Origin of the sequence: Chryseobacterium sp. 6424, assembly GCF_003692615.1 — a bacterium.
Classification (GTDB): Bacteria; Bacteroidota; Bacteroidia; order Flavobacteriales; family Weeksellaceae; genus Kaistella.
Map to the genome: position 1 here is coordinate 230,686 of NZ_CP023540.1, position 461,373 is coordinate 692,058.

411 protein-coding genes, 9 tRNA genes, 6 rRNA genes, 8 pseudogenes and 1 riboswitch (2 of these 435 cut by a window edge) are annotated in these 461,373 nt (G+C 42.7%); of the genes and pseudogenes, 279 read left to right on the forward strand and 155 right to left on the reverse strand.

Features of this window, described 5'->3' with window-relative positions; genetic code table 11:
• The 22 genes from CO230_RS01100 to CO230_RS01205 all read right to left on the reverse strand — a co-directional run.
• Nucleotides 1–229 carry the 5' portion of a heavy metal translocating P-type ATPase gene (locus CO230_RS01100; RefSeq protein WP_122026926.1) on the reverse strand. The gene continues 1,892 nt to the left of window position 1, outside the view, so 229 of the gene's 2,121 nt are visible here — the first part of the coding sequence; it begins with the start codon at nt 227–229; its stop codon lies beyond the left edge, outside the window.
• A gap of 48 nt (nt 230–277) precedes the next feature.
• Nucleotides 278–1,480, reverse strand: a complete 1,203-nt coding sequence (locus tag CO230_RS01105) for an efflux RND transporter periplasmic adaptor subunit (RefSeq protein WP_122026927.1) — start codon at nt 1,478–1,480, stop codon at nt 278–280.
• Nucleotides 1,481–1,501: 21 nt separating this feature from the next.
• The gene (locus CO230_RS01110) at nt 1,502–5,830 is read right to left on the reverse strand and encodes a CusA/CzcA family heavy metal efflux RND transporter (protein ID WP_122026928.1); all 4,329 of its coding nucleotides are present in this window, start codon (nt 5,828–5,830) and stop codon (nt 1,502–1,504) included.
• Nucleotides 5,831–5,941: 111 nt separating this feature from the next.
• A complete protein-coding gene (locus CO230_RS01115; RefSeq protein ID WP_143756238.1) occupies nt 5,942–6,262 on the reverse strand; it encodes a DUF6660 family protein in 321 nt (106 codons plus the stop codon).
• Between the two features lie 201 nt (nt 6,263–6,463).
• Nucleotides 6,464–9,379 carry a multicopper oxidase domain-containing protein gene (locus CO230_RS01120; protein WP_410492858.1) on the reverse strand — a complete coding sequence of 972 codons (2,916 nt, stop codon included), beginning with the start codon at nt 9,377–9,379 and terminating at the stop codon, nt 6,464–6,466.
• Nucleotides 9,380–9,382: 3 nt separating this feature from the next.
• Nucleotides 9,383–11,521, reverse strand: a complete 2,139-nt coding sequence (locus CO230_RS01125; RefSeq protein ID WP_122026929.1) for a heavy metal translocating P-type ATPase — start codon at nt 11,519–11,521, stop codon at nt 9,383–9,385.
• A gap of 37 nt (nt 11,522–11,558) precedes the next feature.
• Nucleotides 11,559–12,122 (reverse strand): DUF305 domain-containing protein, encoded by a 564-nt coding sequence (locus tag CO230_RS01130; RefSeq protein WP_228438156.1) that lies wholly within the window; start codon nt 12,120–12,122, stop codon nt 11,559–11,561.
• A gap of 38 nt (nt 12,123–12,160) precedes the next feature.
• Complete coding sequence (locus CO230_RS12295) at nt 12,161–12,370, reverse strand: GDCCVxC domain-containing (seleno)protein (RefSeq protein ID WP_122026930.1); 210 nt, start codon at nt 12,368–12,370, stop codon at nt 12,161–12,163.
• Nucleotides 12,371–12,415: 45 nt separating this feature from the next.
• Nucleotides 12,416–13,015, reverse strand: a complete 600-nt coding sequence (merTP, locus tag CO230_RS01140) for a mercuric transport protein MerTP (protein ID WP_122026931.1) — start codon at nt 13,013–13,015, stop codon at nt 12,416–12,418.
• A gap of 51 nt (nt 13,016–13,066) precedes the next feature.
• The gene (locus tag CO230_RS01145) at nt 13,067–13,525 is read right to left on the reverse strand and encodes a heme-binding domain-containing protein (RefSeq protein ID WP_122026932.1); all 459 of its coding nucleotides are present in this window, start codon (nt 13,523–13,525) and stop codon (nt 13,067–13,069) included.
• Between the two features lies 1 nt (nt 13,526).
• Nucleotides 13,527–14,732: an efflux RND transporter periplasmic adaptor subunit gene (locus tag CO230_RS01150; protein WP_122026933.1), complete on the reverse strand. Its 1,206-nt coding sequence runs from the start codon at nt 14,730–14,732 to the stop codon at nt 13,527–13,529.
• An 11-nt stretch (nt 14,733–14,743) separates the two neighbouring features.
• Entirely contained in the window at nt 14,744–15,994 is a 1,251-nt protein-coding gene (locus CO230_RS01155) for an efflux RND transporter periplasmic adaptor subunit (protein WP_228438157.1), read from the reverse strand.
• Entirely contained in the window at nt 15,991–17,238 is a 1,248-nt protein-coding gene (locus CO230_RS01160; RefSeq protein ID WP_122026934.1) for a TolC family protein, read from the reverse strand. The genes CO230_RS01155 and CO230_RS01160 overlap by 4 nt, the downstream gene beginning before the upstream one ends.
• Nucleotides 17,239–17,256: 18 nt before the next feature.
• The gene (locus CO230_RS12505; RefSeq protein ID WP_122026935.1) at nt 17,257–19,215 is read right to left on the reverse strand and encodes an efflux RND transporter permease subunit; all 1,959 of its coding nucleotides are present in this window, start codon (nt 19,213–19,215) and stop codon (nt 17,257–17,259) included.
• Between the two features lie 2 nt (nt 19,216–19,217).
• Nucleotides 19,218–20,501: an efflux RND transporter permease subunit gene (locus CO230_RS12510; RefSeq protein WP_095072156.1), complete on the reverse strand. Its 1,284-nt coding sequence runs from the start codon at nt 20,499–20,501 to the stop codon at nt 19,218–19,220.
• A gap of 14 nt (nt 20,502–20,515) precedes the next feature.
• Nucleotides 20,516–21,139 (reverse strand): DUF3347 domain-containing protein, encoded by a 624-nt coding sequence (locus tag CO230_RS01175; RefSeq protein WP_122026936.1) that lies wholly within the window; start codon nt 21,137–21,139, stop codon nt 20,516–20,518.
• 23 nt (nt 21,140–21,162) lie between these two features.
• A complete protein-coding gene (locus tag CO230_RS01180) occupies nt 21,163–21,549 on the reverse strand; it encodes a hypothetical protein (RefSeq protein WP_122026937.1) in 387 nt (128 codons plus the stop codon).
• A 225-nt stretch (nt 21,550–21,774) separates the two neighbouring features.
• Nucleotides 21,775–22,191 carry a hypothetical protein gene (locus CO230_RS01185; protein WP_122026938.1) on the reverse strand — a complete coding sequence of 139 codons (417 nt, stop codon included), beginning with the start codon at nt 22,189–22,191 and terminating at the stop codon, nt 21,775–21,777.
• Nucleotides 22,192–22,758: 567 nt separating this feature from the next.
• A complete protein-coding gene (locus tag CO230_RS01190; protein WP_122026939.1) occupies nt 22,759–23,817 on the reverse strand; it encodes an IPT/TIG domain-containing protein in 1,059 nt (352 codons plus the stop codon).
• Between the two features lie 15 nt (nt 23,818–23,832).
• A complete protein-coding gene (locus tag CO230_RS01195; protein ID WP_122026940.1) occupies nt 23,833–25,437 on the reverse strand; it encodes a RagB/SusD family nutrient uptake outer membrane protein in 1,605 nt (534 codons plus the stop codon).
• Nucleotides 25,438–25,447: 10 nt separating this feature from the next.
• Nucleotides 25,448–28,384, reverse strand: a complete 2,937-nt coding sequence (locus CO230_RS01200; RefSeq protein WP_228438158.1) for a SusC/RagA family TonB-linked outer membrane protein — start codon at nt 28,382–28,384, stop codon at nt 25,448–25,450.
• Between the two features lie 241 nt (nt 28,385–28,625).
• The gene (locus CO230_RS01205) at nt 28,626–29,504 is read right to left on the reverse strand and encodes an AraC family transcriptional regulator (RefSeq protein ID WP_122026942.1); all 879 of its coding nucleotides are present in this window, start codon (nt 29,502–29,504) and stop codon (nt 28,626–28,628) included.
• A 239-nt stretch (nt 29,505–29,743) separates the two neighbouring features.
• On the opposite strand from CO230_RS01205, the gene CO230_RS01210 reads away from it, so the two are divergent.
• The 15 genes and pseudogenes from CO230_RS01210 to bglX all read left to right on the forward strand — a co-directional run bounded on the left by CO230_RS01210 (nt 29,744) and on the right by bglX (nt 46,810).
• On the forward strand, nt 29,744–30,934 hold the full coding sequence (locus tag CO230_RS01210; protein ID WP_228438159.1) for a glycoside hydrolase 5 family protein: 1,191 nt from the start codon (nt 29,744–29,746) through the stop codon (nt 30,932–30,934).
• 13 nt (nt 30,935–30,947) lie between these two features.
• Entirely contained in the window at nt 30,948–32,078 is a 1,131-nt protein-coding gene (locus CO230_RS01215) for a glycoside hydrolase family 26 protein (protein WP_228438160.1), read from the forward strand.
• 12 nt (nt 32,079–32,090) lie between these two features.
• Nucleotides 32,091–33,026 (forward strand): MFS transporter, encoded by a 936-nt coding sequence (locus tag CO230_RS01220; protein ID WP_262601861.1) that lies wholly within the window; start codon nt 32,091–32,093, stop codon nt 33,024–33,026.
• The gene (locus CO230_RS12515) at nt 32,933–33,481 is read left to right on the forward strand and encodes an MFS transporter (RefSeq protein ID WP_262601862.1); all 549 of its coding nucleotides are present in this window, start codon (nt 32,933–32,935) and stop codon (nt 33,479–33,481) included. The genes CO230_RS01220 and CO230_RS12515 overlap by 94 nt, the downstream gene beginning before the upstream one ends.
• 6 nt (nt 33,482–33,487) lie before the next feature.
• Nucleotides 33,488–34,666, forward strand: coding sequence for a glycosidase (locus tag CO230_RS01225; protein WP_122026945.1), 1,179 nt, complete (start codon nt 33,488–33,490; stop codon nt 34,664–34,666).
• 68 nt (nt 34,667–34,734) lie between these two features.
• Nucleotides 34,735–35,916 (forward strand): AGE family epimerase/isomerase, encoded by a 1,182-nt coding sequence (locus CO230_RS01230; protein WP_122026946.1) that lies wholly within the window; start codon nt 34,735–34,737, stop codon nt 35,914–35,916.
• Between the two features lie 146 nt (nt 35,917–36,062).
• A pseudogene (locus tag CO230_RS01240) lies at nt 36,063–37,141 on the forward strand (glycoside hydrolase family 26 protein).
• A 13-nt stretch (nt 37,142–37,154) separates the two neighbouring features.
• Nucleotides 37,155–37,559 carry a hypothetical protein gene (locus CO230_RS01245; protein ID WP_122026948.1) on the forward strand — a complete coding sequence of 135 codons (405 nt, stop codon included), beginning with the start codon at nt 37,155–37,157 and terminating at the stop codon, nt 37,557–37,559.
• A 19-nt stretch (nt 37,560–37,578) separates the two neighbouring features.
• On the forward strand, nt 37,579–38,175 hold the full coding sequence (locus CO230_RS01250; protein ID WP_122026949.1) for a hypothetical protein: 597 nt from the start codon (nt 37,579–37,581) through the stop codon (nt 38,173–38,175).
• Nucleotides 38,176–38,213: 38 nt separating this feature from the next.
• Nucleotides 38,214–38,555 carry a phosphomannose isomerase type II C-terminal cupin domain gene (locus CO230_RS01255; protein WP_122026950.1) on the forward strand — a complete coding sequence of 114 codons (342 nt, stop codon included), beginning with the start codon at nt 38,214–38,216 and terminating at the stop codon, nt 38,553–38,555.
• Between the two features lie 13 nt (nt 38,556–38,568).
• Entirely contained in the window at nt 38,569–39,810 is a 1,242-nt protein-coding gene (locus CO230_RS01260) for a glycoside hydrolase family 27 protein (RefSeq protein ID WP_122026951.1), read from the forward strand.
• 9 nt (nt 39,811–39,819) lie between these two features.
• On the forward strand, nt 39,820–40,947 hold the full coding sequence (locus CO230_RS01265; protein WP_122026952.1) for a glycoside hydrolase family 26 protein: 1,128 nt from the start codon (nt 39,820–39,822) through the stop codon (nt 40,945–40,947).
• A gap of 127 nt (nt 40,948–41,074) precedes the next feature.
• Nucleotides 41,075–43,051: a cellulase family glycosylhydrolase gene (locus tag CO230_RS12135; protein ID WP_162989951.1), complete on the forward strand. Its 1,977-nt coding sequence runs from the start codon at nt 41,075–41,077 to the stop codon at nt 43,049–43,051.
• Nucleotides 43,052–43,131: 80 nt separating this feature from the next.
• Nucleotides 43,132–44,520 (forward strand): sialate O-acetylesterase, encoded by a 1,389-nt coding sequence (locus CO230_RS01275; RefSeq protein ID WP_122028842.1) that lies wholly within the window; start codon nt 43,132–43,134, stop codon nt 44,518–44,520.
• Between the two features lie 46 nt (nt 44,521–44,566).
• Nucleotides 44,567–46,810 carry a beta-glucosidase BglX gene (gene bglX / locus CO230_RS01280; RefSeq protein WP_228438161.1) on the forward strand — a complete coding sequence of 748 codons (2,244 nt, stop codon included), beginning with the start codon at nt 44,567–44,569 and terminating at the stop codon, nt 46,808–46,810.
• 122 nt (nt 46,811–46,932) lie between these two features.
• Here the strand turns inward: bglX and CO230_RS12525 are convergent, their stop codons facing one another.
• Both CO230_RS12525 and CO230_RS01285 read right to left on the reverse strand, forming a co-directional pair.
• Entirely contained in the window at nt 46,933–47,064 is a 132-nt protein-coding gene (locus CO230_RS12525; RefSeq protein ID WP_262493335.1) for a hypothetical protein, read from the reverse strand.
• Between the two features lie 90 nt (nt 47,065–47,154).
• Nucleotides 47,155–47,844, reverse strand: a pseudogene (locus CO230_RS01285) (site-specific integrase); the annotation flags it as partial.
• Here CO230_RS01285 and CO230_RS01290 point away from each other — a divergent pair.
• Nucleotides 47,728–52,185 carry an Eco57I restriction-modification methylase domain-containing protein gene (locus CO230_RS01290; RefSeq protein WP_122026954.1) on the forward strand — a complete coding sequence of 1,486 codons (4,458 nt, stop codon included), beginning with the start codon at nt 47,728–47,730 and terminating at the stop codon, nt 52,183–52,185. The pseudogene CO230_RS01285 and the gene CO230_RS01290 overlap by 117 nt on opposite strands.
• A 107-nt stretch (nt 52,186–52,292) precedes the next feature.
• On the opposite strand, the gene CO230_RS01295 is transcribed toward CO230_RS01290, so the two are convergent.
• Nucleotides 52,293–52,363, reverse strand: a tRNA-Gln gene (locus tag CO230_RS01295).
• Nucleotides 52,364–52,538: 175 nt separating this feature from the next.
• On the opposite strand from CO230_RS01295, the gene recA reads away from it, so the two are divergent.
• The 3 genes from recA (at nt 52,539) to CO230_RS01310 (ending at nt 56,622) form a co-directional block, all read left to right on the forward strand.
• Nucleotides 52,539–53,540 carry a recombinase RecA gene (gene recA, locus CO230_RS01300; protein WP_122026955.1) on the forward strand — a complete coding sequence of 334 codons (1,002 nt, stop codon included), beginning with the start codon at nt 52,539–52,541 and terminating at the stop codon, nt 53,538–53,540.
• A 130-nt stretch (nt 53,541–53,670) separates the two neighbouring features.
• Nucleotides 53,671–55,563: a molecular chaperone HtpG gene (htpG, locus tag CO230_RS01305; RefSeq protein WP_122026956.1), complete on the forward strand. Its 1,893-nt coding sequence runs from the start codon at nt 53,671–53,673 to the stop codon at nt 55,561–55,563.
• Between the two features lie 84 nt (nt 55,564–55,647).
• A complete protein-coding gene (locus CO230_RS01310; protein ID WP_122026957.1) occupies nt 55,648–56,622 on the forward strand; it encodes a deoxyhypusine synthase family protein in 975 nt (324 codons plus the stop codon).
• 78 nt (nt 56,623–56,700) lie between these two features.
• On the opposite strand, the gene CO230_RS01315 is transcribed toward CO230_RS01310, so the two are convergent.
• The 7 genes from CO230_RS01315 to CO230_RS01340 all read right to left on the reverse strand — a co-directional run bounded on the left by CO230_RS01315 (nt 56,701) and on the right by CO230_RS01340 (nt 65,300).
• Nucleotides 56,701–57,084: a GreA/GreB family elongation factor gene (locus CO230_RS01315; RefSeq protein WP_122026958.1), complete on the reverse strand. Its 384-nt coding sequence runs from the start codon at nt 57,082–57,084 to the stop codon at nt 56,701–56,703.
• Nucleotides 57,085–57,402: 318 nt separating this feature from the next.
• The gene (gene arfB / locus CO230_RS01320) at nt 57,403–57,795 is read right to left on the reverse strand and encodes an alternative ribosome rescue aminoacyl-tRNA hydrolase ArfB (protein ID WP_122026959.1); all 393 of its coding nucleotides are present in this window, start codon (nt 57,793–57,795) and stop codon (nt 57,403–57,405) included.
• Complete coding sequence (locus CO230_RS01325; protein ID WP_122026960.1) at nt 57,792–58,841, reverse strand: AMP-binding protein; 1,050 nt, start codon at nt 58,839–58,841, stop codon at nt 57,792–57,794. The genes arfB and CO230_RS01325 overlap by 4 nt, the downstream gene beginning before the upstream one ends.
• 1 nt (nt 58,842) lies before the next feature.
• Nucleotides 58,843–60,621, reverse strand: coding sequence for an arginine--tRNA ligase (gene argS, locus CO230_RS01330; RefSeq protein WP_122026961.1), 1,779 nt, complete (start codon nt 60,619–60,621; stop codon nt 58,843–58,845).
• A gap of 84 nt (nt 60,622–60,705) precedes the next feature.
• Complete coding sequence (locus tag CO230_RS01335) at nt 60,706–61,794, reverse strand: SusD/RagB family nutrient-binding outer membrane lipoprotein (RefSeq protein WP_317124754.1); 1,089 nt, start codon at nt 61,792–61,794, stop codon at nt 60,706–60,708.
• 23 nt (nt 61,795–61,817) lie between these two features.
• The gene (locus CO230_RS12575) at nt 61,818–62,372 is read right to left on the reverse strand and encodes a SusD/RagB family nutrient-binding outer membrane lipoprotein (RefSeq protein ID WP_317124755.1); all 555 of its coding nucleotides are present in this window, start codon (nt 62,370–62,372) and stop codon (nt 61,818–61,820) included.
• A 12-nt stretch (nt 62,373–62,384) separates the two neighbouring features.
• Entirely contained in the window at nt 62,385–65,300 is a 2,916-nt protein-coding gene (locus tag CO230_RS01340; protein WP_122026962.1) for a SusC/RagA family TonB-linked outer membrane protein, read from the reverse strand.
• A 444-nt stretch (nt 65,301–65,744) separates the two neighbouring features.
• On the opposite strand from CO230_RS01340, the gene CO230_RS01345 reads away from it, so the two are divergent.
• Nucleotides 65,745–66,338: a ribonuclease HII gene (locus CO230_RS01345; protein ID WP_122026963.1), complete on the forward strand. Its 594-nt coding sequence runs from the start codon at nt 65,745–65,747 to the stop codon at nt 66,336–66,338.
• 242 nt (nt 66,339–66,580) lie between these two features.
• Here CO230_RS01345 and yidC read toward each other — a convergent pair whose 3' ends face one another.
• Together yidC and CO230_RS01355 are read right to left on the reverse strand one after the other, a co-directional pair.
• Nucleotides 66,581–68,395 (reverse strand): membrane protein insertase YidC, encoded by a 1,815-nt coding sequence (gene yidC, locus CO230_RS01350; RefSeq protein WP_122028843.1) that lies wholly within the window; start codon nt 68,393–68,395, stop codon nt 66,581–66,583.
• A gap of 164 nt (nt 68,396–68,559) precedes the next feature.
• Nucleotides 68,560–70,167 carry a CTP synthase gene (locus CO230_RS01355; protein ID WP_122026964.1) on the reverse strand — a complete coding sequence of 536 codons (1,608 nt, stop codon included), beginning with the start codon at nt 70,165–70,167 and terminating at the stop codon, nt 68,560–68,562.
• A 154-nt stretch (nt 70,168–70,321) separates the two neighbouring features.
• Between CO230_RS01355 and CO230_RS01360 the strand changes: the two genes are divergently transcribed.
• The 5 genes from CO230_RS01360 to CO230_RS01380 all read left to right on the forward strand — a co-directional run bounded on the left by CO230_RS01360 (nt 70,322) and on the right by CO230_RS01380 (nt 74,498).
• A complete protein-coding gene (locus CO230_RS01360) occupies nt 70,322–71,149 on the forward strand; it encodes a phosphatase PAP2 family protein (RefSeq protein WP_122026965.1) in 828 nt (275 codons plus the stop codon).
• Between the two features lie 128 nt (nt 71,150–71,277).
• Nucleotides 71,278–71,793, forward strand: a complete 516-nt coding sequence (locus tag CO230_RS01365) for a YceI family protein (protein ID WP_162989952.1) — start codon at nt 71,278–71,280, stop codon at nt 71,791–71,793.
• An 89-nt stretch (nt 71,794–71,882) separates the two neighbouring features.
• Nucleotides 71,883–73,229, forward strand: a complete 1,347-nt coding sequence (radA, locus tag CO230_RS01370; RefSeq protein WP_122026967.1) for a DNA repair protein RadA — start codon at nt 71,883–71,885, stop codon at nt 73,227–73,229.
• A gap of 51 nt (nt 73,230–73,280) precedes the next feature.
• On the forward strand, nt 73,281–73,862 hold the full coding sequence (locus CO230_RS01375; RefSeq protein ID WP_122026968.1) for a transposase: 582 nt from the start codon (nt 73,281–73,283) through the stop codon (nt 73,860–73,862).
• 57 nt (nt 73,863–73,919) lie between these two features.
• Nucleotides 73,920–74,498 (forward strand): ACP phosphodiesterase, encoded by a 579-nt coding sequence (locus CO230_RS01380; RefSeq protein ID WP_122026969.1) that lies wholly within the window; start codon nt 73,920–73,922, stop codon nt 74,496–74,498.
• On the opposite strand, the gene CO230_RS01385 is transcribed toward CO230_RS01380, so the two are convergent.
• Complete coding sequence (locus CO230_RS01385) at nt 74,495–75,010, reverse strand: DUF6702 family protein (protein WP_122026970.1); 516 nt, start codon at nt 75,008–75,010, stop codon at nt 74,495–74,497. The two genes, CO230_RS01380 and CO230_RS01385, sit on opposite strands and share 4 nt — an antisense overlap.
• A 148-nt stretch (nt 75,011–75,158) precedes the next feature.
• Here CO230_RS01385 and CO230_RS01390 point away from each other — a divergent pair, with 148 nt between their 5' ends.
• A complete protein-coding gene (locus tag CO230_RS01390; protein WP_122026971.1) occupies nt 75,159–75,737 on the forward strand; it encodes a HupE/UreJ family protein in 579 nt (192 codons plus the stop codon).
• Between the two features lie 83 nt (nt 75,738–75,820).
• Nucleotides 75,821–78,196, forward strand: coding sequence for a M1 family metallopeptidase (locus tag CO230_RS01395; protein WP_122028844.1), 2,376 nt, complete (start codon nt 75,821–75,823; stop codon nt 78,194–78,196).
• A gap of 103 nt (nt 78,197–78,299) precedes the next feature.
• Here the strand turns inward: CO230_RS01395 and groL are convergent, their stop codons facing one another.
• Nucleotides 78,300–79,925 (reverse strand): chaperonin GroEL, encoded by a 1,626-nt coding sequence (gene groL / locus CO230_RS01400; protein WP_122026972.1) that lies wholly within the window; start codon nt 79,923–79,925, stop codon nt 78,300–78,302.
• A gap of 233 nt (nt 79,926–80,158) precedes the next feature.
• The gene (gene groES / locus CO230_RS01405; protein WP_122026973.1) at nt 80,159–80,437 is read right to left on the reverse strand and encodes a co-chaperone GroES; all 279 of its coding nucleotides are present in this window, start codon (nt 80,435–80,437) and stop codon (nt 80,159–80,161) included.
• 300 nt (nt 80,438–80,737) lie between these two features.
• On the opposite strand from groES, the gene CO230_RS01410 reads away from it, so the two are divergent.
• From CO230_RS01410 to CO230_RS01555, 32 genes and pseudogenes are all read left to right on the forward strand, one after another.
• Nucleotides 80,738–83,959: a S8/S53 family peptidase gene (locus tag CO230_RS01410; protein ID WP_162989953.1), complete on the forward strand. Its 3,222-nt coding sequence runs from the start codon at nt 80,738–80,740 to the stop codon at nt 83,957–83,959.
• A gap of 137 nt (nt 83,960–84,096) precedes the next feature.
• Nucleotides 84,097–84,573 (forward strand): regulatory protein RecX, encoded by a 477-nt coding sequence (locus CO230_RS01415; RefSeq protein WP_185140493.1) that lies wholly within the window; start codon nt 84,097–84,099, stop codon nt 84,571–84,573.
• Between the two features lie 472 nt (nt 84,574–85,045).
• Nucleotides 85,046–88,453: a putative Ig domain-containing protein gene (locus CO230_RS01420; RefSeq protein WP_162989954.1), complete on the forward strand. Its 3,408-nt coding sequence runs from the start codon at nt 85,046–85,048 to the stop codon at nt 88,451–88,453.
• Nucleotides 88,454–88,458: 5 nt separating this feature from the next.
• Nucleotides 88,459–88,719, forward strand: coding sequence for a hypothetical protein (locus CO230_RS01425; protein ID WP_122026976.1), 261 nt, complete (start codon nt 88,459–88,461; stop codon nt 88,717–88,719).
• Between the two features lie 508 nt (nt 88,720–89,227).
• Entirely contained in the window at nt 89,228–89,551 is a 324-nt protein-coding gene (locus tag CO230_RS12140) for a hypothetical protein (RefSeq protein ID WP_162989955.1), read from the forward strand.
• Nucleotides 89,552–92,002: 2,451 nt separating this feature from the next.
• The gene (locus tag CO230_RS01430) at nt 92,003–92,971 is read left to right on the forward strand and encodes an SDR family oxidoreductase (protein ID WP_122026977.1); all 969 of its coding nucleotides are present in this window, start codon (nt 92,003–92,005) and stop codon (nt 92,969–92,971) included.
• 55 nt (nt 92,972–93,026) lie between these two features.
• Nucleotides 93,027–93,221 (forward strand): annotated as a pseudogene (locus CO230_RS01435) (NAD(P)-binding domain-containing protein); the annotation flags it as partial.
• Between the two features lie 423 nt (nt 93,222–93,644).
• Nucleotides 93,645–94,787 (forward strand): nucleotide sugar dehydrogenase, encoded by a 1,143-nt coding sequence (locus tag CO230_RS01440; RefSeq protein ID WP_410492871.1) that lies wholly within the window; start codon nt 93,645–93,647, stop codon nt 94,785–94,787.
• Nucleotides 94,788–95,079: 292 nt separating this feature from the next.
• Nucleotides 95,080–95,856, forward strand: a complete 777-nt coding sequence (locus CO230_RS01445) for a polysaccharide biosynthesis/export family protein (protein ID WP_122026978.1) — start codon at nt 95,080–95,082, stop codon at nt 95,854–95,856.
• A gap of 6 nt (nt 95,857–95,862) precedes the next feature.
• A complete protein-coding gene (locus CO230_RS01450; protein ID WP_122026979.1) occupies nt 95,863–98,205 on the forward strand; it encodes a GumC family protein in 2,343 nt (780 codons plus the stop codon).
• Entirely contained in the window at nt 98,205–99,179 is a 975-nt protein-coding gene (locus CO230_RS01455) for an SDR family oxidoreductase (protein WP_122026980.1), read from the forward strand. Before CO230_RS01450 ends, CO230_RS01455 begins: the two co-directional genes overlap by 1 nt.
• Nucleotides 99,180–99,262: 83 nt before the next feature.
• On the forward strand, nt 99,263–100,549 hold the full coding sequence (locus tag CO230_RS01460; RefSeq protein ID WP_122026981.1) for a nucleotide sugar dehydrogenase: 1,287 nt from the start codon (nt 99,263–99,265) through the stop codon (nt 100,547–100,549).
• On the forward strand, nt 100,536–100,955 hold the full coding sequence (locus CO230_RS01465) for a sugar 3,4-ketoisomerase (protein ID WP_228438162.1): 420 nt from the start codon (nt 100,536–100,538) through the stop codon (nt 100,953–100,955). The genes CO230_RS01460 and CO230_RS01465 overlap by 14 nt, the downstream gene beginning before the upstream one ends.
• Complete coding sequence (locus tag CO230_RS01470; RefSeq protein ID WP_122026982.1) at nt 100,942–101,355, forward strand: sugar 3,4-ketoisomerase; 414 nt, start codon at nt 100,942–100,944, stop codon at nt 101,353–101,355. Before CO230_RS01465 ends, CO230_RS01470 begins: the two co-directional genes overlap by 14 nt.
• Nucleotides 101,348–101,809: an acyltransferase gene (locus tag CO230_RS01475; RefSeq protein ID WP_122026983.1), complete on the forward strand. Its 462-nt coding sequence runs from the start codon at nt 101,348–101,350 to the stop codon at nt 101,807–101,809. Before CO230_RS01470 ends, CO230_RS01475 begins: the two co-directional genes overlap by 8 nt.
• 14 nt (nt 101,810–101,823) lie before the next feature.
• Nucleotides 101,824–103,689, forward strand: a complete 1,866-nt coding sequence (locus CO230_RS01480; RefSeq protein ID WP_122026984.1) for an acyltransferase family protein — start codon at nt 101,824–101,826, stop codon at nt 103,687–103,689.
• Nucleotides 103,676–104,782: a DegT/DnrJ/EryC1/StrS family aminotransferase gene (locus tag CO230_RS01485; protein WP_122026985.1), complete on the forward strand. Its 1,107-nt coding sequence runs from the start codon at nt 103,676–103,678 to the stop codon at nt 104,780–104,782. Before CO230_RS01480 ends, CO230_RS01485 begins: the two co-directional genes overlap by 14 nt.
• Before the next feature lie 32 nt (nt 104,783–104,814).
• The gene (locus CO230_RS01490; RefSeq protein WP_162989956.1) at nt 104,815–106,260 is read left to right on the forward strand and encodes an O-antigen translocase; all 1,446 of its coding nucleotides are present in this window, start codon (nt 104,815–104,817) and stop codon (nt 106,258–106,260) included.
• Entirely contained in the window at nt 106,260–107,150 is an 891-nt protein-coding gene (locus tag CO230_RS01495) for a glycosyltransferase (protein WP_122026987.1), read from the forward strand. Before CO230_RS01490 ends, CO230_RS01495 begins: the two co-directional genes overlap by 1 nt.
• 6 nt (nt 107,151–107,156) lie before the next feature.
• Complete coding sequence (locus tag CO230_RS01500; protein ID WP_122026988.1) at nt 107,157–108,062, forward strand: glycosyltransferase family 2 protein; 906 nt, start codon at nt 107,157–107,159, stop codon at nt 108,060–108,062.
• Entirely contained in the window at nt 108,062–109,180 is a 1,119-nt protein-coding gene (locus tag CO230_RS01505) for a glycosyltransferase family 4 protein (protein WP_122026989.1), read from the forward strand. Before CO230_RS01500 ends, CO230_RS01505 begins: the two co-directional genes overlap by 1 nt.
• Nucleotides 109,181–109,424: 244 nt before the next feature.
• Nucleotides 109,425–110,549, forward strand: coding sequence for an N-acetyl sugar amidotransferase (locus CO230_RS01510; RefSeq protein ID WP_122026990.1), 1,125 nt, complete (start codon nt 109,425–109,427; stop codon nt 110,547–110,549).
• Between the two features lie 3 nt (nt 110,550–110,552).
• Nucleotides 110,553–112,409: an asparagine synthase (glutamine-hydrolyzing) gene (gene asnB, locus CO230_RS01515; RefSeq protein ID WP_122026991.1), complete on the forward strand. Its 1,857-nt coding sequence runs from the start codon at nt 110,553–110,555 to the stop codon at nt 112,407–112,409.
• 1 nt (nt 112,410) lies between these two features.
• On the forward strand, nt 112,411–113,598 hold the full coding sequence (locus tag CO230_RS01520) for a hypothetical protein (protein WP_122026992.1): 1,188 nt from the start codon (nt 112,411–112,413) through the stop codon (nt 113,596–113,598).
• The gene (locus tag CO230_RS12305; RefSeq protein WP_228438163.1) at nt 113,599–113,904 is read left to right on the forward strand and encodes a hypothetical protein; all 306 of its coding nucleotides are present in this window, start codon (nt 113,599–113,601) and stop codon (nt 113,902–113,904) included.
• Nucleotides 113,905–114,002: 98 nt separating this feature from the next.
• Nucleotides 114,003–114,665: a glycosyltransferase family 4 protein gene (locus CO230_RS12310; RefSeq protein WP_228438164.1), complete on the forward strand. Its 663-nt coding sequence runs from the start codon at nt 114,003–114,005 to the stop codon at nt 114,663–114,665.
• Entirely contained in the window at nt 114,649–115,884 is a 1,236-nt protein-coding gene (locus CO230_RS01530; protein ID WP_122026993.1) for a hypothetical protein, read from the forward strand. Before CO230_RS12310 ends, CO230_RS01530 begins: the two co-directional genes overlap by 17 nt.
• A gap of 3 nt (nt 115,885–115,887) precedes the next feature.
• Complete coding sequence (gene asnB / locus CO230_RS01535; RefSeq protein WP_122026994.1) at nt 115,888–117,768, forward strand: asparagine synthase (glutamine-hydrolyzing); 1,881 nt, start codon at nt 115,888–115,890, stop codon at nt 117,766–117,768.
• Between the two features lie 18 nt (nt 117,769–117,786).
• Entirely contained in the window at nt 117,787–118,866 is a 1,080-nt protein-coding gene (locus CO230_RS01540) for a hypothetical protein (protein WP_122026995.1), read from the forward strand.
• Nucleotides 118,867–118,974: 108 nt separating this feature from the next.
• Nucleotides 118,975–120,174, forward strand: a complete 1,200-nt coding sequence (locus CO230_RS01545) for a glycosyltransferase family 4 protein (RefSeq protein WP_228438165.1) — start codon at nt 118,975–118,977, stop codon at nt 120,172–120,174.
• 12 nt (nt 120,175–120,186) lie between these two features.
• Nucleotides 120,187–120,795 (forward strand): sugar transferase, encoded by a 609-nt coding sequence (locus tag CO230_RS01550; RefSeq protein ID WP_122028849.1) that lies wholly within the window; start codon nt 120,187–120,189, stop codon nt 120,793–120,795.
• Nucleotides 120,792–121,397, forward strand: coding sequence for an acetyltransferase (locus CO230_RS01555; RefSeq protein WP_122026996.1), 606 nt, complete (start codon nt 120,792–120,794; stop codon nt 121,395–121,397). Before CO230_RS01550 ends, CO230_RS01555 begins: the two co-directional genes overlap by 4 nt.
• Nucleotides 121,398–121,962: 565 nt before the next feature.
• Here the strand turns inward: CO230_RS01555 and CO230_RS01565 are convergent.
• Together CO230_RS01565 and CO230_RS01580 are read right to left on the reverse strand one after the other, a co-directional pair.
• Entirely contained in the window at nt 121,963–122,163 is a 201-nt protein-coding gene (locus CO230_RS01565) for a hypothetical protein (RefSeq protein ID WP_122026998.1), read from the reverse strand.
• A gap of 1,742 nt (nt 122,164–123,905) precedes the next feature.
• Nucleotides 123,906–124,661 carry a hypothetical protein gene (locus CO230_RS01580; protein WP_122027001.1) on the reverse strand — a complete coding sequence of 252 codons (756 nt, stop codon included), beginning with the start codon at nt 124,659–124,661 and terminating at the stop codon, nt 123,906–123,908.
• Between the two features lie 328 nt (nt 124,662–124,989).
• Here CO230_RS01580 and CO230_RS01585 point away from each other — a divergent pair, with 328 nt between their 5' ends.
• The gene (locus CO230_RS01585; RefSeq protein WP_122027002.1) at nt 124,990–125,988 is read left to right on the forward strand and encodes a hypothetical protein; all 999 of its coding nucleotides are present in this window, start codon (nt 124,990–124,992) and stop codon (nt 125,986–125,988) included.
• A 1,147-nt stretch (nt 125,989–127,135) separates the two neighbouring features.
• Nucleotides 127,136–127,456: a GIY-YIG nuclease family protein gene (locus CO230_RS01595; RefSeq protein ID WP_122027004.1), complete on the forward strand. Its 321-nt coding sequence runs from the start codon at nt 127,136–127,138 to the stop codon at nt 127,454–127,456.
• A gap of 128 nt (nt 127,457–127,584) precedes the next feature.
• On the opposite strand, the gene CO230_RS01600 is transcribed toward CO230_RS01595, so the two are convergent.
• Nucleotides 127,585–127,839: a hypothetical protein gene (locus CO230_RS01600; protein ID WP_162989957.1), complete on the reverse strand. Its 255-nt coding sequence runs from the start codon at nt 127,837–127,839 to the stop codon at nt 127,585–127,587.
• Nucleotides 127,840–129,652: 1,813 nt separating this feature from the next.
• Here CO230_RS01600 and CO230_RS01615 point away from each other — a divergent pair.
• Nucleotides 129,653–129,850 (forward strand): hypothetical protein, encoded by a 198-nt coding sequence (locus tag CO230_RS01615; protein ID WP_122027008.1) that lies wholly within the window; start codon nt 129,653–129,655, stop codon nt 129,848–129,850.
• Between the two features lie 219 nt (nt 129,851–130,069).
• Here the strand turns inward: CO230_RS01615 and CO230_RS01620 are convergent, their stop codons facing one another.
• Together CO230_RS01620 and tilS are read right to left on the reverse strand one after the other, a co-directional pair.
• Nucleotides 130,070–132,136: a protein-disulfide reductase DsbD family protein gene (locus CO230_RS01620; protein ID WP_122027009.1), complete on the reverse strand. Its 2,067-nt coding sequence runs from the start codon at nt 132,134–132,136 to the stop codon at nt 130,070–130,072.
• A 27-nt stretch (nt 132,137–132,163) separates the two neighbouring features.
• Complete coding sequence (tilS, locus tag CO230_RS01625) at nt 132,164–133,453, reverse strand: tRNA lysidine(34) synthetase TilS (protein WP_122027010.1); 1,290 nt, start codon at nt 133,451–133,453, stop codon at nt 132,164–132,166.
• A 79-nt stretch (nt 133,454–133,532) separates the two neighbouring features.
• On the opposite strand from tilS, the gene CO230_RS01630 reads away from it, so the two are divergent.
• From CO230_RS01630 to CO230_RS01645, 4 genes are all read left to right on the forward strand, one after another.
• Nucleotides 133,533–134,366 (forward strand): OmpA family protein, encoded by an 834-nt coding sequence (locus tag CO230_RS01630; protein ID WP_122027011.1) that lies wholly within the window; start codon nt 133,533–133,535, stop codon nt 134,364–134,366.
• Between the two features lie 89 nt (nt 134,367–134,455).
• A complete protein-coding gene (locus CO230_RS01635; RefSeq protein WP_122027012.1) occupies nt 134,456–135,103 on the forward strand; it encodes an O-methyltransferase in 648 nt (215 codons plus the stop codon).
• A 15-nt stretch (nt 135,104–135,118) separates the two neighbouring features.
• Complete coding sequence (locus CO230_RS01640; RefSeq protein ID WP_122027013.1) at nt 135,119–135,811, forward strand: C40 family peptidase; 693 nt, start codon at nt 135,119–135,121, stop codon at nt 135,809–135,811.
• A 12-nt stretch (nt 135,812–135,823) separates the two neighbouring features.
• Nucleotides 135,824–137,059, forward strand: coding sequence for a 3-deoxy-D-manno-octulosonic acid transferase (locus CO230_RS01645; protein ID WP_122027014.1), 1,236 nt, complete (start codon nt 135,824–135,826; stop codon nt 137,057–137,059).
• A 2-nt stretch (nt 137,060–137,061) separates the two neighbouring features.
• Here the strand turns inward: CO230_RS01645 and CO230_RS01650 are convergent, their stop codons facing one another.
• Entirely contained in the window at nt 137,062–137,814 is a 753-nt protein-coding gene (locus tag CO230_RS01650; protein WP_122027015.1) for a glycosyltransferase family 2 protein, read from the reverse strand.
• A 110-nt stretch (nt 137,815–137,924) separates the two neighbouring features.
• Here CO230_RS01650 and leuS point away from each other — a divergent pair, with 110 nt between their 5' ends.
• From leuS to rrf (CO230_RS01715), 12 genes are all read left to right on the forward strand, one after another.
• The gene (leuS, locus tag CO230_RS01655) at nt 137,925–140,738 is read left to right on the forward strand and encodes a leucine--tRNA ligase (RefSeq protein WP_122028850.1); all 2,814 of its coding nucleotides are present in this window, start codon (nt 137,925–137,927) and stop codon (nt 140,736–140,738) included.
• 256 nt (nt 140,739–140,994) lie between these two features.
• Entirely contained in the window at nt 140,995–141,864 is an 870-nt protein-coding gene (locus CO230_RS01660; protein ID WP_122027016.1) for a MotA/TolQ/ExbB proton channel family protein, read from the forward strand.
• Between the two features lie 88 nt (nt 141,865–141,952).
• Nucleotides 141,953–142,555, forward strand: coding sequence for an ExbD/TolR family protein (locus CO230_RS01665; protein ID WP_122027017.1), 603 nt, complete (start codon nt 141,953–141,955; stop codon nt 142,553–142,555).
• Nucleotides 142,556–142,562: 7 nt separating this feature from the next.
• A complete protein-coding gene (locus CO230_RS01670) occupies nt 142,563–143,138 on the forward strand; it encodes an ExbD/TolR family protein (protein ID WP_122027018.1) in 576 nt (191 codons plus the stop codon).
• 17 nt (nt 143,139–143,155) lie between these two features.
• A complete protein-coding gene (locus CO230_RS01675) occupies nt 143,156–143,995 on the forward strand; it encodes an energy transducer TonB (protein ID WP_122027019.1) in 840 nt (279 codons plus the stop codon).
• A gap of 261 nt (nt 143,996–144,256) precedes the next feature.
• Complete coding sequence (locus CO230_RS01685) at nt 144,257–145,129, forward strand: PstS family phosphate ABC transporter substrate-binding protein (RefSeq protein WP_122027020.1); 873 nt, start codon at nt 144,257–144,259, stop codon at nt 145,127–145,129.
• An 88-nt stretch (nt 145,130–145,217) separates the two neighbouring features.
• Entirely contained in the window at nt 145,218–146,870 is a 1,653-nt protein-coding gene (locus tag CO230_RS01690; RefSeq protein WP_122027021.1) for a tetratricopeptide repeat protein, read from the forward strand.
• A 569-nt stretch (nt 146,871–147,439) separates the two neighbouring features.
• Nucleotides 147,440–148,956: ribosomal RNA gene (locus CO230_RS01695) — 16S ribosomal RNA — on the forward strand.
• Nucleotides 148,957–149,172: 216 nt separating this feature from the next.
• Nucleotides 149,173–149,246 (forward strand) — tRNA-Ile (locus CO230_RS01700).
• 91 nt (nt 149,247–149,337) lie between these two features.
• A tRNA-Ala gene (locus CO230_RS01705) sits at nt 149,338–149,411 on the forward strand.
• Between the two features lie 200 nt (nt 149,412–149,611).
• Nucleotides 149,612–152,377: ribosomal RNA gene (locus tag CO230_RS01710) — 23S ribosomal RNA — on the forward strand.
• Between the two features lie 149 nt (nt 152,378–152,526).
• Nucleotides 152,527–152,634 (forward strand): 5S ribosomal RNA (gene rrf / locus CO230_RS01715).
• Together the 16S, 23S and 5S rRNA genes with 2 tRNA genes alongside form the textbook arrangement of a ribosomal RNA operon.
• Before the next feature lie 480 nt (nt 152,635–153,114).
• On the opposite strand, the gene CO230_RS01720 is transcribed toward rrf (CO230_RS01715), so the two are convergent.
• The 3 genes from CO230_RS01720 to CO230_RS01730 are packed head-to-tail and all read right to left on the reverse strand — an operon-like array spanning nt 153,115 to nt 161,424.
• The gene (locus CO230_RS01720) at nt 153,115–154,068 is read right to left on the reverse strand and encodes a YihY/virulence factor BrkB family protein (protein WP_122027022.1); all 954 of its coding nucleotides are present in this window, start codon (nt 154,066–154,068) and stop codon (nt 153,115–153,117) included.
• Nucleotides 154,069–154,085: 17 nt separating this feature from the next.
• Entirely contained in the window at nt 154,086–156,431 is a 2,346-nt protein-coding gene (locus tag CO230_RS01725) for a BamA/TamA family outer membrane protein (protein WP_122028852.1), read from the reverse strand.
• Nucleotides 156,424–161,424 (reverse strand): translocation/assembly module TamB, encoded by a 5,001-nt coding sequence (locus CO230_RS01730; RefSeq protein WP_122027023.1) that lies wholly within the window; start codon nt 161,422–161,424, stop codon nt 156,424–156,426. The genes CO230_RS01725 and CO230_RS01730 overlap by 8 nt, the downstream gene beginning before the upstream one ends.
• Nucleotides 161,425–161,597: 173 nt before the next feature.
• Between CO230_RS01730 and CO230_RS01735 the strand changes: the two genes are divergently transcribed.
• Both CO230_RS01735 and CO230_RS01740 read left to right on the forward strand, forming a co-directional pair.
• Nucleotides 161,598–162,014 carry a type II 3-dehydroquinate dehydratase gene (locus tag CO230_RS01735; RefSeq protein ID WP_122027024.1) on the forward strand — a complete coding sequence of 139 codons (417 nt, stop codon included), beginning with the start codon at nt 161,598–161,600 and terminating at the stop codon, nt 162,012–162,014.
• A gap of 61 nt (nt 162,015–162,075) precedes the next feature.
• Complete coding sequence (locus CO230_RS01740; protein ID WP_122027025.1) at nt 162,076–163,227, forward strand: hypothetical protein; 1,152 nt, start codon at nt 162,076–162,078, stop codon at nt 163,225–163,227.
• An 8-nt stretch (nt 163,228–163,235) separates the two neighbouring features.
• Here CO230_RS01740 and recJ read toward each other — a convergent pair whose 3' ends face one another.
• The gene (gene recJ / locus CO230_RS01745; RefSeq protein WP_122027026.1) at nt 163,236–164,948 is read right to left on the reverse strand and encodes a single-stranded-DNA-specific exonuclease RecJ; all 1,713 of its coding nucleotides are present in this window, start codon (nt 164,946–164,948) and stop codon (nt 163,236–163,238) included.
• A 147-nt stretch (nt 164,949–165,095) separates the two neighbouring features.
• The gene (locus CO230_RS01750) at nt 165,096–166,718 is read right to left on the reverse strand and encodes an ABC-F family ATP-binding cassette domain-containing protein (protein WP_122027027.1); all 1,623 of its coding nucleotides are present in this window, start codon (nt 166,716–166,718) and stop codon (nt 165,096–165,098) included.
• Between the two features lie 162 nt (nt 166,719–166,880).
• Here CO230_RS01750 and smpB point away from each other — a divergent pair, with 162 nt between their 5' ends.
• The 3 genes from smpB (at nt 166,881) to CO230_RS01765 (ending at nt 169,639) form a co-directional block, all read left to right on the forward strand.
• Nucleotides 166,881–167,339, forward strand: coding sequence for an SsrA-binding protein SmpB (smpB, locus tag CO230_RS01755; RefSeq protein WP_122028853.1), 459 nt, complete (start codon nt 166,881–166,883; stop codon nt 167,337–167,339).
• Nucleotides 167,340–167,416: 77 nt separating this feature from the next.
• On the forward strand, nt 167,417–168,802 hold the full coding sequence (locus CO230_RS01760) for an OmpA family protein (protein WP_122027028.1): 1,386 nt from the start codon (nt 167,417–167,419) through the stop codon (nt 168,800–168,802).
• Nucleotides 168,803–168,898: 96 nt separating this feature from the next.
• Nucleotides 168,899–169,639 carry a YebC/PmpR family DNA-binding transcriptional regulator gene (locus CO230_RS01765; protein WP_122027029.1) on the forward strand — a complete coding sequence of 247 codons (741 nt, stop codon included), beginning with the start codon at nt 168,899–168,901 and terminating at the stop codon, nt 169,637–169,639.
• Between the two features lie 21 nt (nt 169,640–169,660).
• On the opposite strand, the gene CO230_RS01770 is transcribed toward CO230_RS01765, so the two are convergent.
• Nucleotides 169,661–169,951, reverse strand: coding sequence for a GNAT family N-acetyltransferase (locus tag CO230_RS01770; protein WP_122027030.1), 291 nt, complete (start codon nt 169,949–169,951; stop codon nt 169,661–169,663).
• A gap of 94 nt (nt 169,952–170,045) precedes the next feature.
• Between CO230_RS01770 and CO230_RS01775 the strand changes: the two genes are divergently transcribed.
• Nucleotides 170,046–170,465: an OsmC family protein gene (locus CO230_RS01775; protein WP_122027031.1), complete on the forward strand. Its 420-nt coding sequence runs from the start codon at nt 170,046–170,048 to the stop codon at nt 170,463–170,465.
• A gap of 36 nt (nt 170,466–170,501) precedes the next feature.
• On the opposite strand, the gene CO230_RS01780 is transcribed toward CO230_RS01775, so the two are convergent.
• On the reverse strand, nt 170,502–173,117 hold the full coding sequence (locus CO230_RS01780) for an MGH1-like glycoside hydrolase domain-containing protein (RefSeq protein WP_122027032.1): 2,616 nt from the start codon (nt 173,115–173,117) through the stop codon (nt 170,502–170,504).
• A 112-nt stretch (nt 173,118–173,229) separates the two neighbouring features.
• Nucleotides 173,230–173,334, forward strand: a riboswitch (SAM riboswitch).
• 166 nt (nt 173,335–173,500) lie between these two features.
• Between CO230_RS01780 and CO230_RS01785 the strand changes: the two genes are divergently transcribed.
• The 3 genes from CO230_RS01785 (at nt 173,501) to metF (ending at nt 178,214) form a co-directional block, all read left to right on the forward strand.
• Complete coding sequence (locus CO230_RS01785; RefSeq protein WP_122027033.1) at nt 173,501–174,532, forward strand: homocysteine S-methyltransferase family protein; 1,032 nt, start codon at nt 173,501–173,503, stop codon at nt 174,530–174,532.
• Nucleotides 174,529–177,195, forward strand: coding sequence for a methionine synthase (metH, locus tag CO230_RS01790; protein WP_122027034.1), 2,667 nt, complete (start codon nt 174,529–174,531; stop codon nt 177,193–177,195). The genes CO230_RS01785 and metH overlap by 4 nt, the downstream gene beginning before the upstream one ends.
• Nucleotides 177,196–177,257: 62 nt before the next feature.
• Nucleotides 177,258–178,214 carry a methylenetetrahydrofolate reductase [NAD(P)H] gene (metF, locus tag CO230_RS01795; protein ID WP_122027035.1) on the forward strand — a complete coding sequence of 319 codons (957 nt, stop codon included), beginning with the start codon at nt 177,258–177,260 and terminating at the stop codon, nt 178,212–178,214.
• Between the two features lie 4 nt (nt 178,215–178,218).
• On the opposite strand, the gene CO230_RS01800 is transcribed toward metF, so the two are convergent.
• The 4 genes from CO230_RS01800 to CO230_RS01815 are packed head-to-tail and all read right to left on the reverse strand — an operon-like array spanning nt 178,219 to nt 182,015.
• On the reverse strand, nt 178,219–179,007 hold the full coding sequence (locus tag CO230_RS01800) for an SDR family oxidoreductase (RefSeq protein ID WP_122027036.1): 789 nt from the start codon (nt 179,005–179,007) through the stop codon (nt 178,219–178,221).
• Between the two features lie 4 nt (nt 179,008–179,011).
• Nucleotides 179,012–180,241: a 3-phosphoshikimate 1-carboxyvinyltransferase gene (locus CO230_RS01805; protein WP_185140494.1), complete on the reverse strand. Its 1,230-nt coding sequence runs from the start codon at nt 180,239–180,241 to the stop codon at nt 179,012–179,014.
• Nucleotides 180,242–180,249: 8 nt separating this feature from the next.
• The gene (locus tag CO230_RS01810) at nt 180,250–180,576 is read right to left on the reverse strand and encodes a nucleotide pyrophosphohydrolase (RefSeq protein ID WP_122027038.1); all 327 of its coding nucleotides are present in this window, start codon (nt 180,574–180,576) and stop codon (nt 180,250–180,252) included.
• A 2-nt stretch (nt 180,577–180,578) separates the two neighbouring features.
• Nucleotides 180,579–182,015, reverse strand: a complete 1,437-nt coding sequence (locus CO230_RS01815; RefSeq protein ID WP_317124756.1) for a hypothetical protein — start codon at nt 182,013–182,015, stop codon at nt 180,579–180,581.
• Nucleotides 182,016–182,166: 151 nt separating this feature from the next.
• Here CO230_RS01815 and CO230_RS01820 point away from each other — a divergent pair, with 151 nt between their 5' ends.
• The 6 genes from CO230_RS01820 to CO230_RS01845 all read left to right on the forward strand — a co-directional run bounded on the left by CO230_RS01820 (nt 182,167) and on the right by CO230_RS01845 (nt 187,249).
• Nucleotides 182,167–182,418, forward strand: coding sequence for a type B 50S ribosomal protein L31 (locus CO230_RS01820; RefSeq protein ID WP_122027039.1), 252 nt, complete (start codon nt 182,167–182,169; stop codon nt 182,416–182,418).
• A 142-nt stretch (nt 182,419–182,560) separates the two neighbouring features.
• The gene (locus tag CO230_RS01825; RefSeq protein WP_122027040.1) at nt 182,561–183,721 is read left to right on the forward strand and encodes a GlmU family protein; all 1,161 of its coding nucleotides are present in this window, start codon (nt 182,561–182,563) and stop codon (nt 183,719–183,721) included.
• A 104-nt stretch (nt 183,722–183,825) separates the two neighbouring features.
• Nucleotides 183,826–185,181, forward strand: coding sequence for a rhodanese-related sulfurtransferase (locus tag CO230_RS01830; protein WP_122027041.1), 1,356 nt, complete (start codon nt 183,826–183,828; stop codon nt 185,179–185,181).
• 1 nt (nt 185,182) lies between these two features.
• Nucleotides 185,183–186,430 (forward strand): peptidase U32 family protein, encoded by a 1,248-nt coding sequence (locus CO230_RS01835; RefSeq protein WP_122027042.1) that lies wholly within the window; start codon nt 185,183–185,185, stop codon nt 186,428–186,430.
• Entirely contained in the window at nt 186,430–186,660 is a 231-nt protein-coding gene (locus CO230_RS01840; RefSeq protein WP_122027043.1) for a ferredoxin, read from the forward strand. The genes CO230_RS01835 and CO230_RS01840 overlap by 1 nt, the downstream gene beginning before the upstream one ends.
• A gap of 1 nt (nt 186,661) precedes the next feature.
• Entirely contained in the window at nt 186,662–187,249 is a 588-nt protein-coding gene (locus CO230_RS01845) for a 5-formyltetrahydrofolate cyclo-ligase (RefSeq protein ID WP_122027044.1), read from the forward strand.
• Here CO230_RS01845 and CO230_RS01850 read toward each other — a convergent pair.
• Entirely contained in the window at nt 187,186–187,773 is a 588-nt protein-coding gene (locus CO230_RS01850; RefSeq protein WP_228438166.1) for a hypothetical protein, read from the reverse strand. The two genes, CO230_RS01845 and CO230_RS01850, sit on opposite strands and share 64 nt — an antisense overlap.
• Nucleotides 187,757–188,914 carry a hypothetical protein gene (locus tag CO230_RS01855; RefSeq protein ID WP_122027045.1) on the reverse strand — a complete coding sequence of 386 codons (1,158 nt, stop codon included), beginning with the start codon at nt 188,912–188,914 and terminating at the stop codon, nt 187,757–187,759. The genes CO230_RS01850 and CO230_RS01855 overlap by 17 nt, the downstream gene beginning before the upstream one ends.
• Before the next feature lie 181 nt (nt 188,915–189,095).
• Between CO230_RS01855 and CO230_RS01860 the strand changes: the two genes are divergently transcribed.
• Nucleotides 189,096–189,422: a hypothetical protein gene (locus tag CO230_RS01860; protein ID WP_122027046.1), complete on the forward strand. Its 327-nt coding sequence runs from the start codon at nt 189,096–189,098 to the stop codon at nt 189,420–189,422.
• A gap of 63 nt (nt 189,423–189,485) precedes the next feature.
• Here the strand turns inward: CO230_RS01860 and CO230_RS01865 are convergent, their stop codons facing one another.
• The 4 genes from CO230_RS01865 to CO230_RS01880 form a co-directional block, all read right to left on the reverse strand.
• A complete protein-coding gene (locus tag CO230_RS01865; protein WP_122027047.1) occupies nt 189,486–190,259 on the reverse strand; it encodes a TrmH family RNA methyltransferase in 774 nt (257 codons plus the stop codon).
• A 6-nt stretch (nt 190,260–190,265) separates the two neighbouring features.
• Complete coding sequence (gene rmuC / locus CO230_RS01870) at nt 190,266–191,750, reverse strand: DNA recombination protein RmuC (RefSeq protein WP_122027048.1); 1,485 nt, start codon at nt 191,748–191,750, stop codon at nt 190,266–190,268.
• Nucleotides 191,751–191,812: 62 nt separating this feature from the next.
• A complete protein-coding gene (gene pncB, locus CO230_RS01875) occupies nt 191,813–192,991 on the reverse strand; it encodes a nicotinate phosphoribosyltransferase (RefSeq protein ID WP_122027049.1) in 1,179 nt (392 codons plus the stop codon).
• A gap of 89 nt (nt 192,992–193,080) precedes the next feature.
• Nucleotides 193,081–193,557: a Dps family protein gene (locus CO230_RS01880; RefSeq protein ID WP_122027050.1), complete on the reverse strand. Its 477-nt coding sequence runs from the start codon at nt 193,555–193,557 to the stop codon at nt 193,081–193,083.
• A gap of 332 nt (nt 193,558–193,889) precedes the next feature.
• On the opposite strand from CO230_RS01880, the gene rpsL reads away from it, so the two are divergent.
• The 32 genes from rpsL to rplQ all read left to right on the forward strand — a co-directional run bounded on the left by rpsL (nt 193,890) and on the right by rplQ (nt 211,792).
• Nucleotides 193,890–194,303, forward strand: coding sequence for a 30S ribosomal protein S12 (gene rpsL, locus CO230_RS01885; RefSeq protein ID WP_031503575.1), 414 nt, complete (start codon nt 193,890–193,892; stop codon nt 194,301–194,303).
• A gap of 26 nt (nt 194,304–194,329) precedes the next feature.
• Nucleotides 194,330–194,806: a 30S ribosomal protein S7 gene (gene rpsG, locus CO230_RS01890; protein ID WP_122027051.1), complete on the forward strand. Its 477-nt coding sequence runs from the start codon at nt 194,330–194,332 to the stop codon at nt 194,804–194,806.
• A gap of 6 nt (nt 194,807–194,812) precedes the next feature.
• Nucleotides 194,813–196,930 (forward strand): elongation factor G, encoded by a 2,118-nt coding sequence (fusA, locus tag CO230_RS01895; protein ID WP_122027052.1) that lies wholly within the window; start codon nt 194,813–194,815, stop codon nt 196,928–196,930.
• Between the two features lie 20 nt (nt 196,931–196,950).
• A complete protein-coding gene (gene rpsJ / locus CO230_RS01900) occupies nt 196,951–197,256 on the forward strand; it encodes a 30S ribosomal protein S10 (protein WP_031503579.1) in 306 nt (101 codons plus the stop codon).
• Nucleotides 197,257–197,659: 403 nt separating this feature from the next.
• Complete coding sequence (gene rplC / locus CO230_RS01905; RefSeq protein ID WP_122027053.1) at nt 197,660–198,286, forward strand: 50S ribosomal protein L3; 627 nt, start codon at nt 197,660–197,662, stop codon at nt 198,284–198,286.
• Nucleotides 198,277–198,906 (forward strand): 50S ribosomal protein L4, encoded by a 630-nt coding sequence (gene rplD / locus CO230_RS01910; RefSeq protein ID WP_122027054.1) that lies wholly within the window; start codon nt 198,277–198,279, stop codon nt 198,904–198,906. Before rplC ends, rplD begins: the two co-directional genes overlap by 10 nt.
• A gap of 3 nt (nt 198,907–198,909) precedes the next feature.
• Nucleotides 198,910–199,197 (forward strand): 50S ribosomal protein L23, encoded by a 288-nt coding sequence (gene rplW, locus CO230_RS01915; RefSeq protein ID WP_122027055.1) that lies wholly within the window; start codon nt 198,910–198,912, stop codon nt 199,195–199,197.
• 93 nt (nt 199,198–199,290) lie between these two features.
• Nucleotides 199,291–200,112: a 50S ribosomal protein L2 gene (gene rplB, locus CO230_RS01920; protein WP_122027056.1), complete on the forward strand. Its 822-nt coding sequence runs from the start codon at nt 199,291–199,293 to the stop codon at nt 200,110–200,112.
• A 2-nt stretch (nt 200,113–200,114) separates the two neighbouring features.
• On the forward strand, nt 200,115–200,393 hold the full coding sequence (rpsS, locus tag CO230_RS01925) for a 30S ribosomal protein S19 (protein WP_088358800.1): 279 nt from the start codon (nt 200,115–200,117) through the stop codon (nt 200,391–200,393).
• Nucleotides 200,394–200,395: 2 nt separating this feature from the next.
• Entirely contained in the window at nt 200,396–200,797 is a 402-nt protein-coding gene (gene rplV, locus CO230_RS01930) for a 50S ribosomal protein L22 (protein ID WP_122027057.1), read from the forward strand.
• Nucleotides 200,798–200,804: 7 nt separating this feature from the next.
• Nucleotides 200,805–201,560 (forward strand): 30S ribosomal protein S3, encoded by a 756-nt coding sequence (rpsC, locus tag CO230_RS01935; RefSeq protein ID WP_122027058.1) that lies wholly within the window; start codon nt 200,805–200,807, stop codon nt 201,558–201,560.
• Nucleotides 201,561–201,662: 102 nt separating this feature from the next.
• Nucleotides 201,663–202,088: a 50S ribosomal protein L16 gene (gene rplP, locus CO230_RS01940; protein WP_015806740.1), complete on the forward strand. Its 426-nt coding sequence runs from the start codon at nt 201,663–201,665 to the stop codon at nt 202,086–202,088.
• Nucleotides 202,089–202,100: 12 nt separating this feature from the next.
• Nucleotides 202,101–202,289 carry a 50S ribosomal protein L29 gene (rpmC, locus tag CO230_RS01945; RefSeq protein WP_122027059.1) on the forward strand — a complete coding sequence of 63 codons (189 nt, stop codon included), beginning with the start codon at nt 202,101–202,103 and terminating at the stop codon, nt 202,287–202,289.
• A 12-nt stretch (nt 202,290–202,301) separates the two neighbouring features.
• Nucleotides 202,302–202,559, forward strand: a complete 258-nt coding sequence (gene rpsQ / locus CO230_RS01950; protein WP_088263399.1) for a 30S ribosomal protein S17 — start codon at nt 202,302–202,304, stop codon at nt 202,557–202,559.
• On the forward strand, nt 202,559–202,927 hold the full coding sequence (gene rplN, locus CO230_RS01955) for a 50S ribosomal protein L14 (RefSeq protein WP_122027060.1): 369 nt from the start codon (nt 202,559–202,561) through the stop codon (nt 202,925–202,927). Before rpsQ ends, rplN begins: the two co-directional genes overlap by 1 nt.
• A gap of 18 nt (nt 202,928–202,945) precedes the next feature.
• On the forward strand, nt 202,946–203,272 hold the full coding sequence (gene rplX / locus CO230_RS01960; protein ID WP_122027061.1) for a 50S ribosomal protein L24: 327 nt from the start codon (nt 202,946–202,948) through the stop codon (nt 203,270–203,272).
• Between the two features lie 10 nt (nt 203,273–203,282).
• Complete coding sequence (rplE, locus tag CO230_RS01965) at nt 203,283–203,834, forward strand: 50S ribosomal protein L5 (RefSeq protein WP_122027062.1); 552 nt, start codon at nt 203,283–203,285, stop codon at nt 203,832–203,834.
• A gap of 3 nt (nt 203,835–203,837) precedes the next feature.
• Entirely contained in the window at nt 203,838–204,107 is a 270-nt protein-coding gene (gene rpsN / locus CO230_RS01970) for a 30S ribosomal protein S14 (protein ID WP_122027063.1), read from the forward strand.
• Nucleotides 204,108–204,254: 147 nt separating this feature from the next.
• Nucleotides 204,255–204,653 carry a 30S ribosomal protein S8 gene (gene rpsH / locus CO230_RS01975; RefSeq protein ID WP_122027064.1) on the forward strand — a complete coding sequence of 133 codons (399 nt, stop codon included), beginning with the start codon at nt 204,255–204,257 and terminating at the stop codon, nt 204,651–204,653.
• 17 nt (nt 204,654–204,670) lie between these two features.
• Complete coding sequence (gene rplF / locus CO230_RS01980) at nt 204,671–205,216, forward strand: 50S ribosomal protein L6 (protein ID WP_122027065.1); 546 nt, start codon at nt 204,671–204,673, stop codon at nt 205,214–205,216.
• A gap of 17 nt (nt 205,217–205,233) precedes the next feature.
• Nucleotides 205,234–205,581, forward strand: coding sequence for a 50S ribosomal protein L18 (rplR, locus tag CO230_RS01985; protein WP_122027066.1), 348 nt, complete (start codon nt 205,234–205,236; stop codon nt 205,579–205,581).
• A 19-nt stretch (nt 205,582–205,600) separates the two neighbouring features.
• Complete coding sequence (gene rpsE / locus CO230_RS01990; RefSeq protein WP_122027067.1) at nt 205,601–206,122, forward strand: 30S ribosomal protein S5; 522 nt, start codon at nt 205,601–205,603, stop codon at nt 206,120–206,122.
• A 10-nt stretch (nt 206,123–206,132) separates the two neighbouring features.
• Complete coding sequence (gene rpmD, locus CO230_RS01995) at nt 206,133–206,309, forward strand: 50S ribosomal protein L30 (protein ID WP_122027068.1); 177 nt, start codon at nt 206,133–206,135, stop codon at nt 206,307–206,309.
• 111 nt (nt 206,310–206,420) lie between these two features.
• Entirely contained in the window at nt 206,421–206,867 is a 447-nt protein-coding gene (rplO, locus tag CO230_RS02000) for a 50S ribosomal protein L15 (protein WP_122027069.1), read from the forward strand.
• Nucleotides 206,868–206,876: 9 nt separating this feature from the next.
• On the forward strand, nt 206,877–208,256 hold the full coding sequence (secY, locus tag CO230_RS02005) for a preprotein translocase subunit SecY (RefSeq protein WP_122027070.1): 1,380 nt from the start codon (nt 206,877–206,879) through the stop codon (nt 208,254–208,256).
• Nucleotides 208,257–208,262: 6 nt separating this feature from the next.
• Nucleotides 208,263–208,478, forward strand: a complete 216-nt coding sequence (gene infA, locus CO230_RS02010; protein ID WP_015806726.1) for a translation initiation factor IF-1 — start codon at nt 208,263–208,265, stop codon at nt 208,476–208,478.
• A gap of 138 nt (nt 208,479–208,616) precedes the next feature.
• Nucleotides 208,617–208,733, forward strand: a complete 117-nt coding sequence (gene rpmJ / locus CO230_RS02015) for a 50S ribosomal protein L36 (RefSeq protein ID WP_007839480.1) — start codon at nt 208,617–208,619, stop codon at nt 208,731–208,733.
• A 9-nt stretch (nt 208,734–208,742) separates the two neighbouring features.
• Entirely contained in the window at nt 208,743–209,120 is a 378-nt protein-coding gene (gene rpsM, locus CO230_RS02020) for a 30S ribosomal protein S13 (protein ID WP_055041710.1), read from the forward strand.
• Nucleotides 209,121–209,139: 19 nt separating this feature from the next.
• Nucleotides 209,140–209,529, forward strand: coding sequence for a 30S ribosomal protein S11 (rpsK, locus tag CO230_RS02025; protein ID WP_122027071.1), 390 nt, complete (start codon nt 209,140–209,142; stop codon nt 209,527–209,529).
• Nucleotides 209,530–209,622: 93 nt separating this feature from the next.
• The gene (rpsD, locus tag CO230_RS02030) at nt 209,623–210,231 is read left to right on the forward strand and encodes a 30S ribosomal protein S4 (protein ID WP_122027072.1); all 609 of its coding nucleotides are present in this window, start codon (nt 209,623–209,625) and stop codon (nt 210,229–210,231) included.
• 34 nt (nt 210,232–210,265) lie between these two features.
• Nucleotides 210,266–211,261 carry a DNA-directed RNA polymerase subunit alpha gene (locus tag CO230_RS02035; protein ID WP_122027073.1) on the forward strand — a complete coding sequence of 332 codons (996 nt, stop codon included), beginning with the start codon at nt 210,266–210,268 and terminating at the stop codon, nt 211,259–211,261.
• Nucleotides 211,262–211,267: 6 nt separating this feature from the next.
• Complete coding sequence (rplQ, locus tag CO230_RS02040; protein ID WP_122027074.1) at nt 211,268–211,792, forward strand: 50S ribosomal protein L17; 525 nt, start codon at nt 211,268–211,270, stop codon at nt 211,790–211,792.
• A gap of 105 nt (nt 211,793–211,897) precedes the next feature.
• Here the strand turns inward: rplQ and CO230_RS02045 are convergent, their stop codons facing one another.
• The gene (locus tag CO230_RS02045; protein WP_122027075.1) at nt 211,898–212,245 is read right to left on the reverse strand and encodes a hypothetical protein; all 348 of its coding nucleotides are present in this window, start codon (nt 212,243–212,245) and stop codon (nt 211,898–211,900) included.
• A gap of 174 nt (nt 212,246–212,419) precedes the next feature.
• Between CO230_RS02045 and eno the strand changes: the two genes are divergently transcribed.
• The 9 genes from eno (at nt 212,420) to CO230_RS02080 (ending at nt 221,623) form a co-directional block, all read left to right on the forward strand.
• Entirely contained in the window at nt 212,420–213,715 is a 1,296-nt protein-coding gene (gene eno, locus CO230_RS02050; RefSeq protein ID WP_122027076.1) for a phosphopyruvate hydratase, read from the forward strand.
• A 79-nt stretch (nt 213,716–213,794) separates the two neighbouring features.
• Complete coding sequence (locus CO230_RS02055) at nt 213,795–215,081, forward strand: citrate synthase (RefSeq protein WP_122028856.1); 1,287 nt, start codon at nt 213,795–213,797, stop codon at nt 215,079–215,081.
• A gap of 364 nt (nt 215,082–215,445) precedes the next feature.
• Nucleotides 215,446–215,667: a hypothetical protein gene (locus tag CO230_RS12145; RefSeq protein ID WP_162989958.1), complete on the forward strand. Its 222-nt coding sequence runs from the start codon at nt 215,446–215,448 to the stop codon at nt 215,665–215,667.
• A complete protein-coding gene (locus CO230_RS12150) occupies nt 215,664–215,849 on the forward strand; it encodes a hypothetical protein (RefSeq protein WP_162989959.1) in 186 nt (61 codons plus the stop codon). Before CO230_RS12145 ends, CO230_RS12150 begins: the two co-directional genes overlap by 4 nt.
• Nucleotides 215,850–216,010: 161 nt before the next feature.
• A complete protein-coding gene (gene paaZ, locus CO230_RS02060; protein ID WP_122027077.1) occupies nt 216,011–218,500 on the forward strand; it encodes a phenylacetic acid degradation bifunctional protein PaaZ in 2,490 nt (829 codons plus the stop codon).
• Between the two features lie 331 nt (nt 218,501–218,831).
• Nucleotides 218,832–219,296 carry an IS200/IS605 family transposase gene (gene tnpA, locus CO230_RS02065; RefSeq protein WP_122027078.1) on the forward strand — a complete coding sequence of 155 codons (465 nt, stop codon included), beginning with the start codon at nt 218,832–218,834 and terminating at the stop codon, nt 219,294–219,296.
• Nucleotides 219,297–219,433: 137 nt separating this feature from the next.
• Nucleotides 219,434–220,126, forward strand: a complete 693-nt coding sequence (locus CO230_RS02070) for an SMUG2 DNA glycosylase family protein (RefSeq protein ID WP_122027079.1) — start codon at nt 219,434–219,436, stop codon at nt 220,124–220,126.
• Complete coding sequence (locus CO230_RS02075) at nt 220,123–220,887, forward strand: enoyl-CoA hydratase/isomerase family protein (RefSeq protein WP_122027080.1); 765 nt, start codon at nt 220,123–220,125, stop codon at nt 220,885–220,887. Before CO230_RS02070 ends, CO230_RS02075 begins: the two co-directional genes overlap by 4 nt.
• 7 nt (nt 220,888–220,894) lie before the next feature.
• Nucleotides 220,895–221,623 carry an SDR family NAD(P)-dependent oxidoreductase gene (locus CO230_RS02080; RefSeq protein WP_122027081.1) on the forward strand — a complete coding sequence of 243 codons (729 nt, stop codon included), beginning with the start codon at nt 220,895–220,897 and terminating at the stop codon, nt 221,621–221,623.
• A gap of 151 nt (nt 221,624–221,774) precedes the next feature.
• Here CO230_RS02080 and aspS read toward each other — a convergent pair whose 3' ends face one another.
• Nucleotides 221,775–223,529, reverse strand: a complete 1,755-nt coding sequence (gene aspS / locus CO230_RS02085) for an aspartate--tRNA ligase (protein WP_122027082.1) — start codon at nt 223,527–223,529, stop codon at nt 221,775–221,777.
• A 171-nt stretch (nt 223,530–223,700) separates the two neighbouring features.
• Between aspS and CO230_RS12315 the strand changes: the two are divergent.
• Nucleotides 223,701–223,781, forward strand: a pseudogene (locus CO230_RS12315) (30S ribosomal protein THX); the annotation flags it as partial.
• A 198-nt stretch (nt 223,782–223,979) separates the two neighbouring features.
• Here the strand turns inward: CO230_RS12315 and CO230_RS02095 are convergent.
• Together CO230_RS02095 and CO230_RS02100 are read right to left on the reverse strand one after the other, a co-directional pair.
• The gene (locus CO230_RS02095; RefSeq protein WP_122027084.1) at nt 223,980–224,624 is read right to left on the reverse strand and encodes a DUF937 domain-containing protein; all 645 of its coding nucleotides are present in this window, start codon (nt 224,622–224,624) and stop codon (nt 223,980–223,982) included.
• 58 nt (nt 224,625–224,682) lie between these two features.
• Nucleotides 224,683–225,189 carry a DUF2480 family protein gene (locus tag CO230_RS02100; protein ID WP_122027085.1) on the reverse strand — a complete coding sequence of 169 codons (507 nt, stop codon included), beginning with the start codon at nt 225,187–225,189 and terminating at the stop codon, nt 224,683–224,685.
• A gap of 45 nt (nt 225,190–225,234) precedes the next feature.
• Here CO230_RS02100 and lpxB point away from each other — a divergent pair, with 45 nt between their 5' ends.
• The 13 genes from lpxB (at nt 225,235) to trmB (ending at nt 241,618) form a co-directional block, all read left to right on the forward strand.
• The gene (gene lpxB, locus CO230_RS02105; protein WP_122027086.1) at nt 225,235–226,341 is read left to right on the forward strand and encodes a lipid-A-disaccharide synthase; all 1,107 of its coding nucleotides are present in this window, start codon (nt 225,235–225,237) and stop codon (nt 226,339–226,341) included.
• A gap of 51 nt (nt 226,342–226,392) precedes the next feature.
• On the forward strand, nt 226,393–228,171 hold the full coding sequence (locus CO230_RS02110; protein ID WP_122027087.1) for a ComEC/Rec2 family competence protein: 1,779 nt from the start codon (nt 226,393–226,395) through the stop codon (nt 228,169–228,171).
• Between the two features lie 120 nt (nt 228,172–228,291).
• Nucleotides 228,292–228,954, forward strand: coding sequence for a succinate dehydrogenase cytochrome b subunit (locus CO230_RS02115; RefSeq protein WP_122027088.1), 663 nt, complete (start codon nt 228,292–228,294; stop codon nt 228,952–228,954).
• 59 nt (nt 228,955–229,013) lie between these two features.
• Nucleotides 229,014–231,026, forward strand: a complete 2,013-nt coding sequence (locus tag CO230_RS02120; protein WP_122027089.1) for a fumarate reductase/succinate dehydrogenase flavoprotein subunit — start codon at nt 229,014–229,016, stop codon at nt 231,024–231,026.
• A gap of 6 nt (nt 231,027–231,032) precedes the next feature.
• Nucleotides 231,033–231,611 (forward strand): hypothetical protein, encoded by a 579-nt coding sequence (locus CO230_RS02125; RefSeq protein ID WP_122027090.1) that lies wholly within the window; start codon nt 231,033–231,035, stop codon nt 231,609–231,611.
• A 21-nt stretch (nt 231,612–231,632) separates the two neighbouring features.
• The gene (locus tag CO230_RS02130) at nt 231,633–232,400 is read left to right on the forward strand and encodes a succinate dehydrogenase/fumarate reductase iron-sulfur subunit (RefSeq protein WP_122027091.1); all 768 of its coding nucleotides are present in this window, start codon (nt 231,633–231,635) and stop codon (nt 232,398–232,400) included.
• A gap of 139 nt (nt 232,401–232,539) precedes the next feature.
• On the forward strand, nt 232,540–234,045 hold the full coding sequence (locus CO230_RS02135; RefSeq protein WP_122027092.1) for a thioredoxin-like domain-containing protein: 1,506 nt from the start codon (nt 232,540–232,542) through the stop codon (nt 234,043–234,045).
• 127 nt (nt 234,046–234,172) lie between these two features.
• Complete coding sequence (rlmD, locus tag CO230_RS02140; protein WP_122027093.1) at nt 234,173–235,582, forward strand: 23S rRNA (uracil(1939)-C(5))-methyltransferase RlmD; 1,410 nt, start codon at nt 234,173–234,175, stop codon at nt 235,580–235,582.
• A gap of 11 nt (nt 235,583–235,593) precedes the next feature.
• On the forward strand, nt 235,594–236,073 hold the full coding sequence (locus CO230_RS02145; RefSeq protein WP_122027094.1) for a DUF6452 family protein: 480 nt from the start codon (nt 235,594–235,596) through the stop codon (nt 236,071–236,073).
• Nucleotides 236,039–236,698, forward strand: coding sequence for a DUF6048 family protein (locus CO230_RS02150; protein ID WP_122027095.1), 660 nt, complete (start codon nt 236,039–236,041; stop codon nt 236,696–236,698). Before CO230_RS02145 ends, CO230_RS02150 begins: the two co-directional genes overlap by 35 nt.
• Before the next feature lie 223 nt (nt 236,699–236,921).
• A complete protein-coding gene (locus CO230_RS02155; RefSeq protein ID WP_122027096.1) occupies nt 236,922–239,855 on the forward strand; it encodes a reprolysin-like metallopeptidase in 2,934 nt (977 codons plus the stop codon).
• 203 nt (nt 239,856–240,058) lie between these two features.
• A complete protein-coding gene (locus CO230_RS02160; protein ID WP_122027097.1) occupies nt 240,059–240,850 on the forward strand; it encodes a hypothetical protein in 792 nt (263 codons plus the stop codon).
• 90 nt (nt 240,851–240,940) lie between these two features.
• Complete coding sequence (gene trmB / locus CO230_RS02165; protein ID WP_122027098.1) at nt 240,941–241,618, forward strand: tRNA (guanosine(46)-N7)-methyltransferase TrmB; 678 nt, start codon at nt 240,941–240,943, stop codon at nt 241,616–241,618.
• A gap of 61 nt (nt 241,619–241,679) precedes the next feature.
• Here trmB and rpsB read toward each other — a convergent pair whose 3' ends face one another.
• The 4 genes from rpsB to CO230_RS02185 all read right to left on the reverse strand — a co-directional run bounded on the left by rpsB (nt 241,680) and on the right by CO230_RS02185 (nt 243,987).
• A complete protein-coding gene (rpsB, locus tag CO230_RS02170; RefSeq protein WP_122027099.1) occupies nt 241,680–242,447 on the reverse strand; it encodes a 30S ribosomal protein S2 in 768 nt (255 codons plus the stop codon).
• A 186-nt stretch (nt 242,448–242,633) separates the two neighbouring features.
• A complete protein-coding gene (gene rpsI, locus CO230_RS02175; RefSeq protein WP_122027100.1) occupies nt 242,634–243,020 on the reverse strand; it encodes a 30S ribosomal protein S9 in 387 nt (128 codons plus the stop codon).
• Between the two features lie 5 nt (nt 243,021–243,025).
• Entirely contained in the window at nt 243,026–243,481 is a 456-nt protein-coding gene (rplM, locus tag CO230_RS02180) for a 50S ribosomal protein L13 (RefSeq protein WP_122028857.1), read from the reverse strand.
• A gap of 170 nt (nt 243,482–243,651) precedes the next feature.
• Nucleotides 243,652–243,987 (reverse strand): hypothetical protein, encoded by a 336-nt coding sequence (locus tag CO230_RS02185; protein ID WP_122027101.1) that lies wholly within the window; start codon nt 243,985–243,987, stop codon nt 243,652–243,654.
• A 76-nt stretch (nt 243,988–244,063) separates the two neighbouring features.
• Between CO230_RS02185 and CO230_RS02190 the strand changes: the two genes are divergently transcribed.
• Nucleotides 244,064–244,441: a hypothetical protein gene (locus tag CO230_RS02190; RefSeq protein WP_122027102.1), complete on the forward strand. Its 378-nt coding sequence runs from the start codon at nt 244,064–244,066 to the stop codon at nt 244,439–244,441.
• Nucleotides 244,442–244,559: 118 nt separating this feature from the next.
• Here the strand turns inward: CO230_RS02190 and CO230_RS02195 are convergent, their stop codons facing one another.
• Complete coding sequence (locus CO230_RS02195; protein ID WP_122027103.1) at nt 244,560–245,543, reverse strand: lipoate--protein ligase; 984 nt, start codon at nt 245,541–245,543, stop codon at nt 244,560–244,562.
• 525 nt (nt 245,544–246,068) lie between these two features.
• On the opposite strand from CO230_RS02195, the gene CO230_RS02200 reads away from it, so the two are divergent.
• From CO230_RS02200 to CO230_RS02320, 25 genes are all read left to right on the forward strand, one after another.
• Nucleotides 246,069–248,012, forward strand: coding sequence for a polysaccharide biosynthesis protein (locus tag CO230_RS02200; RefSeq protein WP_122027104.1), 1,944 nt, complete (start codon nt 246,069–246,071; stop codon nt 248,010–248,012).
• Nucleotides 248,013–248,057: 45 nt separating this feature from the next.
• Nucleotides 248,058–248,867 (forward strand): polysaccharide biosynthesis/export family protein, encoded by an 810-nt coding sequence (locus CO230_RS02205; protein ID WP_122027105.1) that lies wholly within the window; start codon nt 248,058–248,060, stop codon nt 248,865–248,867.
• 18 nt (nt 248,868–248,885) lie between these two features.
• Nucleotides 248,886–251,267: a GumC family protein gene (locus CO230_RS02210; protein ID WP_122027106.1), complete on the forward strand. Its 2,382-nt coding sequence runs from the start codon at nt 248,886–248,888 to the stop codon at nt 251,265–251,267.
• Nucleotides 251,264–252,736, forward strand: coding sequence for a flippase (locus CO230_RS02215; protein WP_122027107.1), 1,473 nt, complete (start codon nt 251,264–251,266; stop codon nt 252,734–252,736). Before CO230_RS02210 ends, CO230_RS02215 begins: the two co-directional genes overlap by 4 nt.
• A complete protein-coding gene (locus CO230_RS02220) occupies nt 252,726–253,607 on the forward strand; it encodes a glycosyltransferase family 2 protein (RefSeq protein ID WP_122027108.1) in 882 nt (293 codons plus the stop codon). Before CO230_RS02215 ends, CO230_RS02220 begins: the two co-directional genes overlap by 11 nt.
• The gene (locus CO230_RS02225; protein ID WP_122027109.1) at nt 253,597–254,673 is read left to right on the forward strand and encodes an EpsG family protein; all 1,077 of its coding nucleotides are present in this window, start codon (nt 253,597–253,599) and stop codon (nt 254,671–254,673) included. Before CO230_RS02220 ends, CO230_RS02225 begins: the two co-directional genes overlap by 11 nt.
• 2 nt (nt 254,674–254,675) lie before the next feature.
• Entirely contained in the window at nt 254,676–255,698 is a 1,023-nt protein-coding gene (locus CO230_RS02230; RefSeq protein WP_122027110.1) for a glycosyltransferase, read from the forward strand.
• Nucleotides 255,695–256,822, forward strand: a complete 1,128-nt coding sequence (locus CO230_RS02235; protein WP_122027111.1) for a glycosyltransferase family 4 protein — start codon at nt 255,695–255,697, stop codon at nt 256,820–256,822. Before CO230_RS02230 ends, CO230_RS02235 begins: the two co-directional genes overlap by 4 nt.
• A complete protein-coding gene (locus CO230_RS02240; RefSeq protein ID WP_122027112.1) occupies nt 256,806–257,840 on the forward strand; it encodes a polysaccharide biosynthesis protein in 1,035 nt (344 codons plus the stop codon). The genes CO230_RS02235 and CO230_RS02240 overlap by 17 nt, the downstream gene beginning before the upstream one ends.
• An 86-nt stretch (nt 257,841–257,926) precedes the next feature.
• Nucleotides 257,927–258,223, forward strand: a complete 297-nt coding sequence (locus tag CO230_RS02245; RefSeq protein WP_228438167.1) for a four helix bundle protein — start codon at nt 257,927–257,929, stop codon at nt 258,221–258,223.
• Nucleotides 258,223–258,666, forward strand: coding sequence for a WxcM-like domain-containing protein (locus CO230_RS02250; RefSeq protein WP_122027113.1), 444 nt, complete (start codon nt 258,223–258,225; stop codon nt 258,664–258,666). The genes CO230_RS02245 and CO230_RS02250 overlap by 1 nt, the downstream gene beginning before the upstream one ends.
• A gap of 54 nt (nt 258,667–258,720) precedes the next feature.
• Nucleotides 258,721–259,839, forward strand: a complete 1,119-nt coding sequence (locus CO230_RS02255; RefSeq protein ID WP_122027114.1) for an NAD-dependent epimerase/dehydratase family protein — start codon at nt 258,721–258,723, stop codon at nt 259,837–259,839.
• Nucleotides 259,840–260,004: 165 nt separating this feature from the next.
• Nucleotides 260,005–260,367: a four helix bundle protein gene (locus tag CO230_RS02260; RefSeq protein WP_122027115.1), complete on the forward strand. Its 363-nt coding sequence runs from the start codon at nt 260,005–260,007 to the stop codon at nt 260,365–260,367.
• Between the two features lie 75 nt (nt 260,368–260,442).
• On the forward strand, nt 260,443–261,600 hold the full coding sequence (wecB, locus tag CO230_RS02265; RefSeq protein ID WP_122028858.1) for a non-hydrolyzing UDP-N-acetylglucosamine 2-epimerase: 1,158 nt from the start codon (nt 260,443–260,445) through the stop codon (nt 261,598–261,600).
• A gap of 3 nt (nt 261,601–261,603) precedes the next feature.
• The gene (locus CO230_RS02270; protein ID WP_122027116.1) at nt 261,604–262,803 is read left to right on the forward strand and encodes a glycosyltransferase family 4 protein; all 1,200 of its coding nucleotides are present in this window, start codon (nt 261,604–261,606) and stop codon (nt 262,801–262,803) included.
• A complete protein-coding gene (locus tag CO230_RS02275) occupies nt 262,804–263,697 on the forward strand; it encodes an NAD-dependent epimerase/dehydratase family protein (RefSeq protein WP_122027117.1) in 894 nt (297 codons plus the stop codon).
• 4 nt (nt 263,698–263,701) lie between these two features.
• On the forward strand, nt 263,702–264,706 hold the full coding sequence (locus tag CO230_RS02280) for an MraY family glycosyltransferase (protein ID WP_122027118.1): 1,005 nt from the start codon (nt 263,702–263,704) through the stop codon (nt 264,704–264,706).
• A 328-nt stretch (nt 264,707–265,034) separates the two neighbouring features.
• A complete protein-coding gene (locus CO230_RS02285; protein ID WP_122027119.1) occupies nt 265,035–266,177 on the forward strand; it encodes an aminotransferase class I/II-fold pyridoxal phosphate-dependent enzyme in 1,143 nt (380 codons plus the stop codon).
• A gap of 30 nt (nt 266,178–266,207) precedes the next feature.
• Nucleotides 266,208–267,221, forward strand: coding sequence for a Gfo/Idh/MocA family protein (locus CO230_RS02290; RefSeq protein ID WP_122027120.1), 1,014 nt, complete (start codon nt 266,208–266,210; stop codon nt 267,219–267,221).
• A 1-nt stretch (nt 267,222) separates the two neighbouring features.
• The gene (rfbC, locus tag CO230_RS02295) at nt 267,223–267,768 is read left to right on the forward strand and encodes a dTDP-4-dehydrorhamnose 3,5-epimerase (protein ID WP_122027121.1); all 546 of its coding nucleotides are present in this window, start codon (nt 267,223–267,225) and stop codon (nt 267,766–267,768) included.
• 26 nt (nt 267,769–267,794) lie between these two features.
• On the forward strand, nt 267,795–268,880 hold the full coding sequence (gene rfbB, locus CO230_RS02300; RefSeq protein ID WP_122027122.1) for a dTDP-glucose 4,6-dehydratase: 1,086 nt from the start codon (nt 267,795–267,797) through the stop codon (nt 268,878–268,880).
• Between the two features lie 66 nt (nt 268,881–268,946).
• The gene (locus CO230_RS02305) at nt 268,947–269,333 is read left to right on the forward strand and encodes a four helix bundle protein (RefSeq protein WP_185140495.1); all 387 of its coding nucleotides are present in this window, start codon (nt 268,947–268,949) and stop codon (nt 269,331–269,333) included.
• 95 nt (nt 269,334–269,428) lie between these two features.
• Nucleotides 269,429–270,286, forward strand: a complete 858-nt coding sequence (gene rfbA, locus CO230_RS02310; RefSeq protein ID WP_122027124.1) for a glucose-1-phosphate thymidylyltransferase RfbA — start codon at nt 269,429–269,431, stop codon at nt 270,284–270,286.
• A 114-nt stretch (nt 270,287–270,400) separates the two neighbouring features.
• The gene (rimO, locus tag CO230_RS02315; protein ID WP_122028859.1) at nt 270,401–271,702 is read left to right on the forward strand and encodes a 30S ribosomal protein S12 methylthiotransferase RimO; all 1,302 of its coding nucleotides are present in this window, start codon (nt 270,401–270,403) and stop codon (nt 271,700–271,702) included.
• A 319-nt stretch (nt 271,703–272,021) separates the two neighbouring features.
• A complete protein-coding gene (locus CO230_RS02320; RefSeq protein ID WP_122027125.1) occupies nt 272,022–272,390 on the forward strand; it encodes a septal ring lytic transglycosylase RlpA family protein in 369 nt (122 codons plus the stop codon).
• Nucleotides 272,391–272,552: 162 nt separating this feature from the next.
• Here CO230_RS02320 and CO230_RS02325 read toward each other — a convergent pair whose 3' ends face one another.
• The 8 genes from CO230_RS02325 to CO230_RS02360 form a co-directional block, all read right to left on the reverse strand.
• The gene (locus tag CO230_RS02325) at nt 272,553–273,197 is read right to left on the reverse strand and encodes a ferritin-like domain-containing protein (protein ID WP_122028860.1); all 645 of its coding nucleotides are present in this window, start codon (nt 273,195–273,197) and stop codon (nt 272,553–272,555) included.
• Nucleotides 273,198–273,271: 74 nt separating this feature from the next.
• A complete protein-coding gene (locus tag CO230_RS02330; protein ID WP_122027126.1) occupies nt 273,272–273,931 on the reverse strand; it encodes a DUF6766 family protein in 660 nt (219 codons plus the stop codon).
• A gap of 31 nt (nt 273,932–273,962) precedes the next feature.
• Nucleotides 273,963–274,439: an adenylyltransferase/cytidyltransferase family protein gene (locus CO230_RS02335; protein ID WP_122027127.1), complete on the reverse strand. Its 477-nt coding sequence runs from the start codon at nt 274,437–274,439 to the stop codon at nt 273,963–273,965.
• 17 nt (nt 274,440–274,456) lie between these two features.
• On the reverse strand, nt 274,457–275,581 hold the full coding sequence (locus CO230_RS02340; protein ID WP_122027128.1) for a beta-galactosidase: 1,125 nt from the start codon (nt 275,579–275,581) through the stop codon (nt 274,457–274,459).
• Nucleotides 275,559–276,701 (reverse strand): UDP-galactopyranose mutase, encoded by a 1,143-nt coding sequence (gene glf, locus CO230_RS02345; RefSeq protein ID WP_122027129.1) that lies wholly within the window; start codon nt 276,699–276,701, stop codon nt 275,559–275,561. Before glf ends, CO230_RS02340 begins: the two co-directional genes overlap by 23 nt.
• The gene (locus CO230_RS02350; protein WP_122027130.1) at nt 276,698–277,789 is read right to left on the reverse strand and encodes a glycosyltransferase; all 1,092 of its coding nucleotides are present in this window, start codon (nt 277,787–277,789) and stop codon (nt 276,698–276,700) included. The genes glf and CO230_RS02350 overlap by 4 nt, the downstream gene beginning before the upstream one ends.
• Before the next feature lie 305 nt (nt 277,790–278,094).
• On the reverse strand, nt 278,095–278,859 hold the full coding sequence (gene xth / locus CO230_RS02355; RefSeq protein WP_122027131.1) for an exodeoxyribonuclease III: 765 nt from the start codon (nt 278,857–278,859) through the stop codon (nt 278,095–278,097).
• Nucleotides 278,860–278,972: 113 nt separating this feature from the next.
• The gene (locus tag CO230_RS02360) at nt 278,973–280,514 is read right to left on the reverse strand and encodes a bifunctional response regulator/alkaline phosphatase family protein (protein WP_122027132.1); all 1,542 of its coding nucleotides are present in this window, start codon (nt 280,512–280,514) and stop codon (nt 278,973–278,975) included.
• A 188-nt stretch (nt 280,515–280,702) separates the two neighbouring features.
• Here CO230_RS02360 and CO230_RS02370 point away from each other — a divergent pair, with 188 nt between their 5' ends.
• The 8 genes and pseudogenes from CO230_RS02370 to CO230_RS02405 form a co-directional block, all read left to right on the forward strand.
• Nucleotides 280,703–281,926: an HD domain-containing protein gene (locus CO230_RS02370; protein ID WP_122027134.1), complete on the forward strand. Its 1,224-nt coding sequence runs from the start codon at nt 280,703–280,705 to the stop codon at nt 281,924–281,926.
• A gap of 46 nt (nt 281,927–281,972) precedes the next feature.
• Nucleotides 281,973–283,004 (forward strand): UDP-3-O-(3-hydroxymyristoyl)glucosamine N-acyltransferase, encoded by a 1,032-nt coding sequence (gene lpxD / locus CO230_RS02375; RefSeq protein WP_122027135.1) that lies wholly within the window; start codon nt 281,973–281,975, stop codon nt 283,002–283,004.
• Entirely contained in the window at nt 282,997–284,394 is a 1,398-nt protein-coding gene (locus CO230_RS02380; protein WP_122028861.1) for a bifunctional UDP-3-O-[3-hydroxymyristoyl] N-acetylglucosamine deacetylase/3-hydroxyacyl-ACP dehydratase, read from the forward strand. Before lpxD ends, CO230_RS02380 begins: the two co-directional genes overlap by 8 nt.
• Entirely contained in the window at nt 284,395–285,183 is a 789-nt protein-coding gene (gene lpxA / locus CO230_RS02385) for an acyl-ACP--UDP-N-acetylglucosamine O-acyltransferase (protein WP_122027136.1), read from the forward strand.
• A gap of 38 nt (nt 285,184–285,221) precedes the next feature.
• The gene (efp, locus tag CO230_RS02390; RefSeq protein ID WP_122027137.1) at nt 285,222–285,785 is read left to right on the forward strand and encodes an elongation factor P; all 564 of its coding nucleotides are present in this window, start codon (nt 285,222–285,224) and stop codon (nt 285,783–285,785) included.
• Between the two features lie 23 nt (nt 285,786–285,808).
• A complete protein-coding gene (locus CO230_RS02395; RefSeq protein WP_122027138.1) occupies nt 285,809–286,711 on the forward strand; it encodes an LpxD N-terminal domain-containing protein in 903 nt (300 codons plus the stop codon).
• Between the two features lie 73 nt (nt 286,712–286,784).
• Nucleotides 286,785–287,657, forward strand: a complete 873-nt coding sequence (gene sucD, locus CO230_RS02400; RefSeq protein ID WP_122027139.1) for a succinate--CoA ligase subunit alpha — start codon at nt 286,785–286,787, stop codon at nt 287,655–287,657.
• 96 nt (nt 287,658–287,753) lie between these two features.
• A pseudogene (locus tag CO230_RS02405) lies at nt 287,754–288,407 on the forward strand (porin family protein); the annotation flags it as partial.
• Nucleotides 288,408–288,518: 111 nt separating this feature from the next.
• Here CO230_RS02405 and CO230_RS02410 read toward each other — a convergent pair.
• The 8 genes and pseudogenes from CO230_RS02410 to CO230_RS02445 form a co-directional block, all read right to left on the reverse strand.
• Entirely contained in the window at nt 288,519–289,193 is a 675-nt protein-coding gene (locus tag CO230_RS02410; protein WP_228438168.1) for a hypothetical protein, read from the reverse strand.
• A gap of 83 nt (nt 289,194–289,276) precedes the next feature.
• The gene (locus CO230_RS02415) at nt 289,277–290,593 is read right to left on the reverse strand and encodes an ABC transporter permease (protein WP_122027141.1); all 1,317 of its coding nucleotides are present in this window, start codon (nt 290,591–290,593) and stop codon (nt 289,277–289,279) included.
• Nucleotides 290,594–290,621: 28 nt separating this feature from the next.
• Nucleotides 290,622–291,569 carry an ABC transporter ATP-binding protein gene (locus tag CO230_RS02420; protein WP_122027142.1) on the reverse strand — a complete coding sequence of 316 codons (948 nt, stop codon included), beginning with the start codon at nt 291,567–291,569 and terminating at the stop codon, nt 290,622–290,624.
• Between the two features lie 211 nt (nt 291,570–291,780).
• Nucleotides 291,781–292,778, reverse strand: a pseudogene (gene dusB / locus CO230_RS02425) (tRNA dihydrouridine synthase DusB).
• Between the two features lie 221 nt (nt 292,779–292,999).
• A complete protein-coding gene (locus tag CO230_RS02430) occupies nt 293,000–293,203 on the reverse strand; it encodes a hypothetical protein (RefSeq protein ID WP_122027143.1) in 204 nt (67 codons plus the stop codon).
• Nucleotide 293,204: 1 nt separating this feature from the next.
• Complete coding sequence (locus CO230_RS02435) at nt 293,205–293,834, reverse strand: DUF3575 domain-containing protein (RefSeq protein WP_122027144.1); 630 nt, start codon at nt 293,832–293,834, stop codon at nt 293,205–293,207.
• A 5-nt stretch (nt 293,835–293,839) separates the two neighbouring features.
• Nucleotides 293,840–295,012 (reverse strand): thioredoxin family protein, encoded by a 1,173-nt coding sequence (locus tag CO230_RS02440; RefSeq protein ID WP_122027145.1) that lies wholly within the window; start codon nt 295,010–295,012, stop codon nt 293,840–293,842.
• A 162-nt stretch (nt 295,013–295,174) separates the two neighbouring features.
• Nucleotides 295,175–296,848 carry a glutamine--tRNA ligase/YqeY domain fusion protein gene (locus tag CO230_RS02445; RefSeq protein ID WP_122027146.1) on the reverse strand — a complete coding sequence of 558 codons (1,674 nt, stop codon included), beginning with the start codon at nt 296,846–296,848 and terminating at the stop codon, nt 295,175–295,177.
• A gap of 246 nt (nt 296,849–297,094) precedes the next feature.
• Here CO230_RS02445 and CO230_RS02450 point away from each other — a divergent pair, with 246 nt between their 5' ends.
• Nucleotides 297,095–297,805 carry a DUF3575 domain-containing protein gene (locus tag CO230_RS02450; protein WP_122027147.1) on the forward strand — a complete coding sequence of 237 codons (711 nt, stop codon included), beginning with the start codon at nt 297,095–297,097 and terminating at the stop codon, nt 297,803–297,805.
• A 27-nt stretch (nt 297,806–297,832) separates the two neighbouring features.
• On the opposite strand, the gene CO230_RS02455 is transcribed toward CO230_RS02450, so the two are convergent.
• On the reverse strand, nt 297,833–298,837 hold the full coding sequence (locus CO230_RS02455; RefSeq protein WP_122027148.1) for an o-succinylbenzoate synthase: 1,005 nt from the start codon (nt 298,835–298,837) through the stop codon (nt 297,833–297,835).
• Nucleotides 298,838–299,848 carry a class 1 fructose-bisphosphatase gene (fbp, locus tag CO230_RS02460; protein WP_122027149.1) on the reverse strand — a complete coding sequence of 337 codons (1,011 nt, stop codon included), beginning with the start codon at nt 299,846–299,848 and terminating at the stop codon, nt 298,838–298,840. It lies immediately after the preceding gene.
• A 231-nt stretch (nt 299,849–300,079) separates the two neighbouring features.
• Between fbp and CO230_RS02465 the strand changes: the two genes are divergently transcribed.
• The 3 genes from CO230_RS02465 to CO230_RS02475 all read left to right on the forward strand — a co-directional run bounded on the left by CO230_RS02465 (nt 300,080) and on the right by CO230_RS02475 (nt 303,328).
• A complete protein-coding gene (locus tag CO230_RS02465; protein WP_122027150.1) occupies nt 300,080–301,318 on the forward strand; it encodes an aspartate kinase in 1,239 nt (412 codons plus the stop codon).
• A gap of 5 nt (nt 301,319–301,323) precedes the next feature.
• Nucleotides 301,324–303,162, forward strand: a complete 1,839-nt coding sequence (locus CO230_RS02470; protein ID WP_122027151.1) for a lysophospholipid acyltransferase family protein — start codon at nt 301,324–301,326, stop codon at nt 303,160–303,162.
• A 93-nt stretch (nt 303,163–303,255) separates the two neighbouring features.
• Nucleotides 303,256–303,328 (forward strand) — tRNA-Phe (locus CO230_RS02475).
• A gap of 87 nt (nt 303,329–303,415) precedes the next feature.
• On the opposite strand, the gene CO230_RS02480 is transcribed toward CO230_RS02475, so the two are convergent.
• The 4 genes from CO230_RS02480 to CO230_RS02495 form a co-directional block, all read right to left on the reverse strand.
• Nucleotides 303,416–305,539, reverse strand: coding sequence for a Tex family protein (locus CO230_RS02480; RefSeq protein WP_122027152.1), 2,124 nt, complete (start codon nt 305,537–305,539; stop codon nt 303,416–303,418).
• A gap of 100 nt (nt 305,540–305,639) precedes the next feature.
• A complete protein-coding gene (locus CO230_RS02485) occupies nt 305,640–306,923 on the reverse strand; it encodes an amidohydrolase family protein (RefSeq protein WP_122027153.1) in 1,284 nt (427 codons plus the stop codon).
• Between the two features lie 10 nt (nt 306,924–306,933).
• Nucleotides 306,934–309,909, reverse strand: coding sequence for an amidohydrolase family protein (locus CO230_RS02490; RefSeq protein ID WP_122027154.1), 2,976 nt, complete (start codon nt 309,907–309,909; stop codon nt 306,934–306,936).
• A 121-nt stretch (nt 309,910–310,030) separates the two neighbouring features.
• Nucleotides 310,031–312,181 carry an endonuclease MutS2 gene (locus CO230_RS02495; protein WP_122027155.1) on the reverse strand — a complete coding sequence of 717 codons (2,151 nt, stop codon included), beginning with the start codon at nt 312,179–312,181 and terminating at the stop codon, nt 310,031–310,033.
• A gap of 79 nt (nt 312,182–312,260) precedes the next feature.
• Between CO230_RS02495 and CO230_RS02500 the strand changes: the two genes are divergently transcribed.
• Nucleotides 312,261–312,902: a uracil-DNA glycosylase gene (locus CO230_RS02500; RefSeq protein WP_122027156.1), complete on the forward strand. Its 642-nt coding sequence runs from the start codon at nt 312,261–312,263 to the stop codon at nt 312,900–312,902.
• On the opposite strand, the gene CO230_RS02505 is transcribed toward CO230_RS02500, so the two are convergent.
• Both CO230_RS02505 and CO230_RS02510 read right to left on the reverse strand, forming a co-directional pair.
• Nucleotides 312,889–313,383, reverse strand: coding sequence for a hypothetical protein (locus tag CO230_RS02505; RefSeq protein ID WP_162989960.1), 495 nt, complete (start codon nt 313,381–313,383; stop codon nt 312,889–312,891). The genes CO230_RS02500 and CO230_RS02505 overlap by 14 nt on opposite strands.
• Nucleotides 313,384–313,456: 73 nt before the next feature.
• Nucleotides 313,457–313,942 carry a DUF456 domain-containing protein gene (locus CO230_RS02510; protein ID WP_122027158.1) on the reverse strand — a complete coding sequence of 162 codons (486 nt, stop codon included), beginning with the start codon at nt 313,940–313,942 and terminating at the stop codon, nt 313,457–313,459.
• Nucleotides 313,943–314,009: 67 nt separating this feature from the next.
• Between CO230_RS02510 and CO230_RS02515 the strand changes: the two genes are divergently transcribed.
• The 6 genes from CO230_RS02515 (at nt 314,010) to CO230_RS02540 (ending at nt 320,761) form a co-directional block, all read left to right on the forward strand.
• Nucleotides 314,010–315,266 carry a mechanosensitive ion channel family protein gene (locus CO230_RS02515; RefSeq protein ID WP_122027159.1) on the forward strand — a complete coding sequence of 419 codons (1,257 nt, stop codon included), beginning with the start codon at nt 314,010–314,012 and terminating at the stop codon, nt 315,264–315,266.
• Nucleotides 315,267–315,274: 8 nt separating this feature from the next.
• Entirely contained in the window at nt 315,275–315,994 is a 720-nt protein-coding gene (locus CO230_RS02520; protein WP_122027160.1) for a pyridoxine 5'-phosphate synthase, read from the forward strand.
• A 96-nt stretch (nt 315,995–316,090) separates the two neighbouring features.
• Nucleotides 316,091–316,879, forward strand: coding sequence for an alpha/beta fold hydrolase (locus tag CO230_RS02525; protein WP_122027161.1), 789 nt, complete (start codon nt 316,091–316,093; stop codon nt 316,877–316,879).
• An 11-nt stretch (nt 316,880–316,890) separates the two neighbouring features.
• Entirely contained in the window at nt 316,891–317,898 is a 1,008-nt protein-coding gene (locus CO230_RS02530; protein ID WP_122027162.1) for an SDR family NAD(P)-dependent oxidoreductase, read from the forward strand.
• A 6-nt stretch (nt 317,899–317,904) separates the two neighbouring features.
• Nucleotides 317,905–319,668 carry an AMP-dependent synthetase/ligase gene (locus tag CO230_RS02535; RefSeq protein WP_122027163.1) on the forward strand — a complete coding sequence of 588 codons (1,764 nt, stop codon included), beginning with the start codon at nt 317,905–317,907 and terminating at the stop codon, nt 319,666–319,668.
• Between the two features lie 40 nt (nt 319,669–319,708).
• Nucleotides 319,709–320,761 (forward strand): diphosphomevalonate/mevalonate 3,5-bisphosphate decarboxylase family protein, encoded by a 1,053-nt coding sequence (locus tag CO230_RS02540; protein WP_122027164.1) that lies wholly within the window; start codon nt 319,709–319,711, stop codon nt 320,759–320,761.
• 60 nt (nt 320,762–320,821) lie between these two features.
• Here CO230_RS02540 and CO230_RS02545 read toward each other — a convergent pair whose 3' ends face one another.
• The 9 genes from CO230_RS02545 to CO230_RS02585 form a co-directional block, all read right to left on the reverse strand.
• The gene (locus CO230_RS02545; protein WP_122027165.1) at nt 320,822–321,016 is read right to left on the reverse strand and encodes a hypothetical protein; all 195 of its coding nucleotides are present in this window, start codon (nt 321,014–321,016) and stop codon (nt 320,822–320,824) included.
• 9 nt (nt 321,017–321,025) lie between these two features.
• Nucleotides 321,026–321,622 carry a MarC family protein gene (locus CO230_RS02550; RefSeq protein WP_122027166.1) on the reverse strand — a complete coding sequence of 199 codons (597 nt, stop codon included), beginning with the start codon at nt 321,620–321,622 and terminating at the stop codon, nt 321,026–321,028.
• Between the two features lie 35 nt (nt 321,623–321,657).
• Complete coding sequence (locus CO230_RS02555) at nt 321,658–323,397, reverse strand: BatD family protein (protein ID WP_122027167.1); 1,740 nt, start codon at nt 323,395–323,397, stop codon at nt 321,658–321,660.
• A complete protein-coding gene (locus CO230_RS02560) occupies nt 323,397–324,050 on the reverse strand; it encodes a tetratricopeptide repeat protein (protein WP_228438169.1) in 654 nt (217 codons plus the stop codon). Before CO230_RS02560 ends, CO230_RS02555 begins: the two co-directional genes overlap by 1 nt.
• A gap of 158 nt (nt 324,051–324,208) precedes the next feature.
• Entirely contained in the window at nt 324,209–325,216 is a 1,008-nt protein-coding gene (locus CO230_RS02565; protein ID WP_122027169.1) for a vWA domain-containing protein, read from the reverse strand.
• A gap of 25 nt (nt 325,217–325,241) precedes the next feature.
• Complete coding sequence (locus CO230_RS02570) at nt 325,242–326,249, reverse strand: VWA domain-containing protein (protein ID WP_122027170.1); 1,008 nt, start codon at nt 326,247–326,249, stop codon at nt 325,242–325,244.
• Nucleotides 326,246–327,112, reverse strand: a complete 867-nt coding sequence (locus tag CO230_RS02575; RefSeq protein WP_122028862.1) for a hypothetical protein — start codon at nt 327,110–327,112, stop codon at nt 326,246–326,248. Before CO230_RS02575 ends, CO230_RS02570 begins: the two co-directional genes overlap by 4 nt.
• Nucleotides 327,113–327,168: 56 nt before the next feature.
• A complete protein-coding gene (locus tag CO230_RS02580) occupies nt 327,169–328,032 on the reverse strand; it encodes a DUF58 domain-containing protein (protein ID WP_122027171.1) in 864 nt (287 codons plus the stop codon).
• 6 nt (nt 328,033–328,038) lie between these two features.
• Nucleotides 328,039–329,043, reverse strand: a complete 1,005-nt coding sequence (locus CO230_RS02585) for an AAA family ATPase (RefSeq protein WP_122027172.1) — start codon at nt 329,041–329,043, stop codon at nt 328,039–328,041.
• Nucleotides 329,044–329,250: 207 nt separating this feature from the next.
• Between CO230_RS02585 and CO230_RS02590 the strand changes: the two genes are divergently transcribed.
• The 4 genes from CO230_RS02590 (at nt 329,251) to CO230_RS02605 (ending at nt 331,600) form a co-directional block, all read left to right on the forward strand.
• Entirely contained in the window at nt 329,251–329,721 is a 471-nt protein-coding gene (locus CO230_RS02590) for a DinB family protein (RefSeq protein ID WP_122027173.1), read from the forward strand.
• A 31-nt stretch (nt 329,722–329,752) separates the two neighbouring features.
• Nucleotides 329,753–330,544: a 23S rRNA (guanosine(2251)-2'-O)-methyltransferase RlmB gene (gene rlmB, locus CO230_RS02595; protein ID WP_122028863.1), complete on the forward strand. Its 792-nt coding sequence runs from the start codon at nt 329,753–329,755 to the stop codon at nt 330,542–330,544.
• An 85-nt stretch (nt 330,545–330,629) separates the two neighbouring features.
• On the forward strand, nt 330,630–331,079 hold the full coding sequence (locus CO230_RS02600; protein WP_122027174.1) for a hypothetical protein: 450 nt from the start codon (nt 330,630–330,632) through the stop codon (nt 331,077–331,079).
• 2 nt (nt 331,080–331,081) lie between these two features.
• Entirely contained in the window at nt 331,082–331,600 is a 519-nt protein-coding gene (locus tag CO230_RS02605; RefSeq protein WP_122027175.1) for a nitroreductase, read from the forward strand.
• An 80-nt stretch (nt 331,601–331,680) separates the two neighbouring features.
• On the opposite strand, the gene hemB is transcribed toward CO230_RS02605, so the two are convergent.
• The gene (hemB, locus tag CO230_RS02610; RefSeq protein WP_122027176.1) at nt 331,681–332,673 is read right to left on the reverse strand and encodes a porphobilinogen synthase; all 993 of its coding nucleotides are present in this window, start codon (nt 332,671–332,673) and stop codon (nt 331,681–331,683) included.
• A gap of 124 nt (nt 332,674–332,797) precedes the next feature.
• Here hemB and CO230_RS02615 point away from each other — a divergent pair, with 124 nt between their 5' ends.
• From CO230_RS02615 to CO230_RS02660, 10 genes are all read left to right on the forward strand, one after another.
• Nucleotides 332,798–333,151 carry a T9SS type A sorting domain-containing protein gene (locus CO230_RS02615; RefSeq protein ID WP_122027177.1) on the forward strand — a complete coding sequence of 118 codons (354 nt, stop codon included), beginning with the start codon at nt 332,798–332,800 and terminating at the stop codon, nt 333,149–333,151.
• Between the two features lie 86 nt (nt 333,152–333,237).
• Nucleotides 333,238–334,500 carry an NAD(P)/FAD-dependent oxidoreductase gene (locus CO230_RS02620; protein WP_122027178.1) on the forward strand — a complete coding sequence of 421 codons (1,263 nt, stop codon included), beginning with the start codon at nt 333,238–333,240 and terminating at the stop codon, nt 334,498–334,500.
• Nucleotides 334,497–335,171: a tRNA (guanosine(37)-N1)-methyltransferase TrmD gene (trmD, locus tag CO230_RS02625; protein ID WP_122027179.1), complete on the forward strand. Its 675-nt coding sequence runs from the start codon at nt 334,497–334,499 to the stop codon at nt 335,169–335,171. Before CO230_RS02620 ends, trmD begins: the two co-directional genes overlap by 4 nt.
• Before the next feature lie 54 nt (nt 335,172–335,225).
• The gene (locus tag CO230_RS02630; protein WP_228438170.1) at nt 335,226–336,170 is read left to right on the forward strand and encodes an endonuclease; all 945 of its coding nucleotides are present in this window, start codon (nt 335,226–335,228) and stop codon (nt 336,168–336,170) included.
• 17 nt (nt 336,171–336,187) lie between these two features.
• Nucleotides 336,188–336,658 carry an Lrp/AsnC ligand binding domain-containing protein gene (locus CO230_RS02635; RefSeq protein WP_122027181.1) on the forward strand — a complete coding sequence of 157 codons (471 nt, stop codon included), beginning with the start codon at nt 336,188–336,190 and terminating at the stop codon, nt 336,656–336,658.
• A 4-nt stretch (nt 336,659–336,662) separates the two neighbouring features.
• Complete coding sequence (gene deoC / locus CO230_RS02640; protein ID WP_122027182.1) at nt 336,663–337,406, forward strand: deoxyribose-phosphate aldolase; 744 nt, start codon at nt 336,663–336,665, stop codon at nt 337,404–337,406.
• A gap of 81 nt (nt 337,407–337,487) precedes the next feature.
• Nucleotides 337,488–338,351: a glycoside hydrolase family 25 protein gene (locus CO230_RS02645; RefSeq protein WP_162989961.1), complete on the forward strand. Its 864-nt coding sequence runs from the start codon at nt 337,488–337,490 to the stop codon at nt 338,349–338,351.
• Between the two features lie 71 nt (nt 338,352–338,422).
• Nucleotides 338,423–340,303, forward strand: a complete 1,881-nt coding sequence (locus CO230_RS02650) for an ABC-F family ATP-binding cassette domain-containing protein (RefSeq protein ID WP_122027183.1) — start codon at nt 338,423–338,425, stop codon at nt 340,301–340,303.
• 19 nt (nt 340,304–340,322) lie between these two features.
• Nucleotides 340,323–341,492, forward strand: a complete 1,170-nt coding sequence (locus tag CO230_RS02655; RefSeq protein WP_122027184.1) for an APC family permease — start codon at nt 340,323–340,325, stop codon at nt 341,490–341,492.
• Complete coding sequence (locus CO230_RS02660) at nt 341,486–341,698, forward strand: hypothetical protein (RefSeq protein ID WP_122027185.1); 213 nt, start codon at nt 341,486–341,488, stop codon at nt 341,696–341,698. Before CO230_RS02655 ends, CO230_RS02660 begins: the two co-directional genes overlap by 7 nt.
• A gap of 5 nt (nt 341,699–341,703) precedes the next feature.
• On the opposite strand, the gene CO230_RS02665 is transcribed toward CO230_RS02660, so the two are convergent.
• The 3 genes from CO230_RS02665 to CO230_RS02675 all read right to left on the reverse strand — a co-directional run bounded on the left by CO230_RS02665 (nt 341,704) and on the right by CO230_RS02675 (nt 345,858).
• Nucleotides 341,704–342,891 carry a PepSY-associated TM helix domain-containing protein gene (locus CO230_RS02665; protein WP_122027186.1) on the reverse strand — a complete coding sequence of 396 codons (1,188 nt, stop codon included), beginning with the start codon at nt 342,889–342,891 and terminating at the stop codon, nt 341,704–341,706.
• 90 nt (nt 342,892–342,981) lie between these two features.
• Entirely contained in the window at nt 342,982–343,599 is a 618-nt protein-coding gene (locus tag CO230_RS02670) for a hypothetical protein (RefSeq protein WP_122027187.1), read from the reverse strand.
• Nucleotides 343,600–343,650: 51 nt separating this feature from the next.
• A complete protein-coding gene (locus tag CO230_RS02675; RefSeq protein WP_122027188.1) occupies nt 343,651–345,858 on the reverse strand; it encodes a TonB-dependent siderophore receptor in 2,208 nt (735 codons plus the stop codon).
• Between the two features lie 217 nt (nt 345,859–346,075).
• Between CO230_RS02675 and CO230_RS02680 the strand changes: the two genes are divergently transcribed.
• From CO230_RS02680 to rpoN, 4 genes are all read left to right on the forward strand, one after another.
• The gene (locus CO230_RS02680; protein ID WP_122027189.1) at nt 346,076–346,762 is read left to right on the forward strand and encodes a 30S ribosomal protein S16; all 687 of its coding nucleotides are present in this window, start codon (nt 346,076–346,078) and stop codon (nt 346,760–346,762) included.
• Nucleotides 346,763–346,861: 99 nt separating this feature from the next.
• Nucleotides 346,862–347,404 carry a ribosome maturation factor RimM gene (gene rimM, locus CO230_RS02685; RefSeq protein ID WP_122027190.1) on the forward strand — a complete coding sequence of 181 codons (543 nt, stop codon included), beginning with the start codon at nt 346,862–346,864 and terminating at the stop codon, nt 347,402–347,404.
• A 258-nt stretch (nt 347,405–347,662) separates the two neighbouring features.
• Nucleotides 347,663–349,108 carry an asparagine--tRNA ligase gene (gene asnS, locus CO230_RS02690; protein WP_122027191.1) on the forward strand — a complete coding sequence of 482 codons (1,446 nt, stop codon included), beginning with the start codon at nt 347,663–347,665 and terminating at the stop codon, nt 349,106–349,108.
• 89 nt (nt 349,109–349,197) lie between these two features.
• Entirely contained in the window at nt 349,198–350,676 is a 1,479-nt protein-coding gene (gene rpoN / locus CO230_RS02695) for an RNA polymerase factor sigma-54 (protein WP_122027192.1), read from the forward strand.
• Nucleotides 350,677–350,716: 40 nt separating this feature from the next.
• On the opposite strand, the gene CO230_RS02700 is transcribed toward rpoN, so the two are convergent.
• Together CO230_RS02700 and CO230_RS02705 are read right to left on the reverse strand one after the other, a co-directional pair.
• On the reverse strand, nt 350,717–351,391 hold the full coding sequence (locus tag CO230_RS02700) for a beta-carotene 15,15'-monooxygenase (RefSeq protein WP_122027193.1): 675 nt from the start codon (nt 351,389–351,391) through the stop codon (nt 350,717–350,719).
• Nucleotides 351,384–351,878 carry an RNA polymerase sigma factor gene (locus CO230_RS02705; RefSeq protein ID WP_122028865.1) on the reverse strand — a complete coding sequence of 165 codons (495 nt, stop codon included), beginning with the start codon at nt 351,876–351,878 and terminating at the stop codon, nt 351,384–351,386. The genes CO230_RS02700 and CO230_RS02705 overlap by 8 nt, the downstream gene beginning before the upstream one ends.
• Before the next feature lie 149 nt (nt 351,879–352,027).
• Here CO230_RS02705 and lptB point away from each other — a divergent pair.
• The 5 genes and pseudogenes from lptB to CO230_RS02730 all read left to right on the forward strand — a co-directional run.
• Nucleotides 352,028–352,753 (forward strand): annotated as a pseudogene (gene lptB, locus CO230_RS02710) (LPS export ABC transporter ATP-binding protein); the annotation flags it as partial.
• 371 nt (nt 352,754–353,124) lie between these two features.
• The gene (locus CO230_RS02715) at nt 353,125–354,930 is read left to right on the forward strand and encodes an ABC transporter ATP-binding protein (RefSeq protein ID WP_185140496.1); all 1,806 of its coding nucleotides are present in this window, start codon (nt 353,125–353,127) and stop codon (nt 354,928–354,930) included.
• 19 nt (nt 354,931–354,949) lie between these two features.
• Nucleotides 354,950–355,525, forward strand: a complete 576-nt coding sequence (locus tag CO230_RS02720; RefSeq protein WP_122027195.1) for a hypothetical protein — start codon at nt 354,950–354,952, stop codon at nt 355,523–355,525.
• 2 nt (nt 355,526–355,527) lie between these two features.
• Nucleotides 355,528–356,196, forward strand: a complete 669-nt coding sequence (locus tag CO230_RS02725; protein WP_122027196.1) for an HD domain-containing protein — start codon at nt 355,528–355,530, stop codon at nt 356,194–356,196.
• A gap of 11 nt (nt 356,197–356,207) precedes the next feature.
• A complete protein-coding gene (locus CO230_RS02730) occupies nt 356,208–356,801 on the forward strand; it encodes a hypothetical protein (RefSeq protein ID WP_122027197.1) in 594 nt (197 codons plus the stop codon).
• A 54-nt stretch (nt 356,802–356,855) separates the two neighbouring features.
• Here CO230_RS02730 and CO230_RS02735 read toward each other — a convergent pair whose 3' ends face one another.
• From CO230_RS02735 to CO230_RS02750, 4 genes are all read right to left on the reverse strand, one after another.
• Entirely contained in the window at nt 356,856–358,052 is a 1,197-nt protein-coding gene (locus CO230_RS02735) for an efflux RND transporter periplasmic adaptor subunit (protein WP_185140497.1), read from the reverse strand.
• A 28-nt stretch (nt 358,053–358,080) separates the two neighbouring features.
• Nucleotides 358,081–359,349 (reverse strand): ABC transporter permease, encoded by a 1,269-nt coding sequence (locus CO230_RS02740; RefSeq protein WP_122027199.1) that lies wholly within the window; start codon nt 359,347–359,349, stop codon nt 358,081–358,083.
• 168 nt (nt 359,350–359,517) lie between these two features.
• Nucleotides 359,518–360,747 (reverse strand): ABC transporter permease, encoded by a 1,230-nt coding sequence (locus CO230_RS02745; RefSeq protein ID WP_122027200.1) that lies wholly within the window; start codon nt 360,745–360,747, stop codon nt 359,518–359,520.
• 1 nt (nt 360,748) lies between these two features.
• Entirely contained in the window at nt 360,749–361,441 is a 693-nt protein-coding gene (locus tag CO230_RS02750; RefSeq protein WP_122027201.1) for an ABC transporter ATP-binding protein, read from the reverse strand.
• 350 nt (nt 361,442–361,791) lie between these two features.
• Between CO230_RS02750 and CO230_RS02755 the strand changes: the two genes are divergently transcribed.
• The 4 genes from CO230_RS02755 (at nt 361,792) to CO230_RS02770 (ending at nt 366,957) form a co-directional block, all read left to right on the forward strand.
• Nucleotides 361,792–362,766, forward strand: a complete 975-nt coding sequence (locus tag CO230_RS02755; protein WP_122027202.1) for a ribonucleotide-diphosphate reductase subunit beta — start codon at nt 361,792–361,794, stop codon at nt 362,764–362,766.
• Nucleotides 362,767–362,936: 170 nt separating this feature from the next.
• Nucleotides 362,937–363,275 (forward strand): hypothetical protein, encoded by a 339-nt coding sequence (locus tag CO230_RS02760; RefSeq protein ID WP_122027203.1) that lies wholly within the window; start codon nt 362,937–362,939, stop codon nt 363,273–363,275.
• 612 nt (nt 363,276–363,887) lie between these two features.
• A complete protein-coding gene (locus tag CO230_RS02765; protein WP_122027204.1) occupies nt 363,888–365,543 on the forward strand; it encodes a ribonucleoside-diphosphate reductase subunit alpha in 1,656 nt (551 codons plus the stop codon).
• A gap of 211 nt (nt 365,544–365,754) precedes the next feature.
• On the forward strand, nt 365,755–366,957 hold the full coding sequence (locus CO230_RS02770; RefSeq protein WP_122027205.1) for an IS256 family transposase: 1,203 nt from the start codon (nt 365,755–365,757) through the stop codon (nt 366,955–366,957).
• Nucleotides 366,958–367,779: 822 nt separating this feature from the next.
• On the opposite strand, the gene CO230_RS02775 is transcribed toward CO230_RS02770, so the two are convergent.
• Nucleotides 367,780–369,189: an alkaline phosphatase gene (locus CO230_RS02775; protein WP_122027206.1), complete on the reverse strand. Its 1,410-nt coding sequence runs from the start codon at nt 369,187–369,189 to the stop codon at nt 367,780–367,782.
• Nucleotides 369,190–369,307: 118 nt separating this feature from the next.
• Between CO230_RS02775 and pafA the strand changes: the two genes are divergently transcribed.
• Entirely contained in the window at nt 369,308–370,954 is a 1,647-nt protein-coding gene (gene pafA / locus CO230_RS02780) for an alkaline phosphatase PafA (RefSeq protein ID WP_122027207.1), read from the forward strand.
• A 290-nt stretch (nt 370,955–371,244) separates the two neighbouring features.
• Here pafA and CO230_RS02785 read toward each other — a convergent pair whose 3' ends face one another.
• Nucleotides 371,245–371,772, reverse strand: coding sequence for a DUF4136 domain-containing protein (locus CO230_RS02785; RefSeq protein WP_122027208.1), 528 nt, complete (start codon nt 371,770–371,772; stop codon nt 371,245–371,247).
• Nucleotides 371,773–371,805: 33 nt separating this feature from the next.
• On the reverse strand, nt 371,806–371,988 hold the full coding sequence (locus tag CO230_RS02790; RefSeq protein ID WP_122027209.1) for a DUF5522 domain-containing protein: 183 nt from the start codon (nt 371,986–371,988) through the stop codon (nt 371,806–371,808).
• A gap of 39 nt (nt 371,989–372,027) precedes the next feature.
• Between CO230_RS02790 and CO230_RS02795 the strand changes: the two genes are divergently transcribed.
• The 5 genes from CO230_RS02795 (at nt 372,028) to hemL (ending at nt 376,159) form a co-directional block, all read left to right on the forward strand.
• Nucleotides 372,028–372,360, forward strand: a complete 333-nt coding sequence (locus tag CO230_RS02795) for a hypothetical protein (RefSeq protein ID WP_122027210.1) — start codon at nt 372,028–372,030, stop codon at nt 372,358–372,360.
• Nucleotides 372,361–372,443: 83 nt separating this feature from the next.
• Nucleotides 372,444–372,770 (forward strand): YegP family protein, encoded by a 327-nt coding sequence (locus CO230_RS02800; protein WP_122027211.1) that lies wholly within the window; start codon nt 372,444–372,446, stop codon nt 372,768–372,770.
• A 110-nt stretch (nt 372,771–372,880) separates the two neighbouring features.
• Nucleotides 372,881–373,795, forward strand: coding sequence for a 1-aminocyclopropane-1-carboxylate deaminase/D-cysteine desulfhydrase (locus CO230_RS02805; RefSeq protein WP_122028867.1), 915 nt, complete (start codon nt 372,881–372,883; stop codon nt 373,793–373,795).
• A 12-nt stretch (nt 373,796–373,807) separates the two neighbouring features.
• Complete coding sequence (locus CO230_RS02810; protein WP_122027212.1) at nt 373,808–374,857, forward strand: glucosaminidase domain-containing protein; 1,050 nt, start codon at nt 373,808–373,810, stop codon at nt 374,855–374,857.
• An 18-nt stretch (nt 374,858–374,875) separates the two neighbouring features.
• Complete coding sequence (hemL, locus tag CO230_RS02815) at nt 374,876–376,159, forward strand: glutamate-1-semialdehyde 2,1-aminomutase (protein WP_122027213.1); 1,284 nt, start codon at nt 374,876–374,878, stop codon at nt 376,157–376,159.
• 148 nt (nt 376,160–376,307) lie between these two features.
• On the opposite strand, the gene CO230_RS12615 is transcribed toward hemL, so the two are convergent.
• Complete coding sequence (locus tag CO230_RS12615; protein ID WP_410492862.1) at nt 376,308–376,511, reverse strand: helix-turn-helix domain-containing protein; 204 nt, start codon at nt 376,509–376,511, stop codon at nt 376,308–376,310.
• 245 nt (nt 376,512–376,756) lie between these two features.
• Here CO230_RS12615 and CO230_RS12155 point away from each other — a divergent pair, with 245 nt between their 5' ends.
• The 8 genes from CO230_RS12155 (at nt 376,757) to CO230_RS02855 (ending at nt 381,994) form a co-directional block, all read left to right on the forward strand.
• Complete coding sequence (locus tag CO230_RS12155; protein ID WP_162989962.1) at nt 376,757–376,933, forward strand: hypothetical protein; 177 nt, start codon at nt 376,757–376,759, stop codon at nt 376,931–376,933.
• Nucleotides 376,934–376,939: 6 nt separating this feature from the next.
• A complete protein-coding gene (locus tag CO230_RS02825) occupies nt 376,940–377,143 on the forward strand; it encodes a hypothetical protein (protein WP_162989963.1) in 204 nt (67 codons plus the stop codon).
• A 314-nt stretch (nt 377,144–377,457) separates the two neighbouring features.
• Nucleotides 377,458–377,730 (forward strand): transposase, encoded by a 273-nt coding sequence (locus CO230_RS02830; protein WP_122027215.1) that lies wholly within the window; start codon nt 377,458–377,460, stop codon nt 377,728–377,730.
• The gene (locus CO230_RS02835; protein WP_122027216.1) at nt 377,727–378,587 is read left to right on the forward strand and encodes an IS3 family transposase; all 861 of its coding nucleotides are present in this window, start codon (nt 377,727–377,729) and stop codon (nt 378,585–378,587) included. Before CO230_RS02830 ends, CO230_RS02835 begins: the two co-directional genes overlap by 4 nt.
• Before the next feature lie 279 nt (nt 378,588–378,866).
• Entirely contained in the window at nt 378,867–379,370 is a 504-nt protein-coding gene (locus tag CO230_RS02840; protein ID WP_122027217.1) for a hypothetical protein, read from the forward strand.
• On the forward strand, nt 379,370–379,891 hold the full coding sequence (locus CO230_RS02845; RefSeq protein WP_122027218.1) for a TlpA family protein disulfide reductase: 522 nt from the start codon (nt 379,370–379,372) through the stop codon (nt 379,889–379,891). The genes CO230_RS02840 and CO230_RS02845 overlap by 1 nt, the downstream gene beginning before the upstream one ends.
• Nucleotides 379,881–381,044 (forward strand): ABC transporter transmembrane domain-containing protein, encoded by a 1,164-nt coding sequence (locus CO230_RS02850; protein WP_122027219.1) that lies wholly within the window; start codon nt 379,881–379,883, stop codon nt 381,042–381,044. The genes CO230_RS02845 and CO230_RS02850 overlap by 11 nt, the downstream gene beginning before the upstream one ends.
• Nucleotides 381,045–381,055: 11 nt before the next feature.
• The gene (locus tag CO230_RS02855) at nt 381,056–381,994 is read left to right on the forward strand and encodes an ABC transporter ATP-binding protein (RefSeq protein WP_122027220.1); all 939 of its coding nucleotides are present in this window, start codon (nt 381,056–381,058) and stop codon (nt 381,992–381,994) included.
• Nucleotides 381,995–382,162: 168 nt separating this feature from the next.
• Here the strand turns inward: CO230_RS02855 and CO230_RS02860 are convergent, their stop codons facing one another.
• The 5 genes from CO230_RS02860 to CO230_RS02880 all read right to left on the reverse strand — a co-directional run bounded on the left by CO230_RS02860 (nt 382,163) and on the right by CO230_RS02880 (nt 387,278).
• Nucleotides 382,163–383,023 (reverse strand): IS3 family transposase, encoded by an 861-nt coding sequence (locus CO230_RS02860; RefSeq protein ID WP_122027221.1) that lies wholly within the window; start codon nt 383,021–383,023, stop codon nt 382,163–382,165.
• Nucleotides 383,020–383,292, reverse strand: a complete 273-nt coding sequence (locus tag CO230_RS02865; RefSeq protein ID WP_122027215.1) for a transposase — start codon at nt 383,290–383,292, stop codon at nt 383,020–383,022. Before CO230_RS02865 ends, CO230_RS02860 begins: the two co-directional genes overlap by 4 nt.
• A gap of 104 nt (nt 383,293–383,396) precedes the next feature.
• Entirely contained in the window at nt 383,397–384,446 is a 1,050-nt protein-coding gene (namA, locus tag CO230_RS02870) for an NADPH dehydrogenase NamA (RefSeq protein ID WP_122027222.1), read from the reverse strand.
• Between the two features lie 109 nt (nt 384,447–384,555).
• On the reverse strand, nt 384,556–386,691 hold the full coding sequence (locus CO230_RS02875) for a catalase (RefSeq protein WP_122027223.1): 2,136 nt from the start codon (nt 386,689–386,691) through the stop codon (nt 384,556–384,558).
• A gap of 23 nt (nt 386,692–386,714) precedes the next feature.
• Nucleotides 386,715–387,278, reverse strand: coding sequence for a ferritin-like domain-containing protein (locus CO230_RS02880; protein WP_122027224.1), 564 nt, complete (start codon nt 387,276–387,278; stop codon nt 386,715–386,717).
• A 243-nt stretch (nt 387,279–387,521) separates the two neighbouring features.
• Here CO230_RS02880 and cdd point away from each other — a divergent pair, with 243 nt between their 5' ends.
• Entirely contained in the window at nt 387,522–388,001 is a 480-nt protein-coding gene (gene cdd, locus CO230_RS02885; protein ID WP_122027225.1) for a cytidine deaminase, read from the forward strand.
• A gap of 4 nt (nt 388,002–388,005) precedes the next feature.
• The gene (locus CO230_RS02890) at nt 388,006–388,890 is read left to right on the forward strand and encodes an exopolyphosphatase (RefSeq protein ID WP_122027226.1); all 885 of its coding nucleotides are present in this window, start codon (nt 388,006–388,008) and stop codon (nt 388,888–388,890) included.
• Here the strand turns inward: CO230_RS02890 and CO230_RS02895 are convergent, their stop codons facing one another.
• Nucleotides 388,891–389,385, reverse strand: a complete 495-nt coding sequence (locus CO230_RS02895; RefSeq protein ID WP_122027227.1) for a metallophosphoesterase family protein — start codon at nt 389,383–389,385, stop codon at nt 388,891–388,893. It abuts the gene before it with no gap.
• Nucleotides 389,386–389,444: 59 nt separating this feature from the next.
• Between CO230_RS02895 and truA the strand changes: the two genes are divergently transcribed.
• Both truA and CO230_RS02905 read left to right on the forward strand, forming a co-directional pair.
• Nucleotides 389,445–390,176, forward strand: a complete 732-nt coding sequence (truA, locus tag CO230_RS02900; protein WP_122027228.1) for a tRNA pseudouridine(38-40) synthase TruA — start codon at nt 389,445–389,447, stop codon at nt 390,174–390,176.
• A gap of 71 nt (nt 390,177–390,247) precedes the next feature.
• A complete protein-coding gene (locus CO230_RS02905; protein ID WP_122027229.1) occupies nt 390,248–391,996 on the forward strand; it encodes an ABC transporter ATP-binding protein in 1,749 nt (582 codons plus the stop codon).
• Between the two features lie 55 nt (nt 391,997–392,051).
• Here CO230_RS02905 and CO230_RS02910 read toward each other — a convergent pair whose 3' ends face one another.
• Nucleotides 392,052–393,338 (reverse strand): aldehyde dehydrogenase family protein, encoded by a 1,287-nt coding sequence (locus CO230_RS02910; RefSeq protein WP_122027230.1) that lies wholly within the window; start codon nt 393,336–393,338, stop codon nt 392,052–392,054.
• A 162-nt stretch (nt 393,339–393,500) separates the two neighbouring features.
• On the opposite strand from CO230_RS02910, the gene gcvH reads away from it, so the two are divergent.
• The 7 genes from gcvH to rrf (CO230_RS02945) all read left to right on the forward strand — a co-directional run bounded on the left by gcvH (nt 393,501) and on the right by rrf (CO230_RS02945) (nt 399,977).
• Nucleotides 393,501–393,878: a glycine cleavage system protein GcvH gene (gene gcvH / locus CO230_RS02915; RefSeq protein ID WP_122027231.1), complete on the forward strand. Its 378-nt coding sequence runs from the start codon at nt 393,501–393,503 to the stop codon at nt 393,876–393,878.
• Nucleotides 393,871–394,230, forward strand: a complete 360-nt coding sequence (locus CO230_RS02920) for a VanZ family protein (protein WP_122027232.1) — start codon at nt 393,871–393,873, stop codon at nt 394,228–394,230. The genes gcvH and CO230_RS02920 overlap by 8 nt, the downstream gene beginning before the upstream one ends.
• A 552-nt stretch (nt 394,231–394,782) precedes the next feature.
• Nucleotides 394,783–396,299: ribosomal RNA gene (locus CO230_RS02925) — 16S ribosomal RNA — on the forward strand.
• A gap of 216 nt (nt 396,300–396,515) precedes the next feature.
• A tRNA-Ile gene (locus CO230_RS02930) sits at nt 396,516–396,589 on the forward strand.
• A gap of 91 nt (nt 396,590–396,680) precedes the next feature.
• Nucleotides 396,681–396,754, forward strand: a tRNA-Ala gene (locus CO230_RS02935).
• Between the two features lie 200 nt (nt 396,755–396,954).
• Nucleotides 396,955–399,720: ribosomal RNA gene (locus tag CO230_RS02940) — 23S ribosomal RNA — on the forward strand.
• A gap of 149 nt (nt 399,721–399,869) precedes the next feature.
• Nucleotides 399,870–399,977: ribosomal RNA gene (gene rrf / locus CO230_RS02945) — 5S ribosomal RNA — on the forward strand.
• Between the two features lie 228 nt (nt 399,978–400,205).
• Here rrf (CO230_RS02945) and CO230_RS02950 read toward each other — a convergent pair.
• Genes CO230_RS02950 through CO230_RS02960 form a run of 3 tightly spaced genes read right to left on the reverse strand, consistent with a single transcriptional unit; the run spans nt 400,206 to nt 402,760 of the window.
• Nucleotides 400,206–400,667, reverse strand: a complete 462-nt coding sequence (locus CO230_RS02950) for a DUF2059 domain-containing protein (RefSeq protein ID WP_122027233.1) — start codon at nt 400,665–400,667, stop codon at nt 400,206–400,208.
• Nucleotides 400,668–400,671: 4 nt separating this feature from the next.
• Nucleotides 400,672–402,159, reverse strand: coding sequence for a histidine ammonia-lyase (hutH, locus tag CO230_RS02955; protein WP_122027234.1), 1,488 nt, complete (start codon nt 402,157–402,159; stop codon nt 400,672–400,674).
• A gap of 55 nt (nt 402,160–402,214) precedes the next feature.
• Nucleotides 402,215–402,760: a hypothetical protein gene (locus tag CO230_RS02960; RefSeq protein ID WP_122027235.1), complete on the reverse strand. Its 546-nt coding sequence runs from the start codon at nt 402,758–402,760 to the stop codon at nt 402,215–402,217.
• Between the two features lie 186 nt (nt 402,761–402,946).
• Here CO230_RS02960 and uvrC point away from each other — a divergent pair, with 186 nt between their 5' ends.
• Nucleotides 402,947–404,740, forward strand: coding sequence for an excinuclease ABC subunit UvrC (gene uvrC, locus CO230_RS02965; protein ID WP_122027236.1), 1,794 nt, complete (start codon nt 402,947–402,949; stop codon nt 404,738–404,740).
• Here uvrC and CO230_RS02970 read toward each other — a convergent pair whose 3' ends face one another.
• Genes CO230_RS02970 through CO230_RS02980 form a run of 3 tightly spaced genes read right to left on the reverse strand, consistent with a single transcriptional unit; the run spans nt 404,741 to nt 407,471 of the window.
• Nucleotides 404,741–405,478, reverse strand: coding sequence for a hypothetical protein (locus CO230_RS02970; protein ID WP_122027237.1), 738 nt, complete (start codon nt 405,476–405,478; stop codon nt 404,741–404,743).
• 17 nt (nt 405,479–405,495) lie between these two features.
• Nucleotides 405,496–406,578 (reverse strand): PorV/PorQ family protein, encoded by a 1,083-nt coding sequence (locus CO230_RS02975; RefSeq protein WP_122027238.1) that lies wholly within the window; start codon nt 406,576–406,578, stop codon nt 405,496–405,498.
• A complete protein-coding gene (locus CO230_RS02980) occupies nt 406,578–407,471 on the reverse strand; it encodes a DMT family transporter (RefSeq protein WP_122027239.1) in 894 nt (297 codons plus the stop codon). The genes CO230_RS02975 and CO230_RS02980 overlap by 1 nt, the downstream gene beginning before the upstream one ends.
• Nucleotides 407,472–407,825: 354 nt before the next feature.
• Between CO230_RS02980 and CO230_RS02985 the strand changes: the two genes are divergently transcribed.
• Complete coding sequence (locus CO230_RS02985; protein ID WP_122027240.1) at nt 407,826–409,454, forward strand: acyl-CoA carboxylase subunit beta; 1,629 nt, start codon at nt 407,826–407,828, stop codon at nt 409,452–409,454.
• A gap of 5 nt (nt 409,455–409,459) precedes the next feature.
• A complete protein-coding gene (locus CO230_RS02990) occupies nt 409,460–410,050 on the forward strand; it encodes a hypothetical protein (RefSeq protein WP_162989964.1) in 591 nt (196 codons plus the stop codon).
• 16 nt (nt 410,051–410,066) lie between these two features.
• On the opposite strand, the gene ygiD is transcribed toward CO230_RS02990, so the two are convergent.
• Nucleotides 410,067–410,894, reverse strand: a complete 828-nt coding sequence (ygiD, locus tag CO230_RS02995) for a 4,5-DOPA dioxygenase extradiol (RefSeq protein ID WP_122027242.1) — start codon at nt 410,892–410,894, stop codon at nt 410,067–410,069.
• Between the two features lie 76 nt (nt 410,895–410,970).
• Complete coding sequence (locus CO230_RS03000; protein WP_122027243.1) at nt 410,971–411,483, reverse strand: YceI family protein; 513 nt, start codon at nt 411,481–411,483, stop codon at nt 410,971–410,973.
• Nucleotides 411,484–411,749: 266 nt separating this feature from the next.
• Here CO230_RS03000 and CO230_RS03005 point away from each other — a divergent pair, with 266 nt between their 5' ends.
• Nucleotides 411,750–413,840 (forward strand): M13 family metallopeptidase, encoded by a 2,091-nt coding sequence (locus CO230_RS03005; RefSeq protein ID WP_122027244.1) that lies wholly within the window; start codon nt 411,750–411,752, stop codon nt 413,838–413,840.
• 446 nt (nt 413,841–414,286) lie between these two features.
• On the opposite strand, the gene CO230_RS03010 is transcribed toward CO230_RS03005, so the two are convergent.
• Nucleotides 414,287–414,778: a DUF3575 domain-containing protein gene (locus CO230_RS03010; RefSeq protein ID WP_122027245.1), complete on the reverse strand. Its 492-nt coding sequence runs from the start codon at nt 414,776–414,778 to the stop codon at nt 414,287–414,289.
• 34 nt (nt 414,779–414,812) lie between these two features.
• On the opposite strand from CO230_RS03010, the gene CO230_RS03015 reads away from it, so the two are divergent.
• On the forward strand, nt 414,813–415,673 hold the full coding sequence (locus tag CO230_RS03015; RefSeq protein WP_122027246.1) for an alpha/beta hydrolase family protein: 861 nt from the start codon (nt 414,813–414,815) through the stop codon (nt 415,671–415,673).
• Between the two features lie 54 nt (nt 415,674–415,727).
• Nucleotides 415,728–416,555: a TerC family protein gene (locus CO230_RS03020; protein ID WP_122027247.1), complete on the forward strand. Its 828-nt coding sequence runs from the start codon at nt 415,728–415,730 to the stop codon at nt 416,553–416,555.
• Nucleotides 416,556–416,585: 30 nt separating this feature from the next.
• Here CO230_RS03020 and CO230_RS03025 read toward each other — a convergent pair whose 3' ends face one another.
• The 5 genes from CO230_RS03025 to CO230_RS03045 all read right to left on the reverse strand — a co-directional run bounded on the left by CO230_RS03025 (nt 416,586) and on the right by CO230_RS03045 (nt 421,818).
• Nucleotides 416,586–417,410, reverse strand: a complete 825-nt coding sequence (locus tag CO230_RS03025) for a flavin reductase family protein (RefSeq protein ID WP_122027248.1) — start codon at nt 417,408–417,410, stop codon at nt 416,586–416,588.
• 14 nt (nt 417,411–417,424) lie between these two features.
• Entirely contained in the window at nt 417,425–418,681 is a 1,257-nt protein-coding gene (gene fahA, locus CO230_RS03030) for a fumarylacetoacetase (RefSeq protein ID WP_122027249.1), read from the reverse strand.
• A gap of 78 nt (nt 418,682–418,759) precedes the next feature.
• Nucleotides 418,760–419,218, reverse strand: a complete 459-nt coding sequence (locus tag CO230_RS03035) for a hypothetical protein (protein ID WP_122027250.1) — start codon at nt 419,216–419,218, stop codon at nt 418,760–418,762.
• Between the two features lie 48 nt (nt 419,219–419,266).
• Nucleotides 419,267–420,397 carry a 4-hydroxyphenylpyruvate dioxygenase gene (gene hppD / locus CO230_RS03040; protein WP_122027251.1) on the reverse strand — a complete coding sequence of 377 codons (1,131 nt, stop codon included), beginning with the start codon at nt 420,395–420,397 and terminating at the stop codon, nt 419,267–419,269.
• A gap of 143 nt (nt 420,398–420,540) precedes the next feature.
• Nucleotides 420,541–421,818, reverse strand: a complete 1,278-nt coding sequence (locus CO230_RS03045; RefSeq protein WP_122027252.1) for an acetyl-CoA hydrolase/transferase family protein — start codon at nt 421,816–421,818, stop codon at nt 420,541–420,543.
• 159 nt (nt 421,819–421,977) lie between these two features.
• Here CO230_RS03045 and CO230_RS03050 point away from each other — a divergent pair, with 159 nt between their 5' ends.
• Entirely contained in the window at nt 421,978–422,268 is a 291-nt protein-coding gene (locus CO230_RS03050; RefSeq protein ID WP_317124758.1) for a hypothetical protein, read from the forward strand.
• A 79-nt stretch (nt 422,269–422,347) separates the two neighbouring features.
• Here the strand turns inward: CO230_RS03050 and CO230_RS03055 are convergent, their stop codons facing one another.
• Nucleotides 422,348–423,535: a homogentisate 1,2-dioxygenase gene (locus CO230_RS03055; RefSeq protein WP_122027253.1), complete on the reverse strand. Its 1,188-nt coding sequence runs from the start codon at nt 423,533–423,535 to the stop codon at nt 422,348–422,350.
• 232 nt (nt 423,536–423,767) lie between these two features.
• Here CO230_RS03055 and CO230_RS03060 point away from each other — a divergent pair, with 232 nt between their 5' ends.
• On the forward strand, nt 423,768–426,113 hold the full coding sequence (locus tag CO230_RS03060) for a polyribonucleotide nucleotidyltransferase (RefSeq protein ID WP_122027254.1): 2,346 nt from the start codon (nt 423,768–423,770) through the stop codon (nt 426,111–426,113).
• Nucleotides 426,114–426,535: 422 nt separating this feature from the next.
• On the opposite strand, the gene CO230_RS03065 is transcribed toward CO230_RS03060, so the two are convergent.
• From CO230_RS03065 to CO230_RS03080, 5 genes are all read right to left on the reverse strand, one after another.
• Nucleotides 426,536–427,057, reverse strand: coding sequence for a transposase (locus tag CO230_RS03065; protein ID WP_228438171.1), 522 nt, complete (start codon nt 427,055–427,057; stop codon nt 426,536–426,538).
• A 32-nt stretch (nt 427,058–427,089) separates the two neighbouring features.
• On the reverse strand, nt 427,090–427,797 hold the full coding sequence (locus CO230_RS03070; protein ID WP_122027255.1) for a hypothetical protein: 708 nt from the start codon (nt 427,795–427,797) through the stop codon (nt 427,090–427,092).
• A 12-nt stretch (nt 427,798–427,809) separates the two neighbouring features.
• Nucleotides 427,810–428,004 carry a hypothetical protein gene (locus CO230_RS12160; protein ID WP_162989965.1) on the reverse strand — a complete coding sequence of 65 codons (195 nt, stop codon included), beginning with the start codon at nt 428,002–428,004 and terminating at the stop codon, nt 427,810–427,812.
• Nucleotides 428,005–428,087: 83 nt separating this feature from the next.
• Entirely contained in the window at nt 428,088–428,408 is a 321-nt protein-coding gene (locus CO230_RS03075) for an HNH endonuclease (protein WP_122027256.1), read from the reverse strand.
• A gap of 17 nt (nt 428,409–428,425) precedes the next feature.
• Nucleotides 428,426–429,310 (reverse strand): restriction endonuclease, encoded by an 885-nt coding sequence (locus CO230_RS03080; RefSeq protein ID WP_122027257.1) that lies wholly within the window; start codon nt 429,308–429,310, stop codon nt 428,426–428,428.
• A gap of 164 nt (nt 429,311–429,474) precedes the next feature.
• Here CO230_RS03080 and CO230_RS03085 point away from each other — a divergent pair, with 164 nt between their 5' ends.
• Complete coding sequence (locus CO230_RS03085; RefSeq protein ID WP_122027258.1) at nt 429,475–429,810, forward strand: HopJ type III effector protein; 336 nt, start codon at nt 429,475–429,477, stop codon at nt 429,808–429,810.
• Between the two features lie 54 nt (nt 429,811–429,864).
• Nucleotides 429,865–429,999: a hypothetical protein gene (locus CO230_RS12530; RefSeq protein WP_262601872.1), complete on the forward strand. Its 135-nt coding sequence runs from the start codon at nt 429,865–429,867 to the stop codon at nt 429,997–429,999.
• A 40-nt stretch (nt 430,000–430,039) separates the two neighbouring features.
• Here CO230_RS12530 and CO230_RS03090 read toward each other — a convergent pair whose 3' ends face one another.
• The 6 genes from CO230_RS03090 to mutY all read right to left on the reverse strand — a co-directional run bounded on the left by CO230_RS03090 (nt 430,040) and on the right by mutY (nt 437,329).
• Nucleotides 430,040–430,975 carry an NAD(P)H-dependent flavin oxidoreductase gene (locus tag CO230_RS03090; protein WP_122027259.1) on the reverse strand — a complete coding sequence of 312 codons (936 nt, stop codon included), beginning with the start codon at nt 430,973–430,975 and terminating at the stop codon, nt 430,040–430,042.
• A gap of 280 nt (nt 430,976–431,255) precedes the next feature.
• Complete coding sequence (locus CO230_RS03095) at nt 431,256–432,620, reverse strand: peptidylprolyl isomerase (protein WP_122027260.1); 1,365 nt, start codon at nt 432,618–432,620, stop codon at nt 431,256–431,258.
• A gap of 66 nt (nt 432,621–432,686) precedes the next feature.
• A complete protein-coding gene (locus tag CO230_RS03100; RefSeq protein ID WP_122027261.1) occupies nt 432,687–434,513 on the reverse strand; it encodes a hypothetical protein in 1,827 nt (608 codons plus the stop codon).
• A gap of 45 nt (nt 434,514–434,558) precedes the next feature.
• Nucleotides 434,559–435,479 carry a PfkB family carbohydrate kinase gene (locus CO230_RS03105; protein ID WP_122027262.1) on the reverse strand — a complete coding sequence of 307 codons (921 nt, stop codon included), beginning with the start codon at nt 435,477–435,479 and terminating at the stop codon, nt 434,559–434,561.
• A 37-nt stretch (nt 435,480–435,516) separates the two neighbouring features.
• Complete coding sequence (gene gldD, locus CO230_RS03110) at nt 435,517–436,074, reverse strand: gliding motility lipoprotein GldD (RefSeq protein ID WP_122027263.1); 558 nt, start codon at nt 436,072–436,074, stop codon at nt 435,517–435,519.
• Nucleotides 436,075–436,288: 214 nt separating this feature from the next.
• Entirely contained in the window at nt 436,289–437,329 is a 1,041-nt protein-coding gene (mutY, locus tag CO230_RS03115) for an A/G-specific adenine glycosylase (protein WP_122027264.1), read from the reverse strand.
• A gap of 47 nt (nt 437,330–437,376) precedes the next feature.
• Between mutY and CO230_RS03120 the strand changes: the two genes are divergently transcribed.
• The 6 genes from CO230_RS03120 to CO230_RS03145 all read left to right on the forward strand — a co-directional run bounded on the left by CO230_RS03120 (nt 437,377) and on the right by CO230_RS03145 (nt 442,244).
• Nucleotides 437,377–437,667: an HU family DNA-binding protein gene (locus CO230_RS03120; RefSeq protein WP_122027265.1), complete on the forward strand. Its 291-nt coding sequence runs from the start codon at nt 437,377–437,379 to the stop codon at nt 437,665–437,667.
• Between the two features lie 405 nt (nt 437,668–438,072).
• Nucleotides 438,073–439,632 carry a ribonuclease E/G gene (locus tag CO230_RS03125; RefSeq protein ID WP_122027266.1) on the forward strand — a complete coding sequence of 520 codons (1,560 nt, stop codon included), beginning with the start codon at nt 438,073–438,075 and terminating at the stop codon, nt 439,630–439,632.
• 148 nt (nt 439,633–439,780) lie between these two features.
• The gene (locus CO230_RS03130) at nt 439,781–440,410 is read left to right on the forward strand and encodes an NUDIX hydrolase (RefSeq protein WP_122027267.1); all 630 of its coding nucleotides are present in this window, start codon (nt 439,781–439,783) and stop codon (nt 440,408–440,410) included.
• A gap of 25 nt (nt 440,411–440,435) precedes the next feature.
• Nucleotides 440,436–441,236, forward strand: a complete 801-nt coding sequence (locus CO230_RS03135; protein ID WP_122027268.1) for a lysophospholipid acyltransferase family protein — start codon at nt 440,436–440,438, stop codon at nt 441,234–441,236.
• A 19-nt stretch (nt 441,237–441,255) separates the two neighbouring features.
• Nucleotides 441,256–441,699 carry a hypothetical protein gene (locus CO230_RS03140; RefSeq protein WP_122027269.1) on the forward strand — a complete coding sequence of 148 codons (444 nt, stop codon included), beginning with the start codon at nt 441,256–441,258 and terminating at the stop codon, nt 441,697–441,699.
• Complete coding sequence (locus tag CO230_RS03145) at nt 441,699–442,244, forward strand: hypothetical protein (RefSeq protein ID WP_122027270.1); 546 nt, start codon at nt 441,699–441,701, stop codon at nt 442,242–442,244. Before CO230_RS03140 ends, CO230_RS03145 begins: the two co-directional genes overlap by 1 nt.
• A 58-nt stretch (nt 442,245–442,302) precedes the next feature.
• Here the strand turns inward: CO230_RS03145 and rpsO are convergent, their stop codons facing one another.
• Entirely contained in the window at nt 442,303–442,572 is a 270-nt protein-coding gene (gene rpsO / locus CO230_RS03150) for a 30S ribosomal protein S15 (protein WP_122027271.1), read from the reverse strand.
• Nucleotides 442,573–442,745: 173 nt separating this feature from the next.
• On the opposite strand from rpsO, the gene CO230_RS03155 reads away from it, so the two are divergent.
• The 3 genes from CO230_RS03155 to CO230_RS03165 all read left to right on the forward strand — a co-directional run bounded on the left by CO230_RS03155 (nt 442,746) and on the right by CO230_RS03165 (nt 445,437).
• Entirely contained in the window at nt 442,746–443,294 is a 549-nt protein-coding gene (locus tag CO230_RS03155; RefSeq protein WP_122027272.1) for a pyruvate decarboxylase, read from the forward strand.
• A gap of 96 nt (nt 443,295–443,390) precedes the next feature.
• Nucleotides 443,391–444,710, forward strand: coding sequence for a magnesium transporter (gene mgtE / locus CO230_RS03160; RefSeq protein WP_122027273.1), 1,320 nt, complete (start codon nt 443,391–443,393; stop codon nt 444,708–444,710).
• A 1-nt stretch (nt 444,711) separates the two neighbouring features.
• On the forward strand, nt 444,712–445,437 hold the full coding sequence (locus CO230_RS03165; protein WP_122027274.1) for a helical backbone metal receptor: 726 nt from the start codon (nt 444,712–444,714) through the stop codon (nt 445,435–445,437).
• A gap of 28 nt (nt 445,438–445,465) precedes the next feature.
• On the opposite strand, the gene dapA is transcribed toward CO230_RS03165, so the two are convergent.
• Complete coding sequence (gene dapA / locus CO230_RS03170) at nt 445,466–446,338, reverse strand: 4-hydroxy-tetrahydrodipicolinate synthase (RefSeq protein ID WP_122027275.1); 873 nt, start codon at nt 446,336–446,338, stop codon at nt 445,466–445,468.
• 108 nt (nt 446,339–446,446) lie between these two features.
• Here dapA and CO230_RS03175 point away from each other — a divergent pair, with 108 nt between their 5' ends.
• From CO230_RS03175 to CO230_RS03195, 4 genes are all read left to right on the forward strand, one after another.
• Entirely contained in the window at nt 446,447–447,202 is a 756-nt protein-coding gene (locus tag CO230_RS03175) for a 5'-nucleotidase C-terminal domain-containing protein (protein ID WP_122027276.1), read from the forward strand.
• A gap of 5 nt (nt 447,203–447,207) precedes the next feature.
• Nucleotides 447,208–448,158: a bifunctional metallophosphatase/5'-nucleotidase gene (locus tag CO230_RS03180; protein ID WP_122027277.1), complete on the forward strand. Its 951-nt coding sequence runs from the start codon at nt 447,208–447,210 to the stop codon at nt 448,156–448,158.
• A 6-nt stretch (nt 448,159–448,164) separates the two neighbouring features.
• Nucleotides 448,165–450,432 (forward strand): T9SS type A sorting domain-containing protein, encoded by a 2,268-nt coding sequence (locus tag CO230_RS03185; RefSeq protein WP_122027278.1) that lies wholly within the window; start codon nt 448,165–448,167, stop codon nt 450,430–450,432.
• Between the two features lie 160 nt (nt 450,433–450,592).
• Entirely contained in the window at nt 450,593–451,120 is a 528-nt protein-coding gene (locus tag CO230_RS03195) for a DNA repair protein RecO (protein WP_162989966.1), read from the forward strand.
• A gap of 49 nt (nt 451,121–451,169) precedes the next feature.
• On the opposite strand, the gene CO230_RS03200 is transcribed toward CO230_RS03195, so the two are convergent.
• On the reverse strand, nt 451,170–451,721 hold the full coding sequence (locus CO230_RS03200) for a hypothetical protein (protein WP_228438172.1): 552 nt from the start codon (nt 451,719–451,721) through the stop codon (nt 451,170–451,172).
• Nucleotides 451,722–451,744: 23 nt separating this feature from the next.
• Nucleotides 451,745–451,900, reverse strand: coding sequence for a hypothetical protein (locus CO230_RS12320; RefSeq protein WP_228438173.1), 156 nt, complete (start codon nt 451,898–451,900; stop codon nt 451,745–451,747).
• A 59-nt stretch (nt 451,901–451,959) separates the two neighbouring features.
• Here CO230_RS12320 and CO230_RS03205 point away from each other — a divergent pair, with 59 nt between their 5' ends.
• The gene (locus CO230_RS03205) at nt 451,960–452,406 is read left to right on the forward strand and encodes an RNA-binding S4 domain-containing protein (RefSeq protein ID WP_122027281.1); all 447 of its coding nucleotides are present in this window, start codon (nt 451,960–451,962) and stop codon (nt 452,404–452,406) included.
• Here CO230_RS03205 and CO230_RS03210 read toward each other — a convergent pair.
• Complete coding sequence (locus tag CO230_RS03210) at nt 452,366–452,899, reverse strand: shikimate kinase (RefSeq protein WP_122027282.1); 534 nt, start codon at nt 452,897–452,899, stop codon at nt 452,366–452,368. The genes CO230_RS03205 and CO230_RS03210 overlap by 41 nt on opposite strands.
• A 114-nt stretch (nt 452,900–453,013) precedes the next feature.
• Between CO230_RS03210 and CO230_RS03215 the strand changes: the two genes are divergently transcribed.
• The 3 genes from CO230_RS03215 (at nt 453,014) to CO230_RS03225 (ending at nt 453,382) form a co-directional block, all read left to right on the forward strand.
• Nucleotides 453,014–453,086: transfer RNA gene (locus CO230_RS03215), tRNA-Lys, on the forward strand.
• Between the two features lie 37 nt (nt 453,087–453,123).
• Nucleotides 453,124–453,206: transfer RNA gene (locus CO230_RS03220), tRNA-Leu, on the forward strand.
• Nucleotides 453,207–453,309: 103 nt separating this feature from the next.
• Nucleotides 453,310–453,382: transfer RNA gene (locus CO230_RS03225), tRNA-Lys, on the forward strand.
• Between the two features lie 97 nt (nt 453,383–453,479).
• On the opposite strand, the gene panC is transcribed toward CO230_RS03225, so the two are convergent.
• Nucleotides 453,480–454,328: a pantoate--beta-alanine ligase gene (panC, locus tag CO230_RS03230; RefSeq protein ID WP_122027283.1), complete on the reverse strand. Its 849-nt coding sequence runs from the start codon at nt 454,326–454,328 to the stop codon at nt 453,480–453,482.
• Nucleotides 454,329–454,516: 188 nt separating this feature from the next.
• Between panC and CO230_RS03235 the strand changes: the two are divergent.
• The 6 genes and pseudogenes from CO230_RS03235 to gldM form a co-directional block, all read left to right on the forward strand.
• Nucleotides 454,517–455,286, forward strand: a pseudogene (locus CO230_RS03235) (glycogen/starch synthase).
• Between the two features lie 26 nt (nt 455,287–455,312).
• A complete protein-coding gene (locus tag CO230_RS03240; RefSeq protein WP_228438174.1) occupies nt 455,313–456,839 on the forward strand; it encodes a DUF4270 family protein in 1,527 nt (508 codons plus the stop codon).
• A gap of 29 nt (nt 456,840–456,868) precedes the next feature.
• Complete coding sequence (glmS, locus tag CO230_RS03245) at nt 456,869–458,722, forward strand: glutamine--fructose-6-phosphate transaminase (isomerizing) (protein WP_122027285.1); 1,854 nt, start codon at nt 456,869–456,871, stop codon at nt 458,720–458,722.
• Between the two features lie 110 nt (nt 458,723–458,832).
• On the forward strand, nt 458,833–460,248 hold the full coding sequence (gene gldK, locus CO230_RS03250; protein ID WP_122027286.1) for a gliding motility lipoprotein GldK: 1,416 nt from the start codon (nt 458,833–458,835) through the stop codon (nt 460,246–460,248).
• Nucleotides 460,249–460,287: 39 nt separating this feature from the next.
• Nucleotides 460,288–460,968, forward strand: a complete 681-nt coding sequence (gene gldL, locus CO230_RS03255; RefSeq protein ID WP_122027287.1) for a gliding motility protein GldL — start codon at nt 460,288–460,290, stop codon at nt 460,966–460,968.
• A 43-nt stretch (nt 460,969–461,011) separates the two neighbouring features.
• On the forward strand, nt 461,012–461,373 hold the 5' end (the start) of the coding sequence (gene gldM / locus CO230_RS03260; protein WP_122027288.1) for a gliding motility protein GldM. 1,210 nt of this gene lie beyond the right edge of the window; the window shows 362 of its 1,572 coding nt (coding positions 1–362); its start codon is at nt 461,012–461,014; its stop codon lies beyond the right edge, outside the window.

A 461,373-nucleotide genomic window follows, 5' to 3' on the forward strand; every position in this document is an offset into this window, starting at 1 on the left:
CATCGGCATGTTCAGCAGCATGGTTTGAGCCGTCATCAGTGGGATGCTTTTCAGTATCGGGAGTCATTTTCTTTATTGGGGCATAGACTTTATCGGTCGTTGCGCAACAACCGTCTTCGACTAATTTTTCAGCCCCCGCATTTTTATATATTTTCCCTTCCTGAGGCGTGCAGCACAGCTGATTGCCATTTTCGTCGTAGGTATGAATATGTGATTTATTATTTGCCATAAGTTTTATTTTAAATGATGAGTTTGAGTAATTTTGATTATGGATTTTTTAATGGCCGTGCCCTTCTTCTCCTTTGTTATTTAATTTAGCTAAAATGAAGAAGGCATTTTTAGTTACTATTTTAGCATTTGGGTCTATGGGTTTCAAGGGGGTAATTTGTGTATAGCCCAAATCAGTAACTCCCTTAGCCACAGGAATTTTTTCAAAACTTATTTCCTTTTCTTCCACCGTTTTTTTGTTATCTCCCTCTTTGTCATCCTTGTTTTGCATAATAAAGATAAAATCCTGGCCCTTATCATTAACGATGGCGTCCGTAGGAACCGAGGCTGCAGTTTGGTTATCCAGACTGATAACGGCGGTTACATTCATGCCATCAATGAGACCCACGCGGTCCCCTATGACCTGTGCGTGAACAGGAACAGTTTTGCTTTCTCCTTCAAAGGCAGTACCGATTGAAGTTATTTTTGCATCATACTCTTTACCGGGACTGTTGGTTAGTGTAAAATGAATGGTTTGTCCCGGCTGTACTTTACCCAAGTCTTTTTCATATACATAGATATCTAAATGCAGGGCTGAGTTGCTTACAATTTCGGCAATTGGCGAAGCCATGTCTACATTACTCCCGATTTGCGCAATCACTTTACTTACCGTTCCGCTGATGGGCGCGCGCACCGCAAGGGACGAACTGTAACCCTGAGCTGCACCGATGCTGCCTAGCTGTTTCTGCAGTCCGGAGCGCTGGCTTCGTAATGTTGCAAGATCTGTCTGTGCCTGCTGAAATTTCTTTAACGGTGCGGCATTTCCTTTATAAAGCTGCTGGGCACGCGTTACCTCCAGCTCTGCCATCCTGATTTGGCCATTCACCTGCTGCAGCTGCTGCTGCATCACGATTAAATCGGGATTTGATATCGTTGCTATAACTTTTCCCCGCGACACATAACTTCCAGGCTGGACATACAATGAGCGCACTATACCGCTGTATGAGGGCGTGACAAATGCCTTATTCTGATTCGGCACGGTTAGCATACCGCTCACCTTGATGGTATTGGAAAGCTCCTTACTTTCGATACTGCCCATCTGGATGCCTACAGTTTTTATCTGTTCTTCGGTGAAATGTGCCACATTAGGATCTTCGTGCTCATCGGGCTTCTCTACTGCAGTTGCTTCTTTGGTTTCAGTGACTTCTGATTCTTTTTTGCATCCTGTCAACAAGACAGAGACCGCAAAAATTAGGGTGATATATTTTTTCATGTTATATTCTCTTTTGGATCCTTAATTTTTAATATAGTAGTTATATTGTATTACTGCCATGTTGTATTCGTTCAGTGCAATCAAATAGTTTTTTCTAATGTCTATAGCTTGGGTGAAAAACTGGTGCATTTCAGAAAACCCTATTTCCCCAGCTTTGTAACTCAGCATTGCCGCATCAAAAATTTGGTCTGCCTGTTGTAAACCTATGCCTTCATAATATTTAAGCATTTCAGCAGCTTTCAGAATTTCAGTATAGCTGGAGCGGGTTTGTGCCGCGAACTGATTTTCCTGATAGCGCAGCTGAGATTGTTGAATTTCGACCTCGGCTTCTGCAGACTGCAATTTGGCTTTGTAAGCAGTCTTTCCAAAAATGGGAAATTCTACAGCTACTGAAAAGCCTGTTATGGGATCCTTCATTCCGTATAATCTCTGGGAAAATATTCTTCCCGAAAAGTCAGGTTTGTTCTGCATTTTCTGAACCTCTATATTCGCCCTTGCTATTTCTATATTCTGCTGCTGCAGAGCCAATGAGGGATGAAAACTGTCTGATGGTAAATCTTCCAAATCCAATTTCTGCAAGTTTGTGTCTTCCGGCAAGTATAGCACCTGACTATTAAGAAACAGACTGAGTTGTTGCTGCTGTGCCGAAATATTCTGTTCGTTTTGCTGTCTCTGAGCCTGGAGCTCTTTCATCCGTGCCTCCGCAGCAATGTTTTCGAGACCAGCAGCTTCGCCGGTTTTGAAACGAAGATTTGCTGCTTTGTACATGGACGTATAATACTCATCAAGTTTTTGGTAGAGTTTACCCACATCCTGAAGGTACCATAGCTGGTAAAAAGCGGTATTTACTTCCCTTTTTATCACTGCGTCCAACATGTTTTTGTTCAGTTGGTGAAATTTCAGCTGCTCCTCGAAATATTTTCTTTTCGCCTTATATAACCCGGGCCACTGGATGGACTGCTGTATGCCAATTTTAAAATCGCCGTCCGGATCACTTGGTCTCATATCGTCGTTTTCCACGAAGATGCCGGTCTTAGGGATTTCACGTGCGGTTTTAGTTTCCAGTAAAGCTTTAGTTACCTGGGCAGTGTTTACAGAGTACTGTAGATTATTATCTAACGCTATATTTACCGCGTCATTTGGTGAAATTCTTTCCTGCGCACTGAGTGCACCTACGGAAGAGCACAGTAAAATTATTAGCGCTAAAAACGATTTGTTTTTACTATTTCTCAATTTGTTTTTGATTTGATTCTTAGAATTAAATATGATATACAGTAGAGGAAGGACAAATAAGGTAAGGAAGGTTGCTGTTACGAGACCTCCAATTACCACGGTTGCCAGCGGTCTCTGTACTTCTGCGCCGCTACCATTTGAAAAAGCCATAGGAAAGAATCCGAATGATGCGACTGCCGCCGTCATCAACACAGGACGAAGCCTGGTGGTTGTACCCTGAATGACTCTCCTGATAATATTGTTAACGCCGGATTTCTGTAGATCCTTGAAGGTACTGACTAAAACAATTCCATTAAGTACTGCTACCCCGAATAGCGCAATGAAGCCGACTCCCGCTGAAATACTGAAAGGCATATCCCTAATCAGCAGTGCAAAGACCCCACCGATAGCACTCATTGGTATTGCGGTAAAAATAAGTATGCTGTCTTTGAAGTTACGGAAGGTGAAGTACAGTAAAAGAAAAATAAGAGCTAAGGCTACAGGAACCGCTATTTGCAATCGTGAAGAGGCCTGCTTCAAATTTTCGAATGTTCCACCATATGTATAGTAATAGCCGGCGGGTAAGATGTTTGCATCATTAAGTTTGCTCTGAATTTCAGTTACTACACTTTCTACATCTCTATCTTTTACATTAAAGCCTACAACAATCCGGCGCTTGCCATCTTCGCGACTGATTTGTGCCGGTCCGTCTTTATATTCAACCTTTGCTACCTGAGAAAGCGGAATTTGCACGCCGTTTTCAGTTGGAATAAACAGGTTACTCACGTCGTCGATAGAACTTCGGCTAACACTGTCGAGCCGTGCGACCAAATTAAACTTTCTTTCGTCCTCGAATACCACCCCAGCGGTTTCGCCCGCAAAGGCTGTGCTCACTGTATGGTTTATATCCTTAATATTCAATCCATAAGAGGCCAGCCTCGCCCTGTCGTAAGTAATGGTTATCTGGGGCAAACCCACCGTCTGCTCAATTTGTGGTTCGGTGGCACCTTCTACTGTCTGTACTATTTTGGCAACTTCTGGTGCCAGTTTCGCAAGGGTGTCTATGTTTTCACCAAATATTTTAACCGCTACGTCCTGGCGCACTCCCGTCATTAACTCGTTGAAGCGCATCTGTATTGGTTGGGATACTTCGAAGAATACTCCCGGAATCATTTCAAGCTTCTCCATCATCTCAGCGCTCAAATCCTCATAAGATTTGTCGCTGTCTTTCCAATCTTTTTTAGGTTTTAGCGTGACAATAAGATCGGTTGCTTCGGGCGGCATAGGGTCTGTTGGAACCTCCGCGCTTCCGGTTTTACCGACCACGGTGTTGACTTCGGGAAATGATTTCAAAATACGGCTTGCCTGCATAGAAGTTTCTATACTTTGTGAAAGGGAGGTGCCCTGTGGCAGAATACAATGTACGGCAAAATCACCTTCCTGAAGTTGGGGTATAAATTCGCCGCCCATGCGAGAGAACAGCAGAAGCGACACCGTAAGCAGCGCTATGGCCGCGGCAACTACTGCATATTTAAATGCAATAGCCTTCTGCAACAACGGATCGTAAAAATTATGGATCTTAGCCATCATTTTATCGGCAAAGGTCTTTTTGGCACTGATATTTTTAGATAAAAACAATGCGGACATCATGGGTATATAAGTAAGAGAGAGGATCAGTGCTCCGACAATGGCAAATGATACGGTCTCTGCCATAGGACGGAACATTTTACCTTCAATTCCCTGAAGTGACAGAATGGGTAGGTAGACAATAAGTATAATGATCTGGCCAAATGCTGCAGAACTCATCATCTTTTTTGCACTGGCTTCCACAGCCCGGTCCATTGTGTGCTGCGACAGTTTTTGGGATTTGTGGTGGACCGCGAGAAAGTGAAGGGTCGCCTCCACAATGATTACTGCGCCATCTACAATAAGCCCGAAATCAATAGCTCCCAAACTCATCAAGTTTGCACTGACTCCAAAAACATTCATCATACCTAAGGCAAAAAGGAGAGAAAGTGGAATGGCAGAAGCCACAATAAGCCCTGCACGAAAATTACCCAGAAACAGAACGAGCACAAGGATGACAATAAGAGCGCCTTCCACCAAATTGGTTTCTACGGTGCGTATAGCACGGTCCACTAAACTCGTTCGATCCAGAAAAGGCTCCACGATAATATCAGGCGGCAGCGATTTTTGTATGGTGCTCATTTTTTCTTTGACCCGGCTCACCACATCCGCTGAATTTTCGCCTTTCAGCATCATAACAATACCCCCTACCGCTTCTTTATCGCCATTATAAGTTAAGGCTCCATATCTTACAGCACTGCCGATTCGGGTTTCTGCAACATCTTTTATAAGTACCGGAATGCCATTAACAGTTTTAATAACGGTATTGGAAATATCATCTAAAGAGGAAATAAGTCCGATTCCACGGATGAAATAAGCGTTGGGTTTTTTATCGATGTAAGCACCACCTGTATTTTCGTTATTTTTCTCAAGGGTGGTGAAAATATCTGCAATGGTCACATTCATTGCTTTAAGTCTGTACGGATTGATTGCCACCTCGTACTGCTTAAGCTTACCGCCGAAACTGTTAATTTCAGCTACACCAGGTGTACCGTAGAGTTGGCGGGCCACAACCCAATCCTGCATTGTTCGAAGATCGGTAGCGGAGTATTTGTCTTCTGACCCTTTTTTAGGGTGAATAACATATTGATAAATTTCTCCTAAGCCTGTGGATACCGGAGACATTTCTGGCGTACCGATACCTTGTGGAATGTTTTCCTCGGCCTCTTTCAGTTTTTCAGTAATCAGTTGACGGGCAAAGTAAATATCCACGCTTTCATCAAAGACTACAGTAACCACGGACAATCCAAATCGTGAAATAGACCTCATTTCGGTAATTCCCGGTATGTTGGCGAGGCTCTGTTCAATTGGATAGGTGACCAACTGTTCTGTTTCCTGTGCGGCTAATGTGGGTGTACTGGTAATGATCTGAACCTGATTATTTGTAATATCCGGTACGGCATCCAGCGGGAGTTTAGTAGCACTATACACGCCCCAGATGATTAGTGCGAAAGTCATGAGCCCAATTATGAGCTTATTCTTTACACTAAACTGTATAATTTTATATAGCATTTGTAAAAATTAAGGTTAATTGAAGGATAAAGCATGTTCCGTATTGTTCACGGAAATGCACGACTATTTAATAGTCGTATAATCCTACGAAATAAATCCGAAGGAAAAGTATTAACCTATTTTGGGGGGTTGCCAGACACCGGCATTGAAAAGGAGACTGTAACCGTATCCTGATTCAGTAATATCTGCTTTTACTAAAAGAAAAATTTTTTCAGGAAGTAAGTTTTTAATTTGCGAAACAGCCATTGACATACCGCAACAGTTGCACACGCAGAAGGGCGTACAAAGGTCCGTATGTTCATCCTGACTTTGCTCCAAATGAACATCCTCTGCCACACACACCTTGTCGCCGAAACCACTCGCTGCATCGCTGCAAGGTACTACGGTAAGTGCCATAAAGAATAAGGATAAAAGAAAGGCAAAAATTTTCACGGGGCTAATTTAATAAAAATATATTTACTTCAATTTATGTCTTAGCTCATATTACTGCAATGATTCCTCAGGTTGTAGGCTGGTATTGTTTGCCTCATGAGAATCTGTGTTTCCGGCGGTCGTTATACGCATAAAAAAAGAGTGCAACCGGTCTTTATTTTACCTATTGCACTCCACCAAAAGTTACTAGTCAATAACTGTTTAATAGTTCAGTGTAATCCCTGCACCCCAGCTCATATCGCTGTCGTAGTGGGTTGAGATTCCGATATTTTTTGTGACGATATATTTAAGACCTGCCATATATTCTTTGTCGGTATTGACCATGAATGCCCCGCGCAAACGCGCAGTCAACGGAATGTCTTCACGTTTCAGCTGGAACCTTACAATACCGTCTGTAAATATTTCTGCCTGCAAATCTACCAGCATTGGAAGCTTGTACATGATACCAGCACTGAAAGTTTTTCTTTCATCTTTAGTAGATGCCTGTCCAAAAAGGTTTTTTTCGATATTATTCCTGTCAATCTTTCTATAATGGTAGTTAAATCCGATAAATGGTTTCAGCCACTGCATACGGTCCACATACCTGCCGAGTTGGGTTTCCACCTCGTAGCCGTGATGGGGATTGTAACCTAAACGCCATTCTGTTCCCAATTCCCAGCGGGCATTTGAGATCCTCGCCATCCCGTCGTTACCATTAGTAGCAAAATCGTTTTCGGCCATAAGGTGCCACATGTTACTTTCGCGCTGGAGCTTTTTGTAAGCTGAAGCTTTATCGGGCAGCAAAGGATTCTGATAATCACCAACAGCAAAAACACGGTTCATCCCCGCCATCATGTGATAGAGGATGTGACAGTGGAAAAACCAGTCCCCGTCAGTTTTTGCTTCAAATTCGATGACATTAGTTTCCATCGGCATAATATCCAACACATTTTTGAGGGGTGCCTGAACACCATTTTTGTTGAGTACCCGAAAATCAAAACCGTGCAGGTGCATCGGGTGACGCATCATTGAATTATTGAATAGGGTAATGCGGAGAATTTCGCCTTTTTTTACCAATATTTTGTCAGATTCTGCCAGGACTTTATCGTCCATGCTCCATATGTAGCGGTTCATGTTTCCCGTAAGGGTAAACTTGAGCTCGCGCACGGGACTGTCTTTCGGGAGTGAAGTGTCATAAGGCGATTTCATCATCCCATAATTCAATGTGGTAATCCCGGAAGCAGGCATCTGATGCTGTGAGTGATCCATTTGCGCATCGTTGTTGTCCATCTTGTCCATCGGCATTGCTTCATTATTTTCAGCACTAATTTCAGGATACATCACCTGATTCATATCCATCGTCTGATAACTCATCTTCATGCCCATATCTTTCATGTCACCGTTCATCTTCATCATGTCGTTCATCATCTTCATCCCTTCAAAGTATTTGAGTTTGGGTAATGGATCATGGGATTTCGTAGCTCCTTCTCCAATAAACACTGACGCAGATTTTGTGCGGTCTTCGGGTGTAACAAGGAGTTCGTAGGAGGTGTTTTTTTCAGGAATTTCCACTACGATATCCACTGTTTCGGAAACCGCCAGAATAAGACGGTCCACTTCTACCGGTTCAATGTCCAATCCATCACTGGCCACTACTTTAATTTTTCCTCCTGCATAATTGAGCCAAAAATAGGAGGAAGCACCGCCGTTGGCAATTTGAAGCCGCACTTTGTCACCGGCTTTGTATCCTGCGAGCTGGCTTTCTGTTTTACCGTTAATCAGAAAGGCGTCATAATAAATGTCACTCACGTCCATGGCCAGCATCCGCTTCCATTCGTTGGTGAGTTTTGTCTTAAAATGTCCCTCTTTTATGGCTTCTGCATAACTTTGGGTACTGCCTTTTTTTATTGCGAACCAGTCATTGGCATTGTGGAGCATCCGCTGAACATTATTGGGGTTCAGGTTTGTCCACTCGCTCAGGATAAGGTGCTCCGTGGGCAAATCATCAATCCCCGGTCGGAAAGTAGGATCTTCGGGACGTTTTTTCAGAATCATCATCCCATACATTCCAATCTGCTCCTGCAGGCCAGTATGTGAGTGATACCAGTGGGTTCCGTTTTGGATGATCGGAAACGAATACGTGTAGGTTGAAAGTGGTGGAATGGGTTTCTGGGTAAGCCAGGGAACCCCATCTTCTTTATTTGGAAGATGAAGACCGTGCCAGTGCAGAGAAGTTTCTTCGTCCATTAAATTATGGACAATCACTTCCGCCGTATCGCCCTCATAAAACTCCAGCTTTGGCATCGGAATCTGCCCGTTTACGGCAATGGCGCGTTTCTGTTTGCCCGCGAAATTTACCAGGGTGTCTTTCACATAAAGATGGTAGGTCACTTTGCGTCCGCCTTTTAGGTGCTTTTCGGGCATGGGCATGACCATTTTGTGTTCACCATGTATCTGCATGTTTCCGTGTGCAGAATGATCTTCCTTCTTTCCTTTTTGAGGCACCAGATTCATACCGCACTTGGGACACTTTCCGGGTTTGTCCGATATCACCTCGGGATGCATCGGGCAGGTGTACATCTTTTGCGCTTCTTCATGCTGATGCGCATCTGAAGTTTGATGTTCCGGGGTTTTGCCGGTAGACTGATGCCGGCCGCTTTCCTTCTGAAGGACCAGATTCATACCGCACTTGGGACACTTTCCGGGTTTGTCCGAAACCACCTCGGGGTGCATCGGACAAGTGTACATCTTTTGCGCTGCTTCATGCTGATGCGGAGCAGGTGTTGAATGTTCCGGCGTTTTGATGCTCGCTGGGTCTTTCGGTACTGCTTTAGCCTTTGGCATCACCGGTTTTTTAACTTCCGTTACCGTCTTTGTTTTTGCAGCGGTAATTTCAGGTTTCTTACCCGTAGTTTTTTTAACTACGGTGGCCTTTTTAGGAGCGGGCGCGGATTTGGCCGCCGTTTTTTTCTCAGTAACGGTTTTCTTTACCAAGGTCATACCGCAAATGGGGCAGTTACCGGGTGCTGATTTCACGACCTGCGGATGCATCGGGCAGGTGTACACGGTTTTGGTGCTCTGTGCATCGGCATTAACGAAGAATGCAAATGCAAGTATTATTGTGAGAAAATATTTCATTCGTTATTTTTTATTAAGTCTTAAAAGACTTGCATTGATTGCTACTACAATAGTGCTAACGCTCATTAAGACTGCACCCATTGCGGGGCTAAGGACAAATTTTGGATAGAGAATACCTGCTGCTAATGGAATAGCCACCACATTATAGCCTACTGCCCAAATAAGATTTTGTACCATTTTGCTGTAAGTGCGTTTGCCAAAATCTATCATTTTTACCACATCTCTTGGGTCGCTGTTTACCAAAATAATATCGGCTGTTTCAGCAGCTACATCAGTACCCGAACCCACTGCAATGCCTACATCGGCTTGTGCTAATGCGGGGGCATCGTTTACGCCATCGCCTGTCATTGCCACTATTTCGCCTTTGGCTTGAAATTCTTTCACTTTTTCCTGCTTATTGTGTGGCAACACATTTGCTAAATAGCCGTCCATACCCAATTGGTTGCTTACAGCGGCTGCAATTTTATCATTATCGCCTGTGAGCAAAAAAGACTTAATGCCCATTTCTTTTAATTGATTGATTGCTTCCTGCGCACCTTCCCGAATAGTATCTGCCAATGTGATAATGCCTGCAAGCTGGTTGTCAATCAATACAAAATTTACCGTTTCTGCATCTTGATTTATTTCAGTAGGAATTGCTGGTATTGGCAAATTATTTTGAGTGAAATAATTTGGACCTGCGGCAATAATATTTTTTCCGTTGACTGTACCTGAAACGCCAATGCCCTGCATATATTTGAAGTTTTCCGACTTCCACAAAGGCAGGTTTTTTTCTTTCAGCGTTTTTAAAACGCCTTTGGCAATATGGTGTTCAGAATTTTGCTGTACAGCGGCTGCATATTGAATGATTTCATCTGTAGAAAAACTACTGGTTGGAATTATTTTTTGTACCGCGTGTGAACCTTCGGTAAGCGTACCTGTTTTATCAAAAATTATGGTGGATAATTTTCTGGTAGTTTCAAAAGCCGTCCTGTTGCGGATAAGCAAGCCATTGGTGGCAGAAAGCGTGGTAGAAATGGCTACTACCAACGGAATAGCCACACCCAGTGCGTGGGGACAAGCCGTAACCATAACCGTAACCATTCTCTCTAAAGCAAAAGATAAATTGCCGCCTGTAAAGTACCAATAAGCAAATGTGCCAATGCCTACTGCAATGGCAATAAATGTAAGCCACTTAGCAACTTTGTCTGCAAGGTTTTGAGTATTGGATTTAGCGGCTTGGGCATCGGAAACTAAATTGATAACTTTATTGAGATAACTGTCTTTGCCTACGCCTGTGGCTTTAATCCGTAATGCGCCATCGCCATTGATAGAACCTGCGATTACTTTGGTATCAACTTCTTTTTTTACAGGAACACTCTCGCCTGTAAGCATACTTTCATTTACGGACGAACTGCCTTCTATAACCAAACCATCGGCAGGAATTTTTTCGCCCGGCTTAATGATTACGGTATCGTTGTTCTGCAAATCAGCGATTGGAATTTTCGTAGCCTGACCGTGACGTTCAACCGTTACATCATTTGGCAATAAAGCCACCAATGATTGCAAGGCTTTGGAAGCTGCCATTTGCGACCGCATTTCTAACCAATGCCCTAACAGCATAATTACTATCAGCGTGGCTAATTCCCAAAAGAAATCCATACCGGGCAAGCCAAATACAACTGCCACACTATATACATAAGCTACGGTAATTGCCAATGCCACTAAGGTCATCATACCTATTGCGCTGGCTTTAATTTCGCCCACCATTCCTTTCAGGAACGGCATACCACCATAGATATAAATGAAAGTGCCTAATGCCAACAATACATATTTATCTCCGGGAAAAGTAAGGCTAAAGCCTGCCCATTGCTGTATCATATGCGACAGTGCCAAAATGGGAATGGTAACAACTAGGCTTACCCAAAACCGCTTTAGAAAGTCGTGGGTGTGGTGCCCTTCGTGCTTGTTGTAGCTATCTGCATTATGTGTATTGTGTTCTGCGGCGTGGCCGCCGTGTGCATCGGCGTGGTTCATTTTATGAGAATGCCCTGCGGATTGACTGCCGCCGCCCATTGGCACTAAGTCCATACCACAAAGGGGGCATTTTCCGGGTTCATCTTTCAGCACCTGCGGGTGCATAGGACAAGTGTATTTTTTCATAATTCAATTTTTTTGCGTTAAATTCTGCTATTTGAGATTACTTCCGGGTTTGAAGTTCCTTAATTTTCGCCCTCATGACGGCAATTTCTTCCTCCTGTGCTTTGATAATTTCCTCGCCCAACTTTCTCACTTCCGGATCGACCAGATTACTTTCTTCGACCATAAGAATAGCCCCTGCATGGTGTGGAATCATGGACTTTAGAAACTGGACATCTCCCACGGCTGTCTGCTGCCGAATGCCAGACCAAAACAGCACCATCGCCAACACACCGACACCCATCAGTACCTTGTTGAGTTTTTTATTGGGATACATCTTTGCCATTAACAGCAGTTCGATGATTAACATAGGAGAAGCCATTAGTCCGGCCATATAAAACTGATTGATATTGGGAATCACATTGGATAACCGATCAACCATCGCATACATTAATATAAACATGGATACGAAGGAAATGAGAAGCATCCAAAACAACTTTTTGTATGCCCCGCTGTGATCCATTTGTTCACTTTCTTTTTTTGAATCCATATTCTGTGTAGAATGAGTTTTCCCCGAGGCACTATGGTCCGGAGAAACTTTGTGGCTGTGCGTTGATTTGTCCATTAAAATGGTTTTTGTTATTTAGTTAAACGTAAGGACTTTTAGCAACATTTCTTGTCCTGCTGAATTGGGGGACAAGGCACTGTTCCGTAACTGCAATACACACAGCAATCGCCCTGTTTTGGTGTTAAAACGGTCTTACATTTTTCGCATTCGTAGAAATACTGGCAAGAATCTGTAGGCATTGTTTCCTCTTTCCTATGTCCGCAATTGGGGCAAGTGATGATCGACTGTAATTTGACTGTATTCATCTGTTTAATAATTTATTATGGTTTTTCACGACCAATGGTTTTCAATTAATATTCTTTTTTGTCGGTTACTAAATATCCCGTAGCATTTATGGCGTTTTCGATTTCATCAATGTTTGTTTTTGAATCATCAAATTTCACAACTGCATTTTTGTTTTCGTACGAAGCGTCTGAACTTATAATTCCCGTCAGTTTATTTACTTCGCTATTGACATGTTCACCACAGCTTGCGCAGGTCATTCCACTAATTGTAAATTCTATTTCCCGGATATTAGATTGATCTACTATTATAATTTGCTTTTCTGTTGTTGGATAAAAAATTCCTGAATAGTATGGGAAGGCAAGCATCACGACAGCGAAAAGGGTTATAATCCCCAAAAACATTTTGGACTGCGTGAACGGTATTTTCTCATCTTTCTCACAGCTACAGTCTAATTGTTTTTTAGGTTTTAATTTAAGATACCAGGCAAAACCAAGAACAAAAATTGTTAACCCGATTAAATAAGGCCGTAAAGGTTCGAGCCAGGAAAAAGTTGTAGCTAGGCCGCTTGTTCCTGCAATGAAGGCTAATAATGGTGTAATGCAACATAATGAGGCGGTGAAGGCAGCCAGCAGACCTGCGCTGATTAATTTTTTGTTTGTTTTCATATTGTTCTTTTAAGATTTTATTTTCATTTTTGACGATTTTCATTTCATGTTTTAAAGTTCAAGTTCTGACTGAAAAAACTGCAAAAGGACTTTTTTCTTATTTGGTGTTAAACCTGTATCAGGATGAAGTAAAAGATAGGATTTTAAAGGCATTTCCTCTTTCTCAATCTGACTGATGATGCTTTTTATTTTCGCTTTCTTCCGTCTTTTTGAATAGTTATTGAACTCATCAAAATTGAGTTCGTCTCTCCCTTTTTTAATATGCTGCGCCATAAACCAAGCGCCGGGCTGCAATTCTGAATACCACGGATATCGGCTGTTGTTGGAATGACAGTCATAGCAGGAAACTTTCAGAATAGCAGCCACGTTGGCGGGCACCTTTTCGGTTTTTTCAAAACTTTGACCTGCCGGAACGGTGGAGACATTACGCTCCACCGGTATGACCTGAATGACTAAAACAATAGCCACCACTAGCACCGCCAGCCAGCCTATCATATTCAATTTTCTCATATTACATGGTGCTCATATCGTGACCTGCCATCGGATCGACTCCTTTCTTGAATATGTATTCACTGTTCAGTAGGTATGCTCCGGACACCACTACTTCGTCTCCCGCCTTAATTCCTGATGTGATTTCTATTCTGTCTTCATATTCGAGACCCGTTTCCACCATTCTGTTGACGAAGGTGTTCTTCGCGGTTTTCACCCAGACGGTGGAGGATTTCCCATCCCTGATTACCGCATCCACAGGCATTGAAAGACCATCACGTGATTTGTTTTCTACCAGAACATATACCGGCATGCCGGGTTTCAGCAGATTTCCTTGGTTGGGGACGGAAACGCGGACCAGATTTATCCTGCTTGAAGCGCTGATTTCCGGATTTGTAAAATCAATCTTCCCATCAATCTTCAAATTATCCAGATCGGGAATATATACGGTGACCTTGCTGTCTTTCTGAAGGAGAGCCATTTGGGACGAATACACCTGTGCCTCCGCCCAAAGTGATGAAAGATCTGCCAGATTCACGATGGTGCCACCTTCGGCAAGATAATCGCCTTCGGCAATGCTCAGATCGGTGATGTAACCGGCTGCATTGCTGAACACGGTAGTGGTTGGCGTGGCTTTTCCTGATCTTTCCAGCTGTTTGATCTGGCTTTCGGACATTCCCCATAAATAAAGCTTATTTCGGGAACTCTGGAGCAGCTGGTCAAAATCAATGGACGTATTACCGACGAAAAGTTTGCGTCTTTCTAATGCCAGCAAATATTCCTGCTTTGCATTATTGAGTTCTTCACTGTAAATATCGACCAACGGCGCCCCCTTCGGAACAAAATCGCCAATGTTTTTATAATACAACCGTTCAACTCTGCCCATTACTCTGGAACTTACTGCCTGCATTTGGTACTGATTAAAATTGAGTGTTCCAGTCAGGGTAAGTTTGTCGGCCATAGACCCATCAGATAGCGCGACTGTTTTGATATTCCCAAGTTTAACCTGCTCGTCATTCAAAACAATTTCGTTAGGATCCGCATTCTTTTTCTTCTCCACAGGCACCAAATCCATGTGACAAATGGGGCATTTTCCGGGTTTATCGGAGACTACCTGCGGGTGCATGGAACAGGTGTAGTAGATATCGTGGCCGGCATGCGGATCTTCCTCCTTTTTACAGGAGTAAAGAAAAACCAGCAAGGCCAGCATTAAAATATTAAATTTCATCTTATCAATTTTTATCTGTTAATTTTTATGAAACTTTCGCTGTCCATCAGGTACTGTGCATTTTCGGCAACTCCATCTTCAGGAAGCAAACCACTGACGATCTGAATTTTATCGCCTACCACCGCGCCGGTAACAACTTTATGGGCAATAAAACCGCCTTCTACTTTTTTGAACGCGATTTTATCAATCCCTAAAGAAACCACCGCTGATTTCGGCAGCCAGTCTGCCATTCTGTTGTGGCTCATAATCTCCGCTTTAACCTGACTTCCGACAGGAATTTTTGCGGTGGAATTATCAAAATAGACGCGCGCCGTTACGGTTTTGCTGCCCTGCCTGAAAAACGGTTCAATAAAACCGATGGTTCCTTTGAAGCGATTTTCAGGATTGGCTTCCGGGATGATCATGACTGACTGTCCTTTGCTGACCAGTGCAATGTCTTCAGAAAAAATATTGATCTGGGCCCAGGTTCTGTTGGGATTGTAGACACTGAAAATATTCTGTCCTTTCTGGAGGTACATTCCCTCTTTTAGGGGTAGTTCAGCGGTGACTGCCGTATTTGAAGCCATTGCGGGTGCAGATTGTGGTGATGACCCCATGCTTCCGGCCGATCCTGCCTGCTGAATGTGTCCGCTGTAATTGCTGAAAACCGGAATTGTGAGATCAGGTTTCCCTCGCTGGATGACTTTCTGAATCTGTGAAGCCGGCATTCCCAAAAGAAGGAGTTTCTGGCGTGAAGCATCGATCATCGTTTTGTTTGAGCGGTCATTTTTAATAACGAAGAGCAGGTTTTGCTGTGCGGTTAAAAGTTCCGGGCTGTATATATCTAAAATACGCTGCCCTTTGGACACTTTCTGGTATTTATACCGCACATAGAGTTTCTCGATACGGCCCGCAACGCGTGAGGAAATACTGCCAATCTGTCGAGTATCGTATTCTACCGTCCCTAAAGCATCAACCGTGGTGGGTATGTTTTCTCTTTTTACTTTTATTACGGGCTGTTCCGACACTACAAATTCATTGGTTGGTTTCAGCAGATCGTCGAGTTTAATCCCCTCTTCCTTTTTTTCAGGGGCATCTTTCAGGACCAGATCCATACCGCATTTGGGACACTGACCGGGTTTGTCTGAGATTATTTCCGGATGCATCGGACAGGTATAAGTATGCATTGCAGCTTCTGCCGAGTGCTTATCTTCCCAGAACTTCAGTTTGTCACACGCCGTTAAACCAAACAAAAGCATAGTGAATATTATTAGCTTTCTCATCTTCTTTCAATTAAGCGGTCAATTTCAGTTTGTGTCTGCAGTGCTTTGGTCAGGATCTCGAAATATTCCAACTGGGTCATATTCAGCTGTTCCCAGGCATCATACAACATGAAGAGTTCTTCCGTATTCTGCTCGTAGCCCAACTGCATGGATTTGTAGTTGTTTTTTAAGGCCGGAATAATGGTGTCTTCATAGAGTTTCAGCTGATTTTTATTCAGGTCCAGTTCGTTGCGCATTCCGTAGGCCATTCCGCTGTATTCGTTCACCATCATTTCTTTCTGCGCCTGCAAGGCCTCTTCTTTCAGTTTGAGGCTTTCAATATTGGCTTTATTCATGCCTGAAGCCCAGGAAACAAACGGCAGTTTTGCCATCAGCATGAGTGAAAACTGCATGGGCTGGCCGCCAAAACCAAACATGTTTTCGAACTTTACGCCAAATTCCGGTTTCAGATTCTGCTTTTCCAGATCCTGTTTCATTTTGGCAATATTGATTTCCCGGTCGATGCCGCGAAGGTCACTTCTGTTTTGATAAAATAGCTCCTGATCAAAGGTTTCCAAGGAATAATCATTCAGTTGGTAATCAGGCTTGATCTCCAAAGGTGAAAGCGCGTCTCTTCCCATGAGGGAATTGAGGCGGATGCGGTTGACCCGGAGGTCATTTTCGTACATCAGCTGCATGTTTTTGGAACTACCGAGCGCGGCTTTAGCTTTGTAATACGCAGAAATTTTGGCCAGACCGTTTTTATATCTGATCTCTGCATTTCTGATCATAAAGTCCAGCATCTTTTCGTTTTCCTTTACGAGCTTCAACTTTTTATCAAGGACGATTGAACTGTAATACAGTTTTTTGGCATCCTGAAAGTTTTCATTGAGGGCGGCATAGAGTTTTTCCTTCTCTACGGAAGACATTGCCTTCATCAGATTTTCGTTGGCATCGAGTTTCTTTTTGTTGGGAAACATCTGCTCCACCGAAACTGCTGCGGAACCCATACCGAGCATGTCGCCGTCGCGCTGCCAGAGTTTTGCATTATAAGGAGTCATAAACAAACCGGCTCCCACGGTTGGGGGCATCCAGCTTCTCGCACCTTTGGCAGCAGCGTCCATTGACCGGATTTCTGCACTGTACATTTTTACTACGGGATGGTTGGCTGCAATACTGTCCATTACTGCCGGCAGCGACATTTGCTGTGCATCCATATTGGTGTAAAGCAAGGCCAGTGCTCCTGTTATTATGAATTTTTTCATTTTGTAATCATTTAAGGATTAATGGGAAGCGTCCAGGACGTCAATTTTACCCAACTTGTTCAATTCCCACTCCTTTTGCATATAAAAGATAAGGGGTGTTACCAAAAGGATGTGAATGGCCGAAGTAAATACGCCACCCACCATCGGCAATACGATTGGTTTCATCATATCACTTCCAACGCCGTGACTCCACAGGATGGGAACGAGTCCGAAAAGGGTAACACACACGGTCATAATTTTAGGTCTTAATCTTTTCGCTGCTCCATTGATGACGTACTCCCGAAGTTCTTCATTGGTAATGGTCTCCCGTGAGTTGCCATTCTTCGTGGTAAGCTGAATCATGGCATCGTTCAGGTAAATGACCATCACGATTCCGGTTTCTACCGCAAGTCCGAACAGGGCAATAAAGCCGACTGCTACTGCTACAGAGAGATTAACACCCCAAAGCGAAATCATGAATACGCCGCCGATTAAGGCGAAAGGAATACTGATGAGATTAAAGAAAGCTTCGCGGTAAGAATTGAATGCAAAGTACATGGAAAGAAAGATCACGATTAATACGAGGGGCATAATCATTTTTAAAGTCTGCTCTCCGCGAATCAGGTTTTCGTACTGACCGCTCCATTCCACGAAATAACCTTTTGGCATTTTGTTCACCATGTTATTGAGTTTTGCCTGGGCTTCTTTTACGGTACTGCCTAAATCCCGGTCGCGTACGTTGAATAGAACAGTTCCACGCAACATTGCATTTTCAGAATTGATCATTGGTGGTCCTTCTGTAAGACGAATGTCAGCCACTGCACTTAGCGGAATGGAACCAAATTCCATCGTCTGCATGGGCAATCTTCTCAGAGATTCCAAATTATTTCTGAAATCCTGGCCGTATCTGGCATTTACCGAAAAGCGCTGTCGGCCTTCCACGGTGGTGGTGAGTTTCATTCCGCCGAGCGCACTTTCCACGACGGCATTTACATCATCCACACTTAGGCCGTATCTTCTTATTTCTTCGCGTTTCACTTCAATATCCACATATTTTCCGCCGGTAATGGGTTCTACGTACATGTCTTTTATTCCCTCAATACCGGTGAGTTCCTTTTTTATTTTTTCGGAAAGGACCGCGATACTGTCCAGGTTCTGTCCGTACACTTTTACGCCCACATCCGTTCTAATCCCTGTTGAAAGCATATTGATCCGGTTGGAAATCGGCATGGTCCAGCCATTGGTTACGCCGGGAATCTGCAGTTTAGCATTCAATTCATTAATAAGATCGTCTTTTGTAAGGCCGTCGCGCCATTCGCTCTGCGGTTTCAACAGAATAATGGTTTCTATCATGGAGATGGGTGAATTATCCGTCGCCGTGTTGGCTCTTCCAGCTTTTCCAAGGACATGATCCACTTCCGGAACTCCTTTAATGATTTTATCCTGCACCTGCAGTAATCTTTTGGCCTCAGAGTTCGAAATATCGGGAAGGGTTACCGGCATAAAGAGCAGGGATCCTTCATCCAAAGGCGGCATAAATTCACGCCCGAGGTTCATAATCATTGGAATACTGATGAGCAGGGCCAAAATATTAATGCCAAGCGTCGTTTTTTTCCATTTCATGCACCATCTGATAAGCGGTTCGTACACCCTTTCCAAGCCCCTGTTTATTGGGTTTTTATTATCGTCCTTAAATTTTCCTTTCATAAAAAAGGAGATCAGCACCGGTGCAAGGGTAAGCACCAGGATTGCATCAACAATCAGGATGAATGTTTTAGTGTACGCCAGCGGATGAAAAAGTTTACCTTCCTGACCGGTCAACATAAATACCGGGAGAAAAGAAACCACGATGATTACCGTAGAAAAAAATACGCCTCTGGATACCTGTAAGGATGATTTTTCGATAATCTTCAACCGAATGTCTTCGGGAATTTTAACGTAACTGTCTTTCTCCTTATCCTTTTTTCTGAATATATTTTTAAACCAGTTGGTCTTCATTGTTACGGGTTTTTATTTTGTTGATGGTTCTGCCAATCCGAAAGATTTTTATACGCATTTTCAGACATAATAATTCCGTTATCTACAATCACCCCGATTGCAAGTGCAATTCCGGTAAGTGACATGATGTTGGAGGATAGTCCAAACGCATTGAGCAGAATAAAGCTGATGGCAATGGTGACCGGAATCTGAATGATGATGCTCAATGCACTTCGCCAGTGGAATAGGAACAGAATAACAATGATTGCCACCACGATAATTTCTTCAATCAGCTTGGTTTTAATATTGTCTATTGCCCCTTCAATCAGGGTACTGCGGTCGTACGATGTCTTGAAGGTGACGCCTTCAGGGAGTCCTTTTTCAACGTCCTTCATTTTCTCTTTCACATCGTTGATGACCTTATCCGCATTTTCGCCATACCGTGCCACTACGATACCGCCCACGACTTCGCCTTCACCGTCTGCATCAAAAATACCCAGACGCAAATCACCACCCATCTGTACAGAACCAATGTCTTTCACCCGCACAGGAATTCCGTTGTAATTTCCCAAAGCAATTTCCTCGATATCTGCTACGTTCTTGATATAACCCAGGCCGCGAATGATATAGGCCATATCGGCCATCTCAAATTTACGTCCGCCCACATCATTATTGTTGGCTTTCACTTTGTTCATCACATCCATCAGGGAGACGTTATAGTATTGCAGTTTTACTGGATCTACGATGAGCTGGTACTGTTTTTCAAAACCGCCAAAGGAGGCAACTTCGGCCACACCTGGAACGGTCTGCAGGGCAAATTTCACGTACCAGTCCTGAAGAGCGCGCTGGTCTCCTAGATCCATTTTGGGTGCATCCAAATGGTACCAGAAAACGTGACCAACACCGGTGCCATCCGGTCCGAGCGTAGGGGTAACATCCTGCGGGAGTAGGCGTTGGGCATAGTTGAGGCGTTCCATTACCCGGGTTCTGGCCCAATAAATGTCCACATTATCTTCGAAAATCACATACACGAAGCTCATCCCAAACATGGAAGAGGCGCGGATGTTCTTAATTTTCGGAATTCCCTGAAGGTTGCTGACCAGCGGGAAAGTCACCTGATCTTCAATAATCTGGGGACTTCTGCCCATCCACTCCGTAAAAACGATGACCTGGTTCTCGCTCAGATCCGGAATGGCATCGATGGGATTGTCCCTTACCGCAAAAATACCCCAGATAAAAAGGCCGATTGCAATCAGCAAAACGAAATACCTGTTGCGGAGGGACAGTTTGATTAAATTTTGAATCATGGTTCTGTACAGTTTTACTTAATTTCTTCCTGAACCTCGCCACATGAAGCCATTTTTTTGCCGTAATAAGGGTTCTTGATCTCGCGTGAATCGCTGAGCCAGAAGGCTCCTTTTTTGTCATTATACATCGGGCAGAATACTTTATACACCGGTTTTGGAGTTCCGAAATCTTTCAAAAGGTCGTAAAAATCTGCACTCATTATGTCCAGGTGTTCGCGCTGATGATCAATGTTTCCGGCATTATCTGCAATGTGCTCGGCGTGTTCCCGGATGCTGGCTTCCAGTTCTGCAAATTCTTTCTTCTGTTCATCGGAAAACCCATTTTTGTCTATTTTAGGAAAAGAGGCCAGGATCCCTTTCGCTGCACTAACCGCTTCTTTATCATCATCACCGGACAAAGCGAATGTAAGGTGGGTGTAATGGGAATAAAGCTCCGTAAGATCAGCGGAAGACTTTTTGGCTTCAGTAACGGTTATCTCTTTATCCGTTGCCATATTGCCCATCGCTGCACTATCGGACATTGTGCTCATATCGTGCTTCATGGAAGTTTCAGTGGTGCTTTTCTGTTCTTTGTTTTCTTTGCAGGAAGTAAGTGCAAATGTTCCGACTGCCAAAAGGCTGAATAGTACTGTTTTCATTATTTTATAAGTTTAAAGTTTATTTATTTTTTATTGAAAAAGGCTTCGTAGTTTGCTTTGTTTTCGAAGTACACGACATTGTCGTTTTTATCGGATATCGCTATAATTGCGGTTGCTTTATCGATAAGTTGGTGAGAAATCGGATCGTATGCCATCCGCGCATTTTCTTCCTGCGGGATTCTCAGTTTGCAGTTTTCGCAGCAGCCGTAATACGTTTTACCGTCGTGCTGTACTTCGAGTTGTTTTTTACCCATATAGGCGTTGTTTACCATACATACCTGATCGTGCGGAACAATATCGCCCGTGGTGAACTTTGCGACCGCGATTTGTGTATTTTCGGCTTTTGAATTGTTGCAGGAAACGAGAAATACCGATGCAAAAGCCAGTATTCCCAAAAGAATATTCTTCATTAAATTTTAGATTACAGGTTAATTTAAGCTTCCGTGTTTAGAAACTGCTTACGAACATCCAGATCTTCAAAAGTGTCCTTAATCAAAAGGAATCTATTTTGAAAGATTTACTCTTAAAAGAGTAGTAGAAGTTCAAATTCATTTACAGCGCCGCGAAAATAACAGAGATAAAGTGTTAAAAAACACTTCACGACCGGGTATAATTCGGGCTGTAAAAGAAAGTGATTAACCTATTTTGGGCGGTTCCCAAATGGTATGGAATCCACCAGAGTAATGGGGATTCTGATAATAGAAACTGGAGTTGTTGCTGTAGTAAGCGGAGGCTTCATTTTTGGCATCCTCTAGGAAATTACTGTAGGCTAAAAGGGTGTATTGAGCAGAGCTGCAAAGGTTACCGCTGCAATTTCCTGAGCATCCATCGGTTTGACAATTGTGTGATTTCGGGTGGCAGCATTCTTCTTTGCAATCGTCGCTGTCGCACGACGGCTGTATCTGTGCGAATGACTGTTTTATGAAAGTTTGCGAACTGGTCGCGGTTTTAATAACCTGCTTCTCCTTTTTACTGCAAGCCTGAGAAATCCCTGGCGCCAGAAATAACGCGAGTGTAAGGGAAAGGAACAGTATTTTAAAATTTCCGACCATTGTAAGTAAACAGCACAAAGATAGGGAATTATTTTAGAAGCAATATCTGCGAAACCGAAACACAAAAAGCTGGTTTTATTACTAAAGTTTAATTGAAAACTGGCGTTGATTTTTGCGCTTAAGCCCGCCTCACGCAAAACCCTTATTCAACTAAACCTCCGACTGCTTTACCATTCACAAATATGAGTTAATGTTGTAAAATTAATTAAATAAAGTATGAAAACGACGCAAAAAAAAGAGACCTTTCTACAAGTCTCTTCAATTCTTTTTTTTAAAAACTTTTTGCGGTAAAACCATAATGCTCCAAAACCTTCCATTCGAAAGCATTTTATCTCAACGCTTTATGTCCGATCTTCAAGGCTTACGAAACTTTGGTTATTAGGCGATCGTTTATGTTTTAATTTTTCAATTAATATTTGTCTATCATCATGTTCTCTTCAGATCTCGGTCACCAATTTCCTTGATTTTGTTCAGAGAGATTCTTCACGATCTGAACCTTGTTTTAAAATGATTTGGTAAATAAAAAGAGGCTGATTATTAGTCATGCCTCTTTAGTTGATTACCAGATTAATAGTAATATCCAATATCATCCAAATAGATATCGTTTGGTTCTCCCTGAGCGTGATTAAGTGTTAAATTCATCGTTTCAGGAGCAGAAGTAAGTCCAAATTCGGACCACGGAATTTCAATGTACTGATATTCGGTTGCTGAACTAATCGTTGGAGTGGCAGCCCAGCTATAGTTTAATATGAGTTTGATCCCGTTACTGATTGGAGCTGCGGATTTTATGTAAAATCTAATCCCTTTAGACGTAGAAGGTATATCAGGGCTGTTATCAATCTGGAAAGCAGACCATGCCTTCGCGTTCCAATGAATTGCTTTTTCTCCCTGTTTGATGTTTGCCGGGTTTTCGCTGTATGCAATATTATAAGTGTCTCCAGCCCATGTTGAGTTCGAAATACTGCCATAAAACATATCGTCGTAAATTGAAGTTCCAACCTGAGATGTATAGGCAGAAGTTCCGGATAGTGTTGTTACAGAAACTTTTTTACCCTGTGATCCGTTGGGTAAAGTAGCAATAATCTGCGTTAGGGTATGCGATACGATGGTTGCACTGGCGTCCCCAACTTTCACCGTTGGATTGACAAAATAATTACCTTTAATCGTGATGCTGCTGCCATCAGCTGCATTAACAGATTGAAAACCGGTCACGATTGGTGCGGGAGGAGCGATGATAAAATCATATTCTGCCGTTCCGGTTGCGGTCACAAGTTTTAATTTATTGCTTCCGTTTACGTATGGAGTGTTTTCGTTGATGGTAACGAAGATCGTATTGTCGGTTACAAAATTGGGATTAAAGTATGATTCGTAATCATTAAAATAAATATGCTGGAGTCCTGTAAACCCACTTCCTCTGATAACATAGGTATTGTTTGCATATCCAATATTGGTGTTCACAAGAGGATTAAGAGGTTGCCCGTTTTCATCAACAGATGCGGATACCATATCGATTTTTAATGTTTTAGAAGCACCTGCAGTTTCCTCATTATCCCTGCAGGAATACACTGTGGTAAACACCGCTATTAAAAGAACGGTTTTTATGAGATTTAAAATTGCTGTTTTCATTTTTTGATGGTAAGTTTAATTAAACTGATAAGGAACCGGTGCTTCCAAAAGTTTTGGATTTTTCGCAACATCATTGGCTGGATACGGAAGGGTGAAATCGTTTTCCGAAGGAGTGTAATATTCCGCTCCCCACATGTTTCCACGGTTTTGCGCGCTGATGATGGAAATTGCCTGCGTACGCGGAAGTCTTCCTAGGTCGAACCAATAATCTCCTTCGAAGGCCAGTTCTTTTCTGCGCTCCGCAAAAAGTTCATTGAAAGTCACGGTGGTTAAAGGCGAAAGCCCTGCTCTGTTTCTTACTGCATTGAGGGATGTAAGCGCTGCAGGATCGCTTGTGGAAGCTCCTCCTGCCATAACAGCTTCAGCATGGATCAGTAACAGCTCCGCGTACCTCATGATGTAAGTATTGTTATTCATCATTCCCCAGCCGTCAACAGGTCCTGTTTCGTTTCCGTTAACAATGCCGATGCAGTATTTTTTAATCGCTGCGCCTGAACCTTGGCCGCCAATTTGATCTGCAGACGGAACTGTAAGGCCCATCTGAAAAGTGCTGCCATTTTTAACTTTCATGTCGGGGTAAGTATTTCCAGGGAACATGATCGTTGCATTTCTTCGCACGTCATTTGTCCCGTAAAGTTGTAGGATGTCTTGCGACGGTCCGAAAACGCCACCGTAGGATGCGTTGGAGGTTGAAATGGTTCCGTTGCTGATCCCAAACTGAGTGTTGGTGTTATTGGCAGAACCGTATTGAGCATCGCTTTTCCATTGCAGTGCAAAAATAGATTCCTCGTTGTTGTTGTTTGGATATTTAAACAAATCCCCAAATATTTTTCCGGAAACCGAATAAACGGAAGTCCCACCTAAAAGCTTAAACTCTCCACTGTTAATAACTTCTTCCGCAAGCTGTCTGGCTTTCACGTAATCTTTATTATACAGATAAACTTTGGCGAGCATTGCTTTTGCAGAACCTTTGGATACCTTTGCATTTGCAGCATACGCAGAAGTTCTTATTTTGCTGTCCAGTAATTCGACTGCCTTGATGTAATCTCTCCTGATTAACTCGTATACATCCGTTACCGGATTGGTGTTGATTTGTGAGTCGGCTACGTGTTTCAAATTGTCTTCGATGATAGGTACATTGCCCCAGATTCTGACAAGGTAAAAATAGGCGGTCGCTCTCATAAAATGAGCTTCTCCTAAAGCATTGTTTATAACGGTTTGGCTCACGGACGGATCTACACGGGTCTGCAAATTGTTAATGAGATAATTAGCCTGTGCGACATTTGCCCAAAGAGATTGCCAACCTGCATACATTTCGGGATCTGCAGGAGTGATGGAGAATGTACGCATGGCATTCACGTCCGAAGAATTCGTGTACATATTTCCTGATCCTACCTCAGTAAGTGCGTAAAAAAACTTATTATTGAACTGAAACCATGTCTTGTAATAAAGGGCATCTGTAGATGATCTTACCTGGTCGTTGGTTTTATAGTAGCTTTCAGCGCTGATGGAATCCTCGGAAGGGCGGTTCGTAAATTCGTCCCTACATGAATTAAATGTTCCCGCCAATAAAATGCCTAATGAATATTTGATGATATTATTTCTGAATATTGTTTTCATTTCAAATAAGTTAAAAGTCTAAATTAATTCCGAAGATAAAAGTTCTTGGAGTCGGATATCTTCCGTTGTCAACGCCTGTCAAAAGTACATTTTGGTTAAATGCGCCAATCTCAGGATCATATCCTGTGTAATCGGTAACGGTCAAAAGATTTTGTGCGGTGACATACATCCTTAGCTTTGAGATTTGAAGCTGCGAAGAAAAGTCGGGTGAAACAGTATATCCTAGCGTTACATTCTGCAGCCTTACGTAATCGCCTTTTTCTACGTAACGGTCGGAAATCATAATGTTGGGATGAGAAGTACTGTTAATTAACCTCGGCTGTGTAGCGTTGGGGTTTGATGGACTCCAGAAATCCATAGCCTCTGTCAGCTGATTTTGGTACATCATTGCATTTTGGGTACCGTTTCTGCGAGTTAGGTTAAGAATGTCGTTTCCGAGAGAGCCCTGAATAAAGAACGACAGGTCAAAACTTTTGTATTTAAAATTATTGGTAAAGCCAAAAGTAAGTTCAGGGTGAGGATTTCCTATTATCGTTTTATCAAGGTCATTAATGTTTCCATCACCATTGATATCTTCATACCTCAAGTCGCCCAATTCAGACGTTTTGCCGTAAATTGTTGGAGCGCCGCTTAAATCTGAGTCTGTTCTGTAAAGTCCTTGACTTCTAAAGCCCCAGAAAGTGCCAATTGGATTTCCGATTAAAGTGTTGGTTGCAACCATGGGCTGATAACCGTTGATGTTCACTTTCTCGTCAATATTCGACATACCGTTAACTAAGCTGAGCAGCTTGTTTTTGTAATGTGAAAGAACCAGACTTGTTGACCAGGTAAGCCCGTCACCCCGGGTATCATAATTAAGTGAAAAGTCAATTCCTTTGTTGGACATGGCTCCAATATTGGAGTACGGAGATTCTATACCTCCATAGTATGAGTTGCCACCAGTTAAATAATCCGGTAAAGGTAATCTGAAAAGGAAATCCGAAGATTCTTTGTTATACCAGTCGATAGACATATTCAGCCTTTTAATAAGGGTAAGGTCTACACCGATATTCGTTTGCTTCATGGTTTCCCATGTTAAGTCTGGATTATTTAAAAACGCCGGTGTATTGTAAATGGTTAGCAGCGAGGCATAGAGATTGTTTGGAATTTGTTGGTTCCCGGTTTCTCCGTATCCTGCACGGAATTTAAGGTTGCTGATAACGTCCGCAGGCAACCAGCTCATGAATGGCTCATTCGTAACCTTCCACGATGCGGAAATTGCAGGGAAATAACCCACCTGATTTTTACCATTTTTCGCCACCGGATCAAATTTTGACGATTGATCTCTTCTTACAGAAGCAGTAAGTCCGTACCTGCTATTGAAATCATAGATAAGCCGTGCAAAATAGGAGCTTAAGCTCTGGCTGCCCCTGTAGCTGGTAACATTGGTGTCTTCAGCAAGGCTCAAACTATAAATATCGTTGGAAACAAATCCGTGTCCTTCGCCCGTAGTTCCTTTCCAGTGGGTGTCTAATGCTTCCTGCCCTAATAAAGCAGTGAATTTGTGGTTGCCCAATGCAAAATTATAGGTAAGCAGGTTTTTGAGGTTGGTGGAATACCAATCATTGTTTCTTAACCATAGGTCGGCGGTATCATTAGATTGTGAACCTCTGTTGTATTGTGGCCAGAATTCTGTATTTTCTGCAAATTCTGTATTTGCAGAAATCTCAATTCTATATTTAAGGCCTTTAAATACATCTGCTTCTGCATAAAGGTTTCCTAAAACATTTTTACGGATTAATTTGTTCACTTTGTCCAGAGCTTCTGCAACCGGGTTAAAATAGTTTACATTTTGTCCTGCTGGCGGAGATGAGTAAGAGCCATCTGCATTATAAACGGGAAGGTCTGGAGCCTGTAGAAGGGTATTGCTGATAAGGCCGTTATAGCTTTGATTGATGGTGTAATTTTCGTTGGAAATACCACCGGTAAGATTTGTTCCTACCCTTAACCAAGGTTTGATTTTGGTATTTAGATTCGCGCGGAAGGTATATCTTTTAAGACCTGTATTGATGATTGTTCCTTCCTGGTCAAGAAAACTTACGGAAGTATAATAATTGGTGTCGTCTTTACCCCCTGAAAACGCAACCTGGTGGCTTTGCGATAATGCTGTTCTGTAAATGGTCTTCTGCCAGTCGGTACCGTTTCCTAATAATTCCGGATGCGCAAATTCGGGACGTATCTGCATATTGAATACGGCTGCCATTGCGTTCTGTAACCTAGCGTAATCCGGAAGTTTAAGCACGTCCAAATATTTATAAATAGTAGCAACAGACGTAAAACCCTCGTAGCTGATTTTGCCCACCCCCTTTTTACCGGACTTTGTAGTGATCAAAATAACTCCATTTGCGCCTCTGGAGCCATAGATCGCTGTGGCGGAGGCGTCTTTCAAAACGTCAATAGATTCAATATCATTCGGGTTTAAGAAGGATATTGGAGATACTGCAACGCTTCCCGAACCTCCTGTTGATGAAAAATCATTACCTGCGACCGGTCTTCCCGAAGTGGATTTCCCCGTTGCATCTCCAGACAGGGGAACACCGTCAATGATATACAGCGGTTCGTTGGTTCCGTTAATGGATGTAGCCCCACGAACTTTGATAGATACGGCAGAGCCTGGCTGCCCGCTCGAGTTTGTAACGGTAACTCCCGATAACTTCCCTTGGATCATCTGGTCAACAGAAACCTGTTTAACATTTTGCAGGTCTTGCGACTTGATGGAAGAGACCGCAGAATTTACATCACCCTTTTTTTGGGTTCCATAACCAATAAGAACAACTTCTTCGATTTTGTTTTCTCTCAAAGTGTCGCGTGGTGTCTGCTGCGCATTCATAATTCCATACGGTAAAACAGTGAGCGCAAAAAATAGCGCTGCTTTGTTACATGCTGGAATCGGCCAATTGGTGTTCATTTTTTTCATAAACAATTCTTAAATATTAAATTGATTTTAAGATTGTGTTAATATTTTACTAACATTGGTAACAAATCTATATGGATTGAAAGACTTTTTTTAATACTATTTTGTCATTATACCGTACTATTTTTACCCTTTTATGGATATTGTTCGTGAAATAGCTATTTTAAATAAGTGTTAATCAATCGTTTATAATTTATAAAATTAAAGTGACAGCTGATAAGTATCATGATGTTTTTTATTCGATTTTTTTAATCCCTGTGAACTGGTTTCTAAACTCAGAAGGGGTGCATTTTTTTAAGGTCTTAAATATTTTATTGAAGTTGGCGATATTGTTAAAACCACATTTGTACGCGATTCCAGAGATGCTCATATCCTTTTCGATGAGCCATCTGGCGGCATAGCTCACACGTATTTCATTAAGGTAATTGATGAAGGTCTTTCCGGTCCGTTTCTTAATAAATCTGTTGAAAGTCACGATGCTCATGTTGACGTGGCTGGCAATTTCGTCCAGTGTGACTTTCCTTTCAAAATTACTGTGGAGGTAGTCGTAGATAAGGTTCATATCGTCTTCATCCACAAAAGTTTCATTGTCGATACTGTAGGATGAGAGATGGGTTTGGTTCGTGGAGGTGGCCAATTCGTTGAGGATATTCATCATCAGGCTGAAGGATTCAAATCCACTTACTTTAGTCAAACTCATCAGCGGTTCTTTTACTTTCTCGGCCACTTCTTCGGAGAACAGGATGCCACGGATGGATTCTCTGTACATATCGTTTATAGGTTTCAAAAGGCGTTTTTTCAGAAACGACTGATCAAAAAAATCCGCGCTGAACTGTACTGTAATTTCATGTATTCTTTTGGATTTGCAGCGGTAGTCTGACCAAAAATGAGGTAAATTGGGGCCGATAAGTACCAATTCAATGTTTCCTACTTCTCCCACATGATCTCCGACAATCCTCCTCACTCCTTTTCCCTTCTGGATGAAATTCAGTTCTACTTCCGGGTGGTAATGGAGTGGAAAATCAAAATTTTTTTTTACACGGTCAAATACCAGAAAACTTTCCTCAGGAGAAAGTGGGGTGATTTCCCTCATGATTTCAGAATTTTTGCTCATTTTGGATTAATTTTAATTGGTTGAAAATCAGCGTAACATAATTCTATTGAATATTTTCCATGAAATAATGACAAAATAGTATTATTATGTTGTGAAATTATGAAATTATATTTGACTGTAAATAACTGTTAACAGAATATTAAGTGAATAAATTTTCTAAGCACTACATTCTTTTCTTTTTAATGCTGGTGTTTTCGGCAAAGGCTCAAAAATTCGTCTCCGTAAAAAATCATCAGTTTGTGCAAAATGGAAACCCATATTACTTTGTTGGTACCAATTTTTGGTATGCTTCTTATCTCGGTTTGGAAAAAAATCCCGATAGAGGAATTGAAAGACTGAGGAAAGAACTGGATTTTTTAAAATCTCAAAACGTTACAAATATCAGAGTCCTGGTTGGTGTTGAAGGTAGCGGAAAAATCAACGGAAACAACAGGGTAGAGCCACCTTACCAATACGAAAAAGGAAAATTTAAAGATGAAAATTTAAAGGGTCTTGATATTTTGATGGACGAAGCCGGAAAAAGAAACTTCAAAGTGGTGCTGTTCCTTTCCAATAACTGGGAATGGAGCGGAGGCTGGCTTCAGTACCTGAACTGGAACGGAAAAATTGATACAGAAACTTTGCAAAAGCCTTTTAACTGGGACGATTGGAGGGATTATACTTCCAGATTTTACAGTTGTGAGGAATGCCAGAACCAATATTTTGATCAGGTTAAAAGAATTATCACGAGAAAAAATTCCGTCAACGGAAAAAAATACACGAAAGACAAAACCCTGATGGCTTGGGAAATTGCCAATGAACCCCGACCAATGCGACCTGCTGCAAATGAAAACTACAAAAAGTTTCTTGCAAAAAGTTCGGCGCTCATTAAATCTTTAGACAGAAATCATTTGGTAACTACCGGAAGCGAAGGCGAAATGGGAACCGAAAGTATGGAATTGTTCAAACAAACACATCAGGACAAAAATATTGATTATTTGACGATTCACATTTGGCCGAAAAACTGGGGCTGGTTTGAGAAAGATAAAATGGAGGAAGGCTTTGAAAATGCCAAACATAAAACCGTTGACTACATTGAAAAACACATTAAAATTGCCGATGAACTGGGCAAACCTTTGGTTTTGGAGGAATTTGGTTTTCCCCGCGATCATCATTCTTTCGACATCAATTCTTCCACAAAACTAAGGGATGAGTATTACGAATCTGCACTGAGACTTTGGCAAAATTCAAAAAGACAAAACGAAAGTTTTGCGGGAGTTGTTTTCTGGGCTTTCGGAGGATTTGCAAAACCTCAGCCTAACCAGGTTTTCTGGAAAAAAGGCGACGATTACATGGGTGATCCGCCTATGGAAGAGCAGGGTTTAAATTCAGTGTTTGTGAGTGATAAATCGACTTGGGAAACCATCAGAAAATATTCAAAAACCAAATAATTAAAATATTGAAGTGAAAAATTACAACAAAATATTAACACTTTTCATTTTATGGTCGTCAGTATTTGCTTTCGCCCAAAATACTCTGGCGGATAAAAAGGCAACCCCCGAAACTCAAAATCTCTACAAAAATCTGTGGAAATTACTGGATAAAGGCATTATGTTCGGACATCAGGATGCGTTGGGTTACGGGGTAAACTGGAGAATGCAGAAAGGCAGAAGCGACGTGAAAGAAGTTGCGGGAGATTTTCCTGCAGTTTTCGGTTGGGATATTGGAGGCGTTGAAAAAGATGCGCCGGGAAGCATCGATATTTTTACCTTCACAGATCAGAAGAAGTTTATGGAGGATGTTTACAATATGGGTGGTATCAACACAGTTTCCTGGCACGCAGACAATCCGAAAACAGGTAAAAATGCCTGGGATAAGACGGATGTTTCCGGCACGGTAGCGTCCATTCTTCCCGGAAATGTGAATCATGCAAAATTTAAATCCTGGCTGGATAAAGTTGCTGAAAATTTATCGGCTTTAAAGGGAAAAGACGGTAGAAATGTCCCCGTATTGTTCCGCCCTTATCATGAGTTGACCGGGAACTGGTTCTGGTGGGGAAAAGGAAACTGCACTCCAAAAGAATTTCAGGAACTGTGGCAGTTCACCTTTAATTATTTAACCAAAGAAAAAAATGTCCACAACTTAATATGGGTTTATAACACTTCGGATTTCAAATCGAAAGAAGAATTTTTGGAATCGTATCCTGGCGACGCATTTGTGGATATGGTCAGTTTCGATATGTATGTCATGGACAATCCCGTTTTCAATAAATCTTTTGTTGAAAATTCGCAGAGTCAGTTCAAAATGATGAACGAAATCGCTAAGGAGCACCGGAAAATTCCAACCCTGGCGGAAACAGGTTACGAACAGATTCCTTACAACAAATTCTGGACAAAAACCTTAATGGAAGCCGTTGGAAACTACAAAATTTCCTACATTCTGGCTTGGAGAAACCACGGTTTAACGCACGAAAAGAAAATGCATTACTACGTTCCGTATAAAGGTCATCCCAACGAACAGGATTTCAGAGATTTCTACAATCTTCCGAAAACACTTTTCTTAAAAGACATTCAGACACCAAATATTTATAAATAATTTTTTTTTAAAATGAGTAATTCTAAAGTGAGCATCAGCGAAAAAATAGGCTACGGTTTAGGCGACGCGGCCTCGTCGATGTTCTGGAAGATTTTCAGTATGTATCTGATGATTTTCTACACCGATGTTTTCGGGCTGGCTCCAGCTGTTGTGGGGACACTGTTTTTGATAACGAGAATTTGGGATTCGTTTTTTGATCCTCTGGTTGGGATCTTGGGCGACAGAACCACTACCAAATGGGGAAAATTTCGTCCTTATCTGCTTTGGGTGGCAATTCCGTTTGCAGTAATTGGTGTGTTAACTTTTTACGTGCCCGCTTTCGATGCCAAAGGAAAAATTGTATATGCCTACATCACGTATTCTTTAATGATGATGGTGTATTCCCTGATTAACGTTCCCTATGCTTCACTTTTAGGCGTTATGTCCTCCGACAGGAAAGACCGCAACAGTTTGTCATCTTACAGAATGGTCTTCGCCTTTGGTGGAAGTTTGCTGGCGCTTTGGCTTTTGGAACCACTCATTAAATATTTTGGTGGCGACATGAATGCTCCGCAAGGATGGTTTTGGGCGATTGTGGTTTTTGGAATCATTACCACTTTATTTTTTTGGGGCTGTTTCTTTTTAACCAAAGAAAGAATTCAACCGGTGAACGAGCAAAATAATCTGAAAGAAGATTTAAAAGATTTATGGAAAAATAAACCTTGGTGGATTCTGCTTGGAGCCGGAGTAGGAGCTTTAGTTTTCAATTCCGTGAGAGACGGAGCTGCAGTTTATTATTTTAATATTATTTTGAAAATCAAAGCACTTTCAGCCTTTTCGGTATGGAAAATACCCCGACTTCACTGTATCTTGTTTTGGGTCAGGCTGCAAATATCATTGGAGTTATCGCTGCAACCCCCATTGCGAACAAGATCGGCAAGAAAACAACTTTTCTTTTTGCGATGTTAACAGCGGCTGTTTTAAGTGTTTTCTTCTTCTATCTCGACCGGCAGAATCTTTGGCTTACAATGGCGCTACAGGCGCTGATAAGCATGTGTGCAGGATGCATTTTCCCGTTAATCTGGTCGATGTATGCAGACAGTGCCGACTATTCAGAATATACACAGGGTAGAAGAGCAACAGGTTTGGTGTTCTCCGCTTCATCAATGTCGCAGAAATTAGGCTGGACGATTGGAGGTTCTTTAACAGGCTGGCTTTTGGCAGCCTACGGATTTCAGGCGAATGTGGCTCAAACAGCAGGAGCGTTGCACGGTATAAAATTGATGTTAAGTATTTTCCCGGGAATCGCCGCCGTGATTTCTGTCCTCTTTATCTTCTTTTATCCTTTAAATGACGAAAAACTTACAGAAATAGAACAGGAACTCAATGCAAGACGCGCAAACAATTCAACCCTTGAAAATTGATAAAAAATGAATATTTACGAAAACAGAATCCATAAAGTAACCACAGAATTTGAAAATTTAATTAAAAAAGAAAATTCGCCGGTAGACGAAGCAGGAAACGGAATTTTTGAAAGATATAAAAATCCTGTCATCACGGCGGCTCACGCACCTTTGGAATGGCGCTACGATTTTAATGCCGAAAGAAATCCGTTTTTTATGGAACGTTTCGGAATCAATGCGGCCTTCAACGCAGGAGCAATGAAGTGGAACGGGAAGTATCTGATGTCGGTTCGCGTGGAAGGTTACGACAGAAAATCGTTCTTTGCTATCGCAGAATCTCCCACTGGAATCGATAACTTCAGATTTTGGGAAAAACCAGTGGTGATTCCCCAGATTGAAGGGAATCCTGATACCAATGTTTATGATATGCGTTTGGTTCAACACGAGGACGGCTATGTTTATGGGATTTTCTGCACTGAAAGAAAAGATCCAAATGCGCCAGAAGGGGACACTTCAATGGCGATTGCAAACGCCGGAATTGTAAGAACCAAAGATTTAATCAACTGGGAAAGACTTCCGGATTTAATATCAAATACCGGTCAGCAAAGAAATGTGGTGCTACATCCCGAATTTGTAGACGGAAAATATGCACTTTATACACGCCCACAAGATGGTTTCATCGATGTTGGAAGCGGTGGAGGAATTGGTCTGGGTTTCGTGAAAAATATGGAAAATCCCGTGGTTGAAAATGAAAATATCATCTACGGAAAATCGTATCACACCGTTTACGAACTGAAAAACGGACTTGGACCGGCGCCGATTAAAACTGAGAAAGGTTGGCTTCATTTGGCTCACGGTGTTCGTAATACAGCAGCAGGTTTGCGCTATATTCTGTATTTGTTTATGACAGATTTGAACGATTTGGGCAATGTTACACACAAACCGGCAGGATATTTTATGGCACCTGAAGATGATGAAAGGATCGGCGATGTTTCCAACGTCTTATTTTCCAACGGCTGGATTTGCGATGACGACGGAAAAGTTTTCATATATTATGCTTCATCTGATACAAGAATGCACGTGGCGGTTTCTTCGGTTGAGCAACTCGTGGATTACTGCATCAATACACCGGAAGACAAACTGACTTCCTACCATTCCGTTCAGACAATTATCGGAATTGTGGACGGAAATTTAGTTTCAAAATAACTCATATAGTTTCTCACGGCGTAGTTCATTTAAGGATTAAGGACTGCGCCATTTTTTAAAATTATTAAATGTCTTATCAGAATATTTCATCTGAAATTGAAGCAGAACTCCATAATATTTTGAATTATTGGAGCAAAAATACGTTGGATGAAAAAAACGGCGGCTTTATTGGCGAAATTGATTTCAACGGGAACAAAAATTTCGGTGCAGAAAAGGGTTCTGTGCTGTATGGAAGAATTTTATGGACGTTTTCCGCTGCCTATTCTTTCACGAATAGCCCTAAGCATTTTCAGATTTCTGAGCGTGCTTTTAATGAAATCAAAGAAAAATTTTACAATTCACACACCAAAGGAATTTACTGGAGCATCAACGCAGACGGATCACCGAAAGATACCAAAAACCAAATTTACGCCTTGTCTTTCGTAATTTATGGTTTATCTGAATTTTACAAAATTTCAAAAAATCAGCAAGCGCTGGATTTGGCGACGGAGATTTTCCACAGCATTCAGGATCACGCGTACGATCCCGTGAGCGGAGGATATTTTGAAGCTTTTACTTCCGACTGGAAACCGATCGAAGATATGCGTTTGAGCGAAAAAGACGCCAACCAAAAAAAGACAATGAACACCCATCTTCATATCGTAGAAGCCTATGCAAATCTGTATTTGGTCTGGCAAAACGAGGACCTTCGCCAAAGCATCATCGAAATTTTAAAGATTATTGACCAGTACTTTATCGACAAAGATACTTGGCATCTGAAACTGTTTTTTGATGAAAACTGGAACGAAAGAAAAGACGTGGTTTCTTACGGACACGATATTGAAGCAGCGTGGCTGTTGCTCTGGTGTGCAGAAATTTCCAACGATGAAGTATTGGTTAAAAAATACCGGGATTATGCTGTGAAAATCACAAATGCAACTTTGGAAGGTCTGGATGCAGACGGCGGACTTTGGTATGAATATGATCCGCAGAAAAATTTTCTCATCGCCGAAAAACACTGGTGGCCACAAGCCGAACTTTGGATTGGTTGTGTAAATGCCTACCAAATCACCGGAGACGAAAAATATCTGGAAATTTTCAGAAAAAACTGGGAATTCACAAAAAGTCATATCATCGACGGGAAAAATGGTGAATGGTTTTGGGGCATCAATGCAGATTATTCCAAAATCCGAAAAGACAAAGCCGGTTTTTGGAAATGTCCGTACCACAATTCCCGTGCTTGTCTGGAAATTATCAGTCGATTAAGTTAAGTTTAAACATGCGCAGAATTTACCAAATATTGTTTTTGATTTTTGCATTTTCGATGTTTTCTTGCTCCCGAAACGAAACAGAGAACAATGAAAATTCAAATACTCCTGTTGTTGCTGGAATTACGCCACAAAATGTAAAAACTTTTATGGTAGACAAAAATGCAACTACGGAAACTGCGGCATTGTTTTACAATCTTTATAAAAATGCCGGGAGCAAAATTTTGGTTGGACATCAGGACGCGTTTTACAGTTATTATCAGAATGATGCTTCAATGTCTGATGTAAAGAAAACTACGGGTTCTGATCCTGCAATGATTGGCCTGGATTTTATGTTCATTACCGATAAAAATTATCAGGCAAATTCATCAAATTGGTATTATCAGCAGGAACAGAAAATTATTGCTGCCGCAAAAGAAGCCTACAATAAAGGAATGGCGGTTACGTTTTGCTGGCATCTGCGTGAACCATTCAGGAAAAGGATTTCTACACTAACAATATGACGGATGAGCAGAAACAGAATGCCTTTAAATCTATACTTCCCAGCGGTGCAAAACACAACTGGTATAAACTGAAACTGGATAAAGTCGCTTCTGTTTTCAATAATTTAATTGGAAACGATGGCAAAAAAATCCCTGTGATTTTCAGACCTTTTCACGAATTTGACGGAAACTGGTTTTGGTGGGGAGCAAATTATTGCACTGCTGATGAATACAACCAGGCTTATCAGTTTACCGTAAGTTATCTTCGTGACACGAAAGGCGTTCACAATGTGTTGTATGCTTTTTCTCCTGATGCATCATACAATAATTCAGTGAGTTATCTTCAGCGTTATCCTGGAGATTCTTATGTGGATATTTTGGGAATGGACAATTATTATGACTTTTTTAACCAAAATTTTGCTGGCGTGACTTCAGCAAATCAAAAATTGCAGATGATTTCAGATTTGGCGGTTCAAAAAAATAAAATTGCGGCTTTAACGGAAACCGTATATTCAAGTTCCAACACTACGCCAAGAACAGCGGCGAATTTCACAGACTTGGTTTTTCCTGCGATTACAAACAATAATATCAAAATTTCATATATTAACTTTTGGAGCAATTATCAGGACAATTATTTTGTTCCTACACCTGCAACACCTTACGCAACGGATTTCAAAAATTTTACCTTGAAACCGAAAATGACTTTACAGAACAACATCGGAACCTCATTGTATAAACTTCAGTAAGATTTTATTTAAGATGAAAAAAATATTTTTAACGTTATCTTTTTTATCAAGTCTTGGGATTTTCGCTCAGAAAAACCTCATTCAAAATGGTGGTTTTGAATACGATGCAACTTCCTGGAACAATGAAAATCTGTTGACCATTTCGCCCTATTCAAAACATTCAGGGCAAAAAGGCGGTTCCATTACGCAATACACTTCGCCAACATGGAAAGGTATTGATCAGTCTTTCAGCATTCCCAAAAATACATCCGCACTTGAAGTTTCGGCTTGGGTAAAAGCAGACGGAATTGAAAAAGGCAAGAGCGACTGGAACAAAGCCGTTATTATCGCAGAAATTGCCGGAAAAGGGAAGAACGTCGTGGCTTTGGACGGTACTACAGCGTGGCAGGAAGTAAAAAAAAATCATTCCCATCAATAAAGACCGAAACGCACGACTGATGATTGCACTTTCCGAATGCACCGGAAGTTTTTACTTTGATGATGTGAAAGTTACTCCTTTAAATCAGGAAGACTACAATAAACTCGTGGAAGCTGAAAACAAAAAATACGAGGTGAAGGTCGTTACCGATGATACACCTTTGGAAATTCTGACATTGGCAGGCGGTGATTTCGAAAATGGTCTTGAACCTTGGCGTGGAAACGCCATAACGACATCGGAAGAAAAGAAGAACGGGAATTTCAGTCTGAAATTAAACTCCGAAAATTCGGTTTGGTACGGCGTTGATCAAATTGCTGACATTCCTGCGGATGCAAAAACAATGGACGTTTCCGCATTCGTGAAAACCAAAGATTTAAAAGCCGGCAAAAACGACTGGAACAAAGGCGTAATGATTGTAGAATTTACCACAGACGGAACCAACAAAACGTCACAGGATCAGCCGATTTTCTTTGTAGACGATGCAAAAGATTGGCAACAGTTTACAAAAACCTTGGAAATCCCTGCAAATTCCAGAAAATACAGAATTATGCTAGCGCTTTCAGAAGCAACCGGAACATTGTACGTGGACGATGTTCAGGTGAAATTTAATAAATAACAGAAAATTTTCAAAAATTAAAATTAAAATTTAAAAAAATGGAACACGACGTAAGGCCTTGGGGAGAATATTGGGTATTGGAGGATGCTGATACACACAAAGTTAAAAGAATTCAGGTCAATCCCGGTGGCAGACTTTCTTTGCAGTATCACCACAAAAGAGGAGAAGTTTGGACGATTGTTTCCGGAGTTGGAACCATTACGGTTAACGATTCTATCAAAGATTACAAAGCTGGCGAAGTTGCCGAAATTCCGCAGGGAGCACACCACAGAATTGAGAACAAAACCCACGAGCCGGTTGTGTTTATCGAGGTTCAGTATGGAACATACTTCGGTGAAGAAGATATTGTAAGAATTGAAGACGATTACAACAGAGCTTAATTAAATAAAAATTATGAAAAAACTTGCGATCTGTGCGTTTCTTGTTTTTTGTTCTTTATTATCTGCACAGGAAAAAAATAAGTACGCTCAAGATTATACCAAATATCCTAATTTGGCTTTAACGCCACCAATGGGCTGGAATTCGTGGAATAAATTCGCCTGCAACGTAGATGAAAATTTAATCAAAGAAATTGCCGACGCTATGGTTTCTACAGGAATGCGTGATGCAGGTTACACTTACATTAATATCGACGATTGTTGGCACGGTGATCGCGATGCAAGTGGTTTTATTCATCCGGATCCAAAACGTTTTCCTTCGGGGATGAAGGCTTTGGCGGATTATATTCATTCCAAAGGTTTAAAAATTGGTATTTATTCGGATGCGGGAGCACTCACTTGCGGTGGAAGACCCGGAAGTCGCGGATTTGAAAATCAGGATGCCAAAACTTACGCCGATTGGGGAATTGATTATTTGAAATATGACTGGTGCAGTTCAGAAAGTTTAAGCGCAGAAGGTGCTTACAAAACGATGGCGGCAGCTTTGCAAAGGGCAGGGCGTCCAATTGTTCTGAGCATTTGTGAATGGGGAGATAACAAACCTTGGGATTGGGGAAAAAATATCGGTCATCTTTGGCGTACAACCGGCGATATTTATAACTGTTTTGATTGTATTGAGGACCATGGAACCTGGAAGTCATTTGGTGTTTTACAAATTTTAGATAAACAGGAAGGATTAAGAAAATTTGCTGGTCCCGGTCATTGGAATGATCCTGATATGATGGAAATTGGAAATGGCAAACTTACTGCTGGCGAAGAGCGTGCCCATTTTTCGATGTGGGCAATGCTTGCGGCACCTTTAATTGCAGGTAATGATATCAGAAATATGTACGCTGAAACTTTACAAGTTTTAACCAATAAAAAAGTAATCGCCGTTAATCAGGACAAACTTGGTGTTCAAGGACTGAAATATAAGGATGACGGAGATTTTGAAATCTGGTTCAAGCCATTGGAAAAGGGAGATTGGGCAGTAGCTTTTCTAAACCGAAATGCAACACCCAAAACTTATAATTTCGATTGGAAAAATAATCAATTTACCGATGACGAAGTTTCAAAACTCATTTTTAATTCATCAAATCAAAACTACATTATCGAAAATCTTTGGACAGATAAAAAAATGGGAAATACCAATAAATCTTTTAAGTTTACTGTTCCCGGAAAAGATATTTTAATGTTGAGATTATCAGCAGCTAATTAAACTGAAATTATGTTTTTAAGAAAAATACTAACTTTTGCTTTTATTGCAGTTATAGGATTTTCTGACGCGCAATACCAACTATCGGATCCCGATGCAACTCCCGAAACTGTGAAGCTTTACGAAAATCTCGTAAAAGCACAAAAAAAAGGCTATTTCGTGGGACATCAGGATGATTTGGCTTATGGTGTTTACTGGAAATATCAGGAAGGAAGAAGTGATGTGAAAGAGGTGGTGAAAGATTTTCCTGCAGTTTACGGTTGGGAACTCGGCGACTTGGAGCTCGGCCACGACAAAAATCTTGATGGCGTTCCATTCGACAAAATGAAGCAGTTCATCAAAGAAGGACACCAAAGAGGTGGAATCATCACCCTGAGTTGGCATCCGAACAATCCCATCACTGGGAAAAATGCATGGGATCCATCAAATAAATCCATTTCGGAAATTCTTCCGAACGGCTCAAAACACGAACTTTTCAAAACTTATCTGGATAAAGTTGCCGGGTTCATCAGCGATCTAAAGGACAAAAACGGAAAACCAATCCCGGTTTTGTGGCGACCTTGGCACGAACATACCGGAACATGGTTTTGGTGGGGTGTCAACTCAGCTACGGATGAGGAATACAGGGAGTTTTTCAGATATACTTTGGATTATTGGCGAAAAACCAAAAATCTGCACAATTTAATTTCTGTTTACAATACCGGGACTGAATTCAATTCGCCTGAAGAATATCTCAAACGTTATCCCGGAGATGAATATGTGGATATGTTTACTTTTGATGCGTACCAAAGAAGTTCAGTAGAAGAAGGGTATAAATTTGCAGAACAGATTGACACACTCTTGAAAAATATGAATCTGGCCGGAGTTCAACATAGCAAAATCACAGCAATTGGGGAGATTGGCTACAACCAAATTCCCGACCATCAGTGGTTTACCAAAATTCTTAAACCTGTTTTCGATAAACATCAGTTTTCCTATGTTTTATTTTGGCGAAACGCTGGATTTAAGCCTGGTAACAACGAGGTGGAATACTATCTGCCTTTCAAAGGTCATCCGTCAGAAAAAGATTTTCAGAAATTTTATAAAGACAGAAAAACTTTGTTTGAAAAACAGGCACGCAGAATGAAACTGTATCGATAAAATTAAAACAGCCAAAAAAGATTACTCTGAAATTTGAAAATCTTTGATTTTCAAAAGTTGATACACCATTGAAACTATAATATTTAATCCTAAAAACTTATGTGCCTGTTGTGGCTACGAAAAAAGTATGAAAAATTTTTCAAAATTAATTTTCCTTTTATTCATAACGGTTTTCACGCTTGGATTGGCTAAAAATCCCGTACAGAAAATCGGGAAACTTCAGGTTATAGGAACCCAACTTTCCGACCAAAATGGAAATCCTGTACGATTGATTGGGACCAGTTTTGGTTGGAGCAACTGGCATCCCAGATTTTACAATAGGGAAACTGTACAATGGCTTAAAAATGACTGGAACGTCAATGTAGTCCGTGCTTCGATGGGGATAGAACCGGCTGGTGCTTATCTTCAAAAACCTGCACAAAACCGAAAAATTATTGAAAAAGTTGTTGATGGTGCCATAAAGGAAGGAATTTACGTCATTATTGATTGGCACGCGCATCAAATCCATACCACAGAAGCGAAGAAATTTTTTTCTGAAGTTTCAAAAAAATATGGCAAATATCCGAATGTAATCTATGAAATTTTCAACGAACCCGAAAATCAGTCTTGGGAGGAAGTGAAAGGCTATGCGGAAGAAATTATTGCTGAAATCCGCAAAAATGATCCGGATAATTTGATTTTGGTAGGCTGTCCCGAATGGGATCAGCGGATTGATTTGGTTCAGCAAAATCCTTTGAAAAATGTAAAAAATGTGATGTACACCGTGCATTTTTATGCCGGAACTCATGGACAATGGCTTCGGGACAGAACCGATTCTGCAATACATTCCGGTATTCCTGTTTTTATATCGGAATCTGCTGGGATGGAAGCCAGTGGTGATGGAAAGATCGACGATATAGAATGGCAACGCTGGATTAACTGGATGAACGACAGGAAATTATCATGGATTACCTGGTCGGTTTCGGATAAAAAAGAATCGTGTTCAATGCTTTTGCCCACTGCAAACTCAAAAGGAAATTGGAGCATTTCTGACTTAAATGAATCGGGCGTAAAAACTCGTGAAATTCTTCGGAAATATGATTACCGTGGAAATTATTTTCAAAATTTTGTCTGGAAAGGTCGCGTTGACAAACAATCAGAAAATTCAGGGAAATTAATTGGTCCGGGCTCCTCGTTAGAATTTCAGTTTCAGGGAAATTCGGTGGAGGTTAATCTCAAAAATGTGCCGTATCAGGGCTATTACAACTATATATCTGTTGAATTGGACGGAAAATATATTGGACGTTTCAAAGTGGATAACAGTGATTTTAAAAAATTTACTTTCCATGTTGCAGATAAGTCTAAAAAAATTCATTTAATTAAAATCTTTAAAGCAACCGAAGCTGCTATGGGGGAAGTTTTCTTTGACGGAACAGGTTTGAAAACGGTGGCTTTGCAGTCAAAATCCAGGAAGAAAATTGAATTTATCGGCGATTCGATTACCTGCGGTTTTGGGAACGATGAAAGCGACAAAAAATGTGGCGAAGGACAATGGTTTGATCAGCACAATGCTTATTATGCTTACGGTCCGGTTTTATCAAGAATGCTGGATGCGGATTTTCTGCTGAGTTCAGTTTCCGGTTACGGAATGTATCGCAACTGGAATACAGAAAAACGGGAAGAAAATATTATGCCCGATGTTTACGACCACCTTTATTTGCGGACTTCGGAGCCGGCAAAATTTGGTAACGATTTTCAGCCCGATGTAGTGAGCATCTGTCTCGGAACAAACGATTTGTCTGATGGAGACGGCAACAAAGAAAGACTGCCTTTCAACAAATATAAGTTTGTTGGAAATTATATCGAATTCATCCAAAATATTTACCGGAAATATCCAAATACAAGGGTAGTTTTGCTGAACAGTCCAATGGTTCACGGCGAAAGAAATAAAATTTTGCTCGATTGTCTTTCTGAAGTGAAAGATTTCTTTAAAAACGATACCAAACACGCGCCAATTGAGATTTTAAAATTTCAGGAGATGCAGTCTGAAGGATGCGGACATCCAAGTATAAAACAGGATCAGGAAATGGCAGATCAGCTTTATCCGTTTTCAAAACATTATTAAGCAGATAATAGCCATTGTCATCGGGCGAAATGGAGCAAAGCAAAAGCAAGTGGCAATCTCAAAACAATAACATTTTCAAAATGAATTTCAAAATAAAATTTGCGGTATTATGTTCTTCTCTGGCAACGGTTTTTGTTTTTGCAAACATCAATCTACCTGCGGTTTTTACAGACAACATGGTTCTTCAGCGCAATTCGCAAGTTGTGATTTGGGGAAATGCGAATCCGAAAGAGGAAATCACTTTGAAAGCCGATTTTTTGGAAAAAGAATATAAAGTGACGACAGGAAATGACTCGACTTTCAAATTTGTAATTCCTACCGGAAAAGAAGGCGGACCATACAGAATTTCGCTTAAAGGATACAACGAAGTCGTGCTGAACAACGTGATGCTAGGCGAAGTTTGGCTGCTTTCCGGACAGAGCAATATGGAAATGAGCGCGAGCTGGGGAATTAAAGACGGCGAGTTGGAAGCTTCAAAAGCCAACTATCCGAACATCCGCTTTTTCTCTGTTCCAAAACTGTCCTCCGAATTTCCGCAGCATAATTTCTTTGGTAATTGGCAGCTTTGCACGCCCGAAACAATGAAATATTTCAGTGCCGTTGGTTATTTTTTCGCCCAAAAACTGCAGGAAGATTTGAAAGGCGTTCCAATTGGTCTGATTTGTTCAGCTTGGGGCGGTTCCCCGGCGGAATTATGGACACCGGAAGCGGTTTTTGGTGCAAATCCATCGCTTGCAGAAAATTTCAAAAAATTGGGAAGTTCTGACTATTATCCGTCGCAAATGTCGGGTGCCTACAACGCGATGATTTATCCGGTCAACAATTTTAAATTTAAAGGCGCATTGTGGTATCAGGGCGAAACCAACACCGGAAATTCCGAAGGTTACAAAGATTTATTGTCTTCAATGATTTCGTCTTGGAGAAAAGCGAAAGGTTATGATTTTCCATTTTATATCGTTCAGATTGCGGGTTTTACGGGTTGGAGCGATACAACGGTTCGAATTAAAAACGCGCAGAGAATTGTCGCTCAAACCGTTCCAAATTCCGGAATGGTTGTCACAACCGATTTGGATAAAACCGACGACATTCATCCCAAAAATAAAAAGCCGGTAGGTGTAAGAATGGCGAATTTGGTTTTGAAAAATGTATATAATTTTAAAAACGGGTTGGTAGATAGTCCAGCATTTAAAAATGTAGAATACAAAGGCAGCAAAGCAGTTTTAACTTTCGAATTTGCGGATGGACTTCATTTTAAAAATCCAAATTCCCAACTGTTTGAAATGGCAGGAAACGACGGGAAATTTTATCCTGCAAAACCCACTTTAAAAGGACATCAAATCACCTTAGTATCCACCTCCGTGAAAAATCCCGTCAATGTGCGTTACGCGTGGAGCAACGTTGCAATGCCCGATCTGTTCAATAAATCAGGACTTCCGCTTTCAAGTTTTACCACAGAAAGTTTGAAATAAATATCTTTTACTAATGAAAAAATTTACAAAATCTGCAATTTTTACAATGAGTGTTCTTACCGCATCCCTTATTAGTTCACAACAAAAACTCAATCCCCAGATTGAGAAGAAAATCGATGTCTTAATGTCTAAAATGACTTTGGAAGAAAAGGTGGGGCAGATGAATCAATATAATGGTTTTTGGGACGTTACAGGACCTGCTCCTGTTGGCGGAACTGCGGAACAGAAATATGAGAATATAAAAAAAGGATTGGTTGGTTCGATGTTGACGGTTCGCGGTGTGAAAGAAGTGCGTGCCGTGCAGAAAATGGCGGTGGAACAGACCAGATTAGGAATTCCTTTAATTATTGGTTTTGATGTAATTCACGGTTATAAAACCATAAGTCCGATTCCTTTAGCAGAAGCGGCTAGTTGGGATTTAGAAGCTATTGAGAAATCTGCAGAAGTGGCAGCCTCAGAAGCCGCCGCATCCGGAATCAACAGGACTTTCGGACCAATGATGGACATTTCACGGGATGCAAGATGGGGAAGAGTGATGGAAGGAGCCGGAGAAGATCCGTTTCTGGGTTCAAAAGTTGCTGTGGCCAGAGTGAAAGGTTTTCAGGGCGACAATACTTTTAAATCCCCTCTGAAAATTGCTGCGACAGCAAAGCATTTCACCGGTTATGGTTTTGTGGAAGGCGGTTTGGAGTACCATTCTGCGGAAATTGGTAAAAATACACTTTACAATCAGGTCTTGCCCCCGTTTAAAGCGTCTGTTGATGCTGGAATCAGAAGCGTGATGACCTCCTTTAACACATTGAACGGAATTCCTGCAACCGCAGATAAAGAATTGCTCAGAGGAGTTTTGAAAGATCAATGGAAATTTTCAGGATTTGTGATTTCAGACTGGGCATCGATTCGTGAAATGATAACGTGGGGTTTTTCTGAAAATGAAGCCGCTGCAGCAAAATCAGCCGTGGAAGCCGGAACCGATATGGATATGGAAAGCGGTATCTATGTGCCTCAACTCATTAATTTGGTTAAACAAGGAAAAGTGAAAGAATCATTTATTGATGATGCTTGCCGAAGAATTTTAAGGGTGAAATATGAACTCGGTCTTTTTGACAATCCATACAAATTTTTGGATGAAAAACGGGAAAAAGAAACCGTGGGAAGCAAAGCCAACAATGATGCGGTTTTGGATATGGCGAAAAAATCAATCGTGCTTTTAAAAAATGATAAAAATATTTTGCCTTTAAAAAAATCAGGACAGAAAATTTTATTACTTGGCTCACTTGCAGAAAGTAAAAACTCGCCTTTGGGAAGTTGGAGAATTGCAGCAGAAAACAATTCGGCAGTTTCCGTTTTGGAAGGAATGACTGCTTACAAAGGCAATAATTTAAAATACGTAAAAGGGCTTCAGCTAACTACAAAAGAACCTGATTTCCTGACCGATGTTGATTATAATATGACTGACAGAAGCGGTTTTGAGGAAGCAAAAAAAGCGGCAAAAGAAGCCGACGTTGTAGTAATGGTTTTGGGAGAACACGCCTTCAGCTCTGGAGAAGCAAGAAGCAGAACAGATTTGAATCTGCCGGGACTTCAACAGGAATTTTTGGAAGAAATCTACAAAGTCAACCCAAATATCGTTTTGGTGCTGAATAACGGACGGCCTTTAACAATTAATTGGGCAGACAAAAATATCCCCGCAATTGTAGAAGCGTGGCATCTTGGAACGCAGGCCGGAAACGCTGTAGCACAGGTACTTTACGGTGATTACAATCCAAGTGGGAAATTACCCATGACTTTCCCTAGAAATGTTGGACAGGTCCCGATTTATTATAATCATTACAACACCGGACGACCTTTCGATAAAGATAAAAATGTTTTTTGGACGCATTATTCTGATTCTGAAAAAACACCGCTTTATCCTTTCGGTTATGGGTTGAGCTATACGACTTTTGAGTATTCAGATTTGAAAATCAATAAAAGTGAATTTAAAAACGGAGAAAATGTAGAAGTTTCAGTGACCTTGAAAAACACAGGAAAATACGAAGGAAAAGAAGTTGCGCAACTCTACATTCACGACGAATTTGCCTCCGTTGCAAGACCTGTGAAGGAATTAAAAGGTTTTCAGTTAGTAAATCTTAAACCCGCAGAATCCAAGGTTTTGAAATTTATTTTAACAGATAAAGAACTTGGATTTTACAATAACAACGGAGTTTTTGTAGTAGAGCCGGGAAGTTTTAAAGTATTGGTGGGAGGAAATTCTCAAGAGGTGATGGAGCTTAAATTTGAGGTTAACTAAGAGTTGCCCCTGCACCCCAACTCATATCGCTGTTGTAGTGAGTGGAGATTCCAAAATTCTTTGTGACGATATATTTAAGACATGCTAAATATTCTTTGTTAGTATTAATCATCAATGTCCCCTTAACCGAGTGGCATTGGTATATCCTCGCGTTTCAGTTGGAATCTTACAGATTCCGTCTGTAAGTATTTCTGCCTGCAATCTACCAACATCGGGAATCTGTAGAGGATTCCGGCACTGAAAGTTTTTCTCATCTTTATTGAATGCCTGCCCAAGTAGTTATTTTCGATATTATTCCTATCAATTTTTCTATAATGGTAATTGAATATGATGAAGGCTACACTTTACAGCATATTAAACTTTGCCATCGCATTTATTTTAGTTTGATCTGCAATATCAATATAGGGTTTCATCGCTGAATAATCGCTGTGACCAGTCCACTTCATCACGACCTGCGGAGGAATTCCTAAAGCCAAAGCGTTGCAGATAAAAGTTCGTCTCCCGGCGTGAGAACTCATAAGTGCGTATTTTGGGGAAACTTCATCGAATTTTTCATTACCTTTATAATAGGTTTCGCGAATAGGTTCATCAATTTCCGCCATTTCCATTAGTTCCCGTAATTATTCATTCATTTTTTGATTGCTAATCACTGGCAAAGCTTTAGATTTTTCATACACTTCATCTTTATATTTTTCAAGTATGGCTTTGCTGTGATCATTGAGTTCAATAATTAAACTATCAGAAGTTTTTACCGTTATTATTTCGATGGAATTATCTTTAATGTCGCTTCGTTTTAAATTTTCCACATCCGAATATCTCAATCCGGTAAAACATTGGAACATAAAAACATCTCTCACCCTTTCTAAATATTTTTTCTCTTTTGGAATGTCAAAATTCTTCAATTGACTTAGCTCGGGTTGAGTAAGAAAAATTATCTTTTTCTGAATAGTTTTGAGTTTCGGTTTAAAAAGCTCAAATGCTTTGTTTTCATTAAAACCTTTTTTAGTCGCCCATCTCAAAAACCACCGGAGGAACGAAAAATTTGTTTTGTTTCTGAAACTGGCAAAGTATTAATTAATGAAAATGTGATCGTTACAAATGATCTTAAAGATATTTGTAACCAGTTTAAGAGCGGGGGAACTGCCAAAGAAGGGCGCGGAATTCTTGATGAATATTACACAGACCACAAAATTGTGGATGCAGTTCGCAATTTAATATCAGATCAGTTCAAAAATAAAAAGGAAATATTTGTTTTAGAACCGAGTGTCGGGACCGGTAATTTTATCAATGCATGTGATGGATTAGCCATAAAATATCACGTAAAAGGATTTGAAATAAATCCAAACACTGCGAAAATAGCAAAGATTTTTCATCCGGAAGCAGAAATCAATCTCCGATCTTTTGAAACAGAATTTATTGACGATAATGGAAACAAAAGAAGTCCAAATGATTATATCGAGAAGTACGATTTAGTCATTGGAAATCCGCCTTATGGAGAGCACAGAGGGTTTTATAAAGGATTAGGGGAGGAAAGTAAAATCTCAAAATATGAGGATTATTTTATCAAACGTGGTCTCGATGCTTTGAAACATGAGGGTATTTTGGCAATGGTTGTTCCGTCCGGCTGGTTAAACCGTCAGAAAAAACTGAATAACGCTGAATTGTTAAGCGCTTATCGATTGCCAAGTGGTGCCTTTGCGGGTACACAAATTGGAACGGATATTATAATTCTTAAAAAGAATAGTCAATCTCCCGCTCAAAATATTTCTGATTACTTCGATAAAAACTCACAAAATATCTTAGGGGAAATTAGAGAAAAAACCAATCGCTTCGGCCGTTCGGAGTTTTACGTTCATGGCAATCTGGACGATGCAATTGGATTACTAACTAACCTTCGAAGTAAAAAAGAAACTGTCCGCATCGGCAATCTCTTCGAGGATCTAGTAATCAATGAACGTGATGTTAAGAAGATCGTTCCGCTAAAGAATATAATTCCTGGAATTCAAGATATTCGGAACAAATCTAAACTTGAGGATGAAACACTTAAAAAATCTTTTTTAGAAAAATTGGAGAAAGTCCTACTAACACTAAATACCGTCAAGTTTAAATCCCCTTCAATTGTTACACAAATTGAAAAATTCACAAAGCTAAAAGATCGAATATTTGAAAAAAACGAGAACTTTTCAAAGGAAAAATTGAAAGATCTGTCAGAGATAATTGATAAGGTGCTACAGTCGCAAAACAGTAGAAATTCTGAATATGAAATTCAATCCCAACCAATAATTAAGAAGGGCATTTTGAAATACCAATTTGTAAAGGAAGATATTATTGTTGACGCTTCCTTGCAAAATAGCTCAGATCTTACGGAGGAACAAATTGCCGCATTTAAAGCCACTTCATATGACGGTACGATTAAAAATCATTCTCGACATTTTGATTACGTGAACTACCAAGACGGGAAATATGTTCACGATTTTTATTATGCAGAAGGGAATATTTATGAGAAGTTGGATCAACTCGAAAAGGATTTTAAAGAAGACTGGGGAATTTTGGGTCTAGAAAAGAAATATTATGAAAAGCAGAAGGCACTTTTATTTAATGTGCTTCCGAAACTGAAAAGTTTAGATGAAATTTCCATCAACCCCAACCACGAATTCGTCCATCAATTTAATTTAGGATCTGTTGAAAAAGAACAGTATAATTACGAAAAAAGAGAGACTGAAACAGTTATTGTCGAATATAATCTTGCAGAAAAATTTAAAGATTTTGTGAGTGATTTACCCAGTGAGGCTTACGCCGGGTCATCTTCTTGGGAGGTTCGAAGTTTTGTGGATAATGAGACGGTTACTGGAAGCGATAAAGAAAGAAATGCACTCATTAGAGAGCGTAGAAAAGTTGCGGCTAATGATTTGTTTTCAAAATTTATAAGAGATGAATTGTCTGATGATTTAAGAGATCGATTTGTAAAGGAGTTCAACAAAAATTATAATCATATTCACGTCCCGGATTATTCAAGATTTCCGCTATTTTCGAAAATCTATCAAAACTTTAAGGGAACAGAACTGCATTTAACAGAAGTTCAAAAATCTGGTATCGGACGGCAAACCACGAAAGGTGTAGGACTTCTGGCGCATGAAGTGGGTTTTGGAAAAACATTATCGGGGATTCTTTCCTTACACGAAGCAATGCACAGAGGAAATTCAAAAAAGCCCTTGATCGTGGTTCCAAATGACAGTATCTTAAAACAGTGGGTGGAAACAATTTTTGAAACGATCCCAAATGCAAAAGTCAATGTCTTAGGTAATCTGGGCAAAGATTATGACCTTTCTAAATTTGATAATAAAGACGGTGAAATCTCGATTGTTACTTATGAAGGATTTAATAATATTGGTTTTTCACAGGAGATTACAGAGAAGCTTTCTTCAAAATTCAATTACATTTCCGCTAATGAACTCAAAAGCGTAACCAATACAGAAAGGGATTTACAAATTGAACTTCAGAAAGAAAAAGAAATTGAAGGCAAGATGAAACGCGGTAAAATCTACGATTGGGAAGATTTTGGATTTGATCACTTAACTTATGACGAAGTTCACAATGCCAATCATATTGTGGGAAAAGTAAAAATCGAAGATCGTAGGTTTTCATCAGATTTCAGGAATCAAAATCAACAGACTTCTAAATTAGGTATCAACACTTGGATGGCCGCGCAATATATTCAGGATAAACAAAACGGAAGGAATGTAACGCTACTTTCCGCAACGCCTTTTACCAATAAACCTTTAGAATATTATTCCATATTATCATTAATTGCCAACAAACGTTTGGAAGACTCCGGATATTTTAATGTGAATACATTTTTCGAAACTTTTATGGAAGCGGATAACGATATGGAAATTGATGCGAAAGGTGATGTTAAATTTAAACCAAACGTGCGAAGATTTAAAAACAATCAGTTATTCCAGCAATTGCTTTCCGAATTTATTGACATTAAAGGAGAAGAAGATAATTTGGAGTTAATTCGTCCGAATAAAATCAACAAAGAATACAAAATTGAGCAAAATGATTTGACGAAAGACCAATATGAACTATTAAATCAAAATTTCGATGATGCTGAAAAGGGAGCAATTTTAACTCATATTCTTAACGCAAGATTAATCGCATTTTCTCCCTATTTATCAATCTATTATGAAGGCGGGGAACCACCCTTAAAAGAGTTTATAGAAAACTCTCCAAAATTAAAAGAAACCATGAACCTAATCCGGCAGAATAAAAATGACCTTCCGGATTCTGGACAGATTATTTATTCTGAATTGGCAGTGGCGCAATTTCCAAAATTGAAAGAATACCTCATTAGAGAAATGGACTATGAACCACAAGAAATTGGAATAATAACTGGAGCTACAAGCAAGAAGCAACGAATTTCCATTCAAGATGATTTTAATTCTGGAAAAATTAAAGTTATTATCGGCAGTGAAGCCATTCAAGAAGGAATGAACCTCCAGGAAAATACAACCGACGTTTATTTACTTACTTTACCATACAACTTCACCTCGCTTCGACAGATTGAAGGTCGCGCCTGGAGACAAGGAAACAAAAATGATAACGTGCGTATCAACTTTATGTTAACCAACGACAGCATCGATGTTTTCATGTTGCAAAAATTGCAGGCGAAACAGGCGAGATATTTAGAAGCGATGAAAAAAGGAGCAGATGTTTTAGACATTTCGGATATCAGTACACAGGAACTTAAAACTTCGATCATCACCAATCCCGAAACAAGAGCGAAAATTGAAATTGAAATGCTGAAAAAAAAATTAGAAAGTGAGAAGAATAAATTTCTTGCAGATAGTGCTTTTGTATTGAGAAAATATGAAGATTTTACAAAGGTACAGTCCGAAGTTCATAAGGCGGAAAAGGCCTATGACCGTATTTTAGGATATTCAAAAAGCAGCGAAGACGTAAACTCAAATTATTGGCAAACCCAATTAGCATCATACCAAAAAAGTATAGATTTAGCCAAAGCGGAAGTCCATAATACGATTTTAAAATTATCTGAGAAAGGCGTGAACGTAACGGAGATAGAAAAGCAATCTCAAGCAACGGCAGAGAATATATCCAAAATAGATGAGAAATTGGACGCATTGCAACTTACGGAGATTGCTTTAATAGAGCAATATGAAGAAGAAAAAAAAGTGCGGTTGAAATTGAATGAGGATGTCGATTATGTGAAAGAGAGAAAGATTGAAAATGAAGTCCTTTTTCCGACAAGTGTTTCTGTTGACAATAAAAATTTTAGAAAGCAAATAGACAATGATCGAGCAAAAAACAATTACTTAAATACCGAACATGATTTTAGAACTGCAGCTCGAAGGTAATTGTCATAGTTTAGGTCTAAAAACTTTTAAAAGAAAAAAAATCAGGGACGTTAGTCCCTGATTTAGTCCCTAATAATCGTAAAACACTGATTAACAGTACTTGTTTGTAGACCCACAGGGATTCGAACCCCAGATGACTGAACCAAAATCAGTAGTGTTACCGCTACACCATGGGTCTGTTTGTTTTGAGTGGTGCAAATTTAATATAATTTTTTATCTCTCCAAGAATTTTTTTGAAAAAAAATACATTTTGGTCAAATTTTGGTGTTTTCGACCTCAAAATAATTTTTTAAATCCATAAAATCGTTCTTAAAGAAAGATATTAATTCGTATTTTTGAAAAAATATAGACAGATGAGCAACATAGAAGATAAGAAAAAAGCACTCTCGCTGGTGCTTGATAAGCTAGATAAAACATACGGTAAAGGTACCGTAATGACTTTGGGTGATGCCTCGGTAGATGATTCCATTGAAGTTATTCCTTCAGGTTCCCTGGGCCTTGACCTTGCGTTAGGTGTAGGCGGTTACCCAAAAGGCCGTGTAATAGAAATATACGGTCCTGAATCTTCAGGTAAAACCACCTTGACCTTACACGCCATTGCAGAAGCACAAAAAGCAGGCGGCATCGCGGCTTTCATTGATGCTGAACACGCTTTCGACCGTCATTACGCGGCTAAATTGGGGATTGATTTAGATGATCTAATCATTTCTCAGCCCGATAATGGGGAGCAGGCTCTGGAAATTGCCGATAACCTTATCCGATCCGGCGCCATCGACATCGTAGTCATCGACTCTGTGGCGGCTTTAACGCCAAAAGCAGAGATTGAAGGGGAAATGGGCGATTCCAAAATGGGACTTCATGCAAGGCTGATGTCACAGGCCTTAAGAAAACTTACAGGTACCATTTCGAAGACGAAATGTACGGTGATTTTCATTAATCAGCTTCGTGAGAAAATCGGTGTAATGTTCGGGAATCCGGAGACAACTACCGGTGGTAACGCACTGAAATTCTATGCTTCAGTGAGGATTGATATCCGTAAAGCCAGTGCGCCGATTAAAACCGGCGATGAGGCTGTGGGAAGCCGCGTAAAAGTAAAGATCGTTAAAAATAAAGTAGCGCCACCATTTAAAATGGCCGAATTCGATATTATGTATGGCGAAGGTGTATCTAAAGTTGGCGAAATCCTGGATATGGCTGTAGAAACAGGCGTGGTGAAAAAGAGCGGCTCTTGGTTTAGCTATGAAGATACCAAACTTGGTCAAGGCAGAGACGCGGTTAGGGATATGTTGAAAGACAATCCGGAACTTGCCGAAGAACTGGAGGCTAAGATTAAAGAAACAGTGCAGACTAAATAGATTAAAATTAGATAAATAGTTGAGGACAGCAGCAATGCTGTCTTTTTTGTGGCTTAAAATGTCAAAATGTCATGATACGTCACTTGGTACCCAATTTGAAAAATGAGAGGTAAATAAAATCTTAAAAATTATGACTAAAGGAAATATCAATGTTTCAGTGGAGAACATTTTCCCGCTGATTAAAAAGTTTCTTTACAGTGACCATGAAATATTCCTGCGGGAACTGATCTCTAACGCGACCGATGCCACACTTAAGTTAAAGCATCTAAGTAACATTGGCGAGGCTGGCGTAGTGTATGGAAGTCCACAGATTGAAGTGAAAATCGATAAAGAGAACAAAAAACTCCACATCATCGATCAGGGTATCGGGATGACCGCGCAGGAGGTAGAAAAATACATCAACCAGGTAGCCTTCTCTGGCGCTGAAGAATTCCTTGAGAAATACAAAGATACCGCAAAAGATGCCGGCATCATCGGGCATTTCGGACTTGGCTTCTATTCCGCATTCATGGTGGCGGAAAAAGTAGAAATCCTTACGAAATCCTATAAAGAGGAGCCCGCAGTCCGTTGGATCTGTGATGGCAGCCCCGAATTTACCTTAGAAGAAGCGCCGGAAAAAACGGAACGCGGAACCGAGATCATTCTGCACATCGCGGAAGACTCCACCGAGTTTTTAGAAGAAGCCCGGATTCGTGAACTTCTTTTGAAGTACAACAAATTCATGCCTGTCCCGATTAAATTTGGTACCAAAACTGAAACTTTACCTTTGCCCGAAGACGCGGCTGAAGATGCTAAACCGGAAACAAAAACGGTTGATAATATCATCAATAACCCTACACCGGCATGGACGAAAGCGCCATCAGAACTTAAAGATGAAGATTATCTGAGCTTTTATCGCGAGCTTTATCCGATGCAGTTCGAGGATCCGCTGTTCCATATTCATCTGAATGTAGATTATCCGTTCAACCTTACCGGGATTCTCTTCTTCCCGAAATTGGGTAACAATCTAAACATCGAGAAAGATAAGATTCAGCTGTATCAAAACCAGGTTTTTGTCACCGATGAAGTAAAAGGTATCGTACCGGATTTCCTGATGTTGTTGAGAGGTGTTATTGATTCCCCGGATATTCCGCTGAATGTTTCCCGTTCTTACCTCCAGGCTGATGGCGCAGTGAAGAAAATATCATCGTACATCACCAAGAAAGTAGGTGATAAGATGGCCTCGCTGATTAACGAAAACCGCGAGGATTTCGAAAAGAAATGGAACGATATCAAAATCGTGATCGAATACGGAATGATCTCTGAAGAAAAATTCTATGAAAAATCCGACAAGTTTGCGCTGTATCCCAATGTTGAAGGCAAATATTTCCTTTGGAATGAACTTGAAGAAAAAATAAAAGCCAACCAAACCGATAAAAACGGCAATGTGGTGATTTTGTACGCGAATAACGAGCACGACCAGCACAGTTACATCCAAGCCGCCAAAGATAAAGGTTATGAAGTATTGCTGCTGGACTCCCCGATTGTTCCGCATCTGATCCAGAAACTGGAGACTTCTAAAGAGAAAATTCAGTTTGCCCGTGTAGATGCCGATCACATCAATAACCTGATAAAGAAAGATGAGCCCGTTATCTCAAAACTAAATGACGAACAGAAAGAAACACTGAAGAAAACAGTGGAAGAAGGTATCAACGATACAAAATTCACCGTTCAGGTAGAAGATCTGGACAGTTCTGATGCGCCTTTCATCATCACCCAACCCGAATTTATGCGTCGAATGAAAGATATGCAGGCGACCGGTGGTGGCGGCATGTTTGCGATGGGCGGTTTTCCCGAAATGTATAACCTAGTAGTGAATACCAACAGTAATCTGGCGGAAAAGTTATTAAGCACACCAGACCAGGAACAGAAGTCAACCCAGATCAAACACGCGCTGGATCTGGCCAAGCTTTCACAAAACCTGCTGAAAGGCAAAGAGCTGACAGATTTTATTAAAAGAAGCTATCAGGATCTTGCAAAATAATAGTGAGCGTTGTTAGGGCTTTAAGCCCTAACAACGCTTTTAAGCCTACATTTAAAATTGCTATCTTTGTATAAATTAAAAATTATGAGCAAACCGATTTCAGAATTTATTGAAAAATATTACCTTCATTTCAATGCTGCCGCATTGGTAGATGCATCAAAAGCGTATGTGGCTCATCTGAAAGAGGGTGGCAAAATGATGATTACGCTGGCGGGTGCCATGTCTACGGCAGAATTAGGGAAAATTCTGGCTGAGATGATCCGTCAGGACAAAGTGCAGTTCATTTCATGTACTGGGGCAAACCTTGAAGAAGATTTAATGAATTTGGTAGCGCATTCGCATTATGAAAGAGTACCAAATTACCGCGATTTGACTCCCGAAGAAGAGTGGGGATTACTTGAAAAAGGACTTAACAGGGTGACAGATACCTGTATCCCGGAAGAAGAAGCTTTCCGAAGACTACAGAAACATATATATGAAATCTGGAAAGACGCTGATAACAAAGGTGAACGCTATTTCCCACACGAATATATGTACAAAATGCTGCTTTCCGGCGTGCTGGAGCAGTACTATGAAATCCCTAAAGAAAACTCGTGGATGTTGGCCGCGGCTGAGAAAAATTTACCGATCGTCGTTCCGGGCTGGGAAGATTCCACTATGGGGAATATCTTTGCAAGTTACTGTATCAAAGGTGACTTGAAGCCTTCTACCATGAAATCGGGTATTGAATATATGACCTATCTGGCTGATTGGTATCCTAAAAATTCAGGTGGTAAAGGTGTTGGTTTCTTCCAGATTGGTGGCGGTATCGCGGGTGACTTTCCGATTTGTGTGGTGCCGATGCTGTACCAGGATCTCGAGATGCATGACATCCCATTCTGGTCATATTTCTGTCAGATCTCAGATTCTACGACTTCTTACGGATCATACTCCGGAGCGGTACCGAACGAAAAAATCACTTGGGGCAAACTCGACATCAAGACGCCTAAATTTATCGTAGAAAGTGATGCTACCATCTGTGCACCGCTAATGTTCTCTTATATCTTAGAGAATTCCTAAAAATACAGAGATTTAGAAAAGAAAAAGTACAACCAGCCGGTTGTACTTTTTTTGTATTAATTAATGATGCCGTAGTTATTAATTCTGTGACCACGGCTCCACCTGAAGGATCTCTATTTTACGCTCGCCTTCAGCAAAAGGCCATTCAATCACATCCCCGACTTTGTAACCTAACGTCGCAAGCGCCATATCAGAAAGGATGGAATATTTGTTTTTCTTCGGTTTGGCTTCGGCAATTCCCACGAAAATATATTCTTCCTCCTTGTTTTCGGTATGGTCTTTAATTTTTACTTTACAGTCCACGGTCACCACATCTTCAGGCAGTTCGCGGCGGCGTACCTGTATCGCGTTCCGGAGTTCAGTGGTCAGCCTTTCCTCTTCAGCTGGGGAAACTTTTTTCCTTCTTAAATGATCTTTTATTGCGTCGTAAATTCCTGTTGTTAAAATGATTTGATTAGACATTTTTCCTGAATGTTTTAAAGAAATGAGGTGTTTAGAATACAGTCCAATATGGCTGGCGTCAAATGATGCAGCTGAAAAAAACACGAAAATTGATAGAAGTAGGTAAGAGGTTCCCGCCTTGGACCTGGCGGGCTTATTAAATAAAGTCTTTGGAACTTTTCAGGAAAGAATCGGTATGCAGATAACGCAAGGCTTGTAAAAGTCTTGATATAAGGTTCTCGTCTAAAAAAATAGATCGGCTCATCGTTATCGTACAGGTTTTATACAAATTTAAAGAATATAAATCTGAAAAACAAGTTTTTACAAAAGATTAATAAATCAGAATCTAAACTTCCGATTATCTTTTTTCTCTGAACGCTGCTTTTTAGCTTGCAGACGTTTTTCGATTTGCCCTTTGCTCGGCTTTGTAGGTTTGCGCTTTTTTGGCTGTAATAATGATTTGTTGACGAGCTCTAGAATTTTTTCAGTTGCCGCTTTCTTATTCTGGATTTGAGTCCGGGCTTCGGAAACAGTCAGTTGAAGTACACCTTCCTGGTTTACTCTGTTCGATAGTTTGGCGGTGATGAGGTTTTTTTCATCCTCCTGAAACAAGGCGCTTTGGGCAATTTTCCACATCACGGTGACAGAAGTTTCCACCTTGTTGACATTTTGCCCGCCTGCGCCGCTGCTGCGCGATGTTTTGTATGAAAGCTCCTTGCTGAAATCTCTCATGGCCTATCCTGTACGAGTTGGGTAAGATCCCGGCGGTTGATTTTCCCGTTCGCCAACCGTGGAAATGTTTTGAAGAAATAAATTTCCTTCGGAACATGATTTCTGGAATGTTTTTCTGCGATTTTCGTCTTCAAATCATCTATTTCCTCCTTTAATGCTAGGTTTTCTTCCGCTTCGATAGTCATTACAAGTTTTTCACCGAGCATCTCATCGGGTTGTGCCGTGAAAACCACCTCATATGCCAGATGCTGTTTCGCAAAGTCTTCCAAAACCTCCGGATGTATCTTCAATCCACCAGAATTGATGACATTATCTTGCCTACCTATGAAAACAAACGTACCGTCATCATTCAGTTCAACGATATCATTAGTTTGTAAAATATCAGCGTTCATTTGCGGGGCGTCGATCTTCAGGCAGTTGCGGACGTCGGTACTTAAGCCAATGTCTTCGAATGCTTTAAAATGATTTTCCCTCACCGGAAATATTTCTTTCAGCGCAATGTGCGATAGCGTTTCGGACATGCCGTATGTTTCATAAATCTTCACTTTTGTACTGGGAGAAAGTGTATCATGAATTTTTCGCTGAAGCTGTTGTGACACCTGTGCGCCGCCGATAATCAACTTTTGAAGCAAGTGCAAGCGATCCAACGAGTTCTCAACCTGTAATGGGGACATGGCACAGAAATCTACCGCTTGCGTAAGCTCCTTGAGCGGGCGCGATGAAGGCGTGAAAACCGAAAGTTTTAGTTTTCGTTCTATCGCCCTTACAATCATCATTTTACCGGAAATATAAGCCACGGGCAAGCACAGTAAAGCTGTATCACCTTCATTTAATTTTAGGAAATCACAAGTCATCCGCGCCGAATGGCGCATCTTTCCTTTTTCAACATCAAATATTTTTGGGATACCTGTAGAACCTGAGGTCTGCACCGGCACTATAACCGATGCGTTATGCCAATCCTTCAAAAAAGAAATCACCTCCTCCTCAAACGGTGTTTGTGGAGAAAGTGTATTTATATTAAATGGTATGCTGAAATCAAGCCACATATTACATACGGTCTACGGTACCTATGCCCAGCAGCTTAAGCCCTTTTTTGATGGTTTTAGCGGTAAGGTGCGAAAGCTCCAGCCGGAACTGGCGGGCATTGGCATCCTCATGCGACAGCACCGGATTGTTTTGGTAGAAGGAATTGTAAGATTTGACGAGGTCGTACACATAATTGGCCACCAAAGCAGGTGAAAAAGTATCCGCGGCGCGGCTCACGACTTCTTTAAAGTTGACCAGATTCATGATAAGGTCTTTTTCCGAAGCGTTAAGTGTATAGGCGTCCACCTTTTGCTGGCTGTATTCTGCCTTGTGAAGCAGCGACTGAATCCTGGCGTAAGTGTATTGAATGAAAGGTCCGGTGTTGCCGTTAAACTCAATACTGTCCTTTGGGTTGAATAGCATTTTCTTACGCGGATCCACCTTCAGCATGAAATATTTCAGTGCGCCAATGCCTACAGTTTCGTAAGACGTTTCTTTCTCTTCAATGGTGAGGTTCTCGAGTTTGCCGAGTTCTTCCGCTTTTTCTTTGGCGGTGTTGTACATTTCCTGCATCAGGTCGTCAGCATCAACCACGGTGCCTTCCCGGGACTTCATTTTACCTTCGGGCAACTCTACCATGCCATAGGACAGGTGATAAAGGTTTTCGGCCCAGTCGTAGCCGAGTTTTTTCAGGATTTTAAAGAGAACGTCGAAATGGTAATCCTGTTCGTTGCCTACGGTATAGATCATTTTCTGGATGTCGTTATCACGGAAGCGTTGTACAGCAGTTCCCAAATCCTGTGTCATGTACACTGAAGTTCCGTCTGAACGTAAAAGAAGTTTATGATCGAGCCCTTCATCGGAGAGGTCGCACCATACGGAGCCGTCTTCTTTACGATAAAGTACGCCACGCAGCAAACCATCTTGTATGATGTCTTTACCCAAGATATAAGTCTGACTTTCATATTGTACCTGATCGAAATCTACGCCAAGGCGGTCATAGGTTTTCTGGAAACCATCATACACCCATGAGTTCATTTCCTGCCATAGATTGCGTACTTTTTCATCATTTTTTTCCCAGTTCAGCAGCATCTGCTGTGCTTCCTTCATAATAGAGGCCTCTTTTTTAGCCTCTTCTTCAGTTTTTCCCTGTACTACAAGAGCGGCAACTTCTTCTTTGTAGCATTTATCAAAGGCTACGTAATAGTTGCCAACCAGTTTATCACCCTTAAGGTTGGCCGAAGTCGGGTTGGCGCCGTTACCAAATTTTTCCCACGCCAGCATGGATTTGCAGATGTGTATGCCACGGTCGTTGATGATTTGGGTTTTGATCACGTTATAGCCATCTGCCTTCAGGATTTCTGCTACGGAATAACCGAGGAGGTTGTTGCGGATATGGCCCAGGTGAAGAGGTTTGTTGGTGTTTGGTGAAGAATATTCGATCATCACCGTCTGGTGCTTCTCGTCAGTTTCATCAAAGTTTTCTTTGGCAGAATAAAAGTTGTTCAGAAAGAAATCGTTTCTGATGGTGAGATTTAGGAAGCCGTTCACCACATTGAAGCTCTGTACGAAATCGGTTTGGGTAGAAAGTGCGTCGCCGAGTTCCGTGGCTACATAATCCGGACTTTTCTTTACGATTTTTACGAGTGGAAAAGTGACTACGCTAAAATCTCCTTCGAAGCCGCTCCTGTTTTGCTGCACCTCGAGTTTGAGATTATGTTTATGGTTTAGATCATCGATCTGAAAGACATTCTGGATAACTTCGTCGATCTTGTTTTCAATAATATTTTTGATATTCATAGTTTATCATTTTTCCAAAACAAATATACGGAAATAAAAAAACCACCTGTGAGGGTGGTTTGAAATTAAATAGTGTTTGAGTGGTTAGTTTTTATCCCAGATAAGTTTCTTGTCCATTTTATCGCCACCAAGAGCTTGAACGGCCGCCTGATAGTTGCTTGGATTAAGAGTCTGAGGCTGGGTTGGATAATACAGTCTTGCGGGTATATCGGTCAGTCCTGGTACTAATGAATTAAAAGTATAGGAAGTGTACGTAACGCCACCAGTTGTATATGGAACGTTCAGTGCGTGAGATTCACCGACTTTGAGAAGCGTGCTAGGATATCCTGTTCTTCTGTATTCGTTCCATGCTTCTTGTGGTTGCATGTATAGTGCGATATACTTTTGATTCAAAACATTCGCCTGATTAGCAGCGGGAAGCGCGTTAACAAAGGCTGTTACTTTGGCGGCATCCTCGCCTTGTAGTGGATTAGTTTTAATAGGGTCATCGTTGTACCATTTTTCGATCGAAGCACGAACGCCTTTTCTGTACCATGTATCATCCCATCCATTTACTTCTGATAAAAGGAAACATACTTCAGAGTATTCCATCAACATTTCAGTATAGTCCGCACGAAGGACTTTATAGCTGAAGAAAGACGAAGTTGCTCTTTGCGAAGCAGTCCAGCCATTGGCAGGCATACCATATGGCATGCCGCCATAATAACTAAGTGTATCGCTTTCTACATATTTTTTATCTCTTACAGCAGAAATTGGCAACGTTTTGTATTTTGGCTCTGTTTTATCATCAAGCCACTTGTCATTAAATTGCTTGTAAGGAGCTGCGTATTTCTGTAAGCGTGGATCAACGCCGAAGTTTCCTCTTTCTCCTTTCAAAAGTTCGATAAAGGTATTTGCAACGCTGAAGTCAGTTCTGTTATCCACAAAGTGCGCTGACCACATTGGCGAAGGGTTTGTCGCATTGTTTTCATAGGTGAGGCCTACGTTATCAGAATTTGACTGCATTACGCCTCCAGCTATTGCTTCTGTAATATGCGTTTCTGCACCCGGAATGGTTCCTTTAACACGGTTAGCTATTCTGAGTCGCAAAGAGTTAGCAAACTTTTTCAATTTGTCTGGAGAACCGAAAAGCAAATCGCCTTGTGTGAAAACTGGTTTGTCCGACTCAATCATCGCGGCAGCTTCCTTCAGTTCCTTTAAAAGATCAGCATATATTTTTGCTGTGGTGCAAACTTGGGTGTGACATTAGTAATGTCCAGCGCCTGAAAATCAGCATCTTTATTGCCATAGGAATAGTATGGTACATCTCCGAACCTATCAACAAGGTTAGAGAATACATACGCTAACATCACACGAGATGCCGCAATTTGATTCTTGTTAGATCCATAGGCAGACATCTGCACTTTATATTTAGGGTCCTCATTCAAGTCTATAATGTTTTTATAATCTTGAGCCGTTAAATAAAATGTGTTCCAAAATGCATCACCACTCGTTAATCTGTACTGAAACTTATCTTCTTCTGTGTAGTTACGCTGTGCCGAGTACTGCATCCACGGTAAAGCTACTCTTCCTGACGGAAATCCTCCTCTAGTTCCATCCATTAATTCTTTATTGGCGCTGTTGAAAAGTCCGTACGTTAAAGAGATTTCGGGACTATTTGGACTTGTATTTATTTCTTCAAAATCCTGTCTGCAACTTTGGGTAGACAATACCAAAGTTGCAGTACAAATTGCAAAAAATATCTTTTTCATGTTTTCTAGTAATTAAAATTTAACTTGCATATTTACACCGTAAGTACGAGTGGATGGAAGTGAGCCTCCCTCGATACCTTGTATGTTACCACTACCATATGATGCCATTTCAGGATCCATTCCTTTCCAATCAAGACCCCAAGCAAAAAGATTTCTAGCAAAGGCACCAATACTTATACCTTTAAGCGGACCAACAACTGAATTTGGAAGGTCGTAGGTTAAGGTGATATCTCTTAATTTTACATAACTAGCATCAAAAACATTTTGGGCATCTACTGTGTTATAAAATCCTTTAGCATAAGTTTCGCCACTGATGTTTTTTGTATTTGGTTGTCCATTTGCTAAGACACCTTGTAGTGTTATTCCATTTTCTCTAATACCGTTTGCCGCTGATTCTTCAATCATACCTGAATACATTCCCCACATATGAGATGTAGAAAAGTATTTGCCACCTTTTTGTATGTCTATCAAGAATGATAGATTCAGATTTTGATAACGCAGGGTGTTACGGAATCCCATGTTATAATCAGGAATTACCGATCCAAGAGATTTAATTTGGGAAGGAACATATAAACCATTTGCACCAATGATTTTATTACCATTTGCATCATATGTGTAATCCGTACCCCAAATCTGACCAAATGTCTCTCCTACCGTAGCATATAATTTTGCACGGAATGGAGCTACTGTAATTTCATAATTTTGCACATCCTCATACAGTTCTAAAAGTTTATTATCATTCTTTGCAAAATTCCAAGTTAAGTTCCATTCAAATTTCTCATTTTTAATTGGTGTTACGAAAACTGTAGCTTCTATACCTTTATTTTGCATTTTACCACCATTGATGAGTTTAAATGCATATCCTGTACTTGGATCTACTGCTAATGGTGTAATAAGATCATCAGTAACTGCATCATAATATGTCACATCAAATCCAAATCTGTTTTTCAGAAAGCGCATCTCCAAACCTGCTTCTTTTGTTGTTTTAGTTTCAGGCTTTAAGAATGGGTCATTAAATGTATTTGGGTTCGAGTATCTTGGATTTCCTTGGAATGTAGTTCGCACATCCGGATAAGTTACTAAACGATAAGGATCAGTATCATTTCCTGCTTTAGCCCATCCTGCACGAATTTTCCCGAATGATAGCCAGTCTGCATTTAGTATGGAAGAGAATACAAAACTACCAGTTACTGAAGGATAAAATACAGGATCTTTAGTGGTTGTAAACCAGTCATTTCGACCGGTTGCCTCTACAAAAAGCATATCACGATATCCTAATGAAAGTAATCCAAATACGCTGTTTGTCCTTCTCCAAGACTCAAAATTTGACGCACGAGGCTGTTCAACGCTGTTTGCTAAGCTATAATAATTCGGTTGAACAAGTCCTCCCACGGTTGTACCAGAAATACTATTATATCTTGCATTACGACGAGAAGCGCCAACAAAGGCATTGACACTGAAGTCCTCTAAAAATCTTGTGTCAAAATGAATCCGTCCTTCATAAGTGAAATCTGATAATGTACGAGATATATCCGAAAAAGATGATTGTGCTTGTGAACCGACAGCTACTCTGTCTGTAATTCTCAAGTTATACATGTCACCATAAACCTTACCGACAGCGTATATTTTATCAGTAATGTTATACGTCATTCCAACATTCCCAAAAAAGCGATGTCTTTTATCAGTTGCAATATTTTCATATACGATCCAATAAGGATTATCGGAATACAGAGGAGTGCCATCATCGTAACTCGTCCTGTTCCAGCTCCGTTGATTGCCATTTGCTAATTTATAATCACGCAATTTAACCATATCAAGCTGTCGTTGTCCCCACTGAAAGAATTTCTGTCCAACTGAGTTATCTCCATACCCCTGCTCTGGTCTATTGTATCCTTCCGTTAAAACATAATTAAATCCACCATCAACTTTTAACTTATCTGTTAAAGTAGAATTCATGTTAATTCCGAAGTTATTTTTAGTCAATTCAGAATTTGGAACAATTCCTTCTGTCTTATTGTTGGAAAACGAAAGCCGTACATTTGTATTGCCCATTGACTTCGCTACAGAAAATGAATTTGAATATGTAATTCCTGTTCTAAAAAACTTATCAACGTCATTCTCAGGAGCAACCCATGGTATAGGTTTTAAATAATCATTAGCGAACTCAGGATCGAAAGCGTTCCATGGTAAATACATTAAATTTGGGTCATATTTCGGACCCCAGCTTTCATCAGTAGCATAATCGGCAATATTGTACGTAACTCCATCGATAGTTGCAGTATCGAATGTGTCTGATGCACCTCCTCCGTAAAGTCTTTGTAGGTTTGGGTAGATGTATATTGATTCCATTGATATACCTGTTTTGAAGGTCATATCAGTTTTGCCTCTTTTAGCTGATTTTGTAGTATAAAGAATTACGCCATTGCCTCCTCGGTTGCCATACAAGGCAGCAGCCGGTCCTCCTTTTAAAACAGTAACGCTTTCGATATCATCAGGATTAATATCAGCTGTTGCATCACCAAAGTCGCGTCCTCCTGCTCCTCTTTGAGTGCCCGTCGAGTTATAGTTGCCATTGTCAAGCGGAACGCCATCTACAACAATGAGTGGTCTGTTATCTCCTGTTACAGAACCAGCGCCTCGAATCAGAATACGGGAGGAGCCTCCCAAAGAAGACGGAGCAGTAACCTGTACCCCCGCCACATTGCCTGACAGGGCACTAAGGGCATTTTGTTGATTTGCTCTGGAGATTACGTCGCCACTTACTTCTTGCGCAGCATAACCAATTGCCTTCTTTTCTCTTCTAATACCCAAGGCAGTCACTACCACACCTTCGATATCCTGCGTTCTGGCGGTATCAACCTGCGCATTTACCAAAGCAAATGATGAGGTAAGAACTACTGCTAAAACGCTTGTTGTTAGTTTCTTCATATCAAATTAAATTTTTCATTGTCACAAATGTGCAAAACTTTTATAAACTGAACAAACATTTTGTTAAATAAATCTTAATAATGTACTAAACCCGCTAATGAAGCGGGTTTATGGCAATGAAAGGATGAAATATGTAGAATTATCATAATTTATGGTGTTTTTATGATAATTATCATGTCAAATTTAAAAAAGTGATGAATTGCAGTGTATTTTAAATAAATTATTTTATCAAATATGCAATAAAACTATGGGATTGCTATTGATATGCGTATTAAAATTAGCTTCATTTTGAAAACACTTTAAGGGCTCAGAAATCTTACGCTAATATCAACTGCAACACAATCGCCGGAATCTGCAAGATTTGTATTCATTAAGGCAAAAACTTACGGATATAAATATTTGTATTTTTGCGCCAAATAAATCAAGAGTTCATAGCTGAAATATATGGAACTGAAAAGAAAATGGACGGATATTTACCTGGAAGCGGGGTGCGACGAAGTCGGACGCGGTTGTCTCTCGGGGCCAGTGGTGGCGGCTGCCGTAATACTGGGTGACCATTTTATGCAGCATTTGGTGGATGACTCTAAGAAATTGACGTGTAAAACACGGACATACCTTGATGATTATATCAAAGACCATGTGCAGGACTATGCCGTGGCCGAACTCCCGCCCTCACATATTGATGAGCATAATATCTTGAATGCCAGCATACATGTGATGCACAAAGCACTGGACCAGCTTAGGACACGCCCCGAACTTATCCTGGTAGATGGCAACCGGTTTCATCCTTACAATTTTATCCCACACCAATGCATTGTTAAAGGAGACTCCAAGGTGCTTTCAATTGCGGCCGCCTCTATTTTAGCAAAAAATTACAGAGATCAGTTAATGATCAAACTTCATGACGAATTTCCGCATTATGGCTGGAAGACCAATATGGGCTACGCCACTAAAGAACACCGCGAAGCACTCAACAGATTTGGCCCCTGCGAACATCACCGCAAATCTTTCCGGTTAAGTTACATCGAAGAATATTGATGCTTTTATCTTCCAACTTAGCAAGCTCTTTCCTCATGTGTTCTGCCCTGTTTCGTAAGTGGGTTTCAGAAAGGTTTATTTTTGGAAGCAAATCCGCAACATGTCTGCAACGAGACTGCAACAAAACCCAAACAGGAATCTTGTTATTTTAACTGATATTTTAACTGAAAAAACTTCTTGAAACACCTCCAAAATAAAGTCCACCTCAGCTTGCTGAGGTGGACTTTAAGTTATAAGAAAAATTATTTCTTTTTATTGGCTTGCTGCTGTTGCAGTTTTTGCTGCTCCTGCGCTTTTTCCATCATCTCGCGCATCCTTTTCTGGAACTTGCCTTCCTTCTTCGGCTCTTTCTGTTTATTAGCCTGAATCGTAGCATGGATTTTTTCTTCGTCCAAAATCCAATATTTAATCACCAAAATAATCAGGATGTTAATGGCGTTTGATACAAAATAGTACCATGAAAGTCCGGAGGCCGAGGTGTTCAGGAAGAACATAAAGGTGATCGGGAAGATGTACATCAATACCTTCATGTTCGGCATCCCTTCCTGTTGTGGTTGTTGAATGTTACCCGAGGTCATTACCGTATAAATCAGGATAACGATGGTACAGGCAATGGCGAAAATACTTAAGTGCTCTCCCAAAAACGGAATGTTAAACGGTAGTTTAATTACGTCATCATAGGCCGTAAGGTCTTTGGCAAACCAAAAGCTTTTGCCACGCAAGTCTATCATGTTCGGGAAGAAGCGGAAAAGCGCGTAGAATATCGGGATCTGTAACAGTGCTGGTAAACAGCCTGCCATTTGGTTCACGCCGGCTTTCCGGTACACGGCCATCACTTCCTGCTGTTTTTTCATCGGATCAGCGTCTTTGTATTTGGCATTTACCTCATCAATTTCCGGCCGGATGACTTTCATCATCGCACTCAGTTTATGCTGCTTGAACATCACCGGTGACAGGATGATTTTTACGATAATCGTCATCACGAAGATCACCCAACCTGCGGCAAGTCCCCAGCTGGAGATTAGGTTGTACATGGGGATAAAGAACCAGCGGTTCATGCTTCCGATGAAGGACCAGCCCAGTGGCAGCAACTCATCGAAGTTCTTGTCATAAGATTTCAGCAGTGGCAAATCCAGTGGCATGAAGTACCATTTAAAATTCTGGTTCAGTTCATTACCCGCAAGGTCTACCTGCCCGTTGAAGTTGAATTTCTTCAGGTATTCGCCTTCATCAATCATTTCCTGCGATCCTTTAGCATCTTTGAAACCGGTTTGTGGTTCAATAACGGCAGCAAAGAACTGTTGCTTGATCGCTAGCCAGTTTAGGGTTTCTTCAGGCTCGTCCATAGAGTTTCGACCGTCGTAGTCGAAACTGCTGTAATTATCAAATGAATAATTAAATTCGGTGTGGGTTTGCTCTTGCGCACGGCCTTTTTCCATCTCGCGGGCGTTGAAGTCCCATACGAAAGTGGCTTTCTGGTCGCTGATGAGTTGGCTAAGCCCCTGTGTTTTAACGTTGAAATCTACCGTATATTTATCCTGTAGCGTGTAGATGAACTGTATCACCGCGCCATTGGCATTGGCCTGCATGGTAACGGTATTTCCGTTTTGGGTAGGGATGAAAACCAGGTCCTTGGTATTGAAGGTTTTCCCGGTTTTGTCTTTAAACTGGAAGCCGTAAGTCGCGTTATTTTTATCGAATAACATCAAAGGCTGGTCGTTCTTGTCAGTTTTGCGGTTATAAGCCTGATATTCATTTAATTGAACAGCAGATATTTGCCCGCCAAGGGTAGATATGCCAAGCGTCAGTTCTTTGTTCCTTAGCTGTACCTGCTTGATCGAGGTGGTCTTCAGGCTGTCATTCAGGTTGGTTACAAGGGCCGGCTTCGTACTGTTGGCGGCGGCAATTTTGGCGTTTGCGGCTTTATTTTGTGCGTCTAATGCCTGCTGCTCGGTCGCCTGTTTGTTTTGGAAGTAAAACATGGCTCCGATTAAGATGAGGGAGAACAGGGCGAAGCTAATCAGTTGGTTTTTATCTAAACCGTTATTTTGCTGCATCTTGGGTGTTGAGTTTTTAGTGATAGGCGCCCCGCTTAATTCACAAAGGCTGACCTGTAATTTTGGCTGACAAAAATACTCATTTTTTTTCAATGAAAGGTCTTTACCGAACGCTTTGAAAAAGAAAGAGATAAAAAGGCGGTGCTGTTTATCTCTTTAAGTATTTATTTTCTCGCGGTCGCTTCTATCAGCGCTTTAAAAAGTGGGTGCGGTGTGGCCACGGTACTTTTATATTCCGGGTGATACTGCACACCTACATAGAACGGGTGATTTTGCAGTTCCAGCGTTTCTACAAGCCCCGTTTCAGGATTTACACCGGAGGGGATCAGGCCGTTACGCTCAAACGCTTCCTTGTAATCGGAGTTAAACTCATAGCGGTGGCGGTGGCGCTCGGAAATGCTTTTCGCACCATAGATGTCATATAGCCGCGAACCCGGCTTCAGTGCGCACTTCCAGGCTCCAAGACGCATGGTGCCGCCTTTTTCAACTACGTTTTTCTGCTCTTCCATCAAAGAGATCACCGGTTCAGGAGTGCCGGTGTCAAATTCAACAGAATTGGCTTTCTTATACCCGAGTACGTTTCTGGCATATTCAATCGTCATGATCTGCATCCCGAGACAAATCCCCAAAAGCGGGATCTGGTTTTCGCGGGCATAGCGTGCGGCCGATATTTTACCTTCGATGCCACGGTCACCGAAGCCGGGCGCGATCAGCATGCCATCAATCCCCTCAAAGGTTTCCTGTAGGTTGTCATCGGTAAGGTCGCCACTGTACACCCATCGCAGGCGCACCTCGGTATTCAGGTCTGCGCCGGCATGAATGAAGGCTTCGGCAATGGATTTGTAAGAATCCTGCAGTGATACGTATTTGCCAACCAGGGCGATTTCTACGGTTTTCTTCGGGTTCTGATATCTTTTAAGGAAGTGTTTCCAGTCTTTAAGGTCAGCTTCTTTATCAGATCTCAGGTCGAGTTCTTTTAAAACAACGTCGTCAAAGTTTTGTTTTTGAAGATAAATGGGGACTTCATAAATGGTTTCAAGGTCTTTGCATTCAATCACGTTTTCGAGTGCGACATTACAGAATTGTGCGAGTTTTGCCCGCTGTTCTTTCGGGATTTTATGCTCTGTACGGCACACGAGTACATCAGCCTGGATGCCACTTTCCATCAATTGACGAACGGAGTGTTGCGATGGCTTGGTTTTAAGCTCTCCACTTGCCGCCAAATATGGTAACAGTGTGAGGTGAATTACCATAGAGTTGCTCTCGCCAAGTTCCCAGCGCAGCTGACGTACCGATTCAATGTAGGGTAAAGACTCAATGTCGCCTACCGTACCGCCGATTTCGGTAATAATAATGTCGTAGTTCTGTTTGGCTAAGATTTTAATCCTGCGTTTGATCTCGTTCGTGATGTGCGGAATTACCTGTACGGTTTTGCCTAAAAAATCGCCTTTACGTTCTTTTTCGATAACGGTTTGATAGATTTTTCCGGTGGTTACATTGTTGTTCTGCGAAGTTTGGGAATCGAGAAATCTTTCGTAATGCCCGAGGTCTAGATCGGTTTCTGCGCCGTCTTCGGTAACGTAACATTCGCCGTGTTCATAGGGATTAAGGGTGCCCGGGTCGATATTGATGTAAGGATCAAGCTTCTGAATGGTGACACTGAAACCGCGGGATTTCAGTAAAAGGCCCAGCGAGGCTGAGACAATTCCTTTTCCTAAAGATGAAGTAACACCGCCGGTAACGAAGATGTATTTCGTGTTCTTTTTACTCATTAGATTAGGTTTGTGCAAAGTTAGGGGAATTTGAAAGACGGGGCAAATTAAATGTCAAAGTCATTGATGTTGGCTGTACTACGAAGCGTTCAGGTAATGTCAGAAGCGCCGGGCAGGATTTTTGCTGCGGTGATACATTCATAAAAACAACCAAATGAAGTTTAAATGGGGCAAAATGAATGCAAATATGTGGGGGATGGTAATTTTCTCGGCCGTGTTTGCGCTGGTATATAAATTTTCGCTGTGGTATGCGGCGCAACTTGGGGAGGTGCGCTCTTTTGTATTCGGGTTTGAAAGGGATATCCCGTTCTTGCCATGGACCATCATCCCGTATCTTTCGAGTGGGGTGTTCTTCTGTGTGGTATTTCTGCTTATTAAGTCACCCGAAGCATTAAGGGTGTTTCTTAAAAGGGTATTACTGATGACGGTGCTGGCTGGGATAGGTTTTATTTTGATGCCATTGCAGTTCTCGCAACCAAAGCCACAGGTCTCACACACTATTTTAGGTGCGCTGTTTTGGTTATTGGATGGGGTAGATGATCCTTATAACCAGTCGCCCTCGCTGCATGTGGCGTTCGCCTTCGCCTTCTGGACGGTCTTTCGTGAGCTGAAGTCTCCCTGGCGGCACATTGCCGCGGTTTGGTTAATGATGGTGGCTTTATCAACTTTAACAACGTATCAGCATCACCTGATCGATGTGTTTACCGGTAGCATCTTGGCGCATGTGGTATTTTTAATCATCCCATCACAACCGCGCACTTTTGCCTACCGAAACTTGCATATAGCCAATTTTTATTTTTTGGCTGCGTGGCTGGTGCTGCTCGCTTCATTCCTCATGGCGGAATATTTCGGTACTGGATGGTTTAATGGTTGCTGGCTTGCAGTGGCATTGTTTATTACAGGTTTCCTTTGCCAGAAATACAGGATAGGGCAATTGCGGCGCGAGGTCATCCGAATTTCGGTTTTCAGAAGGTTTTTATGAAAATGGAAACACGTCAAGAAAAACTGATAATAGTCATGCAAGAATCTTTTAACCATGGAAAGAGACGTGAATCTAAATCATACAAAACAACTTAACTCACTTAAAATATTAAAAGTATGAAAAGCGCAATGAAATCCCTGTTAACCCTTTTTGCTGTAATTTTCTTCGGACTTGTCAGTGCACAAACCATTACAGGTAAAACCACTAAGGTGATGGTTGACGGCACTTCCCCAATGCACGACTGGGCCATGACTTCCTCTTCCGCCACATTCACCGGAAAAATAGCCGGGAATGCCATTACCAATGTAAAGTTTACGATGCCAGCGAAAAACCTTAAAAGTACCAAAGGCAAGATGATGGATAACAAAGCCTACGAGGCATTGAAAGCTGATAAAAACCCTACGATCACCTTTACAGCGGCCTCTCTAAATACCGGTAAATCGAACGTAGCCGGTAAACTTACCATCGCGGGCGTAACAAAGGATGTAAGCTTTCCGGTAACAGTAACTAAAAACGGGGCCTCTTACCAAATCACTGGTACCGAAGAGGTGAAACTCTCTGATTATGGGATGGCACGCCCAGGTTTTATGGGAGTAAAGACAGGTGACGCTATTAAGATAACTGTGAATATCACCGCCAACTAAACCTTCTTATTTTAGCATAAATATAACCGCTTTTTACAGGCGGTTTTTTTTCGTTGTGGTATTTGAAAAAAAATAGAGAAATTCGCAGTATGGCAAAACTGAGAACAGCATATTTCTGCCAAGCCTGCGGAACCCAGTATTCGCAGTGGCACGGGCAATGTAAAAACTGTGGGCAATGGAACACCCTGGTAGAAGAAATCATTGATAAGGCTCCGGAAAAAAGTATTTCTGGTAAGCCCAAACAGCACCTCATCAACATCATCGAAGTGGAAACCCATGAAGAACCGAGGATTACCACTCCTTCCGAGGAACTCAACCGCGTGCTTGGTGGGGGGATTGTGCTCGGCTCTGTCACGCTGATCGGTGGTGAGCCTGGCATTGGCAAATCTACCTTGCTGCTGCAGCTCGCGCTGAAGATGAAAAAGAAAATCCTCTACGTATCAGGGGAAGAAAGTGCTTCACAGATTAAGATGCGCGCAGACCGTTTAACCGAATTACAAAACCCCAACTGCTTTCTGTTTACCGAGACTTCTGTAGAAAAGATACTGCATGAAGCGAAAAAACTAAAGCCCGATTTTATGATTATTGATTCGATACAGACGCTGCAAAGCCAACTGATCGAAAGTTCTCCCGGTACCGTATCACAGATCCGCGAATGTTCGAATGAAATCATCACTTACGCCAAAAGCACAAATACACCCGTGTTCTTAGTCGGGCACATCACCAAGGATGGGCAGATTGCCGGCCCGAAGGTACTAGAGCATATGGTGGACGTAGTGCTGAATTTTGATGGCGACCGCAACCACCTCTTCCGCCTCTTACGCGCCAATAAAAACCGTTTCGGTTCCACCTCAGAGATTGGGATTTATGAAATGGTGTCCCAGGGACTTAAAGAAATTAAAAACCCATCGCAAATCCTTATCACCAAGAAGTTTGAGGAGCTTTCTGGTAATTCAATAGCAGTAACGCTGGAGGGTAACCGACCAATGCTGCTCGAAATCCAGGCGCTCGTAAGTTCGGCCGTGTATGGTACGCCGCAGAGAAGTTCTACCGGCTTTGATTCTAAAAGGCTAAATATGCTGCTGGCCGTACTTGAAAAAAGGGCAGGTTTCCAGTTGGGTGCCAAAGATGTCTTCCTGAATATTACCGGCGGTATTAAAACCGATGATCCGGCGCTGGACCTTGCGGTGGTGGCCTCGGTACTTTCATCAAACGAGGATCTCGCCATTTCAGAACACTATTGTTTTGCCGGAGAAATAGGGCTTAGCGGGGAAATACGGCCAGTCTCACAGATCGAGCAGCGAATTTCTGAAGCTGAAAAACTGGGCTACGAGAAAATTTTTGTCTCGAACCTGAACAAAATACCAAAAAAGAACTTTGGGATAAAAATCACGGAAGTTAGCAAGATTGAGGATTTCCATGAACAGCTTTTTTAGCGTTGTTAGGGCTTAAAGCCCTAACAACGCTCTCATAAACCCATAAACACGATGAAAACAAATACATTTCCTCTGGAGCCAGAAAAGTTTTATCATATTTACAACAGAGGTGTTAATGGCGGTGCGCTTTTCTTTGAGACACGCAATTATTTCTACTTTTTAAATCTTATTCAGCAGAAGGTACTGTCTGTTGCGAAGGTGTACAGTTACTGTTTAATGGAAAATCATTTTCATATGTTAGTTGAGATTCGTGCTGAAAAAGAAATCAGGACAGTTTTTCCGCATAAGCAAAAGGATGATGTTTTGGCGATTGTCAGTCATCAATTCTCAAATGTTTTCAACAGTTATGCTCAGGCAATCAATAAATGTTATTCGAGAACAGGAAAGCTTTTTGAACTTCCTTTTCGGCGAAAAGAAATTTTATCTGAGTCCCAGCTTCTAAGAACGATCCTGTATATAAATAAAAATCCCGAAAAGCATAATGCGATTAATGGTTACCGACATTACCCTTATTCATCGGTAGGAATTATTACAGGGAATAAAGATATATTCATAGAAAAACATACCGTGCTAGACTTCTTTGGGGGAATGGATGGGTTTATTAAAACGATAGAAAATTATTCGGTAAAATGACAGAGCGTTGTTAGGGCTCAAAGCCCTAACAACGCTAATACGCTAAACTTCCTGAACATGAATTTCCTCGCACACTCATATCTCACCTTTACCGACGAGCAGATCGTAGGGCAGTTTCTGCAGGATTTTATCCGCAACAGCGAGCGGTTTTCATTTCCGGCTGCTATCGGAGAAGGCATTACGCTGCATCGTGCGATTGATACTTTTACGGATGCCCATGAAGAGGTGAGTGAGGCTAAAAAAATCTTCAGTCCGTTGGTGCGGTTATATGCCGGCGCATTTGTAGATGTCGCGTTTGATTATTTTCTGGCCCGTTCAATAGGTGATCGTCAGTTATACCTGCATTCGCAGAACGTCTATCGCGTGCTCCGGAAGCACCAGCACATTTTTCCGCCCGATTTTTTACGGATGCTTCATGCAATGGAGAAAGACAATTGGCTGTACCAGTATAAGGAGGAGTCGGGTATCCGGTTTTCGTTTCGTAATGTGCTCCGCAAGGCAAAATATCTCGATGAGAACCTAGCGGTGTTCGGGGTTTTTCTGCACAACAAACCAGCGCTTGAAGAACATTTCAACCGTTTCTTTCCGGATTTGTTACAGCATGTCAGCCAGTTGAACGATTCGTTTAGGTCTTAAAAATTTTGGTAAAGATAACGGTCCGGGTACATTAGGCGGCTGCTGTGTCTTTTCCCGCCTACCACGATGTGGATGATGTTCATTTGGTCATCGAACAGGTTGTATAGCAGGCTTACCGCGGTTTCTACTTTTTGGGGCATAGGAAGGATTTCGGATTCCAGATAAATGTTCACGGACTCGCTGTCTTCCTCATAGCCGATGTAATTGACCTTCAGTGCTTTATTGTCTGCTTTTAGCCTCAGGTGTTGCTCGCAGTAGCGGCTCAGGTAGTTGTTGATTTGCTGGCGGTATTTCGCCTCATGAAAATGTACGGTTTGTCCGAAACTGCGTTTCAGCGCGTTCTCTAAATCATCCAGAAAGAATTTGCCACTGATCTGAAATGTTTTGGTAGCCTCACTGTATCTGAATTCGACAGAACCTACGTGATAGGGATGAAACGCTGAGGCAGGTTTTGCCGCAAGAAAAAAAGTGCAGAGCAGGAAGGTAAGTAAAACGGTGGATATTCTTTTCATGGACGTGAGGTGGATTACAGCTAAAGCAGATAGTTAGTGAGGATGTGTTTAAAATCAAACCGTTCCCGAAGGAATGAAGGATTCGGATTTTCGTTAAAACAAAGTTAAAATATATTTTGTATTATCGTGACCTTAAAAAATTAGACGTATGCAGGATTTTATATTCTATCTGAAGTTGGGCTGGGAACACATTATTTCCTCCGACGCGCTTGATCATCAATTGTTTGTACTGGTGCTGGTGGCAGTTTTCACTTTGAAGGACTGGCGCAGGATTCTTTGGCTGGTCACCGCCTTTACCATCGGGCATTCCATTACGCTGGCGATGAGTGTGTTTGATCTCATACATGTACCCGGTAATTGGATAGAGTTTTTAATTCCGCTCACCATATTTATCACTGCGTCTGATAATATCCTGATGCGCAACCGTCCCAAAAGCCTCATGAACATGAATTACTACCTCGCGCTTTTTTTCGGACTTATCCATGGGATGGGATTTGCCAATATTGCGCGGATGACGATGGCCGAAGAGCAGCACATTCTGGTCCCGCTTTTAGGTTTTAATATAGGTCTCGAACTGGGGCAGGTCGTAGTGGTAGCCGCGATACTTGTGGTACATTTTATTTTGGTCAGGGTGTTCCGGCTTCAGCAGCGCGATTGGGTGATGTTTGTATCCTCAGGGGTGTTTGCACTGTCGCTACAGATGGCGCTGGAGCGGATTCCTACTTGAAAATGCTAAAATAACAGATAAAATACACGGTTTTTCGTAACGTTAGCGTAATTTTGATGACTATTGCTAAATATCCCATTATGATGAATATAAAAGGTCTTCTTCTCGCCATCCTGTTGCCAATAAGTTTGTTTGCGCAGAACATCCAGAATAATGCGGTCAGCAATCATGGCAATAAGTTCGAGCAGTTGGGTACCATTCTGCCAACACCCAATGTGTACAGAACCGCTTCGGGCGCGCCTGGGCAGGCCTACTGGCAAAACCGAGCGGATTACGAGATTACCGCGTACCTGGATGAAGATAAAAGGAATCTCCGGGGCTCAGAGACGGTCACTTACTATAATAATTCGCCTGATGATTTAGATTATCTGTGGCTTCAGCTTGATGAAAATCAGCAGTCATCCGTTAAGAACGCTGGTTATGAAGACCGTTCGGTCATCCCGAAACAATTGACCACCGACCGGCTGGCTGTAACCCAACTTCCGGCCGCGGACAACGGATATGGAGTCACCCTCAGAAAAGTGACCGATGCGGCAGGTAAACCGCTGAAATACGTGGTAAATAAGACCATGATGCGCATTGATCTTCCTAAAGTGCTTAAGAAAGGCGAAAAATTCATCTTCAAAATCGATTGGGATTACAATATCCCGAACCGTATCGAGATGGGCGGACGTGGTGGTTACGAATACTTCCCGGAAGATGGTAATGACCTTTATACGATTACGCAATGGTTCCCGAGAATGTGCGTCTATAGCGACTTTAAAGGCTGGCAGAACAACCAGTTTACCGGCCGTGGAGAGTTTGCGCTGGCTTTCGGTGACTATAAAGTAACGATGAATGTGCCCGCCGATCACATCGTTGCCTCTACAGGGGTAGGCAAGAACTTCGAGCAGGTGCTTACACCAGCGCAGCTACAACGGTGGAAGCAAGCGCAGACCGCTTCCGAGCCGCTGGAAATCGTTACACTTGAAGAAGCTAAAAAAGCTGAAAAAAACAAATCAAAACAAAGGAAGACTTGGGTATTTGAGGCAGAGAATGTAAGGGATTTTGCCTGGACCTCGTCCCGAAAGTTCGTGTGGGACGCGATGAAAGTTGTAATCCCCGAAAACAACAACCAGGTGATGGCCATGAGTCTTTATCCCAAAGAAGCCTATCATCTTTACCGCAAATTTTCTACAAAAGCAGTCGCGCATACCATCAAAACCTATTCAGAGTTTACCATTCCGTATCCTTATCCGGTGGCACAGTCGGTAGAAGCCGCTAATGGGATGGAGTATCCGATGATTTGTTTTAATTATGGGCGTACCGAAAAAGACGGTACGTATTCCGAAGGTATTAAAAACGGCATGATTGGTGTGATCATCCATGAGGTGGGGCACAACTTCTTCCCAATGATCATCAATTCAGACGAAAGACAGTGGTCTTGGATGGATGAAGGTTTAAATACTTTTGTGGAATATCTAACCGAAGAGAGATGGGACAATAAATTCCCTTCCCGCCGCGGTCCGGCACATACCATCGTTGATTATATGAAGTTGCCTAAAGATCAGCTCGAACCGATCATGACGAATTCCGAAAACATCATCCACTTCGGCCCGAACGCTTATGCGAAGCCGGCTACGGGACTTAATATTCTTCGTGAAACCATTATGGGGCGCGAACTCTTTGATGAAGCCTTTAAAACATATTCAAAAAGGTGGGCTTTTCGCCACCCGGAACCTGCGGACTTCTTCAGGACAATGAATGATGCCAGCGGGGAAAACCTTGACTGGTTCTGGCGTGGTTGGTTTTACGGTACCGATCCTGTAGATATTTCTATTGACAAAGTAACGGTGGCCAAGGCTGATTTGGACGCGGCACCGCTCCCCAGAGAAATTAGCTACACCGTTGATAAACCAATGTTGAATGATTTTGAGGATGTGGCCAAAATAAGAAACCGCAACGATAAGAACATTGAATTTTATACAGACAAAGACAAAGCCACGCAGGATTTCTACTGGCGGTACAGCCGCGGTATGGAGCAGGTGGATACCACTAAAAAACACAATGTAAAAATAGAGAACCTTGAAAAGATACCGGCGACAGACAAGGCGAAACTGAAAAACATCCATGCGTATCAGCTTGATTTCAGCAATAAAGGCGGTATGGTGATGCCGATCATTCTGGAGTTCACGTTCGAGGATGGTAGCAAACTTCATGATAAAATTGCCGCACAGATCTGGCGTAAGAATGAGAACCAGGTGTCTAAAACGTATTATTTCGAAAAAAAGCTGACTTCCGTACAACTCGACCCGATGCGCGAAACAGCCGACATTGATACTTCAAACAATTTCTGGGGAGAAATCCCGGAGCCTGCAACCAAGTTTGAAGTCTTTAAACAGAAAATGCAGAATGGCGTGCGCGGAGCCTCACCAGGATTACTGAATCCGATGCAGGCGACAGGAAAGAAGAAGCTATAGGGAGCGTTGTTAGCGCTCAAAGCGCTAACAACGCTGAAAAAAGGTCCGTTTCAACTGTGTGAAACGGACCTTTTTATTTATTGTGGTAACTGATGCTTGCTGATTACATCATCCCCGGCATTCCGCCACCACCCATTGGCATGGCTGGCTCATCTTTTTTCACCTCGGTGATCACACACTCGGTGGTAAGAAGCATCCCGGCAACAGACGCGGCGTTTTCAAGCGCTACACGTACTACTTTTGTTGGGTCGATAATCCCGGCTTCAAACATGTTCACGTACTCATCGTTTTTAGCGTTGAATCCGAAATCTGCCTGGCCTTCAGCCACTTTTGCTACGATTACGGAGCCTTCGCCACCTGCGTTGGCCACGATTTGTCTTAATGGCTCCTCGATGGCTCTTTTTACGATCTTGATACCGGTAGTCTCGTCTTGGTTTGCGCCTTCAATGGTAAGCGCAGCGATAGATCTTACCAATGCCACACCACCACCAGGTACGATGCCTTCTTCTACGGCGGCTCTGGTCGCGTGCAATGCATCGTCTACACGGTCTTTTTTCTCTTTCATTTCAACTTCCGAGGCGGCACCTACGTAAAGCACGGCAACACCACCAGCTAATTTTGCCAATCTTTCCTGAAGTTTTTCACGGTCGTAATCTGAGGTGGTAGATTCCATCTGGGCTTTGATCTGGCTTACACGGCCTTTGATCTGTGCTTCGTCGCCCGCACCGTTTACGATGGTAGTATTGTCTTTATCGATCACGATTTTCTCAGCGGTACCAAGCATTTCAAGAGTAGCGTTCTCCATCGTGAAGCCACGCTCTTCTGAGATTACCTGACCACCTGTAAGGATTGCGATGTCTTCTAACATAGCTTTTCTTCTATCACCGAATCCTGGCGCTTTAACAGCGGCAATCTTCAATGAACCTCTGAGTTTGTTTACTACCAAAGTAGCCAATGCTTCGCCATCTACTTCTTCAGAGATGATGAGCAGGGATTTTCCTGCCTGCGCCACTGGCTCAAGAACCGGTAGCAACTCTTTCATTGAAGAGATTTTTTTCTCCACTAAAAGGATGTACGGGTTTTCAAGTTCCGCGATCATTTTTTCAGGGTTGGTCACAAAGTAGGGTGACTGATAACCTCTGTCGAACTGCATACCTTCTACCACATCTACGGTAGTGTCAGTACCTTTCGCTTCTTCTACGGTGATAACGCCTTCTTTGCCTACTTTTCCGAAAGCCTCAGCGATCAAAGTACCGATGGTTTCATCGTTATTCGCGGAAATAGAAGCCACCTGCTTGATTTTGTCTGAAGCATCGCCCACTTCCTGGGACTGTGCCTTCAGATTTTCCACCACTACGGTTACGGCTTTGTCGATCCCTCTTTTCAAGTCGAGTGGATTGGCGCCTGCGGCTACGTTTTTAAGACCTTCGCGTACGATGGCCTGCGCCAATACAGTTGCGGTGGTGGTACCGTCACCGGCGATATCGTTGGTTTTGGAAGCTACTTCCTTCACCATCTGCGCACCCATGTTTTCTACGCGGTCCTCAAGTTCGATTTCTTTCGCTACGGACACACCATCTTTGGTGACATGCGGCGCACCGAATGCTTTTTCGATGACTACGTTACGGCCTTTAGGACCTAAGGTTACTTTCACTGCGTTTGCCAGTGCATCTACCCCTCTTTTAAGGGCGTCTCTGGACTCGATGTCGAATTTTATTTCTTTTGCCATATCTTTTGCTTTTGGCGAATTGCGTTTAGCTCTTGGCTTTTGCAATTCGCGGATTCAGTTTTTAATTTATTTTTCATTGAGCCTGTTCCAAAGAGCAACAAGCTTCTTTTTTAATATTGTTAATTCAGCTAAAAAAACCTGATAATCATTGTCATCAATATAATCTAAGTCTCTAGCCAGAATTAATTGGTTGCTCACTTAATATTGCCATCAGCCATATGCAATAAGCAGCCCTACCCAATAATTCCCAAAAGATCAGATTCCTTTACGATTAGATAATCTTTACCATCGAGTTTAAGCTCTGAGCCTGAATATTTTCCGTAAAGCACTTTGTCGCCTACTTTCACCGTGGTAGGTTCGTCTTTTTTACCGGGACCTACGGCTACTACAGTGCCTTCCTGTGGTTTTTCTTTCGCGGTGTCCGGGATGATGATTCCTGATGCGGTAGTAGTTTCAGCAGCGATTGGCTCTACGAGCACACGGTCTGCCAACGGTTTGAAGTTTACTGACATAATATTCTAATTTTTAGTTAATTTTTTACTTGCCCGTTCATTCCCCAAAACTTTGCCAACGAAGATATAATGGTGTGAAAGTTAAATTTTGGCAGATTTTTGTTTAGGCAGTGAAATTTTGGCAGAGAATTTCGGTTGCAGATGGGAAGGATATAACCTATAAAGTGAGGAGAATGACATATAATACTATTTCCTGATAAAAAACTTGTATCCTGTGAATATTTAATAAAAAAATATGGGCATGAGTGATTTATTTCAATAAAATTATTTATACTTGTACGATTAAAATAATATATGATTATGAGAAGAAAAAAGACTCTTTACAGGCTGTCAGAAGCGTTTAAGTTTTCTGTACAGCGTGTGATCGCATTAGCGCTTGCCCTCTTTGGGGTTTTGGGCTTTGCACAGATTAATAAGCTGGATCCGCGCTTTCAGGTCTTGCTGGACCATAAGGATAAAGTAGCCAAAGGCGAAAAAGTGCCGGAACTCGAACTCGAGTCCACAAGATTGGATAAGCACATGGTAGTCACCGGTAAAGGTGCGAAAGTGATGTATTCAAGTATTATCTATACGAAAGATGCAAAAAGGCTGAAAGGTTTAGGTATTTTGGTGCAGAGCGAGATGGATACATTTGTAACAGCGCTTATTTCTACCGAAGATATTGAAAGACTGATGGCAGAGCCCAGTGTTGTTTCCATTGAAGCACCGGTGTTTGATGGGTTGCATAATGATGTGAGTACCGCGCAGTCGGGTGCTTCATTGCTTCATGCCGGCGTTTTGAATAACACAAAATTCACAGGTAAGAATGTGCTGGTGGGGATCTATGACTCAGGGATTGACTGGGATCACCCTGATTTCAGGGATCCAGTAGATCCTACAAAAAGCCGAATCCACAGTATTTGGGACCAAACCATTACACCTACAGGTACTGAAACTTCCCCTGTCGGTTTTAATTATGGGGTGGAATATACCCGTGCCATGATTGAGGATGAGATAGACGGTACGCCTGCGAATTTCGTTCGCCAAAAAGACACCAATGGACATGGGACACACGTGGCGGGCACCGTGGCAGGTAATGGTGCCGGACTTGCAACTAAAAAACACCGCGGATTCGCGTATGAAGCGGATATCGTGGTGGTAAAGGGTGGTAACGGCAGTTTTTCTCAGGCCAATACCGTTAACTCCCTTACCTATTTCCAGAACGTAGCTACCGCCTTAGGCAAACCTATTGTTGTGAATATGAGTATTGGCGGACAAGGAGGTCCGCATGATGGTACCGCACCGCATGAGGTAGCTGTAGATGATTTTACTTCATCGGCACCCGGTAGAGCAGTGGTAATTTCCGCAGGAAATGATTATGGCGCCAACCTTCATGCAAAAGCGGATATCCCGGCTGCCGGAACTGGCACTTTCGGGTTTACCGTAGCAACCAATACCACCAGTGCGGCCAATACGATTAATCAGTTTTTTATTTACGGAAACAATAATAATGATGTTGAAGCAAAAGTGACCGCTCCGGATGGTCAGGTGTATATATATCCTGCGAATGGCACTACTTCACATCTTATTTCAGGTGGCGCTTTTAAATTAGAGGGATATAATTATGTGTCCCCGGCTAATTACAAGAGATACATACAGTTTCAGCTTTCGCGTGTTGCTGGCTTTAATACCGACTCACAGGGGACTTACACTATTCAACTCACCAATGAAGGCAGTACGCCCACCACACTGCATGCCTGGAAGCCGTATGAAACCGTAGCCACTACCGTGCTGAACGGAAATAATGAGTATATCGTAGGTTCCCCCGGGAATGCTACTTCCGCCATTACGGTGGCTGCTTATCTCGGAAGATCAAGTTGGTATAAAAATAACCCTACACAAGGAGCTTATCTAACTAACAGCACTCCGCAGGAGTATATCGCGCCCTTCAGTGCCCAGGGCCCAAGAGCGGATGAGGTGTTAAAACCAGAGATCACTGCCTCTGGGATGTATGTGATTTCTTCTTTGTCTTCAGATTCGGGTTTGGCTGCCTCAAACACCAGCAATGTTGATGGTACGTATTACAGGATTAATCAGGGAACCAGTATGTCGGCTCCCGGGGTGGCAGGTGCTACCGCTTTATTGCTACAGGCCAATCCCAATCTTACCATTAGCCAGATAAAGCAGCGACTGACACAAAATGCATTTACTGATGCGGCTACAGGTACAGTACCCAATACCCGTTGGGGCTACGGTAAACTGGATATCTATGAGGCTGTTGCCGCTGAAATTGGCTGTGTGACGTCTGAAAAAGAAATCATCGCCTACGACGGACAGAATCTGACGAACTCAGAAACAAATCATATTATGTCGAATAATATGGCAGCCATACGGTTTACCCCAAGCAAAACCGGTAAAATAGGCGGCGTATCACTATATACGCCCAATGGTGCTTTGAATAATTTTGCGTTGGAGATCCAGATCAGGAAATCTACCGCTGATAATCTGCCGGGTGAAGTTATTGCTTCAAAAACAATTAACCCTTCCGTAGATCTTTCGAGATTCACCTGGAATTATGTTGACCTGTCAGATCTTAATGTACAGGCGACCTATAATGAAGACTTCTTTATTGTCATCAATTCAACAGCAGGGGCGTTTTATTTGAGAGCTGAAGGCCTTTCTGTGGATAAAAGATCTTATCAATCTCCTGATGGGTTAAACTGGTCTCTGATAACAACGTATGACATTAAAGTAAGGGCCAATATTTACGAAGACAGGCCAGAGATCAAAAGACTGGCTACCGCGTCACAGCAAGCAACAGCTACCATCGCTAATGGTAAAAACTATTTCAGCAATAACTGCCAGTTTATTTCAAGGATTGAAAAAACGGCCAGCGGTACCGTTTCCGGAGAAGTTACTGCCAAAGTTTGGGTAGATAACGCGGTGCAGCAATATGTTACCAGAAGATACGAGATAACGCCGGCTGACAATCCTTCGGGCGTTACGGGTAAAGTGACCTTATATTTCTCACAGGCAGAATTTGATGCGTATAATGCCAATAATGCTACTAAGTTGCCGACAGGCCCAACAGATGAAGCTGGTAAGGCCAACTTGCTGATTGATAAATATGCGGGGACCAGCACCAATAACTTAGGTACACCAGCATCTTATGCCGGTGGTTATGTGACCATCACCCCTAATGCAGCGGATGTCGTATGGAACGCGACGTACAATTATTGGGAGGTTTCGTTTGAAACTACAGGATTCAGTGGCTTCTTCCTGAGGACTGCTCCCACGGCGCTCGCGACATCGGATGTTGCCAACAGAAACATCAACATCTATCCGAACCCTGTGAAAGAAACGCTTAACATCATGGCGCCGGCTGGTGCCAAGACAAACGTAGTCATCTATGACATGAGCGGCAAAATGGTGAAGGAGTCTGATGCCAGAGCCATTAATGTAACCAGCCTGCCAAAAGGCAGTTATGTTGTGGAGTTAACTACTGCCAATACCAAGGTGACCAAGAAAATAATTAAAGAATAATTAAAGATCACCCATAACCCCAGAGCGGCTGTTTTTGCAGCCGCTCTTTTTTATTCGTACCACACAGCGTAGCTTGTGGGTGGAATATCCACAAATCCGCTTAATTTACTTTAAATTTGTAGGCAATAGTTCACCGCATGTCCGATAAAAAATCCTATACTTTTTCAGAAATCAAGCAGAAAATGGCTGCTTACTGTACCTATCAGGACCGTTGCCATCAGGAGGTCGAACTCAAGATGCGTGACTTTCTGCTGATCCCCGAAGCCAAGGAAGAAATCCTGCTGTATCTGATGCACGAGAATTTCCTTAATGAAGAACGTTTCACGCGCAGCTATATCCGGGGTAAATTCTACATCAAGTCCTGGGGCCGCAATAAGATCCGGAACCATCTCCGCCAGAAAGGCGTACCCGAAAAACTCATCACTACCTGTATGGACGAGATTGATAAGGCCGACTATCACCAAACGCTCAATAAAACTTACATCAGCTACTACGCACGTCAGTCGGGCACCGGCTTCCAGAGAAAATCAAAAACCATCAAATACCTACTCGGCCGTGGTTTTGAATATGAGGAAATTTTGAGTGTTGCGGAACAAAATGGCTCTTCTGAATAAGCATCGGTTCAAGAGTGATAAAGGGAGAGGGTTATTTAGTGGTAAAATTTATTAGGTGTATTCCGGGTTGATATGTTCAGCCTTACGCTTAAATAATCTGTTATCAGGTTAAATCAACCAGTTATGGAATGCCCGACATGATAAGCTGTTATAAAAATCACCTATTCATAGTATTGTACAAAACTTTTTTTAATTAGTCAGTTTCTGTGATTTTATGTACGTAAAACACTGATTTGTATATACCTATATTGCAGGTATTATAATCTAATATTACATTTGGTCATAAAATACAACCGATGATTTAAATACATTTTCCCGTTTTATTTCTCCCTTTCTTATTGTATGATCTTAAGATTTCTGTAGTTATCAATACTGTATGAATCCTAATTATATAGTATTGGATTTCAGCACTATAAGATGTTTTCATTTATAACCATTACACACAAATATGAACAAAAAACGACACTTTATCATGAAACAGGCTCTGGCGCTGTTTATGGTGCTCTGCTCCGTATGGGGGTGGGGGCAGGAATATCATCTGGTAACATCCAGCGACCAGTTGGTAGATGGTGGAGAGTACATGATAGTAGGATCTACAAGCGATAATAGATGGTGGGTTTTATCAACCACTCAAACAGATAATAACCGCTCTTCTGTGCAAAATGGGACTGCTGGTTCGCAGCCTTCCACGATTACTTATAAGAGTGATTATGCAAGTTTTATATTGGGCTCTTCAGGTTTATACTGGACTTTATATGAGGGGAATCCCAATGGGACTGGCACATCTGGCGGAGGGACGGCAAATGGGGCTGGCGGTAATGTAGGATATCTTTATTCGGTAAGCAATCAGAACTATTTAAGGACGCAGGCTACTGCACATAATTGGTCGGTGGCAATTGATGCTGCTACATACGCTGCGACTATTAAGGCGTCCGTAAATGATAGGACTATTAAACTTAATAATGGTGGTGGTTTGTTCTCTGCATATACATCAGGACAACGAAATATCTATTTGTATAAAAAACAATCAACGATCTCTGAAATTAGTTCTGATATAAGTTCATTGACTGGATTCACTTATATCGAAGGTAGCGGTCCATCTCAGGCTCAAAGTTTTATAGTGGCAGGTACAGGCTTAACCGATAATATTACAGTTACCGCCTCTGCAAACTGGGAGGCTTCCACAACATTAGCTTCTGGGTTTTCAAATAGAGCCACTCTTCCCGCGGAAGGCGGAACAGTTTATACAAGATTGGCTGCCGGTCTTGGCGTAAATGATTATACCGGAACGATTACTTTAAGTTCGGCAGGTACGACAGATGTAAATGTAGCGCTTTCAGGTTCGGTGACTTCGGTTCTTGCGCCACCTTCTGTGACAGCCGCCTCTCTTACGGGAACCGTAGGACAGCCATTTATGGCACAGATACAGACAACAGGAAGTCCGGAATCATATGCTTTATTCACAGGGTCTCTGCCGACAGGGTTGGCACTGGATGCTTCTACTGGACTTATTTCAGGCACACCGGCTGAAGCAGGTTCTTCCACGGCCCATATCACGGCCACCAATAATGGAGGTACTTCCGCTCCTGCAGCCATTGGTTTTACCATTGCCAAAGGGATACAGACGGCGACACTGAACGATCGGAGGGTAACAGTGGGGGCGGCGCCCATTACCCTGCCGGATACCACAAGTGCTGGCTTAGCCATTACTTACGGCGGAGGCGATCCTGCCGTAGCGACAGTTTCAGGAAATACTTTAACGGTATTAGGAGCTGGAAATACAACCATTAACGCAACGGTAAATGAAACTGCGCATTACTTTGGGTTTGCTAGCAATTTTTCGGTATTTGTAACAGAATCAATTATCTTTAAAAAGATAAATTCATTGGCAGAGTTGACAGATGGTGAATATTTATTAGCAGATGCCAACGATGAAGTGATGGCTTCTAATACGATTAACAGTGGTGCATTAGTTACGGCTGCCCTTAATTCAACGGCAGGAGAAGTTGTAAATCCCCCAATAAGTTCTGTATGGAAAATTACTAAGTCCGAGGGGAATTATATTATTCAGAATATGCAAAATTCCAACTACCTAAATTATACTTCCTCTACTAACTTGAGTCTTAAACCTTCAGTTGATAATAATAATTCAAAATGGAAGATTAGTTATAATACTGATCATTTTACTGTCGCAAATGCTACCGTGGAGACTAGGATTTTAAAATATAATGCTGCGTTAAATGTGCCTGGTTTTAAAGCTTATACATTATCCACTCAATCCCCTGAGGTAAGCTTATATAAAAAAATGGTATTAAGTGTCACCTGGAACGGCACTGCCTGGTCCAACACTACAGGTCCTGACGCAACCCTAGCGGCAATCATCGACGGCGATTATTCCGGTCCGGCATTCACCGCTCAGTCGCTGACGGTAAACGGGGGCAAAACCCTCACCGTGACAGACTATGTATCAACAGGTGACGTTACCAACCAAGGTAATATCATCGTGGCTGACGGCGCGAACTTTGTGCAGACGGGCACATTCAACGCAAGTGCGGCTTCCACCTTTAAAGTGAGAAAAGCCACCAAGCCGGTGAAGCGTCTCGCCTATATCAACTGGAGCAGCCCAATGAATAGTTCAACACAGACATTGAAGCAGTTCTCCTTCGGTAAAAAAGCCGACGGCACCAACCAGTCCACCGAAGGCACTGTAAATTCACGCTTCTTTACTTATAAAGACAATGCATTTGTAAGTGTTGATCCGGGAACAGCCTTTATTCCTGCGGCAGGTTATCTGATCCGCACGCCAAATGATTTTACTACGACACCTCAGGTATTCAATGCGCAGTTTGAAGGTCAGATTCCGAACTCCGGAACCATTAGTTACAGTCATGGCACGATTGGTGGTAATTTCGTCATGCTGGGTAATCCGTATCCTTCCGCCATTTCAATCGCTGATTTTTTGGCAGCGAATACAGGTGTCACACCAACCGTATATGTGTGGAACAGCCAGGCTGAAATGGATGCCAATGGCCAATATACAGGTACCAATTACAATACGTACACCACCACAGGCGAAGTACCGTTAGGCACCATGGATGGGTATCTCCCGGTAGGTCAGGCATTCTTTGTGCAGCGAGACGGTATCCCGGCAACGACACCGTTCGTGTTTAATGATACCATGCGCCAAACTGTACACGACGGCGTTTTCAGCAGAAAAGCAACAGCTGATAGGTTCTGGCTTGAACTTACCACGCCATCAGGTTCAAAACCTCAAATGCTTTTCGGCTTTAATGCCGCAGCCACCGCTGGATATGATACTGAATATGACGCTGGGCTCATCGGAACCAATGCGGATGCGCTGTACACCACTGTGAATCACCGGAAACTTGTAATCGACGCACATGGTGCGTTCTCTGCGGAGGACCGTTTTGCGCTACAGGCGGATTTCAGTACGGCAGGTATGTATACAATTCGGGTGCTTAAAGCTGAAGGAATATTTGCCGACAGTCAAAAGATTTGGCTGAAAGATCGGCAGACAGGAACAACAATTCTTATCTCGGAACAGCCTTATTCATTCACGGCACAGAGAGGTTCGGTAACCGACCGCTTTACACTTCAGTTCAACCCGGACCAGGCACTTTCTACCGACACAGTAGTGAAATCTGGAGTTACGCTGTTCAGTACGGGTACGGAAATTCATGCAAAGTCAGCCGAGGAGATTACTTCGCTTGAAGTATATGACATGAGTGGCAAGTTGATGGCAGTTACACGCGCTTCCCAGAAAGAGTTTACGGTTCATGTACCTTTTAAAGGCGTTGTAGTGGTAAAAGTGAACCTTCAGAACGGTGCGGTTCAAACTAAAAGACTAATACTTAAATAAAAAAAATGAAAAAATGGATAACATTGCTAGGGTTGGTGACTTTCACGGGTTGGTCTCTGGCACAGTCAGACAATCGTTTTTATACTTCTGAAAAAGCGTATAATGCCCAGATGGAGAATCAGATGGAAAGTCAGGACCCTGGGGGTGGCGGACCTATCACGGGGGACGATCCAGTACCCATTGACGGTGGTGTTCCGTTGTTGCTGGCCGCTGGTCTGGGAATGGCCATATGGTATGCCCGCCAGCGAAGCCTCAGGAACGGCTGATTGCAGCCAGTCAGTGAAAGACGCTCCTGTATAGGGGAGTCTTTTTGTTGTGGCTCCCCATAGCGTAACCTCGGCTAAAAATATTCAGAGGATCAGAGTGTAGGGCAGAGGCACCTGCTGAATGCCAAAATGGAAGAAGTGCTTTTCATGAACTATCCATGAAGTATCCATGAAGTAGACCCGTCCTTTACCCGTCCTAAAATAGCTATACAGGTTAATAAATAAATCCTGATATAGCTATAGAATTGAGAGAGAAAAGAAGAAAGTATGAAGTATGTCCTGCGCTTCGATATTCGCTCATTCACCCTTTATCCTTCGCCTTGTCACGCTGAAAGCGTCTCACCAGTTGCGGAGGGCAAAAAGCAGTATAGATACTTTCAGAATGACCTACCGTGTGTAAGGGGTAAGCGTTCATTCACCATCACCATTGCCCTTTAAACACTATAATTGTCACGCTGAAGCGTCTCACCAGTTGCGGATGGTAAAACAGTATATAAATTCTTTCAGAATGACCTACTGTGTACAAGAGGTAAGCGTTCATTCACCATCACCACTCATCATTCACCATTCACCATTCACCATTCACCATTCACCATTCACCATTCACCATTCACCATTGCTTAAACACTCCAATGGTCACGCTGAAAGCGTCTCACCAGTTGCGGAGGGCAAGAAGTATAGATTCTTTCAAAATGACCTACTGTGTGCAAAAGGAAAGCGCTTCCTTTACCATTCACCATTGCCCATTTACCCCTTCACCATTCCCCTTAAGCACTCCAATTGTCACGCTGAAAGCGTCTCACCAGTTGCGGATGGTAACAACGGAGTATAAATTCTTTCAGAATGACCTACCGTGTGCAAGAGGTAAGCGTTTATTCACCATCACCATTCACTATTCACTATTCACCATTCACCCACTCACCATTTACCATTGCCTCTTAAGCACTCCAGTTGTCACGCTGAAAGCGTCTCACCAGTTGTGGGTATTAAAAAAGTATAGATTCTTTCAGAATGACATACCGTGTGTAAGAGTTAAGCGTTTATTCACCATCACCATCACCATTCCCCTTTAAACACTATAATTGTCACGCTGAAAGCGTCTCACCAGTTGCGGATGGTAACAACGGAGTATAAATTCTTTCAGAATGGCATATTGTGTGCAAGAGTTAAGCGTTTATTCACCATTGCCTATTCTCTATTCACCATTGCCCATTTACCCACTCACCATTCCCCTTAACCACTCCCATGGTCACGCTGAAAGCGTCTCACCAGTTGAGGGTATTAAAAAAGTATAAATTCTTTCAGAATGACCTACCGTGTGCAAAAAGGAAAGCGTTCTCTTTACCATTTACAATTGCCCATTCACAATTGCCTACTCACCATCCATCATTCCCATTGCCCCTTAAACACTCCAATGGTCACGCTGAAAGCGTCTCACCAGTTACGGTTGGCAAAAAGTATAGATTCTTTCAGAGTGACATATTGTGTGCAAGAGGTAAACGCTTCCTTTACCATTCACCATTTACCATTTACCTACTCACCATTCACTATTCCCATTCCCCCTTAAACACTCCAATGGTCACGCTGAAAGTGTCTCACCAGTTGCGGATGGTAAAACAGTATATAAATTCTTTCAGAATGACCTACTGTGTACAAGAGGTAAGCGTTTCTTCACCATCACCATCACCATCACCATTGCCCTTTAAACACTATAATTGTCACGCTGAAAGCGTCTCACCAGTTGCGGTTGGCAAAAAGTATAGATTCTTTCAGAATGACCTACCGTGTGCAAGAGGTAAGCGTTTTTTTTACCATTTACAATTGCCCATTCACAATTGCCTACTCACCATCCATCATTCCCATTGCCTCTTAAGCACTCCAGTTGTCACGCTGAAAGGGTCTCACCAGTTGCGGTTGGCAAAAAGTATAGATTCTTTCAGAATGACATACTGTGTGCAAAAGGTAAGCGCTTCCTTTAACCATTCACCATTCACCATTTACCTACTCACCATTGCCATTTAAACACTCATCAATTGCCCCTTAAGCACTCCAGTTGTCACGCTGAAAGCGTCTCACCAGTTGAAGGTATTAAAAAAGTATAGATTCTTTCAGAATGACCTACCGTATGTAAGGGGTAAGCGTTCATTCATCATCACCATCACCATTGCCTCTTAAACACTCCAATGGTCACGCTGAAAGGGTCTCACCAGTTGCGGTTGGCAAAAAGTATAGATTCTTTCAGAATGACATACTGTGTGCAAAAGGTAAGCGCTTCCTTTAACCATTCACCATTCACCATTTACCTACTCACCATTGCCATTTAAACACTCATCAATTGCCCCTTAAGCACTCCAGTTGTCACGCTGAAAGCGTCTCACCAGTTGAAGGTATTAAAAAAGTATAGATTCTTTCAGAATGACATATTGTGTGTAAGGGGTAAGCGTTCATTCATCATCACCATCACCATTGTCTCTTAAACACTCCAATGGTCACGCTGAAAGGGTCTCACCAGTTGCGGTTGGCAAAAAGTATAGATTCTTTCAGAATGACATATTGTGTGTAAGGGGTAAGCGTTCATTCATCATCACCATCACCATTCCCCCTTAAACACTCCAATGGTCACGCTGAAAGCGTCTCACCAGTTGAGGGTAGTAAAAAAATATAGATACTTTCAGAATGACATACTGTGTGAAAGATATAAGCGCTTCATTGCCCCTTCACCATTCCCCTTAAGCACTCCAATTGTCACGCTGAAAGCGTCTCACCAATTGCGGATGGTAACAACGGAGTATAAATTCTTTCAGAATGACCTACCGTGTGCAAGAGGTAAGCGTTCATTCATCGTCACCATCACCATTGCCCCTTAAACACTCTAATTGTCACGCTGAAAGCGTCTCACCAATTGTGGATGGTAAAAACGGAGTATAAATTCTTGCAGAATGACATACTGTGTGCAAAAGGAAAGCCTTTTCTTTACCATTCACCATTGCCCATTTATTATTCACCATCACCATTGCGCCTTAAGCAACTGTAGCTGTCACGCTACAAGAACTCATCACTGACATTAGAAAAGAGACGGCGAATAAACAGCGTCATAAAATTCCTTTTTTTCTTACCTTTAGACCCGAAATTGTAATGTGGCCATAGTTGTGGTCGGCATCCCGGATCAAAACTTAAGAAGGTGAGGAAACCTGTTAACTTCCAGCCTCTCATGTGTCCAACGGTTGTGACGGATAAGGTGTTATACCCGGAATCTGAAAAAGAAAATAGCATCAGTTTTAGAATGGCAAATATATTAATTACAGGTGGGGCAGGCTTTATAGGCTCCAATCTGTGCGATCGTTTCATCGCCAAAGGACATAAGATAACTTGTCTGGACAATTTTGCGACCGGCCACCGACACAATCTTGCCGAACTTTTGCAACACCCAGACTTTACCCTGATGGAAGGGGATATCCGCGACGCTGAAACATGCCAGCAAGCCTGCGAAGGACAAGACTATGTGCTGCACCAGGCCGCGCTGGGTTCTGTTCCGCGGTCGGTCAATGATCCGGTAACCAGCAATGCCGTAAACGTAGGGGGCTTCCTGAATATGCTGGTAGCGGCACGTGATACCAATGTTAAACGCTTCGTCTATGCCGCGTCATCGTCCACGTATGGCGACTCCGAAAGTCTGCCGAAAGTCGAAGACGTCATTGGCAAGCCGCTGTCACCGTATGCGGTGACCAAATACGTCAATGAACTTTATGCGGAGGTCTTTGCCAAGACGTATGGCATCGAATGCATTGGTTTGCGGTATTTTAACGTGTTTGGTCGTCGTCAGGACCCAAACGGGGCCTACGCCGCGGTGATTCCAAAGTTTGTGATCCAGCTGCTCCGACATCAGTCGCCCACGATTAACGGCACCGGCGATTATTCACGTGATTTCACCTATATCGACAATGTGATCCAGATGAATGAACGTGCGATGCTGACCGATAATCCGGAAGCGGTCAATACCGTGTACAATACCGCTGTGGGAGACCGTACCACGATTAATGACATGGCCCGGCTGCTCAAAGAGTACCTGTCTGCGTTCGATCCCAAAATCAAGGAAGTGGAAATCCTTTATGGGCCGGTACGTGCCGGTGATGTACCCCATTCGAAAGCCAGCATAGACAAAGCGGTCCAACTACTCGGTTATGCACCGAGCCATTCTTTCGCAACCGGACTTAAAGAAGCGGTGAACTGGTACTGGGATCAATTGAAGTAAAAAATTTCCCTGCATTCCATTCCAGCCAATACCTAAATAAACACAAATATAAATAATGACTTATAAAATCGCTGTGATCGGCCTCGGATATGTTGGCCTGCCGCTTGCCCGACTGTTTGCCACTAAATTTCCGGTAGTGGGTTTCGACATTAACCAGAGCAGGATTGATGAACTCCGCAACGGGACAGACACGACCCTCGAAGTCGAAGATGATCTCCTCCAGTCAGTCCTCCTCAACGAAAACCCCTTCACTGTCCTAGCGGGCACCGACGGTGTAGCGCCCAGTCATGGCGGAGAGCAGCCCTCAGGCATGCACAGTCATTGCGAAGTGCGACCGAAGGAAGCACTGAAGCAATCCCAGCAATCAGAAACCCCTATCCCTTGTCATGGCGGAGAGCAGCCCTCAGGTATGCACAGTCATGGAGAGGAGAGACCCGAAAACATAGTTAGCGACAAGCAATCATCGTCAGTCCCAACCCTTTGTCATTGTGAGGTGCGACCGAAGGAAGCGCCGAAGCAATCTCAGCAATCAGAAACCCCTGCCCATGGTCAAGGCGGAGAGCAGTCCTTAGATATGCACAGTCATTGCGAGGTGCGACCGAAGGAAGCACTGAAGCAATCCCAGCAATCAGAAGCCCCATCCCCCTGTCATTGCAGAGAGCAGCCCTCAGGTATGCACAGTCATTGCGAGGAGCGACCAACGGGAGCGAGGAAGCAATCTCAGTCCCAGGCGAAGCCAGGACTGTACTGTTCCACCTCCCTCACCGACATCGCCGGGGCCAACACCTACATCATCACCGTACCGACTCCCGTTGATAAAAATAACCGCCCGGACCTTACACCGCTGTACAAAGCCAGCGAAACCGTAGGCAAAGTCCTTAAAAAAGGCGATATCGTCATCTATGAATCGACCGTATATCCCGGAGCCACCGAGGAGGAATGCATCCCGGTACTTGAAAAAGTAAGCGGACTGACGTTCAATGAAGACTTCTTTGCCGGCTATTCCCCGGAGCGCATTAATCCCGGCGACAAGGAACATACAGTGGAGAAAATATTAAAAGTAACCTCCGGCTCCACGCCGGAGACCGGGAAGGTGGTCGATGGACTGTACCGCTCGGTCATTACCGCGGGTACCCATCTGGCTCCGACCATTAAAGTCGCTGAGACTGCCAAGGTCATTGAAAATTCACAGCGCGACATCAACATCGCTTTCGTCAACGAACTGGCCAAGATATTCAACCTGATGGACATTGATACCGATGCCGTACTCGAAGCGGCGGGCACCAAATGGAACTTCCTGCCCTTCCGTCCGGGATTGGTAGGCGGTCACTGTATTGGGGTGGATCCGTATTATCTGGCGCAGAAAGCCCAGGAGTACGGCTACCACCCGGAGATTATTCTGGCGGGGCGTCGGCTCAATGATTCCATGGGCGAGTATGTGGCATCACAGGTGGTGAAATGCATGATCAGGAATGGGATCAGCGTAAACGGTGCCGAGGTACTGATGCTGGGCATCACCTTCAAAGAAAACTGTCCGGATGTACGCAATACCAAGATTGTGGATGTGGTGGCTGCGTTGGAAGATTACAACGTCAGGGTGAGTATCTGTGATCCGTGGGCCAATCCCGAAGAGGTGAAACACGAATACGGCTTGGACTGTCAGCCTGAACTTACGAGAGAAGCCATCTACGATGCCATTGTACTCGGAGTCGCGCATAGGGAATTCCAAAACCTGGATTTGGAAAACCACAAAAAAGAGACAACAGTCGTCTATGATGTGAAAGGGATATTGGCGCAGGCAACCGCCAGATTATGATTCAGTCATGCCTGGTCTTAAGGAATGAGTAAAGTATCAGACAAGACGGAGAGGGTGAACACGATTCGATACGCGGCATCATGTTGAAAAAGGCGATTGCCGATAAATTTCAAACATCATGGCGTTATATGAGGAAGAGAAGCAATCCTCCACCAAATTCATCTGCGAACCCAAATCCATTATTCAGCACAAACCAAGGAACAAAGCGGGTGGCGTTAAAATACACAGGGGATAGAAGGAGAGGTGCCACCACATAACGAATTTTAATTATCTTTGCCCCCAATCTGTACTTATGAAACACGGCTTATTTTTACTTCTTATCATACTGGGGCTGGCTTCGTGCAAGCCAAAACAGAATATGGTATATATGTCCACAGGAAATTCCTCTGAAGAGATTGCCCAGGCAAAATATGAAGGAAACAGGATACAGGATAGCGATGTGCTGCTCATCATGGTATCTGCGCTGGATGAGCTGGCGGTAAGGCCCTTTAATCTGAGCACCATGACGGCCACAAACACTGAAGGCGGCGGGGGCGCTGGAGCTGCTCCAAGTGAGTATATAGTGAATGCGGACGGTTATATTCACTTTCCTGTTCTGGGTTCAATCTATGTAAGGGGAATGACCCATCAGCAGTTGCGTACCGATTTGGAGGGAAGGCTGAAGCGCTATCTGACAGAGCCCTTGGTTTCAGTCTCTTTAAAGAATTTTAACATCAGTGTTTTGGGCGAAGTAAAAAACCCTGGGCAGCATACAAGTACGACCCAGAAAGTGAATGTTTTTCAGGCCCTGGCACTTGCCGGAGACCTGACTGATAACAGCGACCGAACCAAAGTGAAACTCATCCGGGCCCAGGAAGGCGCGCCGGATCTGGTGGTGAACCTGGATTTGTCCAATGCAAATATTACCACCTCTCCTTACTACTACTTGCAGCAGAATGACATATTGTACGCGGAACCTGATACCAATAAACAGATTGCTGCCAATACAAACCCAAACAGGAACCTCTGGTTTCAGATAGGCGGCGCTGCTTTAGGTCTGCTCACGCTAATCATCAGCATAACCCGTTAGAATTTTATGGAATTACTTGAGCCAGTAAACGCTGCTAAAAAAAGTCCGCTGAATTTAAAAAAAGAAATCGCGAGATACCTGAAGAAATGGCCCTGGATGCTGCTGAGCCTCCTGTTGTTCTACATCGCGGCTAATGTATATTTACGCTACGCCACCGATGTCTATCTTACAAAATCCAGTGTACAGATTGAAAACATGGAAAAAGGAAGTCTGGGGGCCATTCAGAATATGGGGGCCGTACCGGTAATGTCGAAACAGGGTTCCGGGGTGGAAATCCCAATCATCCTTTCACGGCCCATCCTGTACGAAGTAGTAAAAACACTCAATGCCGATGTGCGGTTTACAGTAAAAGGTCAGGTAAAAGAAGTAGAGTTGTATGAGGAATCCCCAGTGGAAATACGCATCCTGAACCTTAAGGATGCGGCCGGTTTTAGCGGCCAGACTTTTACTTTTACCGCTAAAGGGAACACCTCTTTCGAATTAAAGTCAGCGGAGGGCAAGGCCTATCATTTTCCTTATAATACCGTATGTACACTGGATTTCGGAACCTTTACCGTAAAGCCGAAAGCAGGTTTCCGTGCGATACAGCCGATGCAAGTGCACTTTATGAACGCCATAAAGGTGGCCGAAGGTTTACAGGGTGCCATCACCATTACCGAAAATGAGCTGAATACGGAGATTCTTGAGCTTGCCCACAGAACGGAAGTGCCGGCCAAATCCCGCGAGCTGCTCAATACGCTGATCATGCAGTACAACAAAGCCGATCTGGAGAATAAAAGAGAACAGTCCAAAGTATCGCTGGCCTTTATTGATGAAAGGCTGGAGGTACTCACGCAGGACCTGGGCGGTATTGAAAGTCAGAAGGAAGGGTTTAAACGCCAGAACAAGATTGCCGATTTAGCGGTGCAGGCAGAAATGTCTTTGCAGAATGCGAACGAAAACACCAAGGCGCTGTTAGAGCAGGCCACCCAGTTGGAAATGGTGAATGCGGTGCTGAATGCGGCCAACCGAAGCAGCCGCGAGCAGCTGCTGCCGGCAGGTGTGGGACTTCCCGATGGCGTGGATCAGGCTGTTACCCAGTACAACGACCTGATCATCACACGCAACAGGACCTTAAGGCAGGCCACACCAGCCAACCCGGCGGTGCAGGAGTTAAATAAAGAAATCACCTCACTGAAGTCACTGATTCAGGAAAACCTGACGAAATCAAAGCAGTCGATTCAGATGAACATCGCGCGGCTGAACGGACAGCTGAACGAGTCCAAAACAGATATTGCCAAATTCCCTACCCAGGAAAAGATTTTCCGGAATATCGACCGGCAGCAGAACCTGAAGGAATCACTCTACCTGTACCTCCTTCAGAAAAAGGAGGAAACCTCCATTGCCATGGCGGTAACAATGCCTAAGGTGCGCGTCATCAATCCGGCTTATACCATTTCAGGCCCGGTGGAACCCCAAAGCCAGCAGATACTGCTCGGCAGCCTTTTGGTGGGGCTTCTTCTTCCGGTTCTGGTGCTGTACGGTATATTTGCCCTGGATACTCAGGTGAAATCCAAAAACGACATTACCGACCAGATGCCGGACCTGGCTGTACTGGCAGAAATACCGACCGTGGGCAAAGACGAAAGCGACCTTATTGGGAAAAATGACCTTTCTGTGTATGCGGAAGCGTTCCGGATACTGACTTCCAACCTGAAATTCATGGTGAAAAAGCAGGACATTGCTCCGGTATTTCTTTTTACCTCATCCGTAAAGGGAGAAGGCAAAACCACAATTTCCATTAACGCTGCCATGGCGCTAGCGTCCAATAAGAGAATTATCTTCATTGGGGCGGACCTCCGAAATCCGCAGCTGGGACGCTACGTGCCCAAAACCTATCTCGGGTTGTCGGATTATCTTGCGCAGGACGATCCGGAAAATTACCGTAAATTTATCCGGCAGTCCGACCTCCATGCCAATCTGGACATCATGCAGAGCGGCAGTATACCGCCCAATCCTACCGACCTGCTCGAAGATGAAAAGCTGGGTCTGCTCCTTGACAGGCTGAAGAAAGAATATGATTATATACTGATAGATTCGGCGCCGATGATGATGGTCAGCGATTCCTTCCACATATTGCGATTTGCAGACGTGGTCATTTATGTGGTTAGGGCAAACTATACAGAGAAGGAACTTCTGAATTATGCCAAAACTGTTGCTGAAGACGAAAATGTGAAGAAGATGGCCTTTGTCCTGAATGACGTTCATAAGAATGAAATGCGCTACGGCTATGGCGGAAAATACAGTTATGGTTATACCGCGGAAAAAGAAAGAAAAGGTTTTTTTGATTTTCTCAAAAGAAATAATTAATGAAAAAAGTACTCGTTACCGGTGGAGCCGGTTTCATAGGTTCTAATTTGAGTGAAGCTCTCATTACACAGGGTTATCAGGTGAGATGCCTGGATAATTTTGCGACCGGTAAAAGGGAAAATTTGACAGAGCTTCTGAAATCAAAAAGATATGAACTGATTGAAGGGGATATCCGCAATTTTGAAACATGTCTCCAGGCCTGTGAAGGGATAGACTATGTGCTGCACCAGGCCGCACTGGGTTCGGTTCCCCGCTCGATCAATGATCCCATTACAAGCAATGAAGTTAATGTAGAGGGATTTCTTAATATGCTGAAAGCTGCATCCGAGAACAATGTTAAACGGTTTGTCTACGCGGCCAGCTCGTCCACCTATGGAGATTCCACCGCATTGCCGAAAGTGGAGGAAAAAATAGGCAAGCCGCTGTCACCGTACGCGGTAACGAAGCTGGTCAACGAAATCTATGCGGATGTGTTCCATCGTACTTACGGAATTGACACCATCGGACTTCGCTATTTTAATGTTTTTGGCAGAAAACAGGATCCAAACGGCGCTTATGCGGCGGTTATTCCCAAGTTTACGATGCAGCTGATGAACTATGAATCTCCGGTAATCAATGGTGACGGCACTTATTCCCGAGATTTCACCTATATCGATAATGTGATCCAGATGAATTTGCTTGCGATGGAAACGGATAATACAGAAGCACTAAACGAAGTTTACAATACTGCTGTTGGCGACCGCACAACGATTAAGGATATGGCTGAACTGCTGAAAAAATACCTCAGTGAATTTGATCCGAAAATTGGTGAGGTGGAAATTAAAAACGGTCCTAACCGTCAGGGAGATGTACCGCACTCGAAGGCAAGCATCGAGAAAGCCCAGCAACTCCTCGGCTACCAACCCAGCCACAAATTTGCAAAAGGTTTGAAAGAAGCAGTGGCGTGGTACTGGGAAAATTTAAAAAAAGTCTGACCGTTCGAACACTGTAAAAACACACGGTCATTTCTTTCCCATAAGTAAGACGTGAAATTTTCAAAAAAATAAAAAAAACAGGAATGAACCATAAAATAGCCGTCATCGGTCTTGGATATGTTGGATTGCCACTGGCGCGACTGTTCGCGACCAGGTTTCCGGTCGTAGGATTCGATATCAATACGGAGAGAGTACAGGAACTGGCAGACGGGCATGATGCGACGCTTGAAGTTTCAGACGAACTTCTCCAGTCTGTCCTTCTCGCAGATAGTCCTTTTAATTCCGGGAAAAACGGGCTTCTTTGCTCTGCAGACACTGCGGATATCGAAGATGCGGATATCTACATCATTACCGTGCCTACTCCGGTGGACAAAAATAACCGCCCGGTGCTTACCCCTTTGATAAAAGCCAGTGAAACCGTTGGCAAAGTGATAAAAAAGGGCGATATTGTGGTGTACGAATCTACAGTTTATCCCGGAGCAACTGAAGAAGACTGTATTCCTGTCGTGGAAAAAATTTCCGGCCTGAAATACAATGTAGATTTCTTCGCGGGCTACTCCCCCGAAAGAATTAATCCCGGCGACAAAGAACATACGGTAGAAAAAATTCGGAAAGTCACTTCAGGCTCCACGCCCGAAATCGGGAAAGTGGTGGATGATCTGTACAAAGCAGTGATTACTGCCGGAACGCATCTTGCGCCGTCCATCAAAGTTGCGGAAGCGGCTAAGGTGATTGAAAATTCCCAGCGCGATATCAACATTGCCTTTGTGAATGAGCTGGCGAAAATTTTCAACCTCATGGATATTGATACCCATGCGGTACTGGAAGCAGCAGGCACCAAATGGAACTTCCTTCCTTTTAAACCGGGCTTGGTGGGCGGTCATTGCATTGGGGTAGATCCTTATTATCTGGCACAGAAAGCGCAGGAGTACGGTTACCACCCGGAAATAATTCTCGCGGGAAGAAGACTGAACGACTCCATGGGGAAATATGTGGCAGAGCAGGTTATAAAGACAATGATTAAAAAGGATATTCCGGTGAAAGGAGCCGGGGTGCTGATGCTGGGGATTACTTTTAAAGAAAACTGTCCGGATGTCCGGAATACCAAAATAGTAGATGTCATTGCAGCGCTGGAGGATTTTGGAGTGAAGGTTACCACTTATGATCCATGGGCTGATCCTGCAGAGGTAAATTATGAATACGGTGTGCACAGCTGCACAGAAATACCTCAGCATACATTTGATGCAGTGGTATTAGGCGTAGCTCACAAAGAATTTGTTGATCTGGATATCAGTTCCCTGAAAAAGCCGAATGCTGCAGTCTTTGATGTAAAAGGCATTCTTAAAGAGAAAGCAGATGCAAAATTATAAGATGGAACCTAAACTGATTGACCTTCCCAAAATTATTGACAAAAGAGGTAATCTATCATTTTTTGAGCATCCACAGCAGCTTCCATTTCAAATTACCAGAACTTACTGGATTTATGATGTGCCCGGTGGAGAATCCCGCGGAAGCCATGCTTTCAAAGAACAGCAGGAATTTATTGTAGCATTGTCCGGAAGTTTTGATGTCGTGCTTCACGATGGAAGCCGGGAAATAAAATTTTCATTAAACCGTTCCTATTACGGACTTCTTGTACCGAAAATGTACTGGCGCCGCGTGGAAAATTTTTCAACCAACTCTTTGGCGCTGATTGTTTCAGATAAAAAATTTAACGCCGGAGATTATATCCGCGATTTTGATGAATTTAAAAAATTGAGATATGTTCACCGTTGAAGACTGTAAAATTGTAGAGCTGCCTATCGTTCACAACGATGCCGGCAATATTACGGTTCTAGAAAATGGAGAAAATATACCATTTGAAATCAAAAGAGTATATTATCTCTACGATGTTCCGATGGGGGCGGAGAGGGGCGGACACGGACATTATGAGCTTCAGCAGTACATTATTGCGGCCAGTGGTTCCTTTACCTTTGTGTTGGACGATGGTAAAAATAAAAAAGAAGTTTTTCTGAACCATCCGAATAAGGCGCTGCATATTGTTCGGGGAATCTGGCGCGAAATGAAGGATTTTTCCAGCGGAAGCGTCTGTTTGGTACTGGCTTCTATGGAATATACCGAAGAAGATTATATGCGAACTTATGATGAATTTTTAAATTACAGAAAAAATGGCTAAAATTCATCCTTTGGCAGATGTGCAGACGGAAAAAATTGGTGAAAGTACCTCTGTTTGGCAGTATTGCGTCATTCTGAAAAATGCAGAAATCGGCGAAGGCTGCAATATCAACTGTCAGGTTTTCATTGAAAACGATGTGAAAATCGGTGATAATGTCACTATTAAACCCGGTGTTCAGATTTGGGATGGTGTTACTTTGGAGGACAATGTTTTTATCGGTCCGAATGTAACGTTCACCAACGATCTGATGCCACGTTCTAAAGTATATCCAGAAGTCTTCGCTAAAACCTTGGTGAAAAAGGGCGCATCCATTGGTGCCAACGCGACCATTATTGCCGGAAATACTATCGGTGAAAATGCCATGATCGGAGCCGGAAGCGTAGTAACAAAGGATGTTCCTGCCAATGAAATATGGATGGGGAATCCCGCGAAATTCTATAAAAAAATTAATTAAGAACTTCTTCTGATATGGCTTTACGACAAGATTTCCGTTACGACATTTCTTTTTTAAGAATTATTGCGGTATTTGCTGTCGTATTTTTTCATTTTCAGCTGCCTTTTTTTAGTGGTGGTTTTTCGGGAGTGGATATCTTTTTCGTGATTTCGGGATTTCTAATGACCAAGATTATTCTAAATGGTTACGACCGGAATAATTTTAATTTACTCGCATTTTACGGTAAACGGCTTCAGCGTATTTTTCCTGCATTAATAGGAATGGTTGCCGTGTTTTTTGCAGTAGTTTACTTTCTTACACCTTTGCAGCTACTGGCATACAGTCGAACGGCAGTTCAGAGCCTTCTTTTTATTTCGAATATATATTTTTATAATCATACCGGTTATTTTCAGGAATCAGCTCATAATAATTATCTGCTACATACCTGGTCGCTTTCGGTAGAATGGCAATTTTATCTGATTTATCCCCTAATACTTTTGCTCGTACAGAAATCAGGTAAACAAGCAAGACTTCTTTTTCTTTTATCAGCTTCCCTTGTTTCTTTCTTAATCATGCTGTATATCGGAAGGTATGACAAAAGCCCTGCATTCTTTCTTTTACCGGCACGCGCGTGGGAAATGATGGCGGGCGGAATTGCTTTACTGGTTTCAGATTATGTAAAAAAACTGCCTAAACCTGTGCTTTATACGCTTTATTTTGGCAGTTTTTTAACGCTATTATATTTTGTTTTTAAAGCCAATTCTTTCTTTTGGCCGGCTTATGACACACTTTTTCCTACCTTAGCTACTGCATTTATTATCAGTGCGGATCTGGATTTTAAGATTCTGAGAAGCAAAGTTGTTAAATATTTTGGAGATATTTCTTACTCGTTATACCTTTATCATTGGCCTCTTTTTGTATTAAGCCTGTTTCTTGGCAAGAGTTTCCAGTTAACGGATAAGGCATTTTTCATTGGATTGTCCATAATTGCTGCTGCCATTTCTTATCAGTTTGTTGAAAAAAGAAATTACAGTAACTGTAATAAAACTATTTTAGCTGTTATAACGGTTCTGGTTCTGTTCTTCCTGCTTTTTACTCCTGTTACAAAACAAATTCTAAAGGACAATTATACGCTGGCTTCTGTTGAATTAGATTATCCAAAAAGTGACGCCGCAAACGAACAGTATCTTATGGAAAAGCGACATTTTATGAGTACACAAACTCTATCCGAATTTCCATATGATGAACTTGAAAAGCCTTCCAAAAGTAAAAAAAACATTATTCTTTTAGGTGATAGCCATGCTGGAATGTTTTCACAGACCGTGCGTAAGATTTGTGAAAAAAATAATTGGAATCTAATACAGATTACGGCAGATGCGACTTATCCGATGCCAGAATCTCCAAGCCTTTTTAAAGGTCCTGTGGAGTATTTCAATTGGTTTTATTCTTCTTATTTACCAGTCAATCAATCTGATATTGACATGGTTTTAATGAATATTAATTATGTTGGGTATAGCAAAGAAGATATTTTAAAAAAAACAGCCAACACTTCTTCATTTTTTACACAAAAAAATATCCCTGTTATTTATATTGGTCTTACTAAGAGGTATGCTATTTCGTTTCCTTCATATTATTATGCCACTAGAATTCAAGATAAATTTTTTGGGAATCAAAAAATTTTTGACAAGAGTTATTCGGAAACTAATGCTGCCTTAGCAAAGCAGTTTAATGATTATTATATCGATATTTATAGCCGTCCTGTAAAAGAAATATCACTAGATAAAATACCTTACATATATGATTCCAACCATTTAACTTTTTATGGTACTGAACTTTACAGTAGTATAATTGAAGGCAGGATAAAAGAATTTTTTAAAAAACAGAATAATGAAGCAAATTAAATTTCTCGATTTACAGAAAATAAATCTTGCACATCAGCAGGAAATTGAAGAACGCCTTTTAAATACCTTCCAAAGCGGTTGGTATCTTTTGGGGAATGAAGCGAAAACGTTTGAGGAAAACCTGAAGAATTATATAGGAGCAAAAGATGTAATTGGAGTGGCCAACGGTCTGGACGCGCTGCGCCTTATTTTGCGTGCTTATATGGAAATGGGCGTGATGAAAGCAGGGGATGAAATTATTGTGCCTGCCAATACTTATATTGCATCAGTTCTGGCTGTTTCAGATAACGGCCTCGTTCCGGTTTTTGTAGAGCCTGATGATTCCACATTCAATATCGATCTGAACAAAATTGAAGAAAAGATTTCGGAAAAAACAAAAGGCATTATGATTGTGCATTTGTATGGTCGTGCAGTATTTTCTGAAGACCTGAAAAAACTGGCCGAAAAATATTCCCTGAAAATCATTGAAGACAATGCACAGGCAATTGGAGCCGTATGGAACGGCAAGAAAACCGGAAATCTGGGCGATGCTGCCGGTTTCAGTTTTTATCCTGGAAAAAATCTGGGCGCTTTGGGCGACGGTGGCGCGGTTTCCTGCAACGATGAAGAACTCGGTAAAACCATTCGCGCTTTGGCTAATTACGGCTCCAACCAGAAATATGTGAACATCTATAAAGGTTTGAATTCCCGTCTGGATGAAATTCAGGCGGCCGTATTAGATGTGAAACTAAAATACATCAATGCGGAAAACGACAGTAGAAGAGCAATTGCGGAACGCTATATCGCAGAGATTAAAAATCCAACAATCATTTTACCTGAACTTCCCGAAAATCCAGCAGAACATGTTTGGCATTTGTTCGTGGTGCGTTCGGAAAATCGGGATCAACTGATAAATGATCTTTTGGAAAAAGGCATCCAGACCTTAATTCATTACCCGATACCTCCGCACAAACAGAAGGCTTACGAGGAATATAACGGTCTTTCTTTTCCTGTTACCGAGAAAATTCATGAGGAAGTATTGAGTCTGCCGATCAGTCCGGTGATGTCGGATGAGGAAGTGCAGAAAGTAATTGCTGTGCTTAATTCGTTGTAATGTCCGACCAAAAATCCTCATACCGTCAAATTATGAAAGCAACCTCTATTTTTGGAGGGGTGCAGGTTTTTAATATTCTCATCCAGTTGGTGCGTTCCAAAGTAGTGGCGGTGCTGTTAGGGCCGGCCGGGATGGGAATCATGGGTTTGTTTCAGACTGCTTTAGCCCTGGTTTCGTCCGCTACCAATTTTGGTTTGGGAACCAGTGCTGTACGGGATATTTCCGAAGCAGCCACGTCGGATGATGAGGAGAAGATTGCCCAAACCGTCGGTGTTTTCAGAAAACTGGTATGGTTTACGGGCGGCTTAGGGCTGGTGCTCACGGCTGTGCTGGCACCGCTGCTCAGCAAAATCACATTTGGGAATTACGATTACACGTATGCCTTTATCATTCTTGCACTAACGCTGCTTGCGGGGCAGCTGTCATCGGGTCAGCTGGTTTTGCTGCAGGGCCTTCTGAAAATAAAGCTCTTGGCCAAAGCCAATATTATAGCTTCCCTTGCCGGGCTTATCGCTTCCCTGCCTTTATTCTGGTTTTTTGGAACGCAGGGTATTGTTCCTGCACTGGTTGTTATCGCGGTAATTACGCTAGCTATAGAATATTATTATGCCAGCAGGATTAAGATAAGAAGTTCAGCAGTTACTGTAGCACAGGCATTGGTAAAAGGAAAAGGGATGCTGAAAATGGGTTTCCTAATTTCACTCAGTGGTTTAATTACCGTTGCCGCATCGTATGTGGTCAGAATTTTTATTTCCAATACCGGAACACTCGAAGACGTAGGCTTGTTCAGTGCGGGTTTTGCGATTATCGGAACCTATGTAGGGTTGGTATTCAGTGCCATGGGCACAGATTATTATCCAAGATTATCGGCTGTAAATCACGACATGAAGCAGGCCTCCGAACTCATTATTCAACAGGCTGAAATAGCCGTCATCATTCTGGCCCCCCTTGTGGTAATATTTATGATTTTTATCGACTGGATTACTGTTCTTATCTACTCGCAAAAGTTTCTTCCCATCTCTGGCATGGTGCACTGGGCAATGTTGGGGATTTTGTTTAAAGCCGTTAGTTGGGCGGTGGCTTTTTTATTTTTGGCTAAGGCAGATTCTAAAATATATTTCTGGAACGAACTGGTTGCCAATATATATCTGTTATTGCTGAACTGTGCGGGTTATTACTGGCTGGGGCTCAAAGGGCTCGGAATTAGTTTTATGGTCAGCTATTTACTGTACCTGATTCAGGTAGTTTTGATTACCCGGCTTAGGTATGGGATGTACATATCGCCACGTTTTTTTTTAATGGTTGCAGGATTTATGGTGCAGGCTGCATCTGGTTTTGCAATTGCGCATTATCTTGAAAGCTGGCCACGCTATATTGCCGGTATGGTGATTATAGGAATAACTGCAACTTTATCGCTGGTTCTGCTGAACCGCAGGATGCCCTTGTTGAATATGATAAAGACCAAAATAAAAAAATAATGAAAGACAGGAATCCTTTGGTATCGATAATTGTCGTTACCTACAACTCTGCAAAATATGTTTTGGAAACATTGGAAAGTGCAAAAGCACAAACCTATCCAAATATTGAACTGATTGTTTCAGATGATGGTTCTCAGGATAATACAATAAAACTATGTAAAGAATGGTTAAGGCAAAATGAAAAACGATTTATCTATTGTGAATTAATTTCTGTAGAAAAAAATACAGGTACTCCAGCAAATTGTAATCGAGGAGTACTTGCAAGCAGTGGGAAATGGATTAAAATTATTGCAGGTGATGATATTTTGCACAATGATGCAATTTCGTCACTATTAAATTTTGCGATTGTGAGCAAAAATAAATTTGTAGTTTCAGATGTAACCTTTTTTAATGAGAAAGGAATCATAGAAAAAGATATTAATAGCCGCGAAATACATCATTTTTTTTTCAAAGAAAAAGTAAAGGATAAGTACAAGAGTTTTTTGCGTTACAGTGTTTTTTTGCTTGCTCCCACTTTCTTTTATGCGAGAGAAGTTTATGACAAAAATGGTGGCTTCGATGAAGAATGTAAGCTGGTAGAAGACAGGTCGTTTATCTTAAAAACACTTGGAAATGGAATCAATATTGAATTCTTAAATAAAAAAACAGTTAAATACAGGGTATTTTATTCGGAAATGAGTCCTGAAAAAAAACGCTTGCTCGATAATGATCAGATTATATGTAATAATAAATATGTTCTACCGGTGTTGAAAAAGGGCAATATTAAAGATTCAGTCTTTTTTGCTGTTATATATTGTTTAAATTATGCAAAAAAAAGGAGCGATGGCAATATCACTTTTTTGGAAAAGTTAGTTAGTAAAATATATCACCATATTCGTTTTTTTAGTTAGAGAATTATGCAACCTCTAGTAACAATAATCACACCTTCTTATAACCATGCGCGATATTTAGAAAATACCGTGCAAAGCGTGCTGAACCAAACCTATCCTAATATAGAGTATATTATCATCGACGATGGTTCTTCTGATAATTCGCACGATGTTATTAAGGCATTGGCAGAGAAATATCCCCAAATAAAATATGTACTTCACAAAGAAAACAAAGGACACCTCCGCATTAATGAGGGTGTAAAGATGGCGCAAGGAGACTACATCTCCATCCTTTCATCAGACGACTGGTATCTGCCGGAAAAAATTGAAAAACAGATCAAAAAATTTCAGGAACTTGATGATTCGTATGGTGTTGTATATAGCGCTGGCTATCGTTATTATGAAGATACAAAAGAAATGCTGGAACCCTTCACGAATAAAATCATGAGAAAAGGTAATATCCTGAAAAATCTTCTGACGGAACCTTTTTTTATTTATCCTATCTCTCCGCTAATAAAAAAGGAATGCCTTGTGAAGTATCCTTTCCTTCCGGGTTACCGGGCTGAAGGTGAGGCTGTCTATTTTAGAATCGCAATGAAGTACAAGTTTGATTTTGTCGATGAACCATTGGTTGTTATGAGGGACCATTCAGGAAATACAGGTAAAGACTTATACAGAATGCATAGTGATAATATCAGTTTATTAACCAATTTGTCAAATTTGTCTGACTTTCCTACAGATTTACGAGGAGTTATTAATGACAAAATTGGAGATACTTATTTTTATAATGGATGGCAGATGCTCAGAAATTATAATGACAGGCATGGTCTTTCACTTATTTATTGTGCATTGAATTTCAATAAAGGTAAACTTATCAATCCACGATTTTTACTCTCTCATTTACTTTTTCTAACAGCGAGAAAGAAACTATAATGAAAATTCTATACGTGATAGAATCTTTGGGAAATGGTGGTGCAGAACGTGTTTTGCTCAACATTCTGGTTGTCCTGCAGAGAGAGGGGCACGAATGCCATGTTGCAACCCTATTTGATGATGATTTGCTTTTAAAGGAATTTACGGAAAATAATATTACAGTTCACGAGCTTAAAATCGGAAACCGGTGGAATATAGTGGCAGCACTTTCCGGCCTTAGAAATCTGCAGCATCAATATAAGTTTGATATTCTTCATGCCCATCTTTTTTTTGCTCACCTTTATACTGGATTACTGAAACGGCTATTTTTGCCCCGGCTTAAGACCGTGGTCACTTTCCATAATATGGGTTATGATGCAGATCCACCAGACAATTTGTACCGTAAAATCCGCCTTAAACTTGACTCGTATATTATTAACAACTGCTTTAATAGAAAAATTGCGGTAAGCAATGCCGTAAAATTACATTTCAAAAAGTTTTTAAAGTCAAAAGACATTAAGATTATTTATAATGCGTTCCCGATCAAAAATATGTTCGCAATGACGTCCGGACTTGCTGATTCTCCTGAAATATTCAAAAAATACCGGTTCAATATTGTTATTCCGGGCAGGTTGGTAAAAGAGAAAGGCCATAAATATATTTTTGAAGCGCTGCCTTTGCTCAATAAAAAGTTTCCGGATACAGGCTATTTCATAGCAGGTGATGGACCTTCACGGGGTGAGTTGGAAAATGAAGTACAAAAATTTGAAAATGTAAAACTTTTAGGGAGGCTGGAACAGAAAATACTCTTCGAACACCTGTTGGCAGCAGATTTGGTAGTAATTCCTTCTCTTTCTGAAGGTTTTGGGATGGTTGTTGGAGAGGCAATGGCATTGGGTAAAGCAGTTGTAACAACTAATGTTGGCGGTATTCCTGATATTGTGGATAATGGAATTAACGGCATAATGGTGAATCCCGGAGATGCTGAAATGCTGGCTGAAGCCATTGCGGATCTTTTGGACAATCCCGGAAAAATAAAAAATTTAGAGCGCGAAGCTTCTCTAAAATCGAGAAATTTTGATGTTGATAATGTGGCTGCGGAATTGATTAATGTATATGAAAATTTGATTCAGAAATGATTGCCATCTAAAAAACAACAATATTTTTTTAATGAAAATGCTGAAAAAGGAGATAATAGCATACGAAGATTTCAGGCGGGTAATTTTGTACTGAATATTTTTGTTTTTGTAAAATAAAAGATTTATTTTTTGGAATAATTAAAAAGGAAGCTGTTTATTAAGACTGATTACGATTTCCCTGTATTTCTCATAATATAGATTGCTTCGATTTATACATATTCCTACAATGAAAAAAAAATATTGAATGACAAATAAATATCAGCAGTGTACGCGCTGCGTAATGGATACTACAGATCCTGAAATTCACTTTTCAGAGGAAGGTTTTTGCAACCATTGTTCTGATTTTCTGACAAAAAGTAAAGAATTCGAAATGCGGTATAGCCGGAGTAGAATGGCGAATGTTGTTAAAGCCATGAAGAAGGCAGGAGCGAAATCAAAGTATGACTGCGTTTTAGGCATAAGTGGAGGAGTGGACAGCTGTTATACAGCATTAATGCTCAAAAAATTGGGAATCAGGGTTTTATTGGTTCATTTGGATAACGGTTGGAATGCTGAAAAAGCTGTTGATAATATACAGCATACGGCAGATAAATTAGGATTTGATCTTCATATTTGCAATGTTGACCGAGAATCATTTCGTGATCTGCAGCTCGCATTTTTAAAAGCGTCAGTGGTGGAAGCAGAGACTCCAACAGATATGGCTATTTTGGGTGCGGTGCATAAAGTTGCCCATCAAAACAATGTAAAGTTCATCATCAGCGGCGGTAATTTTGAATCCGAGGGTATTCTGCCAAAAAGCTGGCATTATAATGCAAAAGATATGAAATATCTCACGGCAATACACCGTAAGTTCGGCAACAAAAAATTAAAAGATTTTTATACTTTCGGCATCACCGATGAAATTTTTTATAAATTTTACAGAGGAATCAAAATGGTATATTTTCTTAGTTACTTCAATTACGATAAGGAAGCAGCAAAGCAAACCCTGCGCTCCGAACTGGGTTGGCAGGAATACGGTGGCAAACATCATGAATCGCTCTATACCAAGTTTATCCAGAGCTATCTGCTGCCCGTTAAATTTAATATTGATTACCGGAAAGCAACGTTCTCCAGCTTAATCTGTGCAGGGAAAATGACGCGCGAGGAAGCGATGGCGGTTCTGCAGACACCTCCATATGATAAAGATAACATAGACGCCCAACTGGATGCCGTCGCCTCAAAACTCGGTATTACCCGGCAGGAACTGGACGTTCTGGTAAAGGCTCCCGCTAAAAATTACCGCGATTACCCCAATGACGACGGAAAACTCAACCAACTCTACAGGATTTACAACACTTTTTTTAATAAACGCTTTATCCCAGCAACCTAAACGATGTGCGGAATAACCGGTTTTTTTGATTTTACCAGTACTGTTCGGGAACACGCAGCAGCAGATATGGCTTCTGCAATGCCGCATCGCGGACCGGATGGTCAGGGCCTGTTTTTTGAACATAACCACGGTACGAATATAGGTCTTTCTCACCGCAGGCTTTCAATTATTGATCTGTCCCACTCTGCAGATCAGCCGATGTTTTTTGAAAATTTCGTAATAGTTTTCAACGGCGAGATTTATAATTATGCAGAAATAAAAAAAGAACTTCTGGATTTGGGCCACACCTTTCAGACGTCTTCCGATACTGAAGTGATACTGCATGCATTCGCTGAATGGAAAGAAGCCTGCGTTCAGAGATTTATCGGAATGTTTGCTTTTGTAATTTACAACAGAGAGAATGGCGATATTTGGATGTTTAGAGACCGAACCGGCATAAAGCCGTTGTACTATTCTGTTACAGATAAGTATTTTATTTTTGCTTCGGAGTTAAAATGTTTTCACCAGTATCCGGACTTTAGAAAGGTTCTTAATCAGTCTGCCGTTGCAAAATTTTTGCAGTACGGTTATGTTTCAGGACAGCAGTCTATTTTCAGCGGTGTGGAAAAGCTGGCTCCGGGATGCTTTTTACATTTTAACTGTTCAGCACGACATGTTACCATAAAAAAATATTGGGATGCCGCTGCCTTTTATGAAAAAGAGAAACGCAATATCTCACTGGAGGATGCGGTACAGGAAACCGAAAGTATCATTGCGGATGCCTGTCGCTACAGGATGGTCGCCGATGTTCCTGTAGGCGTATTTCTGAGCGGCGGCTATGACAGTACATTGGTTACCAGTCTGCTCCAAAAAAACAATACGGATAAAATTCGGACGTTCACCATAGGCGTAGAAGATGAACATCTTAACGAGGCTGCTTATGCTGCTGAAATTGCAAAACACTTGGGAACCGAGCATACCGAAATTTACTGTACTGCGGAGGAAATGCTGCCGCTAGTGGAGCAGATACCATTTTATTTTGATGAACCGTTTGGCGATTCCAGTGCGGTTCCCACTATGCTTGTGAGCCGACTTGCCAGGGAGCACGTTACTGTGGCACTGTCTGCAGATGGTGGTGATGAGGTTTTTGGTGGCTATAACCGCTACGATTATACGCGTCATCTTCCAAAAATAAAGGCCGCATCATATTTGCCCTTGCCATACAAGTCTATTTTTTCTTTATTGAAAAAAAATTCTCAGGAGGCGGAACGTTTTGCCGCGATTATTAAAAATCCTGACGCTTATCACCTTGCAGATTTACTGAATGTCTCCGTATTAAATTCTGATATACACAGACTGTTTCTGAAAGACGTTGCAGATCAGAGTATAACGCCTTTTAATAATTATAATATTAAAGGTGATCTGTCGAAAATGATGTACTATGATTACGTAACATACCTTCCTGATGACATACTGACTAAAGTGGACCGCGCAACGATGAGCGCCAGTCTTGAAGGACGTGAACCGTTGCTGGATCATAGAATTCTCGAATTTGCGGCTACCCTTCCGGAAGATTATAAATACAGGGCAGGTGAGAAAAAATATCTTTTGAAACAGATTGTACACCAATATGTGCCGGCCAATATTATGGAACGTCCTAAAATGGGATTCGGTGTTCCGGTAAAAAGCTGGCTGGAAAATGCACTTTCTGAAAAACTTGATTATTACCTTAGTGAAGCGTTTATCACAAGACAAAATATATTCAGCTATCCGGAGATTACCGGTATGAGAGACCGTATCATAAGCGGAAAGGATAAGCATTATCAAAAATTGTGGTATATGCTGATGTTTCAGATGTGGTATGAGAAATGGATGAATTAAGATGAAACAGAAAATTCTCTATTTAAGTTATAACGGGATGATGGAGCCGCTCGGTGCTTCCCAGGTGCTGAGTTATCTGTACCATCTGTCCGCAGACTATCAGTATTATCTGGTATCGCTGGAAAAGCCGGCAGATTTGGCAGATAAGAGCGCTTTCCTGCAGCTGCGGACAAAGCTGAAAGAGGCCGGCATCGTATGGATTCCTATTGAATACAGAACTTCCAAAACCGGAAAAGCAATTAATTTTGTTAGATTTTTGAATACAGCAAAAGTTGCTGTGAAAAAATATGGCATCAGATTCCTGCACTGCAGAAGCTATCTTCCTGCTTTTGCGGCATGGCTCATAAAAAAAAATCATCCTGTAGAATATCTTTTTGATACGCGTGGTTTTGAATTTGACGAGCGTGCGGATGTTGGAAGTATCAGCCGGTCTTCCAGAATTTTCAAACTGATGAAGTCTCTGGAAAAGAAACTCTACCGCGATGCAGCTGGAATCAACAAGTTGTCGCGCCTCGGAAAAAAAACAATTGTAGAAAACGGACTGTTTAAGGGCGGAAATCTTTTGGAAGAAAGAATAGACGTTATACCAACCTGCGTGGATATTGGGCGTTTCCCGTATAAACCCCGCACTTATCGGGAACCGCTGAATATTGGTTATGTAGGTACTGCTGTTGGATGGTATGATTTTGACAAAACGCTGGATCTGGTTGAGGAACTCAGCAAAAATGTTCCCGTAAGTCTTACAGTCTATAACGGAAATGAACACGATTATATTCGGCAGAAAATTGCTGAAAGAGATATCACCCTGCACAATTTTACCTTGGAAAAAGTTCCTTTTTCTGAAATGCCAAAAAAAATGATGGATATTGATCTTGCAGTGTTCTACATCAGGCCGGTCTTTTCAAAAAGGGCCTCTGCAGCTACCAAACTTGGGGAGCTTTTGTCTGCGGGAATACCGGTGCTTACAAACGACGGTATCGGCGATCACAGGTTTTATATCGAGAATTACAGGGCAGGAAAAATTATTGATTTTGATCATTTGAAACAGTATGATTTTAAAAATATGCTGCAGGGAATGGTTAGTCCCGAAGTTTCACAAAATTGCAGGCACGTAGCGGAAGAATTTTTCTCTTTGGAAAAAGGTGTAGACAATTACAAAAACCAGTACAGAAAGTTTTTTGGTATATAAATGAAAAGAATACTGTATTTCACAAAATATACGCGGAAAGGGGCCAGCAGCAGGTTACGGAGTTTTCAGTATATCCCTTATCTGGAGGAAGCGGGTTACCGGGTAGAGATATTTCCGCTTTTTGATGACCGTTATCTTACCGATTTGTATAAGGGTCAGAAGTCACTTTCCAATATATGGTCAGCCTACAGAAGGAGATTCAGCGATTTAAAGAAGATAAAGGAGGGCGATACGGTATTTATTGAATATGAACTTTTCCCATACCTTCCGGCCTGGGCCGAAATGTGGCTGAGAAGAAAAAAATAAATTACATTGTGGATTATGATGACGCCATATTTCATAACTACGATAAGAGTTCAAACGGAATCGTCCGCTTTTTACTGGGAAATAAGATACCCCGGGTTATGAGAAACAGCAGCCTGGTTATTGCAGGAAACCAGTATCTGGCTGAAAAAGCAAAAAGATCCGGTGCCAAAAGAGTGGAAAAAATTCCTACTGTCGTCGATTTGGAACGTTATCAGATGAAAGAACGTTTTAGTTCGCAAAATGAGCCGTTGGTTATCGGATGGATCGGTACTTTTTCAACCTTTAAATATGTGAAATCCCTGATTCCGGTGTTCGAAAAACTGGCAGAAAAAATCCCCCTTAAACTCCACATTATTGGTGCAAAAGAAGATTTGGACACTTTTTTGGAAATCAAATTCATTGATTGGGAAGAACATCTGGAAGCTTCAAGCATTCGTACCTTTGATGTGGGTATAATGCCTTTGGAGGATTCTCGGTGGGAAAAAGGTAAATGCGGATACAAGCTGATCCAGTATATGGCCAGCGGAATTCCGGTGATAGCATCCCCGGTCGGTGTTAATTCAGAAATTGTAGAAAATAACATAAACGGCTACCTGGCAAAAACAGTGCAGGACTGGGAAGATAAAGTACTATATTTGCATGAAAATAGAAATCTGCTGCAGATTTTAGGTGCTGCCGGTCGAAAGAAAGTGGAGGAAACATACAGTTTGCAGGTTACTTCAAATAAGTTACTTCAAATAGTAGATGGATTTAATATTTGATTTTTTCTGGACACTCTTGTTTTTAGCTGCCGCCATGGTTTTGCCTAAATACATCGTCTATCAGTTTTCACCGGCCGACAGAAGAAATCTGCAGTGGCTGGCGGTTTATCATTTTGTATTTGGAATTGTATTTTATTTCTTTACCCGAAATGGAGGTGGGGACGCATGGACTTACTGGACAGCAGCCAAAGAGATGGCTCCGAAGGATTTCCGAAATTTTATTTTTACAGGTGAGGGTACACGTTTCATGGAAGCGTTTAATTATATCCCGGCGAATTTCTTTGGAATGTCTTTTTTTGCGAATACGATGTTGTATTCGCTGTTGGGATTCGTTGGTATATCCTGTTTTTATTCTATTGCAAAGGAATTAATCCCGTACAACAAAATCTTCTTCGGTTTTATTATGTTTCCGCTGGTTTTCTTTCTTCCAAATCTTCATTTTTGGAGTGCAGGCGTTGGAAAGGATACAGTCCTTTTTATGTGCATAGGTATTTTCGCTTACGGTTTGCTGAAACCGCAGAAAAGAATGCCGTTCGTATTACTGAGTCTGTTTCTGTCGGCAGCTGTACGTCCCCATATTGCGCTTTTTCTCCTGGTGTCTTTCGGTTTGGCATATATGTTCGGCGGTAAAACAACGCTTTTTCAGCGTGCAGTATTTTCCGTTTTTCTTTTGGGTGCAGGTCTGGCCTTATTACCCGTAGTTACAAAATTTATTGGTGTTGAAGAACTCAGCACTGCTGCTGTTACTAAGAAAGCCGAAATTCAGGTGGGTAATTTAAAGCAGGGCTCCGGTTCTGCAGTTGATGTTACAGGCTATCCGCTTCCGCTGAAAGTGGTTACATTTTTATACCGCCCGTTGTTTTTTGATGCTCACAGTATTGGCTCACTTCTATCTTCGGTAGATAATATTTTTCTTCTGATTCTGTCTTTTCTCGCCTTGAAATTCAGAATGGTGGAAACCTTTAGAAATGCACCTTTTATCATAAAAGGATTTTTGTTTTTTGGCATTCTTGGAACTTTGGCATTTTCCACTTCGCTTGGAAATCTAGGCGTAATGGTGCGTATGAAAAATATGTTTACCCCCGGAATCCTGATTTACTTTATGTGGTGTTACTCGTACCGTCTTTATCTGGAGCGGGTTGTCCCTGCTCAACTGCAGAAAATTAATAGGAAGCTACAAAAAAAATCATTAAAAAACCCGGAAATCGTTAATACCTAATCTATGTGCGGAATCAACGGAATCATAAAAAATAATACAGCTGAAGAACAAATCCTGACCGCGCTGGAGCTCATGAACCGATGCATCATCCACCGGGGTCCCGATGAGGACGGTTTTTACGCAGAAGAAAATTTAGGAATGGCGATGCGTCGGCTTTCCATTATCGACCTTAGTACCGGTAAACAGCCTGTGACTTCTGATCAGGGAAATTTGGTCATCGTCTTCAATGGTGAAATCTACAACTACCGGCAGCATCGTGACACGCTAATGAGCGAAGGGGTACAATTTAAAACCACTTCCGATACCGAGGTCATCCTGAAACTCTACGAAAAATACGGCACCGAAGCATTCGGTATGCTGGACGGGATGTTTGCTTTCTCCATTCTGGATAAAAAGAAGAACAAACTCTACATTGCCCGTGATTTCTTTGGGGAAAAGCCGCTCTATTACCAAAAATCCGAAGACGGCCTCATTTGGGCATCGGAACTGAAATCCATTATTAAAGTGCTCCCCCAAAAACCTCCAATTTCTCCCGAAGGGCTTAATCTCTATTTTCGTCTTACCTATATTCCCGCTCCCTACACCATTTATGAAGGCATAAAAAAACTGGAAGCCAATCATTTTATGGAGGTAGAACCCTCCTCCGGGAACATCACTCTGCATGAAATAAAAAGACAAAACGAATTTGAAAACAGACCGCACGGCACTTATCAGGATGAGACCAGATTTACCCACGATTTGGTGATGGAAAGTGTGGCCAGTCGCTCGGTAGCAGATGTTCCCCTCGGAACTTTTCTTTCGGGTGGGGTAGATTCTTCTATTGTTTCGCTTGCCCTGGCAAAGCAGACTGAAGCGAAAATCAATACCTTTTCCGTAGGTTTCGAAAAAAAGTCCTTCGATGAAACCGATAAATCGCAGACTGTGGCCAAACTCATTGGCAGCAACCACCATGAGTTTATCCTAAAACCCGGCGATTTGCAGGAGCAACTGCATGAAATTCTTCTGAACTTCGACGAACCTTTTGCAGATTCATCGGCACTGCCAACCTACCTAGTTTCGGAAAAAACCCGGCAGCACGTCACCGTGGCGCTAACCGGCGATGGAGGCGATGAGATTTTCGGTGGCTACAACAAATATTATGTCGGGAAACTGAACAGCCGTTATACCGCCGTGGTGCCCAGATCCTTGCATAAAAGCATGCAGAATTTCGGAAACACCTTGCTGGCAACCCGGGACGACAGACGCGGCAAACGCTTCCAGCTGCGTAAACTCCTGAATGCGGTAAATTATGAGGGAGATTTCTATTACAACATGATTTCCCTTGCCTTTACCCAGGACGAAAAGAGGGAATTACTGCAGCAAAACCTCCTTACTGCAGACAGTTTTGCGCATTACCGAAGCCGGGTATCCGGCTGTTCCACGCTTACGGATTTCAGGAATATCGACCGTTATTTAAGTCTGGAAGGCGACATGCTGGTGAAAGTGGACCGCACTTCTATGCTGGCATCGCTGGAATCCAGGGCACCTTTTCTCAACAAAAAACTTTGGGATTACACCTCTACGCTTCCCGAGAATTTTCTGATTAACGGCTGGAATAAAAAAAGAATTCTGAAAGACGCATTCCGCCATTATTTCCCTGAAAATTTTCTGGATAAAAGTAAAAAGGGTTTTGGGGTGCCGGTGGGCGACTGGCTGCGCGGGCATTTGGCAAATGAACTGAAACGGTACTCCTCCGCAGAAATACTTGTTCCGCAGAATATTTTTAATGCAAGATATATCCAAAAACTCGTAGGCGACCACCTCTCAGGCAAAGCCGACAATACGTTCCGGATCTGGACATTCTATTGTTTCCAGAAATGGTATCAGAATATATACAAACAGTAAGTTTTTGCACCAACGGATATGTACAGGCGTAGAACTTTTTTTGTCATTCTTTTTTTTTGGCATCATCTCATTGCTCTGGCAGCCTGCTACTATGTTCTCCAGAACGGCGGCGATGCATTACAATACTGGTTCACAGGCACTGACCTTTCTGCGGCGTCGTGGGGTGATTATCTGAATCCCGGCACCGATTTCATCCGGTTTTTTACCTTTCCTTTTGTGAAGTATCTGAACTTGCCGCTGTGGGCGGGCTTTCTCATGTTTTCGGTACTCAGCTTCCCGGCGGTCTGGCTGTTGTTCCGGATGCTCTGGCAGGTGGCAGATGGCAAAAAAATTCCGCAAGTCCTGGCAGTGTTGCTCATGCTGCTTCCTAATTTTCATTTCTGGACCGGCATTATTGGCAAAGAAGTTCCGGTGGTCACTGCACTGGTGGTGTTCCTGTATGAAGTGCACCGCCGGAGATACCGGAGTCTGCTGCTGATGCTTTCGGTGGTTGTCCTGGCGCTCATTCGTCCGCACGTGTCGTTTATTTTGGTAGTCAGCTATGTGATTTCACTCATGCTTACCGGAACGCTGCCTCGGCGGCTGATGCTTGCTGCTGCGGGAATTACGGTTCTGCTGACGAGTGTTTTTACCGTCATCCTGTTACAGTTGCAGGATTTTACCGGCGGATTCGGCCGGGTCATCAGGAAATACGAGGCGCATATCCGTTATTTCCAAACCACCGATTCTTATGTTCCGCTGGATGAATATGCTTTGCTTCTGAAGTTTTTTACTTTTTACTTCCGGCCGCTGCCGGGGGAGAAAGAGGGCCTGCTGTACGCCATTACCGGCGCCGAAAATATGTTGGTACTGTTGCTCATGCTCTTTGCGGGGTATGTTTTAATCCGGAAATTCCGCAGCATGCGTAAATCGATGCTGGTGGTCTTGCCCCTTGTCTTCCTGTTTTTGTTCGGAATGATGTATGTCTTTGCCTATGCCAATTATGGAATCATCATGCGCAGCAAAGTTATGGCGCTACCTTTTATATCTTTGTTTGTACTACAAAGTTTAAAGTCCCAAAGTTTAAATGACAAAAGACAGGGAATTTGGTTAAGATAAGAATTGGAATAATAATTTTGTGTAAAAAAATAACTAATAATTATTGTTATTTTTGGTAGTCGGTTTTTATGTAAAGATATATTTTAAGAATGATACATTATATTTTAAATGTCTAGCAAAGTTATTATCCCCAAACTTCTCCGCGTTACCACGGTACCATTATCCCTGAAAGTATTATTAAAAGGACAACACCATTTTATGTTATGCAACGGTTTTCAAGTGCTTGGTGTTTCAGCTCCCGGCAAAGAGCTTCAGGATGTTAAAAATGAGGAAGGTATTATTGTAGTACCGTTAAATATGACACGTACGATCTCCCCCCTCAGGGATATTAAGTCATTGTGGGATTTTTACCGACTTTGTAAAAAACAGAAACCGCTTATTGTTCACTCACATACTCCCAAAGCTGGGATTGTAGGTATGTTAGGGGCTAAGCTGGCTGGCGTTCCGATAAGAATGCATACCGTCGCAGGCATGCCGCTTATGGAAGCTACCGGTCTGAAAAGGAGGCTGCTGAATATAGTAGAGAAAATCACGTATGCGGCGGCAACAAGGATATATCCTAATTCTACAGGGCTGTACGCTTTCATCGTTAGACATCAATATGCACCCGTAAACAAACTAAAGGTAATTGCTAATGGTTCATCTAATGGGATTGACACTGCTTTTTTCTCGCCAGATTTGTACTCAGATTTGCAAAAGATAGAATTACACAATAAATTAAGCCTGGGTTCAAATAATTTTATCTTCATCTTTGTAGGACGGTTGGTAGGCGACAAGGGCATCAATGAGCTGATCTCAGCATTTAAACAGCTTAACGGCACATCAGCGCAGCAGGTCAGCAAACTTCTGCTGGTAGGGCCGTTCGAAACCGCGCTGGATCCCCTGAAACAGGAAACCCTCGATGAAATTGACCGCAACCCAAACATCCTGTCACTGGGATATCAGCCGGATGTTCGTCCGTATCTGGCAGTTTCGGATGCGCTGGTCTTTCCCTCTTACCGTGAAGGCTTCCCGAATGTGGTGATGCAGGCCGGAGCGATGGGACTACCAGCCATCGTAACGGACATCAACGGCTGTAATGAGATTATTGAAGAAGGAAAAAATGGCACCATCATTCCCCCAAAAGATGCGGAAGCCCTACAAAAAGCCATGGAGCGTATGATGGCCGACCCTGCGTGGAGACGCGGCCTGAAGGAAAACGCAAGACCGATGATCGCTGCCCGATATGAACAGCAAATCGTATGGGAAGCACTGCTGGCAGAATACCAGACCCTGATCAACCAGTGGTCTTCCAGTGATAGAAATTAAATTAAAGTGAAAGTGTACCGAAATTATATCAAACGCGGGATGGATTTTTTTGCGGCCCTTATCGGGTTGCTGCTGCTGAGCCCTGTATTCATCATCGTCACCCTCGGCCTGGCGGTCGCCAACAGCGGAAAACCGTTTTTCGTACAGGCCCGCCCGGGATTGGACGCCCGGATTTTTAAAATCATCAAGTTCAAAACGATGAATGATAAAAAAGATGCTGACGGAAATCTTCTCCCCGATGCCGACCGCCTTACCCCGGTGGGAGCCTTCGTGCGGAAAACCTCGCTTGACGAAATTCCGCAGCTCATCAATGTATTGAAAGGCGATATGTCATTAATTGGTCCCCGGCCACTGCTGCCGGAATACCTGCCTTTATACAGCCCCGAACAGGCCCGCCGCCATGAAGTAAGGCCCGGGATTACCGGTTGGGCACAGGTCAACGGACGTAATGCGATCAGTTGGGAAGAAAAATTCAGGCTCGATGTGTCGTATGTGGATCATGTAAGTCTCATTTTAGATCTTAAAATATTAATAATGACTGTACACAAGGTATTCAAATCAGAAGGTATCAATACGCAGGGGCAGGTCACCACCGAACGTTTTAAAGGAAGCGGCTTATGATATTATTTGGTGCCAGCGGTCACGCAAAAGTTATACTTGATATTTTAATTCAGAACGGTATATCGGTAGAAGTAATCTACGATGCGGTACCTCCGGGAGATCACTTGTTTGGCATCCCTGTGCTGGCGGATGTGCGGCACACGCCTTTTTCTACGGATACAAAGGCCATTATTGCGATCGGTAGCAATGAGGTCCGTAAAAGCATCGCTGAATCACGCCCACTTCATTATATCAGCGCCTTGCATCCTTTAAGTTGTGTGTCCCCATTCGCAGAGATTGGTGAAGGTACCGTGATGATGAGTCATGCAACAGTAAATCCCGGTGCGGTAATAGGTAAACATGGTATCATCAATACGGGTGCGGTGGTGGAACACGATTGCCAGCTCGGGGATTATGTACATATTTCGCCAAACGCGTCGCTGGCAGGCGATGTGCATGTAGGGGAAGGAACCCATATAGGCATTGGCTCAAGCGTTATCCAGGGAATAAAGATAGGGAAGTGGTGTACGATTGGTGCCGGAGCAGTGATAATTAGGGATGTTCCTGATGGCGCTACCGTAGTAGGCAATCCCGGAAGAATCATTAAAACGATGAAGCCGTAAAGCCCCATTGGTTATACCCTGTATTACCGGCGCTTCTGGCGGCGGAAAGCACACCACAAGACATCAGGAAACTGGGCGTCATAAGTTGTAGCCGCTGGCTCAAAAACCCCGCTAGACACATCATCTGTTTGAATGGATGTATAGGATGTCTTGTTGGACGCTCGCTCAAAGGAACCCACCCATCAGCCCATTCCGACACGCTCTCAACAAAAAAATTCCCCTCCCTCGGAGGGGTGGCAAAAATTCGGAGAATTTTTGACGGGGTGGTACCATCTTCCATCCTCCATACTTTCCTCCCCCGCTCCAATCCGCCGTGCCCTTCTGAAAGCATCCCCACTGCTATGGTCACGCGCTTTTGTCCCATCCAGTTTGTCCCGCTCAATTTGTCACGCGCTTTTGTCATTCTGAAAAAATCTCCACTGCTATGGTCACACTCTGCTTTTAACGCCCAGCTTGTCCCGTCCTTTTGTCCCACCCTTTTGTCATTCTGAAAGAATCTCCGCTGCTTTTGTCGCGCCCTGCTTATAACGCCCAGTTTGTCGCACCCTTTTGTCCCACCAGTTTGTCATTCTGAAAGAATCTTGCTGTTATGGTCACGCTCTGCTTGTAACGTCCAGTTTGTCCACCAAGCTTGTCCCTCCTTGTTGTCATTCTGAAAGAATCTACTGCTTTTGTCGCTTCCTTTTGTCCCATTCAGTTTGTAGCGCCCAATTTGTCCATCCAGTTTGTCCCGCCCTTTTGTCCCGCCCAGTTTGTCATTCTGCAAGAATCTCCACTGCTTTTGTCGCGCCCTGCTTATAACGCCCAGTTTGTAGCGCTCAATTTGTCACACCCAGTTTGTCATTCTGAAAGAATCTCCGCTGCTATGATCACGCGCTTTTGTCCCACTCAGTTTGTCATTCCGAAAGTATCTCACCAATAATTACCAGCGCAGTTGAGACGCTTTCAGCGTGACAAAAAGGGCGTAGAGACGCCCAGTTTGTCACACCCAATTTGTCCATCCAGTTTGTCCCGCCCTTTTGTCCCCTCCTTTTGTCATTCTGCAAGAATCTCCGCTGCTTTTGTCGCGCCCTTTTGTCCCATCCAGTTTGTAGCGCCCTTTTATCCCCGCTCAGTTTGTCCCGCCTTTTGTCATTCTGTAAGAATCTCCGCTCCTTTTGTCCCACCCTTTTGTCATTCTGCAAGAATCTGCACCAATAATTACCAGCGGCAGTTGAGACGCTTACAGCGTGACAAAAAGGGTGCGTAGAGACGCCCTGTTTGTAACGCCCAGTTTGTCACACGCTTTTGTCTCCGCGTCCTTTTGTCATTCCGAAAGAATCTCCGCTGCTATGGTCACACTCTGCTTGTAACGCCCAGTTTTTCACGCCCTTTTATCCCCGCTCAGTTATTCCCGCCCTTTTGTCATTCCGAAAGTATCCCACCAATAATTACCAGCGGCAGTTGAGACGCTTTCAGCGTGACAAAAAGGGTGCGTAGAGACACCTATTTGTCATTATTGACCTCATTCACGATTGACCATCCACGATTGACCATCCACTCTTAATACTCAGCTTGTCCACCCAGTTTGTCGCGCCCTTTTGTCCCACCCAGTTTGTCATTCTGAAAGAATCCCCACTGTTATATTCACGCTTTGTTGTAACGTTCAGTTCGTAGCGCCCAATTTGTCACGCGCTTTTGTCATTCTGAAAGAATCCCCACTACTTTTGTCCCATCCAGTTTGTCGCGCCCAGTTTGTCCCGTCCTTTTGTCCAATAATTACCAGCGCAGTTGAGACGCTTTCAGCGTGACAAAAAGGATGCGTAGAGACACCCTGTTTATAACGTTCAGTTTGTCCCGTCCTTTTGTCCCACCCAGTTTGTCATTCTGAAAGAATCCACACTGTTATAGTCACGCTTTGTTTTAACGTTCAGTTCGTAGCGCCCAATGTGTCACGCCCATTTGTCATTCTGCAAGAATCTCCACCAATAATTACCAGCGGCAGTTGAGACGCTTTCAGCGTGACAAAAAGGGTGCGTAGAGACACCCAGTTTGTCCTTCTGAAAGAATCCCCACTGTTATGGTCACGCTCTACTTATAACGTCCAATTTGTCGCGCCCTTTTGTCCCATCCAGTTTGTCCCGCCCTTTTGTCCCACCCAGTTTGTCATTCTGCAAGAATCTGCACCAATAATTACCAGCGGCAGTTGAGACGCTTTCAGCGTGACAAAAAGGGTGCGTAGAGACGCCCTGTTTGTTATTATTGACTTCATTCACCATTACCCATTCACGCTTAATACTCAGCTTGTTCACCCAATTTGTCCCACCCACTTTATCCCGCCCTCAAGCGTCCCACGTTGTAAAACGCTTATCACATACAGTGCAGGCCTGGGAAATCGGTGCATAAAGTTCACGCATAAAAAAAAGTTTATTGAAACAGGTTCAATAAACTTTAGCCAGTACAGCAATGGCAGGCAATAGTATTACCTCATATCTCCTGCCATCTTTTGTACTGTTTCATCCGCGACCACTAAGGCAGCAGGTAACCAATCACCCCAAGCGCGTTATACTGTTTGTTCTTAAGCGGGTAGCGCGTACCGTTCAGCACCTGATAATATGCTGCGAGCAGCAGATAGAACACCGGCAGTGTGCCACCCGGGATCTGTGACACGGCGAGTTGCAGGTCAACAGGGTCCGGGGTTTTAGGGACGGTCACATTGGGGCTTTCCGTCAACGTATAGGTGCCTTCACTGAAATCCACCTGCACGGCGATCAGCTGCAGGTCGGCTTCCGTAGCGCCTTCCGGGTACAGCAGGTGCTTCTGCGGAATAAAGGCAGGGTAGTTCAGCGTGCCTTCTTCCGCGTTCAGCGCTTGAAGCTGTAGAAAAACCTGCGCGATTTGTCCGTTCATATTAAACTCAAAACCGTTGAGCGCCTTGGGTCCGTCGGGGTGCTGCAAGCCGGTAGGGACGTTACGCGTGCCGCGTGGCGATACCTCATCCAACGCCTTGATGTCATGCATCACCTTGTTGAGCCGGCTGCTCGTGCGGTGGTCCTTCGCCAGTTCCACCTTGTCTGAAACACTCTTGCGGAACAGCTGTGCCATCTTTGCGCAGTGTGCGAACTCACTTCCGTTTTCACGGGTTCTTTCAAAGGCCGGGTCCTTGTGGATACGCTCCTTGCTGACGCCCCCTTTGGTGCGGATCATCTGTCCGTCTTTTGACTTGTAAAAAGTCATCCCTTTTAATGTACCTTCAATCCCAAAGATACCGTCGAATCGTGCCATAATACTAAAATTTAGTGGAGATCCCGTCCGACAGTGGCCTGCTGCGTCTGTTAGCTCCCGTTAATAAAATATGTTCCGGTAACACTGAGGCAAATGTAAGCGCCTCTAAACAGATACACAACAAGATACAGCCGTTACGTCACAAAATGGCAGTTTAGTCCTATATTGTCCGAAATGTCTTAAAATAATCACCAAAAATCGTAAGGAAGTGAATGGTGGAAAAGTTTTAAAATGCACAAAATCAATAAGATATAAATATACTATTTGCGATAATTTGGTGGCAAAGGAACGATATGCTATTTTTATCAGCACAATTAAAACACAAACAATGGTGATTGATAATAAAACAGTCGAAAAAGCATTGAATGAGGTGGCACGTTCCATCCTGGACGAGCAGCAGTTAACTGAAACCAGCCAGCGCCTCACCGCTACCGCCAATCAGTTTATTGAAGAGCATACAGAGATGTTCACTTCAGCGGAAGAAGTATCGAATTATACCGAAGAACTGTGCGAACGGATGCAGCGTTATTTCGAAGCACTGAACGATTTGCTGTCAGGAGACAGATTCTATCACTCGGCGACCTCCGCCATACGTCATACCCTGTACAGCGACGATCTCAACTGGTTTTATATCAGGATTAAGGAACTGATGGGGGACATGCTGCTGGAAGTCTTTGTGAGTAATGAAACTGAAAATTTTAAAAATATCATCGGGCGGATTCTTAAACGTCGGCAGTGGAAACAGTTTGCACGGCTGCCTTTCATGGCGGTAATGAACCCGGAAATGCATACCATTCAGCAGGAATTGTTACACAGGATGCTTCGGGCATTTGAAGCGCAGTGCCTTGCCTATGAACCTGAACCTGAGCAACAGCGCTATGTTCACGGGTTGCTGGCTCTGCTGGCGGAGATGCGTGCCACGGTGGAAAGCATGATGTTTCACACGCAGGCAGGCGGACTGGCGGAACAGGCAGGCACTGCACCCCAGTACCTTGCGGAGGCCGTAGCCATTGATAAGTCTCCCGTGCAGCTACAGAGGCCTGAATTTCCGTCATGGATCTTCTCTTCGGAAAAAGCCTTCGGCATCTTCTGTAAAGTGCATGACAGTTTTTGCAGGTCTGAAAGCGATCTGGCTTATCTGTATCGCCGCACCTCGGACGCACGTTTGGTCGTGTCGGGTATGGCGACATTTAAGGATTGGTACAACAACTGGGAGGGCCGCCGTTTTGAGACTTGGAATCATTTCCGCACACTTGCGCGGCTCGAGAATACCCGCCGTGCTACTTCCTACAACTTAGCCTGTGCACACGCTGGTTTCTCTACCTGACCCCTGCGTCGGGCCACCCATCAACCCATGGTATTAATCCACCCTTTACTAATGATCAATGATCAATGACCCTTTACCAATAATCAATGACCATTCACTATTAACCATTCACCATTCACCATTCACCATTCACCATTCACGCTTAACACTCAGCTTGTCCACCAATTTGTCACGCGCTTTTGTCACACTCTGCTTGTCCCGCCCTTTTGTCCCACCAGTTTGTCATTCTGAAAGAATCTCCACTGCTTTTGTCGCGCCCTGCTTATAACCCCCAGTTTGTCACGCCCTTTTGTCACACTCTGCTTATCCCGCCTTGTTGTCATTCTGAAAGAATCTCTACTGCTTTTGTCGTGCCCTTTTGTCCCATCCAGTTTGTCGCACCCTTTTGTCCCACCAGTTTGTCATTCTGCAAGAATCTCCACTGCTATAGTCACACTCTGCTTGTAGCGCCCAGTTTGTCGCACCCTTTTGTCCCACCAGTTTGTCATTCTGAAAGAATCTCCGCTGCTATGGTCACACTCTGCTTGTAACGCCCAGTTTTTCACGCCCTTTTGTCACACTCTGCTTATCCCGCCTTGTTGTCATTCTGAAAGAATCTCTACTGCTTTTGTCGCGCCCTTTTGTCCCATCCAGTTTGTCCCGTCCTTTTGTCCCACCCAGTTTGTCATTCTGGAAGAATCTCCGCTGCTATGGTCACACTCTGTTTGTAAAGTCCAGTTTGTCACGCCCTTTTGTCACGCGCTTTTGTCATTCTGAAAGAATCCCCGCTGCTTTTGTCGCGCCCTTTTGTCCCATCCAGTTTGTAGCGCCCAATTTGTCACACCCTTTTGTCATTCTGAAAGAATCTCCGCTGCTTATGTCGCACTCTTTTGTCATCCAGTTTGTACGCCATTTGTCACGCGCTTTTGTCATTCTGAAAGAATCCCCGCTGCTTTTGTCGCGCCCTTTTGTCCCATCCAGTTTGTAGCGCCCAATTTGTCCCACTCAGTTTGTCATTCTGAAAGAATCTCCGCTGCTATGGTCACACTCTGCTTGTAGCGCCCAATTTGTCCCCAGCGTGGTTATTACGAGGTTTCGCCTACCAATAAAAATCCGACATATTTCTATAAGATAAAAGAATCTAAGCTATCTTTGAAAAAACACAACGATGGATCACTTTACTGAAGGTTTTCATACTTATTATGTATATATTCTCACCAATAAAAACAGAACCGTGCTTTATACCGGCGTAACGAACAATCTTCACCGGCGGTTGCATGAACACCATATCAAATTTAATCCCAGAAGTTTTACTGCCCGGTATCAGGTAGAATTTCTGATTTATTATGAAAAATTCACTTGGATACACCATGCGATTGAAAGGGAAAAAGAAATCAAAAACTTAACCCGCCTGAAAAAACTTCATTTGATAAGAACGGCCAATCCAAACATGACTTTTCTAAACCATATATTCAGCAATAAGGTATAGTCGAGGTCCCGCCCAGTTTGTCTCGCGCTTTTGTCCCACCAGTTTGTCATTCTGAAAGAATCTCCGCTGCTATAGTCACGCTTTGTTGTAACGTCCAGTTTGTCGTGAGCTTTTGTCGCGTCCTTTTGTCATTCTGAAAGAATCTCCACTGCTTTTGTCGCGCCCTGCTTATAAACCCCCAGTTTATAACGCCCAGTTTGTAGCGCCTTGTTGTCATTCTGAAAGAATCCATACTGCTTGTCGCGCCCTTTTGTCATTCCGTAGGAATCTCCACTGCTAAAGTCACGCTCTGTTTGTAACGTCCAGTTCGTAGCGCCCAACTTGTCCATCCAGTTGTCGCGCCCTTTTGTCCCACTCAGTTTGTCATTCCGAAAGTATCTCACCAATAATTACCAGCGCAGTTGAGACGCTTTCAGCGTGACAAAAAGGATGCGTAGAGACACCCTGTTTATAACGTCCAGTTTGTCCCGTCCTTTTGTCCCGCCCAGTTTGTCATTCTGCAAGAATCTCCACTGCTTTTGTCGCTTCCTTTGTCCCATTCAGTTTGTAACGTCCAATTTGTCCCACCCAGTTTGTCATTCTGCAAGAATCTCCACTGCTAAAGTCACGCTCTGCTTGTAACGTCCAGTTTGTCCATCCAGTTGTCCCACCCTTTTGTCCCACCCAGTTTGTCATTCTGAAAGAATCTCCACTACTAAAGTCACGCTCTGCTTGTAACGTCCAGTTTGTCCACCCAGTTTGTCTCACGCCCTTTTGTCCCACCCAGTTTGTCATTCTGAAAGAATCTCCACTGCTATAGTCACACTCTGCTTGTAGCGCCTAATTTGTTCACCCAGTTTGTCCCGTCCTTTTGTCACACCCAGTTTGTCATTCTGAAAGAATCTCCACTGCTAAAGTCACGCTTTGTTGTAACGTCCAGTTTGTCGTGAGCTTTTGTCGCGCCCTTTTGTCCCTCCAGTTTGTAGCGCCCAATTTGTCCATCCAGTTGTCCCGCCCTTTTGTCCCACCCAGTTTGTCATTCTGCAAGAATCTCCGCTGCTATAGTCACGCTTTGTTGTAACGTCCAGTTTGTCGTGAGCTTTTGTCGCGTCCTTTTGTCATTCTGAAAGAATCTCCACTGCTTTTGTCGCGCCCTTTTGTCCCATCCAGTTTGTCGCGCCCAATTTGTCCATCCAGTTGTCCCACCCTTTTGTCCCACCCAGTTTGTCATTCTGAAAGAATCTCCACTACTATAGTCACGCTCTGCTTGTAGCGCCCAATTTGTCCACCCAATTTGTCTCACGCCCTTTTGTCGCGTCCTTTTGTCATTCCGCAAGAATCTCCGCTGCTATGGTCACACTCTGCTTATAACGTCCAGTTTTTCACGCCCTTTTATCCCCGCTCAGTTAGTCCCGCCCTTTTGTCATTCCGAAAGTACCCCACCAATAATTACCAGCGCAGTTGAGACGCTTTCAGCGTGACAAAAAGGGTGCGTAGAGACACCCTATTTGTCATTATTGACTTCATTCACCATTGGCCATTCACCGTTCACGCTTAACACTCAGCTTGTCCACCAATTTGTCACGCGCTTTTGTCACACTCTGCTTGTCCCGTCCTTTTGTCCTGCCCAGTTTGTCATTCTGAAAGAATCTCCGCTGCTATGGTCACACTCTGTTTGTAAAGTCCAGTTTGTCACGTCCTTTTGTCACACTCTGCTTATCCCGCCTTGTTGTCATTCTGAAAGAATCTCTACTGCTTTTGTCGCGCCCTTTTGTCCCATCCAGTTTGTCCACCTAGTTTGTCGCACCCTTTTGTCATTCCGAAAGAATCTCCACCAATAATTACCAGTGCAGTTGAGCCGCTTTCAGCGTGACAAAAGCCCTGTTTGTCATTATGGATACCATTAACCATTAACCGTTCCCCATTGCCCCATTCACCCTTTCCAGCATCCTGTCAAAAAGCACTGAAGTAACCCTAATAGGACAGTCCGCCACCGCCAGACAACCCATCCCTTACTAATACTTAGTACATAAAGGGTACATAAAGGGTACATAAAGAGTACTTAAAGGGTACAGGACATCTACGGTGTTCTTACATCCTGAAAGCCATTATAAGCCAGAATTGCACCGTAAAAAATACAGGTATGGCTTAACATTCATGCAGTGATGGAGCCTCGATTCACAGAAGAGAAGCCCATCTTTGACCAAAATAAATGTTATGAGAAAAATAGTGAAAGCAGCGGATGTTGCCTTGCTGTTTGGTAAAAGTACAAGGCAGGCATCACGTCTGTTATGCGCAGTAAAAGTTTCACTCGGCAAGCAGAGGCACCAGCACGTCACCGTTCAGGAGTTTGCGCATTATTACGGCATCCCGGAAAAGGAAGTGGAACACACCATAGAGTATAATGACAACTGAGGCTTGTGCATCATGCAGGTAAAAAGAGGCTGCACGGTAATGCTCACTTGCAGGGAATCATGCGGAAGGAATCCCCATACCGTCTGTCGCACCATAGGCTTGTTCTCCGCAAACTGATCGTGGAGTATTCCCTATGCGCCATGCTACTCCCACACCATCATGGGAGCCGTCTTTTGGGGGCAGACATTTGTATGAAGTGCCTTTGGGGATGCTTGAAGGCTATTTACTGTTCCTTTTATAAAAACCAATGCCGCAGGTCAGGAAGTTCTTGAAGTCCTCTTTCGACATATAGCCTGATACAGGGGTGTTGATGACCTTCCCGTCCGGTGTTACCAGCACGTAATGCGGCTGAGAGTTATTGTTGAAGTTAATCTGCTGGAAAAGGCTCCATTTGTCACCGATGGTCTTTATTTTCTTCCGCTGCCCGTTGCCCATATCCACAGAGGTTTGTTTCGCTTCTGGCAGCGCTTCCTTATCATCTACATACAGTGATGCCAACACCACATCGTTTTGCAGAATCGGTAAAATATCGGGCTCGCTCCATACAAATTCTTCCATTTTCCGGCAGTTTTCACAACCGTAGCCGGTAAAGTCAATCAGTAAAGGCTTGTTTTCCCTTTTAGCGGTTTCAATGGCTTCAAAATAATCATGCGAAGGATGCATGCCGAGGATGCCGTCGCCTTCTTGATGGAAATAACTCACATTGATCGGTGGCAGAATGCCGCTGAGATGCTGTAGTTTTGGGCGGTCACCGGGGATGAGACCCTGAATCAGGTAGATGATGAAACCGATGCCTGCGAAACCGAGGATTCTTCTGGTTAAGGAAATCTTTGGCTTTTTGTCGTCGTGCGGAAAACGGATTTTACCGAACAGATAGAGCACCAAACCGATGGTGATGATGATCCACAGCGCGATGAACAGCTCACGTTTCAGAAAGAAGGTTTTTGAAACCAAATCAGCCTTTGACAGAAACTTCAGTGCAAGTCCCAACTCAATAAAACCCAGGACTACTTTCACCGTATTCATCCATCCGCCTGATTTTGGCAGACGTTGCAGCGTTTGTGGGAAAAGAGCGAGTAAACCGAATACAATGGCCCAACTAAGCCCGAAACCTGCCAACGCGAAGGTCAGCAGCATGGGTACGTCTGCCGAACCTGTGACCGCACTGCCCAGTAAACTGCCCAAGATAGGCCCGGTACACGAGAATGATACAATGACTAATGTAAGCGCCATGAAAAAAATACCGATGATGCCGCCCGCGTCTTCCGCCCGTGAGGAACGGTTCGCGATGGAACTTGGCAGGGTGATGTCGTAATATCCGAAGAAACTCCCCGCGAAATACAGGAAGATGACGAAGAAGGTCACGTTCAGCCATACGCTGGTAGAGATCTGGTTGAAGATATTCCCCGCGATCCCGTCGATGATATGGAACGGCACACTCAGTAATACAAAGATCAGCAGGATGAAAAACCCATAGATAAACGCATCTCGTTTGCCTTTAGCGCTGCCTAAGGCCCCTTTAGTAAAGAAAGAAACCGTCAGCGGAATCATCGGGAATACACATGGCGTCAGCAGTGCGATAAGGCCACCGAAAAAACCTAACAGCAGGTAAGTCCAGAAGTTCTCGTCGTTGGTTTGGGCTTCAACACCACAATTGGTGAGCGGGTTTGCGAAATCCATCGTCGCTACTTTCAGCCCTTCCTGTCTTGCCATCGCTGGCAGTTCAGTTGCTGCTGTGGCAGTGTCTGCCGCGATAGTCATTACAGTATCTGCTTTAGCTACAGCTTCAGGTAGTGGTGTGGCTGTCGCGGAGGTATTGGGCCCCACCGGTGTGATGGTTTGGCTGAATTCCAAGGTGTTTGGTGCCAGGCAAATGCGGTCATCACACGTCATGTAAGTAATCTCTGCGGTGACTGTGGCGGGTGCTGCATTGTTTTTCAGTTTGAAACGCTGCTTGAACAGTACCCGGTCAACAAAATAAACGATTTGCACACCGAAGGCTTCGGAGAATTCATCATGTTTCTTGCCTACTTCCACCACGCCGCCAATGGTTTGCAGGCCTGCTGTGGAACTTAAAGTCATTTGGGTCGGCACCCCGGAGTCGGGCGGCAGGTCTTTGGAATAGACCTTCCAGTTTTTATCGATAGTGGCGGTTAAAACCGCTTCATACTCATTATCTGAAAGCGTATTGATGCTGTATTTAAATTTTACGGGGTCTTTTATCTGTGCCGTTATCCCCTGAAACAGGAACATGAATGCGAGTAGGTACCAGGTTTTTAAATTCATTATAGATGTTTTATCCGTTTTAACCGGTTAAAATTTGATTAATATCTGCGCTGCTTCCGCGTCTTCTGCTGCCATAAAACGCCGGTCCTGGCGTTTCGGGATGATGCCTAACACCCTGTTATCCGCATCACAGAGGAACCAGATTTTCTGCTGCGCTAAAATAGGCATTTTTTCATCCTTGAAAAACTTAGAGATTTTTTTACGGCCAACCATTCCCGAAGGATAAAAATAAACCTCAGGCGCTATACGGCACAACCGTAAGGGCAATCTAACTTTGCGGGCATCTACAGCCCAGGTCTGGGAGGTTTTAAATTCCGCAGCCACATATCCTTCAAGCGAGATAGGGGCAGTAGGATCCGCCTGTAATATTACTTCTGGGGATTCTGGCAAAGCGTTCTTTTGTTGAATGATATAATGATGACGGTCCACCGTTAAGGTAAACGTGCCTGAACGGAAAGTTTTGCCTTGTCCTGCTTCTACTATTTTGCTAATTTCCGTGGCACTCTCGAAGCCATACTTCCTAAGAATGCCGAACTGTACAAACGGAGTTTCTTTTAGCATCAAGTTTTTTTGTATCAATGTTTTATGGGCCTGTGTTGAAGTCATCCGCATGGCCACATCCTGCATTTGATCATTAATAAAGTCACGTGCCTGGTTTAAGTACGACAGGCTCTTACCAAAATTTTCAAGGAAGTGGGTATTGGTTTCGAATAGTTTTGGGGCAACCTCATGCCGGATGAAATTCCGCAGATAGTCGCTTTTTTGGTTTGATACATCTTCACGATAAGGTACTTTATGCCGCTCGGCATATGCATAGATGTCCTCTTTGCTGAAGTTCAGCAAGGGTCTGATGATGCCGTTGTCATTAGCAGGGATTCCGCTGAGGCCGTTCAGCCCCGCCGCTTTCGACAGGTTTATCAAGAAGGTTTCGAGTTGGTCGTTCAGGTGATGTGCAGTGACCAGATAGTGTAGGTTGTTTTCTTTCTGGATTTTGCGGAAGTAGCCATAGCGCAGGTCGCGCGCCCATAGTTGTACCGAATTCTCAGGTTTTTGGTCTTCGGCAGTCACTTCATAGACATGTAGGGAAATGGCGTGTTCATGGCAGAATTCTTTAACCGTTTTTTGGTCAGCGTCAGAATCTTCGCCCCGTAGTTTATAATTCACATGCGCCACCTCAAACCGTATATCTGCCTGGTGGAACAGGTGCAGCAACACCATCGAATCGGCACCGCCACTCACCGCCAACAGAAAAGAATCTGCCGCCGCGTCGGGACAGAGTTGCCGCAATGCCGCAAGGAAAGTAGTGTAAGTCAGCAATTTTTAAGGATTATTTAGCAAAGATAATTGTTCTGCTTTAAAATGAAATCTCTATTTTTGGCTGATTAAAATGTAATTTATGAGAACAGGAAAAATTTTTGCCATCATCGTGACCGCTTTGACGATGACTTCATGTGTGAGCAAAAAGCAGTTTGATGCTTTGAATGCCAATTATAACCAGTGTATCACCAATATCGGCGAAAGACAACGCGAGATCCAAGATCTGAAATCAACCAACGCGGGACTGTCCAGCGAAAACAACCTGCTAAGAAACCAGAACGAAGCCCTGAAATCTTCACTTGATGCCTGTCTTTCAAACACCGGAAAAGGTTCCGCCAACATTGATAAGTTAATTGGGGAAATCAATGCGTCTAACAAATATATCAAACAATTAATCTCTACCAACGCGAAGAATGACAGCCTGAACCTCGCGCTTTCAAACAAACTGAAACGCTCGCTCGACAACATCGCGGATAATGATGTACAGGTAAAAGTGCTGAAAGGGGTGGTGATGATCTCGCTTTCCGACAAGATGCTTTATAAAACGGGTGATTACAACGTGTTGCCAGCCGCACAGGAAGTTTTGGGTAAAGTGGCACAGGTTATCAATGATTATGATACTTATTCCGTACTTATTGAAGGGAACACAGATAACGTACCTTTAAACTCTAACACACTGCCGAAAGACAACTGGGATCTATCTGCGCTAAGGGCGACTTCGATGGCGAAGATCCTACAGACCAGATTTGGTGTAAACCCTGCCAGAATTACCGCCGGCGGACGCAGCGAATACAATCCTAAAACAACCAACGCTTCAGTTTCCGGCAGAGCGGAAAACAGAAGAACAGAAATCATCATCATGCCTAAACTTGATGAATTCATGAAACTAATGGATATCGCTCCTGCAAAATAACCGCATCCAAATCCTACAGGCGTTGCCGGTACACCAGTGCCGGCAACGCTTTTTTTATGGCAAATCCTTACCTTTGAATAAAAAATTACATGAGTTTTTTTGAAGAACAATGTCCTGAAATGGACCGTTATCTGGAGAACCACGCTTCTGAAGAGCCTGCGCTTTTAAAAAAACTGCGCAAAGAGACCTTCCAGAAAACCACCCAGCCCCACATGATTTCAGGCTATCAGCAGGGCAGGCTGCTAGCCATTATTTCGCAGATGCTGCAACCCAAACGCGTCCTCGAAATCGGTACGTTCACCGGTTATGCTACCCTTTGCCTTGCCGAAGGTCTGGCTAAAGACGGCACAATCACCACACTTGATGTAAATGAAGAACTCGCCTGGTTGCCCCGAAAATACTTTGCCGAAAGCCAGTTCTCAGCTCAAATAGACTTTAAAATTCAGGATGCCAAAGCGTATCTGAAAAACACCGATGATTATTTTGACCTGATATTCATTGATGCGGATAAAGAAAATTACGCCGAGTATTTCAAACTCCTTCGGCCAAAAGTAAAAACAGGTGCGGTGATCTTGTTTGATAATGTGCTGTGGTATGGTAAAGTCCTCGAAGAACAGCCCAAACAGAGATCTACCCAAGTCATTAAAGAACTCAACGATATTATCGCCCGCGATGGGGATTTTGAAAATCTTATTTTACCTTTGCGCGACGGGGTGAATCTGCTGCGAAAAAATTAATAACAATCAAGATCTATGGAAAAAGGCGTTTGTAAAGTGCCGGTTGCTGCGGTACGTGTAGCGGCCTCGCATCAGTCGGAGATGATATCGCAGATCCTGTACGGAGAAACCGCGCAAGTCTATGAACGCAGTGGCGCATTTGTCCGTATTGTGATGGATTTTGATGGGTTTGAAGGCTGGGTGGACCGTCAGCAGTTAGGTTTGGTGTCAGAAAGACACGACAGTCGGTTGCTTACCGAAGTTTTCAGTTATACCGATACGCCCGATGGCAAAATGCTGCTTTCTGCCGGAAGCGAAGTGGCAGCAGGGGACAAGGTAACGCGATTTCAGAGCGACTTCACTGAAACCGCCAGCCATTTCCTACATGTTCCATTTCTGTGGGGCGGACGCTGTTTTTTCGGAGTCGACAGCAGCGGTTTTACACAACTCATTTATAAACTTCATGGGCATACACTTCCGCGGGAAGCCAATCAGCAGGCCGATAAAGGAATTGTTTTGGATTTTATCGAAGAGGCAGAAGCCGGGGACCTCGCTTTTTTCGAAGATTCCGACGGGCACATATCCCACGTAGGGATGATGCTTGAAGAACAAAGGATCATTCATGCCTACGGCAAAGTGCGTATCGATCATTTGGATTCGTCTGGTATTTATAACGCGGAACTGCGTCGGCACACACATCAGCTGCGGTTTGTGAAAAGGATGAGATAAACGTAACTATAGATGAAAACCATTTACCGTCTTTTTATAAATCTGTTGGTCAGCGCGATGAAGATCGGGGCGCTTTTTAATTATAAGCTCAAAAAAGGGCTTGCTGGCAGAAGGCAAAGCTGCGAGATTGTACAGCGTGCCTTCTCTCCGTCAGATAAAGTCATTTGGATGCACGCGGCCAGTCTTGGGGAATACGAACAGGGTATGCCTGTGCTCGAAAAGCTCAAAGAAAAATTGCCAGAGCATAAAGTACTGATTACATTTTTTTCTCCTTCTGGCTACGAATATGTGGTGCGCAGAAGCCATCTGGCAGATGCGGTATGTTACCTTCCGTTCGATACCGAAAAGTGGGTAAAAGCGTTTACGGCTCATTTTACGCCTGTAATATTTATCACGGTAAAGTACGAATATTGGTATCATCTGCTGGCCGAAGTAAAAAATAGAGGCGCGAAAGTATATGTGGTCTCCGCGCTGTTTTATGAAACACAGCTATTCTTTAAAACATACGGCAAATGGTTTGTGAAGCAGCTACAGCAACACGTGGACTGGTTTTTTCATCAGACCAAGCATTCTACCGCACTGGCCAAAAGCCTGGGGCTTCATCAATCTTCCACGGCCGGTGATACCCGTTACGACCGCGTGAAGAAACTGCGTGAAGAACCGCACGAGATAGATTTCATTGCTGATTTTGTGCAGGGCAGCAAAACCGTCGTGTTCGGGAGCTCCTGGGAGTCGGAGGAACGGCTTGCCGAGATTGTACATTCCAAAAACCATGATATAAAACTGCTAATCGCTCCACATGATTTAAAAAGAGTGCCAGCGCTGAAACAACTCTTCCCGAATGCTGTGCTGTATTCGCAACTCAGCGGTGGTACGCCCTTTCATCATTCCAATTCACGGGTGTTGATTATCGACTGCATTGGGCTGCTTTCAAGGCTGTATTCTTATGCGTCGGTAGCGGTGGTAGGTGGCGGATTTCATACCAAAGGGCTACATAATATTCTGGAGGCTGCCGTTTTCGGCGTGCCAGTCCTTTTTGGAGCCCAGTATCGCAAAAATCCTGAAGCTGATGCATTGGTTGCCGCGCATGGCGCAAAGTCTTTTGAAGATGAATTTTTTGCTGCCCCTTTTTTACTGGGTTTGCTTAAAGATGAAACGCTGCGTCAACAGATGGGGCAAAATGCCGCTGAATTCATTTTGCAGCAGCCTAACGCGACTGAAAATGTTTTGGCGAAACTGTTGCCATAGATTCAATTAAATATTTTTGAATATTTCAGGTAACCGTTAACAGCCCAGTTAATGGTATAGTACATGGATTTTACTACCGAAAATTTCATGTGTTCACGATACACGAGATACTGATCTTTTACAATGTTTTTCTTTTTTCTTGAAATACTGTTGCCATGCATACGATAACGTGCCAAAGTCTTTGGTAGTGGTTGGCCCACCGGAATCTTTTTCAGCAGGTTAAGCCACATCACATGGTCCTCGCGTTTACTGCCCGCCGGGAAGTATTCGATGCCCGCCGCTTGTGAATCGTACATCGAACTTAGTAAAGAAAGCCGGCAGGTTTTCAGTAAATTACTGAAATTCACCTTACAGTCGGCCTTGAAATCGTCCAGAACGGGTTGCAGGTTTTCATCGCACCGTGCGTAGCCTGAGTAGGCCAGTGTTACCTGTTGGGTTTTCATAAAGTTCACCATTTCATCCAGAAATTCAGGTTCCCAGTAATCATCCGCGTCAAGAAACGTGATGTAACGTCCGGTGGCCTGCGCCAATGCCAGGTTCCGGGCGGCACCCGCACCGATATTTCGTGCAGATGAAATCACTTTTATACGTGCGTCACCTGTACTCTTTAGTATTTCGGCTGAGCGGTCGGCTGAGCGGTCATCCGTTATCAGCCATTCCCAGTCTGCAAATGTCTGTCCTAATACGCTACGCATGGTATCCGGCAGAAACTTTTCGGCATTATATACTGGCGTGATGATCGAGACTTGGGGCATCTGGTGAGTTTTGCGCAAATATAAAAAATTAGTGTTCAGGGATGCGAATTTAGTGAAGCAGCAAATTTTCCGTTGCAAAACCTTAAATTTGTGACTTAATATATATGAAAATGTTCTACGACCATCAATCGATCGAAAAAAAGTGGCAAAAATTCTGGCGCGAAAATCAGACTTTCAAAACCGAAAACAATACCGAGAAACCGAAGTTTTATGTTCTCGATATGTTTCCCTATCCCTCTGGCGCGGGTTTGCATGTTGGGCATCCGCTGGGATACATCGCGTCTGATATTTATGCGCGATACAAACGGCACGAGGGCTATAACGTGCTTCATCCGGTAGGTTACGACAGTTTCGGGTTGCCTGCGGAGCAGTATGCGATACAGACAGGCACTCATCCGGCGATCACCACGGAACAGAATATTACACGGTATGAAGAGCAGCTTCGGAAAATTGGTTTTTCTTTCGATTGGTCGCGCGAGGTCCGCACTTCGGATCCGGCTTATTATAAGTGGACGCAATGGATATTTATTGAACTTTTTAATTCATGGTACAATAAAACGACTGATAAAGCCGAGCCAATCAATAGTTTGATTGAATATTTTAAGCAAAACGGTTCGCAAAACCTTTCTGCCGCACAAACCGAAGAATTGAATTTCACTGCCGATGAATGGAATAATGCTACAGAACTTGATCAGCAGGACATCCTTCTGAACTATCGCCTTGCATACCGAGCCGAAACTACCGTCAACTGGTGCCCGGGACTGGGAACGGTTTTGGCCAATGATGAGGTGAAAGACGGCAAGTCGGAGCGTGGTGGTTTCCCGGTTTTCCAAAAGAAAATGATGCAGTGGAGCATGCGTATCACCGCCTATTCTGAAAGACTTTTGCAGGGATTACAACATATCGACTGGCCGCAACCGCTGAAGGATGCGCAGGAATACTGGATCGGGAAATCTGTGGGTGCGAAAGTAGACTTTAAAGTTGAGGGGTCTGATGCCACTATTTCGGTGTTCACCACGCGCCCGGATACGATTTTCGGCGCTACCTTCATGGTTCTGGCACCAGAGAATCCTTTGGTGGAAACCATCACGACCGATGCGCAAAAAGCGGAAGTTGAAAATTACATCTTAGAAACATCAAAGAAAACGGAACGCGACCGCATGGCTGATGTGAAGAACGTCAGCGGTGCTTTCACAGGAGCTTACGCTGTAAATCCGTTCACGGAAGAAAAAATGCCGGTTTATATTTCAGATTATGTGCTGATGGGTTACGGTACCGGTGCGGTGATGGCGGTTCCCGCGCACGACGAGCGCGACCACCGTTTTGCGAAAAAATTTGGGTTAAAAATCAGAAATGTCATTGAAAATGATCAGGATATCAGTGAAGCGTCGTTTGATTCCAAAGATTCTGTTTGTGTAAATTCAGGGTTTTTGGATGGTTTGAATTTTAATGAAGCCAAAGAGGCCATCATTCAAAAGATAGAAGAGCTCGTGATCGGGCAGGGAACCACAAATTACCGCCAGCGCGATGCTATTTTTTCGCGTCAGCGCTACTGGGGTGAGCCGGTTCCGGTATATTATAAAGAAGGGATGCCTTACACGCTGCCAGTTTCGGCTTTACCGCTGGAACTTCCCGAAGTGGAGAAATATCTGCCGACTGAGGATGGTGACCCGCCTTTGGGCAACGCCAGGAATTTTGCATGGGACGAAAAAAATCAAAAAGTAGTTGCTACCGACCTGATTGACAACCAAACTGTTTTTCCGCTCGAATTATCTACGATGCCTGGCTGGGCGGGCAGTTCGTGGTATTTCTTAAGATATATGGATCCGCACAATGATGAGGTCTTTGCAAAAAAGGTTATTTCAGATTATTGGGAGCAGGTTGATCTGTACATCGGCGGTAGTGAGCATGCGACCGGGCATTTGCTGTACTCGCGTTTCTGGAATATGTTTTTGAAGGATCGTGGATTTATCAATCATGATGAACCTTTTAAAAAACTTATCAATCAGGGAATGATTTTGGGGATGAGTGCGTTTGTGTACCGGATCGAAGGTTCAAATAAATTCGTCTCGAAAAATGCCGCAAAAGATTATCAGACGCAGAAAATCCACGTCGATGTTTCATTATTAAAAGGAACAACCGACGAGCTTGATACCGAAAAGTTCAAAAACTGGCGTCCGGAGTTTGCCGATGCTGAATTTATTTTGGAAGAGGGCAAATACATCTGCGAACGTGAGGTAGAGAAGATGTCGAAATCAAAATACAACGTCGTGAATCCCGATGATATCTGTGAAGAGTACGGCGCGGACTGTCTACGGCTTTACGAAATGTTCCTGGGGCCTTTGGAACAATCGAAGCCATGGAATACGCAGGGTTTGAGCGGCGTTTATGGCTTTCTGAAAAAATTCTATAATCTTTATTTTGAAGGAGACGCATTCAAGGTTTCAGACGAAGAGCCGACGAAGGAAGAGTACAAAATACTGCATACGCTGATCAAAAAAGTGGTTTCGGATATTGATAACTTTTCTTTTAACACATCGGTTTCATCATTTATGATCGCGGTAAACGAGTATCAGAAGCTGAAAACTAACAAACGGAAGATCCTGGAGGCTCTTGCTATCGTGGTTTCGCCGTACGCGCCGCATCTGTGCGAGGAACTTTGGAGCCTGCTGGGTCACGGTACGTCAATTGAGTTTGAAAAGTTCCCGGAATTTGACGAGAAATATCTGGCGGAGGATGAATTTGAATATCCTGTCAGCTTTAATGGGAAGATGCGCTTCAAACTTTTGCTTCCGGCAGATTTATCAGTCGGGCAGATTGAAGAACGCGTGATGAAGGACGAACGTGTAATAAATCAACTTGCCGGAAATAGCGCAAAAAAAATCATTATAGTACCGAAAAAAATCATTAATATTGTCTCGTAAAATAATTTTTTTGCAGATTAAAAGTGTATAAATCGCAAAAAAAGCGGAATATATTAGTAGTTTTCTAAGGTTATTTTGCAGAAGCGAAAAATTTGATAAAAAACACGAATATTATTATCAATTATATAACACAACTTCGTTTTAGTTAAGGAAAAATAATAATTAGGTCATCAAAAATGTTTGCACGATAAATTATTTTGACTTTATTTTACAGCGCGAAAATTTAAAAAATATAACAATTATAATTTAGTTTAGTATGGAAATGAATGTTTCAAACAACGAGGAGCAAGTAGTTGCTAAAAAAGTAGGAGGGTTAAATCCTGCATTAATTATTCCGATCCTTATTGCTATAGGTATCGCTATTTATTTATTCGTTTTGGGTAGCCCGGGGAATTTCAAGGCTGATCCAAGACTAGAGGGTTTATCGTCTGTTGCTTTTTCCGGTTTGGAAACTAAGGAGCTTCATCCTGGTGATGGTTTTATGGGTATTATTTACATGGGAGGGCCAATCGTTCCGATTTTGATTTCCTTCATGATCATCGTAATCGTATTCTCTATCGAGCGGGCTTTGGTTCTTAGAAAAGCTGCCGGTAAAGGTAATGTAGATAACTTCGTGCTTACTGTAAGAAGATTGCTTAACCAAAACAAAATTGATGAAGCTATTGAAGAGTGCGACAGACAAGAAGGTTCTGTAGGTAATGTAGTGAAAGAAGGACTTACGACTTACAAAGCGCTTTCTCATGATAACACCCTTAACAAAGAGCAGAAAATGGTTGCCCTTAACAAGTCTATCGAAGAGGCTACAACTCTTGAAATGCCAATGCTGGAGAAAAACATGATGATTCTTTCCACACTTGGTACTGTTGCGACCCTTGTAGCGCTATTGGGTACGGTAATCGGGATGATCAAGGCGTTTAGCGCATTAGGTTCTGGTGGTGGTACCCCGGATTCTGCGGCACTATCAATCGGTATCTCCGAGGCACTTGTAAATACAGCTTTAGGTATTGGTACTTCTGCTGTAGCGATTATCCTTTATAACTACTTTACTTCTAAGATTGACGGATTAACGTTCAAGATCGACGAAATCGCCATGTCAATCCAGCAGTCTTTCGCAGAATTCCACTAAGAATCAGCGAATGTATGCAGGCCGTCGTTTAATTTTAACATCCAACGGCAGTCTAATCAGTGAAGTATAATAAAAAAATAAGATAATAATGGCGAGAGTCAAACCAAAAAGACATAATATAAGGGTCGATATGACGGCGATGACCGACGTATCCTTTCTACTCCTTACGTTCTTTATCCTCACGGCTCAGTTTGCAAAACCTGATGTTGAGACGATAACCACGCCATCTTCCATCTCAGAGAAACTTCTGCCAGACGCAAGTCTGATGACAGTTCTGGCCACTACCGACGGTAAATTCTATTTCACACCGGTAGAAAACGGAACTGAAAGAATGCAGCTTTTGGATAAAATGGGAGAGAAGTATGGGATAAAGTTTACCGATGCGCAGAAAGCAAATTTCACCAAAGTGCAGTCGGTAGGTGTTCCAATGAATCAGCTAAGAGGGTACCTGGATCTGTCGGATGAAGACCGTAAAGCGTTCAAAGCGCAGAACGGTATCCCACTCGACAGTACCAACAAACAAGTGATCGACTGGGTACAGCAAAGTTTAGCCGTGAACCCTGATTACAAACTGGCCATCAAAGGTGATGTACAGACGGAGTATCCTAAAGTGAAAGCTTTATTCGAAGGATTGCGAGATATTGATTTCTTGAAATTCTGGTTAATAACAAGTCAGGAAGTGGCACAATAATTTAGAAATGGCAGAAGTACAAGTAAAAGACAGTAGCGGGAAAGGTGGTAAGGTGCGCTCGCAGAAGCAGCCGCCGCACGTAGACCTGACCCCAATGGTGGATTTGGCGTTCCTTTTGATCACGTTCTTCATGTTGGTTACCACGTTTAACAAACCGAATGTGATGGACTTAGGTCTTCCGGCAAAACCGAAAGATGAAAACCAGAAGCCACCACCAACAGAAATTGATTTATCAAACTCGATTTCATTAATCATAGGAAAAGACAACAGAATTTTCTATCACCAGTTAGACCAAGCGGGCCTTAATGAGCAAACGCTACAGGAAACATCTTTTGATAGAGAAGGGATTACAAAAGTAATCGAGCAGGCAAAAGCAAGAGCTAAAGATCAAACTAAGTTTACCGTGATCATCAAGCCCACTGACGATGCCGTATATAAGAACTTTGTAGACATTCTCGACGAGATGGCCATCACCAAGAATGAGATTTATGGTATTACCGATATTAAATCTTGGGAAAAGGCTATCTATGACAGAAAAGTAGGTGGTTCTGCTCCGGCAGCACCGGCCGCGGATACAAATTAATATTTAAAGAAAGAATAATGGCAGATAATAACACATACAACAGTAATCTAGGTTTAGATGATATTGTATTTGAAAACCGAAATAAAGCCTACGGAGCCTACGACCTGCGTACCAGTTACCGGCCTATGCTTACCAAAGCTTTTATATTTGGAACCATTCTGTTTCTGGTGGCCGCCATCACACCTTTTGTTGTCATGAAGATCAAGGCGATGAACCAAAAGGAAACTACCGAAGTAAATGCCAATTTAATTGACATCCTTCCGGAAGAAGAGGCGATCATTGAAGAACCAGAAGAAGAACTTCCACCGCCGCCACCACCGCCAAAAGAGGAGGTACAGCAAGAAGTGATTCAGAACGTAGTACCAGAGCCGGTAAAAGCGCCGAAAGTGGAAACTCCACCGCCGCCAATTACCAAACAGCTTGAGACTACTACCGGTCTGGTAGCGCAGGAAGGTGTGAAGACCCCGTCTTACACCCCACCGCCACCACCACCAGGGCCAAGTAAATCTACTACTGTTGAAGTGAAGCCTCAGGTTTCTGAGACTCAGGTTTATACGGAGGTAGAGCAGTTGGCTGAGTTCCCAGGAGGTATCAACTCCTTTAGAAGTAAAGTACAGAACAGTTTCGATACTTCAGTGATGGAAGGTGATGAAGGAACTGTAAGAACTGAAATTACTTTCGTAGTAGAACGTGACGGCAGCATCACTGATGTGAAAGCCAATGGCCCTAATAAAGATTTCAACGCTGAGGCGATCCGCACAGTAAAATCTGTTAGGAACAAATGGGCACCGGCAAAAATTAACGGCCAGTCTGTTCGATATCGTTACAGATTACCGCTTACGATGCAGTTCGAGTAAGTTTCTTAAGAAAGTTTAACATTATAAAAGAGAAGCCAATCGCTTCTCTTTTTTATTTTTTTGTATTTTTGCTTATGATATTCAATTGGCTTTCCATAATTACCGGGATTTTTTACATAATTTTAGGAATTGTGGTCATCATTTATAAATTTTTTATCATCTTTTTAGAACCTCTTATCGCCTATTCTTTAGGTTCGCTCCTGATGCTTTACGGCCTGTTTCGGATCGGGCGTGCAATCTATAGAATACGACAGCACAATAATGAAATTTAAATCAGTTTTAATCATATTCAGTCTTTTTGCACTGTTATTATCCTGTAAAAAATCGGACCGTGTAGTAGATGACCCCCAGCAGGGCGAAATCACGATCGCGGCAGATGAGTCTTTTCAAAGTGTTGCCGAAGCGCTGACCAGCCGGTATATGGCATTGAACCCACAGACCAGGATTAATCTTGTTATTAAGAAAGAAGATCTTGCTTTTTTGGATCTTCTGGAAAATAAAGTTCGGGTGATAGTCATGTCGCGGGAACTAAGTGATAGCGAAAAAGCAGCCTATAAATCGAAAATTGATATGGATCTGTTGCCTGCTAAGTTCGCGGCCGATGCAGTCGTGTTTGTAGTTTCTAAAGATACCCCACGCGAGTCCATTTCGATGGAGGAACTTAAAAGCGAACTCAGTTCTGAAGACAAAAATGTTATTTTCGACGGAACCAATTCGAGTAATTTGAATTTCGTTGCTCAGAAATTTGGGGTTAAGCCTGCTGATCTTAAATTTTCAATCATTAGTGGTAATAAAAACATCATTAGTGAAATTAATAAGCAGCCTGGCAAAATCGGGGTGGTAAGTTTGAATACACTCAGCCGGCCGTATGATAAAAATTCTGAAGAACTTCGTAATTCGGTGAAGATTTTATCGGTGAATGACGGTAAAAGCAGTTACTTACCAGAAATTTCTTCCATCCGGAATATGAAATACCCATTTACGCGCGTTCTATACTTTATAACTAATGAAGGTTATTATGGTTTAGGTAACGGGCTGATTCGGTTTTCATGCCAACAACTCGGCCAGATTGTGGTACAGAAAGAAGGCCTTCAGCCTTATAATATCTTCCCCAGAGAAGTTCAAATGAAATAACTATTTTTACCTGAACTATTATATGATGTTTTGGTATAATAGTTGGGAAATTATGTGTAAACTTTTAACAAATTAATCAAATATAAAAATGAATTTAACAAGAAAAGTAGCGTTAGGTATAGCAGCTGGATTTTTTTCTCACTTCGGCTTCGCACAGACTCTTCAGGAGGGTGTAGCGAACGCTGACAGTCATAAATATGCAAAGGCAAAATCTGTATTTACAGAGATGATCGCAAAATCTCCGTCAGCAGAAAATTATTTCTATTTAGGTAATTCTTATTTGATGCAGTTCGAACCAAATTTCGATCTTGCACAGGAAAATTTTAATAAAGGTCTTGCAGCAGATAAGAAAAGTTATCTGAACAGGATCGGTTTGGCTACCATCAAATTAGGTAAAGGTGATAAATCTGCTGTCACTGAAATACAGAATATCGTAAAAGAGACGAAAGATAAAGACCCAGAAGTGTTATACAGAGCCGCGGAAGCCCTTACACTCTTCGGTGGAGCCGCAACTGCTGATGCAGCAATCGATCTACTGAATAGAGCAGTGGAGAAATCACAGAAGAACGGTACCCCTGCTTACTATTATTACACCCTCGGTGATGCTTACCGTCTGAAATTGACAAACAGTCCACAGATTGCAGGTTCTGCGATGTCGGCTTATGACAAAGCGCTGCCCGTAGCGCAAAACAAAGCTTCAGTACACACGCGTATCGGGACTTTATGGATGCAGGCACAGCAATGGCAGCGTGCAAAAGAGAGCATCGACCGTGCCATCGCATCAGACCCTACTTATGCCCCGGCTTATAAAGCTAAGGCAGCTTATAGTATCAAATATCAGCAAAACGCTTTGGCGACACAAGATCTATTGAACTATGCAAAATATGCAGATGAAGATCCGGATACGCAACTAGAAATCTCTAAACTCTTCTTCACTAATGAAGACTACGCGAATTCAAAAACCTATTTGGATAAAGTATTTGATAAAGTAAACGATCCTATTAAGTATAAACTAAGAGCGTACTTATTATATGCAGATGGTGATTACACTGGAGCAAAATCAAGCATGGATCAGTTCGTATCAAAAGCCGAAAAATCCAGAGTACAGCCAGCTGACCAAGGACTTTTAGGTCTTATATCAGCAGGGTTGGCTGAAAAGGAAAGCGATGCTGCTAAGAAATCGTCCTTACTTGCAGATGCACAACAGAAAATTGCCATAGCGAAAAACGCAAAAGACGAAACCATGAACTGGGATTTGGAATTGGTTAAAATCAAAGGCGGTGGCGGTGTGACGCAAGCCTCTGTAGATGCAGGCCCTACCAATCCACAGATTGAGCAGCTGAAGAAAGAAGTGGCGATGAAGCCTCAAGATACCGATGCTTTATTCCGCTTAGCAAATGCCTATCAGGAAGCTCAAAACTGGAACGGTGCCATTTTGTCTTGGCAAAAAATGAGCGGTTTGCTTCCAGATTGGGCACCGGCTTATTACAGTCAGGGTTACGCTTACCAGCAGGCCGGTAATAATGAACTTGCGAAAAATGCTTACGAAAAGTTTATCGCAACAGTAAAGCCTGCTGAGGTGGAAGCTAATAAAGAAACACTTTCTTACGCATATTTTGCTATAGCTTATCTTATTAAAGACAGCGATGTATCCAAAGCCAAAGACTACGTAGCGAAATCAGTTCAGTTAAACCCTGGATATCAGGATGCGGTTAACCTCAATAAGAGTCTTAACAATTAATATATAACCATATCTCTTAATAACCACCTTTTCGGGTGGTTTTTTTGTTTTGAGGGATTGGTGGTTAATTTTTCGTGTTCTGGTTCAGGGAGTTGTGTTCTATGCGATAAAATAATGATTGGATGATTTGGAATGGGAGATAAATGGCGTATCTTTGCAGTCCCAAATGAGGGGAAGCGCAGTAGATGAATTATAGAGACCGGATGTTGTTTAGGATTTTGGATAGCTTTCAGAAATGCTTAAAAAAAACTTCAGAAAACATTTTGCAGGTTCAAGATTAGTTGTATCTTTGCAATCCCAAATCGAGAGAAGCGGGGAGCGGAGTAGAAGATTAAGGATTGGATTTAGCGGAGATTAAGGCTTACGAAAAAAAAGTTTTAAATTTTCCGCCAAAACATTTGGTCAATTAAAAAATAGTTTATACTTTTGCACTCGCAAATCAGAACAAACGACAGATAAAAAGTTCTGGTGGAAGCGAAAAGAAAAGAGATCATTGACATACAAATAACAACCAAAAAAGTAAGGAAAAACTAAAGCGTCAATACTTTAAGTAGAGTCAGAACAAACATACAATGGAGAGTTTGATCCTGGCTCAGGATGAACGCTAGCGGGAGGCCTAACACATGCAAGCCGAGCGGTATTTCTTCTTCGGAAGAGAGAGAGCGGCGTACGGGTGCGTAACACGTGTGCAACCTGCCTTTATCTGGGGGATAGCCTTTCGAAAGGAAGATTAATACCCCATAATATAATGATTGGCATCAATTATTATTGAAAACTCCGGTGGATAGAGATGGGCACGCGCAAGATTAGATAGTTGGTAAGGTAACGGCTCACCAAGTCGATGATCTTTAGGGGTCCTGAGAGGGAGATCCCCCACACTGGTACTGAGACACGGACCAGACTCCTACGGGAGGCAGCAGTGAGGAATATTGGACAATGGGTTAGCGCCTGATCCAGCCATCCCGCGTGAAGGAAGACGGTCCTATGGATTGTAAACTTCTTTTGTACAGGAATAAACCTACTCTCGTGAGAGTAGCTGAAGGTACTGTACGAATAAGCACCGGCTAACTCCGTGCCAGCAGCCGCGGTAATACGGAGGGTGCAAGCGTTATCCGGATTTATTGGGTTTAAAGGGTCCGTAGGCGGGCCTGTAAGTCAGTGGTGAAATCTCATAGCTTAACTATGAAACTGCCATTGATACTGCAGGTCTTGAGTAAATTTGAAGTGGCTGGAATAAGTAGTGTAGCGGTGAAATGCATAGATATTACTTAGAACACCAATTGCGAAGGCAGGTCACTAAGATTTAACTGACGCTGATGGACGAAAGCGTGGGTAGCGAACAGGATTAGATACCCTGGTAGTCCACGCCGTAAACGATGCTAACTCGTTTTTGGATCTTCGGGTTCAGAGACCAAGCGAAAGTGATAAGTTAGCCACCTGGGGAGTACGTTCGCAAGAATGAAACTCAAAGGAATTGACGGGGGCCCGCACAAGCGGTGGATTATGTGGTTTAATTCGATGATACGCGAGGAACCTTACCAAGACTTAAATGGGAAATGACAGGTTTAGAAATAGACCCTTCTTCGGACATTTTTCAAGGTGCTGCATGGTTGTCGTCAGCTCGTGCCGTGAGGTGTTAGGTTAAGTCCTGCAACGAGCGCAACCCCTGTCACTAGTTGCTAACATTCAGTTGAGGACTCTAGTGAGACTGCCTACGCAAGTAGAGAGGAAGGTGGGGATGACGTCAAATCATCACGGCCCTTACGTCTTGGGCCACACACGTAATACAATGGCCGGTACAGAGGGCAGCTACACAGCGATGTGATGCAAATCTCGAAAGCCGGTCTCAGTTCGGATTGGAGTCTGCAACTCGACTCTATGAAGCTGGAATCGCTAGTAATCGCGCATCAGCCATGGCGCGGTGAATACGTTCCCGGGCCTTGTACACACCGCCCGTCAAGCCATGGAAGTTTGGGGTACCTGAAGTCGGTGACCGTAAAAGGAGCTGCCTAGGGTAAAACAAGTAACTAGGGCTAAGTCGTAACAAGGTAGCCGTACCGGAAGGTGCGGCTGGAACATCTCATTTTAGAGCGTCTTATAGACGTTAAACAAATACAAAGATACTTTTACGTATCGCTGTACTTTACTTAAAGATGCTTTAGTTTTTTACTTTTGGTTGATATTTAAAAATACACCCACTAGAAAATTAGTATTAGGGAGGAGATACAAGAGCCAGGAGGCAAGAATCAAGACAGTAGAAGTCTTGTATCTAGCATCTTGAATCTAAAAGTCTTAACAAGACAGTCTCGTAGCTCAGCTGGTTAGAGCGCTACACTGATAATGTAGAGGTCGGCAGTTCGAGCCTGCCCGAGACTACTAATTAAAAAGATTGGGAGATACAAGAACCAAGAACCAAGATTTGTTAAAGTCTTGACTCTAGGCTCTAGGTTCTCAAAATCTAACTAGCGGGGAATTAGCTCAGCTGGCTAGAGCGCCTGCCTTGCACGCAGGAGGTCAAGGGTTCGACTCCCTTATTCTCCACAGTATTAGCGGCCTGATTTAAAGGTTACAGATAGAGCCAAAAACAATATCTGTTCATCAGGACATTAATAAGACATAAGATCATTGACATTAACGGTAAGAACATCACAAAGAGAAAACCGAGCACTTACGGGTGCGGAGTTTAAAAATAGGTTGATAATTGAATTATCGACAAAACAACTAAACTAATTTATATTAGGAAAGAAATCGTTAAGGGCGTATGGCGGATGCCTAGGCTTTCAGAGGCGAAGAAGGACGTGGTAAGCTGCGAAAAGCTCGGGGGATTGGCACACACGAATTGATCCCGAGATGTCCGAATGGGGCAACCCAATACATTGAAGATGTATTACTCTAAATTTATTTAGAGAGCAAACCCGGAGAACTGAAACATCTAAGTACCCGGAGGAAAAGAAATCGAAGAGATTCCGTAAGTAGTGGCGAGCGAAAGCGGATTAGCCCAAAAGCTTTTATATGTTTAATAGAATGTTCTGGAAAGAACAGCCATAGAGGGTGATAGCCCCGTATATGAAAGGCATACATAAGTGATAAATGAGTAGGGCGGGACACGTGAAATCCTGTCTGAATATGGGGGGACCATCCTCCAAGGCTAAATACTCCTGAAAGACCGATAGTGAACAAGTACTGTGAAGGAAAGGTGAAAAGCACTTCGAATAGAAGGGTGAAAGAGAACCTGAAACCGTACGCCTACAAGCGGTCGGAGCCCACATGTTGGGTGACGGCGTGCCTTTTGCATAATGAGCCTACGAGTTAATTTTACTAGCGAGCTTAAGCATTTCAGGTGCGGAGGCGGAGCGAAAGCGAGTCTGAATAGGGCGCTATAGTTAGTAGGATTAGACGCGAAACCTTGTGATCTACCCATGGGCAGGTTGAAGCTTTGGTAACACAAAGTGGAGGACCGAACCGGTTGACGTTGAAAAGTCTTCGGATGACTTGTGGGTAGGGGTGAAAGGCCAATCAAACTGGGAGATAGCTCGTACTCCCCGAAATGCATTTAGGTGCAGCGTCGTGATAAGTTTATTAGAGGTAGAGCTACTGATTGGATGCGGGGGAGTCAAATCCTACCAATTCCTGACAAACTCCGAATGCTAATAAATGTTGCACGGCAGTGAGGGCATGGGTGCTAAGGTCCATGTCCGAGAGGGAAAGAACCCGGACCAACAGCTAAGGTCCCCAAATCTATACTAAGTTGAAACAACGCGGTTGGACTGCATTGACAGCTAGGATGTTGGCTTGGAAGCAGCCATTCATTTAAAGAGTGCGTAACAGCTCACTAGTCGAGCGGTCCGGCATGGATAATAATCGGGCATAAGTATAGTACCGAAGCTATGGATTTATAACTTTAGAGTTATATCTGGTAGGGGAGCATTCTATCGGCGCAGAAGCAGTATCGTGAGGTATTGTGGAGCTTATAGAAAAGAAAATGTAGGCATAAGTAACGATAAAGGGGGCGAGAAACCCCCTCACCGAAAGACTAAGGTTTCCTCAGCCATGCTAATCAGCTGAGGGTTAGTCGGGACCTAACGCGAACCCGAAAGGGGAAGTGGATGGACAATGGGTTAATATTCCCATACTTGCTCACACTAAAAAGGGGACGGATTTACGTACTTGCTGGAGACTGACGGAATAGTCAAGGCCTAGCCTTCGGGCGAAGCTGCTGCAGGGAAATAGATTCCAAGAAAAGCCGAAGTGAAGCAACCCGTACCAAAACCGACACAGGTAGTCGAGGAGAGAATCCTAAGGTGCTAGAGTGAATCATGGTTAAGGAACTAGGCAAAATAGTCTCGTAACTTCGGAAGAAGAGACGCCATCAGCAATGGTGGCCGCAGTGAAGAGGCCCAGGCGACTGTTTATCAAAAACACAGGACTCTGCTAAATCGAAAGATGCTGTATAGGGTCTGACACCTGCCCGGTGCTGGAAGGTTAAGGAAGGTTGTTAGCCGTAAGGCGAAGCAATTAACTGAAGCCCCAGTAAACGGCGGCCGTAACTATAACGGTCCTAAGGTAGCGAAATTCCTTGTCGGGTAAGTTCCGACCTGCACGAATGGTGTAACGATCTGGGCACTGTCTCAACCATGAGCTCTGTGAAATTGTAGTATCGGTGAAGATGCCGATTACCCGCAATGGGACGAAAAGACCCTGTGAACCTTTACTATAACTTCGTATTGACTTTGAGTAAACAATGTGTAGGATAGGTGGGAGACTATGAAGCGGGCACGCCAGTGTCTGTGGAGTCAACGTTGAAATACCACCCTTTGTTTACTTGGAGCCTAACTTCGAAAGAAGGACATTGCGTGGTGGGTAGTTTGACTGGGGTGGTCGCCTCCAAAAGAGTAACGGAGGCTTTCAAAGGTACCCTCAGCACGCTTGGTAACCGTGCGTAGAGTGTAATGGCATAAGGGTGCTTGACTGTGAGACCTACAAGTCGATCAGGTGCGAAAGCAGGACATAGTGATCCGGTGGTTCCGTATGGAAGGGCCATCGCTCATAGGATAAAAGGTACTCCGGGGATAACAGGCTAGTCTCCCCCAAGAGCTCACATCGACGGGGAGGTTCGGCACCTCGATGTCGGCTCGTCACATCCTGGGGCTGGAGAAGGTCCCAAGGGTTGGGCTGTTCGCCCATTAAAGTGGCACGCGAGCTGGGTTCAGAACGTCGTGAGACAGTTCGGTCTCTATCTATTGCGGGCGTTAGATGTTTGAGAGGGCTTGAATCTAGTACGAGAGGACCGATTTGAACAAACCTCTGGTGTATCAGTTGTACCGCCAGGTGCACCGCTGAGTAGCTACGTTTGGAAAGGATAAGCACTGAAAGCATATAAGTGCGAAACCTGCCTCAAGATGAGACATCTTTTAAGGGTCGTGGGAGATGACCACGTCGATAGGCTACAGGTGTAAAGACAGTAATGTCATAGCCGAGTAGTACTAATTACCCGTAGATTTATAGCTTAATATACCCAATATCCACGTAAGTGCATTAAAGGTTTACTCTTTGTGAGCGTTTTTATCGATAACAATAGAACCAAGATATCAGAACCAAGAACCAAGATTAAAGTCTTGCATCTTGAATCTAGCATCTTGACTCTAAATAACATATTTAGGGTGGTTTTAGCAGAGGGGCTCACCTGTTCCCATTCCGAACACAGAAGTTAAGCCCTCTAGCGCCGATGGTACTGCGAAAGCGGGAGAGTAGGTCGCCGCCAGTCTTTTTAAACCTCAATCATTTATTTGATTGAGGTTTTTTTATGCCTAAATAGCAACATTACAATATCTTATCCAAATCACTGAGCTGATCCGCCAAACTGATCTGGAAACTCTTTGGACACGATAAGTTTTATTACAAAAATCAGTTTAAGAACATAACAACTTGCTGGTGTTTGTCAAGGAACAGAACGAATTTATTAGAAGTGTTAAATTTTAATTCAAACAATATTAAAAACTTCAGGTTCTACCACCATTTGTGGAAAATATATTCCATTCCCCTTTGGTTACAAGTAATTGTAATGATCGTTGGTTTATTTCGGACTGTTATATTTAGTTTTATTTTAAGCAATCAAATGAATGATGCGTTTATAGGTATGGTCTTGATAGAATTTGTTGACTGTTAAATTCCATTAAATAGTTTATTTCCATAAAAAAAAGCGGCTTTCACCGCTTTCTATATGTGTTTTATCAAAAAGTACATACTATATCTTTTCCATTGACGATGTTTTCGATGGGTCTGTATGTTTTTCCTCCAACGCTTCTTCATATCTTTTTTCCAAGCTCCATTTTGCGTGTTTTGAGGGTACAATTTTGTAGCCTTTCTTCCGTGAATATACTTTCGTAAATTCTGCACCGAAGAATATCAACATACAGGAATAATTTATCCACATCATGATCAATATGATGGTACCGGCCTGCCCAAAAGCAGATTCTGGCTTAAATTCGCTGAAATAGTAGCTCAGCAGAAACTTACCAACCGTAAAAAGAATGGCTGTAAGAATAGCACCTGCCCAAACAGATTTCCAGGCGATCTCGGCATCGGGCAATACTTTGAACATAAAGGCAAAAACCAATGATACGATTACAAAACCAATTAGGAAGTTCACAAGTTCCATCAAATAGTATGTTTCTAACCCGAACTGTGAGGCAATAAAGTTATTGAATAAACTGATGACAGAAGACAAAACCATGGTAATCATCAACAGAAAACCAATCACCAGAATCATCCCTAAAGAGTTTGCCCGGTCGAGTAAAAACTTGATTAAAGCTTTGCGTGGCGCAGGTTCTACGTCCCATAGATGATTAAGTGATTTCTGTAGTTGGAAGAAAATGGTGGTGGCACCAAATACCAGTGAAAAGATCCCCACGATTTTCATGAAGATATTTTCTTTATCGATCAAGGCACCGGCAATCATCTCTTCTACACTTTCAGAAACTTTTTCACCCATCAATCCGCCAATCTGTTGACTTATTTGGCCCTGTATCGCTTCCTGTCCGAAAAAATAACCAGCGATCCAGATGATGATGATCAATAAGCCGGGAATAGAGAAAATAGCGTAATAAGCCAAACTTGCGGAGTCTTTGCCTGCGGGCGAATCATTCCATTCTTTAAAAGTTTCCTTGAAAGTTTCCCAGTAAAAACGTATTCTATTCATGTCTCTGAATTTAATAATTAAAATGGATAGCCAATGGCAATATTGAGGATCAGATTATCTTTGCGCCAAGAGCTGTTGCCGAAATCTATCCTATCGAATGTCCAGCGGTCTTCCTCAGCTCCATAAGGTACCCTTAGTGGCATCGCCAGGTCTAACCTTAAAATGAGTATGGAAAAATCAAGCCGAAGCCCAACTCCAGCGCCTACAGCAATCTCTTTCATGAAATCTTTCGAGAATTTACCGCCTGGCCGCTCAGGGTCTTCATTTACCAGCCATACGTTACCCGCATCCGCGAATATGGCGGCATTTAAGAATTTGTAAAGATTTGCACGATATTCAGCGTTCAGTTCCAATTTAATATCCCCGGACTGATCGAAGAAAAAAGAACTGTTCTGTGAAGTCGGGTTATAACTTCCAGGTCCTAATGTTCTCGCTCGGAAGGCACGGATGCTGTTACTACCCCCTACATAAAACTGTTTCACGTAAGGTATGGTGGTAGAATTGCCATACGGATAACCAACCCCTGCAATGGCACGCGTCGCGATCATGCTTTTATCACCAACTTTGCGGTAGAAACGGAAATCATGTTCCATTTTTGCATATTGGCTAAAAGGTACACTGAATATTTCTTTCTGTTTACCTGCCTTTGCATCGGCGCCACTCACCAAGCCGGCGATGGTTCCCGCCAGATCAATTGTTCCTTTATAATAGATGGTGTTCTTTCTAGGCAACATCGTATTGGTGTAAGTATAGCTATAGGTAGGGCCGAAGATCAGCTGCTTTTCAATCACCCGTTCAAGGAAAGGATTGGGCGCGATCCCCGCGGCTGGGTTGCCGTTTATTTGTTCATAATACTTTTCCGATACGTTTTGTGGTGCTACCAGAGTGGCATCAAACACTTTTAAATCATGTTCCTTGCGTTCGTTTTCTTTCCAAAGGTACCCGAATGACGCATTAAAGTTGTGAAGGGTATAAAGTTCAGTACGACTCAGATATTCATAACCAATTTTCATGTTGGTACGCGGCACATAAGCACTGGAAGACCGGAAACGGAACGGTGCTACAAGCCGTGGGATCGAAAGTTCGGCATTTGCGCCCACACGGATGATGTTATTTGCGTCTTTAGGCCCGCCCACTTGCACGTCAAAAGCACCATACACGGAGGCTTTTAATTGTTCGGCACCGCGGAAAAAATTACGGTGTGTCCAGTTCAGGTTCACTTCTCCGCCTGTATAATTTGCAGAACTGGTTTTTCCTAAGGTTTCTAAACGTAAAGACTGGAAGGGGCGTGGGGTCAGCAGATAATATGCGTCAAATTTATGGTTTAAAGAGTCTGAGATGACGAATTCGTTTTTCACGAACTTAAAGGTTCCTAGGCTGATGAGTCTGTTCAGGGAAAGATTATGATCTTTGCGGTTGTAAAGGTCGCCACGGTCGAAATACAGGGCGCGGTTAAATATTTTAGGTTTAAATTTATTTTCAGGATCGATGATATAAAGATCATCAATTACTTCAACCGAATCTGTATTATAAGGGATACCGTACTTACCGACTTTTACGTCATCAATATTATAATCTGGGAATACGATGGTTTTATCAATCGTAAACTGGTCTTTGGAGAGTTGTGGTGTGTTGTTTTTCAGTTTCACAAAAAGCTCTACCTTCGGCTCGCGCGATACGGTACTGTCTGCCTGTACCACAATATTATCTGGACTGAAATAATAGAAACCACGGTTTTTCAGGTGTTCATCAATACGTTCGCGTTCAGCTTTAATGACGTCAAGGTCAAAAGGATTTCCTGCTTTCAGGAAAGTGTTGTTTTTCACAGCTTGTATTTCCGCATTGATGGCGGTGGTATCTTCCGGAAAGTTCACGGCGCTGATAAGATATCTCGCACCCGGCGTGACGTCATAAATAACCTTGGCCTTACGGTTTTTAGAAATCGTGTCGGAAGTGGCCTTTGCATTGAAGAAACCTTTGTTTTCCGAATAGTTGACGATGATTTTTTTGTTAAACTCACGGTCAACATCGCTTAACAAAACGGGTTCTTCGCCAATCCGGTATTTTAACCAATGGCGTAGTCCTTTGTCTTTTTTTGGCTCTTTCGTAATGTTATAAATGTAGAGTTGTGGCCGCAATCCTAAGAAAGAGGAGTTGGGTTTGGGCCGCAATTGGTCTTCAAGGGCAGATTTCAGGTTCGATTTCTCTTTCCGGGATAGCGTGTCATTCTTGATATTGATTTCCGCACCGGTATAAAGGTATTGCCCTTCTGCCAGAAACTTGGTATTACTGCAAGAGTTTAGAAACGAAACCGCACACGCGGCAGCAAAAATTTTATACGTAGGAAGATTTGGCTTAATCATTTTTCTGAAGGCGTTTTTGTTTTCTGTATTCTTTATTTTGCTTGGCCCGCTCGAAGATTTCGCGGAATTTATCATAATCCAACGTGATGATGAAACCTACACCGGTCTCAATCACCTGTCCGTGGAGTGCTACCTGATAATCATTCCGGCGGTAAGCTCTCAGCGTGTATCGGCCGTCGCGCGACAGGCGGTAATCTATGGTTATGTCGCCGGCAATATTGGTCATCTGCTCATTTTTACGGGCACTACCTTCGAGACCGAAATTATTACCTACCGTTACCGTAAGTCGGTCATCCAGCAGCGTTTTGCTAAGGCCTACATTGAGGTCGGTACGTTCGTTACGCTCGCCGGAGGAGTAATCTTCGGTAGATTCGAGGTCGAAGTTAAGTTCAACCCCTTCTATCAGATCGGCAGCTAGGTTATAAAGCTGCTCAGAGAGTATTCTGCTCACACTTTGTTTGGCCAATGTAGTAGCGGAAAGGCCAGTATCACTCTGGAATGGGTTTTCACCAATGAAACGGTTCAGCAGCAGCAGAGCGAATACCTGTTTGTTCATTTCATTCTCATCGCGTCTTAGTTGATCGAGTTTAGCCCGGGTATTATCTAAAACTGTAGCCGAAACTGCATTGTTCTGTTCATCTGTGGTAATATCAAAACTGATGATTGGTTTCAAAAGCTCCCCTCTCATAATTAGCAGGGTATTGAAAGGGATGCGTTGTTTGTATTGGTTCAGTTCGCTGCCAGCCGCGCCGGTTAGTTGTTGCTGAAGCAGGTCAAGGGGAGCCGCGTTGGTTTTATATACTGCCGTAATATCAAGGTTAGCGGTGGTAGGTTCGCCTGTCCAGGTAATTGTACTGCCTTTTTGGATCTCGAATTTTCTTCTAAGCAAGCTTACAGACATTTCGTAAGCGCCCTGATCTACTTCGTACACCCCTACTAAAGTTGTTTTGCCTGAAGGATCTATACCACCGGTAAGTTGCGCGTTGCCCTGAAGCTTCACGAAATCGCCATTGGCCTGGTCGATAAGGAGCGAAATTTTGGCCTCTTTAGTAATATCGATATTTACGTTAACGTCAAGTCCTTTAATATCGCTTTGGTTGGTTAGCGAATCTGCTTTTACGGTTTCCTGAAGCGCCAGTTGGTCTTGATCGATAAATTCTACAATTCCTTCGCGGTCTTTAAGGGCTGGGGAGGATTGTGGTAATACGAAAGTAAAATCGGTGATATCTGTTACGCTTAGATTTCCGGCAACTTTTGGTAAATCCAGATCGCCTCTTACGGTGAGCGCCGCGTCGATGGCTAATGTACCGTACATCATGCGGTCGTTGTCTTTTTCGGAGTCCACCACTTTAAAGTCATCCGCATTGATGTCTAAATTGAACGCAAACTCCCGGTAGGATTGTGTAAGTACATTTCCGTCAATCACGATGGCGTTACCTTCTTCATCTTTAATTGCAAAACTATTGAAGTCGATGCCACGGTTGGTAAAGCGGATTTCATCATTTATGTTTTTAAATTTACTGCCAAGCTGTACGATGCCCAGGCCTACATCATTGAACTTCACGCCACCGAGTATGTTCGGTGAACTGGCGCTTCCTGAAACTTTTAGGTTACCGGAGAGATAGCCTTCGCCGTTTTCTAAGGCACCCATCGCAAATCCCTGTACGGTTTGCATTTGTAATCGGTTAAGATCAAGGTTCATATTAAAGGAACTTGCGGAAGTATTATAGGTTCCGTACAGTTTTACATCATTATCATATCCGGAAAGTCCTACATCTGTCCTGATGATGTTGCCGGGCTGGCTGCTGGCCACCACATCCAAGGTTCCTACCGGGCTGCCATACACATAAAGTTCGGTTATATCAATATCCGCATCAAAGGTCATATTGTTCTGTAAATTACGCAGCTGCGCGGTACCATTAATATTTCCTTTGGCCAGAAGCGAATCTTTACGCACCAATTCTGTAATGGTTTCAATCTTAAAATCACGGATTGTTACGTTAAGCGGGCTGTTAGCGGAATTGCGCTCAGATTGCAGTAAGATGGAGCTTCCGCCATTTGAAAGGCCGAAATTGTTCGCGAATATGCCACCATTGCCCAGTTGCAGATAATTATCTGGGGTTACCTGCCAGTCGGTATAGTTTAGTTTCACCCCATCAGGATTCAGTGAAATACGGGTAAGGTCGCCCATTTGCTGTGCGTTACCTGCAATCAGGAATTTTGTGGCATCTTTTTCATCCTTAGTAGAGGCATTGTAAGTAATGATATTGTCCTTCACATCACCATTCAGGTTTACTTTTATCAGCGAGATGCTTTCGCCGGTAAATTCAGCTAAATCTACATTATATATGAGTGCGTCATTCTCATTATTGATGGTTAAGGAACCACCACGGATATTATTTTTTGCGTAGGTCACCTGCGGGATCTGTCCGTTAACATTCAGGCGGCGGCTGTCGGCATCATAATCGCCTGTAAGCGTAATCGGTTCAAATTCGGTAAGATCGGGCACAAACTGCCGCAATAAGTTGTCGTCTTTTACTTTTGCATTAAAAGTGAAATACTGGTTAGGATCTACCCGTGCCGTTTTTGTCCCCGGTTTCTGGATTTGATAATATTGGTTGATGGTCTGCTGCAGGGACCCAAAAATCTGTGTTAGCTTGAATTTCCCCGAAAGATCCACATCCGCTACCTGAGAAAGCAACTGAATGCGGTTGCTGTCAGCTGTAGAAACCGCTGTAAGAGAAACTTCGCGCAGCGGATAAACATCCTGTGTGTTTGAAATGGCAAAATCCTGAAGGTATAAATATCCGTTCAGGGCATCAGGATCAAGGCTGGTGAAATCCCCATCAATATTACCGGCCAAGATCAGTTGGTCGTTATAGAAATTCAGTTTATGAAGATCAAGTTTTCGAATCGAACCATTGATTTTTACAGTTGGGTTATTTTCTCGGTAAATCCCTGATGCCAAAAGACTCAGGTTTGCGTTCGGATCTTTCGAGTTCAGGCTTATTCTGTACGCCCCACGGTTTATTTTGCCATTCAGCAGCATGTTGCGGTAGGTATAGCCGTTATAATATACCGAAGAAATATTTCCCTTTAAATCAGCAACCGCATATTTCGGATCAAAGCCTTGGCCTTTAGCTGAAATCTGACCGGTAATACCGCGTAAGTCTTTATTTTGAATGATTTGGCCAATCTGCAGATTCTGTAAGTTGGCCAAAATATCATATCGTTCCTGGTTTTTTCTCCGCATATCCACCGAAGCCCTTACAGCCGCATTCCCGAGAGTAGAGGTAAGTCTTAGATTCGCGTTTACCACCTGTGTGTTGCCTTTTGCTGTCCCTGCAATTTTAAAATAAGAAGGCAGCGAAATATTGGCCGGAATGGTGTTTTTCGGTACCAAATTAAACACCGTCTGCGCAGATGAAGACAGTTCACGGACATTCAGGTCATAGTAAAGTTGCTCGGGATTCATCGCGTTTTTGATGGTCCCAGAGGCATAAACTTTAAGCCTGTCGAGTCCAGAAAGTTGTAGCGTGCGGATCTGTAGGTCATTCAGTGTACCTTTCAATATAGTGCTGATATTCAGTATCCCATTCGGGTATTTATTGAACGGAGGCGATGTTCTTAGCGAAGGTGCCAGCATCAGAATATCCGCAAGGCCTACTTTTGAGTTCCGGAGATTGGCTGAAATCCTTACCGAGCCGGGATTGGCTGACAATTGTTCCTGCGAATTATAATTCAAGGTCACCTCATCGCGCAGTATGGTTCTGGAGGTCTGCAGATATAGATCCTTAAGCGAAGCCTCGCGGTCGTTATATACAAAATCGGTGTTGAATTTCTGAATATCAAGCCCGCGGTTTTCCTTAATTTCTGCTGAATTCACTGTTCCTGCAAAGGTACCGTCCTGCATTTTGAAATTACGCACTTCAAGATTCATCTTGCTGAAATTCAGGTGATTGAAGTCCAGGCCTGCGCGGGTAGGCAATATGGCGGTATTGTCGTAAATGACTTTACTGTCCTCGATCTGTAATTTCTTTAGAACCAGTGCCAAAGGTTTTTGTTCTTCTGAAGAATTGTTATCACTGCCTTTATCGGAGTTGGCGTTTTCGCCCGGCAGGTAGAGTTTTGCGTTAATGTCAGCCCCTTTCAGCAAAAGATTATCGATGCCGAAACGGTTATTTTCGAGGTCGAGTTGGTTAATCCTGGTACTTAATTCCTTAAAGATGACCTTGGCAGCGGTTCTGGTATTATCATCCCCGTAATCGATGTTGAAGTTTGTGAGTTTTATGTGGTTCAGGCCTATTTTCATAGGTTTTCGGGCGCTTAGCGAATCTACTTTATCTTCAACTTCCTCAGTCACTTCTTCCAGCAGATCCTGTTTCAGTTTGAGGCGAAGTCCGTCCATCGTGATGTCATTCGCAGCGTAGACGTTATTCTGTAAATCAAAATCTTTTACCCGCGTATCGAATGATTTAAAGTAAAGTGCAATGTCATTACGTGCCTGAAGATCAATGAAAGATACCCGGATGTCGCGCAGCTTTATCTTATCGAGGGAAATAATAAAGGGTTTCGACTCGCTTTCTTCGGCATCTTTAGTTGCAAAAGCGTCAATAATGTAATCAAAATTGAAACTCCCATCCTCATTTCTTACGACATTGGCATTTACACCCTCAAGGTCAATGGAGGTAAGATCCGCCGTGTTTTTAAGCAATTTAGGAATATTCAGTCCGACATCAAATTTGCGGGCGTAAAGCAGGGTATCAACTTTCTGCCCTTGGAGGTAAAGATTCTCCATAATCAAACTGTTTGGGAATCCTACATACACGCGGTCGAGGCTTACCTTGGTATGTATTTTTTCTTCAAGGTAATTTACCAGTCTTACTTTTACATAATTCTGCACTGCCGGAAGTTGTAGACTTAAGATAAGCAATACAACCAACAGCAAAAGCGATCCAATAGAGATCGCGGTATACTTTAAAAATTTTTTCATAGTCTCATATATATTGGCGGTCCGGTGTCTAACAAATTTACATTTTTTATTCAAAACCTTTCATAATGTGCTGATTTTGTAGGAAATAACAAGCAAATCATGGAATATCGATGATTTTATGGTAAATGTGCAGACAGTTTTTACAAACCTTTATCTTTGTTAAAAATTAAAAGATGAACATTTTAATCATTAACGGACCGAATCTTAACCTGCTGGGCAGCCGAGAGCCTGAAATATATGGTACTGTTTCCATGGAAAGTTTTTTAAATGAGTTAAAAAGCGCTTTTCCGCAGCACCAAATTTTATACCATCAGTCCAATATCGAAGGCGAAATCATCAACCGCCTACAAGAAAATGATTTTGATGCGCTGGTGATCAATCCCGGTGCATTCACCCATTATTCTTATGCCATTGCCGATTGTCTTAAAAATGTACGTACCCCAAAGGTCGAGGTTCATATCAGCCACATCTATCAGCGTGAAGAGTTCCGGCAGAAATCTGTCACCGCACCTAATACCGACGGCGTTATTTCCGGTTTCGGTTTAGAAGGGTACAGGCTGGCCATTCTCAGTCTTGATAAAAATATATGATTTAGGCTTCTGATAATTTTTAAAAATAATCAAACGCGGCAAAATTTCCTATTTTTGAAGCATGAAGGCAGTAAAAGTAGCGTCTGAGACACAAAAAAGGGAGTTTCTTGACTTCCCGGCAAGGCTTCTTCAACACGATGAAAATTATATTCGGCCACTTGATCAGGATATTGAAGATGTATTCAATCCCAAAAAGAACAAACTTTTCAGAAAGGGAAAGTGCGAACGTTTTTTATTCCTCAATAAAGAGGGTAAAACTGTAGGAAAGATCGCCGTATTCATCAACCCGAAATATAAACAGCCGCAGCCGACAGGTGGCATCGGCTTCTTCGATTGTATCGATGATCAGCCGACCGCCGATTTTATCTTCGATTATGCCAAAGATTTCCTTCAGCAAAACGGCATGGCAGCCATGGACGGCCCGATAAACTTCGGAGAACGAGATAAGTTCTGGGGTTTGCTTTCGGAAGGTTTTTCAGAGCCGTTGTATGGCATGAACTATAATCCGCCTTATTATAAAACACTCTTTGAACGGTACGGGTTTCAGGTGTACTTTAACCAACTGTGTTTCGGGCGGAAAATACATGATGAAGTCGCACAGAATTTTCTTGATATGCACCAGCGTGTCTGCAGAAACCCCGATATCACCTCGAAACGAATGAAAGTAAATCAGTTGGCAAAGTTCGCGGCCGATTTTACCGAAGTCTATAACCGTGCCTGGGCTGCACACGGCGAGGGAAAGCAGCTTTCAATAGCACAGACACAGAAACTTTTTGATACTTTAAAACCCGTGATCAATGAGCATATTTCATGGTTCGTCTACGAAAAAGAGCGGCCGATTGCCATGTGGATGAATATTCCGGATCTTAACCAATGGTTCCGGTATCTGAACGGTAAATTCAGTCTCTGGCACAAACTTAAGTTTTTAGTACTTAAAAAATTCATCAAAAACCGTAAGATGGTAGGGCTGGTTTTCGGGGTAGTCCCAGAGTGGCAAAGGAAAGGCATCGATGGATACATGATTTGGGAAGGCACCCGGCATTTCCGCAAAACCACTTCTTTTGAAGATTACGAAATGCAGTGGATCGGCGATTTTAATCCCAAGATGATAAAAATTGCGGAAAACCTGGAGACTACCGTTACGCGCAAACTTGCCACATACCGTTATTTATTCGACCGCAGCCAACCTTTTGAACGGCATAAGATTCTTTAGTTTTTTTATTAATCGTGAAATTTCACATCACGGATGTTAAGGTAGTAGGTTACATTGCCTTTCCAGTGATTTTCCTCCGCTGTGAAAGCGATATCGAATGATTTCTGCCGGAAGTCTTCTGCATATTTTCCGAGCTTGAAGCCTACACATTCAATATTTCGGCCTGTGGATTCCTGGCGCAGATAAAATTTCAGGTGGCAGTTATCCTTCCCCATCGTCTTCACATATCCAGCCACCTTCTGGTTTTTCATCACCAAAATAGGTTTCATGTTGTGCGGGCCAAAAGGTGCGAGTTTGCGGTGAAAGTTAAAGAAGTCTTTATTCAGTTCTTCAATCTCCACATCCGAGTCTATCGTGAGACATGGTTCTTTCTGATGGTCCTGTATTTTTTCGGCGACCACCTGTTCAAATTTCTTCCGGAAGAGGTCGAATTTCTCTTTCTCCATGGAAAGTCCTGCGGCTGCCGGATGCCCACCAAATTTCAGAAAGAATTCCGAGCAGCTTTCAAGCGCGTCATGTACATCAAAATCAGCGACTGAACGGGCAGAAGCCACCATTTCACCATTATTCCCGTCTGTGAACACCAATGTGGGTTTGAAGTAAGTTTCGGTTAGGCGCGAGGCTACAATCCCGATGACTCCTTTGTTCCAGCCAGCTCCGTACACAATGGTGGTATAATTACCGATTTGTGCGGTTTCCTCTACCTGTTGCAAGGCTTCGGTTGTGCTGCTCATATCCATTTCGCGGCGCGAGTCATTCAGGGTAATGATGTCGTTAACGATTTGATGTGCCTGCTTTAGGTTATCAGAGACCATCAGTTCCACCGCTGCTTTACCGTGAGATATTCTGCCGGCGGCATTTATTTTGGGAGCGATTTCGAAAACGATGTTCGATACTTCAAAAGTGGCCAGTTTTTCCTCCGGAATCAGCATCCGTAAACCAAGATTTCTGGTTTTCCGAAGCACTTTCAACCCTTGTTTGGCCAGCACTCTGTTTTCACCGGTCATTGATACGATATCGGCGGCGATAGATATGGCCAGTAAATCGGTAAGTTCAAAGAGTTCGGCCTCTGGTATTTTGTAAATGGTATTGAGTCCCTGGCAAAGTTTGAAACCAACGCCACAGCCCGAAAGTTCTTTATAAGGGTAACGGCAGTCTTTTCTTTTAGGATCTAGCACAGCGACCGCCTCGGGAATGGTTTCGCCGGGAAGGTGGTGGTCGCAAATAATAAAATCGATCCCGAACTGTCGTGCATACGCTACTTTATCCAGGGCTTTAATGCCACAGTCTAAGGCGATGATAAGCGAGAAATGGTGATCTCTGGCATATTCAATACCCTCTACTGAGATTCCGTAGCCTTCGGTATTACGGTCGGGGATGTAGTATTGCAGATATTTTTTATCGACAATTTTGCTGAGGTAAAGATACATCAGCGCCACAGCGGTAGTTCCGTCCACATCATAATCGCCATAAACCATAATTTTTTCGCCATTTTCTATTGCGGTGGCAATACGGTCGACAGCAATCTGCATATCCTTCATCAAGAAGGGGTTGTGGATGTCATTGAGGTTGGGTTTGAAGAACTCGCGTGCTTTCTGGTAGTTATCTATTCCTCGGAGAACCAGTATTTTGGATTCAAAGGTTCCAAAACCCAAGGACGAACTGATGGCGTCAACAGTTTCTTCATCCGGCTCCGGTTTGTAAATCCATTTTTGACTCATAATGTCACAAAAGTACAAAAAAGGTGGAAAGAAAGGGATAAGCCTGCCGATTAGTTTGAAAGATTCAAGCGATTGAATGTTAGAATATTCGCAAAAAAAAGCCGCCAGCGGTGTAATACCGGGCGGCTGTAGGTTTATTTTTATTTTTTAAGAATACATTTGTTGCTGAAGTTCTTTTACTTTTTTATCAGCCAGATATTCATCATAGGTCATCTCACGGTCGATAATGCCTTTCGGTGTAAGCTCGATGATGCGGTTACACACCGTTTGCAACATTTCGTGGTCATGGGATGCCAATAATACGGTTCCTTTGAAGTTGGTGAGGGAGTTGTTCAGTGTGGTGATGCTTTCGAGATCTAGGTGGTTGGTAGGCTCATCAAGCAGTAATACGTTGGCTTTTTGAAGCATCATCCGCGAGAACATGCAACGCATTTTTTCGCCTCCGGAAAGTACTTTACAAGACTTCAGGGCTTCATCACCAGAGAAAAGCATTTTACCTAAGAAGCCACGGATGAACTCTTCATGTCTTTCCTCATCGTTTTTAGTGAACTGGCGCAACCAATCTACCAAATTAATGTCTTGCTGGAAGAAATCTGTGTTGTCTAACGGCATATAGGACTGTGTGGTAGTAATGCCCCAGTTGTAGGTGCCTTTGTCGGCCTCGGCATTTCCGCTGAGGATTTCAAAAAACTCTGTGATTGCCAGACTGTTTTTAGATAGTATCGCTACTTTGTCCCCTTTTTTCAGGTTCAAATCAATGTTTGAAAACAACAGTTCGCCATCTTTTGTTTTTTCAAGACCTTTTACTTCAAGAATTTGGTCGCCGGCCTCACGTTCGGTATCGAAGATAATCGCTGGGTAACGTCTGGAGGTAGGTTTAATATCCTCAATATTCAGTTTATCAATCATTTTCTTCCGTGCGGTGGCCTGTTTTGCCTTCGCTACGTTAGAGGAGAAGCGTGCAATGAAGTCCTGGAGTTCTTTCTTCTTTTCCTCTGCTTTCTTATTGGCTTGCTGACGTTGACGGGTGGCCAGTTGTGAAGCCTGATACCAGAAAGAGTAGTTACCGGTGTATAGGTTCAGTTTCGAGTAATCTAAGTCGGCGATGTGCGTACAGACCGTGTCTAGGAAGTGACGGTCGTGGGAAACTACAATTACAGTGTTCTCGTAATCTGCCAGGAAGTCCTCGAGCCAGGAAATGGTTTCAATATCCAGGTCGTTGGTAGGTTCATCAAGTATCAGCACGTCAGGATTTCCGAAGAGTGCCTGCGCCAGAAGTACCTTTACTTTATTCTGGTTTTCAAGTTCGCCCATCAGTTGGTAATGCATGTCTTCCTTAATACCTACGTTCGAGAGCATCGTCATGGCATCAGATTCAGAGTTCCAGCCGCCCATTTCATCGTAGATGACGCCTAGTTCACCGGCTTTGATGCCATCTTCATCCGAAAAGTCTTCTTTGGCATATAAAGAATCCATCTGTTCTTTAATTTCGAAGAGTTTTTTGTTGCCGCGCAATACGGTTTCCAGCACGGTGTAATTGTCATAAGCGAAGTGGTCCTGCTCGAGTACAGACATTCTTTTGCCTGGCTCCAGAGATACGGCACCGGTAGTAGGATCTTGCTGCCCGGTTAATATTTTAAGAAAAGTAGATTTGCCCGCACCGTTCGCCCCAATGATGCCGTAGCAATTACCCTTTGTAAACAAGATGTTTACATCATCAAAGAGTACTCTTTTTCCGAATTGTAAAGATAAGTTAGATACTGTTAACATATAGTTTTGTAAATTTGATGCAAAATTACGAAAAGAATTTGGCTTTTTAAACGGCACAGTTTTTCGTAACAAATAACCTATGAAGGTTGTTAACATTAGGAAATTTTTTGTTAAAGTTTAAAAATATTAACAGTACATATTAATTACAGGAATATCATGAAAATGAAGATTGAAAAATCTGTTACTATTTTAAATAAACGGGCAAGGTTCGAGTATGAAATCCTCGAGGAAATTGAAGCAGGCATCGTGTTGACAGGTACGGAGATCAAATCACTACGTTCTTCCAAGGCAAGCATTACTGAGGCATTCTGCCAGTTTATAGAAGGCGAACTTTATATCATCAATATGATGATTGATGAATATAAATTGGGAACATTTTATAACCATAAGACAAAAAGGGAACGGAAGTTGCTGTTGCACAAAACAGAATTGAAAAAGTTCGAAAAAAAGCTAAAAGATGTTGGTAATACTATAATTCCGCTGAAACTTTATATCAACCAGACCGGTAAAGCTAAGGTGCTCATCGCACTTGGAAAAGGTAAAAAACTCTATGATAAAAGAGAATCTATAAAAGATAGGGAAAATAAGCGGAATATTGACCGATTACTTAAGAAAAGTTAAAAAATACCGCAATTCACTTTGACAATAACGAAAAATTATATTTATTTGCATTATCAATTATTTAATCATTTAATTCTATGAAAAATCTAAAATTAGGAATTTCAGCATTGGCACTTACTGTAGCCTCTACTGTATTCGCTCAGACGACCAGTAATCCGTGGCTTATCGGAGTTGGTGCACACGGGGTAAACCACGCTGCTGCAGGCGGAAATGCTGGAAATGTATTAGGTACAGCATTCGGCGGAAATGAAGCTGATGCGCTTTACAACATCAACAATTTTACCATTACACCACCACTTTCTAAGTTAACAGTTGCAAGAAACCTAAACAAATATTTAGTTCTTGACTGGCAGACTTCTGTAGGGAACGTAGATAATAAGAGACTGGGTATGGGTAAAGAATTCTTCCTTATGACAGGTCTTGGTCTTCAATTTAAATTCAACGGCCTTTGGGATGAGGAGTCTTGGTTCGATCCGTATTTAAGAGTTGGTGCTAACTACCTAAGACATGATTATTCAGGTCAGTCTAACGCAATAGATGAAGATGGTGAAAACATTGGTGCAGATCACTTCGCACTTGCTACAGGTCTTGGATCTAACTTTTGGATTACTAAAAACTTCGGTCTTGGTATTCAAGGAGATTATGTTTCAACACCAGTTGATAAGTCAGTAGCTGCTAACTTCTGGCAAGCGTCTGCTTCCTTATTATTCAGATTCGGTAATACCGATAGAGATAAGGACGGAATTTTAGATAAAGATGATTTATGTCCTGATACGCCAGGTCTTGCCCAGTTCCAAGGTTGTCCTGATACTGACGGAGACGGCGTTCCAGATAAAGATGATCAGTGTCCAGATGTTGCAGGACCAGTTGAAAACAACGGATGTCCTTGGCCAGATACTGATGGTGATGGTGTAGTAGATAAAGATGATGCTTGTCCTGAAGTTGCAGGTCCTGCAGAAAACAATGGATGTCCTTGGCCAGATACTGACAATGACGGAATCCTTGACAAAGATGATGCATGTCCTACCGTTCCTGGTTTAGCTCAGTATAACGGTTGTCCTAAGCCACAGCAAGTATGGGCTGATGAAGCTACTAAATCTTTAGAGAACATCCTGTTCAACTTTGATAAAGCTACATTAAGACCAGAATCTAAAGAAAAATTAGATACTGCTGCACAAATCATCAAAGATTCTCAAGGTAGATTCCTTATCATCGGTCACACTGATAAAAAAGGTAACGATGCCTACAACCTGAAACTTTCTCAAAGAAGAGCTGCAGCTGTTGTAGATGCCCTTGAAGCAAGAGGAGTAAACGCTGCATCATTAAAGTCAATGGGTGTTGGTGAGCAAGATGCTACCGTACCAGAAAACGCTTCTAACGCGGCAAGACTAAAAGACAGAAAAGTAGTTGTAAAACCAGCTGACGATGCTACTTGGGAAACTCTTAAGAAAAGAGATTACTAACAAGTAACTTTCAAAATAAACAGAAACACCTCCGCATTGCGGGGGTGTTTTTTTATGATTTTTTATTTATTTTTGTAATCAATTTTAATAATAAATATGGGACGCGCATTCGAATACAGAAAAGCTTCAAAAATGGCCCGTTGGGACAAAATGGCCAAAACTTTCTCTAAAATAGGTAAAGACATTGCACTGGCAGTGAAGGCCGGCGGCCCCGATCCAGAAGCAAATCCCGCACTACGGCGTTGCATACAGAACGCTAAAGGAGCCAATATGCCCAAGGATAATGTAGAGCGCGCAATTAAGAAAGCCAGCGGTGCCGAAGCCGAAAATTACGAAGAAGTAACCTATGAGGGATATGGACAGGGCGGCGTAGCATTTTTCATTGAATGTACTACTAATAACACTACAAGGACTGTAGCCAACGTAAGAGCGGTATTTAATAAGTTCTCAGGTAATCTTGGTAAAAATGGGGAACTTGCTTTTATATTTGACCGCAAAGGCATTTTTACCATAGACCGTTCCCTCATCACAATGGATTGGGAAGAATTTGAGATGGAAATGATTGATGGAGGTGCTGAAGATATCGACAGTGATGAGGAAGAAGTAATGATTACTTCCGCCTACGAAGATTTCGGTGCCGTATCTCATAAATTAGATGAACTCAAGATTGAGGTAAAAAGCGCGGAACTTCAGCGTATCGCCAATATAACCAAAGAAGTGACGGAAGAGCAGTTTAAAGCCAACATGAAAATGCTGGAACGCTTCGAGGAAGATGACGATGTACAGAATGTATATCATAACATGGAAATCACCGAAGCTTTATTGGAAACGCTATAGACATTTCCTGAAAAAAGGCCTTTACCGATACAGCAACAGATCATCAACATCATTCATACGCTTCATCACGCTTCGGGCATACGAGCAGTGTGGGTACACTTTCCAGTTATTATCGCGGGCAAAACGGATGGACTCTTCTACCAGATATTTCCCCATCCCGCGGCCTTCAAATTGACGGTGAACAAGTACAAAAGAAATGACAAGACGCTGTTCCTCAGGAAAAACCGTATAAGTAAGCCGACCGATTTCGTCCGTATCGTTACTTAATGTAATGATTCCTCCATTGCCGGTCTGTTTGTTTTCGTATTTCATGAAATTTTATTTAAACTAACCTAAACGCAGTAAATTCCGTGCCTTTTTTCTTTATAAGGAAGCAAAAGGTTCAGTTTTACCACTTATAACAGAGATGAAAATTACCTTAAACCGACTTAACGACGATTATTTATTCGAGTGTACCAATGCGCAGGGCAACAAAATTTTGCTTGATAATACCTCCGCACCAAATGCGCAGGGAGTATCCCCGATGGAGAGTATCCTAATGGCTGTGGCCGCTTGCAGCGGTATCGATATGGTATCAATCCTCAAGAAGCAACGCCAGACGATCACCTCATTTTCGGCTGAGGTAGAAGGCGAGCGCGTTCAGGTAGATGAGGCAAAACCCTTTAAGAATATCTTGGTGAAATTCATCCTGGAAGGAGTTATAGAACCTTCAAAGGCTCTGAAATCCGCCGCGCTGTCATTTGAGAAATACTGCTCGGTATCGAAAACGCTAGAACCCAACGTCACGGTAAGTTATGAAGTCTTCGTCAACGGACAGAAAGTTTAAAATAATTTAAAAGGCAGTTATACAACTGCCTTTTCGTTATCCTTTCGCTTTTGGTTTCAGTAATTTGGCAACAGTTGCCGTCCAGCCGGTTTGGTGGGAAGCGCCAATGCCTTTGCCGGTATCTCCGTTGAAATATTCATTGAAGGTAATGTAATCTTTGAAATGTTCATCAAAATTCAAGAGTTGATTTCCCCCATTGAAAGGTCTTTCACCCTTTTCGTTTTTAAGAAATAAGGAGCAGAGACGTTGGCTGATATTGTCTGAAACATATTCCAGATTATGCATCTGCCCACTGTTCGCCGGAAACTCAATCTGAAGGCTTTCGCCATAATAATAATGATAGCGCTGCAGACTTTCTACGATCAAAAAGTTTATAGGGAACCAAATGGGGCCACGCCAGTTGCTGTTACCGCCAAACATTCGGCTGTCGCTTTCCGCAGGCGTATATTTCACCACAAAATCCCGTCCATCAACATTGAAGGTGTAAGGATGTTCTTCATAAACCTTCGACATGGAGCGGATGCCGAAATCTGAAAGAAATTCCTTTTCATCGACCATCCTTGCCAACACCCTTTTCAAGCGGGTCTTGCGCAGGATGCTCATCAAATGCTTGCCACCTTTGCCCTCTACTTCCCAATGCGAGACCAGGCTGGCCAGTTCAGGTTTGTTCTTTAAGATCCAGTCCATCCTTTTGGTGAAATTCGGTAGTTTCTCCAATGTCTCATGATCGATGATTTCTACCGCAAACATGGGGATGAGCCCTACAATGCTCCTGAGTTTCAAAGAAATGGAGTCGCCATCACTCAGTTGCAGTACATCATAGAAGAACCCGTCTTCCTCGTTCCACAGGCCACCTCTCGCATTCCCGATATTCTCCATGGCTTTGGCGATATAAAGGTAATGCTCGAAGAATTTTATCGCCATGTCCTCATATACGGGGTTGTAAAGTGCCAATTCCATCGAGATACGCATCATGTTCAGCGCAAACATGGCCATCCAGCTGGTTCCGTCGGCCTGCTCCAGGTGTTCCCCGTTCTTAAACTGCATATTCCGGTCAAAGGCACCGATATTGTCCAATCCCAGGAAGCCACCGCCAAATACGTTATTTCCGTTTTTATCTTTCCGGTTTACCCACCAGGTGAAATTCAGCAGTAGTTTCTGAAAAACGCTTTCAAGGAACTGAATATCTGGCTTCCCGTGGTATTTTTCATCAATTTTATATACCCGAAAGGTGGACCAGGCATGCACCGGCGGATTTACATCACTGAAATCCCACTCGTAGGCTGGCAGTTGCCCATTGGGGTGCATATACCATTCTTTGGTGAGGAGTTTCAGCTGATGTTTGGCAAAAACGGAGTCTACCATGGCAAAAGGTACACAATGGAAAGCCAAATCCCATGTCGCAAACCACGGATATTCCCATTTATCGGGCATGGAAATAATGTCTTTGTTTTCCATGTGTTCCCAATGGGTGTTGCGTACGAACTGACTAAAATCTCGGTTGGCTGGGAATTTCGGGTCGCCTTTCAGCCATTTGGCGACGTTATAGTTATAGAACTGTTTGTTCCACAGCAAACCGGCCAATGCCTGCCGCTGAATGTTTTTTTCTTCTTCACTCTTTAGATCAGCTTGTAAATATCCGTAGAATTCATCGGCTTCATTTTTTCTTTGATTAAACAGTTCGTCGAAGCCATTGAAAGCATCATCAGTTTCTACTGAGCTCAGGCGGAAATCAAAAGTTTTAATTTCACCAGGTGAGAGTTCTGTATTGATGTGGAAAGCAGCTTTTGTGCCTGTTTGTAAGGGGTTTATTGCTTCTTTTAAATGATGGACAAGATAGTCGTTGATGCCGTCTTTATAATACATCGGCTCTTGGGAAGCACCATTTACCTTAGCTGGGTTCGATTCGTTATGGCAGAATAATATTTCGGTATCTTGGTGCCGGGCGTAACAGGATTTCACTGTCACAGATTGATGATGGATGTCTATCTTTCCTTTCACCGAAGATTTTAGTTCAGGGATGTAATCATTATATCCCCAGGCCCAATTATTACGGAACCAGAGTGTCGGCAAAATATGCAGAGGTACTTTTTCGGAGCTTCTGTTACTTACCGTTACACGAACAGCGATGTCATCATAATCAAATTTGGCATATTCAATAAAGATATCAAAATATTGCTGCTGATTAAAGATGTCGGAATCTGTAATTTCAAATTCAGGTTCTTTTTTAGAGCGCCGGGTGTTTTCAGCGATTAACTCATCATACGGAAACTTGTTGATAGGATATTTGTACACCATTTTCATGTATGCATGCGTCGGCGTATTATCCAGGTAATAGAAGATTTCTTTGATGTCTTCCCCATGATTGCCTTCATAATTACTAAGTCCGAAGAACCGTTCTTTAATATACTCATCTTGCCCATTCCAGAAGGCAAGGGCGAAACATAGCAACTGCTCGTCATCACATATCCCGGCTATTCCGTCCTCATTCCACCGATATGCACGGCTGAGAGCGCCTTTATAGGTCGTAAACCCCCATGCGTCGCCATTGTTGCTGTAATCTTCACGTACAGTTCCCCATTGACGGTTGCTTACGTATGGTCCCCATTTTTTCCACTTATCATCCTGCATTCGCTGTTGTTCTGCCATCATATCCTAAAAATTTCCAGACGCGAAATTATGAAATAAAAATTTTTGGCTTTCTGTTGCATTTTCATAAAAATCGGCTATTTTTGCAGTAGAATTGTTCATTTACATATTGAAAATGTTATCAAGAAAGGTGGAGAGAGTAGACTCAGTGAAACCTTGGCAACCCTTCGGCGACGGAGAAGGTGCTACATTCTATTCGCAGCAGCGAAGAAGATAACAGATCTATTTTTTCTTCCTTCCTTGGTAGCATTTTCAATTTTTTTAATTAAATAAAAAAATTGGGAACTCAGCTGCCACATTCACTCTTTCATCATCTGGTTACTTTCTCACAGCATTTGTGGGTTTTTTGGTATGCGTTTGCGCAAGCATGTTCCCTGTAAATTTATATGAAAAATACAGAAAAATTGCATCAGGCTCTTTCTGAAAGAATCTTGGTGCTCGATGGTGCCATGGGTACAATGTTGCAGCGCTATGGTTTTACAGAAGAAGATTATCGTGGCACGCGCTTCCGTGACTGGCCATCGCCGCTCAAAGGAAACAACGATTTGTTGTCACTTACACAACCTCAGGCAATTGAGGAAGTGCACCGCAAATACCTGAGTGCTGGTGCGGATATTATAGAAACCAATACTTTTTCTGCCACCACTATTGCCATGGCCGATTATCAGATGCAAAAGTTGGTATACGAACTCAATTTTGAGTCTGCCAGAATTGCTCGAAAAGCTTGCGATGAATTTAGTGCCCAAAATTCTGATGAACCAAGATTTGTGGCAGGTTCCATAGGACCTACCAATAAGACGGCCAGCCTAAGCCCGGATGTTAATGATCCTGGTTATCGCGCCGTGACATTTGATGAATTGCGTGTAGCCTACAAAGGGCAGGCCTCTGCATTGTTGGATGGCGGTGCAGATATACTGCTGGTAGAAACCATATTTGATACCCTGAACGCCAAAGCAGCGCTATATGCGATTGATGAAGTTCAGGAAGAAAGGAAAATTCGTATTCCGATCATGGTATCCGGCACGATTACGGATGCTTCGGGCCGAACGCTGAGCGGGCAAACGGCGGAAGCTTTTCTTATATCCGTATCTCACATGGATTTGCTGAGTGTAGGTCTTAATTGTGCATTAGGTGCAAAACAACTTACGCCATATCTCGAAGCGTTGGCGTCCAAGTCACAATTTCATATTTCTGCCTATCCGAACGCTGGTTTACCTAATGCTTTCGGGCAATATGAGGAGTCGCCTGGCGCAATGGCTGCACAAATTAAAGAGTACACGGAAAAAGGACTTATAAACATCATCGGAGGTTGTTGTGGAACCACCCCAGAACATATTCAGGCTATTGCGGAACTCGTGGCCAGATATGCACCAAGGAAAATTAGTTTAACTGCTTCGCCAACGCAATCTTTATCATGAAAACAACCCGATATCTGAAACTCGCTGGATTAGAGCCCTTGGTGATCACACCAGAATCCAATTTTATAAATGTTGGTGAACGTACCAATGTCGCCGGTTCCAAAAAATTTCTGCGCCTTATCAAAGAGAACAATTTTACAGATGCACTGGATATTGCCCGCGAACAGGTGGAAGGCGGCGCACAGATCCTTGATGTCAATTTTGATGATGGTCTTCTGGACGGCAAATACTGCATGGTGAAATTCCTGAATTTAATCGCTGCTGAACCTGATATCTCCCGTGTGCCGATGATGATCGATTCTTCAAAATGGGAGATCATTGAGGCTGGCCTGCAGGTAGTGCAAGGTAAATGCGTGGTAAATTCCATTAGTCTTAAAGAAGGTGAGGATACATTTATCGCCCAGGCCCGGAAAGTGAAACGCTATGGTGCCGCACTGATCGTGATGGCTTTTGACGAAGCAGGACAGGCAGATAATTACGACAGGAGGATTGAAATCTGTAAAAGGAGCTACCGGATACTCACCGAAATCGTTAAATTCCCGCCGGAAGACATTATCTTCGATCTTAATATATTTCCTGTAGCCACCGGTATGGAGGAACACCGCAGAAATGCCCTCGATTTTATTGAAGCGACGCGTTGGGTTCGTGAAAATTTACCTTACGTTTCCGTTAGTGGTGGGGTGTCTAACGTATCTTTTTCATTTCGTGGTAATGACCGGGTACGCGAAGCGATGCATGCGGTTTTCCTTTATCACGCCATCCGTGCCGGAATGAATATCGGGATCGTAAATCCTGCACTGCTTGAGGTCTATGATGACATACCCCAAGAATTGCTGCAACTGGTCGAAGATGTAATGCTGAACCGTCGCGACGATGCCACAGAACGCCTTTTGGCCTATTCTGAAGAAGTAAAATCTGTTCAGAAAAACTTTACAGAAGACCTGCAATGGCGCCAAAATAACTTACAGGAAAGAATTACCCATGCTTTGGTAAAAGGAACCGACCGCTTCATCCTCGAAGATATGGAAGAAGCCCGGAGCACCACTGAAAGACCGCTCGATGTGATTGAGATTTATTTAATGACCGGGATGGGCGTGGTTGGGGATCTTTTCGGCAGCGGTAAGATGTTTTTGCCCCAAGTCGTAAAATCTGCCCGCGTCATGAAAAAAGCTGTGGCCTACCTGCAACCTCACATCGAGGCACAAAAAAACCAACAGCAAAAAACCAACGGAAAAGTCCTCATGGCAACGGTAAAAGGTGATGTTCATGATATTGGTAAAAATATTGTGAGTGTGGTGCTGGGTTGTAATAACTATGAGATTATCGATCTTGGTGTGATGGTTCCGGCGGAAAAAATCATCAGTGCAGCTAAGGAGCATCAGGCAGATATTATTGGCCTCAGCGGATTAATCACTCCAAGCCTTGATGAGATGGTACATGTCGCCGAAGAACTGCAACGCCAAAAGTTAAATATTCCATTGATGATCGGGGGAGCCACTACTTCAAAAGCACATACCGCAGTAAAAATCTTCCCGAAATATGAGCATCCCGTAGTTCATGTAAATGATGCGTCCCGTGCGGTAGGCGTGGTTTCGCAACTTTTAGACAGTAGAAATGTACAGTTTAAAGCCGCATTAAAAGCCGATTATGAAGATTTCCGGCAGAAATTCCTGAATCGGCAGATAGAAAAGGAATATGTACCGTTAGAAGTGGCGCGTCAAAATAAACATCAGATCAATTGGGCAGAAGAACAAATCTTTGCACCCGCGTTTTTAGGCATAAATATTACAGAGGATCAGGATCTTGAAGAATTACTGCCGTTTATCGACTGGACTCCTTTCTTCCGCAGTTGGGAACTTTTCGGTAAATATCCAAACATTCTACATGATGAGATTATAGGAGAACAAGCCACTGAACTCTACAATGACGCCCAAAAGGTCTTGAAAAAGATCGTGGAGGAGAAATTATTTACGGCTAAAGCTGTTTTCGGGATCTTTCCTGCTAATTCCACTGACAAGGATGAGGTGAAATTACAGCATCAGCAAACAGAATTTACCTTTCAAACACTTAGGCAGCAACACAAAAAAGCCGAGGGTAAAAGTTACTTGGCACTCAGCGATTTCATTGCGCCCCAATCTTCCGGAAAACAGGATTATGTGGGCGCGTTTTGTGTGACAGCCGGGTTTGGTACCGAAGAACTCGCGCAGACATATTATCACGAAAATGATGACTATACCGCCATTATCGTTAAAGCACTGGCTGACCGTTTGGCAGAAGCCTTCGCGGAATTTCTTCATCACAAAGTCCGCACAGCATATTGGGGTTATGCCAAAGATGAAAACTTGCGTAACGAAGATCTTATCAAGGAAAAATACATAGGCATCCGCCCAGCGCCCGGCTATCCGGCATGTCCTGACCATCTGGAAAAAATTTCTATCTGGCAACTGCTGCGGGTAAAAGAAAACATTGGGGTGGAGCTTACTGAAAATCTGGCCATGTTCCCCACGGCTTCAGTTTCAGGTTATTATTTTGCCAGTCCACATGCGAAATATTTTGGCGTCGGAAAGATTGCTGAAGACCAGTTGCGGGATTATGCAAAACGTAAGAACATCAGTCTCGAAACAGCACGTAAATGGCTTAAAACCAGTTTGAACGATATTTAAAAACACCTAATTAATTTAATAATAGAAGGCGAAAAGTCACCTTCTGCCATCAGATAGATATAATGAAAATCACAGAACATCTTGAAAAAGCCCAAGGGAAAACCCTGTTCTCGCTGGAAGTTGTACCACCACCAAAAGGTATCGGGATCGAAGATTTGTATAAAAATATTGATCCTTTAATGGAGTTTAAGCCTCCGTTTATTGACGTTACGACATCGCGTGAGGAATATATCTACATCGACAAGGGCAACGGGCTAATGGAAAGAAAAATTACCCGGATGCGGCCCGGGACTTTAGGGATTTGTTCTGCCATACAGCATAAATACAATGTAGATACCGTTCCGCACGTACTCTGTGGCGGATTTTCAATGGAAGAGACGGAATATCTGCTCGTGGACTGTATGTATCTTGGGATTGAAAATGTAATGGCACTGCGCGGCGACGCCATGAAAGGGCAGCAACATTTTGAGCCTACACCGGGTGGGCATAAAAATGCGGTGGACCTTGTACATCAAATTAACAACTTAGGCAGAGGGAAATATCTGCATGATGATACCATCTGTGCGGAAAATACCAAATTCTGCATTGGTGTCGCAGGTTATCCGGAAAAACATATCGAAGCGCCGTCAATCAATTATGACCTGAAGTGGCTGAAGCAGAAAGTAGAGGCTGGGGCCGATTATGTGGTGACACAGATGTTCTTTGATAACCGGAAATTCATAGAGTTTGTAACGAAAGCCCGGGCCGCCGGCATTACAGTGCCCATAATTCCGGGGCTTAAACCTATCGCCACCAAATCTCATCTTCAGATTCTACCGAAAATTTTTAAAATAGATTTGCCTGAAGACCTGATCTCTGAGGTTGAAAAAGCCTCAGACAATACTGCCGTCAAACAGATTGGGATTGAATGGACAATTCAGCAATGTCGCGAGCTGATGGATTTTGGTGTGCCCGTGCTGCATTTCTATTCAATGGGGAAAAGCGATAACATCCGTAGGATTGCCAGCGAACTTTTTTAAGGACCTAACCGAGTTTATTGTATTTGCGCATCAGGTTTTCATAGAAGTTTTGGGGTAAAAGCCATTTAAGTGGCACCCCGATTTTCTGCCCAAACTTCCCGAAATAATAATGGCCCTTCCATTGTTTGCGGTTCAGCAGTCGCTCTGTATAAACAGCCACATCCAAAGGTTCGGTACCATCATCTACATGTGCATTCATCAGGGCATACACTTTTTCAAATGTGTTTTTATAAGGCGCTGAAACGTTTGTCTTAACTCGGTTTTCCGCAATGTTCGTCTTAATATCACCTAAATGAAGTGTGCAGACCTCAATATTCCACGGCGAAACTTCATATCGGATGGCTTCGGTCACCTTATCTAATGCAGATTTAGAAGCAGAGTAAAACCCACGAAACGGTAAACCCATTTCTGATCCAATGCTGGAAATATTGATGATTTGTCCGGCTTTTTGTTCGCGCATCTTAGGAAGTACCGCGCTCATCATCTGTACGGCACCCACCAGATTCAGGTTGAACAATTTTAAAATTTCCTCTTTCGACGAATCTTCCACCGGGCCTACCATGCCCATCCCTGCATTATTAATAAGGACATCGATTCGCTTTTCGGCGCTCAGGATCTGGTTGATGGCATGATCTAGCTGTTCCTTGGAAGTAATATCCGTAGGGATGGTAGTGAAGTGATCTGAAACGATGTTTTTTCGGCTGAGGCCATAAACTTTATGGCCTTTCTTGCCAAAATATTCAGCCATAGTGAAACCGATGCCGGCTGAACTGCCAGTGATGATGATGGTCATTTTTTTAATATTTTTCAGTAAGTAGCGCAAAATCTTCCCAAAACGCTGGATAGGATTTTTCTACCACTTCAGGATTTTCGATGGTTAAACCAGTGATGAGGGCAAATGGCGCAAAACTCATCGCCATGCGGTGATCGTTGTATGTAGCGATTGAAATTTCCCTTTCAGGCGGAAAGAAATTGGTGGATGCAATACGGTCGTCTGAAATTTCTGTCATGCACCCAATTTTTTTAAGTTCCTGGTGCAATGCCAAAAGCCGGTTGGTCTCTTTTATTCTTAATGTAGAAAGACCTGTGAGCTCGAAATGTATTTTCTTTGCCGCCGCCGTCACACAAAGGGTTTGCGCAATGTCGGGACAATCGTTCATATGAAGCACGATTTTGTCTGGTTGTTCATGATTGGTCTCAGGGTACAGCGAGATTTTAGCTGCCGCGCCATCTGAGATGGTATTTACACCAAAATACTTCCAGTAGATTTCGCGCAGTACCGAATCACCCTGTAAAGAATATGGTTTAAAACAGCGCAGATTGATGTTTTCACCCGACAGTGCCGCGAGCGAATAATAATACGAAGCCGAACTCCAGTCGCTTTCTATGATGAAAGGTGCTGACCGCAGGCCTCTGCTTTCTTCATGATCGGGGAAAACCCGAATGATATTATCTTCAAATGTATATTCGATCTCCAGGGAGCGTAGGATCTTCAGTGTCATTTCAAGGTAAGGCCTGGAGGTAATTTCGCCATCAAGGGTAATGGTGATGCCGTTATCAAGTTTTGCCCCGATGAGCAGAAGCGCGGTAATGAATTGGCTGGAAATGTCTGCCGGAATAGTGACATTGCTTTTACGAAGTTTTTTGCCCGTGATTTTAAGTGGCGGATAGCCATCGTTTTTTAAATACTGAATGTCTGCACCCAAATGTAACAGCGCGTCAACCAGGCTTTTCACCGGCCGTTCCTGCATGCGCGGAGATCCTGTAAGTGTGACCGAGCGGCCTTCCTGAATGGCAAAATAAGCTGTTAAAAACCGCATGGCTGTGCCGGCATGGTGAACATCTATTACATCGGCGGTAGTTGCCAGCGCTTGTTGTAATACTGCCGTGTCCTGAGAATTGGACAGGTTCTCTGTTTTAATGTTCCCAAAAAGATACTGTAAAATCAGTAAACGATTCGAAATGCTTTTCGAACCGCTGATCTCTATAGTTTTATTGCCGATAACCCTACATTTCTCTAACCACATTGGTTGTATTATTTAAGTTTTTCGTTGTTTTGGTGTCGGTCGCGGTCGCGGTCGGTCTTTAGCTTCATCTTACGGTCAAAGGCCTCCTGAAGATTAGTATTGGTTTGGTTGGCAAGACACAGTGTGACAAAAAGTACGTCAGCAAGTTCCTCGCCCAAGTCTTTGGTTTTGTCAGATTCTTTTTCGCTCTGCTCGCCATAGCGGCGGGCGATGACCCGCGCTACCTCACCTACCTCTTCGGTAAGAATGGCCATGTTGGTGAGTTCATTAAAATATCGTACACCTATGGTCTTAATCCACTCGTCAACTTCCTGCTGTAGTTTAGTTATCTCCATAATTATTGATACGCACCGATGGTTGGATTGTTGAGCCGCGACACCTTCACCAAGTCTAAAGGGGCGGTTTGTGCCGTTTGAAGATTCCCTTTGCCTTTCGCTGGTGAATCATCTTTTACGCGAAGATTCAGTTTCTGGGTGAAATAATGCTGGAATTTAGGATCCTGATTCTTAATGGAATTCAAAACATTCGAGTTACCATCGAACGTAAAACCAGCATCGGCACCATGTTTCAGAAGCGAATTCTGGATGAGGTAGTTGAATGTTTGTCCTGCGGTTGGTTTAAAGATAGTACCGTTCTCTTTATCGGTGTAAATGATCGTGTTGTGTAACTGTAGGGTGAGCGGACCCTGTTCGAGGCCGGTTTTGTTTTGATATTCGTTGCTTGCATAAAGCCCAAGACCGGGCAACGCAGAATTGAAATTCCAATAATTAGCAATAGTGGAATGGATAAGGCTATAATTCCCACCTTTAAAAATCCCCAAAGCTGCTTCCCCACAATTATTGATGACCAGATTGGTAGCCGTGAGGTTGGCATTGATGGCAAGGATCCCATATTCCTGATGGGTGTGGATGATGGTATTTCTGATGTTGGCCTGTGCTTCCTTAAGTTCAAGGCCACGCGTGCCGCCGAAGATACGGGCGTAATTTAGGTTCAGTTTGGCGCCCGGTTCGGCTACGATACCCTGCCAGTTTTTAGGGATGGTGTCATAGCGTGGGTCGTTTCTGTCACCGCGGAAGACAACTTCTTTCTGAAGGTCACCATTCACATTCAGTGTAGCATCTTTAGCCAATCTAAGACGGCCATTGCGGTGGAAATAGACTTTTGTTCCCTGAGCGATATTCAGGGTTTTGCCTTCGGCGATGGTAAGATCACCAAAAATAATTTTGGCTTTATCGTTATTCCAGGTAACATCTGTAGTCAGGATGTTTGCGTTGCTTTCAGTCTGTATGAAAAACTCAGCGTCCTGTACCACCGAGAAAAGTGTGATATGCTGTAGGCCGGCTGGCGTCTTTATGTTGATACGTTCCTCGGCAATGGCTTCTGTAGTGTTGGCTACAGGAGCAATTTCTACAAAAATATACAGGCTGTCTTTTTTCCTTAGTGGGATGTTGGTAAATTCGGTGCCTGTACGCCCGTCTAGATTTATACGGTACGGTGATGCCGCACCCGAAGCCAGTGAAATCTGCGGAATAGAGATGTCTTTGTCCTCATCATTATAAATTTTCACCGCATAAGTCTCTGATCGTACTTGGTTATAGACGGTGTCGAGAAAGACGGAGTCAGCAGAAAACCGCAACAGCTTCGACGGGTTTTCGAAACTAATGTCGTCTCGGTTACAGGCGGTTACAACAAGTAACAGCCAGAAGAAGAGCATGAATAGCGCTTTAAAATTATTCATCGGGACCTGATAGATATAAGTTTCAAATTTAGCCAATTTTGTGAGACAGAAAAATATTAAAATTATTTCAGTTAGTGTTTGCGAATTAGAAAATTAGTTGTACTTTTGCGGTCTAAAATTTAGCAGAGGAATATCCATTACTAACTTCCTGAAGCAAAACTTTAATTTATTTTAAAATTTATTAATTATGAAAAACGGAATCCACCCGGAAAATTATAGACTTGTTGTTTTCAAAGATATGAGTAATGACGAGATGTTCTTGTGCAAATCTACTGCCGATACCAAAGATACCATTGAATATGAAGGACAGGAATATCCTTTGATTAAAATGGAGATCTCTTCAACTTCACACCCATTCTACACAGGTAAAGTGAAACTTGTTGATACTGCTGGTAGAGTAGATAAATTCATGAACAAGTACAAGAAATTCTCAAAATAAATTTGAGTCTTACAAATAAAATTTAAAGTCTTTCAGATTTCTGAGAGACTTTTTTTATTGTAAATTTGAGGAGTTTCTGATCTTATTTCGACGAGAAACCCAAAAATCTAAAATTCAGAATTCAAAATCCAAAATTAATCAGATGCAGCTTGTTTTTTCCGATGCCCAGTTTTGGGAAGATTTTTTACCGCTCACTTTCACCAGGCCCGTGGCAGAGATGCGTTGCGGAATCCTCACCTTTTCCGAAAGATGGCAAAAACTACTCGGTATTTCAGAAATCTCGTTCATCACCGAAGATTTTTTGCAGGAAAAGTTCAAAAAACCTGAAAAGACAGAGAGCCTTTTTTTGGTTCCGAACTTTCTTCCAACCGAAAAAGTTCTTGATCAGATCAAAGAACTGAAAATGGGCGAGGCTTTGGTGTACGAAAACGAACTTTTGGCCGTGCGGATCAATATGGAGAATTTTTCGTTGAATCAGATCGAAAAAATGACGGATATTGAGGAAAAACTCACGTTTTTTAAACAACCGACGGATTTGTTTTCCTATAATGAACAAGCCATCAATTTTGATTTTGAACTGCTGACCAAAGGCAGAACTTCCGCGAAACTTTCGGCTACCAACGGATTTTTAGGCGATAAAGAAAATCTGTTCATCGAAGAAGGTGCATCGGTGGAATTCTCGACTTTGAATACAAAAACCGGAAAAATCTATATCGGAAAAGATGCTGAGGTGATGGAAGGTTGCAACCTGCGCGGCCCAATTGCGTTGTGCGAAGGTTCAAAATTTAATTTAGGTTCAAAAATTTACGGCGCAACCACGGTGGGTCCACATTCTAAAGTGGGCGGTGAAGTGAATAATATCGTGATTTTCGGCTATTCAAATAAAGGTCACGACGGTTTTATCGGGAATTCCGTGATCGGCGAATGGTGCAATCTCGGCGCTGATACCAATTCATCCAACCTTAAAAACAATTACGCCGAAGTAAAACTTTGGAATTACAGGACGAAGCGTTTTGCCAACACCGGACTTCAGTTTGCCGGACTGATTATGGGCGATCATTCTAAGACAGCGATCAACACGCAGTTTAATACCGGAACCGTGGTTGGTGTTGCCGCGAATATTTTCAAAAGCGGTTTCCCACCGAACTTGATTGAAAGTTTTTCGTGGGGCGGAATGAAGGGCGATGAGAAATTCAAGTTGGAAAAAGCCTACGAAGTAGCCGAACTCGCGATGGCGCGTAGGAAAGTTGCGTTTACAGAAGAAGACAGAGAGATTCTGAAGCATATTTACATTAATTTCTGATTTGTCTTTTCGCTGAATTTTACATTGTCAAATTTTCAAATTCCCACATTTTCAAATTTCTTATCTTTGCACCCATAATTTTTCTCACTTAAACCGTTTATAGCATGCAACTGTACAACACTTTAAGCGCAGAAGAAAGAGCCCGTCTTATTGATGAAGCCGGTAAGCAACGCCTTACGTTGTCTTTCTATGCGTACGCCAAAATCACAGATCCCAAAAAATTTCGCGACGAATTATTTATAGCCTGGAACGCCCTTGATGCGCTCGGCCGAATTTACGTTGCTCACGAAGGCATCAATGCGCAGATGAGTATTCCCGCTGATAATCTTGAAGCTTTCCGCGAAACTTTGGAAGTGTACGATTTTATGCAGGGAATCCGTCTAAACGAAGCCGTGGAGCACGATGACCATTCATTTTTAAAGCTTACGATTAAGGTTCGGAATAAGATTGTTGCAGACGGTTTGAATGATGAAACTTTCGATGTGACCGACAAGGGGATTCATTTAAAAGCAAAAGAATTTAATACTTTACTCGAAGATCCGAATACAATTGTGGTTGATTTCCGTAACCATTACGAAAGCGAAGTCGGGCATTTCAAGGGCGCGATAACGCCTGATGTGGAGACTTTCCGTGAAAGTTTACCGATCATCAATGAGCAGCTTCAGGATTTTAAAGAGGACAAAAATCTGCTGATGTACTGTACAGGCGGAATCCGCTGCGAAAAAGCCAGTGCTTATTTCAAGCATCAGGGTTTCAAAAACGTTTTCCAGCTTGAAGGTGGAATTATCGAATACGCACGTCAGGTAAAAGAAGAAAATATCGAAAGTAAATTCATTGGCAAAAATTTCGTGTTCGATCACCGTTTGGGCGAGAGAATTACCGATGATATCGTTTCACAGTGTCACCAGTGCGGAAAACCGTGCGACAATCATACAAATTGTTTCAATGATGCGTGTCATCTGCTGTTCATTCAGTGTGATGAGTGCAAGGCTGCGATGGAAAACTGCTGTTCGCCGAAGTGTCTTGAAACGATCCATTTACCTTTGGAGGAGCAGGCGAAACTTCGGAAAGGTCTGCAGGTCGGGAACAAAATTTTCCGCAAAGGTAAATCAGCTAACCTGAAATATAAAAAATCCGGCGATTTAAGCGATAAACCTTTAGCCAAGGTAGTTACAAAAAACATCCGCCAGAAAATTTCGGTGAAGAAAGTGCTTATTGGCAAAGCGGAACATTATTATCCAAAAACTAAAATCGCTCAGTTTTTAATGGAGGACGGCGAAGTTTCAGTTGGCGATAAAATATTGATTACTGGACCCACAACCGGTGAGCAGGAAGTTACTTTAACAGAAATCTTCGCGAACGGAAATGCTTGCCAAACCGCTAAACCAGGCGATCAGGTTACATTTCCGCTGCCTTTCAGAATTCGTCTGTCCGATAAATTATTCAAAATCTTAAATTAAAATGACGGTTTCAGGAAAAATAGAACTGATGTCACCCGCCGGCGATTTCACTTCGATGCAGGCAGCTTTGGACAATGGCGCGGATTCCATTTATTTCGGCGTAGAACAGCTCAACATGCGCGCGCGGGCTTCGATGAATTTTACCATCGATGACTTGCCCGAAATCTCTCGAAGATGCTCAGAGAAAGGGGTTCGGACGTATTTAACTTTAAATACAATTATCTACGACCACGATTTATCATTAATCAAAACGCTTTTAGATAAAGCTAAAGCAGCCAATCTTACCGCTGTCATCGCGATGGATCAGGCGGTGATTTCCTATGCGCGGCAAATCGGGATGGAAGTGCATATCTCCACGCAAATCAATATTACCAACATCGAGACGGTGAAGTTCTACTCCCTTTTTGCCGACACGATGGTGATGAGCCGCGAACTCAGCATCACTCAAATCAAGAAAATCTGCGACCAAATTATTAAAGACGATGTTCGCGGACCTTCCGGAAACTTGGTTGAGGTTGAAATTTTTGGTCACGGTGCTTTGTGCATGGCGGTTTCCGGGAAATGTTATTTAAGTCTGCACTCGCACAATTCTTCTGCAAACCGGGGTGCGTGCAAACAGAACTGCCGTAAAAAATACACGGTGATCGATCAGGAAACGGGTTTTGAAATTGAACTCGACAACGAATATATGATGTCGCCGAAAGATCTATGCACCATCAATTTCCTCGATCAGGTTGTTGATTCTGGTGTAAAAGTCTTGAAAATCGAAGGGCGCGGGCGTGCACCGGAATACGTTGCGACGGTGACAAAATGCTATCGCGAGGCCATTGATGCTATTGCGGACGGAACTTATTCTCAGGAAAAAGTAGCTGACTGGATGGCAAGACTGGAAACCGTGTACAACCGCGGGTTCTGGGCTGGATATTATTTAGGTCAGGAGCTTGGCGAATGGTCCGAAACTTCAGGTTCCAGCGCGACTCAAAAGAAAGTGTACATCGGTAAAGGCCGGCATTTTTATCCGAAATCAAATGTGGCTGAATTTTTAATTGAAGCTTACGACTTAACCGTTGGCGACAGAGTTTTAATCCAGGGACCAACCACAGGTTCACAGGAAATGGTGCTCGAATCTATGATGGTTGATGAAAAACCGGAAGCTCAGAAAGCCTCAAAATCAGATGTGATCACCTTTAAAACTGATTTCCGCGTGAGACCATCGGACAAACTTTATAAAATCGTAGCGAACAACTGATGGTTATCGTTACACTTCAACGCGAAAAATGCATTGGCTGTAATTATTGCGCGGAATTTGCGCCGGAATATTTTCGGATGTCAAAGAAAGACGGCAAATCGGTTTTACTTAAAACGCTCGATAAAAAAGGATTCTATACGATGAAAACACCTAATCATGAGGCTTTTGAACCTTGCGAGAAAGCGGCGAAAGCCTGTCCTGTGAAAATAATTTCGGTGAAAGAAATATAAGATGACCAAAACTGAAATCAGAAAAATTTATAGGCAAAAACGCGAATCGCTTTCAGCGGAAGAGATCGGTACGTTGTCTCTGCTTATTTTTGAAAACTTCAGCAGGTTTTTTCAGCTTGAAAAAGGTCAGAATATTCATTGTTTCCTTACGGCAACCGGCAAAAACGAGGTTCAGACGCAACTGTTCATTGAATATTTTCAAAAATGCCAGTGCCATATCTTCGTTCCGAAAGTAGTTGACGGGAAGATGGATTCCATCGAACTTTTGCCCGAAACACGGCTTGTTCCCAATCAATGGGGAATTCCGGAGCCGGAAAGTAATATGGCAAACGAGGCGGTTCGGTTCGACTATGTGATCGTGCCGTTGCTTTACGCCGATCATCTCGGCAACAGAGTAGGTTACGGCAAAGGTTTCTACGACCGTTTCTTTGCCGAAATCAATCCCGAAGTAAAGAAAATCGGGTTGAATTTCTTTCCGCCAAATGAAAAAATCGATGACGTGTGGGAAAATGACATTCCGTTAGATTACCTCGTAACGCCTACAGATGTGCTGTCTTTCACCGGCAAACCATCGAAATTCACGAAATAGAACTTGAATTCTTTCTTGAATTTCACTGGCGACGGTTTTAAAACATATTGCGCGTTTCGTTCGAAAATCCCGATAGAACGGTTCGCTTCGTCAAAATATTCAACTGCAAATTTGGCGAAATCAAGTGTATCGCTGCCCACAACTACTTTAGAGACTGCTATATTCCCCACTTTGGCTGCGTTTACATTAAAGCTGTCCAACTCTTGTAGGATGCGCTGTAGCTTTGCCGAATCATCTTCAATGAAGTAGCTTTTCATTTGGGAATAGATTACCGAATCGATTTCTGTATCGCGGTTTCCTGAGGTGTAAAGCGTGGAAAGATCAAGTAACTCCTGTATTTTCTGTTTCGTAATCTGCGCTATGGCTTGGGCGCTATCCATTTTATTGACAGGGTACGAAGATTTATTGTTGTTATTCCGTATTTTTTCGAGGTCAGACATTTCGGGTTTGTCCTGTGTACAGGCTCCAAAGATCAGTACGCAAACGAAAAGAAATGTGGCGAACGGCTTATTTATTTTTTTCATTATTGGCAATTTTAAATTTGATCATCATTATTTTCCCGGTTTTATCAGTTTGTGTATCAATCACTTCTAAGTTTTCAAGCGAAGTGGAAGGTAAAGTTACCAAATTTATATAACGTTGTTTATCCATAGTTTCAACACCATAAAACTCATTATCGAACACCTGATAGATTAGGGCATTGTGGCTGATGAGATAATTAAGGCGCTCCCTTTTTTTCTTCAGGTCGGTAATGGATTTTGAGTAGTAGAAAAGCATGATCGCGTAATCATTGGGTTTCAACTCAATGTTTTCGGCTTCGGGCGCGGTTTCAAGATTTCTTTGTATGGTATCGGTCCTGTAATAAGGCGAAGACACTACCATGGTGAGGTTCTTTGATTTTGTGGTATAAACAAAGGGTTCGTTTGGCTTGGCGACATACAGTATCGGCGATTCGTTTTCCTTCAGTATCTGTACCTGTAGCTCGGCATTGATTTTCGAGTTTCGGTCGGCATCAATAAAGCTGTAGTAATATTTTTTGCTAAATAGTTCATCCTTGAAAATAAGCAGACCGACTAAAATGGCAAGCACTGCCGAAATACCCAACCAGAGATATTTTGTCAGTAAAGAAACAGTGGTTTTTTTCTCTGGGAGATCGTAAGTGGATAAAGTGCCGTTGTTTTGATTAATTGATTGATTATCAGTGTTTGTATTTTGTAAAACGGCTTTTTCGGCTTCGTGAATTTGCCTTTCTGTGGGATTTTCGACCTCCGTTACAGCTATTTTATCATTTTTTTCAAGCAAGGGTTCAAGTGTCTGTTCAACCGCAGGGTTGTTTGATGATTCTTCTGCATCCAGTAAAATCTCATCTGCGAAAAGGTGATTCTTTTTAAAATCGTACCATGACACGTAACCTGCATAAACAGACAGGATATTGAGCATGTCGATGCGCGGGAGCTTAGTCACCGGCGAGTTTTTGAAATAAGTATAAAAGGTTTTTTCGCTGATGTTTCCCTTGGCTTTTTTCCGCAGATCTTCCTGAAAGTAGATGATATCGATGCCTTTCCATTTCGAAATGTCATCGAAAGAGGGGGTGTGGGTCGCCAGATACTGCTTCTGAACCTCTTTTTTAAGCTGTTCAAAGTGTAATAAATCTAAATCGCTCAATTGCTGATTTTTATTAAAGTACTGATAATCAGTAGTTGATATTTGTAAAACTGTTTTACAAAGATATTACAATTAATTTTCTGACACAAATTTTCCTGCTGCCATACCTTTGTCCTGTTCGAATTGATGAAATACGGACAACTAAATTTTAAAACAACAAAACAATTAATTTTTAATTATTATGAAAAAGTCATTATTCGTAGCTGGTATCGCTGCTTTAGCTCTTGTAGCTTGTAACAAATCTGAAACTGTAGAAACTGCTAACGCTTCTGATTCTGCAACTGCTGCTCTTGCTGATTCTGCTGCTGTTGTAGCTGATTCTGCTGCTGCTGTTGTTGATTCTGCTGCTGCTGTAACTGTAGATGCTGCTGCTGATGCTGCTTCTGCTACTACTGCTGCTGGTGCTGATGCTGCTAAAGATGCTGCTGGTACTGCAGGTGATGCTGCAAAAGGTGCTGCTGACGCTGCTGCTGGTGCTGCTAACGATGTAAAAAATGCTACTAAGTAATTAGTAATATCTTACAACACAAAGCCGTTTCTCCCAGAGAAACGGTTTTTTTTATTTTAATCATCAATCGTTAGCCGATGATTTTTGTCGTAAGATCTCGTAACAGCTAATAGCCACCGCATTGCTTAAGTTAAGTGAGTCGATGGTGCCCACCATAGGTATCAATACATTTTTACCTTTCCCTACCCAAAAATCACTGATGCCGGAATGTTCGGTGCCAAAAATCAATGCAGATTTTCCTGTAAAATTATTTTTATAAAGGTCTGTCGCATCATTTGACATCTTTGTGGTGAATATTTCTACTTGCTGTTCAGTAAGAAATTCTGCGAGCAACGCATTGTCACACTGGTACACAGCCATCCCGAATAAGCACCCAACGCTCGAGCGAATGACATTTGGGTTATAGAAATCGACTTTTGGGTCTGTTATCACCAACGCATCTATACCAAATGCTTCGCAGCTACGCAGAATGGCGCCTAGGTTTCCGGGTTTCTCGACACTTTCAACGATAATTACAGTAGCATTATCCTTTAAAATAAGTGTGTTTAGCGTATGCGCTTTGGTTTTATATATGCCGATGATTCCTTCAGAGGTGCCGCGGTAGGCGATTTTATCATACACTTTCTCGCTGATGAAGAGGGTTTTTGCATCCGGGATTCCATCTTGATAAAGATCTTCACAAATGAAGAATTCTAAAGGTTCATAGCCAAAATGTAACGCACGTTGGTTTTCTTGTTTTCCTTCTACCGCGAAAGTGCCCGATTTTTTTCTAAAACGGTTATCGGTAAGTAGCCGGGAAAGGTGTTTTATTTTATCGTTCTGTAAACTTTCAATCATTTTGGCTTATGGGTTTTCATGCTCAGCATCTTCGGTATTGGCTCTTTCCAACAATTGTGCGGGGAGATTTTTCTTTGATTTTACTCCCAACCGCTTAAGTTTTTCCGCGGACCTTACCAAATTGCCGTTTCCGGTAGATAGTTTTTTCATGGCACTTTCGTAATCTTGTTTGGCGCTTTCCATTTTCTTCCCCACATTTAGCAGGTCTGACACGAAACCTTCAAACTTATCGTACAGTGCCGCGGCTTGGCGTGCAATTTCTTCGGCATTCTGGTTCTGGTCGGCACGTTTCCAAACGTCGGAAATCAATTTTAAATAGGCAATCAGGTTAGTCGGACTCAGCAGGATGACATGTTTATGATACGCGTAGTTCCAGAGTTGCTGGTCGTATTGCACGGCGGTGAGGAACGCAGGCTCTACCGGAATAAACATGATCGTGAAATCCAGCGCTTCCTTCAGGTTATCGTACCGTTTCAGCGCCAGCGTGTCAATATGTTTTTTGATGGCTGCGATGTGCAGGCCAAGATTATGTTTCCGGTCATCTTCGGTTTCGGCGGAACACATACGTTCATAGGCATTCAGCGAAACTTTTGAATCGATGATAACAATCTGGTTTCCGGGAAGTTTTAGTACAAAGTCGGGCCTTTGGTTTTCGCCAGATTCGGTCTTGATATTATATTGCGAGAAATATTCGCGGTCTTTGCAAAGCCCCGAATCTTCCAAAATTCTTTCCAAGATCATCTCACCCCAGTTACCTTGCGTTTTGGTTTGCCCTTTCAGTGCGGTCGCCAGGTTGTTGGCTTCCTGGCTTACTTTGGTGGTCTGCTCCATCATCAGTTTGATGGTATTGTTTAGTGAAAATCGCTCGCGGGCTTCATTGTCATAAACCTCGTTTACCCGTTTTTTAAAGGTTTCAAGGTTTTCACCTAAGGGCTTCAATAAAGTATCGAGGTTTTCACGGTTTGCCTCAGTGAATTTTTTAGATTTTTCCTCTAAAATTTCGTTGGCCAGATTTTTAAATTCATTCTTCGCCATTTCCTGAATTTTTTCTATTTCTTCCCGCTGATTTTTCAGCGATTGCTGCAGGTTTTCATTGATGGCCGTAAGTTCGGCATTCTTAGCAAAAAGGTCCTGCTTTTCTATTTGCAGGCTCTCGATCTGCGACAGTTGGCGCTGATGATTTTCTTTCTGTTCCTGCGACTGGTTTTGCAATGTGGCGTGTTCGGCAGTAATTCGTGAAAAGTCTTGCCGTTGCTGATTCAGGATTTCGTTTTGCTGGCGGTTTGCAGATCTTTCCTGTTCAATAAGGGCCTCCAGCTCATTTATTCTGTTGGCATGGTTTTGTAAATCTGCAGTATTGCGAATGAAATTATTGTTGAGTTCATCATAAAGCTGACGCGAAACGTGCGCGGATTTTACAATGAAATACAACAACGCGGCACCCAAAATAGCCCCGAGTATAAGTCCGATAAGTAGCGTGGTGATTTCCATTTTTCAAAAGTAGGAAGAAAAAAGATTATTTTGACATCAATCAATAATGAAGTCGAGGATGTTTATTCTTTAATCCTCAAGAATTCCTTAGCAAGTTCGATCATTTTAGGGTCACCGGTGTGTTTGCCAGGCTCGTCTGAAAGTTTTACTGTGGGGATCCAGTCGCCGGTGATGGATCTGGCAGCGGTAAGTTTCATCACAATATTCATCGGTTTTACACCGACATCGTTGGTAAGGTTGGTCCCGATCCCGAAAGAAATCCCGATTTTTCCGCGACATGCAGCGGTGATTTCGGTTACTTTTTCCATATTCAATCCATCAGAAAATATGATGTATTTAAACAAAGGGTTTACACCGTTTTTATGGTAATGGGCAATGGTTTTTTCGGCAAATTCGATGGGATCTCCGCTGTCATGCCGAACGCCATCAAAAAGTTTGGCGAATTTTTTATCAAACTGCTGAAAGAAGACTTCTGTGGTGTAAGTGTCGGAAAGCGCTACTCCCAGGTCGCCACGATACACATCCACCCAATGCTCCAGCGAAAGTGCGTTGGCCATTTTGAAACCGTATTCGGCGGCGTGGAACATGAACCATTCGTGTGCGTGGGTGCCAATCGGCTTTACGCCATACTTCATCGCGAAATGTATATTTGATGAACCAATGAATTTGGTGGTTTTACTTTGGATAAGCGCTTCCATCACCAGATCGTGCACTTTGTAGGAATGTCTTCTGCGGGTGCCGAACTCCGCGAAATTTACACCGAGACGATGCAGTTCCTCGGCTTTTTGATGAGTTTTCTGTATGATTGTTTCATCCGGCTCGCGTTCAAAGTTATTCATCTGGTAATGCAGTTCAGAAATCAGTGCCAGTAGAGGGACTTCCCAAAGGATGGTGCGATACCATTCGCCTTCCACGGTTACTTCCAAGTCATTACCGGCTTGCCGGATCTGTACTTCTGCCGGATCGTACTGGTAGCCGGCGAGAAAATCAAGGTAGGGAAGATCCAGATAAGGGCAGGTGAGGCGCAAATATTCCTTTTCAGCTTTCGTTAGTTTTAAATCAGCCATTGCGTGGACAGACTTGCGCAATTCTTCAGCAAAGTTTTCGGGGAAGAAATGGTTTCCGCGGTTGATGAACTGGTACTTAACCCGTTCGTTGGGGAAGAGTTTTACCACGGCATTTTGCATGGTGATTTTGTAAAAATCATTATCCAGAATTGATCTTAAGCGGACCTCTGTCATACCTTATATATATTAAAACAAATGTAGAGATTTCGCCAATAAAAAATCGCCCTCAGGGAAGGCGATTCGTATTAAGTTTTTAAAGAGAATTATTTCCCGAGGTAAGAGTTGTACATCCATACTTCTTTTTCCTGCTCGGTGATATAGTCGCTCATCTGCGAATTGGTTCCCTCGTCGCCGGCCTTTTCGGTTATTTCGAGCAGGTCGCGCTGCAGATCAATTACGATTTTGAATGAGGCCAGAATGTTTTCCACACATTTGTTGCCATCAGAGACTTCACGGCTTTCTTTAATGGTAGAGACGGCCAGATAATCGGAATAGTTATGGTTCGGGACAGCGCCTAAAGTAAGGATTCTTTCTGCAATCTCATCAATCTTAAGGACGAGGTTGTTATATAGTTCCTCGAATTTTGGGTGAAGGGTAAAGAAATCGTTTCCTTTGATATTCCAGTGTGCCCCGCGGGTGTTCTGGTAAAATACCGAGTAGTTGGCCAAAAGTTCGTTTAGCTTTTCAGCGATGGATTGGCAGTCGGTTTCCTGTAGACCAATAATTTTAGCGTTATTCATAATGTTTACTTTTATACAAAGGTAGCAAACACCGTGCAGCTTTCAAAATGGGTGTATACAGATGCAACTATACGGCTTGGATTTATGTTATACCATGATTCCAGCTTAAAAGGGTTTCCACATATTCATAAATAAAAAAACTTAAGTTTTTACCAAGATGATGAATGACTTAATATAAATATACACAACAATCGATGGAACTATTGCTTTTTACCGCGTAATAAACAGCTATCTTGATGATTGACAGTTAAAAAAGCAGTTGATTTTAGGATTTCTGTTTGCAGGTTTGAAATTTATCCCTACTTTTGCACCCTAAAATAAAAAGCAATTAAATGCCTACTATTCAACAATTAGTTAGAAAAGGAAGAGTCGCACTTACCAAGAAGAGTAAATCGGCTGCCCTTGATTCCTGTCCACAAAGACGAGGTGTATGTACAAGAGTATATACTACCACCCCGAAGAAACCTAACTCTGCACTTAGAAAAGTTGCAAGGGTAAGACTTTCTAACGGGAAAGAAGTCAACGCTTATATCCCGGGCGAAGGACACAATCTTCAGGAGCACTCGATAGTATTGGTACGCGGAGGGAGGGTGAAAGACCTACCGGGAGTACGTTATCACATTGTTCGTGGAGCTTTGGATACTGCAGGAGTAAACGGAAGAACTCAGAGAAGATCCAAGTACGGAGCTAAGAGACCTAAGCCAGGTCAGGCAGCTGCTGCACCTGCAAAAGGCAAGAAAAAGTAATCATTAAATTTTAAAGAAACGAAACAATGAGAAAGACGAAAGCGAAAAAAAGACCGTTGTTACCGGATCCTAAGTTTAATGATCAACTGGTAACTAGATTTGTGAACAACCTGATGCTTGACGGTAAAAAGTCAATCGCATTCAAAATATTCTATGATGCATTAGATATCGTAGAAAGCAAAAAAGGAGAGAACGAAAAAACTTCTCTTGAAATCTGGAAAGATGCCCTTACCAACGTAATGCCACACGTAGAAGTACGTTCACGCAGAATCGGTGGTGCTAACTTCCAGATCCCAATGCCAATTCGTGCTGACAGAAAAATCTCTATGGCGATGAAGTGGTTAATCAAATATTCTAAAGCTAGAAACGATAAATCAATGGCTCAGAAATTGGCTGCTGAAGTTATCGCTGCTGCAAAAGAAGAAGGTGCTGCTTACAAAAAGAAAACAGACACTCACAGAATGGCTGAAGCAAACAAAGCATTTTCACACTTTAAATTCTAATCTGAAATGGCAAGAGATCTTACCCTTACAAGAAATATTGGTATCGCTGCTCACATTGATGCGGGGAAAACCACCACGACAGAAAGAATTCTATTTTATTCCGGAAAAAACCACAAAATCGGTGAAACTCACGAAGGCGGTGCAACTACCGACTGGATGGAGCAGGAAGCTGAAAGAGGGATTACCATTACATCTGCAGCAGTAACTGTAGACTGGAAATTCCCTACTGAGCAAGGTAAAGCACTTCCGGATGCAAAAAACTATCACTTTAATATCATCGATACACCGGGACACGTTGACTTTACCGTTGAGGTAAACCGTTCTCTTAGAGTATTAGATGGTCTTGTATTCCTTTTCTCTGCAGTAGACGGCGTAGAGCCTCAGTCTGAAACGAACTGGAGACTTGCTGATAACTACAACGTAGCTCGTATGGGCTTCGTGAACAAGATGGACCGTCAGGGAGCTGACTTCCTGAACGTATGTAAGCAAGTAAAAGAAATGCTTGGTTCTAACGCAGTTCCAATTGTTCTTCCAATCGGTGATGAAGCAGATTTCAAAGGTGTGGTAGACCTCGTGAAAAACCGTGCAATGGTTTGGCATGATGAAAATCACGGATCTACTTTTGATATCGTAGACATCCCTGCTGAAATGGCTGACGAAGTAAAGCAGTTCAGAGCTCAGTTGATCGAAGAGATCGCTGCGTATGACGAAAACCTTCTTGAGAAATTCATGGAGGACGAAAACTCCATCACTGAAGAAGAAATCCACGCCGCGCTTAGAGCTGCAACACTGGATATGAGCATCATCCCGATGACTTGTGGTTCTTCATTCAAAAACAAAGGTGTACAGTTCATGCTAGATGCGGTTTGCCGTTACCTTCCTTCTCCAATGGATAAAGAAGCGATCAATGGTACTGATCCTAAAACTGATGAGCCGATTTCCAGAAAACCTTCAGTAGCTGAACCTTTCTCTGCACTGGCATTTAAAATCGCTACAGACCCATTTGTAGGTCGCCTGGCATTTTTCAGAGCTTATTCAGGACGTCTTGATGCAGGTTCATATATCCTTAATACAAGAACAAACAACCGCGAAAGAATCTCCCGTATCTTCCAGATGCACGCGAACAAGCAAGAGCCAATCGAGTTCATCGAGGCTGGAGATATTGGTGCGGCTGTAGGTTTTAAAGATATCAAAACCGGTGATACACTTTGTGATGAGAAGAACCCAATTATTCTAGAATCTATGGTGTTCCCAGATCCGGTAATTGGTATCGCTGTAGAGCCTAAAACTAAGGCTGACCAGGATAAAATGGGTAACGCTTTGGCTAAACTGGCTGAAGAAGATCCTACTTTCACCGTGAAAACTGACGAAGCTTCAGGGCAGACGATCATCTCCGGTATGGGGGAACTTCACCTCGATATCATTGTGGACCGTATGAGAAGAGAGTTTAAGGTAGAGGTAAACCAAGGGCAGCCACAGGTTGAATACAAAGAAAACCTTACAACTACTACCAACCACAGAGAAGTTTATAAAAAGCAGTCTGGTGGTCGTGGTAAATTCGCGGACATCGTATTTGAACTGGGTCCAACAGAAGACGGAAAATCTGGTCTTGAATTCGTAAACGAAATTAAAGGTGGTAACATTCCGAAAGAATTTATCCCTTCAGTTGAAAAAGGATTCAAAGAAGCGATGAAAAACGGTCCTTTAGCAGGATTTGAGATTGACGGAATTAAAGTTGTACTTAAAGACGGATCTTTCCACGCGGTAGACTCTGACCAACTTTCCTTCGAACTTGCTGCTAAGATGGGCTTCAAAGAAGCTGGTAAAAAAGCGAAGCCTGTTATCATGGAGCCTATTATGAAGCTGGAGGTTGTAACTCCGGAAGAATATATGGGTGACATCGTAGGTGACCTTAACCGTAGAAGAGGTACTGTTAACGGTATGGACGACAGAAACAACGCGAAAGTTATCAAAGCCTTCGTTCCTCTTTCTGAAATGTTCGGATACGTAACTTCCTTAAGAACTTTATCTTCTGGTAGAGCTACATCTTCAATGGAATTCGAAAAGTATGAAGCAGCTCCACAAAACGTTGCTGAATCTGTAATCGAAAAAGCGAGAGGTTAATTATTTAAATTTAGATTAAAATGTCACAAAGAATCAGAATAAAATTAAAATCTTACGATTACAATTTGGTAGATAAGTCTGCTGAGAAAATCGTGAGAACGGTAAAAGCAACAGGCGCTGTAGTAAACGGGCCGATCCCTTTGCCAACGAACAAAAGAATCTTCACCGTTCTTCGTTCTCCACACGTAAACAAGAAGGCCAGAGAGCAGTTCCAGCTTTCAGCTCATAAGAGACTGATGGATATCTACTCCTCATCTTCCAAAACTGTTGATGCCCTTATGAAATTAGAGCTTCCTTCAGGAGTTGACGTAGAAATTAAAGTGTGATTTTGGCGGCTTGCTTTTAGCCAATCGCTATCAGCTATCAACCAGAAGCCACTTTGCTATGATAGAAATTCCCTTTTCGCATGAAGAGGGAATTTTTATTTATTCCTCTCAAAAGGTAATCTTACATCATTTTCCCAGGAGGTACATCAATGATATTATTAGAAACATCCATCATAGCCAATGCGTCTAATCGATCCGCGAAGTTTTAGCAGCTAGGTTTAATTGCATTCGCTTGATTGTACAACCTGCTCATTTTCAAAATATTTTCAGGGTAATACTTGTCAGTTCAGAAATTATTCATAAATTTGCACACTCAATTTAGGGAAGAAGTATGCCTATTTCAAACGTAGAAATCACCTCGCCCTGTGTTGATCACCGTGAACACATATAATATATATAAATAATGTCAGGTATTATTGGTAAAAAAATCGGGATGACTTCCCTGTTCGACGAGAACGGCAAAAATATGCCGTGTACCGTTATTCAGGCTGGTCCTTGCTCGGTTTTACAGGTCAGAACCGTAGAAAAAGATGGGTACAAATCTGCTCAGCTTGGTTTCGATGACAAGAGTGAAAAGAACGTTGGTAAAGCGTTAGCCGGCCACTTCAAAAAGGCAGGTTCTACTCCTAAAGCTAAATTGGTTGAATTCTATCATGAATTCGTAGACAAATTAAACGTAGGAGACGAAGTAAAAGTTGATTTGTTCGCAGAAGGTGAATTCGTTGACGTAACAGGTACTTCAAAAGGTAAAGGTTTCCAAGGGGTTGTTAAAAGGCACAACTTCGGTGGGGTAATGCAGGCAACTCATGGTCAGCACAACAGATTGAGAGCCCCAGGTTCCATCGGTGCAGGATCAGATCCGTCAAGAGTATTCAAAGGAATGCGTATGGCTGGAAGAATGGGTGGTAAGCAGGTTACTGTACAAAACCTTCAGGTGTTAAAAGTAGATCAAGAGCAAAATCTTTTAGTAGTAAAAGGTGCTGTTCCGGGAGCAAAAAATTCTTATGTAATTATCAGAAAATGGAACTAGTAGTATTCAATACATCAGGAAAAGAAACCGGAAGAACAGTTGAGCTAGACGAAGCAATCTTCGGCATTGAGCCTAACCAGCACGCGGTTTACTTAGAAGTGAAGCAATATCTTGCCGCTCAGCGTCAGGGTACACATAAATCAAAAGAAAGAAGCGAAATCACTGCTTCTACAAGAAAGCTTAAGAAACAGAAAGGATCCGGATCTGCGAGATATGGTGACATCAAGTCCCCAACTTTCAAAGGTGGAGGTAGAGTTTTTGGTCCTAAACCAAGAGACTACCGTTTCAAACTGAACAAAGCTTTGAAGAGATTAGCTAAAAAATCTGTGCTTTCTCAAAAAATGAGAGATAATTCTATTAAAGTTCTTGAAGCATTCAACTTCGATGCTCCAAAAACTAAAGAATTTATCAACTTGAACAACGCACTAGGTTTCGAAGGTAAAAAATCATTGTATATCTTGCCTGAAGCTAACAAGAATGTATACTTATCTTCAAGAAACTTACCAAAAACTAAAGTTTTGACTTATAACGAGATCAGCTCTTACGATTTGGTACATGCAGGTGAGATTGTATTTTTAGAAGGTGCTATCGAGAAATTTCAGGAAAACTTAAGAAAATAAATCATGTCAGTTATCATTAAACCAATCATTTCAGAAAAAGCAAATTACCTTACAGATTTGAGAGGTGCTTATTCTTTCTTCGTTAACACGAAGGCGAATAAAATCCAAATCAAAAATGCGGTAGAGCAAGCTTACGGTGTGAAAGTGGCGGACGTAAGAACCATGATTTACGCTCCTAAAGTTTCTTCTAAATACACTAAAAAAGGATTGCAGGTTGGGAAAACCAACAAATTGAAGAAAGCAGTTGTTTCTCTTGCAGAAGGAGAGGTGATCGATATCTTCGCAGTATAAAAAGCAATACGCGATAAGCTTTAAGCAATTTGCTTGGGGCTTATTGCTTAAAGCATAGAGCTTAAAGCAAATTAATAATTATAAATAATAGTAATGTCTGTTAGAAAATTAAAACCTATCACCCCGGGACAGAGATTCAGAGTTGTAAACAACTTTGAGGAAATTACTACCAACAAGCCAGAGAAATCTCTGACCGTTGGTATTAAAAAGTCAGGTGGTCGTAACAACACTGGTAAAATGACCATGCGTTACACCGGCGGTGGACACAAACAAAAATACAGAATTATCGACTTCAAGAGAAACAAATTCAATGTTGAAGCTACGGTAAAAACTGTGGAATACGATCCGAACAGAACTGCGTTCATCGCTCTTTTAGAGTACGCAGACGGAGAGAAGAGATACATCATCGCTCCAAACGGAATCAAAGTAGACCAAAAAGTGATCTCTGCGGAAACTGCTGAACCTAACGTTGGTAACGCAATGAAGCTGAAGAACATTCCTTTAGGTACAGTAGTATCTTGCATCGAGCTTAGACCAGGCCAAGGCGCCATCATGGCAAGAAGCGCAGGATCTTCCGCTCAGTTAACTTCAAGAGACGGTAAATATGCAATCGTGAAATTGCCTTCAGGAGAATCAAGAATGATTCTTACTGAGTGTATGGCCATGATCGGATCTGTATCTAACGGCGATCACCAGCTTACTGTTTCTGGTAAAGCAGGTAGAAGCAGATGGTTAGGCAGAAGACCTAGAACAAGACCGGTCGTAATGAACCCAGTAGATCACCCAATGGGAGGTGGTGAAGGACGTTCATCTGGTGGTCACCCAAGATCTAGAAACGGTAAACCATCCAAAGGCTACAAAACAAGAAAGAAAAACAAGGCGTCTAACCGATTTATCGTATCTAAAAGAAAATAATCATGGCAAGATCACTTAAGAAAGGACCTTTCATTCATCATACTTTAGATAAGAAGGTTCAGGCAAATATAGAAGCCAATAAAAAGACAGTAATTAAAACTTGGTCCAGAGCATCAATGATCTCACCGGACTTCGTAGGACAAACCATCGCAGTACACAACGGGAAATCCTTTATCCCAGTATATGTGACAGAGAACATGGTAGGTCACAAGTTAGGCGAATTTTCTCCGACAAGATCTTTCAGAGGTCACGGTGGTAACAAAAATAAAGGAGGTAGATAATCATGGGATCAAGAAAAAGAGAAAGTGCGTTAGCACGTAAAATAGCAAACCAGGATGTGGCAAAATCGTTACATAATGACTGCCCGTCTTCTCCTAGAAAAATGAGATTAGTTGCTGATATCATCAGAGGAGTAGAAGTTGAAAAAGCCTTGTCAATCCTGAAATATTCGAAGAAAGACGCTTCTAACAAGTTAGAAAAAGTACTTCTTTCTGCAATGGCCAACTGGCAAACCAAAAACGAAGGCGCGGACATCGAAGAAGCGAACTTAATCGTAAAAGAAATCTATGTGGACAGCGCAAGACAACTGAAGAGACTGAGACCGGCTCCACAGGGACGTGGTCACAGAATCCGCAAGAGATCAAACCACATCACGCTAATTTTAGGTACTAAAGACAACAAATAATCAAGGTATGGGACAGAAGACAAATCCAATTGGTAACAGATTAGGTATCATCAGAGGATGGGATTCGAACTGGTTTGGTGGTAAAAACTACGGCGACAGAATCGCTGAAGACTACAAAATCAGAAGATACCTTGAGGCAAGATTATCTAAAGGTGGAATTTCAAGAATTTATATTGAAAGAACCCTGAAATTAGTTACAGTAACAATCACCACTGCAAGACCGGGACTTATCATCGGGAAAGGCGGCCAGGAGGTTGACAAACTGAAAGAAGAGTTGAAAAAGATCACTGATAAAGACATCCAGATCAATATCTTCGAGATCAAAAGACCAGAGCTTGACGCAGTATTAGTTGCAGACAGCATCGCAAAACAAATCGAAAACCGTATTTCCTACAGAAGAGCTGTGAAAATGGCCATTCAGTCTACCATGAGAATGGGTGCAGAAGGAATCAAAGTAATGATCAGCGGCCGTTTGAACGGAGCGGAGATGGCAAGAAGCGAGTCTTTCAAAGACGGAAGAATCCCATTGTCAACTTTCCGTGCAGATATCGATTATCATATCGGTGAAGCACTTACCCAATACGGTAAGCTTGGCGTGAAAGTGTGGATCATGAAAGGTGAAGTTTACGGTAAAAGAGAACTTTCCCCATTGGTTGGACAGCAGAAAAAAGCCCCCGCAGGAAGAGGCGACAGAAATGATCGTAATGACAGAGGAGAGCGTGGCGGAGACAGAAGACCAAGAAGAAACAATAACAATAATTAATCAGAAGTTAGAAACAAGAAATTAGAAATTAGAACTTCCGTTACAAGAACTGATTTAAAATTATCTAACATCTAACATCTAACATCTAACATCTAATAGATTATGTTACAACCAAGAAGAACCAAATTCCGTAAAGTTCACAAGATGAAGATGAAGGGAGTGGCCCAGAGAGGGAACCAACTCGCTTACGGAACTTTTGGGATCAAAGCAACAGAAGGAGCTTGGATCACTGCAAGACAGATTGAAGCTGCGCGTATCGCTGCTACAAGATATATGAAAAGAGAAGGTCAACTGTGGATCAAAATCTTCCCGGATAAGCCTATTACCAAGAAACCAGCCGAAGTACGTATGGGTAAAGGTAAAGGTGCCGTAGAATATTGGGTATCCGTAGTGAAACCGGGTAAAATAATGTTCGAAGTTGGAGGGGTTCCTTATGAAGTGGCAAAAGAAGCATTGCGTCTTGCTGCACAGAAGTTACCGGTAGTTACCAAGTTTGTAGTCGCTAACGATTTTGTTCAACCTCAATAATTTTTTAAAGAAATGAAAAAAGCTGACATCAAAAATCTAAGCGCTGAGGATATTCAGAACAAATTGACTGAAGTAAAGGCAGATTTTAACAAATTGAAACTGGCCCACGCAATCAGCCCGATTGAAAATCCGATCCAGATCCGTGATATGAGAAAAACAATCGCGAGACTGCAAACTGAACTAACACTAAAACAACAATAAGAATTTCATTTTATCATGGATAGAAATCTAAGAAAAGAGAGAATCGGAATTGTTTCCAGCAATAAAATGGAAAAAACCATTGTTGTAAGTGAAACAACCAGAGTAAAGCACCCAATGTACGGTAAATTCGTTCTTAAGACGAAGAAATATACCGCTCACGATGAGAACAATGAGTGTACTGAAGGCGATACAGTATTAATTACTGAAACAAGACCTTTAAGTAAAAGTAAGAGATGGAGATTAGTAAGAATCATTGAAAAAGCTAAGTAATGTTACAAACCGAATCAAGATTAAAAGTTGCTGATAACACAGGTGCCAAAGAAGTACTGGTTATCAGAGTTCTGGGAGGAACCAGAAGAAGATATGCTTCAGTTGGTGATAAGATCGTAGTGACTATCAAAGATTCTACACCACAAGGTAACGCAAAGAAAGGAACAGTTTCCAAAGCTGTTGTCGTAAGAACTAAAAAAGCAGTCCGCAGAAAAGATGGCTCGTACATCAAGTTCGATGACAATGCTTGCGTTCTTCTAAACGCGAACGGCGAAATGAGAGGTACCCGCGTATTCGGACCTGTTGCCCGTGAACTGAGAGATAAAGAATATATGAAAGTCATTTCATTAGCTCCTGAAGTACTTTAATTTTAAAATTTACAAAAAATGACAAAAGTTAAAATAAAAAGAGGAGATAACGTCATCATCACCACCGGAAGAAAAGAGATCAAAGGTAAGACAGGTGAAGTTATTGAAGTGATTAAGAAAGAAGGGAAAGACGCCAGAGTAATCATCGCAGGGTTGAATATCGTGAAAAAACATACCAAACCATCTGCAGGTAACCCACAAGGCGGCATCGTAGAGAAAGAAGCCTCTATCCACATCTCCAACGTAGCACTTATCGACAAGAACGGTAAAGCTACCAAAACAGGTACAAAAGTGGAAAACGGTAAAAAAGTAAGAATTGCAAAGTCAACCGGCGAAACTCTATAAATAAACAACGATGGAATATACAGTAAGACCAAAGAAAATATATAAAGAGAAAATTGTTCCGGCAATGATGGAAGAATTTGGGTACAAATCTGTAATGCAGGTGCCTAAATTAGAAAAAATCGTACTTTCGCAAGGTTTAGGAGCAGCAACCGCCGACAAGAAAATTGTAGACTACGCTGTAGAAGAACTTACCGCAATCACCGGCCAGAAAGCCGTTGGTACAATTTCCAAGAAAGACGAAGCTGCATTCAAACTTCGTAAAGGAATGCCGGTAGGAGCCAGAGTTACCCTTAGAGCTGATAAAATGTATGAGTTCTTAGACAGACTTACTTCTTCAGCCCTGCCACGTATCAGAGATTTCAACGGTATCAAAGCTGATGGTTTCGATGGTAGAGGAAACTACAACCTCGGGATCACCGAGCAGATTATCTTCCCAGAGATCGTAATCGACAAAGTGAAAAAAATCCAAGGGATGGACATCACTTTCGTTACCACTGCGAAGACTGACAAAGAAGCAAAATCATTATTAACCCACTTCGGTTTACCGTTCAAAAAGAACTAAGAAATGGCTAAAGAATCAATGAAAGCGCGTGAGCGCAAAAGAGAAGCTACCGTAGCGAAATATGCTGAGAAAAGAAAAGCTTTGAAAGAAGCCGGAGATTATGAAGCATTACAGAAGCTGCCAAAAGACGCTTCACCCGTAAGACTGCACAACAGATGTAAACTTACCGGGAGACCAAGAGGTTACATGAGAACCTTCGGAATCTCCAGAGTAATGTTCCGTGAGATGGCTAACCAAGGCCTCATCCCAGGAGTTAAAAAAGCAAGTTGGTAACAATTTAGAACAATCGAGACAGTAAAGTTGATTGTTAGAATCAAGAGCCAAGAATCAGGAGCCAAGATGTAAGTTTTGAATCTTGTGTCTCGGTTCTTGAATCTCTTTCAAAACTAACTGTCATAAACCAATAATTAAAATAGAAAAATGGTAACAGATCCAATTTCAGATTTCCTAACCAGAGTAAGGAACGCACAAAGCGCAGGCCACAAAGTGGTGGATATTCCTGCATCGAAAATCAAAAAGGAGATTACAAAAATTTTATTTGAACAAGGCTACATCCTGAACTATAAGTTCGAGGACAGCGCTGTTCAGGGAAACATCAAAATCGCTTTAAAGTACGACAAACAAACCAATAAGCCTGCCATCAAAAGCATCCAGCGTGCATCAAGACCAGGTCTTCGCCAGTACAAAGGTTCCGAGGAACTGCCAAGAGTATTGAATGGTTTGGGCGTGGCTATCATCTCTACTTCAAAAGGAGTAATGACTGATAAAAAAGCTAGACAAGAAAAAGTTGGTGGAGAAGTAATCTGCTATGTTTATTAATTTTTAATCAAAGGAAAATGTCAAGAATTGGTAAAGCAATTATAGAAATTCCCGCTAATGTTACCGTTACTGAAAAAGATGGTCTGGTAACTGTGAAAGGCCCGAAAGGCGAACTTACACAGCAGTTAGCCGAAGGAATTACGCTAAAACAAGAAGACGGCGTGCTAACACTGGACCGTGCATCTGAATCTAAACAGCACAAAGCATTACATGGTCTGAACAGAGCGTTGATCAATAACATGGTGCAAGGTACTGCCGAAGGGTGGACCAAAAAACTCGAACTTGTTGGGGTAGGTTACAGAGCCTCCAACCAAGGTAACAGGTTAGAGCTGGCTTTAGGTTTCTCTCACGCTATCGTGATGGACCTTCCAAAGGAAATCATCGTAGAAACTTTATCTGAAAAAGGTAAAAACCCTATTATTACTTTAACTTCGCACGACAAGCAACTTCTCGGTATGGTTGCGGCAAAGATCAGGTCTTTCCGTAAGCCAGAGCCTTACAAAGGAAAAGGAGTTCGTTTCGTTGGGGAAATTGTTAGACGTAAAGCTGGTAAATCTGCTTAATTTTAAAACTTAAGAAAATGGCACTTAGCAAAGTAGAAAAAAGAAATAGAATTAAAAGAAGAGTAAGAGGGAAAATCTCCGGCTCTTCAGAATTACCACGTCTGTCTGTTTACAAAAGTAATAAAGAAATTTACGCACAGATCATCGACGATAAAGAAGGTAAAACCTTAGTTTCAGCTTCATCAAGAAGCCTGAACGCTACAGGGACAAAAGTAGAGATCTCTGCAGAAGTTGGCAAAGCGATCGCTGAAAAAGCCAAAGCTGCAGGAATTGAAAATATAGTGTTCGACAGAAACGGTTTCGTATACCACGGTAGAGTGAAAGCCCTAGCGGACGGAGCCAGAGAAGGCGGATTGAAATTCTAATCAATAAATTTCGGATAATATGTTAGGACTAGATAATATAGAAAAAGTAAAACCGGGAGGATTAGAACTTAAAGATCGTCTCGTAGCTGTGAACAGAGTAACCAAAGTAACCAAAGGGGGCCGTGCCTTCGGATTTTCTGCCATCGTGGTAGTAGGTGACGAAGCAGGTACCGTAGGTTTCGGACTTGGTAAATCTAAGGAAGTTGCTTCTGCAATCGCTAAAGCGGTAGAAGATGCAAAGAAAAACTTAGTAAAAGTTCCGGTTATCAACCATACAATCCCTCACCAGTCTTCAGCAAGATACGGTGGTGCAGATATCTTCCTTCGTCCAGCTTCTCACGGTACCGGGCTTATCGCCGGTGGTGCTGTAAGAGCGGTATTGGAGTCTGCAGGGGTACACGATATCCTTTCAAAATCTAAAGGTTCATCCAACCCGCACAACGTAGTGAAAGCTACCTTTAAAGCTTTGTTGGACATCAGAAGGCCGGAAGATATCGCTAAACTGAGAGGTGTTTCATTAAGTAAAGTGTTTAACGGTTAATCATAAAACAATGGCAAAGATTCAGGTAAAACAAGTAAAAAGCGCTATTGGTAGAACTAAAACCCAAAAAAGAACGCTTGAAGCATTAGGATTGAAGAAACTTCACCAAGTTGTAGAACATGACGACAGCCCGGCAATCCTGGGGATGGTAGCAGCAGTTAGCCACTTAGTGGAAGTTCAAAAATAATTTTAAAATAGACGTTAGAAGTTAGAAATCAGATTTCAGCTTTTTTTAAAAAGATCGAGGTCTGATTTTTAATCTAACATCTAACATCTAAACTCTAAAATCTAAAACATAATGAATTTAAATAACATAAGACCGGCATCAGGCTCCACTCACAACTCCAAAAGATTGGGTAGAGGACAAGGTAGCGGAAAAGGCGGTACTTCTACAAAAGGACATAAAGGACAAAAATCCAGAGCTGGTTACTCACAGAAGATCGGTTTCGAAGGTGGTCAGATGCCTTTACAGAGAAGACTTCCTAAATTCGGTTTCAACAACGTAAACAGAAAGGAATACAGAGCAATTAATATTGATACGATTCAGCTTTTAGCAGATGCAAAAGGCATCACAGAAATCACCAAAGACATCTTGGTTGAAAACGGCCTGGCTAAGAAAAGCGAAATCGTGAAGATTATGGGTAGAGGCGAATTGACAACAGGAGTTTCAGTTTCTGCACACAAATTCACAAAATCTGCTGAAGAAGCTATCGCTAAAGCAGGTGGTAAAGCAATTACTCTATAATCCATACGAATGAAAGAATTTATACAAACACTGAAAAACATTTGGAGTCTTAAGGAACTTAGGGATAAAATACTCTTCACTTTAGGTTTAGTCCTCGTGTATAGATTCGCATCTTATATTTCCCTACCCGCCATCAACATGGCCGAGGTGGGGAATCTTTTGGAACATTACCAGAACCAGGGTGGCAACAGACAAGGGGCAGGTCTTCTTGGGTTGCTGTCTTCGTTTACAGGTGGTGCATTCAGCCGGGCATCCATTATGGCACTCGGTATCATGCCCTATATTTCCGCTTCCATCATCGTACAGCTGATGGGGATGGCTATTCCTTATCTGCAGAAATTGCAGAAAGATGGGGAGAGCGGCAGAAATACATTGAACCAAATTACAAGATGGCTCACCATTGCCGTATGTTTGGTACAGGCCCCGTCTTACCTCACTTCCATCACGCAGATGTTCTTGCCACATGCGCAGTTTGGCTCCGCATACTATGTACACCCAGAGTCAATTATGTTCTGGTTGCCAAGTATCGTGATTTTGGTAGCAGGATCTGTGTTTGCAATGTGGTTGGGTGAAAAGATTACGGACAAAGGAATCGGTAACGGTATCTCTATCCTTATTATGGTAGGTATCCTTGCGGATCTTCCGGGAGCGTTTATTCAGGAAGTCGCTACACAAACCGGTAAAGGCGGATTAGGGTCCATCATGATTCTAATTGAAGTCCTATTCTGGATGTTGGTAGTGCTTTTAGCAATCATCCTTTCGGTGGCGGTAAGAAAAATCCCTATTCAGTATGTAAGCCGTGCGCAGGCCCGTGGCGGTGCAAACCGAAACTTGATGCAAGGAGCACGACAGTGGATACCACTGAAGGTAAATGCCTCGGGGGTAATGCCGATCATTTTCGCGCAGGCGCTGATGTTCGTACCTGGACTTTTGACCAAGGTTGATGAGTCCAACTCATTCCTGGCAGGCTTTAAAGATGTTTTCAGCTGGCAGTACAATGTATTATTTGCGGTATTGATTATCATCTTCTCGTTCTTCTACACCGCGATCACCATCCCGGTAAACCAGATGGCAGATGACCTGAAGAGAAACGGGGGCTTGATTCCGAAGGTAAGACCCGGAAAAGAAACCGCTGATTATCTGGATGATATTCTGTCAAAAATAACATTGCCAGGTTCAATATTTTTGGCTATCTTTGCAATCCTTCCGGCAATAGTGCACGGAGCGTTTGTTCAGACGGACAGATTTGCCCTGTTCTTCGGGGGTACATCACTTTTAATTATGGTTGGGGTAATCCTCGATACGGTACAACAGATCAATACGTATTTGCTGAACCACCATTATGACGGGTTGATGCAGTCTAAATTGTCTAGAACAACAAACTTGTAATTAATAATGGCAAAACAAAAACATATCGAACAGGACGGCGTGATCACCGAAGCACTTTCGAACGCGCAGTTTCGTGTTGAACTTGAAAATGGGCATATCCTTATCGCCCATATTTCAGGTAAAATGCGTATGCACTACATAAAATTGTTGCCTGGCGACAAAGTAAAGCTTGAATTATCTCCTTATGATTTATCTAAGGGGAGAATCACCTTTAGATACTAATTACCGTGCAGCCGGCGATTATTGTACTAGAAAACAAAATATAACTATTGCAGTTATATTGATCATTTAAATATTTAAACAAAAGGGGGTGGAATCACTTGGAGTTCATCTAACCGTTGGAAAATTAACCCAAAACAAATGAAAGTTAGAGCATCTATCAAAAAAAGAAGTGCTGATTGCAAGATCGTTCGCAGAAAAGGCGTTCTGTTTGTAATCAACAAGAAAAACCCAAAATTTAAACAAAGACAAGGCTAAAATTAAATTATGGCGAGAATTTCCGGTATTGATTTACCAAAAAACAAAAGAGGCGTTATCGGCTTAACTTACATCTACGGAATCGGAAGAAGCACTTCATCCGAAATCCTGAAAGCAGCCGGCATCAGCGAAGACAAGAAAGTCAACGAATGGAATGACGATGAATTGGCACTAATCAGAAACTACATCACTGAAAACATCAAAGTAGAAGGTGAATTACGTTCTGAAACACAATTAAACATCAAACGATTGATGGATATTGGTTGCCAACGAGGAATACGTCACAGACTGGGATTACCTTTAAGAGGCCAAAGAACTAAAAACAATTCTAGAACCCGTAAAGGAAAGAGAAAAACTGTTGCTAACAAGAAAAAAGCAAGTAAATAATCTTTAGAATTATTAAATAATGGCAAAACAAACTAAAGTTGTTAAAAAAAGAAAAGTAAAAGTTGAGGCAATCGGGGAAGCACACATCCAGGCGTCTTTCAACAACATTATTATTTCTTTAACGAATAAAAACGGAGAGGTAATCTCTTGGGCATCTGCTGGTAAAATGGGTTTCAGAGGTTCTAAAAAGAACACACCGTTCGCCGCACAGATGGCCGCTGAAAACTGCTCTCAGGTAGCGCATGATGCTGGCCTTAGAAGAGTGAGAGTATTTGTGAAAGGACCTGGCGCAGGTAGAGAATCTGCGATCAGAACGATCCACAACTCAGGAATTGAAGTTAGCGAAATCATCGACGTGACTCCAATGCCACACAACGGATGTAGACCACCAAAAAGAAGAAGAGTATAATCTGGAATTTTAAATTTTTGCATTTTAAATTTTGAATGTTTCATCTTAAAATCTAAAATCTAAAATCTAGAATCTAAAATCTTAAATACAATTATGGCAAGATATATTGGACCAAAAACAAAGATTGCGAGAAAGTTTGGTGCTGCAATCTACGGAGATGATAAAAACTTCGAGAAAAGAAAAAACCAACCACCGGGACAACACGGCCCGAATAAAAGAAGAGGCGCAAAGAAATCAGAATACGCTGTACAGCTAATGGAAAAGCAAAAAGCTAAATATACGTACGGTATCCTTGAAAAACAATTTGCAAACCTTTATGATAAAGCCCAAAGAGCAAAAGGCGTAACAGGTGAAGTGCTTTTACAGCTATGTGAATCTAGATTGGATAATGTGGTGTACAGATTCGGTTTTGCCAAAACCAGAGCTGGCGCACGTCAGTTAGTATCTCACAGACACATCACTGTAAATGGTGAATTAGTAAACATCCCATCTTATTTGGTAAAAGCAGGTGATGTGATTGCTGTTAGAGAGAAATCAAAATCTCTTGAAGTAATTGCAGATTCATTGGCTTCAAAAGCAAACTATGAGTGGTTACAGTTCAATGACGAGAAGAAAGAAGGTACTTTCGTATCAGCACCGGAGAGAATCCAAATCCCGGAAGATATCAAAGAACAGCTGATCGTCGAACTTTACTCTAAATAATCATTTATCAAATTTTTGCTCAACCCCCAATTATATGGCAATTTTAACATTTATTAAACCCGATAAAGTAATCCTGCTAAACTCCGATGATTTCAAAGGCAAATTTGAATTCAGACCATTGGAGCCAGGCTTCGGACTTACCATCGGTAATGCTTTGAGAAGGGTATTACTCTCTTCTCTGGAAGGATATGCTATCTCATCTATTAAAATAGAAGGCGTAGAGCACGAATTTTCAACTATTCCCGGCGTAATTGAAGACGTTACAGAAATTATTCTGAACCTGAAACAATTAAGACTGAAAGCCAAATCTGAAACTGCCACCGCAGAAGCAGTAACCGCTAAAGTAACCGGACAAACTACTGTTACCGCAGGAGATCTAGGTAAATCAATACAGGGATTCGAAATCCTAAACCCTGAACTGGTGATCTGTAATCTCAACAAAGAGGTGAAGTTTGAAATTACTTTCAATATCGAAAAAGGAAGAGGTTATGTTCCCTCAGAACAGAACAAATCCAGCAACGCGCCAATCGGTACCATTGCTATCGACTCTATCTTTACCCCGATCAAAAAAGTACAGTACAGTATTGAGAATTACCGTGTAGAGCAAAAAACAGACTACGAAAAACTCGTTTTGGATATCGAGACTGATGGTTCCATCAGCCCTCAAAATGCTTTAACAGAAGCTTCAAAGATCTTGATCTATCATTTCATGTTATTCTCTGATGAGAGAATCACCCTGGAAACTGAAGCCGTGAAAGCATCCATCCAGTACGATGAAGAAACTTTACATACACGTCAACTCCTAAAATCCAAACTTACAGACATGGATCTTTCTGTCAGAGCATTGAACTGCCTGAAAGCGGCTGAAGTGGAAACATTAGGTGAACTGGTTTCTTATACTAAGTCTGATTTGATGAAATTCAGAAATTTCGGTAAAAAATCTTTAACAGAATTAGAAGAATTAGTGCATGCAAAAGGTCTTAACTTCGGTTTCGACGTTGCTAAATATAAATTAGACGCTGATAAATAAAAAACAATGAGACACGGTAAAAAATTCAATCACTTAGGAAGAACATCCTCCCACAGAAGCGCAATGCTCTCTAACATGGCGTGTTCCCTAATTGAGCATAAAAGAATCAACACGACGGTTGCCAAAGCCAAAGCGTTGAGAGTTTTTGTTGAGCCTATCTTAACCAAAGCAAAAGAAGATACTACGCACAACAGAAGAACAGTTTTCTCTTACCTGCAAAGCAAAGAGGCCGTTACTGAACTTTTCAGAACAGTAGCTCCTAAAATCGCAGAAAGAAACGGTGGTTATACAAGAATCATCAAAACTGGTTTCCGCCCGGGTGACGCTGCAGATACTGCAATGATCGAACTTGTAGATTTCAACGACATCTACAACCCGAACGCGGAAGAGAAGAAAACAACCAGAAGAAGCAGACGTTCATCTACAGCTAAAGCTGCTGCTCCTGTAGCTGCTGAAGCTCCGGCTGAAGAAACGAAGTCTGAAGAAACTACCGGCGAAGCCGCAGAATCTTCTGATAACAAAACTGATTAATCCTCAGTTTCATAATGCAAAAAAGCCGGTTAATTTATTTTAACCGGCTTTTTTATGTCTGCAATTTACTATAATAGCGTATTTCAGCCATCATCATTCGCCATCTTATTGACCTCGCGCTTTTTTCAGACTGATGATATTATTCCCTTGGCTGATAATCACACTGTCATTTCTTTTCACGATTTCGAAGTCATAATTGCTGTAAACACCTTCAGATTTCTTAGGTGCGGAAATCGTTTTATTATTACTTCGGATACTGATGGAGCTTTCATCACCTTGTACAATTGTAACAAGTGCAGAAGAACCGTCTTCGGCCACATAGCGTTCCGTATTTGACGTGGTATGCGCATCAGTTTGTGTAGCTATTACAGCCTTATTTCCGTCCGATTTGTTACAGGCAATCAACACGGTATAAACTACAAATGCAAGTGGGAAAATAATTTTGTTCGTCATAAAAAATCTTTAGTATGACCAAATGTACAATTACTTTCCCAAACCATCACAAATCAGCGCTGTTAACGAAAGTTTAACGGCTCGCACAATAAAATCATGCAGCTAAATTCAATAAATCATTCTATTTTAATTAAATTTGTATATATAATCTTACAAGTTTAAAAAACCATAAAAATGAGTTACATTTCTTACATTGAAGCGAGACAGATTTTAGATTCGCGCGGTAATCCTACCATCGAAGTAGATGTTTTTACCGAAAGTGGTGCAATGGGCCGTGCAGCGGTTCCTTCAGGTGCTTCTACTGGCGAACATGAGGCAGTTGAATTACGCGACGGCGGATCCGATTATTTAGGAAAAGGCGTACTGAAAGCAGTGGAGAATGTGAGGGATGTAATAGCTCCTGAATTGGTAGGCCTTCCGGTTTATGATCAGAATTTCATTGATCAGATTATGATCGAGCTTGACGGAACTAAAAACAAAGGCAATTTAGGCGCAAACGCAATTCTTGGCGTTTCTTTGGCGGCGGCAAAAGCGGCGGCCACAGAACTCAGGATGCCACTGTACAAATATGTCGGCGGTGTAAACGCAAACACACTACCTGTTCCGATGATGAACGTGATCAATGGCGGTTCCCACTCCGATGCGCCGATTGCTTTCCAGGAATTCATGGTGATGCCTGTAAAAGCAGATTCATTCTCACATGCTTTAAGAAAAGGCACCGAAATCTTCCATAACCTAAAATCCATTTTGCATTCAAGAGGACTTTCTACAGCGGTGGGTGACGAAGGTGGTTTCGCTCCTACTTTCAAAGGGACAGAAGACGCGCTTGATACTTTATTGCAGGCCATTGAAAAGGCAGGTTACAAACCAGGCGATGATGTAATGATCGCGTTGGATTGTGCAGCTTCAGAATTCTACAAAGACGGCGTTTACGATTACAGAAAGTTCCAGACGCCAGATTCTGCGCAGTTCAGCAGCAGCGAGCAGGTTTCTTACTTAGCGGAATTAGCTTCCAAATATCCAATCATCTCCATCGAAGACGGTATGCACGAAGACGATTGGGCAGGCTGGAAAGAGCTAACCCAAAAAATCGGTGACCGCGTACAGCTGGTAGGTGACGATTTATTCGTAACGAATGTAGAAAGACTTTCAAGAGGGGTGAAGGAAGGTATTGCAAACTCCATCCTCGTAAAAGTTAACCAGATCGGTTCACTTTCCGAAACCATGGCCGCCGTACAGATGGCTCAGCACAACCGCTACACCTCTGTGATGTCGCACCGCTCCGGGGAAACCGAAGATGCTACCATCGCGGACCTTGCCGTAGCTATGAACTGCGGACAAATCAAGACAGGCTCCGCTTCACGTTCCGACAGAATGGCGAAATACAACCAGTTGCTGAGAATCGAGGAAGCATTAGGCGAAACCGCTATCTTCCCGGGCTTAGATGCATTTAAGATAAACCGTTCATAGAAAATAAATATCAGGATGAGCCTTTTCGGGCTTGTCCTTTTATTTTAATAATCATAAATTCGTAAAAAATAAATTTAAAATGTCAGATAATAAAGTAGTACTAAACTACGACGGTAATTCTTACGAATACCCGATTGTAGAAAGCACCATTGGTGACAGAGGAATCGATATTTCCAAGCTGCGCGATCAGACCGGGCTTATTACCCTGGATTTGGGATACAAAAACACGGGCGCCACCCTCAGCGACATCACTTATCTTGATGGCGACAATGGCGAACTGTATTACCGTGGATACCCGATAGAACAGATTGCCGAGAAATCAAACTTTACCGAAGTGATGTACCTGCTCCTGCATGGGGAATTACCTAACCAGGACCAGTTTCAGAACTTCCAGAAAGGCATCAACAAATACAATTTCGTAGCCGATGAAATGAAGAAGATCCTCGACGTGTTCCCGCGTTCCGCGCACCCGATGGGCGTACTTTCTTCCCTTACATCAGCACTTACCGCTTTCAATCCAAAAGCCGTTGACGTTTCTTCAAAAGAAGACCTCGACCACGCTGCCGAAATGCTCATCGCCAAGTTCTCGCACCTTTGCGCATGGACTTACCGTAAAAAACTCGGTTTACCGATCAACCACGGTGATAATAGCCTCAATTATGTAGAGAACTTCTACAGAATGTGCTTCCGCAGACCAAACGAAGAGTTCCAGATGGATCCTGTAGTTGTTGACGCGTTAGATAAGCTATTAATTCTCCATGCCGATCACGAACAGAACTGCTCAACTTCCACCGTTAGGATGGTAGGTTCTGCACACACAGGTTTGTTCGCGTCAGTTTCCGCAGGTATTTCCGCACTTTGGGGGCCATTGCACGGAGGTGCCAACCAAGCGGTGATTGAAATGCTCGAAATGATTGAAAATGATGGCGGTAACGTAGCCAAATATGTAGAAAAAGCCAAGAATAAAGAAGACAACTTCCGTCTCATGGGCTTCGGACACCGTGTTTACAAGAACTTCGATCCCCGCGCAACCATCATCAAGAAAGCGGCAGACGATATCCTGAACTCTTTAGGCATCGAAGACAAAGCGCTTGACATTGCCATGCAACTCGAAAAAGTAGCGCTTGAAGATGACTATTTCGTAAGCAAAAAGCTTTATCCAAACGTAGATTTCTATTCCGGCATCATCTACAGAGCCTTGGGCATCCCTACAGAGATGTTCACCGTGATGTTCGCCCTAGGCAGACTTCCGGGGTGGATTTCCCAGTGGAAAGAGATGCGTCTGCACAACGACCCTATCGGCCGTCCAAGACAGGTGTACCAGGGCGCGCAGAAACGCGACTATGTAGACCTCAGCGCAAGATAATTTATATAAGATTGTTAATACCATCCCTTTCGGTGTACCACCGGGAGGGATTTTTTCTTGGGCGCCATTTCCGGCTGTCACTACTCGCTTTTGCAGGTACTACGGGGGCGGCGGCTTCGCCGCGCCCCCGTAGTACCTGCAAAGAGCTCAAACAGGCCGTTCCATCCGGGGCGCAGATCCGTCACCAAAACAAAGGCAGTTTACACCATCAAAGACCATTACCATCCAACGCTGGCAGAGCATAACACAAATTAGCGTCCCACCCAAAAACAGTGACCATAGGCAAAGACCATCGCGCGCAACTTTCCGAAATGACGTGCACGCTTATAAAACAAGCCCGCAACCTTTCCAAACCCGTCCGCCGGTGATAGAAACAATCCATACACCCGCAGAAACCAGCCGGACATTTGCAGGGAAAGTCCATACATCTGCAGAAATCTCCCAATCATTCGCAGAAACTAACCATAGACCTTCACACATGAACCGAACTCTCGCAGAAATCAACCGGACTCTCATAGAAATCAACCGGACGACCGCAGAAATGAATGGGACACCTGCAAAAATGGATCGGACACCAGTAGAATGAACCGGACACTTGCAGAAATGAAAGGGACACTTGCAGATATCAACCGAACGCCTACAGAAACGGTCGGGACACTTGCAGAAATCAACCGGACAGCTACAGAAATGGCCCGTACACATGTCCCGTCCATTTCTGCAATGTTTTATTCAATGATAACATTGATTTTAATAAAAATAAATATATAAATAAGCATAAATTTTATCAAAAACATAATTCTGTTTCAATCCTCTTTTTATTTAATGCTATTTTTAATAACACACAAGCGCGGAAACCACCCGCAACCATCCATACCACCCTGCTAATTTGAAAATTTCAGTATCTTAACGGCTCAAAATACCCAATAAAAATGAAGCTCAAAAATTACATATACGGCCAGTGGACCGAAGGTTCCGGCGAAGAAGTCCCCTTATACAACGCCGTGAATGGCGAATTGGTAGCCATCTCCGATACCGGCGGCATAGATTTCCGGCAGGCGCTCGATTATGGCCGCACGGTCGGCTACAAAAACCTTTCGTCCATGACCTTCTATGACCGGGGCGAAATGCTGAAAAAAGTGGCGCTGTACCTCTTGGAAAGAAAGAAAAAGTACTACGAACTGTCCTATAAGACCGGTGCTACACACGCCGATTCGTGGGTGGATATCGAAGGTGGTTTCGGTACTTTCTTCACCTATTCAGGTTTGGCAAAAAGGATGTTGCCGAACACACCTTTCTGGGTAGATGGCGATACGCAGAAGATTTCAGCAAACGGAACTTTCATCGGAACTCACATCTTAACACCAAGCGAGGGCATCTCGGTACAGATCAATGCGTACAACTTCCCGGTTTGGGGCATGATGGAGAAGCTTTCTACCTCGCTGTTGGCTGGTGTTCCAAGTATTGTAAAGCCTGCAACACTGGGATCTTACCTTACCCATGCGGTTTTCACTGATATGATTGAAAGTGGAATTCTGCCTGAAGGTGCCATTCAGCTTGTTTGCGGTGAACCCGGCAATATGCTCGATTATGTTCAGGATGGCGACTCTGTGCTGTTCACCGGATCGGCCAGAACGGGTAAAAAACTGAAATCCCTGCCGTCTGTATCAACCAATGCAGTGCGCTTCAATATGGAGGCCGACTCACTGAACTGCTCCATTTTAGGCTTGGATGCAAAACCCGGCACGCCGGAGTTTGACCTCTTTATAAAGGAAGTCCGTAACGAGATTACCACCAAAGCGGGGCAGAAATGTACAGCCATCCGCCGGATCATGGTGCCGGAGAATCTGGTTGATGAAGTGCAGAATGCTTTAGGCAAAGCTTTGGACCAGACCAAGATCGGTAATCCGCTGAACCGCGAAACCCGTATGGGCTCGCTGGTCGGCAAACAGCAGTATGAAGAAGTTCTGAAAAATGTAAATCTGCTTAAAGCTGAAACTGAACTTATTTACGATGGGCAGCATGAACTTCTGGATGCCGATTACGAATCCGGTTCCTTTATGAGTCCGAAGATTTTCTATAATGATAAACCTTTCGAGAAGAATATCTCCCATGATGTGGAAGCGTTTGGGCCGGTATCTACACTGATGCCATACCGCGATGCCGAAGAAGCCGCCGCGTTGGCAAAACGCGGAAAGGGAAGTTTGGTAGGTTCCATCGTTTCCAATGACGAAAAATTTGTAGCCGAAACTTCCTGGAAAATGGCCTCGCAGCATGGACGCATCTTCGTCCTGAACCGCGACAGTGCCAAAGAAAGTACCGGCCACGGCTCGCCGCTGCCTACGCTGATGCATGGCGGTCCGGGCAGGGCAGGTGGTGGCGAAGAGATGGGCGGACTGAACGGACTGCATTTTTTCCTACAGAAAACGGCCATCCAAGGTTCGCCGGATATGCTGACGGCCATCACCAAAGTGTACCAGCAGGGCGCGGCCCAGAAGTTCTCGGATAAACATCCGTTCCGGAAGTTCTTTGAAGAAGTGGAGATCGGTGATTCGCTGGAAACCGCCGGCCGTACGGTTACCGAAGCCGATATCGTCAACTTCTCCAATGTTTCGTGGGATCATTTCTATGCCCATACCGACACTACAAGCCTGAACGGTACCATCTTCGACAAAACCGTGGCACACGGATACTTCATCCTTTCAGCGGCAGCCGGACTTTTCGTGTCCGGTAAAAAAGGACCCGTGATTGCCAATTACGGATTAGAAAACGCGAGTTTCTTTAAACCTGTATATGCCGGAGATACGATCACGGTGTATTTAACCGCGAAAGAAAAAATCAACCGTGGTGTAAAAGGACGCAATGTGCCGAGCGGTGTGGTGAAATGGCTCGTTGAAGTGGTAAACCAACGCGAAGAGGTGGTTTGTGTAGCCACGATTTTGACTTTAGTGGCTAAACAGTCGCCGTTCATTGAATTAAATTTTAAAAACATCAGGCAAAGGCTTCACGCACTCACCGAGAATAGCGAAAGAAAATTCGGGCAGATGACTCCGCAGATGATGGTTGAACATCTGGAAGAGGTGGTGCGCAACAGCTTCGGCGACCTGAAAGCGACAAACTTCCCGGAAATTCCGGCCGATAAACTGGAACAGTTACAGGATTGGCTTTACACCGAGCAGAAAATACGTCCTGGTGCACAATATCCGCTGTTGAAAGAAGGCGAGATGCCGGCGCTGCGCTACCGAAATTTAGATGAAGCTAAAGAGAAACTCATAGAAGCGCTGAAAGAATACACCATCTATTACCGCGAGAACCCTTCGGCCGAACATTATCATCCGCGCTTCGGAACACTGAACAAGGAAATGATGGAACTGTTCCACAGAAAGCACTTCACGCATCATTTTGAGCAGTTCGGAATTTAATTTCCCGCGGATTGCGCAGGTTTCGCACGAGTTGGTTCTATTAGTGAAGTGATTTTGTTCCGTAGGGCAAATCCGGTTTAGAAAAACATATGAAGAAATTTGGGTTCCGTAGATCTTAAGATAGCGTCCCTACGGGACGCGGTTTCAGGAATTAGGTCTTAAGACTACTCAGATAGGATTCTTAGGGAATCTTAAAGTTGTTTGATACGCACATCCAGATCGTTGTCGATTAGTATTTGTTCCGTAGGAACAAAATCTGTGTAGTAGTAAGGATGTAGAGGGAGTTATGCGTTCCGTAGGAACGCTATATGGTAATATTAAAACATTTGCAATGCCAAATACCTATTCACAAATCTATCTCCAATTGGTTTTTGCCACCAAAGGAAGGGAAACCCAGATTAGATCCGCCATTAAAGACGAAGTTGAAAAGTACATCTGTGGAATCTTTAGGAATAAAGGCCAGAAAGTGCTTGCAATCTATGCCAATCCAGATCATATCCATATTTTTTTTAGTTATAAGGATCTGCGGATTAACATTCCTGACTTAGTTAAGATTGTAAAGACGGAATCCACAAAATTCATTAATGAAAAGAATTTAACAAGCGGCAAATTTTACTGGCAGGAAGGTTATGGTGTATTTTCATATTCCAAAAGTCAAAAGGATTCTGTGAACAATTATATTTTAAATCAGGCTCAGCACCACCAGCGTAGGAGTTTCAGGAATGAATATCTGGATTTCCTGAGCAAGTTCGAAATTGAATATGATGATAGATATCTGTTTGAATTTTACGACTGATTAGAGATAGCGTCTCTACGGACGCGTGTCGGGCGCATACATTTTGCTACGCAGATATAATTTCTCCGGAATCTGCATAGCTTACTGGGACTTTGTTTGAGCACTAACCGTCATTTATTAGAATTAATTAAAATCTTATGCAAAAACCTTTCGGCGAGAAAGTCATCGAATTCAACAAAAACCTCAGATTTTCCGACGCGCTTCCGGCGGGTTTCGATGTGATGAACCCATTTTTCGATAATCCCGAAACGCTCGACGTGATGGGCGCTTTCTACCGCAAATTCTACAATGACCAGCGACAGCGCAGATTCATCATCGGTATCAATCCGAGTCGGCACGGTGCGGGCGTCACGGGAGTTCCGTTCACGGATACGAAAAGGTTGGAATCGGTTTGTGGTATTGAGATGAAGTCGGCGCACACGCACGAGATATCATCGGTTTTTGTTTATGATGTCATCAGCCAGTATGGTGGTGCGGAGCGTTTTTATGCAGATTTTTATATAAATTCGCCGTTCCCTTTGGCCATCGTACGCAACACCGTTCGCGGCAGCTTGAATGCGAATTATTACGACGACAAACATTTATTTCAAGCTGTGAAACCTTTTATGATTCAAAGTATCAAAAACCATATCAACCTGGGACTTGATACGTCAGAAGTCTTTGTCCTCGGAAAGAAAAATGCGGTTTTCTTAGAAAAACTGAACAACGCCGAACATTTTTTTGATAAGCTTACCGTGCTGGAGCATCCCAGGTATATCCAGCAGTACAAAACCAAAGAGAAACAGCTATACATCGATAAATACTTAATTGCCCTAACTAAAGAACAATGAACGGATTTGTAAATCACGAAATTAGAAACAGTATTGCCGAAATCACTTTCGGACATCCAAAAAGTAACTCGCTTCCCGGCGAAATTCTTGAAAAACTGGCGCAAACCATTTTGGAACTGGGCGCAAGTCCCCAAACCAAAGCCATTTTGTTAAAATCAGCCGGCGACAAAGCCTTTTGTGCGGGTGCGAGTTTCGATGAACTGCTCACGATTAAAGATTTGGAAACGTCAAAGAAATTTTTTGGCGGATTTGCGAAAGTGCTGAACGCCATGCGGACTTGCGGCAAACTCGTCATTGTTCGGGTTCAGGGAAAAACCACCGGCGGTGGAGTAGGCATTGCATGTGCGGCAGATTACTGTTTTGCCACAAACGACGCGGCCATGGCCTTAACGGAGTTGAATTTGGGCATCGGACCCTTCGTGATCGGGCCTTATGTAGAGCGGAAAATCGGGAAGTCAGCATATACCGCAATGTCGATTGACGCAGATTTCAGAACTGCAAAGTGGTGCGCAAAGCACGATGTTTATCATTCAGTTTCTGCAACTATTGACGACATGGATGCAGAGCTTCACTATTTCCTGGAGAAACTTTCCCACAGAAGCGCCGACGCTTTGGCGTTAATTAAAAAAGTTTCGTGGGAAGGCACCGAACATTTCGATAACCTGATGCCGGAAAGAATTCACATGAGCGCAAGCCTGATCCTTGAAGATTCTGCCAAAAAAAGCATCGGAGAAATTAAAGCACGACTTAGCGCCAAATAATCTTCGAATGTCCCAGGTCAACAAAACGGTTTTAATTCTCGGCGCCAATTCTGATGTGGCAAAACAGTGCATTTTGCTCTACATCCGGAAAGGATACGAAATTTTTGCAGCTTCCCGCCACCTGGTTTCGCTTGAAAATTTTGTGCAGCAACACCAAATTTCCGCGAAGGTTCACCTTTTGTATTTTAATGCGACCGATTTCAGTTCACATCAGAATTTTTATGATGAACTTCGTGCGAAACCTCATATCGTTATTTATGCTGCCGGTTTTTTAAGTCAGAACGAGGATGCGCGAAGAAATTTCAATGATGCTTTCCAGATGATGAAAGTGAATTATGCCGGCGCGGTTTCAATTTTAAATATTATCACTGAAGATAAATCAAACTTAGACCTCGCAAGAATCATCGGTCTGTCCTCGCTTTCGGGCGTTCGCGGGCGGAAAAGCAATTATATTTATGGAAGCACGAAAGCGGCGTTCACGACTTATCTTGCGGGTCTAAGGCAGGATTTAAGTTCAAGAAATATTACCGTAAATGTTTTGGTCAGCGGCTACATCCGAACCAAAATAAATAAAGGTTTAAAACTGAAAGAATCTTTGATCATGGAGCCGGATTATGTCGCGAAACACATTGTGAATGCCGGTAGTTCCTTCGCCATCGTTCCAAACTGGAAATGGAAAATCATTTACTGGATTCTGAAATTATCGCCGGAAAGTTTAGTTTCTAAAATGCCTTAGATTTATATGTGGTCAGCTTTTTCCGCCTTCCACTCCCGCTTTTTTGCTCTTCGTTCCTCCTCGCAAAAAGAGCTCCGAACAAGTCGGATTGCAACAATCTTCTGAAAAAAAGCAGTAAATAAAGAAGGCGGAGAAAATCTCCGTCTTTACTTTATCCTTTCAAATTCAATCTCAATTCAAGTTCATCAAGCTGCTCATCGGCAATCTTGCTCGGCGCGTCAATCATCACATCGCGTCCGGAATTGTTTTTGGGGAAGGCGATGTAATCTCTGATGACTTCGTTTCCGTCCAGAATCGCAACCAAACGGTCGAAACCGAAGGCTAAACCTGCGTGTGGCGGCGCGCCGTATTTAAAAGCGTTCATCAAAAAGCCGAACTGAGCTTCCGCGTCTTCTTTGGTAAAGCCAAGCAAATCGAACATCGTAGATTGCAGGTCTTTGTCGAAAATCCGTACAGAACCACCTCCGATCTCGTTGCCGTTCAGTACCAAATCATACGCATTTGCTCGTGCTTTTCCGGGGTCAGTTTCCAATAAATGAACGTCTTCCGGCTTAGGAGAGGTGAACGGATGGTGCATGGCGTGGTATCTTCCGGTTTCTTCGTCCCATTCGAGCAGCGGGAAATCGATAACCCAAAGCGGCGCAAATTCTTTTGGATTTCTTAAACCCAAACGGTTTCCAAGTTCCATTCGTAAGGCTGAAAGTTGGGTTCTTGCTTTATTTTCGTTTCCGGACATCAGCAGGATTAAATCTCCTTCGTTTGCTCCGAATTTTTCTGTGATTTTCTGTAAATCTTCTTCGCTGTAGAATTTATTTACGGAAGAAGTCACCACGCCATCGTGCTGGAATTTAATCCAAATCATTCCTGAAGCGCCAATCTGAGGGCGTTTCACCCAGTCGATCAGCTCGTCGATCTGTTTTCTGGTGTAATCTGCGCAGCCTTCAACATTAATGCCGACAACAAGTTCGGCGTCATCAAATATTTTAAATTCTTTTCCTTTTACCAAATCAGTTACTTCCACGAATTCCATCCCGAACCTGATGTCGGGTTTGTCGTTTCCGTATTTTTTCATCGCATCAGCAAAGGTCATCCTTGGGAATTTGCCAAATTCTTTTCCGGTGATATCTTTCAGTAAAGTCGCCGTCATCCCTTCAAAAATTTCGAGAACATCTTCTTGCTCCACGAAAGCCATTTCGCAATCGATTTGGGTAAATTCCGGCTGACGGTCGGCCCTTAAATCTTCATCACGGAAACATTTCACGATCTGGAAATAACGGTCCATTCCGCCAATCATCAACAATTGTTTGAAGGTTTGTGGCGATTGTGGCAGCGCATAAAACTGTCCCGGATTCATACGGCTCGGCACCACAAAATCTCTTGCACCTTCCGGCGTAGATTTAATGAGAACCGGCGTTTCAACTTCAATAAAATTTTGGTCTGAAAGATAATTTCTGACTTTCTGCGCCATTTTATGACGGAAGATAAGTTTGTCTTTCACCGGATTTCTGCGGATGTCGAGGTACCGGTATTTCATCCGCAGTTCTTCGCCGCCATCGGTTTCATCTTCGATGGTGAATGGTGGAAGTTGAGATTCGTTTAAAATAATGAGTTTTTCAACTAAAATTTCAATTTCCCCGGTTGGAATATTTGGGTTTTTTGAAACTCTTTCAATCACTTTCCCTTCAACCTGAATCACAAATTCGCGCCCGAGTTTCTTGGCATTCTCCATCAATTCCACTGAAGAACGGTCCTGATCAAAAACCAACTGTGTAATTCCGTAACGGTCCCGAAGGTCAATCCAGATCATAAAACCTTTGTCGCGAATGGTCTGCACCCAACCGGAAAGGGTAACGTTTTCGTTAATATTTTTAAGAGTCAATTCTCCATTGGTATGCGTTCGGAACATAGGTTAAGTTTTTACTGATTTTTCGTTGGCAAAGATAGAATTTTTTGCCTGCATTTGCGAACTGCAATTTCTCTATTTAGCACGTACAGCAACAAATTTTATCATATTTTAAGAAGGTGATTTTAGCTATTTTTAGTAATTTTGGTTTAAATCAAACAAATTATTAGTATTATGGGAAAAGGAGACCAGAAATCCAGACGTGGTAAGATTACTGCCGGCAGCTATGGCAAAAGAAGACCAAAAAAAGCTTCATCGGTAAAAAACATTCCAGTAACTGTAATGGATGAAGAGGAAGAAAAAGAGTCAAAAGTAAAGGTGAGAAAAGAGGTAGGATATCCTGCAAATAAATCTGAAAACGCAAATCCGCCCACCGATGCCAAACCAAAAGCTGACAGAAAGAAAAAAACCGAAGAATAATCTTCGGTTTTTTGTTATGATATAGAAATGTGGTTATTTTTTGCCACCAAGTATATTCCCTAAAATGCCACCTAAACCACCCTGTGGCTGTCCACCCAGAACGCCGCCTAAAAGGTCGTTCAGTGGATTACCCTGTTTGTTGCCAGCCCCGCCAAGCACATTACCCAGGATGTCGTTTAAAGGATTTGAAGGTTCAGCCCTCGCTTTGTTTTGTGCATTACCTAAAATACCGCCAAGCAGGTCACCCAGACCGCCGGAGGTTACACCGCCTGCGTTTTTCTGTTTGCCGATATAGCCCATAATCAGCGGTGCCAGCATCGCGAGAACTGGACCGATCTTATCAATGGAGATACCGGTGTTTTGTGACAATTGGTTTTCCACCTGCGTTTTATGACCACCGAAAATATGGTCGAGAATTGAGCCGCCTTCCTGCTGTCTGTTTTCAATTTGTGTAGGATCATCCAGAATGCTCCCGTCGTGATCTTTATCCAGCGCGTTATTTAAAGCCTCTGCCTCGGCAGGATTGTCTTGCGACTTTTTTCTGAGGTACGAAATCACCAGCGGTGCTGCTACGGCTAAAAGTGCAATGATTTGGTTCTTTTCGATGCCGAATTTGTTTTCGGCTTGCGCGGCCACTTGGTTTCCGGCGCGGCCTGTAATCAGTTCAATTAAATTCATGATTTAATATTTTAAGTTTGAAAAACTGAAAGGGACCAAAAACTATTCCGCAGTACATTTAATTCTTGAAAATCGGCACATTAGAACATGCTTCGCCGAACATCAGCGATTTTACGATAGGTTTTAGTCTTTCTACCAATTCTATGTAAGCGTTTTCGGGGATGGTTTCGTCCGAGCAGCCTTTTACAAGTACACGTTTTCCTGTAAGTTCCGTAAAATCATGGTTTTGTATGGCCTGATGCATTAGGATCATCTCCAAATCCGCACGGCTGCCATACACTGCTTTTGCGACATGGTCAGTAATTCGGGAGGTCAGTAGGAAGTAGGCCCACAGCGGAACGATGGCATCAGCTGAATTGTAAATGTGTACAAAATGATCGCGGAAATCTTCCGGATTCATGGCGGCTACTTTTTCACGGAAGTCTTTTTCCCTTAAGATCATGCCTTCCCATAAGAAATCTTTCAGGTCAAGGCCTGTTCTTCTGCCTTTTGGGATCAATGTACTCAGATCGAAGTTGACGAGACCGCTCTCCGCTATTTTATTTTTTATTTCGAAATCGGACATTATTTTTATTTTATCTTTGAACAAAATTACAACTTTAAATTCCAAGTGAAATACTATATCATTGCTGGGGAGGCTTCTGGTGATCTGCACGCCTCGAACCTCATGAAATCGCTGTTGAAAGAGGATGGTAATGCCGAGTTCCGGTTTTGGGGCGGTGATTTGATGGCTGCGGTAGCCGGGGCACAACCGGTGAAACATTACCGTGACCTGGCTTTTATGGGTTTTCTGGAAGTGGCGATGAACCTGCGTACGATCCTCAAAAACATCCGATTCTGTAAGGAAGATCTTAAAGATTACCAGCCAGATGTTCTGATATTGGTAGATTATCCCGGTTTTAACCTACGTATTGCAGAGTTTGCCAAACAGCTGGGGATTAAAGTGGTGTACTATATTTCACCACAACTTTGGGCCTGGAAAGAGGGGCGGGTTGAGAAAATCCGTCGTTTTGTAGATGAAATGCTGGTGATTTTACCATTTGAGAAAGATTTTTACAAGAAACATCAGGTACAAGCACATTTTGTAGGTCACCCTTTACTGGATGCCATTTCAGACCTGCCGCCGATTGATAAAGAAAGATTCAAAGCAGAAAACGGCTTAAGTTCAAAGGAAATTATTGCTTTATTGCCTGGCTCTCGGGAGCAGGAGGTTATAAAAATGCTACGCCTGATGCTCTCGGTGCGCCCATATTTTAAGGAATATCAGTTTGTAATTGCCGGCGCGCCCAGTTTACCGAAAGAATTTTACCTTAATTATGTAGATGAAAACGTGCATTTTGTGTCAAACAAAACATACGAACTGTTGCGATCTTCCAAAGCGGCACTGGTAACATCGGGCACCGCTACGCTAGAGACTGCGCTGCTAAACATTCCCGAAGTGGTGTGTTACCGCAGTAGCCGGATTTCCTATGAAATTGCCAAACGTGTAGTGAAGAATCTGAAATTTATCTCACTGGTAAACCTGATTATGGACCGTAAAATTGTGACAGAACTAATTCAGCACGAGCTTAATACGAAAAACTTGGTGCAAGAACTGAAGCAGATCTTGGATGGTGAAGCACGGGGAAAGATGTTGGCTGATTATGAGACGCTCCGCGAAAAACTCGGTGGCAAGGGTGCGAGTGATAAAGCTGCAGAAATTATTGTAAAAGGGTGATTTCACGGTAATAGCTACATCTAAATCTCGGTACTTTTACGAAAAACACCTTTGCAAAAGCAACCGCTTCTTATTATTTGTCTTTGTTTTGTTGCCGGCATTCTGTTTCAGGATTATTTTCTGCTGACTGAAGGTGCGGTGTACGCAGTTGTTGCTGGTGGTTTCCTGAGTTTGCTTCTTTTCTTATTGAGGAATTTTCATGTCCGGAAGTTCAGACATGTATCTTTATGTATTCTGTTCTTTGGGCTGGGGGTTTTCGCACATTCCTTGAATAACCAAAAACCGAATTTGCCTTCATTGAAAAGCAACGAAAATCTTACTTTTAAATTAGCGAAGAAACTTAATGCAAACGAGAAAAACCGCCGTTACGAGATCTATGCCTGGAAGGGAAATCAAGGTTTCCGAGCTGTAATTTCGGTTCCACGAAGCGAAAAACTGTTGGATTTTCTTCATTATTATAAAGCTGACATCCTGTTTAATGAAATACAGAAACCGTACAGCGACTTTCAATTCGATTATGCGCGATATCTTGCCCGTCAGCAAATATATCACCAAGGTTATATAGCCGGAAACATAGGTTCCAGCGAAAGAAATGATCTTTCTTTACCTGAAAAAATACGCCAGCAAAGACTCGAGACATTAGGAAAGCTCGACTCCGCTGATTGGGATAAACGGAGTCGAGAGTTTACCAAAGGCATTATACTGGCCGACCGTACAGAGATGGATGCTGGTACGGTACAAGATTTCAGCACCTCGGGCCTGACGCATATCCTGGCGATTTCAGGTTCGCACATGGCCGTGATTTTCTTAATTATCATTTTTGTATTGAAACCTTTTTGCCCACCGCGTTGGCACAAGATGAAATATGTTGTAGCCTTGGTCATTATTTGGCTGTTTGCGGTTTTTATTGATTACGGAAGTTCGGTGGTGAGGAGCTGCATCATGCTTTCAACCTACTATATGTATGTTTTGCTACAGCGCAAGCCCGATCTTCTTCATGCGATGGCACTTGCGGCTTTCATTCTTCTGATTCACGATACCAACGCTTTTTTTGATGTAGGGTTTCAGTTGAGTTTTGCGGCGGTTTTCGGTATCTTTTGGTTTAACAAACCGATACTGAAGTATCTGCCAAAGCCTAAAAACGATTTTCAAACCATGATGCTGAGTGTGTTTTCACTGAGTATTGCAGCGCAAATAGCGACGCTTCCGCTGGTGATTTATTACTTTCATCAGTATTCATATATCTCATTGCTGGCAAATGTAGTGCTGGTACCGTTTTCGCAGTTGCTGATTATCGTGTCGCTTTTAATGACGGTGCTTACAGCGTTTTCATTGAATTTTTGGTTGCTTGATGTGTGTTATGATTTTATTGTTGACATGGTATTGCAATCGGTCCACTTTTTCGCGGACGCGGATTTTGCTTTTGTGAAGATGATCCCGTTGTCGCTTCCAGAACTTTTGGTGAGTGGCGTCATCATATTTTTCCTGCGTGCGGTGATTCTTAATTTTAATATAAGAAACAGCCTGCGGGTTGTGTATTTTGTCCTCTTATTTATAACTTTGAGACTGATGCTGAATTACCGTGCGCAACGTTTTGATGAGGTCTTGGTACATGAATATTATAGAGAGAAGCTCATTTCTGTGAAAGAAAAAGATAAAGTGGTATTTTTGATTCCCGAAACATTGGAAATGGAGCGCATTTCGAAATATATCATAGAACCTTACCTGACGTCCAGACGGACGCAAAACTATGAAGTAAGGAAAATCCCTGAAAGCATCACCCAAATCCGAGTATTAGGTAAAATATATAGTTTTAAAGATTTCAAATGATTGCGTTGGGCGATGATGTTATTTAGAAACATTACAAACTATTTCATTCTGACAATTCTCACCTACATCATGCTTAACATTCTTTAACTTTGTTGAAAATTCAAATTAAACACTTATTATATGGCAGGATTAACGAGTTCTACTATTGGTAGAAAGTATGCAATGGCATTATCTGCAATGTTTTTGCTTATATTCCTTATCATGCACCTCACGGTGAATTTTCTGTCGGTATTTGGGCCAGATGCCTTCAATGCCGCTTCTGATTTTATGGGGTACAACCCTCTTATTCAGTTTATTATGCAACCGGTTCTTGGGTTTGCAGTAATCTTTCATTTCGTGCTTGGTTTCATCCTCGAGATTAAGAACCGCAAGGCACGCCCGGTAAAGTACGCCGTGAACAACGGTGCCGCTAACTCTAGCTGGATGTCGCGCAACATGCTGATCTCTGGTTTGGTTATTTTGGCTTTTCTGGTGCTCCATATGTATGATTTTTGGTGGCACGAGATCAACTTCAAGTACATCGAAAGAAATGAGGTGGACAACTTAAGATACTGGGGCGAACTGCACGAGCGTTTCGGTAACATCTGGCGGGTGATACTGTACGTCGTATCTTTTGTACTGTTAGGGCTGCACTTGGCGCATGGCTTCCAGTCGTCTTTCCAGTCAATCGGTGCCAGACATCCGAAGTACACGCCTACAATTAAAACCCTTGGGAAGTGGTATTCAATTTTAATTCCTGCAGGTTTTATCTTCATTGCAGTATTTCATTTCTTAACTCAATAAAAAATTAAGTTTTAAAGGTGAATTTAAAATTTAAGATTTAAAATTTAATATTTCTTCAGATGAGCAAATTAGATTCAAAGATTCCACACGGTCCTTTGGCCGAAAAGTGGACCAACCATAAAAACCACATGAACCTTGTAGCGCCTAACAACCGAGACAAGATCGATATCATCGTTGTGGGGACCGGCCTTGCGGGCGGTTCTGCTGCTGCAACCTTAGCTGAACAGGGCTATAACGTAAAAGCTTTCTGCTATCAGGATTCTCCCCGAAGAGCGCATTCTATCGCCGCTCAGGGGGGTATCAACGCAGCCAAAAATTATCAGGGCGACGGTGACTCTACTTACCGTCTGTTCTATGACACCATCAAAGGTGGCGACTACCGTGCACGCGAAGCCAATGTTTACCGGCTTGCTGAAGTTTCCGCAAACATCATTGACCAGTGTGTGGCCCAAGGCGTACCTTTCGGTAGGGATTACGGCGGCCAGCTTGATAACCGTTCGTTCGGTGGTGTACAGGTAAAAAGAACTTTTTACGCGAAAGGACAAACCGGGCAGCAGTTGCTTTTAGGAGCTTATTCTGCCATGAGCCGTCAGATCGGTAAAGGCCGCATCAAAATGTACAACCGTCATGAGATGCTTGAACTGGTAATCGTAGATGGAAAAGCACGTGGAATCATCGCCAGAAACCTCGTGACCGGCGAAATCGAAAGACATTCCGCACACGCCGTGGTGATCGCTTCCGGTGGTTATGGTAATGTGTACTTCCTTTCTACCAACGCGATGGGATCCAACGTTTCCGCTGCCTGGAAAATTCACAAAAAAGGCGCGTATTTCGCAAACCCTTGCTACGTGCAGATTCACCCGACCTGCATCCCAGTACACGGCACACAACAGTCTAAATTGACCTTAATGTCGGAATCTCTAAGGAACTCCGGTCGAATTTGGGTGCCAAAAAACATCGAAGACGCAGTGGCGATCCGCGAAGGAAAACTGAGACCAGAAAATATTGCCGAAGAAAACCGCGATTATTATCTTGAAAGAAGATATCCGGCATTCGGAAACCTGGTTCCGCGTGACGTGGCTTCCAGAGCGGCCAAAGAAAGATGCGACGCTGGTTTCGGTATTGAAAATAATGATACTAAAGAAGGCGTTTACCTTGATTTCTCTACGGAAATCATGAAAAAAGGAAAAGAGGCAGCTCTTGAAATGAACATCCACAACCCTTCAGAACAGGTTATTTATGACCTCGGAAAGGCCTGGATAGAGGAAAAATATGGTAACCTTTTCGTGATGTATGAAAAAATTACCGCAGATAATCCTTACGTAACTCCAATGAAGATATACCCGGCCGTTCACTACACAATGGGTGGCGTTTGGGTAGATTATAACCTGCAGTCAACCATCCCGGGATGTTTCGTTCTTGGTGAAGCTAACTTTTCAGATCACGGTGCGAACCGACTTGGCGCTTCCGCGTTAATGCAAGGTCTGGCCGACGGTTACTTTGTACTTCCTTATACCATCGCGGATTATTTATCAGCAGATATCCGAACGGGTGCGATTTCAACTACTACACCAGAGTTTGAGGAAGCAGAGAAAGAGGTGAGAAAACAGATTGATTTCTTTATAAACAATAACGGAAAACACTCGGTAGATTATTTCCACAAAAAATTGGGACACATCATGTGGAACAAAGTAGGGATGGGCCGTACACCGGAAGGTTTACAGGAAGCTATCAAAGAAATCGAAGAAGTACGCGAAGAATTCTGGAGAGATGTAAAAGTTCCTGGGACTAACGACGAAATGAACATGGAGCTTGAAAAAGCATTACGTGTGGCAGACTTCCTGGAGTTAGGACAACTGATGGCGATCGACGCACTGAACCGCGAAGAATCCTGTGGTGGGCACTTCCGTTGGGATCATGCTACGCCGGAAGGTGAAGCTGAGCGCGATGATGAAAACTTTAAGTATGTGGCCGCCTGGGAATACCGCGGGCCGGATATTAAGCAGGAAATCATGCACAAAGAAGAACTCATTTACGAGAATATCGAAGTTAAAACAAGAAGTTATAAATAATAAGGAATGAAGATTTTAAATAAAGCATTGCTACTTTTCGTATTTATACTAAGTTGCAATTTCATAAGTTCACAGAAAGTCACTACACAAGCCATCGAAAAGCCTTCAGAAGGCAAAGCGCTGGTATATGTCTTAAAAACAGGTGCGGGACCACTGGTCAATTTCCGGATATATGATGGTGATAAGTTTTTAGGTGCGCTTTCCGGATTTAAATATTTAGTTTATGAATGCGAGCCAGGAAAACATATTTTTTGGGCTGCATCAGAAAACCGTGATTTTGTAGAAGCGGATCTCGAGCCAAACTCAGTGTATGTGCTGAACGCGGAGGGCCAGATGGGAGCATTCATCGCAAGCGTAAGCTTGAAGCCTTTAAATTCAAATGAATTCCGCGATAAGAGACTTTTCTATCAAGTTGTTAAAGGCGCCAAAAAACAAATATACGAGCCGAATAGCGAAGATAAATCAGAGAATATTAAGAAAGGTATGGCTAAATATGATGAGCTTAAAACCAGTGGTTCGGCTAAGATCACAGTTCTGGATTCTTCGTGGAAGTTTGAAAATGCTGACAAGCCTGTAAAAAACTAATCTCCAAAAAGTTAAAATAATATGAGTGCAAAAAAAGGATTAAACCTGACTCTGAAAATTTGGAGACAGAAAAACAATAAATCAAAAGGGCAGTTTGAAACATACAAGATTTCTGATGTGTCCACAGATTCATCTTTTCTTGAGATGCTCGATATGCTCAATGAAAACCTCATCAATGAGGGCATAGAGCCTATTGCTTTCGACCACGATTGCCGCGAAGGTATTTGCGGAATGTGTTCACTTTATATCAACGGTAGAGCACACGGGCCCGACACCGGCATCACCACTTGCCAGTTACACATGCGAATGTTCAAAGACGGCGAAACCATCCACATCGAGCCTTGGCGCAGCGCTGCTTTCCCAGTAATTAAAGACTTGGTGGTTGACCGTAGCGCGTTCGACCGTATTATGGCAGCCGGCGGTTTCGTATCAGTAAACACTTCAGGCAATACCTTAGATGCAAACGCAATCTTGGTACCTAAAGAAGATGCGGACAAAGCTATGGATGCTGCCGCGTGTATCGCGTGTGGCGCCTGTGTAGCTACTTGTAAGAATGGCTCAGCCATGCTGTTTGTCGGCGCTAAAGTGTCTCAGTACGCTTTACTTCCGCAAGGCCGCGTAGAAGCCAAACGAAGAGTCTTGAATATGGTGAAAGCCATGGATGAGGAAGGCTTCGGGAACTGCTCCAATATCGGGGCCTGCGAAGTAGAATGTCCTAAAGGGATTTCCCTGGAAAATATCGCACGCATGAACCGCGAGTTTATGTCAGCCAACCTCGACAGAGGATAGTATTTATAACATACGACACAACTACAACCGCTTTGTTCATCAAAGTGGTTTTTTCTTTGTTAAATTTTCACAAAATATTTTATCCCTGCGACAAAAACACTTTTAAATACCTTATTTTTGCTCAAATTAAAATTACATAATGAGTAAATATTTTTTAATGCTTCTGGTGGCCATCAGTGCCATGTCGTGTGCAAAAAAAGTAGAGGTAAAAGGCAATTTTGCAGGCGGCTCGCCACTGGAAAGGATAGAGTTCATTGAAGCCTCTGGTGTCGCTACGCTTCCGCTGGTAAATCTAGGTGTGGACAGTAAAGGAAGCTTTTCCGGAAGTTTCGAAGCGCCAAAAGACGGCATGTACCTCATGACTTACGCCGGTAAAACCGCTATGCTTTACCTGAAAGGCGGGCAGCAGCTGAATATCTCTGGCCAGGCAAGTAATTTCCCAAACCAGTTTACCATTACCGGTGATGCAAAAAACAATAATGATTTTATACGCGAAGTGCAGCAGTTCACCCAAAATTACGCTTCGAAAATCAACGTTGGGGAACTTGTGACTAAAAAAGAAGCAGACTTCCTGAAGCAAACTGAGAAACTACAAGCCGATATAGAAGCAGGTATTGATGCGGCCGCTAAGAAAACATCCGCCGATAAAGGAGTTATAGACTTCAAAAAAGATGAGCTGAAAGCCAGCATCCTTGGGTTGATGGCTCAATATGAGATGAATCATCCGCAAGCTACGCAGAACCCTTCTTATAAAGTGTCTAAAAACTTTACCGATATGGAGGCGAAACTTACAGGTAATGAAGAAAAGATGCTCCGCAACCAGCCAGTGTACCGAAATTATCTGCTTGGCAAAATAAGCCCGGAATTTCAGGATTACGCGATGGCCCAAAACCCTACAGGTACAGAACTTCCATCAGAAATTTTTGCGAAATTTTTGGACAGCAAAAAAGAAATGAAGCAACTTACCAAAGACTATCTGTTGGCATTTGTACTTTCCAGTGGAGACATTGCACCGGGTATGACGTCTGAAAACCAAGCGAAAATCTCTAAGATCATTAATGAAAAAATAAAAGACGCAGAGATTAAGAAAGAATTGCAGCGCGTACAGTTTGTCATCGCAGGTCCTAAGGCAGGAGAAGACTTCTCTTCCGCCAAACTCATCAAGCAGGATGGTAGTGCCTTTAAAATAGGTGAAGCTAAGGCGAAACCGACACTGGTAACTTTCTACGCCTCATGGAATCCTTATATTTCTGAGGGGACTGTGCCTGTGCTTCGCGAAGTAGTGAATTTCTATAAATCAAAGGTAGATTTCGCTTTCGTTAATTTAGATGATACCAAAGAGCAGTTCATTAAAACCAGCAATGCCATGCTTAAAGGAATCCCCGGAGCCAATGTATATGGCGAAGGTGGCCTGAATTCGCAAATCGCGAAAGATTTGGGTATTTACGGCTTTAAATTGCCATCTTTCGTGGTAGTGGATAAAAATGGTAAGATAGCCAGCAGAATCTTCTACAACCTAGGTGATCCTGAAATCGTATCTACCCTAGATAAGATATCTGGTCTGAAAGCGCCCACGGTACAGCCCGATGTTCAGTTACAGAACGATCTTTTGGCGCCGCAACCAGAAAATGCTCCTGCCAAATAATAAAATCGAAACAATTATAGAACCTGCCTTTCAAAGGCAGGTTTTTTTATGACTAATCAATAGTGTTTGCCATTCTACGCCGCCTCTTTTATTTTAAAATATTACTTTTGTGACATTAAATATACTGATGCGTAAGAAAAATAAAAATCTGATCCTCGAAAATATACAGCTGCTCTCTGCCGGCGCCAAAGGGGTTGCCATAGGTAAGACTGAAGAGGGCAAAACCATCCTAGTCGCCGGTGCGGTACCGGGTGATGTGGTAAATGCGAGGGTGAAGAAATCTAAATCTAAATATATCGAGGCAGAGGCTACCGAAATCGTAGTCGCTTCACCAAATCGCGTAACGCCAAGATGTGTGCATTTTGGCGTGTGTGGCGGCTGCAAATGGCAAAATCTTTCTTACGAAAAACAGTTGGCCTATAAACAGGATGAGGTGTATAACCATATCAAAAGAATCGGCGGAATCGAGGATTTTGAAACATTACCGATACTTGGCAGTCCCGAACCTTATTTTTATCGCAATAAAATGGAGTTCTCTTTCTCTAACGCACGCTGGCTGACTCAAACAGAAATCAGTTCCGAAGAAAATTTCGGTAACCGCGATGCGCTTGGTTTCCATATTCCTGGCATGTGGAGTAAAATCCTTGATTTGAAAGAATGCTGGTTGCAGGAAGATCCTTCCAATTATATTCGCCTGGCCGTAAAGCAGTACGCGGTCGCGCACGAACTCGAATTTTTCGATGTGAAAGCGCAAACAGGCTTCCTTCGTACGCTGATGCTTCGCCAAAACTCAAAAGGGGAGTGGATGGTGCTGTTTCAGTTGTTCCGTGATGAACAGGAAAACCGTGAAAAACTATTTGATTTTCTGCTCAATGAGTTTCCGCAGATCAAAACGCTCGTATATTGCGTCAACTCCAAGCAAAACGACTCCATCTACGACCAACATGTCGTAACCTATCATGGTGATGGCTATTTAATGGAAGAAATGGATGGCTTACAGTTCAAGATAGGTCCGAAATCCTTTTTCCAAACCAATTATAAGCAGGCCCTTGAGTTATATCGCAAAACTTTGGATTTTGCGGATTTAAAGGGCGATGAGGTTGTGTACGACCTTTACACCGGTACTGGGACCATCGCGCAGTATGTCGCCAGAAATGCCAAGCAAGTTATTGGGATAGAGTCTGTTCAGGAGGCCATCAATGCGGCGAAGGAACACGCCAGGCTCAATGGGTTAACCAACTGCACCTTTTATTGTGGGGATATGAAAGACATCTTTAATGATGAGTTTTTAGCCAATCACCCTAAAGCCGATGTGCTGATTACCGACCCGCCGCGCGATGGTATGCACCAGAAAGTGGTAGAGCAGATATTGAAACTGGCACCAGAGAAAATTGTATATGTGAGCTGTAACTCTGCCACACAAGCCCGCGATTTAGCGTTGATGAAAGAACACTATAAATTGGTGAAAATCTTGCCGGTCGATATGTTCCCGCAAACACATCATGTGGAAAATATTGCACTTTTGGTGAAGATATAGATAGGAGATCCATGAAATTGCCATCTTTTTTTACAAGTTTACTTTTATTGTTGCTTATCGTATCGTGTGGCAGCGATGATGATATTTGCCTCAGCGGTGAAGCTACACCCCGTATGAAACTGAAGTTTAAAACACAGTCCAGCGGCAAACTCCGCACGTTAGATTCTGTTTTTGTAAAAGTAGATTACGGCAATGGTTTAGTGCCCGTAATTGCTGCCAGAACAAGGACTGACTCGGTTTTCGTACCACTGCGCGTTGATGATGCATCGGTAACGAAAGTTTTTGTAGGCTTGTCTTCTACAGCCACCAATACAGAAATAGACGTACGTTATACCACCAAATCAGCGTATGTATCGCCAGCCTGTGGCATTAAGAAAGTTTATGAAAACGTAAGTGCCACTTTATCCGGCGCCGGCACCGTTCTCGGAATCGAACAGAACCAAAGTCAAATCACCGATGAATCTAAGACTCACTTTTTCCTGCTTTTTTAGTTTCCTATTTTGTCTGCTTGCAGCACAAAAACCTGTGGATAGCCTGAAATCAAAATGGGATTATAAACCTAATTTCATGGTAGGCATTGATGTGCTGAATGCAGGGATGGCGGCATTTTCTGACCGTAAAGTGTTTCAGGCGTTTGTGTCGTCTCGGGTGTCACGCCATATTCATGCGGTAGCCGATGCAGGTTTCGAGAAGAATGTGTATGAGAAGAATGGGTATGATGCACAGGCCTCGGGTGCGTTTATAAAGTTGGGTGGCTTTTATATGCTGGCCGATGACCGCGAGAATCCTTTAAATGGCTTTTATGCAGGTGCAAAAGCAGCGGCTTCTGTCTATACCCAGGAATATGAAAAAGTTCCGGTGCGCGGTTTCGGGGGAAGCGATACCTCTGCCTCCTTTCCAGAGAGTTCACAGCGTTCTTATTGGCTGGAGGCGGTCATAGGCGGCCGTGTACAGCTATTTGAATCTTCTTTTTATATAGATGTCAACCTACAGCCTAAATATCTGCTGTATGCTACAAAACAGGAAGATATTGAGCCGATGATTGTACCAGGATTCGGTCGTAGCTCCGCAAAATTCAATATGGGCTTCTCTTGGAATATCGCTTACTATTTTTAATTAAATGAGAAACATCAGATGATTATTTCGGGGTTTTCCTATAAATAATGTGTAGATTCATCTGATTGCTTATTTTTCATCAATATTCCATCCGCGCTGATAATGTGCTTATTTAAAATGGGGTTTGATATAAATTATTCTATTATCTTTATTGATATTTAAAAATTTTTCTTTTACCAAAGAAAAAAATGCTCTACATTTGAATAATTAAATTATTAATCATATGAAGAGAATTTTTACCTCTTTACTTTGCGGGTTAATGTCAACGGCTGCGTTTTCACAATGGAGTCCCACAACCATGCAGGGAGAAAGAATTCAACCGACGGCCAATGCCAGAAGTTATTATTCATTGGATCTTGACGCGATAAGATCCACGCTTACAAAAGCAAGTGAAACAGGCAAAGGTGCTGCGCCTATAGAAATTAAACTGCCCACGCTTACCGGAAAGATAGAAAGGTTCGCGGTGTACAGCGCACCGGTAGTGGTGAAATCCCTTGCAGACCGCTATCAATTGGGTTCTTACGTCGGAGTAGGGATTGATGACCCTACAGCGTACGTACGTTTTAGTGTGGCTCCCAACGACTTTCAGTCCATGATTGTCCGCAATGGCAAATACGAGTTCATTGAGCCTCAGAACAGGCAAAAAACCGTGTACGGAGTAATTCCGAAAACCAATAAAACCGAGAGCGACCGCGCCTTTGTGTGTTCAACCAGTGAAGCCCCGGCTAACAAACAGCAGATGGATAAGCTGTTCTCTGATAACAAATCATTTACGAATAGCCCGCTTGAGTTTAGCAAAGCGTCTGATAAGAAATTCAGGACCATGCGTATTGCTATATCTGTAACTGGTGAATATACCACCTATTTCGGCGGTGTAGCCAACGCGCTGGCAGCGATTAATGCTACAATGACCAGAACGAACGGTGTTTTTGAAAAGGACTTTGCGCTTCGGTTAATTTTGCAGGATTTCCCTGAGCTTATTTATGAAAACGCGGCCACAGACCCTTACTCTCCTGCGGCACAAGGTGCTGATGGAGCTTGGAATCTTGAGTTACAGAAGACACTTACATCAAAAATTGGCAATAATGCTTATGATATTGGTCACCTGTTTGGTGCCTCTGGCGGTGGTGGTAACGCCGGCTGTATTGGTTGTGTATGTATAAACCCTGCAACAGCAACTTCTAAGGCAAAAGGATCAGCGTTTACTTCTCCGGCTAATGGCATCCCAGCGGGTGATACGTTTGATATTGATTATGTAGCCCACGAAATCGGACATCAGTTAGGCGCTAACCATACTTTTTCCATGAGTTTAGAGTCGGGTACAGGAGTTAATGTAGAACCAGGATCGGGAAGTACTATTATGGGATATGCAGGCATAACGGGTAATACTGATGTGCAGCAGCATTCTGATGCCTATTTCCATTATGCGTCCATCAAACAGGTGCAGGACAATTTGGTGGCTAAAACTTGCGATATCGAAACCAACATCACCAACAACCCACCGGTGATTTCAAACATGGGAGAACTTACCATTCCGAAGGGGACTCCGTTTGTGTTAACTGCACAAGCTACAGATGCGGAGAACGATGCGCTTACCTATACATGGGAGCAGGTAGATAATGCTATTACACCTACCAATGCCCAAAACCTTGGCACACTTACAAACGGACCGAGCTTCCGTTCCTGGCTGCCAACACCCAGCCCTGTACGTTATTTCCCTAAGTTTTCAACCGTATTGGCGGGCAATACCAAGAACACTACCGACTGGGAAGCGGTTTCTACTGTTGCCAGAGTGCAAAACTTCCAGGTAACGGTACGCGATAATCATCCTGATGTCGCACAACAGCAGACACAGAGTGTCTTACAAAAAGTAACGGTAAGCAATAACGGTCCATTTAAAATTATTTCGACTAAAGTCTATAATAATGCCCCAGGTCCACTCTATTGGAATGTGGAAGGCACAAATGTGGCTCCGTTCAATGCAGCAAACGTGAAGATTGATTATACAACAGACAATGGTGCGACATGGACGGTATTGGCAGCATCAACGCCTAATGATGGTCAGGAAGACTTTCATTTTCCTGCGTTATCCTCAGGTGCAACAATAAAACTTCGGATATCAGCCATCGGAAATGTATTTTATACGATAGCGCCGCTCACAGTTTCGCAGATCGCTGCTTGTGATGGTAGCGCTCCTACTAATTTAGTGGTCTCTGACATTACGCATAATACAGCCGTCCTTAACTGGGATGCCATGTCAGGCGCGACTTATATGGTAAGATATAAGAAAGCTGCTGATGCTGCTTGGACAGAAGTTCCTGTAAATATTGCTTACTTCACAATGACCAATCTGGAGGATTATGCCACGTATAATGTGCAGGTTGCAGCCGTTTGTTCGGGTAACGTAGGTACATATACGACAACAGCTAATTTCTCCACGTTACTTGTACCATATTGTGTAATGACTTCAAGCGATGCTTCTTATGAGTACATTTCTAATGTAACAGTAACCCCGGATGGCGGTACCGTAATGTCAAGCAATTCGGGAGCTACTACTTATTCTAATTACAGTGGGGATACTGCAAGAATGATTAACCTCAAACAAGGGACAACCAACAACATAATCTCAGTGACTAAAAAATGGGTTGGCACTAAATATAATGAAGCGATTACGGTTTGGATTGATTTCAACCGTAACGGAATCTATGAAGACACTGAAATGATCATGAGCACTTCTCTAAATAAAACGACACCGGAAACAAAAAATTTCGCTGTGCCAGCCGATGCTTATGCAGGTGAAAAACCGGTAGGGATGAGGGTCGTGTTGTCTAATGCTAGGCAATTACAACCATGTAAAAGTTTTAGTTATGGTGAAGTAGAGGATTATGCGGTGAAAATATCGGCAAACCTTGCGGCGAATGATTTGGTAAAAAATAATGCGGTACAGGTTTACCCGAACCCGGCTGTTGATGTACTGAACATTACGAAGGTTACTGACAGCGCTACCTACACTATTTACAATGTTACCGGCCAAGCCGTAGCAAAAGGTAAAATCATTGATAATAAAGTACAGGTTTCACAACTATCAAAAGGAGTGTACATTATTTCTATCCAGAACAGAGGTGAAACAAGCCAAGTGAAGTTCATCAAGAAGTAATTGATTCTTACCTCATATCCAATCCCCGGCAGTTCACCGGGGATTTTTTTGTTATATATCAGCGTGATATGTATTGCAAAGGCGATTGGAAGTAACTGTGCCGAATTTTATCTTTATTTGGTATATTTTAACCAAACTTTAACCCATGCCGTACGCCATTAGTCATAGAACTGTACTAAAATTGAGTTATTTTTACGGACTCTATGAAGAAGTTTTTCCTGCTCGTCATCTTATTGTTCATCAGTGGTCTGCGTGCACAGTTTTTCACCGGCGAAATCATCATCCGCGATAATTCAGTTTATTATCTCAATCAGGTGTATGTCACCAACCTTACATCGCAAAGTACTGTTTACACCGATTATTTTGGTGCATTTAAAATTCCTGCCAAACCCGGCGATATCATCCGTTTCACTTCCATTGTGACAGACCGTAAAGATGTAAAAGTTACGGCTGAGGACCTTGCAAACCCCTCGAACTTTGTAGAGCTCAAAATTGCGTACTACGATATTCAGGAAGTCGTTATAAGTAAATTCAAGCCTACCGGAAATTTGCGTAAAGATGTAAGTTCACTTAAAAATGGCGAAAAGACCCTCGCTTTGCAACAGATGATTGGTCTTCCGGTTCCGAAAGGCGATGGTACGCCGCCACAGTTACCCGTAGCGGGTTTTTCAGGTGGTGGCCTAACTTTCAGTTTAGAAAGTATATTTGATATCCTCTCCGGCGAACGCAAGAAACAGGAGCGCGCCAACCAATATGAACGGATGAACAAGGCAGTTGCCGAAATTCATACCTATTACGGTACCGAATATTTCATCACCCTGAAAATCCCCGCACAGATGATTGGTAACTTTCTGCAGTTTGTATATACTTCAGAAAACCTCAGCCCCTATCTTTCCGCCAATAATTACGAAGCTATTGGTATTTATATCGAAAAGTATCTGCCGATTTACCAGCGTCGGCTGCGCAACTCCACTTTAATGGAAATACCTAAATAATATTTTTAACCTATCGGAAAGGCTATACGGATGTAGCATAACGTATTTGCCCAAAAATTAGCTATTTTTGCACGTTTCAAACAGAACATAATGGGTAAGAATAAACAGAAAAGATTCGATGAAAACAAAACACTTCCAAACGTTTTTCAGCCGACCAGGGAAGAGGCCATCAGTGGTTACCACCTGAAAGGGAAATGGCGTGATGAGGTGTTTAAAAATAACAATCCCATCGTGTTGGAGTTGGGTTGTGGCAAAGGCGAGTATTCTGTAGGGTTGGCAAAAGCGTTTCCTGAGAAAAATTTCATCGGTGTCGATATCAAGGGCGCACGCTTTTGGTTCGGGGCCAAAGAAGCGGTGGACACAGGTTTAGACAACGTGGCATTCCTGAGAACACAGATTGAGCTTATCGACTGTTTTTTTGCCACAGATGAGGTAGATGAGATCTGGATTACCTTCCCCGATCCGCAGATAAAATACCGCCGCACGAAGCACCGCATGACGCATCCTGATTTTCTGGAGCGTTACAAAAAAATCCTGAAATCCAGCGGCATCATGCACCTTAAAACCGATTCGGAATTTCTGCATGGTTATACACTAGGTTTACTTCAGGGGCTTGGCCACGAAATTATTTCTGCCCATCACGATATTTACGGCGCACCGGAATATGATCCGGAAACACCGTTGCTACGGGAAATAAAAACTTATTACGAGGGATTGTTTTCTGCGAAAGGTAAAACCATTACGTATATTAAGTTTCGCATAAAATAAAGGTGATAAAAACAAAAAAAGCTCAGAAATAATCTGAGCTTTTCTTATTTAAGATAAAATCTTATTCTGCAGCATTATCGAAATCTGCATCAGCGTCAGCCGATACTTTTTCGCCTTCTTCCTTAGATTTTTCTTTGTCTGCTTTTCTTTGAGATAAACCTTCTTTGATAGAATCTGAAACTACGCTCAGGATCATATCGATAGATTTAGAAGCATCATCATTTCCGGGAATTACGAAATCCACTTTTCTTGGGTCAGAGTTCGTATCTACGATACCGAAAACTGGGATGCCCAATTTTTTAGCTTCAGTTACCGCGATGTGCTCTCTCATGATATCAACAACGAAGATTGCTGACGGAAGACGTACCATGTCAGAGATAGAACCTAAGTTTTTCTCCAGGTTCGCTCTTTGACGGTCAACCTGTAGTCTTTCTTTTTTAGATAAAGTTTCGAAAGTACCGTCTTTCTTCATTTTATCGATCTGGTTCATCTTCTTTACCGCCTTACGGATGGTAACGAAGTTGGTAAGCATACCACCAGGCCATCTTTCAGTAATGTATGGCATATTAAGTTCAGTTGCATGTTTTGCAACAACTTCCTTAGCTTGCTTTTTAGTAGCTACGAAAAGAACTTTTTTGCCAGCAGAAGTAATTTTTTCCAAAGCTGCACAGGCTTCGTCCAATTTCACTGCTGTTTTATGTAAGTCTACGATGTGAATACCGTTTTTCTCCATGAAGATGTATGGAGCCATATTTGGGTTCCACTTACGGGTCATGTGACCGAAGTGTACGCCTGCCTCTAAAAGGTCTTTAACATTTGCTTTTGCCATGTCACTTTTTTGTTTTTAGTTTACGTTCCGCTCTTCTGCAAACAACAATTTCTTTAGATGGGAGAAATGTTTGGGTGCTAAACTAAACGGGGCATTTTTTTGATTAGATAATAGAGCCAAGAGCCGAGAACCAAAATCTCCAAATATAGTCTTGAATCTTGTGTCTTGAATCTTGAATCTCCTGAATTAACGTTTCGAGAACTGGAATCTCTTTCTTGCTTTCTTCTGACCTGGTTTCTTTCTTTCCACCATTCTGGCGTCTCTGGTAAGAAGACCGTGCGGCTTAAGCAATAGTCTGTACTCTGCGTTGATTTCGCAAAGCGCTCTGGAAATCCCTAGTCTGATGGCTTCTGCCTGGCCAGTGATACCGCCACCGAATACGTTTACGGTAACATCATATTGACCTGCAGTTTCGGTAAGGATGAAAGGCTGGTTCAGTTTGTACACCAATACATCAGTCCCGAAATATTCTTTCGAATCTTTTTTGTTGATGGTAATCACGCCAGACCCTGGTTTCACATACACTCTTGCAACAGAAGTCTTTCTTCTTCCGATTTTGTGAACTGTTGACATATTAATTATTTGATTTCGTTAATATTAATAACTTTTGGCTGCTGAGCTTCGTGCTTGTGCTCTGTCCCTTCATACAGATAAAGGTTAGAGAACAGGATAGATCCCAGTCTGTTTTTCGGAAGCATACCTTTTACAGATTTTTCCAATACTTTCAGGGAGTCTTTTTTCTGAAGTTCGAGTGCAGTCATAGACTTCTGACCACCAGGGTAACCTGTATGCCAGATGTAAGTCTTGTCAGCCCACTTGTTTCCGGAAAGGGTTACTTTCCCAGCGTTCAAAACGATCACGTTATCTCCGCAGTCTGCGTGAGGCGTAAAATTCGTCTTGTGCTTTCCTCTCAAAATCTTTGCAACCTTCGAAGCCAATCGGCCAAGAGGCTGTCCTTCAGCGTCTACCACAACCCATTCTTTATTAGCGGTAGCTTTGTTAGCTGAAACGGTTTTGTAACTTAATGTATTCACACTTTTTCGTTTACGGTTAAACATAATTTTCCCTTAAAAAGGGTGTGCAAAGGTAAAGATTTTATTTGAAACTGGAAATGTTTCTGGAAATATTATGCTAAGGAATTGAAAATCTTACGCTTAATTGGATGAATTGATTGTGTGTTCCAAAACTTTTAGTATTTTTCAATCTATTTACTCCGTAAAGATTTGCTTGCCTTGAAGCTTGCTATAATATAATAAACAACAAAAACCATGGAGAATTTAATAATCGATGGTACAGCTAATTCGAGATTGAAGAGAACAGTTCCTAATGCAACAAGTAAAATCATGGAAATAAATGAAAAACCTAACTTCTGCTTCAAAGTGAATTTAACATCATCAAGAAAGTAAGCCATGCCCCACGCCGTACCGAACGCCACACTGTAATACAAATCCAGTTCCCAGCCCTTGCTGCCCAATAGAAAATAATTCAGAAGGAAACTTATGGCTGTCCCGGCTAGGAAATAAATAGAGGCACGCTGCATATGCTGGAAATTTCAGCAAAATTAGAAATTATAAGATTCAATCCAATTTTTTATTACATTTGAATTAAATACGCTGATGAAAACCAGGACAATTTTACCCTTATTATTGGTACTTACATTCACCTCCTGCCAGGAAATTTTAGACAGATACTGGGAAGAGAAAGAGGAAGAAAATTACGTATCTCCGTATCAAGGGACTTATCAAGGGACTTACTCGGGAGATGAAAAGGGAACTTTAACAATCGAAGTTGCAAGAAACGGATATACTTCGGTGGCCCGAACTTCACAATTTGGGGCAGAAAACTCGTTTATCTCCGGCATGGTGCGGCACGACGGTGCATTACAATCGGTAAAACTACAGTCGGGATTTGTACTTGAAGGTAATCTCAACGTAAAAGCCGGAAACTGGCGGCTGGCTGACTGGAAGGGAAGCTGGTCCGTACAGAAACAATAGCGATATTATCTCATCGTCCTCTGCGTTTAAAGGTTATGGAGATCTGCTTGAGTTACAACTAACGTGTTTCTGTTTTAAATTTTACTTTAAAACGCTTCAACCTCTCGATTTTTTTAGGTTATAGGAAGGCTTCCAAAATTTCTTCCACTTCCACTTTTCCGAAATACTGCGTAATATCCACCGCAGAAAGTACCTTGTTGATCTGCGAAGATTCATGTTTTACACCGATTAATTGTGTTTCCAGATCTTCAATCGGGTTTTCCGCGAAGAAATCCCCGAATATCTTGGCCTGCTTGATGGTTCCTTTTTCTACGTCGAGGTGCACTTCGATAAAACCTGCCGGCACTTTAATCCCTTTCTTGAAGTTGTAGTTTGGCGAAAAACCGAAATTCCAGTCCCAGGTTTCATATTTCTCGGCGGCTAATTTTTTAATTCCGGTTATGTCTTCAGGGGTTAGTTCGTAACGTTCGGCTGCCGGGTTGTTATGGATGATTTCTTCCGTAAGCAGTTTTTTAAAGGCTTCGGTAGAAAGCGGTTCCGGCAGGTATTCACTTAGATTGGTCACGCGCGAGCGGGTGGATTTCGTAGCCTTATCGACAAATTTCAGTGGATTGACAGTAAGCGCCTGGCTGAGGACTTCCATTTCAGAATGAAGTAGGATGGTGCCGTGCTGGATCATCTTGCCCTGTCGTGCGAGTTTGGCGTTACCACTGAACTTTTTGTCATCTACCAGTAAATCATTTCTGCCTTTAAGGACGGCGGGCACACCGAGATTGTTCAGTAATGTCAGCACAGGCTTTGTAAAAGCTGAAAAATCCATAAAATCGTATTCGCCCAGCAAAGTGTGAAAAGAAAAGTTCAGATTCCCAAGGTCGTGGTAAACCGTGCCGCCACCGGACATTCTGCGTACCACTTTGATGTTTTTTTCCTGTACGTACTGCAGGTTGATTTCTGCCAGGGTATTCTGGAATTTGCCTACGATGATAGAAGGCGCGTTCACGTATAACAGAAACAGGTCTTCTTTGGGGAATCTGCTAAGCAGATACTCTTCAGCAGCAATATTAAAATACGCATCGTGCGAAGGCGAATCAATGATATACATACCTATTATTTGTGACAAAAATAGCGGAATTTTATTTAATGCTTTGATTTTATTGCTCAAAAAACAGCATCAGCCTAAGCCAGAATTAAAGTTATTTTAGGACGCGTCAAGGACGGGTCAACTTTTATATATCTTCAATATAACGACATTATAAGTCCAATAAAACTCTAATAAACTATTAGACTTTTAATGTTTTAAGATTACAGTAATAATAGAATTTCATTGAGTGAAAAGCGATGCAATCGTGAATATTAATGGAAAAATTATTATGGTATTCTTAAATCTTTTACTGAAACTTAGTTTGTCAAAGAGGGAAATGTTAACATAATATCTTAACTTTGAAATAGGTAATGGGGACTGTGTTTTATCCAGATCAAGGGTCAAAGACGTATATAATATATGCATGACACCTTAATTACAGAATATTTCTGAACTGCGTTTAGCATATCCGCACAATATTTTGTAACATTGCACAACACACATGATGGATGAAAATCAAATTCCGAAAATTAAAATACCACAGTAATGGCTGTCCGCAACAAACTGAGAAACAAGATCTACAGTGGTGATAATATGATGAGCATTTCCTCCGTAAGGTACCTGCCCCGCTGGGTAATTTTGGTCATTGACATCCTGTTAGTATCCACAGCAATCGTATTTTCATGTTATCTCATTGAAAAACTGAGTTTTCATTCGCGCCCTGTATTCTATAACCGCATAAATATGTATCTGCTGATTATTGGGATTAGCGTAATATGCATGTTTACCTTTCGTACTTATTCGGGGATCATCAGGCATTCGACCTTTATTGATCTCTTTAAGCTGTTCCTGGCTACTTTTTTTACCACGGCGATAACGGGTGTCATTAATTTTACATATTATTTTTTCTATGGGGAACGAATGATTTACATGTCAGTCCCGTTCCTGGCGATTTTTTTCGCTACCTCCTTTATGCTGATGTTCATGCTGAGGCTGTTTGTAAAAGAATTTTTCCATTTAGCGCGTGAGTTCCGCCGGAGTTCCCTAAAAAAAAGGATTTTAGTTCTGGGTATTGATGAGCAATCGGTAGCGGTGGCAAGAGCTATTTTAGATAATCCGAACCTTCCTTATTACGTGACAGGGTTTCTTACACAAAGACCGGATTACCGCCTGGCAAATCTCTTGGGAAAACCGATACTCAGTCGTGATAGGCTGGAGCGCAGTACCAAAGAACAGTTGATGATTGATGGGGTATTGCTTGTAAAAGAAAGAATGACCAAAGAAGACATAAACTCGTGGGTAAACCTCTTCCTGGAAAAAGACCTGAAAGTCTTGAAAGCACCTTCTGTACAGAAACTTCGGGATAACGATTTAGAAGGAAATTCCATTCGCTCCCTGCAAATAGAAGATTTATTGAACCGAAAGCCTATTCATATCGAAAATGATGAGGTAAGGATACGCCACGAAGGAAAATCAATACTGATCACGGGCGGCGCAGGCTCCATTGGTAGCGAAATCGTGCGTCAGGTAGCACAACTGAATCCATCTTTGGTGGTGGTACTAGACCAGGCAGAGACACCGCTTTATGAAATCGAAATGGAGATGAGGGCCAGATTTCCACTGATTGAGTTTAAATTTGTATTGGCAGATATATCAAACAAACATCGGCTGGAACCACTTTTCCAGAAGTACCAGTTCGCCATGGTTTATCATGCTGCAGCATATAAGCATGTGCCACTGATTGAAGAAAATCCACACGAATCTGTACTCGTAAATATCTTGGGTACTAAAAATGTAGCCACACTCGCGTGTGAATATCAGGTGAACCGCTTTGTGATGGTATCTACTGATAAGGCAGTGAAACCTACCAATGTGATGGGCGCATCTAAAAGGGCGGCGGAACTTTTTGTACAGGCGCTACAGAATACGGAAGGTAACCGGACAAAATTTATTACTACCCGTTTCGGGAATGTATTGGGATCGAACGGCTCGGTGATTCCGCATTTCAAAAAACAGATAGAAGCCGGTGGTCCAATTACGATTACTCATCCCGATATTGTACGCTACTTTATGACGATTCCCGAAGCCTGCGATTTAGTATTACAGGCAGGTACTATGGGCAACGGAGGAGAGATATTTGTCTTCGACATGGGGGAGCCTGTAAAAATATTGGATCTGGCGACTAGGATGATTAAACTTTCGGGGTTTGAGCCACATATAGATATCAAACTGATATATACAGGCTTAAGGCCGGGCGAGAAACTCTATGAAGAGTTGTTAAGCGATGATGCTACTACATTGCCTACACATCACGAAAAGATTATGATTTCCAAAGATACCGATATGCAGTTTGAGGAAATCGACGGTTATGTGAAGAAGATTGTTCGTGCGACATTAAGGCATCAGAAAGCTGAGGTGGTACAGATCCTGAAAGATATCGTGCCGGAGTTTAAAAGCAATAATTCCGTATACGAGGCATTGGATAAATAGCGGAGAATTGTATATTTGCAAAATTTGATTTTTTAAATACTTATAATGAATAGAAATCCGGTTATAATTCTCATATTCTTAGTTTCTCTACTTATCTCATGCAAGCCCGTAAATAAGGCGAGTGACCTTAATTATATGCAAAATATAGAAGATATTGCAACGGGCGTGTCAGTCCAAAATGCAGTTACTACCATACAGCCGGGTGACCAGTTGGTGATTATGGTATCGGCTAAAGATCTGGATGTTATCAAACCTTTTAACCAAAATTACTCTTCAGGGGAAATCATTCAGAACGCACAGGCTGGCGGTAATTTGCCTTCAGCAGGACAAGCGGTTTTCGCAGGACCGACTTATACCGTAGATTCCGGAGGAAATATAGATTTTCCTGTGGTGGGAAATCTTTCTACAACCGGAAAAACACTTGAACAGTTTAAACAGGAACTTCGTAACGAAATTACCCGATATATCATTAATCCTACTGTGAATGTTCGTCTGGCAAATTTTAAAGTAACGGTCTTGGGAGAAGTTAACAGACCGGGGCAATACGTTGTGTCCGACGGTTATACCACACTTCTTAATGCTGTTGGTCTTGCTGGGGATTTAACCATGTATGGGAAACGCGATGACGTACTCGTGGTAAGGAGTATCAATGGTGAAATGACCAAAGAAAGAATTAATCTTACTGATGCTTCGTTTATCAACTCGCCCTATTATCATCTTAAGCAGGGGGATGTCATTTATATCTCTTCAAATAAAACAAGGGAAAAGACCGCGCGTTTAGATCCCAATGCTGGCCTTTATATCGGTGTAGCCTCTATCGTTGTTACTATTCTCGCCTTAGTCTTTAAAAAATAATCCTCATCATTATCTCTAATGGATAATTATTCTGCTCACGAAACTTCTACCCCCGTTAACACGGACACGGAAATCAATATTAATGAAATCATAAAACCTTACCTGCGGAAATGGCCGTGGTTTATTGTAAGTGCTTTTCTGGCTTTATTAGTCGCTTATTTTTATTTGAAAAACACTACACCTGTTTACCGTGTTCAATCTACCGTTCTAATTAAGGATGCCAAAAGCAGTGGTTCTGCTGCGGGCGAAATGGGTGTGCTGAAGGATCTTTCTGGCCTTGGGGGCATGGGTACCAACAGTGTAGATAATGAGATTGAAATACTGAAATCGAAGAGGCTGATGCGTAATGTAGTGACTACAAAGCATTTGCAGACGGCTGTATTCGTGGAAGAGGGTTTCATTACAAAAGAACTGTATGGTGAAACGTCACCAGTATCCGTTCACTTGATTAATGAAAAGAAAAATCAGAAATTCCCTAAAGAATTTTTCAATGCTAGTCTTGAAGGAGATAAAGTGACGCTGGTCTCTGAAGAATTGAATTATAAAACAAAGGGGATTTTAGGAAAAACCATCAGTTTGCCTTTTGCCAACATCATTATCACAAAAAATACCAACTTTGACGCGGGCAAAACTGGAAAATATACTGATATAAAACTTTCTTTTGCTTCTAACGAATCACGTGTCAATGAGTTACAATCTCTTGTAGATGTGAGCTTGGTGAACAAGGATGTAACGGTGATTGGTTTAGGTATGAATTATCCTCAAATCGATAAAGCCAAGGATATCCTGAATACATTGGTGACAGCTTATAATAAGGAGGCAATTGACGATAAAAACTCTGAATCAAGAAAAACACTTGAATTCATTGATGAAAGGATAGTCAAAGTTTCCGAAGAACTTGGCCAAGTAGAAAACAAAAAAGAAACATTCATGTCAGCAAACAAGATTTCTGACATTGAGACGGAAGCTAAAATTAATCTTGAGAGTTCCGCTGCTGCACGCGCCAGCCAGCTGGAAACAGATGCGCAACTCGAACTGACTAATGCACTTATCAGTTATGTAGGTAAGGCAGGCAATTATCAGGCGCTTCCATCAAATGTAGGTTTGGCAAATCCCACCGCTACGGCTAATATTACCGCATATAATAATTTGGTTCTCGAAAGAAACAGGCTTCTGGAAACTGCTACACCTCAGCACCCTGCGGTTGTGGAGATCACCGGACAGATCAATAATCTGAAGAATTCTATTTTGCAGAGTTTACAGAAAAACCGGACAGGTCTTGATCTGGCGCGTAAACAATATCAGTCGGAACAAAATCTGGTAAGTGGGAAAATATCAAAGATTCCATCTTTAGAGAAAATGTTCCGGGGCATTGAAAGACAGCAGCAAATCAAGGAGAATTTATATCTGTTATTGCTTCAAAAACGTGAAGAGACGGCGATATCTTTAGCTATTACGGCCCCGAAAGCCAGGATTGTAGATTATGCGTATGCAACGCCGGAGCCCGTAGCTCCTAAGAAAGTGATCATTCTTTTGGCGACACTGATTGCTGGACTGCTACTGCCGTTCGTTTTCATTTATCTAAGAGAACTCTTTAATGACAAGGTCAAATCAAAACATGATGTTGAAAAGTTGTCACATGCGCCAGTTATTGCTGAATTACCTCGCGTAGAAAAGGGACAGAATGAACTCGTGGAATTGAATGATCTTTCTCCGATGGCAGAAGCCTTCCGGATCCTCATTACCAATATGAACTTTATGTTGCCGAAAATGGATACCGGGAAAGTGGTTTTTGTCACCTCTACGGTAAAAGGCGAGGGGAAGACATTTGTCTCGGTTAATCTGGCACTTACGTTGGCGACACCGAAAAAGAAAGTGATCATTATTGGTTCAGACATCCGTAATCCGCAGTTGCAGCGCTACAATCCTGCAAGAAAAGGACTTATTGGATTGACGGAATTCCTATATGATGACCAAACAAATCTGTCTGATGTGATCCATGTGAGCACTTTCAATCCGTATCTCGATGTCATCTATTCGGGCAGCATTCCGCCAAACCCTACCGAACTGCTGTCGAACGGGCGTTATGAAGAGCTGGTGGCAGAACTCAGGACCAGATACGATTATGTGATTTTAGATACCGCGCCATTAATGTTGGTGACAGATACGCTGCTGATATCCCACATGGCTGATGCTACCTTGTACGTAACACGCTCTGGTTACACAGAAAAAACACTGGTCGACTTTGCGAATAAGCAGATAGGATCGGGTAAGATAAAAAATACAGCCTTTGTATTGAATGATGTGGACAAAGATTATTTTGGGTATGGCAACAAGTACGGGTATGGGTATAGTGCAGTTGAAAAGAGCCTTCTGCAAAAGATAAGTGAACGCCTGTGAGACAAGTAAAAACACAAAGTTTAAGGTCGAATTATATTCTTAGTGCGGTTAGAATTTTTAGCAGTGCATTGATAGGAATAGGAATGATGCCATATACTAATAGGATTCTCGGAGTTGAAGTTATTGGTAAATATGAGTATACATTAAGTATCGTTAATTATTTAATTTTATTCTCTGCTTTGGGAATACCGGTTTATGGGATTAAAGCTATAGCCAGAGTTAGAGATAATGTGGAGGAGAGAACTAAAGTATTTTTGGAGCTTTTTTTAATTTTGATTATAACGACTTTTTTATCCTATATACTTCTGTTTGGTTTTATAATACATCAGAATTCTCTATCCGCGTATAAAACGCTGTTTATAATATTAGGAGGACTTATATTACTAAATAATATTGGGAGTGAATGGTATTTTCAGGGAATGGAAAACCAATTATATCTTACTATCCGGACAGTAATCGTAAGAATAATTGGCTTTTTGCTCATTATTTTTTTAGTAAAAAGTCCGAAAGATGAAGTGGTTTTTGTAGCGATAATGCTTTTTATCTTAGGCGGAGCTAATATTCTTAATATCTTTTATCTGTTCAGGGCACTTAATATTAGACCAGAGTTATTTCGCCATTTAAATATCCGGCGGCATATGACTCCTATATTTACTATTTTTTTTGCAGCGGTTTCCATTAATATTTATCTTCATCTTGATAAGATCCTCATCGGTACATTAAAGGGAAACAGTAGTGTCGCATATTATACTGTGGCTAATAAAATCGTCCGCTTTGTGATTGAACTTATAACGATGATTGGTATAGTTATGCTTCCTAGGCTTTCTACGCTTTTTGTGAATGACATTGGCTCTTATAAAAAATATGTTCTTAAAGCGATGTATTTAATAATGTTAGTTGCTTTACCATTCAGTATTTACCTGTCACTTTTTGCTCATGAAATTATTGAAATAGTTGGAGGTGATAGTTTCCGCCCTTCTGCGCTGGCTATGCAAATCCTTTCTCCGCTTTGTTTTATCGTGGGTATTGCTTATTTCTGTGGTTATCTTATTCTTTATACCCAAAATAAAGAGAAAATTTACACCATTGCGGTAGCAATCTCCGCGGTGTTCAGCGTAATTGTGAATTATCAAGCTATCAAACATTTTGATTTTTTAGGGGCTGCAGTAGTAGCTGTTCTTTCTGAATTACTTTCTGTTTTAATAATGGTTATATTTATGAAAAGATCTGTATTATATATTAATATATGGACTTCAAATTTCCATAAAATACTTAGTGTAAATTTTATTATGCTGGTTGTTTCTGTATCTTATTACTTTTTATATAAAGGAGAAATAGACATGTATCTTTTTATTGTGACATCTGGTGGTTTTTTTGTTTTGTATTTGTCACTTTTGCTATTAATAAAGGAAAAAACTATGCAGCAGCAAATAGGAATGATTTTGAAAACCATTGGTTATGGGAAGTAAGGAGCTAAGTATTATAATTGTGACCTACAACTCTTCGGAAGTTCTAAGGGAGGCACTGAATAGTATCATACAATATAATGACTGTGGTAATAATATTGAGGTGGTGGTTGTTGATAATGCAAGTAAAGATGTTGCAACTACCGAGGTTCTCGTATACAATTTTCCTTTGCCTATTAAATTTATTAAACTGCCAGAAAATAAGGGATATGGATTCGGGAATAATGTAGGCATTCAGCATTCTTCTTCGCCAATAATTCTAATAATGAATCCGGACGTAACACTTTATAAACCAGTTTTCAACATCATATGTAAATCGTTTAAGGAAAATCCTGCATTAGGTATATTAGGAATGCAGCAGTATGAAAATATTGCTGGTCAGAAAAATCCGTCTTATATAATTTCTTCACATAGTATTTTAAAGTTGGTTCTTCATAAGTTTGCAGTGTATTTTAATTATTATACTTCAGTTCTTTTCTGTTTCAGCGGGGCATGTTTTGCAGTACGGAAAGAAGCTTTTTTAGAAGCTGGCGGATATAACGAAGAAATTTTCCTATATGGTGAGGAATCAGACCTTCAGTATCGTTTGAAAAAGAAATCTAAAAAGAATAAGATTAAATTTGCTAAATCGTTAGGGTATATTCATAAAATGCATGATCGTAACTTGAGTATAGAGTTACATCTTGAAGGTGTAAAGTCTTTTCTGATTATTGCACAAAACAGAGGGATAAGTCACAGCAAAATGATTAACCAGATTTCACGATACTATAAATTTCTGTATTTATATAATTCATTGCGGAAAACAGAAGCTGCTACATTTTACAGAAGGATGATTATTGAAATTGAAAAATTAAAAAATCTACATGAATTATAAATTCAGTTTTATAGACCTGTGGCCATACTTAATAATTAGTATGGTTTTTTTACTGTGCATACCTTATGTAAAGCGCAATAAAAGTAATTCAATCCTGATTTTTTATATGCTTTTAGTATTTACAATTTTTAGGTACAATGTAGGATGGGATTATGAAATGTATGTACAGGATATTAAATATAATAATCTAGATCGGTATGAAATATTAAGTAAACTTATCTTTAGCTTTACATATCATATTGGTTTTTATCCGGCGGCATTTATTATTTTCGGCTTTCTCATCCTATTTCTGACTAAAAAAATTATTGACCAATATTCAGTTAATACCTTACTGTCTTGGGCTATATTTTATTCATATCCACAATTCTTTTTTGCATCATTATCGACCCTTAGACAGTCGCTAGCTGGCGCTTTAATTTTTTACTCCTACAAATTCTGCGTAGAAAAAAAAATAGTGCCTTTCCTGATCTCCATAGGCCTTGCTAGCATGTTTCACAGTTCAGGCTTGCTGGGAATAATTCTTTATCCTCTAGTCAATATGAAGTCTGGTAAGACCTTAAATATTGTTTTATTTGCCTCTTCTTTTTTCATCTCAGAGATGGTGCAGAATTTTGTTTTCCCGTTGATTGCGTCACAAAATTTTAATGAACAAGTAAAGTTTTATATAGAGATGAATTCTAAAGCACCAACTTTGCTTCCCATCATTATCTATACTATTTGTATTTTTAATATCTTCTTTTACAAAAAACTTATAGATCTCAATCCAGCGAATAAAAATTATATATTTATTACTACAGTCGGTGGTGCATTATATAATATTCTCTTATTTGAGCCTAATAGTGCCTTGCGAATCAGTAGCTTCTTCCTTATCTTCTGGGTATTTATCTTTCCTTATTACGGATTTCTGATTAATAAAAAAGTCTATAAATTAAATAGTGCTATATTAGTTCTTCTTTGGTTTGCTATATCTTATTCTTTTTTAACAATATATATTATTAACTATGGAAATAAAATAATCGAGAAAATTTCTTTCTTACCATATAAATTCTGGTTTAATAATCTATAGCAATGATTTACAATAAAATAATAATTACCAATCTTCCGGCTTTCTATAAAATCAATTTATTCAATAAAATTGCCGAAAAGGAAAAGATATTCGTTGTTTTTACAGGGAGAACTGCCGAATTAAGGAACAATGACTTCTTTAAAAAAGAATTGATCAGGTTTAACTATATCGATTTGAGAGATAAGTCAAAAATTCGGCGTCATTTATTTCTTTTAAAGTTGTTTTATACAGTAAATTACAAAGAACTGATATTAGGAGGTTGGGACGAATCTCTACTGTGGATGGCAGCATTTATTAGTCCTAAAAAGAAAAATTCGGTACTTGTGGAATCGAGTATCTACGAATCCAAGACAAAGGGGGTAAAGGGAAAGATTAAAAGTTTTTTTTTGAAAAGAGCACACTGTGCGTATGTCTCGGGAAGGTCACAAATACAGTTGCTAAAAGCATTGGGATTTAGTGGTGCAATAAAAAAAACTAAAGGCGTAGGCTTATTTAATATTCAGCCACAGCCATCTTTTGAGAGAAGAGAAATGGTAAAGAATTTTTTATATGTAGGAAGGCTGTCTCCTGAAAAAAATTTACCGGATCTGATAAGGTGTTTTAATGAACTGCCAAATTTAAATTTACATATCGTAGGTTTCGGGCCATTAGACAAAGACTTAAAGGCTATAGCGCTTCAGAATATTAAATTTCATGGTTCCGTTAACAACCAACAACTACACTTATATTATCAAGACTTTGATGTCTTTATTTTACCGTCAACATCAGAAGTCTGGGGACTGGTGGTAGAGGAAGCCCTTAATAATGGAATGCCGGTAATAGTTAGCAACAAAGTGGGTTGTGTTGAAGAAGTTGTAATAGATCATTATAATGGTTTGGTTTTCAATGTTGATGTGAAGTATAGCCTTCAGGATACTATATTACAGATGACTGAACTTAATATATACAATAGGCTTAGGTATAATATTTCAACTATGGATTTTTCTAAAATAGCTACTGAGCAGGTAAAAGTCTATACCGAATGAAATTGATTATTGACAATTCAAATCTTTTTGCTGGTGGAGGACTACAAGTGGCAGCATCATTTATTAAAGATTTAAAGAAATTGAATCTAAAACATGAATTCCATATCATACAATCCGTCAATTCAGCGAGTGTAATTGGTCACGAAGTGTTTCCTGATAATTTTAGATTTTATTATTTAAGTAATTCTGAAGAAAAGTCTAAAATTAGACGAATCAAAAGTGTTCGAAAAATAGAAGACACCATACAACCAAATTGTATTTTTACTCTTTTTGGACCATCATATCATAAAAGTAAATTTCCGAAATTAGTTGGTTTTGCCATACCATATATAATTTATTCCGACTCGCCTTTTTTCAAGCAGATTAACTTTAAAGAAAAAATTCATTATAAGTTGCTGTCAATTATTAAAACATATAGCTTTAAAAAATATTCTGATGCACTGATATTCGAAACTGAAAATGCACGCAGAATTTTTGTAGAACGGAAGAAGTTTTATAAGGATACTTTTACAGTAGGAAATACGCTTAATGAAATTTTCCTGACACCAAATAAATGGGTCGATATAGAAAATATTCCTACAAACACTCATAATATTTTATTTTTAACGGCCAATTACCCACATAAAAACATGGCAATTGTCCCTGAAATAATCCGCCTTCTCATAGAAAAATTTTCACTGAAGGATTTCAAATTTTTAATTACTTTAGATAAAAGTGACCTGAATTTTCCTGAAAAGTATAATGAAAATGTTGAATTTTTAGGTAAAGTGGATTTAAGAAAGATTCCGTCGTTATATGAAAAATCAGAAATAATATTCATACCGACTTTATTAGAAGTGTTCTCAGCTACGTATCTTGAAGCGATGTATATGAGAAAGCCAATAGTTGCCTCGGATTTGGGCTTTTCTCGTGATATTTGTAGTGATTCTGCTTACTTTTGTAATCCAATAAATGCTGAATCTTATGCTGATGCGATCTATAGATTGATTAGTGACAAAAACCTCTGCAATCAACTAGTAGAACGTGGTATACAGAATCTCAAACGATTTGGTTCAAGTATGGACAGAACTCGAAAATACCTATCTTTAATGGAAAATATATATGAGAATGCAAATCAAAAATAAAACCCTCCTCATCACCGGTGGTACCGGTTCATTCGGAACCGCCGTTCTGAATCGTTTTCTCGAAACTGACCATTTCAGTGAAATCCGCATCTTTTCCCGGGACGAGAAGAAGCAGGATGATATGCGGGTACAGTATAAAAACGATAAAATTAAATACTATATCGGCGATGTACGCGATTATTCAAGTGTAGAACCGGCCATGCGTGGCGTGGATTACGTCTTCCATGCCGCAGCCCTGAAGCAGGTGCCATCTTGTGAATTCTTCCCCATGCAGGCCGTGCGCACCAATGTGGAAGGTACCCAGAATGTCATTCGCGCCGCCGCTTTCAATAAAGTAAAGAAGGTGATCTGCTTAAGTACCGACAAAGCCGCATATCCTATCAACGCGATGGGGATTTCAAAAGCCATGATGGAGAAAGTAGCCGTAGCCGAATCCAGAAGTTTGACAGAAACGGTGGTTTGTCTCACGCGTTATGGTAACGTAATGGCATCCCGTGGCTCCGTAATCCCTTTATTTCTGAATCAGATTAAAAAAGGCGAGAAAATCACCATTACCGATCCGAACATGTCAAGGTTTTTCATGTCGCTGGATGATGCGGTAGATCTTGTTTTGTTCGCGTTTGAAAATGCCAACCCTGGCGACCTGTTCGTCAACAAAGCACCGGCAGGCAAAATCGGTGACCTGGCGCAGGCACTTATAGAACTTACCGGTAAGGAGGTTCCCGTTAAAGTCATCGGTACCCGCCATGGCGAAAAACTCTACGAAACGCTTTGCACGCGAGAAGAAATGCTTCATGCCGAAGATATGGGCGATTTCTACCGAATCCCTGCGGACAACCGGGATTTGAATTACGCAAAATATTTCTCTGAAGGTGAACGGGATATTTCTAAAATTGAAGACTACCATTCCCACAATACAGAACAGCAGGGTGTGGAAGGATTGAAAAAGTTGATTTCTACATTGCCACTCATCCGTAAAGAAGTTTTTGGAGAAGACGTGCAGCAGTATCCTTATTAGGGACTGGTAATTAGGAGTTTAAATGAAGATACATGAGTATTTAGAGGTATGGAAACTGAGTGTTAATTTGGTAACTGATTTACAAAGTGACTGCAAGTTTTCCTAAAGAGGAATTGTTTGGTCTTACAAATCAAATTAAAAGAGCTACAGTCTCAATTGCAAGTAATATTGCAGAAGGTGCAGGTAGAAATTCTGATAAAGAGTTTTTGAGATTTCTGTATATCTCTATGGGAAGTATTCAAGAGTTAGATACGCAATTGTTGATAAGTCTTAATCTTAAATTTATTTCAAGTTCCGATTTTGATAAGCTGATTCTTCAGTTAGAACAAATTTTAAAAATGCTTAGTGGACTAATCAAATCTGTAAAATCGAGAAGAATATAATGGCTAATCATAAAGACCAAGTCACAAGTAACCAATCACTAATCACAGGTTGTAAACATGAAGACGAAAGAGGTATAATCACCTACAACAATGACTTCAATGCTTCAGAGATCAAACGTATCTATACCATTCAAAATCATTCTACCGACTTTGTTCGGGGATGGCAGGGGCATAAAATTGAACAGCGGTGGTTTGCCTGTATGAAAGGAAGCTTCGATATCTCTGTAATTGAAGTGGATGATTTTGAACAACCTTCTAAAGATTTAAAAATTAAGAAATATACCTTAACGGATGAAATACTGACGTACCTGCATGTTCCGGCAGGCTGTATTACCGCGATTCAGTCCAGGTCCGCAGGCAGTAAACTGCTGGTGCTCGCAGACTATATGCTGGGTGAAATTGCTGATGAATACAGATACCCTCCGGATTATTTTATCACGTAAATTATAAAAGGTATTTTAGCGGCGGATTTAAAAACCCGTATTTAAACTTTATGTATGAAAAAAATAGGGATTACCGGCCAAAACGGCTTTGTAGGCAGGCATTTATACAATACTTTGGGTTTATCGCCGGAAGAATTTGAACGCATATCCTTCAGCAGAGATTTTTTTGAAGACGAAACCAGGCTGGATGCGTTTGTCGCCCAGTGTGATGTAATCGTACATCTTGCCGCAATGAACCGGCACGACAGTGAGCAGCATATCTATGAAACCAATGTTGCCTTGGCGCAGAAACTGGTGGAATCTTTAATAAGAACAGGCTCTAAAGCACATGTGATTATTTCATCCTCAACCCAGGAAGAAAAAGACAATCTGTACGGCAGATCGAAAAGAGAAGGGCGAAAAGCTTTGGCGGCATGGGCTCAGGAAAACGGCGGAACTTTTACAGGTTTGATCATTCCTAATGTATTTGGAGCTTTTGGGAAACCTTTTTACAACTCGTTTATCGCGACTTTCTGTCATCAGCTGACGCATGACGAGATTCCGACAGTAGCCAATGACGGGGAAGTGAAACTGATTTATGTGCAGGAACTTATAGATGTAATTATTACTGAAATCAGAGCAGGCGAAAGCAAGCCTGAATATGGTATTGAACCCACTGCCATAAGAAAAGTGTCGGAGGTTCTGGCCTTACTGAATGAATATAAACGCAGATATTTCGATAATGGCGAAATTCCGGTAATACATGATACATTCGGGCATAACCTGTTCAATACCTTCCGTTCATACATCGACCATAAGGATTATTTTCCTGTGAAATTTACCCAGCATACAGATCCGCGCGGAGCCTTTGTAGAAGTAATCCGGCTGGGCATTGGCGGGCAGTGTTCATTTTCGACCACGGTCCCCGGCATTACCCGCGGCAACCATTTCCACACCCGGAAAATCGAGAGATTTGCGGTAATCAAAGGAAAAGCTTTGATTCAGTTAAGAAAAATTGACAGTGACGAAGTGCTGGATTTTTATCTGGACGGAACCGAACCTGCCTACGTAGATATGCCCATCTGGTACACCCACAATATAAAGAACATCGGTGACGAGGAGCTGTATACCATATTTTGGATTAATGAACCTTTTGATCCTGCAGATGCGGATACGTATTTTTTGGAGGTGTGATATAGCGGTCAGCGGTCAGCGTTCGGCTGTCGGCTGTCGGCAGTCGGCAGTCGGCAGTGCAAAAAGTTTAATCAGAAGAGCATTACGCCAGACAGTAACTTAATCAACACTAAAATAGTATAATTACTAGCCGAGAGCCAAATGCTGAAAGCTAAAAGCTAATATATGAAAGACTTCAGACAACTTCAGGTATGGGAAAAGTCGCACCTGCTGGCAAAGGACATGTATAGAACCACTGCGCTATTTCCAAAAGAAGAATTGTTTGGTCTGACTTCGCAGTTACGACGAGCATCGGTATCTATTCCTACTAATATTGCCGAAGGTTGCGGACGGGGAAGTGATACTGACTTTAAAAGATTTATTCAAATCTCATTTGGTTCTGCCAGTGAGGTAGAATATTTGATATTATTATCTTATGAATTGGGATTTGTGAAAGAACATGAGTACTTATTGCTTAGTGAACAAATTACCATGATTAAAAAAATGCTTGCTAGCCTTATTAATAAACTTAAACAATCTACCAGATAACTGCTAAATTTGTTTGTAAATGCAGAAGGCCCGGCGGATTGCCGACGGCAGACTGCTGAAAGCCCTATAAAAATTATGACACAAAATACAACTTTTTCCGCCAGACTTAAGGTAATGACCGTTGTAGGAACCCGTCCGGAAATTATCAGATTATCACGTGTGCTTATGGCTCTGGACAATTTTGATGCTATCGACCACATCATCGTTCATACAGGACAAAATTATGACTACGAGCTCAATCAGATATTTTTTGAAGACTTAGGTTTAAGAAAGCCGGACTATTTCCTGGAAGCTGCGGGCAAGACGGCTACCGAAACCGTTGGGAATATTCTAATTAAGATAGATCCTTTATTGGAAGAATTAAAACCTGATGCGTTCTTGGTTTTAGGGGATACCAATTCCTGCCTTTGCACCATTCCGGCCAAGAAGAGACATATCCCGATCTTCCACATGGAAGCCGGAAACCGCTGCTTCGACCAGCGTGTACCGGAGGAAACCAACCGCAAGATTGTAGACCATACCGCGGATATTAATTTAACGTATTCTGATATTGCGAGAGAATATTTATTAAGGGAAGGCCTGCCTGCGGACAGAATCATCAAGACGGGCTCACCCATGTTCGAAGTCTTGAATCATTATCTGCCACAGATCGAGGCTTCCAATGTTATTGAGAAACTGAACCTGGAGGAAGGGAAATTTTTCGTTGTCTCGTCGCATCGTGAGGAGAACATCAATTCCGAGAAAAACTTCCGGGGACTTATGGACGCGCTGAATGCCATCGCAGAAAAGTATGGTTACCCAGTGATCGTATCCACTCATCCGCGTACAAAAAACATGATCGATAAGATGAAGCTGGAAATGCATCCGCTCATCCAGTTCCTGAAACCACTGGGTTTCCATGATTATAACGCTTTGCAGAAAAGGTCATTTGCGGTTCTTTCCGATTCCGGCACCATCTCTGAAGAATCTTCCATATTGAATTTCAGGGCGTTGAATATCCGTCAGGCTCATGAAAGGCCCGAAGCGATGGAAGAGGCCAGCGTAATGATGGTGGGCTTGTCACCGGAACGTATTTTACAGGGCCTAACACAGGTTTTACAGCAGAAAGTAGGGAAAGAAAGAAACTTCAGGCCTGTAGCGGACTATTCGATGCCAAACGTTTCCGAAAAAATGGTACGTATCATCCTGAGTTATACCGATTATGTGAACAGAGTAGTTTGGACAAAAATTTAAGCAATGCAAAAACTTTGGATCGCTAGTGAATTATTCTATCCGGAGGAGACTTCAACTTCTTTTATATTGACAAAAATAGCCAATAAGATGGCTAGTAAATATACTGTAAATGTGGTGTGCGGAAACCCAGTATATGACAAAAATAGAAAAAGTAAATCTTTTATATTAAATCATAACGTTAAAGTACATAGAATTAAAACTATTTCAGGTAATAAAAATAGTTTATTGTTTCGTAGTTTAAGGTTTTTATTTTTAAGTTTTCGTATATTTTTATATCTCATTAGGAATGTGAGAGAAGGTGATAGAATTTTAATTGTAACCAATCCAGCTCCGTTAATTATTTTAATTTCAATTTTAAAGCAAATAAAAAAGGTACATGTCACTATCCTTGTGCATGACGTGTTCCCTGAAAATACTATTCCGGCTAAGATATTATATTCGGAAGCCAGTATCATTTACAGAATTTTAAAACACATATTTGATTTTGCCTATAGTAAAGCTGATCAATTAATTGTACTTGGGCGTGATATGTATAAAGTTCTCGAGAGGAAGACTAAAAGATTTAAGCGTAGACCTTTCATTAGAATTATTGAAAACTGGGGAGATATACATAGTATTTATCCAATACCCAAAGATGAGATATATAAAAATCATCCACCTTTAAAAAACAAGGTCGTTTTTCAGTTTGCAGGAAATTTAGGGAGGGTACAAGGCCTTAAGGAGCTTATGGAAGTGATAAAAAATGTTAATAATAATCATATAGTTTTTTACTTCATTGGTGAAGGCGCCCTAAAAACAGAAATGATGGATATGGTGACTTTCTACAATATTTCTAATGTTTTTTTTGGAGATACTTATTCCAGAGACAAACAAGTTGAAATACTTAATCAGGCAGATATCTCAATGGTAAGTTTATCAGCGGGTATGTTTGGTTTAGGTGTACCATCAAAAGTTTATAATATTTTAGCTGCTGGAGTTCCAATCTTATATATTGGTGAAGAGAATACAGAAATTGATTTATTAATTAAAGAAAATGATATTGGCTATTCCTTTCAGAAAAGTGATCATTTGCTGGCATTTTTTAACGATGTTAATCAGGATTTTCGTGAGGATTTGTATATTAAAAAGAATAATTCAAGAAAAATTGCTGAGAAATACTTTTCAGAGGAAGTAATTTTAAATAAGTTTTATAACAGTCTTTAAATGAAAATATTATTTACAGGTGCTAATGGTTTTTTGGGACGTCATGTAATACCTTTACTGAGAAAAAAAAGCTTTGATGTACGAACATTGAGTACACAAGTAGGTGATTATGTATATGATATCACTAAGGAAATGCCCTTTTTTGATGAAGAGTTTGATGTTATTTTTCATGCCGCAGGCAAGGCACATTCAATTCCGAGTAATTATGAAGAAGAGAATGAATTCTATGATATTAATTTTGAAGGAACAAAAAAAATATGTAAGGCCTTAGAAAATAAACTACCTAAAATATTCATATTTATAAGCAGCGTTGCAGTCTATGGAATTGATTCAGGTGTAGCTATTACCGAGCAAACCCCTTTAAATGGGGCTACCCCATATGCTAAGAGTAAGATTCGAGCAGAAGAATTCTTATTACAATGGAGTGAGAAGCACGGTGTTAGATTGTATATCCTACGTCCATCATTAATCGCTGGCCCTGAACCGCCAGGAAATTTGGGTAATATGATTAATGCCATAAAAAAAGGACATTATTTTAATATTGGAGGTGGTAAAGCATTAAAAAGCATTCTTTGGGTGGAAGACTTTGCAGAGATATTAGTCAAGACTTTAGATAATAAAGGAGGTATTTATAACGTATGTGATAGCCAAAACTATAGCTTTAAAGAAATTTCTACTATGATTGCCGAAAGGATGAACAAAAGTACGCCTCATAATATTCCTTTTATCTTGGCGAAGCTTTTGGCAGTCATAGGAGATGTAGTTGGGAAAGGCTTTCCGTTAGACTCAATGAAATTAGATAAAATCACAAAATCGCTTACATTTAGTAACCAGAAAATAACTTCAGAATTGGGGTTTGCACCATCTAATGTTAACAAAAAATTTATGATATAACTAAATGGAGTATCTACTGATTATTCTGCTGCTCACTATATTAATGCTGCTTTACTTTAAAATCGCCCGGCGCTTCAACATCATTGATAAGCCCAACCACCGTAGCGCCCATTCCGAAGTTACGATTCGGGGTGGCGGCATTGTATTTCCTATTGCTTTTTTGTTGTTTCTTGCGATGTCATATGGCAGAAAGCTAGCTGATGCACCATTATTAAATACCGCGCCTACTGATCAGAATTATTTGCTGTTCGGGATCGGGTTGGGTCTCATCTGTTTAATTAGTTTTATTGATGATGTGATGGATCTCTCTGGCAAAATACGTATTATATTTCATGTAGCTGCCGTTACTTTTTTACTGCTCTTTCTGGAGGTGTTTCTGCTACCCGTTTGGGTAATTGGCATACTTTATATTCTTATTATTGGTATTTTGAATGGTTATAATTTCATGGACGGAATCAACGGGATTACGGGTCTTTACAGTTTGGGAGTTCTGGCAACCCTTTTCTATGTAAATGAAAATGTAGTCGATTTTGTGACTCCTGCATTTATAATCTATCCGGCCATTGCGTGCCTCGTTTTTCTTTTCTTCAATTTCCGCAAAAAAGCCCGCTGCTTCATGGGCGACATCGGCAGCATGGGTATCGCGTTCTGGATTATCGCCTTGATTGGGTTGCTGATGACAAAAACAGCAGAATTAAAATGGATATTATTTCTTGCCGTATATGGCGTAGAAGTTATTGCTACCCTACTGGAGCGTATCAGGCTCAGAGAAAATATATTTAAGGCACATCGTCGACACTTATATCAACTTTTTGTGAATGAGAAGAAGGTGTCGCATTTGGTTGTAAGTTCTGTATATGCTGCTTGCCAGCTGGTGTTGAATATATTTATTATAAGTTCATCATGGCCTGCAAAAAAGGTGTTTCCAATCGTATTGATTCCGCTGGTTCTTATATATTTTCTCTTGAAATATCGTATCAAAAAACAAATAACACACCTAAATGTCTAGTTTGATTTAAAAATCATTTATACAGATTACTGATATTGTTTATCACTTTATCAAAAAATGATTTATTAGTTTCTTAAAGATCAGTGCTGAATAAGTCATTTTCGTAGTATATTTTCAACTTTCCAGTCGCATTCTTAGTTAATTTTAATAAATTTGTGATTCTGTTATCACCATGAATATACAAAGAAATTTTCTTCAAAAAAATATTTGATTGTGTTATTTCTGCATTTACTATAATCATTCTAAGTACAGCGTTTTTCTAGTGATTACCCACTTTAACCGAATATTCTAATATTTAATAAAATTAAAAAATAAACCTTCTTCACAAATGACGGATAAAATTTGGCTCTCTTCACCGCACATGGGCGGTGCTGAATTAAAATATATTCATGAAGCTTTCGAGCAGAATTGGGTTGCACCGTTGGGGCCTAATGTCAATAATTTTGAAGATGACTTGAAAGATTATCTGCAGGAAGATATAGAAGTGGCTGCACTAAGTGCCGGCACAGCAGCGCTGCATTTAGCACTCCTTATTCTTGGCGTAAGTGCCGGTGATGAGGTAATCTGCCAAACATTCACTTTTGCTGCCTCTGCAAATCCCATTACTTATGTTGGTGCAAAACCGGTGTTTATAGATAGCGAAAACCAGACCTGGAACATGTGCCCTGACGCTTTGGAACAAGCCATTATCGACAGAAACAAATTGGGAAAAAAGCCCAAGGCTATTATTGTAGTGCACCTCTATGGCATGCCCGCACAAATGGACAGGATTGCAGAGATTGCCCACCGTTACAGTATCCCTTTAATTGAAGATGCCGCCGAAGCCTTAGGCTCTACCTTCAAAGGGCAGAAGTGTGGTACATTTGGCGATATGTCAGTGCTGAGTTTCAATGGGAATAAAATTATTACAACTTCTGGTGGTGGCGCGCTTATATGCAAAAATATGGCGCAAAAGCACAAAGCTATTTTCCTGTCAACCCAGGCCCGAGATAACGCACCACATTACCAGCATTCGGAAGTTGGCTATAATTACCGTATGAGCAATATTTCTGCAGGTATCGGCAGAGGACAAATGGAGGTGTTGGACCAAAGAGTAGAAGAAAGGAGGGCAAATCATCACTTTTATCTGAATCTATTTAAAGACATCCCGGGGACCAAAGTCTTTACAGAACCTGATGCAGCCTATTTTTCCAATCACTGGCTCTCCGCTGTTACGATAGATGAAAGCTTGGCCGGCTTCAATGCAGATGAATTATATCTTGCTTTAAAGGAGGAAAATATAGAATCTCGTCCCCTTTGGAAGCCCATGCATCTTCAGCCTGTATTTCAGGATGCTCCATATTATGGGGGCAAAGTTGCGGAAGAATTGTTTAATACAAGTTTATGTTTGCCATCAGGCTCTAATCTTAGTAATGCTGACCGTGAAAGAATCAAAGCGGTGATTTCTGCGGTTAATATCCGTGTAAATTAAGCCAAACGGTTGTTTTAAACATTACCATTAATGCACGAAACATTAAAAATAGCCATCCTCGGCTACGGACATATCGGAAAGAAACATGCAGAAATGGTCACACAAATTGAAGGATGTGACCTCATCGCGCTGATTGATCCTAAATTTGCTACGGAATCAGCGCCGTATTCCCCGGATGTGTCTACTTTTCATACCCTCGAAGAGCTTCTGGAAAGTCCGCTCGAAACTGATATTGTCGCCATTTGTACACCCAATGGTTTGCACTTTTCTCATGCCCGGTTGCTCCTCGAAAATCAGATCCACATTATTATAGAAAAACCAGCCGCGTTACGTTCAGAGCAAGTGATATTGCTTCAAAAACTGGCCACTGAAAACAAGGTGCATATATTTCCGGTGATGCAAAACCGGTTTTCGCCACCTGCAGTTTGGTTGAAAAGCATGATAGAAGCCAATGTGCTTGGCAAAATTTACATGGTGCAGGTATCATGTTTCTGGAACCGTAACGAGCATTATTACGCAAAAGGTTCGTGGCGGGGAACGAAAGATCTCGATGGCGGAACGCTCTACACGCAGTTTTCGCATTATCTCGACATCATGTACTGGCTTTTTGGCGACATCACCAACATCAGGTCGAAATTCGCTGATTTCAATCATAAAGATCTCACAGAATTTGAAGACAGCGGCATCATTACGTTCGATTTTGCAAGTGGCGGCATGGGAAGTTTCACGTTTTCCACTTCCACTTACCTCGAAAATCTTGAAAGTTCGCTCACCGTTCTCGCAGAATTCGGCTCCATAAAAATTGGCGGACAGTACATGAATAAAGTGGAAAAATGCCTGATCCGCGACTATGACGCGCCGGTGCTGCCGGAAACCAATGGTGCCAATGATTACGGGGCTTTCAAAGGATCTGCGCAAAACCACCATCAGCTTTACCAGAACGTAATAGACTTTTTGCAGAACGGCAAAGCGATACAGACCACCACCGACGACAGCGTGAAAGTCCTCAGAATAATAGAAAAAATATACGCCTCAACCGAATGATATGAAAATTACCGAAACACCGCTAAAAGACTGCTACATCATAGAGCCCACCATCATCGAGGATGAGCGCGGCTACTTTTATGAGAAATACAACGAAGCTAAATTTGAGCAACTCACCGGTCTCAATGGCCATTTCGTGCAAGACAATATTTCAAAATCCTCCTACGGAGTCCTTCGCGGCATCCATCTTCAGAAAGGTGAGCACGCGCAGGCCAAGCTTGTTTCGTGTCTGGAAGGAAAAGTTTTCGATGTGGCCGTGGACTTAAGGAAAGACTCGGCGACTTTCGGTAAATGGTTCGGGCTCGAACTTTCGCCCGAGAATAAGCTTCAGCTCTACGTACCGCGCGGTTTTGGCCACGGTTTTTCGGTCTTGAGTGATACCGCAATTTTTTGTTATAAATGCGACAATTTTTACAATAAAGAGGCCGAAGGCAGCGTCATCTGGAATGATCCTGATCTGAACATCGACTGGAAACTGGCACCCGAAGACATCCTTTTATCTGAAAAAGACCGTACCTTACCGGCCTTTTCAGCACAGAATTTTTAAAATTTATATTCAGTAATTCATTATAAATGAAAACCATCATCATCACCGGTGGCGCCGGATTCATAGGTTCTCACGTAGTTCGCGAATTTGTGCAGAACAATCCGGACAAAAAAATCATCAACCTCGACGCGCTGACCTACGCCGGAAACCTTGAAAATTTAAAAGACATCGAAAACGAACCGAATTACGTTTTCGAAAAAGCCGATATTACCAATGTTGAAGAACTCAGAAAAGTTTTCGAAAAACACAATCCGGACGCTGTCCTTCATCTCGCCGCTGAAAGCCATGTAGACCGCAGCATCACTGATCCCAATGCCTTCATCAATACCAATGTAATCGGAACGGCAAATTTACTGAATCTTTGCCGTGAATTCTGGACATTGAATCCCGATCACCAACACGGTAATTTCCCTGATGAAACGCGCAAAAACCTCTTTTATCACGTCTCCACCGATGAGGTTTACGGCAGTTTGGGTGAAGCCGGTTTCTTCCTCGAAACTACACCGTATGACCCGCAATCGCCCTATTCGGCGAGCAAAGCCGCGTCTGACCATCTGGTGAGAGCGTATGGAAACACCTACGGAATGCCGTTTATTGTGTCAAACTGTTCCAATAATTACGGTCCCAACCACTTTCCCGAAAAACTGATTCCGCTTTGCATCTCAAATATTTTAAACGGAAAACCGCTGCCCATTTACGGCGACGGGAAATATACGCGCGACTGGTTGTTTGTAATCGATCATGCAAAGGCTATCCATCAGATTTTCTTTGAAGCTAAAACCGGCGAAACGTACAATATCGGTGGCTTCAATGAATGGCAGAACATCGATTTGGTGAAAGAACTCATTAAACAAATGGACGAAAAACTCGGAAATCCCGTTGGTCATTCAGAAAAACTCATCACTTACGTAAAAGACCGTCCAGGACACGATAAGCGTTACGCCATCGATGCTACAAAACTCAATAAAGAACTCGGTTGGTACCCATCTGTAACCTTTGAAGAAGGCCTCGCCAAAACCATCGACTGGTTCCTGGAAAATAAAGAATGGCTGGAGCATGTCACGAGCGGAGACTATCTTGACTATTATAATGCGCAGTATTTGAGTGAATGAGTATTTGAGTGAATGAGAATGGAATTTTAATTTTAAACAACAGCTTTTTCTTAAACAAAAATTGCCATGGAACTAATCCGTTTTCATAAAGATCTGATTGTTTACCAGAAATCATTTGCGGCTGCGATGGAGATTTACTTTCTGACCAAAAACTTCCCCAAGGAAGAAACCTACTCACTCACGGACCAAATCCGCAGGTCGTCGCGGTCTGTTAGCGGCAACATTACCGAAGCTTGGCGGAAAAGAAGGTATGAAAAACTATTTATTAATAAACTTACGGATGCTGATGGCGAAGCAGCCGAAACGCAAAACTGGTTAGATTATGCGTTTGCGTGCGGATATCTACATGAAGAAACCTACGCTAAACTCTACAAAGAATATGATGAAATATTAGCAATTTTAGTTTCAATGATTAACAACTCCAAAAAATGGACTTTCCAACCTAAGTTTTAAAAAGTCTCCGTCAGTACAAACGTAAAACTTAGATACTCAGATATTCAAATACACAGCCTTAAATACTCAAATACTCAACCACTCAATCACTCAATATGAAGGGAATCATCCTCGCCGGCGGGTCCGGTACCAGACTTTATCCGTTAACCATCGCTGTGAGCAAGCAGCTGATGCCGGTTTATGACAAACCGATGATCTATTATCCGCTGTCAACTTTGCTTTTGGCAGGCATAAAGGATATTTTGATCATCACAACACCACACGATCAGGATGGTTTTATCAAGCTTTTGGGCGACGGTTCTGCCATTGGGTGCAATATTCAGTACAAAGTTCAGCCAAGTCCCGATGGATTGGCGCAGGCCTTCATCTTGGGCGAAGAATTCATTGGTGACGATTCCGTAGCACTGGTTTTGGGCGATAATATTTTTTATGGCGCTGGTTTGCCGAAATTGTTGGCGTCGAAAACCAATGTGAAAGGCGGCTGCGTCTTTGCGTACCAGGTTTCAGATCCTGAAAGATATGGCGTGGTGGAATTTGACGAAGATTTAAAGGCAGTTTCCATTGAAGAAAAACCTGCGGAACCAAAATCGAATTACGCGGTTCCCGGACTCTATTTTTATGATAATTCCGTGGTGGAAATCGCCAAGAATCTTAAACCATCACCACGGGGAGAACTTGAGATCACCGACGTGAACAAGATTTATCTTGAAAAAGGCCAGCTGGAAGTCGGTGTGATGTCGCGCGGAACCGCGTGGCTCGATACCGGAACCTTTGATTCGCTGCATGAAGCCTCAGAATTTGTAAAGGTTTTGGAGAAAAGACAGGGCTTCAAGATTTCTTGTATTGAGGAAATCGCTTACAGCAAAGGTTTCATTAATAGGGAACAGCTGTTGGAAGCTGCCGCGAAATACGGCAAAAGTGGCTACGGCGATTATTTGAAAGCGTTGTTGTAAATACTTTAACTATAAATATTTATGGAGGCTTTAGGTGTAAACTTAAAGTCTTTTTTTATTCCTAAATTTGCAGCCACAAAAATATCGCTGCCCTGGCAGTTATCACATGCAATTATGAGGACAAAATCTGTAGGTAAAAAGAAAATAAACATCGTAACACTGGGCTGTTCCAAGAACGTTTACGATTCCGAAGTGCTGATGGGCCAATTGGAAGCCAACGGGAAAGAAGTAGTACACGAGCAGCGTGGTGACATCGTAGTCATCAATACTTGCGGATTCATCGATAACGCAAAGGAAGAATCCATCAACACCATCCTTGATTTTGTTGAAGCCAAAAACCGCGGCGAAGTAGAAAAGGTTTTCGTTACCGGATGTCTGTCAGAACGTTACAAACCAGATTTGGTACGTGAAATTCCGGATGTGGATCAGTATTTCGGGACCCGCGATTTACCGGTTTTGCTGAAGCATTTAGGTGCAGATTACAAGCATGAGTTGGTGGGCGAAAGGCTTACTACCACACCAAAACATTACGCGTACCTGAAAATTGCCGAAGGCTGCGACAGACCTTGCTCTTTTTGCGCGATTCCTTTGATGAGAGGGAAAAACATTTCCACACCGATTGAAAATTTGGTGATCGAAGCCGAAAAACTGGCTAAGAAAGGCGTGAAAGAACTGATTTTAATCGCGCAGGACCTTACGTACTATGGACTTGATATTTATAAAAAACGCGCGCTCGGCGATTTGCTTTTAAGATTGGTGAAAGTGGACGGAATCGAGTGGATCAGACTTCATTATGCTTTCCCAACAGGTTTCCCGGAGGATGTCCTTGAAATCATTAAAAACGAACCAAAGGTTTGCAACTATATCGACATTCCGCTGCAGCATATCAATTCCGATATCCTGAAAGCGATGAAACGCGGAACCTCTCATGAAAAAACGAACGCACTTTTAGATAAATTCCGCGAGAAAGTGCCGGATATGGCGATCAGAACGACGCTTATCGTTGGGTTTCCAGGCGAAACTGAAGAGCGCTTTCAGGAGATGAAAGAATGGATAAGGACGCAGCGCTTCGACCGTTTAGGATGTTTCACTTATTCGCACGAAGAAAATACCACGGCCTACGAACTAATAGATGATGTGCCGCAGGAAGTGAAGGAAGCACGTGTAGAAGAGATCATGGAACTGCAGTCGCAGATTTCGTGGGAGAAGAACCAGGAGAAGATTGGGAAAACCTTCCGCTGTATTTTCGACCGTAAGGAAGGGAACTATTTTGTAGGCAGAACCGAATTTGATTCGCCCGATGTCGATAACACCGTTCTTGTTTCTGCGGAAAATACTTATTTGTCTATCGGGGAATTCGCTAACGTGCGTATTACTTCAGCAGAGGAGTTCGATTTATATGGTGAGGTAGTGTAAAAAAGACCTACAATATTTATATTTTAAAAAAAAGCATTTAAAACAGGATTTTAAATGCTTTTTTTAGTTAAAAGGTTCAATTTTAATAGTTTATTCTGATTTTCACGGGGGAGTTATGCTTCGAACAGTTAATTGCGTTAACATTTTAAGGTTGTTTTTAACTCTTTTTAACAATTGCTTGAAAATACCATGAATAAAGGGATTGCAATCTGTTTTAAGAAAATATTAAGAAAATATTAAGAGTTATTAACATTTTGATTGTGGCAAAGAATAAGAGCCGGTTAAATTTGCAGCGTCAAAACCAATAAAAATATTCAACATGATGAAAAGAGGAATTCTCGTAATCATAATGATGATTTCAACACTTGGTATTTATTCTTTCAAGATTAATGCCAATGATGCCAAAACAAGTTTTGCATCGTTTTACCACGATAAGTTTAATGGTAAAAAAACCGCAAGCGGTGAAATTTTCAGTAACAGAAAGCTGACCGCGGCACACAGAACGCTTCCTTTTGGGACGGTAGTAGAGGTAACCAACCTGCGTACCGGCAAAAGTATAGAAGTAAGAATCAATGACCGTGGTCCATTTCATTCTTCCAGAGCTTTAGACCTGTCTAAAGCGGCGTTCGATTCAATAGGCAGTACCGCTAAGGGGACGATGCCAGTTGAATATGAGATTGTCTATTAATTACCCGACGTAAAAAACTAAAAAGTCCGTTTCAGCGATGAGACGGACTTTTAGTTTAAATAACCTTGGTAGCCTTATAAGCGTTCTAAGCGCTTACAACGTTCAGGAAAAAGAAGCCGGCCCCGCAGGGGCCGGCTTCATGATAATAATTCATTAAGGCGCTTATTTAGCGCTTAGGTTGATTTCGCTTACCGCGAGTTCAGTAAGGTCGGTGTCGCAGTTTTTTTCTTCATTCAGCGTTGTGCTTAGCAATTCCTGTGCTTCAGTTTCTTCCAGCAGTTTGGCATACGTCACCAGTGTACCGTATGAGGCAATCTCGTAATGTTCTACTTTTTGGGCAGCCGCAATAATTGCCGCGTCTCGTACGGCGCCTGGCTCGGTCTCTTTCATGATGCTTTCCGCTTCTTTTAACAAGCCATCCATCGCGTCGCACTTTTCAGCCTTGGCTTTTTCACCCAGCGCTTTAAATGCATCTTCAAGGCGTGTTACCTGAATTTCTGTTTCTTCAAGATGTTTATTTATGGCTTCTACCAATTTGGGTGAGGTGGCATTTTTAGCCATTTTAGGAAGATTTTTTACCAGGGCTTTCTCTGCCCAGTACATATCTTTCAATCCGTCTACTAAGAATTCTCTTAGAGATTCTGCGGCATCGCTTGCAGGTTTAATTTTAGCAGCGGATTTGGTGGTCGTTGTTTTTTTAGTGGTTGCCGATTTAGCGCTATCAGACTTAGCTGATGAGGTCTTGGTTGCAGTGGATTTAGAACCGCTGGACTTTGCAGTAGCTGATTTGGTTGCAGTTTTTGCCATGATGTGTTTTTTTATATTAATATTTTGTGATTTGGTTTCAGTGGATTTACAAATATAATACCACATATTTGTAATTATTCACCGGTTTCGTCGTGAGGTGCGTCCACAGGTTTTGACTGGGAAGAACCTTTCTGCCTTAAATAAATGGAAAGGATGATGATGGCAAATATGGATAGGAACTCACTTTGCCAATTCTGGAAAGATTCAAACCAAAGCCTAGAGCCTGAGAGATAGTCACTGAGTTTTTCAGGTGGTTTACCGGCCAGCAGAAGTTCGGTATTGGCATCTTTCAAACTGCCGTAAATATGCAGCACAAAAGAAAGCAAAAAAAGGATCAACAAGGTGCCTGTAAGCGAATTTTTATACAAAGCAAGCCAAATTCCGCCTTTTCTTACGGGCCACGGCGCACCCGGCCTGTCTGGTGAAGGTTCGCGGTCAACTTCATTAAATTCCCCGTCGCATTTCTTAGATTCCGAAGAACCCTTTTGTCTTAAGAAAATTGTGAACCACACCAAAAGTGCCATTTGTAGGAACTCACTTTCCCAGTTTTCGAACGTGGCTTCTATAAAATGCCCGGATTGCAGGTAATCCCAGAGTCCCACAGGTTGTGCGCCCCAATCTATAAGGTCTTTGTTATGCTCTTGTATCCCAAAATAAATCTGCCCTGTCATCCCAAGGATGAAGAGCAGAAATAAGGCGATGGATAAACCATTATGATAAAGAAATCTCTTCATTGCCGTAGTAATGGTATAAGGAAATGAGAAATCAGTTGATTTTTTCGAGGGTGTTTACTTTCTTACCATTAAGTTTCAGGCACTCATTCTGATAGACTTCCTTTCGAAGGTTGGTACTAGAGAAACGGTGGTGACGTTCATTATAATAAAGTGTGATTTTTTGTTCTTCACAAAAATCGCGACCGGTGAAGTTCTTGTCTTTGTATTCCACCCCGATGATTCGCACGTCGATATGATAAAGCTTTAAAATATCTTCAAGGTCTTTTTCTGTTGTATAAGGAATGATTTCATCTACATATTTACAGCCTTTGAGTTGGATATAGCGTTCTACCACGGTTTGTGTAGGTTTATTTTTCTCAGGCCGGTCTATGGTAGGGTCGGTTTGTAAGCCCACGATCAGGTAATCGCATTGCTGTTTAGCTTCTGCAAGCATGCGTACGTGGCCCGCGTGCAAGAGATCGAAACAACTGAAGGTGATCCCTACTATTTTTTTTGAAGAGTTTTCCATAAGATTCAATTTTAATGTTAAATTACAGGTGATTCAATAAATCTTTCCTGATGTTGAAGGATAGCGCTGATGTAATCATCCACAGGGATTCGGTTACCGGCGGCATCCAGATCGAAGATTCCGGAGTTATGATAATGATGCAGGTTATCCCAGTCTGGCCTATCAGTGACGGGATAGAGACAAATCCCCTGAAAATCGACACCTTTTTCAGCGGCTTTCAGGCATTCATCTGCAATTTCATGTAGCCATTCTGCACGTCCTTCACCAAAATGACCGGTTTCCGAGAGAAACATAGGTTTGCCGTACCGCCGGTAAGCGTCCATCAATAGCTGATGGAGCGGTACACGCTGTCCATCGGGGTCGGGCCAGCACAAGCTGTCGGCTTCGCCTTTCCACTGGCAGTTCCAATAGTAATTAAACCCGAGGATTTCAAGATATTCTTCTTTACCGCCAAGTTCAGGACAGAGTCTGCCGCCAATCATATCCATCGCTTCGAACTGATATTCATTTCTTCGTGCCAGATGCTCAGGCTCGTCACCATTGCAGTGAATTTTCACCAATGGCTCTACCATCACGATCTTACAGTCGGGCAATTCTTCTTTCAAAACTTTGATGCCCTGTATGGCTGCTTTACAGATATGGTATTTAATATCCCAACCATTATGAACGGCATACGGTACAGTGCCACGGTCCTCACCTGAAAACCAGGAAAGGAAACTGATCTCATTCACCGGCACTACATATAAAGGAGCAGAGGAATTCTCACGATAAAAGTTCGCAAAAGCCCTGCATAATCCCACAAACCGGTCGGTAAACTGTGGGTGCGTCGGGAATAGTCCGTCAGGATAACCAAAATGTATCAGGTCCCAGATGGTTTGCATGCCCATCCTCTCAGCGGTTTCCATGCGTTGCTGCACTTCAGAGAAATCATATTGCCACGGTGTTTTTTCCACCTGGCTCCAGCAGATTCCTTCACGGATGGTTTTGATGCCGATATCAGACAACAGTCTGAAATCTTCTTCGGCACGCTGGTCATGTTGTGTTTCAGCCAACAGGTTTACGCGGTTGACCATGCGGTTTAAATGGTCTGCACATTCAAAACCGCCCATAAAATAGCTTTTAAACAGTGGTTCGTGCATCATGATGTTTCAGATTTGGAGTTTCTAATGATGAAAATAAATCTAAAGCATTTTTAAAAGCCTGATCCATATTGAAATATTTGTAGTTTGCCAAGCGGCCTACAAAATAGATATTGGTGAGTTTATCGGCTTCTTCTTTATATTTTTCGTAGATTGATTGGTTTTTTTCGTTCGGTACAGGGTAGTACGGTTCGCCCTCATCTACAGTGTATTCTTTTACGATGCTTGTTTTATCGGATTTTTGATTGCCGAAATGTTTATACTCCACAATACGTGTGAAATCTACCTCTTCACCGGGGTAATTCACCACACTGTTTTCCTGGTAATACTCCTGATCCAGATGTTCGGTCACAAAATTGATCGAACGGTATTCAAGTTTTTCCAATTCAGTCTTAAACTCGAAGAAACGGTCAACAGGACCGGTGTAGAACAGCTTTTCGTATCCGGTGTACTGATCTTTTACATCAAAATAATCTGTGTTTAAAAGTACCGTGATGTTCGGATGGTTCAGCATTTTTTCGAATATTTTGGTATATCCGCCTTTTGGCAGCGCCTGAAATTCATCCGAGAAATAACGGTCATCATAATTGGTCCTTACCGGGATGCGCTCCAGCACAGAGGCGTGTAACTCAGCCGGATATTTATCCCATTGTTTTTTTGTATAATGCTTAAACATCTTTTCGTAAAGCACTGGCCCTACACGGTTCAGCACGGCTTCTTCACCATTTGCCGGTTTTTCGAACTCAATTTTATTGGCATCAAGCCAACCGGTCATTTCTTCTTCAGTTTGAATATCGGTTCCGAAAAGGGTGTTTACAGTAGTGATATTTACAGGGATTGGTACGGTTTTGTCATCCACTCTGGCCACCACACGGTGCTCCCATGGGTACCATTCACCGAACCTGTTTACATATTCCCAGACTTCTTTTTCATTCGTATGGAAAAGATGCGCGCCATATTTGGAGGTCAAAATGCCGTTTTCATCATAATAATCATAGCAGTTACCTGCGATGTGGTTGCGTTTTTCGACTACAACCACTTTTTTGCCCAAGTTTGCGTAACGTTCGGCAAGGGTAGCGCCAGAAATCCCGGCTCCTACGATCAGAATATCTGTATTTTTCATGCAGTAACTTTTTGAATGATGGATTTCATGCTATTTGCGGTGTGATCCCAGGAAGTTTTTTCAAGTATGTTCTTATACTCACCGAGGTCTTTGTTTGGGGTTTCTTTTAAGGCCTTGCAGAAATCATCTTCATTATCGATCAACAAGATGCAATTGCTGTAATCGCGTTCTACATCACGGATTCTGGTGGAAATAATGGGTTTCCTCGCAGACATATATTCCAGGGTTTTGGTAGGACTGATGAATTTAGTCGCATCATTAAGTGCGAAAGGCATCATGGCTACATCGAAAAAATGCAGATATTGGGGCAGTTCTTCGTAAGATTTCATCCCAAGATAATGGATGTTTTGTGCCCTTGGCAGGTCTTTGTCTTCTATTTTACACAATGGCCCGATCATGACAAATGAAGTTTCCGGAGATTTTTCCGCGGTTTTTCTAAGTAAATCCAGATCGATACGTTCATCAATCACGCCATAATAACCAACGATGGGATGTGGGATGTCTTTCAAATCTGCCGGCATTTCCACTGTATCAGTATTTTTGTTAGAGAAATGGTCTACATCTACCGAACTCGGGAAACAGAATACATTATGATGTTTTTGCTGTTTAGATTCATATAGTGACTTCCCGCCAGTATAAACGACATCCGCCGCGGCAAGCAATTGACGCTCCTGTTCAATCAAATGGGCTGAGGCTCCTTTAAATAGCGAAAGCTCATCCATACAGTCATAAACAACGCTGTCAAACTCTAGCGTATCAAGAACTGAGATAAATGCCGGTGAGTAAAACCATCCTACCGGGAAAACACGGTTCTTAAGATGCTTCTTTAAGAAAGAACCTATGGATTCTATATTTTGTACTGGCGGACGGAATACGTGGATGTTAGCCGTAATCTCCCGCACTTCCAGTGGGGAATGGCCATTAAGACGGGTGGGTTGTGGCTCTTCTACCACAAGGATCTTATAGTCCTTTGCCAAACGGCTGATGAGGTGTTGTGGGCGTTGGTAAACGAAATCCCAGCGTAGGTGGCAGAATACAATCATATCATACTCATGATGATTGTCGCTCTTTGAATTAGCAGCTTCCATAAGTTTATTTTTTAATTTTGGTTATTAATGTTGTTTTATCTCCCTAACTTACAGCCATTACAAATGAGTGTGCTGCTTTTGCAGCACCTTTACAAGTACGGACATTATAAAACGAAGAAGGAAGATGATGCGGGAAAGAAAGTGCTGAAATTGTTTCAGTATTTTCTCTGAAGCCCTATGCTCAGCGTAACAAAGAATATACCAACTGAAGCGAAAAAGCGCTAAACTTGATAATATGGGATAATAAAAGGGTTATGAACAGGATTTGAACCGAAGTTATTAGCAAAATAATATCAATTTAAAAATCACAGGTCCAGTTCCACTAAAACCGGGCAATGGTCGGAGTGGAAAACCTCTTTCAGGATGACCGCACGCCTAAGTTGTTCTTTTAAAGGATAAGATACAAAGTTATAATCCAGCCGCCAGCCTTTGTTGCGCTCGCGCGAGTTTTGCCGGTAGCTCCACCAGGAATAATGGTCGGGTTGGTCGTTGAAGAACCTGAAACTGTCGATCAGTTCGCATTCTTCAATGAATTTGGTAAGCCATTCTCGCTCAACAGGTAAAAACCCAGAAGCGTTTTTAAGTCCTTCTGGATTATGGATGTCGATAGGTTTATGGCAAATATTAAAATCCCCGGAAATAATAAGATTCGGGATGGTTTGTCGGAGATTCTTGATGTACGCCAGAAAATCATAGCAAAAACTCATCTTAAAATTCAGCCTCTCTATATTTGAAGCAGAAGGTACATATACTGAAATCACCGAAAATCCCTCGAAATCCGCACGGATAATCCGTCCTTCGGAGTCGTAGCTTTCTATACCACAACCATGCTCCACATGCAGGGGTTCGGTTTTGGAAGCGATGCCCACGCCAGAGTAGCCTTTTTTCTCTGCCGAATGCCAGAAACTTTTGTAGCCGCATCTTTCAAGACTTTCAATATCGATCTGGTCGTTACCGGCTTTGCTTTCTTGGATGCAAATGATATCAGGATCCGCTACTTGTAGCCATCCGAGGAAATTTTTTGTGAAAGCCGCACGTATGCCGTTGACGTTATAAGAAATGATTTTCATGGAAGGCAAAAATAAGGATTATATGCTGCGGAAACCGGCCTGCCATAAAAAAGGCGGAAAAAATCGAAGATTTTTTCCGCCTCATCGCCCAAATCAAATAAACTATGAAAAAACTATTTGGGCTCTAAAATACTGATGGGTATTATGATTTCTTCCAAAGAGATGCCACCATGCTGATAGGTTTCTTTATAATAATTTACAAAATGGTTGTAGTTTTTCGGGTACGCAAGAAAAGTGTTGTTTTTAGCAAAAATATATTTCGAACTAAGGTTTCCTTTAGGTAAAAACAGTTTTTCAGGGTTCGAAATGGCCCACACATCGCTGTTTTCGTACGTCAGACTTCTGCCGGTCTTATAACGGATGTTGGTGGATGTCTCGCGGTCGCCCACCACTTTACTGGGTTTTTTTACATAAATAGTCCCATGGTCGGTGGTAATTACAAGTTTAAAGCCATTTTCTGCCGCCTGCTTGATGATTTTCAACAACGATGAATTCTCGAACCAATTGTAGGTCAGCGAACGGAAGGTTTTATCATCACGAATCAACTGATTGACAATTACATTGTCGGTCTTTGCGTGCGAAAGGATATCGATGAAGTTATATACGATGACCAGTAAGTCGTTGTTTTTGTGCTGGTTGAAGTCTTCAAGGATTTTCCGTTCAAAATCTGCGTTAAGGATTTTTAAATATTTCATTGATCTGCTCGAAAGCCCCAAGCGTTTCATCTGATCCTCTAAAAATTCGCGCTCGTGCTCGTTTTTATTGCCTTCTTCGTTATCATTGAACCAATATTCAGGGAAGCGTTTTTCGATTTCCGATGGTAAAAGTCCGGCAAAGAAGGAGTTCCGTGCATATTGGGTGGCGGTTGGCAAAATGCTGAAGTAATAATCTTCCGAGGTTTTATTGTAAAATTTGGTGAACAGCGGTTCTATGACTTTCCATTGGTCATACCGCAGGTTATCAATCATCAGCAGCAGTACTTTGTCTTTTTCGACCTCGGTTTTTATTTTATCTTTGAAGAGGGTGTGGCTCATCATGGGTTTTTCGCTACCGTGCAGCCATTCTTCATAGTTGTTTTCTATGAACTTCGAGAATTGGATGTTGGCTTCCTCCTTTTGTGACTGTAGCAGATCGGCAAATTCATTGTCGAAAACCTTATCGAACTTTACTTCCCAATTAAGGATTTTCTTGTAATACTCCGCCCAATCCTGATAGGTCCTCATGTAAGAGAGTTCCATGGAAAGGTTCCGGAATTCCTGCTGATATTCAAGTATGGTTTTTTGTTCGACCAGCGTGTCTTCCTGAAGGTTTTTTTTCAGCGAAAGCAGCACCTGGTTCGGATTCACCGGCTTCAGGATATAGTCGGCAATCTGCGAACCAATGGCCTGTTCCATAATCTGTTCTTCCTCATTTTTGGTCACCATCACAATTTTTATGGCCGAATCTATGTTCTTAATCATCGGGATCGCCTCCAGACCGCTGATGCCGGGCATATTTTCATCCAATAGCGCGAGCTGGAAGTTTTCTTTCTCAATTAGTTCCAGCGCTTCATTCACATTGTTTACAGGAACGATGTGGTAGCCTTTGTTTTCCAAAAATACAATGTGCGGTTTCAGTAAATCTACTTCATCATCAATCCAAATCAGTTTCGACATATATTTTAAATTCAATAATTCTGTTTCAAGGTCTAATCGTTTTAAACTCTATGGCATCAAAAATACAAACAAAGATTCCCAAGTTTTTTTTAAAGGCCGTTAAAGTTGCGTTAAAAATAGTCGCAGCAAAATGCTCCCCGAAATGCTTTATAATGCGTAATTTTGTGCTATCTGAACTGTAAATTGGCATGACGAATAAATTTAAAATCATCAATGATCCGGTGTACGGATTTATAAAAATACCGCACGAAATCCTGTTTGATGTCATCGAGCATCCTTATTTCCAAAGGTTACGCCGTATTTCCCAGACCGGCTTGCTGAATCTTATTTATCCGGGTGCCACCCATACGCGTTTTCATCATGCGCTTGGCGCCATGCATCTGATGTTTACCGCATTGGAGACTTTGAAGCTTAAAGGCACCGTAATTTCGCGGGAAGAAGAAAAATCTGCGATGTTGGCGATTTTGCTACACGATATTGGTCATGGGCCATTCTCTCACGCACTTGAAAATATGTTGATGCACGACTGGCATCACGAAAAACTCTCGCTGCTGCTCATGAGGCGCCTGAATGACGAGTTTGAAGGGGAACTGTCGATGGCTATTGAAATGTTTCAGGGGAAATATCACCGGAAATTCTTTAACCAGTTGATATCTTCTCAGTTAGATGTGGATAGGTTGGATTACCTGAAGCGCGATAGCTTTTACACTGGCGTTACCGAAGGCAACGTAAACACGCAGCGTATCATCTCCATGATGAATGTGTCGGATGAGGAGTTGGTAATTGACGCGAAAGGCATTTATTCAATAGAAAACTTCCTTACCGCACGGATGTTTATGTACTGGCAGGTGTATTACCATAAAACCTCGGCTTTGGCAGAGCATCTTCTGGTGAAGATATTGGCTCGGGCAAAAGAGCTGGTGCTGGCAGGTACAGCACTTCCGGCCTCGGAGAACCTGCGGTATTTTTTACATAGAAACCACTCCGGATCGGCTTCGCCGGAGGATATCCACCGTTTTACCCAGTTGGATGATACGGATATTATCCAGGCGATGAAGGCGTGGGCCGAACATGAGGATTTTCTGCTGTCTTATTTTTGCCAGTGTGTGATCCGCCGTCAGTTCCCAAAGACCGTAATTTCCTCCAAGCCTTTTGACGCTGCTTTTATTCAGCAGAAAAAAGAGAAGACCAATGAAATCTTCGGCATCGAAAACGGTGAGAAACTGGTAGATGAAATTGCCCTGTCCTTGTTGCCGTACAGCGCGCACAGGCAGCCTATTTATCTGTTGCTGAAGGATGGGCGGAAAATTACTTTAGAAAATTCTGAAAATCAAATACTTTCATCTTCTATCAGCCAACCGAACACGAAATATATCCTGGCTTTTCCGCGTGAAACCGACGCAATAATTTAAGTACAATATAAGTGCGATATTTGGGAAATTCTTATCTTTGCACGATATGGAGTTTACCGCATCGCAGATTGCAGCACTGATCAATGGAAAAATTATTGGCGACGAAAATGCCCTGATTACGGGTGTTTCGCCTATTGAGAGCTGCGAAGAAGGTCATCTTTCCTTTATAGCACAGGAAAGATTTGCAGATTATATAGAAAAAACCAAATGTGCTGTACTGATTGTTTCTGAAAAACTTTTAACCAAAGATTCTTATCCCGTTACCATTATTGCTGTAGATGATGCGTACCTGTCTTTCCAGGTGCTCATGAATCTTTATAACGACATGCAGGGCCGCAAAACAGGCATCGAGCAGGGAGCGGTATTTCATGAAACTGCCAGTGTAGGTGAGAATGTATATGTAGGTGCCTTTACCTGTGTCTCAGAAAAAGTGAAGATCGGGGACGGTAGCCAGATTTATCCGCATGTATATATCGGCAAGAATGTGAAGATTGGCAAAAACTGCATTATTTACAGTGGCGTAAGGATTTATGATTACTGCGTGATTGGCGATAACTGTGTCATCCATTCAAATACCGTCATCGGTTCGGATGGCTTTGGGTTTCAGGTTACAAAAGAGGGCTACCAGAAGATACCGCAACTGGGCAATGTCGTATTGGGAGACCATGTAGAAATTGGTTCTAACTGCAGTATCGACCGCGGGACCATCGGTTCAACAGTTATCGGTAAAGGTACTAAGATTGACAACCTCATACAGATCGCCCACAATGTTAAGATTGGCGAACACAACGTCATCGCCGCGCAGGCAGGCATCGCAGGCTCTACCACTATTGGCAACTGGAACCAAATTGGTGGGCAGGCCGGTATCGTAGGTCATATCCAAATAGGTAATCAGGTAAGGGTGCAGGCGCAGAGTGGCGTAAACTCCAGTACCAAAGACGGTGAAATCCTTTACGGGTCACCAGCCATCAACGCCAGCGAATATCGCCGCAACTATGTACACTTCCGAAACTTTACCGAAATCGTAAAACGTATTAACAGCATTGAAAAAAGCGCTAAAGATAAAACCAGTGAGTGATAAACAAAAAACCCTGAAAGAGGAAGTCTCCCTATGTGGGATCGGCCTGCATACCGGAAAAGAGGTGACCCTCACCATCAAACCCGCAAAAGAAAACACCGGTTTTGTTTTCGTAAGGACAGACCTTGAAGGCCGGCCGCAGGTAGAAGCAGATGTTAACTATGTAACCACTACAGAACGTGGCACTACGCTGGAGAAACTCGGTGTGCGCATCCATACCTGCGAACACTTGCTGGCAGCGTTGGTGGGCTGTGATATCGATAACGCCTATCTGGAGATGAACAGCGCGGAACCCCCGATTATGGATGGGTCTTCCAAATTTTTCGTAGAAGCCATCGAACGTGCAGGCATTATAGAGCAGAATATCGATCGCGAATATTTAATCGTAAAAGAAGTACTGAATTATACTGACAGCACCACCGGCTCCGAGATTACGATTATTCCATCAGATACTTATGAAGTAACCACGATGGTGGATTTCGGCACCAAAGTTCTTGGTACCCAGAACGCTACGATGAAGGATATTTCTGAATTTAAAGAAGAGATTTCATCTGCCAGAACCTTCAGTTTTTTACATGAACTGGAGATGCTGCTGGATGCTGGACTGATTAAAGGTGGCGACATCTCCAACGCTATCGTATATGTAGATAAAGAACTTACGGCGGATACCTCTGAAAAACTGAAAAAAGCCTTTGGAAAAGACAATGTCGCTATTCGCCCGAATGGGATCTTAGATAACCTTACATTGAACTATCCGAACGAGGCCGCGCGCCACAAACTTCTGGATGTTATTGGTGACCTTGCGCTAGTGGGTGTGAAGATCAAAGGAAAAGTCATCGCCAACAAGCCGGGGCATTTCGTCAACACCCAGTTCGCCAAGAAACTGAACCGCCAGTGGAAACTCCAGAAAAAGAAAAACGTACCGGATATCGATATCCACAAAGAGCCGGTATTTGATATCAATGGCATAATGAGGCTTATGCCACACCGTCCTCCATTTTTATTGATTGATAAAGTGCTGGAACTTTCAGATTCTCATGTAGTGGGTCTGAAGAATGTCACCATGAATGAGCCTTTCTTCGTTGGGCATTTTCCTAAAGAGCCCGTAATGCCTGGTGTACTTCAGGTGGAAGCACTTGCGCAGACCGGCGGTATCTTAGTGCTGGCCAGTGTGCCCGATCCCGAAAACTATTCTACCTACTTTATTAAAATTGATAATGTAAAATTCAAGAAAAAAGTAGTGCCTGGTGATACACTGGTATTTAAGATTGAACTCATTTCACCCATCCGAAGAGGCATTGTGCACATGCAGGGTTACGGCTATGTCGGCGACAGCATCGTAGTAGAAGCTGAGTTGATGGCACAGGTAGCAAAAAATAAAGTGGATTAAATGGTACACCAACTCGCCGCTGTAGATAAGCGCGCAAAAATTAAGAAAAACGTCATTGTGGAGCCATTTACCACTATCGCCGGAGATGTGGAGATTGGCGAAGGTACCTGGATTGGCCCTAATGTAACGATTATGGACGGGGCACGTATCGGTAAAAACTGCCGTATTTTTCCCGGCTCTGTAATTTCAGCAATTCCACAAGACCTAAAATTTGATGGGGAAGATACACAGGTGATTATTGGCGATGGCACTACCGTTCGCGAAAGTGTAACCATCAACCGCGGCACCAAAGCCTTAGGCTACACAAAAATCGGCAATGACTGCCTGATAATGGCAACCTCACACATCGCACATGACTGTGTTTTGGGCAATGGTGTCATCATCGTAAATGGCTGTGGTATTGCCGGACACGTAGAAATTGGTGACTATACTGTGATGGGTGGCCTTTCAGCCGTACATCAGTTTGGTAAGATCGGTAAACATGTAATGATCTCCGGTGGAACGTTGGTTCGTAAAGATATACCGCCATATGTAAAAGTAGCGCGAGAACCTATGACCTATGCCGGCATCAATTCTGTTGGGCTGCGCCGCCGTGGTTTCAGTAATGATAAGATTTTTGAGATCCAAACCATCTACCGCGCCATCTTCCAGATGAAAATGAATGTTTCGCAGGCCGCCAGCTATATCGAAAAAGAGATGTTGCCCACTGTAGAACGCGATGAGATCCTCGAATTCATAAAAAATTCCCCGCGTGGTATCGTAAAAGGCTACGGAACGGGTAAAGAATAATATCACTATTAAATTATAAATAAACTCAAAAAACCTACATGGCAACAAGCAACGATATTAAAAAAGGAATGTGCATTGAATATAGCAATGACATTTTTAAAGTAATTGAATTTTTGCACGTAAAACCCGGCAAAGGGCCCGCTTTCGTTCGAACCAAGATGAAATCCGTCACCAATGGTAAAGTTCTTGATAATACTTTTTCCGCCGGTCATAAAATTGATGAGGTAAAGGTCATTACCCGTAAATTCCAGTACCTGTACGATGATGAAAACGGATTCCATTTCATGAATAATGATGATTTTTCACAAATCTACCTGAACAAGGAGATGATAGAAAATGCACAGTTTATGAAAGCTGGCGAAGAAGTGACCATCATTCTGAAAGAGGCGGATGAGATGCCACTTTCGGCGGAAATCCCACCCACTGTATATCTTGATGTGATAGAAGCAGACCCTGGAGTGAAAGGGAACACCGCTACCAACGCACTGAAAAATGCCATCGTAGAAACCGGAGCGCGTGTGATGGTTCCTCTATTCATCGAGGCTGGTGATAAAATTAAAGTGAATACCGAAGACGGTACTTATTTGGAGCGAGTTAAATAAATAATGCGATCACACAGGTTTATATGACCTTTAATCAACCCCAAACTTTAAAGAACATTTCAGAAATCATCGGTGCCCGAATGGTGGGTGCTGATGATTTTCCTGTATTGGGTACCAATGAAATCCATCGGGTGAAAGCCGGTGAAATCGTGTTTGTAAATCACCCGAAGTATTACGATAAAGCACTAAATTCCGCTGCAACCGTCATTCTGATTGATAAAGAAGTGCCTTGCCCCATCGGAAAGGCTTTGCTGGTTTCTGATGATCCTTTTCGCGATTTCAATAAAATAAATACCCATTTTACCCGTCTCACTCACTTTACCGAGGAACTCCACGACCTTGAAGTAGGTGAAGGCACACATATTCATCCCACCGCGGTAATCGGAAATGATGTGAAGATCGGTAAGAACTGCCTTATTTATCCGCATGTGGTAATTGGTGATCGTACGGTGATTGGCGACAATGTCATCATCCAGAGCAATACCGTAATTGGTGGCGACGCGTTTTATTACCGAAAACTTAACGGTAATTTCGACCGGCTGATCTCTGTCGGGAACATAGTCATCGAAGATAAGGTGGAGATCGGGAACGGCTGTACCATTGACCGTGGCGTTACAGATGCTACAGTGATTGGCGAGGGTTCAGTTTTAGATAATCAAATTCAGATCGGCCATGATACCATTATTGGCAAAAAGGTGTTGATCGCCTCACAGACCGGCATTGCAGGCTGCTGCATCATCGAAGATGAGGTCACCATCTGGGGACAGGTCGGTATGGCTTCTGGTGTACATGTGGAAAGCGGCACGGTGATACTGGCGCAGTGCGGTGTGAACCGAAGCCTTAAAAAAGGCACCTATTTCGGGCCCCTTGCGGAGGAATTCAAGCAGTATTTGAGAAAGGAGGTAAAACTTAAAAATCTGGAATAGAAGTGAACCCTGAAATCAATATTATTAAGTAATTTTGTAATCAGCACTTAAAAATAAATTATAAAACATAAACATGTCAGTATTAGTAAACAAAGATTCTAAGGTAGTTGTACAGGGTTTCACCGGTAACGAGGGAACTTTCCATGCACAGCAGATGATCGAGTACGGAACCAACGTTGTAGGTGGCGTTACACCAGGAAAAGGCGGTTCTGAACATTTAGGGAAACCAGTGTTCAACACCGTGGCAGATGCGGTAGAGAAGGCAGGCGCCAATGTGTCCATCATTTTTGTACCACCGGCGTTTGCTGCCGATGCGATCATGGAAGCCGCAGACTCCGGCATCAAAGTAATCGTATGTATTACCGAAGGGATCCCTGTGGAAGATATGGTAAGAGTAAAAGCTTATATCGCTGACAGAGACACCCGCCTTATCGGCCCTAACTGCCCGGGAATCATCACTTCAGAGGAAGCCAAAATCGGTATCATGCCAGGATTTGTATTCAAAAAAGGCAGAGTAGGCATCGTATCCAAATCGGGTACTTTAACTTACGAAGCGGCAGATCAGGTAGTAAGAGCAGGTTACGGAGTTTCTACCGCAATCGGTATCGGTGGCGACCCAATTATTGGGACTACAACCAAGGATGCGCTGGAGCTTTTCATTAACGATCCTGAAACTGATGCAGTTGTAATGATTGGTGAAATCGGCGGTAGCCTGGAAGCTGAAGCTGCAAGATGGTATAAGGAAAGCGGTTCTACAAAGCCTGTAGTAGGTTTCATCGCAGGGCAAACTGCTCCGAAAGGCCGTACGATGGGCCACGCAGGCGCTATCGTAGGCGGGGCAGAAGATACCGCACAGGCTAAGATGGCCATCATGCGCGAGAACGGTATCAACGTAGTAGATTCACCTGCTGAAATTGGTTCTACAGTAGCTAAAATTTTAGGTTAATAAAACTCGCCTAACTGCAAGATTATAATTGCGGGTGTACATCATCGGCACCCGCAATTTTTATATACCTTTGCCTTATAAACATACAAAAATGAAAAAAAACTATTCCTAACCTCAGCACTTTGTGCAGCCACCATGCTGTCTGCGCAGATTGATCTCAGAAACACCCGTTTCGGTCTTACAGGCGGCGCCACTTACTCCCGAATCACCAACGCACACAACCCATCCGGACCTATTTTTTCTGGTTTTGGCGGTATACTGGCCTTAATTCCTATTGATAATAATGATCAGTTTTATCTGCAACCCGGCGTAGAATACCTGGGAGCGGGCGAAACCGGTAAAGACAAAGATGCCAAAGGCTATCCGGGGTACGACGCGGTATATGCAAACCATTACCTTAGTGTACCGGTATATTTCAAAGGTTATTTTTCAGAAGCGGAATCTGAATTTTTCGCTATGGCCGGCCCGAAGTTCAATTTCCTGATGAGCCAAACCATTAAAGATGCACCACAACGCTATACCGAAGAAGGGGAAGGCGAGGTGAACGGCAAAGCCTCATCTTTTAATTTTGCGGTAGGTTTTGGGTTTGGTTTTTCTTTCCGACGCCAATTAGAGGTAACAGCACGTTACGATTTGGGCCTCAGCAATACCTACAAAGGCTTGATGAGCGAAAACGGCAGCGACCCCAATATCGCGAAGAAAAAAACCGAGCAGGTTTTCAGCCTAGGACTAAGCTACATTTTTCAATAAGCGCAATTATATTATACAAATCCCATCAATCTGCATTGATGGGACTTTTTTTATATAAGTTGTGTAAATCCGTTCCGTTTTCGGCGTAAGATTCTTCGTTGACCTATCAGGTCACACCTTATTTTGGGTTGTAATATTTGTCGAAAAGCAGTTTATAATTACTACCCATACTTTTTCATCAACCGGTGATCTTTCTATGGCTGGAATGTAATTGAAGAAAACCACCGAACTCTTCTGGGCGTCATAAATCATGGCGTAGGTAGAAGTAGTCGATTTTATTGGGACTTGCGTGTACATTCCCATGGTCAGAATGCCTATACCAATACCTTTCATCACTTGGTTCCCATAATTGTTTTTTCTGCGTGCAAAACCTGTATTTACCATACACAGCACAAATCTCTGCTGCTCGGTTTTTAACAACGAATCCATTAATGGGGTTGTTTTTACAGTCTCAATTTTATTGGTTTTACGGATCTCGCTTATGGTTTTCAGAAGGTCATTTTCCAAACGCATTTTCAGTTTGGGATCGGTGACGTCAATACGCTTGCCAATTCTTGGCTGATTTGAACTGACGATAATAGAATCTAATATTGCAGTAGAAACCTGTGAAAGAGAATCATTTATTTTAGCCTGATTTCCCTTCTGGATCAGATGTATGATTGAAATAGGCTCATGATAAGCGATATTTTGTAATTCGGCAGGAGTGATGTTCTTATTTGTAATTAGGGTAGAGGCACAAGAGCTTAGCAACAAAACGGCAAAGCTAATAAGGAAAGGTTTTTTCATAGGGTTATTTTATGTAATTTCGACCTAACCAAGTTACTGAAAATAAAAATACTACAGTAAAAACATTCCTAATTAAAAGTACCTTAACTCCTAATCCACTTCCAGATCTCCTTCGCGCTGGCTTTGTTGCCATACATCAGGATGCCTACACGGTAGATTTTGGCGGCGAGAAAAACCATCAAAAAAGTAAAAATAACCAGTAGCACTATTGAAAGTGCGATCTGCCAGCCCGGCACGCCGAACGGTATTCGTGCCACCATCGCTACCGGTGACGTGAATGGAATGATGGAGAGCCAAAACCCGAGCGGCCCTTCCGGATTATTGATAATGGTAAAACTGCCGTACATCCCTATCATTAAAGGGATAACGGCGAAAAGTGTGAACTGCTGCGTCTCGGTTTCATTATCTACAGCCGAACCAATGGCCGCGTACATCGAACTGTAAAAGATATATCCTAACAGGAAAAACATGATGAAGACGAAAATGATCAGCGGGACATTCATATCCAGCAAAATATTCGATATCTCTCCTGCCATTTGCTTGAAATCAAGTTGCTGTACACTTTCCGCAGCTGCTCCCGCGGTTGGGATCCGCTGTTGAAGAGCGGTGAAACCGGTGTTCAGGAATATTGCACCCAATACCGACATGCTGATCCATACACTGAACTGCGTAAGCGCTACGAGTGTTACACCCAGTATTTTGCCCATCATCAACTCAAATGGTTTTACGGAGGAGATGATGATTTCTACCACGCGGTTGTTCTTCTCTTCCAGCACGCTGCGCATCACCCTTACACCATAGATGATGATAAACATGAATACCGCGTACATCAACACCATACTGAGGCCAGATTTTACGCCGAAATCCAAGTCCGAATCAGCTGTTTTGTTATCAACGATATTTTGTGTCTGAAGCTGAAAGTTTTTATCAAGGTCCCGGATCTCGTCTTCAGATATGTGTAGGTTTTTTATCTTTTCCTGGCGTATAACGCGGGAAAGATCGGCGCTGATGGCAAGTTTGGTTTCTAAACCTATTTTTTTATTAAGTAAAAGCTTGGTTTCTTTTTCAAGCGTTTGATAATTAGCGTCTTGAAGTTTTGGGATAATCAGCAAACCCTCAATCTCTTCCATGTCTTTCAGCGTGCTTACCAATGCCTTCTCGTTGGCTGGCGGTACAAAGGTATAGGTAAGGAGTTTACTGTGCGGCAGTTTCTGTTCAAAAAGGCCGCTTTTATCAATCACATAAAACGTGCTCGAACTTTCGTTGGCTTTAAACATCAAAGAAATCATCATTCCGAAACCCAATACCAGCAATGGCGCCAGTAAAGTGAGCAGTATGAAGGATTTTTTCTTTACCTGTGTTAGATATTCACGTTTTGTGATGAGAAAAATATTTTTCATTAGCATAAAGATAATTTAATAAAGCCCATTAGTCTTGATTTACCACTCGCGATTCATCATTCACCACATACGGTTTCCCCACAGCGTTGATGAATACTTCATTCATACTCGGGATTTTTTCATCGAACGAACGTATCTTGCCCATCTTCATAAGTTCCTGCAACAGTATATTTTGGTCTGCAGTATTATGAAGGTCAAATGTCACCAAGCCATTTTCTTCAGAGAAATTCATTAGATGTTCTTGCCTTCTAAAGATTTCAAACTTGGCGGCATCCGTTTCCGAGAGCGTAACGCTGAAGATGTTTTTTTTATGTTGTTCGCGCACATCAAACACCTTTCCGTCAAGTATCTTCTTAGACTGGCTGATCAGTGCCACATAATCGCACATTTCCTCTACGCTTTCCATGCGGTGCGTCGATAGAATGATCGTCGTGCCGTTATTTTTTAGGTTCAGTATCTGGTCTTTGATGAGGTTGGCATTCACAGGGTCAAAACCAGAGAAAGGTTCATCCAGAATCAGCAGCTTCGGCCGGTGCAGCACTGTAACCACAAACTGTATCTTCTGCGCCATCCCTTTAGAAAGTTCACTCAGTTTTTTCTTCCACCACTGGTCGATCTGCAACTGCTCGAACCAATATTTCGCCTGTGACAGCGCGTCGGTACGGCTCATCCCCTTCAACTCCCCGAAATACAGGATCTGGTCGCCCACCGACATGTTTTTATAAAGCCCACGCTCTTCCGGCATATAACCGATATTGCGGATGTGCAGCGGATTTAGCCTTTCACCATTGATGAGAATATGGCCGCTGTCCGCCTGCGTAATCTGGTTGATGATTCTGATGAAAGTAGTCTTCCCCGCGCCATTCGGGCCTAAAAGTCCATAGATACTGGCTTCAGGGACATGAATCGAGAAGTTCTCGAGCGCCAGTTTTTTGCCGGCGTTGTAGGTTTTCGTTACATTTTCTGCTCTAAGCATCAAAAAAAATATTTAAATATAAGTCTGCCAGTTCCGTTGAAAGTTACGCTTTATCCCGAAGAATCTTCAGTAGCCGGGAACCTGCTTTCCGCTATATCTTTTTCTCCTCGTTCCTCGTCAAAAAAGGATGCCGCTGCAATCAGGGCTAGGGATTTGCGTTCTGTAAAGACTGGTGAGGGCCAATCCTATGGCGCAGGCCTTAAGCCGAAATCTATTGGTCCTGAAGCTGATGCTCCCGGTAAAAATCAGCCGCTTCCGCGATCACGCCATCCATTTCCTCCAGCGTGAACACCTCCAGGAACTTCCGCCGGAAATCTTTGAAATGCGGGATCCCACGGAAATAATTGCTGTAATGCTGTCGCATCTCGATAAGACCAAGGCGTTCACCTTTCCATTCCGCGCTCCACTCGGCGTGTTGGCGTACCGCCTCTAGTCGCTGGGTGATGGTAGGTTCAGGCAATTTTTCGCCTGTCGCAAAAAAATGTTTGATCTCATTGAAGATCCACGGATAACCAATCGCGCCCCGACCGATCATGATGCCGTCGCAGTCGTATTTTTGCTTGTACTCCAGTGCTTTTTCGGGGGAATCTACGTCGCCGTTCCCGAAAATAGGGATTTCAATATTTGGGTTGTTCTTCACTTTCGAGATATATTCCCAGTCCGCCTCACCTTTGTACATCTGCGAGCGTGTCCTGGCATGGATGGTAAGCGCTTTGATGCCCGTTTCCTGAAGGCGTTCCGCAACTTCCATAATATTGATGGTCTCGGTATCCCAGCCAAGGCGGGTTTTCACCGTCACCGGAAGATGGGTGGAATTCACCACAGCTTTCGTAAGGCGGATCATGAGGTCGATGTCTTTCAGCACGCCGGCGCCGGCGCTTTGCAGACTACTTTTTTCACCGGGCAACCGAAATTGATGTCCACCAGGTCGGGGTTTACTGTCTCTACGATTTTAGCGGAAAGTGCCATCGCTTCCTCATCGCCACCAAAAATCTGTATGCCCACAGGTCTTTCGTAATCGAAAATGTCGAGCTTTTTACGGCTTTTCATGGCATCGCGGATGAGACCTTCAGAAGAAATGAATTCTGAATACATCATGTCGGCGCCGTGCAGTTTGCAGAGGCGGCGAAAGGGTGGATCGGAGACGTCCTCCATAGGTGCAAGCAGCAAGGGGAACTCCGGCAGTTCTATATTCCCGATTTTTATCATGCTGCAAAGATACCATTTATAGAAGAATTGGGCGAGCGGAAGTTTTTGCTACCTGTGCCAAGTAGTGAGAAGTAATCATTACTTTATTTTTTGCCGTTGCATAGGATGGGGAGAGGTACCCGCGGCCGCGATTGTAGCGTAAATCCTTTTGGCGGCACGCCAGTGCCGCCAAAAGATTGCAGCGGAAAGCGCGAGATGCCGCCCAAAATCCTCAGGAAATCTTAGTCGAAATCGTGGTGCGTATCGTCTTTGGAGTTTCGGTGCACGAACCACATACCGATGGTAAGTCCCACAACGCCTGCAACAGCTGTCATCAGGGCACGTTCAAGCCGGTCGGGTAAATCATTACCGACATAATTCATCAGGAAAAGGATGGTGAAGGTGATGACTGCGATCACCAGGAATTTTTTACTTTTTATATCCATTTTATAATCTATAAGAAATCATGAGGCCCCCGCGATACGGAATCCACTCGCCGCTGCGGTTTAGATCCCGGGTGGGATCGGTATCATAACGTACGCCCAATGTTTTGTGATAGCCCCGGTAGAAACTCTGCATTGTGCCGGCACCTATAAATAGATCAAGGTTCCAGTTTTCATTAAGTTGCCATTGATAGCCTGCAACGGCACCGATAGATAGGCTAAACCCATCCTGATAAAGGTCTGAAATTGCGTAAATGGGTGAATCTTCCGTAAACTGGTAACGCGCGTCGCCCCAGTAGTTCCATTTCTGGACTATGAAGCGTGCAGCGGAAATATTGGCACCTACATACCAATGTGTAAAGGCTTTATTAAAATAGTAACGGCCATCAAAACCCACCATATAAACCTGAGCGTATTTGCCGCCAAAAGATTTCCAGGGCGAGATAAAAACATCAGCCTGAAGCGTTGTTTTTTTACTGATCTGATATTCCGCTCCCACATTTATCACCCCGATAGGTAGAAACAGTGTGTTGGCTTTTACAAATATCTGCTTACGCGTGCTCGTAGAATCTTGTGCTTGTACAATAAAAGGTGAGTAGAGCGATGCTGCTATGATAAAAAGGAATTTCTTCAAAAGAATTATTTTAAGCTTTCAAGAAGTTTTATGGCTAACGAAGCATCTTTGCCTTGGTTTTCGGCCAGCTTTTTTGAGGTTTCAGCATACATTTTGGCGTTGTCTTTTTTACCGTTTTTAGCATATAGTTTTGCCAGGATATAGGTATTCTCAACTGTTTCTGAACGCATGACCGATTTTTCGGCCCATTCTTCTGCTTTCTTCAGAGAGGCTGGGGTCGTAACATGCTCACTGAAAAGCCATGCCGCGCGCAAAAGTTCTTCCGGATCGAAGTTTTCCGGGGTTTTATAATATTGCAGAGCGGCTTTTTCATACTCCGCAAAGCGTCCGGCACTTGCGTACACGATGATTTTTGTGCGGTTCAGCGCGGTTTCGGCTTCTGCTTTTCCCACCAGCGGAATGGCTTTTTCATAGAAATAATCATCATTAATCAATCCGGTTTTTTGGTCGAAGGCCTCTTCCATAATATGGGAAATCTTAATATTGGTATCAAACTGATGGTAAATATCTGCTGACATCAGATTGATGATTTCTGGCTTTCGGGCTACAAAAGTTTTGTAATTAACATCAGTCGGCGACTTTGTGAAATATAGTAAAATACCGAGTTCATCTTTGGTTAAAGGCTGGTTTTTCTTTACCTCAAAAAATCTTTCAGAGGCTTTTTGGGCCAATGGGAAATCGCTCTGTGAGTAAAGTTGCATCATATTGAGAAGAAACTCCGGCGAAGACGCTCCTTTTTCGAACAACTCTTTGATGGAGGCCGTAGCCAATTTCGGGTCGCTGGCTTCTTTCGCGAATGCCAAAAAAGCTTCTTCGGCCATATAACCAAAAGTTTGCTTCACCACTTCACCATCACCATTCAAGAATAAGAAGGCAGGGTAGGAGCGGATGCCGTATTTGCGTGCGATGTCAATTCCTTCCCCTTTTTCCATATCGAAGCGGGCATTAATGAAATGGGCGTTATAAAAACTGCGTACGGCTGGCAGCGTGAATACATTTTTCTCCATCATCTTGCATGGGCCGCACCACACGGCAAAAGCATCAAGAAAGACCAGTTTTTTCTCTGTTTTGGCTTTCGCGAGGATGTCTTTAAAAGTGCCTTGCTCAAACCGGATGCTTTCCTGAGCGAATATTGATAAGGAAACTGAAAATATAATAAGTGTGAATAATCTTTTCATGAAATGCGAAAATTTAGTGCGAAGATAATTATAATATATTTTAAGGGAAATTTCTGATTGGCCGTTTATTTTGCAATGAAGCTTTATAACGTGTTTTTTTAATTTAAATGATGTACTGCGGGCATAAAAAAACCTTTCAGTTTTTGCTGAAAGGTCTTGTGATTATTCGGGTTTATAACCGTCTTTTAAAGTAACTGTTCTGTTGAAAACCAATTTATCTGTGGTAGAATCTCGGTCTTTGGTGAAATAACCGATACGCTGGAACTGATAATGTTGTCCGGTTTCTGCATGCTGAAGACTTGGTTCGGCAAATCCCTGTACGGTTTTCAATGAATTCGGGTTGATGAACTCCATGAAATCTTTTTCCTTCTCGGCATCTGGCTGAGGAATCGTGAAAAGACGCTCGTAGATGCGCACCTCAATCGGCAATGCGTGATTAGCCGACACCCAATGAAGCGTACCTTTTACTTTCCTGAGGCTTTCTTCGGTACCGCTGCCCGATTTGCTTTTGGGGTCGTAGGTGGCGTAGATGGTGGTGATTTCGCCGTTTTCATCCTTATCTACCCGTTCTGCCTTGATGATGTAGGCGGATTTCAGACGAACTTCGCCGCCAAGCTTTAAGCGGAAAAATTTATTGTTGGCTTCTTCTTTGAAATCTTCACGTTCGATATACAGTTCGCGCGAGAAGGGAATCTGGCGTGTGCCTGCATGTTCATCTTCAGGGTTGTTTTCTGTCTCCAGCCATTCTTCGGCATTCTCAGGATAATTTTCAATGACGAGTTTTACCGGATCTACCACAGCCATTACGCGGGTAGCGTTTTTATTTAGATCTTCGCGCACGAAGAATTCGAGCAGTTGTATATCAATAAGGTTCTCTCTTTTGGCGACGCCTACTCTTTCAATAAAATTTTTGATGGCTGTAGGGGTATAGCCCAGTCTTCGCATTCCCGAAATGGTAGGCATACGCGGATCGTCCCAGCCGGTAACGGCTTTTTCGGCGACCAGACGTTGCAGTTTTCGTTTAGAGGTGATCATGTATGAGACATTCATCCGTGCAAATTCACGCTGTTTGTTGCGCACATTATCTTCATCATATACCTGATCGAGGTACCAGTCGTAAAGTGGGCGGTGGTTTTCGAACTCGAGCGAGCAGAGGGAATGTGAGACTTGTTCGATATAATCAGATTCTCCATGTGCCCAATCGTACATCGGGTAAATCTTCCAGGTTTCGCCCGTACGGTGGTGGGGCCTTTTCAGTATGCGGTACATCACAGGGTCGCGCATGTTCATGTTAGGCGATGTCATGTCGATTTTGGCGCGCAATGACATGCTGCCTTCCTCAAATTCGCCATTTTTCATCCTTTCAAAAAGTGCTAAACTTTCAGCAACCGGGCGGTTACGGTAAGGAGACTCGATGCCGTCTTCAAAGGGGTTTTTGCGCTGCGCGGTAATTTCTTCGGAAGATTGTTCGTCCACATATGCTTTCCCGTCTTTAATCATTTGTACGGCCCATTCGTAAAGTTGCTGAAAATAATCTGATGCATACAGCTCTTTATCATAATGGAAGCCCAGCCAGTCGATATCCGCTTTAATAGAATCTACAAACTCCTGTTCTTCTTTTTCGGGGTTGGTGTCATCAAAACGCAGGTTTACGGGTGCGCCATATTTTTCTCCCAAACCGAAATTAATGCAGATGGCTTTGGTGTGGCCGATGTGCAAATACCCATTCGGCTCGGGCGGGAACCGGAAGCGCAGTTTTTCTTTAGGAAAACCGTTGGCTAAATCATCTTCAATGATTTGTTCGATAAAATTGAGGGATTTTTTCTCTTCTTCCATGGACTGTTCTTGTATAGTGGCAAATTTACGATTCTTTCATGATTAATTATACCCATGCACCTGTTTTTAAAATAGATGTTGGGAAATGGGTACCCTTTATAGTATATTTCAGTATTTATTGCAGCTAAATTCATGTTTTGGTTATGATTAATGAGGTGAATCTGCAGTAATCTTTAATTTTTATATATTTGATAGCGCATAAAAACTTCCGAAACTTTCCTTGAAATAACCTAAAAACCGATTACTATGAAAACTGCATTGTTAACCGTTCTTGCACCACTTATGCTTTTTGCACAGGCACAACCGGAAGAAATGAATATCGTGAAGACAAACGTTACTGCGTACGCCTTCCGAAACATCAACGTTACATACGAAAGGGTGATTAACAGAACATTTTCACTCTCGCTCAGTTATGGCACTGTACCGAAAGGGTCTATTCCTTACAGCGGCAACTTGCTGGATGATACAGAGTTCTCTAACGCGAAAGTTTCACAGTCACAATTCACACTTGAACCCAGGATCTATCTCGGACAGGGGTATGGCAAAGGTTTTTATCTGGCGCCCTATTACCGCCACACAAAAATAGATATAGAGGAAGTGACTTATGATGTGGATTATGAAACCGGCAGCGTGCCGACCAGAATAACCGGAAACGCCAACGGTAACAGTGGTGGCTTGATGGTGGGTGCACAATGGTTTTTGGGGCAAACATCCCAGTGGGTGCTTGATTTTTGGATTATTGGCGCGCACTACGGTAACGGAAAGGGAGATTTACGTGCTGCCTCACCACGGCCACTGACTCCCATGGAACAGGCAGAACTTCAAAGAGAGATTGAAAATCTTGATATTCCGTTTGTGGAATATACGGTAAGCACCGATGCTACCGGCGCCAACATTCGGTTGGATGGTCCTTGGGCGGGCATTCGTTCAGGTTTGTCGGTGGGATACAGGTTTTAGAACTTTATATTTGGTAATAATAAAGTTTTAAGGTTTCATCCATAGTTCATCTCTTTCAAGGCATAAAGGGCTGTTGAAATTATTAGTGAAAAGCCCACCTGTGCCCAGTCCCTGTGGGATTTTAGCATTTTTCGTAAAGGTGTATTGTGCAATAGCGTTCAAGCCGATGTTGCTTTCGAGCGCTGAGGTAATCCACCAACCGATTTGCTGTTCCTCAGCGAGCGAAATCCATTCATCAGAACCCGAAAACCCGCCAACCAAGGAAGGTTTTAAAATAATATACTGCGGCCTGATGGCTTCTAGAAGTGCTTTTTTATCCTGATAGTGTACCACCCCAATAAGTTCTTCATCCAAAGCGATAGGCACAGGGGTTGTGGCGCAAAGTTCCCGCATCTGTTCGCGGTTGCCAGCTTTGATAGGTTGCTCGATGGAGTGGATTTGTAATGCCGCGAGTTCATGCAGGACGTGCCGCGCTTCATCGGTACTAAATGCACCGTTGGCATCCACACGAAGTTCGAGTTGGTCTTTTGGGAACTGTAACCGCAGCTCCTCCAGTATTTTCTTTTCTGATGGCCAGTCTGTACCGATTTTCAGTTTCAGGCAGTGAAAACCGGCGGCAAGTTTCTCTTCGATCTGCTTTTGCATAAAACTGGCACTTCCCATCCAGATCAGGCCATTGATGTTTATAGAATCCTGCCCTGCCGTAAATTTGCTGGGAAAGTATAGCGTATCACCATGCTTTAAATTAAGCATTGCCTGTTCATAACCGAACCAGATAGAAGGGTAGTGGCGGAGTTCTTTTTGCAGAAATGTTTCATCAGCGTTGATGTTTTCGCAAAGCCATTGCAGTTTGTCTTCGTAATCGGGTACATCATCATGGCTTAGTCCCCGGAACAGGCCACATTCGCCCACACCGGTTTTGCCTTCATTGCTTACTTCAAGGATAAAGGTTTCCTTAGTTTGTAAAACGCCACGGGAGGTGCCACCAGGACGTTTGAATTTTAATATGTGAGATTTGAATTTTGCGGTCATTTATTTTTGCTGCTGCATGAACTCCTCTGCTTTTTCTACCATTTTTCGGCTTCCGCAGAAGAATGGTACGCGCTGGTGAAGTTCGGTAGGTTCAATTTCAAGGATTCTGCGGTAACCATCGGTACATTTTCCGCCGGCCTGTTCTGCCAAAAATGCCATCGGATTGCATTCATACAACAACCGGAGTTTACCATGCGGGGATTGTGCGGTAGAGGGATAAATGTAAATGCCCCCTTTGATCATGTTTCTGTGGAAATCCGATACCAAGCTGCCGATATATCGCGAAGTATAAGGGCGGTCGCCTTCTTCAAGCTGGCAGTATTTGATGTAATTCTTTACGCCTTGCGGAAATTTGCTGTAATTACCTTCATTGATTGAGTAAATTTTGCCATTCTCCGGGAATTTCATGGATGGATGCGAGAGATAGTATGTTCCCAAACTTGGGTCTAACGTGAAACCATTCACGCCGTTGCCTGTTGTGTAGACAATCATGGTAGATGAGCCGTAGACCACGTATCCCGCCGCGATTTGGTTGATGCCTTTCTGCAGGAAATCTTCGAGCGCTACGGGCGTTCCGGGTTCAGTGACGCGGCGGTAGATAGAAAAAATAGTCCCTACAGACACGTTGACATCAATGTTTGAAGAACCGTCGAGCGGATCAATCAGTACCACGTATTTGCTGAGGTGCGCATTGCAGGAAGCGTGTATTTCGATAAAATCATCATTTTCTTCAGAGGCGATCCCGCATACCACTTCGCGCTGCGAGAGGGCTTCAATAAAGATTTCATTGGCCAGCACATCCAGTTTCTGCTGTTCTTCGCCCTGTATGTTTTCGTTTCCCGCTTTTCCGATGATGTTGGCAATCCCGGCCTTGTTCACCTCGCGGTTCACGACCTTCGAGGCGAGCCGTATAGCGCTTAGCAAGCGTGATAATTCCCCTGTAGAGTATTGGAAGTCCTCTTGTTTATCAATGATAAATTCCCCGAGTGTCTGAAAATTTTGTTCCGCCATTTTTGTATGTTTACTTTTTCCCAAATTTCGTAAAAAACTTTCAATTCCCACATTTTCTATACTTCTATTTTATTATGGGCAGCGCATTATATCTGGTTTGTCACTTATATAATCCGTGTCACAAAAGATGTGTTTTTCTGTATCCGGAATTAAATTAATAATTTTGAAGGTTGGTTTTACAATAAAAACTGTACAAGACTTTAAATATATTATTGGCTATTAATTACATAGATGAAAATTTTTAAATTTGGAGGTGCCTCGGTAAAAGATGCTGAAGGTGTGAAGAATGTGACAAAAGTGCTGGCTTCCCAGGGGTTCGAGCGTTGTCTGCTGGTGGTATCCGCAATGGGTAAAACCACCAATGCGTTGGAGAAAGTAGTAGAAGATTATTTTAAAAAAGCCGATTATCAGGCAGAAATTGCCAAAGTCAAACAGTATCACCTCGAGATTTCCAATGGTTTGTTTGAGGAAAACCACCCTGTTTTTGAGGATGTTTCGCTATTTTTTGATGATATAGATGCTTTCTTGCGCCGCAACCGTTCTCCGAATTATAATTTCGTGTACGACCAGGTGGTAAGCAGCGGAGAGCTGATTTCATCAAAAATCCTGAGCGAATACCTGAATTTAAAGCAGTTTACCAATACCTGGCTGGATGCGCGTGACTATCTGAAAACCGATTCTACCTACCGTGAGGGTGTGATCGACTGGGTGCAAACACAGCGCAATATTTCGCTTCTTGATGCCTCCAGATGTTACGTTACGCAAGGTTTCATCGCTTCCGAGGGAGATAATTTTACCGTTACGCTCGGGCGCGAAGGTTCCGATTATTCAGCGGCGGTCTTTGCTTACGGCCTGGATGCGGAAGCCATGACGATCTGGAAGGATGTGCCTGGCGTGATGACCGGCGATCCACGCAAATTTGAGGATGTTTCGCTTTTATCACATATTTCATACGAAGAAGCCATTGAAATGGCGTATTACGGCGCATCTGTCATTCACCCAAAAACCCTACAGCCACTACAGCAAAAGAATATTCCGTTCTATGTGAAATCTTTCTTAGAACCAGAAAAGCCCGGGACAAAAGTAGGAAACACCGAGGAAAACCGTTTCGAGGAATCTTATATTCTAAAAGAAAACCAGCACTTGCTGCGTATCGCTACACGCGATTTCTCTTTTATTGCTGAGGAGCATTTAAGTCAGATTTTCGCGCAGCTTGCAAAACTTAGGATAAAGATCTCACTGATGCAGAATTCTGCCATTTCCCTGGCGCTTTGCTTGGAGGATAAATACGGTGCGATTGATGAGATGTTGCAGGCGCTACAGCAGGATTTCAGTACCGAAATCATCAGGGATGTCTCGCTTTTCACAGTGCGGAACGCTGATATGAATGACCTCGACCGCTTTTACGTAAATAAAAACATCCTGCTCGAACAAATCGCAAAACGTACCGTTCAGATAGTAACCAACTAACCACCATGAGTCTTATTACAAAAGAGGATCTGATAAAAGTTTCCGGACTGGGCAAACTCGGTTTGCTGAAAAGTCCAGTGGCTGCCGCCATCATGCGACTCACAAAAATCACGGAAGTGAATAAACTTTACGACCTGCTGAAAGATAAGCAGGGCAAAGCGTTTTTCGATGGTTTTGTGCGCGAACGTGGCCTTAAATACATTGTTTTTGAAGAAGATCTTGCCAAAATACCTAAAACAGGCGCGTTTATTTTAGTGTCAAACCATCCGTTAGGCGCAATTGACGGCATTCTGATGACCAAAATCCTTACAGAAATCCGTCCGGATTTTAAAGTGATGGGAAATTTCCTTTTAGAGAAGATCAAGCCGATGGAACCTTTCGTGATTTCGGTAAACCCATTTGAAAGCCGAAAAGAAATCCGAAACAGCATGACGGGTATGCGCGAAACCTTGAAGCATCTGCAGAATGGTGGGTGCGTCGGTATCTTTCCTGCAGGTGAAGTGTCGAACAAGAACAATGCTTTCGGCGAAATCCGCGACCGTGCGTGGGAAAAACCAGCCTTAAAACTCATAAAACACGCAAGAGTTCCGGTGGTGCCGATGTACTTCCATGCCAAAAACAGCCGTCTGTTCTACCGTGCGGCCAAACTTCATCCCGAGTTGCAGACTTTATTGCTCCCAACCGAGATGATGCACAAAAGAGAGAAGCCCATCCGTATCCGCATCGGGAAACCCGTTTCCGTAAAAGTATTGGAGGATCATGATTCTGTAGAGGAGATGGGAGAATTTCTGCAGAAAAAAATCTACATGCTGAAATCTTACTATGAAAAAAGAAAATCTATCGCCGAACACCTGAAACTCCCCAATCTGAAGCTGAACTTTCCGATACTGAAGGCTGGGAATGTGGTGCAGAATATTATTGATGAAACGCCGCCCGAAAATCTGATCGAAGAGATCAGTCAACTGCGCAAACAGGAAAAAATGCTTTTCCGCAACGCAAATTATGAGGTTTACTTCTGTACTTATCAGGAAATACCATCCATCATGCGTGAAATTGGGCGCCAGCGCGAACTTACTTTCCGCCAGATTGGTGAAGGAAGCAATTTGCCTTTCGACCTGGATCATTATGATGAGCATTATCACCACCTTTTCCTTTGGGACGCAGGCCCGCAGAAGCTGGTGGGTGCCTACCGTATGGCGCTGGGGCAAGAGGTGATGAAGAAGCATGGTATTGAAGGTTTTTATACCAGTTCTTTATTTGAATTTGACCCCGAACTGCGGCCTTTCTTCCGCAAAGTCATCGAAATGGGGCGTGCGTATATTTCCGCTGATTATCAGCAAAAGCCGTTACCGCTATTTCTTCTGTGGCGCGGGATCGTACATGTATGCCTCAGAAATCCGGAACACAAATTCCTGATGGGTGGCGTGAGCATCTCGGATAAATTTTCGGAATTTTCAAAATCCCTGATGATTGAGTTCATGCGGTCGAACTATTACGATTCTGCCGTCGCACAGTATATTCATCCTAAAAAAGAATTTAAAGTAAAACTGAAAGACCGCGATAAACATCTCTTCTTTGAGGAAGTTGAGGCGGACCTTAATAAACTCGACAAGATCATTGATGATCTGGAGCCCGAAATGCGCTTGCCTGTTCTGATTAAGAAATACATCAAACAGAATGCGAAAGTGGTTTCATTTAACGTAGATCCCAGTTTTAATGATGCCATTGACGGGTTGATGTACATCCGCATCAGCGATCTTCCGGAGAGTACCATTAAGCCGGTACTTGAGGAAATGAGCGAGCAGATGCGCAATGAAGAAAATAATTGTCCTGAAAATCAGTAAGTTTTTACAGGCTGGTGAAATTTGTTGCCGATAAACTTGCGCCGAATGCATAAAAGTTATACTTTTGCAGCACTTTACTACGGTAATGAAGGCGGTTTCTTAGCTCAGTTGGTAGAGCAATGGATTGAAAATCCATGTGTCCCTGGTTCGATTCCTGGAGAAACCACTAAATAACAATCACTTACAGCGATGTAAGTGATTTTTTTTATTTGGACTAATTGATTGCGGAAGGCAGCACTGAACTGCCTTTTGGCTATAATATCATCGTCAGTTGAATTCTCTTTCTGGCTTCGTCCACCTCGGTTACTTTCACGCTTACGTGCTGATGTAGTTTTACGACTTCATTTACGTCTGATACGAAGCCTTCTTTCATTTGCGAAATATGCACGAGGCCACTTTCTTTGATCCCTAAATCCACAAAACAGCCGAAAGCGGTGATGTTGTTCACGATTCCGGGAAGAATCATTCCGGGTTTTACATCCTTCAGGCTTTTAACGGAAGCATCGAACTCGAATATCCGCGCCGATTTTCTGGGGTCTAAACCAGGCTTTTCAAGTTCTTTAAGGATGTCCCTGATGCCAAGGACGCCTATTGTTTCATTTGCGTACACCTCTGGCTGTATCTGCCTGATTTTTTCTTTATTGCCGACAAGTGCTGTGGTTCTCATACCGAGATCTTTGGCCATTCGCTCTATCAGTGGGTACGCTTCCGGGTGAACAGCAGAATTATCGAGCGGGTTGTCACCATTGACAATTCTTACAAACGCTGCCGCCTGCTGAAAGACTTTTTCGCCCAACCTCGGTACTTTCTTAAGTTGTTTCCGGTCTTTAAAAGGTCCGTTTGCTGTACGGTAATTCACGATGTTTTCGGCCATTTTCTCACCAATTCCCGAAACATAGCTGAGTAATGATTTGCTGGCAGTATTCAGGTTGATACCTACAGAATTCACACATTTCATAACGGTAGCATCCAGTTCGTTTTTAAGTAAAGTTTGATCTACATCGTGCTGATATTGCCCAACACCGATGGATTTTGGCTCAATCTTCACCAGTTCCGCCAGCGGATCAGCGAGTCTGCGACCTATAGAAACCGCGCCGCGAACAGTAACGTCAAATTCGGGGAATTCTTCACGGGCAATCTTACTTGCCGAATATACCGAAGCGCCCGCCTCTGATACCACATAAACCTGTAGCGGTCGCTCGAATGCGATTTTCTTGATGAAAAATTCGGTCTCGCGGCTGGCGGTGCCATTTCCGATGGAGATGGCTTCAATCTGGTACGCATTCACCATCGAACGGATTTTTTTCATCGCCATGCCAGTTTCGTTTTGCGGTGCGTGGGGATAAATGGTTTCATTGTGCAGCAGGTCGCCTTTTTCATCAAGGCACACCACTTTACAGCCGCTACGATACCCGGGATCGATAGCCAGGATTCTCTTTTGTCCCAAAGGTGGTGCAAGCAGGAGTTGCTTTAGGTTTTCAGAGAAGATATCGATGGCTTTGGCATCAGCTTTTATTTTTGCTTCCTGTAGGGTTTCATTGGCAATCGCGGGCTCTAGCAGTCTTTTATAACAGTCTTTAATGGCCAGTGAAATTTGTTCGGCAGTGCCGCTGTGGCTTTTGATTACAGTATTTTCAATCACAGTCAGCGCTTCTTCCTTATCAATGCCGATGTTGGTTTTCACAAAGCCTTCGGTCTCCGCACGGAGCATCGCCAAAAGCCTGTGTGATGGGATGCGGCTGAGGTTTTCTTCCCAATTGAAATACTGTACGAATTTCTGGGCCGCCTCTTCGTCCTTTTTGGTTTTCATCACTTTTGAACTAATGACGGCTTTGCGCTGAAAAAGGCGGCGCAGGTTTTTCCGGATGTAGATGTTTTCATTGATCCATTCAGCGATAATATCCCTTGCGCCCTGCAGTACATCTTCTTCTGTGGAAACTGTATCGCTGAGGTATTTCGTAGCCACTGCTACCACGTCTGTGGGTTTTTGGCTCATGATGATTTTGGCCAAAGGTTCAAGTCCTTTTTCCCGGGCACTGTCGGCTTTCGTTTTTTTTCGTTTCTTGAAGGGTAAATAAAGATCTTCGAGTTCCTGAAGATCAAAACTTGTCTCAATTCTTTGTTTCAGTTCGGCAGAAAGCGCGTTTTGTTCTTCAATGGTATTTAGAATATGCTCTTTTCTCTTTAAGATGACATTGTATTGGGAACTAAGCCGCGCAATCTGCTCAATCTGTACTTCGTCAAGATTTCCGGTGGCGTCTTTACGATAGCGCGAAATAAAAGGGATCGTACAGTCTTCTGATAATAGTTTTAATGTTGCATCTATTTGAAATTGAGTTAGTTGAATGTATTTTTGGATATAGGAGTTCTGATTCATAATGGTTTTAAAAGTTGCTAAAATAATGATTATAGCCCGTAAAAAAAGAACCTCTTCAGCAAGTGTGAGGAGGTCTTACGTAACTGTCTGGAAATAAAACTTATTGGGAGGTGGAATATTTCTCCTTAAACCTTTTGTAAAGTTCTTTCTGTTGATTGTTAAGGTCGATTTGCCGGCCATCAATGAAAGCTTCAGTAACATTGTTGGTAAGTTGATCGAGCGCGTCGCCATCAGAAATAAATAGTGTAGCGCTTTTGCCCACTTCCAGGCTGCCATAATCTTTATCGATACCCAGTATTTTTGCAAGATTCAGCGTAATGCTTTGCAGGGCTTTCTCCTTATCTAATCCGTAAGCGGCGGTAGTACCTGCCAGAAAAGGTAAATTCCGGGAATCCGAGAAATCCTTCCGTGCGCTATAATCCAAGCCATGAAGAATGCCTTTGTCAGCTACTTTTTTTGCAAATTCATATGGAAGTCTTGGCGACATCGATTCGTTTGTGGGCAGCGAATGTGGGTTGGTAATGATGAGTGGGAAGCCACTGCGTTTGATCTCCTCCAGCACACTGTCCAGGCTGGCATCGCCCAACAGCACGGTTTTCCTGATGCTGTAATCATTGGCAAATTTGATGACTTCCAGTGCTTCATTGGCGCCTGCTACCTGCGCAAACAAGATTTTGTTACCGTTCAGCACTGGTGCGATAGCTTCAAGTTTATAATCTTTTACGCCGCTGTTTGGTTGATAGGTTTTTGCCCGGGCAAATAGGGCTTTAAGTTCCGTTAAAGTAGCGTCGCGATTTTCTTTTAACTCTTTGTTTCTTTTTTCATCGGCTGATTTGCGGTATTCTGGCCATGCAAGGTGCAGTACATTGTCGGTGGCCACCACTGCGTCCTGCCAGTTCCACCCATCAAGATTCATCACAGATGAAGTGCCTTTCAAAATCCCATCCCCCAATACTGGCTGGGCAAGCAATACACCGTTGGTGCGCACAGTAGGGATGACGTGGCTGTCGGTATTAAAAGCGATCAGTGTGCGTATTTCTGGTACGAAATCGTTTGATTCTACCAGATCTACCGTGGCTTTGGTAGCAGAAATTTCGACAAGTCCTAATGAATTATTTACTAAAATGAAACCTGGATAGACGTGCTTTCCGCTCGCATCGATGACTTTTGCGTTTGAGGGAACTGGGGCGTTAATACCGGTTATTTTCCCCTGGCTGAAGATGATGGAAGTGTTTGGTAAAACGCTGCCCCTGGCGGTATGTAATGTAGCGCCTGTTATGGCGACAGGCACCGTCTGTGCCGGTGCAGGGGCGGGGCGCTGGGCTGCTATGGCAGTTGGCAGCAAAAATATAATTGCGGATGTTTTATAGATAAATTTTCTCATACATTAAAGATTAGTGGGAGTGTTGGTGTTCTTCACCTTCTAGGGTGTCACAATGATAGAGGACGCGTTGTTTTTTCTCGGCGTTTTGGGTGTTGCCCTTTGCAGTATCGTCAGAGAACAGCATTTTTCTGATGATTCTGTTTTTTTCATCCAAGACCATTTTATCTTTAGCTGGTTGTTGCGCAGCATCGAAATACAAGATTCCATCCACGAAGGTTTTGCTGACTTTTGCGTAGATACTCAGTGGATTATCTGTCCATAAGACCAGGTCGGCATCTTTTCCGGGTTCAATGCTACCTACTTTATCATCAATCTGCAGCATCTTTGCAGGGTTCAGGGTGACCATCTTCCAAGCTTCTTCCTGCGGAACGTTCCCGTATTTAACGGTTTTCCCTGCCTCTTGGTTTAGCCTTCTGGCCATTTCTGCATCATCAGAATTTATGGCGACGTTTACACCGGCCTGCAGTAATAAAGCAGCGTTGTAAGGGATCGCTTCCCGCACTTCTTCTTTATACGCCCACCAATCGGAGAATGTAGAAGCGTTGGCGCCATGTCTCTTCATTTTATCGGCTACTTTGTAACCTTCCAGAATGTGTGTAAAGGTCTGCACACGGAAATCAAAACGCTCAGCCACATCCATCAGCATATTGATTTCGCTCTGTACATACGAATGGCAGGTGATAAAGCGGTTGCTTTTCAAGATCTCCAGCATCGTCTCCAGGCGAAGGTCCTTCCGGTAATTTTTCTGGGAGTTTTTTTGCTTTTCATATTCGAGAGCGCGGGTGAACCAGAAGTCGAACGCCTGCTCTACACCGCCTCTGGATTGTGGGAAACGGTTCGGGTTATTGCCCCAGTTACTTTGTTTTACGTTTTCGCCCAGCGCGAATTTAATATAAGGTTTTGCGCCTGGGAACTGCATGGCTTTTGCCTCTTCGCCCCATTTGAATTTTACCATTGATGACTGCCCGCCAATAGGGTTTGCGGAACCGTGCAGTTGCTGTGCGGCGGTAACACCACCAGCCAGCTGTCTGTAGAAATTAACATCATCAGGGTTGATGGCGTCGCTCATCCGTACTTCGCCAGAGTTATTGCTGCCAGCCTCATTTACGCCGCGCGCTAAGCCGATGTGTGTATGCTCATCAATAATGCCATTGGTAAGATGAAGGTTGCTGCCGTCAATCACCAGGGCATTACCAGCCGAAAGATTGGTGCCTATTTGTATGATTTTTCCTTTAGAAACCTTTACATCCGTATTTTTAGCGATGCCTTTGGAGGTGTTTGTCCAAACGGTGGCATTTCTGATCAGATAATCTTTTTGGGAAGGGATGGTTTCGCTACCAAAGGCAACGAAAGGATACCAGATTTTTCCTGGTTCATCGGCTTGGGTGGTTTCTTCCTGTTTGGTTTCGGGCTCGAAATCTTTTACAAAACTGATGGTTACAGGTAAGGAGTTGCCGCTTTGGTCGGTAGCGGTGGTGGTTCGGTTTTTATAATCGGTCAGTGGGATCATGAGCCGGTAATGCTGTATGGAATCGTTGGGCAGGTTCATGTCCAGCGCCATTTTATAATCTGCTACGGCGAGTTTTACTTTTCCTTTTTTATCATCCTGAAAGATCTCTGCTTCAGGTTTGGTTATTTTACCTTTAATTTTCAGGTCGTAAGACTGGTTGTTTAGCTGCACTTTGTAATCCCCACGTACATCGGTCTCAGGCATCCGATTGATGAGGTTGCGCTTGCCTGACACCCAGTTTTCATAAATTACAGCTTCTTTTGCGAAAAGGTCATCGGATACGATGATGAAGTTTGCAAGAGCACCTTTGTTAAGATGCCCAAGGGTGTTTACCTGAAGGATTTGTGCGGGTTTTTCGGTAAGCGACTGCAAGATCTCTTCTTTTGAAAGTCCTTTTTTATGAAGGTCACGGATTCTGTCGAGGAATATATTTTTATCTTTCAGCCGGAACATGGTCAGTGCGAAGGGCACTTTTTCTTTCGCGAGATATACGGCGTTGTAGGGCGCGAGTTCCCAATGTTTGAGTTCTGCCACGTCCAAGTCTTCCACATTCATCAAATCCTGGCTTTGGAAGGGTTTGGGATATTCGAGTGGAAGAATAAACGTTCCGTTGGTGGCTTTCATTTCTTTTGCACGCTGATATTCGTTCCCTGAACCTACGAATACGAATTGTGTAGCGGCTTCATCACCTATGGCATCAGTACGCAGCACGTCCCATTTTTCAGAAGTCTCTATAATGGTTGGTAGCTTACGGTATTGGTTGAAGGCTTCGAGGTTGATATTCTTATTTTCGGTATGGCCGCCTTTGGCGTACCAATCGGCATCCAGATAAAGTTGCCGTAGCAAGGCTACCGAACCTACAAGCGATGATGGATAGGCCTGGCGCGAACTTCCTTTGCTTAAAGATAATATAAGTCCGGCATCTTCCTTAATGATTTTTTCTGATGCCAATCCTTCTCCTAAGTTAATAAGTACGGCTGAGCCGCGCACGATGCCGTCTTCATTAAAGCTGAGTGCGGAGCCAAATCCCTGTTTCAGATAATCCTGAAAGTCTTTTGACTGATTGGTGAAATTGCTTACCGCGCGGGTATTGGCCTTCACGGCATCATTATATGCGGCCGATGTGGCATCAGTAGGTAGATAGGTGCTGCCCGGCTGATATTCGTTACGTTTGGCTTTTTCTACACCAATATTCGCATACGCATCAATGAATGAAGGATATACGAAAGCGCCCTTACCGTCAATTACCACGGCGTTTTTCGGAATGGTAGCTTTGCCGGAAGCTAATACTTTGCCATCCTGAAAAACCAGTACGGCATCATTGATTTTGGTTTTATAATCCTGATAAAGTGTGATGTTTTTTACGGCGTATACACTGTGGTCTTTGCCTTTTGTATCGTTCGGCCAGTAACCGACCTGCGCCGAGGCGGAGATTACAACTGCCACCGAGACTGCGGAAAGTACTTTCTTTAGCATGAAATGAGTTTTCAGTTTATGTATTAAAAGCAGTAAATGTATAAATATTTACTGTCTGAAAACCACTTTTCTTTAAAAAATATAGCTGAATATAGCCTTGCTGCTTGGAGGCGTATAAATATCAAATCCGTTCCAGTTCGTCTGCCGAGATCTGTGTCTTGAACAAGCCGTAATTAACAGTCACTTTCTGGTTTTTGTCAATCTTTTCGATGGTACCGACGCTGGTGCTGCCGGTAATGCGTACGCGCTGGCCAATTTTTAGCCAAGTCGCACGTTCTTTGGTACGGCGTTCTTCCAGCTTTTCGTTGGTTTCGGCGATTTTTTCCTGTACGGTTTCCTTTTTTAGCTGTTGGGTAATTTTGCGTTTTACGATTTGTAATTTCTTGCTTTCATCCTTATCGGAACCTAATTTCCGGAATTTTTCCTGCTCGAGGATTTTCACAAAATCCTTTACCACTTCTTTGCGTGGCTTGCCTTTGGTGTAAGAATCAATGAAGCCTTCTATCTTATTCCCAAACTGCAGTTTGCGGTGTTCGTCCTCGTATAGTTTCTGGAAATTGAAGAGTTTTTGCTGCAATTGCTCATTCAGTTTTTCTAGGTTTTCCTTTTTGTTCTGTGTAGATTCTTTTTGCTCCGTAAGATTTGTTTTCAGTTTTTCGACCTCAAATTTTTCCTGCTGCAGCTTTACGATGGTCTTATCGAGGTTTACGATGTCATGTTCCACCTTTTTTCGGGCAGATTCTATAATGAATTTGGGGATTTTATTCTTCTGCGCGACTTCGAAAGTAAATGAGCTGCCGGCCTGTCCCACTTCAAGTTTATACAGCGGCTCCAGCGTACGCTCATCGAACAACATAGCGGCGTTTTGGGCTGCGGGCAGCTGCTCGATCACCAGTTTGATGTTGGTGTAATGCGTGGTGATGATGGCAAAACTTTTCTTCTTGTAGAAGAACTCCAGGAAGCTCTCGGCCAGCGCACCGCCCAATTCCGGGTCGGAACCGGTGCCGAATTCGTCGATAAGTAATAACGTATTCTCATCAGCCTCGCGAATGATGCCCGACATTTTCTTGAGGCGTGATGAGTAGGTAGAAAGGTGATTATCAATGGATTGGTTATCACCGATATCCGTCATGATCCGGTCGAAAAAGAACATCTCCGAACGTGGATGCACCGGAACCAGGATGCCGCTCTGTAGCATCAGTTGCAGCAATCCGGCTGTTTTAAGTGTAATGGATTTTCCGCCGGCGTTTGGCCCAGAAATACATAAAATCCTGTTGTGTTGTGTTAAGGTAAAGCTTTGCGGATAAATGTCTTTATTTTCTTCGCGGTTGCGCAACAGCAGCAGCGGATGATATGCGTTCACCAGCCTTAGAGTTTGGTGCCGATTGATTTTTGGTAGAATACCGCCTGTCTTTTCAGCGAATTTTGCTTTGGCGCGGGTAAAATCCAGGTCGAAAATGCATTGCTGATAATCTGAAAGTTGTGGCTGGAATACAGCTATTTCTGTCGTAAGGGTTCGCAGGATCTTATCGATTTCCTTTTTTTCTTCTTCCAGGTTTTCGCGGAGTTTGAACTGGTGTTTTACCACAGAATCTGGCTGGATATAGGTGATTGAACCGGTTTTAGAGACGCCCAATGTTCGGCCCGGCACCCGTTTTTTGTAGCCGGATTTTACGGCCAACACCCGCTGGTCATCAATAATACTCTCGCGGATGTCATCAAGGAAATCAGTGGAGGAAAGTGCGGTTAGTACACGGTTAAAGTTCTCTTGGATGGCTTTTCTGGCGTGTGAAATCTCGGTTCTGAGTGTTTTCAGCGCTGGTGAAGCCTCGTTTTTTACTTCCCCGAAACGGTTGAAAACCTTGTCGATCTTATCAATGATTTCTTTGCGGTATTCCGTATGTTTTATGCCTTCATGAAGGTGCTGAAACAATTCGCCGTACTGCGGAAAGAATTTCTGCAATTTACCCATCTGTTCGGTGATGGATTTTATTTTGAGGAAAGCGCTGTTGTCGAGCCGGTAATTCTCAATCAGCATCAGTTTCAGTTCTTCCTCGATGTCTTCATATTCATGGAAGGGGATGGCGTTTGAACTTTCAAAACTCGACAGATATTCTGCGACTTTCCTGAGGGAAATTTCAGCTTCTTCCTGTGGTATTGGTCTCAGCGCTGTAATTTTATCAGCGATTTTAGGGGAGTAGGCGTATGGGGCGATTTCCGCAAGTAGATCCGGAAACTCTAATTCTTCTAATTGGTCTTGGTTAATATGCACGGAACAAATTTAATGAGAATTTTAAAAACTGTTTTGTAAGATATTTTTATCTAATTTTGAATATATCTAAAGATCGCCAATGACCTGGACTGAAGTACTCGCACCAATTAAAAATACGCCTTATTTTGAAACACTTTGGGAAAATGTGAAACAAAACTATGCCACTTCAAAATGTTTTCCGCCAAAGGGACAGATTTTCCGTGCGCTGGAGCTTACACCTTTTGAAGAGGTGAAAGTTGTTATCATCGGACAAGATCCTTACCATAACGATGGGCAGGCAAATGGGTTGTGTTTTTCGGTTTCGGAGAATGTGTCCGCGCCGCCTTCACTTAAGAATATCTTTACGGAGCTTAAGGATGATTTAGGTATCGAACGTACCAAAAAAGAGTTGGATGACTGGGCGAAACAGGGGGTTCTGTTGCTGAATGCCACGCTCACCGTGAAGGCGCATTCGCCCAATTCGCACAAGGATCTTGGTTGGGAACAGTTTACCGATTTCATCATCGGGCAGATCGCAGCGCGCAAAGAGCATGTAGTGTTCGTACTCTGGGGTGCTTTCGCGCAGAAAAAAGAAACGTTGATTGATGCAAGCCGGCACTACGTCATCAAATCTGCACACCCCTCGCCATTTTCAGTATATCGTGGTTTTTACGGCAGCAAGCCATTCTCTAAGATCAATGCGTATCTGGAATCTAAAGATCTGGCGCCTATCTCTTGGTAGTTTGATGATCGGAACCGGCGCTTTTTCTGGTGATATTCAGCCCAATTCGGTAGTTGCCCTTATGATCTTTGTAATCTTTGTTGGTAGTGGGTTGCGGATTTACTTCTGCTAAAGAAAATTCATAACCATTGAAGTTTCTGGATGTATTATAGCCTTTTTTGGTGTCGGCAAGCGTGCTGAGTAATATGGTGTAAGGCCTTGTATATACCCCCATTACTACTATCTGAGCAAGGGCTGTGCCTGCCCACACACAATTTACGCCTTGGGGGCAACGGCTGTCTTCGGTAATTCCTTTGAAGGTGATGTTCATCTGTTGCTCTTTCAGGAATTTGGTTTCGCCTTCTTTAAGGTAAATGATGTTTTGTTCTTTTTTGCCCTTTTCAGTTTTTCTTGTGGCTTCGGGCTCAGGTGGTAATCCTGCGGACATATCTGGTATCGCAGGGGTATGCTGATGAACGCCCGAATCAATCTGTTGTACCAAACTGTTCTGATTTTGGCAAGCGGTAAACCCTATAATACTTAAAACGTAAAGTAAGCTTTTGGAAATCATGATATTAAAGCATATCAAAAATCACTACCAAAAACATTGCCACACCTACAATGAAATTGAAACCGGTGCCATAAAGAAACCCAATGAAAGCCCCTTTGGTGGAGTTCCACGCTTTTTTACGGTCGCTACTGTCATGCAGTAATTCGCCAATGAACACGCCCAAAAACATCCCGATGACAAAGCCAAACGGCACCGGGATAAAAAACATCCCCGCCAGTGTACCTATCACCGAGCCTATGCTGCCCCAGCGTGTACCACCATACTTGCGGTTGGTGCGGGCCGGGATTACATAATTAAGTATGGCGGATATTAAGGTAAGTACCGAAAAAATCCAGATGTAAGCCATCGGCAGGGTAGCATCTGTACCGAATTTATAGATCAGAAGTCCGCATAAACTTAGTAATAAACCGGGCAATACGGGCAGGAAAGTTCCTAGAATACCAAGTACGAGTAAAATGATGCTCACGAAGTAAATCAGTGTATAATCCATTTGATAAATTTTGTTAAAAATAGGTATAAGTCCGGTAAACACAAACAGATTTCTTATTTTTGCTGGAATGAACGAACTGCAAGGTACCAGAGATTTTCTTGAAAATATCAGCGACACGATTCACTATTTTGTGAAAGATCACTTTCCGGATGGTACGGTGCTGATAACACAGATTGTGCTCAAACTCCTGTTCTGGGTTCTTATCATTTATTTAGCAGATTTGCTCTGGAAAATGTTGCTCAACAGCATCTTTAGGATCAAATTTAATAATGACCGGCATCCGATAATGAAATCGGTTTACCTCGCACGTCTCACCAACTCTGCTTCGCACCTGTTCGCGCTGCTTCTAGGCAACTTTGCATTATATTCCATATTTGATCGTCATCCGAAAAGCTTTACCCTTCTCGAAAGATTAATTGACCTTGTCATCGTATTGGTGGTGGCAAACATGCTGTACCGCGGCCTCAGCGCGTTTCGTAACTACTTCACCATCAAGCAAGACTTTTATAAGATCATCGCCTTGAATGCGGTTTCGCAGACGGTTAAGACTTTCGGTATCTTCGTGTCGACTGTAGTGGCGATCTGCGTCATTTTCGGCATCAGCGGCTCCACTATTGTAGGGAGTCTGGGAGCGATAACGGCCGTTTTGGTACTGGTTTTCCGCGATACAATTTTAGGCTTTGTCACCGGTATCCACGTGGCCACCTCGAAGAATTTAAAAGTTGGTGACTGGATCGGCATTCCTAAATACAACCTGGAAGGGAACATCATGGATATCAATCTGCTGACAACTAAAATACAGAATTTCGATAAAACCATTTCCACGATCCCAACTTATGATTTCCTCACTACCGAGATCAAAAACATCCAGGTAATGTCGGAAACCAATACACGCCGAATTAAGAGATCCATTATTTTCAACATCAATTCATTTAAGTTTTTAGATGAAGAAACAATGAGTAAACTGGCAAAGATTAACCTGATTTCAGAGTATCTTACCCAAAAGCAAGGGGAAATGGCGGCACTGCGGCGCACGATTGCCAACCCGGAAATGCTGATCAACGGCCGGCAACTCACCAACATCGGTGTTTTCCGGGAATATGTATTTAATTATCTGAAAAACAACCGCCACATCGATCAGGATGGGACCATCATTGTACGACAGCTTGAAAATACGCCACAAGGCATGCCACTGGAGATTTACTGCTTCACGAATGATGCCGTTTGGGCGAATTATGAAGACATACAGGCTGATATTTTCGACCACTTACTCGTAGCTTCCAAAGAGTTTGATCTTCAGGTAGTTCAGGTAGTAAAAATTTAATTATTCAAATGACAAAACTTAGTGTAAACATCAATAAAATCGCGACGATCCGTAATGCGCGCGGCGGCGAACTGCCCAGTGTGACCGAAGCTGCTGTTAAATTGCAAGATTTTGGTGCACAGGGTATTACTATACATCCCCGGCCTGATGAAAGACATATCACCCGGAAAGACGTGTATGAGCTGAAACCGTTGGTACATACCGAATTCAATATCGAAGGAAACCCACACCGCCCATTTATCGATATGGTTTTGGAAGTGAAGCCCGAGCAGGTGACCTTGGTCCCGGATGCCGATAATGCCATTACCTCCAACGCTGGCTGGAACTGCGAGATTCATTTAGGCTTTCTACGCAACGTGATTGCCGAGTTTAAAGATGCAGGCATCAGGACATCCGTTTTTCTTGATCCCAATCCGGCTATGGTGAAATATGCCGCCGAGACCGGTGCCGACCGTATTGAACTTTATACCGAAGCTTACGCGAAAAATTATCTTCAGAATAAGAAAAAAGCGCTTCAACCCTATCTGGAAACTGCGCTGGAAGCTGAAAAATACGGGCTTGGCGTAAATGCAGGACATGATCTAAGCTTAGAAAACCTTAAATATTTTGCCGATAACATCCCGAATCTTTTGGAGGTTTCCATTGGTCACGCTCTGATTTCCGAGGCGCTGTACATGGGACTTGAAAATACCGTTCAGGCTTATCTGAAACGGTTGGCAAAATGGTAAATAAAGACAAGGCGGGCATAAAACCCGCTTTTGTTTCAAATAGTGCGGGCAGCCATGCCAAAAATTTATATTAATTTTGAACCATAACCTGTAGTGATGGATATTTTACACTCGAAAATTTACGGAGCCGAATTGCCGGGCACACCTTTGCTGGTGTTTCATGGGTTGTTCGGCATGCTGGATAACTGGGGCAGTTTCGGCAAAGAAATGGGCGAATACTTCCCGGTTCATTTAATAGATTTGCGCAATCACGGTAAAAGTTTCCATTCCGAAGAAATGTCGCATGATGACTTGGCGCATGATATTCTGCATTATATGGACTTTAATGGGTTTATAAAAGCTAATCTACTCGGGCATTCCTTAGGCGGCAAAGCAGTGATGCAGTTTGCGGTAAAATATCCGGTGAAAGTACAGAAACTTATCGTGGTAGATATTTCTCCTAAAGCCTATCCACCGCATCATCAGGGGATTTTGAAGGCGCTGCAGAGTGTCGATTTCAATACCATTAGTACACGGCAGCAGGCCGAAGCTGTGCTGCAGCAATATATCCCTGAAAAATCTGTCATTCAGTTTCTGGCGAAAAACCTTTACTGGACTGATGATAAGAAACTCGCCTGGCGCTTCAATCTGAAAACTTTGGCCGAAAAATACAGTCAGTTTGTGTCAAATGCTATTAAATTTGGCATTTATAGTGGCGAAACCCTTTTTATTGCAGGGGCAAAATCCAATTATATTCTCCCGCAGGATGAGTTCCAGATCCGGCAGCAATTTCCCGAAGCTTCCGTAGTGCAGATCGCTGATGCCGGCCATTGGGTACAAGCCGAAAATCCACGCGACTTCAATGAAACTGTGAAAGATTTTCTTATCGAAAACCGCCCTAATTAACCTTTTTTCCTATGATTTTAGTTACTGGTGCCACAGGAATCCTCGGTAGAGTCATCGTTTTAGAATTACTGAAACAAGGTCATAAAGTGCGCGCCACAAAACGGAAATCAAGTGATATTGAAGAAGTAAAACAGTCACTGAAATTCTATACCGATAATTTCGAAGCTTTTTTTGCTGAGATAGATTGGGTAGATGTGGATTTTAAAGATATCTTCTCGCTGCAGCAAGCATTGGCAGGCGTTACGGAAGTGTATCACTGCGCCGCTACAGTAAGTTTTCACCCGGGTTTTCAGCGCGAGATGTTCCGTACAAATATTGATGGGACACGGCAATTGCTTTACGCCTGCGAAGACTCATCGGTACAGAAGTTCTGTTACGTCAGCTCTACCTCAGTGCTGGATGGTCTTAATGAGAACGGCGCGCTGGACGAGGATTCCTTCTATAACGCCAAAATCAACCATTCCAACTACGCGATTTCAAAGCATATCGCTGAAATGGAAGTGTGGCGGGCCTCGGCTGAGGGTCTACAGACCGTCATCATCAATCCAGGTGTCATTATCGGCAGCGGAAACTGGGACAAAAGCAGCGGTCTGATTTTTAAAAATCTTACGCGGCCTTATACGTTCTCGGGTGGCACAGCGTATATTGATGTAAGGGATGTCGCTAAAATCGCTGTTGAACTGATGGAGAAGGAGGTCTTTGACGAACGCTTCATTCTTATTTCAGAGAATAAGACCTTCTTTGAAATGTCAGTTTATCTACGGAAAAAGATCGGTGAAAAAGCACCTAAGATCATCCCCAATAGTTTGCTACGCATAGCTTCGGTCCTTAGTTTTCTTTTAGGTTGGTTATTTTCTTTGCTGAAGCTTGCCAATAAAGTCAATACCGAAACTGTGACTACCTTTACCCCAATCTCCAATGACAAGATTAAGGAACTGATTGGTTATCAGTTCATTCCAGTAGAAGAAAGTTTGGATTTTCACTTTAAAAATTATCTCTCAGATACACAAAACAAATAATAAAAAATGAATTTTGCCTCATTTATCAATACCAATACCGAAAAATTCCCACAGAAACCTGCCATAGGCTTCAAGAAGAAAGATGTGTGGAAGGAAATTCACTGGCAGGATTTCCGCCGCCTGATTTTTAAAACAGCCAACGCTTTGCAGGAGTCCGGAATTTCAGCCAGCGATAAGGTAGCGATCTATAGTGATAATTCGGCGGAGTGGATGGTGCTCGATCTCGCAGTTATGTCACTTGGCGCGATTTCCGTTCCTATTTATTCCACCAATAATGGCGAGCAGGCAGCGTATATCATCAATGATTCTGAAGCTAAAATCATCCTCGTCGGCAACCAAGAACAATATGATGCCGCCTTTGAAATCCTGTGCGGCGACAATACGCTTGAGCAGATCTTGGTGGCTAAAAAATCTATTTGGATAAAAAAAGACCGCAGCGTCTATTTCGAGGATTTCATAAAGTCTGGCGCCGAACATTTTGAGATTGTGCCGAAAGAAAGCGGCGATCTGGCGACCATTATTTACACCTCCGGAACAACAGGCGTACCCAAAGGGGTGATGCTCACGCACGGTAATTTCCAGCAGTGTATTAACGCGCATTTCGAATTCTTTAAATTTAAAAATTTCGAGAACGAGACTTCGCTGGCCTTTCTGCCGTTAACCCACGTTTTTGAGCGCAGCTGGACTTTGCTCTCCTTATATGGCGGTGCAAAAGTGTATTTCCTTGAAAATACCAAACTGATCGCACACGCACTTACCGAAGTAAGACCAACAATGATGTGCGCGGTGCCACGCTTCTACCAAAAAATTTATGCAGGGGTAAATGAGATGGTGAAAAACAGTTCGCCAGCCAAAAAGAAAATATTTAATTGGGCCCTTGAAACCGGCGGAAAAGTAGCGGAACTGAAACGAACCAGCCAGCCTGTACCTTTCGGTTTGCAGGTGAAAAACAAAGTCGCCGGTATGCTGGTCTTCAATAAAATCAGGAAAAAAATGGGTGGCAGACTGTGGTTTATGCCTTGTGGTGGTGCTTCGGTTTCGCCAGAAGTTACCCGTTTCTTCGATGCGATGGGCGCACACATGACAGTAGGTTATGGCCTTACCGAAACTACGGCTACGCTTACCGCTTTTCCTTTTAAAAATTACCAACACGGCAGTGCAGGCATCCCGCTGGGAGATACGCAACTGAAAATTGCCGAAAACAATGAAATCCTAGCCAAAGGCAGCGGCATAATGAAAGGATATTACAAACTTCCCGAAGAAACAGCCGCAGTTTTTACAGAAGATGGCTGGTTCCGTACAGGTGATGCGGGGCGTTTCGATGAAAAAGGCAATCTCTTTATTACCGACCGCATCAAGGATTTGATGAAAACCTCTAACGGTAAATATGTAACGCCACAACCTATCGAGAATCTGCTGTCTAATAATAATTATATTACCCAAGCCATGGTGGTGGCCGAAGGCAAACCATTTGTAACCGCGCTGATTATTCCTAATTTTGAAGCGCTTAAAGAGATGCTTCCGAAACTGAATCTCACTTTTACAAGTTGGCCAGAAATCGTTAATTCAGAGAAGATAAAAGATTTCTACCGCGAAAAACTAGAGGAGATGCAGAAAAGCCTGGCAGGCTTCGAGAAAGTGAAGAAATTTGTGCTGATGCCTTCGGAATTTGAAGTTAATTCCGGCGAAATTACACCTACTTTAAAGGTAAAACGCAATGTAGTCATGCAGAAATATGCAGAACTGATTGAAAAAATGTACGAACATTAATATTAAAAAAGCCTCATTTTACAGGGTTCAATTTAAAAACATGAAAGAATTTCAAGGTTCCGCGCACTATCAACTTATCAATACAGAGGTTTCAGCATCTTGTCCTTCAAATATCGCACTGATAAAATATTGGGGCAAATATGCCCATCAGATACCGGCCAATCCCAGTATCAGTTATACATTAAATAACTGTAAGACAAATACATCCATTCAGTTTTTTGCTGGTGAACCATTTTCGGTGCAGACTTTTCTTTCAGGTAACGAAGAGCAGAAATTTGCCACGAAAATCGAAAAATATTTTCAAAGTATTGAAGAATATCTGCCGTGGATTCTTAAGGGCAGATACGTTATAAACACCGAGAATACCTTCCCGCACAGCTCTGGCATCGCAAGTTCCGCCTCGGGTTTCGGGGCCATCGCGAAATGTTTGGTTACACTAGAAGAAACATTCTCTGGGCAGTTGGGCTGCCAGCTAAAAGACCAAAAGGCCAGTTTCCTTGCCCGCCTGGGCAGTGGGAGTGCGTGCAGAAGCCTCTACAATGGGCTGATCGTTTGGGGAAAAACCGATGAGGTGCCCCATAGTTCAGACTTGTTTGCTGTACCTTATCCTGAAGATGAGATCCACGAGGTGTTTCGCAGTTTTAATGATTGGGTATTGCTCATCCACGAAGGGCAAAAATCGGTAAGTTCAACAGTCGGACATGGGCTGATGAATACCAATCCTTATGCTGGGCGCAGGTTTCAGGAAGCGCATGAAAATTTTACCACTCTTAAAAGCATCCTTAAGACTGGTGATCTCGAAAGCTTCATTAAACTGGTAGAACATGAGGCGCTAACCCTTCATGCGATGATGATGATGAGCGAGCCAGCCTTCATCTTGATGAAAACGGGCACGCTGGAAGTCATTAATAAAATTTGGGATTTTAGGAAAGAAACAGGCCTTCCCTTGTTTTTCACGCTTGATGCAGGCGCTAACGTTCATTTGCTGTTCCCAGCCAATCATACCGAAGATGCGGTGAAAGAATTTATCGTAAAAGAACTTTTGACGCATACACAAAACGGCGGCGTAGTGAAGGACGTCATGCGGTTTTAAACAAAAAAGGCTGTCGCAAATGATGTGTGACAGCCTTTTTATTTATAATTTCTTTTTCGGTTACTTTCTGTTGGCCAGTCTGCTCATGGTGTTCATGACAAATACGACCAAAATACCAATCACCGCAGCCGACATGGACAGGATGAATTTTGAGTTTTCATTGTGCCAGAAGCCCAGTTGCCATTCCATCGCATATAGGTTAAAACCAATGAAAATTACGAAAAGTGCCAGGAATATTTTATAGTAAAGATTCATTTCTAATATTTAAAATTTAACATAAGTACTAAACAGTTGTGCGAAATTTGCCGTAAAGAGTTTGATGGAAATGGCTAACAGCACAATCCCAAAGACTTTTTGCAAAACCTGCAGGGTACCGTCACCCAGTTTTTTCTCGAGCCAGTTAGCCGATTTTAGCACCAAATATACGAAAATTGTATTGAGGACGATCCCACAGATGATGTTAATGTCGTGATATTCGGCACGCAACGAAAGGGTGGTCGTCAGCGTTCCTGCGCCTGCGATCAGCGGAAATGCGATAGGGACGATAGAAGCCGATTTTGCCTCCTGATTTTTATGGATTTCGATCCCTAAGATCATTTCTATCGCGATAATGAAGATGACGAAAGCCCCAGCGATGGCGAAGGAGTTGACATCCACACCGATAAACTTCAGGATTTTATTTCCGATGAATAAGAAAGAAATCATCAGTAACATAGCAACGATGGCTGCTTTGCCCGACTCGATATGCCCAAATTTCTGTTTCAGGCTTACGATAATTGGGATGGAACCTATTATATCAATAACCGCGAAAAGTACCATAGTAGCCGTGAGGGTTTCCTTTAAAGAAAAGACTTCAAACATATCCTAAATTATTAATTCCGCAAAAATAGGCTTTTTTATTGGTTATTCCTAATTTCAGAATAAAGTAAGGAAATCCGTTCTGCCATTTCCATGAACTGCTCGCGTGTGTGATACGGAGCGTATTTTTCAAACTTCAGTTGTTCAGCCAATTCACGGTAGTTATCAAGTGTTTGCTGGCCGAAGTTCTGTGCGATATATTCTTTGAACTTGCTTTCGGTTTCAGTCTGTAAGAAAGATTTTGTATCGTTGTGCAGTTCCTCATAGACCTCGAAAAACTTTGAGAAATCTTCATTTTCAGCCAGTTTTTTTAGATATTCAGCAGTAGCTGAAAACGGCACATGAAATTTTTTACGAATCAGGTCCTCTGTCTCGGCAATGGTAGTGATAGGCTTTTGTTCAGCCACAGGCTGTACACGGTGGCTGCTGATTCTTCTCTTCACGAAAGAGAAAAGACCCAAAACGCCTGCCAGCAACGAAAGATTGGCAATGACGATATACCAGTTGATTTTATCTTTTTCTTTTACTTTCAGCGCATGGGTTTTCAGAACGGGCGTGTTTACGGTTTCAAGTACGGTGTTGGTATATTCATTCACCCGTTCAAGGGCCGATTTGGCATCTACAATCTGTTCGTGTGTTTTCACATCCAACAGCAGTTGTTGCGGGCCCACTTCCATAAATTTTTTCTCTTCCGGACTGAAAAATGCAAAATCCTCAAAACTGATGGTCACTGCGCCTGGTTTTTTAGGAATCACCACATAGTCAGCAATGATGGTCCCCTTCAGACCTTCCTGCTCCACAACTGTGTTTGCCGTGATTTTGGGCGGGAAAAATGTATAGCTGTCCGATGATAATATTTTTGGAAGCGATAAAGTATTCAGGTTACCCGAGCCTGATAGCCTTAAACTGATATTCAGTGGCTTATCTATTTCTGTGATTTCGTTGGGTGTTTTGTTGATGACTTCTACAGCAAATTCCCCGACCGCGTTTTTATAGTGCTTTGGTTTTCCTTCCGGAAGTTTTTTTACATGAAGGCGTACACGGTTTGATTTTATTTTTTCAGGCTCGGCTGCGTTTGCCACCGTGGCAGACACCGGGTTGATCTCGATGTGCCCACTCTCCGAAGGAAAGATCATAAATACTGCCAGCACTTTTGAGGCAATGCCAGCGTTGGTTTCAATTTCGTCATTTGCCAGACTTACAGGTGCGATATGTACATTTTTCTGTTTTGGGAGTTGAATTTTCCCCAGTTTCCGGAAATTCCCATAATCGCGGCTGTAAGCGCGGAGGACAGCAATGGTAGGTTCGTTAGGGTAAACCGATTTGTCCTGAATCTCCATATTGAGATAAAGGTCATTAACGGCTTGATTATCAGCTACAGCTGGGCGGTCACTTTCTCGGACGTTGATGTCGAAAGGTTCGGTTTTGTAGATTTTGCCGTTTACGGTGACCAGTACGGAACCGAATTTAATTTTTCCTGCCTGTTTGGGGCTTAGTACCCACTGAAAAACCATCTGGTTGATGATATCGCCGCGCCGCGCATCGAGTACAATGGTATTTTGCTCCGAACCATAGCCTATAATGTCAAACTTAGAAAGGTCGGGCATGCGTAGAGGGGTTTCTTGCAGCATGTTTTCGCCCGCAATTTCTAGCATTACAGTAAGGTTGAAGCGCTGGTTGACCTTCGGATCTTTAATTTCCGAAACCATCAAAGTCACCTGCCCGTAGGTGAGGCAGGCTGAAAAAAGCAGGAATATGTAAAGGAATTTATTTTTCATCACCAATCCTTCTCGTTGCTTTGCGGCATCGAATAGGAATCTTTGTTGAGAATCCGTTTGGCGGTTTCTCTTTCTTTGTTTTCTACACGGTTAAGAATGGAGTTCTCTAGGTCTTTCGGCATTTTGCCTGAGTTGTCTTTTTTATCGTTCTGGGCATTCCCTTCGCCTTGGCCTTTGTTCCGCTGTCCGCTGCCGGCATGGTTTTTTGGGGTGTTACCTTTGTCCTGTCCCTGTTGCTGCTCTTGGTTTTCACCGCCACCACCGCCACCAGACTGGGTTTGTTGATTCTGCTGTTTTTCTTTTTCTTTCAGCATCGCGATTTCGTAATTTTTACGGATGTTTTCGTTATAGGGATCTTGTTTAAGTGCCTGTTTATAATAATCTGCGGCTTTGCGGCTGTCGCCCGCCTGCATATTTGCATTGCCCAGATTATACAGGGCAGCGGCTTTATCGGGTAGGGTGGTTGCAAACCGGTTGGCCTTCTCATATTCCGCGATGGCTTCCGCATATTGTTTACGTTTGTACATGGCGTTACCGAGGTTGTAATGGGCGGCAAAATCATTGTTCTTTACCTTTACAGCTTCCGCAAATTTAGAGGAGGAACTTTCGTAATCTTGACGGTCAAAATCTTTATTTCCCTCATGGATAAGCATATTGTAGCTATTCTGCCCCCAAAGAAGAGAACAGAATAGAATGAAAAGCAGGGAAAATTTTGGGTTCCAGTTCATTAGCGCAAAATTATTCCTTTAATTGTTAATATTTAAGCAGGTATCTGTTAAATTTGGGTTAAAAGCGTATGTATCCACGGTTATCAAAGGTTAAAACCACCTTTTGGATTGAATAATATAATGATGAGAAATAGAAAAACAGAAACCGCCAGAAAATATTGATAATAATGCACGGCGTTCTGCGATTTTACCGTTGTAAGCGCGCTGCCAGAAGTGCGGTTAAGCGCATCATTTATTTGTAGTACAGCGTTTTCTAAATTATTTCCGTCCACGTAGGTCCCACCCGTATGTTCAGCGATATTCCTAAGCGCAGCAGTCTGCCTTTTCGAGATGACAGTCTGGCCGGTCATGTCTGTCTTATAACCCATAAGCTGCCCGAAAACATATTCGGGGATGGGTGCGCCCTCTTCAGAGCCTATACCTACAGATACCACCAAGATTCCCTCTCGTTTTGCCAGCCTGATGGCCGCTTTTTCGTTCCCCTCGTTATCTTCACCATCGCTTAAAAGGACGATCTTTCTGGAGCCTTTGGCAACGTTCTTGAACTTGAATGCAGCAGTTTCTATGGCTTTTAGAAAATCGGTCCCCTGCATTTTCATGATGTTGGTTTCCACACCGCTTACATAGGTTTCCACAGCGGTAAAATCGGTGGTTAAAGGCATGATGGAAGCTGCTTCGCCGGCAAATACCAAAATCCCCACCTTGTCATTCTTCATCTCATTCATCGTTTGGATGATGATGTTTCGGGCCTGCACGAGTCGGTTCTGCTCCACATCCTGCGCGTTCATCGAGTTAGAGACATCAAGCAGAAAGATGACATTGTTCATTTTCTGTTGCGTTTCTATTTCTTCGGAGCCTTGCAGCAAATCTACGATTGAAATAACCAAAAAGAATACGGCGATTAAGTACAAGGCTGGCAGCAACTTAGTAAAGGCGTGTCTTTTGCCAAACAGGCTCTCTTGAAAGCGCTGTTCAGCGAACAGGCTGCGTTTTTTTCGGCTCCAACGGGTGTATCGTATCATCAGCACACCACACAGCGGCAGAAGCAGCAGCAGGAATAAATACCAGTGATTTCCTAAATACCAATCCATATTTATAGCAGCAACAGTGCTTTTTTTAGTTTAAAAATTTAAATATAACCCACCGCAAGAGCGCGTCTAACAATAAAATACCCAATGCGAACCAAAGGAAATACCTGAAATGTTCTTTATAATTATACAGTTTTGAAGTCTGAAGTTCGGATTTTTCAAGTTGGTTGATCTCTTCATACACCTCTTCAAGGCTTTGGTTGGAGGTGGCACGGAAGTATTTTCCGCCGGTAGTTTGTGCGATTTCCCGCAATACCGGTTCATCAATTTTCACTTCGGTTTCGGTAAATACCAAGTCACCGAAAATATCTGTTTGTGTAGGCATCAGGGCGTATCCGTTTGTGCCGATTCCTACGGAATATACACGGATGTCGTTGCTCTTGGCAAGTTGGGCGCCTACCTGTGCGGGCATCGCGTTTTCTATGGTATTCACCCCATCAGTCATCAGAATGATGATCTTAGACTTGGCTTTGCTGTGTCGCAGGTGACTTACGGCAACCGATAGCCCTTCGCCGATAGCCGTGCCCGGCTGCAATTCTAAAGGGTTCAATGCATCCAGTTCTTCTAAAAGTACCTCGTGGTCTGAAGTGACAGGGACTTTTGTAAAAGCCTCACCGGAATAGGTGACGAGCCCGATGCGGTCGCCTGGCCGCTTGTTAACGAATTTCTTGGCGATATCTTTGAGTGCGTTGAGCCGGTCTGGCTCTAAATCTTTGGCGAGCATACTTAATGAGACGTCCACGGAGAGCATGATATCGATTCCTTTGCTGTCATCATTATTTTCAGAGATGGTGAAAGTCCTTGGTCTGGCGAGCGCGATAATCAGCGCAGTGAGTAACAGATATTTTGAAAGTTTAAGGAAAAAGAGGATGAAATGTATGCCTCTGCCGGGCTTCATGTGGGAGACGGTTGGCACCTTCACGGCACGGCGGGTGGTTTTGCGCAGGTCTTTGATTAATAATGGGATAAAAACCAAGAAAAGCAGCAGAAACCACGGGCTGTAAAATTCGAAATGTTGCAGGTCAAATAGCGTCATACACCGGTTCTTAACTGCTCGACTTCTAGATCTTTGGCGGAGCGTTTTACAAAATTCTTTATCTCATCCAGGTCTTTCTGCATCGCGGCCTGATCGGGGAATGTTTTTGCGAACTTCACCAAATCGCCCCGCAGAAATATTTCTTCTACTATTTTTTCATTTTCCGGGGAAATCGCGTTGTTTACCTTCATTACATCGATTAAGTCATCTGTCAATAATACATCGGCCGGAATCTTATACTGTCGGGTGATGAATGAACGGGAGATTTCGATAAGCTCTACGTAGAAAGACCGGTAATCACCTTTTTCGATGAATTTCTTTTTCTTCAGATTCTCCAGTTCGCGCAAGGTTTGGTTGGTCATCACGGCCGGCGAATCCTTCCGTCTGCGTGCATACCGTATGAACTGGTAAATGATAAAGACCAGTGCTAAAATTACCAACAATGCCAACAGATACCATTTATAAAGTTCCCAGTAATCCTGTATTTCAAGTTTCACCTCTTTATTCTTCATGATATCATGTATCACATCGCCTTTCTGTGCGGTATTTACCACTTCAACCTCATAGGGGATGGTATAATATATTTCGTCGCCAATCTTAAAGTCAAGTTTAGGAATGGTGAATTTTCCTTCCTCAAAAACTGCAAATTCTATAATCCGTTCATAATCATCTGGTTGAATATGGGTGCTGTCTTTAACTTCTTCAAAATGAAATGGCAGCAGTTCATTCTTTGGAGCCGAAGAAACTGTTTTGCCCTGCAACCCCGAGATATTGATGCGGAGGACACCCACTTCGCCTAAAGCGAGCGTTGTTTTATCAAGCTTGGATCCCAATGTTTGTGCATGAATTACCATACTGAGCATCAGGAAGAAAATGTAATATACTCTTTTCAAATTCTGTTGAATATTAATGGCGACCATTATCTTTTTCTGAAGTATTGATACAGAAGTTTCGCGTAATCATCACCTGTATTGATGTTCATGAAACCAGCAGAAGCGTTCTCGAAATCTTCTTCCACACCCTTTACTTTCTGTTTTTGTTTTTCGGCAAACTCATAGCGCCAGCGTGCGCTGGATGTGTTCACCCACATTTGTTGGCCAGTCTCGGCATCTTGAAATAGTGCGTACCCCACATCGGGTATTTCATTGTCCTTGTTGTCGTAGATTCGCATACCGAGTAGCTGGTGTTTTCTGGCGGCGACACGCAGGATTTTCTGATCATACTCATCCTCAAAATCCGAGAACATGAATACGAGTGATTTCTTCTTGAAGACGCTCATCATATATTGCAGTACCACATCCGTTCTGGCTTCTGCAGGCACATATTCTGCGGTAAGGATGTTGCTGAGGATGGCTAGGATATGCTTGCGACCTTTCTGTGGAGGGATTACTTTGTATACTTTGTCCGCGAACAGGATGAGTCCTACTTTATCGTTATTTCCCGCGGCGGAAAATCCCACGCTGGCCGCGATTTCGGCAACAAATTCGCGCTTAAGTTGTAGATGTGTGCCATAATCCATGGAAGCGGAGATGTCTATCAGCAACATCATGGTAAGTTCGCGTTCTTCTTCCATCACTTTTACGAAAGGTTCGCGGAAGCGGGCGGTCTTGTTCCAGTCGATACGGCGGATCTCATCACCAAACTGGTACGGGCGCACTTCAGAGAAAGTCATCCCCTGGCCTTTAAAAGCACTGTGATACTGGCCCATCAGGGTAGCTTCCGTCTTTTTTCTGGTTCGGATTTCAATCTGTTTTACTTTTTTAATGATGTCGCGGATCTCCATTGATGGTTAGGGTGCCTGTACTTTACTCAGGATTCTGTTTACAATTTCATCGGCGTTAATTTCCTCTGCTTCAGCTTCGAAGCTTAGTCCGATCCTGTGCCGTAATACATCTTTGGCAATCTCTTTTACATCTTCGGGCAGTACAAAAGCCCTGTTCCTAAGGAAGGCTACTGCGCGCGAGGCGATAGAAAGATTAATTGAGGCCCGCGGGGAAGCACCAAAACTGACGTAATTCTTCAGTTCGGCCAAGCCGTATTTTTCCGGGAAACGGGTAGCAAAAACCATGTCGAGAATATATTTTTCAATTTTCTCGTCGAGATAAATTTGGTTGATGAGGTTTTTGGCTTCCGAAATATTCTGTAACGAAATGACCGGACGGATCTGTGGTTGATGCGAGGTAGATACCATTTTCATGATTTTTCTCTCATCCTCAAAATCGGGGTAGGAGATGGTGCATTTCAGCATAAAGCGGTCGCTTTGCGCTTCTGGCAGCAGGTACGTACCTTCCTGATCAATGGGGTTTTGGGTGGCCAGTACCAGAAAGGGTTTTGGGAGCGGCATGGTTTCATCACCTATCGTTACCTGCTTTTCCTGCATGGCCTCTAACAGTGCCGACTGTACTTTTGATGGTGCACGGTTGATCTCATCTGCCAATACGAAATTGGCGAAAATTGGGCCGCGTTTTATACTGAAATCATTGTCCTTGATATTATACATCATGGTACCAACCACATCGGCCGGCAGCAGGTCGGGGGTAAACTGTATTCTGGAAAATTCACCCTGCACAGCCTCCGCTAGGGTTTTGATGGCTAAAGTTTTAGCAAGCCCAGGTACCCCCTCCAACAGTACATGCCCATTACCCAAAAGACCGATCAGCAGGCGGTCAACCATATATTCCTGTCCGATGATGGCTTTGTTGATCTCTTGTTTCAGTAGGGTGAAGTAGTAATTTTGCTCGCGTACTTTATCGTTAAGTTGTTTAATATCCTCTGCCTGATGAAGTTCTGACATGTGTTATTTTTAGATTAAAAGTGTAAATTTCTAATAAATACCGGGATCAGTCAACACAATTAGTGCCAAGTTTTAGTTAAAGTTTTGTTAAAGCATCTTGCCCCAAGACTGTATGAGCAGCGAAGAATACTGTAGCCGTAAGCCAGCGAACATCTTTTGCTGTTTCCAGTTAATTAAACTATTTTTGATACTTAAAATGTCACACCGATGAACTACCACTTTCAGGCACACCGGCAAGTCCGCAGAAATCTCCTAGATATTCTACAAAATACCAGCCCACAAGAACTGATGATAATCCCGGATGGCTTCAACAATAATATTTACTGGAATATCGCGCACACCGTAGCCACCCAGCAACTTTTATGTTATTACCTCAGCGGTAACCCCTTTCGTATTGATAAATATTGGATTGAAACATATAAAAAAGGCACCCTGCCCAACCTGAGTGTAGAGCAGTCGGAGATCGATGACCTGGCTTTCCTGCTGACAGAAACCTCGAAGATTTTAATGAAAGATTACGATGCGGATTTTTTTGCGGATTATACCTCATACACCACCAGTTTCGGCCTTGATCTGAAGAATATTCAGGATGCCATTATCTTCAACAATATGCATGAGTCGCTGCATTTGGGTTATGCGATGGCCCAAAAACGTGCGATCCTGGGTGAACAGTTCTAACGCGACACAGACAACTTTAAACATTACTATTTTGAAAGACTTTTCACATAAAAAAACCTCTGAAAACCACGATAAAGACCGCAAAGATGATTTTATTTTCGGACTTCGGCCGGTGATGGAGGCCATAGAGGCCGGTAAAACCATTGATAAGATATTCATGCAGAATGCACTGCAGGGTGAGATTTATCTCGAACTGAAAAACCTGCTTGCAAGACATAAAATTCGTCCGAATTACGTTCCAGTAGAAAAACTCAATAGATTTACAAGGAAAAACCACCAAGGGGTAGTCGCTTTTATTTCAGATGTTCCGTTTGAAAAGATTGAAGATGTGCTTCCACAACTGTTCGAGGAAGGAAAAACCCCATTTTTATTGATCCTCGACCGTCTAACGGATGTGCGGAATTTCGGGGCTATTTGCCGTACCGCGGAATGTGTTGGCGTACACGCCGTCATTCTGCCCGAAAAAGGCGCCGCACCAATCAATTCTGATGCGATCAAAACTTCTGCCGGCGCTATCTACAACCTGAAGATTTGTAAAGAGAAAAACCTTGCCCATACGGTAGATTTCCTACAGCAAAGTGGCGTACAGGTACTCGCCGCCAGTGAAAAGGCTCAGAAACTGATCTACGATGCCGATTTTACCGAACCTTGCGCCATCGTGATGGGTAATGAAGAAACGGGTATTTCGAAAGAAGTGTTGCATCATGCAGACGAGAAGATAAAACTGCCGATTGTAGGCAAAACGCAGTCCCTGAACGTATCCGTCGCTTGTGGTGCCATCTTATATGAAGCGGTGCGACAGAAAAACCTCGCCGGTAAATAAACTGCGTACGCTTTAAAGTTTGCATTCTCTTCATTTAGCACTCAATTTGATTAAAAATTTATTTACTTAATTAAAACAGAGATTTATGCAGAACCGAACCGTGCAGAAGAGTGAAATCCGAAACTACGTGCTGGAGATTATCGCTGGGAAAATAAAAAAGCTGGAAGACTTTATTGAGTTTACCATTGATGCAAGCCGCGATATTAAGAAAACACCGAAATACGATTCTATTCGGGAGGAAATACAGGAAGAAATCTACCAAATGCAGCGCCAGCTAGGCTCCCTGAATGACCTGCAGCGTCATATGGTGAAAGTGCTGAACGCGCCTACAGACACAGTTCAACTGGGATCGATGGTTTTTACGAATAAAGCCCGTTTCTATATCTCTGTTTCGCTGGGTGAATTTTTTTATGAAGGTGACCGGTTTTATGCGATTTCAGAACAAAGCCCTATGGCGCAAGTGATGTTCGGGAAAGTTGCCGGCGATTCTTTTGTACTCAATAACATCAGTCAAACCATCCAAAATGTCATGTGATAATGGATAAAGCAGCAGTCCTAAAAGAGATTATAGAAAACCGCAGGAGTATATTTCCTAAGGATTATTCCGATGAAAAAATTGATGATGATGTTTTAACGGAAATCCTGCGTTCTGCAGCGTTTGCCCCAAACCATAAACGCACCAAGCCCTGGCGTCTGAAAGTTTTCAAAGGCGAGGATAAATTACAATTGGGTGCGGAAATGGCGGAAATCTATAAACGTACCACGGCAGCGCCACTTTTTCTCGAAAAAAAATACCTCAGCATCTCCGAAAAGGCTGTCAAGGCAGATACTATCATTACAATTTCAGTCAACTTCAGCGGATTGGTGCCCGAGTGGGAAGAAATTGCCGCCACCGCCATGGCCGTACAGAATATGTATCTAACGGCTTCCGCACACGGCATCGGTTGCTATTGGAGTACGCCCGGCCTAATAAAACATTTGGATGCCTTCCTGGGACTACCCGAAAATCAAAGATGTTACGGGCTTTTCTTCCTTGGTAAGTGTGCAAATCAATAAAAAAATCTTTCAGGGTTGCTGAAAGATTTTTTTTGCATTCGAGGCGCGAGCGAAGCGAGCGTCAAAAGAGTCTTGCTTAATTATCCGTTAAGCAGTATTGCGGCTTCTTTGGCCGCGTAAGTGAAGATCATATCAGCACCGGCCCGCTTTATGCACGTCAGGCTTTCGATAACCGCTTTGTCATTGTCCAGCCAGCCGTTTTGTGTCGCCGCTTTTAGCATCGCATATTCACCACTTACATTATATACGGCGATCGGCAGGTCAATTGCTTCACGCACTTTTGATACGATATCTAAATAAGGCAAGCCTGGTTTTATCATGATGATGTCGGCACCCTCAGCCACATCTTTATAGACTTCATCCAAAGCTTCGCGCGAGTTATGGAAATCCATTTGATATGTTTTTTTGTCTTTCGGAATATCCGTGTTTTCTTTGGGAGCAGAATCAAGCGCGCTGCGGAATGGGCCGTAAAAGGAACTTGCATATTTTGCCGCATAGCTCAAGATGGCTACATCGGTGAACCCATTTTCCTCTAAACCTGCGCGGATGGCTGCAACGCGGCCGTCCATCATGTCACTGGGCGCCATCACATCGGCCCCTGCTTCCGCTAGTGATATCGCCATTTTAACCAATGCTTCATTGGTAGCGTCGTTGTCTATTTTACCGTTTGTAATAATGCCGTCATGTCCGTACACAGAGTAGGGGTCTAGCGCTACATCGGGCATTACTATCATTTCAGGGACTGCGTCTTTTATCGCTTTGATGGTGTTCTGCATCAACCCGTTTTTGTTCCATGCTTCTGTTCCTTTATTGTCTTTCAGATTTTCAGAGACTTTCATGTAAAGATTTACACCCCTTATCCCTAAAGAGAACAACTCTTTACATTCTTTCACCGTAAGATCAATGCTCCTGCGGAAAATGCCCGGCATCGAGGGGATGGGTTCTTGCAGATTTTCGCCTTCCATAACGAAGATCGGCATTACAAAATCGTTGGTCGTAAGTATGGTTTCCTGTACCAATGCACGTATTGAGGCATTGGTACGGAGTCTGCGGTTGCGGGACGGTATAATCATTTTCTTTTGGAATAAATTTTGAATTTATACTGCAAATTTAACCATTGTTTTATGAAAAAACGGTGGTAGATAAATTACGTTTCCTTACTTTTGTGAGCATATTATAAATATAAAGTTTTATAAGGTGAAAAATTTACTGTCTTCTATTATATTTTTTGGCATGTTGGTCTTGTTTTCTGCGGACCTTTCCGCGCAGGTCAGCCGAGAGCCTTTTGCTGCGGCACAAAAGTCTGATGACGGCGTGTTGGTGGCATATCCTAATCCTGCCCGTGATTTTATTATTGTAAAGTCTAAGGACGCTTCACTGAAAATCAAATCAGTTACATTTTATTCAATCCTAGGCATGCAGGTGGCGGAATATGCGGTGAATATGAACTCGGGTGAGATTCGGCTTGATAAGCTTCGCCCTGGTAAATACCTGATGAGATACACCCTGAGCGATAATACGCAGAAAGTGACCCAAATTGTAAAACATTAAATCATCCCTGGCCATCAGGGATTTTTTTTGAAATCATCTGTGGCAGTACTTTTGAAGCATCATATAATAATCAGTAATTTTGTTCTATGGAAAGCAGGGAAAAAATTGTCATCATCGGCGGCGGATTTGCAGGTCTTCATCTCGCAAAGAAACTTAACAACAAGAATAAGAAAGTCTTTGTTCTCGATAAGGTGAATCACCACATGTTTCAGCCGTTATTCTATCAGGTGGCCTGTGGCCGTATTGAGCCAAGTAACATTTCATTCCCTTTCCGGAAAATCTTTCAGCGCTCGCGCAACATCCAGTACCGCATGATTGAAGTGGAGAGGATCTTGCCTGAACAGAACAAAGTCATCACCTGCGATGCGGAAATCACCTATGACAAACTCGTAATTGCCACCGGCTGCAAAACAAATTTCTTCGGAAATGAAAAGATGGAGCATCTGACTTTCGGAATGAAAAATACACAGGAAGCCATTGCCATCAGAAACCATATACTGCTGACTTTTGAAAAACTTATAATTCAGAAGAAACGCAGCGATGACGGTAACTGGAATATCGTTATCGTAGGAAGCGGACCTACAGGTGTAGAACTTGCCGGTGCCTTTGCTGAAATGAAAAGTGAGATCCTGCCGCGCGATTATCCCCATATGAATTTTCAGGAACTGAATATCATCCTTATTTCTTCAACACCTACCTCATTGAGCATGATGAGTGAAGAATCCCAGGCCATGTCTGAAAAATACCTGAAAGAACTCGGTGTCATCTTCCTGAAGGATGAGTTGGTTACTGATTATGATGGGGATAAAGTTTATATGAAAAGCGGTAAAACAATCGCTTCAAATAACGTGATCTGGGCAGCCGGCGTTACCGGCAACATCATTGAAGGGCTGAACCCGGATGTGATGATCAGAAACCGGTACAAAACCGATCGCTATAACCGCGTGTTGGGATACGATAATATTTTTGCAATTGGTGATATCGCCTATATGGAAACACCGAAATATCCGATGGGGCATCCTCAGGTAGCCAATGTAGCCATTAATCAAGGTAAAAATGTAGGCAGAAACTTCCTTAAAAAAGATATAAAAGACTGGAGGGAGTATGAATATGTAGACCAAGGCAGCATGGCCACCATTGGCAAGCACCGTGCGGTGGTTGATTTGCCGAACTTTAAGTTTCAGGGCTTCCTCGCATGGTATTTCTGGATGTTCCTTCACCTGATGCTCATCCTCTCCGTAAGAAATAAAGTGGCGATCTTCTTTAACTGGATGTGGAGCTACCTCAACAAAGACTCCTCACTCCGCCTGATCATCATACCAAATAAAAAGAACCGAACCGAACAATGAGAATAGACATTATCAGTGTATTACCGGAGCTTATGGAAAGCCCGTTCCGGACATCAATTTTAAAAAGGGCTTCAGATAAAGGCCTCGCAGAAGTTCATTTTCATTCTTTAAGAGCATACGGTTTAGGGAAATACCGCCAGATTGATGATGCACCTTATGGCGGCTCCGCAGGCATGGTGATGATGGTAGAACCGTTGGACCGCTGCATATCAGAGCTAAAGGCCCAACGGCAGTATGATGAGGTCATTTACCTCACGCCAGACGGAGAAACCCTGAATCAGAAAATAGCCAATACACTTTCCACCAAAAAAAACCTCCTGTTTCTTTGTGGCCATTATAAAGGTATTGACCAGCGCGTGCGCGAACTGCATATCACCAAAGAAATCTCTATCGGCGATTATGTGCTGACCGGTGGCGAACTCGCGGCCTGTGTGCTCGCAGATGCCGTTATCCGCTTGTTGCCGGGCGTACTGAATGATGAGCAAAGTGCGCTTACCGACAGTTTTCAGGATGGTTTACTTTCGCCCCCCGTATATACCCGCCCTGCTGAATATAAAGGTCTGAAGGTGCCTGAAGTACTCCTCAGCGGAAATTTTAGTAAAATAGAAGACTGGCTGCACGATGAAGCCCTAAAAATTACCCAGACCAAACGACCTGATCTTTTACAGTAACGCACTCATAACCGTTATTTTTAAGTAAATTTGTAAATCAAAGGCAATAGTCTGGTGAATGGCAGTAAACGCACAGATGAAATCATCGCTTTCTATAATGTGGAAAATCTTTTCCCGCCGGATCCACCTGTGATGCATTATTTAGATCCAACGCCATCAGGACTGAAAAACTGGGATGAGAGGAAATACCAGGTCAAACTGCGCAAAATCGCTGAAGTCTTCCACTTAATCAGTTTGCACAAAGGCCAGTCACCACTTTTCATCGGTTTATCCGAAATACAGGGCGAGCAACCATTACAGGATTTACTGGCGAAGGATGTTTTTAAGGAATATGCATTTGTGCGGAACGGTAATTTAGACAGGCGTGGCATGGGCGTATATTTACTTTATCAGAAGAAAAGGATACAACTTATTTCCTCCGAAACATTAGATTTGGCCGTTGGTTTTGAAGTTGATACTTCAGAAGAAATAAGTGCAAGGAGTATATTGAAATGTAAATTTTTGTTAGACTCGGCCGTTTTTAATGTGTTGTTGCTGCATTTGCCTTCCCAACGGGATAATAATGTCAAAATAAAACTAAGGACACACATTTTGAAGGCGCTGAAGGAAGAAATAACGAAGATTGACAAGGAAGAAGCGGTGATCATGATGGGCGACTTCAACGTAAATCCTGATGATGAAGATATCGCAGCGCTGTTTTACCAGAACCAGAACAGGCGGTGCTTCAACAACCCGTTCTTGCCATTATATACGGCACGGCAGTTTTCGGCTTATCATCAGCGTGGCGGGCTTTTGTTCGATCAGATCATGTTTTCGGAGGAATTTTATGACAACCGTTTTCCGATGCAGTTTTCCGGCGGAGAAGTCTTTAGTCATCCACGTTTACGCGCTGCTGGCAGAAAATTTGCAGCACGGCCCGCAAGAACTTACGCAGGCACGCGATATATAGGCGGATACAGCGATCATTTTCCCGTATTGGCCTCATTTATTAGAAATTAAAATAACAATAGTCAGATATGAAAAGTGCAACCAATGCAAGCTATCACTTGGATGCTGTGGATAAAGAGATCATCTATATGCTGATGGATAATGCCAAAACTTCCTTGGCCCACATTTCAAAAAACGTCGGCATATCTACGACGGCCGTACACCAACGCATAAAAAAATTAGAGCAGGCTGGGGTAATCGAAAACTCCATCTCATTCCTTAATCCACGTAAGATTGGCTACAAAGTAGTATCTTACATCGGTGTCTTTCTTGAGCAGCCAAGTCATTATCATGATGCCGTGAAGGCCCTTAAGGAAGTGAATGAAGTGGTGGAAGCACATTATACCACCGGCAATTATACGATCTTCCTTAAAGTGCTTTGCCGCGATAATGATCATTTGATGCAGATTTTAAACAAGCTGCAAAAACTGAAAGGTGTGACCAGGACTGAAACCTTCATCTCGCTCGAACAAAGCATCAACCGACAACTGAAAGTTTAATAACATGAATATTACTGCATTTTTAGATTCCACCTACCTCAAAACGCCGGCACAGGCAGGCATCAGCGAAGAGGAAACACTTAAGAAAGTATATGAACTGACCGATGAAGCCATCGAAAACAATTTTTTTGAAGTGATGATCCGGCCAGATTACGTTAAAGAGATCAAAAATTATCTCACTTTAAAAAAATCTGGAGTGAAAGTAGGAACGGTCATAGGTTTTCATGAAGGCACAGCCAGCACCGCTGAAAAACTCGCGGAAGCTGAGAAAGCCATTGTCGATGGCGTAGATGAGCTTGATTATGTCATTAATTACGAAGCATACAAAGCCGGAAAAAGCGATTTGGTAAAAGATGAATTCGTAGCGGGTACCAAACTGGCCCTCGAAAACGCGAAAGTCGTAAAATGGATCATCGAAATCGCCGCGCTTACTGATGAGCAGATCGTTTCGATTACAAAAGACATCCGTCAGTGGGCCGAAGAAAATTTTGATGAAGATCAACTTCCGAATATTTTCGTGAAATCATCCACAGGGTTTTATCCCACCGAAAATGGCAAGCCCAACGGTGCCACTTTCGAAGGTATTGAACTGATGATTCAAAACGCTGGTAAACTTCCGGTAAAAGCAGCCGGCGGCGTAAAATCGCCCGAAGACGCACAGAAAATGATCGAGATGGGCGTGAAGAGAATCGGGACCTCATCTGCGCTTTCACTTATCTCAAACAAAGAAATTACCGGTGGATACTAACCGTTCTACAGTATAAAATAAAAATCAGGAAATCGTGCCCAGGGCACGGTTTTTTGTTTTCTATACGTTATTTTTGCAACGATGGCGAAAAAATCAGGCAAAAGGAAATCTACCAAAAAAATCCACCAGAAGAGGCGCAAGAGATTTATGTGGCGCCGTGGTATATTGCTTGCGATTCTGCTACTGGCATTGGTAGGAAGTGGTTTCTACCTGAAACAGAAGATCGGGTTTTATTATGCCATGTATTTCAATAGATTCGAGCATAAAAGCCTTACCAATACCGAGTTTGAGGAAAAACGCATCAACCGTATCATTACCGAATATTCCGATAAAACCTTTGGTATTGATATGTCCCACTATCAGCGGAGAGAAGACATCCAGTGGGACAGCCTCAGCATCGCGAACCGTGCCATCCCGATTCAGTTTGTCATTTTAAGAGCCACGATGGGCAACCGCAGTGCTGACAGACATTTCGATGAATTCTGGCAGCTCGCGAAAAAACATAATCTCATCCGCGGTGCCTATCATTTTTACCGTGCTGACGAAGATCCGGTGCGCCAGGCCAATAATTTCCTGGAAAATGTGAAACTGGAAGAAGGTGATTTGCCGCCGGTTTTAGATATTGAAAAAATTCCCAGACGCAAATCGAACGCGAAACTCGTCGAAGACCTGAAAATTTGGTGCCGGATCGTTGAGGAGGCGTATGGCGAGAAACCCATCATCTACACCTATTATCATTATTACAATGATTTCCTGAAAGGCGAATTTGACGATTATCCTCTTTGGCTCGCCAATTATAACGATGTTTTGGTGCCCTCACCTGATGATCCGTGGCAAATCTGGCAGTTTACAGAGAAAGGCATCGTACACGGCATCAATACCAAAGTGGACGTTAATGTGTACAACGGCAGCCTTTGGTCACTAAGGCGGCTCACGCTCGATTAAACCTTCCGCGGGTGCCGTTAAAATGTCGTATTTTCGCGCCAGCAAATTCAACATCTCAAAAATCCAAGACCGTGAATTACGTTTCAGCTGAAAACCTTACCAAGTCGTACGGACTGAAGGTTCTGTTCAAAAATATTTCCTTTAATGTAAATGAAGGCGATAAAATCGCTATCGTAGCCAAAAACGGCAGCGGAAAATCGACCTTGCTGAAGATCCTGATGGGGAAAGAAATTGCGGATGCTGGGACTGTCGTCATTAATAAAGACATTCAGGTCGTTCTCTTTGATCAGGAAATTGAGTTTGATCCATCGCTTTCCGTAGAAGAATTCATGATGACGCTGGATTCGCCGCCGATCTTGGCTGTAAAGAAATATCACCACGCACTGCACACCGAAGATCCTGATGATATGGATAAAGCCCTGGCCGAAATGGAACTGCACAAAGCCTGGGATCTTGAGAATGAGATGAAACAGATTCTCTCGCAGCTGAAAATCACCGATCTTGATGCCAAAATGGGAACACTTTCCGGCGGGCAGATCAAAAGGGTAGCATTGGCGAAACTTTTGACGGAGACGCGCGCCGAGCACCGACACATCCTCTTAATCATGGATGAGCCTACCAACCACCTCGATGTTGAAATGGTAGAGTGGCTCGAAAATTATCTTTCGAAAGCGAAAATTACGCTGTTGCTGGTGACGCACGACCGTTATTTTCTTGATTCTGTGTGTGATATCATTTGGGAGATGGAAGACCAGAATCTCTATGTTCACAATGGCAGCTACGCAACTTACCTTGAAAATAAGGTCATCCGCGAAGAAAATTTGAATTCTACAATTGATAAAGCTCAGAATCTTTACCGCAAAGAACTCGAATGGATGCGCCGTCAGCCGAAAGCGCGCACCACCAAATCGAAATCGAGGATTGGCGATTTCTATGAGACCGAAAAAGTAGCCAAACAGGATACCAGGAAGCAGAATCTGGAACTCGATTTTGAGATGAAACGCTTAGGCAAGAAAATCCTGGAGCTTAAAAATATCGATAAAAGTTTCGGTTCAAAGGTTTTGCTTAAAGATTTCAGCTATCAGTTTCAGCGCGGCGAAAAAGTAGGGATTGTAGGGCAGAATGGAACCGGAAAATCTACATTATTGAATATTATCCAGGGACTTGAGCCTTACGATAATGGCGAAATAGAAACCGGCGAAACCATCAAATTCGGTTATTTTTCGCAGAAGGGGCTCACCTACAAAGAAGACGAACGCGTGATTGATTTCATCAGGGAAATCGGTGAAAACTTTCCGCTGGCAAACGGCCGCACCATTTCGGCTTCGCAGTTTTTAAGGCTTTTCCTGTTCGATGACCAAACGCAATATTCGCCCATCTCGAAACTTTCAGGTGGCGAAAAACGCCGTCTGCACCTGATGTACGTGCTTTATCAGAACCCGAACTTCCTCATTTTCGATGAACCGACGAATGACCTAGACCTTCCGACTTTGACGGTACTCGAGAATTTCCTGCTACAGTTTCAGGGTTCGCTGATCATCGTATCGCACGACCGCTATTTTATGGATAGAATTGTGGATCACGTGCTGGCCTTCGAAGGCGACGGAAAAATCCGTGGATTTGTGGGCAATTTCTCTGAGTATCGCGAAACGTGCAGCCAGGAATTGAGCAAGAAAAGTGCGGTGGCCGAAGCGAAACCGAAAGTTGAAACGCCTGCGCCGAAAGCTGAAACTGCAAAACCTGTTCAGAAGAAACTCAGTTTCAAAGAGCAGCGCGAACTTGAAACCATTGAAAAAGAGATGCCGAAACTCGAATCTCAGCGGGCAGAGATTCTCGAAAAACTCAATAACGAAACCGATTACGAGAAGATTTCTGTGCTTTCGGCGGAGCTTCAGAGAATCGGCGATGAACTAGAAATGATGGAGCTTCGCTGGCTGGAACTTCAGGATTAATAAAACAGACAATTTCATAATGGCAGAAAATCAAAAACTTGAAGCGAAATACGGCCTGTTTACCGCCATCTCGATGGTGGTAGGCCAAGTGATAGGCTCAGGAATATTTTTTAAGGTAGATGACGTGTTGCTTTCCACGCAGGGCAATATATTAGCAGGACTTATCGGTTTTGTCGTGGTGGGCATCAGCGTGGTTTTCGGGGCGATTTCGATGGCAAATTATGCTGAACTGCTGCCAAAAGACGGCGGAATCTTGAATTACGTTAATTACCGTTTCGGCGAAAACGCCGGTTATTTCGTGGGTTGGATGTACCTGAGTCTTTTCTATCCGGTGCTTACGGCTGTACTTTTCACGGTTTCAGGGATTTATATTGCGCATCTTTGTGCGGAGTTTATGCATTTTGAGCCTACCAGCCTCCATTTTTTACTGATCGGTTTTGTGAATCTGCTGATATTTTTTGTATTTAATATTTTCAGGCCCAGAAGCAGCGGAATTTTTCAGCAGCTGACCACCGTTCTGAAGGTCTTGCCGCTTATTTTAATTGCTTCAATGGGGATTTTAAGTCTTGTAAAAGGCGATGTCGAAGAGCAGAATACTTTTGCTTATGCCGCTAGGAATGTGGCTGAAAATCAAACACTTTTAATGCTGATTGCGGCCAGTTTCATCCCGATTTCGTTCGCGTTCGACGGTTGGTACATCGCGACGCAAATTTCTGGAGAGATTAAAAATTCTAGGAAAAATCTGCCAAAAGCGTTGATTATCGGTACGTTAGCGGTGATGGTGATTTATATTTCTTACTATATGGGAATCGTCTTCGGAATGAGCGGCGATGAAATCATCAGGCTGAAAGACACCTATATCACCGAATTTTCACGAAAGATTTTTGCTGACAGTGGCGCGCTGATCATGCAACTATTCATCATCGTGTCGGTTTTGGGAACGTCAAACGGCTTGTTGCTGGCGATGATTCGTGTGCCTTATCAATTTGCGGGTTTACCGAAAGCCAAACAGTTTCTGAAACTCAATGTGGTAGATACGAAAACAAAAATGCCGGTGAACAGTGCGTTTCTTGGGCTTGGGTTGGTGATTTTCTATTTACTTGCGTATTATTTTACAAGCACGGAAAAGTTTTTTACAGAACAGAATTTCGATTTATCGGCGATCCGATCGTATTCATTTACATGGTAAACGGCGCGCTGTTTATCGGTCTGTTCAGTTTGCTTAAAAAAGGAGTGTTTTCCGGAAACGCTTTACTTAAAAGCATGATGGCGGTCATCGCGATATTTGGGATCACGATTGTATTGTTGGGGACCGCGCTTTCACCGAATGGTGTCGCTTATTTTATTATCAGCGTCGGTTATCTGGGCATAGGATTTTTATTCAAAAAGAAATAACACCGCTATTTCGACACCCGGTGCCACCAAATAATGAAGCCCGTGACGGGCAGCATGCAGCCGATTAACGTGACGATGAAATAAAGGATAATACTCGGCAATCCCATGATTTCGCCGGTGTGGAGCGGCTTGGCCAACGCAGTGAACTGTTTATCAAGTGGTTTGTCGAGGAAAATGTCCTTGGTTTTGAACGCGCCTGCTTTATCGAAGGTTATCTCATCGGGTAGTTGCAGGCTGTACCAATGTTGCGCGTTCACTTTCCTTACTGTATAGCGCGGGTTTTCTGCGTTCGGAAGTTCAAGTACGGTGTTTCCGTTGTAATCAAGGTGCTCATCAGCCGTTTTTAGTATCGCATTCAAGGAGACCGGTTGTTCGGTGGTTTCCTTTTTTTCCTGCTGACGATCCATCATATCACCCATCAGATTTGCAAATGTATCATCGTTTTCATTCGTTAGGGAAGTTTGAATCGACTCTCCGCCCAGCGATATGATGACCGCATTTTTCACCCACGGGTAAGTAACATAAATGCCAGTGACGGCGATGAAAAACAGCAGCGGAATGGCATAGAAACCCAAAACATTGTGCAGATCATGGTTCAGGCGGAAGAACTTTGATTTTAATTTTACGGTCAGGCCTTGTTTTAAATATTTCAGTTTTCGTGGTAACCAAAGTACAAATCCGGAGAAAAGTAAAACCAAAAACATCAATACCGAAGCGCCACCAATTTGCCTGCCCACATCGCCCAGCATTAGATTGCGGTGGAGATCAAGAATCACCTCAAAAAATGAGTTCAGGCCTGCATCCGCGGAGCCCAGCTTATCGCCGGTGTAGGGATTGATGAACGTGCTGTGATTGGCCGTTCCCTCGTTATAAGAAACCATCCAGCTTCGGTTTCCGGCTGGCATTGTGAGGGACGTGAGTTCTTTGCCTTCTTTTTTAAATATCCCGGAAACGGCGTCCGGATTCAATTTAGGCTGATCCGATAATGAAACGAAAATCTTATCATAATTGTAAAGATCGATGATTTGGTTTTTAAAGGCATAAATACTGCCCGAAAGACAAAGTACCAAAATGACAACCGAAGAGAGCAGTCCGAGCCAAAGGTGCAGAAATCCCATGAAGTATTTGAAGAAAGACTCGTTCTTTTTCCTTTTTCTGAGGAAAAGCCGTGCGGCGGATTTTTTCTTAGCCATTAGAAGACAGACTTTATAAAATTTAAAAAAAGCACCGGAAAATTGCGCTTCCGATGCTTTAAAAAAATGTATTAACAGGAAGACAGTTCTTTATTCTCTGCCTTTGAATTGCTGGTCTTTTACGATTTCCAGATATTTGGCGTTCTGCTCAGGCGTAAGCACTGTTTTTACGGCTTCTTTTCTTTGGTTGTCGAACTTTGTCCAATATTCCTTTGCTAAATCAGTATTGCCATGGTACACATCATGTGCGTCAGAGAAAGCTTTTTCGAAAGCATTGTTCGCGGCGTTCAGCATATCGAACTGTTTCTCGTCGAGGGCAGCTTCTGTTTTGATTTTTGCCAAAAGCGCATCATTATAACGAGGTCTTTTGCGTGCCTTGCTTTCTACAAACTCATTGAATTTCTGCAGTTGCTCCGGGCTCAGGATGGCAGCCATCTCTTCGCTTTGGCTTTTGCGGAGTTCCTCTCCTTTAATGCCGAGTGCTACGCGGTCCATATTGCCTTGTGCTTTGGCATTCTCGTAGTTGTCCTGCTGCATTTTCTTGTATTTGGCCGTAATCTCATCGAACTGTTTTTCTTTAGCGTCATCAAGTTTCAGTTCGGTTTTGATTTCGGTGAAATCTATCGAACCTCTTTTCTGCTCTTTCTTGCATGAAACCAATGTTACTAAAGAAAGCGCTGCGGCCAGATAAAAATGGGTAAGTCTCATAGTTGTTTAATTTGATTGCAAATATATTATTTTTAATCGTTCTAAATTAAATTAAAATAAATAATTTAACTGTACGGCAAAATTTCTAGGATCGATTCTGTTCAAATAACCGCCGCGGTAGTATGAACTGTAGCCGATGGCATCGGTAAGGTTATTCGCGAACACTTTCACTTTCACATTTTTGTAGCGGTAACCGATCTGTGCGTTCACTGTGGTATAAGCATCCAGCATGAAAGGTTTAACGCCTGGCTGTGTATTGTGTACGATTGTTTTCTGCGTATATTCATTGATTGGTCTTTCGCCTACGTAATATACGCCTCCACCAAAGTGTAGTCCCGCGAGTGCGCCATCTTTCACGGTGTAGTTCAGCCAGCCGTTTGCGGTATGTTCAGCAGCCATCATAGGTCTGGAATCGTTTACGTAAGCCGGGCTGTTTTCGTAGAAAGCGTCGAGGTATGCATAACCTGCCATCACTTCAAGCTCTGGCAATAGTTTCCCGATGAGGTCAATTTCTACCCCACGTCTTTTCAGATCGCCCGCAAGGCCGTAAAGTCCTGTAGCATTACCTGCCTGATCGAGAATGGAGTAAGAAAGATTGTTCATGTCCATATCAAATAGGTTGATGTTGAAACGAAGTCTTTCATCAAACCAGTCCGATTTTACACCAGCTTCCCACTGCCGGGTAACAGAAGCGCCCACAGTACCACCTCCTTCTAAAGGATTTGAATTTCCTCGAAGGCTGGTTGTGGTGGTATATGAACCATAGATGTTAACGTTTTCTAGTGGAGAAACCATCACCCCGACTGACGGATCCCACGCATATTTCTGTCCGTCCTGAGAATCGCCGTTGAACTTGCTATAACGTACGCCCATAATGGCTTTTACGTATTTCCCAATGCTCATTACTTCCTGTGCCATTACTCCTATAGTTGCGCTTTTTGCCTGGGCGTTCGCGCCGAGATTTACCAAACGGCTAAGGTCAACCGAAGCAGGTAAGATGTTGCTGAATTGCTGTGTAACATCAATATTATCAACAAAAATGCTGTTTACCGCACGGTCAATTACGCCATTGGTCACAAGACCATATGCGTCGGTGGTGGTTGCAGACTCTTTCCAGTCGAAACCTATTTGGAAGGTGTGTTTTAATATTCCGGTCTGTACATCCTGTCCTACAAAATCGAACTGGAAAACCTTGCTATTATCTTCGCTGCTGCTTTTCGAAACGCTTCTTCTTCTTAAACCGTAATTAGTGATGTTCGGTGAACGTTGTACCAAAGACAGGCTGGCAACGGCTGATGATTCCAGATCTGTGTCGGACGACATGTACGCCGCACGTACCTTATAGAAATCACCGATCTTTCTTTCGATGTTTGTTGAAAAACTAAGGCTTTTGTTTCGGGTAACATCCGTATTAAAGCCTAAAAACTTTTCTTTCGGCATATCGTAGATGGCATTTACATCATCCGCGGCCAAGTTTACGGTTCCGCGATTCGGTGTGCGTTCGTCATCCATATAATCCATTTCAACTACGATTTCCGTTCTGGCGTCTGGTCGGTAAGCGATGGATGGGTTGATGTAGATTCTTTCTCCTTTTACGTAATCTGCGTAGGATTCATTATTCTGATAAGCTGCGTTAAAACGTACGGCTACTTTTCCGTTGGCATCCAGGACTCTCTGGAGATCCAGGGTAGGACGGTACATATTCCAGTTGCCGTAGCGGAAACCGATGTCACCTGCGTTATAGAAACGGGGCCTTTTAGTTACAAGGTTGATGACACCACCGGCCGCTCCTAACGCGGAACCGATACCTTGTGTGATCGCTGCGGAACCACGGATGACCTGTAAACTTTCTACACCCTGCATATCAGCCATCAGCGAACTTGTTCGGAAGTCAGAGTTCATCAGTACGCCGTTTTTAAGGGTAGGCGTACCTCGGTAGCCACGGATCGACATACTTTCCGCACCACCACCATAAGAACTGAAAAGTACTACACCCGGAATGTTTTTGGCGGCATCAGTGATGGTAAGCGCACCCATTTCCGAGATTGCTTTCGAGGAAATGATGGAGATGCTCTGGATTTGGTCGCGGGGTTTCAATGGTAATCTTGTAATGATTTCCAAACCTTTCTGCTGACGCTTTACATCACCAAATAATTCAATCTGTTCGATGTCGGAAACCTTCGCGGAGTCCTGAACCTGCTGTCCGTTCATTATTCCTACAGCTAAAAGAAACGCTGCACTGATGCTTACTTTCTTCATGTTTAATTTAATTTTCTGCAAATGTAGTATTTTTAATTATTCTAAATAAGGATAATTTATGACAAATGTCATATTTTTTTATTTGAAAAAAATTAATGTAAAAATCTTGGTTTTTCACGAAAGAGCAGTCAGTATATATAACCAGGTTCAGAAAAAATTAATATCTTTGCACACTTAATAATAAAACAGGGACGAGTTCCCACAAAACCAAACATTTATGTCAGTAAAAATTAGATTACAAAGACACGGTAAAAAAGGAAAACCTTTTTTCCACATCGTAGTTGCAGATGCCAGAGCAAAAAGAGATGGTAAATTCATCGAGAAATTGGGTACTTACAACCCAGTTACCAATCCTGCAATCATCGAACTGAACGTTGACTCCGCAGTAAAATGGCTTAACAACGGTGCCCAGCCTACCGATACTGCAAGAGCAATCCTTTCATACAAAGGCGTACTTTACAAAAAACACCTTTTGGGTGGTGTTGCTAAAGGTGCTTTTGACGAGGCTGAAGCTGAAAAAAGATTCAACACTTGGTTGGAAGGTAAAGAGCAGCAGGTTCTTGGTAAAAAAGACGGTCTGAAGAAAGCAAAAGAAGATGCTAAGAAAGCAGCGTTGGAAGCTGAGGCTAAAGTAAACCAAGCAAGAGTTGACGCTGCCGCTAAACTAGAAGCAGACGCTAAGGCTGCTGAAGAAGCTAAAATTGCTGAAGAAAAAGCCGCTGCTAACGCTGAAGCCGCTGAAAAATCAGCCGTAGAAAACGTAGCAGAAACTTTAGGTAACGTAGCCGCTGCAGTAAGCGGAGCTGTAGATGCAGTGAAAGAAACTGTTGCTGAGGTGACGGAGAAAATTGCTGATGCTGTAGCACCTAAAAAAGATGCTGAAGGCGACGAGGCAAAAGCCTAATTCCCAAGCACACATATTACAACAAAGGCGCTACTGTAGCGCCTTTGTTATTTTAAAATAAATATATTTGCACCCAATAAGGTCATACAGAATCCTACAATGAAAAAAGAAGACTGCTATTTTTTAGGGAAAATCACCCGCCGCCACGGCCTGCAAGGGAATGTTTTTTTGAAACTCGATACCGATCAGCCAGAGATGTATAATCGGCTAGAGTCCCTTTTTCTGGATATCAATGGCCTGCTGGTACCCTTTTTCATCGCCAAACAATCGTGGAGTAAAGGCGACACCCTCATCATTTCCTTCAAAAACGCCACCGAAGCACTCATCGAGCAGTCTCTGGGCAAAGACGCCTACCTGCCACTTTCCACACTGCCCAAGCTCACAGGCAACAAATTCTATTATCACGAAGTCATTGGCTACGAAATCCGTGAAGCCGACGGTAAAAGCTGTGGCAACATCGTTTCCGTGAACGACCAGACCGCGCAGCACTACTTCATACTCGATTTTGCAGGCAAAGAAATCATCGTCCCAATCATCAAAGATTGGATTATCGAACTCAATCGTGAAGAAAAATTCTTAAAAATGGATCTTCCAGAGGGGTTGATGGACGTGTTCTTGGTCCCATCAAAGAAAGACGAGTAGTTACAGGCCAGCCATCTGGGCGACAATTTCCGTCCTCCGTTCCCGCTTTTTCGCTTCATTCCATTACGCAAAAAGAGCTCCACTCAGGCCGGGTCGCAACTGGGGAGCTATTTGAAGAAATAAGTTTGAAACACGTAACGAGACGCTAAAATTTTCACCGTTTGCATCAAAAATTACGCCAGTTTTTATTACATTTGTACAACATCAGCACATAAAATACCTCTGTAAACCGCTGCTGAAGTATAAAAACGAGTGTAAATGAGAACAACCATTAACGAATTATTATCCGATTACAAAAAACTACTTCATCACGACATCACCGTTCAGGGCTGGGTTCGCGCCTTCCGCAGCAACCGCTTCATCGCACTGAATGATGGTTCTACGATCAACAACCTACAGGTAGTAGTCGATTTTGACAAGTTTGATGAAAATCTTATCAAAAACATCAGCACCGCAGCCTCACTGAAAATTGTAGGCGAGCTTGTTGAGAGCCAGGGCGCAGGGCAAACCATCGAAATCATAGCAAAAAAAATACAGATATTAGGCGACAACCTTACCGAAGAGCGCGATAAGACCATACTTCAGCCCAAAAAACACTCTTTGGAAATCCTGCGGGAGCAGGCACATCTGCGTTTCCGGACTAACCTTTTCGGTGCTGTTTTCCGTGTACGCAGTGCGGTGAGTTTCGCGATTCATCAGTTCTTTCACCAAAACCAGTTCTTCTACATGAACACCCCGATCATCACCGGGGCCGATGCTGAAGGAGCCGGGGAAATGTTCAGCGTCACCAACTTTGATTTGAACGATATCCCGAAAGATGAGACCGGTGCCATTGATTACAGCCAGGATTTCTTTGGCAAAAAGACCAATCTTACCGTCTCCGGCCAGCTAAACGTGGAAACTGCGATGATGGGACTTGGCCGTGTGTACACCTTCGGGCCGACTTTCCGTGCGGAAAACTCCAATACCACGCGTCACCTTGCCGAATTCTGGATGGTGGAGCCCGAAGTTGCCTTCAATAACTTAGAAGACAACATCGATCTTGCGGAAGATTTCCTTAAATACGTCATCGGTTACGTGTTAGAGAATTGTAAAGACGATCTCGATTTCCTTGACAAGAGATTCGCCGAAGAACAAAAACAAAAACCTGAGAAAGACCGCGCTGCCGAAGGACTCATCGAAAAGCTACAGAATGTCATCAGCAAAAGATTCAAAAGAGTATCCTATACGGAAGCCATTGATATCTTAAAGAATTCAAAAGAAAATAAGAAAGGCAAATTCCAGTTTCCGATCGAAGAGTGGGGCGCCGATCTGCAAAGCGAACACGAGCGTTACTTAGTTGAGAAACACTTTGAAAGCCCAGTAGTCCTGTTCGATTATCCAAAAGAAATCAAAGCCTTTTACATGAAACTGAACGACGACGGAAAAACCGTGGCAGCCATGGATGTGCTTTTCCCGGGGATTGGCGAAATCATCGGCGGTTCTCAGCGCGAGGAAAAACTCGACGTTCTAAAGGAAAAAATGCTCGTCATGAATGTGGATGAACATGAACTTTGGTGGTATCTCGATACCCGGAAGTTCGGTTCGGTGCCACATGCTGGTTTCGGTCTCGGGCTTGAAAGACTGGTGCTATTCGTAACCGGTATGACCAATATCCGCGATGTGATCCCCTTCCCGCGTACACCGAATAACGCCGAATTCTAAACAACGCCGCAGCAGAAAACTTCTGTACGGTAACATATAAACCTATATTATTGATTTTTTTTCAATAGTCATAAAGAGATGAAAAATTCATGTTAAAACAAAATTTACAACTTCGTCTTGGCCAAAAGCTGGCGCCTCAACAGATACAGCTGATGAAGCTTATACAGCTTCACACCCTGGAGTTCGAGGAGGAACTGGAGCGTGAACTAGAGGAAAATCCTGCGCTTGAAAAAGTGCAGGAAGAAGCTCCGGAAGAGGATTACAGCTCGCTCGACGATAGCTTTGAAGATGAAGGGACCGAAAGCATTGATACCGATTTCGATGTGAATGATTATATTTTTGATGACGAGCCGGCGTATAAAACCGCATCCAGCAATTACTCGGCAGATGATGAAGAGTTCGACAGCGGCTCATTGCTTACCGAAGGCCAATCGCTTTATGATTATCTTCTAGAGCAGATCCGGCTGGCCAATATCGAAGGTGATGAGCTGAAAATCGCAGAATATATCATCGGAAACCTTGATAATGATGGGTATTTACGCCGAGAGGTAAAGCAGTTGGTTGACGACCTGGCCTTTACACAAGGGGTCTACACGACTAAGGAAAAAGTTGATGAAATCCTTGAAAATTATGTGCAAAAACTAGATCCTCCTGGCGTTGGCGCAAGAAACCTTCAGGAATGCCTGTTGCTGCAGATTGAAAAAAAGGTGAGCGCCGATAAGGCGGTGATTTTGGCAGCCAACATCTTGCGGAATCAGTTTGATGCGCTTACGAACAAGCATTACAATAAAATCCTTCAGAAATACGATATTGAAGAGGATGATTTGAAAGACGCACTTGATGTCATCTCGAGGCTGTCCCCAAAAGTAGGAGGTAATTTCGATACACAGACCATTACCATCAATCAGGAGATTATACCCGATTTTGTTATTCAGATCAAAGAAGGCAAAAACGGACAGGTGGACGTCATCCCTTTACTGAACAGCAAAAACGCGCCAACACTGCGCGTTTCGGATGAATACAAGGAAATCCTTACCACCTACTCACACGATAAGAAATCCCCGGAGCATAAGCAGGCAGCGTTGTTCATCAAACAGAAATTAGATGCGGCGAAATGGTATATCGATGCCATTAACCAAAGACAGAATACGCTGCTGCAAACCATTACAGCGATCGTAAAACTACAGAAGAATTACTTTATCACCGGTGATGAAAAATCTCTGAAACCGATGATCCTAAAAGATGTGGCGGACATCACAGGCTTTGATATTTCCACCATTTCCCGTGTGGTGAAAAGCAAATATGCCGACACACCGAACGGTATCGTATATCTGAAGAACCTGTTCTCCGACTCCCTTACCAATGATGATGGTGAGGAAGTATCTACCAGAGAAATCAAAAACCATCTTCAGGAAGTCATCAGTAAAGAGAATAAACGTAAACCGTTGACGGATGATGCGCTTGTAGGCCTGCTGAAAGAAAAAGGCTACAATATTGCCCGCCGCACCATCGCAAAATACCGCGAACAACTGAATATTCCGGTAGCGAGACTACGCAAGGAACTTTAAATTACAACAGAAAAGCCAGCAAACTTGCTGGCTTTCTCTATTAAGGATGTTCGGCTTCTATTTTCTGCAAGGCGGCTAAGTTTTTACCCAGTCTTTTAAGTAAGATACCATACACGATGCGGTAATACACCCAAATCAGCACCACGCTGAGGCCCGTCATCAACACCAGCCCTATCACGAAGCCGATGAGGGTAGGGTGGCTCATCTCCACATGTTGGGAAGACAGGACCGAGAACGTGAAGAACGTGAGGACGACCGTAAAGATGATCAGTAAAAGGATGTTTGCCAAGATGAAAAGATTAACGGTTTTCTTAAAACGCATGATCTGTAAAATCAGTCTTTTAAGGTTTGCTTCAATCTTGATGCGGCGGAAATTTCTATAAAAGCGTACCACGAAGAATGCGGTCATCAAAAGGCTGATGATCTTCAGGATGAAGTAAAGGTGCGAAAAGCTGGCCTGCAGTTCATCCGTACTGTGTACACCCAACTTCCCAAGTACCGTCATGAAACTTTTGGAGTCGTCGCCTAGGAAGGTGTAATATATATTCATACACAGCATCACCAGAAACTCGATAATGCTGATCCCGAGAATATATTTTACATAATTCCTCGAAGATTTATTCAGCATCGCTTCAATGTCGTGGCTGTTATATTTTGGCGCTACGTGTTGTTGCTGCCAGGTTTTCTTTAAGTCATCCAAATCAAATTCAGGCATGTTTCTCCATTAATTGTTTCAGGGTTTTTTTCAGCCGGTTCATTTTCACACGGGCATTTACCTCTGTAATTCCCAGGTTTTCCGCAATATCGCGGTAGGGCAAATCATCCAGATACATCATTACGATGGCTCTTTCCACCTGTGGCAGCATTTTCACCACTTTGTATAATAAGGAGATCTGTTGCTGCTTCTCGTCATCATCTTCCAGAAAACCTTGGTGATGAAATTCCATCAGCTCATCCGTCTGCGGGGATTTGGTTTTCTTCCTGAAAAGGGTGATGGCGGTGTTCAGGGCCACGCGGTACATCCAGGTAGAGATTTTGCTCTGTCCTTTGAATGTGTCGTACGAACGCCAAAGTTGTAACACAATTTCTTGGAAGAGATCCTGTTCATCCTCCAGCGAGTTGGTATACAGGCGCGAAACCTTGATAATCAGACCCTGATTATCTTTAATTAGTTTCGAAAACTCCTGTTCCTTCGCGCTCAAAACGTCAGTGTTTAAAAAAAAGCGAATATAAGTTTTTTTATACAGAAGCGGCATTTTCAGCATCATTTCAGTTGAAATACACAGTACCGTCATGGCTGGTGATCTCAACGTTAAAGCAGTGCTACCTTCAATTTTATTATATTTGCTCTATGATTTTACGCGGAGAAAATTTAATCAAGGAATACGGTCCCAAAAAAGTAGTGAAAGGAGTCTCGGTAGAGGTTTCACAAGGCGAAATCGTAGGGCTGCTCGGGCCGAATGGTGCCGGTAAAACCACCAGTTTCTACATGATTGTAGGCTTGGTAAAACCCACTTCAGGAAAAATCTTCCTGAACGACAAGGAAATCACGAATGATGCGATGTACCGCCGCGCGCAGCAAGGCATTGGTTATTTGGCTCAGGAAGCTTCTGTGTTCCGCAAACTTTCGGTGGAGGATAATATTCTGGGTGTTTTGCAACTTACAAAACTTTCAAAACGCGAACAGCAGATAAAATGCGATGAACTGATTGAGGAATTTTCGTTGCAGCATGTACGCAAAAACCGTGGCGACCTGCTATCTGGTGGGGAACGTAGAAGAACAGAGATCGCGCGCTGCTTGGCTACAAGCCCTAATTTCATCCTTTTGGATGAGCCTTTTGCAGGTGTAGACCCTATTGCGGTGGAGGATATACAGAAAATTGTGCGCAGCCTGGTAGATAAAAATATCGGGATCTTAATTACCGATCATAACGTACAGCAAACGCTGGCCATTACCCATAAAACCTACATCATGTTCGAGGGTAAGATCCTTAAAGAAGGCTTGCCACACGACTTGGCGAATGATCCGCAGGTGCGCGAAGCTTATCTGGGAGAGAATTTTGTGTATCAGGATATATTGAATAAGCCCAAGAAAAAAAGCTTTGTGTATAACATCTGGGCCGGCAACTTCGCATCGAAGCAGCAATTCCAGAATTTTGTGGATGAAGAATTTGCCGGTGTCGATAATCTGCGGCTGATGTATGGTTTCGAGGACATTAGTTTTGCCTCACTCTCAAACTCCGAAATCGAGTATATCTTTAATGAAGTAGTGGATAAAAACGCCAATAACGCTTTCCTGTTCCAAAAGAAGAACATTGGCGAAACTTACACTAGATCCCAGGCTGAGGCAGAAGCCAACGCGCTGAGCAAGCCCGAGTTGCATTACCTGACCACTTTTTTATCTGAAGGCGGCTAACCCTACGAGAATCCCGGGGAAATCATGTAAATATGCCCAAACCATTTCACAGAACCATCAATCTTTACCATATCTACCGGCAATTGCTGCCGTTCATCAGGCCGTACCGGATGATGATATACGGCACGCTGTTTCTTACCTTTATCGGCGCACTGCTGGCGCAGGTAAATCCGCTGGTGCTGAAGTACACGGTGGATGAAGTTACCGTACTTACCACCATGCCAGAGCCTATGGCGTTGGGTTTGCCAGTTTTGCTTACCATTTCAGCCATTCTTTTGGGGAAAGAGCTGCTGAATATATTCATACAGTTCGGGCAGAAGTTTTACGGAGAGAAAATCCGTATCAACACCAGTTCGGTATTGGCACAAACAGTCATCGACAAAATTTTGCTTTACCGTGTGGCTTATTTTACTGATGAAAATCACGACTCTGGCAAGCTACAGATCCGGATCGACCGCGGCATTGAGAGCCTTACCAAACTGGTACAGAACTTTTTCATTGATATTTTACCACTGTTCTCGAACGCCGTCATCGCGCTGGTGATCATGTACTTGCAGAACGTATATGTAGGGATCGTCTCCACAATTGTGGTACCAATTTATTTTTATGTAAGTGCCCTGCAGGCAAAGAAACTTTCTGGCGTACGCCGTACGTTGCGCAACCAGCGGGAAAAGAAAACATCAGGCCTGCTGAACCTCATCAGTTCTATTATGGTGATAAAAAGTTTCGTGCGCGAAAGATTCGAAGGTAAAAAACAGTATGACCTACAGATGGATCTGATGGAAAGCCAGCTCTATACACGCAGAACCAACTTTATTTATGATGGTCTAAAGACATTTATCGAGCAGTTCGGGGTGGTGCTTATCATTCTGCTTACCGTCTTTTTGGTGCTGGGCCAGCAGATGACCATTGGCGCCATCATGCTGCATATCCTTCTATTCAATAATGTATCGGCACCCATACGCCAGTTGCACCGCATTTATGATGATATGAATGATGCAATGATCTACGCAGAGAGTTTCTTTGATATTTTAAATGCTGAAGAGGAAAAGGAAGCTACCGGAACACTTGTGAAGAACATCGAAGGCAAGTTTGAGCTTAAAGAAGTCAGTTTTTATTATCCAAATGGTGTGCAGGCGCTGAAAAATGTAAGCATGACGATAGAAAACGGGAAAACCACCGCCTTGGTAGGCCTCAGTGGAGCCGGGAAATCTACCGTAATTAATCTTTTATGTAAATTTTATCTGCCCAATACCGGGGAGATTCTTCTTGATGGGGTAAGTTTGAATGATTTTGAGAACGCTGCCCTCCGCGAGGATATTGGCCTTGTACTCCAAAAAAACCATATCTTTCAGGGAAGTATTGAAGAAAACATCCGTTACGGAAATATGCACGCCACTTTCAGCGAAATAGAAAAAGCCGCCAAGAAAGCCTATTTGCACGACCAGATCCTGGATTTACCCGATAAATACCAACACGACGCCACGCAGCTTTCCGGTGGGCAGCAGCAGCGGATCGCCATCGCCAGATTGTTCCTTAAAGACCCGCCGATTATTTTTCTTGATGAACCTACAGCGAGCCTCGATGCCATTGCCACCGAACAGATTAAGAACTCACTCGATGCCATTAAGAAAGACCGCACGGTCATCATCATCTCGCATTCGCTGTCACAGATTTTAGATGCGGATTGCATTTATGTGATGAAAAAAGGCGAGGTGGTGGAGCAGGGTACACATGATGAGTTGATTACCTTACACGGAACTTACCGTAACATCTTCGACGCTTCTGCCAGAAGCCTAAACCTTGATAAACTCGTGAGTTCTTATCGCGGTCATTAATACCTTTAATTAAAAAAGAATGAACAGAATAATATTAGCCACTACAATCACAATCGGCCTGGTTTCGTGTAGTAAAATTGAAGAAACCGTTAACCAAACCGTAACTTCAGCTAAAGAAAAAGCCGAACAGCAAACCACAGAGTTGGTTAAACAAACGGTAAACGAACAACTGACAAAACTCGTAAATGCAGAAACAGTCACTTTCCGTTCCGTATTTCCGAATGATCACGACTCGTTGATCGAAAACGAATCGGGCAGGAAAGTAGCTTTCCCAAACGGAACTCCTTTTTACGTCTTTAAATACAAAACTGACAACAAAGATTTGCTGTTGAAAACTCTTGTAGAACAACCCACTATCGACGAGGCACAGTCTAAAAATGAATTTGAGAAAGTAAATGGCGGTTCCATCATAGAAAAGATCACCTTCTTTGAGAAATTTCTTCCCAAGAACACCATTGATGTTGGCTTTCTGAACGATATAAAGAATGATAAAGGCGTGGAATATTATAAGATTAAGCGCTTCCCCAATGCCAGCACTTTAATCTATAACCCAAAGAACCAGATGGTGTATCATTTTGTAGAAGTAAAAAAATAATGATGACAAATGTGATTGCCAATACCGTAAACTTCGTAAAGAAAACCCTGCATGGCGCGGAAGCCGGGCACGATTGGTTCCATACCGAACGCGTATGGAAATTGGCCAACCAGATTGCACGGACAGAAGACTGCAACCAAACGGTAGTGCAGTTGGCCGCCTTGCTACACGATATTGCAGACCCTAAATTCCACAACGGAGATGAAAACCTGGCGCTACAGATCTCCAGAGACTTCCTGGAAAGCGAAGCAGTAAACGACACGATTACAGAACAGGTATTGTTCATTATCAAACATCTGTCGTTTAAAAATCGTGGGGATGCGCCCGCCGAGTTGCCTTTGGAGCTGAAAATCGTACAGGATGCCGACCGCCTCGACGCGATAGGCGCCATCGGCATCGCACGCACTTTTAATTTCGGGGGTTATAAAAACAATCTGATGTATGATCCTGATATTCCGCCAAAACTGAATATGGATAAAGAAGCGTACAAGAAAAGCAACGGCACTACCATCAATCATTTCTATGAAAAACTGCTGCTGCTGAAAGATCTGATGCATACACAGAAAGCAAGATCGATGGCAGAAGAAAGGCACGCGTTTATGCAAACCTTCCTGCACCAGTTTTATAAAGAATGGTCGGTAGCTGAAGCCGGCCAACCTGCTGATAATTAATCGAAATTTTTATGTTTTATTTATTTATACTGCTCTTTTTTCTGCTTTCCGCGGCTTTGGCGGCCACCGTTTTTAAAAGCGGCAGCCAGAGGATTTGGTCACGGATTTTCCGTGTGGTCGTGGTAGTGATCTCCGTAGGGATATTTGCGTATTACTTTATTACCCGCAGCCTGTCGCAGTTCGAGGAGAACGCGCTTACTGTTCAGTTAGTGAATAAACTGCCTTTCCCGCTCGATTTTTATATTGTAAAAGTAGGCGGCACGCAGGACCAGCCAATTTATGAGACCACGCATTCGGGCAGCATCCGCAGCGCGTTTTATAGGATAGAATATCTGGATATGAGGACTGCCGATCAGTTTTGGGTAGCAGGCTTCATGGGGCGGAAAAACCTGGTGTATTTTTCTCAGCATTATGTACCCAATAGAAATGAAGACCAGATTGTTGAGATACAGAATTACATCAACCAAAGCCAAAAACTTTCGAAGCTCGCCGCAGCACAGATTGAGGAGTTGCGCTTTACCAATATGAGAACCGCGATTTGGATTACGCTGGATCTGTTACTTTTATTCCTGAATTTTACCTTACTCATCCGACGTAGGAAATAAAAAAGCTCCTTAAAATCAAACTTTTAAGGAGCCATTAATTAAAGGGAGATGTTTTTACTTTCCGCGTTGCTCTTTCAGGGCTTCTTTGTCTTTGTCGGAAGGGTTCCACACTTTCACTTCAGAATCTTTGGTAAGCCCAGATAAGATCTGAACATTGATGCCGTCGCTGGCGCCAAGCTTCACGTTTACTTTCTTAAACTTTCCGTCGGGTTGTTTCACTTCCACGAACGGATTGTCTTTTCCGTTCACTTTTTCATACTGAATCAAGGATTCATCGAGCAGCAATGCGTTTTTCTGCGAACTCAGGATGATTTCGCCGTTTGCAGAGAAGCCGGCCCGGATGTACTCATTGGTTTTATTGAAAACATCTCCTTCAATGGGGAATTTGATGGTTCCGTTTTCATCTTTTCCTTTCGGCGCGATCATGGTAACACGGCCGGGGAACGTTTTGTTCTGTAACGCACCGATCACGATGTTCATTTCCATGCCTTCTTTCAGTTTTCCTGCCTGTGCCTCATCAATGGTACCCTGAAAGATCAGTGAGTTGAGGTCGGCGATAGACGCGATAGTTGTGCCTGCATTAAATGAGTTGGCTTCAATTACCTGGCTGCCCACTTTCACTGGCACTTCAAGCACCGTTCCGTTTGCTTTTGAGCGGATTTGCGTAGTGGCAAGCCCTGCGAGTTCTGGTGTTGCGCCGGTTCGCGCGATCTGTAAGTTTTTTTGGGCGGTTTGCAGTTGCTGCTGTGCATTTCTTAGCTGTTGTTGTACAGACTGCAGCTGCTGCTGCGCCGAAATATATTCTTGTTTCGAGATGACGCCCTGGTTGTACAGCCGCTGTTGCATGGCGAACTGCTGCTGTTGGTTGGCCACGTTGGTTTTGGCGTTACTGATCTGTAGATTGGCATTATTTATTTCCTGCTGAGCGGCGTTTACGTTCTGTACACTTGGTACGATACGTAGCGTGGCGATAAGCTGCCCGGCGGTTACCTGGTCACCTTCATCCACCAAGATTTTATCGATAATCCCAGACATATTGGGTTTTATTTCAATCTCCTCACGTGGCACGATGTCGCCGGTAGCCATTACTTTATCATCCATATTCTTTACGACAGGTTTTCTGGTGAGGAAGGTCTCGCTTTCTTTAGTGTTAGAGGAAACCAAATAACTGATGCCGGAGATCAGCGCTACCGCGAAAATGAGCCCTAAAAAGATATAAATTCCTTTCTTTAAAGTGAATTTCTTTTTCATATTAATAGTTTATTGTTTACAAATTTATTTATTCTGACCGAAGGGCTTCAATGGGTCTGATCTTCACCGCACGTTGTGCCGGGATCATCCCAATCACCAATCCCAGAAAGACCATCACGGCCATCGCGGCAAATACTTCCCCGTAATTTACAGTTGGGTTATAGAACGGAAACTCATCTTGATCTTTCGTCATGATATTTACAATCATCAACAGGAAAATACCGGTAATGAAGCCTAAAATCCCCGAAACCAGTGTAATGACTACACTTTCAAGCAGTATCTGGTTGCGTACTTCGGCAGGTTTGGCGCCCAGCGCGCGGCGAATCCCGATTTCTTTCGTACGTTCTTTCACGGTAATCAATAGGATGTTTGAAATCGCTATGACACCGGCTAAAATAGTTAAAGTCCCCACCACGATGGTTAAAAGCTGCATTCCGCTGAGGAAACCGGTAAGTTTCTTGAATTCTTTCCCGAGATTGAAACTGCCGAAAGCATTAGTATCATCCGGAGAGACACGGTATTTATCCTTAAGCGCGGCTTTCACATCGTCTTCAACCTTAGTAAGGTCAGCATCTGGCTTGCTCACGATGGCAAAAAAACCTACTTTATCACCGTCGTTATACATCTTAGTAAAGGTAGAAAGTGGGATGAAGGCAGATTGGTCATTTTCTGGCCCGCCGCCTTTTTGCGCCCGGAACACGCCGATCACCGAGAAAAATATGCCTTTTACGTTAACAGATTTACCGATGGGGTTTTCATTCTTTTTGGCATCAAAGAAGTTTTTGTAAATCTCTTCACCTATAACGATCACGTTTTTGCTGGCAGTGACATCCGCATCGTTGAGGTAACGCCCGAAAATAAGTTTTTTCTGAGAGATCTTGTTCCCGATCGGGTAATCGCCGGTTAGGGTATAGGTGGCTTTTTTGCCGTTCCGGGAAAAACTTTCGCCGGGACTGCCGAAACTTCCGCGCGAGTTTTGGGGCGAAATATAATCTACTTCAGCAATTTTTCGTGGCAGCATCTCGAGGTCGCTCAGGTGCAGGTCCATTTTTCGTCCTTTGGGGAAACCATCATAAGGAATGGTGGTGTTTTGTGCCCACAGAAAGATAGAGTTGGTGGCGTACCCGGCAAATATTTTGTCGAAGCCATTTTCCATGCCTTTGGCAGCGCCCAGCAACGCTACGAAGAGAAACATGCCCCAGCCCACCCCAATCATGGTGAGGAATGTACGGAGTTTGTTGTTCCGAAGCGAGTGGTAAATTTCCTGCCAAGTATCTATTTTGAAGATGATGTTCATGGTTCTTGTGGACTTTATAACTTTTATGGCTAAATGAAACTTTTAAATAGAGAATAAACAGTAGTGATGATTTTTAAGAAATGATGATGCCTGTGTAATCAATATAACAGCTACGATACTTTTTTATTTTTAATTATTCCCAAAGACTTAAAACTCAAACCCTCAGATCTACTCACTCCTCAGCGCTTCGATCGGTTTAATTTTACTAGCGCGGTAAGCGGGCACGAATCCGGCGATAAGACCCGAAATCACCAGACTTATAAATGCTACAAAAATAAGCCCCCAACCTACGGATGGATCTTTAATGAAATATTTTTCCAAACTGTCACCAATCAACGCCAATGACAGCACGCCCAGCGCTACGCCAATAATCCCTGAAATCACCGTAATCACCATGCTTTCCTGCATGATAAGACCTACAATAGTGCGGGGTTTTGCACCGATGGCTTTGCGCACACCGATTTCCTGGGTTCTCTCTTTTACGATATACACCATGATGTTGCTGATGCCGATGATGCCGGCCAGCAATGTGCCCATCCCAATGAATCCCACAATCAGTGTGATAATGAACAGAAACTGGATGGTGTCGCCCATGTTCTTAGCATTATTCCGCACCACGATTCCCTGTTCATCATCGGGGGAAACTTTATTTTTAGCTTTAAGTTCTTTTTGCAGTTGGTCGCCATATTCAATCGCATCTGCGGGAGAAAGTTTGCTGTCGTACGTAATGAAAATGGTACTTACCGTATCCGACCCCTTTTTTAATTGCTGTAGGGTAGATATGGGGACGGTAATCATCCGTTCGTCCCAGTCGCCGCCGTCATCAGAGAACACACCGACTACTTTAAAGAAGGTTCCGTTGATATCAAGGTCTTTGCCTACCGGGCTTCCGTTCTTAATCAGGTCGCGCTGCACCATCCGCCCAATTACGGCTACATTCTGTTTCAGATCGATGTCGCGGGCGTTCAGGTAGCGGCCTTCGGTCAGTTTCCGGTTCTCAATGATCTGTTCATCAGGATTGGCCCCGCTGATTTGGTAGCTGCCGCTTTCCTTTCCGTATTTTACCGTCATATTGGTAGAATAGCGGGGCGTGGCATTTTCCATTTTTTGCGGATCACTGTCAATGACCTGCTCGAAGTCTTCATTTTTAAGCACGACTTGCCGGTCGGACTGTAAACCGCCGTACGCCATGGATGTTTTCCCGGAAAATATGGTGATAAGGTTGGCGGCGTCGCGCGTGAAGCCTTCAGTAAAGGCATTCTTCAAACCCGTGCCGATCCCGAAAAGCACAATGAAAATGTACAGGCCAAGGGCCACGGTGAACCCAGAAAGCACCGTCCGCAATATGTTGCTGCGGATGGATTCGAAAATTTCTCGCCAGCGGTCTAGATCAAACATTTTATATCAGCACTTTTTGAGTAATAAACTCATCACTTTCAATGATGCCGTCTTTCAGAATCACATTTCTTTTAGTTTGTGCGGCCACGTCGGGTTCGTGTGTTACGACAATGATGGTTTTACCTTCGCGGTTAATTTCCTGCAGAAGTTTCATGATGTCGTATGTCGTTTTGGAGTCGAGCGCGCCGGTAGGTTCGTCGGCTAAGATCACTTTGGGATTGGTGATGAGTGCGCGCGCGATGGCCACACGCTGCTTCTGTCCGCCAGAAAGTTCATTAGGCAAATGCCCGGCCCAGGCAGCCAGACCTACTTTTTCAAGATATTCGAGCGCTTTTTTATTACGTTCTTTACGCGCAACGTTTTGATAGTAAAGTGGCAGGGCTACATTTTCAAGCGCGGTCTTATAACCAATTAGATTAAAGGACTGAAAGATGAAGCCCAGAAATTTGCTGCGGTATTCGGCGGCTTTCACTTCCGACAGGTCTTCGATTGGGATGCCGTCAAGTTCATAAGTGCCGGCGTCTTTTTCATCTAAAATCCCGATAATGTTCAGCAAGGTGGATTTTCCCGAACCCGAACTTCCCATGATCGAAACAAACTCTCCTTCGCCAATGCTCAGGTTAATGCCTTTCAGAACGTGCAGTTTACTCTTCCCGGTATCATAAGATTTGTGTAAATCCTTTATTAATAACATAAGGCGTGGAGATTAATTTTAAATATAGGTAGAATAAAGTAAAATTTTGTTACACAACCCTTGTTTTCTTTTAAATAAGTACTGAATGTTTACTGTTTTTTTATCTTCCGTTTGCGGCAAGTGGCTGTAGGTAATGGTTTACGAAATTGTGGAAAACTTTTACTGCTTAAATTCAATGATTTAATCTTTATAGCTTTGGGGGGCGGGTGCAATTTTCTATTTTTGTGAACCCGTGCCCGTATGCGATTTTTTATCATTGGACTGATGTTTCATACTGTAAGTATTTGATTGTAAGACTTTTTAATTAATGATGTGATTGCGCAAGGCATTTTTTAAACTTAAAACTGATTATGGGAATTTTTGATAAAAGAATAAGCTACAAACCATTTGAGTATCCGGAAGTCCTACAGTTTGTAGAGGCGATTAACAAATCTTTTTGGGTACATTCTGAAGTGGATTTCACCGCCGATGTGCAGGATTTTCAGTCGCAGCTGGAGCCGCATGAAAAGAATGCCGTGAAAAACGCGCTTTTAGCGATCGCGCAGATTGAAGTTTCGGTGAAAACTTTCTGGGGAAATCTTTACAACCATTTGCCGAAACCTGAGCTTAACGGTTTAGGTTCTACGTTTGCCGAATGCGAATTTCGACATTCCGAAGCGTACTCTCGATTGCTTGAGGTGTTGGGATATAATGATGAATTCAACCATGTCGTGGAAATTCCTGCCATCAAAAAACGCATTGATTTCCTTTCAAATGTGCTGAAACACGCCAATTCCACAACGCCGAAAGAATATGTTTCGTCGCTGTTGCTTTTCAGTATCCTGATCGAAAACGTGTCGCTGTTCTCACAGTTTGCGATTATTCTGTCCTTTACGCGGTTCAAAGGTTACATGAAGAATGTTTCGAACATCATCGCCTGGACTTCCGTGGATGAGCAGATTCACGCCAACGCCGGAATTTATCTGATCAACAAGATCCGCGAAGAGCAGCCGGAGCTTTTAACAAATTCGGATATCGAAGATATTTACACGCTTGTTGACCATTCAATCGAGCTTGAAGCCGAAATCCTCGACTGGATTTTCGAGATGGGCGAAATCGACAACGTGTCGAAAGAAAGTCTGCTCAACTTCATGAAATACCGGGTGGACGACAGTCTGAAGAAAATCGGCATGGCGACACGCTACAATGTTTCCACGGAAGATTACAAGCCGATGATTTGGTTTGAAGAAGAAGTTTTCGCCAATTCAATGGACGATTTCTTCGCGAAAAGACCGGTAGATTATACCAAGCACGACAAGAGTATTACGGAGAACGATTTGTTTTAATACTTTTATTTGGGCGCCTTTTTCCGCCTTCCGCTCCCGCTTTTCTATAATTTTTTCTGCAAAAAAAATTATAGAAAGAGCTCCGCTCAAGTCGGGGCGCGGCCTCGGAGTAATTTTAATCTAATCGCAATTAGACAAGCAAGTTCCATTTTGATTAAGACCTTTTAAAAATGATAAACGTTAAAGTAAAATATAAAGTCGCAGCAGAATTTTCGGAGAGAAACAGAGAAAATATCGAATTTTTCCTGGAATCTTTCCGTGAGCTGGATCATACGAAATTCCGCTATCAGATTTTTGTGGAAGAGGATGGTCTTACGTTTTACCATCAGTCCGCGTATGTTGATGAAGAAATTCAAAGACAACTGTTGGCGATGCCGATGTTTCTCGAATTCCAGCGTCAGCGCGACCAAAACCTAGAGGGTGAGGTGGAAATGAAGATCCTGAAGTTTCAGGGAAGTGCGGGAAGTTTTGATAATGTTTTCGGGAATTTTGATGCGCCTGAAAGCTAAGAAAGAATAAGACAGGGTCGCGCGAGCGAAGCGAGCGCCAAAAAGTGTTTTTGTAGAACGCCGGGGAAATAAAAATTAATGGATTGCTTCGTCCCTCGCAATGACGAACCGCCCGAGCGATTAATCGACAAACAGAGCAAAGCAGCGAAGCGGCGAAATATTGGTAGCAACAAATTGATACGCAGAGAAAGCCGCGAAGCGGCGGAATGTTGGTAGAAAATGATGTAGATAAACGAAGAAAAGCCGCGAAGCGGCGACATGTTCGTAGCAAGCGATTTAGAAAAACGGAGAGAGCCGCGAAGCGGCGAAATATTGGTAGCGATGAATTGGTAGATAGAGAAAGCCGCGGAGCGCCGAAAAGAGTTTTGTAGAACGCCGGGGAAATAAAAATTAATGGATTGCTTCGTCCCGCGCAATGACGAACCGCCCGAAATCCTAGCCCCGATCGCAGCGGCATCCTTTTTTGGTGGCTGAGGCTCTCGAAGCCACCAAAAAAGATATAGCGGAGAGCGGGACGTGTCTTTCAGAGGATTCCGAAACCCCGTTGCTCCTAAAAAAAATAAAAAATAGAGCGCAGATGCGACGATGCATCTTGCCTAAAAACATACTGTAATGGAAGAAAATACAAACATCTGGTGGCTCAACGAGGAGTCCGAACAAATGCTGAACCGCGGGTACCTACTGAAAGGCGAAACAGTGAAAGGCGCCATAGAAAGAATTACCACCGCCGCGGCGAAAAGATTATATAAACCCGAGCTTCAACCTGCGTTCGAGGAGATGATCACCAAAGGATGGATCAGTTTTTCGTCCCCGGTTTGGGCGAACATGGGCACGCAGCGCGGCTTGCCGATTTCGTGTTTCAACGTTCACGTTCCGGATAATATTGAAGGAATTACGCACAAACTGGGCGAAGTGATTATGCAAACCAAGATCGGAGGTGGAACTTCGGGCTATTTCGGCGAACTCAGAAACCGTGGAACTGCCGTAACCGACAACGGAAAATCTTCGGGTGCCGTTTCGTTCATGAAACTCTACGATACCGCCATGGATGTGGTGTCGCAGGGTGGCGTGCGTCGGGGCGCATTTGCTGCATATCTGGATATCGATCATGGTGATATCGAGGAATTTCTGTCGATAAAAGATATCGGAAGTCCGATCCAGAACCTGTTTACCGGAATCTGCGTTCCGGATTACTGGATGCAGGATATGATCGACGGCGATATCGACAAGCGTAAAATCTGGGCCCGCGTGCTTGAAAGCCGTCAGCAGAAAGGTTTGCCGTACATCCTATTCTCCGATAACGTGAACCGCAACAAGCCGCAGGTGTACAAAGACCTGGGCATGACAATCAATGCGAGTAACCTTTGCTCCGAGATCATGCTGCCTTCTTCGCAGGAAGAATCATTCATCTGCTGCCTGTCTTCAATGAACCTTGAACTGTACGACGAATGGAAAGACACGAACGCCGTTAAACTTGCGATTTATTTCCTCGATGCGGTCCTGTCGGAATTCATCGAAAAAACTGAAGGAAACTACTATCTGACAGGTGCCAGAAACTTTGCGATGCGTCACCGTGCGCTTGGTTTGGGCGTTTTGGGTTACCATTCTTATCTGCAGAAAAACATGATTCCGTTTGAAAGTTTCGAAGCGACACAATTTAATGCAAGGGCGTTCAGACAGATCAAAGAACAGTCTTTAGCTGCGTCGCAGGAACTTGCAAATATTTATGGCGAACCGGAATTACTGAAAGGCTATGGAATGCGAAATACGACCACAATGGCGATTGCGCCAACGACTTCCAGTTCCGCGATTTTGGGCCAGACTTCTCCCGGTATCGAGCCTTTTGCTTCGAATTATTACAAAGCCGGTCTCGCAAAAGGCAACTTTATGCGTAAGAACAAATATCTGGCGAAACTTCTTCAGGAAAAAGGCCTGGATAATGAAGAAACGTGGAGAACGATTATGTTGAACCACGGTTCTGTACAGCATTTGGCTGAACTTACCGACGAGGAAAAAGCAGTATTCAAGACTTTCCGCGAGATTTCTCCGATGGAGATTATTTCTCAGGCGGCGCAGCGTCAGCAGTACATTGATCAGGCACAGTCGCTGAACCTTCAAATCCCGTCGACAATGCCGGTGAAAGACGTGAATTATCTTTACATCGAGGCCTGGAAAAAAGGCGTGAAGACTTTATACTATCAAAGAAGTTCTTCGGTTTCAAAAGAAATGATGGTAAATTTCGTGACTTGCTCGAGTTGTGAAGCGTAAGCAATCATTATTAATTTAACGTCCTGAAAAAATGATACAGGATTAAACAAATAAAAATTTTTTTATTAAGGTAGCATCTCACTAACTGTGTAAGTTGAAAAGTTATTCTGAAAATTTTGAGCCCTCAAAGCTCAGGAAATTTTCGGAAACCTAGCGAAGTGGTTCGGCGCAGCCAAATAACTTTTTACTATTTTTAAACCATTATACAGTTATGATCGACAAAGAAGAATTATTGAACAACAAAGAGTTTTATAAATCATTTAAAAGCGGAGAAGATTTAACCGCCTTCTTCAAACAAATGCACAAGAGTGCCGTAGAGCACATGCTGAACGCTGAACTGGATGCCCATCTGGACAACGAAAAGCATGAAAAAACTAAAGAAGGAAATTATCGTAATGGGCACGGAACCAAAAAGATAAAATCCTCTTTTGGAGAATCTGAAATCAAGGTTCCCAGAGACCGAAACGGTGATTTTGAGCCTGCTTTAGTTCCTAAAAGACATAATATAATTGAAGGTCTGGAAAATGTGATCATCTCTTTTTATGCAAAAGGGATGAGCGTAAGCGACATCGAAGAACAGGTTCGGGAAATGTATGATTTTGAGGTGTCTACTTCCACCATATCCCGCATCACCAGTGCAGTAGCAAGTGAAATGGTAAGCTGGCAGAACCGTCCTCTGGACGATCTCTATCTGATTGTGTGGATGGACGGAATTGTTTTTAAAGTCCGTGAAAACTCTAAAGTCATCAATAAAACCATCTATTTGGCGGTGGGCCTGAACCGCGAGGGCAGAAAGGAAGTTTTGGGCATGTGGCTGGGAAAGAATGAAAGTTGCAGTTTCTGGATGAGCGTACTAACGGATCTCAAAGCCCGTGGCATAGAGGACATTCTGATTACTGCTACCGACAATCTCAATGGGTTTACTCAAACCATCCGATCCGTTTTTCCACAATCCCAAACTCAAATCTGCGTAGTCCATCAGATTAGAAATGCCTGTAAATATGTGGTTTGGAAGGACAGAAAAGCCTTTACAGCAGATATGAAACACATCTATACTGCGCCAAACAAACAGGCGGCAGAAGCTGCCCTACTGGATTTTGCAGAAAAATGGGAGTCTAAATATTCTTACGCCATCAGATCCTGGAAGGAAAATTGGGATGAACTCACCGTGTTCTTCGATTTTCCTTTGGAAATCCGCAAGATCATCTATACCACCAACTTAATTGAAAATCTGAACGGAAAAATAAGAAAATACACCAAAAACAAAATGTCATTCCCAACGGATGATGCCGTGCTGAAATCGGTTTATTTGGCCTTGAGAGAAGCCACCAAAAAGTGGACAATGCCCATCCAAAATTGGGGGATTGTTCTAAACCAATTTATGCTTATTTTTGAAGAAAGGCTCAGATTATAAAATCCAAGCCTCAACTTTTTAACTTACACACTTTAAGGGATAGTGTCCTTTTAATCGCACAATCATTGAATTGAAATATAAGAATAAGCCGGAAGTAACCCACGCATCGGAACTTTTAATCGCACAAACATTGAATTGAAATTTTTTTGGCTTATGTTCTGTGAGATCATACTGGGCTTTTAATCGCACAATCATTGAGTTGAAATACAGCTCGAAGCGGATAAAGAAGAACTTTTGGAAGCGTCTTTTAATCGCATAATCATTGAATTGAAATTAGGCGAAGGCGCTGGCCAGCTGTGCCGTGGTGCGCTTTTAATCGCACAATCATTGAATTGAAATCTGCAACAAAGGCAAACCCAGTTCAAGCCGCTTAGCTTTTAACCGCACAATCATTGAATTGAAATAATTTTCGGCACTTGTCTAAAAGACTCCAGGACGCTTTTAATCGCACAATCATTAAATTGAAATCATTGCGAAACTTTCAGGCACAAACCTTACCGAGTCTTTTAATCGCACAATCATTGAATAGTTATTTCAGAATTTATTTATTAACCTGTATAGTTATTTTAGGACGGGGTCAAGGACGGGTCCCACAGCAGTCACCTTGCCGGATACTTCATAGATACTTCATGGATAGTTCATGAAAACAAAAATTGAAATTGAATAAATCTTTACCTGTTTTGTCGCTAACATAAATTGGTATATTTCAACTTTGATGTTTTCCCGGAGCAATTTAATTCTTATACTTTGAAAGATGACCGCCATCTCTTCAAATCAAAAACGCCCCGAACATCGGAGCGTTTTCTTATTAGTAACAGTTGTCTAAAACTTATTCTCAACCTCCGCCGCCTTCAGAAGGAAAGTGTGCATATCCGTATTTTTCATAAACGGTTTCATCTGTTCGCTGCCGGGTCCAAACATCGCCACTTCGCTGTAGTCCGCCGAGTGATCCATGCTGATCCAGCCTACTGAGGTGTAATCCTGCTGAATTTGAGACAGTAATTTGAACGGAAGATGCCGCGGATTGTACATGCCGTCTTCCATTTTTGCTTTGGCATAATAGGATTGGATTTCTTTGGCCTGCTCATCGGTAATCGCGATTCCGGCATTGGCCTGCGCGATACGGTCTTTGATGGTGCTGAGGCTGTCGTTGCCGTTGATTCCCTGCAGGATCCATTCGTTGGTTTGCGAGAATTTTTGGATGCGGTCGAAATTTTCGTTGACCTTTCGGCCATAGATAAGTCCGGGATTGGCATTGCCGTGGTCTGTCGTTAAAACTACCAGCGTGTTGCCGTCTTTTTTAGCGAAATCAATCGCCACTTTCACGGCATCATCGAACGCGAGCTGATCGTAGATGAGGCCTGAAATATCGTTTCCGTGCGCCGCCCAGTCGACTTTTCCGGCTTCAACCTGCATCACGAATCCGTTTTTGTCATCCTTCATGTGTCCGATGGCTTTTGAAGTCATTTCTGCCAGCGTCGGGATGTTGTTTTTCATAAAAGTGCTGCTGAGGTGATCGGTAGAATAGGGCAAACCATCTTCATCAAAGGTGGCAAGGAGAGGTTTGTTAGCAGGTGTAGCATTCATTTCAGCCTTATTGCGTGCCACGGAATAGCCTTTTTTCCTGAAAACTGAATAAACGTCTTTCTTGTCTTCGCGCTGCGCCGCATCGAAATATTTATGTCCACCGCCCATGATGACATCAAATCCTAATTCAGAATAAGTCATGGCAATATCCTGCTGAGAATTCCGGCTTTTGCTGTAAACCGAAAATCCCGCTGGTGTGGCATGTGTCACCGGAACCGTGGTCACCAAACCGATCTTTTTGCCTGCTTTTTTGAATTTCTGAAGGATGGGCAAATGCTCTTCACCATTGACGCCTATGTTCAGGCTGCCGTTATTCACGCGGTGCCCGCCACCCCATGAGGAGCTTGCTGCCGCCGAATCTGTCACTACCGAATTGGCCGAAGCCATATCCATCAGTCCGCGCTGTACCAGATTTTGCTCGTATAAAGAAAGCCACTGCGAAGGCCGTCCCAGTTTGCGGCGGCTGTACATATCGGCCATCTGCAGGGTGCCGATGCTCATGCCATCGCTGACCATAAATATGATATTCTTCGCTTTCTTACCGCCAAATTCTTCTTTAAATATATTCGCTTTCGCACTAAAAGGTGTGAGAAGCAGTCCGCCTAAGGCCAGAGAACCGCTTTTCAATAAATCGCGTCTTTTCATTAATCCTATTTTGTTCAAATTTAAGCAAAGATGAGCGAACAGGACGGCAATTTTCACGAAAACCGCGGGGCTGCTTTGTAATTTCCCTTAAATTTGTCGGTATTAAAATATAATTAAAATGTCCGGTAAAATTCCAGTTCTGTTTTTCGTATTCCTGTCTTTTTTCAGCATAAACGCACAGAAAAATCAATCTAAACCAGCTCCTAAGCCTAAACTGGTCGTTGGCCTTGTAGTTGACCAAATGCGGTGGGATTTCCTGTACCGCTACGAGTCCAAGTATGGTAACGGCGGCTTCAAAAGGCTAATGAGGGAAGGGTACAACCTTAATAATGTGATGATTGATTATGTGCCCACAGTCACCGCGCTCGGGCATACCGCCATCTATACTGGTTCGGTACCAGCCATACATGGTATCGCGGGTAATGACTGGACGGATCGGAAAACCGGTAAGAATGTGTACTGCACCACCGATACGGAAGTAAAGGGGATTGGTGCAAGTTCTGAAAAGATTGGCGCGCACTCACCGCATAATCTGTGGAGTACCACCATTACCGACCAATTGGGCATCTCTACGAATTTCCGTTCCAAAGTGGTAGGCGTTTCTTTGAAGGACCGCGCTTCCATCTTGCCTGCCGGTCATAATCCTACCGGAGCTTTTTGGTTCGATGAGGGGACGGGGCATTTCATCACAAGTTCGTATTATATGAGTGACCTGCCACAGTGGCTGAAGAATTTTAATGCACAGAACTGGGGCGAAAAACTGGTGGCTGACGGTTGGGATACCTCATTACCAATTGATAGGTATACCGAAAGTACGGCCGATGATGTGCCGTGGGAAAACCTGTTGGGCAGCGCCAAAACACCAACATTCCCCTACAGAAGTCTGGCCGCGGATTACGCGAAGAAAAAAGGCATCATCCGGACAACACCTTTTGGCAACACCCTTACGCTTAAGGTAGCGGAGGCCGCGATTGATGGCTATCAGATGGGCAAGAACGCCGATACCGACTTTCTCGCAGTAAACATTGCCTCGACTGATTATGTGGGACATTCATTTGGCCCGAATTCCATCGAAGTGCAGGATACGTATTTACGTTTAGACAAAGACCTCGAAAACTTTTTCATCATGCTTGATAAAAAAGTAGGGAAGGGCAATTATCTGGTGTTTCTGTCAGCAGACCATGGGGGCGCGCATTCTTTAGGTTATATGGAAGCGAACAAAATGCTGACAGGCCTCTTTGACGACGGTTTACAGAAAAATCTTGAAGAAGAACTGGAAGCAAAGTTTGCACATGAAAAAATCATTTGGGGAATCGACAATTACCAGATTTTCCTCAACCGTGATCTGATCGAAAAAAACAACCTTGATGAAGAAGACATCAAAGAATTTCTGATCAAACGCCTGAACCGTGACAAACGTGTTTTATACGCGGTAGATTTGGCAGAGGTAGCCAGCGCCGCCATTCCAGAACCTATAAAATCACGTATTATCAATGGGTACAACTGGCAGCGGAGCGGCGACATCCAGATCATCTCACACGATGGCATGTTGCCGAATTACGCGAAAAAAGGAACCACGCACAGCGTATGGAACTCATACGATTCTCACATTCCACTGATATTTATGGGCGCTGGTGTTAAGCAGGGCCAAAGCTCAAAGCCCTACCACATGACTGACATTGCGCCGACACTCGCGCAAATACTGAAAATTGAAAACCCGAGTGGCAGCATTGGTCAGCCAATCGCGGAAGTTTTAGCGGATTAAGTCTGCGAGAGCGCTATTTGTAAGCCTGTTCAAAGAAAAGACTCCTTTTGCTGTCAATTTTTTTTATGGTGAGGTCGTGTAATTATAATCTCGTGACGATTGAGATGAATAGTGATGACGATGCGGAAAGTGTTGGTCCTTTTTAACAAAGGTTTGATTGTAAGCATACAAATACAAACCATACTGTTGAAATAATGTTAATGAGATAGGCTCAAAGCCAGAAGCGATCAGCCACAAAAGGCGCTCCCCGAGGGAGCGCCTTTGTTTTTTGTAAACTTGAATATCTTAGGTTAGCGCTGTGGTGGATACTGCGCCATGATCTCAGCCACAATTTCCGGGATCTGTTTTTGTTTAGACTTTGGTGAATCTACCGAAATGCCGCTTCCGGTACCTTGCCAAACAAGTTTTTGGGTTCTTGCGTCAATCAGGTCAAGAGTCAGCGCGCCCTGGTTGTAGTTGGAAGTCCAGGTTCTGTTCATCCCAACGCCCCAACCGAATGGTCCGCCCCAGCCGTACATGCCGTAGGGCCTTGTACTTTGGATGTCCTGAATTTTTTTGTGGTTTGCTTTTACATTGACGATGAGATCCGGATTTTCCGACACGCTTAAACCTTTCGATTGAAGCTGTTTCGAGACCTCGTTCAGCACGCGGTCTTTATCAATGTCGTTCAGTTTTAAATCATCAATACGCAGTTTATAGGTTTTGTACGTATTGAAATTAGCGGTTTCAGCATAATCGGATTTTACCTGAAAAGGACTGCATGAGCTTAAACCTAGCGAAACGGAAGCTATAAGCAGCAGGATATATTTCTTATACATGGCGTTAAATTTAATTTATTGAAAGATAATGTTTTATTTGTTTTTTTGGTTCACTTTAATAAATCGGTCTGTTCTCTTGTCATAACCGTATGGGCAGTGCCGGCAGCCGCTCTTGCAGCAATAACCGCGTTTAAGGTGATATTTCTCTGTAAATACACGGTAGCCCTGCTCATTGTAATAAAAGTCTTCGTGTTCTTGGATGTTCTTTTGGCTCATGGGTTAAATGTTAACTACCAAATATTTTATCTTTGTGAAATGGTTGTTGTCTGGCAGTTACTCCTCAAAAATACAAAAATTTCAGCGATCACCCTTTTTCCGCTAATCATCCTGCGCCGGCCTGCATTGCGGCAGGATGCTGTCCTCATCAACCACGAAAGAATCCACCTGCGGCAGCAGCTGGAACTTTTGGTGGTTTTCTTTTACATCATATATGTGGTGGAATATTATTACTGGTATCTCAAACTGAAAAATCCCTATGAAGCCTATAAAGCCATTTCATTTGAACGTGAAGCCTATGCGATGGAAAAAAATCTGGATTATCTGAAAACCAGAAAATGGTGGAGTTTCCTGAAATTCAGGCGGAAATAGCATTAAATTCAAGTTAAAATATAGGAACATGCCGGAACGAATCCTGAATTATATGTACCTTTATCTTTTAAAATCCTGAAAAGATGGCAAAATACGTAATGACAAAAACTTCGGACAACGAATTCCGTTGGGTCTTGAAAGCCGGGAATGGCGAACCCCTGCTGACGAGCGAAACCTTTACTACAAAGCAAAACTGCCGTGCCAGTATCGAAAGCAGTAAGAAAAACCTAGGGGATGATTCTTTCAAAAAGCTGGATTCTGTAAGACACCAACCATACTTTACACAAGTGGCAGGTAATCACCAGCCATTGGCCACGAGCGAAATGTATGCCTCTGCCCAATCCCGCGACAATGGGATTGAAAGTGTAAGGAAAAATGCCCCAGACGCGCAGATCGAAGATCTTACCTGAGAACATCAAACGTATTTTAAAAGATTATTCAGGGAGTGTTTCCTGAAGCACACCGTTACGTCACTAACCCAAAACAAGATACCATCCAACCCGTATTGTTGAGTTTCCTTATGCAGATTCCTGATATTCAAATTCCTGTTATAGAGATACCGACTGGTAATAAAATCCGCCTCTTCATCAAAAGGGAAGACCTAATTCATCCCGAAATCTCAGGCAATAAATACTGGAAACTGTTTTGCAACCTCAATACTTATCTGGAAAAAAAGCCATACAATCCTTTTTTGGTTACATTCGGTGGCGCTTTCTCGAACCATATTGCCGCAATAGCCGCAGTGGGCCGACAGTTGAACATTCCCACTTTAGGCATCATCCGTGGGGAAGAGCTTCACGATAAATGGCAACAAAACCAAACGCTGAACACCGCTGCCCATAACGGGATGCGTTTTCGGTTCGTCACTCGCGATGTTTACAGAAACAAGGGAACGCTGTCGCAGCAACTTCAAGAAGAATTCCCGCACGCGCTGCTGATTCCCGAGGGCGGCACCAACACTTTGGCTGTAAAGGGCATACAGCACATGCTCGGCGAACAAACAAAAAGTTTTGATTATCTTTGCGCTCCGGTAGGCACAGGCGGCACAGTGGCAGGCATCTCGAAATTTGCGCTGGATCATCAGCAGGTACTGGGTTTTACCGCAGTAAATGATACATCACTCGCAGAAACCATAACTTTGCTTTCGGGCAGAAAAAATGTGGAGCTTATAGAAGCGCATCTTGGGGCGTATGGTAAAATAACCGATGAAAATATCCGTTTTATCAATACGTTTTATCAAAAGCACCAAGTGCCGCTCGATCCTGTTTACACCGGTAAGATGATGATGAAGATATGCAGTTTGGCACACAGCGGTTTTTTCCCGGATGGCAGTAAAGTGCTGGCATTTCATACCGGTGGCCTACAGGGGATTGCCGGTGCCAACCAACGCCTGGCGGCAGCCAACCGACCGCAGATCAACTTCGGTACTTACTAAAATTAAATATGTATGAAGAAGACAATCCTGTTATTTTCCTTAATTATTTTAGCAAAAATACACGCACAAAAGTGGAAAAATGATGAACAGTACATCCAAAGATTTGCAGCCTATGCCGTAGAGGAAATGGAAAAATATAAAATTCCGGCCTCTATCACGCTTGCTCAGGGACTTTTAGAAACCGGCGGCGGACAAAGCCGGCTCGCGCAGCAAGGCAACAATCATTTCGGGATCAAATGTAAGGAAGATTGGACGGGAAAAACCATGAAACATACGGATGACGCACCGAATGAGTGCTTCCGGGTGTACAATGATCCGCGGGAGTCCTATGAAGACCACTCCAAGTTCCTGGCCTACCGAAAATATTATACCAACCTTTTCAAGCTCGATATCAAGGATTACAAGGCTTGGGCGCACGGTCTGAAAAAAGCAGGCTATGCCACCAATCCCCGTTACGCGTACATCCTGATCGATAAGATCGAGAAAAACAGACTCTATGAATTCGATAATACCAATTCAAAGGAAGTCCTTTACACCGTGCTGAAACTGTACCCAGCCCTTCGCGACGATAAAATCTTCATGGCGAAACTTGATCAGAGCAAAGCTTCCTCGAAACCCATCACAGTTACGGTACCTTACGAACAGACATCTTACGCTAAGCAACAGCAAAAAGTAGAGAAAATAAAGACCCGTGCGGAAGTACTGAATACGCTGCTGGTAAAAAACCACCCGAACGGAGGCAAGAAATTCGTCATCATTCCTGATGATGTAGAATTGAGCGTGATCTCACAAAAATTCGGGATCTCCGAGAGCAAACTGATGCGGTGGAATGAACTCGACGGAACCAGCCTCCGTAAGAACGACGTGATTTTCCTCGAAGGAAAAGCCTCTAGCGGAAATGTGGCCACATACAAAACAAAAGTTGGCGAATCCATGCACGAGATCTCTCAGAAATTCGGCATCAGACTCAGCAAACTGTACGATAAAAACCGCATGGCCTACGGCGAACAGCCCAAAAGCGGCCAACTTATTTACCTGAAGGACCGCAAACCGCGCAGCTAACAAACAAATAATACCCTAATGTTATATCAAAGAAGTTCGGCCTTGTTCGATGAGGCATACAAATATATCCCGGGCGGTGTAAATTCGCCGGTACGCGCATTCAAATCCGTTGGTGGCGTGCCCATTTTCATGAAATCTGCCAAAGGCGCCTACATGACCGATGCCGACGATAATACCTATATCGATTACATCAATTCGTGGGGTCCCGCGATTTTGGGACACACGCATCCCGAGGTTTTGGAATCCATCAAGAAACAGGCTGAAAACGGATTTTCCTACGGAACTCCTTCTGAACTTGAGACCGAAATCGCAAAACTTATCGTTGAAAACGTTCCGAATATCGACCAGATCCGGATGGTTTCTTCCGGCACTGAAGCGTGTATGAGCGCAATTCGCCTGGCCAGAGGCTTTACGGGCAGGGATAAATTCATCAAGTTTGAAGGTTGCTATCATGGGCACTCCGATTCATTTTTAATTAAAGCCGGAAGTGGTGCGGCTACGTTTGGCAACCCAAATTCGCCCGGAGTAACCGCCGGAACCGCGAAAGATACGTTGCTCGCGAGATATAATGATATTGAGCAAGTGGCGGATCTGTTCAGACATAATGAAGGGCAAATCGCTGCAGTGATCGTAGAACCCGTGGCCGGAAACATGGGCTGCGTATTGCCGGAAAACAATTTCCTGCAGAATTTAAGAAGACTTTGCGACGAGAATGGCGCGTTGCTGATTTTTGATGAAGTGATGACAGGTTTCCGACTTGGATTCGGTGGCGCGCAGGAAGTTTACAATGTGAAAGCCGATTTGGTAACTTACGGAAAAGTCATCGGTGGCGGCCTGCCGGTGGGTGCTTTTGCAGGTAGGAACGAGATTATGGATCATCTGGCGCCGAAAGGTGCGGTGTATCAGGCCGGTACATTAAGCGGAAATCCGTTGGCGATGCGTGCCGGACTCACCACTCTGGAGCTCATCAGAAAAGATGAAAACTTCTACCGAAACATCAATAAAACCACTGAAACCCTCGATTTTGAAATCGGAAAAATATTGAATTCAAAGAACATTCAGCATCGGATCAACAGAAAAGGCTCGATGATGAGTATCTTTTTCCACATCAGATCTGTTTCGAATTTTGATGAAGCGGCGCAGGCCAATCACGCGCTGTTTAATAATTTCTTTCATTTTCTGCTTAAAAACGGAATTTACCTTCCACCAAGCGGCTATGAAACGTGGTTTATCTCCGATGCGATCAAACAAAAAGAAATTGAGAGAACTTTGGAAGTCATTAGAAAATTTGAGTACTCGTGATAGGTCAAATAATACAGTAAAATAAACTTCAGCTAGTTCTAGAAGGCGACAGGGAATATAAATATTGAAAGAGATTTTAAATCTTAAGGTGTTCTGTTATTATACAGTAAAACATTTGTTTAATAGTGCTTTTTCTCAATACATTTTTCTATAAATTCACTTGGAGTAATATTGAATTGAGTACAGATTTTTGCATAAGCACAAAATCTATTTTCTTAATTCTACCATTCTCTATTTTAGAGAGTTTACTTTGGAAGATGTTTAGCGTGTCAGCTAATTGTTCTTGTGATATCATTTTGCTTTCTCTTATTTTTTTTATTTTGAATCCAATATCCATACTGCTCATTATCATTTATTTTCAGTTAGTGCAAAATCTTTGTTAAAGTATCTTGTATACATACATGCTAAAGATTTAATAAATTTTACGATAATCCGAAAATAAATATTTTCGATGTGTTATACAAATTAAAAAATGAAGGATATATTCAGATTATTCCAAATGGAATAGAATGGATAAAAATTTCTTCTCATTTTAGCAACAATAAAAACAAAGTGTTTTTTATATCACAAAATTTATTAATTTAAAAACTTAATTTTATGAAAAAGTTAAATTTAATTCAAATGGAAAATTTGCAGGGTTCTGTAAATTGTTCTGAAGATACATTTTGGTGGATAGTAGGTGCGGGCACTGCTTTGACACTAGCTACTGGAGGTGTTGGGGCTTGGGCTTTAGCTGGGGGAATATATGGTTGTGTAATTGCTAATTCAAAATAAATTATTATGAAAACATTATCTTTACAACAGATGGAATCAATTAATGGTGAGTCGGGTTTTAGTTCATTTTGTGCTGGTTTTGCAGCAGGTCAAGTTGGTGTTGCAGTTGCTGTCAAAATTGGATTAATTGCTGCTCCACCAGTCGGTGCAACAGTTGGTGCTGTTGTATTAGCTATAGATGCTGCTTGTGCTTTGGAATGGTTTTTTTAATTTCTTTAATATGGTAAGAATTATTGTAATTGTATTTTACGTTATTTCATTACTTATTATGGTGCTCGATTTTTTGAAAGTCATTGATGTGCCTAAGTATATAAAACTTATTTATATACTGATTGCAATTATTGCTACAATTGATATTTTTTATTTGTCAAAAAGAAATAAATAACTCATTTTTTTTTACAAAAAAAGTAAGTTGTCAATAGTTGACAACTTTTTCTTTATGAAAAATTTTATTATATATTTTATAGTTACCCCCGAAAATCGGACAGTAAGTTTAGTTGAAAAAAAACAATTAAATTTACGATATGTCACAGCGAAGAAAATTCAATTCAGGATTTAAATTTAAAGTAGTGGTGGAAGCTTTGAGCGAGCGATACACTATGCAGGAACTCGGCCGAAAGCACGATCTGCACCCCAACCAGATCTCTTCATGGAAGAAAGAGTTCTTGCAAAAATGCGCCGATGTTTTTGGTAAGGAGGCTGCTGCAGAAGATAAAAAAGAGGATGTCGACAAGCTTTATAAGGTTATCGGTCAGCAGAAAATGGAGATTGATTTTTTAAAAAAAGCCTTGTCATGAAACAGTGCCGCCGAGCCCGTAAAGCTCATATTGACAAGGCCAATGCGCTCAGCGTTAAAAAGCAGTGTGAGGTGTTGCAGATATCGCGCAGCTCCCATTATTACAGGAAAGTTCCGCAAAGCAGTCTGAACCTGAATCTGATGCGGCTGATCGATGAAGAGTTCCTGAACCGTCCCTGGAAAGGAGTTCCCAGGATGACCAACTGGCTACAGCAGGATATGGGGTATACCATCAACAAAAAGCGTGTGGAAAGGCTTTACCGGGTGATGGGTCTGAGTGCTTCGGCACCTGGCCCTGCCACCTCCAAAAAAGGCAAAGGCAAGAAACACAAGATCTTCCCATATCTTTTGAGAAATTTAAACATTACGGCTTCCAATCAAGTTTGGGCAATGGATATCACCTATATTCCTGTGCAGGGCGGCTATCTTTATCTTTGTGCGGTAATCGATCTGTACAGCAGGTTTGTGGTAGGATGGAGCCTGAGCAACACGATGACTTCCGAATGGTGCCGCGATACCGTGGAGACGGCCATTGGAAAATACGGCAAGCCTGAAATCTTCAATACCGATCAGGGCAGTCAGTTCACTGCAGATCTCTTCACAGAATTTATTACCAAACAGGGAATAGCCCTAAGCATGGACGGCAAAGGACGCGCTCTGGATAATATTTTTATTGAAAGACTCTGGCGAAGTGTGAAATACGAGAATGTATACCTATATGCTTATCAGGATGGACGAGCGTGCTACGGCGGCCTGAAACAGTATTTTCAATATTACAACAACGAGAGAAGGCATCAAAGTCTTGCATACGAAGTACCTGCGGAAGTCTACGACCGTACAAAAAAGGAAGCAGCATAAATGAACTTTCACACAGTTTTACACATTCCCACACTACACGGAAAAATCTTTGAAGGGATTTTTCCTATGTGGAAATTTGCAAAACTGCTACCCTTAAAAACAAATAAAATCAAACTTAACTTTTAAGATTTACTGTCCAAACTTTGGGGGAAACTATATTTAGCTGTCGTCTTATGTTATATTATCTTAACTTATCTTGATAGACATTTCATTGCAACTGACAGCAAAATTTTCGATTTTCTTTCTCAAGACTATCCCAGTCAAGTGGTACAAAACTATATGGAAAGCCAAAAAAAATGGTGGTGGGTTTCTTATGCGGTAACGCCTTTGCTTATAGGGATAAAGGTTTTATTAGTGGCATTTTGCCTAAACTTTATCCAGCTTTTTGATTTGACCAGCTTGGAAAAAATTAAATTTTCAGATTTTATTTTTATTGTCCTTTTGGCTGAATTTGTCTTCGTTATTGCGGGTTTATATAAGTTTGTAAATTTCTACTGGTTACAAACCGATTATAATTTGGAAGATTTGCAGACTTATTACCCCATTTCGCTTATTAATCTAAGAGAATATCTATCTACTGAGAAATGGTTGGCCTACCCTTTACAATTGGTTAATCTTTTTGAACTTTTTTATTGGGGGTTTTTAGCTTGGGGAATTACCGAATTATCTGACAATAAAGTGAAGTTTGGAAAATCCTTTGGATTGGTTGCTTTAACTTATGGGATAGGGTTGCTATTTTGGGTTGGAGTGGTGAGTTTTTTAATTCTAAATGCGCAATACTGATGATGAACAAAAAAGCACTTAAGATATTTGCAATTATTATTCCTGTCGTTTTTATAGGAATGATGATTTATTTGTTCATAGGTTTTCAAAACAAAAAGAAGAATGTGGAAGGTTTGCAAAATATTCCTGCTTTTTCTGTTCAGGACATTAACGGAACTACCTTAACAGAGAAAAATATTCCCGAAGGAAATAAAGTATTGGTGTATTTTAATCCCGAATGTGAGTATTGTCAAATGGAAATGCATGAACTATCACAGATTAATGAAAAACATAAAGACATCAATTGGATTATGTTTACCGATAAACCTTTAATGGAAATACAGCAATTTGCGCAAAAATATCATTTGGATAAAGCCGAAAATATAAAATGGTGCAACGATCCCAAAGCCGAAGTTTATCTAAAATTTGCGATGACAGGAATTCCTTATTTTCTTGGGTACAATGCAGAGAATAAATTGGTTCACCGAAGCACGGGAGCAACAAAAATTGAAAAAGTTTTAGCGGATTTTGATGGAAAATAGAAAGCTTATCCTAAAAACTTTTTCGCTTCAAAAAGATTTAACGGATTGCGGTGTGGGATGCCTGCAATCTTTGATGCGTTACTACGGCGGTGATGTGTCTTTAGAAACTTTAAGGGAAAAGAGTGGCACGGCAAAAACAGGAACCACACTTTTAGGGCTTTACCAATGTGCTAATGAGATAGGTTTTGAAGCCGAAGGCTGCGAAGCGGATTTAAACGCTTTGATAGAACACGGCGAGCCTGTTATTTTACACGTAATCTTAGAAAATAAACACGAACATTATGTGGTCTGCTATCACACAATTAATTCTCAAAATAATCAATTTCTTATTGGTAATCCTGCCAAAGGAATAGAAATCTGGTCGCTAGAATACTTAGAGGAGGTTTGGAAATCTAAAACCTGTCTTACCCTGAAACCAAAGGAAAACTTTGTAAAGGTTTCCGAAACCAAGAAAAAAAAGATAAAATGGCTGAAGGAGCTCCTTAGCAAAGATAAAGAAGCGGTTTATACAATTATCGTTCTTGGTGCTATGTTTACACTTTTGGGAATGGCAATGTCTATCTTTTCACAAAAGTTAATTGATGATATTTTACCTAAAAGAAAAATCAACGTTTTGATGCTGAGCATCGCGTTTCTTGGCTTTTTGCTTCTCGGCAGAGTTGGAATCCAGGCCTTACGAGAATTGTATATCATAAAACAAAGCAAGGCATTTAATCAGCGGATAAACCATAAGTTTTATTCATCGTTGCTTCATTTGCCCAAATTATTTTTTGATACCCGAAAAGTTGGTGATTTTGTAGCAAGACTCAACGATACCCAAAGAATACAGAATGTTATTAGAATTTTAATAACTAATACCGCAACGGATGTTTTGGGCGTTCTGATTTCTATTGGTTTTTTATTTTACTATTCCTGGAAACTGGCTTTGTTTTGCTTGTTGGTTTCGCCTTTGGTTTTCTACTTGATTTTTAGGTTTAACAAAAGAATTATTGAATCCCAAAGAAATGTTATGGAGGCTTATAGTGGAAATGAAGCAAATTACATTGACAGCATTAGAGGAATTGACGTAGTAAAAGGATTCTCTAAACAAAATCTTTTCTCAAAAGAAACGAAGTCTTTTATGAGAATTTTCAGAATAAAATTTTTGAATTAGGTAAACTCAACTTGAAAATTACTTTGTATTCGGGAATTGCTTTAGTCTTTATTCTACTGGGCATTTTGGCTTTTTCTTCTTACAATGTTTTAATTGGCGAAACGATGGTAGGAGAACTGATGGCAATTATAGGCATTGCAAGTTCTCTTTTGGGTTCGATTACCAACTTAGCCCTGGCAAGCATTCCCATTCAAGAAGCACGAGTAGCATTTGACAGAATGTTCGAATATTCATCTTTAGAAAAAGAAAAAACAGAAGGCGAAACAATTACTGAACTCAATTCTGTTGAAATAACGAATATAGATTTTAGATTTAATGGAGGAAGCCGGCTTTTGAATAATGTTTCTTCGAAACTTGAAAAAGGTAAAGTTGTTTGTCTTCTAGGAGAAAGCGGAAGTGGAAAAACAACCCTTACAGAAATTTTGCAAAAAAACTATTTTACTGAAAGTGGAAAAATAACCATAATTGACAAAATTGATTTGCAAAATGTCTCTTTAGAAAATTGGCGAAATTTAATAAGTGTTGTTCCTCAAAGTATTCAACTTTTTAATGGAAATGTTTTGGAGAATATTATTTTGGATGATAAAATTGATGAAAACAAGTTGCAAAATATAGTATCATTAGGTTTTGATAAGTTCATTAATTCTTTGCCACAAGGAGTTATAACTGTGGTTGGCGAAGAAGGAATTAATTTATCTGGCGGACAAAAACAATTATTGGGATGGATGCGAGCTTTGTATCACAATCCAAAATTTTTAATTTTGGATGAGCCGACTTCTTCTTTGGATTTGATAAACCGAAATTTTATTTATGACCTTATTAAAAAACTGAAAAAGGATTCAGTAATTTTTATCATTAGTCACCATTCTGAAGATGTGGCAAAAATCGCGGATGAAATTTTTGTTTTGGAGAACACGCAAATATCTAGAAAAGAATTTGCATTTTCATAGTTGATGCTAATATAGTTACCCCCAAAGTTTGGACAGTAAATCTTAAAAGTTAAGTTTGATTTTATTTGTTTTTAAGGGTAGCAGTTTTGCAAATTTCCACATAGGAAAAATCCCTTCAAAGATTTTTCCGTGTAGTGTGGGAATGTGTAAAACTGTGTGAAAGTTCATTTATGCTGCTTCCTTTTTTGTACGGTTATAGACTTGCGCGGGCACTTCGTATGCAAGGCTCTGATGTCGTCTCTCCATGTTGTAATATTGAAAATACTGTTTCAGGCCGTCATAGCACGCTCGTCCATCCTGATAAGCATACAGATAAACATTCTCGTATTTCACACTTCGCCAGAGTCTTTCAATAAAAATATTATCCAACGCCCGTCCTTTGCCATCCATGCTTAGGGCTATTCCCTGTTTGGTGATAAATTCGGTGAAGAGATCTGCAGTGAACTGACTGCCCTGATCGGTATTGAAGATTTCAGGCTTGCCGTATTTTCCAATGGCCGTCTCCACGGTATCGCGGCACCATTCCGAAGTCATCGTGTTGCTCAGGCTCCATCCTACCACAAACCTGCTGTACAGATCGATTACCGCACAAAGATAAAGATAGCCGCCCTGGACAGGAATATAGGTGATATCCATCGCCCAAACCTGATTGGAAGCCGTAATGTTTAAATTTCTCAAAAGGTATGGGAAGATCTTGTGTTTTTTGCCTTTTCCTTTTTTTGAAGTAGCAGGGCCAGGTGCCGAAGCACTCAGACCCATCACCCGGTAAAGCCTTTCCACACGCTTTTTGTTGATAGCATACCCCATATCCTGCTGTAGCCAGTTGGTCATTCTGGGAACTCCTTTCCAGGGACGGTTCAGGAACTCTTCATCGATCAGCCGCATCAGATTCAGGTTCAGGTTACTCTGCGGAACTTTCCTGTAATAGTGGGAGCTGCGCGATATCTGCAATACTTCGCACTGTTTCGTGACGCTAAGTGCATTGGCCTTGTCAATATGAGCTTTACGGGCTCGGCGGCACTGTTTCATGACAAGGCTTTTTTTAAAAAATCAATCTCCATTTTCTGCTGACCGATAACCTTATAAAGCTTGTCGACATCCTCTTTTTTATCTTCTGCAGCAGCCTCCTTACCAAAAACATCGGCGCATTTTTGCAGGAACTCTTTCTTCCATGAAGAGATCTGGTTGGGGTGCAGATCGTGCTTTCGGCCGAGTTCCTGCATAGTGTATCGCTCGCTCAAAGCTTCCACCACTACTTTAAATTTAAATCCTGAATTGAATTTTCTTCGCTGTGACATATCGTAAATTTAATTGTTTTTTTTCAACTAAACTTACTGTCCGATTTTCGGGGGTAACTATAGCCAACTGCGACAGTTGGCTTTTCTATTATTGGTATGTGGTGTTAAGGTCGGGCTCTTTCATATTGCGGCGGGAAAAAGCAGTGATCATGGTTTTTAAAGGAACCCCGAACCGGCAGGTAAGGATTTCTGAGAATTTCGCGCGCGACAAAAATTAAATCCGCCTGCTGATTCTGAAAGATTTCCTCTGCTTGCTTCGCGGTTTTGATTAAACCAACTGCGCCGGTGGCAATTCCGGCATCTTTCTTAACGGCCGCAGCTAACGGAACCTGATAGCCGTCAAACAAATTGATTTTCGCGCCGTGAATGTTTCCTCCACTTGAAACATCGATGAGGTCGACGCCTTTTTCTTTTAAAATTTTGGCCAATTTTACACTGTCTTTAATATTCCAGCCGCCTTCCGTATACTCGGTTCCTGAAATTCTTACAAACAATGGATGGTTTTCATCCAGAAGCTCATTCACCGCTTCTACGATTTCGAGCAGTAAACGGGTTCTGTTTTCAAAACTTCCGCCATACTCGTCGGTTCTTATGTTTGATAACGGCGACAGGAATTGGTGAATTAAATAACCGTGTGCGGCATGGATTTCAATTAAATCAAAACCCGCCTCAAGCGATCTTTGTGCAGCAGCTTTGAAACTTTTAACCAAATCTTTGATTTCATCAGTTGAAAGTTCATGTGGAATTCTTTCAGATTCAAGGAACGGAATCGGCGAAGGTGCTACGGTTTCCCAGCCATCTTCTTCCACTGAGGTCTGCTTTCCGTTCCAGGTGGAAGCTTTTCTTCCTGCGTGCGCCAGCTGAATGCCGATCTTACTTTCCGACTGACCATGAACGATATCAACAACTTTTTTTAACTGTTGCGCCTGCTCATCATTCCAAATACCCATGCACTTGCTGGTAATCCTGCCTTCCAGAACAACGCCGGTGGCCTCAACAATGATAAGTCCGGTTCCGCCCTGGGCGCGGCTGCCATAGTGCAACAGATGGAAATCGTTTGCGAGTCCGTTTTCGCAGGAGTACATACACATTGGGGACATTACCCAACGGTTTTTGAGTTCTAAATTTCTGAATTTTATGGGTGTGTAAAGCATATTAAATTATTTCTGATGCCAAAATTAATGAATTAAAGGGAGGTTTAATTCATAAATAAAAAAATAGGTCTCCACATAGGAAACCTATTTCTTGTATATAGAAGAATATTTATACTGGTAGTGGATTCATTTCACGATCCCAGAATCGGTGAAGGATAATAGAACCTGCAAAAAGATCCAGATCTCCATCCGTCACAATTCCATCGGCAGGAATCGTGAGGTTAGGAATGGCTTTTTGTAATAGATCGGTTCCGTTATCATTCGCTGCAAGTGGTTTACAGTGCTTATATGCTTCTGCTACGAAGTGTTTCGCGCCGGCATGTTCCATTAAAGTGCGAACGCTGTCACCCCCCGGAACGTACACTGCATCGAACATTACTGATGAAGCAGTAAGTAAACTGTCATCCACAGGATATTGGTCACCGGAAGCAGTCGTTACAAAACCGTGTCGTGGCGCGATAATCTGTACAAGCGCATCCATTTCACAAAGTACTTTTTTCACCCGTGTAAAGGCTTCGTCTTCAACACCATCCGCGGTTAAGATAGCGATTCTTCTGGCTTTGATGTTGGTGGGAAGTTTATTGGCCATACTTACAGATGGGGCTTCGGTTATCGGCAACTCTGCGCGGAATGAGTGATAATCCTCGAGTTTACCATCTGCCGGAATGCTGTCGGTGATTGGTTGTGGTAATCTTTCAGGTACCAGTCCCAGATGGTCACCCACTTTATTGGCAAGTTCCTGATCTACCTCCAGCAACATATTTACCATACGCTGACGGATGGGCACAAGCTTCACCTTACCTAACTCAAATGAAAACGCGTTTTGTACATGGCGCTTTTCATGATCCGTCAAACTGTTGTAAAATAAGGTAGGCTGACTGAAATGGTCGAAGAAGCTTTTGCTGCGGTTACGGATTTTTCTTGAATCAATGCGTTCCTCAAAAGAAGCAAATCCACCTTCCTTAATCATGGCCTGGAATGGACAGCCCTGCGCCATCGAATTTGGATGGTATGATACTTTGCCTTTGGGGATCTGCATGCGGTGCATCCCATCGCGCTGGTTATTGGTAACATCCGGAATGGAGCGGTTAATAGGGATTTCATGGAAGTTAGGTCCACCTAATCTTAAAAGCTGAGTATCTGTATAGGAGAAAAGACGTCCTTGCAGTAACGGGTCATTCGTAAAATCAATACCGGGAACGATATGGCCGGGGTGGAAGGCGACCTGTTCTGTTTCTGCAAAGAAGTTATCCGGATTGCGGTCTAGCGTCATTTTACCGATGATTTCTACCGGTACCATCTCTTCCGGAATCATTTTGGTAGCATCTAATAGATCGAACGGAAATTTATGTTCATCTTCCTGCGGAATAATCTGTACGCCAAGCTCCCATTCAGGATACATCCCGTTTTCTATGGCATCCCACAAATCTCTGCGGTGGAAATCGGTGTCTTTACCCGCAAGTCTTTGTGCTTCATCCCAGGCTAATCCAAGTACACCCTGCAAAGGCTTCCAGTGGAAACGTACAAAATGCGACTCGCCCTGCTCATTGATGAAACGGAAGGTATGAATACCAAAACCTTCCATTGCGCGATACGTTCTTGGTATCGCGCGGTCGCTCATCAGCCACATGATATTATGCATGGCTTCTGGCATTAGTGAAATAAAATCCCAGAAAGTATCATGTGCGGAGGCAGCCTGAGGGATTTCATTATCTGGCTCAGGTTTTAAGGCGTGTACCAAATCAGGAAACTTAATCGCGTCTTGGATAAAAAATACAGGTGTATTGTTGCCTACAAGGTCATAATTACCTTCCTGGGTATAGAATTTTACAGCAAATCCACGGATGTCGCGTGGTAAATCAGTAGAACCACGGCTGCCTTGCACTGTAGAAAAGCGTACAAAAACAGGCGTTTTGATGCTGGTGTCGTTCAGGAATTTCGCTTTGGTATATTTTTCCATTGATTTGTACAGCTGGAAGTAGCCGTGGGCTGCAGAGCCACGCGCATGTACAATTCTTTCGGGAATACGTTCATGGTCAAAATGCGTCATCTTTTCCCGAAAGATAAAATCTTCAAGAAGGGACGGGCCGCGCTCTCCGCCAAGCAGTGAGTTTTGGTCATCGTTGATCTTTACGCCGTGATTGGTGGTCATAAATTCTCCGTGATCACTGTTCTTATATTTGCCGAGCTGTTCTATTTTGGGGTTGGCACCATTATCAAATGGTTCCTGTTCGTTTACTTTCATAATGTTAAGTGCTTGTTGTAAGGTTAAACGGCCTTGAAGTCTTTAGACTGATGCATGCCACCAGCTGCCTGTGAATTCAGTTCGGTATCTGCGATGATGGTCAGCAGACAGTCGGATTTTTTTTCTTCACCCAGGGTACGCAACAGCAGATCCAGCACTTCTCGTTCGTTTAGTACTTTAGCATGCGCAGCTAGGGTGCCGTAAGAAGCGATCTCGTAATGTTCAACCTTTTGTGAGCTTCCGATGATGGCGGCATCACGTACCGGGCCCGGTTCGGCACTTGCCACACAGTCGCGCCCTTCCGCCAAGATGCCTTCTATGGCCAGGCACTTTTTACCTTCGGCTTTCATTCCCATCGCTTCAAAAGCTTTCTCCAGCCGCAGCACCTGCATCTGGGTTTGCGCGATGTGATCTTTTATAGCGGTTTTCAGTTTTTGGCTGGTGGCTTTTTCATACATTTCGGGCAGTGCTTTTGTAAGGGCATTTTCTGCGTAATAAATGTCTTTAAGCCCATCAATGAAGAGCTGCTGAAGATTCATGGCCGAATCCTTAGATTCGTCTGTCGTTTTGTTTTTGTTTGCGTCCATTTTGTGATTGGTTTATATGGTTAATAATGGTGTTTTAACCGGAAAAAGAGTCTTTAATGCCATCATAATCAACATGAAATAAGCGGAAAAGACCGCCTAGCCGAATCAATTATTAAACCAAATAAACATTAAAAGTTGTTAAAATTCCGGTAAAAGATGATAATCATCAGGCGTTATCGTTTTGATGGCTTTTAAAGCGAGAATCCGATAAAAAGAAGTATATTTACTCCCCAATTTTTCGAAATGCAAAAAGAATTAAAGATTATTTTCAATACGATACCGAATTATGCCGCACTGGATGAAACGGAGAAAAAGTTGTTTGATGCGGCTAAGAAAATCCGTGAAATCGCGTACGCACCTTATTCAAACTTCCAAGTGGGGTGTGCCATGTTGCTGGAAAACGGGGAAATCGTAACGGGCAGCAATCAGGAAAATGCCGCATATCCTTCAGGGCTTTGTGCTGAGCGAACGACTATTTTTTGGGTTGGGGCCAATTATCCGGATGTCAAGATAAAGAAACTTTTCGTCATCGGTGCTCCTAAAGACGCCATCAGTTCCACCCCAATTCCACCTTGTGGGTCGTGTCGGCAATCTATCCTGGAATATGAATCGAAACAGGCCGAAACTATTGAGATCTATTTCGCTTCGTTAGATGGCGAGATTTATAAAACACGTTCCATACGCGATTTACTGCCATTCTCGTTTGACGCTTCTTACCTTTAATGTCATGAAAATTGCGGCTATAGATATCGGAAGTAATGCGGCCAGGCTGCTCATCAATGAGGTTACGGAACTTCAGGAAGGCAAGCCGGTATTCACCAAACTCAATCTTTTGAGAATACCGCTGCGCCTTGGTATGGACGTTTTTGCGAAAGGAGAAATAGGCACGGAACGCCGGGAAATGATGGTTAACACCATGAAAATCTTCGCCGATATGATGAAAATCTATCAGGTGGAGCATTACCGCGCCTGTGCTACCAGCGCGATGCGTGATGCCAGGAACGGTAACGAGATTATTTCTGAAGTTAAAAATACCTCAGGAATCGATATTGAAATCATTAGCGGTGATGAAGAAGCCACGCTTATTTATGAAAACCACATCGCTGAGGGGCTGGGGAAAGAGGCAGCTTATCTGTACATTGATGTGGGCGGCGGCTCTACCGAACTTACTTATTATGAAAATGGTGAGATGAGCTACAAACATTCCTTTAACATCGGTACCATCAGGTTGCTTAATGGTTTGGTAAGCGATGATGATTGGAAGGAGCTGAAAGAGGAGATACGAAAACACATACACAGCAAAAATTCGGTGGTGGCGATAGGTTCGGGTGGGAATATCAACAAAATATTCTCCATGAGCAAGACCAAAGACGGAAAACCGATGTCTGCCGACCTGTTGAAAAAGTATCACAAAGAACTCAGCGAACTTACCATCGCCGAACGGATGAGCAAATATAACCTGCGGGAAGACCGCGCGGATGTGCTGGTGCCGGCCCTCGAAATCTTTAATAATGTGATGAAGTGGGGCGACATAGATGAGATCTACGTACCGAAAATCTCAGTAGCAGATGGGCTGGTGCATAATATTTACAGCAGACTGAAGGGTGAGTGATCATTTCTTCCCCAATTCTATAACCTCTAGATTTTCAACTCGGTCACAGTTGATCTCGAACCGCAGCATCGTCCGCATCTTATGCCAACCTTCTTTCCCACAAGCGCCGGGATTCAGGTGAAGCAGTTGGTTTTTCTCATCATACATCGCTTTTAGGATGTGCGAATGACCTGTAATGAAAAGTTTAGGAGCCTTTCCTACGATTTCTTTTTTGGCGAGCGGACTGTAGCGGCCAGGATAACCGCCGATATGTATCATCATCACCTCCGTTTCTTCGCAGCGAAAGCGCAACACCTCAGGGAAGATTTTACGGATTTCGCTGCCGTCAATATTCCCGTACACCCCGCGCAGCGTAGTGATTTGCCCCAATGTTTCGACCACTGAGGGATTCCCAAAATCTCCGCAATGCCAGATTTCATCGGCGTTCTTGGCGTAATCCAGTATTCGGTCATCCAGGTATGAATGTGTGTCGGAGAGCAGCAGGATCTTTTTCATAAGTCAGCAAATTACTTTTTTTTCTTCAATTCTTAATAAAAATACAGAAATTTGCACGTATGCGATATTTCATTGAATTTTCTTACAGCGGTAAAAATTATTTCGGTTACCAGATTCAGCCTAATGAAATTACGGTGCAAGAGGAGCTTGAGAAAGCACTTTCCACCATCCTGCGAGAAGAGATTAAAACCACTGGTGCAGGCCGTACCGATACGGGCGTACATGCGAAAAAGATCTTCGCGCACTTTGATTATGGGCACGATCTTGATGCGCAGCTGCCATACCGGCTCAACAGTTTTTTGCCACCTGATATCTCAGTGAAACGCATTTTTAAGGTGAAAGATGATTTTCATGCCCGTTTTGATGCGACCTACCGAACTTATGAATATTATATTTCTCAGGAGAAGAACCCCTTCACGCAAGATGCGGCCTGGCAGATGTGGAAGCGCACGCTGGAGGTAGGAAAAATGAATGAAGCCTGCCAAATCCTTTTCGAATATAATGACTTTACAAGCTTCGCAAAACTGCATACGGATAATAAGACCAACCTCTGTAAAATCTATAAAGCTTGCTGGCAACAAAATGGTGCCGAACTGAAATTTACCATCTCCGCCGATCGCTTTCTTCGGAATATGGTACGGTCAATCGTTGGTACGATGGTAGAAATAGGAAACGGGAAAATACCACCCAGTGACCTCAGAAGGATAATTGAAGCAAAGAACCGAAATGCCGCTGGTACTTCTGCACCTGCACAAGGCCTGTTTTTGGTAGATGTTGGGTATGAGTTTTAGTTGAAGGCACTGGCGTTTTACCGGGCAGCAATAAACTTTTCCCTATTTTTGTAGGATTTTTAAAACAGAACATGAAGAAACAATCAACGTGGGATATTATTAAAAGGCTGTTTACCATCGGCATGAAATTCCGGTCATGGTTTGTTTTTACACTCCTCATCTCGGTGATACTTTCGGTGATTTCCACCTACCGGCCTTATCTCACGATGCAGATTGTGGATACTGATATCATTAGGCTGGGCGACCGGGAGCAGATGATGCGGCATATATACATCTTGATTGGGCTGGTATTTGGCGAAACGATCCTGAATTTCTTTCTGGTGTACTTCTCTAATTTTATTTCACAGAATGTTATCCGCGACATCCGCGAGCGTTTGTACCATAAATTGATTTATTTCCGCACTTCGTTTTTTGATAAAACTGCTATCGGGCAGTTGGTGACGCGCGCGGTAGGCGATGTAGAAACCATTGCAACGGTTTATACAGACGGTTTTCTAATGGTTTTCGGTGACATCTTGAGGATTGTTTTTGTATTAATCATGATGTTTCAGGTAGATGTGCACTTAAGTTACATCACATTGATTATTTTACCGCTGATGCTGGTTATTACCCGTTTTTTCCAGAAAAAGCTGCGCAAGGCTTTCGGTGACGAGCGTACCTGGACCTCCAACCAAAACTCTTTCGTACAGGAAAGACTTAGCGGGATGCCCATCATCCAGGTATTCAATCGCCAACAGGCGGAGTTTAAGAAGTTTGATTCCATTAATATCACACTGAAAGGCGCGCTTTTGCGTACAGTTTTTATCTTTTCGTTGTTTTTTCCGGTTGTAGAACTCATTTCGTCGCTGTTTATTGGTTTCATCCTGTTTTATGGCGGGTACATCACTATTTCGGCTGGGGTGGTTATTGCATTTATCCAATATATCTCTATGCTCATCCGGCCACTGAGGCAGATTGCCGACCGCTTTAATAATATCCAGCGTGGCATTGTAGGTGCAGAGCGTGTCTTAGGAGTGATGGATGAGGATTTCGCGCTGCCAAATGAAGGTAAATTAATGAAAGACCATTTTGAAGGCGCCATCGAATTTCACAATGTGCATTTTTCTTACGATGATAAACAGGAAGTCCTGAAAGGTATCAGTTTCAAAGTAAAGCCGGGTGAAACCGTAGCCATTGTAGGGGCCACCGGAGCCGGGAAATCTACGATTATTAGCCTGATTACCCGGCTGTATGATATTAATTCAGGGAAAATCCTGCTGGATGGGCAAGACCTGAAGGCGTATGAATTATATAACCTCCGAAGCCATATTGGTGTGGTGTTGCAGGATGTTTTTCTGTTCCACGGGACTATATTCGAGAATCTTTCATTCGGCGACGACTCCATTACGCTAGAGAAGATAAAGAATGTCGCTAAGGATATTGAAGTAGATGATTTTATTGAGCGCCTTCCTGGTGGTTATGACTATGTGGTGCGCGAGCGCGGCTCATCCATTTCGCTGGGCCAACGGCAGCTGCTTTCCTTTTTACGTGCCTATCTTTCAGATCCTAAAATTTTAATTCTGGATGAGGCTACTTCTTCCATTGATCATGAAAGTGAAAAACTAATCCAGCGTGCGACTGAAAAAATCACCAAAGGAAGAACGTCGATCATCATTGCGCACCGGCTTTCAACCATTGAAAAGGCAGATAAAATTATCGTGATGGAACATGGGAGAATCGTAGAAGAAGGCAAACACCTTGAACTGCTTGATAAAAATGGCTATTACGCCACTCTCTACAAAGCCCAGCTAAAGCGTGAAGTTAAAGAAAGCGAGAAATAACAGCATACAAAAGCGGACTACCCTTTGGATAGTCCGCTCTTTATTTTGGATGTATTTAGTTTCCAACTACAGTTTTTACGGTGACAAACTCTTTCAGTGCGTGCAGGGAAAGTTCTGTCCCATAACCGGATGCTTTGGCGCCACCAAACGGTAGCCTGGGATCCGAACTGGTTTCTTTATTTAGGCTTACAGTGCCGGATTGTAGGTTTTCTACGAAGTAGGCCTGTCTGGTTTCATCTTTCGTCCATACCGCATTACCAAGCCCGAACGGGATGTCATTGGCCAGTTGTAGCGCTTCCTCGTCATTTTCAGCGATCATCACCATGCCTAAAGGCCCGAAGAGTTCTTCCTGAAGGATGGGATTTCCAGCCTGAACTTTGATAAGTCCCGGTTTGAAACTGTTTTCAGAGAGTCTTTCGAGGGGTAAAATAACTTCGGCGCCGTTTTCCAAAGCTTTTTCGTACTGTTGCTGTAGTTCATCGGCAAGGTCAGGACGTGCCATACCGCTGAGGTTGGTATCTTTATTAAAAGGATCGCCTGCAACATACCTTTGAAATTCTTCTTTAAAAATAGGCATGAACGCATCTTCGATGCTTTTCTGTATGATAAACCGTTTTCCGGCATTACAGGCCTGTCCGCAGTTTTGTAATCTGGCTTTCGCTGCGCTTTTAGCGGCTTTTTTAAAATCAGCATCATCCAAAACAATAAAAGCATCGCTACCGCCAAGTTCTAGTAATGATTTTTTGATGTTCTTGCCTGCATTCGCTGCCACTTCTGCTCCGGCTTTTTCGCTGCCGGTTAAACTCACCGCTTTGATGATAGGGTGGGCAAGCAGCTCTTTTACTTCACTGTGGCCAATTTCAAGATTCTGGAAGATGCCTTTCGGGAAACCTGCTTCCGCAAATACTTCTTCAATCATTCTGCCGGTACCAAAACAAATGGAGGCATGCTTCAGTACCACCGTGTTCCCCGCCAAAATGGCCGGAACCGCAAACCGAAGCACTTGCCAGAAAGGGAAGTTCCAGGGCATTACTCCCAGAATGACACCCATGGGCATATAATGTACTTCTGATACCCGATATTCTGTTGAGATTTTTTCTGGCTGTAAAACATTTGGCGCATCTGCATAATAACGCGCCATGAGGGCACACTTTTCGACCTCGGAGATGGATTGTGAGATCGGTTTATTCATTTCCTTGGTGATGTTCTCAGCGTATTTTTCTTTGTTCTTATCCAGCAAATCAGCGAGTTTGCCGATGAGGTTTTGCTTTTCATTGAAAGCGACAGTTCGCCACTCTTCAAAGGTAGCCTGTGCTGTCTGTAGTTTATCTTGTATATTCATATCCTATATCTATTATTGTTCGTTGAGAAAACATACGTATTACAAAGGTATAAAATTGATGCTGCATGCGGGTATGGTTTTTATTTAGGGCTGAATGAAATTGTAAATTTCTTCGTCACTATGGTAAATTTTAGTTAATTTTGGAATTATAAAATTTATACAATGAACACACCATCAGAATTAAAGTACACCAAAGATCATGAATGGATCAGGATTGAAGGAAATGTAGCCACCATCGGCATTACCGACTTTGCGCAGGGCGAATTAGGGGACATCGTTTTTGTTGATGTAGATTCCGTGGACGAAGAGCTCTCCGCCGGCGATGTATTTGGCAGTGTAGAGGCAGTAAAAACCGTATCAGATCTTTATCTGCCAGTTTCTGGAAAGGTGATTGAATTTAATGAAGAACTTGAAGGGCAGCCTGAACTGTTGAATACCGATCCGTATGGCAATGGGTGGATCATTAAACTGGAAGTAGCCGAAGGTGCAGACCTTGGGGAACTGATTACTGCAGAGGAATATCAGGCGTCACTTGGATAAGATCTCCCGAATATTCAGGAAAATCCTGTGGGTTTACTGGGTATTTCTTACCTATATGTTGCTGCGCCCAAGCGTAGAGAGCGCCGACTATCCGTTTATGTTCAGCGGAATTGATAAGGTTCTACATTTAGTCATATTTGCCATGTTGGGATTCTGCTTTTGTGCAGCATTCCCTAGGGTAAAATTCTGGACATTCTTTCAGCTGATGATTATCTACTCGCTACTAACTGAAATTTTGCAGGGAACGATGGGATTAGGCCGCTCACTTGAAACATTGGATCTGTTAGCCGATACCATAGGCTTTCTACTAGGATATCTAATGTTTATTAAACTTAAAAGAACTATCTCATAATAACCACCTTTTCCGGGTGGTTTTTTTGTTTGCGAGGTTGGGTGGTTAATTTTTCCTGTTCTGGTTCAGGGAGTTGTGGGATAAGTGGGAAAATAATGGTCTGATGATTTGGAATGGGAGATAAATGGCGTATCTTTGCAGTCCCAAATGAGGGGAAGCGCAGTAGTAGAATTAGAGAGACCGGAAGTTGTTTATAGATTTTTGGAAGGCGTTAAAAGATGCTTGAAAAAAAACTTCAGAAAACATTTTGCAGATTCAAGATTAGTTGTATCTTTGCAATCCCAAATCGAGAGAAGCGGGGAGCGGAGTAGAAGATTAAGGATTGGATTCAGTGGAGAATAAGGCTTACGAAAAAAAGTTTTAAATTTTTCTCCAAAACATTTGGTCAATTAAAAAATAGTTTATACTTTTGCACTCGCAAATCAGAACAAACGACAGATAAAAAGTTCTGGTGTAAGCGAAAAGAAAAGAGATCATTGACATACAAATAACAACCAAAAAAGTAAGGAAAAACTAAAGCGTCAATACTTTAAGTAGAGTCAGAACAAACATACAATGGAGAGTTTGATCCTGGCTCAGGATGAACGCTAGCGGGAGGCCTAACACATGCAAGCCGAGCGGTAGAAGTCCTTCGGGACTTTGAGAGCGGCGTACGGGTGCGTAACACGTGTGCAACCTGCCTTTATCTGGGGGATAGCCTTTCGAAAGGAAGATTAACACCCCATAATATAATGATTGGCATCAATTATTATTGAAAACTCCGGTGGATAGAGATGGGCACGCGCAAGATTAGATAGTTGGTGAGGTAACGGCTCACCAAGTCGATGATCTTTAGGGGTCCTGAGAGGGAGATCCCCCACACTGGTACTGAGACACGGACCAGACTCCTACGGGAGGCAGCAGTGAGGAATATTGGACAATGGGTGAGAGCCTGATCCAGCCATCCCGCGTGAAGGAAGACGGTCCTATGGATTGTAAACTTCTTTTGTACAGGAATAAACCTACTTACGTGTAAGTAGCTGAAGGTACTGTACGAATAAGCACCGGCTAACTCCGTGCCAGCAGCCGCGGTAATACGGAGGGTGCAAGCGTTATCCGGATTTATTGGGTTTAAAGGGTCCGTAGGCGGGCCTGTAAGTCAGTGGTGAAATCTCATAGCTTAACTATGAAACTGCCATTGATACTGCAGGTCTTGAGTAAATTTGAAGTGGCTGGAATAAGTAGTGTAGCGGTGAAATGCATAGATATTACTTAGAACACCAATTGCGAAGGCAGGTCACTAAGATTTAACTGACGCTGATGGACGAAAGCGTGGGTAGCGAACAGGATTAGATACCCTGGTAGTCCACGCCGTAAACGATGCTAACTCGTTTTTGGATCTTCGGGTTCAGAGACCAAGCGAAAGTGATAAGTTAGCCACCTGGGGAGTACGTTCGCAAGAATGAAACTCAAAGGAATTGACGGGGGCCCGCACAAGCGGTGGATTATGTGGTTTAATTCGATGATACGCGAGGAACCTTACCAAGACTTAAATGGGAATTGACAGATCTGGAAACAGATTCTCCTTCGGGCAATTTTCAAGGTGCTGCATGGTTGTCGTCAGCTCGTGCCGTGAGGTGTTAGGTTAAGTCCTGCAACGAGCGCAACCCCTGTCACTAGTTGCTAACATTCAGTTGAGGACTCTAGTGAGACTGCCTACGCAAGTAGAGAGGAAGGTGGGGATGACGTCAAATCATCACGGCCCTTACGTCTTGGGCCACACACGTAATACAATGGCCGGTACAGAGGGCAGCTACACAGCGATGTGATGCAAATCTCGAAAGCCGGTCTCAGTTCGGATTGGAGTCTGCAACTCGACTCTATGAAGCTGGAATCGCTAGTAATCGCGCATCAGCCATGGCGCGGTGAATACGTTCCCGGGCCTTGTACACACCGCCCGTCAAGCCATGGAAGTTTGGGGTACCTGAAGTCGGTGACCGTAAAAGGAGCTGCCTAGGGTAAAACAAGTAACTAGGGCTAAGTCGTAACAAGGTAGCCGTACCGGAAGGTGCGGCTGGAACATCTCATTTTAGAGCGTCTTATAGACGTTAAACAAATACAAAGATACTTTTACGTATCGCTGTACTTTACTTAAAGATGCTTTAGTTTTTTACTTTTGGTTGATATTTAAAAATACACCCACTAGAAAATTAGTATTAGGGAGGAGATACAAGAGCCAGGAGGCAAGAATCAAGACAGTAGAAGTCTTGTATCTAGCATCTTGAATCTAAAAGTCTTAACAAGACAGTCTCGTAGCTCAGCTGGTTAGAGCGCTACACTGATAATGTAGAGGTCGGCAGTTCGAGCCTGCCCGAGACTACTAATTAAAAAGATTGGGAGATACAAGAACCAAGAACCAAGATTTGTTAAAGTCTTGACTCTAGGCTCTAGGTTCTCAAAATCTAACTAGCGGGGAATTAGCTCAGCTGGCTAGAGCGCCTGCCTTGCACGCAGGAGGTCAAGGGTTCGACTCCCTTATTCTCCACAGTATTAGCGGCCTGATTTAAAGGTTACAGATAGAGCCAAAAACAATATCTGTTCATCAGGACATTAATAAGACATAAGATCATTGACATTAACGGTAAGAACATCACAAAGAGAAAACCGAGCACTTACGGGTGCGGAGTTTAAAAATAGGTTGATAATTGAATTATCGACAAAACAACTAAACTAATTTATATTAGGAAAGAAATCGTTAAGGGCGTATGGCGGATGCCTAGGCTTTCAGAGGCGAAGAAGGACGTGGTAAGCTGCGAAAAGCTGCGGGGATCGGCACACACGAATTGATCCGCAGATGTCCGAATGGGGCAACCCGTCTGGTTGAAGACCAGTCATCCCGATTTATCGGGAAGCAAACCCGGAGAACTGAAACATCTAAGTACCCGGAGGAAAAGAAATCGAAGAGATTCCGTAAGTAGTGGCGAGCGAAAGCGGATTAGCCCAAAAGTCATTATATGTTTAATAGAATGTTCTGGAAAGAACAGCCATAGAGGGTGATAGCCCCGTAGATGAAAGGCATATTTTGATGATAAATGAGTAGGGCGGGACACGTGAAATCCTGTCTGAATATGGGGGGACCATCCTCCAAGGCTAAATACTCCTGAAAGACCGATAGTGAACAAGTACTGTGAAGGAAAGGTGAAAAGCACTTCGAATAGAAGGGTGAAAGAGAACCTGAAACCGTACGCCTACAAGCGGTCGGAGCAGATTTATTCTGTGACGGCGTGCCTTTTGCATAATGAGCCTACGAGTTAATTTTACTAGCGAGCTTAAGCACTTCAGGTGCGGAGGCGGAGCGAAAGCGAGTCTGAATAGGGCGCATAGTTAGTAGGATTAGACGCGAAACCTTGTGATCTACCCATGGGCAGGTTGAAGCTTTGGTAACACAAAGTGGAGGACCGAACCGGTTGACGTTGAAAAGTCTTCGGATGACTTGTGGGTAGGGGTGAAAGGCCAATCAAACTGGGAGATAGCTCGTACTCCCCGAAATGCATTTAGGTGCAGCGTCGATGTAAAGTTTATTAGAGGTAGAGCTACTGATTGGATGCGGGGGAGTCAAATCCTACCAATTCCTGACAAACTCCGAATGCTAATAAATGTTCGTCGGCAGTGAGGGCATGGGTGCTAAGGTCCATGTCCGAAAGGGAAAGAACCCGGACCAACAGCTAAGGTCCCCAAATCTATACTAAGTTGAAACAACGCGGTTGAACTGCATTGACAGCTAGGATGTTGGCTTGGAAGCAGCCATTCATTTAAAGAGTGCGTAACAGCTCACTAGTCGAGCGGTTCGGCATGGATAATAATCGGGCATAAGTATAGTACCGAAGCTATGGATTTATAACTTTAGAGTTATATCTGGTAGGGGAGCATTCTGTTTGCACAGAAGCAGTATCGTGAGGTATTGTGGAGCGGACAGAAAAGAAAATGTAGGCATAAGTAACGATAAAGCGGGCGAGAAACCCGCTCACCGAAAGACTAAGGTTTCCTCAGCCATGCTAATCAGCTGAGGGTTAGTCGGGACCTAACGCGAACCCGAAAGGGGAAGTGGATGGACAATGGGTTAATATTCCCATACTTGCTCACACTAAAAAGGGGACGGATTTACGTACTTGCTGGAGACTGACGGAATAGTCAAGGCCTAGCCTTCGGGCGAAGCTGCTGCAGGGAAATAGATTCCAAGAAAAGCCGAAGTGAAGCAACCCGTACCAAAACCGACACAGGTAGTCGAGGAGAGAATCCTAAGGTGCTAGAGTGAATCATGGTTAAGGAACTAGGCAAAATAGTCTCGTAACTTCGGAAGAAGAGACGCCATCAGCAATGGTGGCCGCAGTGAAGAGGCCCAGGCGACTGTTTATCAAAAACACAGGACTCTGCTAAATCGAAAGATGCTGTATAGGGTCTGACACCTGCCCGGTGCTGGAAGGTTAAGGAAGGTTGTTAGCGTAAGCGAAGCAATTAACTGAAGCCCCAGTAAACGGCGGCCGTAACTATAACGGTCCTAAGGTAGCGAAATTCCTTGTCGGGTAAGTTCCGACCTGCACGAATGGTGTAACGATCTGGGCACTGTCTCAACCATGAGCTCTGTGAAATTGTAGTATCGGTGAAGATGCCGATTACCCGCAATGGGACGAAAAGACCCTGTGAACCTTTACTATAACTTCGTATTGACTTTGAATAAACAATGTGTAGGATAGGTGGGAGACTTTGAAGCGGGCACGCCAGTGTCTGTGGAGTCAACGTTGAAATACCACCCTTTGTTTATTTGGAGCCTAACTCCGACTTGTCGGAGGACATTGCGTGGTGGGTAGTTTGACTGGGGTGGTCGCCTCCAAAAGAGTAACGGAGGCTTTCAAAGGTACCCTCAGCACGCTTGGTAACCGTGCGTAGAGTGTAATGGCATAAGGGTGCTTGACTGTGAGACCTACAAGTCGATCAGGTGCGAAAGCAGGACATAGTGATCCGGTGGTTCCGTATGGAAGGGCCATCGCTCATAGGATAAAAGGTACTCCGGGGATAACAGGCTAGTCTCCCCCAAGAGCTCACATCGACGGGGAGGTTCGGCACCTCGATGTCGGCTCGTCACATCCTGGGGCTGGAGAAGGTCCCAAGGGTTGGGCTGTTCGCCCATTAAAGTGGCACGCGAGCTGGGTTCAGAACGTCGTGAGACAGTTCGGTCTCTATCTATTGCGGGCGTTAGATGTTTGAGAGGGCTTGAATCTAGTACGAGAGGACCGATTTGAACAAACCTCTGGTGTATCAGTTGTACCGCCAGGTGCACCGCTGAGTAGCTACGTTTGGTAAGGATAAGCACTGAAAGCATATAAGTGCGAAACCTGCCTCAAGATGAGACATCTTTTAAGGGTCGTTGGAGATGACAACGTTGATAGGCTACAGGTGTAAAGTCAGTAATGTCATAGCCGAGTAGTACTAATTACCCGTAGATTTATAGCTTAATATACCCAATATCCACGTAAGTGCATTAAAGGTTTACTCTTTGTGAGCGTTTTTATCGATAACAATAGAACCAAGATATCAGAACCAAGAACCAAGATTAAAGTCTTGCATCTTGAATCTAGCATCTTGACTCTAAATAACATATTTAGGGTGGTTTTAGCAGAGGGGCTCACCTGTTCCCATTCCGAACACAGAAGTTAAGCCCTCTAGCGCCGATGGTACTGCGAAAGCGGGAGAGTAGGTCGCCGCCAGTCTTTTTAAACCTCAATCATTTATTTGATTGAGGTTTTTTTATGCCTAAATAGTTTGGATTCATATTCATGTAAACTATAATTTTTCTATAGAACTGTATACCTTACAACCGCAACTGATATTTAATGATTCTACAATTATATAGATTAATAAATTCTTTACTCAGTTGTTACACAAAAAACAAAAAAGACCTTCCATTGCAGAAGGCGAAGACTAAAAAACATTAAAAGCTATTCTCTTTGCTTGGGAGATGGCGGTGATGTTAGGTTTTTCTCTTTTAATATATCCTTTTCGATTTTTTTAGCCAGTTCAGTTCCCCATTCTCGCCCAATCTCCATACTTTCTTGGTAGATAACCGGCATTTTTATTATTATTTTTTGCCCTGTCGTCGTTTTATAAAAAGCAATAACATCACTAATCTCGCTTTCGGAAAAATGTTTTAGATATACAGGTATAATTTGGTCAATCACTTGGTCAAAATTGGCCAGTTTCATGGCTTTCTGCCAATATTCTGTCGGCACATCAGGGTATGTCGATTGATAATAGCTTAATATTTGCTCAAAAGTGCTTTCCATCATTTGGGTGGTACCTGTGATTGAAAGTAACTCCTTTACTTTTTGTTCCTTGGTTTGCTGTGCATTTGCGACATTTCCTATCAAGCAGCATGCGGCAACAATGACAATTTTTATCATCACTTTATTTTACTATAAATTTCTTGTCTCTAATTAACGCTGCAATCGCCAACATGTCCTCGCCAATCAACCGGTCGTCTTCTAACTTTGAAACTTTGGTACGAATCAATGTGTAGGCATCTTCTACATAATTCGAACATTTTGCAGGTCGTCTGAACTCTAACCCTTGGGCAGCAAACATTAGTTCGACAGCCAAGATATTTTCGAGGTTTCCTAATACTTGATTGAATTTTCTACCCGAAATACTTCCCATCGACACATGATCTTCTTGGCCTAAACTTGTTGGTATGGAATCTGCCGAAGCCGGAAAACATAGCGTTTTATTCTCTGTCACCAATGCTGCTGATGTATATTGCGGAATCATAAAACCTGAATTAAGCCCTGTACTTTCTGTCAGAAGTCTTGGAAGTCCGAATTTACCTTCTAGCAAAAGATAGCTCCGCCTGTCCGAAATATTTCCGAGTTCGGCTGCAGCTAAAGTCGCATAATCAAGAGGTAAGGCTAAGGGTTGCCCATGAAAATTACCGCCTGAGATGGATTCTTCTTCACTCAGTACAATAGGATTGTCGGTGACAGAATTAATTTCAGTTTCGGCAAGTTCTTTCAGATGTTCATAGGCGTTTCTGCTGGCGCCGTGCACTTGTGGTACACATCGCATGGAGTAAGGGTCTTGTACGCGGTCGCATGATTCGTGCGCCTGCAGGTTTTCAGAATTTTCCAGGAATTTGCGCATTCTTTCAGCAACTAACAGACTTCCTTTAAAAGGCCGTATTTGGTGAAGCTCTGCTTTAAAAGGACTTGCGGATCCACGGTAGGCTTCAAGACTCATGGCCGCGGTTAAATCTGCCAGGTCGAGTAAATATTCAAATTTTAATAACCCCAAAACAGCGTGTGCAAGTATAAACTGCGTACCATTAATTAACCCTAAACCTTCCTTGGGACCGAGCTTCAATGGTGTTATCCCAAAGTTTTGCAAGACTTCAGCAGTATCTTTGATGGCGTTTCCTGCCCAAACTTTCCCTAAACCTATAAGTGGTAAAACTAAATGGGCCAGCGGTGCCAGATCACCAGATGCACCTACAGAACCCTGCTCTGGAACTACGGGAATAATGTCATTCTCCAACATCCAGATCATCCGTTCGATCACTTCTAGGGAAACCCCCGAGAAACCTCTGGATAATGCATGAATCTTCGTGACCATCATTACTTTTGATAGGTCTTTCGATATGGGTTTGCCTACACCCACAGCATGAGATATTATTAAGTTATACTGTAATGTAGCGGTTTCTTCTGCTGAGATTTTAACATCACACAATGGGCCGAAGCCTGTATTGATGCCATAGACTGTTCGGGCAGATTCTACAATGTTCTGCACATTGTCCTGCGATTTTTGTATGCGGGCAATTGCACGATCATCAAGGCGAGCTATCCTAGGATTTGAGATTATTTCTTCGATGTCTTTTATGGTGAAGAAATCTGTACCGTAAACCATATCTTAATTTTTCCTTAAAAATAAGGAAATTTCGGGTGCTTACGGATAATATTTATCACCAGATGACCGGTACGTTTTCGAAAACTACAGGCTGCGGATTTGATATTTGGTCAATCGGGTACAGATAAAGGATTAAAGCCTTAATTACAGGGAAATACGCATCGGTTTTCTTGAAAAGTATACCGCCTTTATACGGCACATTCTGCAAAATATCATTAGTCACAACCTTCCCATTTGGCGCAAGATATAAGTGTGTAGTCTGGTATTGGTTGCCTTGCATATCAACCATCACCGCACGCTCACACTGTAAGATCCGCCGTGGACTGTCGGCTGTATTCTTGTAATTAAATGAAATGGCAATATTACCATCTTTGCGTGAGCCTATGACCTGTGTAATATCAATATCTAAATCTTCGAAAGTAGCCTTACGCACGGCTTTTGTAGAATTAAGTACATTTTTGTAATACTGTACCTGACGGCTGAGTTCAAATATCTCGAGTCGGTTTTGGTTCAGTTTTTGGCTCAGTTGGGCATAGTCGGCGTTCTGTGAATAAAATAGCTGCGCCAATACCAGAGATATCAGCAGAATTTTGATTTTCATGTTCGTTGGTTTATCAGTTTTTAACAGTTTTTAACTGTATTAAACTTCGACAAATGTAAAGACATAAGCATCTTCCCGCACGGTATTTTCACCCTAAAATATCTAATTAAAAATATGGATTAACAATGTATCTCACAGCATTTATTCTCCCACTTCAAACAAAAGCAAATTCTTTATTTTTGTCTTATGAATCCTGATCTTGAGTTACAGCTAAAGACACTTCCTTCGGAACCCGGAGTGTACCGTTATTACGATAAAAACGGGCAGCTACTGTATGTAGGTAAAGCAAAACACCTTAAAAAAAGAGTGCTGTCTTATTTCAATAAGAACTTATCTGGCTACCGAACGCGTATCATGGTTGGGAAAATACATCGTTTGGAGACGACTATCGTGCCAAGTGAATACGACGCGTTGCTGCTGGAAAACAACCTGATTAAGGAACACCAGCCATTCTATAACGTAATGTTGAAAGATGACAAATCTTACCCATGGATTTGCATTAAGAATGAAGATTTCCCGCGCATTTTTCTTACCCGGACCAGGATCAAGGATGGCTCTGAATACTACGGCCCTTACGCAAAAGTAAAACCCGCTAAAGTACTGTTGGATACCATCAAACACCTTTATAAACTCCGAACCTGCAACCTGAATTTGGCACCGGCAAAAATAGCCGAGGGAAAATACAAAGTATGCCTCGAATTTCACATCAAAAACTGCCAGGGCCCGTGCGAAATGCTGGAGTCTAAGGAAGAATATGACCAGAAAATTGATGCGATACGCGGTATTATCAAAGGTGATTTCCGAAAAGCCAGAAATTATCTGGAAAACCAAATGATGAAGTTTGCCCAAAACCTACAGTTTGAAGATGCGCACCTTATAAAAGAACGTATTGACCTGCTTGAGAACTATCAGCACAAACATACTGTAGTAAATCCGAACATTGATGATGTAGATGTCTTCGGCATGACCAGTGATGAAAGTGCGGCTTACATTAATTACTTTAAGATACAGAATGGCAGTATTATACAGAGCTTCACCACCGAAATTAAAAAAGTGCTCGAAGAGAGTGATGAAGATATCCTCGAAGAAGCCATGATTGAAATCCGACAGAAATTCGGTTCAGATTCACGTGAAATCCTGATTCCGTTTCACCTCTCGCTCGAGATCCCGAATGTCAAATTGATTGTTCCTAAGGTTGGTGATAAAAAAAGAATCGTAGAACTCTCTGAAAAAAATGCCAAAGAATACCGCATCGAAAAACTGAAAGCAGTACAGATTATTGACCCTGAACGTCATACCAACCGGATCATGGCAGAGATGCAAAGACTGCTGAGAATGCCCGTGGAACCCCGCCATATCGAAGGTTTCGATAACTCAAACATCCAAGGAACAAACCCCGTTTCAGCGTGTGTCGTCTTTAAAAATGGCAAACCCAGCAAGGCCGACTACCGAATCTTCCATCCAAAGACCGTGGTTGGTGCCAATGATTTTGCCACGATGGAAGAGGTCATCCACCGGCGGTATAAACGACTTTTGGATGAAAATGAACCTCTCCCGCAACTTATCTTGATTGATGGGGGAAAAGGCCAACTCTCATCCGCCGTAAAAAGTTTGAAACTGCTGGGACTTTACGGGAAAATCACGATTATCGGTATCGCCAAACGTCTTGAGGAAATTTACTTCCCAGAGGACCCGGTCCCGTTATATCTTGACAAAAAATCAGAGACCTTAAAAATCCTTCAGCGAGTTCGGGACGAATCGCACCGTTTTGGCGTCAAACATCACCGCGCGCGGCGTAAAAATTCAACTATTAAGACTGAACTTGAAGAAATACCAGGTATTGGTGAAAAAGCAGTCGATTTATTATTGAAAAAATTAAAATCAGTAAAAAGAGTGAAAGAAGCCTCGCGCGAAACTTTAGAGGAAATCTTAGGTAAAAGCCGCGGTGGTTTGGTTTGGGAATATTTTAATACGCCCTAATCACAGTTTCCTGAAGATTTCTTTACGGAAAGTACCATCGGGAAATGGCATATCAACCACAACTGAACCATCTTCGGTGTAACCCAATGTATGCTGCCCATCACGTAATCGTACATGATACACCTCTTTTTTACTTGAATTTTTAAATGTAGCGAAAGGGGTAGATTGGTTGGCTTCTGCAAGGATGAATTGGTCTTCAGAGATGAAAATCTGGTTAAACTTCATATTTCCGTTACTGAAAATGGCCGGTGCCCCTGTTTCAATCGCTTTCTTTGCTGTGATGGCTTCATTGCCCGCAGCCGAGATTTGGATATTGTTTTGTGCTAACCCATTGGACTGTGGTATTGGTTTTAAGGCAAAACCCAGTGCTTCGCGGTAGCCAGGTTCGTAGTCTTTGATGCTTGATGTTCCTTCCTGGTAACCAATAGTTTGGTCCTTACAGTCCTTAAAATCAACACGCACCTTATTCTTAAAGAAACTGCTGGTGTTTTTTAGTTCTGCTTTTAAAATCTGACAAGGATTTTTTTGGGCATTTTCGGGCCAAAGGCTTACATCATCCGGTAGCAGGAGATATTTTCTTTCCTGAAGTTTTGTTTGTAGAAGGTTTATTAAACCATATTCATTGTTTTTGAAATCTCCGGTACGCGATATTTTAATATAGCTGAAGTCGGAAATGCTTTGCGCTGATAAGGCACAGAAAATGAATAGAAAGCCAAGGTGTATTATATTTTTCATCATTGATGGTTTTTAATAAGTTAATTTCTGAAGTCTCCCATATCAAGTTTAAGAGAGAAAAAATTTGAGAAAAAATTAGAGCCACCAATCCCCGAATTGGTAATCGCGTAATCCAGCGTTAAGCCCTGATATTTGATGCCGATACCGCCGCTTGGCTGAAAAGATACCTTCCTCTTAAGATCTTCAATGTCAGTAATCGACTGAAAACGATTGACGCCGATCCTCACGAATATCAGGTCCTGAAATCTGAGTTCGGCTCCGGCGTATGGCGTAATACTCGCGAAATCTGTCGAGATCAGTGCGGCTGTTTTTGCAAAATCTATGTTAAGGCCCGCCTCTGGTGTAAACGCAAGATCGCGGTTGATGTCAAAATTCCGGCTAAGGCCTACATTCAGTTTTGGCATACTGATTTCAAGTTTATCTGCAGGCGCTGGATTAAATTCTTCACCGTTCACGATGGTAGAAAGCTCCTCTTGGTTGATGGTCCAGAAATTTACCGTGGTAGTCGCATCACGAAGCATGGCACCATAACTCCAGCCATTATCGGCATTGTAGAGGACACCCGCGTCAAACCCAAATCCATAGCCACTCGCAAATTTGCCTACATTTCTATAGACCATTTTAGCATTGACGCCTACAGCTAGCCGGTGATTGCCGCCCGGCCGGAATGCGTAAGAAATAAGCGCTGCATAATCGGACTGGGAGAAGCTGGTGATTTTATCATAATCAATATTTCCCTCAGCATCAATTAATTGTGTGGTATTCAGTATGTTGTCGACCCCGAGGCGTATGAGCGAGATGGCGAATACACCGTTTTTGTTATCAAGGGGTTTGGCAAAAGCCAGATAATCGTATTTCGCGATAGATTCAAAATATTCCGCGTGCATGGCTGCACCCTGCCAGTCGCGGTCGATTGCTGCGAGCCCTGCAGGATTCCACATGGGCGAATAAACATCTGCCTGGCTGGATGTTACGGCGCCACCCATGGCAAGCCCGCGCGCGCCGGCTCCGATATTCAGAAACTCGTTGGAGTATTTCCGAACGATCTGGGCCTCGGTATTTAGTCCGTAAAGCATCAGTAGGCAAAGTATTACTTTTTTCATCAGATTTCCAGTTTTTTGGCTTGTGTGTTTTTCCTTGCTTTAATGACGCCGTTGACCACAATGGCCAAAATCATTATTAAAGATGCTATGTAAAATACAGGATTCATCTGCTCGGATTCGCCAAAGATAAAAAAAGCGAGAATAATCCCATAGACAGGCTCCAGATTAATGGTAAGAATAAGCGTGAATGGCGAAATGTATTTCATCAGACTCACCGACTCTAACATCGGGTAGGCGGTAAAGACACCTGCAAGCAGAATGATTAACGCCAGATCACGGTAACTTATTTCGCCCACACTCCAGATTTGCCCGGTAAATAAATAGAATATGCTTAAAATGAGAAACCCTGAAAATATTTCATAGAAAATGATGTTGGAAGAACTGGTCTTACCATAAATCTTACCGTTATAGACCTGGAAGATCGTCCCGAATAGGGCCGTAAGAATTCCGAAGAAAATCCCTTCCTTATAATGAAACTCTGTTTTGAAGATCAGTCCCATACAAATGACGATGATGATGCCCATGATGACCTCTGAGACATCAATCCGGCGTTTAAAAACAACAGGCTCCAGAATAGAGCTGAAAAGGGTGGAAAGCGACAGGCAGCTTAGCGCGATCGACACATTTGATACCTTGATGCTATAGAAAAAGAACAACCAGTGAAAGCCCATAAAACCGCCAATGGCCACCAGTTGCAGCAACAGCTTTTTAGGAACCCGCAAACTCCCCCGACGTATAAACCTGATGAACATAAACAGAAAAACAGACGCAAAAAGCATCCTGTAAAATACCAGTAACTGTGCATTGGTATGAATGAGCTTACCCAACACAGCGGTGAATCCCCACAGAAAAACAATTATATGCAGCCTGAAAAGAGCAGAGTTTTTATACACAGTAATTTTTTAATAACTGCAAATCTACAAATCAGATCTGGTTTTTATGATAATTATCCTCACCTGAACTTCAGCATAACAAAAACCCCAAAAATCTTTTACAACTTTTGGGGCCTTCAAATAATAAACTATTAAAAAAATAAACTAGGAACCGAATTTCTTAATTGCGCAAGAAACGTTTTCGGAATTCTACTTATCTTAACGATACTTACTACCAAATATTATGCTCAAGGCAATATTTTTATGTTAAAAAATGATAAATAAAATTCTGTTGCTCAAAGCCTTACCTTACACACCCTTTTACCAAAAAATATTTCTTTAAATATACTATCTTTAAGCAAATTTTTTTAACCCATGGATTTGGAATTTAACAAACGTGAAGACCATAATAAACTCAAACTTTCCGGCATCAACCGTCTTCTATCCGAAATAAAAAAAGGTGGAGGCGAAAAACGCCTGCAAAAGCAACGTGATGAAGGCAAGCTCACCGCCCGTGAGCGTATTGAATATCTACTCGATAAAAATTCAAAATCCATTGAAATCGGTGCATTTGCCGGCTTTGGCATGTACAGCGAGCATGGCGGCTGCCCCAGTGGTGGCGTAGTAGTGGTGATGGGTTACGTTTCCGGTCGACAGTGCTTGGTAGTTGCCAATGACGCTTCGGTAAAAGCCGGTGCGTGGTTCCCTATTACCGGTAAAAAAAATCTGCGCGCCCAGGAAATCGCCATGGAAAATAAATTGCCGATCATCTATCTGGTAGATTCCGCCGGTGTGTATCTACCGATGCAAGATGAGATCTTCCCGGACAAAGAGCATTTCGGCCGCATCTTCCGCAACAATGCAAAAATGAGCTCGATGGGGATCATTCAGATTTCTGCCATCATGGGTAGTTGTGTAGCCGGTGGTGCATACTTGCCTATTATGAGTGATGAAGCGATGATCGTGGATAAAACAGGCTCAATTTTTCTGGCAGGCAGCTATCTGGTAAAAGCCGCCATCGGCGAAAATATTGATAACGAAACCTTGGGTGGAGCCACTACCCATTGTGAAATTTCAGGTGTTACCGATTATAAAGCCAAAGATGATAAAGATGCCTTAGACCGCATCAAAAAAATAATGAAAACAGTCGGCAGCTATGAAAAAGCAGGTTTCGACCGTATTGAAAGCCGCCCGCCTGCTGAAAACATCGACCATATTTTCGGCCATATGCCAGCATCGCGTGCAGACCAATATGATACTTATAACATTATCAGGTGCCTCGTGGATAATTCAGAGTTTGAGGAATATAAACCTGATTATGGCAAAACCATCATCTGTGCTACCGCCAGAATTGATGGCTGGAGTGTGGGGATAGTTGCCAACCAGCGGAAGATGGTGAAAAGCGGTAAAGGAGAAATGCAGTTCGGAGGTGTTATCTATTCCGACTCTGCCGATAAAGCCACGCGTTTTATAGCCAATTGTAACCAAAGAAAAATCCCCCTCGTTTTTTTGCAGGATGTCACAGGCTTCATGGTCGGCTCCAAATCTGAACATGGCGGTATTATAAAAGACGGAGCGAAGATGGTGAATGCCGTTGCGAATTCTGTCGTTCCCAAATTTACTGTTATTACCGGCAATTCTTATGGTGCCGGCAATTATGCTATGTGTGGCAAAGCCTATGATCCGCGCCTGATTGTAGCCTGGCCATGGGCAGAACTTGCCGTAATGGGCGGCAGCCAGGCGGCCAAAGTGTTGGCTCAAATACAAGAATCTACCTTGAAAAAGCAGGGTAAGGAAATTACCGAAGAAGAACATCAGCACATATTAAAGTCTATTTCAGAGAAATATCAAAAACAGACAGAACCTGCTTACGCAGCCGCAAGACTGTGGACAGATGCCATTATCAGTCCCGTTGATACCCGCACCTGGATTTCTATGGGTATTGAAGCGGCAGATCATGCACCTATTACAGAAAAATTTAATTTAGGTGTAATTCAGGTTTAATGAAAATGAAGAGATATTTACTGCTGCTGTTGTTTGCTTATCAAATAGCTGCGGCCCAGTGTTATGTTGATGGCAGCCCTACTTTATATATCGGTGAAACGCAGGGGTACTCCGTCGAGAATAACAGCGCGCTGTGCCCAGACTGTCACCACTGGTCAGCGGGCAGCCCGACAGTAAGTTTAATAAAACCTTTAAACAAAAAGTCCGTGAAAATCACCGGCGCTTCAGAAGGAACAGCGGTGGTATATGTAAAAATGCAAACCGCCAAAGGCGAAGCACGTTGTAGCAAAAACATCAGTGTTTTGCCGGCAGTTGAAAAAAAGACCGAGGATTGCGACGTAAATTTCAGTGGTTTTTTTGAGAAAAAAGTGACGGACGGTAAACTAACCTTCATTCATGAGGATATAGCAGGCTACCGCTACCGCTGGATGGCTGAGTTTGATAATGATCTTACTGAAATTTCAGAAAATCCTCATCCGGTTTTTAATATCGGCAAAGGGAGGGAGATCCGTAAAATATCTGTTCAGATCCTGGCTGACAGTTGTCTGCGCATATACAGCAAAACGTATGAAGCGGGTTTTTGGACGTATTTTTAATGATCCTCAGGGATAATTAACCGATTCTTACACTCGTCATACTCAAGCTTCCACCGATAACCTCATCATTAAACAGAGATAGGTCATCAGATTTTTCCTTTAAACCAAGGGTATAGATCAGTGGAAGGTAATGGTCGGGCGATGGTACCGCTGCCTGTAAAGCTGCGCCCTGCTTTTCATAATCTATCAAATGCTGAAAATTGCCGTCGAGCAGCCAATTATTGGTCTTTTCGTGTGCCTCATGCGCCCAATCATAACCATAGCCGATGGTATTGATGTTGCGGAAATCCACCATACGAAGATTATGGATAATATTGCCGCTGCCAATAATCAGGATGCCTTTTTCACGTAGTTTATACAGCCTTTTAGCCAGGTCGAAATGATATTGGGGCGGCTTCGTATAATCAATGCTTAGCTGGATTACGGGGATGTCGGCCTGCGGATATAGATGTTTAATCACACTCCATGCGCCATGGTCTAGGCCCCAATTATGGTTTTCCTCAACAGTAACCGGTGCCAACAGTTGTGCGGTTTCACGCGCAAGCCCCGGACTGCCGGGCGCAGGATATTCTACCGCAAAAAGCTCTTCCGGGAAACCATAAAAATCGTGGATGGTACGTGGCATTTCCATGGCTGTTACAAAAGTACCTTTCGTAAACCAATGTGCTGATACGCATAAAATGGCGTTGGGTGTCGGTAAATCGCGGGAGAGGTTTCTGAAGCCTCTCACAAACTCATTTTCCTCAATAGCGTTCATCGGGGAGCCGTGTCCTAAAAATAGTACTGGCATTTTCGGTGTGGCCGAGAAGTGGTCTGAAATATTTTCTAGATCTTTAAGTTTCATCTTTGATATTTTTAAATTGAAAAGTTCACCAGAATACTGTATTCGGGTGAACTTTAAACAAAAAAACTATTAACTATTATGCTTGTTTTACAAACTGAAGTTCACCGGCAATCTTCACCTCATCAGATACCATTACACCGCCTGCTTCCAGCGTTGCGTTCCAGTTAAGGCCAAAGTCGCTTCTTTTGATTTTCCCTTCAAACGAGAAACCGGCCTTGGTCTGTCCCCAAGGATCTACGTTGATGCCACCGAAATCCACATCAAGCACCACTGGCTTAGAAACCCCGTTGATGGTAAGTGTACCGGTTACATCGTTGCTTAGGGAAGTGGCTTTGAAAGTGATTTCTGGGTGAGTTTCCGCGTTGAAGAATTCCGCGGACTTCAAATGTGTGTCGCGGTCTGTATTATTGGTATTGATAGAGTTAGTATCAATTTTTGCGGTTACCTTTACGTTTTTAAAGGTGTCATCCTCACTTTCCAGTTCTATGTTGAAGGTTTTGAATTCGCCTTTTACGTTAGAGATCATCATGTGTCTTACTTTAAAGGTAATTTCACTGTGTGTAGGGTCTAAGTTCCATTTCATTGCCATAATAATATTGTTTTTGGTTAATGATTAAATTTAATACTGCAAAGATAGGTGTTCTGTAAAGCTACCGCATTGATGTAAGGTAATAATTGCCTTATGAAAAATTCTGTTTGGGCTTTTGTAAAAATATTCATAAATTGTGACTTTAATGGCAATTTTATTAAAGTTTAACGCATCCTGTCATTATCCTTCTTGAAATTTTGAATTAATGAAAGTCTTTGTAACGATTTACTAAAAACCTCGACATACCTAAAATAAAAATAATTTACATGAAAAAGATGACGATAGGCGTACTCGCATTCTCAGGACTTGTACTCCTGAACTCTTGCGGTACCATTAACTCCGCAGAAAGCAAAAGCACCGAAACCACTGTACAGACAGAAACCAAAGCAGAACCCATAAAAGAAGAAGGGCTGAATTTGGCTTACATGGATACTTCCGTACGTCCACAAGACGATTTTTTCAGCTATGTGAATGGTAACTGGGTGAAAACCGCAGAAATCCCTTCAGATAAAGCATCATGGGGAAGTTTCAATGCACTTCGTGAGGATGTGGATGTGGCGTCACTAGAAATCCTCAACAAAATTTTGGGCGAAACTTATCCGGCCGGTTCGGAAGGGCAAAAAATCCAGGCGCTTTACGGCACATTCATGAACTGGGAGAAACGAAATGCTGACGGCATCAACCCGATAAAGGCTGACCTTGCCAAAATCGACCAAGTAAAAACCATTGCCGACCTTCAGAAATATCTCATTGAAGCAACCAAAACTGGCGACAATCCGTTGTATGCATGGCGTGTAGGTCCGGATTTGAAAAATTCCAACATGAACGCGGTTTATTTCGGTGGGCCGAGCCTTGGCCTTGGCAGAGATTACTATCAGAAACAGAACGATGCCAATACCAAAACCCTCGAGGAATATAAAAATTATGTAGCACAACTGTTCACAGTTCTTGGATATAAAAACCCAGACCAGACCGCACAGCAGGTAGTCGCTTTTGAAAAGCAACTGGCCGCCAACCTACTCACCAATGAGCAGAACCGCGATGCCAACCTGCGTTATAATCCTAAAACAGTAGCTGAACTGAAAACTTTGGTAAAGAACGTAGATCTACAGAACTATCTGAACAAGGCAGGGGTAAATACCGATAAAGTGATCGTAAGCGAAATTAAGTATCTTCAGACGATGGATACATGGATGAATGCACGCACGCTTCCTCTCATTAAAGATTACATGAAAGCACGTTTGGTATCCGGCAACGCCACAAGTTTAGACCAGCGTTTGGATGATATCAACTTCAACTTTTACTCCAAATATCTGCAAGGACAGAAAGAACAGCGTGCGATGGATAAGCGCGGACTGGGCGTGATCAACGGGACTTTAGGTGAAGCCTTCGGTAAACTGTACGTGGAAAAATATTTCCCGGCCGGCGCAAAGGAACAGATGGAAACCTACATCAGCTACCTGAAAAAAGCCTTCCAGCATCACATTGCGAACCTCGACTGGATGTCTGATGAGACCAAAGTGAAAGCACAGGATAAACTCTCGAAATTCAGTGTGAAAATTGCCTATCCCGACACTTGGAAGGATTACTCTAAATTAACCCTCGTCGCGCCAGAGCAGGGCGGAACGTATTATGCAAACTTGCAAAACGTCTCGAAATGGCAGTATGAGAAAAACCTCGATAAAGTAGGTAAACCGGTAGATAAAACAGAGTGGGGAATGGCTCCGCAGACCGTAAACGCGTATTACAGCGGTTCCAATAACGAAATCGTGTTCCCGGCAGCCATCCTTCAGCCGCCGTTCTTCAATTTCAAAGCAGATCCTGCTGTGAATTTCGGTGGAATCGGTGCTGTAATCGGCCACGAAATATCCCACGGATTTGATGATTCGGGCTCTCGCTTTGATGGGGACGGAAACCTAAACAACTGGTGGACAGATGCTGACCGCAAGAACTTCGACCTGAAAGTAGGCAAACTGGCAGATCAGTACAGCCAATACGAACCTGTGAAAGGCAGTTTCATCAACGGGAAATTCACCAGTGGTGAAAACATCGGCGATCTTGGTGGTGTAGCTGTAGCCTACACAGCCCTCCAAATGTATCTTAAAGATCATGGGAATCCAGGCCCAATCAGTGGCTTTACACAAGACCAACGATTCTTTATGAGTTGGGCAACTGTATGGAGAACCAAATCTACCGAGCAGTACATGGTGAATCAGGTGAAGACAGATCCGCACTCTCCAGGCTATTTCCGTGCATTCGGGCCGTTGGTAAATCAAGATTCGTTCTACAAGGCTTTCGATGTGAAACCGGGCGATAAGCTTTACAAAGCACCGGAAGAAAGAATCAAGATCTGGTAGCAAATTCCAAATCACTCAGTTTTTTTACTGGGTGATTTTTTTTGGGCGTGTCCCTCGCAGCCGCCTTGGCCGCCGCCCGGGCCGCGCTTTCCGCTCTATCCTCTGCCTGCTGCCGCAGGCAGAGGGATGCCGCTGCAATCGCTCACGCGGTGCCGTGCCAGATTACAAGCCCCGATCAGTGAACTCAGCAATCTTGAAGCCTGCCGCGCACAGCCTTGACAAGGTTTAACGGATTCCGGAGGAATCCTATCTGTGTAGAACAATGATCTGATATTTCCAGGCGCGCTCCGTAGGAGCGCTATCAATCAGCTATAGCAAGCAAAATAGCGTTCCTACGGAACGCCCTTATTTAACATCACAAGAAACTCTGCACCACCTTGTCAAGGTTCCAAACTTTTACAAGGTTAGACAGGCAAGACCAAACTAAAAAAAACTACGAAAAAAAATCAAAACCGATAACCCAAACTCAGCCCCGCGTCACCCAGTATCGGTAACAAAGCTTCCGGATGTATCAGATCTACACCCAAATCGCCGTATACATCTACCGAAAACCTGTCCCGGATCATGAATTTATACCCAAGACCTGCCAAAATGCCCGCTTCCTCGTACATGCCTACACGGTGTCTCACGTTCGGGTCCGAAGGCGGAAAATATTCATCCCGATTATAGATCGCCGAAAGTTGCAGATACAGTTTACTGAAATTCTGTCTTTTCAGCGGATAATACCTTCCGAAACCTTTCAGGAACAGACGGTTTTGTGTGTCATCAGACAATTTTACTAATCCCGTTCCGGCATGTACACCGGCTGAAAAGTGGTGTGCAATCCTGTATTCGTAACTTACGTCAACTATTTTCAGCAAATTTATTTTCGCTTCATTATTTTGCGCGATTATTGCAGAGGAGCAGAAGACAAAAAGGAAAGCGTAAATCTTCATCATTTTTTTATTTGGGTTAAATTTAATTTAAATTTCAATGCAAAGACTGAAAACCAATATCACAATTGAGCGTAATATTCTTATAGAAAATCCTGTAACCCGAAATTTTCTGGCAGACGCTTTCTATCCCGAGTCTTCTGAAAACTTACCGCTCATCATTTTTGCTCACGGTTACAAAGGCTACAAAGATTGGGGTGCTTGGGACCTTATGGCCGAAAAGTTCGCCGAAGCAGGCTTCTTCTTTGTGAAATTCAATTTTTCACATAACGGAACTACTGTAGAACAACCTACCGAGTTTGCTGATTTAGATGCTTTCGGAAATAATAATTTCAGCAAAGAAATGCTTGATTACGATGAGGTCCTGAACTGCTTCAGTACGCGCCCAAACATCAATTCCGAAAAAATAGTATTGATTGGCCATAGTCGCGGCGCCGGAATTTCAGTGATAAAAGCTTTTGAGGATGATCGGGTGAAAACTTTGATCTCATTAGCGGGTGTGAGTCATTTTGGATACCGTTTCCCGAGCGGTGAACGGTTGGATAAGTGGCGCGAAACCGGAGTGATGTACTCTGAAAATGCCCGTACAAAGCAGCAAATGCCGCATTATTACCAGTTCTATGAAGATTATAAAGCGAATGAAAATCGGTTTTCTGTACAATATGCGGCGCAACATCTTGAAAAACCATTTCTGATTGTGCAGGGAACTGAGGATGACGCCGTAAAGGATAAGGAAGCTTACTTACTGCATGAATGGTGTAAGAGTTCAGAACTGCGGCTGATAGAAGGTGCGAATCATACCTTCGGTGCGAAAGAACCTTGGGTAGAGACTGATCTGCCTGCCGACCTAGAGGCTACGGTAGAGATGTGTATTGATTTTCTACGGCAAGAAGTCATGTAATATGATGCTTCATTCATAAAAAAAACTATTTTTCACCTTATAAAAATTTTACCTATGGATCTATTTACCGGTATCGACTGGCCCAATTTTACAGACCCGCAAATCTGGGTTAGCTTGCTGACACTTACCTTCCTTGAAATTGTATTGGGTGTGGATAATATTATCTTCATCTCCATCATTTCAGACAAATTGCCTAAAGAAAAACAACGTTTTGCGCGTAATTTAGGCTTGGCTTTCGCTATGATCTTCCGTGTGATTCTGCTACTGATGATCAATTGGATCATCTCTCTGAAAGATCCTGTCCTCACACTCAGTTGGTTTAATGAACCGGGTACCGATGCGCCGCTGGCTCTTAGCTGGAAAGATATCATACTGTTGGTAGGTGGAGTTTTCCTTATTGGTAAAAGTACCTTCGAGATTCATGGGAAAATGCAGCCACATCAGGAATCCCATAAACCGAAATCCTCCGCATCAACACTGATGACGATGGTCATTTTACAGATTATATTGATTGATATGGTATTTTCGCTTGATTCGATCCTTACTGCAGTAGGTCTGGTAGATAATGTGATGCTGATGATAATTGCTGTAGTGGTTTCTATTGGTATTATGATGGCGTTTGCCGGGCCAATCTCTGCCATCATTAATAAATACCCAAGCTTACAGATGCTGGCGCTATCATTCCTTGTAGTCATTGGGGTGATGTTGGTGGCCGAAGGTATTCACCAGCACGTGAGCAAGAATATTATCTATTCATGTCTTGCATTTAGTTTGGCAGTGGAAATGCTGAATATACGCTTAAGGAATAATGAACAGAAACGTTACTTAAAACTGAACCCAGACCTTAACAAAGATTTGAGTCTGAAACAGGAAGAAGAATAAAAAGAAGGGAGTGATTTTTCACTCCCTTTTCTATTTAACGGTCAATACTTGCCAGGCAAGTTCGGGTTGGTTGTTTTCAAGATGTTTCTTTGCTGCTGCGTGTGCATTTTCATCACTATGAAACTGCGCCTCGGGTAAGCTTTCTACGTTAGCCAGCATAGCCAAATCGTTCCCCGTAAGTATTTTAGAATGTCTTATTTCCGTGGGCAGACGATCAAAGCCAATGCCTTTCGTCACCAAAGGCTTAGGCACTTCAAATAGGTTATTTTCATCATTCCGGGAATACCAGTTTCCACCGAGGCGCGCTACCAGATCAAGTTTCTTCTGATCAAGAGTCCCTGCTTCATTCAGATATTCTTCGCGGACATGAATTTTAAGTATTTCACAAATCACCAGATTGCCGGCGCCGCCTTCTGTTCCCAGGGGTTTAATTTCGACCACCTTACATTCTAGGTTTACAGGGCATTCGTCAATTAGTTTAGGCTTTACAAGATCAGCGTCTTTCATGGTAAGCCCAGCTTTCAGAAATTCGTTGGTTCCTTTATCATATTCGGTTGAAGCTAAGGAAACCTGCTGAACGATCGGATAATTTACGATACCGATGACTACTTCCGCAACTTCCTGAACGTTTTCCAGCGTGTGTTTCGTGGTATTATCGCGTACTCTTCTTGAGGGGGAAAATACAACTACCGGCGGGTTGGTACTGAACAGGTTGAAAAAACTGAACGGGCTGAGGTTGATGTTTCCCGCCTTGTCTGTTGTGGAAGCTAGTGCAATGGGACGAGGTGCGATGGCGGTTTGCAGCAGCGTTTGCAGTTGTAGGTTGTTTAAGTCTTTGGGGGATATCGTTTTCATGTTGGATGTTTACTTTAAGCATTCTCTTTTGCCGGCAGGATCTTTCCGCTTACTTCGCCGAAACCAACTCTGATTCCGTCTTTCTCAGCGTAACCGCGCATGATCACCGTGTCATTATCTTCAATGAACTTCCGCTCCTGGCCGTCCTTCAGTTTTAATGGTCTCTGGCCACGCCAAGTAAGTTCCAGCATCGATCCGTAAGAATCCGGCGTGCTGCCCGATATAGTTCCGGAGGCATACACATCGCCCACTTCAATATTACAGCCATTGACTGTGTGGTGTGCGAGTTGCTGTGCCATGTTCCAATACATATACTTGAAGTTGCTTTGCGAGATCAGGCATTCTGTTCCATTCTCTGGCTGCAAAAATACTTGTAGATTGATGTCGAAATTGCGGTTCCCATTAAATTTAAGATAATCAAGAACTTCAGGGTCTTGTAGCGGTGAACTTGTTCTGAAAGGTTCCAGCGCCTCCAGTGTAACTACCCATGGCGAGATGGAACTACCGAAATTCTTACCTAAAAATGGTCCGAGTGGAACATATTCCCAACTTTGGATATCGCGTGCGGACCAGTCGTTAAATAAAACCATCCCGAAAATCGCGTCCTCAGCTTCTTCGGTAGAAATGCTTTCCCCCATTTCGGTGTTTTTATTGATGACAAAAGCCATTTCAAGCTCAAAATCGAGCTGTTTGGTAGGCCCGAAGACTGGTTTTTCCGCATCGGCAGGTTTTGTTTGCCCTTTCGGACGGATGATTTCGCTGCCGGAAACTACGATGGATGAAGCGCGGCCGTGATAACCTACCGGCAAGTGCTTCCAGTTAGGTAAAAGCGCGTTCGCTGGATCGCGGAACATCATGCCTACATTGGTCGCGTGTTCGATGCTGCTGTAAAAATCGGTATAGTTCGGGATATGTAGGGGCATCATCATTTTCACCCGGTCAAGATCGAAGAAACAGTCTTCCTTGGTCTTTTCGTCATTGGAAAGTTTAGAATCTTCCAACAGTAGTTCCTGGATTTTGACACGAACCGCATTTGTGACCGGCTTGCCTAGCTCAATGAATTCATTTAAGGTATAGGCTTCAAATATGTTATCGTTCAGGCCTTCTATTTCATCGAAGAAACCATAATCGTAAAGGGTGGCCAGGTCGATCACCAAATCACCGATCCGGGTGCAGCACGCGATATATTCCTGATCGAAAACCGCCACGCCAAAGGGGATGTTATGTATTGAAAAGTCGGACTCCGGGCTGTATGGTACAAATGATTTCATAAGGTGGTTTTTTAAAGAAAAGGTTCAAAGTATAAATTTGCTTTAGACTTTGAACCTTATTTTCGTTTTTAATATTAATTATTTTTTATTTAATGCACTTTCTTCGATCCAGCGTTCTCTGGTGTTAATATCAATGAGGTAAAGGGTTTTCTTCTGCCGTGTCAGCATCAGGGTTTTGGTGAGCGGCAAAGCAATCTTCTGTCCCTCTAGCTTATCGGCTCGAAGTGAGAGCAGGTTGTGCTGTGCACGTACGGCATCCCCGGTAAAGACATTTGAGGTGGTTTGGCCATTTTGCTTGTCATCGAACATTTCTACATAAGTAGCTTCTTTACCACGCAGGATGAGGAAGTTTCTTTCGGTATGGCCATCAAAATCTTTTATCAGGACAAATTTTGCGTTATCCAGATTTACGTCCGCGAGGTTTTGATTAATGCCATGACGCTCCTCCAACCTTTCAAGCACTGCGTTTACGGTACCGTACTGGGCATGAGCGTGATAGGATATGCCGGCCAACAGCAGCAAAAGTATTTTCTTCATGATGTAAATATTTGATGGGCATTAAGCAAAAATATCACCAAGTCTTCTTTAAAGATTCCCGCGGCGTTCCTGTTCTTTCTCTAAAGCCTCGAATAACGCTTTGAAGTTCCCCGCACCGAAGCTTTGTGCACCGTGTCTTTCGATGATCTCGTAGAAAAGTGTTGGGCGGTCTTCCACAGGTTTGGTGAAGATCTGCAGCAGGTAGCCTTCTTCATCACAATCGATAAGGATGCCGAGTTCTGCCAGTTTTTTGATGTCTTCATCGATGTTTCCTACACGGTCTGGCACCATATCATAATACGCATCAGGAGGAGCGGGAAGGAATTCGATGCCGCGCGCCTTAAGTTCCGTCACTGTTTTGATGATGTCTTTGGTAGCTACCGCGATGTGCTGCACGCCTTCACCTTCATAAAAATCAAGATATTCCTCTACCTGAGATTTTTTCTTTCCTTCGGCAGGTTCATTGATTGGGAATTTGGCATAACCATTACCGTTGCTCATCACTTTAGACATCAGCGCGGAATATTCGGTATTGATCTGCTTGTCATCAAAACTTAGGATGTTCACAAATCCCATCACTTTTTCGTACCATTCTACCGTGGGAATCATGCGGTCCCAATCTACGTTTCCTACGCAATGGTCTACATACAGCAGGCCAACTTCGGTTGGATTATAATCGCTTACCCATTTCTGGTAACCCGGCATAAAGTCACCGGAATAATTTTTTCTCTCGATGAACATGTGTACGGTCTCACCATAAGTATAGATTCCGGACATCCGTACTTCGCCATATTCATCAGTCAAAGTAACCGGCTCCTGGTAAGGCCTTGCGCCACGCTTCGTAGTTTCTTCAAAGGCGGAATATGCGTCATCTACCCAAAGTGCCAGAACCTTTACGCCGTCACCATGCTTTTTCTGATGTTCACAGATTGGAGAGTCGGAGCGGAGGCCAGAGGTTAAAACCAAACGTATTTTCCCCTGCTGCACCACATATGACGCTCGGTCGCGAACACCGGTTTCCGGTCCTGCATACGCCACCGACTGGAAGCCGAAGGCTGTTTTGTAAAAATGAGCGGCTTGCTTGGCGTTCCCGACATAAAATTCAATATAATCGGTACCGTTGATCGGCAAGAAGTTTTCTGCCTGTGCAATCTTCTCTGCGAAAGTGAGTGTTGACATTTTTATTGTTTTTTTGATACGCCAAATTACGAAAAATTTGGGTTTGAGGAAAAGTTACATTCTGGTGAGGTCATTTTTTAAGCTAAATTTTAATTTAATATTTAAATGAAAAATCCCGAACTGAGTCGGGATTTGAGTTGGTTTTAAAGACATTTGAATCTTTCAAAAGTCGCTTTCTCCAGCATTTCGCGGTCATCCGGATGTGAAATATCGATCAGCGCTTTGGCTCTTTGTCTTAAACTCTTGCCGTAAAGATAAGCGGTGCCGAATTCGGTTACAACGTAATGAATATGACCTCTGGTCGTCACTACGCCGGCTCCCGGTTTCAGGTACGGTACAATTCGCGGAACGCCTTTTTTGGTCCTTGAAGAAATCGCGATGATGGGTTTTCCGCCTTCTGCAAGTGCAGCGCCACGCATGAAATCCATCTGGCCGCCTATGCCGCTGAACTGATAAGTCCCGATAGAATCTGCGCAAACCTGACCTGTCAGGTCAATCTCGATGGCGGAATTGATCGCGACCATATTTTTGTTCTTCATGATGTTTATCGGATAGTTCACATGTTCCACATCCATGAAGGCGAACGATGGGTTATCATCGATATAGTCGTAAAGTTTTCGGGTACCGAAGGCAAAGCTGGTAATGGTTCGGTTAGAGTGTGTGCCTTTGTATTTATTATTGATGACATCATTGGCCACCAGGTCTACGATGCCGTCACTGATCATCTCGGTGTGGATTCCCAGGTCTTTATGGTTGTGAAGGCACTTCAGCACCGCATCCGGAATGGTTCCGATTCCCATCTGAAGTGTTGCGCGGTCATCGATAAGCTGTGCCACGTTATTTCCGATCAAGAGTTCTTCTTCACCTACTTTTGCGCCGTAATCTACCGTCAGCAGTTCTTCCTCGTGCCACACCATCTTGGTGATCTTGCTGTAATGGATCATCCCGTCACCGTGCGTGCGCGGCATCCGTGGATTCACCTGCGCGATGATGATTTTTGCCGTGTCCACAGCGCTTCTCGCAACATCCACCGAAGTCCCCAAAGTACAGTAACCGTGCTGGTCTGGTGGCGAAACCGTCACCATTGCCACATCAATGGGTAAGATACCTTTCTTGAATAACAGCGGAATTTCGCTCAAAAAAACAGGGACGAAATCTCCCTGGTCTGAATTTACCGCACCGCGAACGGGCGTAGATACGAAAAGTGAATTGATATAGAAACTGTCTTTGTACTGCGGCTTGGCAATTTCGACATTTCCTTGCTGCGTGATGGATACAAATTCTACCCCACGCAGCCGGCTGGCCTGTCTGCCCAGCTCATCGATAAACAGATTCGGCGTACAGGCACTCCCGTGCGAGAAAATCCTGTCGCCGCTTTTAATTAAAGATACCGCTTCCTCAGCGCTTACGTATTGAACCATAGTTAATATTTTCTTTGATTATACACCAAAAATACTTAATTCTGCTCATACCCATAATGAGGAAAGTCATTTTTGAAAAAAATCATAAAAAAATATAAGTCGTATCTAAAAAAATGACTTGCTTTGTCTTACAAAACCTCTTGATATTTAAAATTTTAAATGATGAAAACAATTCAAACTAAAACCGCGATTTATGTGGTGCCCGCACTGCTCTTGCTGCTTCCGCTGATCGCGATGCAGTTTACCACGGAGGTGAACTGGACACGCTCTGACTTCCTTGTCGGTGGTATCTTGGTTTTCGGCACCGCCGGAATTATCCATTTAGTCCTTAATAAAGTCCGCAGCCGACGTAACCGGATTATTCTCAGCCTGGCAATTCTGTTCGTGCTGTGTTTGGTTTGGGCGGAACTGGCTGTCGGAATTTTCGGGACACCGTTTGCCGGCAGCTGATTCCACTTTAATTAATACTAAAAAAAACAAAGCCCCTCCAAATCAATCGGAGCGGCTTTCATTTTTAAATTTAATGATTTTATTCCTGCCAACGGTCTTCAATATGATTGTCTTCCGTATCAAGCCACGAGGTTTTATAAGTCGGATCTTCTACCTTCAGGGCTTCCTCCGTTAATTTCAATGGTCTGAACGGGTCAACCATCACGGCAAATTCTTCGGTGAATTTTTTGCCGATGCTTCTTTCCATCGCGCCCGGATGAGGTCCGTGAACGATGCCGCCCGGATGGAGCGTGAAATCCATCAAATCGATATGGTTGCGGCTCATGAAATCGCCTTCGGTGTAGAACAAGACTTCATCAGAATCGATGTTTGAATGGTTGTACGGTGCCGGAACCGCCAGCGGATGGTAGTCGTACATTCTCGCTACAAACGAGCACACCACGAAATTGTGCGCTTCGAAGGTCTGGTGAATCGGTGGCGGAAGGTGAACGCGGCCTGTTATAGGTTCGAAGTTCTTAATATTGAATTTAAACGGATAAAAATAGCCGTCCCAACCCACCACATCGAACGGATGTGTGGCATACACGAAATCCCAGATCAGGTTTTCTTTTTTCACTTTGATCAAAAAATCGCCTTTTTCGTCCTTTGGTTCAACAAAGCTGGGCATGATGACATCGCGTTCACAGAAAGGTGAGTGTTCCAGCAGCTGCCCGAACTCATTTCGGTACCGCTTCGGTGTATAAATAGGCGAGTGGCTTTCTAAAACGAGGAAAACGTTGTTTTCTGAATAAAGTTCAAGCTGGTAGATGGTGCCGCGCGGAATGATCAGGTAATCGCCGACAGCGAATTCGAGATTCCCGACAAACGTCTTGAGGATTCCGCTGCCTTCGTGTACGAAAAGCATTTCGTCACACTCGGCGTTTTTATAGAAATAATCGGTGGATTTGCGGGGTTTTGCGAGACCCATTTTCAGGTCGTTGTTCAGCATCAGGATCTTGCGGCTGTCGAGAAAATCGTCTTCAGGTGCTACGTCCTTACCTTTGAACATCCTCGGGGTCACGTTTTTCCCGACTGCGATTTTTGGGGTGACGTCTTTTGGTTCACTGATCGACCTGATCTGCGTGGGCCGGTGGATGTGATAAAGCAATGACGAAATGCCGTGGAAACCTTCGGTGCCGAACAGCTGTTCATAGTAGAATTTACCTTCGTCTGATTTAAAAACGGTGTGTCTTTTCTGTGGAATATTCCCCGCGTGGTGGTATCGCATTATCTGAGCTTTTAATTAAAGTAAAAATAAGATTTTTTTGGTTTTGCGGCTATCCTTTATTGATATAGGAATTTCAAGTGTATAAAAGAGGCAAAATAAGCAGCCGGTTTTTAATGAAAAGCCAATGACTCAAATGCATTCCCGACAAAAACCGTATATTTGGCCTCGTAAATTTAAAAAGATTAAATATTAACCGCACTCAATACGGAGTGCAAAGACGAACAGATTTTTTATGAATGCTCCACAAGCAATTATTGAAACAATTCAATTAAAAGATGGGCGAGAAATCACCATCGAAACAGGGAAGCTGGCAAAACAGGCCAACGGATCTGTAGTAGTGACAATGGGCGGCACGATGCTTCTGGCAACCGTGGTAGCCAACAAAGAGGCCAATCCCGGGGTAGATTTCCTGCCACTGACCGTAGATTACAGAGAGAAATTCTATTCCGGAGGTAAGATCCCCGGAAACTTTTTCAGAAGAGAGGCAAGACCATCTGATGAGGAAATCCTTACGATGAGATTGGTAGACCGCGTATTGCGCCCACTTTTCCCGGAGGACTTCCATGCAGAGGTGCAGGTGATGATTTCCCTGATCTCTTATGACAAAGAAGTGATGCCCGAAGCACTGGCTGGTTTAGCCGCTTCAGCAGCGATCGCGATTACCGATATCCCTTTCAACGGCCCAATGTCTGAGGTTACTGTCGCCAGAATCGACGGACAGTTGGTGGTAAACCCAAGCAGAGAAAATTTAGACAGAGCAGATCTTAATATCCTTGTAGGTGCTACCAAAGACTCTATCGTAATGGTAGAAGGTGTGATGGACGAGATCACAGAAGAGGAAATGATCGAAGCCATTAAATTCGCTCACGAAGAGATTAAAGTTCAAGTTGAAGCTCAGGAAAGACTTGCGGAAAGAGTAGGCAAATCTTTACCGAAAAGAGAATACAGCCACGAAACACACGACGAAGAGATTCGTGATAAAGTGTGGAAAGAAACTTTCGATAAAGTATATCAGGTTGCGAAAACACCTTCAGCAAAAGAAGAAAGACACGAAAACTTCAAGGCAGTTCTTGAGGAATTTTTAGCTCAATATTCAGAAGAAGAATTAGAGACAGTGAAGCCATTCGCAAAAATCTACTTTCACGATGTGGAGAAAGAAGCGATGCGCCAGATGATTCTAAACGACAAAATCCGTTTGGATGGCCGTTCACCGGAAACCATCCGTCCGATCTGGTCAGAGATCGATTATTTGCCGGGTGCTCACGGTTCGGCGGTATTTACCAGAGGGGAAACTCAGTCTTTAACAGCCGTAACTTTAGGTTCTGTTAAAGATGCCAACATGGTAGATTCAGTAGCCATCAATTACGACGAGAAATTTTTCCTTCACTATAATTTCCCGCCATTCTCCACAGGTGAGGCTAGACCTTTAAGAGGAACCTCAAGAAGAGAAGTTGGTCACGGAAACCTGGCGCAGCGTGCGCTTTCAAGAATTATTCCTGCAGAAAACCCTTATACCATCCGTATCGTTTCAGATATCCTGGAATCCAACGGTTCATCTTCAATGGCAACGGTTTGCGCCGGAACATTGGCTTTGATGGACGCAGGTGTACAGATTACGAAACCGGTGTCAGGTATCGCCATGGGATTGGTAACTGACCCGGAATCAGGTAAATTCACCGTACTTTCAGATATTTTAGGAGACGAAGATCACCTGGGTGATATGGACTTTAAAGTAACCGGCACGGCAGACGGAATCACGGCTTGCCAGATGGACATCAAAATCCAGGGACTTTCTATGGACATCATGGAAACTGCATTGAAACAAGCGAGAGAAGGCCGTCTTCATATCCTTGGTGAAATGTTAAAAACAATCGATGCGCCTCGCACTGATGTGAAATCACACGCTCCGAAAATGGAAGTACTGGAGATTCCTAAGGAATTCATCGGTGCAGTGATCGGGCCTGGCGGAAAGATCATTCAGCAGATGCAGAAAGATTTTGATACCGTTATCGCCATCGAAGAAATCGGCGAGATCGGTAGAATTGAGATTTCTGGCGTGAGCAGAGAGAACATCAATGCGACCATCGCTGCCATCAACGAAATTACTTTTGTACCTGTGATCGGAGAAGTTTACAACGGTAAAGTGGTGAAAGTAATGGATTTCGGTGCGTTCGTAGCGATTGCGAAAGGTACTGAAGGTCTTCTTCACATCTCCGAAATCGAGTGGGCAAGACTTGACAAAGTTCCTTACAAAGAAGGCGACATGGTGGAAGTGAAATTCATGGGTTACGATGACCGTAAGAAGATGAAACTCTCAAGAAAAGTTTTGTTGGAAAGACCTCCAAGACCGGAACGTAAAGAAGGTGAAGGCGATCAGCGCGAAAACCGCGGCCCAAGAAACGACAGAAGAGATGACCGCAGAGACGGTGGCGATAGAAGACACGGCGGCAACCACCGCGGTGGCAACGACAGACCGCAGCACAGTGGCCGCCAAACCGAGAAACCAGCGGGCGAAGACACCTTCAAGCCACTGAACGAAAGCGAAAATACAGATGATGTGAAGCCGGAAGGATTTTAATTCTGAATGTATATAAATACGGAACCACCTCGATTTGGGGTGGTTTTTTTGTGTCCCTCAACCGCGAATCCGAACACGAATCCGAACACGAAATCGAACACGAATCCCGGAACCCGAATTCGAACCCGTAACCCCGAATTGCATTCGAGGCTATGCACATTCGACTCCTTCGGAGTCACGACATGCCGTCAGTCACGCACCCTCCCCGAACTCCGTAGGAGTTCACTTCGCATAACCCCGCACAAGCGAAGCGCCGTGCGGGTACTACGCGCCCACGTGCGGCCGGACTCCCACTCACACCAACCCCGACTCCATAGGAGTCGAACCTGCATATCCTCGAACGCAGTTCGGGGGTTTAGCGCCCCACGTGCCCGCACTCCAACATCTGACCCACTCCGACTCCGTAGGAGTCGAACATGCAATCAGCTATCCACCCAAAACCATTTGATGTCATCCTCGATTTCCGCTTCCTTCCACAAACGGTGAATTTCTTCCTGGAAAGTTTCGTTTCGGTGGTGAGCCTGTTGATTTTTGATGTAGTTGATCAGCATATCCTTCTCCCGGATGGAGTAGCTGAACGCACAATACTTAATGCCCCAACCGATAAAATCGGGGAAAAGTCCGGACTGTTTCATCCATTTTGAAGAAGCTACTTTAATATCTTTCACCAAACCCGCCAAGGCGACAGACGGATGCAGGTCAAACAGAATATGCACGTGTTCTTCCATCCCGTTGATGCGGTACAGAAGGCAATTTTTGTTTTTTAGAATACCCCAGATGTAGCGGTATAGTTCCGGCGCGTGAGCAAGCGGAATTGTTTTTCCGCTTGATTTGGTGCGGAAAACGAGGTGATACAGAATTCGGGTGTAGGCCATGGTGAAATCTTTAGGTTGTCCGGTTATCGTCACTGAAAGATGCGAGCAATTCTTTTCTTTTACTTTCATCTTGGCTCTCGACTCTCGGCTCTTGGCTCTTCTCACAAAAGATTGCCCTTCCTTTTTACGATAATACCCAGTTTCTCCAATGTCTGGTCGTCGGGGAAAAGCACCTTGGCAAAAGCTACGAGTTGCGTATATTTTGGGTACAGCGAATCCAGTGCGGCATCCCGGATATCCGTCGCTTTCTGCGCTTCGCCGAATTCTTTTTTCTGAGATTCCTTCAGGGAAGAAACTTCCTGCAGCGCCGTTTGCTGCGCGCTGATTGCGGCATCGTCAATATTCACCGAGGCGGCCTTTGTTTTAAAATCTGGATTAGCTAAAATTTGAGAATAAAAATTATTTACCTGCTGGTACCACGCCGCATACGCCTGCTTACGCCCATCATCAATTCCCAGCGTGGTGTTGGCCTGTCGGTCGCCCTTAAAGATGATTTTTGCCAGATTGCGGTGGCGGGTATAGGTAGCGTTAATCGCCTCTTTCTTTTGGTTAAATATATCAGTCGCAGCATACTGCTCGCCATATTCCTGGATTTGTCGCTGGTTAAGTTGTTCCAGATTGGTAATTTCTGTAAGGTAACTATCCAGTTGCGTTTCAGTGATGCCTACAGTGGCCAACCCGGCAAATATTTCAGGCTGCTTGGCATTGGTGAATGCGACTTTCATTTTTGCGATCAGCTGTTCTGCGGAAACATATTGGTTTCTCGGAGATTTACCGCTTTTCGGATTTTTATTTTCAGGATTTTCCATCTTAATTTGTATTTAATTGTAAATATAACAAACAAATAGTGAAATAAACAAATTATCAATTACGGAAATCATTCCGCAATATTGTTTTATCATTTCCTGTAGTTGCGGAACCATTTCTAACACTTGCGGAATGATTTCTAACCGTCGCGGAAGCATTTCCTGCACTTGCGGAAGCATTTCCTGCATGTGCGGAACCGTTTTCTGCACTTGCGGAATGATTTATTAGAGTAGCGGGAGGATTTAGTCACTGAAAAATAACTCTGAAGTGTGGACTTCAGAGAGTGCGGATTTTATTCAATTAGTTTTGGTGGGTTGGTAATAGCTTCTTTAACAACGTTTGCTACGGTTTCTGAAGTAATGTTTTTATTCTTACAGTAATTTCCGTCTAACCATATTGATAAAAGTTTTGCACCTTTACTTGCGTTGCAGGCCATACAACAAAGAGCAATATTATCAGTTCCATTCATTCGGATATCATTGACAATATGTTCCCAAGAAGCTTTTGTTTTCCGGTTGTCATTGGAAAATTCTATACCACAATAGACACAAGTAGAATCTCGTTCTAAAACATACTTTTCAACTTCTATTGGTATGCGCCATCTATTTGCCATAAGTCACCAAATTTATCTTAACCCTCCTCAAAGAAATCCATATCAAGCTCCTTAATCTCATAAGTTGCTTTTATTTGTAAACCAACATTATATTGATGCATCAGGTCCACTAATTTTATTCCATCGATAAGTATTATAGTGTGATGAGCATCACCTGCTTTTTTTATTGCAGCACTATCAAAAGACGAAGTGGTCACAAAAACACCTTTTTGAGTATCTCCACTCATAGCCCCAATAAAATTTCGAATTTCTTTTTCTCTTACTTTATTTTCACAGTATCGCTTGGCTTGAATATAAATCTTATCCAAACCTAATTTGTCTTCATTTATTATTCCGTCAATTCCGCCATCACCAGTTTTAGAGGTTTCAATGAAATCTCCATATCCCATTTTCTTCAATAGAATAAGAATTACTTTTTCGAAATAAAAGGGATCAATTGATTTTAATTTATCAAGTAATTCATCCTTTACTTGTTTTTCAATTTGATCGAAACCTTCATCAATTAAATCCTGTGGTGAAGAGTTAACAATCTTGTTTAGAGTGCGATCTACATTGTTGTTTCCCTCATTATAGAATTCGAAAAAACCACTTGAGTTCTCAATGTCACTTAATGAGAGTGATTTATTAATGTTAGCCAAGCCTTTTGCAGTAATACGAACCATCCCGCGCTTTGGAAATTCTATAAAACCACCTTTTTTCAGATAAGATTTACCCCAGGCAATTCTATTAATAATTAATATTTCGCCGCTCTTCGTTTTTTGTTCTAATTGATCTTGAGATAAGCTGGAATAAAATTTATCAGTTACTAGTTGGTATAATTCACGGGTATTCAATGTTTCTCCATTTTCGAGAATTTTTAGAATTGGTATAAATGTTTCGTGGAACTTTGGTATTTCTATCATCGTGGTGAATTTATGCTATAATCTAGAATCTCTGTTATGAATATTGTTTTAGTACACACTCAAATATAAGCAAGTTTCGTAATAAATAATCAACGCCCTTACGAATGTCATTTTTTTTCTCTTAAAAAATTTCGATCTTTCAGAACTCAATTTAATTAAACGACATGATTTTAACCCAACTAAAAACCTCACCGGAAACCATAGACTTTAAAGAAGTGATCGCCTACATCGACCAACATTACCATTTCACACCCACAAAATTCACGAACGGAAATGTGTTGAATGAAGCGGGCGAAAATAACGGTTCGTGCAAGGTTTTCTCTTTTGCAAAGCTGAAAGGGCTTAACGAAGAGGAAACGCTGGCGCTGTTCGGGGATTTCTACCGGACAGATGTGCTGAAAAATCCTGAGGGTACAGACCACCAGAACATCCGCAACTTTATGCAATCTGGCTGGGACGGAATCGCTTTTGAAGGTGAGGCGCTGGCAGATAAGGGGTAACGGCGCAAGGGTGTTTGGCTTAATTCTTGAAACCTTACCGGAAAATAAATTATTATGAATCCTACACTTTTAAGAAAGGTCCTGATGTGGGTAGCGCCCATCGCTATCGGTTATGTGATGAAAAAATACGAAGCGAAAAGAGCTAAGAAAACTCAGGATAAGGCAATGGCGCAAAACGCGCATGCATAAAAGAAATTCCGTCTCAGTTTTAATGGGACGGAATTTCTTTTTAAATATCGAAGCTTGTGGCTTCGCGGTATTCTTTCAGCAGATTTTCAAAGACTTTTTCTACCGGCAGTATTTCGTCAATTAAAGCCGAAACCTGCCCAATCTCGAGTTCGCCTTCCTCCAGATCACCTTCAAACATTCCGCGTTTTGCGCGCGCACGGCCGAGCGTTTGTTTTAGAGCTTCGGCATCACGGCCTGTTTCATAAAGCTTTTCAAGGTCGTGGAAGAACTTGTTCTTTACGAGTCTTACGGGCGCGAGTTCTTTAAGCGTAAGCTGCGTGTCGCCTTCGTTGAGGGATATGACTTTGTTTTTCCAGTCGGTGTGTGAACTTGCTTCTTCGGTGGCGGCGAAACGCGAACCGATCTGAACGCCGTCGGCACCCAGAATCATCGCGGCTTTCATCTGCGAACCGAGCGCGATGCCGCCCGCGGCGATCAGCGGTTTGGAGATGTGTTTCTTCACGTTGGGGATCAGGCAGAGGGTGGTGGTTTCGTCGCGGCCGTTGTGTCCGCCGGCTTCGAAGCCTTCGGCAACAATAGCGTCAACGCCCGCATCTTCGCATTTGATGGCAAACTTGGTGGAAGATACCACGTGCGCTACTTTGAGGCCTTCTTTCTGAAGGGCTTGGGTGTAGGTCTTTGGGTTTCCGGCGGAAGTGAAAACGATCTTTACGTCTTCTTCAAGGATTATCTTAATTATTTCCTCCAGATTCGGGTATAGCATCGGGATGTTGACGCCAAATGGTTTGTCTGTGGCGGCTTTGCATTTGCGGATGTTCTCGCGCAGGATGTCCGGGTACATGCTGCCGGCACCGATGAGTCCAAGGCCTCCGCTATTGGAAACCGCCGAGGCGAGCCGCCAGCCGGAATGCCAGATCATGCCGCCCTGGATGATGGGGTATTTGATTTCGAAGAGTTGGGTGATGGGATTGGTCATGGGGTAAAGATAAGGAAAAAGAGGCGAGAGGCAAGAGGCGAGATTCAAGAGTCGAGAGGCGAGATTCAAGAAGCGAGAGGCAAGGAAAAAGTGAAGGAAATTTCGGGATGTGGTTGTAGGGATTGCTTCGCTGCGCTCGCAAGGAAGATTTGCGTGGTTGTTGGGGGTTGCTTCGCTGCGCTCGCAATGACGGTTGTTAGAGGTTGCTTCGCTGCGCTCGCAATGATGCGTTGCACTCGCAATGATACAAAAAATCTCCGCCGAGGCAGAGATTTATATTTTAGTTGGTGGCGGTTGTTTTTCGCCAGTCGGTTTTGAAGGTGCAGGTCTTATAACGATCATTGATCGAGATAAAGACGTTGGGTAGTTTTTCCTTTACCCATTGCTCTACCATTTCGTTTTTCTTTTTGTTGAGGGCGAGTTGCTTGATGCGGTCATAATCGGTGGTAATGTCTAAACGGTGTGCCGCAATTACATCATCTACCTTTACGATGCTTACCACTTTTCGGTCGCGTGTGGTGTCCTGAAAGACATCGGTAATATCACCTTTATTCAAACCTGCTATTTGGTAAGAAATAGTTGGCGGAAGATCTAGTTTTTCGATACGGTCGGTACCATCTTCAGCGGTAAGGATTCCGGCGTTGAATTTCGTCTGTTTGTCATCAGAAAACCGGAAAGCAGCTTCTTTGAAAGTGAGTTTACCATCCATGATCAGCGTTCGGATGCTGTCGAGTTCTTTACGGGCGGTCGCGATCTCGTCTGCGTTTGGTTCCGCTTTCAGAAGGATGTGGCGGGCATCGTACATCTTACCGCTTTTCTTGACGAGCTGAATCAGGTGGTAACCGAATTCTGATTCTACAGGTTCTGAAAGTTCGCCTTCCTGAAGGTTCAGGGCAGCGGCTTCGAAGGGTTTCACCATTTTACCGCGACCTATATTGGTATATAAACCGCCATTTGCTGCGGAGCCGGGGTCTTCGGAATAGATACGTGCCTGACTTTCAAAGGATTCGCCGGCGAGGATGTCTTGTTTTATCTTGTTTAGACGTGCAATGATTTCCGCCTTGTGCGCATCGGTGAGTTTCGGATACATGGTGATCTGCGAAAGGCTAACCTCGTCCTTTACTTCGGGTAACTGATAGCGGTAGATGTTGAAAAAATCGGTCACTTCATTGGGAGTAACATCGGCTTTTTCGGTAATTCTGCCGTACTTCATCTGTCCGTAATAGTTGTCAGTATCTATTTTTTCGATGGCATTCCTCATCTCGTAAGATGTACGGAATTTATAGGAAGAAAGCATTGTTTTTTCATCCGGAAACTGGCTTAGGATCTGATTGTATTTCTGGGTGGCATTTTCTTTAATGGCAGCAGAGCGGTTTTCAATCAGTGTATCTCTTTTAGCTTCGTAGATGAGGAGTTTATTGTTAATGATGCTTTCTACAAATTCGCAGCGGTCTGCCACGCTGGCTCCTTGCTGTTGCGCATAATTGGCCTGTTCTTCAATATCTGACTCCAAAATAATTTCATCACCTACTACCACGGCAATCCCGTCAACCAGATCGCCGGATTTTAGCTGGGCATTCATTTTCAGACCAAATAGGGTAAAAATAAACGTGGTAAGAAGTGCGAATTTCAGGTGCTTGTTCATTATCTGTTTTTTAACGATTTGCAAAATTATCATTCTGGGTGATATAAGCTGCATATTTTATTATAATTATTTCTTAAAGTTCTTTTCGAGATCGGCCATGAACTGTGGTTCGATTACGATGGATGTTTTGGCTTCCTGCAGTGCGATGATCTCGCGGAGTTTCTGTTCTGTTACGGCGTCTTTCAGCATCGCGGCAGCTTCTTTTTCCGTCATTTGGGTAGGAGGCAGCAAGTTATCAATGGCGATCAGCAGCGTACGCTGTTCCATCTTCGTTTGGTGTACGCCGGGTGCGAAGGGTACTTTGTATTTGGTGAAAATATCTGCATCTTCGCTCATTTCGCCTTGTTCAAAATGTACCAGGATCTGTTTCTGCTCGTTCATTTTGCCATAATATTTGGCAGATAGCGCTTCCCAGTTCTTCGGGCTTTTCATTTCCTTTCTGATGTTGCCGGCAAGTTTGTCATCCGCAATAATGGCTACACGCCCCTGAGCACGTTTCCCCCACTGATATTTAGACTTGTTGTTCTGATATTGTTCGCTAAGCCATTCCGGATGTTTCGCAATTTCTTCATTCAGGTATTTTGAGAATACATAATCCGAGAAAAGCACTTTTTTAAACTCATTGAGTTCTTTTCTGATCTGTGGCTGGTTTGTAAAATCTTCGCTGTAAAAACTCATCAGATGTTTTGTCTGAAGACCTGTTAAAGCTTCATCCCAAAGCGCAGGTGAAAGTTTTGAGGCCTCGGTTTTTTTATCACCGATAAGCTGCCGAATGTCGTTCGCCGTTATTTTACGGTTGCGGTACTGATATAGCGTTGTAGTGCCTTTTGCCGCTTCAAAATTCTGATAAGATTTCTTCGCTTGCTGAAACTCGGGATATTCTTTGTAGGTAGGGTCAGATTTTACGTAGGCCAGCATCTTGTCCTGTAGGTTTTCGTTATACAGTGATGCGCTGAGCTCTCGCAGGAAAAAGTCTCGGTTTGCTTCCGTAAGTATATACGGCTCGATGTTGTAAATATGAAATACAAAATAGCTGTCACCAAAAAGTATGGGCTCGGACGTGTAGTAGTCTTTCTTCTGCCCTTTGAAAAGCGTGTAGACTTCAGCAGGCAGGGTAGGAGAACCCATCACGATGCCGCCGTTTTCCTTCTCGTGCTCGTTGGCACCATAGGTTTTTGCTATTTCCTGGAAAGGTTTCCCTGCTTTTAAGTCGGTGTAGATCTTATTTTTCGTGGTTTCGGCATTGGCATCATTCGGATAGGAAATGGTACCGAACACGATATATCCCAAACTTGGTCTGGAGCTTAATACTTTGGCAAAGGCAACATAACCGGGTTTGTCAATAAGCTTTGTGTAGCTGTTTGGTGCAAGCGATTTTAGTTCCTGGTAAAGATTGCTGTCTATACTACCAGGTTTTATAAACAGGGGTTTTGCGCTGTTCTTTGTGTATTTCGACAGTGCTTCTTCCATGGTTAACTTACCATTTCTCACCTCATTGTAAACCTGCAGATAGTTATTTTTATCGCCCTGTGTTTTTTGCACGAGAAAAATCTGGACTTCTTTTTCCGTGAGGTTATCCTTCATGAAATCATTGAGGACAGGATCCACCACTGCTTTGGGATAGAAGTGCTGCTCGCGAAGATCAGCCTCTTTTTCCATCATTTTTTCACGGAAAGAGGCGATGGTATCTGCTTTTTTATCGGCCGCAAACTGCTGCAGCAAGATAAAATCTTTCGTAGCACGCAGGGTTTTCGCTATCCCGTTGTGCTGTAATCCGTATTGGTATTCTTTTTTAAAATCGGCCAGCGAAATACTGTCTTTACCAATCGCCATGTATTGTGCCTGAAGCATGGCTATGCCCAAAAGCGCTATAGTGGAAAGTGTTTTTCTCATGGAAGAAATCTGTGTCTAAATTTTGTTGGAAGAAGGTCGAAAAAGTTACACTTCAACTTCAAATGAAGTAAGTTCTTTAAATTCCTGAATTCGGGCATTCATCTCTGCCTCTGTTACCTGCTGAAGGCGCTCGGTCCCGAATTTCTCAACAGTAAATGATGCCATGGCCGACCCAATGATTAATGCTGATTTCATAGTTTCAAAGCTGAAATCTCCTTTTTTAGCCAGATAAGATGCAAACCCGCCAGCGAAAGTATCGCCCGCGCCCGTTGGGTCGAAAACTTCTTCAAGCAGTAACGCCGGAATGGCAAATACTTTACCCGCATGGAAGAGCAGTGCGCCGTGTTCGCCTTTTTTAATGATGACGTATTTTGGGCCCATCGCATGAATTTTTTTGGCTGCCTTGATTAAAGAGTATTCGCCTGAAAGCTGCCGTGCTTCCTCATCGTTGATGGTGATGACGTCGGTTTTAGCAATCATTTCAAGCAGGATGTCCCACGCAGTGTCCATCCAGAAATTCATAGTGTCGAGGATGACCAGTTTCGGGCGGTTATTCATCTTTTCGAGTACGGAAAGCTGAACACCGGGGTGCAGGTTGCCTAACATCAGGATTTCGGCATCCTGCATGGAGTCTGGTATCTTCGGCTCGAAATTCTCCAGCACGTTCACTTCTGTCACCAAGGTATCGCGGGAGTTGAGGTCGTTATGGTAACGGCCACTCCAGAAAAACGTTTTACCGTCTTTCACTATTTCAATACCTTCCACATTCACGCCTCTGTGGGTAAGCTTGTTAAGGTCTTCCTGTGGGAAATCGCCGCCTACTACCGATACGATGCCGGATTTTACATTAAGGATGGAAGCCGCGATGCCAATATAGGTAGCGGCTCCGCCTAATATTTTATCTGTTTTTCCGAAAGGAGTCTCAATGGCGTCGAATGCGACAGAACCAACAACTAAAAGTTTCATTGATAAGGTTTTATTTATTTAAAATGTATTTGAAGGATTATTGCTTCCACTCGAAAGTATCAATTAAATGAAGCAAATCTTTTTTTATGTATTCTACCGCAGGCTTCAGCGAGTCGGGCTTTGGCCGGGAGTTGAAGTAGAGGTTGGCGGTGACATAATGCCGGGTGGAATCTGTCACGAAAAACTGTAGGTTAGAAGCGGTTGGCCCCTGAAGTTCGTAAAAGTTGCCGAAAACCTGCCGCCCCGGATAGCTGAAAGATTTGGTGTCGATGGAGCTGGCTTTGATGGTATGTTCATACACCATTTTTTCCGATTCTTTTACGTGTAAGGCAAAATCATTTTTTATCGGGAAATAGGTGATGAAGACACGCGCGTTCATTTCCGGATAATTAATGTAATACCAACAGTTGTTTTTCGCGTTGATGATCTCTGCAAAGGCTGAATGCTCAAATGTAAATCCGCAGGGGGATGTATATTTTACATACTTAGCCGCCGGATACTCTAACCGAAGTTCACCCGTAGGTTTGGGCTGTGGCTCTTCACCACATGATAACATGCCAAATCCTAAAAAAGTGAAAATGAGTTTTTTAAACATGCCGCAAAAATACAAATTTGATTCGAGATATTTATCCTGTGTTACAGGCGAAAACAATGGTGTTTTCTGTAAAAAAAAGGGTTTGGAAAAGAAGATTTAGGAATCCGAGGTTTTTTAGGTATCAATCATTTAATTCTACAGGATTCCTAAACCCGTGAATAACAGTTTTTGGGTTTTAAACTGTTGTCTGTTAGAGTGTTTGGATGTGGAAATGTTAAAAATAATCCCCCAGGTCATTCAAATAATTTTCGAGCGGTTTCGGGAAAGACTTCATCGCAGCTTCGGCCAAGGTAGAAACAATGAAGTTTTCTTTCTGCGCTAGTTCCGTCAGTATGGTGGTTTCCGGAAGTTCTACTTTATATATATGTATCGTTAAATTTCTATGCGTTAATTTATGAAGAGATTTGTTTTCTGTGGTAATGTACTTCTTCAGTTCTTCGGGTGTTGTATTGGGGAATTCATACAATTTCTTCCAGATGTCATCTTCGCCACGCTGTCTGATGAGGAACTTTTCGTCAGCGGTCACAAAATAATAACTGAGTGTAAAATCCTGCACTTTCTGTTTCTTCGTTTTCACAGGATAATCTTGTACTTTGCCGGTTTGGAAAGCCAGACATTCCTTATTTAAAGGACAATCTATGCAAAGTGGGTTCCGTGGGCGGCAGATGGCAGAACCTAAATCCATCATGGCTTCATTGAAAGTACCACCTTTACCTTCAGGCATCATCCTTAAAGCCAATGACGAGAAATACCCAAAAGCACTGGAACTTGAAATATCAAAACCATCAGCAAATACACGCGACAAAACCCTGTAGAAATTACCGTCCACCGCGGGGATATGCGCGCCGAAGCAAATGCTGGATATGGCAGCGGCCGTGTATTTGCCAACGCCTTTAAGTGCCAGGATCTCATCATAATTTTGTGGGAACTCTCCTTTATGCTGTTCCAGTATTTGCTGGGCTGCCTTATGAAGATTCAGCGCACGGGAGTAATAACCAAGTCCTTTCCAGTATAATAATACCTCATCAGTGGGGGCGGCAGCCAGGGTTTGTACATTCGGGAAGCGTGCTATGAAATTGCGGTAATGCTGTAAACCCTGTTCAATACGGGTTTGTTGGAAGATGATTTCGCAGATCCATATTTTATAAGGATCACGGGTTTGCCGAAACGGGAGGTCCCTGCCATGCAGGCCGTACCAGGCCAAGAGTTTCTCACCAACGTGAAGAAAATCAGCATTTTGTTTTTTACTTGTCAAAAAATGTTGTTATATTTGCACACCAAAAATATAAATAAATAAAGGAAATGACAAAGGCAGAATTGGTGAGTACCATCTCGAATAAATTGGGGACTGAAAAGAATGAAACTCAGAAGGTTGTAGAGGCATTCATGCAGGAGATCAGAACTTCAATGTATAATGGCGACAATGTTTATTTAAGAGGCTTTGGCTCATTCATCATCAAAACTAGGGCTGCAAAAACGGGAAGAAATATTTCTAAGAACACAGCAATTGAAATCCCGGCTCACAATATTCCGGCTTTTAAACCATCAAAAACTTTTGTAGAGAAAGTAAAAACCAAAGTAGCGGTAAAATAATAAACTCAAAGAAAATATAAGTAACAAATCAAAAATTTTTAAATTATGCCAAGCGGAAAAAAAAGAAAAAGACACAAGGTTGCTACTCACAAAAGAAAAAAAAGAAGAAGAGCGAACAGACATAAGAAAAAATAATCTGTTCACGATTTACCATATAACAATATAGTTGGTGTTTTTATATTTCATAAATTTCACCGACTATATTTTTGTTTTAACCAAGACCTATAACTGCCGTTATAAAACTACAACAAGAGCATCGCGCTCTGTTTTTTGTTTTTAGCGTAAAGCGCAGTAGCAAACGATCTTATTTTATAAGTACGACATCCTATGATTTTAAAAAAGACCTGCGAACACCTACAAATAGTGGCTATCTCTGCAAAAATCAGTTAATCCCCTTAGTACACAATGAAGAAAGAATTAATTATTTCACATGAAGATGAAAGCTCGAAAATAGCGCTGCTGGAAGACGGCCGCCTCTTCGAGCTACATGAGCAGGAAGATAAAAGCGATTTTGTGGTGGGCGATTTATTCATTGGGCGGGTTAAGAAGCTCGCGCCGAACCTTAATGCAGCCTTCGTAAGCATTGGCTATGAAAAAGATGCCTTTCTGCATTATCAGGATCTGGGACCGCAGTTCCTGACGTATAAGAAATTTCTGAAAGACACCGTATCGAAAAAGCAAAGCTCTTCGTCCCTCAAGAATTTTGAAATTCAGCCTGAAATAAATAAAAACGGACTGATAGACAAAGTGGTGGCCAAGGACGACAGTGTAATTCTGCAAATCACCAAAGAGCCAATTTCTACCAAAGGACCACGGATTTCCACGCAGATCTCCCTTACCGGGCGCTTCCTAGTACTCATCCCTTTCGATAAAAGCGTCTCCATATCCAAAAAAATAGGCAGCGCCGAAGAGCGCGAACGCCTGCGCACCCTTATCGAAAGCATTAAGCCTGAAGGTTTCGGGGTAATCATCCGTACGGTTGCCGAAGGTAAAAAAGTCGCGGAACTGCATAACGACATGAATCAGCTTGTGCAGAAATGGGAAACCGCCTTCAAAAATCTTCAGAAAAACAAAGTACCCAGCCGCGTCCTAAGCGAGGAAGATAAAGCCTCGGCCATCCTGCGCGATAATTTTAATGCAGATTTTGTTTCCATCATTTGTGATGATGAGCAGATGGTAAGCGATATGCGTGCTTATCTGGAAGTTATTGCCCCTGAGCGTAAAAATATTGTTCAGTTTTACGACAAGCCGATCCCTTTGATGGAATATTATAATGTTGAAAAACAACTGAAACAGAGTTTCGGTAAACACGTCAACATCCCCGGTTCCAAAGGTGCTTATCTGGTGATTGAACATACAGAGGCGCTGCATGTGGTAGATGTAAACTCGGGCAACAATATTACCTCCGGCGGTACTGCCAGTAAAGAGCACGCCCTGCATGTGAACAAGATGGCAGCGACCGAAATTGCACGCCAACTGCGTTTACGCGACATGGGAGGCATTATTGTAGTCGATTTTATTGATATGGTGAATCCGGATCACCGCCGCGAGCTGTATGAACATCTAAAAAAAGAAATGAGCCGCGACAAGGCCCGTCACAAGATTCTGCCACCAAGCAAATTCGGGCTTATACAGATGACGCGCCAGCGTACACGCCCCGAAAAGCAGATAGAAACAAAAGAAGAAAACCCCAACGCGGACGGGGAAATCCTGGCCCCGATTGTAGTGGTTGAAAGAATGGAAGAAATGCTGCGCTCCATCATTCAAAAAGAAAAAGGCAAAATCTTCCTCCACGTACATCCTTTTGTGGAAGCCTATCTAACCAAAGGAATTATGAGTATCCAAACCAAATGGTACATGCGATACAAAAAGTGGGTGACCATCATACCCCGCGACTCCTTTAAATATCTGGAGTATAAAATCATCAATGCCAACAAAGAGGAACTGATGAGTTATTCTAACTAAAAAATGTTCAACACACCTTCTTACAGTCAAACAGCTACTCCCGGCATCAAAGTCGGGGGTTTTTATTTTCCTACAACGGCAAAAAGTTGATTTTAAATTTAACGTTCCTTTAAAACATTATCCATCTGCCATTTCTTACATTTGAGGTATGGAAATGCATGGCAGAGATTTAATAAAAAAAATTCAGCAGGCAGAACTGGAGGGTGAAAACGCGCACGCCATCTATTCGCCACCCTACCGCCCAGTGCTGTCTTACGATGAAATTCTTGCTAAAAACCCCAAATTCGCTGCGGTAAACATCCTGCTTTACCTGAAAGATGACGAATGGTATTTCCCGTTAATCGTGAGAAGTACCAATGAGCGCGACCGGCACAGTGGCCAAATCTCTTTGCCCGGCGGCAAGCACGAGCCAACCGACCGGGATTTTCAGGATACCGCCCGCCGCGAAACTTCGGAAGAATTAGGCCTTGAAGAGCATTACATCCGTATCATTCGCGAAATGTCGCCCATGTACATACCGCCAAGCAACTTTTATGTACGTCCGTTTATTTCATATACCAAAAAGAATCCGGCATTTGTGCTGCAGGAATCCGAGGCTGTGGAACTGATAGAATTTCCGGTCTCATCAATCCTGGATCTTACGACCGAGCCTGTGCTGAAAGTGCTGCCAAGCTCGCGGGGTGTGGAGGTTCCGGTGATTGATTTCAATGGTTATCTGATCTGGGGAGCCACTTCGATGATCCTGAATGAGTTCAGTAATGTGATGAAAAAATTGTAAATTCGCAACTTATGTTTTAATGATAATGGCGAAGAAAAATATTTTCACCGATGCGTTTGGCAACCTTTATTTCCTGAAGCGGATTATTATTTTTGTGCTCGGGATCGTATCTTACAGAAGGTTCAACGGCTTCAACAAACTGAAAATCTCCGGCGCGGAAAATCTCGTGGATCTGCCAGACTCCAACGTGCTGTTTGTCTCGAACCATCAGACTTATTTTGCTGACGTGGCGGCGATGTATCACGCGTTTTGCGCGGTGAACAATGGTTATCTGAATACCATTAAAAACCCGGTATATCTGCTGAATCCGAAGGTAGATTTTTATTATGTAGCCGCCGAGGAAACCATGAATAAGGGATTGATGACCAAAATATTCAAGTTGGCTGGTGCTGTTACGGTAAAAAGGACTTGGCGTTCTGAAGGAGCCAATGTCAACCGTCTGGTGGATCTTACAGAAGTGGAAAACATCATGAAAGCACTTGATAACGGCTGGGTGATCACCTTTCCCCAAGGCACAACTTCCGCTTTTGCACAGGGCAGGAAAGGGACTGCTAAACTGGTGAAAAATCAGCGCCCGATTGTGATTCCTATTAAAATTAACGGTTTCCGCAGGGCTTTCGATAAAAAAGGTCTGCGTGTAAAGGTAACCGGGGTGAAGCCAACCATGGAATTTAAGAAGCCACTGGATATTGATTACGATAATGACGACGCCCAAACCATCCTCAATAAAATAATGGTCGCCATAGAACAGACAGAAGAGTTCAACCTCCTGCACGATTACGACCAGGAACTTAAAGCCCAGAAATCTGAAGATACATTACCCTAGAATCATCAAAAATCCCCGAATGAAAAGATTTATTGCATTATGTATTTTTGTAGTGCTTACCGCATGCAATTCGCAAAAGAAATATACTGATTTCGATTACAGTTACTCGCGCAGCGGCGGTGTGCAACCGATATACGAAAACCTGCTTATTAAAGGCAGAAACGCACATTATTCTTACGAAGGACAAGGCAAGAAGGTGAAAAAAGACTTTAAGTTAACGCCAGAAGACCTGCAAAAGATTGAAACTGTGCTGAAGCAAAATAACTTCCGCATGATTCAGGAAGATTATAAAAAGCTATACGACCATATAGCCACCTCCATCAACGTGAAAAAAGGCTCGGAGTCGGCCAGTAAATCAGATGCTTCGCTTATCATGGTGCAAGACCAGCAACGTTGGGATAATGTAGTAAGTGTTTTCCGGCAAATCACTGATGCTAATATCAACCAGAATTCCGCTAAATAATGACTTCATTTGGAACAAATCCGGATACATCGGTTAAAACAAGGGTCTTCATTGCGACTTCGTTCCCCCAAATTACGGAACTTCTTTCGCAGACGCTTAAGTTTCATGGTAAAGAAGCTTTCTTTACTTCAGGATACCCAGCAGAAACAGACTCACGAAGTGATTTTTTAGTATTGCAAACTTCAGAACTGAAATTGGCAGCCGATTTCAAACCGAATATTGTTTTGCTTACTTCAGAGGTTTCAGAGGACGAATTATATACAGTAGCGCAAAATATCACCCCCGGCGGTGTTTTCATTTTTCCCGAAAACCTGCTTGAACAGGCAGAGAATATACAAAATTTCTTTAGAAGAATGCCCTATTCACCTATGAAGACCAATGTTGTGAACGGTGAAGTATCAGTTATAACGGCCATGGGAGATTTGCCGCTGAAACTTCAGCACCCTGATTCGGTTTTACATCTACAGGGGATGCAGCTGTTGGCGCAACAATTTGGGATCATGGAAGAAGCGTTTTATGAAGCCTTGTTAGAGCTTTATTATTAACTTTTTGCAAACAAAAAAGCAATCCCGAAGGATTGCTTTAATTTTTAAGAACTTAAGATTATTTTCTAAGACCTAATTCAGCAATAATAGCTCTGTATCTTGTAATATCTTTTTTCTTCAGATAGTCTAGTAGGGCTTTTCTTTTACCTACAAGCGCTACCAATGAACGCTCTGTGGCGTAATCTTTGTGGTTCTTCTTAAGGTGTTGAGATAAGTGGTTGATCCTGTAAGTGAAAAGGGCAACTTGTCCTTCAGCGCTTCCAGTGTCTGCATCAGACTTTCCGTGTTTTGCGAAGATTTCTTTCTTCTTGTCAGTAGTTAAGTACATTCCAATATTATTTAATGATTATTATGTAACGGCTGCAAAATTACAACAAAACACTGTAACCGGCAACTTATATTTTTCTAAATAAACAACAACTCCATATTGATGTTAAAAAAATCTTAAAATTAACATCGGAAATTGCAAATATGGCTGTATTTTTGCAATACTTTTTTATAATGAAGAAAATCTATTTATTCGCTTTTGCGCTTGGGACTTTTATATTCATCACCGGCTGCCAGTCTGTGCAGGCGCAGAAGAGTGATTCTGCAAAAATTTCCAAAACACCCACCATCATTTATTTCAATCCCACTGTTTTCCCGGATATTGAAGAGATTAAAGAACCGACGTATTCAGCCTTTTTTTCAGCCTTAGCAGAAGGTTTGCAGGGCAACAGAAGTTATCATATGCTCCGCGTAGATGCCAATATGGCTTTTGACTCTGTAAATACCCCATCGGTAAAGGAATATTGTACCCACAACAACGCGACATTTGCGGTTGTCCCGAACGTGAAGTATTTTAAAGTAGGCTTTGGGAAATATGTGTTTTCTAATCAGGTGGTCGTGAGTATGAAGTTGTACGACGCACACGGCAACCTGCTGTCCGAAACCGATTATGATACTTATAAAAAGAATGCGAGACTGCTTGGCTCAGCCGAAAATTCTGTAAAAATCGGTACGCAGGGTGCTATGAAACTGATGAGTAAAAACCTTCGCAAGATCAAATAATTCTCGTTCGCAGACCCCTTTATTCCCTTATAGCAGCGTTATTGTCGGGCATTTTAAGTTTTTTTGAGTTATTTTTGCATTGATTAATGTAAAACAGTGGATACTCAGGAACTTATTTTCAATCCCGCAGATATAGCAGAAACCCTCAGCGAGCTTCATGTGAACGAGCGTGTACTGGCATTTCTAAAAGTTCCGAAGCAGTACAAAGCAGAAGTTTTTTCGCACCTTGATCCCGATTTTCAGGAAGAAACCATCCGTAGTATCGGCAGTGAGGAAGTTTCTGAAATCCTGAACGCGATGACACCCGATGACCGTACCGCGCTTTTCGAGGATTTCCCTGATGAATTAATTAAATATTCCATTAACCATCTAAACCCGCAGGAAAGACGCATTGCCCTGAAATTATTGGGTTACGATTCCGATTCCATTGCGCGTTTGATGACGCCTTATTATATCCAAATCAGGAAAGAGTGGACGGTGAAACGCTGTCTGCAGCAAATTAAAAAAGTCGGTAAAAAGATGGAGACCATGAACCATCTTTATGTAGTGGATGAACGCAACCAACTGATAGATGATATTGCCATTGGGTCGCTTTTGTTGGCAGAAGAAGATACCCTGATCTCCGAACTTACCGATAACCATTTCGTAGCGATTACTACCACCACGTCAAAAGAGGATGCGGTGCAGTATTTCGAAAAATACGACAGAACAGCACTGCCGATTATTACTGAAGCTGGTGTGCTGGTGGGTATCGTAACCATTGATGACATCCTCGATCAGATTGAGCAGCAAAATACCGAAGATATTCAGAAATTCGGGGGTATGGAAGCGTTAGATGAGCCTTACCGCCAAACGCACTGGTTCGAGATGATTAAGAAGCGTGGTTTCTGGCTGATCCTGCTGTTCTTTTTTCAACTTTTAACGGCTTCCGCGATGGGATATTTTGAAGATGAAATTCAAAAGGCAGTGGTGCTTACCCTCTTTGTGCCTCTAATTATTTCAAGTGGGGGCAATACTGGTTCGCAGGCGGCAACACTCATCATCAGGGCAATGGCGCTGCAGGAAATCACTGTGAAAGATTGGTGGCTGGTCATTAAAAAGGAATTGCTCACCGGTTTTTTTCTCGGCGGAATACTTGGGATTTTAGGCTTCCTGCGGATTTTTGCATGGCAATATTTCGGTTGGTTTAATTACGGAGAATATTGGGCTTTCATTGGGCTCAGCGTAGGGTTTTCGCTGATGATGATTGTCATGTGGGGCACATTATCGGGTTCGATGGTGCCCTTTGTCCTGAAGAGATTCAATCTCGATCCCGCCACTTCCTCCGCGCCATTTGTGGCAACTTTAGTGGATGTTACGGGGCTTGTGATTTACTTCACACTTGCCGGACTTTTATTAACGGGTAAATTATTGTAGCATGAGGCTGATTTCACTGGTTCCGAGTATCACTGAAACACTTTTCGATCTCGGCGTGCCGGTGTCACAGGTCGTGGGCAGAACCAAATTCTGTATCCATCCGCAAGATCAGGTGAAAAATACAGCAATTGTTGGGGGAACTAAAAACCTGAATATTACTAAGATAAAAACCCTGAAACCCGATCTCATCATTGCAAATAAAGAAGAAAACTCCAAAGAACAGATTCTTGAACTTCAAAAGGATTTTAAGGTGATGGTGACAGCCATTTCTACCTTAGAAGACAATTACTATCTACTGAAGAATCTCGGGAATTTGTTGGGGAAAACTGAAATGGCGCAGCATTTCAATCTGAAGATTTATGAAATATTCCAAAATATTCCGGCTGGAAGCTATAAAAAGTGCGCTTATCTGATCTGGAGAAAACCTTATATGACTGTAGGTTCAGATACTTTTATTCATGAAATCCTGTCCCAACTCGGTTTTGAAAATATCTTTAAAAGTCATCGCAGGTATCCTGAAGTAGTTACGGAAGATCTAAAAGACGCTGCGTATATTTTTCTTTCAAGTGAGCCTTATCCTTTTTCAAAGAAACATGCCGAAGAACTTCAGCGAGCGTTGCCCGACGCTAAAATTGTATTGGTAGATGGTGAAGCGTTTTCGTGGTACGGTACACACTTGGCGAAATGCGAGAACTATTTCCGTCACTTAATAGCCGAATGTAGATAAAAAAGGCCTCTTCCGAAGCCTTTAATTATCATATTTTTGCCATTTCAGCCTTTATTTTTTCCTGTAAACAAGTAGTCGCTGCTACCAGTGGAAGACGCAGATGGTTCTTGATGATGCCTTTTTCCGCAAGCACTGTTTTAATCCCTGCCGGATTTCCTTCAGCAAAGATCAGGCGTGTAATCTCTACCAGCTTGTTGTGTATTTCGTAAGCTTCTTTTACCTTACCTTCAAAGGCCAGCTTCAGCATGGTTGAGAATTCTTTCGGATAGCCTTGCCCGATAACCGAAATAACGCCGTTTCCGCCAGCTAATGTTACCGGAAGCGTAAATTCATCATCTCCGGAAACCAGTTCGAAATGCTGAGGTTTCAACCTTAAAATATCGAAATACTGTAGTATATTCGGTGCGGCCTCTTTAATCATCATCAGATTGGGGAATTCTTCTGCAAGCCGAAGGGTAGTTGCGGCTTCAATGTTTTGTCCGGTTCTGGAAGGTACATTATAGATAATGATTTTTTTGCCGGTTTCAGCCAGCACTTTATAATGCTGGTAAATCCCTTCCTGATTTGGGCGGTTATAATAAGGCGATACAGACAGTATAGCTTCGAAGGCAGACAGATCGGTCTCTTCAATCTGTTTCTTTACTTCGTAGGTATTGTTCCCGCCGATGCCCAAAACCAATGGCAGCCGCCCATCATTCACTTTGATGATATGTTCGGTAACCTGTGTCCTTTCCTGCGCAGAAAGCGTGGCTGCCTCGGCAGTAGTCCCCAAAACCACCAGGTAATGGGTGCCGTTTTCTATATTATAATTTACCAATTGCGTAAGTGAATCGAAATCTACCGATAAATCTTCGTTAAATGGGGTGACCAATGCAACCCCCAGGCCTTTTAAAATGCTCATTTTTGTTGTATTAGTGTTTCAAAAATACAAAATTAACTCAGAGATTGACGAAAAAAGATCAGCACTTTATATTCATATCTTTATATTTGCAAAAAGAGATTTTATCCCATGAAGAACAGATTTTTGCTGCTCGCTGTAGCATGCTGGCTGGTAACTTCCTGCAAAACGCCGCTGACGGTAGTGCAGATAGCTTCCGAAAAAAACATTGCCCTTACGGCTGACCTGCCGGAAGATGCTACCTTTAAAAATGTGATTGAGCCCTACAAGATAGAGGTGGAAGGAAAGATGAATAAGAAAATTTCCTACACGGCCATAGAACTGAACAAACAAGGCGATAACAGCAATCTCGGTAACTTGCTGGCCGATTATACCTTTGAAGGCGCCGATATGTGGGCAAAACAAAACGGGATAGGCGGAGTGGATGCGGCAGTGATCAACATCGGCGGGATACGCTCCATCATCGGGGCAGGCGACATTCTTACAAAACATGTGTACGAGGTAATGCCCTTTGAAAACGAGGTCGTCATCGTAAAATTGAAAGGTGAGGATCTTGATGGCCTCTTTGAATATTATCTGAAAACCCAGAGAAACAACCCTGTATCACATCTTTACATTGAAACCAATGAGGACAAAGTGACAAAGAAACTCATCAATGGGAAAGAGGTAGATAAAAACCGCGATTATTATATCGCTACGTCCGATTATTTGGCGTTGGGCGGTGATAACATGACTTATTTTGGCAAAGGAGAGATGATTTCTACAGGGATTCGCCTACGTGAACTTTTTATGGAAAAATTTATGGCCAGTCCACAGATTACAGCGCCAAGCGACATCCGCCTGAATTTCAAAAACAAAAAAAACTAAGCCTGATGGACAGAAAAAACTTCCTGAAAACAGTTGGTGCGGGCGCACTTGGCCTTTCATTAACGCCAAATTTGCTCTCAGCACGTCCGCTGGACATCTTATCAAAACCCACGGAAACCAAACTTACCATACTCCATACCAACGATCAGCACAGCCGTATAGAGCCTTTCGACGCAAGTTACTCGCGTAATCCCAACCAGGGCGGTTTTGCGAGGCGGGCAGCTTTAATTCAGAAGATCAGGCAGCAGGAGCAGAATGTATTGTTGCTGGATGCGGGTGATATTTTTCAGGGAACCCCGTATTTTAATTTTTTTGGTGGCGAGTTGGAGTTCAAACTCATGTCCATGATGGGTTATGATGCGGCAACAATGGGGAACCATGATTTTGATAACGGTTTGGAAGGCTTTAAAAAAGTGTTGCCAAACGCCAAATTCCCTTTCATCTGCTCAAATTATGATTTTGAGGATACCATTCTTGAGGGTCTTACTGTTCCTTATAAAATATTTAATAAGAACGGCATCAAAGTCGGTCTTATAGGTGTCGGTATTGAACTGGAAGGTCTGGTAGGCAAAAAAAGCTACGGCGAAACCGAATACGAAGATCCCATAGAAGTGGCGGAACATTACGCCAAATTGCTGCGCGAAGATAAAAAATGCGACCTTGTAATATGCCTTTCGCATCTTGGGTATGAGTTCCGCGATAATCCTAAAAAAGTTTCCGATAAGATATTGGCCGCTAAAACCTCTGGGATAGATCTTATTCTGGGAGGTCATACGCATACCTTCTTGCCGGAGCCACAGCATTTCATCAATAAAAACGGGCGGAATGTACTGGTAAATCAGGTAGGCTGGGCCGGGTTACTGCTCGGTAAAATTGATTTCTACTTCGACAGGAATAAGAAAATTAAGAATATCACCTGGCAAAACCAAGTGATAGATGACCGTATTATTGTGTAAGAACCGATGAGAAAATCAGCACTGTTACTGCTTCTTCTGTTAGCTGTTCAACTACCGGCACAGGTGATATCATCCAGCCGCTGGACAGATTTGTTTTCGTATAACAACGTACTGGCTATAAGAGAAGATAACGGGAAACTGATTGCCGCTACAGAAAACGGTATCTTCTATTATACACTCGCTACCGGTGAAATTACCAAACTCTCCAAAGCCAACGGTTTGCATGAAGTGAAAATCTCGGCTTTCGATTACAATCCTGAAAATAAAATCGGTTTGGTAGGCTATCAAAACGGCTCGCTGGATGTGATTACGCCTGAAGGAATCACCTATGTTGTTGATATTCCAATTGCTACAGGATATAATGGTAATAAAAAAATCAATCATATTTCGATCACCGGAAATCTGGCAGTAATTTCTGTCGGGTATGGCGTATCAATATTCCGGCTTGATAGGAAGGAATTTGCAGATTCTTCTTTCTTTACCAATAGCGGACAGTATGAAGCCGCACGCGAAGCCATCATAAAAGACAATACAGTATATGCTGCGACCGCTTCTGGGCTGAAGTCCCATGAAATCAATACCACTTTCGCCATCTACAGCACATGGGGTACGCTTGCAGACGGCAATATCAGTCACGTAGCTAACAGCGATGTGCTGGCTTTTACTGATGGTTCTGTAGTACGCTATGGCAAGGATAACGTCTTCAACGTATTACCAGGCAGTTTTTCCGGGATTCAGGATGTGGTGGTTTCCGGAGGTTATATTGTAGTAACAGATATGGCTGGCTTATCTGTATACACTGCTGCCGGTGCTTTCATAAGAAATCATAGCACAACGGAAGCCTTGAACACGGGCATTTATGCAAGCAATTCAATTTTCGCGGGAACGAGATTTTCAGGAATTAAGACTGAAGCCGGAAACTCATTGAAGCCGGATGGTCCTTATCACAGTACTTCTTATAAAATCACACTGCAGGATGATAAGATATGGGTATCTACCGGTAACCGGGGTGAGCGCTATAATACCGCGCTTCCAAGTCCTTTAAATCTTGGCTTTTATCACTATACAGGGACCGAATGGGTATACCCAAGTTATTTTAGAACCAGCGGATTCGGCTTCAATGTGATGGATGTAGTGGCTAATCCTGCGGATCTTACTGAAGTCTTCTTTACAAATTATTCTCAGCAGGTTGGCCAGGGTACATATAAAATGAAGTATAACAGCACCTCGAAGGATTTTGATTTTGTTAAAGTATATACTACCGGGAGCGGACCCAGTTACGGCAGACCGGTAGGACTCGCTTTTGACGATAAGAACAACCTTTATGGCTCCGTAGCGTTTCTTGATATAGTGAATCCCACCGGGGATGATACTGGTTTGATGGCTTATGACCGTGCCGCAGATGTTTTCAGATACAAAAGCCTTCAAATAGGTTCTGGTGTACAGAAGCCTGTAATTAGCGATGGCCTCATCTGGATTCCCACCCCAAGAACCAGAAGTCGCCTTGCCGCGGTGGATTACAAAGGAACCACCAGTGTAAACGATGATATGGTGTATGTCATGGACATCAATAATGGTTTTCCTTCAAATTCACAAGGCGTCATTTCTGTGGCGATTGATAAGTCGGGTGACGCGTGGATCGGTACAGATAATGGACTTAGGGTTTTGCAATCCGCAGCTTCCAGTATTAAAGATAAGCCAAAGGCAGAACCGGTCATCATTGAAGAGAATGGCGTAGGTGAAGAACTCTTTCGTGATACAAGCATTCTACAGATAGCAGTGGATGGCGGTAACCAGAAATGGGTATCAGTAAACGGCGGTGGCGTATCCTTTTTAAGCGCTACAGGAGAGCAAACCATTAAACATTTCACCAAAGAAAATTCACCTTTACCCAATAACAGTGTCACGGATATTAAGGTGGATAATAAAACAGGTAAAGTGTATTTCGTAACTTTAGACGGGATTATGGTCTATCAGGGAGATGTATTGAATGTCACTGAGAATTTTGGTGAGGTACTCGTATATCCGAACCCCGTAGTCGCCGCCAAATACAAAGAAAATGTAAAGATCCGTGGACTTGCAGAGAAAACCAACATCCGAATTACCGATGCTGCCGGAAATCTGGTCCATCAGGCCGTGTCGAGGGGTGGATATTACGAGTGGAATCTCAATAACCACCGTGGCGTGCGCGTGGCATCCGGCATTTATTATGTACTGATGACCAACGCTGATGGAACCGATACCGCTACAGCCAAAATCGCAGTCGTAAACTGATGTATCTGCAAACCTGTTACTTGTTGTCTTACATCCGGTATGGCGATCATGATGCTGTATTGCACTGCTTTTCAAAGGATGCCGGCTACCAGAGTTTTTTTGCAAAAGGATCTATTCACCTAAAAACAAGAAAAAAGCCTACCTTTTTCCTTTGAACCTGTTGCAGATCAGCATTGTTCAGAAAAGAAATTCCGGCGCGATCCAGAATGTTTCCAGAATTGAAATGCCGGCGCAGCATTACGCGTTCGATGAGGTAAAGATCAATACAGTACTGATGTTTGTAGCGGATTTCCTGAACCAGGTCCTTCGCAATGAAACCTCACAGAACAGTATTTATATAGAGATAGAGCGGTTCACGCACGAACTTTTCGCCGGCAACTATGATGCCTATGCCGCTTTTATCTTCAGAGTGCTGAAGCTTCAGGGGCTTTCACCGCTGTACGGGGAAGGGCACTTCATGGATGCAGAGGACGGTAATTTCGTGACAGAGCAGTCCAGTACTTATTTTGACGAAGAAATATCAGGCATCTGGAAGAAGTTTATACAGGCCGAGAACGTATATAGCATCCCATTAGGCCGGCGCATTCGTGGTACCTTTCTCGATTCGCTGATGATGTATTATAAAATTCATTTCTCAGGATTTCATGAACCACATTCTCTGGAAATTATCCAGCAGATTTATGAATAAAAAAAACCATTGGTCTATACAATGGTTTTTTTATTCTTTTGAAACAAAATCAATTTTCGGTGGAAAGCCTCGCTCTGCTTTTGTAAACCTGGAAATTAAATACAAAACTTCGGTTACGCAATGAAATCCCCGAGTAATTAAAATGTGGGTCGCGTGCGAATGCCGCTCTGGAAGGTACGATAATCACCCCCTGAAGATTGTAATTATCAGCATCCTGCATATTAAAAGCCTGGAAATTCTTTAAAGCTTCCTGCAATCCTTCAATCTCATAGAAGTTTCTGGTATAAGTAGTGTTGTTCGTTGTATTTAACTTGTCAAGTACGCTTTTCTTCACGTAATAATACGCAGGATCTACCTCGGGGACGCCAAGCCCGCCAATCGTATTCCTGAATGTTGAACCAGAGTTAAAACCTATTTTATCATCGGTATTGGTTGCCACATAAGTCATCGTATTACTCATTAGATGGATGACATCGGTAGGGCCAATGGCTGTACCCGAAGCGGGCTGTGCGTTTGGTCTGATGATGTAAACCACGCCGGAGGGCAGTTTTACAGGTTCAAGGTCAGAGAGTTTGGTGTTTTGCGTATCGGTTTCCGACAATTGTTTGATGTTGCCTTTAGCATCTAAATAATGAGTGTCCAGATATTTGGCGATCGCTGATCATCATAGCTGTTTTGGGTTTCAATGCTCACTTCCTTTATCTGCTCTGCCTTTTCGTCATCGCGGCAGGAAACCAAAGCCATTGAAGCCAGTGCCATATACAGGACGGTTCTTTTCATTTTTAATTTTATCATTATATTGCTACAAATTTATAATGCAACAAAAGTATAAATAAATTATGAGAATCGATAAATTTTTATGGTGCGTGCGTATTTATAAGACCAGAAGCATCGCCGCCGATGAAATCAAAAAAAACCGGGTATCCGTAGGGAATAATGTCGTAAAATCCTCAAAAGAAATTATCCCGGGAGATCTTATTAAAATCCGCAAAAACCAGATTGATTACCAAATAAAAGTCTTAGAGATTCCTAAAAGTCGCGTCGGGCCTAAACTTGTATCGCTTTATATTGAGGATAAAACCGATAAAGAGCAGTATGAAATCCTGAAGATGCGCAATCTGAACCAAGATTATTACCGGAACCGTGGCGAAGGAAGACCGACCAAAAAAGACCGGCGGAGTATCGATGATTTTACCGGCAGCGAACCCAGCAGCGATACAGCGGATGATGGCTGGGATCTCTTCTTCAGTCAGAATGATTCGGAAGAAGATGAAGACGCTGTATGATGCTGTCCGCAACCTCGTGCGGACTCAGCAGGTCTGTATCAATAATTAATTTTGCCTGGGCGTAATAGGGATTTCGCTCAAAAAGGTGTTTAGCGATGAACTCTGGCAGGTCAGCTTTATCAACTCTGGCGATTAAAGGTCTCGATTCTCGCTTTTCAGCCAGTCTTTTGTTTAAAGTGGACACTGTTGCCCGCAAAAATACACTTTCAGAAAACTCATTAATGGTTTCCATATTATTATAGTAGCAGGGCGTGCCACCGCCAAGGCTCAAAATACAATGCTGTTGGGTAGCCAGCAATTCGAGTAAAATGGCTCTTTCCTGCTTTCTGAAAAAGATTTCGCCTTTCGTCTGGAAAATTTCATTCACTGAAAGGTGATGGCGCAAAGAAATCTCTTTATCAAGATCAATAATTTTTAAACCGAGCTTTTGGCCCAATGATTTGGCAATGTGTGTTTTACCGCTTCCCATGTAACCTACCAATGAAATAATCATATTTTAATTTTACACAAATTACGAAAAAAGTTTTGAGATTTTAAAAAAAGACTTATCTTTGCACCACTTTAAAACACAAAGTAACCGCCGTGTTACTGAAGATTTAAAGGGGCCGACTTGGTAGCTCAGCTGGTAGAGCAATACACTTTTAATGTATGGGTCCTGGGTTCGAATCCCAGCCGGGTCACAACAAGAAATTTCCGTACCCCATACGGATTTTTTTTGCCTGCGTGGTGAAATTGGTAGACACGCCATCTTGAGGGGGTGGTTTCCTACGGATGTGCTGGTTCGAGTCCAGTCGCAGGCACTATTAAAATTTAATGTTGAATTTTAAATTTTAAATTAATTTTTGTTTTCATGTTTCAGCATGTTTAATCTAAAATTTTTAATTTAAAATCTATAATTTCAATGACTCGGTAGCTCAGCTGGTAGAGCAATACACTTTTAATGTATGGGTCCTGGGTTCGAATCCCAGCCGGGTCACACTTTACTCTCTGGAGTAATTTTTTTCATATTAATATTTTGTGATTTGGTGATCAAAAGTCTTCTCCCACGAGAAGACTTTTGACGTTATAAGCGCCTAATCCAGGTGAAGGTTGTCAATTAAACGTACTTCACCTACAAATACGACGATGAAAGCCCTGTAGCTGCGGTTGTCGTGGCGCGAATCAGTCTCTTTCAGCGTGGCTTCATCGGAGATCTCGAAATATTCCAGTACCATCCCATCCTGTTTTTCAAAGATTTCTTTTACACGATTGTTAATCTCGGTTACAGAAATCGTTTGGAACCATTCATTAGTTCTCTGTAAAGTTTCATAAATGATTTTTGCGGCATCTTTTTGATATTCAGTAAGGCGCTGGTTTCGAGAGCTCATGGCCAGGCCGTTCCTTTCACGGAAAATGGGTACACCGTGGATCTGGATGGGGAGGTTCAGTTTTTCCGTCAGTTTTTTAATGATGGCCAGTTGCTGGTAATCTTTCTCACCAAAATAGGCATGGTCTGGTTTCACCTGCCGGAAAAGTGTTTCTACCACGGTGCCTACCCCATCGAAATGTCCGGGGCGGAATTTTCCTTCCATTTCATGCTCTAACCCGTCGAAATCATACTGCTTACTTTTTAATCCTTCCGGATATATTTCAGAGACTGTAGGGGCGTAAAGTACATCTACCGCGCCGGATTGCCGCAGGACCGCAATGTCGTTCTCTACATCGCGTGGGTATTTTTCAAGGTCGGCGGCGTTATTGAACTGGGTGGGATTTACAAAAACCGATGATACTACGACATCATTTACCTTCTTGGCTTCATGATAAAGAGAGAGGTGCCCCTCGTGCAAAGCTCCCATGGTAGGTGCGAAGCCTATTTTTTTGCCCATTTCTTTCTGGCGTTCCAAGTAGGTTTCCAGGTCGTTTTTTCTGTGGTAAACTTTCATCTTAAATTTTATGTGTGTAAAATTAAATATTTCTGTAAAAAATATGGTGCGGTGTGCGAAAATTTTATCTTTACAACCAGCATTGGCAGGGAAAGTTATTAAAATTTGTTAATTAAAAATTATTCACCTAAAATTTCGTAATTTTGCACTACAGAATTTTCTGCTTACTTAATACGAACGAAGAATTTATGCCGAACCAAAAAATATTGTATGTTACCACAGAGCTGTTTCCGTATCAGGAGGACAGTAATATGGGCACCAAAGTGAACAAAATGGCACTCCGAATGCACCAGCAGGGTAATGATGTAAGGGTTTTTATGCCAAGATTTGGCCAATCAGTGAGCGTAAATTTCAGTTGCATGAAGTGATACGCCTCTCTGGGATGAATATCATCATCAATGATCTGGATCAGCCGCTTATCATTAAAGTAGCATCGCTCCCCGGCGAGCGCCTTCAGGTGTACTTCATCGACAATGATGAGTACTTTAAAAGAAAGCAACTGTATGCTGATGACAACGGTGTCTCGTTCCCCGATAACGACGAACGCGCCATTTTCTTTGCACGCGGCGTAATCGAAACGATTAAGAAACTGAACTGGGTGCCCGATGTGATTCACCTGAATGGCTGGATGGCATCTTTTATCCCTGTTTATCTGGAAAATTTCTACAAAAACGACGCTTATTTTAAAGATTCCAAGTTGGTATTGTCGGTGTATAATGAGGAAGACGCGGATCTGGATCCTTCGGTAGAAGAAAAAATGAAGTTCGATAATATTACTTCTTTAAAAGCGTTTGATAAACCTAGCTTCCAGCAGTTCGTGATAGAAAGCATGGGCATGGTGGACCTTGTGGTAAAGGGTGATGAATTTTTGGATGATTCTCTGGAAGATGCCTTCAATAATGCAACTGCCCAGAAGTCTGAATATTTGGCCCCAGAATCAATCGATAGTTTATACTAAATAATTTATTTTTAATGATAAAAAATATGAAAAGATACTTCAGTATTGCCACATCCGTGGTATTCGGAAGTTTAATTTTATGGAACTGCGAACCCGATGCCGACCAGCTCGGGTCGCAGTTTTTTCAGAATGGGGCAGTGGGGACAGAAAGTACCCACGCGCTCATCGCTTTCCATGTAAACAATAACGATTCTATCCGTACAGATGCTGCCCGTTTGCAGAGTGCCACGCTTGGTGCTTTCTACGAGCCGCAGTTCGGGCTTCAGAAATCTTCGTATGTTTCTCAGGTAAGGTTGCCTAATTACAGTCCGGATTTTGGTGCAAACGCTGTGCTAGATTCGGCCGTGTTGGTCATAAAGCCTTTGTATGCGTCGGATTCGGTGAAAACCACTACGCAGGAAGACTATATTTATCCAGATGGCGCCGTTCCCGCAAAAAAAGTAGTGAACACGTACCCGGTTTTAAAATACGGGAAAACCAAACTGAACGGGAAAACTAATTTCAACATCAGGGTGCATGAAGTAACGGACTTCCTGTTCTCTAATGTGCAGGAAGTTTATTCCAATAAAGTTGTGGCCCTAGGCAATCAGATTGGTGGCAGGTCTTTCAATGGTGATATTTCTTCAATTAAAATCACCAAGGATTCGGATAACTCAGATCTTTATCTCCGTGATGCGACGCTTAGAATACCGATGGACTCTGCTTTTTTCCAGAATAAAATCATTAGGAAAGCATCCTCACCGGAACTGGCAGACGCCGCTTCTTTCATCCGCTACTTCCGTGGCATCCGTCTTTCTGTAGATGAAACTGATGGATATCTCTTCAATTTCGACCCCAATTCTGTAGTCATTAACCTGTACTACAAGAAGGACCGCGTAAATAATGGGACCACCACACGCGAAGAGGGTACTTTCACGCTTGATTTAGGCAGCGGGAATACACATTTTAATCAAATATTGAACGACAGGTCCAATACGCCACTTGCAACCTTGGCGCAAGACACCATTCAAGGCTCGCAGCGGGTATACGCACAGGGGATGGGCGGACCGGGCTTCGGACTGAAGATTCCCGATTCTACGATCGCTACGATCCGCGACCGTTACAACACCCAGAAAATAGGGATTATCTCGGCAAAACTCCGTGTATATACCGATGAAGCTACTTGGAACAATGCTTTCCTCAAGCCATCCTTATTTACAGTTCAGCAAAAAGGGCTTGATGAATTCCTGGAGGATATGAGCGCGCTTGCCTACACCAGTAATTATAAACTGATAAAGTCGTATAATCTGGATAAGAATCCGGCGTATTATGATATCGGTATTACCCAGACTTTTAAGAATATTATTGAAAAGCAAAAGCCAAACAGACAGTTCATTATGAATGTTGGGACTTATACGACCGATGCTACAGGCGCGCTTGCCGGCTTGCAGGATACTGAAAATGCACAGCATTACAACACCCGGTCTTACACCCCGAACAGGGTAGTGCTGGTAGGGACAGATCCCGCTAATGAAAAAAGCGCGAAACTCATCTTAACGTACGGAAAGAAATAAATAAACTATTAAAATAAAATAATAAAGGTATGTGTGGTATCGTAGGATATACAGGTTTTCAGGATGCTTATGAAGTGGTGATCAACGGCCTCCGCAGGCTCGAGTATCGTGGTTACGACAGCGCGGGCATTGTGCTGGATGGCGAAAAGCATTCATTCGAAGTGGCCAAAACCAAAGGGAAAGTAGATGATCTGGCCGCTATTTCCGAGAACTTGATAGGTAAATCGCATGTCGGTATGGGCCATACACGCTGGGCGACACATGGTGTCCCAAGCGACCGCAACTCGCACCCACACCTTTCGAATAACGGTAAAATAGCCTTGGTTCATAATGGCATCATCGAAAATTATGATACCATTAAAATCATGCTTACCGAAAAAGGCTTCGTATTCCATTCTGAAACTGATACGGAGGTGCTTGTAAACCTTATTCAGTATTTTATGGATACCAATGCCGAGACCGACTTTCCTACAGCGGTACGTTTTGCACTGAATGAAGTGTATGGCGCCTATGCCATTACTGTGATGCACGATGACTTCCCCGGGCAGCTGGTTGTTGCAAGGCTGGGGTCCCCGCTGGCCATCGGTTTAGGCAATAAAGAATATTTTATCGCGTCTGATGCTTCTCCGTTTGTGGAATTTACCAAAGAAGCTGTATATCTAGAAGAAGGTCACATGGCCACCATTTCTTTAGAGAATGGGGTCGACATCAGAAATATTAAAGATAACCTTAAAATCGTACCTGAAGTCCAGGAGCTAAAACTGAGTCTGGAACAAATTGAAAAAGGTGGTTACGAACATTTCATGCTTAAAGAAATCTTCGAACAGCCAAAATCTATTCAGGATACACTTCGCGGCAGGCTTTTAGTGGATGAAGGCATCATTAAGATGGCCGGTATCTGGGATCATCTTGATCGTATAAACCAAGCCCAGAAAATCACCATTATCGCTTGTGGTACCTCATGGCATGCAGGACTGATTGGTGAATATCTGATTGAGGAATTTGCCCGAATCCCTGTTGAAGTAGAATACGCATCAGAGTTCCGTTACAGAAACCCGATTATTTCCGAAAAAGATGTGGTGATCGCTATCTCACAGTCCGGGGAAACAGCCGATACCATGGCTGCCATAAAACTGGCTAAAGAAAAAGGAGCTTTCATCTACGGGATTTGTAACGTAGTGGATTCATCAATTTCCAGGATTACCGATGCTGGTTCTTATACCCACGCAGGCCCGGAGATTGGGGTAGCTTCTACCAAAGCCTTTACCGCGCAACTTACCATTCTTTCTTTAATTGCTTTAAAATTGGGGAAACATAAAGGCCATTTAAGTAATCAGGAATTTATGAAACTGATTGCGGAACTTGATGCCTTGCCTAAAAAAGTGGAGGAAGTACTTGAAAATACCCACGAGATCACCAAGGAAATAGCCAAGAACTTTGTTGATGCACAAAATTTCCTTTATTTAGGACGTGGCTATAACTTCCCGGCCGCTTTGGAAGGCGCCCTGAAGCTGAAGGAAATTTCTTACATCCATGCAGAAGGATACCCGGCTGCTGAAATGAAGCATGGCCCGATTGCCTTAATTGATGAAAATATGCCAATCGTTATCATAGCGCCTAAACAGGGGCATTACGATAAGATTGTAAGCAACGTACAGGAAATAAAGGCCCGTAAAGGCAAAGTTATTGCTGTAGTAAATAAAGGAGATACACAGGTGTCGCAAATGGCTGATTATGTGATAGAATTCCCGGAAACTTCGGAATGTTTCTCGCCGATTATCGCTTCGGTTCCGCTTCAGCTTTTAGCGTATTATATCGCAGTCTATCGGGGTGCGAATGTAGATCAGCCAAGAAATTTGGCAAAATCGGTGACGGTAGAGTAAAATATTTTTTTTAGACGAAATAATAAATTCAATTTTACGTTTAGCAAAAAAATCATCTCACTCTTTCCTAAAAATTATATATTTACCGCTTAATATTTTTTAAAAACAGCATGAACAGAGTATTTCTCATATTATTATCAGCATCTGTTATAATTTCCTGTTCCAAACGTGGTAGTGCCTCTGCCGGCAAGCCTGGCCAACGAGGAGAACTAATACCCCGAACTTCCTCTAAATCTTTCGTTGCAGAACGCCCTTATGGTATGGTAGCTGTACCCGCAGGTTCTTATGTAATGGGACTCGCAGACCAGGACTTTACCAATACTCCCGAAAAAGCCACTTTGAAGACAGTAACGGTTTCCTCCTTCTTCATGGATGAAACTGAGATTACCAACGCAGAATACCGCGTATTCATTAACTATGTCCGCGATTCTGTAGCACGTACTTTACTTGCTGAAGCCGCTGGCGATGGTGGCTCTGATGGTAATGGCACTTCTATCGGGGATTACGCTTACGCTTCAAAAAAAGCAGGCGATGACAGAACCGCTTATCAGGAATTCATGGAGTCACAAGGCGGCAGAGACGGCTATGATGAATCTAAAAAACTGGATTGGTCGGTGCCATTGCGATGGAGGACTTCTGATTATCCCGATGCGCAATATGCCGAAATCTTGGAGTCTATGTACATCCCACCAGCAGAACGAATTAATAATGAAAGAATTATTGATACCAGAAAACTGCTTTATGCCTATAACTGGGAGGATATAGAATCTGCCGTGAAAGATAGGGCCAGAGGCGCAAACTATCTTAAAAAGGAAAGTATTGCCGTATATCCTGATACTACTGTATGGATTCGTGACTTTAATTACGCTTATAACGAGCCACTTTATGATGGGTATTTCTGGCACAGCGCTTACAAGAACTATCCGGTGGTGGGTGTAACCTGGGATCAGGCACGCGCATTCTGTAACTTCAGATCGAAATTGAAATCAGATTATAATGAATCTCTGAAGAAGAGAAAACAAAAACCGATGGCCTTCCGCCTGCCTACTGAAGCTGAATGGGAGTATGCCGCACGCGGCGGTCGTGAAAATGCCACTTACCCATGGGGTGGGCCTTACTTACAGGATGACCGCGGTTGTTATTTAGCAAACTTCAAGCCGAAAAGGGGTAACTATATTGAAGACGAGAAAAAAGGAACATATACCTATACTGCGCCCGTGAAGACTTACCAAAAAAATGGTTTCGGTCTCTATGATATGGCCGGTAACGTAGCGGAATGGACAGAATCCCCTTATAACAATGCAACCTATCAGTTTGCATCTACGCTTAACCCCAATTTATCGAATCAGGCATACCGCGAGGTGCGTAAATCTGTACGTGGTGGCTCATGGAAAGATGTGGGATATCTTTTGATGACTGGTGCCAGAGATTACGAACGCAAAGATTCTGCACGCAGTTACATTGGCTTCCGTACCGTACAGGATATTCCTGAAGGGACGGCAAAATTTAAGAAAAGAACAAATTAACATTACTTTATTACATACAATCATTTAAATTCAACAGCGATGTTTAATCCTAAAATAACCAATTTTATATACTCCTTCGGTGCTGCTATCGTAATTATCGGCGCACTTTTTAAACTCACACACTGGAGTCTCGGCCCGCTTTCGGGCAACGTGATGCTGGCTATCGGTCTTGTGACTGAAGCTTTCATCTTCGTTGTTTTCGCATTTGATACACCCAAAGAAGATAAAGGATATGCGTGGGAAAATGTATATCCGGAGCTTTTAGACAAAGATGTCAACCCAACTCCACAGCCTTCTTCATTGGCTTTGAAATCTACAGAAGTTAGAGAATTGGAAATCTCACTTTCCGATAAACTTGATAAGATGCTTGAAGACGCTAAACTTGATGTAAGCCTCTTTGAAAGATTGAGAACAGGTATTGATAAATTTTCACACTCGGTTGATCAGATCAACCAAACGGTGGATGTTACAGGTTCTACCCAAAAATATAACGATCAGCTTACGCTGGCTGCTAGCCACCTTGAAAGCATGAATGCGCTGTACGCACTGCAGCTGGAGCATGGTAAAATGCAGGCAGAATACAGCAAGAAATACGTGGAAGATATTCAGAAGTCAGCGGAACATTCCGAAAAATTCAATGAAGAGCTGGCAGGACTTACCCATAACCTAAACAACCTTAACAGAGTTTACGGCGGTATGCTCAGCGCTATGAAGTCATAGTTTTCTAACCATTTTAATTATACATTAACAAAACTTACTGAAAATGGCACAAGGAAAACAGACTCCTCGGCAGAAGATGATTAACCTGATGTATCTGGTTTTCATCGCGATGTTGGCGATGCAGATCGATCAGGAGATCATTCGTTCCTATAATGATACGAATCAGACCCTTACCGATACCCGAGGTCTTGTAGAAGAAAAAAACGATAAGATTTTTGAAAAAACGTTAGAAGCAAAGGCTGCTAACACACCAGAAACCTATACACAACCGCTGAATGATTACCGAGGCCTTAAGACAAGAGCCAATGATCTTGTAGCGTACATCGAAGGATTAAAGACTACACTGAAAAAAGATGCAGGCTTCGTAGAAGGTATTGATGTAGGCGATAATTTCGCTGCGTTGAA

What these genes read in the sequence shown, in the direction of transcription:
- CO230_RS01105 (WP_122026927.1), bottom strand. Translation starts at nt 1,480, where the DNA reads ATGAAAAAATATATCACCCTAATTTTTGCGGTCTCTGTCTTGTTGACA.
- CO230_RS01110 (WP_122026928.1), bottom strand. Translation starts at nt 5,830, where the DNA reads ATGCTATATAAAATTATACAGTTTAGTGTAAAGAATAAGCTCATAATT.
- CO230_RS01120 (WP_410492858.1), bottom strand. Translation starts at nt 9,379, where the DNA reads ATGAAATATTTTCTCACAATAATACTTGCATTTGCATTCTTCGTTAAT.
- CO230_RS01125 (WP_122026929.1), bottom strand. Translation starts at nt 11,521, where the DNA reads ATGAAAAAATACACTTGTCCTATGCACCCGCAGGTGCTGAAAGATGAA.
- CO230_RS01130 (WP_228438156.1), bottom strand. Translation starts at nt 12,122, where the DNA reads ATGGACAAATCAACGCACAGCCACAAAGTTTCTCCGGACCATAGTGCC.
- CO230_RS12295 (WP_122026930.1), bottom strand. Translation starts at nt 12,370, where the DNA reads ATGAATACAGTCAAATTACAGTCGATCATCACTTGCCCCAATTGCGGA.
- merTP (WP_122026931.1), bottom strand. Translation starts at nt 13,015, where the DNA reads ATGAAAACAAACAAAAAATTAATCAGCGCAGGTCTGCTGGCTGCCTTC.
- CO230_RS01145 (WP_122026932.1), bottom strand. Translation starts at nt 13,525, where the DNA reads ATGAGAAAATTGAATATGATAGGCTGGCTGGCGGTGCTAGTGGTGGCT.
- CO230_RS01150 (WP_122026933.1), bottom strand. Translation starts at nt 14,732, where the DNA reads ATGAAATTTAATATTTTAATGCTGGCCTTGCTGGTTTTTCTTTACTCC.
- CO230_RS01155 (WP_228438157.1), bottom strand. Translation starts at nt 15,994, where the DNA reads ATGAGAAAGCTAATAATATTCACTATGCTTTTGTTTGGTTTAACGGCG.
- CO230_RS01160 (WP_122026934.1), bottom strand. Translation starts at nt 17,238, where the DNA reads ATGAAAAAATTCATAATAACAGGAGCACTGGCCTTGCTTTACACCAAT.
- CO230_RS12505 (WP_122026935.1), bottom strand. Translation starts at nt 19,215, where the DNA reads ATGAAGACCAACTGGTTTAAAAATATATTCAGAAAAAAGGATAAGGAG.
- CO230_RS12510 (WP_095072156.1), bottom strand. Translation starts at nt 20,501, where the DNA reads ATGATTCAAAATTTAATCAAACTGTCCCTCCGCAACAGGTATTTCGTT.
- CO230_RS01175 (WP_122026936.1), bottom strand. Translation starts at nt 21,139, where the DNA reads ATGAAAACAGTACTATTCAGCCTTTTGGCAGTCGGAACATTTGCACTT.
- CO230_RS01180 (WP_122026937.1), bottom strand. Translation starts at nt 21,549, where the DNA reads ATGAAGAATATTCTTTTGGGAATACTGGCTTTTGCATCGGTATTTCTC.
- CO230_RS01185 (WP_122026938.1), bottom strand. Translation starts at nt 22,191, where the DNA reads ATGGTCGGAAATTTTAAAATACTGTTCCTTTCCCTTACACTCGCGTTA.
- CO230_RS01190 (WP_122026939.1), bottom strand. Translation starts at nt 23,817, where the DNA reads ATGAAAACAGCAATTTTAAATCTCATAAAAACCGTTCTTTTAATAGCG.
- CO230_RS01195 (WP_122026940.1), bottom strand. Translation starts at nt 25,437, where the DNA reads ATGAAAACAATATTCAGAAATAATATCATCAAATATTCATTAGGCATT.
- CO230_RS01200 (WP_228438158.1), bottom strand. Translation starts at nt 28,384, where the DNA reads ATGAACACCAATTGGCCGATTCCAGCATGTAACAAAGCAGCGCTATTT.
- CO230_RS01205 (WP_122026942.1), bottom strand. Translation starts at nt 29,504, where the DNA reads ATGAGCAAAAATTCTGAAATCATGAGGGAAATCACCCCACTTTCTCCT.
- CO230_RS01220 (WP_262601861.1), top strand. Translation starts at nt 32,091, where the DNA reads ATGAGTAATTCTAAAGTGAGCATCAGCGAAAAAATAGGCTACGGTTTA.
- CO230_RS01225 (WP_122026945.1), top strand. Translation starts at nt 33,488, where the DNA reads ATGAATATTTACGAAAACAGAATCCATAAAGTAACCACAGAATTTGAA.
- CO230_RS01230 (WP_122026946.1), top strand. Translation starts at nt 34,735, where the DNA reads ATGTCTTATCAGAATATTTCATCTGAAATTGAAGCAGAACTCCATAAT.
- CO230_RS01245 (WP_122026948.1), top strand. Translation starts at nt 37,155, where the DNA reads ATGAAAAAAATATTTTTAACGTTATCTTTTTTATCAAGTCTTGGGATT.
- CO230_RS01250 (WP_122026949.1), top strand. Translation starts at nt 37,579, where the DNA reads ATGATTGCACTTTCCGAATGCACCGGAAGTTTTTACTTTGATGATGTG.
- CO230_RS01255 (WP_122026950.1), top strand. Translation starts at nt 38,214, where the DNA reads ATGGAACACGACGTAAGGCCTTGGGGAGAATATTGGGTATTGGAGGAT.
- CO230_RS01260 (WP_122026951.1), top strand. Translation starts at nt 38,569, where the DNA reads ATGAAAAAACTTGCGATCTGTGCGTTTCTTGTTTTTTGTTCTTTATTA.
- CO230_RS01265 (WP_122026952.1), top strand. Translation starts at nt 39,820, where the DNA reads ATGTTTTTAAGAAAAATACTAACTTTTGCTTTTATTGCAGTTATAGGA.
- CO230_RS12135 (WP_162989951.1), top strand. Translation starts at nt 41,075, where the DNA reads ATGAAAAATTTTTCAAAATTAATTTTCCTTTTATTCATAACGGTTTTC.
- CO230_RS01275 (WP_122028842.1), top strand. Translation starts at nt 43,132, where the DNA reads ATGAATTTCAAAATAAAATTTGCGGTATTATGTTCTTCTCTGGCAACG.
- bglX (WP_228438161.1), top strand. Translation starts at nt 44,567, where the DNA reads ATGAGTGTTCTTACCGCATCCCTTATTAGTTCACAACAAAAACTCAAT.
- CO230_RS12525 (WP_262493335.1), bottom strand. Translation starts at nt 47,064, where the DNA reads ATGAGAAAAACTTTCAGTGCCGGAATCCTCTACAGATTCCCGATGTTG.
- recA (WP_122026955.1), top strand. Translation starts at nt 52,539, where the DNA reads ATGAGCAACATAGAAGATAAGAAAAAAGCACTCTCGCTGGTGCTTGAT.
- htpG (WP_122026956.1), top strand. Translation starts at nt 53,671, where the DNA reads ATGACTAAAGGAAATATCAATGTTTCAGTGGAGAACATTTTCCCGCTG.
- CO230_RS01310 (WP_122026957.1), top strand. Translation starts at nt 55,648, where the DNA reads ATGAGCAAACCGATTTCAGAATTTATTGAAAAATATTACCTTCATTTC.
- CO230_RS01315 (WP_122026958.1), bottom strand. Translation starts at nt 57,084, where the DNA reads ATGTCTAATCAAATCATTTTAACAACAGGAATTTACGACGCAATAAAA.
- arfB (WP_122026959.1), bottom strand. Translation starts at nt 57,795, where the DNA reads ATGAGAGATTTCAGCAAGGAGCTTTCATACAAAACATCGCGCAGCAGC.
- CO230_RS01325 (WP_122026960.1), bottom strand. Translation starts at nt 58,841, where the DNA reads ATGTGGCTTGATTTCAGCATACCATTTAATATAAATACACTTTCTCCA.
- argS (WP_122026961.1), bottom strand. Translation starts at nt 60,621, where the DNA reads ATGAATATCAAAAATATTATTGAAAACAAGATCGACGAAGTTATCCAG.
- CO230_RS01335 (WP_317124754.1), bottom strand. Translation starts at nt 61,794, where the DNA reads ATGATTGAGTCGGACAAACCAGTTTTCACACAAGGCGATTTGCTTTTC.
- CO230_RS12575 (WP_317124755.1), bottom strand. Translation starts at nt 62,372, where the DNA reads ATGAAAAAGATATTTTTTGCAATTTGTACTGCAACTTTGGTATTGTCT.
- CO230_RS01340 (WP_122026962.1), bottom strand. Translation starts at nt 65,300, where the DNA reads ATGAAGAAACTAACAACAAGCGTTTTAGCAGTAGTTCTTACCTCATCA.
- CO230_RS01345 (WP_122026963.1), top strand. Translation starts at nt 65,745, where the DNA reads ATGGAACTGAAAAGAAAATGGACGGATATTTACCTGGAAGCGGGGTGC.
- yidC (WP_122028843.1), bottom strand. Translation starts at nt 68,395, where the DNA reads ATGCAGCAAAATAACGGTTTAGATAAAAACCAACTGATTAGCTTCGCC.
- CO230_RS01355 (WP_122026964.1), bottom strand. Translation starts at nt 70,167, where the DNA reads ATGAGTAAAAAGAACACGAAATACATCTTCGTTACCGGCGGTGTTACT.
- CO230_RS01360 (WP_122026965.1), top strand. Translation starts at nt 70,322, where the DNA reads ATGAAGTTTAAATGGGGCAAAATGAATGCAAATATGTGGGGGATGGTA.
- CO230_RS01365 (WP_162989952.1), top strand. Translation starts at nt 71,278, where the DNA reads ATGAAATCCCTGTTAACCCTTTTTGCTGTAATTTTCTTCGGACTTGTC.
- radA (WP_122026967.1), top strand. Translation starts at nt 71,883, where the DNA reads ATGGCAAAACTGAGAACAGCATATTTCTGCCAAGCCTGCGGAACCCAG.
- CO230_RS01375 (WP_122026968.1), top strand. Translation starts at nt 73,281, where the DNA reads ATGAAAACAAATACATTTCCTCTGGAGCCAGAAAAGTTTTATCATATT.
- CO230_RS01380 (WP_122026969.1), top strand. Translation starts at nt 73,920, where the DNA reads ATGAATTTCCTCGCACACTCATATCTCACCTTTACCGACGAGCAGATC.
- CO230_RS01385 (WP_122026970.1), bottom strand. Translation starts at nt 75,010, where the DNA reads ATGAAAAGAATATCCACCGTTTTACTTACCTTCCTGCTCTGCACTTTT.
- CO230_RS01390 (WP_122026971.1), top strand. Translation starts at nt 75,159, where the DNA reads ATGCAGGATTTTATATTCTATCTGAAGTTGGGCTGGGAACACATTATT.
- CO230_RS01395 (WP_122028844.1), top strand. Translation starts at nt 75,821, where the DNA reads ATGAATATAAAAGGTCTTCTTCTCGCCATCCTGTTGCCAATAAGTTTG.
- groL (WP_122026972.1), bottom strand. Translation starts at nt 79,925, where the DNA reads ATGGCAAAAGAAATAAAATTCGACATCGAGTCCAGAGACGCCCTTAAA.
- groES (WP_122026973.1), bottom strand. Translation starts at nt 80,437, where the DNA reads ATGTCAGTAAACTTCAAACCGTTGGCAGACCGTGTGCTCGTAGAGCCA.
- CO230_RS01410 (WP_162989953.1), top strand. Translation starts at nt 80,738, where the DNA reads ATGAGAAGAAAAAAGACTCTTTACAGGCTGTCAGAAGCGTTTAAGTTT.
- CO230_RS01415 (WP_185140493.1), top strand. Translation starts at nt 84,097, where the DNA reads ATGTCCGATAAAAAATCCTATACTTTTTCAGAAATCAAGCAGAAAATG.
- CO230_RS01420 (WP_162989954.1), top strand. Translation starts at nt 85,046, where the DNA reads ATGAAACAGGCTCTGGCGCTGTTTATGGTGCTCTGCTCCGTATGGGGG.
- CO230_RS01425 (WP_122026976.1), top strand. Translation starts at nt 88,459, where the DNA reads ATGAAAAAATGGATAACATTGCTAGGGTTGGTGACTTTCACGGGTTGG.
- CO230_RS12140 (WP_162989955.1), top strand. Translation starts at nt 89,228, where the DNA reads ATGACCTACTGTGTACAAGAGGTAAGCGTTCATTCACCATCACCACTC.
- CO230_RS01430 (WP_122026977.1), top strand. Translation starts at nt 92,003, where the DNA reads ATGGCAAATATATTAATTACAGGTGGGGCAGGCTTTATAGGCTCCAAT.
- CO230_RS01440 (WP_410492871.1), top strand. Translation starts at nt 93,645, where the DNA reads ATGCACAGTCATTGCGAGGAGCGACCAACGGGAGCGAGGAAGCAATCT.
- CO230_RS01445 (WP_122026978.1), top strand. Translation starts at nt 95,080, where the DNA reads ATGAAACACGGCTTATTTTTACTTCTTATCATACTGGGGCTGGCTTCG.
- CO230_RS01450 (WP_122026979.1), top strand. Translation starts at nt 95,863, where the DNA reads ATGGAATTACTTGAGCCAGTAAACGCTGCTAAAAAAAGTCCGCTGAAT.
- CO230_RS01455 (WP_122026980.1), top strand. Translation starts at nt 98,205, where the DNA reads ATGAAAAAAGTACTCGTTACCGGTGGAGCCGGTTTCATAGGTTCTAAT.
- CO230_RS01460 (WP_122026981.1), top strand. Translation starts at nt 99,263, where the DNA reads ATGAACCATAAAATAGCCGTCATCGGTCTTGGATATGTTGGATTGCCA.
- CO230_RS01465 (WP_228438162.1), top strand. Translation starts at nt 100,536, where the DNA reads ATGCAAAATTATAAGATGGAACCTAAACTGATTGACCTTCCCAAAATT.
- CO230_RS01470 (WP_122026982.1), top strand. Translation starts at nt 100,942, where the DNA reads ATGTTCACCGTTGAAGACTGTAAAATTGTAGAGCTGCCTATCGTTCAC.
- CO230_RS01475 (WP_122026983.1), top strand. Translation starts at nt 101,348, where the DNA reads ATGGCTAAAATTCATCCTTTGGCAGATGTGCAGACGGAAAAAATTGGT.
- CO230_RS01480 (WP_122026984.1), top strand. Translation starts at nt 101,824, where the DNA reads ATGGCTTTACGACAAGATTTCCGTTACGACATTTCTTTTTTAAGAATT.
- CO230_RS01485 (WP_122026985.1), top strand. Translation starts at nt 103,676, where the DNA reads ATGAAGCAAATTAAATTTCTCGATTTACAGAAAATAAATCTTGCACAT.
- CO230_RS01490 (WP_162989956.1), top strand. Translation starts at nt 104,815, where the DNA reads ATGAAAGCAACCTCTATTTTTGGAGGGGTGCAGGTTTTTAATATTCTC.
- CO230_RS01495 (WP_122026987.1), top strand. Translation starts at nt 106,260, where the DNA reads ATGAAAGACAGGAATCCTTTGGTATCGATAATTGTCGTTACCTACAAC.
- CO230_RS01500 (WP_122026988.1), top strand. Translation starts at nt 107,157, where the DNA reads ATGCAACCTCTAGTAACAATAATCACACCTTCTTATAACCATGCGCGA.
- CO230_RS01505 (WP_122026989.1), top strand. Translation starts at nt 108,062, where the DNA reads ATGAAAATTCTATACGTGATAGAATCTTTGGGAAATGGTGGTGCAGAA.
- CO230_RS01510 (WP_122026990.1), top strand. Translation starts at nt 109,425, where the DNA reads ATGACAAATAAATATCAGCAGTGTACGCGCTGCGTAATGGATACTACA.
- asnB (WP_122026991.1), top strand. Translation starts at nt 110,553, where the DNA reads ATGTGCGGAATAACCGGTTTTTTTGATTTTACCAGTACTGTTCGGGAA.
- CO230_RS01520 (WP_122026992.1), top strand. Translation starts at nt 112,411, where the DNA reads ATGAAACAGAAAATTCTCTATTTAAGTTATAACGGGATGATGGAGCCG.
- CO230_RS12305 (WP_228438163.1), top strand. Translation starts at nt 113,599, where the DNA reads ATGAAAAGAATACTGTATTTCACAAAATATACGCGGAAAGGGGCCAGC.
- CO230_RS12310 (WP_228438164.1), top strand. Translation starts at nt 114,003, where the DNA reads ATGAGAAACAGCAGCCTGGTTATTGCAGGAAACCAGTATCTGGCTGAA.
- CO230_RS01530 (WP_122026993.1), top strand. Translation starts at nt 114,649, where the DNA reads ATGGATTTAATATTTGATTTTTTCTGGACACTCTTGTTTTTAGCTGCC.
- asnB (WP_122026994.1), top strand. Translation starts at nt 115,888, where the DNA reads ATGTGCGGAATCAACGGAATCATAAAAAATAATACAGCTGAAGAACAA.
- CO230_RS01540 (WP_122026995.1), top strand. Translation starts at nt 117,787, where the DNA reads ATGTACAGGCGTAGAACTTTTTTTGTCATTCTTTTTTTTTGGCATCAT.
- CO230_RS01545 (WP_228438165.1), top strand. Translation starts at nt 118,975, where the DNA reads ATGTCTAGCAAAGTTATTATCCCCAAACTTCTCCGCGTTACCACGGTA.
- CO230_RS01555 (WP_122026996.1), top strand. Translation starts at nt 120,792, where the DNA reads ATGATATTATTTGGTGCCAGCGGTCACGCAAAAGTTATACTTGATATT.
- CO230_RS01580 (WP_122027001.1), bottom strand. Translation starts at nt 124,661, where the DNA reads ATGGCACGATTCGACGGTATCTTTGGGATTGAAGGTACATTAAAAGGG.
- CO230_RS01585 (WP_122027002.1), top strand. Translation starts at nt 124,990, where the DNA reads ATGGTGATTGATAATAAAACAGTCGAAAAAGCATTGAATGAGGTGGCA.
- CO230_RS01595 (WP_122027004.1), top strand. Translation starts at nt 127,136, where the DNA reads ATGGATCACTTTACTGAAGGTTTTCATACTTATTATGTATATATTCTC.
- CO230_RS01615 (WP_122027008.1), top strand. Translation starts at nt 129,653, where the DNA reads ATGAGAAAAATAGTGAAAGCAGCGGATGTTGCCTTGCTGTTTGGTAAA.
- CO230_RS01620 (WP_122027009.1), bottom strand. Translation starts at nt 132,136, where the DNA reads ATGAATTTAAAAACCTGGTACCTACTCGCATTCATGTTCCTGTTTCAG.
- CO230_RS01630 (WP_122027011.1), top strand. Translation starts at nt 133,533, where the DNA reads ATGAGAACAGGAAAAATTTTTGCCATCATCGTGACCGCTTTGACGATG.
- CO230_RS01635 (WP_122027012.1), top strand. Translation starts at nt 134,456, where the DNA reads ATGAGTTTTTTTGAAGAACAATGTCCTGAAATGGACCGTTATCTGGAG.
- CO230_RS01640 (WP_122027013.1), top strand. Translation starts at nt 135,119, where the DNA reads ATGGAAAAAGGCGTTTGTAAAGTGCCGGTTGCTGCGGTACGTGTAGCG.
- CO230_RS01645 (WP_122027014.1), top strand. Translation starts at nt 135,824, where the DNA reads ATGAAAACCATTTACCGTCTTTTTATAAATCTGTTGGTCAGCGCGATG.
- CO230_RS01650 (WP_122027015.1), bottom strand. Translation starts at nt 137,814, where the DNA reads ATGCCCCAAGTCTCGATCATCACGCCAGTATATAATGCCGAAAAGTTT.
- leuS (WP_122028850.1), top strand. Translation starts at nt 137,925, where the DNA reads ATGTTCTACGACCATCAATCGATCGAAAAAAAGTGGCAAAAATTCTGG.
- CO230_RS01660 (WP_122027016.1), top strand. Translation starts at nt 140,995, where the DNA reads ATGGAAATGAATGTTTCAAACAACGAGGAGCAAGTAGTTGCTAAAAAA.
- CO230_RS01665 (WP_122027017.1), top strand. Translation starts at nt 141,953, where the DNA reads ATGGCGAGAGTCAAACCAAAAAGACATAATATAAGGGTCGATATGACG.
- CO230_RS01670 (WP_122027018.1), top strand. Translation starts at nt 142,563, where the DNA reads ATGGCAGAAGTACAAGTAAAAGACAGTAGCGGGAAAGGTGGTAAGGTG.
- CO230_RS01675 (WP_122027019.1), top strand. Translation starts at nt 143,156, where the DNA reads ATGGCAGATAATAACACATACAACAGTAATCTAGGTTTAGATGATATT.
- CO230_RS01685 (WP_122027020.1), top strand. Translation starts at nt 144,257, where the DNA reads ATGAAATTTAAATCAGTTTTAATCATATTCAGTCTTTTTGCACTGTTA.
- CO230_RS01690 (WP_122027021.1), top strand. Translation starts at nt 145,218, where the DNA reads ATGAATTTAACAAGAAAAGTAGCGTTAGGTATAGCAGCTGGATTTTTT.
- CO230_RS01720 (WP_122027022.1), bottom strand. Translation starts at nt 154,068, where the DNA reads ATGAATAGAATACGTTTTTACTGGGAAACTTTCAAGGAAACTTTTAAA.
- CO230_RS01725 (WP_122028852.1), bottom strand. Translation starts at nt 156,431, where the DNA reads ATGATTAAGCCAAATCTTCCTACGTATAAAATTTTTGCTGCCGCGTGT.
- CO230_RS01730 (WP_122027023.1), bottom strand. Translation starts at nt 161,424, where the DNA reads ATGAAAAAATTTTTAAAGTATACCGCGATCTCTATTGGATCGCTTTTG.
- CO230_RS01735 (WP_122027024.1), top strand. Translation starts at nt 161,598, where the DNA reads ATGAACATTTTAATCATTAACGGACCGAATCTTAACCTGCTGGGCAGC.
- CO230_RS01740 (WP_122027025.1), top strand. Translation starts at nt 162,076, where the DNA reads ATGAAGGCAGTAAAAGTAGCGTCTGAGACACAAAAAAGGGAGTTTCTT.
- recJ (WP_122027026.1), bottom strand. Translation starts at nt 164,948, where the DNA reads ATGAGTCAAAAATGGATTTACAAACCGGAGCCGGATGAAGAAACTGTT.
- CO230_RS01750 (WP_122027027.1), bottom strand. Translation starts at nt 166,718, where the DNA reads ATGTTAACAGTATCTAACTTATCTTTACAATTCGGAAAAAGAGTACTC.
- smpB (WP_122028853.1), top strand. Translation starts at nt 166,881, where the DNA reads ATGAAGATTGAAAAATCTGTTACTATTTTAAATAAACGGGCAAGGTTC.
- CO230_RS01760 (WP_122027028.1), top strand. Translation starts at nt 167,417, where the DNA reads ATGAAAAATCTAAAATTAGGAATTTCAGCATTGGCACTTACTGTAGCC.
- CO230_RS01765 (WP_122027029.1), top strand. Translation starts at nt 168,899, where the DNA reads ATGGGACGCGCATTCGAATACAGAAAAGCTTCAAAAATGGCCCGTTGG.
- CO230_RS01770 (WP_122027030.1), bottom strand. Translation starts at nt 169,951, where the DNA reads ATGAAATACGAAAACAAACAGACCGGCAATGGAGGAATCATTACATTA.
- CO230_RS01775 (WP_122027031.1), top strand. Translation starts at nt 170,046, where the DNA reads ATGAAAATTACCTTAAACCGACTTAACGACGATTATTTATTCGAGTGT.
- CO230_RS01780 (WP_122027032.1), bottom strand. Translation starts at nt 173,117, where the DNA reads ATGATGGCAGAACAACAGCGAATGCAGGATGATAAGTGGAAAAAATGG.
- CO230_RS01785 (WP_122027033.1), top strand. Translation starts at nt 173,501, where the DNA reads ATGAAAAATACAGAAAAATTGCATCAGGCTCTTTCTGAAAGAATCTTG.
- metH (WP_122027034.1), top strand. Translation starts at nt 174,529, where the DNA reads ATGAAAACAACCCGATATCTGAAACTCGCTGGATTAGAGCCCTTGGTG.
- metF (WP_122027035.1), top strand. Translation starts at nt 177,258, where the DNA reads ATGAAAATCACAGAACATCTTGAAAAAGCCCAAGGGAAAACCCTGTTC.
- CO230_RS01800 (WP_122027036.1), bottom strand. Translation starts at nt 179,007, where the DNA reads ATGACCATCATCATCACTGGCAGTTCAGCCGGCATCGGTTTCACTATG.
- CO230_RS01805 (WP_185140494.1), bottom strand. Translation starts at nt 180,241, where the DNA reads ATGTGGTTAGAGAAATGTAGGGTTATCGGCAATAAAACTATAGAGATC.
- CO230_RS01810 (WP_122027038.1), bottom strand. Translation starts at nt 180,576, where the DNA reads ATGGAGATAACTAAACTACAGCAGGAAGTTGACGAGTGGATTAAGACC.
- CO230_RS01820 (WP_122027039.1), top strand. Translation starts at nt 182,167, where the DNA reads ATGAAAAACGGAATCCACCCGGAAAATTATAGACTTGTTGTTTTCAAA.
- CO230_RS01825 (WP_122027040.1), top strand. Translation starts at nt 182,561, where the DNA reads ATGCAGCTTGTTTTTTCCGATGCCCAGTTTTGGGAAGATTTTTTACCG.
- CO230_RS01830 (WP_122027041.1), top strand. Translation starts at nt 183,826, where the DNA reads ATGCAACTGTACAACACTTTAAGCGCAGAAGAAAGAGCCCGTCTTATT.
- CO230_RS01835 (WP_122027042.1), top strand. Translation starts at nt 185,183, where the DNA reads ATGACGGTTTCAGGAAAAATAGAACTGATGTCACCCGCCGGCGATTTC.
- CO230_RS01840 (WP_122027043.1), top strand. Translation starts at nt 186,430, where the DNA reads ATGGTTATCGTTACACTTCAACGCGAAAAATGCATTGGCTGTAATTAT.
- CO230_RS01845 (WP_122027044.1), top strand. Translation starts at nt 186,662, where the DNA reads ATGACCAAAACTGAAATCAGAAAAATTTATAGGCAAAAACGCGAATCG.
- CO230_RS01850 (WP_228438166.1), bottom strand. Translation starts at nt 187,773, where the DNA reads ATGAAAAAAATAAATAAGCCGTTCGCCACATTTCTTTTCGTTTGCGTA.
- CO230_RS01860 (WP_122027046.1), top strand. Translation starts at nt 189,096, where the DNA reads ATGAAAAAGTCATTATTCGTAGCTGGTATCGCTGCTTTAGCTCTTGTA.
- CO230_RS01865 (WP_122027047.1), bottom strand. Translation starts at nt 190,259, where the DNA reads ATGATTGAAAGTTTACAGAACGATAAAATAAAACACCTTTCCCGGCTA.
- rmuC (WP_122027048.1), bottom strand. Translation starts at nt 191,750, where the DNA reads ATGGAAATCACCACGCTACTTATCGGACTTATACTCGGGGCTATTTTG.
- pncB (WP_122027049.1), bottom strand. Translation starts at nt 192,991, where the DNA reads ATGACAGAGGTCCGCTTAAGATCAATTCTGGATAATGATTTTTACAAA.
- CO230_RS01880 (WP_122027050.1), bottom strand. Translation starts at nt 193,557, where the DNA reads ATGAATAACGCTAAAATTATTGGTCTACAGGAAACCGACTGCCAATCC.
- rpsL (WP_031503575.1), top strand. Translation starts at nt 193,890, where the DNA reads ATGCCTACTATTCAACAATTAGTTAGAAAAGGAAGAGTCGCACTTACC.
- rpsG (WP_122027051.1), top strand. Translation starts at nt 194,330, where the DNA reads ATGAGAAAGACGAAAGCGAAAAAAAGACCGTTGTTACCGGATCCTAAG.
- fusA (WP_122027052.1), top strand. Translation starts at nt 194,813, where the DNA reads ATGGCAAGAGATCTTACCCTTACAAGAAATATTGGTATCGCTGCTCAC.
- rpsJ (WP_031503579.1), top strand. Translation starts at nt 196,951, where the DNA reads ATGTCACAAAGAATCAGAATAAAATTAAAATCTTACGATTACAATTTG.
- rplC (WP_122027053.1), top strand. Translation starts at nt 197,660, where the DNA reads ATGTCAGGTATTATTGGTAAAAAAATCGGGATGACTTCCCTGTTCGAC.
- rplD (WP_122027054.1), top strand. Translation starts at nt 198,277, where the DNA reads ATGGAACTAGTAGTATTCAATACATCAGGAAAAGAAACCGGAAGAACA.
- rplW (WP_122027055.1), top strand. Translation starts at nt 198,910, where the DNA reads ATGTCAGTTATCATTAAACCAATCATTTCAGAAAAAGCAAATTACCTT.
- rplB (WP_122027056.1), top strand. Translation starts at nt 199,291, where the DNA reads ATGTCTGTTAGAAAATTAAAACCTATCACCCCGGGACAGAGATTCAGA.
- rpsS (WP_088358800.1), top strand. Translation starts at nt 200,115, where the DNA reads ATGGCAAGATCACTTAAGAAAGGACCTTTCATTCATCATACTTTAGAT.
- rplV (WP_122027057.1), top strand. Translation starts at nt 200,396, where the DNA reads ATGGGATCAAGAAAAAGAGAAAGTGCGTTAGCACGTAAAATAGCAAAC.
- rpsC (WP_122027058.1), top strand. Translation starts at nt 200,805, where the DNA reads ATGGGACAGAAGACAAATCCAATTGGTAACAGATTAGGTATCATCAGA.
- rplP (WP_015806740.1), top strand. Translation starts at nt 201,663, where the DNA reads ATGTTACAACCAAGAAGAACCAAATTCCGTAAAGTTCACAAGATGAAG.
- rpmC (WP_122027059.1), top strand. Translation starts at nt 202,101, where the DNA reads ATGAAAAAAGCTGACATCAAAAATCTAAGCGCTGAGGATATTCAGAAC.
- rplN (WP_122027060.1), top strand. Translation starts at nt 202,559, where the DNA reads ATGTTACAAACCGAATCAAGATTAAAAGTTGCTGATAACACAGGTGCC.
- rplX (WP_122027061.1), top strand. Translation starts at nt 202,946, where the DNA reads ATGACAAAAGTTAAAATAAAAAGAGGAGATAACGTCATCATCACCACC.
- rplE (WP_122027062.1), top strand. Translation starts at nt 203,283, where the DNA reads ATGGAATATACAGTAAGACCAAAGAAAATATATAAAGAGAAAATTGTT.
- rpsN (WP_122027063.1), top strand. Translation starts at nt 203,838, where the DNA reads ATGGCTAAAGAATCAATGAAAGCGCGTGAGCGCAAAAGAGAAGCTACC.
- rpsH (WP_122027064.1), top strand. Translation starts at nt 204,255, where the DNA reads ATGGTAACAGATCCAATTTCAGATTTCCTAACCAGAGTAAGGAACGCA.
- rplF (WP_122027065.1), top strand. Translation starts at nt 204,671, where the DNA reads ATGTCAAGAATTGGTAAAGCAATTATAGAAATTCCCGCTAATGTTACC.
- rplR (WP_122027066.1), top strand. Translation starts at nt 205,234, where the DNA reads ATGGCACTTAGCAAAGTAGAAAAAAGAAATAGAATTAAAAGAAGAGTA.
- rpsE (WP_122027067.1), top strand. Translation starts at nt 205,601, where the DNA reads ATGTTAGGACTAGATAATATAGAAAAAGTAAAACCGGGAGGATTAGAA.
- rpmD (WP_122027068.1), top strand. Translation starts at nt 206,133, where the DNA reads ATGGCAAAGATTCAGGTAAAACAAGTAAAAAGCGCTATTGGTAGAACT.
- rplO (WP_122027069.1), top strand. Translation starts at nt 206,421, where the DNA reads ATGAATTTAAATAACATAAGACCGGCATCAGGCTCCACTCACAACTCC.
- secY (WP_122027070.1), top strand. Translation starts at nt 206,877, where the DNA reads ATGAAAGAATTTATACAAACACTGAAAAACATTTGGAGTCTTAAGGAA.
- infA (WP_015806726.1), top strand. Translation starts at nt 208,263, where the DNA reads ATGGCAAAACAAAAACATATCGAACAGGACGGCGTGATCACCGAAGCA.
- rpmJ (WP_007839480.1), top strand. Translation starts at nt 208,617, where the DNA reads ATGAAAGTTAGAGCATCTATCAAAAAAAGAAGTGCTGATTGCAAGATC.
- rpsM (WP_055041710.1), top strand. Translation starts at nt 208,743, where the DNA reads ATGGCGAGAATTTCCGGTATTGATTTACCAAAAAACAAAAGAGGCGTT.
- rpsK (WP_122027071.1), top strand. Translation starts at nt 209,140, where the DNA reads ATGGCAAAACAAACTAAAGTTGTTAAAAAAAGAAAAGTAAAAGTTGAG.
- rpsD (WP_122027072.1), top strand. Translation starts at nt 209,623, where the DNA reads ATGGCAAGATATATTGGACCAAAAACAAAGATTGCGAGAAAGTTTGGT.
- CO230_RS02035 (WP_122027073.1), top strand. Translation starts at nt 210,266, where the DNA reads ATGGCAATTTTAACATTTATTAAACCCGATAAAGTAATCCTGCTAAAC.
- rplQ (WP_122027074.1), top strand. Translation starts at nt 211,268, where the DNA reads ATGAGACACGGTAAAAAATTCAATCACTTAGGAAGAACATCCTCCCAC.
- CO230_RS02045 (WP_122027075.1), bottom strand. Translation starts at nt 212,245, where the DNA reads ATGACGAACAAAATTATTTTCCCACTTGCATTTGTAGTTTATACCGTG.
- eno (WP_122027076.1), top strand. Translation starts at nt 212,420, where the DNA reads ATGAGTTACATTTCTTACATTGAAGCGAGACAGATTTTAGATTCGCGC.
- CO230_RS02055 (WP_122028856.1), top strand. Translation starts at nt 213,795, where the DNA reads ATGTCAGATAATAAAGTAGTACTAAACTACGACGGTAATTCTTACGAA.
- CO230_RS12150 (WP_162989959.1), top strand. Translation starts at nt 215,664, where the DNA reads ATGAACCGGACACTTGCAGAAATGAAAGGGACACTTGCAGATATCAAC.
- paaZ (WP_122027077.1), top strand. Translation starts at nt 216,011, where the DNA reads ATGAAGCTCAAAAATTACATATACGGCCAGTGGACCGAAGGTTCCGGC.
- tnpA (WP_122027078.1), top strand. Translation starts at nt 218,832, where the DNA reads ATGCCAAATACCTATTCACAAATCTATCTCCAATTGGTTTTTGCCACC.
- CO230_RS02070 (WP_122027079.1), top strand. Translation starts at nt 219,434, where the DNA reads ATGCAAAAACCTTTCGGCGAGAAAGTCATCGAATTCAACAAAAACCTC.
- CO230_RS02075 (WP_122027080.1), top strand. Translation starts at nt 220,123, where the DNA reads ATGAACGGATTTGTAAATCACGAAATTAGAAACAGTATTGCCGAAATC.
- CO230_RS02080 (WP_122027081.1), top strand. Translation starts at nt 220,895, where the DNA reads ATGTCCCAGGTCAACAAAACGGTTTTAATTCTCGGCGCCAATTCTGAT.
- aspS (WP_122027082.1), bottom strand. Translation starts at nt 223,529, where the DNA reads ATGTTCCGAACGCATACCAATGGAGAATTGACTCTTAAAAATATTAAC.
- CO230_RS02095 (WP_122027084.1), bottom strand. Translation starts at nt 224,624, where the DNA reads ATGAATTTAATTGAACTGATTACAGGCCGCGCCGGAAACCAAGTGGCC.
- CO230_RS02100 (WP_122027085.1), bottom strand. Translation starts at nt 225,189, where the DNA reads ATGTCCGATTTCGAAATAAAAAATAAAATAGCGGAGAGCGGTCTCGTC.
- CO230_RS02115 (WP_122027088.1), top strand. Translation starts at nt 228,292, where the DNA reads ATGGCAGGATTAACGAGTTCTACTATTGGTAGAAAGTATGCAATGGCA.
- CO230_RS02120 (WP_122027089.1), top strand. Translation starts at nt 229,014, where the DNA reads ATGAGCAAATTAGATTCAAAGATTCCACACGGTCCTTTGGCCGAAAAG.
- CO230_RS02125 (WP_122027090.1), top strand. Translation starts at nt 231,033, where the DNA reads ATGAAGATTTTAAATAAAGCATTGCTACTTTTCGTATTTATACTAAGT.
- CO230_RS02130 (WP_122027091.1), top strand. Translation starts at nt 231,633, where the DNA reads ATGAGTGCAAAAAAAGGATTAAACCTGACTCTGAAAATTTGGAGACAG.
- CO230_RS02135 (WP_122027092.1), top strand. Translation starts at nt 232,540, where the DNA reads ATGAGTAAATATTTTTTAATGCTTCTGGTGGCCATCAGTGCCATGTCG.
- rlmD (WP_122027093.1), top strand. Translation starts at nt 234,173, where the DNA reads ATGCGTAAGAAAAATAAAAATCTGATCCTCGAAAATATACAGCTGCTC.
- CO230_RS02145 (WP_122027094.1), top strand. Translation starts at nt 235,594, where the DNA reads ATGAAATTGCCATCTTTTTTTACAAGTTTACTTTTATTGTTGCTTATC.
- CO230_RS02150 (WP_122027095.1), top strand. Translation starts at nt 236,039, where the DNA reads ATGAATCTAAGACTCACTTTTTCCTGCTTTTTTAGTTTCCTATTTTGT.
- CO230_RS02155 (WP_122027096.1), top strand. Translation starts at nt 236,922, where the DNA reads ATGAAGAGAATTTTTACCTCTTTACTTTGCGGGTTAATGTCAACGGCT.
- CO230_RS02160 (WP_122027097.1), top strand. Translation starts at nt 240,059, where the DNA reads ATGAAGAAGTTTTTCCTGCTCGTCATCTTATTGTTCATCAGTGGTCTG.
- trmB (WP_122027098.1), top strand. Translation starts at nt 240,941, where the DNA reads ATGGGTAAGAATAAACAGAAAAGATTCGATGAAAACAAAACACTTCCA.
- rpsB (WP_122027099.1), bottom strand. Translation starts at nt 242,447, where the DNA reads ATGGCAAAAGCAAATGTTAAAGACCTTTTAGAGGCAGGCGTACACTTC.
- rpsI (WP_122027100.1), bottom strand. Translation starts at nt 243,020, where the DNA reads ATGTCAACAGTTCACAAAATCGGAAGAAGAAAGACTTCTGTTGCAAGA.
- CO230_RS02185 (WP_122027101.1), bottom strand. Translation starts at nt 243,987, where the DNA reads ATGCAGCGTGCCTCTATTTATTTCCTAGCCGGGACAGCCATAAGTTTC.
- CO230_RS02190 (WP_122027102.1), top strand. Translation starts at nt 244,064, where the DNA reads ATGAAAACCAGGACAATTTTACCCTTATTATTGGTACTTACATTCACC.
- CO230_RS02195 (WP_122027103.1), bottom strand. Translation starts at nt 245,543, where the DNA reads ATGTATATCATTGATTCGCCTTCGCACGATGCGTATTTTAATATTGCT.
- CO230_RS02200 (WP_122027104.1), top strand. Translation starts at nt 246,069, where the DNA reads ATGGCTGTCCGCAACAAACTGAGAAACAAGATCTACAGTGGTGATAAT.
- CO230_RS02205 (WP_122027105.1), top strand. Translation starts at nt 248,058, where the DNA reads ATGAATAGAAATCCGGTTATAATTCTCATATTCTTAGTTTCTCTACTT.
- CO230_RS02210 (WP_122027106.1), top strand. Translation starts at nt 248,886, where the DNA reads ATGGATAATTATTCTGCTCACGAAACTTCTACCCCCGTTAACACGGAC.
- CO230_RS02220 (WP_122027108.1), top strand. Translation starts at nt 252,726, where the DNA reads ATGGGAAGTAAGGAGCTAAGTATTATAATTGTGACCTACAACTCTTCG.
- CO230_RS02225 (WP_122027109.1), top strand. Translation starts at nt 253,597, where the DNA reads ATGAATTATAAATTCAGTTTTATAGACCTGTGGCCATACTTAATAATT.
- CO230_RS02230 (WP_122027110.1), top strand. Translation starts at nt 254,676, where the DNA reads ATGATTTACAATAAAATAATAATTACCAATCTTCCGGCTTTCTATAAA.
- CO230_RS02235 (WP_122027111.1), top strand. Translation starts at nt 255,695, where the DNA reads ATGAAATTGATTATTGACAATTCAAATCTTTTTGCTGGTGGAGGACTA.
- CO230_RS02240 (WP_122027112.1), top strand. Translation starts at nt 256,806, where the DNA reads ATGCAAATCAAAAATAAAACCCTCCTCATCACCGGTGGTACCGGTTCA.
- CO230_RS02250 (WP_122027113.1), top strand. Translation starts at nt 258,223, where the DNA reads ATGGCTAATCATAAAGACCAAGTCACAAGTAACCAATCACTAATCACA.
- CO230_RS02255 (WP_122027114.1), top strand. Translation starts at nt 258,721, where the DNA reads ATGAAAAAAATAGGGATTACCGGCCAAAACGGCTTTGTAGGCAGGCAT.
- CO230_RS02260 (WP_122027115.1), top strand. Translation starts at nt 260,005, where the DNA reads ATGAAAGACTTCAGACAACTTCAGGTATGGGAAAAGTCGCACCTGCTG.
- wecB (WP_122028858.1), top strand. Translation starts at nt 260,443, where the DNA reads ATGACACAAAATACAACTTTTTCCGCCAGACTTAAGGTAATGACCGTT.
- CO230_RS02270 (WP_122027116.1), top strand. Translation starts at nt 261,604, where the DNA reads ATGCAAAAACTTTGGATCGCTAGTGAATTATTCTATCCGGAGGAGACT.
- CO230_RS02275 (WP_122027117.1), top strand. Translation starts at nt 262,804, where the DNA reads ATGAAAATATTATTTACAGGTGCTAATGGTTTTTTGGGACGTCATGTA.
- CO230_RS02280 (WP_122027118.1), top strand. Translation starts at nt 263,702, where the DNA reads ATGGAGTATCTACTGATTATTCTGCTGCTCACTATATTAATGCTGCTT.
- CO230_RS02285 (WP_122027119.1), top strand. Translation starts at nt 265,035, where the DNA reads ATGACGGATAAAATTTGGCTCTCTTCACCGCACATGGGCGGTGCTGAA.
- CO230_RS02290 (WP_122027120.1), top strand. Translation starts at nt 266,208, where the DNA reads ATGCACGAAACATTAAAAATAGCCATCCTCGGCTACGGACATATCGGA.
- rfbC (WP_122027121.1), top strand. Translation starts at nt 267,223, where the DNA reads ATGAAAATTACCGAAACACCGCTAAAAGACTGCTACATCATAGAGCCC.
- rfbB (WP_122027122.1), top strand. Translation starts at nt 267,795, where the DNA reads ATGAAAACCATCATCATCACCGGTGGCGCCGGATTCATAGGTTCTCAC.
- CO230_RS02305 (WP_185140495.1), top strand. Translation starts at nt 268,947, where the DNA reads ATGGAACTAATCCGTTTTCATAAAGATCTGATTGTTTACCAGAAATCA.
- rfbA (WP_122027124.1), top strand. Translation starts at nt 269,429, where the DNA reads ATGAAGGGAATCATCCTCGCCGGCGGGTCCGGTACCAGACTTTATCCG.
- rimO (WP_122028859.1), top strand. Translation starts at nt 270,401, where the DNA reads ATGAGGACAAAATCTGTAGGTAAAAAGAAAATAAACATCGTAACACTG.
- CO230_RS02320 (WP_122027125.1), top strand. Translation starts at nt 272,022, where the DNA reads ATGATGAAAAGAGGAATTCTCGTAATCATAATGATGATTTCAACACTT.
- CO230_RS02325 (WP_122028860.1), bottom strand. Translation starts at nt 273,197, where the DNA reads ATGGCAAAAACTGCAACCAAATCAGCTACTGCAAAGTCCAGCGGTTCT.
- CO230_RS02330 (WP_122027126.1), bottom strand. Translation starts at nt 273,931, where the DNA reads ATGAAGAGATTTCTTTATCATAATGGTTTATCCATCGCCTTATTTCTG.
- CO230_RS02335 (WP_122027127.1), bottom strand. Translation starts at nt 274,439, where the DNA reads ATGGAAAACTCTTCAAAAAAAATAGTAGGGATCACCTTCAGTTGTTTC.
- CO230_RS02340 (WP_122027128.1), bottom strand. Translation starts at nt 275,581, where the DNA reads ATGATGCACGAACCACTGTTTAAAAGCTATTTTATGGGCGGTTTTGAA.
- glf (WP_122027129.1), bottom strand. Translation starts at nt 276,701, where the DNA reads ATGAAAAATACAGATATTCTGATCGTAGGAGCCGGGATTTCTGGCGCT.
- CO230_RS02350 (WP_122027130.1), bottom strand. Translation starts at nt 277,789, where the DNA reads ATGGAAGCTGCTAATTCAAAGAGCGACAATCATCATGAGTATGATATG.
- xth (WP_122027131.1), bottom strand. Translation starts at nt 278,859, where the DNA reads ATGAAAATCATTTCTTATAACGTCAACGGCATACGTGCGGCTTTCACA.
- CO230_RS02360 (WP_122027132.1), bottom strand. Translation starts at nt 280,514, where the DNA reads ATGTCGAAACTGATTTGGATTGATGATGAAGTAGATTTACTGAAACCG.
- CO230_RS02370 (WP_122027134.1), top strand. Translation starts at nt 280,703, where the DNA reads ATGACGAATAAATTTAAAATCATCAATGATCCGGTGTACGGATTTATA.
- lpxD (WP_122027135.1), top strand. Translation starts at nt 281,973, where the DNA reads ATGGAGTTTACCGCATCGCAGATTGCAGCACTGATCAATGGAAAAATT.
- lpxA (WP_122027136.1), top strand. Translation starts at nt 284,395, where the DNA reads ATGGTACACCAACTCGCCGCTGTAGATAAGCGCGCAAAAATTAAGAAA.
- efp (WP_122027137.1), top strand. Translation starts at nt 285,222, where the DNA reads ATGGCAACAAGCAACGATATTAAAAAAGGAATGTGCATTGAATATAGC.
- CO230_RS02395 (WP_122027138.1), top strand. Translation starts at nt 285,809, where the DNA reads ATGACCTTTAATCAACCCCAAACTTTAAAGAACATTTCAGAAATCATC.
- sucD (WP_122027139.1), top strand. Translation starts at nt 286,785, where the DNA reads ATGTCAGTATTAGTAAACAAAGATTCTAAGGTAGTTGTACAGGGTTTC.
- CO230_RS02410 (WP_228438168.1), bottom strand. Translation starts at nt 289,193, where the DNA reads ATGAAAAAACCTTTCCTTATTAGCTTTGCCGTTTTGTTGCTAAGCTCT.
- CO230_RS02415 (WP_122027141.1), bottom strand. Translation starts at nt 290,593, where the DNA reads ATGAAAAATATTTTTCTCATCACAAAACGTGAATATCTAACACAGGTA.
- CO230_RS02420 (WP_122027142.1), bottom strand. Translation starts at nt 291,569, where the DNA reads ATGCTTAGAGCAGAAAATGTAACGAAAACCTACAACGCCGGCAAAAAA.
- CO230_RS02430 (WP_122027143.1), bottom strand. Translation starts at nt 293,203, where the DNA reads ATGGATATAAAAAGTAAAAAATTCCTGGTGATCGCAGTCATCACCTTC.
- CO230_RS02440 (WP_122027145.1), bottom strand. Translation starts at nt 295,012, where the DNA reads ATGAAAAGATTATTCACACTTATTATATTTTCAGTTTCCTTATCAATA.
- CO230_RS02445 (WP_122027146.1), bottom strand. Translation starts at nt 296,848, where the DNA reads ATGGAAGAAGAGAAAAAATCCCTCAATTTTATCGAACAAATCATTGAA.
- CO230_RS02450 (WP_122027147.1), top strand. Translation starts at nt 297,095, where the DNA reads ATGAAAACTGCATTGTTAACCGTTCTTGCACCACTTATGCTTTTTGCA.
- CO230_RS02455 (WP_122027148.1), bottom strand. Translation starts at nt 298,837, where the DNA reads ATGACCGCAAAATTCAAATCTCACATATTAAAATTCAAACGTCCTGGT.
- fbp (WP_122027149.1), bottom strand. Translation starts at nt 299,848, where the DNA reads ATGGCGGAACAAAATTTTCAGACACTCGGGGAATTTATCATTGATAAA.
- CO230_RS02465 (WP_122027150.1), top strand. Translation starts at nt 300,080, where the DNA reads ATGAAAATTTTTAAATTTGGAGGTGCCTCGGTAAAAGATGCTGAAGGT.
- CO230_RS02470 (WP_122027151.1), top strand. Translation starts at nt 301,324, where the DNA reads ATGAGTCTTATTACAAAAGAGGATCTGATAAAAGTTTCCGGACTGGGC.
- CO230_RS02480 (WP_122027152.1), bottom strand. Translation starts at nt 305,539, where the DNA reads ATGAATCAGAACTCCTATATCCAAAAATACATTCAACTAACTCAATTT.
- CO230_RS02485 (WP_122027153.1), bottom strand. Translation starts at nt 306,923, where the DNA reads ATGAGAAAATTTATCTATAAAACATCCGCAATTATATTTTTGCTGCCA.
- CO230_RS02490 (WP_122027154.1), bottom strand. Translation starts at nt 309,909, where the DNA reads ATGCTAAAGAAAGTACTTTCCGCAGTCTCGGTGGCAGTTGTAATCTCC.
- CO230_RS02500 (WP_122027156.1), top strand. Translation starts at nt 312,261, where the DNA reads ATGACCTGGACTGAAGTACTCGCACCAATTAAAAATACGCCTTATTTT.
- CO230_RS02510 (WP_122027158.1), bottom strand. Translation starts at nt 313,942, where the DNA reads ATGGATTATACACTGATTTACTTCGTGAGCATCATTTTACTCGTACTT.
- CO230_RS02515 (WP_122027159.1), top strand. Translation starts at nt 314,010, where the DNA reads ATGAACGAACTGCAAGGTACCAGAGATTTTCTTGAAAATATCAGCGAC.
- CO230_RS02520 (WP_122027160.1), top strand. Translation starts at nt 315,275, where the DNA reads ATGACAAAACTTAGTGTAAACATCAATAAAATCGCGACGATCCGTAAT.
- CO230_RS02525 (WP_122027161.1), top strand. Translation starts at nt 316,091, where the DNA reads ATGGATATTTTACACTCGAAAATTTACGGAGCCGAATTGCCGGGCACA.
- CO230_RS02530 (WP_122027162.1), top strand. Translation starts at nt 316,891, where the DNA reads ATGATTTTAGTTACTGGTGCCACAGGAATCCTCGGTAGAGTCATCGTT.
- CO230_RS02535 (WP_122027163.1), top strand. Translation starts at nt 317,905, where the DNA reads ATGAATTTTGCCTCATTTATCAATACCAATACCGAAAAATTCCCACAG.
- CO230_RS02540 (WP_122027164.1), top strand. Translation starts at nt 319,709, where the DNA reads ATGAAAGAATTTCAAGGTTCCGCGCACTATCAACTTATCAATACAGAG.
- CO230_RS02545 (WP_122027165.1), bottom strand. Translation starts at nt 321,016, where the DNA reads ATGAATCTTTACTATAAAATATTCCTGGCACTTTTCGTAATTTTCATT.
- CO230_RS02550 (WP_122027166.1), bottom strand. Translation starts at nt 321,622, where the DNA reads ATGTTTGAAGTCTTTTCTTTAAAGGAAACCCTCACGGCTACTATGGTA.
- CO230_RS02555 (WP_122027167.1), bottom strand. Translation starts at nt 323,397, where the DNA reads ATGAAAAATAAATTCCTTTACATATTCCTGCTTTTTTCAGCCTGCCTC.
- CO230_RS02560 (WP_228438169.1), bottom strand. Translation starts at nt 324,050, where the DNA reads ATGCTTATCCATGAGGGAAATAAAGATTTTGACCGTCAAGATTACGAA.
- CO230_RS02565 (WP_122027169.1), bottom strand. Translation starts at nt 325,216, where the DNA reads ATGGATTGGTATTTAGGAAATCACTGGTATTTATTCCTGCTGCTGCTT.
- CO230_RS02570 (WP_122027170.1), bottom strand. Translation starts at nt 326,249, where the DNA reads ATGACGCTATTTGACCTGCAACATTTCGAATTTTACAGCCCGTGGTTT.
- CO230_RS02575 (WP_122028862.1), bottom strand. Translation starts at nt 327,112, where the DNA reads ATGCTCAGTATGGTAATTCATGCACAAACATTGGGATCCAAGCTTGAT.
- CO230_RS02580 (WP_122027171.1), bottom strand. Translation starts at nt 328,032, where the DNA reads ATGGAGATCCGCGACATCATTAAAAAAGTAAAACAGATTGAAATCCGA.
- CO230_RS02585 (WP_122027172.1), bottom strand. Translation starts at nt 329,043, where the DNA reads ATGTCAGAACTTCATCAGGCAGAGGATATTAAACAACTTAACGATAAA.
- CO230_RS02590 (WP_122027173.1), top strand. Translation starts at nt 329,251, where the DNA reads ATGAACTACCACTTTCAGGCACACCGGCAAGTCCGCAGAAATCTCCTA.
- CO230_RS02600 (WP_122027174.1), top strand. Translation starts at nt 330,630, where the DNA reads ATGCAGAACCGAACCGTGCAGAAGAGTGAAATCCGAAACTACGTGCTG.
- CO230_RS02605 (WP_122027175.1), top strand. Translation starts at nt 331,082, where the DNA reads ATGGATAAAGCAGCAGTCCTAAAAGAGATTATAGAAAACCGCAGGAGT.
- hemB (WP_122027176.1), bottom strand. Translation starts at nt 332,673, where the DNA reads ATGATTATACCGTCCCGCAACCGCAGACTCCGTACCAATGCCTCAATA.
- CO230_RS02620 (WP_122027178.1), top strand. Translation starts at nt 333,238, where the DNA reads ATGGAAAGCAGGGAAAAAATTGTCATCATCGGCGGCGGATTTGCAGGT.
- trmD (WP_122027179.1), top strand. Translation starts at nt 334,497, where the DNA reads ATGAGAATAGACATTATCAGTGTATTACCGGAGCTTATGGAAAGCCCG.
- CO230_RS02635 (WP_122027181.1), top strand. Translation starts at nt 336,188, where the DNA reads ATGAAAAGTGCAACCAATGCAAGCTATCACTTGGATGCTGTGGATAAA.
- deoC (WP_122027182.1), top strand. Translation starts at nt 336,663, where the DNA reads ATGAATATTACTGCATTTTTAGATTCCACCTACCTCAAAACGCCGGCA.
- CO230_RS02645 (WP_162989961.1), top strand. Translation starts at nt 337,488, where the DNA reads ATGGCGAAAAAATCAGGCAAAAGGAAATCTACCAAAAAAATCCACCAG.
- CO230_RS02655 (WP_122027184.1), top strand. Translation starts at nt 340,323, where the DNA reads ATGGCAGAAAATCAAAAACTTGAAGCGAAATACGGCCTGTTTACCGCC.
- CO230_RS02660 (WP_122027185.1), top strand. Translation starts at nt 341,486, where the DNA reads ATGGTAAACGGCGCGCTGTTTATCGGTCTGTTCAGTTTGCTTAAAAAA.
- CO230_RS02665 (WP_122027186.1), bottom strand. Translation starts at nt 342,891, where the DNA reads ATGGCTAAGAAAAAATCCGCCGCACGGCTTTTCCTCAGAAAAAGGAAA.
- CO230_RS02670 (WP_122027187.1), bottom strand. Translation starts at nt 343,599, where the DNA reads ATGAGACTTACCCATTTTTATCTGGCCGCAGCGCTTTCTTTAGTAACA.
- CO230_RS02675 (WP_122027188.1), bottom strand. Translation starts at nt 345,858, where the DNA reads ATGAAGAAAGTAAGCATCAGTGCAGCGTTTCTTTTAGCTGTAGGAATA.
- CO230_RS02680 (WP_122027189.1), top strand. Translation starts at nt 346,076, where the DNA reads ATGTCAGTAAAAATTAGATTACAAAGACACGGTAAAAAAGGAAAACCT.
- rimM (WP_122027190.1), top strand. Translation starts at nt 346,862, where the DNA reads ATGAAAAAAGAAGACTGCTATTTTTTAGGGAAAATCACCCGCCGCCAC.
- asnS (WP_122027191.1), top strand. Translation starts at nt 347,663, where the DNA reads ATGAGAACAACCATTAACGAATTATTATCCGATTACAAAAAACTACTT.
- rpoN (WP_122027192.1), top strand. Translation starts at nt 349,198, where the DNA reads ATGTTAAAACAAAATTTACAACTTCGTCTTGGCCAAAAGCTGGCGCCT.
- CO230_RS02700 (WP_122027193.1), bottom strand. Translation starts at nt 351,391, where the DNA reads ATGCCTGAATTTGATTTGGATGACTTAAAGAAAACCTGGCAGCAACAA.
- CO230_RS02715 (WP_185140496.1), top strand. Translation starts at nt 353,125, where the DNA reads ATGCCCAAACCATTTCACAGAACCATCAATCTTTACCATATCTACCGG.
- CO230_RS02720 (WP_122027195.1), top strand. Translation starts at nt 354,950, where the DNA reads ATGAACAGAATAATATTAGCCACTACAATCACAATCGGCCTGGTTTCG.
- CO230_RS02725 (WP_122027196.1), top strand. Translation starts at nt 355,528, where the DNA reads ATGACAAATGTGATTGCCAATACCGTAAACTTCGTAAAGAAAACCCTG.
- CO230_RS02730 (WP_122027197.1), top strand. Translation starts at nt 356,208, where the DNA reads ATGTTTTATTTATTTATACTGCTCTTTTTTCTGCTTTCCGCGGCTTTG.
- CO230_RS02735 (WP_185140497.1), bottom strand. Translation starts at nt 358,052, where the DNA reads ATGAAAAAGAAATTCACTTTAAAGAAAGGAATTTATATCTTTTTAGGG.
- CO230_RS02740 (WP_122027199.1), bottom strand. Translation starts at nt 359,349, where the DNA reads ATGAACATCATCTTCAAAATAGATACTTGGCAGGAAATTTACCACTCG.
- CO230_RS02745 (WP_122027200.1), bottom strand. Translation starts at nt 360,747, where the DNA reads ATGTTTGATCTAGACCGCTGGCGAGAAATTTTCGAATCCATCCGCAGC.
- CO230_RS02750 (WP_122027201.1), bottom strand. Translation starts at nt 361,441, where the DNA reads ATGTTATTAATAAAGGATTTACACAAATCTTATGATACCGGGAAGAGT.
- CO230_RS02755 (WP_122027202.1), top strand. Translation starts at nt 361,792, where the DNA reads ATGGGAATTTTTGATAAAAGAATAAGCTACAAACCATTTGAGTATCCG.
- CO230_RS02760 (WP_122027203.1), top strand. Translation starts at nt 362,937, where the DNA reads ATGATAAACGTTAAAGTAAAATATAAAGTCGCAGCAGAATTTTCGGAG.
- CO230_RS02765 (WP_122027204.1), top strand. Translation starts at nt 363,888, where the DNA reads ATGGAAGAAAATACAAACATCTGGTGGCTCAACGAGGAGTCCGAACAA.
- CO230_RS02770 (WP_122027205.1), top strand. Translation starts at nt 365,755, where the DNA reads ATGATCGACAAAGAAGAATTATTGAACAACAAAGAGTTTTATAAATCA.
- CO230_RS02775 (WP_122027206.1), bottom strand. Translation starts at nt 369,189, where the DNA reads ATGAAAAGACGCGATTTATTGAAAAGCGGTTCTCTGGCCTTAGGCGGA.
- pafA (WP_122027207.1), top strand. Translation starts at nt 369,308, where the DNA reads ATGTCCGGTAAAATTCCAGTTCTGTTTTTCGTATTCCTGTCTTTTTTC.
- CO230_RS02785 (WP_122027208.1), bottom strand. Translation starts at nt 371,772, where the DNA reads ATGTATAAGAAATATATCCTGCTGCTTATAGCTTCCGTTTCGCTAGGT.
- CO230_RS02790 (WP_122027209.1), bottom strand. Translation starts at nt 371,988, where the DNA reads ATGAGCCAAAAGAACATCCAAGAACACGAAGACTTTTATTACAATGAG.
- CO230_RS02795 (WP_122027210.1), top strand. Translation starts at nt 372,028, where the DNA reads ATGGTTGTTGTCTGGCAGTTACTCCTCAAAAATACAAAAATTTCAGCG.
- CO230_RS02800 (WP_122027211.1), top strand. Translation starts at nt 372,444, where the DNA reads ATGGCAAAATACGTAATGACAAAAACTTCGGACAACGAATTCCGTTGG.
- CO230_RS02805 (WP_122028867.1), top strand. Translation starts at nt 372,881, where the DNA reads ATGCAGATTCCTGATATTCAAATTCCTGTTATAGAGATACCGACTGGT.
- CO230_RS02810 (WP_122027212.1), top strand. Translation starts at nt 373,808, where the DNA reads ATGAAGAAGACAATCCTGTTATTTTCCTTAATTATTTTAGCAAAAATA.
- hemL (WP_122027213.1), top strand. Translation starts at nt 374,876, where the DNA reads ATGTTATATCAAAGAAGTTCGGCCTTGTTCGATGAGGCATACAAATAT.
- CO230_RS12615 (WP_410492862.1), bottom strand. Translation starts at nt 376,511, where the DNA reads ATGATAATGAGCAGTATGGATATTGGATTCAAAATAAAAAAAATAAGA.
- CO230_RS12155 (WP_162989962.1), top strand. Translation starts at nt 376,757, where the DNA reads ATGAAAAAGTTAAATTTAATTCAAATGGAAAATTTGCAGGGTTCTGTA.
- CO230_RS02825 (WP_162989963.1), top strand. Translation starts at nt 376,940, where the DNA reads ATGAAAACATTATCTTTACAACAGATGGAATCAATTAATGGTGAGTCG.
- CO230_RS02830 (WP_122027215.1), top strand. Translation starts at nt 377,458, where the DNA reads ATGTCACAGCGAAGAAAATTCAATTCAGGATTTAAATTTAAAGTAGTG.
- CO230_RS02835 (WP_122027216.1), top strand. Translation starts at nt 377,727, where the DNA reads ATGAAACAGTGCCGCCGAGCCCGTAAAGCTCATATTGACAAGGCCAAT.
- CO230_RS02840 (WP_122027217.1), top strand. Translation starts at nt 378,867, where the DNA reads ATGGAAAGCCAAAAAAAATGGTGGTGGGTTTCTTATGCGGTAACGCCT.
- CO230_RS02845 (WP_122027218.1), top strand. Translation starts at nt 379,370, where the DNA reads ATGATGAACAAAAAAGCACTTAAGATATTTGCAATTATTATTCCTGTC.
- CO230_RS02850 (WP_122027219.1), top strand. Translation starts at nt 379,881, where the DNA reads ATGGAAAATAGAAAGCTTATCCTAAAAACTTTTTCGCTTCAAAAAGAT.
- CO230_RS02860 (WP_122027221.1), bottom strand. Translation starts at nt 383,023, where the DNA reads ATGAAACAGTGCCGCCGAGCCCGTAAAGCTCATATTGACAAGGCCAAT.
- CO230_RS02865 (WP_122027215.1), bottom strand. Translation starts at nt 383,292, where the DNA reads ATGTCACAGCGAAGAAAATTCAATTCAGGATTTAAATTTAAAGTAGTG.
- namA (WP_122027222.1), bottom strand. Translation starts at nt 384,446, where the DNA reads ATGCTTTACACACCCATAAAATTCAGAAATTTAGAACTCAAAAACCGT.
- CO230_RS02875 (WP_122027223.1), bottom strand. Translation starts at nt 386,691, where the DNA reads ATGAAAGTAAACGAACAGGAACCATTTGATAATGGTGCCAACCCCAAA.
- CO230_RS02880 (WP_122027224.1), bottom strand. Translation starts at nt 387,278, where the DNA reads ATGGACGCAAACAAAAACAAAACGACAGACGAATCTAAGGATTCGGCC.
- cdd (WP_122027225.1), top strand. Translation starts at nt 387,522, where the DNA reads ATGCAAAAAGAATTAAAGATTATTTTCAATACGATACCGAATTATGCC.
- CO230_RS02890 (WP_122027226.1), top strand. Translation starts at nt 388,006, where the DNA reads ATGAAAATTGCGGCTATAGATATCGGAAGTAATGCGGCCAGGCTGCTC.
- CO230_RS02895 (WP_122027227.1), bottom strand. Translation starts at nt 389,385, where the DNA reads ATGAAAAAGATCCTGCTGCTCTCCGACACACATTCATACCTGGATGAC.
- truA (WP_122027228.1), top strand. Translation starts at nt 389,445, where the DNA reads ATGCGATATTTCATTGAATTTTCTTACAGCGGTAAAAATTATTTCGGT.
- CO230_RS02905 (WP_122027229.1), top strand. Translation starts at nt 390,248, where the DNA reads ATGAAGAAACAATCAACGTGGGATATTATTAAAAGGCTGTTTACCATC.
- CO230_RS02910 (WP_122027230.1), bottom strand. Translation starts at nt 393,338, where the DNA reads ATGAATATACAAGATAAACTACAGACAGCACAGGCTACCTTTGAAGAG.
- gcvH (WP_122027231.1), top strand. Translation starts at nt 393,501, where the DNA reads ATGAACACACCATCAGAATTAAAGTACACCAAAGATCATGAATGGATC.
- CO230_RS02950 (WP_122027233.1), bottom strand. Translation starts at nt 400,667, where the DNA reads ATGATAAAAATTGTCATTGTTGCCGCATGCTGCTTGATAGGAAATGTC.
- hutH (WP_122027234.1), bottom strand. Translation starts at nt 402,159, where the DNA reads ATGGTTTACGGTACAGATTTCTTCACCATAAAAGACATCGAAGAAATA.
- CO230_RS02960 (WP_122027235.1), bottom strand. Translation starts at nt 402,760, where the DNA reads ATGAAAATCAAAATTCTGCTGATATCTCTGGTATTGGCGCAGCTATTT.
- uvrC (WP_122027236.1), top strand. Translation starts at nt 402,947, where the DNA reads ATGAATCCTGATCTTGAGTTACAGCTAAAGACACTTCCTTCGGAACCC.
- CO230_RS02970 (WP_122027237.1), bottom strand. Translation starts at nt 405,478, where the DNA reads ATGATGAAAAATATAATACACCTTGGCTTTCTATTCATTTTCTGTGCC.
- CO230_RS02975 (WP_122027238.1), bottom strand. Translation starts at nt 406,578, where the DNA reads ATGAAAAAAGTAATACTTTGCCTACTGATGCTTTACGGACTAAATACC.
- CO230_RS02985 (WP_122027240.1), top strand. Translation starts at nt 407,826, where the DNA reads ATGGATTTGGAATTTAACAAACGTGAAGACCATAATAAACTCAAACTT.
- CO230_RS02990 (WP_162989964.1), top strand. Translation starts at nt 409,460, where the DNA reads ATGAAGAGATATTTACTGCTGCTGTTGTTTGCTTATCAAATAGCTGCG.
- ygiD (WP_122027242.1), bottom strand. Translation starts at nt 410,894, where the DNA reads ATGAAACTTAAAGATCTAGAAAATATTTCAGACCACTTCTCGGCCACA.
- CO230_RS03000 (WP_122027243.1), bottom strand. Translation starts at nt 411,483, where the DNA reads ATGGCAATGAAATGGAACTTAGACCCTACACACAGTGAAATTACCTTT.
- CO230_RS03005 (WP_122027244.1), top strand. Translation starts at nt 411,750, where the DNA reads ATGAAAAAGATGACGATAGGCGTACTCGCATTCTCAGGACTTGTACTC.
- CO230_RS03010 (WP_122027245.1), bottom strand. Translation starts at nt 414,778, where the DNA reads ATGATGAAGATTTACGCTTTCCTTTTTGTCTTCTGCTCCTCTGCAATA.
- CO230_RS03015 (WP_122027246.1), top strand. Translation starts at nt 414,813, where the DNA reads ATGCAAAGACTGAAAACCAATATCACAATTGAGCGTAATATTCTTATA.
- CO230_RS03020 (WP_122027247.1), top strand. Translation starts at nt 415,728, where the DNA reads ATGGATCTATTTACCGGTATCGACTGGCCCAATTTTACAGACCCGCAA.
- CO230_RS03025 (WP_122027248.1), bottom strand. Translation starts at nt 417,410, where the DNA reads ATGAAAACGATATCCCCCAAAGACTTAAACAACCTACAACTGCAAACG.
- fahA (WP_122027249.1), bottom strand. Translation starts at nt 418,681, where the DNA reads ATGAAATCATTTGTACCATACAGCCCGGAGTCCGACTTTTCAATACAT.
- CO230_RS03035 (WP_122027250.1), bottom strand. Translation starts at nt 419,218, where the DNA reads ATGAAGAAAATACTTTTGCTGCTGTTGGCCGGCATATCCTATCACGCT.
- hppD (WP_122027251.1), bottom strand. Translation starts at nt 420,397, where the DNA reads ATGTCAACACTCACTTTCGCAGAGAAGATTGCACAGGCAGAAAACTTC.
- CO230_RS03045 (WP_122027252.1), bottom strand. Translation starts at nt 421,818, where the DNA reads ATGGTTCAATACGTAAGCGCTGAGGAAGCGGTATCTTTAATTAAAAGC.
- CO230_RS03050 (WP_317124758.1), top strand. Translation starts at nt 421,978, where the DNA reads ATGATGAAAACAATTCAAACTAAAACCGCGATTTATGTGGTGCCCGCA.
- CO230_RS03055 (WP_122027253.1), bottom strand. Translation starts at nt 423,535, where the DNA reads ATGCGATACCACCACGCGGGGAATATTCCACAGAAAAGACACACCGTT.
- CO230_RS03060 (WP_122027254.1), top strand. Translation starts at nt 423,768, where the DNA reads ATGAATGCTCCACAAGCAATTATTGAAACAATTCAATTAAAAGATGGG.
- CO230_RS03065 (WP_228438171.1), bottom strand. Translation starts at nt 427,057, where the DNA reads ATGAAAGTAAAAGAAAAGAATTGCTCGCATCTTTCAGTGACGATAACC.
- CO230_RS03070 (WP_122027255.1), bottom strand. Translation starts at nt 427,797, where the DNA reads ATGGAAAATCCTGAAAATAAAAATCCGAAAAGCGGTAAATCTCCGAGA.
- CO230_RS03075 (WP_122027256.1), bottom strand. Translation starts at nt 428,408, where the DNA reads ATGGCAAATAGATGGCGCATACCAATAGAAGTTGAAAAGTATGTTTTA.
- CO230_RS03080 (WP_122027257.1), bottom strand. Translation starts at nt 429,310, where the DNA reads ATGATAGAAATACCAAAGTTCCACGAAACATTTATACCAATTCTAAAA.
- CO230_RS03085 (WP_122027258.1), top strand. Translation starts at nt 429,475, where the DNA reads ATGATTTTAACCCAACTAAAAACCTCACCGGAAACCATAGACTTTAAA.
- CO230_RS12530 (WP_262601872.1), top strand. Translation starts at nt 429,865, where the DNA reads ATGAATCCTACACTTTTAAGAAAGGTCCTGATGTGGGTAGCGCCCATC.
- CO230_RS03090 (WP_122027259.1), bottom strand. Translation starts at nt 430,975, where the DNA reads ATGACCAATCCCATCACCCAACTCTTCGAAATCAAATACCCCATCATC.
- CO230_RS03095 (WP_122027260.1), bottom strand. Translation starts at nt 432,620, where the DNA reads ATGAACAAGCACCTGAAATTCGCACTTCTTACCACGTTTATTTTTACC.
- CO230_RS03100 (WP_122027261.1), bottom strand. Translation starts at nt 434,513, where the DNA reads ATGAGAAAAACACTTTCCACTATAGCGCTTTTGGGCATAGCCATGCTT.
- CO230_RS03105 (WP_122027262.1), bottom strand. Translation starts at nt 435,479, where the DNA reads ATGAAACTTTTAGTTGTTGGTTCTGTCGCATTCGACGCCATTGAGACT.
- gldD (WP_122027263.1), bottom strand. Translation starts at nt 436,074, where the DNA reads ATGTTTAAAAAACTCATTTTCACTTTTTTAGGATTTGGCATGTTATCA.
- CO230_RS03120 (WP_122027265.1), top strand. Translation starts at nt 437,377, where the DNA reads ATGACAAAGGCAGAATTGGTGAGTACCATCTCGAATAAATTGGGGACT.
- CO230_RS03125 (WP_122027266.1), top strand. Translation starts at nt 438,073, where the DNA reads ATGAAGAAAGAATTAATTATTTCACATGAAGATGAAAGCTCGAAAATA.
- CO230_RS03130 (WP_122027267.1), top strand. Translation starts at nt 439,781, where the DNA reads ATGGAAATGCATGGCAGAGATTTAATAAAAAAAATTCAGCAGGCAGAA.
- CO230_RS03135 (WP_122027268.1), top strand. Translation starts at nt 440,436, where the DNA reads ATGGCGAAGAAAAATATTTTCACCGATGCGTTTGGCAACCTTTATTTC.
- CO230_RS03140 (WP_122027269.1), top strand. Translation starts at nt 441,256, where the DNA reads ATGAAAAGATTTATTGCATTATGTATTTTTGTAGTGCTTACCGCATGC.
- CO230_RS03145 (WP_122027270.1), top strand. Translation starts at nt 441,699, where the DNA reads ATGACTTCATTTGGAACAAATCCGGATACATCGGTTAAAACAAGGGTC.
- rpsO (WP_122027271.1), bottom strand. Translation starts at nt 442,572, where the DNA reads ATGTACTTAACTACTGACAAGAAGAAAGAAATCTTCGCAAAACACGGA.
- CO230_RS03155 (WP_122027272.1), top strand. Translation starts at nt 442,746, where the DNA reads ATGAAGAAAATCTATTTATTCGCTTTTGCGCTTGGGACTTTTATATTC.
- CO230_RS03165 (WP_122027274.1), top strand. Translation starts at nt 444,712, where the DNA reads ATGAGGCTGATTTCACTGGTTCCGAGTATCACTGAAACACTTTTCGAT.
- dapA (WP_122027275.1), bottom strand. Translation starts at nt 446,338, where the DNA reads ATGAGCATTTTAAAAGGCCTGGGGGTTGCATTGGTCACCCCATTTAAC.
- CO230_RS03175 (WP_122027276.1), top strand. Translation starts at nt 446,447, where the DNA reads ATGAAGAACAGATTTTTGCTGCTCGCTGTAGCATGCTGGCTGGTAACT.
- CO230_RS03180 (WP_122027277.1), top strand. Translation starts at nt 447,208, where the DNA reads ATGGACAGAAAAAACTTCCTGAAAACAGTTGGTGCGGGCGCACTTGGC.
- CO230_RS03185 (WP_122027278.1), top strand. Translation starts at nt 448,165, where the DNA reads ATGAGAAAATCAGCACTGTTACTGCTTCTTCTGTTAGCTGTTCAACTA.
- CO230_RS12320 (WP_228438173.1), bottom strand. Translation starts at nt 451,900, where the DNA reads ATGAAAAGAACCGTCCTGTATATGGCACTGGCTTCAATGGCTTTGGTT.
- CO230_RS03205 (WP_122027281.1), top strand. Translation starts at nt 451,960, where the DNA reads ATGAGAATCGATAAATTTTTATGGTGCGTGCGTATTTATAAGACCAGA.
- CO230_RS03210 (WP_122027282.1), bottom strand. Translation starts at nt 452,899, where the DNA reads ATGATTATTTCATTGGTAGGTTACATGGGAAGCGGTAAAACACACATT.
- panC (WP_122027283.1), bottom strand. Translation starts at nt 454,328, where the DNA reads ATGAAAGTTTACCACAGAAAAAACGACCTGGAAACCTACTTGGAACGC.
- CO230_RS03240 (WP_228438174.1), top strand. Translation starts at nt 455,313, where the DNA reads ATGAAAAGATACTTCAGTATTGCCACATCCGTGGTATTCGGAAGTTTA.
- glmS (WP_122027285.1), top strand. Translation starts at nt 456,869, where the DNA reads ATGTGTGGTATCGTAGGATATACAGGTTTTCAGGATGCTTATGAAGTG.
- gldK (WP_122027286.1), top strand. Translation starts at nt 458,833, where the DNA reads ATGAACAGAGTATTTCTCATATTATTATCAGCATCTGTTATAATTTCC.
- gldL (WP_122027287.1), top strand. Translation starts at nt 460,288, where the DNA reads ATGTTTAATCCTAAAATAACCAATTTTATATACTCCTTCGGTGCTGCT.